Source organism: Streptococcus canis (assembly GCF_900636575.1).
GTDB lineage: Bacteria > Bacillota > Bacilli > Lactobacillales > Streptococcaceae > Streptococcus > Streptococcus canis.
In genome coordinates this window covers 1,521,199-1,982,571 of sequence record NZ_LR134293.1, presented here as the reverse complement: position 1 = coordinate 1,982,571, position 461,373 = coordinate 1,521,199, and the positions used below count along the sequence as shown (strand labels likewise).

Below are 461,373 nucleotides of genomic sequence, written 5' to 3'. Positions count from 1 at the left end.
AGTGTCTCCATAAATCAAGGTTAGAGTGGCAGCAAGTGGAATGCGAGTTTTTCCTTGAGCCAGCTGCTCGCTTAAAGTAGTCAAGTCTTTTTGCAGTCGTTCAATAGTTCTTTGATTTTCCGCTACCTTACTAGGTTTACTCATATCAGTCAATCGTGCTCGTTCTGCTAAGGCCTTGTTCAACTGTTGGGTCAAGAGTTCCTTTTGCTCAGGTAACTCTAGATTAGCCATGGTAATGTAGGAGTGACTAGCATAAGTGTTTAGTAATTTTTGGTAATAGGATTTGCCACGGAGGATAATGCCTTTTCGATCTTCAGTTTTTTTCATTAAGGTCGAAAAGTCGTCTAGCAATTCAGTACCGCCAATCGTGATATTAACCCCTTTATTGGTAGCGGTACGAATAGATTGCTTGGCTTTTTTGGGCAGGCTATCAAAGTCAAAATCTTTGGCGTAAATGTTGGCTTGTACTCTTGGTTGAATAGTGTCCTCGAGTTCTTTTGTTCTGCCAGACCATTCCACACCGAGTTTTTTTAGAAAGGTAATAATAGAGGGGGTAAACTCATTTTCTTCGCTCTTTTTTCCTCCTAAAGTTTGTTTGATCACTAAACTTGGATCAATTTTGACAAAAAGCGCTCGTTTGCTTTTTCCAAAAGTTTTGAGTGTTTTAACGACGAAATCAAGGAGTTCAAAATTGGCGTAGTCCATGATTGGCCCACGCGGGATATAAATTATGGTGAAACCAAGAGGAAGTTTTCTGATTAAACAAGCAGCAGCAGCAACTTGAATCCCATCTTCATAAAAGCCGATGCGCTCGTGTTCCCAGTTATCTTTGACCTTTCCCCAATTGGAACTTTGAAGTAAGTCAGCCTGTGGCTGTGCTAAGACAAACTGATCATGTGCTTCTGAGGAAATTCCGATTTTATATGTATACATTACTTTAATACCCACTCGCGAATAGCATGTGCCACACCACTGTCATTATTGGATTTGGTGATGTATTTGGCAATTTTTTTCAATTCAGGAACCCCATTTTCCATGACAACAGGGTTGGCAACAACTTCTAGCATGGCACGATCATTTTCAGCATCTCCAATGGCCATGGTTTGTGACATGTCTAGGCCAAGTTTTTTAGCCAAGTGTTTGATCGCATTGCCCTTGCTGACGGTTTTTGGCATGACTTCTAAATAAAAAGGCGTTGATTTAACAATGGTGTATTTATCAAAAAAGTCTTGTGGAATGTGTTTGATAGCGTCATCTAAAAGGTCAGGCTCATCAATCATCATCATTTTGATGATTTCTTTATTGGCCATTTCTTCGGGAGTGCGATAGAAAATAGGCATGTTTACCAAAGTCGATTCATGGACCGTGTATTTTCCGATATTACGATTGGCAGTGTAGATGCCTTCTTTGGTAATGGCGTGCATGTGAATTCCTATTTTTCGACTTAAAAATTCTATGTCCAGATAATCTTCATAGGTCATCAATTCTTTAACGACTTCTTCGCCGGTCTCGGCATCTTGGACCAGACCACCATTAAAAGTGATAACGTGGTTTCCTTTGTGGTTGAGTTCTAATTGTTTGAGTAATGAAATCACCCCGGCAATAGGTCGGCCAGTAGCAATCACCACGTGAACACCTTGAGCCTTAGCCTCTTGAACAGCTTGAAAAACATCATCTGTAATTCGGCGATCGTCGGTGATTAATGTGCCATCAATATCGACAGCAACCAGTTTGATAGACATGGCATTCTCCTTGTTTGTTCTTATTATTTATCATAAAAATGCTCTACCTTTTATCTTACTAAAAATAGGCGCTTTTGTCATGGAATGGGAAAGGAAACTTAAGGAAAAACGAGGGAAAACGTTTTAGTTCCAGCAAGATCTTTTTGTCGGAACCAAAAGGATTGGAGAAAGAGAACTTTCTCCAATCCCAAAAGGCCTTAATGTTTAAAATGAAAATGCCCATTGGACATATAACTGATAAATGCTTCCTTGCTGGGGGCAAAGAGGTCGTCGAGCTCTAACATTTCCTTTGGAAAATAAAAGCGCCGGTCTCCGTAGGTTGTTCCTGTTAAGGCTTTGACAATGGGGGATAGTTGGGATAATTCAGCGCGGCTCCCATCTTTTTGAACCATTTCAATTTGGGTTCGAGGATTTGCTAACTCTGGTCGATAAATATCATAAGGCAGGTCAAAGTTGACATGGATACCAGTATAATAATCTGGGTCAAAGCCAACCGATTCGACCAACTGGCGCAAGCGGGCTAAATCTTCTTGGGAATCTTGGTCAAAGGTGACTGACTTGAGAATTTTTCGGTTGATAAAACGACTGGCCAAGTCTGATAAAATATGGTCTTCACTACTCATCCATATTTGGAAGTAAGTATTCATTACCCCATCATCTAGCGCCAGATAATCTGCCAAGGAGGACTTCTTCTCAAAGAAAGGAATCAGCCCAGGAGCTGTTTTTTGGAAATAAGCCGGTTGCTCAGGGTACAATTTTTGAGCCCTCTTGAGAAGGTTTTGCAAGATAAGTTCAACAGCACGACTTGCGGGGTGAAAATAGACCTGCATGTACATTTGGAAACGGCTGACGATATAATCCTCAACAGCGTGCATGCCGCTACGGTCAAACACAATTCCCCCTTCAACAGGTCGGATCACGCGTAGAATGCGCATCAAATCAAACTGACCATAATTGGCAGCAGAAAAATAAGAATCCCTTAAAAGGTAATCCATGCGATCACAGTCAATCTGACTGGAAATCAGTTGTACGACCTGCTTGTTAGGGTAGGTGTGGTTAATCACACTGGCAACCTTGTCTGGAAAATCAGGAGCATGACGCACCAAAATGGCATTGATTTCTGTCTCGGGACTGGTAATAATCTTTTGGGTAAAGGCCTCATGATCGGTATGGAAAAGAGTCTCAAAGGTATGAGAATAGGCTCCATGACCAATGTCATGGAGGAGAGCTGCAGTCATGGTAACGAGGCTCTCCTCCTTATCCCAAATATCAGCGTATTTCTCTTCAAAAATGTCTGTTACCCGACGGGCAATTTCGTAAACACCTAGACAGTGAGAAAAGCGGCTATGTTCTGCCCCATGAAAGGTAAAGGCAGTTGTAGGCACCTGTTTAATGCGTCGCAAGCGTTGGAATTCTTTAGAGTTAACAAGGTCATAAATAAGGTGATGGTTAATATGGATATAGTTGTGAACAGGGTCACGAAATACTTTTTCATTCATGCTTTTATTATATCAAAAATTGATAAAATAAGGAGAAACTGATAGAATAGGTAAACAAGAGTAGAAAGAGGAACTATGAAATTACAGTTAACCAATCATATTCGTTTTGGAGATGAGACAGAGATCATTCAAGAAATTCATGATTGCGAGTGGCGAGAGAAAGCAGGCTATCAGTACCTCATTTATCAAAATGCTGACAAGGAGAAGGTTGTCATCAAATATAATGAGACAGAGCTGACCATGAGTCGTTTTTCTAAACCACAGTCCGTCATGAAATTTTTTGCAGGTAAGAAGGTCTTGATTGCTTTACCGACTCCAATGGGCATTCAACAATTTTTGACAGATACTAGTCATTATCAATTAAACCAGGATAGCCAGAGCTTGATGCTTCATTATGATTTGTTGCAGGCGCACACAGAGACCTCTTTTGCTAGCTATCAACTTGAGTTGAGATGGTTCTTACCTATAACAGATGAAAACTAATAAAAAATCATCAGATAAAATTGGGTTTGATATAGCTTTTAAGAGGGAGAAATCAATTCAAAAACGCTAAAACATGCGAGAAAAAGTAAAATATCGTCAAAATTCATCTGATGATTTAAGCTTTTTTCTCGATTTTTTAGTGTTTTTTTCTTGTTTTTTAGCCATATTTTTACTATAATAGTTACTATATCAAGGGAGTAGCAGACGGTTAGCCGTGATTGTATCGTCAATACGGAATTTCGATTTCCGGTACAATCTGAAACAGCGAGACTTGTTTAAGAAAAATAAACAGGTCTTTTTATTTGAGCGTAAAATAAAAGGACCGAGGGGGTACTAATTTGTCTAAAAAACAAAGACATGAAGCGTTTTATACGCAAAGCGAAGAGACTGTACTGGCTCAGTTAGAGACCAGTCGCGAGGGTCTTACGACTGCTCAGGCACAAAAACGTCTAGCAGAATATGGGCGTAATGAGCTTGATGAGGGTGAAAAACGAGGCCTGTTCATGAAATTCCTTGATCAATTTAAGGATTTAATGATTATTATTTTGATTGTGGCAGCCCTTCTGTCAGTCCTTACAGAGGGAATGGAAGGCTTGACGGATGCCATTATTATCTTGGCCGTTGTTATCTTAAATGCCGCTTTTGGGGTTTATCAAGAAGGTCAAGCTGAGGCTGCTATCGAAGCCTTGAAATCAATGTCAAGTCCACTGGCTCGCATTCGTCGTGATGGGCATGTCATCGAAGTAGATTCTAAAGAATTGGTGCCTGGAGACATTGTTTTGTTGGAAGCAGGGGATGTTGTTCCGGCAGATATGCGTCTTTTGGAAGTTAATTCCTTAAAAATCGAAGAAGCAGCGCTTACGGGAGAATCAGTACCAGTTGAAAAAGACTTGTCAACAGTTGTTTCAGAAGATGCTGGTATTGGTGATCGTGTTAATATGGGTTATCAAAACTCAAACGTGACCTACGGCCGCGGTATGGGAGTTGTTACCAACACTGGTATGTACACAGAGGTTGGACACATTGCCGGTATGCTTGCTAATGCTGATGAGACAGATACCCCATTGAAGCAAAACCTTGACAATCTTTCTAAGATTTTGACTTATGCTATCCTTGTGATTGCAGCAGTGACTTTTGCTGTTGGGGTCTTCTTGCGTGGACAACACCTGCTTGAAGGGTTGATGACTTCAGTGGCACTTGCGGTTGCCGCTATTCCAGAGGGACTGCCAGCCATCGTTACTGTGGTGCTTTCTCTTGGAACACAAGTGCTTGCGAAACGTAATGCCATTATCCGTAAATTACCAGCTGTTGAAACGTTAGGGTCAACTGAGATCATCGCTTCCGATAAAACGGGTACTTTGACAATGAACCAAATGACTGTTGAAAAACTTTATACTAACGGGACCCTTCAGAATTCATCAGAAGCTATTTCTTCTGATAATACCACGCTACGCATTATGAACTTTGCTAATGATACTAAAGTTGATCCTTCAGGGAAGTTAATTGGTGATCCAACAGAAACAGCTTTGGTACAGTTTGGACTAGACCACAAATTTGACGTGCGTGAGGTTATGGTGGCAGAACCTCGTGTGGCAGAATTACCATTTGATTCTGACCGTAAGTTGATGTCAACCATTCATAAGCAAGCTGATGGCAAATACTTCATCGCAGTTAAAGGTGCACCAGACCAATTGTTGAAACGTGTGACCCAGATTGAAGAAAATGGGCAAATTCGTCCTATTACTGATGCTGATAAACAAGCCATTCTTGATACTAATAAGAGTCTTGCTAAACAAGCTCTTCGTGTCTTGATGATGGCCTACAAATACTCTGATACCCTACCAACTCTAGAATCAGAAGTTGTTGAGGCTAACCTTGTCTTCTCTGGTTTGGTTGGTATGATTGACCCTGAACGTCCTGAAGCGGCGCAAGCTGTTAAAGTTGCTAAGGAGGCTGGTATTCGTCCAATCATGATCACTGGTGACCACCAAGACACAGCAGAAGCTATTGCTAAGCGTCTTGGTATCATTGAAGACGATGGTGTTGATCATGTCTTTACAGGTGCTGAACTCAACGAACTATCAGACGAAGAATTCCAAAAAGTCTTTAAACAATACTCTGTTTATGCCCGTGTATCTCCTGAGCATAAAGTTCGTATCGTTAAGGCTTGGCAAAATGAAGGCAAGGTTGTTGCCATGACTGGTGATGGGGTTAATGATGCGCCATCTCTTAAAACGGCTGATATTGGTATTGGTATGGGGATTACAGGTACAGAGGTTTCTAAGGGAGCTTCTGACATGGTTCTTGCCGATGATAACTTTGCCACAATCATTGTTGCTGTAGAAGAAGGACGTAAGGTTTTTTCAAACATTCAAAAAACCATTCAATACTTGCTTTCTGCTAATATGGCTGAAGTCTTTACCATCTTCCTTGCGACCTTGTTTGGCTGGGATGTGCTTCAACCTGTTCACTTGCTTTGGATTAACTTAGTAACAGATACCCTACCAGCTATTGCGCTTGGTGTTGAACCTGCTGAGCCAGGTGTCATGACACACAAACCTCGTGGCCGTAAGTCAAGTTTCTTTGATGGCGGGGTAAAAGAAGCTATCCTTTATCAAGGTGCCTTCCAAACCATGTTGGTTCTTGGGGTTTATGGTTTTGCCTTGATGTTCCCAGAACACACAAGCTACCATGATGTGCATGCAGATGCCTTGACCATGGCTTATGTAACCCTTGGTTTAATTCAGTTGGTACATGCTTACAATGTAAAATCTGTTTACCAATCTATCTTTACTGTTGGTTTGTTCAAAAATAAATTATTCAACTACTCTATTCCAGTGGCCTTTGTAGCATTGATGGCAACCGTTGTTGTTCCTGGATTTAATAAATTCTTCCACGTGACACATTTAACACTGACACAGTGGTTAGTGGTTATTATCGGAAGTCTCTTAATGGTCGTTCTTGTTGAGCTTGTAAAAGCTGTTCAACGATCACTTGGTCAAGATGAAAAAGCGATCTAATAGGTGCTAAAAAGGTTTGAGACTTATCGTCTCAAACCTTTTTTGTGGTTGACTAGTTAAGAGTGCAAATTGGGGTCATTTTTGATCAAACGGTAACGAGGGATTAGATTAGGTATTCCAATGAAACAAGCATTGAGTAGCAGAGCATATTTTTGGTAAAGAGGAGGTAATTGAGTCTTTGAAAACGTTAGAAATATCACAACGAAAAAGTAGAGTAAAGCCATTATAGTAGCAATCCTATAATAAGGATTATTGACAATAAGAATGGTGTCTCCGTCTTCAACTTTAATAGCGGGGAGACCTAGCCGATTGCAGGATAAAGAATAAGTTTCTGACCTAGGAGTCTTTTGAGGAAGTGACATAATCTTGGAATGATTATTAGGAACAGTGGTCAGAAATTTTTATTGATAAAAATCACTTTATCTTCCAGTGAGTTGAGAAAGGATAACTTAGAAATAATGGTGATTGTCATGATAAGCCTCTTCTGAATGTCATTTCTACTGGATACTTTAATGGCAGTTACTTTTTATCATGTTTAAGAAGAGCGACAACAGACGCTATCAATCGATTTGTTGCTTTTCAGTAAGTTCGCTTAATGAGTGGCAAAAAGGTATTAGAAGGTTGATTCTTGCCAATTAACTTGGCAGTCAAAAATTTGCTGTTTGGCTTCTTTACTGTGACCCTCGATATCATCAATTAAAATCTTGGTTGCTTGCTCTCCTTCTTCATAAGCTGGTTGAATGATAGTGGTTAGGCTTGGAGAAGAGAATTTTGTCCACTCAATATTGTCAAAGCCGACTAAACCAGTTTCTGGTAAATTAACCTCAAGTGCCTTCATGGCTGTGAAGACTTTTGGAAGGGCCCAACAGTTAGGAACAAAGACTAAGCTTTTTGCTGTCAGGGATTCTTGTAAGAATTGGGCAATGGCTGCTGAAGAAGTTTGGCTTTCATCAATAATCATTTGCTGATAGCTAAGATGATTGGCTTCTAAGACATCAATAAAGCCCGAAGCACGTTCGATACGTGTGCTTAGGAGATTGGGATTACCAGTAATCATAATGAAATGTTGATAACCCTTGTTGATACACTGTTGAATAGTGTCATAGACGGCATCATAATTATTGGTTTTGACCCAATTGGTGCGATGTTCATAGAGTTGGCTGTCAAAAAAGACCACTTTTTTCTTCTTGATATCAATAATGCGTGAGTATTTTCTAAAATTAGAGGTGGGCTGAATGATAAAACCATCCACTCCGAGGTTGAGCATTTTTTCAATCAGTTCATCTTCACGAGAAGGGTCGTAGTTGCTATTGCCCATAATGATTTGGTAGCCGAATTCTTGGGCTTTGCTCTCAATTCCTTTGACAATTTGATTGGAAAAACTATTGGTAATATCACCAATAACCACGCCAATTAGTTTAGTAGATTTGGCGTTTAGGCTTCTGGCAGCAATGCTTGGTTTGTAATTGGTGGCTTCAATGGTTTCTCTGATGCGGTTTTTGGTCTCCTCAGACATCTTGTCAAATTTACCGTTCAAATAAAAGGAAACCGTTGTTTTGGAAGTTTTAGCCAATTCAGCAATATCTTTGATGGTTACTTTGCGCTGCATTGCATACACTCCTTTAATTTAGTAATGATTAGTCATATTATAACATAAGGACTGGTAAATAATTTAATGTTTCAATCGAATAATCTTATTCGTGATATGATCGATAACAACCACCTTTCCTCTGATTTTGTGACCATTTAGGAGAGCTAGTTTTTCGCCCTTGACCAGATCGTCTTGTAGGACACATAGACTGTATTCAAACTGCTTTCCTTTTAAATGCCAAGCAAGAGCCGTCTCGATAGGGGTGAGATGGCCTGTTTGAAGTGGTGTTAAGGGAGTAACTTTGGTCTCCTCAGGGACTAGCAGGGTACTGGTGTAACCCTTGTCCTTAAAAGGTTTTCGTTTGATGAGTTTGTGACTAGTCAGGTATTGGTTATATTTTTTTGACAGAATTGTTTCTTCGATAGTGAAAGGGCAGTCACTAATCAGTCTGAGGTCACTAAGGCGATCTGTCCTTGCTTCTAAGTGATCATCAAGAATAAATTGACTGACAAGGCGGTGTTGGCCTTGAGCTTGAATCGTATCAATGATAAGAAAAATTCCTGGCGGTAAGATGAGAATTTGTCGGTCATGTTGGTAATTGTCTTTGTCAGGGAATTGCGTCTGGTAACTACCTTCGATGAGGTAACTGTGTTCTTTTTGCCGAAGCTGGCAATAGTTGGATTTAGGATAAGAAAGGTAACTCCAAGAGCCATCAATCTGCTCAGGTAATTGATCTTCTAAGAAAGCTGTGGAATGATGGCTAGCGCTTTTTAGGGCATGACGTAATGGGTCTTCTTTATATGTATAACGTCCAGCATCACAGAAAATAGGTTGTCCTTTATAATAGAGACAGAGACTATTTTGGTCACTATGGGTATGGGAACTACCGATGGGCCCATTTTTGAAAAAAACATAATAGTTCTCTTGATTGATGGCAATATGCCCGGAATGTTCAAAGTGGTGAGCAAAAGTTGGTAAGGTTTGGACGGGTAACTGTTCAAAAGTGTGGACACCTTTTTCTCCTAAAAGGAGAAGGCTATCTATATCAAGTGTTGGAAAAGCAGCAGCTTTTAAGTGTGGTTCTTCAAGGAGAGTGGCTGCTAGTGTTAGAATGTCTCTGGTATCGGTAAGATCACTGTCTCCCAAGGGAATCTGTTTGTGGTCAGGACCAGTCATTTTGAGGAGATAATCACTCATGGCAAGCAAGGTAGGTCTAAGCTGGGGGAGATAACCAGGGACTAGAGCAGTTAGTTCCAGAAGGGCTTTTAACACCTCCACATGATACATGGTTGATTGTTCAAATTGACTGCCATCTTCGAGAACTTGTAGCGCAATTTGTTGAGGCAATTCTTGTCTGGCAAAAGCTGTCGCTGCAGTAATATCAAGGTCGGAACCAAAGTAGGCACCCGCTAATAAGATTGCAGTGGTTTGGAAGATTCCCCAATTACTAAGACTGTATTTATCGAGGTAGTTAGCCTGAAGAAATTGAAGTTGCTTTTCGAGAGAAGCTAGGATGAGTCTTTCCTCTTGCTTGGTTAAGGCATCAAAAAGATTCAAGAAAATCAAGCATTTGACCCAAGCAAAGCAACGGATACCAGTGTCTAAGGTCCTGGTAGCTACTCCCTGTGGGCTTAGGGGAATAGCCGACTCAATCCAATCAAGAATTAGTCGCTTAGCTGTTAAGAGATAGCGCTCATCTCTCTCAACAAGGTAGACAAGGATTAACTTTTGGAGATAGGTCTGCCGATTTAACATAAAATGCCACTCAGGATCATCAGTCACGGGCTCTTGCCAAGTGATAGTCTCCAAATGATAAGGAATAGGGCAGGGTTCCATATCCCAATTATCTTCAAATAAAAAGGTATTGGTTAAGAGCAAGTCAGCTATCTTTTTTTGCTTCAGATAGCTGTCAACCTGATAGTTTAGCAGGTAATTCCTGCAAAAGTCCGGATTGACTGTTTCTTTAAAACGTGCGAAGGCAAAAGACATAGAGCATTTCCTTTCCAAAAGAAAAGAGACCTCATCATGTGCTTAGGAACTATCTCCCTACGCTCATAACAGGTCTCTATGAACCATTAAGCTAAAATACCTAACCAGCTACCGATAATACCGATAAGAACAGTGAGGAGAACCAATTTGTAGGTTGTCCATTTTTTGTTTTTGATGAGGTAATACATCAGAAGGGTAAAGAGAGCTGGAAGAAGGGCAGGTGCAATTTTGTCAAGCATCCCTTGAATGGTTACGAATTTTTGAGCGGCATTAGCAGCGTCGACTTTACCTGCTGCAAAAGTAATTGGAACTGTTATTTTAACAGAAGTAGCAGCTAGTCCAGCGATAACGGTAACACCGACAATATTTGCCATGCGCGACACAACCGCCATTTGTTCACTTAACTTGTCAATAAAACTTGTACCCACCTTATAGCCATAGAGTCCAGAACCGATTTTAATAGCGGTTAGGATAATATTCATGGCTAGGAAGAAGAGGATTGGCCCTAAAACCAAACCATCACTGGCTAAGGAAGCTGCAATGGTTGAAAAGAGGGGCGCCAAGCAAAATTGTGATAAGGAGTCGCCGATACCAGCTAAAGGCCCCATAAGTGCCATCTTGATGTTACGGGTTTCTTCCTCTGGACGATTATTTTCTAACATGACCAAGTGCAGGCTAGTGATGAAAGGAAGGAAGTGAGGGTTGGTATTGTAAAACTCACAGTTGTCTTCCAAGGCTTGGTATAAGCCTTGTTTATCACTGCCAAAATGTTTTTTCAAGGCAGGATAGATGACGTTGGCATATCCGATACCTTGGTAATTACTGTAATTAAATCCGTTTTGTAGGAAGAAAGCTCTCAGAGCTACTTTGAGATAATCTTTCTTGGTTAATTTATTAAATCCAGTCATCTTGTTGGCCTCCTTGGACAGTTGTTGCATCGACTTGTTTAGGTTTGTTGTAAAATTCATTCAAGGCGAAAATGATACCAATAATAGCGATACCAATGGTCGGAATTTGGAGGTAGGCTGCGCAAACATAACCAATCAGTACAAAAGGAATCAATTCTTTCTTGGCCATAACAGATAAGATCATGGCAAATCCGATAGCAGGTAACATTTTACCCGCAACAGTTAACCCATTGAGCAAGACAGGTGGGATATAATCTACCAAGTGAAGGAGGGTATCCATTGACAAGGCACCTAATAAACCAAGGCCTAATCCGATAAAGGCGAAGGCCCAGATAGTACCGTTGGCAGCGAATTTGAAACCTCTAATGTTGCCTTTTTGCAATTGTTTCTTAGCGGTTTCGGGAGCACCAGCAAAAGTGGTATAAGCAAATGTTTGAAGAAACTGAATAGCAACTGCGATTGGTGTTGATAAGGCTAGGGCTGCTTCTGGGGTGACTTTACCAGCACTGGTAATCGCCATCAAGGTGCCAAAAATACCAGGGCCGATAGGATTTGGTGGAACGGTACCACCAGCACCCACTCCAAATCCCATATAAGCTAATTCGGAGATAGCCCCCATGCTAAGTGCAGTTGGCAAGTCACCTAAGATAATCCCTACACCAAAAGACAGAATAATACAACGGTTGGTGTAGATGCCAAGTAACATTCCGCTGAAACAAAAGGCTGTCCAAAGACCAATTAAAAGTGCCTGTAACACATTGATATCCATATCAATCTCCTTTATTCATTAAATATAATCTAAGATGTCAACGTCAGAGGCGCTATTGCCAGCTGGAGTTGTTTTGGTATTAAAAACCACTTGGTGGTCATGGGCAAGGCATCGAATAGCAGACTTGTCTGTCTCTCCCAGCGAAATAAACTGGGTAATCGCCACCTTATCAGTAGTTTTATGAATATTTCCGATATTAATTTCTGTGATAGGGACACCCCCTTCGACTAGGCGCTTGGCATCTTGCAAATCTTTGACCACGATGAAAATACTTTGAGCGGGATTTGCTTTATGAATGATGTCAATCACTTTTTGAATGGAGAAAAAGCGAACGGCAATGCTTGATGGAATGACTGTTTTCATGAGGGATTGTTGAATCTTATCTTCAGAAACAGCATCGTTAGCGACGATAACGGTGTTGCAGTTGAGGAATTTGACCCACAATTGCCCTTGCCCGTGAATCAAGCGTTCATCAACTCGCGTCATGATAATGTTTGGTTGTGTCATAAAATCTCCTTTTTAACTGTGGTTAGCTGTGTCTATTACCAGTAAGGGTTCCAGTCTTTGTAGAAACGAAGCAGAGCTTCTAAATAGTAGTAGTCACCCCAGATATTTCCTTCGTCAACCCCTTTTCCTGAATGCCAAGAATAGACCCCATGAAGAAGCAGAGGGGCGCCAGGCTTGAAATCTTTGTTAGCATAATCCTTAATTAAGGCTCTTAGCATGCTGTGCATGGCAGCTTCGTATGTTTTTTTATCAGGATCACTGTCTGGTAAGGTTTTTAACATTTCGTGGATGCCACATACGGCGATGGCGGTTGCTGAACTATCACGAGACTGCCCGCTACCATCTCCAAAAATTAAATCCCAATAGGATACCATGTCTTTGGGAAGACGGTTTAAGAAATAATGGGTCATGCCTTTGAAGAGTTGAATGAGTTCAGCTTCTTTTAGGAAACGATAGGTCAAAGGAATGCCATAAATCCCCCAAGCTTGCCCTCTGGCCCAAGCTGAATCATCACTGTAACCTTGTCGTGTAACCCCCTTAACAGGATCGCCTGTTTCTGGATCAAAGTAGAAGGTGTGGTAAGCAGAGGCGTCATCTCGGATAACATGATTGGCAGAGGCGTAGAAATGGTTGATCGCTATGTCACGGTAGCGCTTGTCTCCAGTTTCTTGGCTAGCAAAAAAGAGTAATTGGATGTTTAGGAGACAATCAATGATCAAGCGATAATCTTCTTTTTTGCCCAGCTCTCCCCAGGCCTGAATAAAGCCGCCTTTGTCCTGGTAGCGTTGGACTAATTTGTCGGCCGCTTTCAAAGCAGCTTCTCGAGCTTCAGGTGTTTTTAAGAGTTTCCACTCAGCCATACAAGAAGGGGTGTAAAGAAAGCCCAAATCATGGTGATCTAATTCAATGTCCCTAGTTACTCGATCTAAGAAAGAAAGGTCATTTGCCTGAGCTAGTGTTTTAATGGCATCATCCCCACTGTATTCGTAAGCTAACCAAAGACAGCCTGTCCAAAAGGCATTAGTCCATTCCGTATTGTCCATAATGGCATATTGGTTAGCTTTGGTAGCTGGCGTTGGAAAGTCTTCTTTAAAATAGTCCATGTTTAGACGGACTTGTTTGAGGGCTAAGTCAAGGGCATGAGTAATGTCTTCTTGGCTTAGAAATTCCTCCTTGGTAAATCGTTCAGCCTGCTTAATAGGTTCAAGGGCAATGGTTTTGAAAGGTCGTGTCATTAAATACCTCCTAAGTCATCAGTTATCGCATCATCTTCTTGTTGAGAAAGTGACTGCCAATCGACAATACCTTCTTTTGAAGAGGTTAAGAGAGTTGTGACCAGATCATCGAAAGATGCTGCTGTTTGTCTGGCAAAACTAGCTTCAATCAGCATGCTTAGATTAAGACCAGCTAAGACGTTCCATTTGGTTTGAGGACGGGATTCCATTAGGGTGGCAGCAACTTTAAAAGGGGTTCCCCCAAGAAGGTCACAAAGAATCAAGGTCTCTTCTTCTGGAACCAAGGCTTGAGATAATTGGTCTTCTACATCAGTGGCAGTCATCTCAGCAGTAAAATCAATAGCAGTGACCTTTTCTTGTTGCCCTGTAATTAACTCGAGGGATGAGACAATCCCACTCGCAAAGTGCCCATGTCCCATAACAATAATAGCAATCATGATAAAACTCCTTTTAGTTTACCGGTTTACTTAAAAACATTGTAGCGCTTTCAAAAATCTTTGTCAATACTTTTTCGTAAAGATTTTTTCAAAAATAAAAAGTAACCAATAGTGCTAGAAAAGTAAAAATAGTCACTTTTGATAAGCCTCTAATGTAGAAAACACGTCAAAATCATCAAAAAACTCAAGATTCAACTAGTCATCATTTGGGATAGCTTGGTTTTTTGAACCGTTTTCATAAAACCATTGACAAAACCAGTTTACTTTGTTATAGTTTTGGTAAACAGGTTTACTTAATATAATAACAAAAAGGAGTTTGCTATGAAAGATATGTTTTCATTACAAGGAAAGATTGCCTTGATTACTGGGGCCTCCTACGGCATTGGTTTTGAAATTGCCAAAGCCTATGCCCAAGCAGGTGCAACCATTGTGTTTAATGACATTAACCAAGAATTAGTTGATAAAGGATTAGCAGCTTATCAAGAGTTGGGGATAAAAGCTCACGGTTACATTTGTGATGTGACTGATGAGGCTGGTATTCAACAGATGGTTAGTCAAATTGAATCAGAAGTAGGTGTTATTGATATTCTGGTCAATAATGCAGGTATTATTAGACGTACGCCTATGCTTGAAATGGCCGCAGAAGATTTTCGTCAAGTCATTGATATTGATTTAAATGCACCTTTTATTGTGTCAAAAGCAGTTTTGCCATCTATGATTGCAAAGGGACATGGTAAAATTATTAATATTTGTTCCATGATGAGCGAATTGGGACGTGAAACTGTTAGTGCCTACGCGGCGGCTAAAGGTGGCTTGAAAATGTTAACCAAAAATATAGCCTCTGAATTTGGAGAAGCTAATATTCAGTGTAATGGAATTGGTCCTGGCTACATTGCAACGCCACAAACAGCGCCATTGAGAGAGCGACAAGCAGACGGCAGCCGTCATCCTTTTGATCAATTTATCATTGCTAAAACACCCGCAGCTCGTTGGGGAAGCACTGAAGACCTAGCTGGACCAGCTGTTTTCTTAGCCAGCGATGCCAGTAACTTTGTTAACGGCCATATTCTTTATGTTGATGGTGGTATTTTAGCTTATATTGGAAAACAACCTTAATCACACACTAGAAAGAGACTTTATATGAAAATTGCATTAATTAATGAAAATAGCCAAGCGGCTAAAAATGGTATTATTTACGATGCCCTTACCTCAGTGACAGATAAACACGGCTATCAAGTCTTTAACTATGGCATGTATGGCACAGAAGGCGAAAGTCAGTTGACCTATGTTCAAAATGGACTCTTAGCTTCTATTTTATTGACCACTAAGGCGGCCGATTTTGTGGTGACTGGTTGTGGGACAGGTGTTGGAGCTATGTTGGCCTTGAACAGCTTTCCAGGGGTTACCTGTGGCTTTGCAAGTGAGCCAACAGAAGCCTACCTCTTTTCTCAAATCAATGGTGGTAATGCCTTGTCTATTCCCTTTGCCAAAGGCTTTGGTTGGGGAGCAGAGTTGAATTTGACCTTAATATTTGAACGCCTCTTTGCAGAACCGATGGGTGGTGGTTACCCTAAAGAGCGGGCTATTCCTGAACAACGTAATGCTCGTATTTTAAGTGATTTGAAAAAGATTACTTATAGGGATTTGTTGGCGATTGTCAAAGACATCGACCAAGACTTCCTCAAAGAAACAGTTTCTGGAGCTCATTTCAAAGAGTACTTCTTTGCTAATGCAGAGCCGTCAGAATTAGTGACTTATTTGAAGACAGTGCTTGAACAGTAATCTCATTTTGACGAGGAAAGGAGGTCACATGTCTAAATTATTATTGGTTGGTGAACCGCTGATTCGCGTTAGTCCCAATCAGTGTCAACCCTTGACCAATGCCTGCGACGCTCAGCTTTTTTTCGGCGGTTCAGAAGTCAATATTGCAAGAACCTTAGCCGGTTTTGGCTTAGAAGCAAGGCTATTTACCGCCCTACCTGACAATCCTATCGGCCATACTTTCAATCAATTTTTAAAACAAAGTGGGGTGGATATGGGGGTGACGGCTTGGCAGGGCAACCGAGTTGGGCTGTATTACTTGGAAAATGGCTTTGGCTGTCGGGCTAGTCAGGTTTATTATGACCGCTGTGGCTCTAGCTTTTCAGCTTTAGATAAAAACGGTCTTAATTTAGCTGCCATTTTTGAAGACATTAGTCACTTTCATTTTAGTGGAATCAGTTTGGCGCTGGGTAAAAAAACTCAGGACCTGATTGAGATACTTGCGAGAGAAGCTAAGAAAAGGGATATTTGTGTTTCCTTTGACCTTAACTTTCGGTCTAGTATGATTGCCGTAGCTGATGCTAAACGACTCTTTTCCCACTTTGCTCAATACGCGGATATTGTTTTTGGCATGGAACCTTTGCTATTAGACAGTGATGATTTTGGCATGTTTGATAGGAACAAGGCAGATGCTACGATGATTATAGAACGTCTGGCAGGACTTTATCAGCGTTATCAGTTACAAGCTATTTACCATACGGAGCGATCGACTGATGCCCAAGGCAGCAATCATTTCAAGGCTTATGCCTATGAAGGACAGTTTTATGAATCCTGTGAAGTGACGACCCCAGTCTTGCAACGGGTTGGAAGTGGTGATGCTTTTGTGGCAGGCTTGCTTTATCAGTTGTTAGAAGGCAACGAAAAGCAGACCAGCCTTGATTTTGCAGTGGCAACAGCTAGCCTAAAGTGTACGGTAGCTGAAGACCAGCTCTATCACAGCGTCCAACAAGTCGAAGCTATTTTAAGCAATCAACGAGATGTTCAGAGGTAAGAATATGGGAAAAATAGAAACCTTAACCAAACTTAAGGCTAATCGGCTTGTCCTGGTTGTACGAGGAGAGTCTAGTCAGGAAGCTTTAGCTTGCAGCCTGGCCAGTATTGAAGGTGGCATTAAGACAATTGAAGTCACCTATACTAACCCCTTTGCTAGTGAGGTTATCGGTCAATTGGCTGAACGCTTCAAAGAAGATACTGATGTTTTAATTGGTGCTGGAACAATTTTGGATGATATTACCGCTCGCCAAGCTATTTTAGCTGGTGCTCAATTTATTGTCGGTCCCAATTTCAATCAGGCAGTGGAAAGACTTTGTCATCGCTATGGTGTTCCTTATTTACCAGGCTGTATGACCGTTACAGAAGTGGTAACTGCTCTGGAATCAGGTGTTGATATGGTGAAACTTTTCCCTGGTTCCACAGTCGGCATGCCCTTTATTCAGGCAATCAAATCTCCTTTGCCCCAAGTAGAGGTCATGGTGACAGGCGGTGTCAATGAAGGGAACGTCACAGACTGGTTGGCTGCTGGAGCGCAAGTCTTGGGAATTGGCGGGGAGTTTAACCGCTTGGCCAGTCAAGGGAAATTTGAGACCATTACCCAAAGAGCAGCGATGTATGTTAAGTTAGCCAAGGATTGTTAACATTATAATCAAGAAGGTATCAAATGAAACACAGAAGATACTACCCTTATATTTGTTCTAGCATTCTATTAACCTGTTTGCTAGGGGCACAAACGGTTTTAGCCGAAGAAAAATCCTCAGCGGCCTAATACAAGAAAAACCCAAGTCATATCGACTTGGGTTTAGTTGTCTTCCCACTGAAACCTTGGAAGAAAATAGCTTGCAATCATATTGATAAAGCCAGCTAGGGTGAGGTAAAATAACCAAGGATTGTCAAAGGTCAGCAAGACATGGCTTCCTAAAATCAGAAAAACACCAGTCCAGAATAAGATAAGGTTTAAAGGATTGTCTTTGAGAAGCAATTTGTCCTCATTACTTACAGTGATCGCAGCTTGCCTACTATGCTTAACGATAAGTTGAATTTGTCCCTCTGCTAAATCAACTTCAAGACTGTCTCCATTATAAAGGGATACTTTATGGTCTTTTCCAATTAAAATCGTCACAGGGGCCCCTATCTTAACCAGACGAGTTTGTCGTTTAATGTTCACTTTATGGTATTGTCCTTTCGTCATCAATGTCAAAAATAATCATGGCATCTCGCAATTCAGTCGCTAAATGCTCTGTTTGATAAGCCTTAAAAGTTGCTAGGTCCTTGATGGCATGGTAGGCCTTGTTAGGGGTCCAGTTTCCTCGGATGGTTGTAGGGGGATTTTTCTGGATAAAGGCACGTGTTAACTGCCATTCCTTAGTGTAGCCTAGAGGTCTTGATTGATAGGTGACCCCGTCAATGGTTTGAGGAGAAAAACGCTTGTGATTGTGCCCAAAAACAACCTCTTTCACACCGTAGCGTCGAAAAATATCGTGAAAAGCAGGGCTCCCTAAGAAAGCATTGAAGGCTTTTACCTTTGGGTGTTTGAGGGTAAAGATGCTGTGGGGGACAAAATGCATGGCCACAATGAGGGTCTGATCAGAAAGCGCAGCTAATGTCTTTTCTAAGGTTTGACAAATCTCCTTTGTGAGTTCAGGATCCGTCAAGGGCCGTTTCAGCCGACGGTCAAACCAGAAACGGTTCTTGAAGGCCACATAATCCGCGCCAGCCATTTCCTCAGAAAAACCATAGTCGTACCAGCCGTGAAAGGCAAGAAGCGTGGTGCTAGGATTAAGGGCATAAGTCTTGAAGTCGAGTGTTTCAATGTCAGCTTCGGCCACATCCAGCATATCGTGGTTGCCCAGATTAAAGGTAACGGTGACCTCATTAGCCAAGGCAGCAAGAAAGGGCTCAGTGTCCTGATAAAAATGGTTGGCCATATCACCTGCCAAATGGAGATGGTCAATTTTTTCGTGCTTGAGCAGCTCAATCAGTGTATTCCGCTCAAAAGGTCCAAAGTGGTTGAGATCCAGATGAAGATCGCTCATGATTGCAAGTCGTGTCATGGTTCTATTGTAACAGAAGCCCCGCAGAAAAGCGATCAGAAGATAAGGCGTAGGAACATGCTGACCAAAAGGGTAAAAAAGGTTATAAGAGAAGATGGAAAAGAGAAAAGATTGATTAGTTTTGTAATCGCTTTTGTAAATAGAAGACGTAAGAATAATTTTACCACCAACAAAGGAGATTATGAAACTGAGGAAAATGCCGACAAAAAGGTAACTAAATACAGAATGTGGAAATTTAACAAGCAATGGCTTTTTGGTGTTAACGTCGTCGCAAGATGATTACTTATGATTACAAATCAATTCAACCTAGTCTATTGACACCATTAACGTCATTGACACCAGCTCATCCAGTTGATAAACAGCCATCAGTGTCATGGACTGATTTGGTTTCTGGCTACTCCACTTGAAGAGGAAAGGTTATCAGTAGCATTGGTGTCAACTATTCAGCGTGTTTCAGCGGTTAAATGGGTGCCAGTGTAGCCATGTTATACACAAGAACTGACCATTTAATTTATTTATCCTGATGACCGTGCCATTGACTATCAGGAGATAGGTGTAGTTAACGGTGTCATTGAAGCAAGGGTCTTTGAGGCACTGACAGGCTACTTGTTTGGCGAAGACATTTTTGTGGATCCTATGGAATATAGCTTGTCAGCTGATCAAAAGACCTTGACCATCTTTGGTGCCTTTGATGATAGTGAACTGGCTGATGGTCGGGAGAGTCACCAACAATTGTTGATTGCCAATTTGATGCCGATGGTAACTCCCCTGTTTAACCAGAAAAAGAAGTGCCAGAAACTAGCCTTCCTAAAGCAGAGGAATATAGCCAAGGCATGATGATTCCGACTGATTCTGTTAAATATAGTTGAAAAACCCGTGACTACCCCTGACAAAATTCCTCTGGCAACTGGTCTGTCAGAAACTGCTGCTTTGCCTAAAACAAGTGAGCAGTCAAACCAACTATCTGCTCAAGCAGCTACAGTGGTTAGTCTAGCTCTGGCAGCAGGTTTATCAGCTCTTGCTTACAAAAAAGAAGAGGCATAAGACAACTGAACTGAAAGTTAGAAATAGTGCTAAAGTTTTGTGAAAACTATTAGTGTGGTATCTATAAGTACTTCTATCTTTTTCTGAGGTAGGAATTAAGTCTATTAGCGGAGTGTCCCATTGTGGGACTACTGCTGTAATCGTGGTTTTCTCAGGGAATTATGTTACAATAACAAGAAAGGAGGTTGCTATGATTCAAGGGATTATTTTTGATATGGACGGCGTGTTATTTGATACAGAGCCCTTCTATTTTAAGCGGCGTCATGACTTTTTAAGTCAAAAAGAGATTAGTATTGATCACCTGAGCCCTAAGGACTTTATTGGGGGTAATCTTCAAGAGATTTGGAAGGATTTACTCAATGAGCATTGCACCGCTGAGCAGGCTTCTGCTGTGGCTGCTGATTATGAAGCTTATAAATTGATCCATAAGCCACCTTATGCGGAGGTCTTGTTTGCTGAGACCAAGCCCTGCCTTCAAACCTTGAAAGATAAGAACATTAAGCTAGCCTTAGCTTCTAATTCAAGCCGTGAGGATATTTCACTGGCTTTGGAAAGCAGTCAGATGAAGGAGTATTTTGAAGTTATTTTGGCGCGTGAGGATGTCTCTCGTGGCAAGCCTTATCCTGATATTTATGAAAAAGCTGCGCAGAAACTTGGACTTGCCAAAGAAAGCTTACTAGTCGTTGAAGATAGTCAAAAAGGGATTGCAGCTGCTAAAGCTGCTCATCTGTCTGTTGTAGCTGTTACTGATTACCGTTATAATATTGACCAGCGTCAGGCTGATGCGAAAATCGATCACCTTGGGCAACTTTGTGCAAGTATTGAGTCATTTTAGCCAATGGTCTGCGCAAATCGGTTGCTTTTTGAACAAAGGTTTAAAAGGACTTGGACACTTATTCCAAGCCTTTTTTCTTGCGCAAAAAGAATGCGCTTTCACCTTTTTGCTAGCGTTTTTAGAGGGGAACCTTTACAATGAAAGGGTAGCTAGCTCAGCCATCTTGACCTGGGCAAATAGGATAAACTGACAAGCAATAAGGAGTGGTGACCGCACATGTCAAAATACTATCGTCTCTTGAAAGAAAAGTTTCCAACCAAATCTTCTCTGATTACGGAAATGATTAATTTGGAAGCGATTTGCCATTTACCCAAAGGTACGGAATATTTTCTGAGCGATCTGCATGGAGAATACGATGTCTTTGATTACCTCTTGCGAAATGGCTCAGGCTCCATCAAAAAGAAGTTACAGGAATGTTTTCCTGAAAAAGACCTAGCTACCATTGACCTGCTATGTCAGTATATTTACTACCCTGCTGAAAAAATCAAGACCAATTCCCTGCTATCGGAACAGGAACTACAAGAAGAACTGACAGGTTTTCTCTCAGACCTCTTACAGTTGGTTAAGTACATTGGCGGTAAATACACCCGCTCTAAGGTTAGAAAATTATTACCCAAAGATTATGCCTACATCATGGAAGAATTATTGACTGAAGGTCAGCCTGATAAAAATAAGGAAAGTTATTACTCAGCCATCATCAGCAAGGTCGTTGAGCTTAATCAGTTGGAAAATCTTTTTATCGCTTTTGCGACCTTGATTCAACACCTTGCCATTGACCACCTTCATGTGGTGGGTGATATTTTTGACCGAGGCAAATCCCCTGACTTGATTTTGGATCGGCTCATGACCTTTCAGCATATTGATGTTCAGTGGGGCAACCATGACATTACTTGGATGGGGGCAGTTTCTGGATCGATGATTTGCATGGCCAATGTGATTCGGATCGCTGCTAGGTACAACAGCATTGAGCTTATTGAAGATCGCTATGGCATTAATTTGCGTCGTTTGATTGATTATAGCCAAACTTATTTTACCCCTAAGGCTGTCTTTCGTCCTATTTTAGATGGAGATGTCATTTCAGACCAAAGCGAGCGGGTCTTGAATTGTTTGCAGCAGGCAGCTGCTTTTTTACAATTTAAGTTAGAACACCAGCTAATCCACCGCCGTCCTGAATTTGACATGACAGCTTCTAGTCCTTTGGACCGTATTGAACCAGACTGTGAGGAGATGCGAGTAGGTGAGAAAAAATATCCGGTAACTGATTTTCCCTTTGACCTAGTAGATTGGGAGAATCCAGGAAAGCTGACAGAGGAAGAAAAAGAATTATTAGAGGATTTACTTGTTCGTTTTCAACAGTCAGACCGCCTGCGCCAACAGATTGATTTCCTTTTTTCCAAAGGTGCCATTTATCATATTTCTAATAATCACCTGCTTTATCATGGCTGCATTCCCATGCATTCTAATGGTGATTTCAAATCCATTTGCTTAGAAGACCGATTTTTATCTGGAAAATCTTTGATGGATTTCTATGAAGAGAAGGTTAGGCAAGCCTATCAGCAACCTCAGGTACATGATGATTTTGCGACGGATTTATTTTGGTATTTGTGGTGTGGGGAAGGGTCTTCTTTGTTTGGTAAGCAACGAATGACCACCTTTGAACGTTACTACATTGCGGATAAAGAAACCCACAAGGAGAAGAAAAATCCTTACTACCAGTTGCGAGAGAAAGAGGATATTTGCAATCGTCTGCTAGCTGAATTTTCCTTGGATAAAACAGGGCATATTGTCAATGGACATACACCTGTCCAAGAAAAGAGTGGGGAGATTCCTATTAAGGCTGGAGGGAAAATGATTATTATTGATGGAGGATTAGCCAAGGGCTACCAGAAAAAAACGGGTATTGCAGGCTACACCTTGATTTCTAATAGCTATGGACTGGAATTGGTCGCCCACAATCCGTTCTCCTCAGTAGAGGCTGTCTTGAAAGGCGAGTGCGATATTATTTTCATCAAACGTTTGGTAGAAGAAGTGGCTGAGCGGACCTTGGTCAAACAGACAGATAATGGCAAAGAGCTTCTCAAGGAAATCGAGGATCTCCAATACCTTTACCAGCATTTTGAGGATTATTAAGACTTGTTTAAGTTTGTTTTGGGAGAATAGACTAGTAAAGTCTTATAGTAAGCGTCCTCTACAAAGAAAAATAGAAGGAAAAGCCATCCCATGCCTTCCTTATTTCCCTTTTTTGAAAGTCAAAAAGGTGGGATCTTGTCCCCTTTTTTGTTATGACAGAGGATTCCCTTCAGGAGGGATTTCCTCTGATTACCCTTTCTTTGAATTGTCATCCATTCGTCTTGAAGTCTTAACTTATTTCGATTATGATAGTAGTATGAACATTAAGGCAGATATTCAGGCGTTAGCCAAGGAGATTGGCATTTCAAAAATTGGCTTTACCACCGCAGATGACTTTTCATATTTGGAAAAATCGCTGCGCCTTGGTGTCGAAGAAGGTCGAACGACTGGTTTTGAACACAAGGTGATTGAAGAGAGGATCAAGCCCAAATTATCGCTGGCTTCTGCCAAAACCATTATTTCCATTGCAGTTGCCTACCCTCATAAATTACCTGTTCCACCACCAAAAACAAGTTATAAACGGGGTAAAATGACTCCCAATTCATGGGGGTTAGACTATCACCATGTATTGCAAGATAAATTGCAGCGCTTAGCAGAAGGTATCGAAGCCTTAACCGCTGACTTTGAATACAAGGGCATGGTGGATACGGGAGCCTTGGTTGATACAGCTGTGGCGAGGCGAGCAGGGATTGGTTTTATTGGCAAAAATGGCCTAGTTATCTCCAAGGAATTTGGCTCCTATATGTACTTGGGAGAATTGATTACAAACCTTGACATTGAGCCTGACCAACCGGTGGACTACGACTGTGGCGATTGCAGGCGATGTTTAGATGCCTGTCCCACTTCATGTTTGATAGGGGATGGCACCATGAATGCTAGGCGTTGCTTGTCTTTTCAGACCCAAGATAAGGGGATGATGGCGCTTGAATTTCGTAAAAAAATCAAAACCGTTATTTATGGTTGTGATATTTGTCAAATTTGCTGCCCTTATAACAAAGGCATTAACAATCCCTTGGCTTCTCCGATTGACCCCGAGTTGGCTATGCCAGAATTGGTGCCTTTTTTAGAATTGAGCAATAAATCTTTTAAAGAAAGCTTTGGCATGATTGCTGGCTCTTGGCGAGGTAAAAATATTCTTCAGCGCAATGCCATTATCGCACTGGCTAATGCCCATGATCGGAGCGCTATTCCAAAACTTTTGGAAATTATTGATCAGAACAACAATCCAAGTCATACAGCGACAGCTATGTGGGCACTGGGTGAGCTCATCAAAAAACCTGATCAAGCCATGCTTGACTTTATGCTGGGCCTTTCCATGGCTGAAGAAGAGACAAAAGAAGAGCTTGAGCGATTACTTACAAAGTGGCAAAGGGCTTGATTTTATGATAAAATAAACGAGATTTAGAAAGCAGAGCTGAGGAACGCTTTTTAGAGTTCCTATCTGTTTTTAGAGAAATGAAACGAAAGAGGAAGTCAGTATGGAAGTGGCAGAAATGCGCCAAAAAATAGTAGAAAACAAAGAGAAGTTGACTAGCTTCAGGAGGTCTCTTTGACTTAGAAGGTCTGGAAGAAGAGATTGCTCTTTTAGAGCATCAAATGACCGAGCCTGATTTTTGGAATGATAATATGGCGGCTCAAAAAACATCTCAAGAATTGAATAACTTGAAGTCAACCTACGAGACCTTCCATAACATGCAGGAGTTATCTGATGAGACAGAACTGTACTTGGAAATGCTTGAGGAAGATGACAGTGTCAAGGACGACTTGGAGGCTAGCTTAGAGAAATTAGGTCAGATTTTGACTAGCTATGAGATGACCTTGCTTTTATCAGAGCCTTATGACCATAACAATGCCATTTTGGAGATTCATCCAGGGTCAGGTGGTACTGAGGCTCAGGATTGGGCAGACATGCTCTTTCGGATGTATACTCGTTTTGGTAATGCCAAAGGTTTTAAGGTAGAAACCTTGGATTATCAAGCAGGAGATGAAGCTGGTATCAAGTCGGTCACTCTTTCTTTTGAGGGACCAAATGCTTATGGCTTCCTCAAATCAGAAATGGGTGTCCATCGTCTAGTTCGGATTTCGCCTTTTGATTCGGCCAAACGCCGCCACACCTCTTTTGTATCTGTTGAGGTTATGCCAGAATTAGATGACACCATTGAAGTGGACATTCGTGATGATGATATTAAAATGGATACCTTCCGTTCAGGCGGTGCCGGTGGTCAGAACGTTAACAAGGTATCAACTGGGGTGCGTCTGACCCATATTCCAACAGGCATTGTTGTGGCCTCAACAGTTGACCGTACCCAATACGGAAACCGAGACCGTGCCATGAAAATGTTGCAGGCCAAACTCTATCAATTAGAACAAGAGAAAAAAGCTGCTGAGGTCAATGCCCTTAAAGGAGATAAAAAAGAAATCACTTGGGGGAGCCAGATTCGTTCCTACGTTTTCACCCCTTATACCATGGTTAAGGACCACCGCACAAACTATGAAGTAGCTCAAGTTGATAAGGTCATGGATGGTGACATCGAAGGCTTTATTGATGCCTACCTCAAGTGGCGCATGAGTGATGACTAGAGGCCATGCGCTGCCGATTATTGTAAAGAAAGAAGAAAAAGATGGCATTAATTGAAATGAAAGGTGTTTCTAAGAAATACCGCCGCTCAACGACCGCCCTCAGGGACATTAATGTCTCTGTTAACCAAGGTGAATTTGTTTACTTGGTTGGCCCATCTGGTGCTGGTAAATCAACCTTTATCAAACTCCTTTACTGTGAAGAAAAATTGACGACGGGCAAGTTGTATGTAGGTGAATTTGATTTGACCAAGCTAAAAGCGCGCGAGGTTCCCATCCTCCGCCGTCATATTGGTGTGGTTTTCCAAGATTACAAATTACTTCCAAAGAAAACAGTTTTTGAAAATGTTGCCTACGCTATGGAAGTCATTGGTGAAAAACGCCGCCACATCAAAAAACGTGTTCCAGAGGTTCTGGACTTAGTTGGTTTGAAACACAAGATGCGTTCTTTCCCAAGCCAATTATCTGGTGGAGAACAGCAGCGTGTAGCCATTGCGCGTGCCATTGTTAATAATCCTAAATTATTAATTGCTGACGAACCAACAGGAAACTTGGATCCTGAAATTTCATGGGAAATCATGCAGTTGCTGGAACGGATCAATCTCCAAGGAACCACTATTTTAATGGCGACTCACAATAGTCACATTGTCAACACTTTACGTCACCGTGTGGTTGCCATCGAAGATGGTCGCCTGGTTCGCGATGAAGAAGAAGGAGATTACGGTTACGATGATTAGATACTTTTTCCGTCATATTTGGGAATCCATTAAAAACCTCAAGCGTAACTTTTGGATGACCTTTGCCTCAGTTAGCATGGTGGCTGTTACTTTAACCTTAGTTGGAATATTTGCAGCGACCCTATTAAACATTCAGCGTGTGGCTTCTGGTGTTGAAAATAATATTCAAATTAACACCTACTTGCATGTTGACTCAACCGATGCTGCTAAAGTGGTGCAAAATACAGCTGGTGAACAAGTTAATAACGAGAATTATCACAAGGTCTATGACCAAATCGCCAAATTAAAAGGAGTCACCAAAATCACTTTTTCAAGTAAGGACGAGCAATTGAAAAAATTGCAAGAGACACTTGGTGATGTTTGGAACATGTACGATGAGGATACCAATCCACTTCAGGACATTTACATTGTTGAAACTAAGACACCTAAGCAAGTCAGGGTTGTTACAAAAGAAATCAAGGCCATTGAAGGGGTTGAAGATGCTGATTATGGTGGTATCAATTCGGACAAGCTCTTTAAGTTTTCGAAAATGATTCAAACTTGGGGATTGATTGGAACAGCCCTTCTCTTATTTGTAGCTATCTTCCTCATTTCAAACACGGTTCGTATGACCATCATGTCACGTCAAAGGGATATTGAAATCATGCGACTGGTAGGGGCCAAAAATTCTTATATCCGTGGTCCCTTCTTCTTTGAAGGTGCCTGGGTTGGTCTTTTGGGAGCGGTCTTGCCATCTCTTCTGATTTATTATGGTTATGACTTTGCTTATAAGCATTTTATGCAGGAATTGCAGCTTAATAACCTTTCTATGTACCCAATCAATCCTTACGTTTACTACTTGATTGGTGCCTTGTTTATCATCGGTATGATTATCGGTTCACTAGGCTCTGTTCTTTCCATGAGACGTTACTTAAAATTCTAAAAAAAGAACTTCTGATACTTATCAGAGGTTCTTTTTTGAACAGTGTTTTACCAACAAATCCGCACTTAATAATGGATAACTGGTTAGCCAACCCTGTCTTTCTCAATAGGTAGCCTTAACGGAAGAAAGGATTGGCATTTTTCTCATGGCTAATAGTGGAGAAAGGACCGTGACCAGGATAAACCTGATAATGGTTGGGCAGGCTAAATAATTGGGTCTTGATACTATGAATGAGTTGCTCATAATTCCCTGTGGGCAGGTCTGTTCGACCAATGTTTTCTCTAAAAAGGGCATCTCCAGTGAAAACGACGTCTTCTTTAGGAAAAATAAAGGAGACGCCTCCGGCTGAATGGCCAGGTGTTGGCACAACGGTGAACTGACAATCTGCAATATTGTAATCTGTCTGGTATTGGAAGATCTCTTCAGCGGGTTGGCAAATAATATCAGGCAAGTCCGCATGACGAATTAGTCCGGAAAGGTTCATTTCAGGGGTGTAGAGCCAACTTTCTTCTTCTTGAGCGACATAAACAGGAGGACGGTCAAAAGCCTGTCTAACCTCTTCTAAACTCATGATATGGTCATAATGGGTGTGGGTTAATAAGATAGCTGCAAGTGGCTTGTTTAGTTTTTTAATTTGGTCAATAATGCGTTTACCGTTGCTACCGGGATCCACTAGTAAACTAGCTTTTTCAGTTTCAAGCAAATAAGTGTTTTCTCCTGCTACGGGATTGGTTATGGTTATAACTTTCATACTTTTTCACATCAAAAAGGTGATGTCCTTTCTAATTATAATGACCTGAGGTCGTAGGTTGAATCAGTTGACTTAACCTCCATGTACTGAAAAGAGTTGGCTGAGAAAAGTGGAGAAATAGAGAGTTCGCCCTTTTTTCTCAGACAAGGTCTTAGCCATTAACTTGAAGGTCCCTGTTCGAGTTGATCTCCACTTTCAAATAGTTTTTGGTAATAGTGTCAATTCATATTGAGCTAGCCTTCGTTTACAGCGAATGGAAGTTAGTTTTTTGACAGGTCTCATTTTGGCAATATGGCTTTGGTTCCATTATAGCATGACTTAAGAAAGTTAGGTGCTCAGAAGGGATTGGTTAAGAGGATTTATTTAGTGGTCTAGTCCAACGCTCTCTTAAAAACATGGTATAATGGAAGTATGATGAGCAATGAAGTTATGAGAAAATATGCGGTTATTGATTTGGAAGCTACCAATGCAGGTGTCACCGCAGCTATTATTCAGGTTGGGATTGTCATTATTGAGGGGAAAGAAATTGTTGAAACCTATCAGACAGACATTAATCCTCACGAACCTTTATCAGACCATATTAAGACCTTAACAGGAATTACAGATGACCAGCTGGCCAAGGCTCCAGATTTTTCACAGGTGGCTAAGACCATCTATGAGTTGATTAGTGATTGTGTGTTTGTGGCTCATAATGTTAAATTTGATGCTAATTTATTAGCGGAAGCCCTTTTTTTGGAAGGGTATGACTTGCTGACGCCGCGTGTGGACACTGTTGAGTTAGCACAAATTTTTTTCCCTCATCTTGAAAAATATAATCTCAGTTACTTATCTAAACAGCTTGGGCTTGATTTGGAAGAAGCCCATACAGCCCTTGCAGATGCTAAAGCAACTGCGGCTCTGTTTATCAAACTCTTGCACAAAATTGAAAGTCTTCCTAGCGATTGTTTGGAGAGTCTCTTGACTTACGCAGACAGTCTCTTATTTGAAACAGCCATGGTCATTGAACAAGGCCTAGCCAAAGCCAAGCCTTATGACCCCAATAAGTATGTTAAAATCAGGCAGATTCTTTTACCAAAGACTCCAAAAGCTCCCAAGCCTTATCAATTATCAAAAAGCTTCCCTATTAACATGGCACTATTAGGCTTGGAAGAAAGGCCTAAACAGGCTCAATTTGCTCAGTTAATTGACGAAGATTACCATCAGGGAGTAGCTAGTTTTATTGAAGCTCAGACAGGTATTGGAAAAACCTACGGCTACCTGTTACCCCTTTTGGCAAAAGAAGAACAAAACCAAATCATTGTTAGCGTGCCAACCAAGCTTCTCCAAGACCAATTAATGGCTAGTGAAGTAGCTGCTATTCAAGAGCAGTTTCACATCGCCTGCCATAGTTTAAAAGGGCCCGCCAATTACCTGAAGCTAGATACCTTTGCCGATAGTTTGGACCAAAACGACCAGAATCGTTTGGTGAATCGTTATAAGATGCAATTATTGGTTTGGCTCTTGGAAACTAAGACAGGGGACCTTGGCGAAATCAAACAAAAGCAGCGCTTTGCAGCTTATTTTGATCAGATTAAGCATGACGGTGCTCTCAATGTCTCCTCTGATTTTTACGATTATGATTTTTGGAAAAGTAGTTATGAAAAGGCTAAAACAGTCCGCCTACTGATTACCAATCATGCTTATTTTTTACACCGTGTTCAAGATGATAAGGACTTTGCTAGAAACAAGGTCTTGGTCTTTGATGAGGCCCAAAAGCTGATGCTCCAATTAGATCAATTATCACGTCATCAACTTAACCTGACGGTTTTATTACAAACGATACAGGCCAAGTTAAGCAGTCCTTTACCGCTTTTAGAAAAACGCTTATTGGAAAGCCTATCGTTTGAACTGGGACAAGTGTCAAGTGATTATTATCAAAATAGAAAGCACCAGCTTGCTCCTGATTGGTCTCGTATAGCTGGTTACATCAAAGAATTAAGAGGGCCAGATTATCAGGATTTACAAGCCTTTTTTGCTGCCACAGATGGTGATTACTGGCTTAGTAGTGAGAAACAAGAGGAGAAACGGATAACCTACCTCAATAGCGCTAGTAAGGAATTTATCCATTTTCAAAGTTTTTTGCCAGAAACGGTGAAGACTTATTTTGTCTCCGCAACGATTCATATTAGTCCAGAGGTAGGCTTGGCCGACTTATTGGGGTTTGAGTCTTATTCTTACCATCTTATTGAAGCTGACAAAAAAGAAGAACAGCTTCTTATGATTGATCAAGACATGCCTTTGATTACTGGCATCAATGAACAGAGTTATACCAAAGCCATTGCCAAGCGAATTGACTTGTTGCGGCAAGAAGACAAGCCGATTTTAGTGCTTTTTACTGCCAAAAAATACTTAATGATGGTGTCAGACTATTTAGAACAATGGCAGGTTCCTCATTTGGCTCAGGAAAAAAACGGAACTGCTTACAATATAAAAAAGCGCTTTGATAGGGGAGAACAGTCTATTTTACTGGGGTTGGGCTCTTTTTGGGAAGGTGTTGACTTTGTAGAAGCCGATCGCATGATTACCTTGATTACTCGTCTGCCCTTTGATAATCCTGAAGACCTTTTTGTCAAAAAGATGAGCCGTTTTTTATTGAACAAAGGTAAAAATCCTTTTAAAGATTATTTCCTTCCTATGGCTATCTTACGCTTAAAACAGGCTATTGGGCGCACCATGCGTCGTCAGTCTCAAAAATCAGTAGTTCTAATGTTAGACCGTCGCCTTCTAACCAAGTCCTATGGCCAGACCATTTTGGAGAGTTTAGACCAAGAATTTGTGATTTCTCAACAAAATTTCCAAGATAGTCTAGTAGAAATGGCACGATTTCTGCTATAATAATAGAAAGGATCATATTGTGAAGGAATCTCTTAACGTGGACAAGTGTGACAACCTAAAGCACCACTTAGCTTGGTTTGTGCCCCTTGTCAGTCTCCTTCGCTCGAGTGTTTTGAGGCTTTTTTGGTTACCTAGTGACAGTGGTTCGCAAAGAAAGCGATGCTTGCCTGACTGGGGCAGTTCTTATTATTCGCCCATTGATAAAAGAGTGACCAACAGGTATCAGTTATTCTTAGGAGGGGAGTTAGGCTGTACTAAAAGGAAATGAAAGAGTAGGTACTTACTGTTGACTGACCTGACGTTAAGACAGGAAGATTGATGAAAAAGGAGATGAAATGACCAAACTATCAAAGCGGGTGCTAGACATGGAAGAAAGCGTGACTTTGGCTGCTGGTGCTAGAGCCAAGGCTCTGAGAGCTCAAGGTCGTGATATTTTAAGCCTAACCTTAGGTGAACCTGATTTTATCACCCCTAAAAATATTCAAGACAAGGCTATTGAATCCATTCGAAATGGCAAATCTAGCTTTTACACGGTTGCTTCAGGACTTCCAGAATTAAAGGCTGCCATTGCTACCTACATGGAAAATCGATACGGTTACGCGTTATCTTCTGAGGAGATTGTGGCAGGAACAGGTGCCAAGTTCATGCTTTATGCCTTTTTTATGGCTGTTTTAAATCCTGGTGATCAAGTTCTAATTCCAACACCTTATTGGGTATCTTATTCTGACCAAGTGAAAATGGCAGAAGGTCAGCCGATCTTCGTTCAAGGACTAGAAGGAAATCAATTCAAGGTAACTGTTGACCAGCTGGAAGCAGCAAGAACAGACCGAACTAAAGTTGTCCTTATCAATTCTCCTTCCAATCCAACAGGCATGATTTATGGTGCTGAGGAATTAAGGGCCATTGGAGAATGGGCGGTGCAGAACGATATTCTTATTTTGGCAGATGATATTTATGGTTCCCTAGTTTATAACGACAACCAGTTTGTTCCTATCTCAACGCTTTCAGAGGGGATTCACCGTCAAACGATTACGGTTAATGGCGTGGCTAAAAGTTATGCTATGACAGGCTGGCGGGTTGGTTTTGCTGTTGGAGACCCTGAAATCATTGCCGCCATGAGTAAAATTATCGGACAAACCACCTCTAATTTGGCAACTGTTTCACAGTATGCCGCCATTGAAGCTTTAGCGGGAGACCAATCTTCATCAGAAGAAATGCGATTAGCTTTTGAAGAACGTCTCAATACCATTTACCCACTCTTAAATCAAGTGCCAGGTTTTGAAGTGATGAAACCTCAAGGAGCCTTTTACTTCTTCCCAAATGTGAAAAAAGCCATGGCTATGACAGGCTTTACTGATGTCACAGCTTTTACTGACGCCATCTTAGAAGACGTTGGTTTGGCTGTTGTGAGTGGAGCAGGCTTTGGGGCACCTGAAAATATCAGGCTGAGCTATGCTACTGATTTAGAATCTTTAAAAGAGGCGGTCGGACGCTTACATGTGTTTATGGAAGGCCGAACCAAGTCAGTATAAGATAAAATGAATTTATAGAAAAGAGACATTATGACCAAGAAATACGTTTCCATTAGTGATGTAAAAGATTATGTAGGACAAGAAGTGACTATTGGCGCTTGGGTTGCCAATAAATCAGGCAAAGGAAAAATTGCCTTTCTTCAATTACGTGACGGCTCTGCCTTTTTCCAAGCTGTCGCATTCAAACCAAACTTTATTGAGCGCTTTGGCGAAGAAGAAGGAGCAGCTAAGTTTGATACCATCAAACGTCTTAGTCAAGAAACCTCTGTTTTTGTCAAAGGAATGGTGAAAGAAGACGAGCGTTCAAAATTTGGTTACGAACTGGACGTGACAGATATTGAGGTCATTGGCGAGTCAAAAGATTATCCAATCACGCCAAAAGAGCACGGAACAGACTTCTTGATGGACAATCGTCATTTGTGGTTACGTTCCCGTCGTCAGGCTGCTATTATGCAAATTCGTAATGCCATTATCTATGCGTCATACGAGTTCTTCGACCAAAATGGTTTTATCAAATTCGATAGCCCAATCCTATCCGGAAATGCTGCTGAAAATACAACAGAATTGTTTGAAACAGACTATTTTGGAACTCCCGCTTTTCTTAGCCAATCTGGTCAGTTATACCTTGAAGCGGGAATGATGGCTCTTGGCCGTGTCTTTGACTTTGGACCGGTTTTCCGTTCTGAGAAATCAAAAACACGCCGTCACTTGACTGAATTTTGGATGATGGATGCTGAGTATCCATTCTTGTCACATGAGGAATCACTTGATTTGCAAGAAGCTTACGTCAAAGCTATGATTCAAGGTGTTCTTGATCGTGCACCACAAGCTTTGGAAACATTAGAACGGGATACTGATCTCTTGAAAAAATATGTAGCTGAGCCTTTCAAACGTGTGGCCTATGATGATGCTATCAGTCTTTTGCAGGAACATGCTTCTGATGAGGGCGCTGATTATGAAGCTATCCAACATGGTGATGACTTTGGTTCCCCACACGAAACTTGGATTTCAAACTATTTTGGTGTGCCAACATTTGTGGTCAACTACCCAGCTAGCTTTAAGGCTTTCTACATGAAGCCTGTTCCTGGTAATGAGGAGCGCGTGCTTTGTGCTGACTTATTGGCTCCAGAGGGCTATGGCGAAATTATTGGTGGTTCAGAACGTGAGACAGACTACAATAAATTATTGGCAAAGATTGAAGAAGAAGGCTTGAACCCAGATGACTATGCCTTTTACCTTGACCTTCGTAAATATGGTTCCGTACCTCACTGTGGTTTTGGTCTTGGACTAGAACGTATGGTAACCTTTGTAGCTGGTACCAAACATATCCGTGAAGCTATTCCATTCCCACGTATGTTACACCGTATTAAACCATAATGATTCAGAAAGTTCATGGTCTACCATGGGCAGAACGTAGATAAAGTTTATTTTTAGAAGGTGTCAATTAAAATGATTTCATGATTATGATGTCAACCAACTCTTGAAACGCTTATGTTATCGTGTTTCAGGAGTTTTTCTTCAATCTAATCCATGACGACCTAGCCATGGGCTTTTAGCATGCAAGGAAATGCCTCACTAAAGCATTCTGAAACCTTAAAAAGCAGTTAAGAAATCTTTAAGTTAGAAAGCACATAATCTCCGAGGACAAGCTTTTGGTGCTGAGCCTTGAGCCCTTGTTCTAAAATAGAGTGAACCTAGTAGAAGTAGATTTTCCTAATCTCTAAAAGGTTGGATAGAACCCTCTAGGAGAGGAAAGAAGGAGAAAGCATATGACAAGCAACAAAAAATGGGTCAAAGATGCCATTGATGCAAAAACTTATCTTATTTCAGAAGCTATTTTCCTATTTGAATTGGATCAACCCTTACAAGAATTGATTATGGCTGATTACCCCATGCTGACTCCGTCTTCTTTTCTCAGTCAGGCCAACTTGGCTCTTTACCGTTTGCGTTACCTTAATGACATGATTGACAATGCCAAATTAAAAATGAGAGTATTCGAGACATGATGTCTGAAATGTCTAAAAAGCAAAAGGAGCGCATTTTTAATGTTCAAGAGGAGTTAGATAGCCAGATTACCTTTGGGCAAAGATTAGCTGATCAGGTAGCCCATTTTGGAGGAACTTGGACCTTTATCATTTCTTTTATGATATTTATGGCGCTTTGGATGATTTTTAATGTGATGAATCCTTTTGGCTTGGCCTTTGACAAGTATCCCTTTATCTTATTGAATCTTTCCTTATCGACCCTTGCGGCGATTCAAGCCCCGCTCATTATGATGAGTCAAAATAGGGCTTCTGAATACGACCGTTTGCAGGCCAAAAATGACTATGACGTCAATAAAATCTCGGAAGAAGGGATACGCTTGCTGCATACTAAGCTTGATCACTTGGTGTTGCAAGACCAGTCTGATTTGATGCACATTCAAAAATTATAAATGGATATATTGATTTCAATTACCAAGCAACTAGCCCAAGACGCAGGTGAGTATGTGGTAGCAGATCAAGATTAGCAGTTGGTATTTCAATAACGTTAAGGAGAGGCAATGCCTCAAAAGAAGAACCTTTCCTTGGCATTTTTAGTTTTTGGGCTCCCTAATTTATATGGTATAATGAAAGTAATCGTGTCAATAGAGAAAGGGAAAATGTAAATGTCAGACAAACGCATTCATTTGGTTATTGTGACAGGAATGAGCGGCGCTGGAAAAACAGTTGCCATTCAGTCCTTTGAGGATCTAGGCTACTTTACCATTGATAATATGCCCCCAGCCTTGGTTCCAAAATTTTTAGAATTAATTGAACAAACCAATGAAAATCGTCAAGTGGCTTTGGTTGTCGATATGAGAAGCCGTTTGTTTTTCAAGGAAATTAATTCTATCTTAGATAGTATTGAAAGCAACCCTAGCATTGATTTTCGGATTCTTTTTTTGGATGCAACGGATGGGGAATTGGTGTCACGCTATAAAGAAACCAGACGGAGCCACCCTTTGGCTGCGGACAGCCGTGTGCTTGACGGTATTCGATTGGAAAGAGAGCTCCTGTCTCCTTTGAAAAGCATGAGCCAACATGTGGTGGATACAACAGAATTAACTCCTAGACAATTGCGTAAAACCATTTCAGACCAGTTTGCTGGAGGCTCCAATCAAGCCTCTTTCCGTATTGAAGTGATGAGTTTTGGGTTCAAATATGGCTTGCCTTTGGATGCGGATTTGGTTTTTGATGTGCGTTTTTTACCCAATCCCTATTATCAGGTAGCGCTTCGTGAAAAAACAGGACTAGATGAGGACGTTTTTAATTATGTGATGTCTCACCCAGAATCAGAGGAATTTTACAAACATTTGTTAAACCTTATTGTTCCTATTTTACCGGCTTACCAAAAAGAAGGGAAGTCTGTCTTGACCGTGGCTATTGGCTGCACAGGAGGTCAACACCGCAGCGTTGCCTTTGCCCATCGCTTGGCTGAAAGTCTGGCAACAGATTGGTCGGTTAATGAAAGCCATCGTGATAAAAATCGTCGTAAGGAAACGGTAAATCGTTCATGAAAAATCCTAAAATGACTGTTATAGGTGGCGGTACTGGTATTCCCGTTATCCTAAAAAGCCTTCGTAACGAAGCTGTTGATATTACTGCCGTGGTCACTGTTGCAGATGATGGTGGTTCCTCAGGCGAACTCCGTAACGTCATGCAATTAACCCCGCCAGGGGACTTACGGAATGTCCTGCTAGCGATGAGTGACATGCCAAAATTTTATGAGCGGGTTTTCCAATACCGTTTTAACGAGAGTGACGGGGCCTTGGCTGGTCACCCTCTAGGCAATCTCATTATTGCTGGTATCTCTGAAATGCAAGGCTCAACCTACAATGCCATTCAAATTTTAACCAAATTTTTCCATATTACAGGTAAAATTTATCCTTCTAGCGAGCAGCCCCTGACCCTTCATGCTGTTTTTAAAGATGGTCATGAAGTAGCAGGAGAAAGTTCTATTGCCAAATACCAAGGCATGATTGACCATGTCTATGTGACCAATACTTACAACGATCAAAGACCTCAGGCCAGTCGTAAAGTGGTTGAGGCTATTTTAGACAGTGACATGATTGTCTTGGGGCCGGGTTCACTTTTTACCTCTATTTTACCTAATCTGGTTATTCCAGAAATTAAAGAAGCTTTGCGCCAGACTAAAGCAGAAGTGGTGTATATTTGTAATATTATGACCCAATATGGTGAAACGGAACAATTTTCAGATGCAGACCATGTGGCTGTTTTAAATCAGCACTTGGGAAGAGATTTGATTGATACGGTCTTGGTCAATGTGCAACAGGTGCCGCGAGCTTACATGAATTCCAATAAATTTGATGAATACCTCGTTCAGGTTGACCATGACTTTGCTGGTCTTTGCAAGGCCGCTAAGCGCGTGATTTCGTCTAATTTTTTGCGCTTGGAGAATGGCGGAGCCTTTCATGATGGCAACTTAGTGGTTGAAGAATTAATGAATTTAGTGAGGCTAGCCAAGCAATGAGTTTTACAACGAAGGTCAAAGAGGAATTGATTCACTTGTCCACAGGTGATAACAATGAATTGGCTGCCATTATCAAATTGTCAGGCAGCTTGGGCTTAGCTCATCAAAGGTTGCATTTGTCCATTACCACTGAAAATGCTAAAATTGCCCGCTACATTTATTCCCTTATTGAAGACGCCTATGTTATCGTGCCAGAAATCCGGTATCATCAGAAGACGAACCTGCGCAAAAACCGTGTTTACACTGTCTATGTTGAACAAGGTGTGGAAACCATTTTAGCTGATTTAAAATTAGCTGATTCCTTTTTCGGTCTGGAAACAGGCATTGAACCTCAAGTCTTATCAGACGATGATGCTGGTCGTTCCTATCTTAAAGGGGCTTTTCTAGCGGCAGGTAGCATCAGAGATCCTGAGTCAGGCAAGTATCAGTTAGAAATTTATTCAGTTTATCTTGATCACGCTCAAGATTTGGCTCAACTAATGCAAAAATTTATGCTAGATGCCAAAACCATTGAGCATAAAAGCGGTGCGGTTACTTATCTGCAAAAAGCAGAAGACATCATGGACTTTTTAATTATAGTTGGTGCCATGTCCTGCAAAGAAGACTTTGAAGCCATCAAAATACTTAGGGAAGCTCGAAATGATATCAACCGTGCCAATAACGCAGAAACGGCTAATATTGCCAAAACCATCAGTGCCAGTATGAAAACCATTAATAATATTATTAAAATCATGGACACGATTGGGTTGGAAAGTTTACCGATGGAATTACAACAGGTGGCGCAACTGCGTGTTAAACACCCAGACTATTCCATTCAACAAGTTGCTGATGCCCTTGAGTTCCCGATTACCAAGAGTGGGGTCAACCATCGCTTGCGTAAAATTAATAAAATTGCGGACGATTTATAGAACATTTTTATCGTGTGAACCTTTGGTCATACGATTTTCCTTTTTCTAAGAGAAGAAACCAATTGCCTTTTGAAGTGTCTGATGTTCTGTGGTATGATAAAGGGGATAATAACGTTTGTAAAGGAGACTGATAATGGCATGTACAACTATACTTGTTGGTAAAAAGGCATCTTATGATGGCTCAACCATGGTTGCTCGAACAGAAGATTCTCAAAATGGAGATTTCACGCCTAAAAAAATGGTTGTGGTGAAACCAGAAGATCAACCGAGACATTACCGTTCGGTCTTGTCTACTTTTGAAATTGATTTACCCGACAACCCCATGGCCTATACCTCAGTTCCAGATGCGCTTGGTAAAGATGGTATCTGGGCAGAAGCAGGTGTGAATGAAGTTAATGTGGCTATGTCAGCAACCGAAACCATTACTACTAATTCCCGTGTTTTAGGGGCTGATCCATTGGTAACATCAGGGATTGGTGAGGAAGATATGTTGACTTTAGTGCTTCCTTATATTCGTTCCGCCCGCGAAGGGGTGTTGCGTCTAGGGGCTATTCTGGAAGACTATGGCACCTATGAGTCAAATGGTGTTGCCTTCTCAGATGAGCATGACATTTGGTGGTTGGAAACTATTGGTGGTCATCACTGGATTGCTAGAAGAGTACCAGATGATGCCTATGTCACCAATCCCAATCAATTTGGAATTGACCATTTTGAATTTAACAACCCTGAAGATTATTTATGCTCTGCCGATTTAAAAGACTTCATTGAAACCTATCATTTGGATTTGACTTATAGTCATGAACATTTTAACCCACGCTATGCCTTCGGTAGTCAACGCGATAAAGATTGCCACTATAATACACCACGTGCTTGGGTCATGCAAAAATTCTTAAACCCAGAAATCGTGCAAGACCCGCGCAGCTTTGCCCTTCCTTGGTGTCAAAAACCTTACCGTAAAATCACGGTGGAAGATGTCAAATATGTGTTGAGCAGTCATTATCAGGACACGGTTTATGACCCTTACGGTTCAGAAGGAACTCCTGTCAGTAAGAAAGCCTTTCGACCTATTGGCATTAACCGTACCAGTCAAACTGCTATTTTACACATTCGTCCTGATAAACCTAAAGAAATCGCTGCTATTCAATGGATGGCTTACGGGTCAATGCCTTTTAATACCATGGTACCTTTCTTTACCCAAGTTAAGACCATTCCGGATTATGTTGCTAACACTCAGGAAAATGTTTCTACCGACAATTTCTATTGGACCAATCGTTTGATTGCAGCTTTGGCGGATTCTCACTATAATCATCATGAAACTGATTTGAACAACTACTTGGAAGAAACCATGGCTAAAGGTCATGCCATGCTACATGCTGTGGAAGCAGAGTTATTGGCTGGTGAAACAGTCGATTTGGAAGAGGAAAATCAAAAAATGAGTGACTATGTTCAAGGAGAAACGCAGACGCTTTTGAACAAGATTCTCTTTGATGCTAGTAATTTAATGACCAATCGTTTCAGTTTGAGCGATTAATAGCAAGCTGAGGGAGTGGGAAAGAACTCATAGCAATCAACAAAGAGTTCGTTTTCCCACCCCCGCACAGTTGATTAGGCTATCTTTGAAGATTAAAAAGCGAACAAAGCTGCCAATCAACCACTGCGTCTTGCAATTCTAGCTTAAATAAAATTAGGAGTTGGATTTTTTGCCCAGCTCCTTTTTGCGATAAATTTGTCTAAAAGGTTAGATTAAAAAGACAAAAACTTGGAAAAAGGATCAGAATGTGATATACTTAACTGGTCAAATTTTAACCAGTTAATCACGAAGGAGGAATCATGAAAAAGAAAATTCTTTTAATGATGAGTTTAATCAGTATCTTTTTTGCTTGGCAACTTAGTCAGGCAAAACAAGTCTTAGCAGAAGGTAAAGTTAAGGTCATGACAACTTTCTACCCTGTTTATGAATTTACCAAGGGGGTTATTGGTAATGATGGTGAGGTTTCCATGCTTATGAAAGCAGGAACAGAACCTCACGATTTTGAGCCTTCTACAAAAGACATTAAAAAAATTCAAGATGCAGATGTATTTGTTTATATGGATGACAATATGGAAACTTGGGTTTCTGATGTTAAAAAATCATTGAAATCTAAAAAAGTGACCATCGTGAAGGGAACTGGCAACATGTTGCTAGTAGCAGGAGCTGGACATGACCATCACCATGAGCATGAGGATGTTGACAAAAAGCATGACCATGACGAACATGGTGAAGAAGGACACAGCCATGCTTTTGACCCACACGTGTGGTTGTCACCCTACCGTAGCATTACTGTTGTGGAAAATATCCGCGACAGCTTGGTAAAGGCTTACCCAGAAAAAGCAGAGGATTTCAAAGCCAATGCCGCTACCTATATTGAAAAATTAAAAGAGCTTGACAAAGACTATACGGCAGCACTTTCAGATGCTAAGCAAAAGAGCTTTGTGACACAACACGCGGCATTTGGTTATATGGCACTTGACTATGGCTTAAATCAAATTTCTATTAACGGTGTCACACCAGATGCAGAACCATCAGCAAAACGTATTGCAGCTTTGTCAAAATACGTTAAAAAATATGGCATCAAATATATTTACTTTGAAGAAAATGCTTCAAGTAAAGTCGCAAAAACCTTAGCTAAAGAAGCAGGTGTAAAAGCGGCTGTACTTAGTCCGCTTGAAGGTTTGACTGAAAAAGAAATGAAAGCTGGACAAGATTACTTTACTGTTATGCGTAAGAACCTTGAGACCTTACGCTTAACCACTGATGTGGCTGGTAAAGAAATTCTTCCAGAAGAAGATACCACTAAGACAGTTTACAATGGTTACTTCAAAGACAAAGATGTCAAAGACCGTCAATTATCTGACTGGTCAGGTAGCTGGCAATCTGTTTACCCATACCTACAAGATGGTACTTTAGACCAAGTTTGGGACTACAAGGCTAAAAAATCTAAAGGTAAAATGACAGCAGCCGAATACAAAGATTACTATACTACTGGCTATAAAACTGATGTGGAAGAAATCAAAATTAATGGTAAGAAAAAGACCATGACCTTTATCCGTAATGGTAAAAAGAAAACCTTCACTTACAAATACGCTGGCAAAGAAATCTTGACTTATCCAAAAGGAAATCGCGGGGTTCGTTTCATGTTTGAAGCTAAAGAACCAGATGCTGGCGAATTCAAATACGTCCAATTCAGTGACCATGCCATTGCTCCTGAAAAAGCAGAGCATTTCCACCTATACTGGGGCGGGGACAGTCAAGAAAAATTACATAAAGAGTTAGAACATTGGCCAACTTATTATGGTTCAGACTTGTCTGGTCGTGAAATTGCCCAAGAAATCAATGCTCATTAATCTTAAATCACTAGGCAAATCTTCTTTCAAGGAGGTTTGCTTTTTCTTTTTGGGAAAGTTCTAAACTGAAGTTAGCCACCTAAGGGTATCAAAAAACATCTCAGAGAGATATAATTGTCACCACCACAACAACAATTAGAAAGGCTCTGAGATGCAAGACTATTATACACCAAAAGGAAAACAGTTGACACTAACGCGTAGAATGATTGACCGTTGGCTCAAAGAAGGACAGTCAAATCGTGAAATAGCGAAAAGATTGGCTAAAGCTCCTCAAACTATTCACAACGAAGTCAAACGCGGGCAAGTTAGACAACAAGTACGTCAGGGGAAATATGAAGCGATTTACTCAGCTGACTTCGCTCAAAAAGCCTATCAAAACAATCGTAAACGTTCTGTTAAGCAGGTCACCCTAACGAAGGAACTCAAAGAAAAGATGACTCACTACATCAAGCAGAAATACTCTCCTGAGATGCTGGTTAAGGCAAAAGGTGTCAATGTTCCCATCTCCACCATTTACTACTGAATTCATCATGGCCAACTAGGATTGACCAAGGCTGACAGGCTTTATCCTCGAAAGAATGTAGCTTCAAAAAAACATGCCAGTCCCAATTTTAAGCCGGCTGCAAAGTCTATTGAAGAACGACCTGAAAGCATTAATAACCGTGAGCATAGCGGTGATTTTGAAATTGATACGGTTATTCAAACTCGGGCAAAAAACGAGTGTCTACTGACGCTGACAGACAGAAAAAGCCGCTACCAAATCATTCGACTTATTCCTGATAAGTCGGCTTCTTCAGTGAATCAAGCCTTGAAGTCTATTCTGAAAGTCTATCAGATTAACTCTATCACAGCTAATAATGGTACTGAGTTCAGTTGTTTAGCAGAAGGTTTTGACTCGGAATATATTTATTACGCTCACCCCTATTCCTCTTGGGAGAGAGGAACTAATGAAAATCACAACAGACTCATTCGGCGTTGATTACCAAAGAGACGTAAAAATGCGACTCAACAACAAGTCGCATTTGTTGAAAATGGGATTAATAACTACCCAAAGAAACTACTTGATTACAAATCTCCTAAAGAGTTTTTACAGACTGGCTAACTTGAACTTGAAATTTGGCCTTTTTCTTTTTTGAGCAAAAAATTTAATAATTCTCAAAATTAACTTGACAGACGCTTGTTATTATAATATACTTTAGGTGGTTATAACAAGTTAGAGGTGAATAGGATGCCAAAAGAACAACCACTCTATTTACAGATTGTTGATGCCTTAGAAGTGAAAATCAGAAAGAGTATGACAGCCAACGATAAGTTATTGTCAGAACGAGAATTGAGTGACCTTTACGGTGTTAGCCGTATCACGATTAGACTAGCTCTTAAAGAATTGGAATTACGGGGTTTAATTTATAAAAAACAAGGCAAGGGGACTTATGTTTCAGGAATCAAAGAACCCGCCACTGATTTATCAAGTACTTATAGCTTTACAGAGCAAATGAAAAAAATGGGGAAAATTCCTAAAACAGAGATTCTTTCTTTTGAACAGTATCAGGTAACGCCTTATTTGTCTGGTCTCTTGGAGCTTGATGCCAATACAGAAGTTTTTGAATTAGAGCGCTTAAGGATTGCAGATGACATGCCTTTAATGTTTGAACGATCGTATATCCCTGCGCAGCCTTTTCAGGGGTTAAGCATTGCGCACTTGACGCGTAAGCCTTTGTACGATGTCTTTGCAGAGGATTATCAAGAGACAATTCGTTTCGCAGAGGAAGAATTTTATGCCAGCATTGCCTTGGATTATGAAGCAGGTCTCTTAGGCATCAAAAAAGGAGATCCTGTCTTACATATTATTCGTAAAACTTATAATGATAAAAATAGGTTAATTGAATTTACCTTCAGCATTGCTAGGGCAGATCAGTTTAGGTATCGGGTGCAACATCACCCTAATGGTTAAGGAATTGGAGGTTAGGACATGTTTACAAAACCACAGGAAGCTTTGGAGGCCCTTGGTGCAGCTATCACTACCAAGGAAATTAAGCAAGAACCTCGTTTATGGCAAGAAACGATGATGTTTTTTGAAGAAACAAGAGATTCTATGGTCTCTTTTTTAGAGAGGATTTATGAAAGCGCTGACAGAAACAGGATTCACGTCATCTTTACAGGTGCGGGTACATCTGAGTACGTTGGTAATACCATTTGCCCTTACTTGACGAAGGTAGGAAATCGTCAGCGTTATCTCTTTGATAGCATTGCTTCAACCGATCTTGTTGCTGCCCCAGAATATTATTTATCCAAGGAAGAGACAGTTCTTTTAGTCTCCTTTGCAAGAAGTGGCAATAGTCCTGAAAGTGTAGCGGCTGTTAATCTGGTCAATCAACTGGTGCCAAATAGTTATCATTTAACCATTACCTGTGCCAAGGATGGGGAACTGGCGAAAAAGGCTCAGCAGGATGAGCGTTCTTACCTTTATTTGATGCCTGAAGATGCTAATGATGCTGGTTTTGCCATGACGGGGAGTTTTACCTGCATGATGTTGGCAGCGCTTTTGATTTTTGATGATGCTAACAGTATAGCTCAGAAAGAAGCTTATGTGTCGGATATGGTCCTTGCTGGGCAAGCTGTTATTGACCAAGTAGGACGGCTACAAGAGCTAGCTGATTTAGGATTTGACCGTTTAGTTTATCTAGGTTCTGCTGGTTTAGCCAAGTTAACCCAAGAAGCACAATTAAAAATGTTAGAATTGACTGCTGGACAAGTTGCAACTCTCTACGAGTCTTCTATGGGTTTTAGACATGGTCCAAAATCTTTTATTAATGACCGTACCTTAGTTATTGGATTTGTCAATAATGATGCTTACATCAGACAGTACGATTTGGACATGTTAGAGGAAATCCAAGCAGATGGCATTGCCCTTAAAACCTTGGCTCTATTACAAGGAGGGGATACCGACTTTTCAGGGGATCAATTCCGACTGGACACCAGTCACTTATTGCCAGATGCTTACTTGGCTTTTCCCATGATTTTAGTAGCGCAGACCTTGGCCCTCTTAACGGCGGTTACATTAGGGAATTTCCCTGATACTCCATCTGCGACAGGAACGGTTAATCGTGTGGTCAAAGGGGTCACCATTCACCCTTACCCTAGCAAGTAGGAGGTTAGGATGCACCAATTATCAGAAACTAAAAAAGCTTATTTAGAAAAAGTCAGCCATCGTGGCATTATTTCGGCCTTAGCCTTTGACCAACGCGGTGCCCTAAAACGCATGATGGCAGCCCATCAGGAAACAGAACCAAGGGTTGGGCAAATGGAAGCCCTCAAGGTTTTGGTGTCAGAGGAGTTGACTCCCTATGCCTCCTCCATTTTGCTGGACCCTGAATATGGTCTACCAGCAACTAAGGTCCGTGATGAGAGTGCAGGCTTGCTTTTGGCCTATGAAAAAACAGGCTACGATGCCACAACGACCAGTCGCTTACCTGATTGTCTGGGAGAATGGTCCGTTAAGCGATTGAAAGAAGCTGGGGCAGATGCCATCAAATTTTTACTCTACTATGATGTGGATGGCAATGAACAGATTAACCTGCAAAAACAGGCCTACATTGAACGTATCGGTTCTGAGTGCACGGCAGAAGATATTCCTTTCTTTCTGGAAATATTGAGTTATGACGAAAACATTGCAGACAATAGCAGCGCAGCTTTTGCCAAGGTGAAAGCCCATAAGGTCAACGGGGCAATGAAGGTATTCTCTGAGGAACGGTTTGGCATTGACGTATTGAAGGTGGAAGTCCCTGTTAACATGGCCTATGTGGACGGTTTTGCTAAAGGAGAAGTGCTTTATAGTCAGGCTGAAGCTGCCCAAGCCTTTCGAGATCAGGAAGCGGCTAGCCACCTGCCTTATATTTATTTGAGTGCAGGCGTATCTGCCCAACTCTTCCAAGAGACCTTGCGATTTGCGGCGGCAGCAGGTGCTAAATTCAATGGGGTGCTTTGTGGACGAGCCACCTGGTCAGGGGCTGTGCCAGTTTATATTAAAGAGGGCGAAGAAGCTGCTAGGAATTGGTTACGTACCGAAGGTTTCCAAAATATTGACGAGTTGAACAAGGTACTCGAAGAAACAGCTAGTCCTTGGACTGATAAAATCATCACTCCTTGTACCTGAAAGATAAGGTTTTTGTACAAGGTCATCAAAAAAGTAATACCTAGTGCTAAACTTGTAGGTATTGCAGAAGACTGATTAATGATAATCACTTGAAGAGATTTGGTATTTAAAACATTCCCAGTGTTTATAGACTGTAGCATATTCAAGAATACGCTGGTTATCTTTAAAGCGAGTTAATTTGGTTTGAAGCACACAAGGGCTGGCATCAGCCAGTTTGAAAAAGGCTTTAACGGCTGGCGGCATTTGGTTGGTTAGGCAAGTTTCTTGGTGGAAGGTCTGATTAGCCATTCGGATATTAAAGTCGAGAAAAAAGCGTTTGTAAAGTGATTGATAAGCGTCTAAATCAGCCTCTTCTGACAGCAAGTAGTCGTGAGGAATATAAGACAGTTGGTAAAGGTAGGGTTTGCCATTGATGGTACGTTCTCTCGTCAAAATGTAATAGTATTCCGTTTTATGCAATTCAAGTAACTTTAAGTAGTAAGGGTCATTGCCCTTAGTAAGACTAAGGACACGGATGGTTTCTATCTGTTTTTCCAAGCTATCCAGGTAGGCAAATTGCACCAGTTTTTCCCTGCGTGTTCGGGCAATAAAACTACCGAGTCCTTGTTTACGATTGATGAATCCCTCTTTTTCTAACTCTTTCAGTGCTTGAATAATGGTAATGGAGCTGACCTGAAAACGCTCAAGCAATTCAGCTTCTGTAAAAAATTTATCACCGACATGGTAGTGATCAGATAAAATCTGACTTTGTAATTCTTCTTTGATTAATTGGTATTTAGGACGTTTCATTGGAAGAGCATCTCATCTTTACGTTTGGTTAATAGTTCTTATTATAGCAAAAAAGTGAAAAGATGACATGCTTTGCTTGGGAGACAAGTGACAGATTCTAAGCTTAGCTTAAAAGGAGGTAGTGTGAAACGATTTCAAGTTAAAGAGGTGTTTTACCTTGATGGGAAACCCTTTAAAATCTTATCTGGAGCTGTTCATTATTTTAGAATTGTTCCAGACAGTTGGTACCGTGTCTTGTATAATCTGAAGGCCTTAGGATTTAATACGGTTGAGACTTATGTGCCGTGGAACCTGCATGAACCACAAAAGGGTCAGTTTTATTTTGAAGGCCTTGCTGATTTAGAAACTTTTCTAGATATGGCCAAGGATTTAGGTTTATATGCGATTGTAAGACCCTCTCCTTATATTTGTGCGGAATGGGAATTTGGCGGTTTACCTGCTTGGTTGTTAGAAGAGCCATGCAGAGTTCGTTCACGAGATAAGGTCTATTTGGACCATGTGGCAGCTTACTACGATGTGCTTCTTCCCAAATTAGCCAAACGTCAACTGGACCGAGGTGGTAATATCCTCATGTTTCAAGTGGAAAATGAATATGGCTCTTATGGAGAGGACAAACAGTACCTCCGTGCCTTAAAAGACATGATGCGAGAACGAGGTATTGAGGCGCCCTTATTCACTTCTGATGGTCCATGGGAAAGTGCTTTAGAAGCAGGAAATCTTGTGGCAGATGATTGTTTAGTCACTGGGAACTTTGGTTCCAAATCTGCTGAAAACGTGGCCAGCCTTAGGGCATTTATGTCTAAACATGGCAAGGAATGGCCCATCATGTGCATGGAATTTTGGCTGGGCTGGTTTAATCGATGGGGTGAGGCTATCATTCGAAGAGATCCTCAAGAAACCGTCGATGCCATTATGGCCATGATTGAACAAGGAAGTATCAACCTTTATATGTTCTGTGGCGGGACCAATTTTGGGTTTATGAATGGCTCATCAGCCAGACTGCAAAAGGATCTCCCGCAAGTAACTTCCTACGATTACGATGCCCTACTAGATGAAGCAGGAAATCCGACACTTAAATATAGTCTCTTGCAGAAAGCCTTAAAAGATACCTACCCAGATTTAGCATTTTCAGAACCGCTGGTCAGTCCTAGCATGGCTATTGGACCAATTCCTCTTACGGAAAAAGTAAGTTTATTGACGACACTCAAAAATGTAAGCGGTATCACGGAAAGCTTTTACCCTCAGTCTATGGAAGCTTTGAGGCACCCTTTAGGTTATGTCTTATATCGCACAGTCCTCTCGAAATATGTTGACCAAGAAAGGTTGCGAATCATTGATGCTAGAGACCGTGTTCAGGTATTCTTGGATGATAGGCGAGTCCAAACCCAGTATCAAGAGGACATTGGACAGGGTATTTTGGTGACGCTTTCCAAGCAGCAGTCTCAACTAGACATTTTAGTTGAAAACATGGGCCGGGTCAGTTATGGTCACAAGTTGACTGCTCCCAGTCAACACAAAGGGCTAGGGCGTGGCGTAATGGCTGATTTACATTTTATAGGGCAGTGGGAACAGATTCCTATAGATTTTCAAACGTTGTCATGGGTAGATTTTTCACAGGATTGGATTGAGGGACTCCCGAGTTTTTATGCCTATGAGTTTGACTGCCAAGCGCCAGCTGATACTTATATTGACCTGAGTCAATTTGGCAAAGGGATTGCTCTAATCAACGGCTTTCATTTGGGTAGATTTTGGCAAAAAGGTCCTATTTTATCCCTCTATTTACCAAAAGGATTGTTACAGAAAGGAAAGAATCGCTTAGTAATTTTTGAAACCGAAGGGCAATATAGTGAGACCCTTCAGTTAACCAAGACCCCCATTTATCAAACTATAAAAGGAGAAGAAGGATGGCAATTGTAGCAACACGTATTGATGGTCGGTTAATTCATGGCCAAGTCGCAAACCTATGGACAACTAAGTTAAACATTAGTCGTATCATGGTTGTAGATGAGGATATTGTTAATAGTGATTTGGAAAAAACAGCCCTGAAGTTAGCGACTCCAGCAGGCGTAAAATTATCTGTTCTAACGATTGACAAAGCAGCCACCAATATCTTGGCAGGCCGTTATGATTCCCAACGTTTATTGATTGTGGCAAGACGACCAAAGACCTTCCTAGGCCTTATGAATAAAGGGGTAACTCTTACAGAACTGAATGTGGGCAACATGTCTCAAACGCCTGAAACCCGTTCGGTAACCCGTTCCATCAATGTGGTAGAAGAAGATATTCAAGCCTTTGATGCTATTCAAGACAAGGGAACACACCTCATTGCCCAAATGGTACCAGGAGATGCTCCTGCAGACTTTATGCCTTTATTGGATAAAGTGAGATAATTCTGTATCCCTTAATACATTAATTTTTTTGGAGGAAATCATTATGATTCAATGGTGGCAAATTTTACTGTTAACCCTGTATTCGGCTTACCAAATTTTGGATGAGTTGACCATTAACACCTCAGCAGGTTCGCCAGTTTTTGCTGGTTTCATTACTGGCCTGATTATGGGAGACCTGAAAACGGGGCTTTTAATTGGTGGGAGCTTACAATTGATGGTGCTCGGTGTTGGTACTTTTGGAGGGGCTTCTCGGATTGACGCCACATCAGGTGCAGTCTTAGCGACAGCTTTCTCAGTGGCCCAAGGCATTGATGCTGAACTGGCTGTTTCGACCATTGCAGTACCCGTTGCAGCCTTGCTGGTTTATACGGATATTCTTGGGCGCTTCTCAACAACTTTCTTTGCTCATCGGATAGATCGGCATGTGGAAAGCTTTAATTACAAAGGTATTGAGCGAAATTATTTGATGGGAGCTATTCCATGGGCTCTCTCTCGTGCCCTTCCTGTCTTTATTGCCCTTGCTTTTGGAGCTGGTGCTGTGCAAACTTTAGTAGACTGGGTTGATAGCGTCAAATGGTTGGCAGATGGCTTGAAACTAGCTGGCATGATGTTACCGGGTCTTGGGTTTGCTATTTTACTCCATTACTTACCGGTTAAACGTAATATCCATTACCTTGCTCTTGGGTTTGGTCTCACCGCCATGCTAACCGTTATCTATGCGAATTTACAAACCGTGTCAGGAACATTGACAAGTGTGATTAAAGAAGCTGGTCTCAAAACAACAGTCTTTGATGGGGCACCTTTTAAAGGTCTCCCAATGATTGGGATTGCTATTATAGGAGCAGCTCTTGCAACCCTTCATTATAAAAATAGTCAGCATGTAACCCTTGTGGAACCAAAGGCAGAAGTGTCAGAAAGTGGGGAAATTGAAGATGACGAAATCTAAATACAGCTTAACGAAAGAAGATTTTAAGCAAATCAATAAACGCAGCCTTTTCACCTTCCAATGGGGCTGGAATTACGAACGCATGCAAGGGTCAAGTTACCTCTATATTATTTTGCCTCAACTGCGCAAAATGTACGGAGATGGAACTCCTGAATTGAAAGAAATGATGAAGACCCACACCCAATTCTTCAATACCTCAAACTTTTTCCACACGATTATTACAGGGATTGATTTAGCCCTTGAAGAAAATGAAGGCCTAGCCTCAAAAGATGCCGTTAATGGGGTCAAGACAGGTCTCATGGGTCCTTTTGCCCCTATCGGAGATTCTCTCTTTGCCTCCCTTGTGCCAACCATCATGGGATCGCTAGCAGCTGGTTTGGCTAAAGAAAATAACCCCCTAGGTATCTTTCTTTGGATAGCTGTCGCTTGGGTCATTAACATTTTCCGATGGAAACAATTGGAAATTGCTTACCAACAAGGAACCAAGTTAGTTACCACGATGCGTGATCATTTAACAGCTATTGTCGATGCAGCGTCAGTGATGGGAGTGTTCATGGTTGGAGCCCTCATTGCTAGCATGATTAATTTTGAAGTGAGTCTTAATATCCCAATGGGAGCAGGACTAGATGTTCAAAATTTGCTTAACATGATTTTTCCACGTCTTGTCCCAGCGGCCTTCACTGGTTTTATTTACTGGTTGCTTGGACGTAAAGGCATGACTTCAACAAAGGCTATTTTAATCATCATCGTGATAGCCGTTGCTTGCTCTGCCTTTGGTCATTTTGTGATGGGGATGGGCTAATGGCAAAACAATTAGTATTAGTGAGTCATGGTTCTTTTTGTGAAGCTTTGAAAGCTAGCACGGAAATGATTATGGGACCTCAAGAAAGCATTACAGCTGTTCCTTTACTGGCTTCAGAAGGAGCTGAGGATTTTCGCCAAAAATTCTTAGCAAGCATTGAAGGAATGGAAGACGTTGTTGTTTTTGCAGATTTAATGGGAGGAACCCCCTGTAATGTTCTTAGTCGTCTCTTGATGGAAGGGTATCCATTTGAGTTATATGCTGGTATGAATATGCCTATGGTTGTTGGTTTTATCAATGCTAATCTCCTAGAAGAAACCATTGATTTTAAGGTTTTTGCCAAGGATAATATTCATCACGTCAACACCCTTCTTAACCAATTGGCAGAAGATGACGAAGACTAAGCTAGCTCAAAAATAAAGTAACAACCTTGTTTGGGACAAGCTTTATCAAATCAAGAAAAAACTCCTTGTAAAAACATACTTAACCTGCCACCCAAAAAATAGCAGGGATATAAGTGCTAGGCGTTTTTGATGAGAAACGATGGAGCAGTGTCTTGAGTTATTAAGGCAAAAGAAAACCCTCCTGAAACAGGACGGGTTTTTGTATTGTCTTGCTTATTTTGCTGCGTTGGCGTCTTTGAGACCGTATTTTTTGTTGAAACGATCCACACGTCCATCTGCTTGAGTGAACTTTTGACGTCCTGTGTAGAATGGGTGTGAATCTGATGAAATTTCCACACGGATAAGTGGGTAAGTTTCACCTTCAAACTCAATCGTTTCTTTAGAAGCTTTTGTTGAGCCGCTAAGGAACTGGTAACCTGTAGTTGTATCAAGGAAAACAACTGGACGATAATCTGGATGAATGTCTTTTCTCATCTTAAAAAATTCCTTTCTGCCATGACACGTTCTGCATCATAGTTATTAACCATTCTAGTTTAACAAAACTTGCATGACTTGACAAGACTTTTCTCCCCGTATTTTTTAAAAACCCTAATTCTCTTGGCAAACAGCGATGAGTTCTTGGAAAATAGCTTGATTTTCTGCCACATTAGCTGAGTTGGCTCCGCTAGCAAGGGGATGCCCGCCACCACCGTGACGCTTAGCAATACCATTAATACTCTTTTCTTTACTGCGCATACGTACACGGTAATTGCCATCAGTCAACTCAATGAAAATAGCCCAAGCTTGAACGCTATCAATTTTACCAGGAGCTGAGACAATGGCAGAGCTTTCCGCCAGGGTCACGTCAAAGTGTTTTAAGGTTTCTTGACTGAGAAGGACATAAGCAGCCCCGCTCTCATCAATCGTTAAATGATCAAAGACATAGCCTTGCAGCTTTGCTATTTTCAAAGGAAACGAATCCATTTGCCTTGAAATAGCAGCAAAGTCAAAGGTAAAGGTCCGTAATCGACTCGCAATGGAAAGGGTTTTACTAGTGGTTGAGGCATAAAGGAATCGACCTGTATCACCAACGATACCAGTGTATAAAAGGCTGGCAGCCTTGTCAGAGAGAGTAAGATCCTGACTAAAGGCAAAGTCTGCGATGATTTCACTTGCACTAGAAGCGCTTGTGTCTACATAATACAAGTCACCATACACATCATCGTTGGGGTGATGGTCAATCTTAATGAAACACTGTCCTAAAGTATAACGCTCATCATCAATTCTTGGACGATTGGCAGTATCTGTAATGATGACCAAAGCCTCCTTATAGTCTTCGTCAGTCACCTGATCCATTTGGCTAATCCAAGTTAAGCTAGGCTCATCAAAACCAGTCATCAAAACTTTTTTGTCTGGGAAATTTTGTGCAATAATTTCTTTCAAGCCTGCCTGACTACCAAGAGCATCAGGATCGGGATTTTGATGGCGATGGATAATAATGGTCTGATAGGCCTTAATGGTATTTAAAATCGTTTCAAAAGTTGTCATCATGTCTTTAATCTTTCATCATATCAAGGTGAGGAATATCATCCTCTAAATAAATCTCAGAAATTGGCTTAAAGCCAAAGGAGCCATAAAACTGTTCTAAATAAGCCTGTGCCTGAGCATAGACAGGTAAGTCTGGAAAATACTCTTTGGCAACTTCTAACGCTTTGGCAATCAAGTCACGTCCTAAACCAGATTTCCGAACTCGTTTGACAACCAAAACTCGCCCCAATTTAAGCTGGTCTTTGGTGGGAATTAACCGACAGTAGGCCGTGATACCATGCTGATCCTTAGCAAACAGATGAAGAGCCTCTTTATCAAGGTCATCAACTTCTGGGTAAGGACAGGCCTGCTCTACAACAAAAACAGCTACACGTTCCTTATAAATTGCAAAGAGTTCTTCTGTTTCTAATTGATCAAAGGGTCTAAGTATCCACATCATCGGACCTCCTTTACGTTTTCTTTTGTTGTCTCATTATACCATAAAAATGGCTGGTCTTTCTTGAGAATAGCCAGAGGCTAACAAGAAAAAGGGTTATTGAATCTTTTGGTAATTAGCAGCTAGTCCCCGAAAGATAGCAGGACATTTAGCAATGCTTTGACTCCAAGCTTGCAAGTATTGCTAAGCATTCACTTGGAGAATTTGGTCAGCCTTGTTCTAAAGCTTATCCTGAGCCAGCTGAGCCTACCAAGACCAATTGGCATAGCAGCAATCGAATATGGCTCGCCTGAAATGTAGGCTTTTTGAGACAATTCCTTATCTAGGAGGTTTAGTTGACACTTGGGTTTCATGGCAAAGCGACCAATGAGCTGTTTCAATTTTTCGCTAGCACAATGGAAGAAATGGCAAAGCCACCGCTCAATAAGGGAGTAGCCCCTGTTTGTCAAAACAACCAGTTAAGATTCTCGCATGTTCTTTTAGGGTTTGAGGAATGAGCTTACCGTATTTATCGGCAAGGTAAAGCAAGCTATTGGCTGATTTAAAGACACGAATAGATTCTTCAGCTGTTAAATCAAGCAGGGCAGGAATTTTTGAATTGGGATTAATGGCTACAAAATCACTGTCAAATTGGTCTCCTTTAGAAATAGCAATCCGAAATAAGTCCATAGTTAGCTTCTAAAATGCCTAGAGCTGTTAACTCTTCAAGTATAATCGTTGCCTTAACTCTGTTAGGTGTATCAAGTGAGTAAAGTTGGTAGGGCTTATTTCCTTCGGAAAGCCATTATTCAAATCGACTTCCAGCAGTATCAGTATTGAGTCCGAGATTTGTCCTTTGATTTGGAATATGATAGGTTGTCATGAAAAATCCTCCTGTTCGTTTTTTTTTGTTATCATACTTTAAAAGGCAAAATAAGGTACAAAAATTGTTATGAGACAGCTTTTTAGGAATAATATTCGGATTTGCATCTCGTTTTTATACAAATGAATTTATCAACTTTTCTAAATTTAGGAAAATACAGACGTTATTCTTAAAAATGTCACAGAAATCTCTTGCTTTTTCTTTAAGTTTTGATATGATATTAAAAAAATCTTTACAAGGAGACCTGCTGTGGAAACGATAGACTTCAAAACAATAGCTAAAACAGAATTACATTGCCATCTTGATGGCTCCCTCTCCTTAGAGGTAATTCGACAATTAGCAGAGTTGGCTCGCATACAATTACCCGAAGATGATGCCAGTTTAAAAACATTAGTGACAGCACCTGAAACTTGTGAGTCATTGATGGATTACCTTAAAACGTTTGATGTTATTAGACCCCTTCTTCAAACTAGCCAAGCCTTAGAATTAGCTGCCTATGATGTCATGAAGCAAGCTGCAGCTGACCAGGTCATTTACATTGAAATGCGTTTCGCGCCAGAGCTCTCTATGGATCAAGGTTTAACAGCTGTCGAGGTAGTAGAAGCAGTCTTATCAGGCATTCAAAAGGGTCAGGAAGATTTTGGGATTGTTGGTAAAGCTATTGTTTGTGGACTTCGTCAATCTTCTCAGGAAATCAGTCAAGCTATCTTTGACCATGTGATTGTATTGGCACAAAAAGGTTTAGTAGGTTTTGATTTTGCTGGTAATGAGCTTGGTTTTCCTCCGCAGGTCTTAGAAGGGATTATTCGTAAAACCCAGTCACTAGGTTTGCCTTTTACCTTACATGCGGGAGAATGTGGCTGTCCTAACTATATTTCAGATGCCATTGATTTAGGCATCAAACGTCTAGGACATGTTACAGCGATTCATCATCAAAAAGACCTGTTGTCTAAGTTTATCGATAATGAGGTAACTGCTGAACTTTGTCTCACCAGCAACCTTCAAACAAAAGCTGCTAGAACCATCGCAGAATTTCCTTATTTAGAATTAAAAGCAGCAGGGGCTAAATTGTCTATCAACACAGATAATCGAACAGTTTCTGACACCAATTTAACCAAAGAATACCAACTCTTTAACCGGTATTTCCATACCAGTTTAGCTGATTTTTTGTCACATAACCAAGATGCCATCAAAGCTAGTTTCGCAAGTGAAGGTGAAAAAGAAGCTCTTCTGAAGCGTCTTGAAAAATCTTACCTACCTTATCTTTAAAGAAATAGTGCTTTTCCTAAAGAAGTGTGCTAAAATAAGAATAGTTTAGTAAATTTGGGAGGAATTTATGGCATTAGCAAAAATCGTTTATGCCAGCATGACAGGAAATACTGAAGAAATCGCTGATATCGTTGCAAATAAATTGCAAGAGTTAGGCCATGATGTTGATATTGACGAATGCACAACAGTTGAGGCTTCAGAATTTGAGGATGCTGACATTGCAATCGTTGCTACGTATACTTATGGTGATGGTGATTTACCAGATGAAATTGTTGATTTTTACGAAGACCTACAAGATTTAGACCTAGCAGGTAAACTTTATGGGGTAGTCGGTTCTGGTGATACCTTCTATGATTATTTCTGTAAGTCCGTTGATGACTTTGAAGAGCAGTTTGCCCTTACTGGTGCGACCAAAGGAGCAGACTCTGTTAAAGTGGATTTGGCTGCAGAAGAGGAAGATATTGAGCGTCTAGAAGCCTTTGCAGAGCAATTATCACAGGCTGTTGATAACCTCTAAGTCGTTTTAACCTAAAAATGCCAGGGCTATCCTTGGCATTTTTAACTTGTCGGCTAGTGAGTGCTATTACTCTAAAAAAAGAGTTGAGAAGTTACTATGTTTAAATTAGTTTTACTTCTCATCACCTTATTTACTACCATAAAAATAATCTAAGACATTCAGAAAAGGAAAGTTATGAGATTAGAAGATATTCGACATGAAATCAATCACATTGATCAAGACTTGGTGGCGTTATTGGAAAAGCGAATGATGCTTGTCCATCAAGTGACGGCCTATAAGTTGACCAACCAGCTCCCTGTCCTAGATCAAGCAAGAGAAGACCAGATTTTGGCTAGAGTTTCGGACTTGGTTCAAGCGTCATCATTTGAGCCAGCTATCCATGAGACTTTTAAAACAATTATGGCGCTTTCTAGACAATATCAAAACCAAGAGATGGCAAAAGAGGCTACCGATGATTAAATCCCTTTCAGGACTTCCTAAACCTCAAATCAAACGGGCGCTTAGTCTAATAGGCTTGGCTCTTCCTATTGGCTTACTGGTAGGGATGGTTGATGCAATTTTTGGAAAAGGATTATTGCTACTATCTGCTTTTAGAGACCAGCATCTGCTCTGTTTTCTCCCTTTTCTTGCATTAGTGGGGCTTGGCATTAGTTGGCTTTATGAGACTTTCGGCAAAGAGGTGCGTCAGGGCATGGGCTTGGTCTTTGAAGTAGGACATGGTCAAAAAGATAAGATTCCTCCTATTCTGATTCCCTTGATTCTGGTTACGACGTGGTTAACTCATTTATTTGGAGCTAGTGCCGGTCGTGAGGGGGTAGCAGTCCAGATTGGAGCCACTATTTCTCATTATTGCCAAAGGTTTGTAAAGACTAAAGACCTTGGCCAAGACCTTTTAGTTATTGGTATGGCAGCTGGTTTTGCAGGCCTCTTTCAAACCCCGATTGCTGCAGTAGTCTTTGCCTTAGAAGTCCTATTACTAGGGACAATCTCTTATACGGCCTTACTTCCTTCCCTAGTTGCAGCCTACCTTGCTACTTGGACCTCGCATGCTTTAGGATTAGAAAAATTTACTGTTTTTATTACTGATCCACTGGTACTGACACCTTTAACTTTGGTCAAATTGATGGGATTAGGATTTGTGTTTGGCTTAGTAGGAAATGGTTTTGCTTACCTGCTTGCTTCGCTCAAGTCTTATTTTGGTCAAAAACTGCCTAATCTTCATGTTAGAATTGCCCTGATAGGTGCCTTTTTATCTATTGCTTTGTTTATGAGCCACTATGGACGATACAGTGGTTTAGGCACCAACTTGATTAACGCTTCCTTCTCTGGTCACACTATTTTGGCTTATGACTGGATGTTAAAAGCGCTACTGACTGCTCTCACCTTGTCAGCAGGTTTTCAAGGTGGAGAAGTAACTCCCCTCTTTTCTATCGGAGCTTCCTTAGGAGTTGTTTTAGCCCCTTATCTTGATCTCCCTGTATTACTGGTAGCAGCACTTGGTTATGTTACGGTCTTTGGGAGTGCGACAAATACTTTTTGGACCCCTGTTTTTATTGGTATTGAAGTATTTGGATCAGAGAATGTCCTAGCCTATTTTGTCACTTCCGCCGCAGCTTATATGGTCAGTCGTAAGCAATCCATTTACAGTTACCAAAAAGTATTTGTGGCTAAGGAGGTTCATCTCCCAGTAGAAAAAGAGTCGAAAAAATAGCTTTACAATAGAGTTTCTTTTTGTTAGAATAAATCCTGTGTGTAATGGACACACGAAAATTACGGCTAATCCGCTAAGACAAGTACTTAAGATTAGTAAGATAGGAGAATAAAAATGAATCCATTAATCCAAAGTTTGACAGAAGGTCAACTTCGCTCTGATATCCCTAGCTTCCGTCCTGGTGACACTGTTCGCGTTCACGCAAAAGTTGTCGAAGGAACTCGCGAACGTATCCAGATTTTTGAAGGTGTTGTTATTTCACGTAAAGGTCAAGGGATCTCAGAAATGTACACTGTTCGTAAAATCTCAGGTGGTATCGGGGTAGAACGTACATTCCCAATCCACACACCACGTGTTGATAAAATCGAAGTTATCCGTCACGGTAAAGTTCGTCGTGCGAAACTTTACTACTTACGTGCATTACAAGGTAAAGCTGCTCGCATCAAAGAAATCCGTCGTTAAAATGAGTCCCAGTGCCATCAGATGGTAAAAGACTAGATAATTCTGGTCTTTTTTTTGTTTTTTTGAACGGCAAAGAAAAAGTACAGAAGGCTTAAGTTATCTGAGGTTTAATCTTGCATTCCCCCTTTTTCTAGGTTACAATAGATAAGGTAATGATTTTTAGAGACCCCTTAGTTCAATGGATATAACAACTCCCTCCTAAGGAGTAGTTGCTGGTTCGATTCCGGCAGGGGTCATTTAAAGGTTCACTCATCTAGCTAGATGAGGAGAGCAATTAGATGTCAAAGGAGATGGTTTATACTAAATGTGTCTCCTGTTGTTGAAAAGCCAAGACAGTTTCCTCCAAAAACTGTTGAAGATGTGCCACTTTGCTCTTAGATTAGGGGCTCTTTTTCATTTTAGGCTAACAGGTTTGGAGTAAGGTCGGTCCTACCAATCGGGTTGTAGTAAAAGGAGGTTGCCTTTTGTCCCAAAGGAAGTCTATTGAACGCCGCATTGATTATGCTATTGTATTTCCTGTTTTTTGTTTATTAGTGTTGGGGCTTGTCTCTATTTATGTGGCGACTAGTTACGACTTTCCCCGGCATGTCTCATCAGTAATGTTGCAGCAGATTCTATGGATAGTTATTGGTACCTCTTTGGCTTTTGTTTTGATGTTTTTTAGTACAGAAGTTCTGTGGAAGTTGACCCCTTATCTTTATCTATTGGGGATTGGTCTGATGGTTCTACCCTTGATTTTCTTTAGTCACCAGCTAGTTGCTGCAACAGGGGCTAAAAACTGGATTACCATTGGTTCGTTAACCTTATTTCAACCTTCGGAATTTATGAAGATTGCTTATATTTTACTGATGGCAAGGGTGACAGTTTGGTTTAAGGGTAGAAAAAAACGTTATCATTTCAAGGACGATTGGAAATTATTAGGACTTTATTTCCTAGTCACTCTTCCGGTAATGGCCTTGCTTGCTTTGCAAAAAGATTTGGGAACTGCCATGGTTTTTCTGGCCATTTTGGCTGGCTTGATTTTGATTTCAGGAATTTCTTGGTGGCTGATTCTTCCCTTGGGACTCATTGTTCTAGCATTAATAGCAACTTTTTTCCTTGTCTTTTTATTTCCTGAAGGAAAAGACTTACTGCTGAAATTAGGAATGGATACCTACCAGCTTAATCGTATTTCTGCTTGGTTAACCCCTTTTGCTTTTTCAGAAACCATTGCCTACCAGCAGACACAAAGCATGATTTCTATTGGCAGTGGTGGCTTTTTTGGAAAAGGGTTTAATGTTTTGGAGTTGTCAGTTCCTGTCAGAGAAAGCGACATGATTTTTACTGTGATTGCTGAGAATTTTGGCTTTATTGGTGCTGCATTATTGTTAATGCTTTATCTGCTCTTGTTTTATCGGATGTTAAAGGTAATGTTTGAGTCCAATAATCTCTTTTACACCTATATTTCAACAGGTTTTATCATGATGATTTTATTTCATGTTTTTGAAAATATTGGTGCAGCTGTTGGGATTTTACCTTTGACGGGAATTCCTCTTCCCTTTATTTCTCAAGGAGGGTCGGCTTTGATTTCCAATTTGATTGGAGTGGGTTTAATATTGTCAATGAATTACCAGCATGTGTTGGCACGTGACAAAGAAAGTGAGAGAGAATTAAAGAGACGTGTCCGATATCATTAGTAAGAGGGGAAGTAATACTTGTCAAACAAGTCGCTACTTGCCCTCTTTTAATTTATGGAAATGACTATAATATTGGGTGAATGTGTGGTATAATGAAAGGTATGAATTATCACGATTATATATGGGATTTGGGTGGTACCTTACTCGATAATTACGAAATTTCAACCCAAGCCTTCGTTCAAACCCTCGCCTTTTTTAATCTTCCAGGTGAACACGATGCTGTTTACCAAAAATTAAGGGAATCAACAGCTATTGCGGTGGCAACTTTTGCGCCCAATCAGCCACAATTTTTACAAGAGTACAAGCAAAATGAAGCAGTAAAGCTAGCTCAGCCTATCTGGTGTTTAGGAGCTAAAGAAATTTTGGCAAAGATAGTTGCTTCGGGTGCGCGCAATTTTTTAGTATCCCATCGTGATCAGCAAGTCAACCAACTCTTGCGAAATGCAGGGCTTTTAGATTATTTCACGGAGGTTGTGACGGCTTCTAACGGCTTTGCTCGTAAGCCAAACCCAGAGAGTTTACTTTATTTAAAAGATAAATATGATATTAGTAGTGGCTTGGTTATTGGAGATCGTAATCTGGATAAACAAGCAGGACAAGCAGCAGGTTTTGACACCTTGCTTGTTGATGGTAGAAAAAACCTATTGGAGATAGTAGCATAGATGATTGAAGAAAACAAACAAGTTGAAGAGAAAGCACAAGAATATGATGCCAGCCAGATTCAGGTTTTAGAAGGGCTAGAAGCTGTCCGAATGCGTCCTGGGATGTATATCGGATCAACGTCTAAAGAAGGGCTACATCATTTAGTATGGGAAATTGTTGATAATTCTATTGATGAAGCATTAGCTGGTTTTGCGACTCATATCAAGGTGCTTATTGAGGCAGACAATTCAATCACAGTCGTGGACGATGGTCGTGGTATTCCAGTTGATATTCAAGCTAAAACAGGGCGTCCTGCCGTTGAAACGGTCTTTACCGTCTTGCATGCGGGAGGTAAATTTGGTGGGGGCGGCTACAAAGTGTCAGGAGGTCTCCATGGTGTAGGTTCCTCTGTTGTTAATGCCTTGTCCACCCAGTTAGATGTACGTGTTTATAAAAATGGTCAGATTCATTACCAGGAATTCAAACGTGGTGCTGTCGTAGCAGATCTTGCTGTTATTGGGACAACTGATACTACTGGAACGACTGTTCACTTTACTCCAGACCCTGAGATTTTTGCCGAGACAACGGAGTTTGATTACAAGGTTTTAGCTAAACGTATCCAAGAATTAGCCTTTTTAAACCGTGGTTTGAAAATCTCCATTACAGATAAACGATTAGGTATGAAGCAAGAAGAGCATTTCCATTATGAAGGTGGTATTGGCTCATATGTTGAATTTTTAAACGATAAAAAAGATGTCATTTTCAATACTCCCATTTATACCGATGGTGAATTAGATGGCGTTGCCGTAGAAGTCGCCATGCAATACACAACTAGTTATCATGAGACAGTCATGAGTTTCGCCAATAATATTCATACTCATGAGGGCGGAACCCATGAGCAAGGTTTTCGAACAGCCCTCACTCGAGTCATCAATGACTATGCGAAAAAAAATAAAATCCTCAAAGAAAATGATGACAATTTAACAGGGGAAGATGTTCGCGAAGGCTTAACAGCAGTCATTTCTGTCAAACATCCAAACCCTCAGTTTGAAGGCCAGACAAAAACAAAACTTGGCAATTCAGAAGTAGTTAAAATCACTAACCGCCTCTTTAGTGAGGCCTTCCAACGTTTTCTTTTGGAAAACCCACAAGTTGCTCGTAAGATTGTGGAAAAAGGGATTTTGGCTTCCAAAGCTAGAATTGCAGCTAAACGCGCTCGTGAAGTCACCCGCAAAAAATCAGGCTTAGAAATTTCAAACTTACCTGGTAAATTGGCAGACTGTTCGTCAAACGATGCTAGCCAAAACGAACTGTTCATCGTCGAAGGAGACTCCGCAGGCGGATCAGCTAAATCAGGTCGTAACCGAGAGTTTCAAGCCATCTTGCCTATCCGCGGTAAAATCTTAAATGTGGAAAAAGCAACCATGGATAAGATTCTTGCTAACGAAGAAATTAGAAGTCTCTTCACCGCTATGGGAACAGGCTTTGGTGCAGATTTTGATGTGTCAAAAGCTCGTTATCAAAAGTTAGTGATTATGACTGATGCCGATGTGGATGGCGCTCATATTCGTACCTTACTGTTAACGTTGATTTATCGCTTCATGAGACCAGTCTTAGAAGCAGGTTACGTTTACATTGCCCAACCACCTATCTACGGGGTGAAAGTTGGTAGTGAGATTAAAGAATACATTCAACCAGGCATTGATCAGGAAGAGAAACTAAAAACAGCTCTTGAAAAATATAGTGTGGGCCGTTCAAAACCAACTGTTCAGCGTTATAAAGGTCTTGGAGAAATGGACGATCACCAACTCTGGGAAACGACAATGGATCCTGATAATCGCTTAATGGCTCGTGTTACTGTTGATGATGCAGCTGAGGCAGATAAGGTATTTGATATGTTAATGGGCGATCGTGTAGAGCCAAGACGTGAATTTATCGAAGAGAATGCGGTTTATAGTACATTGGATATTTAGCCATTTTCTTACCCTAGTACTAAGCCTATCTCTAAGTTAACAAGAAGAATTAATGTCACGATGTCTGATGGCAAATGGACTGTGTGGTCATGTCTAAAAATAGTGCTAACGAATAGGTGTTGAGGCAGAGCTTTGACACCTATGCTAGTCTCTATTGTAAATGCCTTGTAAAGCACTTATTGGAGATTGTTGAATTGGTCAAATATGTTTTGAAATGCACTTGAAAGTATGTTATAATCGTAACGTTATAGTGTATTTTTGATAAAATTTTAATAAAAGGCGATTAAGGAGTTTCAGATTTTGCTGAAACAAACGTTGACAAATCGCATCTAATTAATAAGGAGATTCAGATGTCAAGCGGAATTATCTTGCTGATTGTGGCCATAGTCCTACTAGTGATTATCGCCTATCTAGTAGGTGTCATTATACGAAAACGTAATGATTCACTAATTACCAGTCTAGAGGAACGAAAACAGGCCTTGTTTGCCCTACCTGTCAATGATGAAATCGAAGAAGTAAAATCACTTCATTTGATTGGACAAAGTCAAACGTCTTTTCGTGAATGGAACCAAAAGTGGGTGGACTTGACCCTCAATTCTTTTGCTGATATTGAAAATCATATTTGTGAAGCTGAAAACTTAAATGATACTTTCAACTTTATCCGTGCCAAGCATGAAATCAATAGCGTTGAAAGTCAATTAAATCTTGTTGAAGAAGACATCGCTTCTATTCGTGAAGCGCTTGGTATTCTTAAAGAACAAGAAGAAAAAAATAGTGCACGGGTCACACATGCCCTTGATTTGTATGAAAAGCTGCAGGCCTCTATCTCTGAAAATGAAGACAACTTTGGTTCTACCATGGCTGAGATTAACAAGCAAATGACGAATATCGAAACGGAGTTTTCACAATTTGTCGCTCTTAATTCATCGGGTGATCCAGTAGAAGCTTCTGAGGTGCTTGATAGAGCTGAAGAACATACCATTGCTTTGGGACAGATTACCGAACAAATTCCAGCTATTGTTGCTAAGTTAGAAGATGATTTCCCAGATCAATTAGATGATTTAGAGTCTGGTTACCGTCGCCTACTTGAAGAAAATTACCATTTCTCAGAAAAAAATATCGAAGCCCGTTTCCAAGAGATTCGCGAGTCAATTCGTGCTAACTCTTCAGAATTAGTGACTTTGGATTTGGACCGTGCTAGAGAAGAAAATACTCATATTCAAGAGCGTATTGATTCCCTTTATGAACTCTTTGAACGTGAAATTGCAGCTTATAAGGTAGCAGCTAAAAATAGCAAGATTTTACCAAGCTATTTGGCACATGCTAAACGTAATAATGAGCAGTTAAAAAATGAAATCTCTCGCTTGTCTCGCAAATATATTTTGAGCGAAAATGAGGGACTCAACATTAAAGCTTTTGACAGGGATATTAAGGAAATCGAAGAGAGTACGCTTAAAATTGCAGAGCAGTTTAGCATGCAAGAAAAACCATTCTCAGAATTACAAGTTATTTTTGAACGTAGCATGAAGACTTTAGCTTCAGTGGAATCTGGTCAAATGGATGTCTTTGAAGCGGTTAAAGACATTGAAAAAATCGAATCGCATGCGCGTCAAAACCTAGAGATTTATGTAACTCAACTTCACATGATCAAACGTTACATGGAAAAGCGTAATTTGCCAGGCATTCCACAAGATTTCCTTAGCACTTTCTTTACAACGAGTTCTCAGTTGGAAGCCTTGATGGATGAACTCAGTAGAGGACGTATTAATATCGAAGCAGTTTCACGTTTATCAGAGGTTGCAATGGTTGCTATTGCAAACTTAGAAGAATTAACTTACCAAGTGGTTCAAAATGCGACGTTAACAGAGCAACTGCTACAGTATTCTAACCGATACCGTTCTTTTGAAGCTGGCGTTCAAAATAGTTTTGAACATGCTTTGAGACTGTTTGAGGTAGACAATGATTATCAAGCCTCCTTTGATGAAATTTCTTATGCGCTTGAAACGGTAGAGCCTGGCGTCACTGATCGTTTTGTCAATTCCTACGAAAAAACACGTGAACGGATTCGTTTCTGATAGCTTAAAGTCGTGACTCTTTGTCGCGGCTTTTTTGGTAGCAGTTCCTTAACCCCAAAGAGCTATGGGATAATGCTAAACTGAATTAATTAGTCGTATTTAGTGTAAAAGAAAGAGAGTGTATGGTAGCTGTTAAAAGATGATTAGTTTTAGATGTGGTCTTGATTCAAGAAGAAGTTATTAACTTACTTGGTCAAGAAGCAGGACATGCTCAGGAAATATCAGTTCTAACGGAAGAAGCTGATGGTTGGGCGGTTGGGGTTTAAGGAAGCCTTTACCAAACGGTGATGGGAAAATCTATCTATCCCCTGTTCTTGATGGTTATAATAGCGAAATTATTGATTTTACTTTGTCTCGCTCACCGGATTCCAAGCAAGTTCAAACCATGCTTGAGAAAGCTTTTCCAGCTGATAAGTACAAGGGAACCATTCTTCACAGCGATCAAGGGTGGCAGTATCAGCATCACTTTTATCATCATTTTTTAGAGAGTAAAGGCAGTCGTCCTTCTATGTCTCGTAAGGGTAACAGTCCTGACAATGGCATGATGGAGTCCTTCTTTGGCATTCTAAAATTCGAGATATTTTATGAGTATGAAAACTCTTATCGGTCTCTTGATGAACTGGAAGGAGCGATCACAGATGATATTTTTACTACAACAACAAACGAATCAAAGCAAAATTAAAAGGACTCAGCCCTGTACAATACAGAATTAAATCCTTTCAATAATTTCTTGTCCAACTTTTTAAGGGCGGTACAAATATTGAGTTTGTCTTTTTAAGTTACTGAAAAAATTTTTGCCAGAAGGATTTAGGTTTTTCGGAGGCTTGTTTGATGGGGCGCTCGCTTTCAGACTGTTTTAAAATAATGTCTAAACGTGTTTCGTTCAGATTTATCGCGTGATCGGTATGGAGAATAAAACCAAAAGGAGAGGTCATGTGTTTTTCTGTTACAATGGTAGCAGTCAGATGGTATTGCTTAGCCAATTTCATATAAAGTATTTGATATTGTGGTGCTAACTCTGAAGAAATTTTCAAAGCCAAAGGCTGGTAGGTCATGCTCAGGTTTGGTAACTCGGTTTCTAAATAGTTTTTAACCTTCTCATTTGTGGCCTCTGCTAAGGGCACACTTAAAATAACCCGTTCGGCATAGGTACCTAAGTAGTAGCGTTGTTGATCGGGGTCTAGCCTTTTGTCACTCAATGCTCTTTTTAATACTTTATCTTCTAATTTATCCATAAAACGCCTCACATCTTCCTATTTCTTTCATTATACCGATTTGCAGGGGAAAATGCCAATGTCATCTCCATAGGTGAATTTTCTGTAAATAAATGAAATATCTTGAATGTCAGTATGGAAATTGAATGGCGCTTTCATAAAGTTGCTTTTTAAGTTGATTAAAGGCCTAGTTTGTGGTATTATTAACATGTAAAATATTAAAACTCATAAGGAGAGTATTATAATGTCAATTATTACTGATGTTTACGCTCGCGAAGTCCTTGACTCACGCGGTAACCCAACACTTGAAGTAGAAGTTTATACAGAATCAGGTGCATTCGGACGTGGTATGGTTCCTTCAGGAGCTTCAACTGGTGAACATGAAGCTGTTGAACTTCGTGATGGTGACAAATCTCGTTACCTTGGTCTTGGTACACAAAAAGCTGTTGATAACGTTAACAACATTATCGCTGAAGCAATCATCGGTTACGATGTTCGCGATCAACAAGCTATCGACCGTGCAATGATCGCACTTGACGGTACTCCTAACAAAGGTAAACTTGGTGCTAATGCTATTCTTGGTGTTTCTATTGCTGTTGCTCGTGCAGCTGCTGACTACCTTGAAGTGCCACTTTACACTTATCTTGGCGGATTCAACACTAAAGTTCTTCCAACTCCTATGATGAATATCATCAACGGTGGTTCTCACTCAGATGCTCCAATCGCATTCCAAGAGTTCATGATCATGCCTGTTGGTGCACCTACTTTCAAAGAAGGTCTTCGTTGGGGTGCTGAAGTTTTCCACGCTCTTAAGAAAATTCTTAAAGAACGCGGACTTGTTACAGCTGTTGGTGATGAAGGTGGATTCGCGCCTAAATTTGAAGGAACTGAAGATGGTGTAGAAACCATTCTTAAAGCTATCGAAGCTGCTGGTTACGAAGCTGGCGAAAACGGCATCATGATTGGTTTTGACTGTGCATCATCAGAATTCTACGACAAAGAACGTAAAGTTTACGATTACACTAAATTTGAAGGTGAAGGCGCTGCTGTTCGTACATCTGCAGAACAAATCGACTACCTCGAAGAATTGGTTAACAAATACCCAATCATCACTATCGAAGATGGTATGGATGAAAATGACTGGGATGGTTGGAAAGCTCTTACTGAACGCCTAGGCGGACGTGTTCAATTGGTTGGTGACGATTTCTTCGTTACAAACACTGAATACCTTGCTCGTGGTATCAAAGAAAATGCAGCTAACTCAATCCTTATCAAGGTTAACCAAATCGGTACTTTGACTGAAACGTTTGAAGCTATTGAAATGGCTAAAGAAGCTGGATACACTGCCGTTGTATCACACCGTTCAGGTGAAACTGAAGATTCAACAATCGCTGACATCGCAGTTGCAACTAACGCTGGCCAAATCAAGACAGGTTCATTGTCACGTACAGACCGTATTGCTAAATACAACCAATTGCTTCGTATCGAAGATCAACTTGGTGAAGTGGCTCAATATAAAGGCATCAAATCATTCTATAACCTTAAAAAATAATCTCTTATCGAGATTAGGGGCGTAAAGCCTTGATATTAAGCACTTTGGGGCGCTTTCCCAAGGTGCTTTTTTGTTTTAAATCTTTCTTTAACACCTAGGAGTGAAACACCAAATGGAAAGTTGACTTTTCTTAGGACTATTCCCTTGTGATAGTTTAGTTCGCTGTTGGTTCACCATTCAGAGGATAGGGTCTAATGTTATCTGTTTTTTGTTTCTGAAAGTCTTTGCTTTCTTATCAGCTGGACATTTAGTAAGGGGAGGGGACTTATAATTTAGAATCATACCGATTTTTTTGTTATTTTTTGCTAATAATGGTAAGAAAGGGTTTACATTTAAGTCATTTTTTACTATAATATAGATGATAAGAATTGGATAGTTGTTTCGTTACAACAGTACAATATAGCTAGCCTTGTTTTGTAATAACTCTTTGAGTTTACCTAAAAACAACTATTTGTATTTTTATCAGTTGTTTATTTATTTGTTGGATAAGGAGGTAAGCGTTATGTTACAATTTACTTCAAATATTTTAGCTACTAGCGTAGCCGAAACAACTCAAGTTGCTCCTGGAGGTTGTTGCTGCTGCTGTACTACTTGTTGCTTCTCAATTAATGTTGGGGGCGGTAGTGCTCAAGGTGGTAGCGGTAGCTATACACCAGGTAAATAATCTATTTAATATCTCTATTTGATGGTGATATCAGTGTGATTGGTTTGCTAGCGACTAGGTTACGATGAGTAACAGCTGATGTGACTTATCTTAAATAGGGGTGTTAGGACATGAGGCAGTGGTAATCGTTTTGGTTCTAATGTCTCTAGGTAATTAGCAGGTGCTACTTGGTACCTGCTAATTACTATATGTTCGTAGAGTAAGACAGGAAAGATAGATATGCCATTTTTTGCAAAAGGAAAACCCAATTCAGACAATTATCCTCCTTTAACATTGGAGAAGGCAAGACAATTATTTGAGTTTAATACCAATCACTTATCTTTATCAGGCTATCACCATCAAACGGTGCTAAGGACATCAAAACAGTTAGTTGCTCAACATTTAATGCCGAATGAGACAGACAATCTGAGTCAACGTTTTTTAATGAATTACAAGAGTAATAATAGTTACTTGGGATTTCAAGCTAGCGTGGTTGACTTTTTTACTGATTCTGCGGTGGCAACTTTTTCAAGTAGTGCTTACTTTGAAAGTAGAGAAAACATTATTCCTCTGCCCAAACCAACAAAGATAACAACTGCCCTTTCGACCTGTATTACCCAAAGAAGGAGTCATCGTCACTTCGTAGATCAGGAAATGCCTTTTCAGGATTTGGCTAACCTCCTTTACTATGCTTGTGGGGTCAGTGCTGAAGCACCCATTAAAGACGGTATGCCAGAAAAAGTTACCCTAAGAAATTGTGCTTCTGGAGGAGGCTTATACCCCATTACTTTGATTTTTTATGCTAGAAATGTCAGTAAACTAAAAGATGGTTTCTATGAGTATCTACCTTACCAACATGCCTTAAGGAGCCATCATATTAGTTTTGAAGAAAATATTAGGGCCTTTGCAGAATACGGTGCCATTAATGCCGAAAGCTGCAATCTTGTTGTCATTTATGTATACCATTACCTCAAAAACACACGCAAATATGGCAATCAAGCAACTGCCTATGCTTTCATTGAATCAGGTGAGATAGCTCAGAATATTCAATTAACAGCGACTGCCCTCGTTTATGGCAGTATTGATATTGGAGGTTACAACAAGGAGTACCTCCAAGAAAAATTAGGGTTAGACGGACTAAACCAGCATGTGATTCACATGACACTTGTAGGAAATAAGGAGTCTCAATGAAATACCAACTAAATAGTAATGTTCGTATCGTCCAATTTCAGGATACCTTTTGTTTTAGAAAGGGTATCTGGGATTTTAATGAAGCTGTCTTAGATGTTTCGCAAGAACCTCAGGCTTTAAAAGAGGCTTATCGAGAAATTGTGACAACCTTGATTGAGGGTGGCATTCTTGATACTGACTCCTATGAGAAGAGTTTGGAAGCTGACTTATTTGCGACATTTATGGAAGTCATCACAGCTTTGTATTATAATGATGTGCTTATGTTAGAAGATGATTATGCCCTTGAAGAGAATGTCATGAAAGTCTTAATGGGGAATTTTCGATTTATGGCAACAGCAGGACATACCAAAAATACGGATCCTGTCCTTTTTATCAGTGATTCAACCTATGTTAATGAATCGGCCAAACTGTTAGCTGACCAACTGCAATTACCTTTGCAAGTGGCTAGTGACGATTTGAAAATGCTAATCCAACAAACTGATGTTAGTTCTCGTTTGGATGCCTTGACCCATCACCGTAGTATGAAGTGTTTATCTGAAGCTTTAAAGGGTTATCAGAGTATTGTTGTTTGTCAAGAACGATTGAATATTATGATGTTACGCCATCTGAATGAGATTAGTGTGGCTCTTAATATACAACTGGTGTTAGGTTTTGTGGATGGTCCCTTCTTACATGCTTGTACCCTAAATCCTCCTCATAGTGCTGATTTCGATAGTTTGGAAAGAAGGGTTTTGGCTCGATTGCAAGACCATGTTCTTTACCAGCATTTTGCTCAGCAGGCCTTGCCAACGACACAAGCGGTTAGTCAAGCTTATTTGCCCTTGCTCAATGTTTTAATGAATTTGGTGGTTAGCGAAGCTTTTATTATTGCTCAGACAGGTAGTTCAAAATTTGAAGGCCGTTTGCTAAGTATCTATTTGCCAACCCTTGAAATTCAGGTTCAAGATATTCTGAAGATGTCAAATTCTCAGGCACAGGGTGCTCTGGCAAAATTAAAATATGAGGATCAGCAAATATCAACTCGCGAGATTGTTAGAAAACTCCTTAGTGAAGAAGAATAAGGAGGACCGTTATGTTACAGTATTACCCTTCCTTTAATCATATTTTTGATAAACTCAAAGGCTTAAGTGGTAACCGGACAGGTATTTTAAATCAATCGCAAATGCCTGTTTGTAATCACCCTCATGATGTTTACTTAAAGAGTGTGACTGGTCAGATGCCTGATTATCATAAGCAATTTATTGGGGAATTGAGTCAGGTCAGCTACCATATTATCGGTTATGGCAGCCATTACGAAGAAGCCCTGATCAGATATTTAGGGGAAAGCATTGAACGTTATGCGAGTATTATTTCTGGTGATTTATTGTCGGATCGAATAGTCTATGCTTCTCATAAGGAATTAAGTCAGACAGACCGAGTGATGCCGTTAGAGTATTTACAGGTCTTTACTCAGGAACAAATTGAACGTTGTCTGGAATTGAGCATGGTTATGTGCGACAAAATGGTGACAGAAGATGATGTCTTGGGTTGGGTTAAGTGTCCTATGTTTTTTGAAGAGCAAGACATGTACGTTCCGGTTCAGATGCTCTGCATTGGTTATAAAACTAATGAGGCTGTGGGTGAAAAGCATGTTATTCCAGGTTTTTCAACAGGTACAGCTTCTCATACTACGTTAGAAGCAGCTATGTGCAATAGCCTGATTGAGTATATTCAAATTGATTCCATGATGCTGAGTTGGCACACCAAAAAGCCTTGTCCTAGAATTATTATTGATGACCCTGATATTCAGGCGATTTTAGAAGAAGCAAGATTGGGAAAAGAGAGCTTGTATGAGATTATTCCTATTGATATGACCGTAGGCGATGACAACCCGCTTTACACCTTTGGGATTATCCTTAAAAATAAATACGATGAGGGTCCCTATCTCTTATTTGGGGTCCAAGCTGGCTTGGATCCTAAACACACCTTACTAAGGGGAATCATGGAGGCGGCAGCTATTAGTTACAGTTATTACTATAATCTCTTATATAAGAAAGAAGCGCTTCAAAATATTGAGAGCAAGAACCCTCTCTTTTTAGATTTGGATAGCAATGTGTTTTATTATGCCCATCCCAAAAATCAGGCCCATAAATGGCAGGCTTTTGAGCCTTTGATTTCAGGAGAAATCCTGCTTAGTGATTTGGCAGATCATTCTGGTAAGGATAAGAAAGAAGAGTTGAAAATATTATTGGCATATACTAAAAAAGTCAGCCCAAATGCTGTCTTTCTGGACATTACCCCTCCTGAAGCAGCAGAAAAAGGTTGGTATGTAACCCGTGTCTTAACCCCTGAACTTCTTGAAATGTGTATTCCAGCATTTCCTTTTGCTAATCATCCACGAATGAGACAGTTTGGAGGTGTGACGAATGCCTTTGTTCACCCAATGCCTTAATCTTTGTTTCTTACTGGTGACCTGTTGCCCCTCAATTCCCATGCAAGCGGTATTTGGGAAAGGAAAGAATGGCTATGGGTTTAATCTCATTGCTTTTCTAAGAGCAGTTCTTGTTTACTACTTAATCGCTTTAATGGGTATTTATTTATTATCACCTGAGTTTAGCTTATCCTTTGGTGAAATTGATGCAACCCTCATTCTTATGGGACTAGGATTGAGTGTTTTGATGTTAGGGGTTGAAGTGGCCTTCTTACATGGGCTTCGCTGCTGGCAAAAACGACAGTGGCTTCCCTTGGCTTTCTCCTTTGTTGGGACGACACAAGAATGGAACAAGCTGGCTTATCCCTTGCTTTTAGCTTTTTTTGAAGAACTAACCTATCGTTTTTTATGGTTTGATATCCTAATGAACCAATGGGACCTGCCACTTATTGTGGTGCTTGTGTTGACCAGTTGTTGTTACGCCTTAAACCATTTGCTCATGGGAAAATCCATTTTCTACGCTAAATTGGTAACGGGTTTTAGTTACGGCAGCCTTTATTACCTCACTGGGAATCTGTGGTTGGTTGTCATCATTCATGTTACAAGCAATTTGTTGGTCGAGTGCCTTAGTCATCTTCAAGCAAGACATAAGAAGGTGGTGGACTAATGATGGTAGTAGTTTTAGTAGCCGTTTTAAGTTTAATAACGCTTTGGTTGACCAGTCATCGGAGACGTCGTTTGGTCAGATGGCATTTTAAATGGATAAGAATCTTGTCCTATCAGAACTGGCTAGATGTCCTACTGGGTGTGGTGCAATTTGCTCTTCTTCTCGTTGTCTTGTTTTTAGACCTTGCGGGTCTTAGGTTAGGAGACGTCTTGACCTTTTTGGGACAAGTCACTTGGCAATGGGGAATTATGAGCTATTTGCTATTATACTTACTGTCCTTGGTAGAAATGACACTTTTGACTTTGGTCCTTATCTTTGATGTTGGACTCCAAAAAGATAGTCGCTTGCTGTTTCAAAAGCTGACGTGGTTAGCTTTTAAACAAGAGAAGCCAATAACTAGTTTGCTCTTACTCAGTTTTGTTGTATTGGCTGATAGTGTCTTTTATTTAGGTTTATTACTTTTGTTAGGAAAAGGCTCATTAATGAGTTTGTCCGTGCTAGTTTTAGGTTATGCTTTGGTGAAGGCCTGTCGTTATTCAGGTTGGTTAAATTGTCTTTTAGCCTTTTGTCTCTTTACGGTGATTGGGATTTGGGCGGTAACAGCCACTCTATTATATGGTTGGTTGATTGGTTTGTTATTATTGACCCTGACTTATCTGATGATTAGTTTTAAAGAGCAACGGTAAGGTTGAAAAAAGGAGTAGTATATGAGTTTTGTGCAATTAACAGATGTTGTTAAAGTCTATAAAGGTGGTAAAAAGGCTGTTGACAACGTCTCGATGACCATTGAAGAAGGTAAGATTTACGGTTTGCTAGGACCAAATGGTGCGGGTAAGTCTACCCTCATTAATCTGATTTTAGGCTTAATTCCCTTGACTTCTGGGGAAGTCACTATTTTACAGCAATCTCAAAAGGCTATTCGCAAAATTAGCTCACAAATTGGCTATGTTCCCCAAGATATTGCTGTCTACCCTGATTTAACCGCTTATGAAAATGTGGAACTTTTTGGATCGCTGTATGGTTTAAAAGGAAAGCAACTGAAAGAGCAAGTTTTAAAAAGTTTAGCTTTTGTAGGTCTAGAATCCCAAGCCAAACAATTTCCTAGTCAATTCTCAGGAGGAATGAAGAGACGCTTGAATATTGCCTGTGCTTTGGTTCATTCTCCCAAACTAATTATTTTTGATGAACCAACTGTTGGGATTGACCCGCAGTCTCGAAATCATATTTTAGAATCTATTCGCCTTTTGAATTCAGAAGGAGCTACGGTTATTTACACCACCCATTACATGGAAGAAGTCGAAGCTCTTTGTGATTATATCTTTATCATGGACCATGGTCAGATTATTGAGGAAGGTCATAAGCTTGAACTGGAAAAACGCTATGCTGCCGACCTGACCAATCAGATTCTAGTGACTTTGACAGACCCTCAACAGGTGGAGATGTCCAACAGACTAGGCTGGAGCTTGACAACTGCTGATGATGAGTCAGTTTTAGTGATTGAAAATGGTGACATTGCTACGGTAGTTCGTCAATTAACAGAGGCTAATATTGGATTTAGTGAGATTAAACATAACCACTTGAATTTAGAAGAAATCTTCTTGCACTTAACGGGTAAGAAGCTAAGAGATTAGAGGTTATTATGGTTTTATTACATTTAATCAAAAAAGAAAGTTTGCAGATTTTTCGAAATCGAACAGCCTTATTGATGATGGTGGTTTTTCCAATTGTGATGATTGTGATTTTAAGTTTTGCCTTTAAATCCAGTTTTAACACAGCGACGACAGTTCCTAAATTAACGGTGCGTTATCAATTGGAAGGGGAGAAGACGGATTATCAGAAGAACTTTCTTGCCTTCTTAAAGGTTTTAAATAAGGAATTGAAACTAGAAGCTAAACCTAGCAAGTCGCTTGAAGCGGACAAAAAGAAGGTTAGTGAAGGAGCATTGACTGCCACTTTAGAGGTGAAGAAAAACCAAAGCATTAAGGTAACCACCAATGCGATTAACCAGCAGAATGCTGACTTGATTAACATGCTGGTGACCAATTATGTGGATAATGCTAAGACCTATGACTCAATAGCTGACCTTTATCCTCAACGATTAGCAGAGATAAAAAAACGCAAAGTGGATTTTGTTAAAGTAAGTTCTGTTCAGACCAGCAAAGGAATGACTTCGGCTGATTATTATGCCATTTCCATGTTTACCATGATTACCTTTTATAGCATCATGTCAGCGATGAATCTTGTCTTATCCGACCGGCAACAGCGCACCACTAATCGTATTCACCTCACAGGTGTTTCGCCTAGCCTTCTTGTTTTTGGAAAATTGATAGGAGCCATGTTGGCGACGACAGTCCAGTTGGGCATTCTTTATATCTTTACGAGGTTTGTTTTGCGAGTTAATTGGGGAACCAATGACTGGCAAATTATTGGAGTAACAGCTTCTTTGATTTACCTGTCTGTGGCTATTGGTATCGGAATGGCTACTAGTATTAGCAATGAATCTTTCTTGACGGTGGCTTCAAATGCAGTTATTCCTATCTTCGCCTTTTTGGGAGGAAGCTACGTTCCTTTAGCAACTCTAAATAGTCCTTTGATTAATCAATTGTCCAATATTTCTCCCATCAAGTGGGTTAATGATAGTTTGTTTTACCTTATTTTTGGAGGGCAGAACAATCCAATCCCAGTGACCTTGATGGTTAATATTAGTCTTGGAACAGTCTTTATTCTACTCGCTTTAATAGGAATGAGAAAGCAGGTGACCACATGAGTCGTTTTATAAAAGCGTTATTTGTTAAAATACGACGGAAAAAAACCAGTTATGTGACCTTCATCTTGTTGCCTATTTTAACCACTTTATTGGCTCTCTCTTTGAGTTTTTCAGGCAACAGCCAAGCTAAAATTGGTATTTTGGATAAGGACCATAGCCAGATTTCAAAGCAATTTATTGCCCAACTTAAACAAACTAAAAAGTATGACATCTTCACTAAATTAGAAGAAGAACACATTGATAATTACCTTCAGGATAAATCTTTAGAGGCTGTGCTCACTATTGATAAAGGGTTCTCAGAGAAAGTGTTGACAGGTAAGGCGCAAGAACTCAAACTTCGCTCTATTGCTAAGAGCGAGATCACAGAATGGTTTAAAGCGCAAGCCAATTACCTTTTAGAAAATTACAATATTATGGGGGATGTGGCTGCTGGGAATCAAAAAACCTTTGATCAGATTCTGAAGAAAAACAAGAGTCTATATTATCAGGTTAACCAAGTAACTTTGGCAGACCGCTCACGTAGTAAATCCGTGTCCTCCACTACAACAGGCTTTTTATTGATTTTGATGTTAGGAAGTACCAGTGTGATTTACAGCGGTATTTTAACAGACAAGTCCAGTCATATCTATAACCGCTTGGTCTTGTCAACATTATCCCGCTTTCAATACATGCTTAGTTATGTTTGCGTGGGTCTTGTTGCCTTTGCCATCCAACTTGTGATTATGCTCGGCTTATTGAAAGCATTTAATGTTAGTTTTTACATCCCAATGCAGATGCTCTTATTAGTTTTCTTCCTCTTTAGTTTATTGGCAATAGGTTTTGGCTTATTGATTGGTGCCGTAACACAAAATACTCAACAAAGTAGTCAGTTGGCTAACCTCATTGTGATGCCAACGTCAATGTTAGCAGGGTGTTTGTGGCCTTTATCTATTACCCCTTCTTACATGCAAGCTATCGGAAAATTATTACCGCAAAATTGGGTTTTATCAGCGATAACGACCTTTCAGAGTGGTGGTGGTTTATCAGAAGCTTGGCCTTACTTGTTGGCCTTGTTGGCAACTGCAGCAACCTTTATAATCCTTTCTAGTTTATTATTAAAACCTGCCCAATCATAAGGCATTTGGGGAAGGTTATCTTTCTTTACGGTGTATTAATAAAAGAAGCGATAGCATCAATTTAACGGCTCTTTCGTCACTAAAGTTGATGCTTTTTTTGCTGAAAAACGATTAAGTTTCTAAGATTCTTCTTGATTTTTAAGAACTCTTTCTTTTTTTGTCATTATTTCTGCTGCAATGTTTGTTTTTTAGTGAAGTAATTCTCTTTTTTGTTGATATGATAACGATTAAACTTTTAATAACATTAACTTTTTGAAACAAAATGTTAAAAAATGTATTTATTTTACCAATTCTTTTTGTTACAATAAGCATGTATGAAACGCATTAAACAAAAGGAGTTTTTATGTTAAACAGGAAATTTTTCACTTATGCTTCATTGCTAGCGTTGGTTGCTGTTCCTACCGTTGTTGAAGAAGTTGTTTTGCAACAACACCCCGTCTATGCAGAGGAAGTACTTGCTCCTAAGGCAGAAACACCTGCTGTAACTGGTGTTAAAGAGGCAGGTGCTGCAACAACTCCCTTAACAACTATTGAGGACACCAAACCAGCTCCGACGACATCAACTGTTCCACAAGAGGCAGCAGGAATGGGCGCAGAAGAAATGTCTGTCAGTCCTGAAGTATTGGCGAATGCTAATGGTAGCCAGCCGATTTCACAAGTTAGGACTAGCCCTGAAGGAAAACCTTACACTGTAACAGGTAAAATAATCAGTGTTGTCAATGGTTGGGGTGGCAATGGCTTCTACATTCAAGACAGTAATGGTACAGGGCTCTATATCTATCCTGGGAAAGATTTGGGATATGCTAGTGGCGATATTATCCAACTAACAGGTACCCTTACTAATTTCAAGGGTGAGTTACAGCTCAAAAGCATTACTGCCCACAAAAAATTGGAAGGGCAACTTCCTACTCCTGTTAAAGAAACAACTATTCCAGAATTAGAAAAAGCAAACCCGTCCACCCTTGTTAAGTTATCCAATGTAACAGTGGGAGAGATTGCTTCTGATAAGTACGAAACATCTTCCTTTAAGGTTACGGATAAGGACGGTCAGAGTGTGGCGGTACGCTTAGACAACCGTACTGGCATCAAAACATCTGACTTGGCAGCTAAGATTGGTTCAGGTGATGTGATCAACTTGACCGCCATCTTGTCAACAGTTGATGGTAACTTACAATTGAAACCATTTACCCTTGACCAATTTGAAGTGGTAAAACAAGCTGTGAGAAAAGAAGATACTACACCAGTTGGTAAGCTTGTTAAAATTGGAGATATTCAAGGCACTAGCCATACATCGCCACTTCTCAAAAAAGCGGTCACCGTAGAACAGGTTGTTGTCACTTATTTAGACGATTCCACTCATTTTTATGTTCAAGATTTGAAAGGAGATGGCAAGGTCGCGACTTCAGATGGCATTCGTGTTTTTGCTAAAAACGCTAAGGTTCAAGTCGGTGATGTTTTGACCATTTCAGGTGAGGTGGAAGAATTCTTTGGTCGTGGTTATGAGGAACGTAAGCAGACTGATCTTACCATCACTCAAATTGTGGCTAAAACAGTGACCAAAACAGGGACAGCTCAAGTTCCAGCACCGCTTGTTTTAGGGAAAGATCGTGTCGCACCAGCCAATATTATTGATAATGATGGCTTACACATCTTTGATCCAGAAGAAGACGCTATTGATTATTGGGAATCAATGGAAGGCATGTTAGTGGCAGTTGATGATGCTAAAATCCTTGGTCCATTGAAAAATAAAGAAATCTATGTCTTGCCTGGCTCCAGTACAAGACACTTGAATAATTCAGGTGGAGTATTACTTCCAGCCAATTCTTATAACACAGATGTGATTCCTGTTCTTTTCAAAAAAGGCAAACAAACCATTAAAGCAGGCGACTCTTACAAAGGAAGATTAGCTGGGCCAGTATCTTATAGCTATGGCAATTACAAGGTCTTTGTTGATGACAGCAAAAACATGCCAGATTTAATAGACGGTCATTTAAAACCTGAAAAAACAAACTTGCAAAAAGACCTTAGCAAGTTAAGCATTGCTTCTTACAATATTGAGAACTTCTCAGCCAATCCTTCTTCAACTAAAGATGAGAAGGTCAAACGGATTGCCGAATCCTTTATTCATGATCTAAATGCTCCAGACATTATTGGATTAATTGAAGTGCAAGATAATAACGGGCCGATTGATGATGGGACAACAGATGCGACACAAAGTGCGCAACGCCTCATTGATGCCATTAAAAAACTAGGTGGGCCAACCTATCGTTATGTTGATATTGCTCCAGAAAATAATGTTGACGGAGGTCAACCAGGTGGTAATATTCGAACTGGATTCCTTTATCAACCAGATCGCGTCAGCCTTTCTGATAAGCCAAAAGGTGGTGCTAAGGATGCTCTATCTTGGGTTAATGGAGAATTAAACCTCAGTGTTGGTCGAATTGATCCAACCAATGCCGCTTGGAAAGACGTTCGGAAATCATTGGCAGCAGAATTTAGCTTCCAAGGTCATAAAGTCATTGTCGTTGCCAACCATTTGAATTCTAAACGTGGGGATAATGCCCTTTATGGTCGTGTGCAACCAGTCACTTTTAAATCTGAGCAAAGACGTCACGTCTTGGCTAATATGCTAGCACAATTTGCAAAAGAAGGGTCAAAACACCAAGCTAATATTGTGATGTTAGGTGACTTTAACGATTACGAATTTACAAAGACCATCCAATTGATTGAAGAAGGGGGTATGGCTAACTTGGTGAGCCGACATGATCTTGCAGATCGTTATTCATACTTCTATCAAGGAAATAACCAAACCCTTGATAATATGTTAGTTTCACGCAATTTGCTTGGTCACTATGACTTTGACATGGTTCATGTGAATTCTCCATTTATGGAAGCGCATGGTCGTGCGTCTGACCATGACCCATTGTTGCTCCAATTGTCTTTTAAAAAAGCATCAAATGATGAAAAAGTTCTAGTCGTGCCAGCGCCAGCGGCTACTGGTCAGCAAAAGGTGGCAGCAAAACCATTAGCTACTGCTCCTAAGAAAGTAGAAAAAACCTTGCCAAAAGCAGGGGAAAAAGCTGGCTTTGTGATGACTATGTTAGGAATAACCAGCATGTTTGCTTCCTTTAGCCTGTTTGGTAAAGGTAAGGAAAAACAATAAACACGGAAAGTCTTTGAATCCCATAGTGGTTCGTTACAGGTCTGAGAACTATCTCGGGCCTTTTTGTTTCTTGATGGAAGAAGCAGGTGACGTTTTTTAATGGAACCGGCTTAGGAATCAACCAGATTAACTATAGAAGAGAATATAAAGGCCTTGATGCCGTGTGATAGGGAACAAGTGGGGAAGATTTTTGCATTTTGGGATAAAGGAAATGAAATGTGATGGGCTTTGTCAAGATAATCTTTTTGTGGTACAATGTAGCTGTTGCTTTGCAACCCTTGGTGCTTAGTTCCCTTTCACCAAGCATATTAGAAACGTAGGTAGATCCGTTGAGGACTATCCTGACGTCAAAGGAGAAAAAAATGCTTACATTAACCGTACGTGACTATGTTCACATTGCTTTGGTGGCTGCTCTATATGTGGTCCTAACCATTACCCCACCCTTAAATGCTATTTCTTATGGCATGTATCAATTTCGAGTATCTGAGATGTTGAATTTTCTAGCTTTTTACCATCGTAAGTACATTATTGCAGTGACTTTGGGATGTATGATTGCTAATTTTTACAGCTTTGGGCTGATTGATGTCTTTGTTGGTGGCGGATCGACCCTTGTTTTTGTCACTTTGGGAGTGATTTTATTTGGCAAGTATCAAAGAGATTATCTCTTTAATGGTCTCTTTAACAAGGCATTCTTTTACTTTTCGTTTTTTTTCGCAGCTTCTATGCTTACCGTAGCGATTGAATTGTATTTCTTTGGGGCTCCATTCTTTTTGACTTGGTTCACCACAGCTGTGGGAGAATTGGCTTCGCTTCTGATTGGCTCGCTCATTATTGATAAGCTAGCTAAGCGTATCACCTTTTATTAACGACTGATAAACTGATATTGAGAAGAGTTAGGCAAATGCCCAGCTCTTTTTTGTTAACTTTTCAAGCTTGGTATAAACTAATGATTTATACGAGTGACTGGTCTTTATTTTTAGTTTTTTTAAGCAAAGAAAAGCTATTGTGGGGTTCTCAGGTTGGTTTTTGGGGTGTGGTTTTTCAAATATCTTTTTTATTTTCTTCCGACAAGGAAATAGCTTATTTTCCTTCTTTTATGATAAAATAAGGATATGAAAAAACGCATAAGAGAACTGACAGAGTTGCTTAATCGCTACCGCCAAGAATATTATACCAATGATGCCCCCTCTGTTTCAGACAGTGACTACGATAAACTTTATCGAGAATTAGTTGCTCTTGAAAAAGACTATCCAGAGTATGTTTTGCAAGATAGTCCTACTCAGCAGGTTGGTGGAACCATCCTAACCGGTTTTGAGAAATATCAGCACCAGTATCCGCTTTTTAGTTTGCAGGATGCTTTTTCACGTGAGGAGCTAGATGCATTTGATAAGCGTGTCAAGGCTGAATTTCCGAATGCCACCTATTTAGCAGAATTAAAAATTGATGGCTTATCTATTTCCTTGAGTTATGAGAATGGCCTCTTACAGGTTGGGGCAACACGGGGCGACGGCAATATCGGTGAGAATATTACAGAGAATATCAAAAAAATTAAGGATATTCCTCACCAATTGAGTGAACCTTTAACCATCACTGTTCGAGGAGAGGCTTACATGTCTCGTCAGTCTTTTAAAGCTATTAATGAAGAGCGCCAGGAAAATGGGGAAACCGAATTTGCCAATCCTAGAAATGCTGCTGCGGGTACCTTGCGACAATTAGATACAACTGTCGTTGAAAAACGCCAATTAGCTACTTTTTTATATCAAGAAGCTAGCCCGACCAATCGAAGCCAACAAGATGAAGTGTTAGCTGAGTTAGCTGATTTAGGATTTTCAGTTAATCCGCGCCGCTACTTGTCCTCGTCCATGACTGAGATTTGGGACTTTATCCAAACTGTAGAAGCAAAACGAGATCAATTGGCTTATGATATTGACGGGATTGTCATCAAGGTGAATAGTCTAGCCATGCAAGAAGAGCTAGGGTTTACGGTTAAAGCCCCACGCTGGGCCATTGCCTACAAATTTCCAGCAGAGGAAAAAGAAGCGGAAATCCTTTCGGTTGATTGGACAGTGGGACGAACAGGTGTGGTCACGCCTACAGCTAATTTAACACCGGTCCAACTCGCGGGGACAACCGTTAGTCGTGCCACTCTGCATAATGTGGATTATATTGCAGAAAAAGACATTCGTATTGGCGATACAGTGATTGTATATAAGGCAGGGGATATTATTCCTGCTGTTTTACGTGTGGTCTCTGATAAACGTCAGGATCAAGTGCCGATGTGGCTTCCAAGCCAGTGCCCATCTTGTCAGAGTGACTTAGTTCATTTTGAAGACGAAGTGGCTCTGCGCTGTATTAATCCCCTATGCCCAAGTTTAATCCAGAGGAGCTTGGAGCATTTTGCTAGTCGTAATGCCATGAATATTGCTGGCTTAGGTCCGGCTGTTGTGGAAAAACTCTTTTTGGCAGGGTTTGTCCACGATGTGGCTGATATTTATAGGCTTACCAAAGATGACTTGCTGCAGTTAGAAGGCATTAAGGAAAAATCGGCTGAGAAATTACTAGCTGCTATCGAAGTATCCAAAGCGAATTCGGCTGAAAAATTATTGTTTGGTCTAGGGATTCGTCATATTGGTGCCAAGGCCAGTCGGCTCATTTTAGAGACTTATGGAGATTTGACTGCTCTTTTGTTTGCAACAGAAGAGCAGATTGCTGCTATCGATGGACTCGGGACAGTCATTGCCAAATCGCTTGTCCAGTATTTCCAGCAAGAAGCTGCGGCTCTATTAATAGAGGAACTAAGAACTGCAGGAGTAAACCTGATCTATTTGGGGCAAAAAGTTGATAGCAGTGCGGAACTTTTTGGGCTAACGGTTGTTTTGACAGGTAAGTTAGAAAAGCTGAACCGTAACGAAGCCAAGGCCAAATTAGAAGCTTTGGGTGCTAAGGTTACCAGCAGTGTGTCTAAGAAAACGGATTTGGTAATTGCAGGTAGTGATGCTGGTTCTAAGTTGGAAAAGGCACAGAATTTAGGGATTAGAATTGAGGGTGAAGATTGGCTATGCCAGCTTTAAGTGAGGTAATATTATGAAAAAGCAAATGAGAGCACGTCTCATTTATAACCCAACATCAGGACAAGAAATCATGAAAAAAAGTGTTCCTGAAGTGTTGGAGATCTTGGAAGGATTTGGTTATGAAACATCTGCCTTTCAAACAAAGGCAGAAAAGCATTCTGCTTTAAAAGAAGCTAGGAGAGCAGCGGAAGCTGGGTTTGATTTGCTGATTGCTGCTGGCGGTGATGGTACTATTAATGAAGTGGTTAATGGGATTGCTCCCTTGAAAAAACGTCCTAAGATGGCTATTATTCCAACAGGAACAACCAATGATTTTGCCAGAGCCTTGAAAGTACCAAGAGGTAATCCTAGCCAGGCAGCGAAATTAATTGGTAAAAACCAAACCATTCAAATGGATATTGGCAGGGCTAAGAAAGACACCTATTTTATCAATATTGCTGCAGCAGGGAGTTTGACTGAGTTAACCTACAGCGTCCCAAGTCAGTTAAAAACCATGTTTGGCTACTTGGCTTATCTTGCCAAGGGAGTTGAATTGTTGCCTCGTATCAGCAATGTTCCTGTTAAAATTACCCATGATCAAGGTGTTTTTAAAGGGGAAGTTTCCATGATTTTTGCAGCCATTACCAATTCTGTCGGTGGCTTTGAAATGATTGCCCCTGATGCCAAACTAGACGATGGGATGTTTACCTTAATTTTGGTAAAAACTGCCAATCTTTTTGAAATAGTCCGTCTCTTGCGGTTGGTTTTGGACGGCGGTAAACATATTACAGATCGGCGCGTGGAATATATTAAAACCAGTAAGATTGTTATTGAACCCCAATCTGATAAGCGCATGATGATTAATTTAGATGGAGAATATGGCGGTGATGCCCCAATTACTCTTGAGAATCTGAAAAACCATATTACCTTCTTTGCGGATACTGATTTGATTTCTGATGACGCCTTAGTATTAGACCAAGAAGAGTTAGAAATTGAGGAAATCGTGAAGAAATTTGCTCATGAAGTTGAAGACTTAGAACAAGAACTGGAGGAGTAAGGCAAGTGATGGATAATACCATTATCGTTCATTACCATAGTCGTCAAGGCAATTACTTTAATTTAAGTTTGTGGCAGTGGCAAGATGGAAAATGGGGAAAAGATGCCTATTTTTCTCGATTTGACAGTTTTGGGGCAGTGGCTCATGTGAACTATCCTGCTCCTTACTTTTTAAGCCATGCCTATGTGATTGTTAAAGATCAATTTTGGAAACATAAGACCATTGATTATCGCATTGACCGTGATTACGGTATTCCTAAAACAGAAGTCTGGTTGGTTGATGGTGATGACACTGTTTATTATTCAAGGCAGGCAGCCGTTGCTAGTCGCTCCTATGGGCGACGGGTGGCGCATTCTTTTGATATGGCGGTTAACAGTAAAGCTTTTGATAAGCGCTGGGGATTTAGTGGTTGGCTTGGATTTCGTTACCAAGACAACCAAACAACTTTCCGGCTCTGGGCGCCCACAGCTGAACGGGTGGACCTTATTTTATATGATTCAACAGCTGAACGTGCCAGTGTAGCAAGGGTTGTACCTATGGTGCGTGGTCAAAAAAGTCATCCCGATGACCATTCTCAAAATACTCATGGTGTGTGGGAGTTATGTCTAGAAGGGGATTATAACTATCAAGCCTATCGTTATCGCGTGTATTACCGTAAGCGAACTTTTAGAGATACGCGAGATCCTTATGCGATTGCAACAACTGCCAACGGTAGGCGTTCTATTGTTATTGACCCCAACCATCTAAAACCGGACGGATTTAGTGTCAAACAGGGAGAAGAAGCTACTTGGCGACTAGATAATCCTAATCAGGCGGTTATCTATGAAATGCATGTGCGCGATTTCTCAAAATCTGAGACTTCAGGTGTCAGTCCATTGCATCGTGGTAAATTCAAAGGATTGATTGAAAAAGGCACGCGCAATGAATTTGGGGACAAAACCTGTTTTGATTATGTGACGTCACTAGGAATTACCCATATCCAGCTACAACCTCTTTTTGACCACCATCAAGTCATTGACGAACAAGGAGAATATGCCTATAACTGGGGCTATGATCCTGAAAATTATAATGTGCCTGATGCTAGTTTCACCAGTAATCCTCATGAACCTGCTACACGCATTTTAGAATTAAAAGAAGTGATTCAGGCTTACCATGATGCTGGTATCAACGTTATTATGGATGTGGTGTATAACCATACCTTCTCATCAAGAGATTCCGCTTTCCAACTAGCAGTTCCTGATTATTACTACCGAATGAATCCGAATGGGACTTTCCAAAACGGGTCAGGATGTGGCAATGAAACAGCCAGTGAAAAGGAGATGTACCGTAAGTACATGATTGACTCTATTCTTTACTGGACTAAGGAATTTAACATTGATGGTTTTCGTTTTGATTTAATGGGGCTACACGATGTTGAAACCATGAACCTTATCCGCCAAGAATTGGATAAGATTGACCCAAGAATTCTTGTCTTTGGAGAAGGCTGGGACATGGGCGTAGGCCTTGCTCCTGAGGACAAGGCTAAAAAAGATAATGCCCATAAGATGCCTGGCATTGGCTTCTTTAACGATGACCAACGTAATGCTGTTAAGGGTGCAGAAGTTTATGGTACTTTTGAAGAAGGTTTTGCCTCTGGTGCGCCAACAGAAGACATTGTCGCCAAAGCCATTTTAGGTAGTGATGAATTGGTTCACTACCTATCACCTAGCCAGGTAGTCAATTATGTAGAAGCTCACGATAATTACAACCTGAATGATTTGTTCTGGGCGTTGAATCCAAACGATAATAAAAAAGACCATACTAAACGCATTCAATTAGCTTCAGCTATGAACATCTTGATGCAGGGGATATGCTTTATGCAAATTGGTCAAGAATTTTTAAGAAGCAAATTATACCCAACTGGAGAGCGTGGCGAATTGACCCACGCTGACAAAGAAAGAGCGATGAATTCTTACAATGCTCCTGATCAGGTCAATCAGATTGATTGGAAACAGGTGACGATCGAAAAAGAAACCGTCACTTTTATGAAAAAATTGATTTTTTTGAAAACAAAAACACCCCTATTTTCATATCAAACTTTTGAAGAGATTCGCCGTCATGTCTATATTGAAAAAGCTGACAGAGACACTGGTTTTATCAGCTTTACAGTGGATGATAAAAGAAAATACAAGGTAATTTTCACAATCTTAAGGAAACGCTTGCAATCATGTCCTAAGCATGTTATAATTGAAACAAACGATAAGCGCTTTCAAAATGATGAGTTACTCATGAATCAGTTGACGGCGATGATCCTTGATATCACAGAATAACCTGAGGTTTCTCAGGTTATTTTTGTTTTTCAGGAACTGATGTTGTTTAAAACCTTTGATGTATCTGAGGAATGCTGCCTACAAGGCACCTCTGAATCACAAAGAGTGAACATTAAGAGAGGGTGATGGAATGGATAATGAGTTAGCGCTGTATACATTTGGTACTGGTGACAATATCTACTTACAAGATTATTTAGGGGTTCATCGGGTTAAAACCGATCATAAAGTAGCTTATGTATTCAGGGTTTGGGCTCCAAATGCAGAAGAAGTTAGTCTTATCGGTGATTTTACGAACTGGAAAGAAAGCCCCCTTGCCATGATAAAACATGAAGCAGGGGTTTGGGAAGTCACTACGGCCCTTGCTAAAGAAGGCGATATTTACAAATATTTAGTTAAACGTCAAGGTGGCCATCTGGTTGAGAAAATAGATCCGCTTGCTTTCTTGTTTGAGGCTAGGCCAGGAACAGGTGCTATTGTGAAAACCTTGCCTGATAAAAAATGGAAAGATAGCTTATGGATGGGGCGTCGGAAACGCTTTGGTTTCAAGAAAAGACCTGTTAATATTTATGAAGTTCATGCCAATTCGTGGAAAAAAGACGAGACAGGCAAACCATACGACATGTCACGCTTGAAAGAAGAGCTCATTCCTTACCTCAAAAAGATGAACTACACCCATGTTGAATTTTTGCCCGTTATGACTCATCCTTTGGACATGAGTTGGGGGTATCAACTAATGGGCTACTTTGCCTTTGATGCGACCTTTGGAAGACCAGAAGATTTTCAGGATTTTGTAGAGGCCTGTCACCTGAACAATATTGGAGTGATTGTTGACTGGGTACCGGGGCATTTTACCCAAAATGATGATGCCTTGGCATATTTTGATGGGACACCAACATTTGAATACCAAGATCATCACCGAGCCCATAATTATGGCTGGGGTGCTTTAAATTTTGATTTAGGGAAAAATCAGGTGCAATCTTTCTTAATCTCCAGTGCCTTATTTTGGTTAGAAACCTATCATATTGATGGTATTCGAGTAGATGCCGTTAGTAATATGTTGTACTTGGACTATGACCAAGGTCCGTGGACGCCTAATATTCATGGGGGGAATCAAAATCTTGAAGGTATTGCCTTTCTTCAAAAACTCAATCGAGTAATCAAAGAACATCATCCAGATGTTATGATGATTGCAGAAGAGTCCTCCTCAGCAACACCTATTACCAGCTCGATTACAGAAGGCGGTCTAGGCTTTGACTACAAATGGAACATGGGTTGGATGAATGATATTCTACGTTTTTATGAAGAAGACCCTTATTACCGTCAATTTGATTTTAACCTCCTAACCTTTAGTTTTGTTTATTGTTTCAATGAACGCTATATCTTACCTTTTTCTCATGACGAGGTGGTTCACGGAAAGAAGAGCATGATGCACAAAATGTGGGGAGACCGTTATAATCAATTTGCAGGGCTCCGTAATCTTTATGCCTATCAAATCTGCCATCCAGGTAAGAAACTACTATTTATGGGTTCTGAATTTGGGCAGTTTTTAGAATGGAAGTATAATGACCAGCTAGAATGGCATGACTTAGAGGATCATTTTAATGCGAAACTGCAATTCTTTACAGCTGAATTGAATCAATTCTACAAGGACCATAATATGTTATGGCAAAATGACGAAACCTATGATGGGATTGACATCATTGATGCTGATAATAAAGAAGAATCAGTTCTATCTTTCTGTCGAGTCAATAACAAAGGGGAATTGTTGTTGTGTATCTTTAACATGACGCCTGTTGAACGACCAGGCTTTACGATTGGTGTGCCTCTTGCTGGTACTTACGAAGAGGTTTTCAACACCGAATTGGAATGTTATGGCGGCGTTTGGAAAGAACACAACCCAATTACCAAGACAGTCAAAGACGCTTGGAAAAATTACAACCACACCCTATCTTTTACCCTGCCAGCGCTAGGGGCCAGCATCTGGAAAGTGAAGCGTCGTCAAAAAGATTAATTAGGAGATGCTGATGAGAGAAGAAAGTTTCGGGTAGGCAATGTGGCATTCAAGATCTAGTGATAAAAATGAGAATTTTTTGAAAATTACTCTTGATAGAGTCATGTGATGACCGTCGCGAAAGGAAATCTAAATGAAGAATGAAATGTTAGCTTTAATCTTAGCGGGAGGACAAGGAACCCGTCTTGGAAAATTAACGCAGAGTATTGCTAAGCCGGCTGTTCAATTTGGTGGCCGCTATCGGATTATTGATTTTGCCTTGTCGAATTGTGCCAATTCAGGCATTCATCATGTAGGAGTAATTACCCAGTACCAACCCTTAGCCCTCAATAATCATATTGGTAATGGTTCTTCATGGGGCTTAGATGGGATTAATGCTGGAGCGACTATTCTCCAACCCTATTCTGCTACGGAAGGAAACCGCTGGTTCCAAGGAACTAGCCATGCCATTTACCAAAATATTGATTACATAGACAGTATTGATCCAGAATATGTCTTAATCCTATCTGGTGACCATATTTATAAGATGGATTATGATGATATGCTCCAAAAGCACAAGGACAATATGGCTAGTTTAACAGTTGCTGTTATTGACGTGCCTTTAAAAGAAGCAAGCAGATTTGGTATCATGAACACAGATACCAACGATCGTATCGTCGAATTCGAGGAAAAACCAGTTCATCCCAAATCAACCAAAGCTTCTATGGGGATTTACATTTTCAATTGGAAACGTCTCAGAACCATGTTGGTTGACGCTGAGAAAAATAATATCGACATGTCTGACTTTGGTCAAAATGTTATTCCTTCCTATTTGGAAACAGGTGAACGTGTTTATAGCTATAATTTTAAAGGCTATTGGAAAGACGTTGGGACCATCGAATCACTTTGGGAAGCAAACATGGAATACATTGGTGAAGAAAATGCCTTAGATAGTCGTGATCGTTCATGGAAGATTTATTCTAAAAACCATATTGCCCCACCAAACTTTATCGCTGAAGAAGCAGACGTGTCGGACTCACTTGTGGTTGATGGTAGTTTTGTTTCAGGTAAAGTTGAGCACTCCATCTTATCAACCAATGTTCAGGTGAAAAAAGGAGCTCAAGTCAAGGATTCCTTTATCATGAGCGGTGCGATTATTGGAGAGGGTGCTCAAATTACGCGTGCCATTATCGGTGAAGGAGCCGTTATTGGAGACGGTGTCGTGATTGATGGAACAGATGATGTCCAGGTAGTTGGTTACAATGAAGTAGTGGGGGTTTCAAATGAAGATTGATAAATACACAGCTATTTTAGGGAGTTCGATTGGCTTTGCGGAAATGAAAGGTTTAACAGACTCTCGCCCCTTAGCTAATTTACCATTTGATGGGAAATACCGCCTCATTGATTTTCAGCTATCTAATCTAGCTAATGCAGGAGTTAGAAGTATTTACGGGATTTTCCGTGGTCAGAATATCCGTTCTGTCTTTGACCATATTCGTTCTGGTCGGGAATGGGGTCTTAATTCCTTATTGAGTCACTATTTCTTAGGTTTTTATAACACTAAGGAAGATTCTAAAGAAGCCGACAAGGATTATTATGAGCAAATCCTAACTTATTTAAAACGGTCTGGCTCAGATCAGACCATCTATATGAGTTGTGATATTCTATGCAATATTGAATTGGATCAGGTCATTCACCTGCATAATGCTAATAAGCGTCATCTGACAGTGGTTTATAAAAAAATGCCATCTCAGTCTATTTCATCTGCTAATGATATTTTAGATATTGACGAAACAGATACGGTGATTCAAAGACGTCAGGTTTCAAGCAATCAGGACTTTGAAAAAATGTCAGCAGGTATCTATATTATTGATACACCTTGGTTGATTGAACAAATGGAGAAAGAGGCTCAAAAAGAAAAACCACAAAAATTACGTTTCTTACTTCGAGATTTAACAGTTTCTGAAGGAGCCTTGGGCTTTGAATATACTGGCTACTTGGCTAATATCCATTCAGTCAAATCCTATTTTGATGCCAATATGGATATGCTTGACCCGCAAAAATTCTATTCCCTTCTTTACGCCAACCAAAAGGTGTATACCCGTGTTAAAAATGAAGAATCCACTTATTTTGATCAAACTTCAGAGGTGAAAAATTCTCAGTTTGCCTCAGGCAGTATTATTAAAGGTTATGTGGAGCATTCCATTGTGTCACGTAATTGCCGTATCGAGATTGGAGCACAGGTCAAAAATAGTATTTTATCACCCAAAGCTATTATTGGAGAAGGAGCTAAGATTGAAAATGCGATTATTGATAAGTCAGTTGAGGTTGCCCCGGGCATTACCATTAAAGGAACATCAGAAGAACCAATGGTTGTGGCTAAAGGAACTAAAGTTGTTGAGGATATGATTAGATGAAAATAATGTTTGTGGCGGCAGAAGGAGCTCCTTTTGCCAAAACGGGCGGCCTAGGAGATGTGATTGGCGCCCTACCGAAATCGCTTGTTAAGAATGGTCATGATGTTTCAGTCATCTTGCCATACTACGATGTTGTTGACCAAAAATTCGGTAATCAGGTAGAAGATATTCTCTATTTTTACACACAAGTAGGATGGCGCCGTCAATATGTCGGTCTTAAAAAAGTAGTGAGAGACCAAGTGACCTTCTATTTTATAGATAATCGGTATTATTTCTTTAGAGGAAAGGTTTATGGTGATTGGGATGACGGCGAACGCTTTGCTTATTTCCAGCTAGCAGCCATTGAAGCCCTAGAAAAACTTGGTGTTATCCCAGATGTATTACATGTGCATGACTATCATACAGCTATGATTCCTTTCTTATTAAAAGAGAAATATCATTGGATTGAAGCATACCGAGCTATTAAGACCGTCTTTACCATTCATAATATTGAATTTCAAGGCCAATTTGACCCAGGAATGTTGGGTGATTTATTTGGTGTTGGTTCAGAACGTTATGATGATGGTACGCTGCGCTGGGATAGTTGTCTCAATTGGATGAAGGCAGGGGTGCTCTACGCTGATCGTGTGACAACTGTATCTCCTTCGTATGCTGGTGAAATCCAAACCCCAGATTTTGGAAAAGGCTTGGACCATTTAATGCGAATGGAATCGGGCAAGCTATCAGGTATTGTGAATGGGATTGACACAGAGTTGTTCAATCCTGAAACAGATCCTCACTTAGTAGCTCACTTTTCGGCAACTGATTTATCAGGAAAATCAGTCAATAAAAGAGCCTTACAAGAAAAATTGGGACTTCCTGTGCAAGAAAATGTTCCTTTAATCGGTATCGTTTCGCGATTGACCGACCAAAAAGGCTTCGACTTGGTAGTACAGGAGTTGGACAACCTGCTTCAGCAAGATATTCAGCTGGTTGTCTTAGGGACAGGCTACAAAGATTATGAAGATGCTTTTAGCTGGTTTGGACACGTTTACCCTGAAAAACTATCGGCTAATATTACCTTTGACCTAGGCTTAGCTCAGCAGATCTATGCTGCCTGTGACCTTTTCTTAATGCCAAGTGCCTTTGAACCCTGTGGTTTGTCACAAATGATGGCCATGCGTTACGGAACTATTCCAGTTGTTCATGAAATTGGGGGATTAAAAGATACGGTTATTCCTTATAATCCATTTGACAAAACAGGAACAGGATTTGGCTTTAATCATTTTTCAGGCTTTTGGATGATCAATACCCTCTTGTTCGCCTTGGATTGTTATCGTCATTATCCCGAGGACTGGAAGGCGCTTCAGCAAAATGCCATGACAAGTGATTTTTCATGGGATACTGCTAGTCTGGCTTACTTAGACCTGTATCAAAGTTTGGGTTCAGTTAGGTAAGTTCTATTGCACTGCTGAAAAACAATAATCTGTTATCAAAATATAATAAGACCAGAGAAAGGGCGTAAGCCGTTTCAGATTGAGGAAAACGTCCATTTAGGACAATTTTTCTTCAATCTTTTTTACTCTTCTAAAAAAGAAAAACTCCTGAAGCATGATAACATAAGCGTTTCAAGAGTTGGTTGACACCATGATTATTAAATCATTTTTAATGACACCGTATAAAAAGAGAGTTTATCTACGTTCTGAAAGGGCGTAAGCCGTTTTTCTGCTGATTTGGAGCTTTTGGAATCTGTCTGTCTTTTTGTTATAATGAAAGTGTGACTCTATTTTTTAAAAGAAAATCTCAACCTTTTTAGCAGATTTTGCAAAAGGTTAGTATTAGTCTAAGAAAGCGTACCCAGACTGAAGAAATCTGTTGACATTCTTAATTTTAAGGAATAGAATAGCAAAGTAAAAAAATTTTTAAGGAGTATTCTACTATGAATCCTATTTTCGCATTGGCTTTGGCCTGTTTTGGTGTTTCTCTTGCTGAAGGTTTCTTGATGGCAAACCTTTTCAAAGCAGCTTCTCGCCAACCAGAAATCATTGGTCAATTACGTTCGTTAATGATCTTGGGTGTTGCCTTTATCGAAGGTACTTTCTTCGTTACCCTTGTTATGGCCTTCATTCTTAAATAACAGCCTATTTTATAATAGAAAAGGAGGGTGTTAGATGGAAGAAGCTAAAATACCTATGCTAAAGCTTGGTCCAGTAACCTTTAATTTGACCCTACTTGCTGTTTGTATTGTCACAATTGCGATTGTCTTTGCCTTTGTTTTTTGGGCAAGTCGCCAAATGAAATTGAAACCAGAAGGGAAACAAACTGCCTTAGAGTATTTAATCAGTTTCGTAGATGGTATCGGAGAAGAGCACTTAGATCATAACTTACAAAAATCTTATTCGCTATTACTCTTTACTATTTTTCTCTTTGTGGCTGTCGCTAATAATTTAGGGCTATTCACTAAGTTAGAGACAGTTAATGGCTATAACCTATGGACCTCGCCAACAGCCAATTTGGCTTTTGACCTCGCCTTATCTCTCTTTATTACCCTAATGGTGCATATTGAAGGGATTAGACGTCGTGGCTTGTTTGCCCATTTGAAACGTTTGGCTACACCGTGGCCAATGACTCCGATGAATTTATTAGAAGAGTTCACAAATTTCTTATCACTTGCCATTAGGTTATTCGGTAATATCTTTGCCGGGGAAGTTGTTACAGGTTTGATTGTTCAACTGGCAAATTATCGTATCTATTGGTGGCCGATTGCTTTCCTAGTCAATATGGCATGGACAGCCTTTTCAATCTTTATTTCCTGCATACAGGCTTTCGTTTTTACAAAACTGACAGCGACCTATCTAGGAAAGAAAGTTAATGAATCAGAAGAATAAGGAAGGAGAACAAACGAATGTCAATCACATTTGGTGAACTCGTTGGGAATTTTATTCTAGTAACAGGTTCTGTAATCGTCTTGTTACTCTTGATCAAAAAATTCGCTTGGGGTGCAATTGAATCGATTTTACAGACACGCTCACAGCAAATATCACGCGATATTGATCAGGCTGAGCAAGCTCGGTTAAGCGCTCAAGAGTTAGAGGCAAAAAGTCAAGCCAACTTAGACGCTAGCCGTTCAGAAGCAAGTAAAATCATCAGTGATGCCAAAGAAATTGGTCAATTACAAGGTGACAAATTAGTGGCAGAGGCTACTGATGAAGCAAAACGCTTGAAAGCAAAAGCGTTGACAGATATTGAACAAAGTAAATCAGATGCTATTTCAGCAGTTAAAACAGAAATGTCTGATTTAACCGTTCTTTTAGCGGAAAAAATTATGGGAGCTAATCTTGATAAGGCGGCACAAAGTCAGCTTATTGATAGTTATCTTGATGACTTAGGAGAAGCTTAATGACCAAAAAAGAACAGGCTCTTATCGAGCAATATGCAAAAAGCCTTGTTGAGGTGGCAAGCGAACATGATTGTCTTGACACCTTACAAGCTGATGTGCTTGCCATTTTAGAGACTTTTGAGACAACTAATCTTGATCAAAGTCTATCAAGTCTAGCTGTAACGCATGCTGAAAAAATGCAATTGGTAACCTTATTAAAAGGAAATAATTCTGTTTATATGAATAATTTCTTAGACCTCATTTTACAAAATGAACGTGAAGCTTATTTGTATCAAATGCTTCAGGCTGTTTTAAATGACATCGCAACAGTTTCAAATCAATATGATGTTACCGTTACCTCATCACTACCTTTGACTGAGGATCAAAAAAGTCGCGTCCGTGCAGTTGTAGCAAAGAAATTTGCTGTAACAGCAGGTCGTTTAATTGAAAAAGTAGATCCTTCGCTCATTGGAGGATTTATTATCAGCGTCAATAATAAAGTAATTGATACCAGTATTCGTCGTCAATTGCAAGCATTTAAAATGAATTTAAAATAGAAAGTGGTGTGACTTTTGGCAATTAATGCACAAGAAATTAGCGCTTTAATTAAAAAGCAAATTGAAAACTTCCAGCCAAATTTCGATGTCACAGAAACTGGAATCGTTACCTATATTGGTGACGGTATTGCACGTGCCCGTGGATTAGATAATGCCATGAGTGGTGAACTTCTTGAATTTGAAAATGGTGCCTATGGTATGGCTCAAAACCTTGAGTCAAATGACGTAGGTATTATTATTCTTGGTGATTTTTCAACAATCCGTGAAGGAGATGTGGTTAAGCGCACCGGTAAAATCATGGAAGTACCAGTTGGTGAAGCTCTCATTGGACGTGTGGTAAACCCACTTGGACAACCAGTTGATGGCTTGGGTGATATTGAAACAACTGGCTTTAGACCAGTTGAAACGCCAGCCCCTGGTGTTATGCAACGTAAATCTGTTTCTGAACCGTTACAAACGGGATTAAAAGCTATTGATGCTTTGGTTCCTATTGGTCGTGGACAACGTGAGTTGATTATTGGAGACCGTCAAACAGGGAAAACATCGGTAGCTATTGATACGATTTTGAATCAAAAAGGCCAAGATATGATTTGTATCTATGTGGCTATTGGCCAAAAAGAATCAACCGTTCGTACACAAGTTGAAACCCTTCGTCGTTACGGTGCCTTGGATTATACTATTGTTGTGACAGCGTCAGCTTCACAACCCTCCCCATTGCTCTTTATCGCTCCTTATGCGGGTGTTGCCATGGCCGAAGAATTTATGTACCAAGGTAAGCATGTTTTGATTGTCTATGATGATTTATCAAAGCAAGCGGTAGCCTATCGTGAATTATCTCTCTTACTTCGTCGTCCACCAGGACGTGAAGCTTATCCAGGGGATGTTTTCTACTTGCATAGCCGTCTTTTGGAACGTTCAGCAAAAGTTTCCGATGACTTAGGTGGTGGGTCGATTACAGCTCTACCATTTATCGAAACACAAGCAGGAGATATTTCTGCTTATATCGCAACAAACGTTATCTCAATTACAGATGGGCAAATTTTCTTGCAAGAGAACCTTTTTAATTCAGGGATTCGCCCAGCCATCGATGCTGGTTCATCTGTCTCGCGTGTTGGTGGTTCCGCTCAAATCAAAGCCATGAAAAAGGTGGCAGGTACTCTACGTTTGGATTTGGCTTCCTATCGTGAATTAGAAGCCTTTACCCAATTTGGTTCAGACCTTGATGCTGCAACACAAGCAAAACTTAACCGTGGTCGCCGTACAGTTGAAATTTTGAAACAACCATTGCACAAGCCATTACCTGTTGAAAAACAAGTGGTTATTCTTTATGCTCTTACTCATGGTTTCTTGGATGATGTTCCAGTAGATGATATTTTGGCCTTTGAAGAAGCTCTTTATGACTACTTTGATGTTCATTACAATGATTTATTTGAAACTATCCGTACCACAAAAGACCTTCCTGAAGAAGCTGACCTTGATGCGGCTATTAAAGCTTTCAAAGATCAATCAAACTTTAAGTAATAGAGGGAGGATACTAGTATGGCAGGCTCTCTAAGTGAAATTAAAGCCAAAATTATTTCAACTGAGAAAACAAGTAAAATCACTAGTGCCATGCGTATGGTTTCTTCTGCAAAACTTGTTAAATCAGAGCAAGCAGCTCGTGATTTTCAAATTTACGCATCAAAAATTCGTCAGATTACCACAGACCTTTTGAAATCAGAGCTAACAACAGGTTCTGATAATCCGATGTTGGTGTCTCGTCCTGTTAAAAAAACAGGCTACATTGTCATCACCTCTGATAAAGGTCTTGTTGGTGGTTACAATTCCAAAATCTTAAAATCAATTATGGATATGATTATGGAATATCACGCTGATGGTGATTACGAAATTATTTCTATTGGTAGTGTTGGTTCAGACTTTTTCAAGGCAAGAGGCATGAATGTTGTATTTGAACTTCGTGGACTTGCTGACCAACCTAATTTTGAGCAAGTACGACAAATCATTTCACAATCAGTTGATATGTTTGTCAATGAGATTTTTGATGAATTGTATGTTTGTTACAATCACCATGTCAACAGTTTAACCAGTCAGGTGCGTGTTCAACGAATGCTGCCAATTTCTGACTTGGTTGCTGAAGAAGCAGCAGAAGAAGGCGTTACTGGGTTTGAATTGGAACCAAATCGTCGTGACATTTTAAATCAGTTGTTGCCTCAATTCACTGAAAGTTTAATTTACGGTGCTATTATTGATGCAAAAACAGCTGAACATGCAGCAGGGATGACTGCCATGCAGACAGCGACAGACAATGCTAAACATGTTATTAACGATTTAACCATCCAATACAACCGAGCTCGTCAAGCAGCGATTACACAAGAAATTACAGAAATTGTTGCAGGAGCAAACGCACTAGAATAACAATAACGCTGACTTAGCGCTTAGTTAGTGTCAGCTTTCAGTTTTATCAATCTAGATAAAATGACTTATAGGACTTTTCTACTGAAAGGCTACTATTTTCAGCAGAAAAGAGGTTAGCAAGTCTGACCAATCCCTAACTATCGAATATAAGGAGAAATGAATGAGCTCAGGCAAAATTGCTCAGGTTGTTGGTCCTGTAGTAGACGTTGTGTTTGCTAGTGGTGATAAACTTCCAGAGATTAATAATGCATTGATTGTTTATAAAGATAGTGATAAAAAGCAAAAAATCGTCCTTGAAGTTGCCCTTGAACTTGGTGACGGTATGGTGCGAACAATCGCTATGGAATCAACTGATGGGCTTACACGTGGATTAGAAGTTCTTGATACTGGTCGTGCGATTAGTGTGCCAGTAGGTAAAGAAACCTTAGGTCGCGTCTTTAACGTTCTTGGTGAAACCATTGACTTGGAAGAACCATTTGCAGATGATGTGGACCGTCAACCTATCCATAAAAAAGCACCAGCATTTGATGAATTATCAACATCATCAGAAATTCTTGAAACAGGTATCAAGGTAATTGACCTTCTCGCCCCTTACCTCAAAGGTGGTAAAGTTGGACTTTTCGGTGGTGCCGGAGTTGGTAAGACCGTTCTTATCCAAGAATTAATCCACAATATCGCTCAAGAACACGGGGGAATTTCAGTATTTACCGGTGTCGGTGAAAGAACACGTGAAGGCAATGACCTTTACTGGGAAATGAAAGAATCAGGCGTTATTGAAAAAACCGCCATGGTTTTTGGTCAGATGAACGAGCCACCAGGAGCACGTATGCGTGTTGCCCTTACTGGTTTGACCATTGCTGAATATTTCCGTGATGTGGAAGGTCAAGACGTTTTGCTCTTTATTGACAACATTTTCCGCTTCACTCAAGCTGGTTCAGAAGTATCAGCTCTTTTAGGGCGCATGCCTTCTGCCGTTGGTTACCAACCAACACTTGCTACTGAAATGGGACAATTGCAAGAACGTATTACCTCAACTCAAAAAGGGTCTGTTACCTCAATTCAGGCTATTTATGTGCCAGCCGATGACTATACTGACCCAGCACCAGCAACTGCATTTGCTCACTTGGATTCAACGACTAACCTTGAGCGTAAATTAACCCAAATGGGGATTTACCCAGCGGTTGATCCATTGGCTTCAAGCTCGCGTGCCCTTTCACCAGAAATTGTCGGCGAAGAGCATTATGCTGTGGCAACAGAAGTTCAACGTGTGCTTCAACGCTACCGTGAATTGCAAGATATTATCGCTATCTTGGGGATGGATGAATTGTCAGATGAGGAAAAAACATTGGTTGGACGTGCGCGTCGTATCCAGTTCTTCCTCTCACAAAACTTTAACGTTGCCGAACAGTTTACAGGTCTTCCAGGTTCTTATGTGCCAGTTGCTGAAACAGTTCGCGGCTTTAAAGAAATTCTTGAAGGAAAATATGATCACCTTCCAGAAGATGCTTTCCGTGCAGTTGGTCCAATCGAGGATGTGATTAAAAAAGCCAAAAAAATGGGCTTTTAGTGAGGTGATGCCATGACACAAATGACGGTTCAAGTGGTAACGCCAGATGGAATCAAATATGATCACCATGCTAAATTTATTTCTGTAACAACACCAGATGGGGAGATGGGGATTTTACCTAATCACATCAATTTGATTGCGCCTTTGCAAGTCCATGAAATGAAAATTCGCCGAGGTGGTGAAGATGAAAAGGTGGACTGGATTGCTATCAATGGTGGTATTATTGAAATCAAAGATAATGTGGTTACCGTTGTCGCTGATTCTGCAGAACGTGACCGTGATATCGATGTCAGCCGAGCAGAGCGAGCAAAACTAAGAGCAGAACGTGAAATTGCACAGGCTGAAACAACCCACAATGTTGATGAGGTTCGTCGTGCTAAGGTTGCCTTGCGCCGCGCCTTGAATCGTATCAACGTTAGTAGAAAATAAGAACTGTTAATAAAGGTAAGGAAAAATAAGAAGGGTTTCCAAATCATTTTTAACTGTTCCTAGTCTTTCTAACACCAGTTTTTGAGAGTTTGACCTTATTGCTTTTTTGGACAAATCATCATTGTCAGGAAAAGTCATATGGGGAACTCTTTTTTGTTGTATTCATGTTGTTAGGGAGAAGCTAGTGGCTCTGAGAAAGGTGACCTTCAAAGAAGTTAGTGAAGGAGAACTGTTAATGGTTTAGAGACCTCCTTCCCTGCTGAGTTGGACGGATCAAGATGGTATGTTATAATAGGTCTATGGAATTATTAATAAAAATCATTGCCTTTTTATGCCATCTATTTTTTATTGGCCTTAGTTATCAACTACTGATTAGCGTGATTGACTGGACAAAGGTGAGTCATCACTGTCCAGACAACCTTGGTCGGCTACGACTTTTTGTCTTTTTATTGGCCATTGCCTTAGGGTATTTGGTGAGTCATTTTATGCTGGAATTGATTCAAATTAGCCAGACCCTCTTTTTTGAGTTTCGCTAATACGGAAATAAAGGAAGTATGGTATAATTTTACTACGATTATGAGTTAAATAAGGGAGAAGATTGTGGATAAAATAATCATTGAAGGTGGTCAGACACGGTTAGAAGGAGAAGTTGTTATTGAGGGAGCTAAAAATGCTGTTCTTCCCCTACTAGCAGCGACCATCTTGCCCTCAGAAGGAAAAACAATTCTCAGAAATGTTCCCATTCTTTCCGATGTTTTCACCATGAATAATGTGGTACGTGGTTTAGGTATTAGCGTTGAATTTAATGAAGCAGCCAATGAAATTACCGTTGATGCTTCAGGCAGCATTTTAGATGAAGCTCCTTATGAGTATGTGAGTCAGATGCGTGCTTCTATTGTTGTTTTGGGACCTATTTTAGCGCGAAATGGCCATGCCAAGGTATCTATGCCAGGTGGTTGCACTATCGGTAGTAGACCTATTGATTTGCACTTAAAAGGATTAGAAGCCATGGGGGCAAGGATTACTCAAAAGGGTGGTGATATTACAGCTCAGGCTGATCGCCTAAAAGGGGCAATGATCTACATGGACTTTCCATCAGTTGGTGCCACTCAAAACTTGATGATGGCTGCAACCTTGGCTGATGGAGTGACGGTCATTGAAAATGCTGCGCGGGAGCCAGAGATTGTGGATTTGGCCCAATTATTAAATAAAATGGGAGCAAAGGTTCGGGGAGCTGGTACAGAAACGTTGACCATCACTGGAGTTACAAGCTTACATGGGGTTGAACACGATGTGGTTCAAGACCGTATTGAGGCTGGTACTTTTATGGTTGCAGCGGCGATGACTTCAGGAAATGTCTTGATTAGAGATGCTGTTTGGGAACACAACCGTCCTTTGATTTCCAAGTTAATGGAGATGGGGGTTTCTGTCACAGAAGAAAAAAATGGTATTCGTGTCCAAGCGGACACACCAAATCTCAAACCTGTAACGGTGAAAACCTTGCCTCATCCTGGTTTTCCTACTGATATGCAAGCACAATTTACGGCTCTTATGGCAGTTGTCAAAGGGGAATTCACCATGGTTGAGACTGTCTTTGAAAATCGTTTTCAACATCTGGAAGAAATGCGACGCATGGGCTTACAATCTGAAATTCTGCGTGATACAGCAATGATTCATGGTGGTAAAGAATTGCAAGGAGCGCCAGTCATGTCAACAGATTTACGTGCCAGTGCCGCCCTTATCTTGACAGGAATGGTTGCCCAAGGAACAACAACGGTTAATAACTTGACCCACTTGGACCGTGGCTATTATCAATTTCATAATAAGTTGGCTAAATTAGGGGCTACCATTCGTCGTGTAAGTGATGAGGATTAGCCTATGACAAATGGTTGGAGATATGTGTTAAGACAATTATTACTCATCATAGGGATTGCCCTATTGGCTTGCTTGTTTTTAGCCATTGGCTTGATGATTGGTTATAGTTTTATGGGAGATGGTCACAATCCCTGGTCCATTTTATCTATGGATAAATGGGCAGAATTAGTGAATAAATTTACTGGAAAGTAGGCCTAGCCTACTTTTTATAGCATCTGAGAGGATATATGTTAACAAAGAAAAAACGAACAAGAGCCCTTAATTCCTTGCTATTGATTTTATTAGTTTTGGGATCGAGTTACCTTGCTAAAAGCGATTTAATTGCCAGTAATCACCCTATCAAGCAATTTTATCAAACCCTTGTTGGGGAGAAGAAGGAGTCATCACTCACAAATAATAACTTGCAGGCTGATGTTCCCACAGAAGCTCTGGCAGCATCTGTATTAACTCATTCAATCAAAGAGCAGCTAGGTGCTGATATTCAGTGGAATGGGGCTGGAGCCTTTATTATTAACCAGAATAAAACAGATTTGAATGCAGCGGTGGCCAGTCTGCCTTATGCCAACAATGAAACCAAATGGGTGCAAGGGCAAAAGGTTCCCACCAGAGCCAATGCCTTACTTGATAAGTCAACACGGCAATATCGAGACCGCTCGCAACTTGATAAAGGTTACCGTTCATTTAAGCCAGCAGGTTGGCACCAATTGTATCCTTTAAAAGGAAGTTATGACCATGCGGTGGATAGAGGGCATTTGCTAGGTTATGCTTTAATTGGCGGGCTGAAAGGTTTTGATGCATCCACTAGCAATCCCAACAATATTGCTACTCAACTAAGCTGGGCCAATCAGGCGGATAAATCTTATGCAACAGGGCAAAATTACTATGAAGGCTTAGTACGTCGTGCTTTAGATAAGGGACATCGCGTCCGCTACCGTGTCACCCTGCTTTATGATGGTGATAATTTACTAGCAAGCGGTAGCCATTTGGAGGCCAAATCAGCTGATGGCAGCTTGACTTTTAACGTGTTTGTTCCAAATGTCCAACCAGGATTGACCGTTGATTATCGGACGGGACAGATAGCCATTAATCCCTGAGTGAAAAGTCACTGATTTAGGATTGTCACTAAGCACTTTTTTTGATAAAATAAAACTAATTGAATAAGTGTCTATGAGACTAGTACTATTAGGGAAATTAACAGGGAGTGGAGGCCGTGACTGGAAGCCTTCTTAAGGGAACTATTAGGAATTCACTCAGCTAAAGACAATTAATTAAGGTCTGATGACATCAGATAAAAACGGATGGTACCGCGTGTCAACGCTCCGCTTATGAAGTGGAGTAGTGGCACGCTTTTTTCATCGCCAAAAGAAGGGAATATAATGGACTTACAAGCACAATTAGAAGAATTAAAGACAAAAACGTTGGAGACCTTGCAGTCTTTGACTGGTAATCACAGCAAGGAACTGCAAGATTTGCGGGTGGCTGTTCTTGGGAAAAAGGGCTCTTTGACTGAATTACTCAAAGGCTTGAAAAATTTATCCAATGATTTGCGTCCTGTGGTCGGTAAACAGGTAAACGAGGTTCGTGACCTATTGACAAAAGCCTTTGAAGAACAAGCTAAGATTGTCGAATCTGCTAAGATTCAAGCACAGCTTGATGCTGAAAGCATTGATGTCACCTTGCCAGGGCGTCAAATGACTCTAGGTCATCGTCATGTGTTAACGCAAACCAGTGAAGAAATTGAAGATATTTTCTTGGGGATGGGCTTTCAAATCGTTGATGGCTTTGAAGTGGAGAAAGATTATTACAATTTTGAGCGCATGAATTTGCCAAAAGATCACCCTGCCCGTGACATGCAAGACACATTCTATATCACAGAGGAAATCTTGTTACGGACTCACACCAGTCCTGTACAGGCTCGCACACTTGATCAACATGATTTTTCAAAAGGGCCTTTAAAAATGGTTTCTCCAGGTCGTGTTTTCCGTCGTGACACCGATGACGCTACCCACTCTCACCAGTTCCATCAAATTGAAGGCTTGGTTGTGGGTAAAAATATTTCTATGGGTGACCTCAAAGGAACTCTCGAAATGATTATCAAGAAGATGTTCGGTGAAGAACGTAGCATTCGTTTGCGCCCTTCATACTTCCCATTTACAGAGCCATCGGTTGAGGTGGACGTTTCTTGCTTTAAGTGTGGCGGTAAGGGCTGTAATGTCTGCAAGAAAACAGGCTGGATTGAAATTCTTGGTGCTGGTATGGTTCACCCAAGTGTTTTGGAAATGTCAGGTGTTGATGCTAAAGAATACTCAGGATTTGCCTTTGGTTTAGGTCAAGAGCGGATTGCCATGTTGCGTTATGGCATTAATGACATTCGTGGCTTCTACCAAGGAGACCAGCGTTTCTCTGAGCAGTTTAAATAATAGAAATATCAATCACTATCCCTTTGTCAGTAGATTTTGTCTATACTGGCTGACAAAGCGCAGCCAATTCATTAAGGTGTTTATGTGATTCAAGAAATTACGATTGATCTCATAAAAAAGAAGAGGTTAAGGTGCTTAGAAGCTTAGTTATTCAACCCTTTACGGAGACCTTCAGTGGACACAATACTTTAGAACAACTGGAGGAATCTTTCAAGGAAGATGACAATTTAGAAAAAGTTAGTCAAAAGATTGAGGATTCAGAGAGTCTAGTGTGTTTTTACGTTTGAATGGAAAAGTTGTTGGCTACCTCAAACTATATTTGAGAACTGCTCAAACTGAACAGGAATTAGAAGTTGCTTTTGAAATTTTATGAATTTATAGTTGTAACTATCTGGTTCAGTTTGCCTTGGAAAAGCTTGCGATTCTGAGAAAACTTGGGTCTGGTTGGGTGTTTGGGAACATAACTAGAAAATACAAAAGTTCTATGCTAAGTTTGGGGTTGAAAAACTCTCTGAGCATAGCTTTACAGTAGGAGATTTGGTGGCTACTGATCGGTTGATGAAAAAATCATTATGATCTAAAGAAAATGTTAATTAAGGGAGCAAGGTCTCTCTCATTTCAAAACAGACACTTGTTTTGAACTTAAAATACGAAAGGAAATACTCAAATCAAGGCTTGGGAGCATTCTCTAGTCGAGTGATTTGGGCACTAAAATTATGTTAGTATCTTATAAATGGTTAAAAGACTTAGTAGATATCGATGTGACACCAGCAGCACTTGCTGAGAAAATGTCAACAACGGGTATCGAGGTAGAAGGGATAGAAGTCCCTGCAGAAGGTTTGTCGAAATTGGTTGTGGGGCATGTGCTTTCTTGTGACGATGTGCCAGAGACACATTTGCATCTGTGTCAGGTAGATACAGGTGATGAAACTCCTCGTCAGATTGTGTGTGGCGCACCAAATGTGAGAGCAGGGATTAAGGTCATCGTAGCTGTGCCGGGGGCTCGTATTGCTGATAACTATAAAATCAAAAAAGGTAAAATCCGTGGCATGGAATCCCTTGGAATGATTTGTTCACTGCAAGAACTTGGTTTGTCAGATAGTATTATTCCAAAAGAATTTTCAGATGGTATTCAGATTTTACCAGAAGATGCGGTGCCAGGTGATGCCATTTTTAAATACCTAGACTTGGACGATAGTATCATTGAATTATCCATTACACCTAACCGTGCTGATGCCCTGTCTATGCGTGGTATGGCACATGAAGCAGCTGCTATTTATGGCAAGTCTGTATCATTCCCAGAAAAAAATCTACAAGAATCTGATAAGGCAACTTCAGCAGCCATTGAAGTGGCGATTGCCTCTGATAAAGTTCTGACTTACGCTAGCCGTGTTGTTGAAAATGTAAAAGTCAAACCAAGCCCACAATGGTTGCAGAACCTTTTGATGAATGCTGGTATTCGCCCTATTAATAATGTGGTTGACGTGACCAATTATGTGCTCTTGTACTTTGGGCAACCCATGCATGCTTTTGATTATGACAAATTTGAAGACCATAAGATTGTGGCGCGTGCGGCTCGTCAAGGAGAAAGTTTAGTCACACTTGATGGTGAAAAACGTGAATTGACCACTGAAGATCTTGTTATTACCGTGGCTGATAAACCAGTTGCTTTAGCTGGTGTCATGGGTGGTCAAGCCACTGAAATTGATGCCAACTCTCAGACGGTTGTTCTTGAAGCCGCTGTTTTTGATGGCAAATCGATTCGTAAAACAAGTGGTCGTTTAAACCTTCGTTCGGAATCCTCTTCACGTTTTGAAAAAGGTGTTAACTATGCAACTGTTTTAGAAGCGCTTGACTTTGCAGCTGCCATGTTACAAGAACTGGCAGAAGGCCAAGTTTTATCAGGTCGTGTTCAAGCTGGTCAATTGCCAACAGAACCTGTTGAGGTGTCAACTAGCCTTGATTATGTGAACGTTCGTTTGGGAACAGAATTGACCTTTGCTGATATTCAAAGGATTTTTGATCAACTTGATTTTGGACTGACAGGAGATGAAACAAGCTTCACGGTAGCTGTTCCACGACGTCGTTGGGACATTAGCATCCCAGCTGACTTGGTAGAAGAGATTGCGCGTATTTACGGTTATGATAAGTTACCAACAACCTTGCCAGAGGCAGGAGGAACAGCGGCAGAATTAACGCCAACACAGGCTCTTCGTCGTAAAGTCCGTGGCTTAGCTGAAGGATTGGGCTTGACTGAAATCATTTCTTATGCCTTGACAACACCGGAGAAAGCTGTTGAGTTTGCAGTGGCACCAAGTCATCTGACAGAACTCATGTGGCCAATGTCTGTGGAACGTTCGGCACTTCGTCAAAATATGGTTTCAGGCATGCTAGACACGGTTGCTTATAATGTAGCGCGTAAGCAAGGTAACCTGGCCCTTTATGAAATCGGAAAAGTTTTTGAACAAAAAGCCAATCCAAAAGAAGAATTACCTAACGAAATCACTCATTTTGCTTTTGCTATTTGTGGCTTGGTAGCACAAAAAGATTTCCAAACCCAAGCTCAGGCAGTTGATTTTTACCATGCCAAAGGTCTTTTGGATACTCTTTTTGATAACCTCAACCTTAATGTTCAGTATGTGCCAAGCAAAGACCTAGCAAGCATGCACCCAGGACGTACAGCGCTTATCCTGTTAGATGAGCAGGTTATTGGCTTTGTTGGTCAGGTTCATCCCGGAACGGCTAAAGCTTACAGTATTCCAGAAACCTATGTGGCAGAATTGAATATGGCTGCGCTGGAAGCTGCCTTACCTACTGATCAAACCTTTGTGGAAATCACCAAATTCCCTGCCATGACACGTGACATTGCCTTGTTACTTGACCGTGATGTGAGTCATCAAGCAATCGTATCTGCTATTGAATCGGCTGGCGTGAAACGCTTGACTAGTATTAAACTCTTTGACGTTTACGATGGGGCAACCATTCAGGCTGGTAAAAAATCCATGGCTTATAGCCTTACTTTCCAAAATCCCAACGATAATTTAACGGATGAAGAAGTGGCCAAATACATGGAAAAAATTACCAAAGCATTGACAGAGCAAGTCGGCGCTGAAGTACGCTAAAAAAACACCCCAAAAGTTAGACAAAATAGTTAAGCTAATGAGTTATTCTTCCAAATTCTACAGGTGAGAGATACCCTAAAGCCGAATGCAACCGTTTAGGGTTATAGTAAGTCAAAAATCTCAAGCTGAGCTTGTTCAATGGTTGCGAAATGAGCATCATTGACAAGCTCTCTTTTTAATGTTTTGCCAAAGGATTCCATGAGTGCCTTATCGTATGGATCTCATACGGGACTGACATTTTTTCCGTCTAAGCAGGTGCTGAAATCGTGCCCCAGTATATTGAGAACCTCGGTCTGTATGGACGATGAGCTCTTCTTTAGGTCTTTGAAATCTAAAATGTTTATGGATTTAAGAAGGTGTTTGCTTCCCTGGAAGTTTTGGAAACGGCTATTTCAGAGGATATTAACTATTACCACCACAATCGCATCAAACTAACGTTAAAAGGACTGCGTCCTGTGCACAGGACGCAATCCTTAGCTTAAATATAATTTCTAACTTTTTGGAGGGCACTACATAGAAGTACAATTCTTTTCTGTTATAATAGGGGAGAAAGAACTCCAAGTCAACTTATTGGAGAAAAAGATCAAAAGGTGGAGGAAAATCAGAATGTATCAGGCAAAAATAACAGGTGACAGCCTTTACCACACGGTTTCAGAAGGTTATGGTGAAGCTATTACCTTATTTGGAAAAACTGATCAAGGTGAAACTCCTATGAGTTTACTGGTCATTGCCTTGTCTTCTTGTGTGACCATGTGTGTGCAAGGTTTTTACTATCGTCAATTTAAGCAAGACAAACTTGCGATTTCTGTTGCGGCTAGTTATGAGGAAGAAACTTTTGAACTGCTTGTTAGGATTGATGACGCTTTAGATGACAAAAAGAAAGCAGATTTATTAGCCTACATTGGAACTTATTGCCGTGTGAAACAACTCCTTAAACCCGAAGTTACAGTGGCCATTACTTTGGAAGGGCAACCTCATGCCTGATGTTAGTTTGATAACTTACCAAAAACAATGGGCTTGTCCAAAAGTATTGGGTCATGGCACATTCGCAGCAGCATTACAATGCTTTGAGAGAATTATTTAAAGGAAATCAGTGGTCAGAAGAAACGATTTTGGCTTTTTGTTGCTTGATTGAAGAAGCACAAGGCATTCCTTCGACTACGTAAATCTTACGGACGACTTGTCAACATGTTTGGGGCTATATTAAAAAGTAGCCAGTCAAGTAGAAAAAGAGCACTTTAACTTGTTAGATACCCACCTATTTAGACATGCCATCTGAGCAAATGCTTTGTTTTGTACAAGCATGACAGCGTGTTACAAGCCTTCTTATCTAGCGAATTCCCGTTTGATGGCACATGCCTCTAAGGTTGAAAGTAGGTTAATAGCTTATATAGGTTGAGCTGGGAAGAGAGGAAAGGCTTCTTTAAGTCTTGATAACGGCCTATTAATGGCGACTAGCAAAAGGTTATTGAAATATGAAAAGAGCAGAGCTTGTGGTTATTTTTTGAGTTTAAGTCTTGATGAATAGCAGTCAAAAAAAGCATACTTACATGGCATGGTTCAGATTGAGGAAAAAGTTCACTTAGGACAATTTTTCTTCAATCTTTTTTTGCTCTTCTAAAAAGAATAACTCCTGAAACGCGATAAAATAGGCATTTCAAGAGTTAGTTGACATCGTGATCATTAAATCATTTTCATTGACACCTTCTAAAAAAGAGTTTGTCTAGGTTTTGAAACATACCTAATGGCATGCTTTTTTCTTTATTGTGTTACAATTTACCATAGGAGACGCTAAAGGTATCACCGTGATCAAAATCACCATACCGGTAACCGCGGTCAAACCAGCGTTGTCGTTGTTGAGATGTTTCATGTGTGAAACTGTCAGAAACTGCCTTATCATAGGTCTCTTTTTGCAAGATATCATCTCCAACGGCATGGGCAGCAGCCATGGCTTCTTCGATGTCCCCTTTTTCTAAGAGCCCCTGACCTTGGACATCATTAGCTCAGGCACCAGCGTAGTAATCAGCTTGTAATTCCAATTTGACGTTGAGCTGATTGGCTTCAATCTTTGATTTTCCTTGTCTGGCGCTAGCGTAATCATCCATGGTGCCGATTTCATTTTGAATATGGTGGCCAACTTCGTGGGCAATGACATAGGCCATGGCGAAATCATCCTTAGCGCTGTACTTGTTAGATCATTCATCATAAAAAGAAATGTCTAAATAGACTTTCTGGTCACTTGGACAGTAGAAAGGTCCCGCAGAGGCTTGACCTCTCCCACATGCTGTTTGGGTTGCCCCAGTGTACAAAACCAAAGTTGGTTTGTGATAGGTTAGGCCTTTGTCACGAAATTGTTTGGTCCAATAATCTTCTGTTGATGCAAAGACTTTGCTGACAAATGTTACTTGTTCTTGGCTAGCTTTGTCCCCACTTGTACGAGTAACGTGGCTAGACTGGTAGGCATTGTTATTATTAGACGAGCCACCTGTTAATAGACTCCCACCACCCATGACCAGAATAAGTAATAAGATAACTAGCTTGGTTTTCCAGCCTCCTCTTGAAAAAACAGTTGGAGAAGATGGCCTCCACCATTACCTCCTCCACCAAAAGAAGCAGATGATTGCCCACGTCTATCTTCAACTTGTTGGCTTTCTCTCAAATTATCCGTTTTCATAAGTATCCCTTCATTTTCGTCCTGCTATTATTATAAAATAAATTAATGAGAACTGCTTGTTTTAGTACCTGAAACCGCTATCTTTCTATGCTCTTATGGAGACTAGAAATAGGAAAAGCAGTAGGGATTTGCTATAATATAACAAAGATAAATTCAGTCCAAATAAAGGAGTTCCATGAAACTAATTTACACAGAGATGGCCTACTCAATGACAGAGATTTTGGTAGCTGAGGCAAGGCAGGCTGCTCGTCAGGGTTATCGCGTATTTTATCTTGCGCCCAATTCCCTCTCCTTTGAAAAAGAAAGAGAGGTGCTGACTCTCTTACCTGAACGAGGCTCTTTTTCAATCACAGTCACACGATTTGCTCAGATGGCTCGGTACTTTACTTTTACGAGTTCTCGTCCAAAACAGCATTTGGATGATATGTCTCTGGCCATGATTTTTTATCGTGCCTTGATGACGTTAGGTCCTGAAGAACTGTCTGTTTATGGTCGGTTAAAAGATGACCATGCTTTTGTTAAGCAGTTGGTTGACTTGTATAAGGAATTACAAACTGCTCATATAAGTGTTTATGAGTTAACTGATTTAGACACGCCAGAAAAGCAAGGAGACTTGATCAAGATAATCAGTCTTGCTGAGCATATCATGGCTCAACAAGATTACAACCAAGACACCTCTTTGATGACCTTTGCGAGGGCAATTGAAGCTGGTCTATTGAATGACCAATTGGCAAACACCGTTATTATCATTGATGGTTTTTCACGTTTTTCTGCTGAAGAAGAGTATCTCTTGTCTTTGTTAAATGATACCTGCCAGGCAGTTGTGATTGGCAGTTACATTAGCCAAAAAGCCTACCAGAAATCCTTTATCAAAGGAAATATTTATGAAGCAAGTCGTCACTTTTTACAAGACCTTGCTCAGAAGTACCAGACTAAGCCCGTATTTGCTGTTTCTGAACAAACCTTTGCTCCAGCCTTTTCAAGGTTAACTCAATTAGTGGAAGCCAATCATGATTTTTCCCAACTGGATTGGCAGTTGCAGGAGGAAGATAAGGCATCTATTCATCTTTGGCAAAGCCCTCACCAAAAAGAAGAAATAGAACACGTGGCCAAGGCCATTCGTGAAAAACTCTACCAAGGGTATCGCTATAAGGATATTTTAGTTCTGTTAGGAGATGTCGAAGCCTATCAGTTGCAAATTGGTCCTATCTTTGACAAGTTTGAGATTCCTTATTATTTAGGAAAAGCAGAGCCTATGACTGCCCATCCTTTGGTTCAGTTTATAGAATCTCTTGAGCGAAGTTTGCGCTATAATTGGCGCCGTGAGGACATTTTAAATTTACTAAAATCAGGTCTTTTTGGAACCTTTACAGACCAAGACATTGATCGGTTTGAAGAATACCTTCAGTTTGCAGATATTAAAGGGTTCACCAAATTTTCAAGACCTTTTACCATAAATTCCTCTCGTCATTACCCACTGGAGCTGTTAAACGTGATAAGAGAGGCGGTCTTTTCTCCGTTACAAACGTTATTTAAAAGTCAAAAGCAACTTGGAGCTTCTTTGATAGACAAGCTCATGGCTTTTTTTAAGGTTATTCAACTGTCTGAAAATATGAAAAATTTGGGACAAAGTCAGCTAGAAATAGAAAAAAATGAAGAAGTTTGGAAAACATTTTCAGACAGTTTAACCTCTTGTTATCAGATTTTCGGGCAGGAAAAATTAAAGTTGGCAGACTGTTTAGCACTTATCAAAATGGGAATGCAATCCGCCCATTATCGGGTTGTACCAGCGACCTTGGATGTCGTATCGGTAAAATCTTATGATCTGGTTCAGCCTCATTCAAAACCCTTTGTCTATGCCATCGGTCTTACCCAATCTCACTTTCCAAAACAAGTGACAACAACGGGGCTTCTGTCAGATCAAGAACGTGTCAGGGTAAATGAAAGCTTGAACAGTTACCAACATTTTGATATTGCCAGTGCGGAAAATAGCCAGAAAAATCACCAAACTGCTCTATCTCTGTTTAATGCTGCTACTAAAGAATTGGTTCTTAGCGTGCCAACAGTGGTCAATGAACTGTCAGACGACCTCTCTCCTTACCTCAAGGAATTGATGGCGCTTGGATTTCCTCTTTTGGATAAAGGAAAAAATTGCTTATCCTATGCTGCCAGTGATATTGGCAATTACAAGGCCCTTTTATCACGTGTTATTGATATTAATCGTCAGGCCATACTAGCTGATATGACGGATCAAGACAAGACTTTTTGGACGGTTGCCTTGCGTTACTTGAAACGACGATTAAGGGAAAAGCAGTTAACCCTTCCAACTCAAGATAATCACTTGGCAACAAAACCCTTGACTCCCCAAGTCATTGAAGCTCGATTTCCAAGTGATCGTCCTTTAAATCTATCTTCGACTGCCTTGACGGTCTTTTATAATAACCAGTACAAGTATTTTCTACAATATGTTTTGGGCTTGCAAGAAGCTGAATCCATCCATCCTGATGCCAGAATTCATGGTCAATATTTACACCGCGTGTTTGAATTAGTCATGAAAGATCAGACAGCAGAATCCTTTGACAATAAATTGACCCAAGCCATTCATCACACCAATCAGGAGCATCTTTTTCAGCAGGTTTATCAAAATAACGCTGAAGCGAGGTACAGTTTAGACCTACTAGAAGATATTGCCAAGTCAACTGCCTCTATTTTACGACTTAGCCAAAATGTCAAGGTTATTAGCCAAGAAAAATCCTTTGAACTAAATGTGACAGATCAGGTGCTGGTTCATGGTGTTATTGACCGGATTGACCAATTAGATGATGGTAGTTTAGGAGTTGTTGACTATAAATCTAGCGCTAGCCAATTTGATATTGGAACATTTTACAATGGCTTGAGCTCGCAACTAATTACATACCTCGCTGTTTTACAGCAGCAGTTTGAACCAGCTGATCAAGAGCATTTATTTGGAGCTATGTATCTGCATCTACAGGATCCTAAAATGGATTTATCAGCTTTCAAAACCCTAGATGACAAACTGGTTGAAAGCCTTTATAAGGCATTAACTTATAAAGGTATTTTCTTGGAAAATGAAAAAGAGCATTTGGCGACGGGTGCCTACCAAATTAGAAATGCCCTTTATTCGGTGGATGAGCTTCAAACCCTCTTGGCCTATAACAATCACCTTTACCTTAAAGCAGCAGAACACATCAAAAAAGGGCACTTCCTGATTAACCCTTATACCAGTGATGGCAAGTCTGTGCAAGGAGACCAACTAAAAGCCATTACCCGATTTGAAGCAGACCTTGACTTAGGTCAAGCAAGGCGATTGTTGACCCTGCCTGCTAGAAATAAACGAGATAACTTTTTAAGTCTAATGAGAGAGGAGGACAACTTGTGATAACATTTGAACCCTTTTTAAGCCCAGAAGCTATTGCTCAATTACAAGAAACAGAAAGCCGTAGTCAAGCAGCTCAAAAAAGAACCCCCCAGCAGATTGAAGCCATATACAGTAGCGGTCAAAATATCCTTGTGTCAGCCTCTGCTGGGTCAGGAAAAACCTTTGTGATGGTAGAACGCATTCTTGATAAAATCCTGAGAGGAGTTGCTATTGATCGGTTATTTATTTCCACCTTTACCGTTAAGGCAGCTACGGAATTGCGTGACCGTATTGAGAAAAAATTGTATGCTCAAATCGCTCAAACGACAGATTATCAGCTAAAAGCCTACCTAACAGAGCAGCTGCAGACCCTGTCTCAGGCAGATATTGGCACCATGGATGCCTTTGCCCAAAAGTTGGTCAATCACTATGGTTATAGCATTGGTTTGTCGCCTCGATTTCGTATTATGCAAGATAAGGCCGAGCAAGATGTTTTAAAACAGGACGTTTTTAGCAAGCTATTTGAAACCTTTATGGCACAAAGTGATTCTTCTTTGTTCAAAGCACTGGTTAAAAATTTTTCTGGTAACCGAAAAGATGCATCCGCTTTTAGAGATCTGATTTATAGCTGTTATTCTTTTAGCCAATCTACCGAAAACCCAAGAGAATGGTTGCAAGAAACGTTCTTAAAAGCAGCAAAAACCTATCAGCGCCTTGAAGATATACCTCTGCAAGACATTGAATTATTGTTGGCAAGCATGCATGATACCGCAGATCAGTTAAGAGATTTGACTGACATGGAAGAATATGGTCAACTGACCAAGGCTGGTAAACCAACGGTCAAATATATTAACCACCTAAAGGTTATTGAAAATCTTCATCATTGGGCGCGGGATTTTGACCATCTCTATGGTAGGCAAGGAATTGGCCAATTGGCTAAAGACTTGACCACAATGCTCCCTTCTGGCAATGACGTGACTGTTGCTGGTACCAAGTATCCTATTTTTAAAGCCTTACACCAAAAATTAACACGCTTTAGACACTTAGAGACGATTTTGGCATACCAAGGGGAAAGTCTTCCTTTGTTGGAAGTGTTGCAACGTTTTGTCGTAGCCTTTTCAGATGCCTATCTGGCCGCTAAGATGCAAGAAGCAGCCTTTGAATTTACAGATATTGCCCATTTTGCCATTCAGATTTTAGAAGAAAACCCTGACATCAGACAGGCCTACCAGCAGCAGTATCACGAAGTCATGGTTGATGAATACCAAGATAACAACCACATGCAGGAGCGCTTATTAACTTTATTATCAAATGGTCATAATCGTTTTATGGTTGGTGATATGAAGCAATCCATTTACCGATTTCGACAAGCAGATCCTCAAATTTTCAATCAGAAATTCAAAGACTATCAGGCTCATCCTGAGCAAGGGAAGCTTATTTTACTGAAAGAAAATTTCCGAAGCCAATCAGAAGTTTTGGATGCCAGTAATGCTGTTTTTAGCCATTTGATGGATGAATCTCTGGGAGACATTTTATACGATGAGCAACATCAGTTGGTTGCTGGTAGCGATGCCCAAAAAGTGTCCTATCCTGAACATCGTGCTAAATTATTGCTTTATAACACTGACCGAAATGACGAAGTAGAAGAGGAAGATTCTGATGGCTTATCACCTAATGAGGTGAATATTGTTGCCAAAGAAATCATCCGATTGCATAATGACCAAGGAGTACCTTTTGAAGACATCACCCTTCTTGTCTCAACAAGGACAAGAAATGATGCTATTTTTCATGCCTTTAATCAGTATGGTATCCCACTAGTAGCTGACGGTGGTCAGCAAAATTACCTCAAATCGGTTGAAGTCATGGTCATGTTGGATACCTTGAGAACCATTAATAACCCAAGGAATGATTATGCCCTTGTTGCCCTGTTGCGCTCACCAATGTTTGCCTTTGATGAGGACGAATTAGCAAGGCTGGCGCTTCAAAAAGGCAGTGACCAAGATACTACTTGTCTTTATGACAAATTGGAAAAGGCCTTACTTGGAACGGGTGCTCACTCAGACTTAGTGCATGATGAGTTAATGGCAAAATTAAGTGGTTTTATGGAAACCTTAAAGAATTGGCGTCGTTATGCTAAAATCAAATCTTTGCATGACCTCATTTGGAAAATTTTCAATGACCGATTTTACTTCGATCTGGTTGCTAGTCAAGCCAAGGCTGAGCAGGCCCAAGCCAATCTTTATGCGCTAGCCCTGCGTGCCAATCAATTTGAGCAATCAGGATACAAAGGGTTATCTCGCTTTATTGGCATGATTGACAAGGTGTTAGAAACGAAAAATGATTTAGCAGACGTTGAAGTAACTAGTCCTAAGCAAGCGGTCAATCTCATGACGATTCACAAATCCAAGGGATTGGAATTCCAGTACGTGTTTATCCTTAACTGTGACAAACGCTTTGCCATGACAGATATTCATGCTCCGTTTATTTTAAATCGTCAGCAGGGTATTGGAATCAAGTACTTGGCTGATGTTAAGGAGCTTTTGGGTGAAGAAACCTTAGCGTCAGTCAAAGTGAGTATGGAAACCTTGCCTTATCAGTTGAATCAGCAAGAGTTACGCTTGGCAACCTTATCTGAACAAATGCGGCTGTTGTACGTTGCCATGACACGAGCTGAGAAACAACTTTTCCTTGTTGGAAAAGCCAGCAAGCAAAAAAGCCAAGAGTTGACAGATGGTAAGTATACTGGTAAGTTGTTGCCTTTAGCGCTTCGAGAACAGTTGATGACTTTCCAAGACTGGCTCTTGGCTATCACAGATACCTTCACCACTGAAGACCTTTGTTTTGATGTGTGCTTTATTGAGGATAGCGACTTAAGTCCAGAGGTTATTGGTCAACTTCAAAATCCACAAGTATTACATCCAGACAACCTCAAGGATAACCGTCAATCTGCGGACATTGTGCGTGCCTTAGATATGCTAGACAAAGTGTCTCAATTAAATGCTGGCTATGAAGCCGCCATCAATCTCCCAACGGTTCGCACACCTAGCCAACTAAAGGCTTCCTATGAGCCCTTGTTAGACTCAGAGGGGGTAGAGGTCATGGAAAAAACTTACCACACCTCTACAGCCTTTACTTTACCTGATTTTTCAAAACAGGTCAGAGTTGACGCTAGCCAAGTTGGGTCAGCCCTCCACCAATTGATGCAGGCTATTCCCTTGGCTTATCCAGTAACAGCCAAAACAATCGCACATGCTCTAGAGCAACTAGAGTTGGACCAAGCGGTTAAGGCAGCTCTTGATATGGTGAAAGTTGAGCAATTCTTTGATAAGACAGTCTTGGGGCAGCAGTTTCAGATCTATCACAGGAATTTGTACAGAGAAGCGCCTTTTGCCATGTTAAAAACAGATCCTATTAGTCAAGAAGACTATGTTGTTCGGGGAATCATTGATGCTTTTCTCTTATTTGAGGATCATATTGAACTAGTGGATTATAAAACGGATAAATACCAAAATTCTTTGGAGTTAAAAAACCGTTACCAACAACAGTTGACTTTATATGCAGAAGCCCTTACTCAGACCTATGGTCTTCCTGTAACCAAGAAATATTTGGTTCTAATGGGAGACAAAAAATTGGAAATTGTCAATATCTGATTATCTCATCATGTCCTTAGCATCCCCTTTTATCCAAGGCTAAAAGGAATCGAAAAGTCCCATTAGACCTTCCATGGAATAAACTATTTTTTATCTATATTTGAATGCTACAATTATAATAACAAAGGAGAACCTATCATGAAATTACCAGCTTTTGGTGTTGAGGAATGGCTTAATCAGCATGAAAAAGAAGCCATCTATGACATTGCAGGATCCACCATTGCTTCCTTAACGTTAGAAGAATTGTTTGAGGTGACAGGAGAGGATTCTCAAGCTTTTTACCAAAACTTGCATCAAAAACCGTTGAACTATGGTTGGATTGAAGGGTCTCCTGACTTTAAAAAAGGGGTTGCCAACCTTTATCAAAACTTAGAGCCTGAGAATATTTTACAAACCAATGGCGCAACAGGAGCTAATTTTGCAGTTTTATATGCTTTGATTGAAGCAGGTGATCATGTCATTGCCCACTATCCCAGCTACCAGCAACTTTACGATATCCCCGAGTCACTAGGGGCAACAGTTGACTATTGGCAGGTCAAAGAAGACCTGAACTGGCTTCCTGATTTAGACGTATTAGAACAACTCATTCGTCCCAATACCAAACTAATCACTATCAATAACGCCAATAACCCAACCGGAGCTTATATGAACAGGGATTATTTAGACACATTAATCGCCATTGCTAAAGCTCATGACCTTTATATAGTAAGCGATGAAGTGTATCATTCCTTTGCCTCCGATCACTTACTAGGCATTGCTGACTTGTATGACAAAGGAATTTCAGTCAATAGCATGTCTAAGACCTTTTCCCTACCAGGCATTCGGGTAGGTTGGCTTGCAGCCTCTGAGGAAATCGTAGAACTTCTCAGAACCTATCGAGATTACACCATGATTTGTGCAGGCGTCTTTGATGACATGGTGGCTGCGCTAGCCTTAAAACATGCCCCAAAACTCTTGCAAAGGAATCGACAAATTCTCACGAGAAACTTAAACCTTCTAGATAATTGGGTGCAACAAGAAGAAAAAGTATCTTATGTCAAACCCAAACAAGTCTCTACAGCTTTTGTGAAATTGGCAATTGAAGAAGCGATTGAACCCTTTGCCTTACGTTTATTACGAGACTACGGTACTCTAGTTGTGCCTGGTAATCGCTTTGACCGCGATAAGCATGTTCGGATAGGCTATTGCTGCCAGCCTGAAATTCTTCAAGCAGGTCTATCAGCTCTGTCAGAAATGTTGAAAAATATTCAGTAAATAGTTGACCTTTGAATAATAATGCAATATAATAGACTTCATCATTAAGAAAAGGAATAAATATACTATGAAGATTAAAAAAATGATGGTCGGTCTCATTATCTGTCTGCTTGTTATTCCTTTAGTGGCATGTGGCAAAGCAGAAAAAGTGAATCACCAAGACAGTATTAAAAAAGCAGGGAAATTGGTTGTGGCGGTTAGCCCGGACTACGCACCTTTTGAATTCAAAGCTTTGGTCAATGGGAAAGATACCATTGTCGGGGCAGACATTCAATTAGCTCAGGCTATTGCAGATGAATTAGGGGTTAAATTAGAGCTTTCCTCAATGAGCTTTGACAATGTCTTGTCGAGCCTTCAGACAGGTAAAGCAGACATGGCTATCTCTGGTCTATCTTACACCAAAGAAAGAGCCAAAGTCTATGATTTTTCAACCCCTTATTATGAAACTGAAAATGCTGTACTAATGAGAGCTACAGATGCTAAGACAGTTAAGGACATAACCAGTTTAGCTGGCAAAAAAGTGGCAGCTCAAAAAGGCAGCATTGAAGAGGGATTGGTCAAAACACAGTTACCAGAAACTAATCTGATTTCTTTAACCGCCATGGGAGAAGCCATCAATGAATTAAAATCTGGACACGTTTATGCCGTTGATTTAGAAGGGCCTGTTGCAGCTGGCTTTTTAGCGCAACATAAGGATTTGGCTTTAGCACCATTTAGCTTAAAAACCAGTGATGGCGATGCCAAAGCAGTGGCTCTTCCTAAAAATAGTGGTGACCTAACTAAAACCGTCAACAAAGTTATTGCTAAATTGGCTAAAGATAATCAGTATAAAGCCTTCATCCGAGAAGCAGCAGCCCTGACTGGAAACATCGTGGAATAAATCTCCTTTAAAGATGAAAAAGAGGATTGACTTTTTCCGAAAAATAATATAATATAGATTGGAACGTGAAAATGTTACAATATCTTGAGGAGGTGAAACACATGTCAAAAACAGTAGTACGTAAAAATGAATCTCTTGACGATGCTCTTCGTCGCTTCAAACGTTCTGTTACTAAAGCTGGTACTCTTCAAGAATCACGTAAACGTGAATTCTACGAAAAACCTTCTGTAAAACGTAAACGTAAATCAGAAGCAGCTCGCAAACGTAAAAAATTCTAATATGAGATAGTAAAAGCAGTCCTAATTTTTAGGACTGTTTTTGTTAGTTAGATTTAGTATAACTAAGCCACCTGCTTGCTAAGTGATGGTTAGGTATAAGAAGTAGGGTCAGAACGCAGACAAAGTTTATTTTTAGAAGGTGTTAATGAAAATGATTTAATGATGATGTCAACTAATTTTTGACACGCTTATATTATCGCATTTCAGGAGTCTTTCTTTTTTAGAGGAACAAAAAAAGATTGAAGAAAAATGATCCTAAATGGACTTTTCTTCAATCTGGAACAGTTGGAGAGCCAACTGTTTTAGTCATATCAACTCTTATTTCTTTGCTAACAAGTCACGGATTTCAGTAAGCAATTCTTCTTGAGTAGGGGTTGTTACTTCAACAACTTCTTCCTCTTGTTTTTTAGGCATAGCTTTTTCAGCGGCTTTAACAACAAAGAAAAGGCTAGTACCGATGATAAGGAAGTTGATTACCGCTCCCAAGAAGTTACCATATTTAATCCCATTCCAAGTTAATTGTGTAATGTTTTCAACATTAGCAGCTTTCAAGGCTGGGTTTAAGATAAGTGGTGTGATGATGTCGTTAACAAAAGATGTAACGATAGCACCAAAGGCACCCCCGATAATAACTGCAACAGCAAGATCAATAATGTTTCCTCTAAATAAAAATGCTTTTAATTCTTTAATCATGAGAATTCCCCTTTTTTTAATCTGACCTAATCATAACACAATTGATAGGCAAAAGCTAATGGAATCCCTTGTGTTTTTAAATTTACAAAAGAAGCTTTCAATGATATAATAAAACATAAAACTATAATGGGATTTTTATGGGGAGGTGACGATTTGGCGATTGACAAAGAAATGATTTCCCAGGTAAAAAATAGTGTTAATATTGTCGATGTCATTGGAGAAGTGGTCCAACTTTCTCGTACAGGTCGACATTATCTTGGCCTTTGTCCCTTCCATAAAGAAAAAACGCCCTCTTTTAATGTCGTTGAAGACAGACAGTTTTTTCACTGCTTTGGTTGTGGAAAATCAGGGGATGTTTTTAAATTTATTGAGGAATACCGCCAAGTCCCCTTCTTAGAAAGTGTTCAGATTATTGCGGATAAGGCTGGCATGTCGCTTGATATAGCGCCAAGTCAGGCAGCGGTTGCTAACCAACACCAGCACCCTAATCACGCTTTAATGACACTTCATGAAGATGCTGCTAAATTTTACCATGCGGTTCTGATGACTACCACCATTGGTCAAGAAGCTAGGAAATATCTTTACCAGAGAGGCTTGGATGACCACTTAATTGAACATTTCAATATTGGCTTAGCCCCAGATGAGTCGGATTATCTTTATCAAGCTCTTTCTAAAAAATACGAGGAAGGTCAACTGACTGCTTCAGGATTGTTTAACTTGTCCGACCAATCCAATACCATTTACGACGCCTTTCGAAATCGTATCATGTTCCCCTTATCAGATGACCAAGGGCATACTATTGCCTTTTCAGGACGTATCTGGACGGCGGCTGATATGAAAAAAAAACAGGCCAAGTATAAAAATTCAAGAGGAACCGTTCTTTTTAACAAATCTTATGAATTGTATCACTTGGACAAGGCCAAGCCTGTTATTGCCAAAACTCATGAAGTGTTTCTAATGGAAGGGTTTATGGACGTGATTGCTGCTTATCGTTCGGGTTATGAAAATGCTGTTGCCTCAATGGGAACGGCTTTGACGCCAGAACATGTTCATCACCTTAAACAGATTACCAAAAAAGTAGTCTTGACCTATGATGGTGATGACGCTGGTCAAAATGCCATTGCTAAATCACTAGAATTGCTTAAAGATTTTGTGGTAGAAATTGTCAGAATCCCCAATAAAATGGACCCTGATGAATTTGTACAGCGGCATTCCCCAGAAGTATTTGCAGATTTGCTTAAGCAGTCACGCATCAGTAGTGTCGAATTTTTTATTGATTATCTCAAACCTGACAATATGGATAATTTGCAATCGCAAATTGCTTATGTGGAAAAAATAGCGCCATTGATTGCTCAGTCACCGTCTATCACAGCCCAAAATTCTTACATTAACAGAGTAGCAGATTTGTTACCGGATTTTGATTATTTCCAAGTAGAACAATCGGTCAATGCCTTAAGGGTTCAGGATAGACAAAGGCGCCAAGAGAAGCAGGTTCAACCTGTCAGCAGGCTGGTTACTTTGCCAGTGGCAAAAAGTTTGACAGCTATCACCAAGGCAGAAAGTCATCTTATGCATCGACTGTTACATCATAGCTATTTGCTGACTGAATTTCGCCATCGAGCTGATTTTTATTTTGATACCCCTGCCCTTGAAGTGCTTTATCAACAGTTGAAGCAACAAGGACAAATCACTTCCTATGACTTGTCAGAAATGTCAGAGGAAGTCAATCGGGCTTACTACAGTGTTTTAGAAGAAAACCTTCCCAGAGAAGTGGCTCCTGATGAGATTGATGATATTCTAGCCAAACGTGCCAAGCTTTTAGCAGAGCGCGACCTCTACAAACAAGGTAAGCAAGTTAGAGAATCTAGCAATAAAGGTGACCACCAACTAGCTCTTGAAGTGTTGGAAAATTTAATTGCTCAAAAACGAAAAATGGAATAGAGGAAAATATGACAAAAGAAAAAGAAATTACAACTTTTAATGTTCAAGTTGCGGAGTTTATTCGTCATCATAAAAAAGAAGGAACAGCGATTGATGATGACGTGACTGAAACACTCGTCATTCCATTTGCCTTGGACGCTGATCAAATCGACGACCTACTTGAGCGGCTAACAGATGGTGGCATTTCCATTACAGATAAGGAGGGCAACCCCTCATCAAAATACGTGGTTGAAGAACCTAAACCCGAAGAGCTCACTGATGAGGAATTAATTGGAAGCAATTCTGCTAAGGTAAATGACCCTGTCCGTATGTACCTCAAAGAAATCGGTGTCGTACCACTTCTGACAAGTGAAGAAGAAAAGGTATTGGCGGTTGCTGTAGCAGAAGGTGATCTAGAAGCTAAACAACGTTTAGCAGAAGCCAACTTGCGTCTGGTAGTCTCTATTGCTAAACGTTATGTCGGTCGCGGCATGCAATTCTTGGATTTGATTCAAGAAGGCAATATGGGGTTGATGAAAGCTGTTGATAAATTTGACTATTCCAAAGGGTTTAAGTTTTCAACCTACGCTACATGGTGGATTCGCCAGGCTATTACTCGTGCTATTGCTGACCAAGCACGTACCATTCGTATCCCAGTTCACATGGTAGAAACCATTAACAAATTGGTTCGTGAGCAACGTAATTTATTGCAGGAATTAGGACAAGATCCAACACCAGAACAAATTGCAGAACGCATGGAAATGACACCTGATAAGGTTCGTGAAATTTTGAAAATTGCTCAAGAGCCAGTCTCTCTAGAAACCCCAATTGGTGAAGAAGATGATAGCCACTTGGGTGATTTTATCGAAGATGAAGTCATTGAAAATCCAGTTGACTACACAACACGCGTGGTTCTTCGTGAACAGTTGGATGAGGTCTTGGACACATTAACAGACCGTGAGGAAAATGTTCTCCGCCTACGTTTTGGACTTGACGATGGTAAAATGCGTACCCTTGAAGATGTGGGCAAAGTCTTTAACGTCACCCGTGAACGTATCCGTCAAATTGAAGCTAAGGCACTTCGCAAACTTCGCCACCCAAGCCGCAGTAAGCAATTAAGAGATTTTATGGAGGACTAAAATCGTCCACTGGACGATTTTAGGTCGTTCCCTTCCCTTGAAATAAGAAAGGAACGAAAATCCAAAGTGGCGCTTATAGCAGTACACCTAAAAATTAGAAAGTAGACCGAATGTTAAGGTCGAGCTTAAAACAAAAGCTGAGCCTGAAAACCGGTGGGCGTTTTTAAGGTCGGAATTGATAACGGAAACGAGCCCAGATGGCAATTCTTCTAATTTGGCAAAACCTTAGTGGCCTTTTTGCCTATCTATGAAATATTCAAAAAATGAAAGGGAAGTCATGACTGATACACCAAAATACACCGAAGAACAAGTTGCAGCCATTAAGGATAGAATTCTTGAAGCTTTGGAAACGGTTATTGACCCGGAGTTAGGCATTGATATTGTTAACTTAGGCTTGATTTATGAAATCCGCTTTGACGATAACGGTCACACAGAAATCGACATGACACTCACGACAATGGGCTGTCCTTTGGCAGACTTGTTGACAGATCATATCCATGATGCCATGCAAGATGTGCCAGAAGTCACTAAGACTGAGGTCAAATTAGTCTGGTACCCTGCTTGGACGGTTGATAAAATGAGCCGCTATGCTAGGATTGCATTGGGCATTCGCTAATAAATGATAGTCAAGGGATGAAATATTCCCTTTTTTGATGTAAAATAAAAGGAAATACAGGCGAAAGCCTTTGGTTAATATTAGAGAACACTAAGGCACTGAGACAAGTACTCTGCCTACGGCAAAAAGGAGAACCGATGATTTTAATTACAGGAAGTAACGGTCAATTAGGGACAGAACTTCGTTATCTATTAGACGAACGAGATGTTGATTATGTGGCTGTTGATGTCGCAGAAATGGACATCACAAACGCAGATAAAGTCGAAGCTGTTTTTGCACAGGTCAAGCCAACATTGGTTTATCATTGTGCTGCTTATACGGCAGTTGATGCGGCAGAAGACGAAGGAAAAGCTTTAAATGAGGCTATTAATGTAACAGGCTCAGAAAATATTGCCAAAGCTTGTGGAAAATATGGGGCTACCCTTGTTTATATTTCGACAGATTACGTGTTTGATGGCAATAAACCAGTCGGTCAAGAATGGTTAGAAACAGATCGTCCAGATCCTAAGACAGAATATGGCCGCACAAAACGTTTAGGAGAACTAGCCGTTGAACAATACGCAGAGCAATTTTATATTATCCGTACTGCCTGGGTATTTGGAAATTATGGTAAAAACTTTGTCTTTACCATGCAACAATTAGCAGAAAAACATTCCCGTTTGACTGTTGTCAATGACCAACATGGTCGACCAACGTGGACAAGAACCTTGGCAGAATTTATGTGTTATTTGGCAGAAAATCAAAAAGCCTTTGGTTATTATCACTTGTCAAATGATGCTAAGGAAGACACTACTTGGTATGATTTTGCCAAAGAAATCTTAAAAGGTAAGGCTGTTGAAGTGGTGCCGGTTGATTCATCAGCTTTCCCAGCAAAAGCCAAACGACCTTTAAATTCAACCATGAATCTTGACAAGGCAAAGGCAACAGGGTTTGTGATTCCAACATGGCAAGAAGCCTTGAAGGAATTCTACCAACAGGAACTGAAAAAGTAAGCATTCTAAAGAGAGTTGGCCATAGAAAGCCAACTCTTTTTCATGGGTTTAAGGTCGCATTAGCCTTCTAATTGTGGTATAATGTCACTGATTATATTTTAAAGTGGGGTAGTATGCAATGCAGGATGTTTTTATCATTGGTAGCAGAGGGTTACCAGCGAAATACGGTGGCTTTGAGACCTTTGTGGAAGAGCTGATCAGTCATCAGAAAGATAAAAACATTCGGTACCATGTAGCTTGTTTGAGTGATACCAAGCATAAAGTCCATTTTGACTACAAAGGGGCTGACTGCTTTTACCTTAACCCACCTAAGCTTGGACCTGCTAGAGTCATCGCTTACGATATGATGGCAATTACCTATGCACTATCTTACAGTGACCAACATCAGATTCAGAACCCTATTTTTTATGTGTTGGGCAATACCATAGGTGCTTTTATGGCACCATTTGTGAAGCAGATTCACAATCGAGGCGGACGCTTTTTTATCAATCCAGATGGGTTAGAGTGGAAGCGGTCTAAATGGTCAAAACCAGTACAGGCCTACCTGAAGTTTTCCGAAAAGCAAATGTCTAAACAGGCTGATTTGGTTATTTCGGACAATATTGGCATTGACCGTTACTTTAAAGCAGCATATCCTTGGTCTAAAACGTGTTTTATTGCCTATGGAACGGAAACACAACCTTCACGTCTGGCATCAACAGATAGCAAGGTCAGAGCTTATTTTCACCCCTTTGATATTAGTGAAAAGCATTACTATCTCATTTTAGGACGCTTTGTTCCTGAAAATAATTACGAAACCGCCATTAAAGAATTTATGGCTTCCTCAACTAAGCGTGATTTAGTGATTATTTGTAATCATGAAGGCAATGCTTACTTTAAGCAATTACTTGCTGAGACGGGTTGTGATAAGGACCCACGCATTAAATTTGTTGGTACCCTTTATGACAAAGAACTGTTAGCCTACATTCGAGAACAGGCTTATGCCTATATTCATGGTCATGAGGTAGGAGGGACTAATCCAGGCCTCCTAGAAGCACTAGCCCATACTAATCTTAATTTGGTCTTAGATGTTGACTTCAACAAATCAGTAGCACGAGATGCTGCGCTGTATTGGACCAAGCAAAAAGGGCAATTAGCAGAGCTGATTAACCAAGTTGATGCAGGTTTTGATAGCGCTCGTCTGGGCAAAGAAGCCAAAGCTATTATTCAAGAACATTACACTTGGGAAAAAATTGTAGGGGAGTACGAGGCCTTATTTTTAAGATGAACATTAATATTTTACTATCTACCTACAATGGGGAACGCTTCTTAGCAGAACAAATTCAAAGCATCCAAAGGCAGACAGTTAAAGACTGGACCTTACTAATCAGAGATGATGGATCAACTGATGGCACCCAGAATATTATTCGCACATTTGTCAAGGAAGACAAACGAATTCAGTGGATCAATGAGGGTCAGACAGAAAACCTGGGAGTTATTAAGAATTTTTATACCCTCTTAAAGCACCAAAAAGCAGATGTCTATTTTTTCAGTGACCAAGATGATATTTGGTTAGACAATAAATTAGAAGTGACCTTGTTAGAGGCTCAAAAATATGACATGGCGGCTCCTTTGTTGGTTTATACAGACCTCAAAGTGGTCACTCAACAATTAGATATTTGCCATGACAGCATGATCAGAACCCAATCTGACCACGCCAATACAAGCTTACTTCAAGAACTAACAGAAAATACGGTAACAGGGGGCACAATGATGATTACTCATGCCCTTGCTGAAGAGTGGGTAACCTGTGAAGGGATACTCATGCATGACTGGTATTTGGCCTTACTAGCAGCTGCTAGAGGGAAGTTAGTCTATCTTGATCTTCCTACAGAATTATACCGTCAGCACGATGCTAACGTGTTGGGGGCTAGAACCTGGTCTAAACGCATGAAAAATTGGTTCAGCCCACACCGTTTAGTCAGCAAATACTGGTGGTTGATCACATCCAGCCAAAAACAGGCTCAATTACTATTAGACTTACCATTACAACCAAATGATCGTGAACTGGTAGAAGCTTATGTTTCCTTGTTGGATAGGTCATTTGCCAAACGCTGGGCTACTTTGAAAAGATATGGTTTTCGTAAAAATCGTGCCTTTCACACCTTTATTTTTCGTAGCTTAGTCATCACCTTATTTGGTTACAGGAGAAAAGAAGAATGAATTTTTTAACAAAGAAAAACCGTATTTTACTGAGAGAAATGGTAAAAACGGATTTTAAATTACGCTATCAGGGGAGTTTTATTGGACATCTGTGGTCTATTTTAAAACCAATGTTGCTCTTTACCATCATGTACTTAGTTTTTGTACGTTTTTTGAAGTTTGATGATGGAACACCTCATTATGCAGTTAGTTTACTTCTAGGCATGGTGACTTGGAATTTCTTTACGGAAGCAACCAATATGGGCATGCTTTCCATTGTTTCAAGGGGTGATTTACTTCGTAAGATTAATTTTCCAAAAGAAATTATTGTCATTTCATCAGTTGTAGGAGCAAGCATTAACTATTTTATTAATATTTTAGTGGTATTTGCTTTTGCTTTAATTAATGGTGTGCAACCCAGTTTTGGTGTTTTTATTTTGATTCCATTGTTCGTTGAGCTTTTCTTGTTTGCAACAGGAGTTGCCTTTATTTTGGCGACTTTATTTGTCAAATACCGTGACATGGGACCTATCTGGGAAGTTATGCTTCAGGCAGGCATGTACGGAACACCTATTATCTATTCTATTACCTATATTATCCAAAGAGGTCATCTAGGGATTGCCAAGGTAATGATGATGAACCCTCTAGCTCAGATTATCCAAGAACTACGCCATTTTATTGTGTACCGTGGAGCAACCATTAATTGGGAGATTTTTGAACATAAAGTTTTCACTCTTATTCCGATTTTGCTCTCGTTAAGTGCCTTTGTCATTGGTTATGTTATTTTCAAACGAAATGCTAAGAAATTTGCGGAGATTCTTTAATGTCAGAAAAAAAAGTTGTGTTATCAGTTGATTCGGTAAGCAAATCCTTTAAATTACCGACTGAGGCTAGTAATAGTTTACGAACCAGTTTAGTGAATTATTTTAAAGGAATTAAGGGTTATACAGAACAACACGTGTTGGACAATGTATCGTTTCAGGTCGAAGAAGGAGACTTCTTTGGCATTGTTGGCCGAAATGGTTCTGGAAAATCAACCCTTCTAAAAATTATTTCTAAAATTTATGAACCAGAAAAAGGTCGTGTGACGGTTGATGGGAAATTGGTTCCTTTTATTGAATTAGGAGTTGGTTTCAATCCAGAATTAACTGGTCGTGAAAATGTCTTTATGAACGGTGCCTTGCTAGGTTTTTCTCGTGATGAAGTGACAGCTATGTATGATGACATTGTGTCTTTTGCAGAACTGCATGACTTTATGGACCAAAAACTGAAAAACTATTCTTCTGGAATGCAAGTACGTTTAGCGTTTTCAATTGCCATTAAAGCTAAAGGTGATATTTTGATTTTGGACGAAGTCTTGGCTGTTGGGGATGAAGCTTTTCAACGGAAATGTTTTGATTATTTTGCCCAGCTCAAGCGTGAACACAAAACCGTTATTTTAGTGACTCACTCGATGGAGCAGGTTCAACGTTTCTGTAATAAGGCCATGCTGATTGATAAAGGTCATAAAATGGAAGTAGGGACACCTCTTGAGATTTCTCAAATCTATAAACAATTAAATGGCTTGAATGTTGCCAAGGAATCTAGCAAAGAAACTGAGAATAACGGCATTTCCTTATCGTCCCAATTTGTTAACCACCAAGATAAGACCTTGGCTTTCAACTTTGATGTTCACTTTGAGCAAAAGATTGAGGACCCTGTTTTGACCTTTACCATTCATAAAGATACCGGAGAACTACTTTACCGTTGGGTATCGGATGAAGAAGTAGATGGTTCTATCACAATTAAGGATACTAAGGTTTCTATTGACTTTGCCATTCAAAATATTTTTCCTAATGGGAAGTTTACAACAGAATTTGGGGTCAAATCACGAGATCGTTCAAAAGAGTATGCCATGTTTAGTGGCATCTGTAATTTTGAATTAATTAATAGAGGCAAATCAGGAAATAATATTTATTGGAAGCCTGAAACAACAGTTAAGCTCACTTAGAGCAATGGAGTTATGGGGATGTATCAAGGAAAACGATTTTTATTAACTCATATCTGGCTCAGGGGCTTTAGTGGTGCTGAAATTAATATTTTAGAATTGGCAACTTTTTTAAAAGAAGCAGGTGCTGAAGTAGAGGTTTTTACTTTTCTAGCAAAATCACCTATGCTAGAAGAATTTCAAAAAAAAGCTATTCCCGTTATAGATGATAGTGACTACCCTTTTGATATTAGTCAGTATGATGTTGTTTGTTCAGCGCAAAATATTATTCCCAAAACCATGATAGAAGCACTGGGAAAACCGCAAAAGAAGCTGCCTAAGTTTATTTTCTTGCATATGGCTGCTTTAAAAGAGCATGTACTGGAACAGCCTTATATTCATCAGTTAGAAGAAAAGTTATCGTCAGCGACATTAGCTATATCAGAAGAAGTTGTTCAGAAGAATCTCAACCGCTTCTTCAAAGTCATTCCTAACTTGCACTATTATCCAAATCCGGCGCCGGAGAGTTATGCAGCATTAGAACATCTTGCGAGACCGTTTCCAAAAAACATTTTAGTGATTTCGAATCATCCACCTCAGGAAGTGCTCGATATGAAGCCTATTTTAGCTGAAAAAGGAATTCGGGTTGATTACTTTGGAGTTTGGTCAGACCATTATGAATTGGTGAGTCCGGAATTAATCGCGACTTATGATTGTGTTGTTGGTATCGGCAAAAATGCCCAGTATTGTTTAGTCATGGGAAAACCTATTTATGTCTATGATCATTTTAAAGGGCCAGGCTATTTAACCGATACTAATGTCACGCAAGCTGCCCTCAATAACTTTTCAGGAAGAGGGTTTGAGGATAAGGCAAAAACAGCGGAAGAATTGGTCAGTGACTTATTGGAGCATTATCAAGAGGCTCAAGCCTTCCATCAGCAACATTTGGAAGACTATCGAAATAAGTATACTATTTCAACAATAGTTGGAGAGATTTACCAAAGCATTGAAACCAAACAGCGTGATATTACCTGTTTGGATCAAGAAGAGATTGCATATATCAAAGCTATCAGCTTGTTTATAGAAACAAGGCTTGTCCGTTTGGAAAATGATGTCACCAATTTATGGGAATCTATTCACCACTATGAGCGGTTAAATCAGGAAATGTGTGTAACAAAAGAAGCGTTGGAGCAAGACCTAGCTGCCAAACAAGCAGAATTAGAGATAATCAAAACCTCTAGAATGTTCAAACTATTCCAGTTCTTGAGGAAAGTAAAAGGTTTCTTTTTTCGACAACGAACGCATTAATCATTTCAAGAAACCTAGGAGGAAAAAATGATAGGTAGAATTATTAGAAGTTATAAAGATGAGGGCAGACGTGCCACCTTACGTAAGATTTGGGAGCATTTACAAGGAGGAAGAAATCCTCAGCCGGCAGGTAAAATTGATTTAAATCGTATTCCTATCATGCCACAATTAGAAGATATTGCTAAGGCGGATTACCTCAATCATCCTTATCAAAGACCTGCTAAGTTAGATAAAAACCACTTAAATATTGCTTGGGTATCACCGCCAGTAGGAAAAGGAGGCGGAGGTCATACCACTATTTCGCGTTTTGTGAAACACCTTCAGTCTAAAGGGCATCAGATTACTTTTTATATTTACCATAATAATACGATTGAGCAATCTGCTAAGGAAGCCCAAGAAATTTTTTCTAAAGCCTACGGTATTGAAGTGGCTGTTGAAAATTTAGAAGATTTTGCTAATCAAGATTTGGTTTTTGCCACAAGCTGGGAAACTGCTTATGCTGTCTTTAATTTAAAGGGTGACCATCTCCACAAATTTTATTTTGTGCAAGATTTTGAACCTATCTTTTATGGGGTTGGCTCTCGTTACAAGTTAGCTGAGGCCACTTACAAGTTTGGTTTTTATGGGGTTACTGCGGGGAAATGGTTAACGCATAAACTTAAAGATTATCACATGGATGCTGATTATTTCAACTTTGGAGCAGACACTGATATTTACAAACCTAAAGCACCTCTTCACAAGAAAAAGAAAATTGCTTTTTATGCGCGTGCCCATACAGAACGTCGTGGATTTGAGTTAGGTGTTATGGCTCTTAAAATTTTTAAAGACAAGCATCCAGAATATGATATCGAGTTTTTCGGACAAGATATGTCTCATTATGATATTCCATTTGATTTTATTGACCGAGGCATTCTAAACAAAGAAGAATTGGCAACTATTTATCATGATAGTGTGGCCTGTTTAGTTCTTTCTTTGACCAATGTGTCCTTACTACCTTTAGAACTACTGGTAGCAGGTTGTATTCCCGTAATGAACTCTGGGAACAATAATACGATGGTTTTGGGCGAAAATGATGATATTGCCTATGCAGAAGCCTACCCTATTGCTTTGGCTGAAGAATTGTGCAAAGCTGTTGAACGCTCTGATATTGATGCCTATGCTAATGAGATGAGTCAAAAATATGATGGTGTCTCATGGGAGGACAGCTATCGCAAGGTGGAAGAAATCATTCGTCGTGAGGTACTCAATGACTGATAAGGTAAAAGCAACTGTTTTTATACCAGTTTATAATGGTGAAAATGACCATTTGGAAGAAACGTTGACAGCTTTATATGCTCAACAAACAGACTTCTCATGGAATGTGATAATAACCGATTCAGAATCTAAGGATGCTTCAGTTGCTATTATCCAGAAATTTGCTGAACAATACGGCAACTTGCAGCTTATCAAGCTCAAAAAAAGTGATTATTCACATGGAGCTACGAGACAAATGGCAGCTGAGCTGTCAACAGCAGACTATATGGTTTATCTTAGTCAGGATGCTGTACCTGCTAATGAGAATTGGTTGGCAGAAATGGTAAAACCATTTTCTCTGAATCCGAATATCGTTGCGGTTCTAGGGAAACAAAAGCCTCGTGTGGGTTGTTTTCCAGCGATGAAGTATGATATTAACTCTGTTTTTAACGAGCAAGGAGTAGCAGGAGCAACGACTATTTGGACACGTCAAGAAGACTTAAAAGGGAAATATACGAAAGAGTCTTTTTATAGTGATGTTTGCTCAGCAGCTCCTAGAGAGTTTTTGGTCAATAAAATCGGCTATCGTTCAGTTGCCTATTCAGAAGATTATGAATATGGAAAAGATATCTTAGATGCTGGCTATATGAAAGCCTACAATAGTGATGCTGTCGTAGAACATTCCAACGATGTCTTGTTGTCAGAATACAAACAACGTATTTTTGATGAGACCTATAATATCCGTCGTAACAGTGGTGTTACAACTCCAATTTCGTTGCCGACAGTTCTTGCTCAGTCTTTGAAGGCATCCTTAAAAGATGCTATGAAGATTGTTGCTGATCAAGATTATTCTTGGAAACGCAAGCTCTATTGGTTAGTTATTAACCCGCTTTTTCATCTTGAAAAATGGCGAGGAATGCGTTTAGCAAATCAGGTTAATATCACAGATGACAATAGCAAATATTCACTTGAAAGTAGTAAAAGTAAAGGTTAGTAAGGAATAATAATGAAAACCACTTTATCAAAATTAAAACTTTGTTTAATGGGCATCTTTATTGTCTTGTTCAGCCAATTAACGGTTCCTCAATTATTTGAACTTAGACTGGGCGGCCGTTTTTTCTGTGTGCTTATAGCTGTTTGCTTGTGTCTTAGTGTGATAAATGTTAAAGAAAAAAAAGCTTTAGCAAGAAATGCTTTTTTAATGATTACCATTCTGGGAACAGCCATTAGTTTGATAAAACCAGTTCAATATAGCTTAGATGAAGATTCTCATCTGCTTCATACCATTGGGTTATCAGATAGTTTAGTATTTAAATACTCCAAGGAAGAATTGACGGATTATAAACTGGTTTATCGTCATGACGGTATTCGTAATCAAAGTCATTATCAAGGCAACGATTATTGGTTGACAGTGACTCATAAACCAACAAAGGTAAAAGGCAACACCATTGGATTTGACAATCCTGCCTTTTTACCAGGAGCTATTGGATGGAATTTAGGACGACTTATCTCTAACAAAGTTTTTGTTTCCTATTATCTGGGACGAATAGTCAATGTCCTTGCTTACGCTCTCCTTGTTTTTTTTGCCATCAAATTGAGTATCGTTTTCAAGTCAGTGCTTTATTTTATGGGAACTTTACCATCTGCGGTCTATATTATTTCAGGTTTTCATTATGATTACCTTTACTATGGAGCTAGCCTGATACTAATAGCGCTACTGACTAATATTTTAGCGGAGAAAAAGACCGTTACGAAACTTAATGCCCTAGCCTTTCAAGCCCTCTGTTTGTTATTTGCCTTTGCTAAATTCCCATTTATCTTAGTTGGCAGTTTAATACTTGTTTTACCAAAACGCTATTATGACACGTCTAAAACAAGGTGGGTAGCATTGGCGATGTTTGGCATGATGATGCTTTTATCGCTCATTTATACTGGTATTATTAAAGTGATGCCCATGGTGGGAAGTGTGACAGGGAAATCGCCAGGACTTCTTTATTTCATTCAGCATCCCCTACCTATTATCAGAACATTAATTCAGATTCCTCATGTGATTATGGATAATTTTATTGGTCATCCTCTTCAATATGTTTCTCACCAATCATCCTTGTTGATTGCCTTGAATATGCTTATATTTGTTATTGTCTTATTTGTTTGTTCGACGCAATGGCATTACAAGCTTCCACTTTGGTTCCAATTATATACAGGCGCTTTGTTTTTGGGAATTGCTGCCCTAATGATTTTTGCCATTACTGGTGACCCTAGGGTTTATCATGAAGGTGATATTGTAGTAGGTGGTGTTCAAGGAAGATATTATTATTTTATGATTACCATGGTTCCTGTCTTTTTAGGGTATTGGATAACGAGCAAATTTAATATCAACCCTTTTACAGAAAAAGAAGAGGCGCGCTTTCAAACAGTGTTACAATACACTGTGGTATTTTTGAATATCTTTACAGTTGCAGTTGGTTTGTGCACTCAGATTTAATAAGGTATACAGTGATTGTGAGAAAGAAAACAATGGAAAATAAGAGAACATCCCTCCATACATTTGTGATATGCGCTTACGGCGAAAGCCCATACTTAGAAGACTGTCTCATTTCGTTAAAGAATCAAGTCTACGCATCGCAAGTGTTAATATATACATCAACTCCAAATCAGTTGATTGATCATTTGGCAGATAAATATCAGGTACCAGTTGTCACCAAAGAAGGTGGAGGTATTGGGCGAGATTGGAATAATGCCCTTAGTTTTGTCAAGACCCCCTATGCAACGATTGCTCACCAAGATGACATTTACCTTTCGACCTATTCTAAGGAAGTTATGGAACGTTTTGTGAGTCATCCTGAGGCGACGATTGTATTTTCAAATTATGCAGAATACCGAAATGGTGCCGTAGTAGAAACTAACCTTAATCTTAAAATAAAAAATACCTTATTAAAAGCTATGAATTTTTTTCCGAAGTCAAAATTTTGGCGGCAGCGTATTCTATCCCTTGGCAACCCTATTTCTTGTCCAGCAGTTAGTTACCACTTGACTAAGTTACCAGGATTTCAGTTTTCTGAGGACTGGCGAACCAATTTAGATTGGTATGCTTGGTATGTTATCAGTAGCCAATACCAAGGATCCTTTAACTACATTGAGAAACCCCTAATGTATCATCGGATTCACGAGGACTCTGAGACGTCAAATACCATTAGAGAAAATGTTCGTACAAAAGAAGACTTAGCCATGTTTAGCCTCTTTTGGCCTCATTGGTTTGTTCCGATTTTAGGGTATTTCTATGTGAAAAGTCAACATTCAAATACTGTCGAAAAGGAGAAGAAATGACAAGTGATTTATTAATCATGATTCCTGCCTATAATGAAGAGGAGTCTATTGAAAGGGTTGTGCAAAACCTCGTTAGCCATTATCCTCAATACGATTATGTGGTGATTAACGATGGTTCTAAAGACAGAACATCTTTAATTTGTCATGACAATCAATTTCAAGTGATTGATTTACCAGAAAACCTAGGTCTATCAGGTGCTATCCAAACAGGCTTTAGGTATGCTTTTAAAAAAGGGTATCAGATGGTTATTCAGTTTGATGCTGATGGCCAACATTTGCCAGAATATATTCATGCTTTGGAAACTAAAATTAGGCAAGGAAATGATTGTGTCATTGGGTCACGGTTTGTGAACATGCCAAAAGAAAAATCATTGCGTATGCTAGGGAATAGCTTAATCAGTTTTGTGATTAAGCTGACTACCGGAAAGCGTATTACTGACCCAACATCAGGAATGCGAGTTTTTAATGAAGATTTGATCAAATTATTTGCTCAAAACATTAACTACACCCCTGAGCCAGATACCATCTCCCATTTGATTAGACAAGGTTATCATGTTGAAGAAGTACAAGTTGACATGATGGATCGTCAAGCAGGGCAGTCCTATTTGACCTTGTCTCGATCAATAAAATACATGTTCCACATGATTGTTTCCATTTTGCTCATTCAAAACTTTAGAAAGAAGACAAGCTAAATGACACTCGGTTTACAAATTTTATTAGCAACAGTTGCCATTTTGACAGCTGTAATGATTATTTTAAACATCAGAAAATCACGCCTTCAAATTGAAGATAGTTTCTTTTGGTTAGTTTTTGCCATTGTATTGCTATTTATGTCTATTTTCCCTTACTTGTTTATCTACATTTCTAATCTCTTGGGCTTTACGTCACCGTCTAACTTTGTCATTTTATTTATTATCTTTTTACTGATTATTAATCAGTATCATTTGACCAAAAAACTATCTCTGGTTGAAATTAAATTAAAGAAAATGATTCAATACATTGCTCTTGTTGAAAAAGAACAAGAGGATAAGAAAAACCAAAAATCATAATGAACGATAAACAAGGTGATAGCAGGTCTAAATGGTTTAGTAAGGAGTGTTTTATCAGACCGATGATGACATTAAAAGTACCGACATGGGAGGAGACTAAGAAGTGGTTAGTTGAGAACTATTATTCCTTAATAGAGTTTCTTGTGATAGCCACTCTATTTTTCCATGCCACGATTACTTATCTGATTTTAGAAAATTTTCCGCAAGTTACGAGCACTTTTGGTCATGTCTTGTATGATGTGTTTTTATTTGTTAGTTTGGGACTTGTACTTGCAAATATCATGACAAAGAGGTTTTGGTTATATGGCGGCTTGTCTTGGCTCTATGCCATGGTTTCGACTTATCTGATCAGGGCTAATCAACTGAAGAATGTTGAAACGTTCGATTTATTTGACGTTTTCAAAAACCTTGAGTTCAATACTGGTTTTTATCAAAACTTAGTGCTCCTTTTAGTGCTCTCTTGGGTGTTTAGAAGGATTCTTCGCTCGAGCCAACGATTTAGTGTCCTTCGAATTTTTTCAGAGAAAAAGGATAGTTTCCTAGGAAGTCAATTTGTTGTCTTTAGCCTTTTGACGAGTTCAGCTTTTAAACGACTGTTGTTGACTAATCCCTTTTTCCCAGTTAAAGACGCATCTGGCCAACTTCAGTTAGGCAACTTCTGGCTTTATTGTTTACTGGCCTATGTGTTGATTTCCAGCATTAGTTTTATAGTGGCGAGAGGATTTTGGGATTTGAGACACTATAAGCCTAGTCTCAGTCTAGCTATTGGAACTAGTCTGTTATTTGCTATGATATTTAACGTGGCGATTCAAGCAGGGATTCCTGTGCGTGGTCCTTTAAGAGATATTTACTTGGTGCCTGGAGCAACCCTTTTTCAGGTCTTGGTTCTTTTTTGTCTTTTTACCCTAATCTATCTGTTAGTGAATCGCTATCTTACCGCTACAGTACTTAATCTTTTCATTGGAATTGCAGTAGCAGTGATTAATATTGAAAAATTTAAGGTAAGAAGTGAGCCTTTCTTGTTATCAGACCTAGCTTGGTTTAGAGAAATTACATTTTTCCTTGATTATATTCCAGTCTCTAAATTAATGTTTTCGGTTGTCTTTTTATGCTTAGTGATTTTTTCATTATGGTATTTTAGAAAACGTCTTTTTGTTGGGAAAATTGTTCCTTCTTTAGCAATCCGTTTGTTGTTGATTGTCCTGATTTTTCTGCCTTATCAGAAGATATACCGTACTTTTAGTGCTAATGAAAATGGTCGTATTGCTGAGGGCACCCCACTTTTGACCAAGCTTTATAATGTTTATGATTTGGATTGGCGGGGACTTACGGAGAATGCGCGCTTACAATCCTTAAGTTTTGTCTGGTTTAAGCAGTTAACTAGCAAAACTATCAATAAACCTAAGGAGTATAGTAAAGCTTCTATTGATAAGATTTACCATAAATACAGCCAACTAGCAACCACTCTTAATAAGAACAGAAAAGAGCATATTTCAGATCGTACAGTGATTTATGTCCTTAGTGAGAGTCTGGCTGACCCTAGCCGTATTTCTGGTGTAAAGATGTCAAGAGATGTCATTCCTACGATAAATCAGTTAAAACAACACTACACAAGTGGGTTGATGAAATCGGATGGTTATGGTGGTGGTACGGCTAACATGGAATTTCAGACCTTGATTGGCTTACCAATGTACAATCTCAATACAACAGTTTCAGTCTTGTACTCGGATGTTTTTCCAAAGCTCAATTACATTCCTTCTATCAGCAATTACTACAAAAAGAAGAATCGTTATGCTGTTCATCTAGCCAGTGCGAACAATTATTCTCGTAAGACGGTCTATTCTAAGTTGGACTTTAATAAGTTTATTGCTTTAGATGGGACACCAGACAAAGCTAAATTTTTGAAGCCAGCCAGTTCGAGTTATAGTGACCAATCCACCTATGACAATGTGTTAGAGTATTTAGATCCTAAAGAAAGTCAATTTTTCTCAGTCATGACCATGCAAAATCATAGTCCTTGGTATGCTGATCCTGGTGATTTAGATGTCTCTAAAGAAGGCTTTTCCGTTAATGAGAACTATAATCTGGTTAACTATTCCAAGCTGCTAGAATTAACAGATCAGGACACCAAAGCATTTTTAGAACGCCTTTCAAAAATAGACAAGCCGATTTCAGTTGTTTTTTATGGTGATCACTTGCCAGGACTTTACCCAGAAATGGCCTTTAAAGATAACCCTGAATTGAAGTATCTCACAGATTATTTTATCTGGAGTAATGATGCCAAGGTCAAATTGGATTATCCGTTATTAAATTCAAGTGACTTCACCCCGGCCTTACTTGCGCATACTAATTCAAAAGTATCTCCTTACTATGCTTTGTTAACAGCAGTGATGAATAAAGCAAGTGTTGGTCACAGAAATCTGACGAAAGATCAAAAAATCATTGCTAACGATTTGAAGTTATTAGAATATGACTTAATTGAAGGAAAAGGCTACATCGCAAATCACAAGGATTTCTTTTTGACCCCATGATAAGGTGAAATAAGGTATAATAGATAGAGCAGTGTCTAACCTGTGTTGGAAGTAATTTTCTAATAGTGACAGGCGATGATGCGTATAAAGTAAATAGGTGATGGTTTAGAAACGAAGCATTTGCTTGGTTATAAAGGATTATCTAGGAGGTATATGATGAGTACAATTTTAGTAACAGGCGGTGCAGGTTATATCGGGTCACATACCTGTGTTGAATTATTAGAAAAAGGGCACGATCTTGTGGTTGTTGATAATTTAGAGAATGCTAACCCTAAAAGTTTAAAAGTGGTTGAGGAACTAACTGGAAAACCAATTACCTTTTACCAGACTGATATTTTAGATGAAGCTGGTCTAGAGGCTATTTTTAGCAAGCATGAGATTTCAGCTGTTATTCATTTTGCTGGTCTCAAAGCAGTAGGAGAGTCAACACAGATGCCTCTCAAATATTTCACCACCAATATTTCTGGAACCTTGACTTTGTTACGTGTTATGGCTAAGCATCAGTGTAAAAATATTATTTTTAGCTCGTCGGCTACTGTTTATGGTGACCCTCATAAAGTTCCAATTACAGAAGATTTTCCTCTATCTGTGACCAATCCTTATGGGCGTACTAAATTAATGGTTGAAGAGATCCTAAAAGATGTTTATGAATCTGATAAGAGTTGGAATATTGTTATTTTGCGTTATTTCAATCCTATTGGAGCGCACCAATCAGGAGAACTTGGGGAAGACCCAACAGGTATTCCAAATAACCTTGTTCCTTATGTGACCCAAGTAGCTGTTGGTCGTTTAGAACGCATTGGTGTCTTTGGAGATGACTATGACACGCCAGATGGAACAGGTGTAAGGGACTATATTCACGTTGTTGACCTTGCTAAAGGACATGTAGCAGCCTTGCAAAAACTGGTTCCAAATTCAGGACTATCCATTTATAACTTGGGAACAGGGAATGGCTATTCTGTGTTAGATATTGTCAAAACCATGTCAGAAGTTGTTGGAAAAGCTATTCCTTATCAGATTCAACCAAGACGTGCTGGTGATATTGCGGTTTGTTATGCAGATAGTAACAAAGCCAAAGAAGACCTTGGCTGGCAGGCCAAATATGATATTAGGCGCATGTGTCAAGATCATTGGCGTTGGCAAAGCAAGCATCCGAACGGTTTTCAGGATTAGACCGCATCTTGTGAACATCAATTAGAATTAGCAGTTACCTTATTTTCGTTGTGAAATAAGCTTAACTGCTAATTTATTTCCTTTCCAACCTAGTAATTGTAGAAGTAGATGGTAATGTATTAATGACAGCAAAAAAAAGTTTTATTTGGAATATGCTAGGCAGTTTATCTGCAGCAGCTATTTCTGTTGTGTTACTGATGGTTGTAACGAGGTTTTTAACTCCGATTGATTCAGATAGCTATGCCTTTGCCTATTCTTTTGCTAATATGATGGTTGTTATTGCGCTTTTTCAAGTTCGTAATTACCAAGCGACAGATATTGGAGAAAAGTATTCTTTTTCTCAATATTTTCTGGCAAGGCTAATCACCTGTTTTTTAATGTTAGCTATTTCGGGAATTTATCTTCTTGTTACATCGCATGATGCTTATAAAAGTCAGGTGATTTTGTTGGTCTGTCTTTACCGTTTGACAGATGCTTTTTCTGATTTGTATCAAGGAATGTTCCAACAACATGAACGTCTGGACATTGCAGGCAAGTCGCTAACGTTTAGAAATAGTTTAATCTTTATTATCTATACCCTCATCATTATTTGTTTTAGAAATTTAGTATTTGCCCTACAAGTGACCTGTCTCCTATCCTTTCTGTTTATTCTTTTTTATGATGTCAGAAAAGGACGTTCTTTTGAAACGGTAGCATTTTGCAGCTTTAAGAATCGCGATAATCAGCTAAAGAGTCTTCAACTGCTAAAAGAGAGTTTTCCTCTGTTTTTAAACGGTTTTCTAATTATTTATATTTACACACAACCTAAGTATGCGATTGAAACCCTGACCCACTTGAATAAAATTCCTCTTGGCTCTCAAACCATTTTCAATATTTTATTTATGCCAGCCTTTGTAATGAATCTGATGATGCTGTTTTTCAGGCCGCATATCACGCAAATGGCTATTGCTTTAGTGAAGAGACAAGTGGAGCGTTTCAAGACCATACAAGTGACTTTGTTTTCTTATTTAGCTAGTTTGATGGTAGTTGTCCTGATAGGTAGTGGCTTGCTAGGAATTCCTTTTTTATCTCTCTTATACGCCACTCCTCTAAAGGCATTTTGGTTAGCCTTTATGACCATTATGCTAGGGGGGGCTGTCGGTAGTTTTGCGACAGCTATTGACAATATCTTGACAGCTATGCGTAAACAGCAATATTTATTGATTCCCTACATGGGTAGTTTCCTTGTTTCTTTGTTCATCACCAGTGATTTAGTTGAAACCTATCATATTTTTGGAGCAGCCTTGAGTTTCCTATTAACCATGACTGTTTGGTTATTCTTGTCGGTCTTTCTCTATGTCATCATTATGAAGCGGTTTAAAAAAGAACTTATTCAAGGAAAATAGATTTTTAGTCACAAATGGCTAGATTACTCTTATGTATAATACAGATGACGTCAGCTACTCTTTTAGAGGAGCTGATTCTTAATAGGAATAGGGGATTAGAAATTGAAAACATTAGGTAAAAAGAAACAATAGCTTTTGTGGGCAAGTGTCATCTTGGCTAACTTTTTAGCAAGCCAGTAAGTGAAGGCAGATGAATTAGTAAGAACTCAGCCAGAAGTGGTAAATCAAACAGCAGGAGATGTTAGTAGTAATCAGTTGCCAAATGAAGTGGCTCATTTGACACATCGGGCTTGGGACATGCCAGCAGTTGAGATGGGAGATAGGGCAGCTACCATCAGAAATCAAGCTGCAGTGAACAAGGCTGTTATTACCTTGGTGGAGTAGATGAAACAGTTAGCCAGTCAGCTGAGCCCAAATTAACTTACAGTAGCCATGTTGAAAATGTTGGTTGGTAAGATTGGGTTTATGATAGCCGTATAGCGGGAACTGCTGGTCAATCTAAAGCTATTGAAATTCTTTTGGTTGATAAAATCAAGAATCCAATAGGAACCTCCGTATCGCAGGGAATTATAAAGTGCTGAATCACATGATTTAGTTGGATGTAGATCATGGTGGACAGATCCTAGAGTTGTTTAGTATCATCAAACAGAAGAAGGCTTTGCATTTAGTGATGCAAGAATGCGCTAAAACTAAGTTAGAAATGACTGGTTATCAGGTGGTTAGCACACATAAATGAGATAATGTTGTTAGCCCATTAGACAGGTCAATCAAAGCTAATAAGGGTCTATCCGATATTTTGTTAGTATTCATTTTATTAAGACATCTATTAACAGCAATATTAATGGGGTTGAAACTTATTATTATGAATATGATAGGGGTTACCCAGCACATGTCAATGCAGCTTATCACAATAATTCAGACTGTTTGTCAAGGGGAGTTTATTTAGCGCAGACGATTCAAGTTGCAACAACCCAAATCCAAGAACAATGGTGTGCTTAGGAATATCTGTCCTTAGAGAAGCGACGGCTCCAGCAGTTTTGCTGGAACTTGGCTACATGTCTAATTCGAAAAAATCTGTTGTGGTTCATTCCAGTGTCTATCAAGAAAAGCTAGTACGAGGAATTGTTTCAGGTATTTTTTTCTTATTATTATCAATTTTTAGTTTAATCAACTAAGGCTTTAAAAAACTTAGCTTGAATAAGTTTTTTAAAGCCTTTTATGCTATAATTAAATTGAGAAATTATTGAGGTGACCTATGAAGTATGAGAATTTGTTAGATCGATTTATTAAATATGTCAAAGTTAATACAAGAAGCAATCCAGACAGTGAGACTATTCCTAGTACTGAAAGTCAAACAGCATTTGCATTAACTCTTTTAAAGCCCGAAATGGAAGCCGTTGGTTTACAAGATGTTCATTATAATCCAGCTAACGGTTACCTTATTGGAACTCTGCCTGCCAACAATCCAGCCTTGACGCGTAAAATCGGGTTTATCGCCCACATAGATACAGCTGATTTTAATGCTGAAAATGTTAGCCCACAAGTCATTGACAATTATCAAGGTGGGAACATTCCTTTAGGAAATTCTGGTTATGCTTTAATTCCCGAAGAGTTTCCAAATCTTAACAATTACATCGGTCAAACAGTGATTACAACAGATGGCACAACGCTTTTAGGAGCAGATGACAAGTCTGGTATCGCTGAAATCATGACGGCGATCGAATTCTTAACCTCACATCCGCAGATAGACCATTGTGACATCAAGGTTGCTTTTGGTCCTGACGAAGAAATTGGAGTAGGGGCTGACAAGTTTGACGTTACGGACTTTGATGTGGATTTTGCCTATACGATCGATGGTGGGCCTCTTGGTGAACTGCAATACGAAACCTTTAGTGCTGCAAGTTTGGAAGTGACTTTCTTAGGAAGAAATGTTCATCCTGGAACAGCTAAAGATCAGATGATTAATGCTCTTCAATTAGCCATAGATTTTCATAGTCAGTTACCAGAGGAAGACCGACCTGAAAAAACAGATGGTTATCAAGGTTTCTATCACTTGATGGGATTGACTGGAACGGTTGAAGAGGCTCACGCGTCTTATATTATTCGTGATTTTGAGGAAGCATCATTTGAAGCCAGAAAAGAAAAGGTCAGAGAGTTAGCTCAAACCATGAATAGCCAATTGGGCACAGAGCGTGTTCTGATTACTCTTACTGATCAGTATTACAACATGAAAAAAGTCATTGAAAAAGACATGACACCTGTTAATTTAGCAAAAGAAGTAATGGAAGAGCTTTACATTAAACCTGTTATCGAACCTATTCGTGGTGGGACAGACGGCTCTAAAATTTCATTTATGGGTATTCCAACCCCCAACATTTTTGCTGGTGGTGAAAATATGCATGGTCGTTTTGAGTTTGTCAGCCTTCAGACAATGGAGCAGGCTGTTGATGTGATTCTTGGTATTGTGCGCAAGCCTTAATCACTATAAAGAGCTAGAATTTAGTAGAGGTGACTGACAAAAAATGATTAAAATTTTTGGTAAAATAAGGTATCACTGGCAGCCAGAATTGTCTTGGTCCATTATCTACTGGTCCATTGCATTTGCACCTATTTTCATAGGATTGTCCTTATTATATGAACGCACAGAAATACCAAGTCGTGTCTTTATCTTATTTGCTATTTTTGCTGTCTTGGTCGGTATTGGTCTGCATCGCTATTTTATTATCGAAAATAATGGTGTTTTGAGGATTGTCTCCTTCAAATTATTTGGGCCTCACAAGTTAATGATTGAAAACATTAGTAAGGTAGAAGTTACCAAATCAACTCTTTCTCTATATGTTGGGGAAAAAAGTTACCTCTTTTACATGCGCAAATGGCCTAAGAAATATTTTCTTGATGCCTTAGCTGTCAATCCTTATTTTAAGGGAGAGGTTGTTTTGATGGATAACTTGATTAAGCTAGACTATTTTGAAGCTTACCAATATGATAAAAAAGCCCTTACTCGAGGGTAAGGGCTTTGGTTGGGCAAGTTTTGACAGCTAAAATGGTATCCTTGTCAGAAGGATCAATGGTTTGACTTGTTTCAAGTGAGTTTGAAAATGTGACGATACCGTCGTCATGATAATCAAAGAGAGATGAATAGGTCTGGCACAGGCCGCAAGCAATACATTTTTCTGGAATAATAGATACTTTCATAAGTATTATTCTAATATGATTTTGTTAATTTAACAAGGGGGAAGATCATGGCCAAAGAACCATGGGAAGAAAAAATTGTCGATGACAACAAAGAAACAAGAACACGTCAATCAAGAAGCGCTCTCATTAGCACACCTTGGTTAACAGCTTTGTTAAGTATTTTCTTTGTCGTCATTGTTGCGATACTCTTTATTTTCTTCTATACATCAAACAGTGGTAGCGATAAACAGGCTGAAATAACTGGTTTTTATGGAGCTTCAACACATAAAAAGGTTAAAAAAGCATCTAGTACTAAGAAGACACCAAGTAGTTCAACAACTAAGGAAACAACAGCTTCTAGCGAAGAGCCACCTGCCTCAACAGAGGTGGCTAGTGAAACCATTACTGTATTGGCAGGAGAGGGAGCAGCCTCTATTGCAGCACGTGCGGGTATTTCTGTGGAACAGTTACAAGCACTTAATCCGGATCACATGACGCAAGGGTATTGGTATGCCAATCCAGGAGATCAAGTGATTATTAAATAATGGAAGAGGAAAAAATGAAAGCAATTAAAATTGCGATTGATGGACCAGCTTCAAGTGGAAAAAGTACAGTAGCCAAGATTATTGCAAAAAATCTTGGCTACACTTATTTAGACACTGGTGCCATGTATCGCTCAGCAACTTATATCGCATTAACACATGGTTACTCGGATAAACAAGTCCCGCTTATTTTAGAAGAATTGGCTAAGCATCCTATTTCTTTTCACAAGGCAGCAGATGGCTCACAGTTGGTCTACCTTGGTAATGAGGATGTGAGCTTAGCCATTAGACAAAATGATGTCACCAACAATGTCTCATGGGTGTCAGCCTTACCAGAAATTCGAGAGGAATTGGTTCAACAACAAAGACGAATTGCCCAAGAAGGAGGCATTATCATGGATGGGCGTGACATCGGAACAGTTGTTCTCCCAGATGCGGAACTAAAAATCTTTTTAGTGGCTTCTGTGGAAGAGCGGGCAGAGCGCCGTTATAAGGAAAATCTAGAAAAAGGGATTGAAACGGATTTTGAGACGCTAAAAGAAGAGATAGCAGCTCGTGATTACAAGGATAGTCATCGCAAAGTTTCACCTTTAAAAGCAGCTGAAGATGCTCTTGTTTTTGACACAACTGGTGTCTCTATTGAGGGCGTTGTTCAATTTATCCAAGAAAAAGCAGAAAAAATGGTTGACTTGGCCTAGAGCCTATGTTAGAATAGTAACAATGAGAAAAGCAGAAGTGAGAGCTTCTCGCCTTGCGACTTAGGTTGTCTGGCCCTAACATGTCAAATTCCTTTGGAATATTATGTGTGCGGGCTTGATTTATCAAGTCCGCTTTCGTTTTTCTCTAAAAAAATAAAGAGGTGAAGATCATAGCTAAAAAGGATCTATTCATTAATGATGAAATTCGCGTTCGCGAAGTTCGTCTAGTTGGTCTTGAAGGTGAACAATTAGGTATTAAACCACTATCTGAAGCGCAATCATTGGCTGATGCTTCAAATGTTGACTTGGTTTTAATCCAGCCACAAGCTGTTCCTCCTGTTGCCAAACTTATGGACTATGGAAAGTTCAAATTTGAGTATCAAAAGAAACAGAAAGAACAACGCAAAAAACAAAGCGTTGTGACTATAAAAGAAGTTCGTCTCAGTCCAGTTATCGATAAAGGTGACTTTGAAACAAAACTTCGTAATGGTCGTAAGTTCCTTGAAAAAGGGAATAAAGTCAAGGTTTCTATTCGTTTCAAAGGACGTATGATTACTCATAAAGAGATTGGTGCCAAGGTACTAGCTGACTTTGCTGAAGCGACTCAAGATATTGCTATCATTGAGCAACGAGCAAAAATGGATGGACGCCAAATGTTTATGCAACTTGCACCCATTTCAGACAAGAAGTAATTGTCATAGTTTCATTATATCTTAAGAGGAGAATACTAAAATGCCAAAACAAAAAACACACCGCGCATCAGCTAAACGTTTTAAACGTACAGGTTCAGGCGGTTTGAAACGCTTCCGTGCCTTCACATCACACCGTTTCCATGGAAAAACTAAAAAACAACGTCGTCATCTTCGTAAAGCTGGTTTGGTAAGCTCAGGAGATTTCAAACGTATCAAAGCAATGGTTACTGGCCTTTAAGATTAGGTTTTGTAGACATTTACTAGCATTATAAGAATTATTTGAAGGAGAACTATTAATGGCACGTGTTAAAGGTGGCGTTGTTTCACGCAAACGTCGTAAACGTATTTTAAAATTAGCTAAAGGTTACTATGGAGCAAAACACATCTTGTTCCGTACTGCAAAAGAGCAAGTGATGAACTCTTACTACTATGCATACCGTGACCGTCGTCAGAAAAAACGTGATTTCCGTAAATTATGGATCACTCGTATCAACGCGGCTGCGCGTATGAACGGTTTATCATACTCACAATTGATGCATGGTTTGAAACTTGCTGAAATCGAAGTAAACCGTAAAATGCTTGCTGATTTAGCAGTTAATGATGCAGCAGCTTTCACAGCTCTTGCTGATGCAGCTAAAGCAAAACTTGGCAAATAATCAAAACACAGCTAAAGGAGATGAACGTATAGGTTCTCTCCTTTTTTGTACTTTTAACGTTGATAAGAAAGAGACAGATAACGATTGATGCTGACTGAATGAGTTTCTCAAAAGTTTGTTCTCTAGTAGGAGCATAAGGAGGTAGCTCAATGAAGTTACTGGAAGGAGATAGTGATTCGTGGTACTGGACGGACATCACATTGGGTGAAGGACTAAATTGTAGTGACTTTGGACGGCATGTGTAGTTAAAATAAGGTCTTAGGCAAACAAAAAGAGGCCGGAAACATAATCCTGCCTCTGACTAGATGGTTGAGATTTTTAGTGTTTGTTTTTACCTTCCTCTTCTTTTGGCTCAGAAGGGGTCGCGGTCTCTGTCTTTTCAGCTTCCTTAGGGTTAAGTTCCAAATAAGAAGGTGCTTTAAAGAGTTTTTGTGTTGATTTATTACCGTTTTTACTATATAAACTGGTTGAATGAGAGTCAAGTTTAGCTGAAATATCTTTCATCTGTTTTAGTTGTTTGGTGTAAATAAATTGATTAGGATCAATCACTTTTAAACCGTTATCCGTATCGAAGCGCAAGAGATCACCTGTTTGGACAGCGTCACTGGCTGCTAACTGTCGAGCAACAGCAGCACGGATTTCTTTTGTTTTAGCCATAGTCATCTCATCAGGATTCGTAATTTCTAACCCTGTTTGAGTGTTGTAAAGGCGACCACTATAATTGGTGTACTCTGGTGTCATATAGGTGCCCGATGTACGTTGAGCCACAATCTGGCTGTTTTGTGGTGATAACAAGTCTTGACCAAGTTGCACAAGGTTGCTAGTATCAATACCGAGGATGTGCAGCAAGGTAGGTAGGGCATCAATTTCGCCTCCGAAGGTTTCCTTAATACCACCATTCGTATAACCTGGGATATGAACCATGTAAGGAACGCGCTGCAGCATAGCATTGTCGTATTCTGACCAGGTCTCAGAATCTTTATCAAGAAGAGGTGCAAGGCTAGCATTACGAGAATTGGAAATACCATAATGGTCGCCATATAAAACAAAGATAGAGTTGTCATATAGGCCAGTTGCCTTCAAATAATCAAAAAAGGATTTTAAGGCGGAATCTAAGTAATTAGCCGTAGCAAAATAGCCATTGATGGTTTCGTCATCTGTTTTAGCTAATGGGAAACCTTCTTCATTGCTTTCGCCTTTTAGACTGGTATAAGGGTAGTGATTACTTACGGTAATAAATTTGGTATAGAAAGGCTGTTGCATTTGCTCAAGGTACTTAATGGAATCCTTAAACATATACTTATCATTTAACCCATATTGGAAAGAGTTTTTATCAGTTTGTTTTGAGAAGTAGCTAGAATCAAAGAAGTAATTGTATCCCCACTGTTTGTAAGCATTGTTACGGTTCCAGAAGGTTCCGACGTTCCCGTGGAATACAGCACTGGTGTATCCTCCATTTTGAGCAAGAATACCAGGAGTAGCAAATTGTGTGTTTTCTCCTCCATAGTTAACCATGAACGAGCCGCTATTTAAGCCAAATAGAGAATTTTCCATCATGGTTTCGGCGTCGGATGTTTTTCCTGCCTTGACTTGGTGGAAGAAGTTTGAAAAGGCTAATGTAGACTTAGAGTGGTAGAGAGAGTTGATGAAGGGTGTAACTTCGTATTCTTTATCGCCATCTTTTAATTTGTAGTCGATAAGGAATTGTTGGAAACTTTCCAAGTGGATAACAATAACATTTTTACCTTTTCCAATTCCAAAATATTGAGGATCAGGAGCGGCATAATGTTCTTTAACGTATGATTTAACATCAACCAATTCTTCTGCAGTAGCTCCATTTCGTTCTTTTTGAGCTTGATAGGTTTGATTACCACTGTATAATGTAAAGGCAGGTAAGCCCAAGGCTCTCACGATATAAGTGTTTGAAAAGCCACGTGTTAGTAGTTCGGGTCGATCAATTTCTGCTAAAAAGAGGTTAACCGAAAGGAGCAAGCTAGAAAGGGCTGTGACAGCAAAAGCTGCACGCTTATTAAAAGGACGATAGTCTTTTTTGATCTTTTTAGTGATAGTCATGCTAATCAAAATAATAAAATCAAGAATGTAGACAATGTCCCAAATACGTAGAAGGTTTAAGGCAGAGTCTCCTAAACCAGCTGAAACCTTACTACTAGCTAGCATGGCACTAACCGTGATAAAATCTGAAAATTCTCGGTAATAAATAGCATTTGAGATTAAGAGCAGGTTGAGGATAATATAAACAACCCAAGAGCTGATGTAGAAGACTCGTGTATTCTTAATATAAAGGGCAAATCCCAATAGTAGTAATGCTAATGGGATTGGGTTGATAATAGTTAGAAAGATCTGGTATAAGTTTCCCAAATCTAGCGAAAAGTCTGTATGATATGCCCATAGGGTCTTTAGCCAATAGCAGACGAGTAGTGTAATAATAAATCCTAATCTTGTATTGATAAAGCCTATGATAAATGGTTTAAATGTCTTCACAGTAGGAACTTCCTTATCATTTTTTCCTAAAGATATAATCTCCAAATAAAATCTCAAACTAAATTATATCAAAAATATGAGCCTAATGCTTGTCATAAGTTTAAATTTAGTAGGATTTTTTATCAGATTTTGTTATAATAAAAACTATGGATAAACTCTATATTGATTCTTTTGTCGCAAAGAAGTTAACAGCAGGGGTACAATTATTAGATGAAAGAGATTTTCCTGGTATAAAGGAAAAGAATCAATTGGTTCAACTGATAACCAAATCCAATCGTTTCATTGGAACCGCTTATATTTCTAAGCAAAATAAAGGGATTGGTTGGTATCTAGGACCTGACGTGGTCACTTTATCTGTGCCTTATTTTGTCAACTTATTCACAGTTGCCAAGGCTAAAAGACATGATTTTGCTCAGTCAGATATGACCAATGCTTATCGCCTTTTTAATCAAGAAGGGGATGATTTTGGAGGGGTAACGGTTGACCTTTATAAAGATTTTGCACTCTTTTCATGGTACAATGCTTTTGTCTATGACAAAAAAGAAATGATTATGGAGGCCTTTCAACAGGTTTTTCCTGAGGTCAAAGGAGCCTATGAAAAGTGTCGATTTAAAGGCCCAGCTGTTGAATCCGCTCATTTGTATGGTGAGCAGGCACAAGAAACTTTTTCGATTTTGGAAAATGGTGTGGCCTATCAAGTTTTCTTGAATGATGGTTTAATGACAGGTATTTTCCTAGACCAACATGATGTTAGAAGAGCGCTAGTAGATGGTTTAGCTTTGGGCAAGTCCCTTCTAAACATGTTTTCCTATACAGCTGCCTTTTCTGTGGCTGCTGCTATAGGTGGTGCCATCGAAACCACTTCTGTGGACTTGGCTAAACGCTCAAGGGAATTGTCGCTAGCTCATTTCGAGCAGAACCGGCTAGACTTAGCCTCACATCATTTTGTGGTGATGGATGTTTTTGAATACTTCAAATACGCTAAGCGGAAAAAGTTAACCTTTGATGTGATTGTGATTGACCCACCCAGCTTTGCTAGAAATAAAAAACAAACCTTCTCTGTGAGCAAGGATTACCACAAATTAATCACAGAGGCCTTGGACATATTGAATCCTAAGGGAACTATTATCGCTTCAACAAATGCTGCTAATATGACTGTTAGCCAGTTCAAAAAGCAAATTATCAAGGGATTTGGAAGTCGTCGTCCTGAGTCTATGACTCTCCAGCAGCTTCCGAGTGACTTTACTATTAATAAAGCAGATGAAAGAAGTAATTATTTAAAGGTATTTACTATAAAGGTACGAGAATGAGAATTGTAGCACCAGTCATGCCAAGAAATTTTGACGAGGCTCAAGCCATTGATGTTTCCAAGTATGAAGACGTCAATTTAATTGAATGGCGAGCGGACTTTCTTCCTAAGGAAGACATTGTCTCAGTAGCGCCAGCTATTTTTGAAAAATTTGCTGGCAGAGAAATTATCTTTACCCTTCGCACAGACCAAGAAGGGGGACATATTACCCTTTCGGATCAGGAATATGTTGATTTAATCAAAGAAATCAATGCCATTTATAATCCTGACTATATTGATTTTGAATATTTCAGTCATAAGACCGTCTTCCATGAAATGCTTGATTTTCCAAATCTTGTCTTGTCTTATCATAATTTTGAGGAGACTCCTGAAAATTTAATGGAAGCCTTCTCCGAAATGACCAAGTTGGCACCGCGAGTGGTTAAAATCGCTGTGATGCCCCAGAGCAAACAAGATGTTCTAGATTTGATGAACTATACCAGAGGTTTTAAGACGCTCAATCCTGAACAAGAATTTGCGACCATGTCTATGGGAAAGCTTGGTAGGTTATCACGTTTAGCAGGGGATGTGGTTGGGTCTTCTTGGACTTTTGTTTCACTTGATCAAGCTAGTGCACCCGGTCAGATTACCCTTAGTGATATGAAACGTGTGATTGAAGTATTAGAAGCAGATACTTCCCATTAATGAAAGAGAAGACCAAAACATTATTCCCTTAAACAACGAGGAGTAATGTTTTTCCTTTACATGGAGAAAAAGACGAAGTTAAAGGAGATTAGGATGCGCTATTTGACAGCAGGGGAATCTCATGGCCCCTCCTTAACAGCTATTATTGAAGGCATACCAGCAGGATTAAGTCTCTGTCCGGCGGATATTGATCACGAGTTACAGCGACGTCAGGGAGGCTATGGCCGAGGTGCCAGAATGTCTATTGAGACTGATCGGGTTCAAATATCCTCAGGAGTTCGTCATGGCAAAACAACAGGGGCACCTATTACCTTAACGGTAATTAATAAGGATCATCAAAAATGGATGGATGTTATGGCTGTTGAGGCTGTTGAGGCTGGTTTAAAAGGCAAGCGGCGCGTTAAACACCCTAGACCAGGGCATGCAGATTTGGTTGGGGGCATCAAGTACCATTTTGACGATTTAAGAAATGCTTTGGAGCGTTCCTCTGCCAGAGAAACAACCATGCGAGTGGCTGTAGGAGCTATCGCGAAGCGCTTATTGGCTGAGTTAGGTGTTGAGATGTTCAACCATATTTTGGTATTTGGAGGGATTGCTATTTCTAGTCCTGAGGGGATGTCTCTGGCGGAAATGCGGGAAACAGCACGCCATTCGGACTTGTCTATCATCAACCCTTATCAAGAAGAAGAAATCAAAGCCCATATTGATGCCATCAAAAAAGAAGGAGATACTATCGGTGGTATTATTGAAACAATAGTGCAAGGGGTGCCAGCGGGACTTGGTTCCTATGTCCAATGGGACAGAAAATTAGATGCTAAGTTAGCGCAAGCAGTTCTATCCATTAATGCCTTTAAAGGAGTTGAATTTGGGGTTGGCTTTGATATGGGATTCCAAAAGGGATCTCAGGTTATGGATGAAATCATCTGGGACTCTGTTCAGGGTTATGGCCGTCAGACAAACCACTTAGGTGGTTTTGAGGGAGGAATGACAAATGGGCAGCCCCTTATGATTAAAGGGGTCATGAAGCCTATTCCAACCCTGTACAAACCTCTAATGTCAGTCGATATTGATAGTCATGAACCTTATAAGGCTACAGTAGAGCGGTCTGATCCGACAGCTCTACCAGCTGCTGGTGTCATTATGGAAAATGTGGTAGCGACGGTGCTGGCCCAAGAGATTTTAGATACCTTCTCTTCTGATACCATGCTTGATTTACAACAAGCTTTTACAGACTATTGTGCCTATGTCAAGCAATTTTAGATAGCGAGATACTGGCTTTTATGGTATGATACAGGTATTAATGAACAAAAGGAGACTGTCATGTCACAAGAAATTTACGACTATGCTAATCAACTTGAAAGAGCAGTTCGTGCTCTGCCAGAATACCAAAAAGTTTTAGAAGTGAAAGAGACAATTAAAGCAGATGCTGTCGCTAGCCAGCTATTTGACGAGTTTGTTGCGATGCAAGAAAAGATTCAAGGAATGATGCAAAGTGGTCAAATGCCAACAGCTGAAGAACAATCCAGTATTCAAGAACTTAGCCAAAAGATTGAAGACAATGCCCAGTTAAAAGCTTATTTTGAAGCACAACAGGCCTTGTCTGTTTATATGAGTGATATTGAACGTATCGTATTTGCACCTTTGAAAGATTTGGTCAAATAAGCCAATTAAGATAGAAAAAACAGATTGCTGGCAGCTTGTCAGAATCTGTTTTTTAGTGTTTATTTTCTTTGTATCAGAAAGTTGAGTCCCTTTCTGATTTGTGATATAGTCAAATAAAGTGACCAGAATAAGTAGGCCGGTAGTGGTTTTAATGAAGGAGAAGTTGCCTTCTAACTGGTTATGTTAAAATATCAGTATTAGAAAGTAAAAGGTGATAAAAATGGTTATTCCTTATGATTATATTGTCATTGGCGGAGGGAGTGCAGGAATTGCTTCTGCTAACAGGGCAGCTATGTACGGCGCTAAAGTATTATTAGCTGAAGGAAAAGAGATTGGTGGCACTTGTGTTAATTTAGGCTGTGTTCCTAAAAAAGTCATGTGGTACGGCGCTCAAGTGGCTGACATTTTAGGGACTTACGCTGAGGACTATGGCTTTGACCTTAAGGAGAAAACATTTGATTTTAAACGATTAAAGGCAAATCGCCAAGCTTATATTGAGCGAATTCATGCTTCTTATGAGCGAGGATTTGAGCAGAATGGTGTTGACCGTATTTACGATTATGCTGTTTTCAGAGATGCTCATACGGTCGAAATTGCAGGGCAGCTTTATACTGCACCGCATATTTTGATTGCCACAGGAGGTCATCCTGTTTTTCCAGATATTGAAGGGGCAGAATATGGCATCAGCTCGGATGGCTTTTTTGCCTTGGATGAGGTACCAAAACGCACAGCTGTGGTTGGGGCAGGTTACATTGCTGTCGAACTGGCAGGTGTGTTACAAGCCTTGGGCTCAAAGACAGATTTATTTATCCGTTACGATCGACCTTTAAGAAGTTTTGACAAGGCCATTGTGGATCTTTTACTTGAGGAAATGGCAGTTAGTGGTCCTCGCTTACACCCTTATTCAGAAGTCAAAAAAGTGGTTCAAAACGAGGATAGCTCTTTAACCCTATATCTCCAAGATGGCAAAGAAGTTGAGGTTGACCAGCTCATTTGGGCGATTGGTCGTAAGCCTAATTTAGAAGGCTTTGGTCTTGATAAAACTGGTGTGATGTTAAATGATAAAGGCTATATTGAGACAGACGCCTATGAAAACACGTCTGTCAAAGGCATTTATGCCGTGGGAGATGTTAATGGGAAACTGGCTTTAACCCCAGTTGCTGTGGCAGCTGGACGCCGCCTATCAGAGCGTCTTTTCAATGGCAAAACAGATGAGAAATTGGACTACCAAAATGTTGCTACTGTAATTTTTAGTCATCCTGTTATTGGCTCTGTTGGCTTATCTGAAGAAGCAGCAGTCAAAAAGTATGGCCAAGAAGCGGTTAAAACCTATCAATCACGTTTTACGTCTATGTTTACTGCTGTCACTAATCATCGCCAACCTTGTCTGATGAAGTTGGTAACGGTCGGGGATACCGAAAAAATTGTTGGTCTTCACGGGATTGGATATGGAGTTGACGAAATGATTCAGGGCTTTGCAGTAGCCATCAAAATGGGAGCAACCAAGGCAGATTTTGATAACACCGTTGCTATTCACCCAACTGGCTCAGAAGAATTTGTAACCATGCGCTAAAAAATAGAAAAGCAAAAAAAAACGATACTAGCAGTTTTGAGGAAAACCTTCCAAGCTATGAGTATCGTTTTTTCTTAGTTAGTGATAGGAGATGTTTTGAAGAGACTCTCTTTACTTAGGCAAAATTGTCTTACTTCTGAAATAAAGTAAAGGGAGCCTGTGACCACAAAGAGATCTTCAGATGTCAAAGAGACTTGTAACCACTTGGCAAAATCGTTAACACGGTGATACTTGTTAGGATAGTTGTTAAGAGGGTTTGCTTCTGGAAAATCAAAAGTAGTTACAGAAATATCAAAAGGTTCTAGTTGTGCCAGCAAGTCGGCCAAGGGCTTACGCTTGAGACCGGCAAAGAGAATATGGATATGGCGGTTGGGAAATTCTTCCTGCAATAGACACTTTAATTTGGCAATGGAATCTGGATTATGGGCGCCATCTAATAGAAGATTAGGTCGGATAAATTCGGACCGCCCAGGCCAAGTTGTTGCCTCAATCCCTCTTTGAATGCTTTTGGGAGAAATATTTGGAAAGGTTTTGGTTAATAATTGGGCAGTCATAATAGCAAGGCAGGCATTTGCTGTTTGATGCCGACCTAATAGTTTGAGTCGGAGTTTGGTTAAGGTCAGATTATCGTGTTGAAAAGAAAATGTCTTTCCTGAAGGATTTAGCAAAAAATCTTTTCCTAATTGGTAGAGGTGTGAACCGGATTTTTGGGTGACTTGCTGAAAGACTTGACTAGCCTCCTGCTCAAGTTGACCGATAATAACGGGTTCTTTAGCCTTGATAACACCAGCTTTTTGTTGAGCAATATCAGCTAACGTATAACCTAAACGTTCTTGGTGGTCAAAACTAATGGAAGGGCATACGACGGCCAGAGCATGAAAAACATTGGTTGCGTCGGTCTTCCCTCCAATCCCTGCCTCAATAATGGCAATATCAACAGGTCTAAGATTGGCAAAGTAGTAAAACATCATGAGCGTTACCAACTCAAACTCAGTAGGTCGATCCCAATTTGTTTCAAGGGACATTTTAGTGAGAACAGGTCTAATCACGCTCACACATTGCGCCAAGTCTTGATCTGAAATGGGTTGACCATTAAGGCAAATCCGATCGTGAAAAGAAACGATAAAAGGAGATGTAAAGGTTCCGACCTGATAACCAGAAGTTGACAGGATATGCTGTAAGTAGGCTGTCACAGAGCCCTTGCCGTTAGTTCCAACAACGTGAATAGCAGGGAATTTGTCTTGTGGCCGACCTAATGCTTCAAGTAACCAAGCCATTCTGGCCAAATCGGTCTTGCGACCATTAGCCTTAAAGGTATGAATCCAGGAAATGCTATCATAGGTAGTCATCACTATTTCTTGTCCTTCTAACAGTGCTTTTAAGGGTTGGTAGGAAGACCAGTATTAGCATCTCCAGTTCCATTAGGAAGTTGCGTTCCTTCAGTGGCTGATGGTGTCTCAGGCGTAGTAGGATTTGCCTCGTTGTGAGAGGGTGTGCTAGTAGAAGATGATGGAAGAGTTGTCTTATTATCATCTATGGTTTCTGAGGTGCCTGTATGGCTTTGATTACCTTGAGAAGACTCTTTTTCAATAATCTTAACAATGGTATTACTTGATTCTTTAGGTGTATCATTAGAGGTCTTATCTGGTACTGGCTGCAGTGCTCTTGTAATGGTAATGCTTGCCACGATGATACTCAAAATACTACCAATAAGCGCAATGGATTTTTGAAAAGCTGTAAAACCTGTTTTAATATGTTGGGTGGAGACACCTCCTGATTTACGAGGTTTTTGTTGACGGGAATAACGTGATGACATATTTCTCTCCTCTAAATCATCGTAATGCTAGGGTTAAGAAAGAGGAAACAGAAGTCTATCTCTTTCTTAACGCTTCATCTATCAGTATAATCTAGAAAAAAAGTGAAGTCAACGGTTTACCTTATGTCTAGGACAAGGACGTCCTATAGGCTTCCTGTAATACGAATATTCTTGATTTCATTTTAATCATTTTGTGATACAATAAAGTATTGAGTAAAAATGAAGGTGACACATGATTTATTTTGATAATGCAGCCACAACCATACCTTATGGAGAGGTTCTTAAAACTTACCAAGAAGTAGCAACAAAAATATATGGCAACCCCTCAAGTTTGCACCAGTTGGGGACAAATGCGTTTCGTATTTTAGAAGCGTCTCGCAAGCAAATTGCTGACTTACTGAGTGTCAAGCCAGAGGAAATCTTTTTCACCTCTGGTGGAACAGAAAGTGATAATTGGGCTATTAAGGGGATTGCTTTTGAAAAAGCTACTTTTGGAAAGCATATTATTATTTCGGCTATTGAACATCCTGCCGTGAGTGAAAGTGCCAAATGGCTTCGCACACAAGGATTTGAAGTTTCTTGTGCACCAGTGACAGCACAGGGAGTTGTTGATGTGGATGCTTTAGCTACGCTGATTAGACCAGACACCATTTTAATCTCAATCATGGCTGTCAATAATGAAATGGGAGCTATTCAACCTATTAAAGCCATTTCACACTTATTGGCCAACCAACCAACCATTACCTTCCACGTTGATGCTGTTCAAGCCATTGGTAAAATATCAGTCAGTGACTATATGACCAATCGTGTGGATCTGGCTTCTTTTTCAGGACACAAATTTCATGGTGTTCGTGGTGTTGGTTTCCTTTATAAAAAAGCAGGCAAGCGGCTCAATCCTCTCTTGACAGGTGGCGGTCAAGAACAAGAGTTGCGTTCAACTACTGAAAATGTTGCAGGGATTGCTAGTATGGCCAAAGCATTAAGAATAGTCACTGAAAAACAAGTAAAAGTCTTGCCTAAACTAATAGCGATGCGAGATGTGATTTACAAAGCTTTGTCAGCTTATCCAGATGTGACAATATTTTCAGGTCAAGAAGGCTTTGCTCCAAATATTTTGACCTTTGGGATTAGAGGAGTGCGAGGAGAAGTAATTGTCCATGCCTTTGAAAAGCACGAGATTTATATTTCAACCACAAGTGCATGTTCGTCCAAGGCAGGCAATCCAGCAGGAAGCCTAGTGGCTATGGGAGTTCCTGTGAAAGCTGCCCAGACAGCCGTCCGTATTAGTCTAGATGATGATAACGACATGGGCCAAGTAGAGCAATTTTTAACAATATTCAAACAGATTTATGATAAAACACAGAAAGTTAGGTAAGATGAACTATTCAGAAATTATGGTTCGCCATGGTGAACTATCAACTAAAGGGAAGAATCGCATGCGATTCATTAATAAGCTTAAAAATAATATTCAGGACGTATTAGCTCCTTTCCCAGCTATTACTGTCCGTTCAGATCGTGATAGGACCCATGTGTATCTAAATGGCACAGATTATCAGCCTGTTGTAGAAGCTTTAAAACTAGTATTTGGTATTCAAGCCCTGTCTCCAGTTTATAAAATTGAAAAAAGTGTCCCTCTCTTGGTAACGGCTGTTCAAGAGATTATGACCTCTCTGTATCATGAAGGCTTGACCTTTAAAATTGCCAGCAAGCGCAGTGATCATCAGTTTGAATTGGATAGTCGTGAGCTTAACAGTCTTCTCGGCGGAGCTGTTTTTGAGGTTCTCCCAAATATCCAAGCTCAAATGAAGCGTCCTGATGTGACCCTCAAAGTTGAAATTCGTGATGAAGCGGCCTACATTTCTTATGAAGAGATTAAGGGAGCTGGTGGACTGCCAGTAGGTACTTCAGGCAAGGGAATGTTAATGTTATCAGGTGGGATTGATTCACCAGTGGCTGGATACTTGGCTCTTAAACGTGGTCTTGATATTGAAGCAGTGCATTTTGCTAGTCCTCCTTACACCAGTCCAGGTGCCTTGGCAAAGGCCCAAGACCTCACTCGCCGCTTAACCCGTTTTGGTGGAAATATCCAATTTATTGAGGTTCCCTTTACGGAAATTCAAGAAGAGATTAAGAATAAAGCTCCAGAGGCTTACCTCATGACCTTGACCCGCCGTTTTATGATGCGGATTACAGATGCTATTCGTGAGCAACGTAAGGGTCTTGTTATTGTTAACGGTGAAAGCCTTGGACAGGTCGCCAGCCAAACCCTTGAAAGCATGCAGGCGATTAATGCAGTAACGTCAACCCCAATTATTAGACCAGTCGTGACAATGGATAAACTTGAAATTATCGAGATGGCTCAGGCGATTGATACGTTTGATATTTCTATTCAGCCTTTTGAAGATTGCTGTACTATTTTTGCACCAGATCGTCCTAAAACTAACCCTAAACTAAGCAACGTTGAAAAATATGAAGAACGCTTTGACATTGATGGTCTTGTCCAGCGTGCTGTGTCAGGAATTATCGTAACAGAAATCACACCTGAAGTGGTTAATGATGAAGTTGAAAACCTCATAGATGCCTTACTCTAAAAGAAAAGGTCAAGTGTGAACCTTTTAGCAGTTAGTAGTGATACTATTGAAAAGCCTTTATAAGGGCTTTTTTGCTGCAATGAAGGAGGAAAATTGTGAGGCAAGATGTTATAATAGAGAAAAAGGAGGGCGTGTCTTGATTAAAAATATTCAGTACAAAAAAACAATGGCAACAGTTGTTGCACTTATCGCTGCACTTTTGCTATTTGGTTTAATTTATGACCTACTTGGATTTCAAAAAAATGAACTAGCAACTCAAAAATCTGCTCAGCAAAAAGTCAAAACAGCACGTGTGGTTGCTAATGGTGACATTTTGATTCATGATATTCTTTACATGAGTGCTAGAAAAGCTGATGATACCTATGATTTTAATCCTTATTTTGAATATGTCAAGGACTGGATTAGTAAGGCTGATTTAGCGATTGGAGATTATGAAGGGACCATTAGCCCAGACTATCCCTTAGCAGGCTACCCCTTGTTTAATGCTCCAGAAGAGATTGCAAGTGCCCTCAAAAAGACTGGTTATGATGTGGTTGATTTAGCCCATAATCATATTTTAGATTCGCAATTGGAAGGTGCCCTCAATACCAAAAAGGTTTTTCATCAACTAGGCATAGACAGTATTGGCATTTATGATAAAGATCGTTCAAAAGAACCCTTCTTAATTAAAAATGTCAATGGTATCAAAATTGCGATACTGGGTTATTCTTATGGTTACAATGGCATGGAGGCCACTCTTAGCAAGGACGAGTATGACAAACATATGTCTGATTTAGATGAAGCTAAAATGAAAAAAGAACTTCAGCTAGCTGAAAAGAAGGCTGATGTGACCATTGTCATGCCACAAATGGGAACAGAATATGCCTTAGAACCGACAGCAGAGCAAAAAGAACTTTATCACAAAATGATTGATTGGGGAGCTGATGTTGTTCTAGGAGGCCATCCGCATGTTATTGAACCATCCGAGACGATTGTCAAAGGTAAGGAGAAAAAACTTATTATTTATTCCATGGGGAATTTCATTTCAAATCAACGTCTTGAAACGTTAGATGATATTTGGACCGAGCGTGGTTTACTAATGGATCTTACCTTTGAGAAAAGGGGCAAAAAAACAACGATTAAAACAGTTAAAGCACATCCAACCATGGTTTTAGCCAAGGCAAAAGGGATTTATGGCAAGGAAGGTTTTGAACTTTATAACTATCGCACCATGGTTTTAGAAGATTTTATCAAAGGTGGAAAATACTATAATAAAATTGACGATGCTACCAAAGAAAAAGCAACCCTTGCTTATCAAGAGATTAAAGACTTGGTTCATCTCAACTGGAGGTCTTAGATCAGACAGTAGAAGAGCTAGCTTTCAAAAAATTCATCAATAAGACTAATTTTCCTTGATAAAAAATAATAATGGTGCTAAAATAGTAGCGTTGACTAAATGCACATCCTGTGCAACCGCACGAAAATCGTTTTCAAGTAGACCAAGTCTCACGATTACAGGCGAGTCTTCACAGAGGGAGACCTCAAGTAAAAATTATATAGGAGGTGCATCATGAGCACATACGCAATCATCAAAACTGGTGGAAAACAAGTTAAAGTTGAAGTAGGTCAAGCAATCTACGTTGAGAAAATTGACGCTGAAGCTGGCGCAGAGGTTACTTTTAACGAAGTTGTTCTTGTCGGTGGTGACAAAACTGTAGTTGGTACTCCAGTTGTTGAAGGGGCTACTGTTGTTGGAACTGTTGAAAAGCAAGGAAAACAAAAGAAAGTTGTAACATTCAAGTACAAACCTAAAAAAGGTAGCCACCGTAAACAAGGTCATCGTCAACCTTACACTAAAGTTGTCATCAACGCAATCAACGCTTAATTTACTAGCTTATGATTAAAGCAATTTTTACTCGCCAAAAAGATGGTCAATTGAGCAGTGTTACACTGACAGGTCATGCTGGTAGTGGTAAACATGGCTTTGATATTGTCTGTGCTTCTGTTAGTACTCTAGCTATTAACTTTGTTAATTCTCTTGAAGTGTTAGCAGATTGCCAAGCAGCAGTAAATCTTAATGAGGTTGAAGGTGGGTATATGGCTATTACGATACCACCGCATGACAACCAGGAGAAAGTTCAACTATTATTTGAATCTTTTCTTCTAGGAATGACCAGTTTGGCAAAAGATTCTTCGAAATTTGTCAACACGCAGGTCATCTAAATTTATTTTAAGAGAGGAAACAACATTATGTTAAAAATGAATCTTGCTAACTTGCAACTTTTCGCCCACAAAAAAGGTGGAGGTTCTACATCAAACGGACGTGATTCACAAGCTAAACGTCTTGGTGCTAAAGCGGCTGACGGTCAAACTGTTTCAGGTGGGTCAATCCTTTACCGTCAACGTGGAACTCATATCTACCCAGGTGTAAACGTAGGCCGTGGTGGAGATGACACCCTTTTCGCTAAAGTTGAAGGTGTTGTACGTTTCGAACGTAAAGGGCGCGATAAAAAACAAGTATCAGTTTACCCAGTAGCTAAATAATTGTTTAACATCGCATTAAATAAGGCTTTCCGACTCTTCGGGGAGCCTCTTTTTTTGTTTTGGTACACCTGTATTTTAAAAACCAATGTAGGAAGTAAACTTGTTTTATTCTCTAAATCTTTTGTGACGTGAGTATAGACATTCATTGTTGTTTGGATAGTTTCACAATCAGGTTTTATTGGATTTTCATTGTTTGTTTCAATCCTACTGAAGGTTGTAGTTGCCTATTTAGGGCAGTAGTTCTGATTGCAAGAAGCTAACATAATAAAACAATATCAGAAGATGTTGTTATGACTGGCTTTATGGTATAATTAAGGATAATAGTTTTAGGAAGGAAAGCAATGAATATTCAACAGTTACGCTATGTGGTTGCCATCGCTAATAATGGAACCTTTCGGGGAGCTGCCTCCAAATTGTTTGTTAGTCAGCCGAGCCTATCAGTTTCTGTTAAAGATTTAGAAGCGGAACTCGGGTTTCAAATTTTTAATCGAACCACTTCAGGGACAGTATTGACCAGTCAAGGGCTAGTTTTCTATGAGAAAGCTTTAGAAGTAGTCAAATGCTTTGATTCTTTTGAAAAAAACTTTTCACAAGCTGATTTGGATCACAATGAATTTTCAATTGCTAGCCAACATTATGACTTCTTGCCACCTCTGATTACGGCCTTTTCACAACAATACGATGGTCATCGTGTCTTTCGTATCTTTGAATCAACAACCATTCAAATTTTAGACGAAGTAGCGCAGGGAAATAGTGAAATTGGTATTATTTACTTGAATGCAGATAATCAAAAGGGTCTCTTTCAACGCATGGATAAGCTAGGCTTGGAATACATTTCTTTAATTCCCTTTACTACCCATATTTACCTGTCTAAAACGCATCCATTGGCTAATCGTGAAGCTCTCTATCTGAAAGATATTCAAGGATTACCTGCGGTAAGATTTACTCAGGAAAAAGATGAGTACTTGTATTATTCTGAAAATTTTGTGGATACTAGTGAATGTCCTCGTATTTATAATGTGTCAGATAGGGCAACCTTGAACGGTATTTTAGAGAGAACCAATGCTTTTGCGACAGGATCAGGTTTTCTTGATCAACGGAGTGTCAATGGGATTAAAGTGATTCCTTTAGCCGATCATATTGATAATCGAATGATTTATGTTAAACGCAAAGACAAAAACCTTTCGGTTGCTGGAGCCACCTTTGTGACGATTTTAAAAGATTATTTTGAGGAAAGAAGGAAAGGCTTATTGTGAAAAAAATACTTTTTCTGTTGAGTGGCATTTTTCTAGTTGCTTTAGACCAATTGAGCAAGATTTGGATTGTTTCTCATATCTCATTAGGGGAGGTCAAGCCCTTTATTCCAGGTTTGGTTAGTTTGACTTACTTGCAAAACAATGGGGCAGCTTTTTCCATGTTACAAGACCAACAATGGTTTTTTATTGTGATAACCGTCTTAGTGGTTGGTTATGCTATTTATTATCTTATTAAACATCCTCAAATGACATTTTGGAAACAATTGGCTCTTTTACTTATTGTTTCTGGTGGAATCGGTAATTTTATTGATCGTTTGCGCTTAGCTTACGTGATTGATATGGTTCATTTAGACTTTGTGGATTTTGCCATTTTTAATGTGGCAGATTCATACCTTACCGTTGGTGTCATATTATTAGTAGTGTGTTTATGGAAAGAAGAGGATTATGGAAATTAATGTGATAACATCGGGGCAACGCTTGGACAAGGCTCTAGCTGATTTAAGCCCCCTGTCACGTGGTCAAGCCAATGACCAAATTAAGCAAGGCCTTGTTTGGGTTAATGGTCAGCAAAAAAAGGCAAAATATACAGTTCAGGCAGGTGATGTCATTTGTTTTGAACTCCCTAAAGAAGAAGTATTAGAGTACCAAGCTCAGGATATTCCTTTGGACGTTATCTATGAAGATGAAGCCCTCGCCATTATTAATAAACCTCAAGGAATGGTGGTTCATCCTTCCGCTGGTCATCCTTCTGGAACGCTGGTAAATGCCTTGATGTACCATATTAAAGATTTGTCTTCTATCAATGGTGTAGTCCGTCCGGGGATTGTGCATCGGATTGACAAGGATACTTCTGGTCTCTTAATGGTGGCTAAAACAGATGTTGCTCATCAGGCCTTGGCAGAAGAATTAAAGGCTAAAAAATCTTTGAGGAAATACCTTGCTATCGTTCATGGAAATTTACCAAATGATCGGGGGCTTATTGAAGCACCTATTGGACGCAGTGAGAAAGATCGCAAAAAACAGGCCGTTACTGCAAAAGGTAAGGAAGCAGTGACGCGTTTTACCGTTTTGGAACGTTTTGGGGACTATAGTTTAGTGGAATTACAGCTTGAAACAGGTCGTACCCATCAAATTCGAGTTCACATGGCCTATATTGGTCATCCTGTTGCAGGTGATCCTTTGTATGGACCTCGTAAAACCTTGTCGGGACATGGTCAATTTCTTCATGCAGAGACCTTGGGTCTAGCCCATCCTTTAACAGGAGAAGAAATGTTATTTACCGTTGAGCCTCCTGCTATTTTCCAAAAAACCTTACAACAATTAAGACAACAACAATAAATGAGGAGGAACAGCAGGTTCCGTCCTCATTTTTTTATCTAAAAACCCTGTCTTAATCAGTGATTAAAGCAGGGCGAAAAGGAAGAGCCAGAGTAAGGAATCAGTCAGACAAGTTATGGTCACGTCTGGTTAAGGTTGTAAGACTTGACCAACGATCTGGATACCTTGGTAAGTGAGCACAGTGTAGATGTAGAGGGTAATCGGTTTAGCAAGTAAGAAAATCATTGTAAATTTGCGGAGTGACATGTTGCCAAGTCCAGCGACCATGCAGAGAAAATCATCTGGGAAACCAGGTAGAATAAAAGCGGCAGCTAGGAAACGTTCGAAGTATTTTCCCTTATCTAGATAAGGGATGTACTTGCTGTAGGTTTCTCCAGAAACAAAAGCCTTAGCAAATTGTTCACCGTATTTTCGAGCCAGTAAGAAACTAATGAGAGAGCCGATAAAAATACCAACGGTATTATAAATGAAGCCTAGGAAAGGCCCAAAGACGACATGGCCTAAGACGCAGGTCAAGCCCCCAGGGATAACTGGATAAACAACTTGAATAATCTGAATAAGGATAAATAAACAAGGAGCTAAGATACCAAGTTTGACGAGGTAGGCTTGAAAAGTGCCTCCCACAGCAAAGAAGTTAGGGTGTTGCTGGAAATAAACTAAAAAGAGTAAGGATAAGCCAATTCCAAAAGCAGTGAGAAGTTGAATGGTTTGTTTGTGGGTTAACGTCCAAGTTTTAGATTGCATAGGAATCTCTCGCTTTCATTTCTTTAACATTATTGTACTATTGTCACAGTACAAAATCAATAGGTCTTAAGACTTATTTTTTTGGAAAAAAGCTTGTTATTATTTTTCTTTTTTGCTATACTGGTGGAAATAAAATATTCCTTTAAAACAGTCCCGTGAGGCTGTCAAGGAGACAGAACTGAAAAAGTGCACGATTGTACCTAATTGTGCTATATTTTGCTGAATCTCCTTGTTGTCAAGGAGATTTTTTTATTGAATTTTTAGAGGAGGTTTCAACATGAAATCTAAGGAAATTGTTGATGATGTGACAATGAAGCGCGCCATTACCCGTATTACTTATGAGATTATTGAGCGTAACAAGCAGCTGGACAATGTGGTTTTGGCAGGTATCAAAACGCGAGGTGTTTTTCTAGCTCGTCGCATTCAAGAAAGACTACATCAATTAGAAGGATTGGATTTACCGATTGGTGAGTTAGACATTAAGCCTTTTCGAGACGATATGAAAGTTGCAAAAGACACAACCCTGATGCCGGTAGATATTACAGGCAAGGATGTGATTTTGGTGGACGATGTTCTTTATACTGGTCGCACCATTCGTGCCGCTATTGATAATCTGGTGAGCTTAGGGCGACCTGCTCGTGTTAGTTTAGCTGTTCTGGTGGATCGTGGACACCGAGAATTACCGATTCGTGCGGATTATGTTGGGAAAAACATTCCAACAAGTAGTGCAGAAGAAATTGTTGTTGAGGTTGTCGAAGTTGATGGCCGTGATTGTGTTAGCATTGTTGACCCAACATAAGAAGGAGATTTTATTGTGAAAGATGTCATTTATGATGTAGAAGAAATTCCAAAAGCAGGGATTTTAATTGGTTTGTCCTTTCAGCATTTGTTTGCCATGTTTGGAGCGACGGTCCTTGTTCCTATCTTAGTTGGAATTGACCCGTCTGTGGCTCTCTTATCGAGTGGTTTAGGAACACTTGCCCACTTGTCGGTGACTAAATTTAAAATTCCAGCCTATATGGGATCAAGTTTTGCTTATATTGCAGCCATGCAGTTACTGATGAAGACAGATGGCATTGGTGCTGTGGCTCAAGGAGCCATGACGGGAGGTCTGGTTTACCTGATTGTGGCTCTGGTCGTTAAAGCCATTGGTAATGACTGGATTGATAGAATTCTTCCACCAGTTGTTGTTGGACCAATCGTTATGGTTATCGGTCTTAGTCTAGCTTCCACAGCTGTTAGTGATGTAATGCTTAAAGACGGTCACTATAACTTGACCTATTTCATTATTGGACTAGTGACCTTGCTGGCAGTGATTTTCTTCAACATTTATGGTAAGGGCATTGTCGCTATTGTTCCTATCTTATTAGGATTATTAGTTGGTTACTTGGTGGCGCTTTTGGTTGGTCTGGTAACTGGTCAAGAGATTGTTCATTTGACAAATGTGGCACAAGCTAAATGGTTGAGTATTCCAGCGGTAGAAATTCCTTTCCTAACCTATGGGGTCAGATTCTATCCAAGTGCTATTTTAACCATGGCCCCCATTGCTTTTGTAACAATGACTGAACACTTTGGACATATTATGGTCTTAAATAGCTTGACAAAGAGAGATTATTTCAAAGATCCAGGACTTGAAAAGACTTTAACCGGCGATGGATTTGCTCAAATCATTGCGGGTTTCTTAGGAGCACCTCCGGTTACTTCTTACGGTGAAAATATTGGTGTAATGGCTTTGAATAAAATATTCTCAGTCTATGTTATTGCAGGTGCAGCAGTGATTGCTGGCCTCCTCAGTTTTATTGGCAAGGTATCAGCTCTAATTCAATCCATTCCAACACCAGTTATTGGAGGTATATCAGTTGCCTTGTTTGGTGTGATAGCTTCTAGTGGTCTGAAAATCTTGATTGAATCCAAAGTTGATATGGATAATAAGAAAAACTTATTGATTGCCAGTGTCATTTTAGTTTCTGGAATTGGAGGTTTGATGCTTCAAGTTAATGGCCTTCAAATTTCAGGTGTTGCCTTCTCGACACTCCTTGGCATTATCTTATATCAGGTTCTTCCTGAAAAATAAGAAGAATGTCGTTATGCTACATATTTAGTCGTTAGTGATAAAGGGGATAATCATGTCAGTTGTAAATAATCGTGTTGCACTTACCAATTTAGTTTCAATGGAAGCATTGACTAATGAAGAAGTTTTAGGGCTCATCAACCGTGGTTCAGAATATAAGGCTGGTAAGGTTGCCCTTCCAGATTATCAAAAATATCTTGTTGCCAATTTATTTTTTGAAAACTCAACTCGAACTCATAAATCTTTTGAAGTGGCTGAGAAAAAACTCGGCTTGACAGTTCTTGACTTTAACGCTGATACAAGTGCGGTTAATAAGGGAGAAAGTTTATATGATACCGTACTAACCATGAGTGCACTTGGAACAGACATCTGTGTGATTCGCCACTCAGAAGATGATTATTACAAGGAATTGGTGGAAAGTCCAACTATTACAGCTTCCATTGTTAATGGAGGAGATGGTTCTGGGCAACACCCGAGTCAATGTTTGCTTGACTTATTGACCATTTACGAAGAATTTGGACGCTTTGAAGGCTTAAAAATTGCGATTGCTGGGGACTTAACTCATTCTCGGGTGGCAAAATCCAACATGCAAATCCTCAAAAGATTAGGAGCAGAGCTTTATTTCTATGGTCCTGAAGAATGGTATTCAGAAGCCTTTGACGCTTATGGAACTTATATTGCTATTGACCAGATTATTAAGGAGTTGGATGTTCTCATGTTGTTGCGTGTACAGCACGAACGTCATGACGGCCATCAAAGCTTTTCAAAAGAAGGTTACCATCAAGCGTTTGGATTGACGCAGGAACGTTACCAACAATTAAAAGAAACTGCTATTATTATGCACCCAGCGCCAGTTAATCGGGATGTGGAAATTGCAGATAGTTTGGTGGAAGCTCCTAAAGCGAGAATTGTCTCCCAAATGGCTAACGGTGTCTTTGTCCGCATGGCTATTATTGAAGCCATTTTGAATGGTAGAAATAAGAACTCGTAATGACAGACTAAAGCATGTTTGGAAGGTAGGAAAATGACAAAACGATTACTTATTTTAGAAGACGGCACTATTTTTGAAGGAGAGCCCTTTGGTGCTGATATTGATGTGACTGGTGAAATTGTTTTTAATACAGGAATGACAGGCTACCAAGAATCCATCACTGACCAATCCTACAATGGGCAAATTTTAACCTTTACCTACCCTCTTATTGGGAATTATGGGATTAATCGAGATGACTATGAATCCATTTCACCCACCTGTAAAGGTGTGGTTGTCTCTGAAGTGAGTCGACTGGCAAGCAATTGGCGCCAGCAAATGACTTTGGATGCTTTCTTGAAAATAAAAGGGATTCCAGGAATTTCGGGAATTGATACGAGAGCTTTGACCAAAATTATTCGGCAACATGGTACCATGAAAGCAACAATGGCAGACGATGGAGATACTATTGAGCATTTAAAAGATCAACTTCGTGCAACAGTGTTACCGACTAACAATATTGAACAGGTATCAACAAAAGCGGCTTATCCAGCACCAGGGATTGGAAAAAATATTGTCTTGGTTGATTTTGGTTTAAAACACTCTATTTTAAGAGAATTTTCCAAAAGACAATGTAATATCACCGTTGTCCCTTTTAACATCACTGCAGAAGAAGTGCTCCAACTAAATCCTGACGGTTTGATGCTATCCAATGGACCAGGGAATCCAGAAGATCTGCCAGAGGCTTTAGAAATGATTCGGGGAGTTCAGGGTAAAATTCCAATTTTTGGCATTTGTATGGGACATCAACTCTTTAGCCTAGCCAATGGTGCCAAGACTTTTAAAATGACTTTTGGTCATCGTGGCTTTAATCATGCAGTTAGAGAAATCGCAACGGGCAGAATTGATTTTACCAGCCAGAACCACGGCTATGCGGTTGATCGAGATAGTTTACCAGAAATCTTAATGGTAACTCATGAAGATATTAACGACAAAACAGTTGAAGGGGTTAGACATCGTGATTTTCCAGCTTTCTCAGTCCAATTTCATCCGGATGCGGCTCCAGGACCTCACGATGCCAGCTACTTATTTGACGAATTTTTGGACATGATCGATGCTTTTCAGTTAGAAAAGACGAACAATTAAATACTCAAATTAATCAGAGAGATAAACTAACAAAAGCACTGCCCAAGACTTTTACTTGTTAAAGCAAGTTATCAGTTGGCACTAAGCTCTATTGAGCCTTTGCTAACTCATACACTAAATAGTTATAGCAAAAAGTATCGTTTCGCTATAACTATCGTCGGAGGTTTATTTAATGTCATGCTGAGAGATGGCAAATAGAAAGGAGTAGATACAAGTTTCAAGTAGCATTCCGTTAGGTTGTTTATTTGAACACAGGCTAAAATCCTTGTAAAAAAGATAGATTTCCTTGTGTCATCGGCACAGCGTCAATCTCCTCTTTTTATACGGATTTTTAAGCGCCTTTTGTATCATAATATCATGCCGAAAAGAAAAGATATTCATAAAATTATGGTGATTGGGTCTGGCCCCATTGTTATTGGTCAGGCCGCTGAATTTGATTATGCAGGAACGCAAGCCTGTCTGGCTCTGAAAGAAGAAGGCTATCAGGTTGTTTTGGTGAATTCAAATCCAGCTACCATTATGACAGACAAAGAAATTGCAGATAAGGTTTATATTGAGCCCTTGACGCTTGAATTTGTGAGTCGCATTCTTCGAAAAGAAAGACCAGATGCCTTGCTACCAACATTGGGTGGACAGACTGGGCTTAACATGGCTATGAAATTGTCTAAGGCTGGTATTCTTGCTGAGTTGGGTGTTGAATTATTAGGAACCAAATTATCAGCTATTGATCAGGTAGAAGATCGTGATCTTTTCAAACAATTGATGGAAGAATTGGGACAGCCGATTCCGGAATCAGCTATTGTGGCGACTGTGGAAGAGGCCCTTGCGTTTGCAAATACTATTGGCTATCCTGTCATTGTCCGTCCGGCCTTTACGCTGGGAGGGACTGGTGGTGGTCTGTGTGTTAATGAAGAAGAACTACGTGACATTGCTACTAATGGATTGAAATTATCACCTGTAACCCAATGTTTGATTGAACGGTCAATTGCTGGTTTTAAGGAAATTGAATATGAAGTGATGCGAGACGCGGCTGATAATGCTTTGGTTGTGTGTAACATGGAAAATTTTGATCCCGTTGGCATTCATACTGGAGATTCTATTGTTTTTGCACCCACCCAGACCCTCTCAGATAGTGAAAATCAAATCTTGCGTGATGCCAGTCTGAACATTATCCGAGCCCTTAAAATCGAAGGAGGTTGTAATGTTCAACTGGCATTAGACCCAAATAGTTTTAATTACTATGTTATTGAGGTTAACCCACGCGTATCGCGTAGCTCTGCCCTTGCTTCAAAAGCAACAGGTTATCCTATTGCTAAACTGGCTGCTAAGATTGCAGTTGGTCTGACTCTTGATGAAATGATTAACCCTGTTACAGGGACTACGTATGCCATGTTTGAACCTGCCTTAGACTATGTAGTGGCTAAGATTCCACGTTTTCCCTTTGATAAATTTGAACAAGGGGAACGTCGCCTAGGAACGCAAATGAAAGCAACAGGTGAAGTAATGGCCATCGGCCGAAACATTGAAGAGTCATTGTTAAAGGCCTGCCGTTCTTTGGAAATTGGGGTTCATCATAATGATATGGAAGCCCTCAGTAAAGTTAGTGATGATCAGCTCATGGCTAAAATTGTGAAAGCACAAGATGACCGTCTATTTTACTTATCAGAAGCCTTACGTCGTGGTTATGCCATTGAAGACTTAGCTGCTTTAACTAAAATTGACCTCTTTTTCTTGGATAAATTACGCCATATTGTCGAAATAGAGCAGGAACTGATAGCGACTAAAAATAATCTTGATAGCCTTAAAAAAGCAAAACGTTATGGTTTTTCAGACTCTAGAATTGCAGAGCTTTGGCAAGAGGATCAGATAGCCATTAGGAAGTTGAGACAGGCTAATGGCATACTCCCTGTTTACAAGATGGTAGATACCTGTGCAGCAGAATTTGAAAGCACAACCCCATATTTCTATTCAACTTATGAATGGGAAAATGAATCCATCAAATCTGACAAGGAATCTGTCATTGTTCTTGGTTCTGGACCCATTCGAATCGGACAAGGTGTTGAGTTCGACTATGCAACGGTGCATTCTGTTAAAGCTATCCAAGAAGCTGGCTATGAAGCCATTATCATGAATTCTAATCCAGAAACAGTTTCCACAGATTTTTCTGTATCCGATAAATTGTATTTTGAACCGCTGACTTTTGAAGATGTTATGAACGTCATTGAATTAGAGCAGCCTAAAGGGGTCGTGGTTCAATTTGGTGGACAAACAGCCATCAATTTAGCTCAAGCTCTTTCTGAAGCAGGTGTTACCATTTTGGGGACTCAGTTGGAAGATTTGGATAGAGCGGAAGACCGAGAACTATTTGAAAAGACGTTAAAAACCTTAGGGATTCCACAGCCATCTGGTCAGACTGCAACCAATGAAGCAGAAGCTTTGAGAGCGGCTAGAAAAATTGGCTTTCCTGTATTGGTGAGGCCTTCTTACGTCCTTGGAGGACGGGCTATGGAAATCGTTGAAAATGAGAACGACCTTAAATCCTATATGCGAACAGCAGTCAAAGCAAGTTCGGAACACCCCGTTTTAGTTGATTCCTATATCTTTGGCAAAGAATGCGAAGTGGATGCTATTTCTGATGGAGAGTCAGTCTTAATTCCTGGTATTATGGAACATATTGAGAGAGCCGGTGTCCACTCAGGAGATTCGATGGCAGTTTACCCGCCCCAGAAATTATCAAAAGCTATTCAGGAAACCATTGTGGATTATACCAAACGTCTAGCTCTTGGTTTAAATTGTGTGGGTATGATGAACGTTCAATTTGTTATCAAAGATGGTCAGGTTTATGTCATTGAGGTGAACCCACGCGCTAGTCGTACCGTGCCTTTCTTATCAAAAGTAACAGGTATCCCGATGGCACAAGTTGCGACAAAAGTGATGCTAGGACAGTCATTAAGCAATTTGGGCTATGAAGATGGGCTTTATCCAGAGAGCCAGCTAGTGCATATCAAGGCACCTGTGTTCTCATTCACAAAACTGGCACAGGTAGATAGCCTCTTGGGACCTGAAATGAAATCAACAGGAGAAGTAATGGGATCAGATACTAGTCTTGAGAAAGCTCTGTATAAAGCTTTTGAAGCGAGTTACTCTCATTTGCCAGAATTTGGTCAGATTGTCTTTACCATAGCAGATGATAGTAAAGCAGAGGCCTTATTATTAGCTAGACGATTTAGTGCCATTGGTTATCAGATAATGGCTACCCAAGGGACAGCAGCTTATTTTGCTGAGCAAGGTTTAAAGACACAGTTGGTCGGTAAAATTGGCGATACCGCTAACGATATTCCTTCACTCGTACGAAGTGGATGCGTTCAAGCTATTGTCAATACGGTTGGTACCAACCGTATTGACAAAGACGGGCAGCTGATTAGAAGCTCTGCTATTGAACAGGGAGTACCCTTGTTCACAACTTTAGACACAGCAGAAGCCATGCTAACTGTTTTAGAAAGCCGCTGTTTTACCATTGATCCAATTTAGAATGAATTCCCTTTTTAAAACCATTTAAAAAGGGAATTTTGTATTCTAGGATCATTACAAAAGTGTAAGCAAAGCGTTGTCAACAAGCATTTATAATAGAATCAAGACTTATCCAACTAGAGACTGATTTCGGGAATAACAAGAAAGAACATCTTGACAATACCTTAAAAAGGTCATATACTTGTCTTATAAAAATAGTACAAAAAGGGGAGGACAGAAATGTCTAGAAAAGGAAAGACCTACATGTCAAAGAAAACAAAAGGTATTATTGCAGGTGCAGCCGCATTAACATTAGTACTTATTGGGGGAATGTTATGGAAACAGCAGCAGGACTCCCTGTCGACCAGTGCTACCAAAGAGCCCTATTTAGCAGTTAATGTGACTGAAGGAAGCATTGCTTCTTCAACATTGCTTTCAGGTACTGTCAAAGCACTTTCAGAAGAGTATATTTATTTTGATGCTAGTAAAGGCGCTGATGCGACGGTGACTGTTAAAGTGGGGGATCAAGTGACACAGGGTCAGCAATTGGTTCAATATAGTACTACAACTCCACAGGCAGCTTATGATGCCGCTGTCAGAAACCTTAATAAAATTGGACGTCAAATCAATCATCTGAAAACGTATGGCGTTCCTGCAGCTACTACTGAAACTAGCAAAGATGAAGAAACAGGCCAAGAAACCACAACAACGATCCAACCGTCAGCCCAGCAAAATGCAAGCTATACACAGCAATTACAAGATTTGAATGACGCTTATGCAGATGCTCAAGCAGAAGTTAATAAAGCCCAAGTGGCATTAAATGATACAGTGATTGTCAGTGGCGTTTCTGGAACAGTTGTTGAAGTGAATCATGATATTGATCCTTCCTCAAAGAATAGCCAGACATTGGTTCATGTAGCGACTGAAGGGCAACTTCAAGTTAAGGGAACCTTAACGGAGTATGACTTAGCCAATATCAAAGTTGGTCAACCTGTTAAAATTAAATCGAAAGTGTACTCTGATCAAGAATGGACCGGAAAAATTTCTTATGTTTCCAATTACCCAACCGAAGCTAGTGCAGGTACAGGAGCATTAGCTGGAGGTAATGGTTCATCAGGAGGAGCGGGGGCTACTTATGACTACAAAATTGACATCACTAGTCCACTTAACCAGCTTAAACAAGGTTTCACAGTTTCTGTTGAAGTAGTTAATGAAGCAAAATATGCTCTAGTTCCTGTTGCAGCAGTTATTAATAAAGATAAGAAACATTATGTTTGGGTTTATGATGATGCCACTGCTAAGGCTAAAAAAGTCGAAGTAACACTTGGCAATGCTGATGCTGAACAACAAGAAGTGAGCAAGGGACTAAAAATTGGTGACATTGTTATTGCTAACCCAGATAAAAACATCAAAGAGGGTGAAAAGCTAGAGGACGTTAAGTCAACAGATGCTAAATCATCAAAAGGTTCTAAAGAAAAAAGCAAAGAATCCGGGGTGAATAAGTAGTGCCAGATGAAAAAAAAGAATTGATGCAATTGAAAAATATTGTTAAAAGTTACAAAAATGGTGACCAAGACCTTAAAGTTTTGAAGGGCATTGATTTAACAGTTTATGAAGGTGAATTTTTAGCCATAATGGGGCCGTCTGGTTCAGGTAAATCAACCTTGATGAATATTATAGGATTGCTCGATCGGCCAACCTCTGGAGACTACACCTTAAATGGTACAGAAGTAGAAGTGCTTAATGATCGAAAACTTGCAAAGGTTCGTAATGAAGAAATAGGCTTTGTTTTCCAACAGTTTTTCCTTTTAGCTAAGTTAACTGCCTTACAAAATGTGGAATTACCACTCATTTATGCAGGTGTTAGTGTGTCAAAACGTTGTGAACGCGCTAAGAAATTTCTTGAAAAAGTAGAGCTTGGCATGCGTATGAAACATTTGCCATCGGAGCTATCAGGAGGACAAAAACAGAGAGTGGCTATTGCTCGTGCTTTAGTGAATAACCCGTCTATCATTTTAGCAGATGAACCGACAGGAGCTCTGGATACCAAAACAGGTCAGCAAATTATGGAACTTCTAACAGAATTAAATAAGGAAGGAAAAACCATTATCATGGTTACCCATGAGCCGGAAATTGCTGATTTTGCAACCCGTAAAATTGTTATCCGTGATGGTGAGATTACAGTTGATACGACAGAAAGTGTCATTATTAACTAGGAGGAGGATTAATGGAAAATTGGAAATTCGCTCTTAGTTCAATCTGGGGGCACAAGATGCGCTCAATTCTAACCATGTTAGGAATTATTATTGGGGTATCAGCCGTCGTTATTATTATGGGGCTTGGAACTGCTATGAAAAATAGTGTAGCCGACTCATTTTCAAATAAACAAAAAGAAATTCAACTTTACTTTAAAGAAAAAGGAGAAGAGGAAGATCCTTATGCTGGTTTATTTAGCCATGAAAATAAGCAAGACGTGAAATCGGAGTGGCTAGAGCAAATCGTTCGAGATGTTGATGGTATTGATTCTTATTACTTTACCAATTCGGCAAGTTCTACTATTTCTTATGAAAAGAAAAAGATGGAGAATGCTTCTATAACAGGAGTTAGTAAGGATTATTTCAAGGTCAAAGATTATGATATCGTTGCTGGCCGTACCCTAAATGATAAGGATTATTCAAACTTTTCCCGTATTATTCTTTTAGATACTGTCTTAGCTGACGAGCTTTTTGGTAAAGGAAAGTATGAAGAAGCCTTAAATAAAATTGTTAGTTTATCAGACAAGGATTATTTGGTCATTGGTGTCTATAAAACTGATCAAACTGCCGTATCATTTGGTGGTTTAGTTGGTGGGGCTGTCATGGCCAATACACAGGTAGCATCAGAATTTAATGTTAATGAAATTGGATCTATTTATATCCACGTTAAAGATATTCAACAGAGTGTTGCATTAGGAAATCAGGCTGCTAAGATGTTGACCAGACTTTCTCATACTAAAGATGGTGAATATGCGACTCCAGACAATAGCAAAATTATTGCTGATATCAATAATCAATTTGGCATTATGACAACCGTTATCGGTTCTATTGCAGCTATTTCTCTCTTGGTTGGTGGTATTGGTGTCATGAATATCATGCTCGTTTCTGTTACTGAACGGACAAGAGAAATTGGTCTTAGAAAAGCTCTTGGAGCGACACGTCTGAAAATTCTTGCTCAGTTCCTTATTGAATCAGTTGTCTTAACAATCTTGGGTGGCTCAATTGGTCTTTTGTTGGCACAACTGTGTGTAGGTGCTTTAGGAAGTGCCATGAAGTTAGAAGGAGCGTCTGTTTCTCTTGATGTAGCTTTGATTGCAGTCTTATTCTCAGCATCTATTGGTATCATTTTTGGAATGTTACCTGCCAACAAAGCAAGTAAGTTAGACCCAATTGAGGCTTTACGTTATGAATAGACTTGGTATCTCGCATGCCTTTTTGAAGAAATTGTTAAAGGGGTTAGGTACCTTATCAATTCTGTTCTCTATTGTCTTAGTTGTCTTTCTTGTCAGACAGCTTGATATTATAAATAACCCTAAAGCATTAGCTTATCTGATTAAAAATCATTTAGTAATTGGATCGATTAGTTTTTTTGCTTTGCAAATCATTCAAGTGGTTATTCCCATTATTCCAGGTGGTGTGACCACTGTGGTTGGATTTCTAGCTTTTGGACCTGTTTTGGGATTTTTCCTCAATGTTACAGGGATTTGTATCGGCTCATCACTATTATTTAAGCTCGTTAGGAAGTATGGCAAGCCCTTTATCTTACTCTTTCTAACAGAGGAGCAATTAGACTTCTACGAGAAAAAGTTATCAACGAAAACGTTTGAAGTCTTTTTTATTCTAAACATGCTTTCCCCTCTTGCACCAGCAGATGCATTGATCATGATTACAGGATTAAGCCGGATACGTTATCGGAAATTCTTGATGATTATTCTCATTTGTAGACCCATTTCTATTATAACGTTCAGTTATTTTTGGATTTATGGTGGTGAAGTGATTAGGCATTTTTTGATGACTTCTTAATTCCTAGCTGAACCAGGTTCAACTAGGAGTTTTTGGGTGATGACAATGACCACTTAAATAAAAGGAGATTATTTTAATGAAACTCTTGTCCGATTTGCTATCGACAATGACAAAAATCAGATTATCTTGGTTAATAAAGGCAAGCATTTTTCAATTATTATTTGTTACTGTTGCTAACTTTGTATTATCCGAATTTTTCTATTTTATTCTAAGTGTTACTGGCCAATATCATCTTGATAAGGATAACTTTCTGACTTTTTTGAAAAATCCTGTGGCCCTTGCTTTATTATTTGCTTATTTGCTCTTATTAGCTGCCTTTATCCATCTTGAATTTTTTGCCCTGTACCGAATTATCGCTGACCGAGAAGTTAGTGTTAATGGTTTTAAGAAGCGGCTATCTTACTATTTAAGACGTATTTGGAAAACTTTTTCAGGCTACCAGATATTACTGTTTGTGGTTTATGTTTTGTTGACAATTCCAGTCTTGAACCTAGGATTATCATCTGTTATTACCGAAAAACTTTATGTTCCAGAATTTATTGTTGGGGAACTCTCAAAAACAGCAATGATGAAGTACCTCCTTTATGTTGTCTTTGCCTGTCTTTTTTACCTTAACTTACGTTTAATTTATTTTTTGCCCTTGTTGGCTATCAAGCATCGAACAGTAAAAGAGGCTTTTAAAGAAAGTTGGCAGAAAACGAAGAAGCATCAGCTAACTTTAGTGATCAAATTACTTGCTATTAGTGGTATTACCTTTTTATTTTTATTGACCGCTAGTTTCATTATTCTTGCTTTAGCCTGTTTCTTTAATCCTAGTGGCAATCAAGTGATTGTGCAGACCCTATCTTTAACAATGATTTGGGAACTTATCTTTTTTGCTACTATTTTCGTGAAACTTTGCTCTGCTATTATGTTAAAGGAAGGTATCGTACCACAAAGAACTATTGACGCTAGAAAGACGTCAGTGAAGTATCAGAAATATTACGCCGTGCTTTTGGTTCTATTAACTTTAGGATTTGCTTGCCAGTCTTTAGACCGCCTAGCTTTTTTTCAAAAGCCTACACCAAAAACTATTATTGCTCACAGAGGTCTTGTTTCAGCTGGGGTGGAAAATTCATTGGAAGCTTTGGAAGGAGCTAAGAAGGCTAAGAGTGATTACGTAGAATTGGATTTAATACTAACCAAAGATAATCAATTTGTTGTGTCACACGATAATAATTTAAAACGCTTGGCTGGTGTTGATGAAAACATTCGTGAGTTGACTTTAGTAGAAGTTGAACATTTAAGCAGTCATCAAGGATCGTTTTCAAGTCATTTTGTTTCGTTTGAAACCTTTTACAAAAGGGCTAAGGCTTTAAACATGCCACTTTTAATTGAACTTAAACTAACAGGGTCTGAGCCTGATAACTATGTTGACTTGTTTTTAGAAACCTACCACAAACTTGGTATTGGTAAGGAAAACAAGGTCATGTCTTTGAACCTCAAAGTGATGGAAGCTATTGAAAAAAAAGATCCCTCCATTACCACTGGTTATGTGATCCCTATTCAATTTGGCCTTTTTGGAGATGAAAAAGTTGATTTTTATGTCATTGAAGATTTTTCTTACAGATCTTACTTATCGACCCAAGCTGTTCGAAAGAAAAAGGAAGTCTATGTTTGGACTATTAATGATTCCAGTCGAATGGAGCACTATTTATTAAAACCAATTCAAGGAATTATCACAGATAAACCTGCTCTAACGAGACAGTTATCGAAAGAATTAACAAAAGACACTTCCTATTTTGAACGTTTAATGAACATTATTAGTAGCCTTTACTAGATTTCAAAAGACTGTCAAGAAAAAAACTTGACAGTCTTTTAGAACTAAGTTATACTAGTTCATGTAAGAAATTAGCAGGGCTATATTTCTTGAAATTATTAAAAAAGAAAAGAGACATTATAACAATGGCAGTTAAAATCCGTTTGACTCGTATGGGTTCTAAGAAAAAACCTTTCTACCGTATTAACGTTGCAGATTCACGTGCACCACGTGATGGTCGTTTCATCGAAACAGTCGGAACATACAACCCACTTGTAGCTGAAAACCAAATCACTGTTAAAGAAGACCGTGTTCTTGATTGGTTAGCTAAAGGGGCACAACCTTCTGATACAGTTCGTAACATCTTGTCAAAAGCTGGTGTTATGGCTAAATTCCACGACCAAAGATTCTCTAAATAATAAAAGCCTATGGATACCATTGAAAATCTTATTATCGCTATTGTGAAACCTTTGATTTCACAACCAGATAATCTTACCATTAAAATTGAAGATACTCCGGACTTTTTAGAGTATCATCTTGACTTGGATGCTCAAGACATCGGTCGTGTTATCGGCAAAAAAGGTCGTACTATTACAGCGATAAGATCGATTGTCTATTCGGTTCCAACTACGGGGAAAAAAGTTCGCTTAGTCATTGATGAAAAGTAGTCACAGATACTAAGCTTATTTTCGAAAGCTTGTTAACCTTAGGTTAGCAGGCTTTTTTCTCTTATTTAGGATTAAGGTAATACTCAAAGAAGAAGTCTCACTTAATGAATCCCTCTTTTCAATGATGAGAGTGAGAGACAATGTTAATTTGCTTGACTGATTAAGTAAATGGCAGGATAATGCTTTTAGTTCCTTTAGGAATCCGATTTTTAATTGATAAATTAGTTAAGTAATTTATATTTAAAAGGGTCTATACTAACGAAAGCTACCCGCTAATTTAAATATAAAGAAATATCATAAAAATAGCAGATGATTTATCAGTTTTTGAACTGTTACTGTTGCCAAACAACAATCAAATCATAAACGTTTAACCACTCTTAAAAAACATATTTCTAATCAAGAAACCTTTTGGACATATGAAAACTCCCCATATAGTTTCTAGTGAATGTTTGTTTTTTGACTGTCTACTTGACAGGGAGCTGTTCAAAAGTTTTATTTGGAAGGTTTTTTTATTACCCATTCTTGTGTCCAAAAGATGAGGCTGGACAAATGTCGTCTGAAAAACAGTAAGTTAATTTAGAAAAATAGGATGTCGTATCATTGGATTGGAGGCTTGTTCTAACGAGATGACTTTAGGAGAAGGAGAAAGTTGGGAGTAGGAAGTGCAAAATAGGGTATAACGTGTTAAAATAGTAGGTGATTTGATTCTGGGAGGAGAACGTGTGGTGTTAAATCTTCCACTAGAATTAAGCTAAGCCACAAAGGTGGCAAGTAGATAACGAGTTAAGGATTTAGGAGTTACCATGGAATATTTTAACGTTGGGAAGATTGTCAATACCCAAGGCTTACAAGGAGAGATGCGTGTGTTGTCTGTCAGTGATTTTGCTGAGGAACGCTTTAAAAAAGGGTCACAATTAGCGTTATTTGATGATAACGATCAGTTTGTTCAGGAAGTGATAATTGTTAGTCACCGTAAACAAAAGAATTTTGATATTATTAAATTTAAAGACATGTACCACATTAATGCGATTGAAAAATATAAGGGTTATACGTTAAAAGTATCAAAAGCTAATCAGGGAGATTTGCAAGAGGGCGAATTTTACTACCATCAGATTATCGGTATGGCTGTTTATGAAAAGGACCAGTTGATTGGCCATGTTAAGGAAATCTTGCAACCAGGTGCCAATGATGTTTGGGTAGTGAAACGTCAAGGAAGACGTGACTTACTCTTACCCTACATTCCACCAGTGGTGCTTAATGTCGATGTTCCTAATAAGCGTGTGGATGTTGAGTTGATGGAAGGTTTAGATGATGAAAATTGATATTTTAACCCTTTTTCCTGAAATGTTTGCCCCTTTGGAACACTCGATAGTTGGCAAGGCAAAAGAAAAAGGTCTGTTAGACATTCGATACCATAATTTTCGAGACTATGCTGAGAAAGCCCGCCATGTGGATGACGAACCTTATGGTGGTGGTCAAGGTATGCTCTTGAGAGCGCAGCCGATTTTTGATACAGTCGAACAGATTGAAGCTCAAAAACCAAGGATTATTCTTTTAGATCCAGCAGGTAAACCCTTTACTCAGGCTTATGCTGAAGAATTAGCTCTCGAGGAAGAGTTAATTTTTATTTGTGGTCATTATGAAGGTTATGATGAGCGGATTAAGACCTTGGTGACAGATGAGGTTTCGCTAGGTGATTTTGTTTTAACAGGTGGGGAGTTGGCCGCCATGACTATGGTGGATGCGACTGTTAGGTTAATTCCACAGGTACTTGGAAAAGAAAGCAGTCATCAGGACGATTCTTTTTCATCAGGACTTTTAGAATACCCTCAATACACAAGACCTTATGATTATCGTGGCTTGACGGTGCCAGACGTTTTGATGAGTGGTCACCACGAACGTATTCGCTTGTGGCGTCTGGAAGAGAGTCTTAGAAAAACTTATTTAAGACGGCCAGACTTGCTTGAACATTACGATTTTTCTAAAGAAGAGCGCAAGCTATTGGATAAGATTAAAGAAGAAGCAGGTCGAGGAGAAGATTGATGGAAGAAAGAGAATATGATATTACGATTATTGGTGGTGGGCCAGTAGGCCTTTTCACAGCCTTTTATGCAGGTCTTAGGGGCATGACGGTAAAGATTATTGAGAGTTTGTCAGAACTTGGGGGGCAGCCAGCTATTCTTTATCCTGAAAAAATGATTTATGATATTCCAGCCTACCCAGCCTTAACAGGTGCTGACTTAACAGAAAATTTAATTAAACAATTAAGTCGTTTTGAAGATCGTACAACCCTTTGCTTAAAAGAAGAAGTCTTGTCTTTTGAAAAGGTTGACAGTGGTTTTTCGATTAGGACCAATAAAGCAGAGCATTTTTCAAAAGCCATTATCATTGCGTGTGGAAATGGCGCCTTTGCACCAAGAACTTTAGGGGTAGAAGGTGAGGAAAATTTTGCTGATCATAACCTTTTTTATAATGTTCACCAGTTGGACCAATTTGCGGGGCAAAAAGTGGTGATTTGTGGTGGCGGTGATTCAGCGGTAGATTGGGCCTTGGCTTTAGAAGATATTGCTGAGAGTGTGACGATTGTGCACCGTCGTGATGCTTTCAGAGCACATGAACACAGTGTGGAGCTCTTGGAACAATCAAAGGTTAAGGTATTAACACCTTATGTGCCAAAAGCATTAAAGGGAAGTGGTAACTTAGCTGAAAAATTAGTCATACAAAAAGTAAAAGAAGATGAAGTGCTAGAACTTGATTTGGACAGTCTTATTGTTAGTTTTGGCTTTTCAACTTCTAATAAGAATTTGAAAAATTGGAATCTTGACTACAAGCGTTCAAGCATTACTGTTTCACCACTTTTTCAAACGAGTCAAGAAGGTATTTTTGCCATTGGTGATGCAGCTGCTTATGATGGAAAAGTGGATTTGATTGCTACTGGCTTTGGTGAAGCACCAACAGCAGTTAATCAGGCAATTAACTATATTTATCCAGACAGGGATAATCGCCTAGTACATTCAACCTCTCTGATTGACTAAGGGAGTCAGAAGTTTCAAGAGCAGTAGCGAATGCTAATATTCAGTTTGGTGTTGTCTGATGACGGAAGGCTTTTACCTAAGTCTTCGTGACAAGTTCAACTCTTTGTGATAGAATAGACATTGTAAAAAGTGTGATAATTTTCACAAAACAACACATTACAATGAAAAGGGGTCTATCATGACAAAAACAGATAAAGAGACATTTAGTTCTTTTATGAATAAGGTCTTGGCTGGTACAGCAATTGCTATCGTTGTGGCACTCATTCCAAATGCTATTTTAGCAACTTTCTTAAAACCGCTTTTACCAAACGTGGCAGCTGCTGAGTTTTTACACATTGTTCAAGTCTTCCAATTTTTCACGCCAATTATGGCTGGTTTCTTGATTGGGCAACAATTTAAATTTAATCCTATGCAACAGTTGGCTGTTGGTGGAGCTGCTTATATTGGTTCTGGGGCTTGGGCCTATACAGAAGTCATTCAAAAAGGTGTGGCGACAGGAACATTCCAACTTAGAGGTATTGGTGACTTAATCAATATGATGATTACAGCTAGCCTTGCCGTTTTAGCTGTGAAATATTTTGGAGACAAATTTGGCTCTCTGACCATTATTTTATTACCGATTATCATTGGGACAGGGGTAGGTTACATTGGCTGGAAACTATTACCTTACGTATCTTATGTCACAACCTTGATCGGACAAGGGATTAACTCATTTACAACCCTTCAACCAATTTTGATGTCCATCTTGATTGCTGCTGCTTTCTCAGTAATTATTGTTAGTCCGATTTCAACAGTGGCTATTGGTTTGGCAATCGGTTTAAATGGAATGGCTGCGGGGGCAGCTTCAATGGGAATTGCTTCAACAGCTGCAGTCTTAGTGTGGGCAACCTTGAAAGTTAATAAATCTGGTGTGCCAATTGCTATCGCACTTGGGGCTATGAAAATGATGATGCCAAACTTCTTGAAACACCCTATCATGGCTATTCCGATGGTGGTAACAGCGGCGATTAGCTCTTTAACAGTGCCATTATTTAACCTTGTTGGGACACCAGCTTCATCTGGTTTTGGTTTGGTTGGTGCAGTAGGACCAATTGCTTCTTTAGCAGGCGGTAGTTCAGTGCTTATTATCATTCTTGCCTGGATAATTGTTCCGTTTACAGTTGCCTTTGCAGCGCATAAGGTTTCTAAAGATGTTCTAAAACTTTATAAAGAAGACATTTTTGTCTTTGAAGGCTAACAGGAGGAAAATATGTTAGTTTATATTGCTGGCTCAGGTGCCATGGGTTGCCGTTTTGGTTACCAAATTTCAAAAACAAATAACGACGTGATTTTGTTAGACAACTGGGAAGATCATATCAATGCTATCAAAGAAAATGGTTTAATTGTGACAGGTGATGTGGAAGAAACGGTTAAACTTCCTATCATGAAACCGACTGAAGCTACTCAAGAAGCAGATTTGATTATCTTGTTTACAAAAGCTATGCAATTGCCACAAATGCTTCAAGACATTAAAGGCATTATTGGCAAAGAAACTAAAGTGCTTTGCCTTTTAAATGGTCTTGGTCACGAAGACCTTATTCGTCAATACATTCCAGAACACAGTATTTTAATGGGTGTCACTGTCTGGACTGCTGGGCTGTCAGGCCCTGGTCGTGTTCATCTCCAAGGTGTTGGAGCCCTTAACTTGCAAAGTATGGATGCTAATCATCAGGAAGCAGGGCATCAAGTGGCTGACTTGTTAAATAAAGCTGATTTAAATGCCACTTACGATGAAAATGTTGTGCCAAACATTTGGCGCAAAGCATGTGTGAATGGCACGATGAATTCAACTTGTGCTCTTTTAGATTGTACGATTGGTGAACTATTTGCTAGTGAAGATGGTCTAAAAATGATTACAGAAATCATTCATGAGTTTGTTATTGTTGGTCAAGCAGAAGGTGTTGACTTAAATGAAGAGGAAATCACAAAATATGTGATGGATACCTCTGTTAAGGCAGCTCACCATTACCCTTCAATGCACCAAGACCTTGTGCAAAATCACCGATTGACTGAAATTGATTTTATCAATGGTGCGGTTAATACTAAAGGTGAAAAACTAGGCATCAATACTCCATATTGCCGTATGATTACGGAATTGGTTCATGCTAAAGAAGCCGTTTTAAAGATTAAATAAGCAGTCAAAAGTCTATTATATTAAGGTTAAGTTCTTATATAATAGGCTTTTTGCTTTCTAAACAAAAAAGGCTAATCTTGCTGGTCCTTTTAAAAGTTCACCTTTAGCTTGTCAAGCTATTAGAAAACAGCAAGTTTTGAATGTTTTTGGAAGATTTTGCTTGACTTTGGAAGAAAAAAGAGTATAATAATATTTGCAAACGATTTCAGGAAGAGGTGATTCTATCTTAAAATCCAAACGAAAACAGTTAATCATGGCAAAAATCATTGAAGACAATTACGTTGCTTTAGAAGATTTGATGCAGCTACTGGATTCGTCTGAGTCAACGGTTCGTAGGGACTTGGGAGAATTGGAACAAGAAGGACGTTTGCACCGTGTTCATGGCGGAGCTGAACTTTTCCATTCCTTGCAAGAGGAATTGTCCAATCAAGAAAAATCTGTCAAAAACAGTCAAGTCAAAGAAGCCATTGCCCAAAAAGCTGCGCAATTGATTTATGATAACGACGTGATTTTTATTGATGCTGGGACAACGACTGAATGTTTATTGCCTTTTTTACAGGCTAAAAATCTGACAGTTGTTACCAATTCTATCCATCATGCCACTCGCTTAGTTGAGCTATCAATCAAGACAATCATCATCGGTGGTTATGTTAAACAAACAACCGACGCAAGTATTGGAAATGTGGCTTTGGAGCAAATCAGACAGATGAACTTTGACAAAGCATTTCTTGGAATGAATGGTGTTGATGACACTTATTTGACCACACCAGATATGGAAGAGGCTGTTATCAAAAAAGCAGTGATAGCAAATGCTAAACTGTCTTACGTTCTAGTTGATAGCACTAAAATCGGTCAGGTATCCTTTGTTAAGGTGGCTCCTATTGATGATGTGACTATTATTACCGAAGGATCTCAGACAAGTATTCTCAAAAAAATAAAGGAAAAGGCAAAGGTGATTGAATTATGATTTATACCGTGACCTTAAACCCTTCGATTGACTTTATCGTCAGAATTGATCAGATAAATCTTGGGTCAGTGAATCGTATGGCGAGTGATGATAAGTTTGCCGGGGGTAAAGGTATTAATGTGAGTCGCGTCTTGCAACGTTTAGGCATTGCTAGCACGGCGACAGGGTTCTTGGGAGGTTTTACAGGACATTTTATCGAAGAAAGTTTGCGTGCAGAAGGCATTAAAACTGATTTTGTAGAAGTTGATCAAGATACTCGGATCAATGTTAAAATCAAGTCACAAGAAGAGACGGAATTAAATGGCCAAGGTCCTGTCATTAGTCAGGAACAACTGGAGGATTTGAAAACTAAGCTTTCCCAGCTAACAGCAGAAGATACAGTTGTCTTTGCGGGATCAGCGCCAGCTAATCTTGGCAATGCTGTTTATAAGGAATTAATGCCATGGGTTAGACAAAGTGGTGCTCAGGCAGTTTGTGATTTTGAAGGGCAAACCCTCTTAGATGCCCTAGCTTTCAAGCCACTACTGGTTAAACCTAATAATCATGAACTAGAAGCTATTTTTGGAACGACCCTAACTAGTCTTGATGATGTTGAAACCTATGCCCGCTGTCTTTTAGAGATGGGGGCTCAACATGTCATCATTTCAATGGCTGGCGACGGTGCCTTATTGGTCACTAAAGAAGCGGCTTATTTTGCCAAACCGATTAAGGGAGAGGTCAAAAATTCGGTCGGTGCTGGTGATTCTATGGTTGCTGGCTTTACAGGCGAATTTGTGAAGAGTAAGGATCCAATAGAGGCCTTGAAGTGGGGGGTGGCTTGTGGTACAGCGACAGCCTTCTCAGATGACTTGGCGACAATTGCATTTATTAAAGAAACATATCATAAAGTTGAGGTAGAAAAACGATGAAAATTCAGGATTTATTGAGAAAAGACCTTATGATTCTCGATTTACAGGCTATTTCCAAAGAAGTTGCCATTGACGAGATGATTACACGATTAGTAGAAAAAGGCATTGTGCATGATTTCGATGTCTTTAAAAAGAGTATCATGACACGTGAAGAGCAGACATCAACTGGACTTGGTGACGGTATTGCCATGCCTCATTCTAAAAATATTGTGGTGGATAAGCCAGCAGTCTTGTTTGCGAAATCAAATAAAGGGGTGGACTACAAGTCATTAGATGGTCAACCAACGGATCTTTTCTTTATGATTGCTGCACCTCAAGGGGCAAACGATACGCACTTGGCTGCGCTAGCAGAATTATCACAATACCTTTTGAAAGATGGTTTTGCCAATAAACTTCGTGCGGCACACACACCAGAAGAAGTCATTGCTGTTTTTGATAAAGCATCAATAGCTAAAGAAGAAGTGGTTGCTCCAACAAGTGGTCAAGACTTTATCGTTGCTGTCACAGCTTGTCCAACGGGAATTGCTCACACTTATATGGCTGAAGAAGCTTTGAAAAAACAGGCTGCAGAAATGGGAGTTGCTATTAAAGTTGAAACCAATGGAGCATCAGGTGTTGCTAACCGTTTAACAGCTGAAGATATTCAGAGAGCTAAGGGAGTTATTGTTGCAGCTGATAAAGCTGTTGAAATGGACCGTTTTGATGGTAAACAATTAATTGCTCGCCCTGTTGCAGATGGTATTAAGAAGAGTCAAGAATTGATTGCTTTGATTTTAAATAATGAAGGAAGCACTTATCATGCTAAAAATGGTAAGGCTGAAAAAGCAGTATCAACTGAAAAAGCAAGTCTAGGTGGTGCATTCTACAAACACTTGATGGGTGGCGTCTCTCAAATGTTGCCATTCGTTATTGGTGGTGGGATTATGATTGCCCTAGCTTTCTTGTTGGATAACATGCTTGGTGTGCCAAAAGATCAATTAGGGAATCTTGGATCATATCATGAAGTAGCAGCTATTTTCATGAAAATTGGGGGAGCAGCCTTCTCCTTTATGTTACCAGTATTAGCGGGTTACATTGCTTACTCTATTGCTGAAAAACCAGGTTTGGTTGCTGGTTTTGTGGCAGGTGCCATTGCTTCAAGTGGTCTTGCTTTTGGTAAAGTGCCATTTGCAGCAGGAGGAGAAGCGAGTTTGGCCTTAGCAGGTGTACCATCAGGTTTCCTCGGAGCTCTTGTGGGTGGTTTCCTTGCAGGTAGTGTTATTCTTGCTCTTCGTAAATTGTTGGCAGGGCTACCACGTTCTCTTGAAGGGGTTAAATCCATTCTCCTTTACCCATTACTTGGTGTCCTTGTCACTGGCTTCTTGATGCTCTTTGTCAATATCCCAATGGCAGCTATTAATACAGCCCTTAATGATTTCTTACAAGGTCTTTCTGGAAGCTCTGCTATTCTCATGGGACTTCTTGTTGGTGGAATGATGGCTGTTGACATGGGTGGGCCAGTTAATAAGGCAGCTTATGTTTTTGGTACAGGAACCTTGGCAGCTACTGTGGCAAATGGTGGTTCAGTCGTAATGGCAGCTGTTATGGCAGGTGGTATGGTACCTCCTCTAGCTGTTTTTGTAGCAACCCTTTTATTCAAAGATAAATTTACTAAAGAAGAACGTGAATCAGGTTTGACCAATATTGTTATGGGGCTTTCATTCATCACCGAAGGGGCAATTCCATTTGGTGCAGCTGATCCAGCGCGTGCTATTCCTAGCTTTATCGCAGGTTCTGCCTTGACAGGTGCTCTTGTTGGTTTAGCTGGTATTAAATTAATGGCGCCACATGGTGGTATCTTCGTTATTGCCTTAACAAGTAATCCTATTTTATACCTTGTCTTTGTTGCTATTGGTGCCCTTGTATCAGGTATTCTATTTGGCGCTCTTCGTAAAAAGCTTAATAGTTAGCTGTGAAGCGTGACGTTAATTTTTACAGCGTCTGTTTTAAACATTGCTTCTAAAACTAGAATCTGTCAAGGTTCTAGTTTTTTTGTTATACTAGAAGTAAAGGTTAAGAAATGAGGACTGTTATTGAAAAGGAAAAAAAGGAGAAGAAGGGCTAAAACATCGGTAAATCGTCTCGTTCTTGGTTTAGTATCACTTAATCTGATTGTTAGTATTTGGACACTAAGGTCGGCTAACCAACGATTAGCTCTTTATGCAGGGCACGAGACCCTGATTTTTGTAGGTCAGATTAGTCATGCTGCACAAGCAGTCGCTCAAAAGAACAAGTTATACAGTTCGGTGATGATGGCCCAGGCCATTTTAGAATCCAATAATGGCAAGTCGCAACTGAGTCAAAAACCTTATTATAATTTTTTCGGAATTAAGGGGAACTATAAAGGACGGTCAGTCATTTTTCCAACTTTAGAAGACGATGGACAGGGGAATTTTTATCAAATTGATGATGCTTTTCGTTCCTATGGGAGCCTGACAGCTTGTTTTGAGGATTATGCTAGGGTTTTGAGTAATCCCCTTTATGATAAAACCCACAAAAAGTTTTGGTCTCATTACCAAGATGCTACTGCTACCTTAACAGGAACTTACGCCACTGATACAACTTATCATACCAAATTAAATGAACTGATTGACTTGTATCAATTAACCTATTTTGATAGTCCAATGAAGTAGTTATCAACAGGTTTCCCTTAAAATTGGAAGAAATATTTCGTTTTCAAGACAAAACTTATCAATCTGATTAAATCCTCTGTGGATAAGTCCCTTCTAACCGTCCTGTGTTATAATAGGGAGTAGAAAATGAATAGAAAAGGGAATCATAAGAATGACAAAAAAGAAAGGTAAGCTTTTAGTGCTTAGTCTTTTTGTTCTAGCGGCTTGTCTAGGAGCTTATAGCGCAACGAGACAACCTCATCATACATCAAAAGTATCAGCAGAAACAGTTACTGGTACGTCAACACAGGCCTTTATTAATGATATTGGTCCGACAGCAAGTGCTATTGCGCAGGAACGGGATCTTTATGCCTCTGTTATGATTGCTCAAGCCATTTTAGAATCAAGTAATGGCCAATCTGCTCTAAGCCAAGCTCCATACTATAATTTCTTTGGAATTAAGGGAGCTTACAATGGCTCTTCTGTAACGATGTCAACTTGGGAAGATGATGGTGCAGGAAATACCTACACTATCGATCAAGCCTTTAGAGCTTACCCAAGTGTTGCTGATTCACTTAATGACTATGCTAACTTGTTAAGTTCAGATATATATGCTGGTGCTAGAAAATCGAACACGTTATCTTACCAAGATGCCACAGCAGCTTTGACAGGTTTATATGCCACAGATACTAGTTACAACTTGAAGTTAAATAATATTATTGCAACTTATGGTTTGACTGCTTATGATGTGGTTAATGCTTCTGGTCAGGACATTGGCCTAACCACTTCAGGCTATGTTTGGAATGAATACCGTAGAAATTATACTGATGCACAAACCTTAGCTGTTGATGAAGCATGGGCTCAACGCTTTAACCATTAAGAATAAGTATAAAAATCATCCTAACGGGTGATTTTTTTGGTATAATGAAATAATGAAAACAATTAAAGAAGTTTACCAAAACCATGCCGAGATGCCTTTTATTGCGCCCGCCTATCAAGAAGAATTGCTTCAAAAACCTATTCCTAAGCGAAACATGGAACGAACCCGTGAAGGCTTATTACCTGGTCACATCATTATGCTATGGCGTATTCATTTTGGAACCTACACGACAGCTAGTAGCCACCACAAATATTTTTACACAAGTTATGGTATTGATGCCCAAAAGGAATTAGACTGGCTCATCACACAAGGTTATGTTCAAAAAGACTCTGCTAGAGAATCGCTGTGCCATTTACCAGCTAGTCACTTAAAAGAATTTTTGGGTCAAAAAGGCATCAAAGGATTATCAAAAATGAAACGAGCTGATTTAGATCAAGCAGTTTTAAGCCATTTTAGCGAAGAAGAATTAAGTCAGTTGTTTGCTGTTAGGGGTTATCGTTTAGGAGCTAAGGGAGAAGAGGCTTTAGAGGCTAATACTGAGATTGTGAATCGTCACCCCCAGAAAAAATACTAGTTTAAGCCTACTTTAATAATCTTCAAATCTATGCTATAATGAGTCATATCGACAGCAAGGAGAATGAATACATGCAATTAGTACGTGAAAAAGAATTTGTCAATCAATACCACTATGATGCTAGAAATCTCGAATGGGAAAAAGAAAATGGAACCCCTGAAACCAATTTTGAAGTAACCTTCCAATTGATCAATAAAGATGAAGCGCAAAAAGAAACAGCTATTGTTTCAGTCTTGCAGTTTGTCATTGTCAAGGAAGAATTTGTTATTAGTGGTGTCATTTCACAGATGGTTCGTATTTTAGATCGTTTGGTGGATAAACCAAGTGAATTTACCCAGGAAGAAGTTGAATCTTTAGCAGCGCCGTTATTAGATATGGTTAAGCGTTTGACTTATGAAGTCACAGAAATTGCCTTGGATCGTCCTGGCATTAATTTGGAGTTTAAGAATTAATGAAATTAGCAGTAATTACTGACAGTACAGCAGTACTACCCATTGAATTGAAAGAAGAAGAGGCGATTTTTAGCCTTAACATTCCGGTTATGATTGATGGTGAAACTTATTTTGAAGGCCGTAATCTAACCATTGATGACTTCTATCAAAAAATGGCAGCTTCACAAGATCTGCCTAAGACAAGTCAACCTAGCCTATCAGAGTTAGATGACCTTTTGGAACTTTTATCCTCTAAAGGCTATACCCATGTGATTGGACTGTTCTTGGCAGGCGGTATCTCAGGTTTTTGGCAAAATATTCAGTTTTTGGTGGAAGAACATTCTGATTTAGAGATTGCTTTTCCTGATAGTAAAATCACGTCGGCACCTTTAGGTAGTATGGTCAAAAATGTGTTGACTTGGTCACGTCAAGACATGACTTTCCAAAACATTTTAGACAAGCTGCAAGAACAGATTAATGGGACGACAGCCTTTATTATGGTTGATGACCTTAATCATCTGGTTAAAGGCGGACGCCTTTCAAATAGTTCAGCTCTTCTTGGTAATCTTTTGAGCATTAAACCTATTTTACACTTTGATGATGAAGGTAAAATTGTGGTTTATGAAAAAGTGAGAACGGAAAAGAAAGCCATGAAACGTTTGGTTGAGATTCTAAACGACTTGACAGCAGATGGCCAATATGAGGTTTCCATTATTCACTCCAAGGCTCAGGACAAGGCCGATCATCTGAGACAGCTTTTACAAGAGAGTGGTTACCAATCTGCTATTGAAGACGTTCACTTTGGTGCAGTTATTGCTACCCATTTGGGAGAAGGGGCTGTTGCCTTTGGTGTTACACCACGTATCTAATTCTCTTTTTGACAACAGTGCCAAAGTGTCATTTGAATGAAGTAGCAAGGACATTTGCTTACTAAACCCGTTGGATAATAGGTTAGAAAATAACGTATGAAATTAATGACAATGCCTTCTGAATTTCAGAAGGCTTTACCAATATTGACTAAAATTAAAGAAGCTGGTTATGAGGCCTACTTTGTAGGAGGTAGCGTCAGAGATGTTTTACTGGGGCGTCCTATTCACGATGTCGACATTGCAACCAGCTCTTATCCTGAAGAGACCAAAACCATTTTTACCAGAACGGTTGACGTGGGAATTGAGCATGGCACTGTTTTGGTTTTGGAAAATGGTAGTGAATATGAAATTACAACCTTTAGGACAGAAGATGTCTATGTTGATTATCGCCGTCCTAGTCAGGTTTCTTTTGTGCGCTCTTTAGAAGAAGATTTAAAACGAAGAGACTTTACCGTGAACGCTTTAGCTTTGGATGAAAGAGGTCAAGTCATTGATAATTTCACAGGCTTACAAGACTTAGAGCAAAAACGATTACGAGCGGTGGGCAAAGCAGGGGAACGTTTTGAAGAAGATGCGCTGCGCATTATGAGAGGTTTCCGATTTGCAGCGAGTCTGGATTTTGACATTGAAACTGCAACTTTTGAAGCTATGAAGAGCCATTCACCTCTATTGGAAAAGATTTCAGTAGAGCGTTCCTTTATTGAATTTGATAAATTATTGATGGCACCGCACTGGCGAAAAGGGCTTTCTGCCATGATTGCTTGTCAGGCTTATGACTATTTACCAGGCTTGAAGCAGCAGGAAGCAGCCTTGAATCACCTGATCGTTTCTTTGAAGGATAACTTTACCTTTAGCGATCACCACCAAGCTTGGGCTTATGTCATGATTAGTTTAGCCATTGAGAATCCTAAAAGCTTCCTAAAAGCATGGAAGACTTCAAATGATTTTCAGCGTTATGTTACAAAGTTGATTGCTCTTTATAGGATTCGTCAGGAAAGACCTTTTGAAAAATTGGATATTTACCGATACGGCAAGGAAATGGCCAGTCTAGTGGAAGACCTCAGAAAAGCTCAAGGCTTATTTGTTGACATGGATCACATTGAAACTTTAGATCAAGCCTTAGCTATTCACGATAAACACGATATTGTCCTCAATGGTTCCCACCTGATTAAGGATTTTGGGATGAAACCAGGTCCCCAGTTAGGGCTTATGCTTGAGAAAATTGAATTAGCGATTGTAGAGGGGTGTTTAGGTAATGATTTCACTACAATTGGAACATTTGTTAGGGAGGAATTAGCTAAATGAGCCATTTTTTGGTGGAAAAACTTACGAAAACGGTGGGAGATAAAACAGTCTTCCAAGACATTTCTTTTATTATTCATGATTTTGATCGTATTGGAATTATTGGGGTTAACGGTACGGGGAAAACGACCCTCCTAGATGTCTTGTCGGGAAGGTTTGGTTTTGATGGGGATAGCTCGCCATTTTCTAAAGCCAATGATTATAAAATAGCTTACTTAACACAAGACCCTGAATTTAACGATGCTGCCTCTGTTTTAGATACAGTATTATCAGCTGATGTTAAAGCTATTCAACTGATTCGCCAGTATGAATTATTGATGGCGAATTACACCGAGGATAAGCAAGAAAGCTTAGAGTCACTCATGTCTGAAATGGATCGCTTAGATGCTTGGTCCATTGAAAGTGATGTCAAAACAGTCCTATCAAAATTAGGAATCACTGATTTGGAACAAAATGTAGGTGATCTATCAGGCGGGATGCGAAGACGTGTCCAGCTAGCTCAAGTTTTGCTTGGCTCTGCCGACTTACTTTTATTGGATGAGCCGACCAACCACCTTGATATTGATACCATTGCTTGGCTAACGGCTTACTTGAAAAATACCAAGAAGACTGTTCTTTTTATTACTCATGATCGTTATTTTCTTGATCATGTAGCCACTCGTATTTTTGAGTTGGATAAGGCGGGACTGACGGAATATCAAGGGAATTATCAGGACTATGTTCGATTAAAAGCAGAACAAGACGAGCGTGATGCTGCAAAGCTACATAAGAAAAAGCAGCTCTATAAACAAGAATTAGCTTGGATGAGAACCCAGCCACAGGCGCGTGCCACCAAGCAGCAAGCAAGAATCAATCGCTTTACTGACTTGAAAAAAGAGGTTCACCAAGAAAAGTCATCAGATAAGTTGGAGATGGGGTTTGAGACGAGCCGAATTGGTAAAAAGGTGATTCATTTTGAAAATCTTTCCTTTTCTTATGGTAAGCGTCAACTGATTAAAGAGTTTAATCTGATTATCCAAAATAAAGATCGGATTGGTATTGTGGGAGATAATGGTGTTGGAAAATCCACCCTGTTGAATATCATTAGCGGCGATCTCAAACCGACTTCTGGTAAATTGGATATTGGAGAGACTATTCGTGTCGGTTATTTCTCACAGCAACTCAAGGATATGGATGAAAGTAAGCGGGTTATTAACTACCTTCAGGAAGTAGCTGATGAAGTTAAAACCAGTGTAGGATCTACCAGTGTCAGTGAACTTTTAGAGCAATTTCTTTTTCCACGATCAACTCACGGCACCCTGATTTCTAAGTTATCAGGTGGGGAGAAAAAGCGGCTCTACTTATTAAAATTGCTCATTGAAAAGCCAAATGTTCTTCTTCTTGATGAGCCGACTAATGATTTGGATATTGCAACCTTGACCGTTCTGGAACACTTTTTAGCAGGTTTCGCAGGTCCAGTTATTACAGTGAGCCACGATCGTTATTTCCTAGACAAGGTGGCCACTAAGATTTTAGCTTTTGAAGAAGGCGATATACATACATTTTATGGTAATTACAGTGATTACCTTGATGAAAAAGCTTTTGATAAAGAAAGAGAGGAGTTCGCTCAACCAATAGCTATTTCAAAAACTCCACCTCCTCAGAAAGTGGAGAAAAAACGCATGTCCTACCTTGAAAAGCAAGAATGGGCTCAGATAGAAGATAAAATAGCTACTATTGAGGGTAAAATTGAAGAAGTTGAAAATCAAATGTTAACTGTCGCTAGTGACTATGGCAAGTTAGCTCAATTGCAAAAAGAACTCGATCAGCACAATAGTGATTTGCTGGAAATTTATGATCGGTTTGACTACCTGAGTAGTTTAGAAGAATAAGAAGGGGAAGTCAATGCCATCTTGTATGGTAAATGACCTATAACAAGAAAAGAAGTGCTTTATTGCGTTTCTTTTCATATCCTCATTGGGCGGAGACAAAGGACGGACTTGGTTATGCTTAACTGTAAAGCCAAAGTGATTGACTTTAGACATTTTAAGTCTCTTATTTGTTCGGGGCAGTCTAGGTTTGCCTTTTGAGGTGGGAGATAAGTTTTTCAAGAGAAAAAGCATGCAATATTCGTCATGTTCAATGGTTAGTCTTGCTGAAGTAAGCTTACTCAAGTGAAAAACTTGACATCAAAATTCAGAAAATTTATAATATTGACTATACTTGAATAATAGATAAGGAAGGGCATTATTATGGTAACAGCAAAAGAGTACGTTGCAGCTGTTTTTGATAAAGTTAAGCAAGAAAATCAGTACGAAACAGAATTTTTACAAGCAGTTGAAGAAGTATTTGCATCTCTAGTTCCGGTTTTTGAGGCCTATCCTCAGTACATGGAGGAGAACCTTTTGGAGCGTATGGTAGAACCTGAACGGGTCGTGAGTTTTCGTGTCCCTTGGGTTGATGACAAGGGAAAAGTTCAAGTCAATCGGGGTTACCGCGTTCAATTCTCTTCAGCCCTTGGCCCTTACAAAGGGGGCTTACGATTCCACCCTTCAGTGAATCAATCCATTATTAAATTTTTAGGATTTGAACAGATTTTTAAAAATTCCCTAACAGGGCAGCCCATTGGTGGAGGTAAGGGAGGGTCCAATTTTAACCCTAAAGGAAAATCTAATGCAGAAGTCATGCGATTTACCCAAAGCTTTATGACCGAATTGCAAAAACATATTGGGCCAGACCTTGATGTCCCTGCTGGTGATATTGGTGTAGGTGGTCGTGAAATTGGTTATTTATTTGGTCAGTACAAACGCTTGCGTGGTTTCGAAAATGGTGTGTTAACAGGCAAAGGATTAACCTATGGAGGTTCACTAGCCCGTAAAGAAGCCACTGGTTACGGCGTTGTCTATTTTGCTCAACAGATGTTAGCTGCTAAAGGAGATAGCTTAGCTGGAAAGACAGCTATTGTCTCAGGTTCTGGCAATGTGGCCATTTATGCCCTTGAAAAGTTGCAAGCATTAGGCGTTAACGTACTAGCTGTCTCAGATTCGTCTGGTTATATTTATGATGACAAAGGCATTGACCTTGCCCTTTTAAAGCGTATTAAAGAAGTGGACCGCGGCCGTGTCAGTGCCTATCTTGAAAAGCATTCGGACGCTGTCTTTACACCATCTGATAAGGGAAGTATTTGGTCAGTCAAGGCTGATTTGGTCTTCCCATGTGCCACTCAAAATGAATTAGATGAGGAGGCAGCCAAGATTTTAATTACCAATGGTGTTTTGGCAGTTACCGAAGGTGCCAATATGCCATCAACCTTGTCAGCTATTACCGCTTTTCAAAAAGCAGGTATCTTATTTGGCCCTGCTAAGGCAGCCAATGCAGGTGGTGTCGCTGTCTCAGCCTTGGAAATGGCTCAAAATAGTAGCCGTTTGGCGTGGACTTTTGATGAGGTCGATAGCAAACTCTATGCTATTATGGCAAGTATTTATGAAAAATCGGCTGACGCAGCTAAGACTTTTGGCCAAGAAGGCAATCTTGTTTTTGGGGCTAACATTGCTGGTTTTCTAAAAGTTGCCCAAGCCATGTCAGAACAAGGGATTGTTTAGTCAGAGGCTTCCTTTAGCAAATGTTAGGTTGACACCAAGAGCTTCTCTTTTGCTAATCTGCTATAATAGCACTATTTTAGTAGAAATCTTTATTTGCTTTTTTAATAGGCAATGAGATGAGGGAGAAGATAATGATTAGGGAAATTGTGACAGATACCTTTTTCTTGCAGCAAAAGTCACAAGCTGCTAGGAAAGAAGATTTATGGATTGGTCAAGATTTGCAAGATACCCTCTCTTGTCACAGAGATAAGTGTCTTGGGCTGGCTGCTAATATGATTGGTGAGCGAAAGCGTGTTATTATTATTAGCATGGGATTTGTTGATTTGGTTATGTTCAATCCCGTGATGGTTTCCAAAAAAGATGCCTATCAAACAGAAGAATCATGCTTATCTTTGACAGGCAGTCGTAAGTCACAACGGTATCAGAGTATAATAGTTGAGTATTTAGACCTTAATTGGAGACCGAAGCGGCTATCCCTAACTAGCTTAGCTGCTCAAATTTGTCAGCATGAATTAGACCATTTAGATGGGATTTTAATTTAACTAAAAAAGATCGATGGGAGACTTAGCTCCTATCGGTCTTTTTGTACATTCAGAGCAGTAGAGAACAAAATAACCCCATCCTTGAAACAAGGGATGGGGTTGAGTGATTAGCTAGAGACTAAGCCTTAGTTTCTGTCTTTTTTCTTGAGGAGACCAGCACCACCTAAGGTAAGGAAACCAAGAATCATCATAACAGTAGAGGAGGTTTGATTGCTACCAGCTACTGGGAGGCTAGCGTGAGCAGTTTTGCTTTTAACAGCAAGTTCTGCAGCTTGTTTAGGACTAGTGATTGGCTTAGCATCAGCTTTTGCAGCTGGTGTGAAGAGATCTGAAACAACTTCAGTAGAGATAATCTTACCATCACGGTCTTTAAAAATCTTGCTGATAATATCGTGTTTACCAGTCTTATCTGTTTTAGTTGTTCCTTCAAGGCTTGATGTCACATAAGTTTTCACACCTTTGATGGCAGCAGTCACAGGTTTACCATCAGCTTCTAAATCTGTGAGATATTCAATAAAGACTTCGGTATCAGGATTGATTGCTCCAATTAGTTTAGCTTTTTTGAAGACTGAGAAACCATCACCACCACCGTAAAGGAAGTCATTAACCACAAGGGTGTAGTTGGCTGTCAAATTGAGTTCTTCGCCATTATCCTTATAAACTTTCACCACTTTGAATGGTACTTCAGGATCTTTAGTGTCGTTGTCAGTGTAAGTATATTTAAGGCCAGACATTTGAAGAAAGTATTTTTGACCTTCATCGTATTGTTGATTCAAGACATCATAGATCTGTTGTCCAGTCATTTGAATCACTTGAAGAATATTACCAAATGGTTGAACAGCTTGAGCAGCTCCCCATGTGATGGTTTGATTGTCTTTGACAAGAAGGTCGGCACGGATACCACCGTTATTGGTCATGGCAAAATCAATATTAGGGAAGGTTTTCTTAGCAATGGCAAGTTGTGCAGTTGTGACCAAATTTCCAACAGGAGATTCCTTGTCGGCATTTTCCATTTTAGAGATCGTTGATGATGTTGAGGCAGTACCGATTTTACGTTCAGTGACTGTTTTGACAATCTCATTAGCTTGGTCAACAATTGCTTTGATGTCAGCACTTCCGGTTTTCACACCTGGAGCAACCGCAATCACTTTTGCTTCTGGTGTTGTTACAAAATCATTGGTGTCAGTATCTAATGTTCCACGAACATCTGCATAAGCTTTCCCTTGTGAGACAGCTTGAACGACACGTGTTTTACCAATAGTTCCATTAGTGTATTGGTGATTGTGTCCAGCAAAGACAATGTCAACACTGTGTTCAGGATAGAGTTGGTTTACTTTTTCCATGACAGTTGCCATTTCATCGTCAACAACGCCATCCTTACTTGTAGCAGGAATATGAGCCAAAACAACAATAGCATTAACTTGTTGTCCTTGCAATTCTTTGGCATATTTAACGATGGTTTCAGCAGCGTCTAAGAATTTGTATTGTTCATAGTTTTGTTTTAAGACAAGATTTGGAATTTCTGTTGTCACAATACCGATAAAGCCAACTTTTACAGATTTGTCATTAACAGGAACATCTTTGACAGCGTAAGGTTTCCAATCATAAGGAATAGTATTGGTTTTTTTATCAATCACATTAGCAATGACAATGGTTTGGTTGGACGCTTCGTGCTCATAATGCTTAGTGATGTCATTAATTTTTGAGTCAGCAGCAGGTGCTTTACCGGTCATGATACGGTTAAATTCAGCTAAACCTTCATCAAATTCGTGGTTTCCTAGCGTACCATATTCAAAGCCCATTTTGTTGAAAATTTTGACTGTTGGCTCGTCTTGCAAGAGACCAGAATTAGCAGGACTAGCTCCAACCATATCTCCTGCCTGCACACGAATACTTGTGCCTTCTGGACTTGCTTGTTTGAATTCTGTTTCGGCATCGTCCATGTAGGCATCCAATTGCGCAGCAGTACCAGCATTTGCCACTTTTCCCTCTGGCATGTAGGCTGAACCGGTTGTATCAAGGGCACCATGGAAGTCATTGACACCAAGAAATTGCACATCAACTTGATCAGCTTGAACACCCATCACCAGCATTGAAAAGCCAGCAAAGATACTCAATACACTACTTTTTAAAACAAGATGCTTTTTCATAAAATCTCCTAATACCTTAAAGTAATTGTTACATGTCAAGTTTACTATTATTTAGACTAGAATTCAATAAAATGTTGCCAAAAAGATAAAAAATTTAAAAAATAAGATATTTTATCTCAGTGAAAACGTTTAAAAAACAAACATTATATTTGGTTGAATTGACAGAAAAGTGAAAAATTTTAAAAATAGCTTTACAAAATTTATTAACTATGCTAAGATGATAGACAGATTAAAAGAAAGGAGACAAATATCATGAACAACTCACTGACATACATGAACTGTTTTGAGAATAGCCTCCTTTCTAACCCAAAAAGTTAGTTTCTTTTAGTGATACTAATGGAAAAACAGAGCCCGCGGTAGGAAGGATGTCTTATTGCGGGCTTTTTGTGTGCCAAAATTCCTATTTGACCATAATGATTGGTCAGATTGGTGAACTGAAAAGAAAAAGGAGGATAGGATGTTATCTTTAATGAGTCGTTACATTAAACAGAAAAAATGGGTCTATATTATGATAGCCTTGACGCTGTTTATCTATGATGCCTCCCTAATTATCCCAACTAAAGTTATCCAAAGCTTGATTGATGCTATGTCTAAGCAACATTTGACACAGTCGTCCTTGGTTGCTCATGTTTTTATTTTATTAGGGGCTACGCTGCTATCTTATGCTACGGGTTATTTGTGGCATCTCAAACTTTTCCAAGAGGCTGTGCATTTTAAGTTTGATCTTCAACAAGGTGCTTTTCGCAAACTGGTTTTTATGCGGACACCTTTTTATGACAAATTTAGATCAGGTGATATGATGACCCGTTTTTCAACGGATGTTGAGGCCTTGATGGATTTTATTGGCTATGGCCTGATGATTATTCTTTATGCCGGTGGTATGATTACTTTTATCATTCCAACCATGTTTTTGATTTCTTGGCAAATGACCCTGATTGGGATGGTTCCGATTGTTATCATGATGGTTATGACCTATTTTATTACCAAAAAACAAGAAGTTTTGGTTGAAGAGGCGCGTGAAGCTATTTCCAATTTGAGTGACGAGGTGCTAGAGACTGTCGAAGGTATCCGCGTCATGCGTGCTTATAGTAAAAAAGACTACATGGACACTCAATTTGGGCAAAAAACACAGGCATTGGCTGATCGTTGGAATCGTATTGCCAGTTATAGAGGCTTGTATTTTCCTGTTTACAGTGTGATGATTGTGGTTAGTACGCTTATGATTTTGGTGGTTGGTCTGCAGTTTATAAGCAAAGGAGAGGTTAGCTTAGGACAAGTAATTGCCTTGCAACTGTATCTAGTATCTTTGGTAGAACCCTTTGCCATGCTGTCTGACTTTATCTTGGTTTATCAGACGGGTCACACCTCTTTTAATAAAATCAACGAATTGATTGAGACCAGTGATGACATGGAAGAAGACGGCCAATTGGCATTGCCCTCTTACCATCAGATTGCTTTAAAGGATTATTCTTTTAGCTATGCCAATAGTAATAAGCCGAGTTTATCAGCTATTAATCTAGTTCTAAACAAGGGAGAAACACTGGGGATTGTTGGAAAGACAGGGTCTGGTAAGACAACCTTGGTGCGTCAATTTTTGCGTCAATACCCAGTCGGTCAAGGACAGTTTCTGATTAATGGTCAGCATGTTTTAGATTACCAGCGTCGTTCTTTAGAAGAACATATTGGTTATGTGCCCCAGGAGCATGTCCTCTTTTCAAAAACGGTTTTTGAGAACATTGCTATGGGAAAAAAGGATGCGAGCTTAGAAGAAATTCTTTCAGCAATAGCAACGGCTTCTTTTACCGAGGATTTAAAAGGGTTGTCAAAGGGGCTAGAGACCAAAATTGGCGAGCGTGGCCTGTCTATTTCAGGTGGTCAAAAGCAACGAATTTCGATTGCTAGAGCCTTTTTGTCAGAACCAGACTTGTTAATTTTAGATGATTCCTTATCAGCTGTCGATGCTAAAACGGAAACTGAGATTATCAACCATATTCAAGAAGAAAGACAAGGTAAAACAACGATTATCGTCAGCCATCGTCTGTCTGCTATCCAACATGCTGATTGGGTTATTGTGATGGACCAAGGCAGTATTATTGAAGAAGGAAAACCAGATGATCTTCTTGCCCAAAAAGGTTGGTACTATGAACAATACCAACGGCAACAAGCACAGGAGGACTAAAATGCCCTTAATGAAACGTTTACTTAATGAAATCAAAGTGGCTAAAGGGACCTTTGCCACGGGAATCGGGCTATTGTTACTAGCTACGGCAATGGGCCAAATAGCCCCTTTGTTTCTGAAACAAATGATTGACCATTACTTAACCCCGCTTGCAAAGGGAAAATCCATTGTGGTGACTGGCTTTCAACAACTGGCCTGGTTTTACTTAGCTATGGTCATTGGATCAGCAATCTTACGCTATGTGTCTTATCGGAGTTTGGTTTATTCCTCTAATAAAGTGGTGACTCACTTAAGGAACCGAGCTTTTGATATCATGCAGCGCTTGCCGATTTCCTATTTTGACCATCAGCCTGCTGGGAAAATTGCCACAAGGATTGTGAATGATACTGAAACCTTACGCAATCAGTTCTACGACAATCTCTTGTCGCAAATTATTATTAGCTTCGCACAAATTATCTTTATTTATGGGGTTATGATTTATTTAGATCTGAGATCAGGTCTCTTGTTATTGCTGGTTATCCCCATTTTTTATGGCATACAAGTTTTGTATAAACGCTTGACGGATCAGCCTATGAAAGCTTTTTATAAGGCTAGGAGTGCTGTTAATACTCAAGTAAATGAAACCATGAATGGGGTCTCCATTATTCAGCTTTTTCATCAAGAAGATAGGACACTGTCAGAATTTAATCAGCAGATTGATCGGATGAAAAGAGCAGATGATAAGATTATTTTTGCAGATTCGGTGGCCTCTTGGACTCTTACAGAATTGGTCAAATATACCATAATTTCTGCCATCTTAGCTTTTATTGGCTATCAATTTTTACAAGGAAAACCAGGGATTACAGTAGGAAAACTTTTTATTTATTTAAACTATTTAACCCGCTTATTTGATTTGTTGGGGATGATGGTAAGGCAATTACCTAATATTCAACGCTCTCAGGCAACGGGTAGCCGTTTAATGGCTCTCTTAGATCAAGACCTTGAGGAGGACAACCCCAAGGAAATCCATGTAAGCAAAGGAGATGTCCACTTTGACCAAGTCTCCTTTGCTTACGAAGAAGGCAAAAATGTTCTGACGGACATCACGATAAAAGCTAACCAAGGAGAAACCATTGCCTTAGTTGGTCATACGGGTTCGGGAAAATCATCTATTATGAACCTTCTCTATCGTTTTTACACGCCTCAGTCGGGAACCATTACTGTTGACGGGCAGAACATACAAGATTATTCTAGGGAGAGTTTGCGGTCACAAATGGGGATTGTCTTGCAAGACCCTTATCTTTTTACAGGAACCATTACTTCAAATGTTACCATGGGAAATCAAGCTTATAGTGACCAAGATGTCATAGAGGCCTTAGAGAAAGTGGGAGCAGGTCCGATGATTGCTCGCTTAGAAAAGGGGATTCATGAACCAGTCTATGAAAAGGGAGCTTCTTATTCGAGTGGAGAACGCCAACTCATAGCCTTTGCGAGAACTTTGATTACCAATCCTAAAATCCTTATCCTTGATGAAGCCACCTCCCATATTGATACAGAAACAGAAGAGGTTATTCAGCGGGCTATGGACATTTTGAAAAAAGGGCGAACCACCTTTATCATTGCCCATCGTTTGTCAACCATTCAGTCTGCTAATAGCATCTTGGTTTTAGACAAGGGACGTATTGTGGAGCGTGGTAGCCATCAAGAATTATTGGCACAAGGTGGTATCTATGCGCAGCTTTCTAAATTACAAGAAACCGTTTAAGTATCCAGAAAACCATGTGTTAAAAATTCTGTTCAAACCGATTTCCTAAAGGAATAAGTCACAGGTTATGGTAAGTTGTCGTCTGCCTCGTGTCAGACGGCTTTTTAAGTGGCTTAATCAATGATGTTATCGATTTAGCTAAAAGGGAAACCATCTCTTAACGCATGCTTTTTTGAGTTCTGCCTGCTTTAAGGTGACGTTTTTCTACGGAAATTTTGCTATAATCAGTTTCTGAAAAAAGGTTAGAATCTTACCCGACTCCCTCAATTTATGGAGGGATTTGTCCCCTATTTACCCTTAGTGTTATAGACAGTTACTGATACCATTATTACTGAAAATCTGAAGTGTAAAAGAGACACTGGTTTTACCTTATGCGAATATTAATAACTGATAGATGCCAGCGCAAAGGACTTCCTCTGATCAGTGAATCGGCTTTAAAGGTCACCAAAGACAATATTGGCATTCGTATCATTCTCAGTGGTAATGGCTGAAAATCTCTGCCCATTCCTGTCCATAAGTGCCTAAGGAAAAGGATTAAAAATGGTATATCATCGCATTTTCTAAGGATTTAGTGTAAAATAGTAAGGTAAAAGTTTAGAAGAATTAGTAATGAAAAGATAAAAAATGAACGAAAACATTGGATATGGCAAGGCGCATAGCAAAATTATTTTAATGGGGGAACATGCTGTTGTGTATGGTTACCCAGCTATTGCTTTGCCTTTAACAGATATTGAAGTGGTTTGTCAGATTTTGCCAGCTGACAAGCCTCTGGTTTTTGATTTTTATGATACCTTATCAACAGCCATTTATGCTGCCTTGGATTATTTGCAGCGACTGCAAGAACCCATCGCTTATGAGATTGGTTCACAAGTGCCACAAAAGCGTGGCATGGGGTCTTCGGCAGCTGTTTCTATTGCAGCTATCAGAGCCGTTTTTTCTTATTGCCAAGAGCCTCTCTCGGATGATTTGTTGGAAATTTTAGTCAACAAGGCAGAGATCATTGCTCATACCAATCCTAGCGGTTTAGATGCCAAGACTTGCCTTAGTGACCATGCCATTAAATTTATCCGAAACATTGGCTTTGAAACTATCGAAATCGCCTTAAATGCTTACCTCGTCATTGCAGATACAGGGATTCACGGCCATACACGTGAGGCTGTTAATAAGGTAGCACAGTTTGAGGAAACGAATTTACCCTACCTGGCTAAACTAGGAGCTTTGACAGAAGCCGTTGAAAGAGCGATTAACCAAAAAAATAAGGTGGCCATCGGTCAGCTCATGACACAAGCACATTCTGCTTTAAAGGCTATTGGCGTTAGCATCGGCAAGGCTGACCAACTTGTGGAGGCTGCCCTAAGAGCAGGTGCTTTAGGTGCTAAAATGACAGGCGGTGGCTTGGGTGGCTGCATGATTGCTCTAGCAGATACCAAAGACATGGCCGAAAAAATCAGCCACAGATTAAAAGAAGAAGGAGCTGTAAACACGTGGATCCAAATGTTATAACCGTAACATCCTATGCTAATATTGCTATTATCAAATATTGGGGAAAAGAGAATCAAGCTAAAATGATTCCCTCGACCTCAAGTATTTCGTTGACTTTGGAAAACATGTTCACTACAACCAGCGTTTCTTTCTTACCAGATACGGCAACCAGTGACCAGTTTTACATTAATGGTGTCTTGCAAGATGAGGAAGAACACACCAAAATTTCTGCTATCATTGACCAGTTCCGTCAAACAGGCCAGCCTTTTGTAAAGGTCGAAACGCAAAATAATATGCCAACAGCCGCTGGTTTGTCATCAAGTTCCAGTGGCTTATCAGCCTTGGTTAAGGCCTGTGACCAATTATTTGACACCCAGCTAGATCAGAAAGCTTTAGCCCAAAAGGCTAAATTCGCCTCAGGGTCATCTTCCCGTTCTTTTTTTGGTCCAGTTGCTGCTTGGGACAAAGATAGTGGTGCTATTTACAAAGTTGAGACTGACTTGAAAATGGCCATGATCATGTTGGTCTTAAATGCTGCTAAAAAGCCAATTTCTAGTCGAGATGGCATGAAGTTATGCCGTGATACCTCAACCACATTTGACCAATGGGTGGAAGCGTCAGTCCTTGATTACCAGAACATGTTAACCTATCTCAAAGCCAATGATTTTGAAAAAGTTGGTCAGTTAGCAGAGGCTAATGCTCTGGCCATGCATGCAACGACAAGAACAGCTAATCCCGCTTTTTCTTATCTGACAGAAGAATCTTATCAAGCGATGGAAGCTGTTAAAAAGCTTCGTCAAGAAGGTTTTGCTTGCTATTTTACCATGGATGCAGGCCCAAATGTGAAAGTCCTATGTTTAGAAAAAAACCTCGCTCAGCTGGCAGAAAGACTTGGCAAGGATTACCGTATTATCGTTTCAAAAACAAAGGATTTACCAGATGTCTAATTATCGTGTGCAAACAGGTGGGAAGTTATATCTTACAGGCGAATATGCTATCTTAACACCAGGGCAAAAGGCCTTAATCCACTTTATTCCACTGATGATGATAGCAGAAATTAGCCCAGCAGCCTCTATTCAGCTAGCCTCAGATATGTTTGTCCATAAAGCGGACATGACACCTGATGTCTCTTATGCACTGATTCAAGCGACGGTTAAGACCTTTGCTGATTATCTAGATCAGTCGATTGACCAACTGGAGCCATTTTCCTTGGTCATAACAGGAAAACTCGAACAGGATGGCAAAAAATTTGGTATTGGTTCAAGTGGTAGTGTCACTCTCTTAACCTTAAAGGCTTTAGCGGCTTATTACCAGATTACTTTAAGTCCAGATTTACTCTTTAAGCTAGCTGCTTATACCTTGCTTAAACAAGGAGATAATGGGTCTATGGGGGATATTGCCTGTATCGCTTACCAGACTTTAGTAGCCTATACCTCCTTTGACCGAGAGCAGGTCAGTCACTGGCTGCAGACCATGCCCTTAAAAAAACTTCTAGCCAAAGATTGGGGATACCATATCCAAGTCATTCAACCAGCCCTGCCTTGTGATTTCTTGGTTGGTTGGACTAAAATACCTGCTATTTCAAGGCAGATGATTCAACAAGTGACAGCGAGCATCACCCCAGCCTTCTTAAGAACAAGTTACCAGTTAACGCAATCAGCTATGGTAGCCTTGCAAGGAGGTCATAAAGAAGAACTCAAGAAAAGTTTAGCAGAGGCAAGTCATCTCCTAAAAGAGCTTCATCCAGCTATCTACCACCCTAAGCTAATAACCTTGGTGGCTGCCTGTCAGGATCAAGATGCTGTTGCTAAATCTTCAGGTTCTGGTGGTGGAGACTGTGGCATCGCTCTTGCCTTTGAACAGAAAGACAGAGATACCCTTATTTCCAAATGGCAAGAAGCTGATATTGTATTACTTTATCAAGAAAGGTGGGGAGAGAATGACCAATCGTAAAGATGATCACATCAAACATGCCCTCAAGTACCAATCGCCTTATAATGCTTTTGATGATATGGAACTCATACACCATTCCTTACCTAGCTATGATTTGACAGATATTGATCTCAGTACCCATTTTGCCGGACAAGACTTTGACTTTCCCTTTTACATCAATGCCATGACAGGAGGAAGTCAAAAAGGCAAAGCTGTTAATGAAAAATTGGCCAAAGTAGCAGCAGCAACAGGTATTGTCATGGTGACAGGATCTTATAGCGCTGCTTTAAAAAATCCTAACGACGATTCTTACCGTTTACATGAGGTGGCAGATAATTTGAAACTAGCCACAAATATTGGTCTAGATAAGCCTGTGGCATTAGGACAACAAACAGTTCAAGAAATGAAGCCCCTCTTTTTACAGGTTCATGTGAACCTGATGCAAGAATTGTTAATGCCAGAGGGTGAGCGAATATTTCATACCTGGAAAAAACACCTCGCTGAATATGCTAGTCAAATACCAGTTCCCGTTATTCTTAAAGAAGTTGGTTTTGGTATGGATGTCAATAGTATCAAGCTAGCACATGAACTAGGTATTCAAACCTTTGATATTTCAGGAAGAGGAGGAACTTCCTTTGCCTATATTGAAAATCAAAGAGGAGGAGACCGCTCTTACTTAAACGACTGGGGACAAACCACGGTTCAGTGCTTATTGAATGCACAAGAACTGATGGACCAAGTGGAAATCTTAGCTTCGGGTGGTGTTAGACAGCCCTTGGACATGATTAAATGTTTTGTCTTAGGAGCGCGTGCAGTTGGACTCTCTCGCACCATTTTAGAGTTGGTTGAAAAGTACCCAATCGAGCGCGTAATCGACATCGTTAACGGTTGGAAAGAAGATCTTAAACTCATCATGTGTGCCCTAGACTGCCCAACGATTAAAGACTTACGCCAAGTCGATTACCTCCTTTACGGTCGCTTATACCAAGCTAATCATTAAAAAACCACCTCTTAATCTTGTGATGATTAAGAGGTGGTTTGCTGTAAAAGCCTTAATAACAACCAAAAACAAGTATTTAAAAATAAGGAGAAAGAGATAATTTCCAAAGTTCAAAGCTTTCTTAATGTAGACATAAAGTTAAGTGGGCACGAAGAAAATAATTATGCCAGGAAAAAGCTTTGATAAGACATTTAAATTATCTGTTGTGAAACTCATTATTGAAGAAGGGTGATCTGTAAAACTGGTTAGCTCAACTTTAAGCATTCATCTAAATAGTCTTTATCGTTGGGTTCAAGAATATGAAAAATAGGGAGAAAGTGTGTTCCCAGAACATGGGAGCGCGCTTCGTCATGCTCAATTCGAGATAAAAAACTTGAAAAAGAGAACAAGATGCTACAGGAGGAATTAGTTCTTCTAAAAAAGTTTCAGGTCTTCTTGAAGCCAAATCGGAAATAAAGTTTCGGTGTCTGAAGAAAAATAGCGCTAGCCTAACCATTCATCAGGCTTATCAAACTTTTCAAGCGTCCCGCTCAGGCCTCTATGTTCATAGAAAATGACTTTAATCATTTCCTTCAAGGTCTCGTTCTCAATCTGTCTTGAAAATCGGCGACGCTTTAAATAAGCATAGAGAGCGTTACGGAAGTGTACGAATTACTCAGGAACTTTGTAGACGTGGCATTCATGTCAATCATAAGAGCGTATCGGTAGACTCCTTCATGAGCTTTGTCTCTATGCTAAAGGAAGTCGAATACTATAAATACTATAACCGTCGGCCTTCTTCATTGACACGACCAAACTTGATTAATCAGTGTTTTCAAATAAAGGGTAAACATGAAATCTGGTATTGTTAGATTTTTGTCTAACGATAGGAAGCAGGTCACTGCTTGTTTGGGAGGGCTGAGACTTTTGCTTTGAAAAAGTAACTTATTTTTGACCAGATAGGTTTTATCATTGCCTTAGTTTTTTTAAGTACATGTCAGCTTTTTCAAGATTCATAGGTTTGTCTGTCAACAAGGATTTGATCAAAGGCATCATTTCTTCTTCCTTGGCCCCTGCTAAAAGAGCCAGCGATTTGGCGTGAAGTTTCATGTGGCCAGCTTGTATTCCTGAGGAGGTTAGGGCTTTCAACGCCGCAAAATTTTGAGCCAAACCAACGCAAGCAATGACCTGTGCCAAGGTTTTAGCATCTGGTTGATTGAGAAGGTCATGGGCAAGCGCCACAGTAGGATTAAGACCGATGGATCCTCCTTTACTGGCAATGGGCATAGGGAGAGTCATGTGACCAAGAAGAACTTGCTTATCTTGATCAAATTGCCACTGAGTAAGTCCTTGATAAGAACCATTCCTTGCGGCATAAGCATGGGCCCCTGCTTCAATAGCCCGCCAGTCATTTCCTGTTGCCATCACCACCGCATCAATACCGTTAAAAATCCCTTTATTATGGGTGGTAGCGCGGTAGGGGTCCACTTGAGCCAGTTGACTTGCTAAGGCCATTTTTTTGGCTAATTGCTGGGCTTCTGCCTTGTCACGGCTCAAAAAGCGAATATCAACTTGACAACTAGCTGTCACTAGGGACTCCGTTGCGTAATTAGACAGGATAGCCATCAAACTGTGACCTTTGGACAGTGCCTCTAGGTCGGGGACTAGGGCTTCCATCATGGTATTGACCATATTGGCTCCCATAGCTTCTTGAGTATCTACTGTTAGATAGAAAATAAGAAAAGTTCCCTTTTCTTCCAGACGAATTTCTCTAGCTCCACCCCCTCTTTTAACAATAGACGGGTAAGCCTCATTCGCCATGGCAATTAGGTCTTCTGACTTGGCGAGAATAGCTGTCTTAGCCATATCCATATCATGGATACCATACAAGGCAACTTGCCCAATCATTTGTCGATTGAGGACTTCTGCCTTAAAGCCACCTGAACGTTTAATGAGTTTAGCAGCAAAGGAAGCAGCAGCCACCACCGAGGGTTCTTCTGTTACAAATGGTACTTGATAAGTCACCTCATTGATTAGAAAATCTGGTGCAATGCTAAAGGGTAAAGCAAATCGCCCTAACACATTTTCTGTTAAGTGATTGGCCGTTTCAATGGGTAAGAGCTTGTCTGCTTTCAATTGCTTGAGGTGCTTAGGGCTGAGGAGTTTAAAGTGATCGATAAGTTGCAGTCGTTCTTCAAAAGTTTTCTTTGAAAAACCTGCCCAGTTAAGATTAGTTTTTGTCATTGATTTGATAGAGTCGTTGATTATCTTTGATTTCCGTTAAGGCAAATTTGCCAGTTAAGTAAGTTTTAAAATGAGTATTGCCATCTTTATCTAGTTGGGGTTCTTCGTAGAAAAGTTCTTCGTATTTGGCAACTGAAATGCGTTGGCGTTGGTCTAAAATTGCCTGACGATTAGTCATTAACATCTTGTCGTAGCCCGCTACTAATTGCCCTGAAAAAATTTCACTAACTGCTCCAGAGCCATAACTAAAGAGACCAATTTTATCACCTGCTTGTAAAGCGTTGCTATTTTCAAGAAGTGATAAGAGACCTAAATAAAGAGAGCCTGTGTAGATATTGCCAATTTGCTTGCTGTACACAATAGACGCTTGGAAGGCTTCCAATAAACGCTCTCTGTGGTCAACAGGCAAGGAATCGTCCATCATTTTATTGAGTCCTTTTAAGGCCAATTTCGGGAAAGGAAGATGGAAACAAAAGGCAGCAAAGTCAGTTAATTGAGCAGCTTCTTTTTCTTGGTAAGCTTGCCAAGTGGTTTTCAAAGAATCTAAATATTGCTTGGTAGAATAAATTCCATTAACAAAAGGTGTTGAACTATAATTGGGCCGCCAAAAGTCCATAATATCACGGGTTTGAGCCATGTTGTCATTATTTAATTTAAGAATACGGGGATTGGCGGTGACTAGGAGGGCTATGCTTCCAGCACCTTGTGTGGCTTCGCCAGCAGAATCAATCCCGTATTTGGCAATATCACTAGCAATAATAAGGACACGCGATTCTGGTTTGGCAGCGACATGCAATTTAGCATAATCTAGGGCAGCTGTTGCGCTATAACAAGCCTCTTTTACCTCAAAAGAACGTGCAAAAGGCTGAATGCCCATCAAATGGTGAACATAAATAGCAGCAGCTTTGGATTGATCAACACTTGTTTCTGTTGCTAAAATAACCATATCAATGTTAGCCTTGTCTTCATCAGTTAAGATTTGGTCAGCTGCAGAAGCAGCTAAGGTGATAATATCTTCTGTGATTGGCGTTACACTGAAAGCTTCAATCAGTAATCCCTGACTAAATTTTGCGGGATCTGTTTGACGAGCAAGAGCCAAGTCTTCCAATTTTAAGACATATTGACTGGTCGCAAAACCAATCTTATCAATTCCGATTTTCATAGTTGTCCTTCTTTATATCCATTTTTGTGATCTTATCCATTTTATCACATTTTATACCAAAACTAGTCTGATAAAGTTATTAGTTTTATCTTTCAAATCAAAAACCACTCATCTTGCCTATAGTAGGTGCTTTGATTTTTTCTTCTGGTGTTTTTTAAGAAAATTAGTTAGAATAGTGTGAAGTGTGGTTACAGAAAGGGATTTGAGATGACAAAAGCAGACCAGATTTTTAAAGCTAATATTCAAAAAATTATGGACGAAGGTGTCTTTAGTGAGCAAGCACGTCCCAAGTACAAAGATGGCCGCACGGCTAATTCTAAATACATCACAGGGGTCTTTGCAGAGTATGATTTAGCTAAGGGAGAATTTCCCATTACAACTTTACGTCCAATCCCCATCAAGTCAGCGATTAAAGAATTATTGTGGATTTATCAAGATCAGTCCAACAGTCTGGACGTTTTGGAAAATAAATACAATGTTCATTATTGGAACGAATGGGAGGTTGGCCAAACACGTACAATCGGACAGCGTTACGGTGCTGTGGTTAAAAAGCATGATATTATTTCAAAAATATTAGACCAGTTGGCAGAAAACCCTTGGAACCGTCGTAATGTTATTTCCCTTTGGGATTATGAAGCTTTTAAAGAGACTGAAGGGCTATTGCCATGTGCTTTTCAAACCATGTTTGATGTCAGACGTGTCGATGGTGACCTTTATTTAGATGCTACCTTGACCCAACGCTCTAATGATATGTTGGTTGCCCATCATATCAATGCCATGCAGTACGTTGCCTTACAGATGATGATTGCTAAACATTTTGGTTGGAAAGTTGGCAAATTCTTTTACTTTGTCAATAATTTGCATATTTATGACAACCAGTTTTCTCAAGCCCAGGAATTGTTAGAGCGCCAACCGACAGACTGTCAGCCTAAGCTTGTTCTAAATGTTCCAGATGGTACTAATTTCTTTGAAATAAGGCCAGAAGACTTTGAGTTGCAAAATTATGAACCTGTCAAGCCACAGTTGCGTTTTGACTTGGCCATCTAAGGATAATTTGGATTTTTTGTGAGCATTTTATCACGAAATTTGATAAAATAAGTAAAGTTCAAGGTAAAGGTAAAAACAAATGACAAAGGAAATAATTGCGATTTGGGCAGAAGATGAAGCAGGTCTTATTGGAGTTGATGGTAAGTTACCATGGCATTTACCAAGAGAATTACAGCATTTTAAAGAAACCACCCTGCATCAGGCTATTTTAATGGGGCGCGTGACCTTTGACGGCATGAACCGCAGGCTGCTTCCTAATCGTCAAACCCTTGTCATGACAAGAGACGTGACCTATCAAGTGGACGGGGTTGTGACAATGACCAGTGTCGAAAAAGTATTGGATTGGTACCATTCCCAAGAAAAGACACTATATATTATTGGCGGAAGCAAGGTTTTAGAAGCTTTTGATGGCTACTATAATTGTGTGATTAAAACAGTTGTTCACCATCAGTTTGAAGGGGATACCTATCGACCCAACCTAGATTTAAGACACTTTGTTGAAGAAAGTCAAACTTTTTATCCTAAGGATGAAAAAAATCCTTATGATTTTACCGTCACTGTCTTGAAACATCAATAGTATAGGGAGAAGATAGGCAATGCAGCGTAGTATTTTTGGAGTATTTACGGCCTTTTTGTGCGCGATTTGTGTTCTATGTGCTATTCCAGCCTTTAGGAAAAATCGTTATGGCTTAGGAATCCTTTTCTTGTTAAATGCTTTCACTAATCTGGTTAATAGTATCCATGCTTTTTATGGCACTTTGTTTTAAAGAAAAGAAATAAGAGTAGTGATTGATTGAATTGGGGAACTTGTCGTGACTGATGAGGCTGTCATGGAGAAATCGGCCTTTTTGAAAGCGATGTGAGCACATTAGCTCGTAAGAAAACGCGGAAATGATAAGAGAAAGTAAGAGAGAGTTATAGGAAATGGCAGGAAATCGTACTAACGATATTAAGGTATATTGTTCATTTTGTGGCAAAAGCCAAGATGAAGTCAAAAAAATCATTGCAGGGAACAACGTTTTTATTTGTAATGAATGTGTAGCCCTATCACAAGAAATTATCAAAGAAGAATTGGCAGAAGAAGTACTGGCTGATTTAACAGAGGTTCCAAAACCAAAAGAACTTCTTAATATTTTAAACCAATACGTGGTTGGTCAAGACCGTGCCAAACGGGCCTTAGCAGTTGCAGTCTATAATCATTACAAGCGTGTTTCATTTGCTGAAAGCCGTGATGACGAAGATGTTGATTTGCAAAAATCAAATATTTTAATGATTGGCCCAACAGGCTCTGGAAAGACGTTTTTGGCACAGACATTGGCTAAGAGTTTAAATGTGCCTTTTGCTATTGCAGATGCTACCTCCTTAACAGAAGCTGGATATGTGGGAGAGGACGTTGAAAATATCCTTCTCAAACTGATTCAAGCAGCGGATTATAATGTGGAGCGAGCAGAGCGTGGCATCATTTATGTTGATGAAATTGATAAGATTGCTAAAAAAGGTGAGAATGTGTCCATCACACGAGATGTGTCAGGCGAGGGAGTACAACAGGCTCTGTTAAAAATTATTGAAGGTACTGTTGCGAGTGTTCCTCCTCAAGGTGGGCGAAAGCACCCTAATCAGGAAATGATTCAAATTGATACAAAAAATATCTTATTCATTGTTGGTGGGGCATTTGATGGCATTGAGGAGATTGTTAAACAGCGTCTAGGGGAAAAAATCATTGGTTTTGGTCAAAACAGCCGTAAAATTGATGATAATGCTTCTTACATGCAAGAAATTATATCAGAAGATATCCAAAAATTTGGTCTTATTCCTGAATTTATTGGCCGTTTACCAGTTGTGGCAGCCCTTGAACAGCTTAACACCTCAGACTTGATCCAAATATTAACAGAGCCAAGAAATGCTCTTGTTAAACAATACCAAGCCTTGTTATCTTATGATGGTGTTGAATTAGAATTTGAGAAGGGTGCCCTTGAAGCCATTGCAAGTAAAGCGATTGAACGCAAAACAGGAGCACGTGGTCTCCGTTCTATCATTGAAGAAACCATGTTGGACATTATGTTTGAAGTGCCAAGTCAAGAAGATGTGACTAAAGTTCGTATCACCAAGGCTGCAGTTGAAGGTAAGGCAAAACCCGTTTTAGAAACAGCATAAGGAGACACCATGGCTGAAGAACAAGTTCTAAACACACATAATGCCTCGATTTTACTGAGTGCTACCAATAAATCCCACTACCCCCAAGATGACCTACCAGAAATTGCTTTAGCTGGACGTTCTAATGTTGGCAAGTCTAGTTTTATTAATACCATACTGGGTCGCAAAAATTTGGCGAGAACCTCAAGTAAACCAGGAAAAACACAATTATTAAATTTCTTCAATATTGATGATAAGCTTCGCTTTGTCGATGTTCCTGGCTATGGTTATGCCAAGGTCTCCAAAAGTGAACGAGCCAAATGGGGAAAGATGATTGAAGAATACTTAACCTGCAGAGATAATCTGCGTGCAGTTGTGAGTTTGGTTGATTTGCGTCATGCCCCTTCAAAAGAAGATATTCAGATGTATGACTTTTTGAAGTACTATGACATTCCTGCTATTATTGTTGCAACCAAAGCAGATAAGATTCCTCGTGGCAAATGGAACAAGCATGAGTCGATGGTTAAAAAGGCTTTGAATTTTGATAAAGAAGATACCTTTATCATTTTTTCAGCGGTTGACCGGATTGGTATTGATGACTCATGGGATGCTATTTTAGCACACCTATAAAGGAGTAGATGACTTGTTATCTATGAAAGCATTCTCAGCGGAGAGTGTTTTTCTTCTCAGCAATAGTGAGAACTTGCTGAGAAATTTTCCAAAGTTACTTGATGCCCTCTTGAGGACATGCTAGTATTTTTACATTAAGGAGATAAGTCATGACACAAGTAGCCGTAGGGCAGCCTAAAAGGAAGTCATTGTTATGGGACCAATGCAATGCCCTTTTTGTATTTATCCTTTTTCTCATCTTACTTGTTGTATTATTTGCAATCAGGTACCGCAATAGCTCTATTGAGGGCACCTGGAAGACAACCAGTATTGATCAAAAATTAGGAGATGATTTTGCAAAACGACTTACAGGCCTGCATCAAAGTCCCTTGATTGATGATAGTTTGTTAACATCATCTGAGATGATTTTAAAGGTTAAAGATAATAAGATTCACTTAAGTTTTCGCGTTCAGGTCGAAAAAGATGCCTTTGCAAAGCGATTGGCCTCCTACCATCAGCATGAATTACTAAGAACATTAAAAGAAAACCATTTAGTGATTGGTGATTTGAGTCCAGAAGAACGCCAGATTGTTGAAAGTAGCATGCCTGCCGACCATGAATTAGAATTGATTTTAGATCAGGCTTTTGAAAAATTGGCCTCTAATATTGGAGGTGATTACAATCATGAAACAGGGAGTTTATCGGCTGTCGTGATTAAAGGAAGGGTTAACAGAATCTTACATACGATTGATATTGAAGAACTCTCTACAGGACATACCTATCTTTCTAAGGGGATAACAAAGCCTAATGGGCATTTTGACTACACCCGCTTTGGCAAGAAACTTGAGTTATTAGGTGATGAAAAAATTATTTTTAAAAAGGTAACCAAAAAGAGCGCATCTAGCACTTAACTTAGTAGCTAGATAGGCTCTTTTTTAGTGGACAGTTAAGAAAAAAGAGAGATTTTCAGAGCTATTAAAAAAGGCGCAAGTTGTCAAGTCAAGTGCAACCAGTTCATAGATAACTAGAGTTCCAGAGGTTAAGCTGTTCGGGATAGCTCAAACAGGAATTTTGAGGATTGGTATTGAAGAAGTCGTTTTGGGCGCTCATTGATGGCAGTAATATAATTGTCAAGTTCTTCAGAGGTTAGTGGATTAAGTGAGACTCCTTTAGGGACCTATTCTCTGAGGAGGCCATTGAAGTTCTCGTTTGTCCCTCTCTCATGCGAAGAATAGGGATGTGCAAAGTAAACGTCGACAGCCTCTACGTTTGAGAGTAAACTAAACCCAGAACCATTATCTGCTGTGATGGAGGCAATAGGGTACTGACTGATGAGATGCCTGACAGCACGGTTAATGGTTTGGGACCGCTTGTCTTTTAGCTTAACTCCTAGTGCATAGCGTGTCTGGCGCTCTACCAAAGTCAATATAACAGCTTCACCTTTGGTTTTCTTGCCAAGAACCAAATCAATCTCCCAATGCCCAAATTCAGAACGATCATTGTTATATTCTGGACATTCTTCGATAACTTTACCTAAAGTCTTCTTATTTGTCTTTGTGACTTTCTTAGAACGTTTTCTGATACGAACCATCTTAGGCAAATCGATTGGTTTACTAGCTAACAGCCCCTCTTTGATATAGCGATAAATCGTTTTGGTAGAGGGACGACTTCTGTTAGCCGTCAAGGCAGATTCTAATTGTTCAACGAACCTAGCGGAGCAGTCATTCAACTTGAGATAAGAACTCTTTTGACGATTGGTTTCATAGACAGGCTACCCACTATCAGTGAAATAGGCCTTGAAGAAGGTTTGCTTTCCATGCTAATCTTTTACCTGATCTACTGAACCAGGTTTTATTTCTCGGCAGATTGTAGAATGGTGACGACCCAGGAGTCGAGCAATCTCAACAGGTTTCTTTCCCATGTTAAGATAAGCAGCAATTTCACCCCGTTCTGTGGCTGAAAGATGAGAATAGGAGGATTTTCTTGTAGAATTAATGTTGGACATGTTTATCTGCTTTCCATACTGAATTGGGGAATTCTAGTATATCAGACGAACATGTCTTTTTTGTTGCACTTTATTTTACAACGTGGGCTATTAAAAATTAAATTATATGAAAATTTCCTAATAATTGATTTTTAACCCGTGGTGCTAGATAATTTCAAAATATCTCAAATGATAGGCTAGTACAATTTGCTCAAGTCGTAACTGCAGTCCTGCTAAACCTCTAGTCAGTGTGTGTTCCACATTAAAAAGAGCATAAAGCTCTGAGAAGCGTGTCTCAATGGTTCGTCTCATAGCCATCAGTTGCCAATGATTATGTTGGTTAGCTCCTGCCATGTTTTGACGTAAAGGAATCCATAGATGATAGCCTTTTTGACCCAAATAGTCTTTAAGGTCTCTACTAAGATAGCCTAAATCAGCTAAAATATAAAGTTGTCGGCAATTTTCGAGTAAGTCATCAACTGCTCTAATATCGTGAACAGAGGCTGGTGTCACAACATAATTCAGAATATAGCCTGATAAAGTGACCAGCATATGTACTTTGAAGCCGTAGAACCAAAGATGTTTAGAAGCATTGTAACCAATGTCTGCCAAGCCATTAAAAATACGTGTTCTATAGTTACGGACAGATTGACAAAGTGGTAAGGGGAAACTGTCTATGATAACAATGGCATCAGGAGAAATATGAGCAGTCATAGCTTGTCTGATGACTTGAACTAGCCAAATCAACTGTCTTGCTCGTCGGTTAAAACGGCTTCGTTCAAGTAATCTTCCACAAGGAAACAGTTGGCAGATACGATAGAAATGCCGTTGGGACCTTATCCTTAGTTCAGCTTGCAAGAGAAGCAAGACTAAGAGTGATTCATCTGAAACTTTAAATATGTTAACATTACGACGAAGCTTGAAGGCATCAGGACAATAGTCTTGATAAAATTTAGAGCAAATTTGAAAATTCTTTCCCACAGTCAAATGTGATGGACTTGAAGAGGTGCTTTGGAAATCAAGTCAGCTACTGATGAATGGAGTGCTCATTGTCACTGGCTTTACGTCCATTGGTTTGAAGCGTGATAATGGTTTTGGACAAGCGTTCCACCAAAGTGATGACAGCCGTTTTCTGCCCCTTTCCGACAATAGTCTCCCCCTTTTAAATGACCGAATTCAGTCTTAAACTCAGGATAAGACTCAGCTTGCTCATGTAAATCCCGTCGAAAAGTTTGTTTTCTTCGTTTCTCTGAGTAACCATTTAGTTTCCGATGGCCTTTCCAAGGCATTTCTTCTGGTTTGAATACACCACGTTCCACCAAACGATATAAGGTTTTCATAGAGTAAGAGATGCAATCGGGAGAGGTGCCTTTGATGACAACCAAGTTCCAATCTTGCGTCAAGTAGTCTTGGATGAAGGTCTTTTCATCGTCAGAAAGCACAGCCTGACGACGTCCACAGCGAGCCTTGTTCGCCTTATAGTAATGATAGCACTCAGTTGGCTGAATGCCCTTGTTTGAGGAAAGTCACTACCTTATGAATGGTTTGACGGCTTCGCTTAAGTGATTGCGCAATTTCGAGGACAGAAGTATCTTTCTCAACAGATGCCTCTATCATTACGAGCTCATTTGTGGTAAGATGGGCATGGGTCATTTATGTTACTTCCTTTCAGACAAATGTGGTGTTTATCTGAGCCTAACATAGATGGCTTTTTCTGTCTAATTTAATTTTACAAATTGGGCACATAAAAAATTGTAAGGCGACAGAACAAAGGAGAAAAGAAGGTTTCATGCGTTTGTCGTGCTGGGATAAGAAGGGAAGTTGATTCTATAGGTTTTTTGGCGTATAATGGAGCTATGAAAAGGACTGTTTAAGACTAAAGTCTAGCTAAGACAAATAGTGCGATTACGAAAAATTGTGGACGAAAATAGTCTACGAGGTTTTAGAGCTATGTTGTTTTGAATGGTCCCAAAACGGTCTGTGAATTTAAAAACGCAAGGACAGCGTTTTAGAGCTATGTTGTTTTGAATGGTCCCAAAACGATAGCAGTACCGCTGACAACATTGTTGGCGTTTTAGAGCTATGTTGTTTTGAATGGTCCCAAAACTCAAAAATTTTGATGTAATCATCGACAAGCGTTTTAGAGCTATGTTGTTTTGAATGGTCCCAAAACGTATCCATCTTTTTTAATGGATATATATAAGTTTTAGAGCTATGTTGTTTTGAATGGTCCCAAAACTAGAAGAAAGAAAGATGTCAATGAGTGAATGTTTTAGAGCTATGTTGTTTTGAATGGTCCCAAAACGACTACAGGTTTTGTAGCGCTAGGGCTAGAGTTTTAGAGCTATGTTGTTTTGAATGGTCCCAAAACTTGACAATCAATGAATAGGTTACACTAAACTAGACAGTCTTATAAAGTGTTCTACACTAAAGAAAATAGGAGAATATTATGTCTAGAAAAATACGTCGCCACTTCGCCGACGACTTTAAGCAACAAATCGTTGACCTTCACAATGCAGGGATGAAACGAAGTGAGCTTATCAAAGAATATGAGTTAACCCCATCAACCTTCGATAAGTGGGTACGTCAGGCAAAAACAACTGGTTCCTTTAAAACTATTGATAATCTTACAGATGAGCAGCGTGAGCTGATGGAACTCCGAAAGCGTAATAAAGAACTCGAAATGCAGCTAGATATCCTAAAGCAAGCGGCGGTGATTATGGCACGAAAAGAGAAGTAATCACTGCTAACAAAGACAAATATAGTATTTCAGCCATGTGTCGGTGGTTGGGTATTCCTCGTTCTAGCTATTACTACAAAGCTGTGGAATCCGTATCTGATACCGAGCTTGAAGAAAAAATCAAAGCTATTTTTCTCGAAAGTAAGGCCAGATACGGGGCTAGGAAAATCAAGAAATGTTTGAAAAATGAAGGCATCCAGCTGTCTCGTCGTCGGATTCGTCGCATCATGCACAGACTCAACTTAGTATCCGTTTACCAGAAAGCAGCCTTCAAGCCATATTCAAAAGGGAAGAATGAGGCAGCTATTCCTAATCACTTAGCCAGACAATTTCATCAAGAAAAGCCTCTAAAAGCTTTAGTGTCAGACTTAACCTACGTTCGTGTCGGTAATGGTTGGGCTTATGTTTGCTTGATTATTGACCTCTTCAATCGTGAAATCATCGGTCTGTCAGTTGGTTGGCACAAGACCCCCGAATTGGTCAAACAAGCGATTCAGAGCATCCCTTACGCTCTGACCAAAGTCAAGATATTCCAGTCAGATCGTGGGAAGGAGTTTGATAATACTTTGATTGATGACATGTTGGAGGCCTTCGGAATCACCCGCTCTCTTAGTCAAGCAGGTTGTCCTTACGACAATGCCGTTGCTGAAAGTACCTATCGTGCTTTCAAAATGGAATTTGTCCACCAGGAAACTTTCCAGACGCTAGAAGAATTGGCCCTCAAAACTAAGGACTATGTCCACTGGTGGAATCACCACCGCATTCACAGCTGCCTCAACTACCAAACACCGATGACCAAACGTTTAGTCGTTTAGAAAAAGCACTTTATAAAATCTGTACAGAAAAGTGTTGCCTTTTCACAATTTACCTTTGTACTTCCGAAGTTTTAGAGCTATGTTGTTTTGAATGGTCCCAAAACTCAATATTTTTTTCAATGGTAAGATCATTCGTTTTAGAGCTATGTTGTTTTGAATGGTCCCAAAACCGAGCGGGGCCACCGACCTGAAGGCTATCCGTTTTAGAGCTATGTTGTTTTGAATGGTCCCAAAACTCACACTCAAAGTTTACGCTCATCAGATAGAGTTTTAGAGCTATGTTGTTTTGAATGGTCCCAAAACAGATAATACCGCTTGTTGTTGATCTTCGCTTCTTTCTATTAAAATGTTTTCATGTTATAATAGTCAAAAGGAGAAAGAGAGTGGAGCGATGGAACAAACATTTTTTATGATTAAGCCTGATGGGGTGAAACGAGGGTTAGTTGGGGAGATTTTGCGACGTATTGAGCGGCGAGGGTTTACATTTGAACGCTTGGAGTTGCGGCAAGCTAGCTCGGAACTCTTGGTTAAGCATTATGAGGCCTTGGTTGCGAAGCCATTTTATCCTGAGTTGGAAGCTTACATGACCAGTGGCCCTGTTTTAATTGGGGTACTTTCTGGGAATCGGGTGGTTTCGTCTTGGCGAACCATGATGGGGGTAACTAATCCCAAAGATGCTCTTCCTGGCACTATTCGAGGTGATTTTGCTCAGGCTCCTGGTGATGATGGTGGCATTTTTAACGTGGTTCATGGGTCTGATTCTCTAGATTCTGCTAAGCGTGAGATTGCCCTTTGGTTTAACCAAGATAAATTTGAGAGCTCTGCTAGTCTTTCACAAGATAATCAGTAAGAAAAGATAGGCAAAGGCTTGTCTTTTTTGCTATAATAGAGGGAAAGACTAAATGTATAGGAAAATAGAATGAACAGTCAAGATTTAAAGAAACGTCAGGAGAAGATTCGTAATTTCTCCATTATTGCACATATTGACCATGGCAAATCTACTCTCGCTGATCGCATTTTGGAAAAGACAGAAACTGTTTCCTCTCGTGAAATGCAGGCCCAGTTATTGGACTCTATGGATTTGGAGCGCGAGCGTGGGATTACCATCAAGTTAAACGCCATTGAGCTTAACTATACAGCTAAGGATGGGCAAACTTACATTTTCCATCTTATTGACACCCCTGGACATGTGGACTTTACTTATGAGGTATCTCGTTCGTTGGCAGCTTGCGAGGGAGCGATTCTGGTGGTTGATGCGGCGCAGGGAATTGAAGCGCAGACATTGGCCAATGTTTACCTAGCCCTCGACAATGATTTGGAAATTTTACCTGTTATCAATAAAATTGACTTGCCTGCTGCTGATCCTGAACGGGTTCGCCATGAAGTGGAAGATGTGATTGGGCTTGATGCTTCTGAGGCTGTTCTGGCATCGGCCAAGGCTGGTATTGGGATCGAAGAGATTCTTGAGCAAATTGTTGAAAAGGTTCCTGCCCCTACTGGTGATGTGGATGCGCCTTTGCAAGCCTTGATTTTTGACTCTGTTTACGATGCTTACCGAGGAGTTATCCTACAAGTGCGGATTGTGAATGGTATTGTTAAGCCTGGTGATAAAATCCAAATGATGTCTAATGGAAAAACCTTTGATGTCACAGAGGTTGGCATTTTCACCCCTAAGGCAGTTGGACGAGATTTCCTTGCAACGGGAGATGTTGGTTATGTTGCGGCCTCCATTAAAACGGTAGCGGATACTCGTGTGGGTGATACGGTGACTTTAGCTAATAACCCCGCTAAGGAAGCCTTGCATGGCTACAAACAAATGAATCCAATGGTCTTTGCAGGGATTTATCCGATCGAATCAAATAAATACAATGACTTGCGTGAAGCGCTTGAAAAATTACAGCTTAATGATGCCAGTTTACAGTTTGAACCAGAAACGTCACAGGCACTTGGCTTTGGTTTCCGGTGTGGTTTCTTGGGCTTGCTTCATATGGACGTGATTCAAGAACGTTTGGAGCGTGAGTTTAACATTGATTTAATCATGACGGCACCGTCCGTGGTGTATCACGTTCACACAACTGATGGGGACATGATTGAAGTGTCTAATCCCTCAGAATTTCCTAATCCAACGCGGGTAGCTTCTATTGAAGAACCTTATGTTAAAGCGCAAATCATGGTGCCACAAGAGTTCGTTGGGGCTGTTATGGAATTATCGCAGCGCAAGCGTGGTGATTTTGTGACGATGGATTACATTGATGATAACCGTGTCAATGTGATTTACCAAATTCCGCTGGCTGAAATTGTGTTTGATTTCTTTGATAAATTGAAATCATCTACACGGGGCTATGCTAGCTTTGATTATGAAATTTCAGAATACCGCAAGTCACAACTGGTCAAAATGGATATTCTTCTGAATGGGGATAAAGTTGATGCGCTCAGCTTTATTGTCCATAAAGAATTCGCTTATGAACGCGGGAAAATTATTGTTGAGAAATTGAAAAAAATTATTCCACGTCAGCAATTTGAAGTGCCTATTCAAGCAGCTATCGGTCAAAAAATTGTTGCTCGTTCAGATATTAAGGCCCTGCGTAAAAACGTTTTGGCTAAGTGCTACGGTGGTGACGTGTCTCGTAAGCGTAAATTGCTCGAAAAACAAAAAGCTGGTAAAAAACGCATGAAATCGATTGGTTCGGTAGAAGTCCCTCAAGAAGCTTTCTTGAGTGTTCTCTCAATGGATGACGATGCCAAAAAATAATGATTTTTGGAAAAAGTCAGATGGTTTATCTGGCTTTTTTGGTCAATTGTGGCTGTGCCAGGCAAGATAGGTTGTCAGTCAGAGCATTGTATGACACATTCTAAACAAATGGTTCAAAAGATTGTCGTTTTTTTGGTAGAATGAAAGCATTAACACACCTGAAAGGAGTTTGTCATGGAGACAAAAGATGATTTGAAAAAACGGATTGGTGACCTTTCTTATGAGGTGACCCAACATGCGGCGACAGAACGTCCTTTTACAGGAAAATATGATGACTTTTTTGAGAAAGGCATTTATGTCGATATTGTCAGTGGCGAGGTCTTGTTTTCATCACTGGATAAATTTAATTCGGGCTGTGGTTGGCCTGCCTTTTCAAAACCTATTGACAACCGTATGGTGACAAACCACGATGACTCTTCTTATGGGATGAGACGGGTTGAAGTCAAAAGTCGAGAAGCGGGATCGCATTTGGGGCATGTCTTTAGTGACGGCCCTCAAGAAGCTGGAGGCCTACGTTACTGTATCAATTCAGCAGCCCTTAAATTCATTCCTTATGACCAGATGGACAAAGAAGGCTATGCCCAATGGCTCACATTGTTTGATGAGAATTAACAGGTTTTTAAAATGACTGAAGATAGTCGGGAAGTCATTGCTAATAAGGGAGAACTGGAGGAACCATCTTTAAAATCCAGTTTTACAAGCGTCTTTAAAAGGTCTATAATAAATAATGGAAAAGGAGGTTAATATGTCAACCAATTTAAAAAAACTTCCAGGCCTTTTACTTTGCTTACTTTTAGCCCTTTTGGCCTGGTACCTAGGACACTTATTTCCCATTATTGGAGCTCCTGTTTTTGCTATTCTTTTAGGAATGTTGCTGGCCTTGTTTTATCGAAACCGAGACAAGACTAAAGAGGGGATTACTTTCACCTCCAAGTACATTTTGCAGATGGCAGTGGTCTTGCTTGGTTTTGGCTTAAACCTAACTCAGGTCGTGGCAGTGGGCATGCAGTCCTTACCCATTATTATGTCAACTATTGCGACAGCTCTTTTGGTGGCTTACGGTTTACAGAAATGGCTGCGCTTAGATGTCAATACAGCTACCTTGGTTGGCGTTGGTTCTTCCATTTGTGGGGGGTCTGCTATTGCAGCGACAGCACCTGTTATCAAGGCCAAAGATGATGAGATTGCAAAAGCCATCTCTGTTATTTTTCTCTTTAATATTTTAGCAGCCTTGCTATTTCCAAGTTTAGGGCAATTACTAGGCTTATCCAATGAAGGTTTTGCTATTTTTGCTGGTACAGCGGTCAATGATACTTCTTCGGTAACCGCGACAGCAACAGCCTGGGATGCCATTCATCATTCCAATACACTAGACGGGGCAACCATTGTCAAGTTGACACGGACTTTGGCTATTATTCCAATTACTTTGGGGTTATCTCTTTACCGAGCTAAACAAGAACACGAAGCCGTCACGGAAGAAGGCTTTAGCCTTAGAAAGTCTTTCCCTAGTTTTATCCTTTTCTTTTTATTAGCTTCTCTCATCACAACGCTGCTGACCAGTTTTGGGGTTTCGGCTGACATTTTCCATTACCTCAAAGAATTATCCAAATTCTTTATTGTCATGGCCATGGCAGCGATTGGTTTAAATACGGATGTGGTTAAATTAATCAAAACGGGTGGTCAGGCTATCCTTTTAGGAGCTATTTGCTGGGTGGCTATCACCATTATTAGTCTTAGCATGCAGCTGTGTTTAGGCATGTGGTAAATGATCAAAAGAAATCAGTTTGACTGGTTTCTTTTTTGTCATTTTTACCATTTTGTGTAGAATTATCTACATTTTAAAGAGAATAGTGCATTTTAAAAACGTTTTCATTTGGTAGAATAAAGCTATCGTTAGACCAATTCGATAAAACTAATTGGTTGAGATCAGCAATCTTCACCTAAACCGTGATTTTTGTTAAAGGAGGAGGATAGGAATGAAACGGAAATTTCTCATTGGTAGCCATGGCAAGCTAGCCAGTGGTCTGCAGAGTTCCATTGACATTTTAGCAGGTATGGGACAGGCACTTGAAATCATTGATGCTTATGTTGATGATAGTGACTATACTAGCCAGATTGACGACTTTGTCGCTGGGGTGGCAGCAGATGAACAGGGACTGATTTTTACCGACTTATTAGGTGGCAGTGTGAATCAGAAAATGGTAACAGCTGTAATGGCTAGTGGTAAAGATAATATCTTTTTAATCACAAATAGTAATCTCGCAACCTTGTTATCACTTGTGTTTTTAAACCCTGATGAGGCACTTACTAAAGACCAAATTGTAACCGTTATCAACGAGTCGCAAGTACAGTTGGTTGACCTCAGTCCAGCCACAGATTCAGAAGATGACTTTTTTGATTAATATCTAGGAGGAAGAAAAATGATTACCCAAATTCGTGTTGATGATCGCTTGATTCATGGTCAAGTAGCCGTTGTCTGGACCAAAGAGTTGAATGCCCCTCTTTTGGTGGTGGCTAATGATGAGGCTGCTAAAAATGAAATCACACAAATGACTTTAAAAATGGCAGTACCAAGCGGCATGAAGTTATTGATTCGCTCAGTTGAAGAATCTATTAAGCTCTTTAATGATCCACGCGCCAAAGACAAACGGATTTTTGTTATTGTCAATTCTGTCAAGGATGCCTGTGCGATCGCTAAAGAAGTGCCAGATTTAGAAGCTGTTAACGTCGCTAATGTGGGGCGCTTTGATAAATCAGACCCGGCAAGCAAGGTTAAGGTGGCACCAAGTCTTTTGCTAAATCCAGAAGAATTGGCTGCCGCAAAAGAATTAGCCAGTTTACCTGAACTTGATGTGTTTAATCAGGTGTTACCATCTAATACCAAGGTTCATTTGAGCCAATTAGTCAAATAAAGAGAGGTAAAAAATATGTTAGTACCAGCAACAATGGCAGCACTAGCTGTATTGATTTGTTTTGGGGGCAATTATTTAACCGGTCAAAGCATGATGGAAAGACCTTTGGTGGTTGGATTGGTTACTGGTCTTCTATTGGGAGACATAAAGGTAGGGATTTTGATGGGAGCATCTCTAGAAGCTCTCTTCCTAGGAAATGTTAATATCGGTGGTGTCATTGCAGCAGAGCCTGTAACAGCAACCGCTATGGCGACAACTTTTACCATTATTTCCCATATTGACCAAAAGGCAGCCATGACCCTAGCTGTTCCAATCGGAATGTTAGCGGCCTTTGTGGTCATGTTCTTGAAGAATGTCTTTATGAATATTTTTGCTCCGATGGTTGATAAAGCTGCTGCGGCTAATCATCAAGGGAAGCTAGTGATGCTTCACTACGGTACTTGGATCATTTATTACTTGATTATTGCCTCCATTTCCTTTATTGGTATTTTGGTTGGAAGCGGTCCGGTGAATGCCTTTGTGGATCACATTCCACAAAACCTCATGAATGGACTGAGCGCTGCAGGTGGCCTCTTGCCAGCCGTTGGTTTTGCTATGCTGATGAAATTATTGTGGACCAACAAATTAGCTGTCTTTTACCTACTGGGCTTTGTGTTGACAGCTTATCTGAAATTGCCAGCTGTAGCGGTAGCTGCACTTGGAGCTGTTATTTGTGTGATTAGTTCCCAACGTGATTTGGAATTAGATACCATTACTAAAGGAGCATTTAGCAATCAAACAAGCTTTGACTCAAAAGAATCAGAAGAGGAGGATTTCTTCGCATGACATCACAAGAAAATTTGACCAGAGAAGAACGCAAAATGTTGCGCTCAGTCTTCTGGCGCTCATGGACGATGAATGCCAGCCGTACAGGTGCTACCCAGTATCATGCTGTTGGTGTGATTTACACCTTATTACCTGTTATCAATCATTTTTACAAGACAGATAAAGACAAGGCAGAAGCACTTGTTAGACATACCACATGGTTCAATGCTACCATGCACATCAATAACTTTATCATGGGTCTTGTGGCATCAATGGAAAAGAAAAACAGTGAAGATCCGACCTTTGATGCTAGTGCCATCACGGCGGTAAAGGCTTCCTTAATGGGACCAATTTCTGGTGTAGGAGATTCCTTCTTCTGGGGAATTCTTCGTGTTATTGCTGCAGGAATTGGGATTTCTTTGGCAAGTACAGGTTCAGCTATGGGGGCGGTCGTTTTCTTACTCTTGTACAATATTCCTGCCTTTATGATTCACTATTATAGCCTTTACGGCGGTTATTCTGTGGGTGCTGGTTTTATCAAAAAACTTTACGAATCTGGTGGCATTAAAATCGTCACTAAAACCTCAAGCATGCTTGGGTTGATGATGGTTGGGTCAATGACAGCCTCAAATGTGAAGTTCAAAACCATTCTTACCGTTGCTGCTAAAGGCGCTAAGGAAGCAGCCTCCATTCAAGATTACCTTGATCAATTATTTATTGGTATTGTGCCATTGATGGTCACTTTAGCGGCTTTCTGGCTTTTACGTAAGAAAGTGAATATCAACTGGATTATGTTTGGTATCATGTTCCTTGGAATTATTCTTGGGCTTTTAGGTATTTGCTAATAATCTCCTAGCAACAAAGGTAAGTAAGACAAGTCTTCTTGTTTTGCTTATCTTTTTTCATTTGAGGGTTACAGGTAAACTTTTGAAAAACAAAAGAGATGCTTATAGGAATTTGTTATAATGAAAGGAGACAAAATTGAGAGGTAATCAAGTGGAAGAAAACTTCAAAAAACGATTACAAAATGACATTTCTCGTCATTTTTCTTACCAATCACTCATCTTATCGGTGATTTTGATTGGTCTTTTTATCATCTTTTCATTAGCTCCTCAACAAATAGGTCTCTATCGTGATGTGACTGTTAGTGCTAATCGTTACCATCAATTGATAACCAAACAAGCTGATTTACTGGAGGAGTTGGAGAAGAATAGTCTTGTGCCTTTTCTAAATGCCAGCCTTAGCACTGCTGATTTGAGCAAACACTATTTCCACCTTCGGCACAATAGCCAAACCTCATCAGACCTCTTGATATTTTCTCCCAAACAAGACCTCTTATTTGCCAGTAATCCCCATTTAGGCCATTTTTTTAGTAAGTCTGTTTATATTCAAGAAGTTTTAGCGACAGCTAAGGGAAAAAAAGCTTTTTTTAAAATTGCGATGGATAATGAAGATGGTCACTACCTGATGTTGATTAAACCACTAAGAGGTCAAGCTAAGTTAAAGGGATATGCTTTTTTGGTCATGGATGGGAAAGATTTTCTTCATCCAACGAAAACCCTGACTTCAGATTTGGTGATTGCTGATCAGTTAGACAATACGTTTACCTTTACCAATCGTGATTTTATAAGGTCCAGCTTGGACAAGGTCACTAGTCAGTTATTACAAGATTATTTTGTCTTTCAGGACAACCGTGCCTTTATTGTGAGAAAAGTCTCTTTGCAGGGTGGCCTTTGGCTTTACATGTATAGACCCTTGATTCCCATCGCCTCGGTTATTTTATTTTCCCTGATGTCATCGGTCATTATTTTTGTGATTTTACAACACAAATCCAATGCCTTGGCCAACCGCATTGCGGCTAACAATTCGATAGCCATTAGCCAAATGGTCAAAGACATGACTGCCATCTCCCGTCAAGAAAAAAGCCGAATTGACCTCGACAGTCAAGATGAATTCCAATACTTGTCCGATCAAATCAACCAAATGGTAGAGCGGTTGCAGGAACTGCACGACAAAACTTTAGACTTGGAAACTCAAAAGTTAGTATTTGAAAAGCGCATGCTGGAGGCTCAGTTTAATCCCCATTTTCTCTATAATACGCTAGAAACGATTTTAATCACGAGTCATTATGACCCTACTTTAACAGAAAAAATCGTGATTCAACTGACTAGATTATTACGGTATAGCCTAACCGATTCCGCTAAACCTGTCCTGCTCAAAGATGATTTAGATGTCATTGAGTCCTATTTGGTGATTAATCAGGTGCGGTTTGAAGAATTGCAGTACAGTATTCAGATTGAACCAGATCTTGAAACCTTATCAGTACCTAAATTATTTTTACTGCCCTTGATTGAAAATGCTATCAAATACGGCTTGAAAGAACGTCACGATGTCACGATTCATATTTCTTGTCACCGACAGGCTGACCAAATTGTCTTTTCGGTGAGTGATAATGGGTCTGGAATTACTCCTCAAAACCAAGGAGCTATTCGAGAGAAACTAGAAGAGGAAGAATCGCATCACGGTTTGATTAATTCTTATCGCCGGCTCAAACATCATTTTTCAGCGGTGTTATTGGAGTTTACCCAAGGGGATAATCAGTTTACTGTTAGTTATCAGGTAAAGGAGTAGTCCATGTATAAATTAGTGATTATTGAAGATGAACATATTATTCGAAAATGGCTGCGCTACGCCATTGATTACAAGGCTCTGGATATTTTAGTGGTTGGTGAGGCAAAAGATGGCCAAGCCGGAGCAGCTTTAATTAAAGAGTGTCACCCTGATATTGTCTTAACGGATATTAACATGCCGATTATGACGGCTTTTGATATGTTTGAAGCGACCAAGGAGCAGTTTTATGCCAAAATTATTCTATCTGGCTATGCCGATTTTCCAAATGCAAGGTCAGCCATTCATTATGGGGTTCTGGAATTTCTGGCAAAGCCTGTCGAAAAAGCCGCTCTGTGGAAAAGCCTCCAAAGTGTTATGGCCAAAATAGAAAAGCAAAAGGAGGCGCGTTTGCAAGGCGATACCACTACCCATTATCTTCCTCTTCCCAAAGTCAATGACCAGATTCCTGACGTTGTGAAGGACATGTTGGACTGGGTACATGCTCATTTTCAAGAGAAGATTACGACCAGCCAACTGGCTCACGATTTGGGCTATAGCGAGAGTTACCTCTACCAAAACATCAAGAAACACCTCCAGATGACCTTGAGCGACTACATTAACCAGTACCGCATTAATCAAGCGATTCAACTGATGCAAAAAGAACCAGATTTAATGGTTTATCAGATTGCAGAAGCCGTTGGTATTTATGACTACCGCTATTTTGATAGGGTCTTTAAAAAATATCTGGGTCAGACGGTGAAAGCTTTTAAAGAGGAACATTTGACTAAAGATACAGATGGGAGTATGTCATGACAAAGCTTAAAGGGAAGTATCTTATCAGTCTATTGTGTCTTGTTATACTGGCTCTGAGTGGTGGAGCGTTGGCGCTAAAGACGTTGTCTTCAAAGCAACAGATGCCTAAGGAACTAGTGATTTTGAGCCCGAACAGCCAGACAATTTTAACAAGCACCATTCCAGCTTTTGAAGAAAAATATGGCATTAAGGTTAGGTTGATTCAAGGAGGGACAGGTCAATTAATTGACCAATTGCGTCAAAAAAATAAGCAGTTAAAGGCAGATATTTTCTTTGGTGGAAACTACACACAGTTTGAAAGTCATAAAGACTTGTTTGAATCCTATGTTTCCCCTCAAGTGGCCACCGTTATTTCGGACTACCAATTACCCAGCCACCGTGCCACACCTTACACCATTAATGGCAGTGTACTGATTGTTAATAATGAATTAGCACAGGGCCTTACCATTACTAGTTATGAGGACTTGCTTCAGCTGGCCTTAAAAGGGAAGATTGCTTTTGCTGATCCCAACAGTTCATCAAGCGCTTTCTCACAACTGACCAATATATTATTAGCTAAGGGAGGGTATACAAATGCTGACGCTTGGGCTTATATGAAGCGCTTGTTGGTCAATATGAATTCTATTAGAGCCACGAGTTCTTCAGAAGTCTATCAATCTGTCGCTGAAGGCAAGATGATTGTTGGACTCACCTACGAAGATCCTTGTATCAATCTGCAAAAAAGTGGTGCCAATGTTTCCATTGTTTATCCGAAAGAAGGAACGGTGTTTGTGCCTTCATCTGTTGCTATTATCAAAGATGCGCCAAATCTGACAGAGGCCAAGCTTTTTATTAATTTTATGTTATCACGTGATGTGCAAAATGCCTTTGGCCAATCAACCAGTAACCGACCCATTCGTCAAGATGCCCAAACCAGTCACGACATGAAAGCCTTAGAAACGATAGCCACTTTGAAAGAAGATTATGCTTATGTTACTAAGCACAAGAAAAAAATAGTGGCCACGTACAACCAGTTGCGTCAACGGTTGGAAAAAGCTAAGTAGGGCTAAAAGCATGAGGTTGTCAATTTGAAAAAGGTCCTAAGACCTTTTTTCTATGTTATAATAAGAATCATCTTCAGTTAAGAAAGTAAAGATTATGCCACCAAAAACCATTGATATTGAAAAGTATCACCAGCTTGCTTTGCAAAGGCAGGCTGAACACCGAAAGTTTTTAGCAGCTTTAAAGAAAAAACCACCTAAACATCTAGACAAAATTGTCCAAGCCATTCATCAGGAGGTTTTTCAAGGGATTGATTGTACTGCCTGTGCTAACTGTTGCAAAGACCTTGGACCTGATTTGACAGAGACCGATATTGTCAAAATTGCTAAACTATTTCAAATGACATTAGCGACTTTTGAAAAGACTTACTTACGCGTGGATGAGGATGGTGATAAGGTTTTCCAGTCCCTCCCTTGTCCTTTTTTAGGGGGCGATAACCTTTGTAGCATTTATGATGTCAGACCAAAAGCCTGCCGAGAATTTCCTCACACAGACCGCAAAAAAATCTACCAGATTAATTACCTCACCCTCAAGAACACCTTGATTTGTCCAGCCGCCTACGAGTTTGTCGAGCGGTTAAGCAAACGTTTAGCCCGTTCTTAGATTAGAAAAAGATGTTCTTGTAGTAGAAAGTGTATTTATTATCACTTTTGACAAAAAATCTCTTTCTCTAAATTGCCTAAAGAGGTGACAATTCTTAATCTTTGTTAAAAACTTTTAAACGATAAGTGGATTAAGGCATGTCAACTCAAACACAACACCCTCAAAAGGAGCCCTTATGACTACAGAATTTGACAAAATGACTAGAGGCGAATGGTATGATGCTAATTTTGATTCGGAACTGATTCAAAAACGCATGGTAGCACAAGATCTCTGTTTCGATTTAAACCAATTAAAACCTAGTCGAGAAGAAGAACGCTCAGCCCTTTTAAGCCAACTTTTTGGACAGTCTTTTGATGGCTTGGTCCTGCTCAGCCCTTTCATCTGTGACTATGGTAAGAACATTACTTTTGGGAAGAATTGCTTTGTTAACAGTAATTGCTATTTCATGGATGGGGCGAAGATTACCTTGGGAGATAATGTCTTTGTAGGTCCTTCGACAGGTTTTTACACGGCAAACCACCCTCTAGATTATAAACGTCGTAATGAAGGTCTTGAAAAAGCTTTACCAATTACCATAGGAGATAATGTCTGGTTTGGTGCTAATGTCAATGTCATGCCTAGCGTTACCATTGGCAGTGGCTGTGTAATTGCTTCAGGATCAGTTGTCACTCATGATATTCCAGCCAATTCTTTAGCAGCAGGTGTCCCTTGTCAAGTTGTAAGGGAAATCGAGCAGGAGTAGAAAGCGAGGCAAGAAGTGCATTACAAATTTCTTTTTTTCGACCTTGACCATACCTTACTTGATTTTGATGCGGCAGAAGAGCTTGCTTTGACCAAGTTGTTAGAAGAGTGCCAAGTTACTGATATTAAGGCTTATAAGGACTACTATAAGCCGATGAATCAGAACTTATGGAAACAGTTGGAACGTGGGGATATTAGTAAAGCTGATTTGGTTTATTCTCGCTTTGCTCTGCTATTTGCCCATTTTGGAGTGACGGTTGATGGTAGGCAGTTAGCAGAAGCTTATCAACAGCATTTAAAAGATCAAGGGCAAGTTTATGATGGCGCTAAAGAACTGTTAGCGGAGTTAACTGTCCAAGGCTATAACCTTTATGCGGCAACTAATGGCATTGCAAGGATTCAACAAGGTCGATTGGAAGCGTCTGGTTTAGGGCCTTACTTCAAAGCAGTTTTTATTTCGGAGCAATCAGGTAGTCAAAAACCTAACAAGACTTTCTATGATTGGATGATTCAACAGATTCCTCATTATCAACCCGACCGAGCTTTGATGATTGGAGACAGTTTATCGGCCGATGTTCAAGGGGGAATTAATGCTGGCATGGATACCCTATGGTACAACCCAAAGCACCTCCTAAATAACAGCCCTAGTCACCCTACCTATGAAGCGTCAGATTATCAAGCCCTGCTGAACTGTATTAGGGGAGCAACAGACAATAGCCTTTAAAAATAGCGTAGTCATTTTTTGAAATCGATTTCAATTTCTGATAGACTAAAAGTATTAAGAAAAGGAGGCTATATGTGATGGCTTATCAAACAATTTATCCTTATACAAACGAAGTCCTTCATGCATTCGATAACATGACCGACCAAGGTGTGGCAGATGTTCTTGAAAGAGCTCACCTTCTCTATAAAAAATGGCGTCAGGAAGATCATTTAGAAGACCGTAAGGCCCAGCTTCATCAAGTGGCTGCTATTCTTCGTCGTGACCGAGATAAATACGCTGAAATCATGACTAAAGATATGGGAAAACTGTTCACAGAAGCCCAAGGTGAAGTAGATCTTTGTGCCGATATTGCTGATTACTACGCTGATAAGGCAGATGAGTTTTTGATGTCTACACCACTAGAAACAGATTCTGGTCAGGCTTACTATTTGAAACAATCAACAGGTGTTATCCTAGCCGTTGAACCTTGGAATTTCCCTTACTATCAAATCATGAGGGTCTTTGCCCCAAACTTTATTGTTGGGAACCCAATGGTCTTGAAACATGCTTCCATTTGCCCACGCTCTGCCCAATCTTTTGAAGAATTAGTTCTCGAAGCTGGTGCCGAAGCAGGTAGTTTTACCAATTTGTTTATTTCTTATGACCAAGTGTCACAAGTTATTGCTGATAAACGTGTTGTCGGTGTCTGCTTGACAGGTTCTGAACGTGGAGGCGCTAGCATCGCAGAAGAAGCTGGTAAAAACTTGAAAAAGACAACCCTTGAATTGGGGGGTGATGATGCTTTTATTATTCTTGATGATGCGGATTGGGATCAATTAGAGAAGGTGCTTTACTTCTCTCGTCTTTACAATGCAGGACAAGTATGTACCTCATCTAAACGTTTTATCGTGCTTGACAAAGACTATGACCGTTTTAAAGACTTGTTAACGAAAGTCTTCAAGACAGCCAAATGGGGAGATCCAATGGACCCAGAAACAACGTTGGCACCATTATCATCAGCTCAAGCTAAAGAAGATGTTCTTGACCAAATTAAGTTGGCTTTGGATCATGGTGCGGAACTGGTTTACGGTGGTGAAGCGATTGACCATCCAGGTAACTTCGTCATGCCAACCATTATTGCTGGCCTCACAAAAGATAACCCTGTTTACTACCAAGAAATCTTTGGCCCAGTCGGTGAAATTTATAAAGTATCTTCTGAAGAAGAAGCGATTGAAGTGGCGAATGATTCTAACTATGGTCTTGGAGGTACTATCTTTAGTAGCAATCAAGAACATGCCGAAGCAGTGGCTGCTAAGATTGAGACTGGCATGTCCTTTATCAATTCAGGCTGGACTAGTCTTCCAGAGCTTCCATTTGGTGGGATTAAAAATTCAGGCTATGGCCGTGAATTGAGTGAACTTGGCTTTACTTCCTTTGTGAATGAACACCTTATCTACACCCCAAATCAATCGTAATCTTTAACCCTAAGAGCATGGCGTGGTACTTGCTTTTAGGGATTATTTTGGAGATATTATGGCCATTCACGTTGTTGCAACCGATATGGATAGCACTTTTTTGACAGATGTTAATGATTATGATTGTCAGCGATTTGGTCATATTTTTGAATCCTTACAGGCACAAGAGAAATGCTTTGTTGCCATCAGTGGCAATCAATACGACCCAATCAAGGGATTTTTCAAAGACTAGGCTGACTAAATAACGATTGTCAGCGAAAATAGTGCCTACATCGTTGAAAATGGAAACGTGCTGGTACTTTGACCATGTCAAATAATGATTCAGGTGTTTTTAGCATAATGGAAAACGGATTACTTTAAAGAAGGAGCCTTAGGGCTCTTTTTTGAGGTCAAAACCCCAAATTTTTGATAAACTAGTAGCATGAACGAACTGATTAAACACAAGCTAGAACTCTTGCCAGATAGCCCTGGTTGCTACTTGCACAAGGATAAAGCGGGAACCATTATCTATGTAGGCAAGGCTAAGAATTTGAAGAACCGAGTACGGTCTTATTTTCGTGGTAGCCATGATACCAAGACAGCATTATTGGTGTCTGAGATTGCTGATTTTGAATTTATTGTCACCGAATCAAATACTGAGGCACTCTTACTTGAAATCAACTTGATTCAAGAAAACATGCCCAAGTATAATATCAAGCTCAAAGACGACAAGTCTTATCCCTTTATCAAAATCACCAATGAGACCTTTCCTCGCCTGCTCATTACGAGACAAATTAAGAAAAATGACGGCCTGTATTTTGGGCCCTATCCAGATTCTTACACCGCTAACGAAGTGAAAAAATTGCTGGATCGCATTTTTCCCTTTAAGAAATGTAAAAACCCTGTCAATAAGGTCTGTTTTTATTACCATTTAGGGCAGTGCTGTGCTCATACCATTTGCCATACGGATAAAGCTTATTGGGACGGTCTGGTAGAGGAAGTCAAACACTTTTTGAATGGCAAGGATGATAAAATTATTGACGGGCTGCGTGCAAAAATGTTAGCAGCTTCTGAGGAAATGGCATTTGAACGTGCAGCTGAGTATCGAGATTTGATTTCAGGTATTGCCACCATGCGCACCAAGCAGCGAGTGATGAGCAAGGACTTGCAAGACAGGGATATTTTTGGTTACTTTGTTGACAAAGGTTGGATGTGCGTGCAGGTTTTCTTTGTCCGTCAAGGAAAATTGATTCAGCGTGATGTCAACCTTTTTCCCTACTATAACGAGGCAGAAGAAGATTTTTTAACCTATATGGGGCAGTTTTACCAAGATAAACAGCATTTCATTCCTAAAGAAGTCTTCATTCCAGAAGCTATTGATGAAGAATTAGTAGCCGCTATTGTGCCAACCCAAATCATCAAACCCAAACGAGGTGAGAAAAAACAGCTGGTGGCTTTGGCTACTAAGAATGCCCGCGTCAGCCTTCAGCAGAAATTTGATTTGTTGGAAAAAGATATTAAGAAAACTAGCGGTGCTATTGAAAATATAGGCCACTTGTTAGGGATTGACAAGCCTTTGCGTATTGAAGCCTTTGATAATTCCAATATTCAAGGGACAAGCCCCGTAGCGGCTATGGTTGTTTTTGTTGACGGGAAACCTAGTAAGAAAGATTACCGTAAATTTAAGATTAAAACAGTGGTGGGCCCAGATGATTATGCTAGCATGAGAGAAGTGCTTTTTCGAAGGTATAGTCGCGTCAAAAATGAAGGGTTGATCGCCCCTAATTTGATTATTATTGACGGCGGTCAGGGACAAGTCAATGTGGCAAGGGAAGTGATTGCAAACCAATTAGGTCTCAGTATTCCTATCGCAGGTTTACAAAAAAATGATAAGCACCAAACCCATGAATTGCTCTTTGGCAATCCTCTTGAGGTGGTTGCCTTGCCTCGCAATTCAGAAGAATTTTTCCTCTTGCAACGGATTCAAGATGAGGTGCACCGTTTTGCCATTACCTTTCATCGTCAGGTACGTAGCAAGAATTCTTTCTCATCGAAATTGGATAAGATTCCAGGACTCGGTCCAAAGCGCAAGCAGGCACTGCTTAAGCATTTTAAAACCATGACTGCCATTGCGGCAGCTAGTCCAGATGAAATTCAAACTTTAGGGATTCCTAGAGTGGTAGCACAAGCCATTCATCAGCACGTAACGGACAGTCAGCAAAGTTGATCATAGCAAAAAACGGCTGAAACATTTCTGTTTCAGACGTTTTTCTTTTTATCTTATTGACTTTGAACCTCTTTCAATAGTTGATTAAAGGATAGTAGCCCTTGGGTGTCGTAAGTTTCTGTGAACTGATGCACGAGGTCAGCGTCGTATGTTTCTGGATCCAAACGTAACTGTTCCACGGGAAGAGGGCGATCATTAGCGATTTTAACATCAATCACCACAGGACCAGTAGCACCTTGAGCTTCTTGGAAAGCCGTTTTGAGTTCTGCTAAGCTATGAACAGTAAAGCCTTTAGCGCCCATAGCACTAGCAGCTTTACCAAAATCAATATCCATGAGGTCAATGCCAGAATGGGGTTGTGGCATATCATCTTGTTCGGCTTCAATAAAGCCCAGACTTTGATTGGTTAAAATCACATTGATAATTGGCAATTGATATTTGACAGCTGTTGCAATATCTTGCATGTTCATGGTCCAGCCACCATCACCTGAAATGGACCAAACTTGTCGGTCTGGGTAGGCTGCCTGAGCGCCGATGGCTGCTGGAAGAGCATAACCCATAGTAGCGTACCAGCCACTAGTTGTCAAAGCTTGTTGGTCATTCATTTTGAGGAAACGAATAGCATCAATAGTGACATTGCCCACATCAATTTGAAAGATAGCATCTTTAGTGGCCATATCGTTAATAGCTTTAAAGACAGGTTCTACACGTAATGGTTCACGGTTGTCATCTTCAAAAGAAGCTATCCACTCTTGCCAATTTTTCTTGTTGGCCAGAGCCACACGATACCAGTCTGTTTCAGGTAATTCTCTGCCTTTTTCAAGCAAGGCTTTGATGGTCTGTTTGGCATCAGCAAGAATAGCTAAGTTAACGTGGTGTCTGCGACCAAATTTGGTACCGTCAATATCCACTTGGATATATGTCGTGTCATCTTGAATAAAGTGTCCTTGGAAAGGCATGTCTGTCCCAAAAGTAATAATGGTGTCGGCTTGTTGTAGCATCTCAACACCTGGCTTACTGGCTACCCGACCAGCAGAGCCCATATAGAGTTCAAAATTATCAGGAACAATACCTTTAGCAGGCGCCGAACTTAAAATTGGCGCTTTTAGTTGTTTTGCCAAGGCCATAATATTTTCTCTAGCCCCACGAGTACCAAGCCCAATATAAATGAGAGGACGTTTGGCAGCTTGTAAAAGGGTTAGTGCTTGATCAATATGCTCAGGATTTGGCATAGGCAACAAAGGTTTTTGGTAATGCACCGCGGTTGAAACATAAGTGTCTTCAATATCTTGCCATCCTAAATCTTTTGGAATGGTCACCACAGCAACCCCTTTGTGGGCATAGGCTTGGCGAATCGCCTCATCTACGACATAAGGCAATTGTTCGGCAGTCATAACAGTGCGGTTATAAATGGCAACGTCTTCAAACATGGGATTTTCATTTAATTCTTGGAAATAAGATTTGTTCATGTTGAAGGTCGGCACTTGACCAATGAGGGCAAGTAGGGGAACACCATCATGTTTGGCATCATACAAACCGTTAAGCAAATGAACGGCTCCAGGCCCAGCAGAACCAAAAGTGACACCGATACGACCAGTGACTTTTGCCTCCCCAACCGCTGCTAAAGCGCCAGCTTCTTCGTGGCGGACTTGAATGTATTGCATACTGTTCTGACGGTTATGTAAGGCATTCATGGTGGAATCAAAGGATCCTCCAGGAAGTCCATAAATGGTTTTAACCCCCCAAGCTTCAATAACCTTTATCATGGCATCAGATGCTTTTATCTTACTCATATCTATTTTCCTCCTTCAACGAATGACAAAACACGACCGTAAATGAAAGTCGTGTTGCAATTCAGATAGTTGGATAAGTGGTAGGACTATCCCCTAACTGAGGTGAATTGTAGCAGACTTCCTTTGTCAGTCAGTCTTGATAATGTTTTGATATTGCTATCATAACGCTCTAAATGAAATAAAGCAAGAATTTTGTACTAATTAGTATTAAAAGAGGAAATATCGTGAAATTGTGATTTTTAAGAGGTATTAAAAGCTTTTTATGGTAAAATGAAGAGGTATTAAAAATCAGAATTAGATAGGAAGTTTTGAGATGAAATTTCTAGAATTGAACAAAAAACGCCATGCCATTAAGACTTTTAATGACAAGCCAGTTGACTACAAGGATTTGCGAACGGCTATTGAGATTGCAACTTTAGCACCCAGTGCCAATAACATTCAACCATGGAAATTTGTTGTGGTTCAAGACAGGAAAGCTGAATTAGCAAAGGGACTGCCCTTGGCAAATAAAGTTCAGGTAGAACAAGCCCAATATGTGGTGGCGCTATTTTCAGATACTGACTTGGCTTTACGTTCTCGTAAAATTGCTCGTATTGGTGTTAAATCATTACCAGACGACTTGATTGGTTATTACATGGAGACCTTACCACCGCGTTTTGCGGCTTTTAATGACGTTCAAACTGGTGAGTACTTAGCTATTAATGCAGGTCTTGTTGCTATGAACTTGGTCTTGGCCTTGACGGATCAAAAGATTGCTTCCAATATTATCCTTGGTTTTGATAAGTCAACGACCAATGAGATTTTGGACATTGATCCGCGTTTTCGTCCAGAATTGCTGATTACAGTTGGTTATAGTGATGAGAAACCAGAACCTAGCTACCGATTACCAGTTGACGAAGTGATTGAACGAAGATAATTCCCATTTCCAAGTGTTCGGAAATCGTTAAACACAGTAGTTGAGTGTGTCTCGCCTTGACTTTTTGTGGCTTGTCAGTCTTAGAAAGATATAGAAGGGCAAGGAGCGAAGGACTAAACCTGATGTTTCCAATTAGGAAACATCAGGTAATTGTTGGAAGAGGATACCTTTTCCAATAGCGAAAAAACTAAAAAAGGAGTAGAAGATGATAACCATTGATTTTAAAGCAGAAGTTGACAAACGTAAAGAAGCCATGTTAGCAGATTTAGTTGATTTGTTACGCATCAATTCAGAACGCGATGACAGATTGGCCGATAATCAGCATCCCTTTGGACCAGGTCCAGTTAAAGCTTTGGAGCATTTCCTCGCAATGGCTGAGCGTGATGGCTATCAAACACGTAACATTGATAACTATGCGGGTGACTTTGAGTTTGGTCAAGGTGATGAGGTATTAGGCATTTTTGGTCATCTTGATGTGGTGCCAGCAGGTAGCGGTTGGGACACGGATCCTTATGAACCGGTGATTAAAGATAACCGCATCTATGCGCGTGGGTCTTCTGATGACAAAGGACCGACTATGGCTTGTTATTACGCCCTCAAAATTATTAAAGAGTTGGGTCTTCCTGTGTCTAAAAAAGTGCGATTTATCGTTGGTACCGATGAGGAATCTGGCTGGGGTGATATGGATTATTACTTTGCCCATAACGGTTTGAAAAATCCAGATTTTGGTTTCTCACCAGATGCCGAATTCCCAATTATCAACGGTGAAAAAGGAAACATCACGGAATACCTCCAGTTCTCTGGTGATAACAAAGGCGCTTTTGTGCTTCATCGATTCCAAGGTGGTTTACGTGAAAATATGGTACCAGAATCTGCAACAGCTGTGATTACGGCGCCGCATGACCTTAATGCGCTAGAAGCAGCCTTAGAGCAATTTTTGGCAGAACATGGCGTCAGAGGGTCTGTGAAGGCTACTGATGGTAAAGTTGAAGTGACCATTATCGGTAAGTCTGCTCACGGTTCTACTCCAGAAGCGGGTATCAATGGTGCAACCTTATTGGCTAAATTCCTGAACCAATTTACCTTTGAAGGGGCTGCTAAGGATTATTTACATGTGGCAGGTGAAGTGCTTCACGAAGACTTTGCGGCAGAGAAACTAGGCCTTGCTTATACCGATGACCGTATGGGAGCCTTGAGCATGAACGCAGGTGTCTTTAACTTTGATGAGCAATCAGCTGACAACACTATTGCCTTGAATTTCCGTTATCCAAAAGGAACTGATGCGGCAACCTTAAAAGCAGGATTGGAAGAATTACCAGGGGTGACTAAAGTAAGCCTTTCCGAACATGAGCATACGCCTCACTATGTGCCAATGGATGATGAATTAGTAGCTACCTTGCTTGCTGTTTACGAAAAACAAACTGGTCTTAAAGGCTACGAACAAGTTATCGGTGGTGGTACTTTTGGTCGCTTGCTAGAACGTGGTGTAGCCTTTGGTGCCATGTTCCCAGGAGATGAAAATACCATGCATCAAGCCAATGAATACATGCCTTTAGAAAATATTTACCGCTCAGCAGCTATCTATGCTGAAGCTATCTATGAATTAATCAAATAAAATACTATCAGTTGTTGATGACATTAAAAAGAGAGGCTGGGACAAAAGTCCTTGCCTCTTTCCTTGTTAAATACTTAGTACTTTGACGCAGTGGTTGATTGGAGGTTCTCGTCCCTTGCCTCGCAAGTGACAACGCTCCTCCTAATCAACTGTGCGGGGGTGGGACTACAAAATCAATTGCTACACAATACCGATTTTTGTCCCACTCCCTCTCAGATTATGGCTTCGAGGCAGTTTTTCTCGAAGAGGAAAACAAGAAAACCACCAGCTAAGCTGATGGTTAACAAGGCTTGTAGCTTCCATTTATTTTTCTTAGTATAATCTAATCGTTCAGGTTAGACAAAGGAGGAGAAATAAATGGTCAAAACCAGTTACAGTTTATCACATACAAAATGGATGTGCTCTATCACATTGTCTTCACACCAAAGTATCGTCGTAAATCCATTTACTACAAAATAAGACAGGATTTAATTGAGATTTTCCATCATTTATGTCAATACAAAGGTGTGGAAATTATAGAAGGACACCTGATGTCTGATCATATAGATTTGCTTGTCCTTATTCCACCCAAACTTGCGATCTCTGATTTTATGAGATACTTAAAAAGTAAAAGTGCTCTGATGGTATTTGATAAGCATGCCAATTTAAAGTATCAATACGAAAATTGATCTTTTAGGCAAGAGGATACTACGTCAGTGCAGTCGGATTAAATGAACAAACTGTAGCGAAATATATACGAGATCAAGAGAAAGATGGCATTGCGCTTGATAAGTTGAGTGCAAAAAAATATGAAGATGCGTTTTCGCGGGTGGTTATGACTGTTTTCTAATCATAAAAGTTATTTCATATTATTCCATTTTATGATATACTATAAAGGTATTAATAAAGTTATGACCACCTTTAGTGTAATGGATATCACGTAAGATTCCGGTTCTTGAGATGGGGGTTCGATTCCCTCAAGGTGGATTGAAATCCTATAAAAATCCCTATTTTAATAGGATTTTTTGTCAGATGTCCAAAATTATTTAGAAAAGATGGTATATGTGTTAAATGTCTTTAACATATCTTTGTGAGTAATCAACTTTGAAATGATTAGGACATCAGTACTGTTATGTTTAAGATAGTTGACATAGGTATGTTTGAGAGTGTGTGGTGTTACTAGCTGATTACTGACTCTTTTCTTGATAAAAAGCTAGTTATTTAGAAGGTATGATTTCCTAAATTCAAATGGAGTCATATCTTTTTGTTTTTCTTGTGGTCTATCTGTGTTGTACTAACGACTATATTTATCAATTTGAGTTATAAGATTTGCCTTGTTTTCAGGTATGTGAAGCTTTAATGATTCACTTTTGAGATGGGAAAAGAAGTTTTCACAACAGGCATTGTTATAACAACTTCCTTTACCAGACTGCGAAATAGGGACTCCAAGTTGATCTAACTTCTTCAAGCACACTTTGTTAGTATATTGAAATCCTTGATCTGACTGTAGGATGCATTGTTTGGTTGTATCCCAATCTTCATTAAATACTAGGTCAATACTTCTAAATACTAGCTGGTTATCGTTGAAATTTGAGATGGTATAGGCTAGAGTAGAGTTGTCATATCAATCTTTTACGACACTTACCTACATTTGTCCTTGTTTGTGATTGACAAAGAACCTATAAACAGTATACATTGCTTTTGTTTTTTTATTCTCCAAGGCCTACTTGAGACATTTCTATTAACTGATTATTTTCAAAAACGAGTGAAATATTAGCACCATTAGTTTCTGTTTTTAAGCCACTAATCCAAGTAGCTTGAAGGATCTGTTTATCACTAGAGGAAGCTTGGCTATAATTGTCTGGTTCGGTCAGAATTTGTTTAACTTGATCATAAGACATCCCTTTTTGTAATTTTTGATAGTCTTTTTGGGATAAATTGAGATCCCTTATGAAGGCAAAATTTGAAATGGTTTTAACAATACTGCTGTTTTGATAGAGATTCACATTGAGGGTAACTCGATCAAAGTTCCAAGTGTAGGCATCAAGGGTGACACTACCTGCTAGTTTTTCCTCGTGGTGACTGGGCTGTCCAAAGAGTGCTGTTAGGTCTTCAAGGTTACTTCCTCCCTTGAATTCGGAAGCAGCAGTGGCTAGCTTAATTTTTTCAAAATGAGCACGCACCTCTTGGTGATCTGCTTTTCTGGTTTCAATCAAGGTTGTTGTGTCTTTGCTCTGCTGGACTTTTTTCTCCTTCTTTGGTGAACAAGCTGATAAGGACAAGGCAAGAAGAGGTAGCACAAGCAGGCTAAATGCAGTTTGTTTTGTCATCGGTATTTCCTAACTTTTTTCTTTTGCACATTATAACATATTTCAGAGGAAATTTGAGGGACTTTAAGAAAAATGGAAAACTCGTTCAAATAGAGACTTTCTTCTTGGCCTAGGTAAATTTATCTTGATTTCTTTTCCTTCAGTCATCTTCTTAACTCTCAACTTAGTTGTCAATAGAATTGTAACCACCCGTGAAAATGGGTGACTTGTACACCGGCGGCTATAAGCCGTTTCTCTCCAGCGGCGTCTAAAGACGCTCGCTGACCTTCGTTCAGGTTATGCTTTCGTTACTTGAGTGATGCCCGTAACAACGGACTTTATTTTGACCTGAATCCACCATCTGAAAACGGCTCTTCATATTCTTTAACGCTCAACTTATCTAGTACTATGTTATCTTTTTCTTACTCGCGAATATAGTTAGCAACTGTCTTTTCGTTATGGCTTCAAGCCATAATCAAAACTCACGGTAACCCGTGAACAAGTCTAAAACAAAAAACCTTGATATGACAAGGTTTTGGTAAGTTATGGTTACTTACGGTAAGTATTGATGGAGCTGGTGGGAGTCGAACCCACGTCCAAACATCTGCCAACACATTTATCTACGCCCATAGGTTATGTCTTGATTTAACAACCTAAAGACACATAACTCAAGCCGTTAGGATGCGAGTCTGGTAATCTCTTTTTAAGGAACTAGACCATTCCTTAAATGTAGCTTGCTGTTTTGAGACTTCTAACAGGACGCAAGCAATCTTGTAGAAGTCACGCTAGCTGGTTTTTAGGCAGCTAAAGCGTAAGAGTTTGTATTTTTTGCAGTTATATTTAACTGGCATTTTACATCTGCCGATGGGACGCAAAACATGCCTCATAATGCCTGTCGAATCCGTAACAACCCCATAAGATAAGGGTACTTAATAACTTACATTCATTATTATAGCAAAACTCTTTAGAAATAGCAAAAAATTTTGGCTTATGGTATGATTAAGCTATGACAAATCGAAATCTAAAAGCCTATGCTACTTGGCAGAAAATCATCAAACTGTTAGGACTCATTGCCTTAGTTGGTTCATTTGTACTAGCCTTTTGGCTCTATAAATTAGGTATTTTAAACGATAGTAATGCTCTCAAGGACTTGGTTCAACGTTACAAAGTTTGGGGGCCGCTTATTTTCATCGTTGTTCAGATTATTCAGATTGTGTTTCCAGTCATTCCTGGAGGCATTACAACCGTTGCCGGCTTTCTCATTTTTGGTCCCTTTGCCGGTTTTATTTATAACTATGTGGGAATTATTATTGGGAGTGTGATTCTCTTTTTATTGGTGAAAGTTTACGGTCGTAAATTTATTTTACTTTTTATTGATGAAAAGACCTTTTACAAGTACGAGAGACGTTTAGAAACCTCTGGTTATGAGAAGTTATTTATTATCTGTATGGCTTCGCCCATTTCACCAGCTGATATCATGGTCATGGTAACTGGCTTAACTGATATGTCTTTGAAGCGTTTTACAACCATTATTTTGCTGACCAAGCCGATTTCAATCATAGGTTACAGTTACTTGTTTATTTTTGGAAAAGATTTGGTGTCATGGTTATTGCAGCATTAATGATAGTCTTGATACCTTGCCACTCCTATATCATAAGGGGTGGCCTTTTAATAAGGTTAAAGATAGCTTGACTCACAAAAAAACGTCCTTTAGTATTGCTTTTACAATTTCAAAGGACGCTTTTGTATTATTGAATATTAAGTTTATTTTTGATGATGAAATGAGTTGCGAAGTAACAAATCACCATTTTAACAAGCTCTTCTAAGATAAATATGTAAAGCGTTGCTTGTTCGCTATATGGAAAACTAGTTGTTGATGATTCGAAACCAAATAGTTTTAAGTTAAGGAAGGTCATTGTTACACTAATGACAATGACTAACATAAAGTAAGCGATAAATGCCATGAGTCCACGACGATTGGAAAAGAGTTGACCAATTGAAATGGCTAGGTAAATAAGTAGAATACTTGTGAAAGACGATAAGAGAAAATAAGTCAGTAAGAGAGTATTCCCAAAGAGATATTCTGACTTCATTACCTGTGATAGTCCCTCTACGACATCTTTAAAATTAACCATTGGAACCACAAGAATAGCTATTCCACAAATTAAAACAATCAAGTTGAAGAGGCTACAAATGAAAGAAGCTACTAATTTTGAAAGAATAATTTGATGAGAAGTCACAGGAAGGGTTAAGGTTAAATAGCCTTCGCGACCAAAAATATTTTTATTAAAACGGTTGATGATAATCAGCAAAGTTGATAAGAGTGAACCGGCAATCAAAGCTCCGAATGTCAAAGATAAGGTTAAAGGGAGCATCTTGTTGATGACGGTACCAAACATACCAGCATTGTCAGCATGTTGTGTAAACAATTTAATTGTAAATGATAAAATAGCAGCGATAGCGATGACAGCTGCGTTTAGAGCAAAATACCATTTACCAATAGATCTAAATTCATATTTTAATAATTTTCCAAACATACTAACCTCCTAGACCTTGTAAGTTTCCCTAAAGAGGGAGTCGATGGATTGCTGGTGTTTTTCTCTTAAGTCATCAGCGTTACCAGATAAGCAAAGTTTTCCTTTTTTCAGGAAAATAACTTCGTCAAGGATAGGTTCAATATCGGAAATCAAATGGGTCGAAATGATGACAGAAGCGTCTTCAGAGTAGTTATTGATAATGGTTTTGAGAATGTAATCTCGAGCAGCAGGGTCAACCCCTCCAATAGGTTCATCAAGAATGTAAAGTTTTGCCTTACGACTCATGACAAGAATTAATTGGGCTTTTTCTTTGTTTCCTTTTGAAAGGTTTTTAAAGCGATTTTCTGGGTTTAATTCTAAATCCCTTAAGAGACTAGTTGCCTTAGTCTTATCAAAATCATTGTAAAAATCACTAAAGAAATCTAACATATCCTTGATTTTCATGTTTTCGTTAAGGTAAGTGGTATCTGGCAAATAGGAGATAATTTTCTTAGTATCAACAGATGGACGGTAGCCATCAATGACAATGTCTCCTTTATTTGGCTGTAAAAGACCATTTACCAACTTAATAAGTGTTGTCTTGCCGCTTCCATTTGGTCCCAATAATCCAATGATTTTCCCACTAGGAATAGTGACAGTTAAGTCGTCAATGGCTTTTTTTCCTCGATAGGATTTTGAGACATGGTGCAGTTGCAATAGTTGTGCCATTATTCTGAAGCCTCCTCTAAAAAGGTTGTTAAAACAGGAATAATTTCAGTACGATCAAATCCTATTTTGGTCATATTGTTAACAAATGATTCTAATTCACTAATTGCTAGTTCTCGTCTTTTACGAGCGATTAATTCTTGGTCGTCAGTGACAAAACGACCAGCAGTACGTTGCGAATAAACCATTCCTTCACGTTCAAGCTCTGTAAACGCTCTTTGCATGGTGTTAGGATTAACACCAGCTATTTCAGCATATTCACGAACAGTTGGGAGTTGGTCTCCACTCTTGATTTCTTGACTGATAATTTGCATCATAACATGCTGTGCTATCTGCGCATAAATAGGAGATTTTTCATCAAATTTCCAAGACATGTGGTCTCCTTTCAAAATAATATAGGTAGTTGTACTAAATAAATGGTACAAAAAAACATTTGAAATGTCAAGCTTTATGATGTTTTCTTCTTATTCATAATGTCATAGTCAATAGGTACAGAGGAAAATAGAGGCAGTAAAAGCTTTTTCATAGTATAATAGTTAATAAGACACGTGAAGGAGGAACTCATGTTTGCTCAATTAGACACAAAAACCGTTTATTCATTCATGGATAGTTTGATTGATTTAAGTCACTATTTTGAACAAGCAAAGCAACTTGGCTATCAAACCATAGGCATCATGGATCAGGATAACCTTTATGCTACTTATCATTTTATTAGAGGCTGTCAAAAACATGGGCTTCAACCCGTTGTAGGATTGGAAATGGATTTGGTTTATCAGGAAGAACTATTACAGCTAAAATTGATTGCTAAAAATACAGCTGGTTACCATAGTCTACTCAAGTTATCAACAGAAAAAATGTCTGGAGCCTTAGATATTGACTATCTCTGTCAACATCTGGAGGGGGTAGCAGTTATTATCCCTCATCGTTATTTAAGCCCTAACCTCACTTTACCTTTTGACTATTTAGTTGGTGTTGATGAGACGACTGATTTTACTCAAATCACTTATCAGCATCAACCTATTCCGCTAAGAACCGTTCGTTATTTTTCGCATGACGATTTGGAAACCCTACACATGCTGCATGCCATAAGGGATAATCTTACCTTAGCGGAGACTCATCTGGTAGAAAGCAATCAAGATTTGGTTGATTGCCAGACGATGACAGCTTTTTATCAAGAAAATTGTCCGCAAGCCTTGCATGAGTTAGAAAACTTGGTGGCAGGGATTCATTATGATTTTGACACAGACTTAAAATTACCACGGTTTAATCGCAATAAGCCTGCGAAGCAAGAATTGAAAGAATTAACCGAAGCTGGCTTGAAGGAAAAGGGGGTGTGGAAGGAACCCTATCAATCACGCTTGCAGCATGAATTGGCTATTATTTCTGATATGGGCTTTGATGATTATTTTTTGATTGTGTGGGATTTGCTTCGCTTTGGACGCAGTAAAGGCTACTATATGGGGATGGGACGTGGCTCGGCAGCAGGTAGCCTAGTGGCTTATGCTCTGAACATTACAGGGATTGATCCAGTTCAACATGATTTGCTATTTGAACGCTTTTTAAACAAAGAACGTTATAGCATGCCGGATATTGATATTGATCTTCCGGATATTTACCGTTCAGAATTTCTCCGATATGTCCGAAATCGTTATGGAAGCGAACATTCGGCGCAAATTGTGACCTTTTCAACTTTTGGACCTAAACAGGCTATTCGTGATGTTTTCAAGCGGTTTGGGGTTCCAGAATACGAACTGACCAAGCTCACTAAAAAAATTGGTTTTAGGGATAGCTTGGCTACTGTCTATGAAAAATCAGTTTCTTTTAGGCAGGTTATTAATAGCAGAGCTGAATTTCAAAAGGCCTTTGCCATTGCCAAGCGTATCGAAGGAAATCCAAGACAAACGTCCATTCACGCAGCTGGTATTGTGATGAGTGATGACACCTTGACCAATCATATTCCATTAAAATCGGGTGATGACATGATGATTACCCAGTATGATGCTCATGCGGTCGAAGCTAATGGCCTGTTAAAAATGGATTTTTTGGGTCTAAGAAATTTGACCCTTGTTCAAAAAATGCAAGAGAAGGTTGCTAAAGACTACGGGCATCAGATTGATATTGCAGCCATTGATTTAGAAGATCCGCAAACTTTGGCACTTTTTGCTAGAGGGGATACCAAGGGAATTTTCCAATTTGAACAAAACGGTGCCATTAATCTTTTAAAACGGATTAAGCCACAACATTTTGAAGAAATTGTCGCCACTACCAGCCTAAATAGGCCAGGGGCAAGTGACTATACTGCTAATTTCATTAAACGACGAGAAGGGCAAGAAAAAATTGATTTGATTGATCCTGTGATTGCTCCAATTTTAGAACCTACTTATGGTATTATGCTTTATCAAGAACAGGTTATGCAGATTGCGCAGGTTTATGCTGGTTTTACATTAGGCAAGGCCGACCTGTTAAGACGTGCCATGTCTAAAAAAAATCTGCAAGAAATGCAAAAAATGGAAGAGGAGTTTATTGCCGGAGCTAAGCATTTAGGAAGAGCTGAAGAAACAGCTAGAGGGCTTTTTAGACGGATGGAAAAATTTGCAGGTTATGGTTTTAACCGCAGCCATGCCTTTGCCTATTCAGCTTTAGCTTTTCAGTTGGCTTATTTCAAGACCCATTACCCAGCTGTTTTTTACGATATTATGATGAATTATTCTAGCAGTGACTATATTACAGATGCCCTAGAATCAGATTTTCAAGTCGCACAAGTCACCATTAACACCATTCCTTATACTGATAAAATTGAAGCTAGCAAGATTTACATGGGGTTGAAAAATATTAAAGGGGTGCCAAGGGATTTTGCTTATTGGATTATCGACCAAAGACCATTTAATAGCGTAGAGGATTTTCTCACTAGAACTCCGGGAAAATATCAAAAAGTAGCCTTTCTAGATCCCTTAATTAAAATTGGATTGTTTGATTGCTTTGAGCCTAACCGTAAAAAAATTCTGGAAAATTTGGACAGTTTATTGATATTTGTTAACGAACTAGGATCACTCTTTGCTGATTCTTCTTTTAGCTGGATCGAAACAGATGATTATACGGCTACTGATAAATATTATATGGAACAAGAACTTATTGGAGTAGGAATGAGCAAGCACCCCCTCATTGAGATAGCTGAAAAAAGTAGTCAATCCTTTACCCCGATTTCATACTTAACCAAAGATACTGAAGCAACAGTGCTGGTACAGATAGATAGCATTCGAATCATTAGAACCAAAACGAGCGGACAGCAGATGGCTTTTTTAAGCGTCAATGATACCAAGAAAAAACTTGATGTGACATTCTTTCCAGAACAGTATGCTAGCTACAAAGATTTCTTGAGAGAAGGCCAGTTGTACTACCTTAAAGGTCGCATCAAGGAGAGGGATCATCGTTTACAAATGGTTGGACAACAAGTCCAAGTTGCCACTAGTCAAAAATATTGGTTACTGGTTGCTACCCATCAGTTTGATGCTCAAATTTCAGAAATTCTAACTGCTTTTCCAGGGCCAATTCCGGTAGTGATTCACTATCAAGAAAGTAAGGAAACCATTGAATTAACTCATCTCCAAGTCCAACTAGTGCCTGCTTTAGAAGAAAAGCTCCATCCCTACGTTTTGAAAACGGTTTTTCGATAAAAATAGACAATTAGTGAAGTAATTTGCAAATGAATATGCTATAATAAGAACGTTAAATTAATTAAAGGAGTACCAAAAAATGAAACGTATTGCTGTTTTAACCAGTGGCGGTGACGCTCCTGGTATGAATGCTGCGATTCGCGCAGTCGTTCGTAAAGCAATCTCAGAAGGAATGGAAGTTTATGGTATCAACCGTGGCTATGCAGGTATGGTTGATGGTGACATTTTCCCACTGGGTTCAAAAGAAGTTGGTGATAAAATCTCACGTGGTGGAACTTTCTTATATTCAGCTCGTTATCCAGAATTTGCTCAACTTGAAGGCCAACTGGCTGGTATTGAGCAACTTAAAAAACATGGAATTGAAGGTGTTGTTGTTATTGGTGGAGATGGATCTTATCATGGAGCTATGCGCTTGACAGAACATGGTTTCCCAGCTGTAGGTATCCCAGGAACAATTGACAATGACATTGCTGGCACTGATTATACTATTGGTTTTGATACAGCGGTTAATACCGCAGTTGAAGCTATTGACAAACTACGTGATACCTCATCAAGTCACGGACGTACCTTTGTCGTTGAAGTGATGGGACGTAACGCAGGTGATATTGCGCTTTGGGCAGGGATTGCTAGTGGTGCTGATCAAATTATTGTTCCAGAAGAAGCATTTGATATTGAAAAAGTTGTTTCAACCATTCAATACGATTTTGAACACAAAGGTAAAAACCATCACATTATCGTCTTAGCTGAGGGTGTGATGAGTGGTGAAGCTTTTGCTCAAAAACTCAAAGAAGCTGGTGACAAGAGTGACCTTCGTGTGACAAACCTTGGCCATATCCTTCGTGGTGGTTCACCAACTGCGCGTGACCGTGTTATTGCTTCGTGGATGGGAGCTCATGCAGTTGAGTTGCTTAAAGAAGGCAAAGGTGGCTTAGCTGTCGGTATCCACAATGAAGAACTTGTTGAAAGTCCAATCCTTGGTACTGCAGAAGAAGGTGCTTTATTCAGCTTGACTGAAGAAGGTAAGATTATCGTTAATAATCCACACAAAGCTCGTTTAGACTTTGCAGCTTTGAACCGTTCATTGTCACAATAAGTTTAGTTAAAAATGTTAAATCGTCAATTATTGACAAAAAAATAAGGGAGTTTCAGAGTAAAATGAATAAACGCGTAAAAATCGTTGCAACACTTGGTCCTGCGGTCGAAATCCGTGGTGGTAAAAAATACGGAGAAGATGGTTATTGGGCTGGTCAACTAGATGTTGAAGAATCAGCCAAAAAAATTGCTGAATTAATTGAAGCTGGTGCTAATGTTTTCCGTTTCAATTTCTCACATGGTGACCACAAAGAGCAAGGAGACCGTATGGCAACTGTTCGCCGTGCCGAAGAAATTGCTCGCCAAAAAGTTGGTTTCCTTTTGGACACAAAAGGTCCTGAAATGCGTACGGAATTGTTTGCAGATGATGCTAAAGAATTCAGCTATGTCACAGGTGAAAAAATTCGTGTAGCAACTACACAAGGTATCCAATCAACTCGCGATGTTATTGCTTTGAATGTTGCTGGTAGCCTTGACATCTACGATGAAGTAGAAGCGGGTCATACTATCCTTATCGACGACGGTAAACTTGGTTTGAAAGTTATCGAAAAAGACATTGCAACACGTCAATTCGTTGTTGAAGTTGAAAATGACGGTATCATTGCAAAACAAAAAGGTGTTAATATTCCTAACACTAAAATTCCTTTCCCAGCACTTGCTGATCGTGACAATGCAGATATCCGTTTTGGTCTTGAACAAGGTCTTAACTTTATCGCTATCTCATTTGTTCGTACAGCTAAAGACGTTGAAGAAGTTCGTGAAATCTGTCGTGAAACAGGTAACGACCATGTGCAATTGTTCGCTAAAATTGAAAACCAACAAGGTATTGACAACCTTGATGAAATCATTGAAGCAGCAGATGGTATCATGATTGCTCGTGGTGACATGGGTATTGAAGTACCGTTTGAAATGGTTCCTGTTTTCCAAAAGATGATTATCACCAAAGTAAACGCAGCTGGTAAAGCAGTTATCACAGCGACAAATATGCTTGAAACAATGACTGAAAAACCACGTGCGACACGTTCTGAAGTATCTGACGTCTTCAATGCTGTTATTGATGGTACTGATGCAACAATGCTTTCAGGAGAGTCAGCTAATGGTAAATACCCAGTTGAATCTGTTCGCACAATGGCAACGATTGATAGAAATGCCCAAACACTTCTTAATGAATACGGGCGTTTAGATTCATCTGCCTTCCCACGCACCAATAAAACAGATGTTATCGCTTCAGCTGTTAAAGATGCTACTCATTCAATGGACATCAAACTTGTTGTGACTATTACCGAAACTGGTAACACTGCACGTGCAATTTCTAAATTCCGTCCAGATGCGGACATCTTAGCCGTAACATTTGATGAAAAAGTACAGCGTGCTTTGATGATTAACTGGGGGGTTATTCCTGTTCTTGCTGAAAAACCTGCATCTACTGATGACATGTTTGAAGTGGCAGAACGTGTAGCACTTGAAGCTGGCTTGGTTCAATCTGGTGACAATATTGTTATCGTTGCTGGCGTTCCGGTTGGAACTGGTGGAACAAATACTATGCGTGTTCGTACAGTTAAATAAGCTTATTAAAGAGTATCAATTGAGGTTTAGAAGAAGTTCTTCCAACCTCTTTTTCTTTACTTTAGCCATTGTTTTCCAGTAAACTGTTAGTCTTTCTCAGGCCCTAAACTTGGGATTAAAATAAGTTTTTGATTGCTCTGACTTGCTGTGCTCGGAAATTGTCTGCTTTTTTTCTGACTTATAACATGGTATAATAGGAGAATAGACTAGGAGTTAATATGGTAAAGCGAGATTTTATAAGAAATATATTATTGTTACTCATTGTGATTATCGGGGCGATTTTATTGAGGATATTTGTCTTCTCAACCTTCAGAGTGACCCCAGCAACTGCAAATGATTATTTGAAAAATGGCGATTTGATTACCATTAAGAAAAATATTCAGCCCAAGTACAAAGATTTTGTGGTTTATAGGGTTGATAAAAAAGATTATGTAAGTCGTGTGGTAGCTATTGAGGGGGATAGTGTTACCTATATGGATGATATTTTTTACCTCAATAACATGGTGGAGTCTCAAGCTTACCTTGAAACAATGAAAACACGTTACTTAAATAATGCCCCTCTGGGGACCTTATATACAGATGATTTCACCATTTCGACGATTACAGGTGATAAGTATCAGAAAGTTCCTAAAGGAAAGTATCTTCTGCTGAACGACAATCGTAAAAATATGAATGATAGCCGACGATTCGGCTTGATTGATGCCTCGCAGATTAAAGGTTTAGTAACTTTCAGGGTACTTCCTTTAAGTGATTTTGGATTTGTAGAAGTAGAGTAGTTGTCAGACTACTCTACTTTTTTGAAAATTAGACTATACCAATTTCATAATTGACAAGATATTGTGGATATTATATACTGTAAACATAATATTTTTATAGGTACAATATAACTATACCAATTATTGAAATTATGAGAGAAAGTAGCAAGTTAACAAACTTGTTAAGGTAATGAAGATGTGTGGAATTGTTGGAGTTGTTGGAAATCGCAATGCAACGGATATTTTAATGCAAGGCCTTGAAAAGCTTGAATACCGAGGTTATGATTCAGCAGGAATTTTTGTGGCTAATGACAATCAGTCAAACTTGATTAAATCAGTGGGGCGGATTGCTGATTTGCGTGCCAAGATTGGCATTGATGTTGCTGGTTCAACAGGGATTGGTCACACCCGTTGGGCAACGCATGGCCAATCAACAGAGGGTAATGCTCACCCTCATACTTCACAAACTGGACGTTTTGTACTAGTTCATAATGGTGTGATTGAAAATTACCTTCACATTAAAACAGAGTTCCTAGCTGGGCATGATTTTAAGGGGCAGACAGATACTGAGATTGCGGTGCACCTGATTGGAAAATTTGTGGAAGAAGACAAGCTGTCAGTACTGGAAGCTTTTAAAAAAGCTTTAAACATTATTGAAGGTTCCTATGCCTTTGCTTTAATGGATAGTCAAGCAACAGATACTATTTATGTGGCTAAAAATAAGTCCCCATTGTTGATTGGACTTGGTGAAGGTTACAACATGATTTGTTCAGATGCCATGGCTATGATTCGTGAAACCAGTGAATTCATGGAAATTCATGATAAAGAGGTGGTTGTTTTAACTAAGGATAGTATAACGATTACAGACTATGATGGTCAAGTTGTAAAACGTAATGCTTACACTGCTGAATTGGATTTGTCTGATATTGGTAAAGGGACTTATCCTTTTTATATGTTGAAAGAAATTGATGAGCAACCAACCGTAATGCGTCGATTAATTTCAACTTACGCTGATGAATCTGGGAAAATGCTGCTTGATTCAGCTATTATTTCTTCTATTCAAGAGGCTGATCGTCTTTATATATTGGCGGCAGGGACTTCCTACCACGCTGGTTTTGCAACAAAAAATATGCTTGAGCAATTGACAGATACACCGGTTGAATTGGGAGTGGCTTCTGAGTGGGGTTACCACATGCCGCTGCTTAGCAAGAAACCAATGTTTATCTTGTTGAGCCAATCAGGGGAAACCGCAGACAGTCGACAGGTTTTAGTAAAGGCAAATGCGATGGGTATTCCAAGCTTGACAGTGACCAATGTTCCAGGATCAACCTTGTCACGTGAAGCAACTTATACAATGCTGATTCATGCTGGTCCTGAAATCGCAGTTGCTTCCACAAAAGCCTATACTGCACAAATTGCAGCCCTAGCCTTTTTAGCTAAAGCTGTCGGGGAAGCAAATGGTAAGCAAGAAGCTATTGACTTTAATTTGGCACATGAGTTGTCTTTAGTTGCCCAATCTATTGAGGCGACTTTGACTGAAAAAAATCTTGTGGCAGAAAAAGTTCAAGCTCTGTTATCCACTACACGTAGTGCCTTTTATATTGGGCGTGGCAATGATTATTACGTTGCCATGGAGGCTGCCCTGAAATTAAAAGAGATTTCTTACATTCAATGCGAAGGCTTTGCAGCTGGTGAATTAAAACATGGAACCATTTCCTTGATTGAAGAAGGAACGCCAGTCATTGGTTTGATTTCGTCTAGTCAGTTGGTTGCTTCTCATACGCGTGGTAATATTCAAGAAGTTGCTGCTCGTGGTGCGCATGTCTTAACTGTTGTAGAAGAGGGGCTGGAGCGAGAAGGAGACGATATTATTGTCAATAAAGTTCATCCTTTCTTAGCCCCGATTGCTATGGTCATTCCAACCCAACTTATTGCTTATTATGCCTCTTTACAACGGGGTCTTGATGTTGATAAACCGCGCAACTTGGCTAAAGCTGTAACAGTAGAATAGTTAAGATAAGCCATAGAAGGTAGTCGCTAATAAGCGGTTACCTTATTCTTTTGATGCCGCCATCGCAGAGCAAACAAAATAGAAATAAATCCTGAAGAATAGCAATCATGAGAACGTATTCATCTTGTCAAATACTCGTTTCTAAAGTAAAATGGTAACATTAAGAGATGTTTAGGAGTGTGAGATGTCATTACCAAATTGTTTGCAATGTCAGTCTGAATATGTTTACGAAGATGGTCTTTTATTAATCTGCCCAATGTGTGCCTTCGAATGGACACCAGGTGAAGAAGTAGCTGAAGAACAAGGACTTATTGTTTTGGATAGCAATGGTGCTCGTTTGTCTGATGGTGATACTATCACTGTGATTAAGGATTTGAAAGTAAAAGGTGCTTCAAAAGACCTTAAGCAAGGCACTCGAGTTAAAAATATTCGCCTTGTAGAAGGTGACCACAACATTGATTGTAAGATTGATGGTTTTGGAGCTATGAAGTTGAAATCAGAATTTGTCAAGAAAATGTAATAATAATACACAACCGGCTAGTCTGGTTGTATTTTTATAGGGAAATATCTCCCCAAAAAGCATAAAATTTGATATAATAGTAAAATATTTAATTCTAGGAGGTAGCATGACCTATATTCAGCAAGTATTGCCCAGCTTATTAGATGGAGCTCTGGTCACCTTACAAGTATTCTTTATTGTTATCATTCTTTCCATACCTTTAGGAGTCATTCTAGCTTTTTTAATGAGGGTATCTTTTAAACCTTTACAGTGGTTTTTAACCTTATATGTATGGATGATGAGAGGAACCCCTTTATTACTCCAATTGATTTTTTTCTACTATGTGTTGCCAAGTGTCGGGATTAGTTTTGACCGAATGCCAGCTGCTATTTTAGCCTTTACCTTGAATTATGCTGCCTACTTTGCTGAAATTTTTCGTGGTGGGATTGAAGCCATTCCAAATGGTCAATATGAAGCAGCTAAAGTGTTAAAATTAAAACCACTTCAAACCATAGGTTACATTATTTTGCCACAGGTGTTCAAAATTGTTTTACCGAGCGTCTTCAATGAAGTCATTAATTTGGTTAAAGACTCCTCGCTTGTCTATGTTCTTGGGGTAGGGGACCTTCTTTTAGCCAGTAAGACGGCTGCTAACAGGGATGCAACTCTGGCACCAATGTTCATTGCTGGTTTGATTTATTTACTCTTAATTGGACTGGTAACCATTATCTCAAAACAAGTTGAAAAACGCTTTAATTATTATCAGTAATAAGGAGACTTCATGTTAGAACTCAAAAATATTTCCAAACAGTTTGGGCAGAAAACCATTTTTGATGGCTTTGATTTGACAGTCCAAGATGGCGAAGTTCTCTCACTGGTTGGTCCATCAGGTGGTGGTAAGACAACCCTTTTACGAATGTTAGCTGGGCTTGAGTCTATTGATTCTGGTCAGGTTTTTTACAATGGAGAAAACGTTGGGATTGACCATTTAGAAAATCGTAACCTCCTTGGCTTTGTCTTTCAAGATTTTCAACTCTTTCCCCATTTAACTGTCTTGGATAATTTAATGCTGTCACCGACCATTACAATGGGAAAGGCAAAAGGTGAAGTAAACGAAAAGGCTTTAGATTTATTAGCACGTCTAGGCTTAAAAGAGCATGCCTTAGTTTATCCCTGTTCTTTGTCAGGAGGACAAAAACAGCGGGTTGCTTTGGCAAGAGCCATGATGATTGATCCTCAAATTATTGGTTATGATGAGCCAACAAGTGCCTTGGATCCTGAGTTACGTCAGACAGTTGAAGCCTTGATTTTGCAAAATCGTGATATGGGGATAACACAAATTGTGGTCACACATGATTTGGTTTTTGCAAAAGCCATTTCGGATCGCATTATTAAGGTTAATCCTAAGTAGGAAAGGAGTTATCTTATGCGTATGAAAAAAAGTTTAGCAGCTGCAGTTTTAATAGTTGTTAGTTTTGTTTTGGTAGCCTGCGGAGTTCATCAACGTACCAAGACAGGAGATGCCTGGCAAACTTATCAAAAAGAAAAAAGTATTACTCTTGGTTTTGATAATACCTTTGTGCCTATGGGCTATAAAGATGAGAGTGGCCAAAACAAGGGCTTCGATATTGATTTAGCTAAAGCTGTCTTTAGCCAATATGGGATTAAGGTTAAGTTTCAAGCCATCAATTGGGATTTAAAAGAAGCTGAACTGAAGAATGGTAAAATTGACATGATTTGGAATGGCTATTCAATGACCAAAGAACGACAGGCTAAAGTTGCTTTCACTGTTCCCTACATGAAAAATGAGCAAGTGATTGTGGTTAAGAAGTCTTCAGGTATTAATGCTGTTGATGACATGAAACATAAGGTGCTAGGAGCTCAATCGGGTTCCTCTGGCTACGATGCTTTAACAAGGAAACCTAAGCTTCTAAAAAATCTCGTCAAGGACAAAGATGCCACGCAATATGAAACCTTTACGCAAGCCTTTATTGATTTAAAAAACAATCGGATTGATGGGTTATTGATTGATAAAGTGTATGCCAACTATTACTTGACACAAGAAGGACAGCTAGAAGTTTATCACATGGTTCCAACTAACTTTGAGAACGAACAATTTGCAGTTGGCCTTAGAAAAGAAGACAAAACCTTGCAGAAAAAAATGAATCAAGCTTTGACTACTCTTTATCATGATGGCAAGTTTCAAAGAATTTCTCAAAAGTGGTTTGGAGATGATGTAGCTACAGATAATATAAAAAACTAAAGAGGCGATTGTCTCTTTTCAGATTGAAGAAAAAGTCCATTTAGGACAATTTTTCTTCAATCTTTTTTGCTCTTCTAAAAAAGATAGACTCCTGAAACACGATAACATAAGTGTTTCAAGAGTTAGTTAAAGTTATGATCATTAAATCATTTTCATCGAGACCTTCTTAAAAATAGAGTTTGTCTACGTTCTGTCTTTTTTCATGTGTTTAGATAATAATAGAGATAGAATGAGAGGAATTTATCCAAAATCTCCCTCTTTTTTGAAAAAAGATCGCTATTTAAGAATTTTTTATCAAAACGTATTCTTTCTGAAAATTGCATTTTTCATCATTTGTGATTAATGCCCAAATCTTCTCTAAATAATTAAAAATAACAAAAACTTAATAAAATGACCGTTTTAAGAGACTTCAATTCCATCAAAAAGATCTTGAAACTTGTTTAATATGATTAAAAAAGCGGGAATTTGGAAATAAAATAATTTTTTTGAAAATTAGAGGAATGTTGACCTTAAAAGAAACACGTAGTATGATAAACTTATAAGCGCTTATAAATTATTTTAACTTTACTTAACTATTTAAATAGGTTTTTCTACTCAGGAGGAATGACAATGAAACACAAACAACTTCTTTATCTCTCAACAGTTGTTGCTGGTTTAGCTTTGTTTCCAACCGTAGGTCAGTCAGTTTTTGCTGATAATGTCTCAAATCCTGATGCTGTCTTAGCTGATAACAATCAAGTGACTGCTCAAAAAGATGCTTTGATCCAAAAACTTGATGATAGCAGCAAACAATTAGATGCCATCAAAGACGAGGTTAAAGGCACTGATGCTGAAGCTACTGTGGACAAAGCTAAAGATGCTGTTGAACACATGAAAACATCTGTTCGTTTCAGCCCTGATACCATCTATGATTTAAATTCAATTGGTGCAAGAGTTGAAGCATTGTCAGAAGCTATTCAAGCTATTGTATTTTCTACTACACAATTAACTAATAAGGTAGAACAGGCTCATATTGATATGGGATTTGCTATTACTAAATTAGTGATTCGCATTTTAGATCCATTCACATCAGTTGATGCCATTAAAGCTCAAGTGGAAGAACTTAAGGCTCTTGAACAAAAAGTCTTAAATTATCCAGATTTGCAACCAACTGATCGTGCAACTATTTACACTAAAGCTAAACTTGATAAAGCTATTTGGAACACCCGTTTTGAGAGAGACAAAAAAGTTTTAGGTGTCAAATCTTTTGAAGTTTACAATACACTTAATAAAGCAATCACACATGCTGTTGGTGTTCAGTTGAACTCAACAACTACTGTGGAGCAAGTTGACCAAGAAATTGTTGCTTTGCAAAACGCTTTAGCAACTGCTCTTCAATAAGCAAGTCTTTTAAGTGATATTTCTTACATGAGTAGGCTTATTTGACTTTAGAAAAGAGACTTGGTGACCGGTCACAAGTCTTGCTTTCTTAACTTTGAAAGTCTTAGGAAAGCGACAGCTTCTCGCTAAAGACAGTCTGCTCATAGTGACCTTCTTCCTCTTACAATTAGCAGATGATGTCTTGTTTTTGCTATTTTTGTCAGTGACAAGGCATGACTAACGCTGTTTAGTGTGATAACCTATGGTAACTTTTAACCCTTTCTTTTCTTTCTTATTTGACCTCCTAACCTATAAGATACAGCCGAAAAATGGTTAAAAGCTACAAAAAAATTCGCTAATCGAATGGTTAGCGAATTTTTTAGCTCTTTATAATACGATAATGATGTTTACGACTTTGATTTTGGTAAATAGGAGTAATTTGATGAAAAATCAAACACCATGTTTCGTGACGTCGCCAAATACTGGTGTGGTGGTTGCCATTTAAGTGGTAAGTTACTAGTTTGGTCTTTTGGCTGATAGATTGGATATTGAAACTATCAAAGTTACTTGGGTAGTAGGTTGCTTGATTCAGAAACTCTTCGTAGTTAGAGATATGACCATCTTTATCAATTAGTTGGAAGCTTTTGGCAATATAGTGATCGTAATCAGGAACTTTGCTTAAAATCAACTTTTCATTACGGTAGAGTTTCTTAGCAACATTCTCAAAAATTTCATCTTCAGGAATCACGGCTGGTTCGACATGGATATCAATATCATAGACGGAAAATTGTTCACTAAGTAATTGTTCGACTTGTTCGGTGATGGCATGGCTTTCGTACACAGAAAGATCAGGATTCATTTCCAGTACAATATCAAGGTACACATTGCTTCCATAAGTTCGACCACGCTGAGATTTGACGGCGACAATTTTAGGAATTTTTAAGATTGCTTTTTCGTATTTTTTTAAATGCCGACTATCAAAGCCATCAGATAAGCTAAAAGAACTTTTCATAAAAATATCAAAGGCAGTTTTTAAGATAAAAAAAGTGATAATAATAGCAGCAATACGGTCAATGATTGGCAATTGTAAGGAAGCAGCGACGATAGCAACTGACGTTCCTAGCGAGGTAACAGCATCAGACAGATTATCTTTGGAAGCTGCTACCAAGGCACTTGACTTCACACGTTTGGAGAGACGTTTATTGAAAGTATAGACTAAAAGCATAATAAAAGCCGAGATAATCCCAACAATAGCACCAAATGGGTCAATTTGAGTCTGCTGTCCGCTAAAAATACTTTGCAGGGTTTGAATCAATACCTGAAAACCAACAAGAAACATGATAAAAGAGGTGATGAGGCTTGATAGGTCTTCAATCTTCCAATGCCCAAATTTGTGGTTAGCATCAGCTGGCTGACTGGCTAGATGAAGTCCGATGAGCAGGGCGACATTACCAACAATATCCGATAAATTATTAAAACCATCGGCAATAAGAGAGCTGGCATTTAAAAGATATCCTGCTAGCAATTTGGCAACGCTGAGTAGCAAATAGGCAACAATGCTGACAATTGGGCCTCTTTTGGCCAGTTTCAAATTTTCAATTGGGTCTTGTGTCATAATAGCTCCTTTAATGTTAGTATTATATTATACCACAAAAAGACACGTAACAAAAAAGCCTAACTTCTCTGAGTTGGCAGAAGAAAGCTAGACATCACTGCTTAGTGTTAATTTAATTTTTTTTTAATAAAGTAGTATTTGGTTTCTAAAACGACAACTGGAGAGAGAGCTAGGAGTGCAATTAGGTTAGGAAGTGCCATTAAACCATTGACAATATCAGCCAAAACCCAAATCAGTTCTAACTTAAGGAATCCTCCTAGGCCTACCATTAAAACAAAGACAATACGGAAGTAGGTGAGATGCGTAATGCCAAAGAGGAATTCAAAGCAGCGTTCTCCATAATAACTCCACCCTAAAATCGTTGTAAAGGCAAAGAGAACTAGGGAAAAGGTTAGGCCAAAAGACCCTAAATTTCCAAACACAGAGGCAAAGGCAGATTGGGTCAGAGGAGCCCCTTCGAGCTGCCCAGTCCATTGGCCGGTTACCAAAATAGATAGGCCGGTTAGAGTACAGATAATAATAGTATCAATAAAAGTTCCTGTCATGGAGATAAGCCCCTGCTCCACGGGCTCATTGGTTTTTGCTGCAGCCGCAGCAATGGGGGCAGAACCTAAACCAGATTCATTGGAAAAGACCCCACGTGCGATTCCTTTTTGAATGGCTTCCTTCACTAGACTTCCAGCAAAGCCTCCAATAGCAGCTGTCGGAGTGAAAGCTGATTGAAAGACTAAACGAATAACAGGTAGAATATGCTGGTAATGAACCAAAATAACCGCTAGACTAGCAAGAATGTAAAAAATAGCCATGAAGGGGACCACTTTCTCAGCTACTTTAGAGATGGAATGAATACCACCAAAAATAATGGTCGCAACAAAAACAGCTAGAACAATACTCACGACTTGCGGGGATAATCCAAAACTATGGCCTAGAGATGAGGTGATGGAATTAACTTGAGCGAAGGTCCCTATTCCAAATAGGGCTACTAGGATACCTGAGCCAGCAAACAGAACAGCTAAAGGTTTCCATTGTTGTCCCATACCATTAACGATATAATACATAGGTCCACCAGAAATATGACCATTGGCATCCTTTGTACGGTATTTAATGGCTAAGACCCCTTCAGCGTATTTAGTGGCCATTCCAAAAAAAGCGGCAACCCACATCCAAAAGAGCGCTCCAGGGCCCCCTGATTTAATAGCAGTAGCGACTCCAACAATATTTCCAGTACCAACGGTTGCAGCCAGAGCAGTTGCAAGAGCGGCAAATGACGAAATATCCCCATGCCCATCATCATCAGAAAAAATCAGTTTAAAAGCTTTGGGAAGTTTTAAGATTTGAATGAGGCCTAGACGACTGGTAAGATAAATCCCAGTACCAACTAGCAAGATTAACAAGGGTGGTCCCCAAACAAAATCATCAATTATTTTAGCAATTGCTATCATCTATCTCTCCTAAAAGTTACCGAAGTTGCCAAAAGAAAAAAAGCCATCTCTAGGAGATAACTTCTGAAGCAATGATAAAACAGCAAACACAAAAAGATTAAGACTGTTCTTAATAGTGTTTGTATTTTACCTTCTGTCCTTTTGCCTGAGAGATTGAGCAGTATGCCTTGCCCCTTCGGCGCCTAATAAGGTCTCTCCAGAAGTCCGTCCATCAAACAGTCCCGTTCAAAAACTGAACACCTGAGAGTATAACTCCTTCGGCGAAATAAATTTCTTCTCCTGCATGACATCATTCGGTTTATTAAATTATATTTATCATACCGAAAAAAACGAATGATGTCAATCAAAATGGCAAAAAAATAAAGAATGCCTTGAGAAAAAGCCATCATTTTTTAAAATTCTGAACCTAAAATAGAAAAAGAATCTCTTTACTTTTGGAGTCTCTTTTGTCATTTTTATTGGAAACATGATATAATTTTAAGGTTGATAAAAGAGATGTCACTGAACGAGATTAAGGAGAAAGTATGAATCCTTTATTAAATGGAATGAATGATCGGCAGGCACAAGCTATTCAAACAACTGAAGGCCCCTTGTTAATTATGGCGGGGGCTGGGTCTGGTAAAACAAGGGTATTGACCCATCGTATTGCCTATTTAATTGATGAAAAATTTGTCAATCCTTGGAATATTTTAGCCATTACCTTTACGAATAAGGCTGCACGTGAGATGAAAGAAAGGGCCTTAGCTTTAAATCCAGCTACTAAAGATACCTTAATTGCCACCTTTCACTCCATGTGTGTACGGATTCTGCGTCGTGAGGCTGATCATATTGGTTACAATCGAAATTTCACAATCGTGGATCCGGGTGAGCAACGAACATTGATGAAACGCATTTTGAAGCAACTCAATTTGGATCCTAAAAAGTGGAATGAACGTTCTATTTTAGGAACCATTTCAAACGCTAAAAATGATTTGCTTGATGAGAAGGCGTATGAAGCACAGGCAGCTGATATGTATAGTCAAATCGTAGCTCGATGTTACAAAGCTTATCAGGAAGAATTACGACGTAGTGAAGCACTTGACTTTGATGATTTAATCATGATGACGCTGCGCCTGTTTGACAATAATCCTGACCTGCTGGCTTATTACCAGCAGCGTTACCAATACATTCATGTGGATGAGTACCAAGATACTAACCATGCTCAATATCAGTTAGTTAAGTTACTCGCTTCTCGTTTTAAAAACATTTGCGTTGTTGGGGATGCTGACCAGTCTATTTATGGTTGGCGGGGAGCTGACATGCAAAACATTCTTGATTTTGAAAAAGATTATCCCGATGCTAAAGTCATTCTTTTAGAAGAAAATTACCGTTCTACCAAGAAAATTTTACAGGCTGCCAATGATGTGATTAATAATAACCGTAATCGTCGCCCTAAGAAACTTTGGACACAAAATGCTGATGGGGAACAACTGGTTTATTACAGGGCAAATGATGAGCGAGATGAGGCTATCTTTGTGGCCTCAACTATTAGCAATATGAGCCATGAGCTTGGGAAAAATTTCAAAGATTTCGCTGTTTTATACCGTACCAATGCCCAATCCCGTACGATTGAAGAAGCTCTCTTAAAATCCAACATTCCTTACACCATGGTTGGAGGCACTAAGTTTTACAGCCGTAAAGAAATTCGAGATTTGATTGCCTATTTAACTATTGTTGCTAATCCAGCTGATAACATTTCCTTTGAGCGCATTGTGAATGAGCCTAAACGAGGTGTCGGCCCAGGAACGCTTGATAAACTGCGTCAGTTTGCTTATGAAAGCAATCAATCTTTATTGGAAGCTGCTTCAAACCTCTTCATGTCACCACTAAAAGGAAAAGCTGCGCAGGCTATGATGGATTTGGCAGGCATCTTAAATCAATTACGACAAGATTTAGAGACCATGAGTATTACTGATTTAGCAGAAGCTTTGCTCGAAAAAACAGGTTATTTAGATAATTTGCGCCTGCAAAATACGTTGGAAAGTCAAGCCCGTATCGAAAATATCGAAGAATTCTTATCTGTTACTAAGAATTTCGATGATGTAAACGCTTCGCCAGAAGGGGAAGAAACGGGCACTGATCGCTTGGGACGGTTTTTAAATGATTTGGCTTTAATTGCAGACACCGATGATTCCAACCCAGAGACTGCAGAAGTAACCTTAATGACCCTGCACGCAGCCAAGGGACTGGAATTCCCTGTGGTTTTCTTAATTGGTATGGAAGAAGGTGTTTTTCCCTTATCACGTGCCTCAGAAGATCCAGATGAATTAGAGGAAGAAAGACGTTTAGCTTATGTTGGGATTACCAGAGCAGAAGAAGTTCTCTTTCTGACCAATGCGAATACTCGTACTCTATTTGGTAAGAGTGATTACAACCGTCCAACCCGTTTTTTAAGAGAAATTTCAGAAGAATTGCTTTCTTATCAGGGGTTGGCAAGACCAGCCCATTCTTCCTTTGGCGTGCGCTTTTCGACAGAAAAACAAACACAGTTTGGGCAAGGAATGAGTTTGTCAGAGGCTTTACAAGCTAGAAAAGCTGAGGCACAAGACCGTCGTTCAGCCCAGCCGATGTCTGCTCACACAAAGCAATCTTTAGGAACAACAAAATTCCCCTTTGAACCTAATAGCAGTTCAGAAGTGGTCACTTGGCAAATTGGTGATATTGCCCATCACAAAAAATGGGGTGATGGAACTGTTTTGGAGGTTTCTGGCTCAGGAAAAACCATGGAATTAAAAATTAAATTCCCTGAAGTCGGCTTGAAAAAATTATTAGCAAGTGTTGCACCTATTGAGAAAAAATAAGAAAAAACAAGTTTTCTACTCACTTATTATAGTAGAAAACTTGTTTTTTTATTTACTCTTCCAAATTTTAAAGTAAAAAAATATCATTTTAGGAAGCATATTAGTTGCAATTAAAAACCAAAGGTGTATAATAACAATATAAATTAAATAACGAGTGGTCACTTAATAAAACACTGATATGTTAATGTTTTATATAATTTATAACGAGCAGTATTTGAATGAATATATTAACTAACACTTTGTTATTTAATTTGTATAGTCACTTTCAGAGAACAGCGGCTATGAGAAACTATTACTTGAAGAATAACAACCGTTATTCTTCCTTGGACAAAAGATACAGGGGTATCTAAAAGGAGAATTATCATGGGACTTATTTGGACTTTAATCGTTGGTGCACTTATCGGTGTGATTGCTGGAGCGCTTACTAAAAAAGGTGGTTCAATGGGCTGGATTGCAAACATTGCAGCCGGTTTAGTTGGATCTTATGTTGGTCAAGCCTTGCTTGGTTCGTGGGGACCTTCTTTAGCAGGCATGGCCTTGATTCCATCAATTATTGGTGCAATCATTGTTGTTATCATTACTTCTTTTGTACTAAGCAAAACTAGTCACTAATTTCTAGTTTTTACTCTACTCAGTAAGTGATTACGAATAGAGAACGTCAAGTAGGAAAGAGGTCCGTATGTCAAAAATTTTAAAGATTACATATAGTCTCATCGGACTCGTCTTATTATCCATACTCGGATGGGTGATAGGAACGACCGGAGATTATGTGAGGTTACCTTATAGTTATCGTTGGCTAAGTTGGGATGTGGATAGACTTCCCAATTTCCTAGACCCGGTTTTATATTATTACTACTTCTGGGCAGCCATTGTATTATTTGTTATCACACTTATAGTGATATTAGTTATTATTTTTTATCCTAGGACATATACTGAGATTAAGTTACGTCAGAACAAGGGAATACTTTTATTGAAAAAATCAGCTATCGAAGGCTATGTTGCGACAGCTATCAAAGCGGCAGGTTTGATGCCAAAACCGACCGTCACTGCGACATTATACAAACATAAATTTAAAATTGATGTAGCTGGACAATTAGCTTCTCGTGTAGCAGTTGTCGATCAGATCAACGGCATTAAAGAAGGCATCGAGACTGGTTTAAGTGAATTCTTTGGTTTAGATTGCCCTGTTAATTTTAAAGTTTATGTCAAAGACATTGCTGACTCTGATCGTAAGCGTGTTGCTAGAAAACGTGTAGAATAGGAGACGTCTCATGGAATTTTATGAAAAATTCAAGTACCCCATTATTGGTGGCTTGGTAGGGTTAATCATCGCCATATTGCTCATGTCTTTTGGCCTATTTAAAACACTACTAGCAATCATTTTCATTCTTTTAGGAATTTATGGTGGCCTGTATGCCAAAAAAACAGGTATTATTGATCAATTTATCAATCGAAAATAAAGGAGACTTATTATGACTGAAACTTACATTAAAAACACATCTAAAGACTTAACACCTTCTATTCGTGGTGAATTGACCTATGATGACAAGGTGATTGAAAAAATTGTTGGATTAGCCCTTGAAAATGTTGATGGGTTATTAGGCGTGAATGGTGGCTTCCTTGCTAACTTAAAAGACAAATTGGTCAACACAGAATCTGTTCGTGATGGTGTCAATGTTGAAGTAGGGAAAAAACAGGTTGCTGTTGACTTAGATATTGTTGCAGAATATCAAAAACATGTACCAACCATTTACGATGCTATTAAAGCCATCGTCGAAAAAGAAGTTAAGAAAATGACAGACTTAGACGTCATTGAAGTTAACGTTAAAGTTGTTGACATTAAAACTAAGGAACAATTTGATGCTGAAAAAGTAAGCTTGCAAGATAAGGTGACTGACATGGCGCGTTCAACATCTGAATTTACGAGTCATCAAGTTGAAACTGTCAAAACTTCAGTTGGCGCAGGAGTTGAAAAACTTCAAGAACAACAAGCCGAACCACGCGTACAGTAATGTGTGAGTCGCCAGATCAGTAAGAGGAGGATATGCTATGTCAGATAAAAAATGGAATGCTAAATTAGACCAAGCCGGTGGTAAAGTAAAAGAGGGACTTGGTAAGGTTGCTGGAGATAAATCTTTAGAAACTGAAGGTAAAGTTGATCAAGTCGCTGGAAAGGTAAAAGAAGTTGCAGCAGATGCCAAGGATACCCTAAAAGGACTTGTCAAAGGTTTAGATGAGAAGAAATAAACAGCATAAAGGAGTCATAATGGAAACAACTCAAATTAAAAGTACCCTTACTTATGACGACAAGGTCATCGAAAAAATTGTTGGTCATGCTTTGGAAAACGTTGGCGGGTTGCTAGCTGTTACAGGTGGATTTTTCTCAAATATCAAAAATAATTTGGTGAATTCTGCTTCTGTAACAGATGGTGTTTCAGTTGAAGTTGGTAGCAAGGAGGTAGCAGTTGATTTAGCAATCATTGTGGAATATGGTAAAGATATTCCTGCTATTGTAGAATCCATTAAAGCTATCGTTTCTCAAAACGTTGATAGCATGACCCATTTGAGAGTAGTTGAAGTGAATGTTAACGTTGTTGATATTCGTACCAAAGAAGAGCACGAAGCAGCAAGCGTTACCGTGCAAGATCGTGTGACGAGTGCCGCTTCAAACACCTCACAATTTGTGTCAGAGCAAACAGAGAAGTTAAAAGAAACTGTTTCTAATACCGTAGATAGTGATGAGACAGCTAAATAAGCAATCTGCTGGGAGACATTCTGAGGGATACACGTACGGGCTGGTCTTTACCAGCTCTTTTTATCACGGCTGAAAAGGTGGGGTCTATTGTCATCTCTTGGAAAATGTGCTTTAATTAGATAAGAATGTCCTAGATTGTAAGTAAGGAGTAATACATATGACAAGTCATAAAAAGGAGATAACGAGCTCAAAGTATCAAAAAATTGCCCTTTCAGTTGCTGAACGTATTGCAAGTGGTGAGTATGAAGTGGGGGAGAAGTTAAAATCACGAACTACCATTGCTTCAACCTTTAATGTCTCGCCGGAAACAGCTCGTAAGGGATTAAATATTTTAGCGGACCTTAAAATTTTGACCCTAAAACATGGTAGCGGTGCTATTGTCTTATCGAAAGAAAAAGCCATTGATTTTATTAACCAGTATGAGTCAACACATTCCATTGCTGTTCTAAAAGAAAAAATTCGAGAAACGATTCACGATCAAGAAAAAGCTATGGAACAGATGGCTGTCTTGGTCAATGATTTCTTGATGCAAAGCCAATCCATTAGTAAGCAATATCCATTAGCACCCTACGAAATTATTTGCAGTCATGATTCAGAACATTTTGGAAAATCTATTGGTGCTCTTAATATTTGGCATCAAACGGGTGCTACCATTGTTGCCATTGAGCATGCAGGTAAATTTACCATTTCCCCAGGCCCTTATGCTGTCATTGAAAAAGGGGATCATATTTACTTTGTTGGAGATGAATCAGTCATTTCGCGAATGAAGACCTTCTTCAATTTACGAAGAGGCTTATGAGTTTTTGGGGGGTCCTCAAACTTTTTTTATTGAGCATTATAAAAAGAACGTGATTTCAGCCGCTTTTTTGGTCGGTCACAATATTTTGGAAACCAGTAATGGTAGTCAAAAATTGGTAACAGAAATCCTTGATGAGTTGCAGAAATTTGAGGTAAGAACATCGTAGCCAGCGCGGTTATAAAGTCTCTGTGCTAAGGTAGGACAAGGTTTGAGTGAGGACTTGTCGGGTGTCTGTGTAGATTTCAGCCTGGTTTAACAAACGATATAAATCATCTAGAGTGTCATTTTTGAAGCGATTCATCATGTTAAATGTATCAGTGTAGTGGAGGTAAAAGGGTTCCTCGATTGATACCAGCCTTTTTGGCAAGGTCAGAGACAGTAAGGGTTTCAAAGGATTGTTTAGTTAGTAAGGCGGTAAAGGCAGTTTTTAAATAAGCTTTGGTCTTCCGTATGTCTTTTGGTCATTCATAGGTAGTCTTTAAATCAACAGTTGTGTCAGGTTTGTTCTTGTTAAATATTTAGGGGCATTATATAATAAGGCTATCATTAAATCAATACTATCTTCAAATAAAGGAGGGGCAGATGGCTTTTATTGAATTAAAACAGGTTTCAAAATCTTATCAGGTAGGAGAGACGACTGTCCTTGCCAACCGCGACGTGTCTTTTGAGATTAATAAAGGAGAACTGGTGGTTATTTTAGGAGCATCCGGAGCTGGTAAATCAACAGTCCTCAATATTTTTGGGGGGATGGACACAGTGGATGCAGGTCAAGTGATTATTGATGGCAAAGACATTGCTCATTACACGTCTAAGGCTTTAACTCAGTATCGTCGGAATACTATTGGTTTCGTTTTTCAATTTTATAATTTGGTTCCGAATTTGACAGCTAAAGAAAATGTTGAATTAGCAGTTGAAATTGTAGCAGATGCTTTAGATCCTGTGACCATTTTAAACGAAGTAGGACTCAATCATCGCTTAGATCATTTTCCTGCTCAGCTCTCAGGCGGTGAACAGCAACGGGTTTCGATAGCTCGTGCCTTAGCTAAAAATCCTAAATTGCTTCTTTGCGATGAACCCACAGGTGCACTTGACTACCAAACAGGAAAACAAATTTTAACCCTCTTACAAGATATGGCACGAACTAAGGGGGCAACGGTAGTTATTGTAACCCACAATGCTGCCATTGCTCCAATAGCTGATCGTGTCATTTTTATGCATGATGCACAGGTTACCAAGACAGTCATTAATAAGGAGCCTGCAAGCATTGCGACAATTGATTATTAAGAGGAAGGAAGTCCTATGATAAAGAAAACCTTATGGAAGGATATTCTGAGAGCTATCAAAAATAGTAAAGGGCGATTCATTTCCTTATTTTTCCTAATGGCCTTAGGCTCTTTTGCCTTGGTTGGTCTTAAAGTAACTGGTCCAGATATGGAACGAACAGCTAGCCGTTACCTCGACAAACATCAGGTGATGGACCTAACGGTACTAGCTTCTCATCAATTTTCCCAAGCCGATAAACAAGAGTTAAATACGTTAAAAGGGGCTTATTTAGAATATGGTCATCTGCTTGATGTCAGTCTAACCAGCAACCAAAAATCCCTTAGGCTCTATAGTGTGCCAAAGAAAGTGTCTAAGCCAGTCTTGGTTAATGGGAGTTGGCCAAAGAGGGAGATGGATTTGGTATTATCCTCCTCACTTGCTAAACATTACCAAATCGGCGATGAATTAGCAATTACCTCACCTATGGAAGGTTTGCTGACGACAACCCGTTTTCAAGTGGTCGGCTTTGCGAATTCTTCAGAAGTTTGGTCCAAGTCCAATTTAGGAAGTTCCTCAACCGGAGATGGAAGTCTCTATGCTTATGCTTTCGTTAATCCTAACGTTTTTAAAAGTACTTCTAATCTTCTGCGCATTCGTTTTACTAATCTTCGTCTAGCTAACGCTTTTTCCAAAGACTACCAGAAAAGGGTAGCTCAAAACCAAACTCATTTGGATCATCTGCTTAAAGATAATGGCCAGAAGCGCTATACTGAACTCCAAAATCAGTATGACCTTACCTTAAAAAATGGCAGAGCAGCACTGGCAAAGGAAAAAGTAAAACTAGCGGCGAGTGAGGAGAACTTAACATTTTTAGAAGGCTTTGCCTTACAAGAAGCTAAGGATCAGATTGAACAAGGCAAACAAGCATTAGCCAAGGAGGAAAAGCAGTTAGATCAGGTGCAAGCTGCAAAAGATAAGCTAGAAAAACCTAGTTACCTGACTTATAATCGTTCGACCCTACCAGGAGGAGAAGGATATCATACTTATGCAACTTCAACGACCTCCATTTCAAATGTTGGAAATATTTTTCCTGTTGTTCTTTACCTCGTAGCTGCTCTAGTGGCCTTTACCACCATGACACGTTACGTTGATGAAGAAAGAACAAGCTCTGGTCTATTAAAAGCCATTGGTTATTCTAACAAGGATATCAGTTTAAAGTTTCTTATCTATGGCCTTTTAGCTAGTTTTTTAGGAACAACTTTAGGTATTATTGGGGGAACTTACCTCTTATCTACCTTGATTTCAGAGATTTTAACAGGAGCTTTGACTATTGGCAAGACGCACCTTTATAGTTATTGGTCTTATAATAGCATAGCTTACTTGCTGGCTATGTTATCTGCCGTTTTGCCAGCCTATTTAATTGTCAAAAAAGAATTATTCCTCAATGCAGCTCAGCTACTGCTTCCTAAACCTCCTAGTAAGGGGGGAAAGATTTGGTTGGAACACCTTACTTTTGTCTGGAAAGCTCTTTCCTTTACTAACAAGGTGACCATTCGTAATATTTTCCGCTATAAACAAAGAATGCTGATGACTGTAGTAGGCGTTGCAGGCTCAGTAGCTCTTTTATTTGCAGGCTTAGGGATTCAGTCGTCATTAGCCAAAGTAGTTGAGCGTCAATTTGGTGATTTAACGACTTATGATATTTTGGCTGTTGGTTCATCCAAAGCGAAAGCAACAGAGCAAGCTGACTTAGCAAGCTATCTTAAACAAGAACCTGTTACAGGGTATCAAAAGGTATCTTATGCCAGTTTAACCCTTCCTGTAAAGGGGCTGCCTGATAAACAAAACATTTCCATGTTATCAAGTTCAGCTGCTTCTCTTAGCCCCTATTTTAATCTGCTGGATAGTCAGAAGCAGAAGAAACTTACCATTCCAACCTCTGGTGTTTTGATTTCTGAGAAATTAGCCTCCTATTACAAGGTAAAATCGGGTGATCAGTTGGTATTGATTAATCAGGAAGGACAGTCTTATAAGGTGACGATTAAACAGGTTATTGACATGACAGTTGGCCATTATCTGATAATGTCTGATACCTATTTTAAGAATCATTTCAAAGGATTGGAAACAGCTCCTGCCTATCTGATTAAGGTAAAAGGCAAAGACAGCAAGCACATAAAGGAGACAGCCAGTGATTTGTTAACCTTAAAAGCGATTAGAGCAGTTTCACAAAATGCCAATCACATTAAATCTGTTCAACTAGTAGTCGCCTCTCTTAATCAGGTCATGACTCTCCTTGTCTTCTTGTCTATTTTATTAGCAATCGTTATCCTTTATAATTTAACGACCATTAATATTGCTGAGCGCATTCGAGAATTATCCACTATTAAAGTTCTGGGATTTTACGATCAAGAGGTCACTTTATATATTTATCGAGAAACTATTTCGCTATCCTTAGTAGGCATTCTTTTAGGTATCTATTTAGGGAAAGGTCTGCACGCCTATATCATGACAATGATTTCGACTGGGGATATTCAATTTGATGTAAAGGTTGATGCCTATGTTTACCTAGTGCCAATCCTAGTAATCCTTAGCTTGTTAGTGGTATTAGGTATCTGGGTTAACCATCATTTAAAAAAGGTTGATATGTTAAAAGCTTTGAAATCCATTGATTGATTGGAGGGAAAATAGGGATAAGCAACATTTGCAAAATAGGTCACATTATGATAGTATCTAAATACTATAATTTAATAGAAAGATACTCTGTATGAAAAATAGCATTGAGGCCTATCTAGCAGATAGCAGAGAAAAGATAACATTAGGTACAGTTGTTGATTGCTTTAAAGGAAAAGCAGTATCAAGTAAGGTTGATCCCGGTGAGGTAGGGCTGATTAATTTGTCTGACATGGGCACCTTAGGGATTCACTATGAGCAATTAAGGACCTTTACAATGGATCGTAGGCAGCTCTTGCGTTATCTTTTGGAAGAAGGAGACGTGTTAATCGCATCTAAGGGAACCTTAAAAAAAGTCTGTGTCTTTCACAAGCAAGACCGTGATGTCGTGGCATCGTCCAATATTACTGTGTTGCGTCCCAAACAAACCTTGAGGGGTTACTATATCAAATTCTTCTTAGATTCTCCTATTGGTCAAGCCCTTTTAGATGCAGCAGATCACGGTAAAGATGTCATCAATCTTTCAACCAAAGAATTACTAAATATTCCAATTCCGCTGATTCCCCTAGTGAAACAAGATTATCTAATTAATCAATATTTGCGAGGCTTAAATGACTATCATCGAAAATTGAAACGGGCTGAGCAGGAATGGCAGTTTATTCAACACGAAATTCAAAAGGGATTAGGTTAGGAGTTAGTAATGAGTTCAGTTGAACGTACTTTGAAAATGACTTTGGCCACTATTGTTGCTATTCTAATAGCCTACCAACTTCATTTAGATTTCGGTATTTCAGCAGGTATTATTGCTCTATTGAGTGTCTTGGATACTCGTAAGTCCAGTTTATTGGTTGCTAGGAATCGTTTTCTATCCTTTTTCTTGGCTTTTGGAATAGCGATGCTTTGTTTTAGTTTTCTGGGCTATACGACGGTAGCATTTGCAGCTTATTTAGTGCTTACCATTCCCTTGCTTTATCGTTTTGGAATAGAAGCAGGACTAGTCCCTATCACTGTCCTTGTGACTCATTTGATTGCTGAAAAAAGCAGTCAGTTACCAGTATTATGGAATGAGTTTTTACTCTTTTTTATAGGAACTGGAATAGCTTTGCTTTTTAATGCGTATATGGGCTCGCAAGATCAAGAGATACGCCGCTATCATCAAATCGTCGAAGATGATCTCAAGGCTATTTTATACCGGTTTGAAAGCTTTTTGTTAGAAGGTCAGGGGCAAAATGAAGGGTTAATGATTAAAAGACTTGACAAAATCTTGGAAGAAGCTTTGCAGTTGGTTTATCGGGAAAGACATAATCGTTTATTTCATCAGACTAACTATCAGGTTCATTATTTTGAAATGCGGCGTCAGCAAAACAGGTTATTGGGTCAGATGGCAGTCAATGTCAACAAAATAAGCAGTCAAAGCAGGGAAAGTATTCTTTTGTCACACTTATTTCACGAAACAGGACGCCAGTTGAGCGAAGAAAACTCTGCCTTAACCTTAATTGATGACATCGAACAATTGCTCGAAACCTTTCGTCAGCGGGCTCTTCCACAAACCCGTGAAGAGTTTGAAAGACGGTCTATTTTATTTCAACTGTTACAAGATTTAGAACGTTTTATTTTATTGAAAGTTGACTTCTATCAAGATTATCAAAAGGATTAGTTTCTTCGGGAGAATCCTCTCACTTCTTAAATGCTTGGGACTTAACTTCCTAAGCATTTTTGCTATAATAAAAGGAAGAATCTCAGAATGGAGACAAGATGAACGAAATAAAATGCCCTCATTGTCATACACTATTTACTATCAATGAGTCAGAATACAGTCAATTATTGGATCAGGTCAGAGGACAAGCCTTTGATGAGGAATTACAAAAACGGTTATCAAATGAAATAGCCCTAGTCGAAGAGAAATCGAAGCATCGGTTACAAGAGATTGTGGCACAAAAAGAAACGGCTATTGCTGGCTTGACCACTCAATTGGAGCAAATAGAAAAAGAACAAATCTATCTCAGGCAAGAAGAACTAGCTAAAAAAGACCAGTTTATTGCCTCTTTAGAAGCGAAGCTGGATAAATTAGCCTCACAGAATGCTTTGGAATTAGCTAATCAATTAGCTGAGAAGGACAAGGAAGTGGTGAACTTGACTAATCAGTTGGAAAAAATGGCATTGGAAAAAGATGCCAAACTACAATCGGCAATTAGTCAAATGGAAAAAGAGCGAGATGTAGCTAAAAACCAATTGGCGCTTCAAATCAAAGAAAGTGAACTCTCGTTGGCTTCGGTACGCAGCGACTACGAAGCACAGTTAAAAGCGGCTAATGAGCAAGTTGAATTTTATAAAAACTTTAAAGCGCAGCAATCAACCAAGGCTATCGGTGAAAGCTTAGAGTTGTATGCTGAAACGGAATTTAACAAGGTAAGAAGTTATGCTTTTCCTAATGCCAGCTTTGCCAAAGACAATCAGTTATCAAGTCGTGGGTCAAAGGGAGATTATATTTATCGAGAAGTTGATGCTAACGGTGTGGAAATTTTGTCCATTATGTTTGAGATGAAAAATGAGGCAGATACCACAAAAACTAAACATAAAAATAGCGATTTTTTTAAGGAATTGGATAAGGACCGTCGTGAAAAAAATTGTGAATATGCGGTTTTGGTAAGCATGTTGGAAGCAGATAATGATTATTACAATACTGGCATTGTAGATGTGAGTCATGAATACGAGAAAATGTATGTGGTCCGCCCTCAACTCTTTATCCAATTGATTGGCATTTTACGAAATGCTGCCTTGAATAGTTTGCAATACAAGCAAGAGTTAGCCTTAGTGAAAGAGCAAAATATTGACATCACCCATTTTGAAGAGGATTTGGAACAGTTTAAGAGTGCTTTTGCGAAGAATTACCAATCTGCCAGCACCAATTTTAAAAAGGCGATTGACGAAATTGATAAATCGATTAAACGGATGGAAGAGGTCAAACGCTTTTTGACAACAAGTGAAAATCAGTTGCGCTTGGCAAACAATAAGTTAGACGACGTTTCTGTCAAAAAATTGACCCGTCAAAACCCGACCATGCGTGATAAGTTTGAAACCTTAAAAACTAAGGATTCCTAGTCATTAGTTGCTACTTGAGAGTGAGTTAAGAGCTTATTTTGGCAAATATGGTTAGAAAAGAGAAGAATGGAATCAGTAAAGAATTACTAACTAGAGAGAATAAAAAGAAGACATGATAAATGGAATCATCAACTTAAAAAAAGAAACAGGCATGACCTCACATGATGCGGTTTTTAAATTACGTAAGTTATTACAAGAAAAAAAGATTGGCCATGGCGGTACCCTTGACCCCGATGTAGTTGGGGTTTTACCTATTGCTGTTGGTAAAGCGACTCGTGTTATTGAATACATGACCGAAGCTGGAAAAATCTATGAAGGACAAATCACCCTAGGTTATTCGACCACAACCGAAGATGCTAGCGGAGAGATTGTTGCAAGGAGCCATTTACCAGACACATTGTCAGAAGAGATGGTGGATCAAGCCATGACTAACTTTGTTGGGCAGATTAGTCAAATCCCTCCTATGTACTCAGCTGTTAAGGTTAATGGGCGTAAGCTATATGACTATGCGCGGGCAGGTGAAAGTGTAGAACGTCCCAAAAGAGAAGTGACTATTTCTCAGTTTGAACGCACCAGTCCTTTAACCTTTACTGAAGACGGACTTTGCAGGTTTTCCTTTAAAGTTGCTTGTAGCAAAGGGACTTATGTACGAACCTTGGCTGTTGATTTAGGGCGTGCTCTGGGTATTGAAAGTCACATGTCCTTTTTACAGCGAACAGCTTCTGCGGGTCTAACGTTAGAGACAGCCTATACCTTGGGAGAAATTGCGGAGCTCCTGTCTCAGAATGACATGGGATTCTTATTGCCGATTGAATATGGCGTTAACGACTTGCCTAAATTGGTCATTAACGATAGCGAGATGACAGAAATTTCATTTGGACGTCGCCTGACATTACCTAGTCAAGCCCCCTTGTTGGCTGTTTTTTATGGGGAAAAATTAATTGCTATTTTAGAAAAGCGTGGTAACGAATACAAACCAAGGAAAGTTCTTATTTGAGTTGCATTTAGTAAGTAGAATGGAAAATTATGGACATTGAATATATCAAAGGTTATCAAGACATTAAACAAGAAGAAGACACTGTATTAGTATTGGGTTATTTTGATGGTCTGCACCGTGGACACAAGGCATTATTTGATAAGGCGAGAGAGATTGCTAAAGCAGAACAGTTAGCGATTGTGACCCTAACTTTTAATGAATCGCCCAAGTTAAACTTTTCGCGTTTTTCTCCAGAGCTTTTGCTTCATATTGTTCCTCCGGAAAAACGACAGGAAAAATTTGCTGATTATGGTGTTGATCGCCTATATTTGATTAATTTCACGTCTGCTTTTTCGATGGTCTCTTCCGATGATTTTATTGCTCATTATATCAAGCGATTAAAAGCTAAACATATTGTGGTGGGGTTTGATTATAAATTTGGTCATAATCGTACGGATAGTGATTATTTAGCTCGAAACTTTGATGGCAAGGTTCACACGATTCCAGAAGTAACAGAGGATCATGAAAAAATTTCTTCAACCCGCATTCGAAAACTGATTTTAGAAGGGAAGGTGGCCAAGGCTAACCAATTATTAGGTTACGACTTATCCACTCGTGGCATGGTGGTTCATGGAGATGCGCGCGGTCGAACCATTGGTTTTCCAACAGCAAATCTGGCTCCTCTTGATAGAACTTATTTGCCAGCAGATGGCGTTTATGTGACAGATGTGCTTGTTAATGGGAAAAAATACCGTTCCATGACAAGTATAGGCAAAAATGTTACCTTTGGTGGAAAAGAATTACGGCTAGAGGTCAATATTTTTGATTTTAAAGGGGATATTTATGGCGAATCTGTCGAAATTATTTGGTTAGACAAGATTCGAGATATGGCCAAATTTGACGGTATTGAAGGTCTTGTAGAGCAATTAGAGCTTGATAAAGAAAGGGCATTAAATTGGAAAAAAGATAGCCAACCGCTTTAATTTTTTGTATAATAAGGTAAGTAAAATTGATAGAGGAAAAATATGGTTACCTTATTTTTATCACCTAGCTGCACCAGTTGCCGTAAGGCAAGGGCATGGCTAATAAAACATGAAGTTGACTTTCAAGAACATAATATTATTACAAGCCCACTGAGTCGCGATGAATTGATGTCAATCCTTTCTTTTACAGAGAATGGGACAGAGGATATTATTTCAACGCGTTCAAAAGTTTTTCAAAAACTTGATATTGATGTGGAAGAACTGTCGATTTCGGATTTGATTGACTTAATTGCAAAAAATCCAAGTCTTCTTCGTCGTCCTATCATTATGGATAAAAAACGCATGCAAATCGGATTTAATGAAGATGAAATTAGAGCCTTTTTGCCAAGAGATTATCGTAAACAGGAATTACGTCAAGCAACTATAAAAGCAGAGATTGAGGGATAGTATGGCAGGTAATTATCATTATCCACTTGACTTAAGTTGGAGCACTGAAGAAATTTCCTCAGTGCTCCATTTTTTGACCAGAGTGGAATTAGCTTATGAAGATAAGGTCAAAGCAGAAGAGCTTTTAGACAGCTACAAGGCTTATAAAACCATTGTTAAAAGCAAGGCACAAGAAAAACAAATTGACCGAGATTTTCAAAAAGTAAGTGGTTACTCTACTTATCAAGCAGTAAAAAAAGCAAAGGCAATTGAGAAAGGATTCTTTTCCCTTGGAAACTAAATACGCATTTGCAAAGCAAATCATTAAAGAAGCAGGGCTTTTTATCAAATCCAAAATGTCAGAGCAGTTAGATATTCAGGTAAAAACACAATTTGACGATCTGGTTACCAATGTTGATCAAGAAACTCAGCAGTTACTGATGGATCGTATTCATCAGACCTATCCTTATGATGCCATTTTAGCTGAAGAAAATGACGTTCGTCATCCCATTAATCAAGGAAATGTTTGGGTCATCGATCCCATCGATGGGACAGTTAACTTTATTGTGCAGAGGTCACAATTTGCAGTGATGATTGCCTATTATGAACAAGGAATTGGCCAATTTGGACTGATTTATGATGTGATGGCAGATCAATTACTAGCTGGTGGAGGTGATTTTGACGTCACTTTAAATGGCGATAGGCTTCCAGCTTACCAAGAAAAACCTTTAGAGCGTAGCTTAATTGGCTGTAATGCAGGCATGTTTGCTAGAAATGATAGTAACCTTGCTCATCTAATTGCCCAGACTTTGGGGGTAAGGGTTTACGGAGGTGCAGGTATCTGCATGGTTAAGGTCATGAAGCAGGAATTACTGGCCTATTTTTCGACCATTCACCCATGGGATTACGCAGCAGCAAAGGTTTTAGGAGACAAGCTGGGCTATGTTCTCTTGACCCTTGATGGACAAGAGCCTGATTTTCAGTCACGACAGAAAATCATGTTTGTCCCTAAATGCCAACTCGCTAGGATAGTGTCTTTTCTAACAAAGGACGCTACCGTCACACTTGAAAATCAATAGAAATGATGTCATTACCAAAAGAATTTATTAACACTTATCAAGCGATACTAGGTCAAGAATTAGAAGATTTCTTGGCAAGTTTTAACCAAGAACCCGTCAGTGCTTTTCGGATTAATCCCTTAAAGAACCAGTTGAAAACCTTTGATCATCCCATTCCAAATACCTTATGGGGATATTATGGTAAACTATCTGGCAAGTCTCCAGAGCATGTCTCGGGTTTGGTTTATTCCCAAGAACCAGCGGCTCAAATGGTGGCACAAGTAGCGGCTCCTCAAAAGGGGAGTCGTGTTTTAGACTTAGCAGCGGCACCAGGAGGAAAATCGACTCATTTATTAGCTTATTTAGACAACACGGGTCTTTTAGTCAGCAACGACATTTCTAAGAAGCGCAGCAAGGTTTTGGTTGAAAACATTGAACGTTTTGGGGCTCGAAATGTTGTGGTGACTAATGAATCCGCAGATCGTTTAGCCAAGGTATTTTCTCATTATTTTGATACTATCGTCTTTGATGGGCCATGTTCTGGTGAAGGAATGTTTCGTAAGGACCCTGATGCTATTCAATATTGGCATCAAGGCTACCCCGCAGAATGTGCCAAACTACAAAAATTTATTTTAGAAGATGCCCTAACCATGTTAAAACCAGGAGGAGAATTGATATACTCAACCTGTACTTGGTCTCCTGAAGAAAATGAAGGTGTTGTGCAGTGGCTCTTAGAGACTTATGACTTTTTAGAACTGGTTGATGTTCCAAAACTAAATGGAATGGTTAGTGGTATTGGATTTCCAGAGACTGCTAGAATGTATCCCCATCGTTATCAGGGAGAAGGGCAATTTGTGGCTAAGCTAAAAGATAATCGTCAAGAAGGACAAAGCACTAAACTAAAAGCGCCTAAATCCAATTTGAGTAAAGATCAGTTACATCTTTGGAAAACGTTTGAAAAAGACCATCTAAACCTTACCCTATCAGGAACGCTGCAAACCTTTGGTGAATACTTATACCTTTTACCAGATGGTCTTCCTGCTTTAGATAGCCTTAAAATTGCGCGGAACGGTTTAGAATTAGGTGTCTTCAAGAAGAAACGCTTTGAACCCTCTTACGCCTTAGGATTGGCTTTAAAGCCTGATGAGGTTCGGGCATCTATTGACCTTAGAGAGGAAGACTTTAGGCCCTATGTGTCGGGTAATGTCATTACTTTGCCCCAATCTTATCCAACAGGCTGGTACCAATTACTCATTAATGGCAATGGTCTAGGATTTGCCAAGGTTGTTGACAAGACCATTAAAAATAATTTTCCTAAAGGGTTAAGATTTTAGCGTGAAAAATAAGATTAAAATGTTAAAAATTTAAAGAAAAAATTCTTTTAAAGCGTAGGTAGATATGTTACTATAAAGAATATGTAGCATTTAGTTTCTACATATGTACCCTTTATTTTTATGAATAGGAAATACAATAATGAAAAAGACAAAGAAATTCTTTTTGTTAAGCCTTTTGGCCTTATCAACTCTCTTTTTATCCGCATGTTCAAGTTGGATTGATAAAGGTGAGTCGATAACTGCCGTAGGGTCAACAGCGCTACAGCCATTGGTGGAAGCAGCTGCTGATGAATTTGGGAGTAATAACTTAGGGAAATCTGTTAATGTCCAAGGTGGTGGTTCTGGTACAGGATTGTCTCAAGTACAATCTGGTGCTGTTCAAATTGGCAATAGCGATGTCTTTGCGGAAGAAAAAGATGGGATTGATGCTTCTAAATTAGTTGACCATCAGGTAGCTGTTGCGGGACTTGCAGTTATTGCCAATCCTAAAGTCAAGGTTTCCAATCTCAGCAGTCAACAGCTGCAAAAGATTTTTTCAGGAGAATATACCAATTGGAAACAAGTTGGAGGACAAAATCTCGCCATTTCAGTCATTAATCGCGCCGCTAGTTCTGGCTCACGAGCAACCTTTGACAGTGTTATCATGAAAGGAGTCAATGCTAAACAAAGTCAGGAACAGGATTCTAATGGGATGGTTAAGTCGATTGTTTCTCAAACACCAGGTGCCATTTCTTACCTTTCCTTTGCCTACGTTGATTCATCCGTTAAATCCTTGCAATTAAATGGATTTAAGGCAAACGCTAAGAATGTGGCTACAAATGATTGGCCAATCTGGTCCTACGAACACATGTACACCAAAGGAAAACCAACAGGATTGACCAAGGAATTTCTTGACTACATGTTATCAGAAGATGTTCAGAATCATATCGTTACCCACATGGGTTATATTTCGACAACTGACATGAAGGTCACAAAAACCCATGATGGCAAAGTCATGGATAAATAATGGGGGAATTATGAAAAATCAGGAATTGGCTAAAAAATTAGTCTCACCATCAAAAAATTCAAGGCTTGAAACCTTTGGCCGTACCATTACATTTTTGTGTCTGGCTTTGATTGTTTTTATCGTTGCGATGATTCTGCTCTTCGTTGCTCAAAAAGGATTGTCAACCTTCTTTGTTGACAAGATTAATCTTTTGGATTTCTTGTTTGGTAAGGAATGGCAACCAAGTGTGAAAAATGCGGACGGTGTTCCTTATCTTGGTGCTCTACCTATGATTACAGGATCCTTTTTGGTTACCATTTTGTCTGCTATTATTGCCACCCCATTTGCTATTGGTGCAGCTGTTTTTATGACTGAAATTTCACCTAAATATGGTGCTAAATTATTGCAGCCTGCGGTTGAGCTTTTGGTTGGGATTCCTTCTGTTGTTTATGGGTTTATCGGTTTGCAGGTCATTGTTCCTTTCATGCGTTCTATCTTTGGTGGGACAGGTTTTGGGATTTTGTCAGGGGTTTGTGTCTTGTTTGTTATGATTTTACCAACAGTGACCTTTATGACAACAGACAGTCTGCGGGCGGTGCCTCGTCATTACCGCGAAGCGTCTATGGCTATGGGGGCAACCCGTTGGCAAACCATTTGGCGTGTTGTCCTTAATGCAGCTCGTCCAGGTATTTTTACCGCCGTTATTTTTGGAATGGCAAGAGCTTTTGGGGAAGCTTTGGCTATCCAAATGGTAGTCGGTAACTCTGCGGTTATGCCAGAGTCTCTAACAACCCCAGCGGCTACCCTAACCTCCGTCTTGACAATGGGGATCGGTAATACCGTTATGGGAACGGTCCAAAATAATGTGCTTTGGTCCCTTGCCCTAGTCTTATTATTAATGAGTCTGGCCTTCAATTCCCTTGTCAAATTAATCACGAAAGAGAGAAAGAGAAATTATGAACGCTAAAAAAATCGATAAAGTAGCAACTGGTACTCTTTATACCATTGCTGGAATTATTGTAGCTATTTTAGCTTCATTAATTCTGTATATCCTTGTCCGTGGTTTACCGCATATTAGTTGGTCCTTTTTAACAGGCAAATCATCTTCTTATGAAGCTGGTGGAGGTATTGGGATTCAGTTATATAACTCTTTTTTCCTATTGATTGTTACTTTGATTATTTCAATTCCTCTTTCAACAGGGGCGGGGATCTATTTAGCAGAATATGCTAAAAAGGGTCCTATCACAAATTTCATTAGAACCTGTATTGAGATTCTATCTTCTTTACCATCCGTAGTCGTTGGTCTCTTTGGTTATTTGATTTTCGTTGTTCAATTTGAGTATGGCTTTTCTATTATTTCAGGGGCCCTTGCTCTGACTGTCTTTAACCTTCCTCAAATGACACGGAATGTCGAGGATAGTCTACTGCACGTTCATCATACCCAGAGAGAAGCAGGATTAGCGTTGGGCTTGTCACGTTGGGAAACAGTTTTCCATGTGGTTATCCCAGAAGCTCTCCCAGGAATTGTAACGGGTATTGTCTTAGCTTCAGGCCGTATTTTTGGTGAAGCGGCAGCGCTTATCTATACTGCTGGTCAGTCAGCGCCAGCTCTTGATTGGTCAAATTGGAACCCACTTAGTGTAACCAGTCCAATCTCTATCTTCCGTCAATCTGAGACCCTTGCCGTTCATATTTGGAAAGTTAATAGTGAAGGAACCATTCCAGATGCTACTCTTGTATCCGCAGGAAGTGCAGCAGTGCTATTAATTTTTATCCTTATTTTCAACTTTTCAGCTCGCTTTATTGGGAAGAAACTTCATTCTAAGATGACAGCGGCCAAATAAGATAGTGGAGAAATCATGACAGAATACAATTGGAATGAACGTCATATCATTACATTTCCAGAAGAAACGATTGCTCTAGCAACCAAGGACTTGCATGTCTATTATGGTGCTAAGGAAGCCATCAAAGGGATTGATATGCAGTTTGAAAAAAATAAAATTACCGCCTTGATTGGTCCATCTGGTTGTGGCAAATCAACCTATCTTCGCAGCCTTAACCGCATGAACGATACTATTGATATTGCTAAGGTTACTGGCGAAATCCTCTATCAAGGCATTGATGTTAACCGTCAAGACATGAATGTTTACGAGATTCGAAAACAGTTGGGAATGGTTTTTCAAAGACCCAATCCTTTTGCAAAATCCATTTATAAAAATATTACTTTTGCCCATGAAAGAGCTGGTGTGAAAGACAAACAAGTGTTAGATGAGATCGTTGAAACCTCACTGAAACAAGCAGCCTTGTGGGATCAAGTTAAGGATGACCTTCATAAATCAGCCTTTACCTTGTCAGGTGGGCAGCAACAACGCTTATGTATTGCTAGAGCCATCTCTGTCAAACCTGATATTCTATTAATGGATGAACCTGCCTCTGCTCTTGACCCGATTGCGACCATGCAGTTGGAGGAAACCATGTTTGAATTGAAGAAGGACTACACCATTATTATTGTGACCCATAACATGCAACAAGCAGCTCGTGCTAGTGATTACACTGCCTTCTTCTATTTAGGCGACCTTATTGAATATGATAAGACACGTAATATTTTTCAAAATGCGCAATGTCAGTCAACGAACGACTACGTTTCAGGGCACTTTGGTTAGAAAGGGGATATGATGACAGAACCTATTTTACAAATCAGAGACCTTTCTGTTTACTACAATCAAAAGAAAACCCTCAAAGACGTTTCCTTGGATTTTTATCCTAATGAAATAACGGCTTTAATTGGTCCATCTGGATCTGGAAAATCAACCCTCTTGCGCTCTATCAACCGAATGAATGATTTGAACCCTGAAGTAACTTTTACAGGATCTATCGTCTATAATGGACACAATATTTATAGTCCAAGGACAGATACGGTTGATTTACGCAAAGAAATCGGCATGGTATTCCAACAACCCAACCCATTTCCTATGTCTATTTATGAGAATGTGGTTTATGGGCTTCGCTTAAAAGGTATTAAAGATAAGGCAATCTTGGACCACGCGGTTGAAACTTCTCTGAAAGGTGCCTCTATTTGGGAGGAAGTCAAAGATCGCTTGCATGATTCTGCTGTTGGCTTGTCAGGTGGGCAGCAACAACGTGTTTGTGTCGCCAGAGTTCTTGCGACAAGTCCTAAAATCATTCTTTTAGATGAGCCAACTTCAGCCCTTGATCCGATTTCAGCTGGTAAAATCGAAGAAACCCTTTTTTCGTTAAAGAAAGATTATACCATGGTTATTGTGACACGCTCTATGCAACAGGCGTCTCGCCTGTCAGACCGAACAGGTTTCTTCCTAGAAGGTGATTTGCTTGAATTTGGTCCAACAAAAGCCATGTTCATGAATCCTAAACGTAAGGAAACCGAAGATTATATTTCTGGTAAATTTGGCTAATCATCTCTGGCAGATGGTCGTGGCAAACACCTTTATAGCCTTATAATAATGATGACAAAATCATAGAAAGTTAAAACGATGTTAAGAACGAAATTTGAAGAAGAATTAGACAAGTTACATAATCAGTTTTATTCGATGGGAACGGAAGTATTGGCCCAAATCAACAAAACAGTCCGTGCCTTTGTTAGCCATGATCGTGAATTGGCCAAAGAAGTCATCGAAGAAGATGATACCATCAATGAATTTGAAACAAAGCTAGAAAAAAAATCGCTTGAAATCATCGCCCTACAACAGCCAGTTTCAAATGACTTGCGTACAGTTATCACGGTATTAAAAGCTTCTAGCGATATTGAACGTATGGGTGACCATGCGTCATCAATTGCGAAGGCAACTATTCGTATGAAGGGCGAGGAGCGTATCCCAGTGGTTGAAGAACAAATCAACCTTATGGGAAAAGCAGTTAAACAGATGGTCGAAGATGCCTTGAACGCCTATATTAATGCTGACGATGTGAAGGCTTACGAAATTGCGGCTTCTGATGAAGTGATTGATAATTATTTTCGTGAAATTCAATCCTTAGCTGTGGCAGAAATTCGCAAAACGCCAGATGCCGTCTTTGCAGGAAAGGAATATTTCCAAGTTCTCATGTATTTGGAACGTATTGGGGATTATGCCCGCAATATTTGCGAATGGATTGTTTACCTTAAAACTGGAAAAATTATTGAATTGTAAGAAAATATGCTATAATGGGACTGGGAAAATGCTTGCCAGTCCCTGATTTTATACGAAATTGTGCAAGTTAGAAAATGAACTAACAAGAAAAAGTTTGCTTTGCTGAATTTTATTTTGTTAGGTTAACAAATACATGTAGACAGAGGTGATACTTAGGTATCATCTGTTGGTCTATTATGACTTGTTATTAGAATTAAGGAGTTATATGAAGACAGTAGAACATCTCATCGAAACATTTGTACCTGAAAATTATAATATCTTTTTAGATATTAATCGTCAGACCAAAACATTTACAGGAAATGTTGCGATTAACGGTGAAGCTTTAGATAATCATGTGGCTTTCCACCAAAAAGATTTGGACATTAAGTCTATTTTGCTTGATAATGAAGCTGTTATGTATCAAGTGGATAACGACAATGAAGTCGTGCGTGTTGAACTTCCTGAGACAGGGATGATGACACTTGTGATTGAATTTTCAGGACACATTACAGATAATATGACAGGGATTTACCCTTCTTACTACACTAAAGATGGTGAGAAAAAAGAAGTGATTTCAACCCAGTTTGAAAGTCATTTTGCGCGTGAAGCTTTTCCATGTATTGATGAGCCACAAGCTAAAGCGACCTTTGATTTAAGTTTAACTTTTGACCAAGAAGCTGGTGACATAGCCTTATCTAACATGCCAGAAATCAATGTCGAACGTCGTCAGGAAACTGGTCTTTGGACTTTTGACACTACGCCAAGAATGTCTTCTTATTTGCTAGCCTTTGCTTTAGGAAACCTTCATGGGAAGACTGTAAAAAGTAAGAGAGGAACAACTGTGGGTGCCTATGCTACAACTGCTCACCCGCTTAGCTCTCTTGATTTTTCATTAGACATTGCTGTACGTGTCATTGATTTTTATGAAGATTACTTTGGGGTGCATTATCCAATCCCGCAATCTCTTAACCTTGCCCTTCCGGACTTTTCATCTGGAGCTATGGAAAATTGGGGCTTAATCACTTATCGTGAAATTTACTTGCTTGTTGATGAGAATTCAACAGCTCAAAGCAGACAGCAAGTAGCACTTGTTGTAGCTCACGAAATAGCTCACCAATGGTTTGGCAATCTGGTAACGATGAAGTGGTGGGATGACCTCTGGTTGAACGAAAGTTTTGCCAACATGATGGAATATGTCTCTATTGACGCTATTGAGCCTTCTTGGAAAATTTTTGAAGATTTCCAAACAGGAGGTGTTCCACTTGCTCTGAAACGAGATGCCACTGATGGTGTTCAATCTGTCCATGTTGACGTTAGCCATCCAGATGAAATAAACACTTTGTTTGATCCAGCTATTGTTTACGCTAAGGGAAGTCGCCTCATGCACATGTTACGTCGCTGGATTGGTGACCGTGATTTTGCGGCTGGTTTACGTCTTTACTTTGAAAAACACCAATATCGAAATACCATCGGTCGTGATTTGTGGAATGCCTTGTCAGATGCTTCAGGAAAAGATGTGGCTGCCTTTATGGATGCGTGGTTGGAGCAACCAGGTTATCCTGTCTTGACCGCTCGTCTTGAAAACGACCAATTAATCCTTAGTCAAAAACAATTCTTTATTGGAGAAGCTAAGGACCACGGTCGCCTTTGGCCAATCCCGCTAAACAGTAATTGGAAGGGACTTCCCGAAACCTTGACAGAGGCAGAAATGGTCATTCCAAACTTTAGTCAATTGGCAGCAGAAAATGAAGGAGCCCTACGTTTCAATACTGAGAATACAGCTCATTACATTACAGATTACCAAGGACCATTACTAGCTGCTTTAGTCACTGAACTCGCTCATCTTGATAATACCTCTGCTTTACAAGCTATTCAAGAACGTCGTTTATTGGCAGATAGCGGCTTGATTTCCTATGCTGAATTGGTTGACTTAATTGCTCAGTTAGACGACTCTAAGTCTTATATGGTAGCAGAAGCGGTTCAGCAAGTGGTTTCTGGTTTGAAACGTTTTGTTGATGAAGGAAGCTTAGCAGAAAAATCTTTTAACCGCTTGGTAACCACCATTTATCAAGAAGACTTTAATCAGCATGGTTTTGAGAAAAAGGCTGACGAATCAGATGAAGATGAGATGGTACGTCAGGTTGCCTTAGGACGTTTATGGTTAGCAGAAAATCCGGCGATTATTGACGGATTGAGAGCTATTTTCGAAACATACACAGACAATATTGCAAGTATTCCAGCAGCCGTTCGTCGCTTGGTTTTAGCCAACCAAATGAAACATTTCGAAACAGATAGTTTGGTTGATACTTACTTTGACACTTATGTAGCGACAACTGATAATAACTTGCGTAATGATTTAACAGTGGCTTTAGGTCAAACAAGTCAATCAGCTACCTTAAAACGTATCTTGGTGAGTTTGAAAGACAAAGATATCATCAAACCTCAGGATTTATCTTTTTGGTATAATGTGCTTTTGGGACAGTCTTTCACGCAAGAAACCATTTGGAAATGGGCTAGAGAAAATTGGGAATGGATTAAGGCAGCACTTGGAGGGGATATGAGTTTCGATAAGTTCGTCATCTATCCAGCGGCTAACTTTAAAACCCAAGAACGCTTAAACGAATACAAAGCCTTTTTCGAGCCAAAATTAGATGATATGGCTATTAGCCGTAATATCGCTATGGGAATAAATGAAATTGAGGCACGTGTTGCCTTGATTACCAAAGAAAAAGCAGCTGTTCTTGAAGCACTCAGTCATTATTAAGACATTATACAGAGTTGGAAAGACACTTCCAACTCTTTTGATGTCATTTAAGCATCATTTTTTATGGAATTGAAAAAAGCATCAAAGTTTAGTAAAACTTAAGGTTTCTATGGTATACTTCACAATAGAATAGTCTTGTGAGAACAAAGGTGAAATGATAGGCCGAATCCCTATTTTGGCTCAGAATAATAGAGGTAGAAACATGATAAAAATATTATTAGTAGAAGATGACTTGAGTTTATCGAATTCCATTTTTGATTTTTTAGATGATTTTGCAGACGTGATGCAAGTTTTTGATGGCGATGAAGGCTTATATGAAGCAGAAAGTGGTATTTATGATTTGATTTTGTTAGATCTCATGTTACCAGAAAAAAATGGCTTTCAAGTCTTAAAAGAATTGCGGGAAAAAGATATTAAAATTCCAGTTTTGATTATGACAGCCAAAGAAAGCATAGATGATAAGGGACATGGGTTTGAACTAGGAGCAGATGATTATCTAACCAAGCCGTTTTACCTTGAAGAATTAAAGATGCGCATCCAGGCCCTGTTAAAACGTACGGGCAAATTCACTGATAAAAATCTAAGTTTTGGTAATGTGGTGGTGGATTTAAGACGAAAAGAAGTTCAAGTCGATGGGGAACCCATTGAGCTATTAGGAAAAGAGTTCGACTTATTGGTTTACATATTGCAAAACCAAAATGTGATCTTACCCAAGACCCAAATTTTTGATCGCTTATGGGGGTTTGACAGCGACACGACAATCTCAGTTGTAGAGGTTTATGTCTCTAAAATTAGAAAAAAATTAAAAGGTACTGGTTTTGTTGATAAACTCCAAACCCTGAGAAGTGTAGGTTATATTCTAAAAAACAATGAGTAAATTAAAAAAAGAGATTCTGTCAGATCAGTACACTCACTTTTTCCATTTTTTTGCGGTCTTTACAGGTATTTTTGTCATTATGACCATTATTATTTTACAGATTATGAGGTTTGGGGTTTATTCGTCTGTTGATAGTAGCCTGATTTCTGTTAGTAATAATGCTAGTAGTTATGCCAATCGAACCATGGCTAGAATATCCTCCTTCTACTTTGATTCTGAAAATAATATTATTAAGGCGCTACCTGACTCTGATAGTTCAAAATTACTAGGCTCCCCTGCAGCTAATACAGATATTATTTTGTTCAGTGCTAATGGGACGATTTTAAATTCCTTCAATGCCTTCTCCAATTACCAAAATTTTCATCTGGACGAACGACGGTTAGGAACCATTGTGACAACTAGTCTCGTGAATTTTTATGGTCAAGAAGAAAAGTACCATACGATAACTGTTAGGGTCCATATCAAAAATTATCCTGCTGTCGCTTATATGATGGCTGTTGTCAATGTGGATCAATTGGATAGCGCTAATGAACGCTATGAGCAAATCATCATCATTGTGATGGTTATCTTTTGGCTGATTTCCATTTTAGCTAGTATTTATTTATCTAAGTGGAGTCGAAAACCGATTTTGGAAAGTTATGAAAAGCAAAAGATGTTTGTGGAAAATGCCAGCCATGAATTAAGAACCCCTCTAGCTGTTTTACAAAACCGCTTGGAATCCCTCTTTCGAAAACCTAACGAAACTATTTTGGAAAATAGTGAGCACCTTGCCTCTAGTTTGGACGAAGTCCGAAATATGCGTATTCTAACGACCAATCTATTGAATTTGGCCAGGCGAGATGACGGTATCAATCCGCAATGGACAGATTTGGATGCTCAATTCTTTGATACCATTTTTAAGAACTATCAATTAGTTGTTGAAGAATCTGGCAAAGTCTTTCGCTCCGATAATCAAGTCAATCGCATCTTGAAAATGGACAAGGCATTATTAAAACAACTCATGACGATTTTAGTCGATAATGCCATCAAATACACCGATAAAAATGGAGTAGTTGAGATAAAGGTCAAAACAACCGATAAAACCTTGCTCATTTCGGTTATTGATAATGGGCCAGGGATAAAAGACGAAGAGAAGAAAAAGATTTTTGATCGATTCTATCGGGTTGATAAAGCTAGAACACGCCAGACAGGTGGCTTTGGCTTAGGATTAGCATTAGCCCAACAGATTGTGACGTCATTAAAAGGAAGTATCACAGTAAAAGATAACTTCCCTAAAGGTAGTATTTTTGAAGTCAAATTATAAACGAGGCTAGGACAAAAAGATTTCTATTTTTGAAATTCTTTATTGTTAGACCTAATCAATTAATCATTAAACAAAAAAGTAAACAAAACTAGATTCCTGACAATCAGAATTATGTTTTGTTCACTTTTTTTATTTGAAGTTGAACTTTTATCCTAGTCTTGAAGAAAAAGTCCATTTAGGACAATTTTTCTTCAATCTTTTTTTTGCTCCTCTAAAAATGAAAAACGCCTGAAACACAAAAAATAAGCGTTTTAAGAGTTAGTTGAAACCATAATCATTAAATTATCCTAGTTTACACTTTCTAAAAATAGAGTTTGTCTACGTTCTGTAAGGATGACTGTTGAGGTTATCCTTTTTAAAGTTCTCTCTAGATCGCTGATAGGATTCCAAATTTTTACCACACATAAAGAAAAAAACTCCAACTGGAGTTTTCATTGGATATTTATTAGCCAAGCTTTGCAGCAAGACGTGCTTTATCGCGGCTAGCTTTGTTTTTGTGAATCAAACCTTTTGATTCAGCTTTATCGATGCTTGAAGAAGCAGCACGGAAAAGCTCTTCAGATGGGTTAGCTTCAAATGCTTTGATAGCAGTACGCATAGCTGATTTTTGTGCTGAGTTTTTTTCGTTTGCTTTAACGTTAAGTTCAGCGCGTTTAATAGCTGATTTAATATTTGCCAATGTTTTCACCTCCAAATTAATCTAACTACATCATTATATAGAAAATATAGGTATTTGGCAACCCTTTATCACTTTTTGAGGTAAATTTCATCAATTTTATGATCAGCTGCCTTGTGCAAAATCAATTCTGCCCGATTTCGTGTTGGTTCAATAAATTTTTCTAGATTTTCCAAATTAACTGTTTTCCAGACATTATGAGCAAAAGCTATAGCCTCATCTTGGGGTAATCTTGTGTATTGGGCATAGTAGCTTTGTGAATCCTGCTTTGCCATTTCCAAAATACTTAAAAAGCGTTCAATATACCAGTGCTCAATATGGTCGCTGTCAGCATCAATGTAAATGGAAAAGTCAAAATAATCACTCATATATAAACGATTGTTTTGCTGGTTTTGAAAAACATTAATTCCTTCGACAATCAGAAAATCTGGACTATCAAATCGTTGTTCCTGATGAGGAACAATATCATAAATCTCATGGGAGTAAACAGGTACGGAAGCAGATTGACCATTTTTAATGGTATCTAAAAAATTCAATAGCCGTTCCATATTATAAGATTCAGGAAAACCTTTTCGATTGAGAATTCCTCGTTCAATCAGGATCTTATTAGAATATAAGAAACCATCAGTAGTGACCAACTCAACTTGACTATTTGGGTGAGTACGAGATAGTAGCAACTGTAAAAGTCGGCTAGTAGTTGATTTACCAACAGCAACAGATCCAGAAATCCCAATAATGAAAGGCCTTAACTGAATTTCTTTTTTGAGAAAGAGACTTTTTGAAAAAGATAGGTTTTCTTGAGCAATTTTATAAATCTGGATTAAATTAATCAAGGGAAGGTAAATATCGATCACATCCGTAATACTGATATTGTCATTTAAACTGGTGATACTCTCCAATTCCTCTTGTGTCAATAGAGGCTTTGTTTTTTGGTGCAACATTTTCCAAGCTTCTCTGGAAATCTTTTCAAAGTTGATGAATTCGTTTGTCATACTAGCTCCTAACAATTTGACAGTGCTTACATTATAACATTTCAGTAAAAAAAAAGAAAAATTTTTAGTTTGAATTTATGTGAGAATTAGTACAATTGCTAGAAAAAATCGAACATTCCAAGAAGATTTTTCTGTAAATTAAAAAGCGTGCAGTTAATGTTCGGTTTTACCGATTAATACCCTAGTAATCCTTTTAGAACAAGCGTCTTGTAAACCATTTCAAAGTGTGATAGAATGAAAAAGCATCTTAAAAAGATAGGAAAAACGATGGCAAAAATGTATTATGACGAGAACCCAGATAGTCTTCATGATATTCATGAATTGAATGTAACATTACTCGGTTTTCCGTTTACTTTCTTAACAGACTCTGGTGTCTTTTCAAAGAAAATGATTGATTTTGGTAGCCAAGTGTTGTTAAATACGTTGAATTTCACCAAAAATGAACGCATTTTGGACTTGGGTTGTGGCTATGGTCCCCTAGGGATAAGCCTGGCAAAAGTTCAAGGGGTAGAAGCAACCTTGGTTGATATTAACAACCGAGCGATTGATTTAGCCAAGAAAAATGCAAGCTTTAATGATGTTGACGTTTCCATTTTTCAATCAAACATTTATGAAAATGTTAGCGGGCAATTTGACCATATTATTAGCAATCCCCCCATTAGAGCGGGGAAAAAAGTTGTTCATGACATTATTGAAAAAAGCATTGACTTTTTAGTTAATCAAGGTGATTTAACTATCGTAATTCAAAAGAAACAAGGAGCACCTAGCGCTAAAGAGAAAATGGCGCATGTGTTTGGCAATGTTGAGATTATCAAAAAAGACAAAGGCTACTATATTCTAAGGAGTACAAAGCATGAGAACAGTTGATTTAATTCAAAAAAAACGTGACGGCAAAGAACTGACAACCGAAGAAATTAATTGGTTGATTAGTGGCTATGCTAATGGAACAGTTCCTGATTACCAAATGGCTGCTTTTGCCATGGCCATCTATTTCAAGGGAATGACAACCCGTGAAACACGGGATTTGACTATGAGCATGGTTGAGACTGGAGAGCAAATTGATCTTTCAGCTATTGCAGGTGTCAAAACAGACAAACATTCAACAGGTGGTGTGGGGGATAAGGTAACTCTAATCTTAGCGCCTCTTGTAGCAAGTTTTGATGTTCCCGTTGCTAAAATGAGTGGTCGTGGGCTAGGTCACACAGGTGGTACGCTAGATAAGCTTGAAGCAATCAAAGGTTTTCAAATTGACCGTAGCCAAGATGACTTTATTAAACAAGTGCAAGACATTGGCATCTCTGTTATCGGTCAATCCGATAAACTGGTTAAGGCGGATAAACTGTTATACGCTCTAAGAGATGTTACGGCAACCGTTGATATTATTCCTCTAATAGCAAGCTCAGTCATGAGTAAAAAAATTGCCGCCGGTGCGGATAGCATTCTCTTAGATGTTACTGTAGGTGATGGCGCCTTTATGAAAACTATAGAAGATGCCGAAAAACTATCTCGTTTAATGGTAGATTTAGGAAAAGAAGTTGGTCGTAAGACGGTTGCTGTCATTACCAATATGAGTCAACCTCTGGGACGAGCTATTGGCAATCGTCTGGAAGTGTTAGAAGCTTTGGATATTATGCAAGGCAAGGGGCGCGAAGATATTACCCATTTCATTTGCGAGTTGGCTCAGATTATGTTGCGTTTAGCTGGCGTTGATAAGTCACTAGAAGACATCAGAAAAAATCTGGTTGATGGAACAGCTTTAGCGAAATTTGAAGAAATGGTTACCTATCAAGGTGGTGACCTTAAGGATCTTTACCGCGAGTCATCGGCTGCTGTGCAGACAGAAGTATTTGCTGTTGAAGATGGCTACATTACCGAATTACCAGCCCTAGAATTTGGGTTATTTGCCATGAGATTAGGAGCGGGTCGAGCGGTAAAAACAGATCCACTTGATTATGAATCTGGAATTGTTTTTGATAAGAAAATTGGTGATTCTGTAAGTAAGGGAGACCGTATTGCTGTCATCTTCTCACAGGAAGATTTACCTAAAAAAGTGCTTACAGAATTCGAAAAAAATGTTAAAATAGGTGTAGCACAAATTGAACCTAAAGAGATCATTGAAATTATTTCCTAAGGAGGAATTCTCATAATGAACATTAATAAATATATTGATCATACCCTGCTAAAAGCAGATAGTGTGCAATCACAACTTGATCAATTAATTGATGAGGCAAAAATGTATGATTTTGCAAGTGTTTGCGTTAATCCAAGTTGGGTCGCTTATGCTGCAGAAGCTTTAAAAGATTCTGATGTTAAAGTTTGTACGGTTGTAGGTTTTCCTTTAGGGGCAACTACATCAGCAACCAAAGCTTTTGAAACCAAAGATGCTATTGCAAATGGTGCTGATGAAATTGATATGGTAATCAACATTGGTCTCTTGAAACAAGGTGACGATCAAGCTGTTGAAAACGATATGCGTGCTGTTGTTGAAGCAAGTGGTGACAAACTTGTTAAAGTGATTATCGAAGCTTGTCTCTTGACTGACGAAGAAAAAGTTAGAGCATGTCAATTAGCTGTTAAAGCAGGTGTTGATTTTGTAAAAACCTCAACAGGTTTTTCAACAGGTGGAGCAACCATCTCAGACGTCAAATTAATGCGCCAAACTGTGGGACCTGACATCGGGGTCAAAGCTGCTGGTGGTGCCCGTTCTTTTGAGGATGTAATGGCCTTTATCGAAGCAGGTGCTACTCGTATTGGAACATCCGCAGGAGTAACTATTATGAAGGGTGATATTGCAAATGGTGGCTACTGATTTAGTTTCATTAGCCATTGACGCCAGTAAGCATGCTTACGTTCCTTATTCACATTTTCCGATTGGAGCAGCTCTCAAAACTAAAGATGGGACAATCTATACTGGTTGCAATATTGAAAATGCTAGTTTTGGGCTGACCAATTGTGGTGAGCGAACAGCTATATTTAAAGCCGTTTCCGATGGACATAAGGAATTAGCAGAAATTGCCATTTATGGAGAGACGCAAGAACCTGTTTCTCCTTGTGGAGCTTGTCGTCAAGTAATGGCAGAGTTCTTTGAACCGTCTTCTCTAGTTACCTTAATTGCCAAAAATGGTCAAACCCTTGAAATGACTGTCGGTGATTTACTGCCTTATTCATTTACAGATTTATCATAATCTGACTTAATTCTTGTTATCTAGCCGTCTTGGCTTTATATTTACTTTCAGCAACTTGTTTGCTAGAAATATTTTTTAGGAGGGTTCATATTCATGAACAAGAAATTTATTGGTCTTGGTTTAGCTTCAGTAGCTTTACTAGGTTTGGCTGCTTGTGGTAACCGCGGTGCTTCTAAAGGTGGAGAAGCAGGAAAAACTGATTTAAAAGTTGCAATGGTTACCGATACTGGTGGTGTTGATGATAAATCATTCAACCAATCAGCTTGGGAAGGCTTGCAAGCTTGGGGAAAAGAAATGGGTCTTAAAAAGGGCGCAGGTTTCGATTACTTCCAATCTACAAGTGAATCTGAGTATGCAACTAACCTAGATACAGCAGTTTCAGGCGGCTACCAAGTGGTTTATGGTATCGGTTTTGCCTTGAAAGATGCTATTGCTAAGGCTGCTGGAGATAATGATGGTGTTAAATTTGTTATCATCGATGACGTTATCGAAGGAAAAGACAACGTTGCAAGTGTGACATTTGCCGATCATGAAGCCGCTTATCTTGCAGGTATTGCAGCAGCGAAAACTACTAAAACCAAAACAGTTGGTTTCGTAGGTGGTATGGAAGGTACTGTTATTACTCGTTTTGAAAAAGGATTTGAAGCAGGTGTGAAATCTGTTGACGATTCCATTCAAATCAAAGTTGACTATGCCGGCTCATTTGGTGATGCCGCTAAAGGTAAAACAATCGCAGCAGCCCAATACGCAGCTGGTGCAGACGTTATTTATCAAGCAGCAGGTGGAACTGGAGCAGGTGTCTTTAACGAAGCTAAAGCTGTTAACGAAAAACGTAACGAAGCCGATAAAGTTTGGGTAATCGGTGTTGACCGTGACCAAAAAGATGAAGGTAAATACACTTCTAAAGATGGAAAAGAAGCAAACTTTGTTCTTGCTTCATCAATCAAAGAAGTTGGTAAAGCTGTTCAGTTAATCAACAAACAAGTAGCAGACAAAAAATTCCCTGGAGGAAAAACAACTGTTTACGGTTTGAAAGATGGTGGTGTTGAAATCGCAACAACAAACGTTTCAAAAGAAACAATTAAAGCTATTGAAGAAGCAAAAGAAAAAATTAAATCTGGTGACATTAAAGTTCCTGAAAAATAATGGTAAAAAACAAGAAGCGCGACCTTTGTCGGTCGCCCTTTTTGGACTGAGATAACTTTTATCTCAGTAAAGCTTGTGACAAATGACAAGCTTTACTGAAATAAAAGATTGAATTGAAAGGAAATTATCCTATGACACAGCATGTCATTGAAATGAGAGAAATCACGAAGAAATTTGGTGATTTTGTAGCAAATGACCACATTAATTTGAATGTCAGAAAAGGTGAAATTCATGCCTTGCTAGGTGAAAATGGAGCTGGAAAATCGACCCTAATGAATATGCTAGCTGGTCTTTTAGAACCAACTAGTGGAGAAATTGTCATTAATGACAAGCCAGTTCTAATTGATTCGCCATCCAAGTCTGCTAAGCTTGGTATTGGGATGGTTCACCAACATTTCATGTTAGTAGAAGCCTTTACAGTTGCTGAAAACATTATTTTGGGAAATGAAGTGGTGAAAAATGGTTGTTTGGACCTTAAACAAGCCTCAAAAGAAATCAAAGAATTATCTGAAAAATATGGCCTTGCAATCAATCCTTCAGCAAAAGTTGCTGATATTTCAGTTGGAGCTCAACAACGTGTTGAGATTTTAAAAACTTTGTATCGTGGTGCGGATATTCTGATTTTTGATGAACCAACTGCTGTTTTAACACCTGCTGAGATTCAAGAATTGATGAGCATTATGCGCAACTTGGTTAAAGAAGGCAAGTCTATCATTTTAATCACCCACAAATTGGATGAAATCAGAGCCGTTGCTGACCGCGTTACAGTTATTCGTCGTGGTAAGAGTATTCAAACTGTTAATGTAGCAGGAGCTACATCACAAGATTTGGCAGAAATGATGGTCGGGCGCTCAGTTTCCTTTACGACTGCTAAAAAGGCATCTGAACCTAAAGACGTTGTCTTGTCTATTAAGAATTTAGAAGTTGATGAAAATCGTGGTGTTCCAGCGGTTAAAGGCTTGTCACTTGACGTGAGAGCTGGTGAGATTGTTGGGATTGCTGGGATTGACGGCAATGGTCAATCAGAATTGATCCAAGCTATTACAGGTCTTCGTAAGGCTAAATCTGGAAGCATCATGGTTAAAAATCAAGAAGTAACCCATTTAACCTCACGTAAAATCACAGAATTATCAGTAGGACATGTCCCAGAGGACCGTCACAGAGATGGTTTGGTTTTAGATCTATCCTTAGCTGAAAATACAGCCTTGCAAACCTATTATAAAGAACCATTAAGTAAAAATGGTATCTTAAACTATACTAAAATCAATGAATACGCCCGTAACTTAATGAGTGAGTTTGATGTTCGTGGTGCCAATGAATTGGTTCCTGCTCGCGGCTTCTCAGGTGGTAATCAGCAAAAAGCTATTATTGCCCGTGAGGTTGATCGTGATCCAGATTTGTTGATTGTTAGTCAACCAACACGCGGTTTAGATGTTGGAGCGATTGAGTATATTCATAAGCGTCTCATTGAAGAACGTGATAAAGGCAAAGCTGTCCTCGTTGTTAGTTTTGAACTTGATGAAATCTTGAATTTATCAGACCGTATTGCGGTTATCCACGATGGTAAAATTCAAGGTATTGTATTGCCAGAAGAGACCAACAAACAAGAACTTGGTATCTTAATGGCGGGTGGTTCAATTCATAAGGAGGAAAGTCATGCCTAAAAATGCACAAAAAATTGCTGTGCCAATGATTTCCGTCTTGTTAGGATTTTTACTTGGCGCTATTATCATGTTTATCTTTGGTTACGACCCAATTTGGGGTTATGAAGGTCTATTCCAAATTGCCTTTGGTAGCGTTAAAAATATCGGTGAAATCTTCCGGGCAATGGGGCCACTGATTCTCATCGCACTTGGATTTACCGTTGCTAGTCGTGCCGGTTTCTTCAACGTCGGGTTATCAGGTCAAGCCCTAGCAGGTTGGATTGCTGCCGGCTGGTTTGCTTTAGTTAATCCAGATATGCCGCGCCCTCTTATGATTATCATGACTGTTTTGATTGGTATGATTGCAGGAGGAATTGCTGGCGCTATCCCAGGTATTTTGAGGGCTTATCTGGGTACCAGTGAAGTTATTGTTACTATCATGATGAACTATATCATTCTTTATGTTGGTAATGCAATCATTCAAAAGGGATACCCTCAAAGTGTTAAACAAAGTATTGACTCAACAATCCAAGTTAGTGATAATGCTAGTTATCAAACCCATTGGTTATCAGCTTTGACAAATAATTCTCGGATTAATATTGGGATTTTCTTTGCTATTATTGCCATTGCCTTAATCTGGTTTTTGTTAAACAAGACCACACTTGGGTTTGAAATTCGTTCTGTTGGACTTAATCCACATGCTTCTGAGTATGCAGGGATGTCATCAAAACGTACCATTATCTTATCAATGATTATTTCGGGTGCTCTTGCAGGACTTGGGGGAGTGGTTGAAGGACTTGGTACTTTTGAAAATGTCTTTGTGCAGGGGTCTTCTTTGGCAGTTGGTTTTGACGGTATGGCAGTTAGCTTGCTTGCAGCAAATTCACCAATTGGCATTTTCTTCTCATCATTCTTATTTGGTGTCTTAAATATTGGTGCTCCAGGAATGAACATAGCAGGTATTCCACCAGAACTGGTTAAAGTCGTGACTGCCTCAATCATTTTCTTTGTAGGGGCTCACTACCTTATTGAACGTTACATTATTCGACCTAAAAAACTAGTGAAGGGTGGTAAATAAGATGAGTTTAGTAACGATTTTTGCCTTATTGATGTCATCTATGCTTATTTATGCAACACCACTCATTTTCACAAGTATCGGAGGAACTTTTTCAGAACGTTCTGGTGTTGTTAATGTCGGCTTAGAAGGTATCATGGTTATGGGAGCCTTCTCAGGAATTGTCTTTAACCTTGAGTTTGCTGACACCTTCGGAAAAGCAACACCTTGGATTGCCGTCTTAGTTGGTGGTATTGTTGGTTTGGTTTTCTCTTTGATCCATGCCTTAGCAACCATTAACTTTAGGGCTGACCATATTGTCAGTGGTACAGTATTAAACTTGCTAGCACCTTCTTTTGCAGTCTTTTTGGTAAAGGTAATGTATGGTAAAGGACAGACTGATAATATCCAACAATCTTTTGGGAAATTTGATTTTCCAGGATTGTCACAAATTCCTGTGATTGGTGATATTTTCTTCAAAAATACTAGCTTAGTTGGTTACCTTGCTGTTGCCTTTTCATTCCTTGCTTGGTTTGTGCTTTACAAAACAAGATTTGGTTTACGTTTACGTTCAGTCGGTGAGCATCCACAGGCGGCAGATACACTCGGTATTAATGTTTATTTGATGAAATACTACGGTGTGATGATTTCAGGTTTCCTAGGAGGAATTGGCGGGGCTGTTTATGCTCAATCAATTTCAGTTAACTTTGCTGTAACAACTATCTTAGGCCCTGGATTTATTGCCCTTGCAGCCATGATTTTTGGTAAATGGAATCCCGTTGGAGCTATGTTATCCAGTCTTTTCTTTGGTTTATCACAAAGTTTGGCAGTTATTGGAGCGCAGTTGCCAGTATTGGAAAAAATTCCAACCGTTTATCTCCAGATTGCCCCTTATGTGGTAACCATTATTATCTTGGCAGCCTTCTTCGGACAATCAGTTGCGCCAAAAGCTGATGGTGTAAATTACATTAAATCTAAATAAAGTTATATTAGTAAGTCTCTTAATGAGTTTTAATAGCACTTCTAAAGCAAGATAGTCATGTCTAGCTTTAGGGGTGCTTTTTTGAGGGTGGCAACGCGAATATTGGATTGTCAGTCACCATCAGAGTAGAAGCAGGAACAGACTAGAACTAAGTCAGTGGCTTAGTTCTTTTGGCTTGCCTTTCATTTTTAAAGTAAAAGTTACCAGTGAAAATTGACATCTGTTGAGTGCACGACGGGCATGTCGTACACCTGAGGTGAAAGTCCTCTGTGGGCACCAGCTCGGTAAATCCAATAGTGACTCCCAAGGCCAGACTACCGTGAAGTAGCGTGGAGAGGAAGGGCTAGCGAAATCGTGGCTCTAGGAATACAGGACAGCGACATAGAATCTCTTATTGGTAAAGTATCTTCATTGAGGTGTGGTCGTCACTGGACATCTTATAAAACACTAATCGGAACGCTACAAGGAGAAAACTGGTCACTACTCCTGTCCAATATCATGCTTAATGAGCTTGGAAAGTCGAAGTCTTCGTTTCGTCCGCTACGTAGATGATGGTGTTATCACAGTTGGCAGTGAAGTAGCTGCTAACTATGGCTAATTCATTGAAAAACGATTAGGTTAGAAGGTCAACATGACTGAGACTAAGGTTGTGAGAGCGAGCAAACTGAAATATCTAGGATTTTGGTTCTGGAAATCATCAGAGAGTTGGAAAAGTCGTCCACATCAAGATAGTGTGCAGATTGTAAGTGGAGCATTGACCTAGACAGGTGAATTGAGAAACTCAATTAGGTTATCCGAGGTTGGACAAACTACTTTTCCTTGACAGCTATGAAAACTGCTATGGCAAAAATTGATGAAGGGTTGAGGACATGCGTAGAGTTATTATCTAGAAGCCATGGAAAAGAAACCTAGGCGACTATAGGGACTTATTAAACTAGGAGTACCGAAGTGGATAGCGGATAAAGTATCTGGATAGAGTGACTATTATCAATTAGTGGCTCAGAAGTCAGTACTAAAACGAGCCATATTAAAACCAGTCCTCGCTCAACGTGGACTGGTTTCTTACCTAGAGTATTATTTAGAATGACATGCGTTAAAAATTAGTTGAACTGCCATGTGTCAAACGGCATGCACGGTAGTGTGAGAGGAGAAGGACTAGAGATTAGTCTCTACTTGATTGTTTTAGCCAACGAAAGCATTGATTTCTGTTTCAATGTTAGCTATTTTTTCTTGAGCGATGTCAAGAGTATCACCTACTGTAGCAATGTAGAATTTTATTTTAGGTTCAGTTCCTGATGGTCGTACAGCAAACCAGCTATCGTCTGCTAATGTATATTTCAAGACGTTGCTAGGAGGAGTTGTTAAAGCAGTTTGGGCATCTTTAGTGCTTGCAGTTTGAGCCAGGAAGTCCTCAGTCAAGACAATATCAGTTTGGTTAAATTGACTTGGAGCATGGTCACGGAACTTATCCATGATTTTCTTGATTGCAGCAGCGCCATCTACACCGGAAAGAGTCACAGAGATGGTTTTTTCAGCAAAATAGCCATATTCTTTAAAAATTTCGTCGATACCATCGGCTAAAGTTAGACCACGAGAGCGGTAGTAGGCTGCGATTTCAGCAACGAGTAAAACAGCTTGAATAGCATCTTTATCACGAACAAATGGTTTGATCAGGTACCCAAAACTCTCTTCAAAACCAAACATGTAGGTATGATTGTGTTTCTCTTCAAATTCTTGAATTTTTTCAGCGATGAACTTGAAACCTGTTAGCACGTTAAACATGGTCGCGCCATAACTTTCGGCAATTTTGGTTACCAGTTCAGTGGAGACGATGGATTTTGCTAGGGCAGCATTTTCTGGGAGAGTGCCTGCTTGTTTGTGAGCTTCCAAAATATACTTGGCCATTAAGGCACCGATTTGATTACCAGATAAATTCCAATAGCTACCATCAGTTTGACGAATTTCAACTCCTAAGCGGTCCGCATCTGGGTCGGTAGCAACCAACACATCGGCATCAACTTGACGTCCTAGTTCTTCAGCTAAGGCAAAGGCAGCTTGACTTTCAGGATTTGGTGAGGCAACTGTTGAGAAATCCGGGTCTGGTTTTGCTTGGGCTTCAACGACTTGTATGGATTCAAAGCCAGCTTGTGCTAAAGCACGACGTGCCAGCATTTCACCTGTTCCATGGAGTGGTGTATAAACAATTTTCATATCACGACCATATTGATGAATCAATTCTTGGTTAATATTGACACTTTTTACTTCTTCTAGGTAGGCAGCATCGAGAGCTTCACCAATCACTTCAATCAGGCCAGAGGCTTTAGCTTCGTCTAAATCAGCGAGGGCGATTGTGAAAGGATTATCAATGGCGCGAATATAATCAGTTAAGGCATCGGCGTCAGCAGGTGGCATTTGACCACCATCAGCACCATAGACTTTATAACCGTTGAAAGGAGCAGGGTTGTGGCTGGCAGTTACCATAATACCAGCAAATGCCCCTAAATAACGAACAGCAAAAGATAATTCTGGAGTTGGACGTAAGCTTTCAAAGACATAAGATTTAATATCGTGTGCTGCTAAAACTTGTGCTGATTCAAAGGCAAATTCTGGTGAAAAATGGCGTGAATCATAAGCAATGGCTACACCAGCTTTTTTAACATCATCGCCTTTTGATTCAATTAATTTAGCAAGTCCTTCTGTTGCTTGACGAACAACATAGATATTAATGCGATTGGTTCCAGCACTGATGTAACCACGCATACCAGCCGTTCCAAACTCAAGGTTTGTATAAAAGGCATCTTCTTTTGTTTTGTCATCCATACTGAGCAGTTCATCTTTTAAATAGGCTGGAAGATCAGGGACATCTAGCCATTTTTGATAATTTTCTGTATAAGTCATAGTCGTCTCCTTATATATTTTTAACCGCTTTCATTATATCATGTTAAAAAGAAAAAATCACTAATTTTTTGCAATAGTTTCCAAGCAGTTTTTCAATTTTTCAGATAATTAATAAGGTTTTAAAAAAGAGACTGTTTGTCCCAGTCTCTTGATATAGGTTGTTATTTATTTTTTTAGCTTAGACAATGTTGGAATCAGGGTAAAGGTAATTAAAGCTGAAATAATCATTTCAACGATAGCATTTGTTGAGACAATCGTTGCCAGTAATGCTTTGATGTTGCCCCCAAAAACGGTTGAGAAAAAAATAAAAATACCAGATAAGACAAAGACCGTATTGGTCAATGATCCAACAAGTCCAGAAATGATTAAACCAAATTTATTATGGATGAACTTATAAGTATAATAAGGTGTGATTCCAATTAAAATACGTGGCACCATGGCAATCATTAAGGAGGCTAAATTTCCTTGATCAACAAATGGTGAAAAAAGATAGTTAGTTGGCAGCAGGACAAGGGTATTTGTGATGACACTAATGAGTCCCATTAAGCCACCTAAAATAGCGCCGATACGCGGGCCATACATAATAGAAGCGACAATAACAGGAACATGCACAAGTGTTGGCTTAATTGGGACAGGCCAAAGATTGAAAACCAAGCTGCTAACAAAATGAATGACTAACATGATGGCAAAAAAGATAGCCACGCGAGAAATTTCAGTTGATTTATGGCGGTTCATTTCACTCTCCAATATATTTTTTATAAATTTATAATATAATACCAAATTTTTAAGTGGGTGACAAGGGGAAAAGCTGTTAGGAGGCTAATATAGTGTCAATAGCTTCTAAAATTACAGGAAGATCAGCCAAGGCACCTGGTCCTGTATCTCCACAAGCTAATAAGCTGGTTTTTGGAGGAATTTCGATAAAACCTGCCGTAGATAAGTGTTTAATATTTTTTTGAGTAATGGGGTTTTGATACATTTTGGTATTCATAGCTGGAGCTATTAATTTTGGTGTCGTAAGGGGTAAAGCTAGTGCCACACTAGTGACGATATTATCTGCGAAGCCATAAGAGAGATGGGCTATGGTGTTGGCGCTTGCTGGTGCAAGGATAAACAAATCTGTCTGTTTAGCCAATTTAATATGATTAACACTCTTAACGTCATCTTCTTTTATAACATCAAGATGAACGGGGTTCTTAGACAAGACTTGCAAGGTCAGAGGTGTGATAAAGGCAGTGGCTGCTTCAGTCATTAAAACGGTCACTTCGTAGCCTTTTTTAACCAATTGGCTAGTTAAATCGGCTGCTTTGTAGGCAGATATGCTACCAGAAACAGCTAGGGTAATGTGTTTAGTCATGTTTGGTCAGCCTTTCATATAATAAATTGGCAATAGCTTCTTTGGTATCGACGGGTTGGACCTCTTTGTCTGAAACAAGAAATGCCTTATGTTGATTTGGTCCAATATTGGCTAAATCATTGGCCAGGATGTAGTCAGCCTTATTTTGATAGAGACTTGCACGAGCTACTTTAATTAATTCTTCCTTGGATACGTTTACGAGAAGCTTAAAGCCGATCAGTTTTATCCGAGGATTCCATTCTTTAATGTAAGAAATAACCTTAGGTGTTTTCTTTAAAAAAAGAATCTGATAGTCAGACTGAGACGAAATCTTTTGTTCTCCATTGTGGCTGGTTAAAAACTTGTCGAGTTTTTCTGCCTGAGCGACCTCCTCCAAATCTGTCATATAAACAGGCGTGTAGTCGGAGACAGCCATACTATGGATAAGTAGCTCATGATGAGGAACTTGCTCTTGTAAGACAGCCATCAAGTCCTTAACTGTTGTGATTTCAATAATGGTCAGCCGGTCTGTTGCTACTGGTTTAATAGCTGATTTGGTTGTTACTAAGGTTACCTCATGCTGGTGTTTCAAAAATTCTTCGGCTACTAATTTGCCAAGTTGACCTGTTGAATGATTAGTGATGCCTCTAACAGCATCAATTGGTTCGGTTGTGCCACCTGATGTGATTAATAGTTTCATAGCCATATTTTAACAGAAAAGCAAGAAATAGTAAACGCAAGTTCATTTTACAGAAAAAGGGCACTTGACTAGTATTGTTACGGCAGTCTGTCAGGTGACTTGCCTTTTACTCTCGAAAATTCATGAAAATAAGAGAAAAATAAGAAAAGAGAAGCAGCATAGTGGCGAAAAGATGCCTTTTGCGTTAAAATAGGGGAAGCGGTTTCAGCTAAGAAAGGAACTATTGTGTTAGAGATTCGGAATTTACAGGACTTGCCTATCTCAGTGTATGACGAGGGCTTGATAGAGGCAGATGACGCCTTGCGTCCTTTCGCATGGACAGAAGTATTTTTAACAGCCATCAATCAGGAGCCCAATCAAATTATTTGGCATATATGGCCGATGACGAATACAGTCATTTTAGGCATGTTGGATCAGCAACTACCTTACCTTAATTTGGCGAAGCAGGTACTCAAAGAAAGGAATTATTATCCTGTTGTTCGTAATATTGGTGGCTTGGCCGTCGTTGCAGATGAGGGGATTTTGAATTTTTCATTGATTATTCCAGATCAGCTTTCAGAACGTATCAGTATTGTCAATGCCTACTTAATGATGGTTGACCTGATTAGAGCAACCTTTTCTGATTACTATCATCCTATTGAATACGTGGAAATTAAAAGGTCCTATTGCCCTGGTAATTTTGATCTCAGTATTGCAGGTCGCAAGTTTGCAGGTATCGCCCAGCGTCGCATCAAAAAAGGGATTGTGGTCTCTATCTACTTGAGTGTTTGTGGTGATCAAGCAGCGCGTGGTCAACTTATCAAAGCTTTTTATGAAGCCGGAACACAAGGAAAAATTACCAAGGTTAGTTATCCTCAAATTGATCCGAAATGTATGGCAACTCTTTCAGAACTTCTTGAGACGCCTTTTACAGTGGCAAAAGTCCTTGAACGTCTCCGATTGACCTTGCGACAGTTGGGCTTTTCGCTCACGGAAAAACGGCCAGATCAAGCCTTACTGACTGATTTTGATGCTGTCTATGAGCGGATGCAACTAGAAGTCGCCAGAAAGGAAGGCAAATGAAAGAAAGATTTAGACCTTTATTCAAGCCCTTAATTTTGCCCAATGGGAGTCGTTTAGATAGCCGTTTTGTCTTGTCTCCTATGGTGACCAACTCATCCACAAAAAACGGTTATGTCACCCAAGATGATGTATCCTATGCTTTGAGACGAGCAGAATCAGCCCCTCTACAAATTACAGGAGCGGCCTATGTGGATCCTTATGGTCAATTGTTTAAATATGGTTTTAGTGTCGCAAAAGATGCCGACATTCCCGGCTTGAAAAAGTTAGCTCAAGCGATGAAGGCAAAGGGAGCTAAAGCTGTCTTACAATTGACACATGCTGGCCGATTTGCTAGTCAGACCTTGGCTAACTATGGCTTTGTTTATGGCCCTAGTTACATGCAGTTGAGGTCGCCGCAACCTCACGAAGTTAAGCCTTTAACAGGACAGCAAATAGAAGAATTGATTGCAGCTTACGCTCAGGCCGCCTGGCGGGCAATTCAGGCAGGCTTTGATGGTGTCGAAGTGTCTTCGGCGCAGCGCTTATTGATTCAAAGCTTTTTCTCTACCTTCTCTAACCAACGAACAGATAGTTATGGTGGTCAATCGCTTGCTAGTCGTGCTAAATTAACTCTTGAAGTCCTGCAAGCTGTTCACCAGGTGATTAAGCAGGAAGCTCCTGATGGTTTTATTTTTGGTTTTCGTGCCACCCCTGAAGAAACAAGGGGTCATAACATTGGCTACGCGATAGAAGATTTCTTACAGCTGATGGATTGGGCACTAGAAGTTGCTGAACTGGATTATTTAGCGATAGCAAGTTGGGGCCATCATGTGTTTCGAAATACTGTTCGTTCACCTGGTTCTTATTATGGACAATTGGTCAATCAGGTTGTTTGGGAGCATTTGAACAATCGGTTACCAGTTATGGCGACAGGGGGTATTAACACTCCCGAAAAAGCAATCGAAGCCTTAACCCATTCTGACTTTGTTGGAGTTTCAACTTCCTTAGTGGTTGATCCAGAATTTGCTCATAAAATCAAAGAAGGCCGTGAAGAGGCTATTTGCTTAAGAATTCGACCTGAGGATCTAGCAAGTTTAGCCATTCCTCAAGCATCGTTCAAAGATATTGTTCCTTTGATGGATTATGGGGAATCTTTACCCGAAGAATCCCGCGAGCTTTTTCGCAGTCTTGCTCAATATTACAAGGAGGAAGAATGAAAGTCAGTGTTCTTGATTATGGGGTGATTGATAACGAAAAAACACCTCAAGAAGCTTTATTAGAAACGCGCTGTTTAGCACAAGTAGCCGATAAACTTCGCTTTCACCGTTTTTGGGTGGCTGAGCATCATAATATTTATGCCTTTGCGACCAGCAGCCCAGAGTTATTGATGATGCATTTAGCAGATCATACCAAACAGATTCGGATAGGCTCAGGAGGTATTATGCCTCTGCATTATAGTAGCTTTAAGATTGCGGAATGGATGATGACTTTAGAGGCTTTGCATCCTAATCGCATTGATTTAGGCATCGGAAATTCTTTAGGAACACCATTGGTTCAGAGGGCCTTGTCTAGTATTCACATTAAGGAAGACTACGGTCGAGTAATAGAAGAATTATCTACTTATCTGTCACCTGATGATCCAAACCCTCTTCCTATTGCCGTCAATCCGAAGGGGAAGGTCTACCCGCAACTTTGGCTATTGAGTAATAGTTCAGAAACAGCCCAATTAGCTGGTCAATTAGGTTTGGGTTACACTTTTGGTATTTTTCCCTATATGCCAAAAGACCCAATAAGAGAAGCGCAGGAAGTATCGGCTTGTTATCGCCAGACTTTTAAACCTTCTAGTCATTTCAAGAATCCCCAATTAATGTTAGCTGCTTTTATTGTGCTTGCTGATACCGACGAGGAAGCAGAAGCATTGGCTAAACCGTTGGATATTTGGATGCTTGGCCAACAAGACTTCAACGCTTTTAAAACTTACCCTACTGCTAAAGAAGCAAGCCACTATTCCCTGACAGAAAATCAAAGAAAGACCGTTGCAGCAAATCGTAGTCGCATGGTTATTGGTTCACCTCAGACGGTCAAAAAACAATTGGATAGGCTGATGCAAGCTTGCCAAGCCGACGAATTATTAGCCATCCCCTTGATCCCTGAATTTGCCAATAGACAACGAGCCTTAGAACTGCTAGCAGACTTGTACATGACCATTTAATCTTATTCAAAAACAATTCTTTAAACTGAAAGGAAAAAAACAATGAAAAAAATTGCAAATTACTTATTAATTGAGAAAACAGATGCCCGCTACACCATTAGTATGACACCAGAATTACAAGATGATATTGGTACCATTGGTTATGCTGAATTTACGAATAACAATCATCTTGCCGTTGATGATATTATCTTAAATCTAGAGGCTTCTAAGACCGTCATGTCTGTCTTATCACCATTAGCTGGGACAGTTGTTGAGCGTAATGAGGCTGCCACCCTCACACCAACCCTTTTGAATTCAGAAAAAGCTGAGGACAACTGGATTATTGTGCTAACAGACGTTGATCAAGCAGCTTTTGATACCTTAGAAGATGCCTAGTTCATTTGATTTATTAGGGGAAATGATTGGTCTGTTGCAAGCAGAGCAGCTTAACAATTCTTTGGCCTGCCCCTTGCCTAATTCTTTAATAGAACGACAAGACTTGTGGAGAGCCCTTGTTAATCAGCGCCCTGCTTTGCCTTTGTCACAAGATTATTTGCAACTAGAAGATGCTTACCTAGATGATTGGCGCACTTCCTTTGTCCCTGTATCAGTCAAGGATTGCCAAAAAACTAACTATACTAGTCTTTTTCTTTATTGCGGTGATATGAGGTATCTGGGAGTAGATGCCATTGTTAATGCAGCTAATAGTGAGTTATTGGGATGTTTTATTCCTAATCATGGCTGTATTGATAATGCTATCCATACTTTTGCTGGAAGCCGTTTACGCTTAGCCTGTCAGGCAATCATAACTGAACAAGGCCGTAAAGAAGCTATCGGTCAAGCAAAGCTTACCAGTGCTTATCATCTACCGGCCTCTTATATTATTCATACCGTAGGTCCAAGGATTGCCAAAGGACAACACATTTCTCCGATTAGAGCTGATTTGTTAGCCCGTTGTTACCGTTCTAGCCTTGATTTGGCGGTTAAAGCAGGACTGACCAGCTTAGCTTTTTGTTCTATTTCAACAGGAGAATTTGGTTTTCCTAAAAAAGAAGCCGCACAAATTGCTATTAAGGCGGTTTTTAAATGGCAAGCAGAACATCCAGACTCTAAGACTTTGGCTATTATTTTTAATACCTTTACATCAGAAGACAAAACCCTATATGACACTTATTTACAAAAGGAGAAAGACTGTGAGTAATTGGCAAACCTCTCACAAGGAAGACCTCAGTCAGGCAGAACAACTGGCCCAATTGATTAAAGAAGCAGATGCCCTTGTTGTTGGTATTGGAGCTGGCATGTCTGCAGCTGATGGCTTTACTTATATCGGACCGCGTTTTGAGACTGCCTTCCCAGATTTTATTGCTAAGTATCAGTTTTTGGATATGTTGCAAGCTAGTCTTTTTGATTTTGAAGACTGGCAAGAATACTGGGCCTTTCAAAGTCGCTTTGTCGCTTTGAATTACCTTGATCAGCCCGTAGGTCAGTCTTATCTTGATTTAAAAGAGATTTTGGAAACCAAAGACTATCATATTATTACGACGAATGCTGATAATGCTTTTTGGGCAGCAAACTATGACCCTAATAAAATTTTTCATATTCAAGGAGAATACGGTTTGTGGCAATGCAGTCAGCACTGTCATCAGCAGACTTATCAAGATGATCATGTGATACGACAAATGATTGCTGAGCAGACAAACATGAAAGTTCCAAGTCAGCTAATCCCTCATTGTCCTAAATGTGGTGCACCTTTTGAAATTAACAAGCGCAACGAAGAAAAAGGAATGGTTGAAGATGCTGATTTTCATGCGCAAAAAGCACGTTATGAGACTTTTTTATCAGAACACAAAGAGGACAAGGTGCTTTATTTAGAAATTGGTGTGGGGCATACGACACCACAATTTATTAAGCATCCATTTTGGAAGCGCGTGTCGGAAAATCCTAATGCCTTATTCGTTACCTTGAATCACAAACATTACCGCATTCCTCTGCCAATCAGGCAGCAAAGTCTGGAACTGACAGAACACATTGCACAGTTGATTAGTGCCGCAAAAGCCATTTATCAACAGTCGTGATCAATGCCAATAAGTAAATAACAAAGAAATAGAAAGAGAGAGTCACATGTACCTTATTGAACCAATCCGTAACGGAAAACGCATTACTGATGGAGCTGTTGCTCTAGCCATGCAAGTTTACGTCCAAGAAAATCTATTTTTAGATGACGATATTTTATTTCCATACTATTGTGATCCCAAAGTTGAGATTGGAAAATTTCAAAATGCAGTCGTGGAAACCAATCAAGACTATTTGAAAGAGCATCAGATACCAGTTGTTCGCCGAGATACTGGCGGTGGAGCAATTTATGTGGATTCTGGCGCTGTTAACATTTGTTACTTGATTAATGACAATGGCATTTTTGGTGATTTTAAAAGAACCTATGAGCCTGCTATTGAAGCTCTTCATCATTTAGGGGTAACAGGTGTGGAAATGTCTGGACGAAATGACTTGGTGATTGATGGTAAAAAAGTTTCTGGTGCTGCAATGACCATTGCTAATGGTCGCGTTTATGGCGGTTATTCTCTTCTTTTAGATGTGGATTTTGAAGCCATGGAAAAAGTGCTCAATCCTAACCGTAAGAAGATTGAGTCAAAAGGAATCAAGTCAGTTCGTAGCCGCGTTGGTAACATTAGAGAACATTTAGCACGCCAATATCAAGGCATCACGATCGAGGAGTTCAAAGATTTAATAGTTTGTCAATTACTAAAAATTGAGACGATTAGCCAAGCCAAGCGATATGACTTAACAGAAGAAGATTGGCAACAAATCGACGCTTTAACAGAGCGTAAATATAAAAATTGGGAATGGAATTATGGCAATGCCCCACAATACCGTTACCACAGGGATGGCCGTTTTACCGATGGGACTGTTGATATTCATTTAGACATTAAAAAAGGCTACATTGCAGCTTGTCGCATTTACGGAGACTTTTTTGGAAAGGCAGACATTGCAGAACTTGAGGACCACTTAATAGGAACAAGAATGGAAAAAGAAGATGTCCTAGTTGCCCTCAAAGCAATTGATTTATCTCCTTATTTAGGTGCTATTACAGCGGAAGAATTAACCAATTTGATGTTTTCTTGATGAAAAAGTTATCTCAGACTGTTTGAAGACAATAAAACACGAATGATAAATGTTGTAATTCAAATAAATGTACGCTTTAAATAAAATGTGATATAATGACGTCATTACGTAAAAGTGAGGAGTTATCATGAAATCAGATATTGAAATCGCCCAAAGTGTCGCCCTAAAACCAATCACTGACATTATTAAAAAGGTTGGTATAGATGGCGATGACATTGAGCTTTATGGCAAATATAAGGCTAAGCTATCTTTTGAGAAAATGAAAGCTGTCGAAGCTAATGAGCCCGGAAAATTAATCTTGGTAACTGCTATTAACCCTACCCCAGCAGGAGAAGGAAAATCAACCATGTCAATTGGATTGGCAGATGCCTTAAATCAAATGGGTAAAAAAACCATGCTTGCCTTACGCGAGCCTTCTCTGGGGCCTGTTATGGGAATTAAAGGAGGAGCTGCTGGTGGAGGTTATGCCCAAGTTCTGCCAATGGAAGATATTAATCTTCATTTCACAGGTGATATGCATGCCATTACAACGGCTAATAATGCTTTATCAGCTTTGATTGATAATCATCTACAACAGGGAAATGATTTGGGAATTGACCCTCGTCGTATTATCTGGAAACGTGTGGTGGACCTCAATGATCGTGCTCTTCGTCAGGTGATTGTCGGCCTAGGTAGTCCCGTTAATGGGGTTCCACGCGAGGATGGTTTTGATATTACCGTAGCATCTGAAATCATGGCAATCTTATGTTTAGCAACTGATTTAAAAGACCTTAAAGAACGACTTGCTAGTATTATTGTAGCCTATACTTATGACCGTCAGCCAGTATATGTTCGTGATCTCAAGGTTGAAGGTGCCTTGACACTGATTCTTAAAGATGCTATTAAGCCCAACTTAGTCCAAACCATCTATGGGACGCCAGCTTTTGTCCATGGAGGTCCATTTGCCAATATTGCCCATGGTTGCAACTCTGTGCTTGCAACTTCAACAGCTCTGCGGTTAGCAGATTACACCGTTACAGAAGCTGGATTTGGTGCCGACCTAGGGGCTGAAAAATTCCTAAATATCAAAGTACCTAATCTTCCTAAAACACCAGATGCTATTGTCATTGTTGCAACCTTGCGTGCCCTCAAAATGCATGGAGGCGTAGCTAAATCAGACCTAGCCACTGAAAATTGTGAAGCAATTCGTTTAGGATTTGCCAATTTAAAACGTCATGTGGAAAATATGCGTCAATTTAAAGTTCCAGTTGTGGTAGCCATCAATGAATTTGTTGCCGATACAGAAGCTGAAATTGCCACGTTAAAAGCTCTCTGTGAAGAGATTGAAGTTCCAGTAGAATTAGCAAGCATTTGGGCAAACGGAGCTGAGGGAGGCTTAGCATTAGCCAAGACAGTGGTTCGTGTGATTGAGCAAGAAACGGCCGACTACAAACGTCTCTATTCAGACGACGAATCACTAGAAGAGAAAGTGACGAAAATTGTCACCCAAATATATGGTGGTAAGGCTGTTCAGTTTGGAACAAAGGCCAAAACTCAGTTGAAGCAATTCGCTGAATTTGGATGGGATCATCTCCCCGTTTGTATGGCTAAGACCCAGTACAGTTTTTCAGATAACCAAACCTTGTTAGGAGCACCAACCGATTTTGACATTACCATTCGTGAATTTGTTCCCAAAACAGGAGCAGGCTTCATTGTTGCTCTAACAGGTGACGTGATGACCATGCCTGGTTTGCCTAAAGTTCCAGCTGCTATGGCAATGGATGTTGCAGAAGACGGCACAGCCCTAGGTCTCTTCTAAGAAAGATCACTTAAAAACTTAATCAATTGAAAGAACTTAGTTCAGCATGAGCTAGGTTCTTTTTGCAACGGTTTCAGTATCAAAGAGCTTTTAAAGACAAAATACAGCTGCTTTATTTTGCCAAATGTTATTTGCTAACTATTAATATTGCAAAAGTGCATCAATGTTAAATGAATCTATTATCAATTTTTTAATAACATTGTATTCACACACTACTCGAAGAAAAAGATACTGGGTCAATTAACACTTGTAACGGCAAGCATTTTATTATTCAATAATCAGTCTGTATTGACAGAGGGAGCAAAACCTCAAACTCAAGATTTCACAGTAGAAGTCAAAACTACCCTTCTAAAATTACCAAGGAAGCAACTGATGACACTTAAACAGGTAAATTTAGCATTGATGTCAGCCAATTACAGGAGGGACTTCGTTTCCAAATTGGTTAATCATGCAGAAATACCTGCTAAAGTTGCAAAAGACAAAGTCAATGTCTTTTGATAAAATATAGCAAGAGGTGAATCAGTAAAGTATCGACAGATAACAAATGGGCTTACTGTATGCCTACTCAGCAAATATGATTAGGCAGAGAATTTGATTTGCAACCATTCATTCATCACTTTAGCACGGATTTAGTTACTAAAAAGAGATATTGATCTATCTGGTCAAAAGAGTAATAAATTAGCAAGGGACGCTCTCTTCTTGCTTTACTGTGATATAATAAGGAAAATGAGATTTTGGAGGATTGATTATCAAAAAGAAAGCAAAAGTAAAATATTTGCTCCATAAAGGGAAACGAGGATTTTTGAGAGGGATTTTTAGTAGAACCACTGTTATCGCACTGTTAATCGTTCTTCAACTAGCCTTTTTGTTTCAATCCTACGCTTTGATGGAGCAGTATCGTGTTTGGATGACCATTCTTGAAAGTGTTTTTGCCATTGTTATTGTCTTATACTTGGTGAATAGTGAAATGGATGCTATCTCAAGAATGACCTGGTTAATTTTGATCATGATTGCTCCCTTGTTAGGGTCTCTCTTTCTGATTTACACAAAATTAGATTGGGGCTATCGAGGGCTCAAACAGAAAATCAATCACCTTATCGATCTTTCGGCTCCCTATCTTAGAGACGATGAAGCTATTTTAGAGGTTTTAAAAGATAATACCTCAACGACTTATCATTTGGTGCAATATTTGGAAAGAAGCCGTGGCAATTTCCCAATATACAACAATACGCGGACCACCTATTTTCCAACAGGAGAGACTTTTTTCGAGAGTTTGAAAGAACAATTACTGTTGGCGAAAAAGTATATCTTTCTTGAATTTTTCATTATTGCCGAAGGGCAAATGTGGGGAGAAATTCTTAGTATCCTAGAGAAAAAAGTGAGTGAAGGTGTCGAGGTCAGGGTCTTATTTGATGGGATGAATGAACTGTCAACTTTGTCGTCAGATTATGCAGCTAGACTTGAGCGGTTAGGCATTAAAGCCAAATCTTTTTTACCTATTTCACCCTTTATCTCTACTTATTATAACTATCGAGATCACCGCAAAATTGTAGTGATTGACGGAGAGGTTTCTTTCACAGGCGGTATTAATTTAGCAGATGAATACATTAATGAAATTGATCGGTTTGGGCATTGGAAAGACGCTGGTCTAATGGTAGAAGGTGAAGCCACAGACAGTTTTTTAATTCTCTTTTTACAGATGTGGTCTATTACTGAAAAAAAATTAAATATTGAGCCCTATCTTTCTGAGCATTCCCGGTCTCTTCCATCAGATGGTTATGTGATTCCCTATGGTGATTCGCCGCTAGATACTGACAAAGTCGGTGAAAATGTTTATATTGATATCTTAAACCATGCCAAAAACTACGTCTACATCATGACGCCTTATTTGATTTTGGATAGCGAAATGGAACATGCTCTGCGATTTGCTGCCGAACGTGGAGTAGATATTCGCATTATTATGCCAGGGGTTCCTGATAAAGGCATTCCTTATGCACTAGCAAAAACTTACTACAAGGCTCTCATGACTTCAGGGGTTAAGATTTATGAATACCAACCTGGTTTTGTGCATTCAAAAGTCTTTGTTTCTGATAATACCAAGGCTGTTGTGGGAACAATTAATTTGGACTATCGCAGCCTGTACCATCATTTTGAATGTGCGGCTTACTTGTATCGCGTCTCTGCTATTGCTGATATTGTTGCTGATTTCAAAGCGACACAAGAAAAGTCGTTGCTGATAACACTTGAACAAGTTCAGCGTCGTCCGTGGTATCAAAAATTAATTGGACTTCTAGTAAGAACCATTGCTCCCCTCTTGTAATCTTGACAAGATTCTGTTAGAATAAATCTATGCGGTGAGTCGATTGTGGTTGCAAAACCACTTTTGCGCAGGGGAAGTCATTAAGGCAGGAAGCCGACTTTGATAATCTGTGTGAACCTTTTTATCACACTCTTATTTGTTAAGAATGCCCCTTGGATTGAGATACTCTCAATCCTTTTTTGTGCTTTTCTTTTCTAATGAAGCAGGCTATAATGGGGCTAATGCAAATTTTAGAACATTTTTTAAGTTGTCAGAAAGAGGTATTTTATAGGTTATACTGTAGCCATTGTCGGAGCAAGAGGTGCTACTTGGAATACGGTTCAAATTGCTGAAAACCTACATGAAAGAGGATTGATTTTCCCAAGTAAGTCTGATACTTTTCTACTTGTTTAACCTAGTTATCAGTTGATGAACAAAATAAAAAGGCTCCTTATCCTTGATATATCGCTAGTTTGAGTACTATGACTTGACAAATCCTGAAAACATTTGCATAATGTAAGTAAAGATGAAAACTAATGAAAAGAGGCGCTCTTATGCAAATTATTAAGCGTGATGGTCAAGTTGCTGAATTTGACCCAGATAAAATTTATCAAGCGATTATCAAGGCAGCAAGAACGGTCTATGTTATTGATGAGACATGGCGACAAAACCTTGCCCAAGTCACTAAAAAAGTGGTGATTGATTTAGAAGAAGCACATGCTGAACGCCCGACCATCAATATGATTCAATCTCTGGTCGAGAATCGTTTGATGGATGCCGGCTATATTACTATTGCCGAACATTATATTTCTTATCGCCTCCAACGAGACCTTGAACGCAATGGGTACGGTGACCGCATTATCGTTCACTTGCGTTTTGAACAAACTAAATAATAAAAAACGCTCCCTTTTCTAGTAAGCTAGAAAAAGGAGCGTTTTTGTGTTAGCTAATGTGCAAACAGAAGAGCTAATGTCTTTTGTATGTCTTGTGTAATGGCTATCGTGAGGTAACGGGTTTTGTCCGTTACAACAAGGTTAATCATTGGATTTGGCCAAGAAGAAGGGAGCAAGATAGATTTATCACAGTTAATAATCAAGTGGGTTGGAGTGAGGCGATAATTAAGATTAGGATGGTACTTGTTTAAAAAAGTGACTAGACTGTCTTCTCGTTGCTTTAACAACTGCTTGATATGCTTTAGGTTTTTCTGAAACATGCCATTTTCTAAATACAGTGACAAGGCCTTTTGCATGAGTAGGTTGGTATCCAAATCAATCATTGATTTTTGTGTAAGGAAACTCGCTTTTAAAGCGGAAGGTAAGACAAGGGTTCCGATACGGAGTGCAGGGAAAACACTCATTGAAAAGGATTTCAGATAAATCACACGCTCATGGGTATCATAGTAATGGAGAGGAGTTTCTTTGGATTTGACAAAGTCCCCGAGGTAATCATCTTCTAAGATATAAACCTGATACTGTTGAGCCAACCGAACAATGGCTTCCTTTTCTTTGGTGCTATAGGATAGACCTAAAGGATTTGAAAAGCGAGAAATCGTGTAAAAGAACTTAATGTCTCCAGATTTAAAGAGAGATTCCAATTCTTCTAAATTGAGCCCGTTAAAATCTCGATGAATGGTGCGGTAAGTTACTCCTAAGTTATTAAGAAGCGTTTCCATACGATGGTAGGTGGGCTGTTCAATGAGAATAGTCTGACCAGAACCAGGAAAAGACATCTGTGATAAAATATAAAGCGCCTGTTGTGTTCCTGAGGTAATGAGTAGTTGCTCTTTGTTACCATAAATACTATTATCTGCCAAATAAGGCAAGAGGGCATCTCGCAATTCTTCTAGCCCCTCAGCCTTATGATAATAATGAAAAAGATAGGATTCTCTAGCCACCAAGGTCTCATTCAAGCAAAGGCGAAAATCCTCATAAGCCATGTTATTATAATCTTCAAGACTCAAGTCTAAAGAAGTCTCCTCCTCAGTCACCTTCCCCAGAACATAATAACCACTTTTTGGGACTGCGTAGATTAAATGACGGTATTTTAATTCCAAAAGGGCTCGCTGTACCGTATCTTTACTGCAATGATAAATGTCACTTAATTGCCTAATGGAAGGCAGTCGCTCTCCTTTTTTCAGGCTACGGTCCTGAATAGCCTGATCTAAATCAGAAATAATGGATTGGTATTTACTTGTCATAAATTGTCCCCGTACAGTTTAAATTTATTTCTATTGTACTCAATAAATGTTTTCCTTACAATAGTTAGTAAAGAAAAGATGAAAAGGCAACACTTTTCTGTACAGATTTTATAAAGTGCTTTTTCTAAACGACTAAACGTTTGGTCATCGGTGTTTGGTAGTTGAGGCAGCTGTGAATGCGGTGGTGATTCCACCAGTGGACATAGTCCTTAGTTTTGAGGGCCAATTCTTCTAGCGTCTGGAAAGTTTCCTGGTAGACAAATTCCATTTTGAAAGCACGATAGGTACTTTCAGCAACGGCATTGTCGTAAGGACAACCTGCTTGACTAAGAGAGCGGGTGATTCCGAAGGCCTCCAACATGTCATCAATCAAAGTATTATCAAACTCCTTCCCACGATCTGACTGGAATATCTTGACTTTGGTCAGAGCGTAAGGGATGCTCTGAATCGCTTGTTTGACCAATTCGGGGGTCTTGTGCCAACCAACTGACAGACCGATGATTTCACGATTGAAGAGGTCAATAATCAAGCAAACATAAGCCCAACCATTACCGACACGAACGTAGGTTAAGTCTGACACTAAAGCTTTTAGAGGCTTTTCTTGATGAAATTGTCTGGCTAAGTGATTAGGAATAGCTGCCTCATTCTTCCCTTTTGAATATGGCTTGAAGGCTGCTTTCTGGTAAACGGATACTAAGTTGAGTCTGTGCATGATGCGACGAATCCGACGACGAGACAGCTGGATGCCTTCATTTTTCAAACATTTCTTGATTTTCCTAGCCCCGTATCTGGCCTTACTTTCGAGAAAAATAGCTTTGATTTTTTCTTCAAGCTCGGTATCAGATACGGATTCCACAGCTTTGTAGTAATAGCTAGAACGAGGAATACCCAACCACCGACACATGGCTGAAATGCTATATTTGTCTTTGTTAGCAGTGATTACTTCTCTTTTCGTGCCATAATCACCGCCGCTTGCTTTAGGATATCTAGCTGCATTTCGAGTTCTTTATTACGCTTTCGGAGTTCCATCAGCTCACGCTGCTCATCTGTAAGATTATCAATAGTTTTAAAGGAACCAGTTGTTTTTGCCTGACGTACCCACTTATCGAAGGTTGATGGGGTTAACTCATATTCTTTGATAAGCTCACTTCGTTTCATCCCTGCATTGTGAAGGTCAACGATTTGTTGCTTAAAGTCGTCGGCGAAGTGGCGACGTATTTTTCTAGACATAATATTCTCCTATTTTCTTTAGTGTAGAACACTTTATAAGACTGTCTAGTTTAGTGTAACCTATTCAAGAGGTCATTCATCATGAAACGTATTATTGTGGCTAACGATTTGGTAGGCCTTGGCAAGGTAGCCTTATCGGCCAGTATTCCACTCATGGCAGCCTGTTGTATGGAGCAGGTTTTATTACCAACCTGTCTCTTCTCAAGTCATACTGGAGGCGGACAAACCCCTCTCAAACACTCAACCTCAACATTCTTAGACGGTTTTTTATTAGCTTGGGAGCAAAGTGATCTGAAATTTGACAGTCTTTTTGTAGGTTATCTTAATCAGGTAGAGGATGCTAACAAGATATTAGCTTTTGTTTCGCGGCAGAATATGCCTCTTGTCTTAGATCCTATTATGGCAGATCAAGGCAGGCTTTATTCCGGGTTAAGCGAGCAGCACCTCAAAGCAATGAGAAGCCTAGCCCAAAAAGCTGATTTGATATTGCCTAATATTACTGAGGCATGTCTTCTGACACAAACCCCTTATTTGAAAGAGGGCTATCGTAGGTCGGATATAAAGGAGTTAGCTATCAAATTGACTAACTTAGGGCCGAAAGAAGCTATTATTAGTGGTGTATCTTTTGAAGAAGGACAAATTGGCTTTGCTTATTATCAAGCTGCTCACAATCAGCTAACTTATCATTTCGGAAAGCAATTTCCTGAGCATTTTTACGGTACAGGAGATATTGCTTCAGCAATTATTGCTTCCGGATTCTCCTATCAATTACCTTTAGGAGATATTTTAGAACTTACCGTCTCTTTTCTGGAAAAATCTTTGGAGACTACCCTTGATTTAAAGAGAAATATAGCATTTGGCATTGCTTATGAGTTTCATTTAGCCTATCTCATCACATCATTTCAACAATTATTGGAGGAAAACCATGACATCTCAAAAATTAGCTCATCACATTGAACTTAGTCTTTATGCAGCCCTTATTTTCGTGTCGGTGCAACTGCTACGAATTCCCGTAGGTGTTCAATTTATTCATCTTGGAAATGCTTTGGTCGTTGTTGCGGTTTTACTATATGGCAGTAAAAGTGCAGCGCTAGTAGCTAGCCTTGGTTTAGGAATCTTTGACCTTTTAAATGGTTATGCCTCAGTGGTTTGGATAACTATTTTGGAATCTTTACTCATTTGTTTTCTTTTACACCTTATCTACGAAAAAGGAATGCAATCAAGCCAAAAATCACAAGCTATCATCGCCGTAGGAGTAGTAGCAGCACTAGCAAAATTATTGATTAACATTATCAAATACATTCTCTTTGGCTATTTTGGGGCTCAACTTCCCTTTCAAGCAGCTCTACTGGCAGCACTTGGAAAAGTTGGAGGTAGTTTTGGAACGACTCTACTAACAATGATAGCGGTCCCATTCATCTACCCTGCTTTAAAGAGATTGAGAGAACGATTGAACTGATAAACGAGTAATAATTAATACTTGTGGTGCTGATTAATTAATATTTTTTAGATAAGAATAATTTAAAATGTCTCACATAAAGTTAAAATATATAAACTAGGGGAGTTGGTATAAGGCTGTTTGTCCCAGTCTCATATCTAAAAATAGTGTCTGTTTGATAAAATTAGTCGTACAAGTGGTAAGACTTTTCAAGAAAAGTAATCACTTATCCCATCAATTGACAAAAGGTTACAATTTTGCCATAATTAAATACATGTAAAAGCCGTTTTTACGGCTTTTTTGATGACAATTAAGGAAGAAATCATGAGTATTTTAGAAGTTAAACAGCTGAGTCACGGTTTTGGAGATCGTGCTATTTTTGAAAACGTGTCCTTTCGCCTCTTAAAAGGTGAGCATATCGGTCTAGTTGGAGCAAATGGTGAAGGGAAATCAACCTTCATGAGCATTGTGACTGGCCATCTCCAGCCTGATGAAGGGAAAATTGAATGGTCTAAATACGTAACAGTAGGTTACTTGGATCAACATACCGTCCTTGAAGCTGGGCAAACGGTTCGAGATGTGTTGCGGACAGCCTTTGATGAGCTCTTTAAGACTGAGGAACGCATCAATGAGATTTACATGTCAATGGCGGACGAAGGAGCAGATATTGATGCCTTGATGGAAGAAGTTGGTGAACTACAAGATCGTTTAGAAAGTCGTGATTTTTACACGCTTGATGCTAAGATTGACGAAGTGGCACGAGCTTTAGGTGTGATGGACTTTGGCATGGAATCTGATGTCACTGCTTTGTCAGGTGGGCAACGAACCAAAATTTTATTGGCTAAACTGCTGCTGGAAAAACCTGACATTCTCTTGCTAGATGAACCAACTAACTATTTAGATGCTGAGCACATTGAGTGGCTCAAACGTTATTTGCAGAATTATGAGAATGCTTTTGTTTTAATTTCACATGACATTCCCTTCTTAAATGATGTGATTAACATTGTTTACCATGTCGAAAATCAAGATTTGGTACGTTATACGGGTGATTATTATCAATTCCAAGCTGTTTATGACATGAAAAAATCACAGTTGGAAGCAGCCTACGAGCGTCAACAAAAAGAAATCGCTGACTTGCAAGACTTTGTCAATCGTAATAAGGCTAGAGTGGCCACTCGTAATATGGCCATGTCCCGTCAGAAAAAGCTGGACAAGATGGATTTGATTGAGCTTCAAGCCGAAAAACCAAAACCAAGTTTTGACTTTAAAGAAGCCAGAACGCCTAGTCGTTTTATTTTCCAAGCTAAAAATCTTGTGATTGGTTACGATCGTCCGCTAACGAGAGAGCCTTTGGCCCTTAATTTTGAACGCAATCAAAAAATCGCTATCATTGGAGCTAATGGTATTGGGAAATCAACCTTGCTTAAAAGTCTTTTAGGCATTATTCAACCTCTGGAAGGCAACGTTGAAACAGGGGACTTTCTGGAAGTTGGTTACTTTGAGCAAGAAGTAGCAGGTGGTAACCGCCAAACCCCTTTGGAAGCTGTTTGGGACGCTTTCCCTGCTTTGAACCAAGCTGAAGTACGAGCAGCTTTAGCCCGTTGTGGTTTAACGTCAAAACATATTGAGAGTCAAATTCAGGTGCTTTCGGGTGGTGAACAAGCCAAAGTTCGTTTTTGTCTCCTGATGAATCGTGAAAACAATGTGCTTATTTTAGATGAGCCGACGAATCACCTTGATGTCGATGCTAAAGAAGAACTGAAGCGCGCCTTGAAAGTTTATAAAGGCTCCATTTTAATGGTTTGCCACGAGCCTGATTTTTATGAGGACTGGGTAACTGATATCTGGGATTTCAATCAATTGACATAAGCTAAAAAGCAAAATCTTTGACGGAAACTAATTGCCATGGTATAATGACAATATAAATTAATAAATGTGTTGTCACTTAAAAAATTCATTATATAACAAGGTTTCATTAACATTTTATAACAAATGTTATTGTAGTTATTTTTTATTGAAAATACGAAAATAATTGACGTAGTCACTTTGACAACCTTTTATTAATTCCTTTAAGATAAGACAACTTTGTGGCTCTTCAATTGAAAGGACGTGTTACTAATGTCAGAAGAAAAATTCAAAGCTAAACGAGATCAGGTTTCAGGAAAAATAAAGGAAACTGTAGGGCATCTTACTGATGACAAATCCTTGGAAGCAGAAGGTAAGGCAGAACATACTAAAGGTAAAATTGCTGAAGTTATTGATGAGGCTAAAGATAGTATCCAAGGATTTGTTGATCATTTATCAGGAAAAGATAAAAAGGAGTAATTTACTTCATGAAAAAAAGAAATATTAAATTCACAGAAGTCTTACAACTTGTTTTATTGGTCATTCCAGCTGTCAAACTGGTAAAAAAAATCATTAACGACAGTAAAACTCCGACTAACAGAAAGTAGGTCAGCCAATGGCTAAGAAAAATCATGGTGTCTTTTTGGGATTACTTTTAGGTTCAGCCGCAGCAACGATTGCTTACTTGAGTCTTTCATCTTCTAAAAAGGATCAGCTCTTGAAAGAGAGTGCTAAGAAGATTGAAGATCTTAACACTTACTTGCATGATAAAAGTAAGAAAGTTTTAGATACAGTTTCCGAAAAAGTCCAAGAATCCAAAGATGCTGTTGAAGTTTATGGTGGGATTGCTGCTGAAACCGTCGAAGAAAAGTGGAAAGATACTAAAGATGCCGTTGAAGTTTACGGCGGTATTGCTGCTGAAACGGTTGAAGAATCTTTGGGACAGGCTAAAGAAAAGGTAGAAGGGTTTGGTGAAACCACTAGCCAAATTATCCAATCTAAAAAAGAAAAACCCGCCAGCGATAAGACAGATGCCGATGATGAAAATTAAGTTTACAAATACCTTTAAGATAAGACAAAAAGTGCCAAATGGCACTTTTTTAGTCTTTTATTGGAACAATAATCGAAATGGCTTTTGGAATGATATCTAATTGAATGGGCAGGTAGTCACTTTTATCTCCATCAATCCTAGTACGTGGAGATATTCCTTGTTTCTTAGCTTGTGGCAATAAACTAAGGCTATTGGTTTGAAAATGACTGATTTCCTCTGCCTTGGAAAAATCCCCTTGTCTAAACTCATTAATATGCCATAAGAATTTAAAGAAAGAAACTTTTTTCATGGTATAAACTTGGAAATAGCCATCATCAGCTTGAGCATTAGGAGAAAAAGAAGGAAAACCAGCGATGGTATTTGTCATCGTGATTAAGAGAAACTTCGTTTTCAGGTGAATACGATGGTTATGGCTAATTAAAGAGATGGCATAGCTGCGATTTCGTCTCAGTATTCGAATACTATCTTTTAAAAATGCTAGGGGACCAAAGCGTCGTTTTTCCTCAGCTGTTACGTCAGCAGCAATATCAGCTAGTAATCCTAAGGTTAAACTGGAAATCATGTATTGCTGGTTAGCTTTGCAAATATCGACTTGCTTAATTTGTCCCGCCAAAATGGTATCCAATGCCTCGGTAACTTGTAAGGGAACATGCATAGCCTTTGCAAAATTATTGACTGTCCCTGACGGCACTAATCCAATTAAACAATGAGCTCCTCCCTCATAGACACCACCGATGATTTTATTCAGTGTGCCATCGCCACCAAGAGGGATAACCAAGTCAATCTTGTCCTTGGCAGCTTGTTTTGCTAATTGAAAGGCTTGGTCAGCACCTTTAGGAGTAATCACCTCTACAGAATCTTCGGAAAAACCATGTTGGCAAAGATAGTCTTTGACTTGCCCAGCAAGTTGGTCTTCTTTCTTTCCAGAATTAGGATTGTAAAAAATCCGAACAGTTTTCATCAGGTCTCTCCTTTGACAGCTTATTAATCGTTAACCATTATACCACTTCTGACAAATGATGTCTTACATCAACTCATCACATAAAGCCTCTCAATCAGTCTGAGCATCTATTCTTCTAAAGCATAAAGAAAGTAATAGCGATAAATTGTAAAGCCGAAGCCAATAAAATAAAGAGATGCCATATCATATGGAAGTAGGGTCTCTTTTTGGCATAAAAGGCCGCACCAATCGTGTAAGATAAGCCGCCAAATAACATGAGAAGGCCAAAAGTAAGACTAGTTTTTTGAATGATGACAGGTAAGATGAAAATAACAAGCCACCCCATGACGATATAAAGCATCAAACTGAATTTTTCATTGATACGTTTGGCAAAAATTTTGTATAAAATTCCAAAAAGAGTAATGCCCCATTGCAAAACAATAATGACATAGCCTAGCCAACCAGAAACAAGAGATAAAGCAACAGGTGTGTAACTCCCTGCAATAGCAATGTAAATCATACTGTGATCAATAATGCGTAAGATGTATTTGTGAACCGAACCATAAGCCATGGAGTGGTAAATCGTAGAGGATAAAAACATCAAAAAGAGACTGATGATAAAGATAGAGTTACCAATAGCAGCTTTAAGGTCATAAGTTTGATAGGCATAGCTGGCTGAAATAGGAAGTAAAATGAGCATAGCAAATGCTCCGATAGCATGTGTCACGCTGTTTGCTACTTCCTCACTAAAAGATAATGGTAAACTTTGTTTAAAGGTTTGATTCATTTGGTTGCCTCCTGGGATAAAAAAATCGTGTGGTGGTAATCTTTTACCGTTTGACAAGCAACAAGAATAATAGGTGGAATATGATCCTCTGTTCTTGTGTGCTCATTCCAACAGGTTACAAAGGTATCATATAATTGTTTTGAATCATCATCGTTCTGTAAACGCTGCAATACTCGGCTAATATCTTGAATGGGAAATACTCTTTTAAAGAGACTGATAGCAATTAAGCGGGCTAGTTGTTGCTTTTGGTATTTTTTCTTAATGGGTTTGGACACGTACCCATGTTTGACGTAATTATTAATCATAGACGCCGTTAGCGATTTATTATCTGACACCTCTGAAAAATCAGTGCACTGATTGACATAAAGTAACACCTGATCCAAATATAAGTCTAAATCAGGTAGATCCTTCCAATAAGGTAATGTAGGGAAAATCATAGGTCTTTCTCTCTATCTAGTTTTAATAACTAGATTATATGATTAGTAAAAACTTTTTGCAAGTAAAAACTGTAAAAACATAAAAAAGGAAAGTAGAAATGGCGAAGTGAAGCTAATCATGCTATAATGTTAAAGAATTGATTGAGATAGATGACTTCTGTCGCAATCAGACTATTTTATCACGAAGAAGATGATGCTACGAAAGGAACTATACACTCATGGCAACTATTCAATGGTTGAATGGGAGTCATGAAACTTAGCGTAGAAAATCAAACATATTTTTTGAGTAAAATTGGCCGAAAACCCTTTATTTACAAGGGTTTTTCAATTTTTTAATAATTACTATTTTTTGAAGGGAAAGTAGGAGTTGAGCAATAATAAGCAATAATAACCAAATTTTTGGTGACTAATTTGGTGACTAAAATTTCGAAAATTTAAAACGAAACAAGTGTAATATTATAGTATAGCATTGAAATTTCAGTGAGAACATGTTAATAAGTGTTCTCGCTTTTTTTATTTTCAGGAGGCATTCATGCAAAAGAATGAACAATCATCACGTCAAATCGTGATGTGTTATCTAACAACAATTATGGGAGTTGAAAATGAGAAGGCCATACAACTAGTTGATGAAATGGAACAAGTAGGTTTAATTCAATTTGATGAATTGGGAAATGTTGGACTTTTGGTCTTGGAGGGACAGTCATGAAACGTATTACCGCAAATCAGTATCAAACATCAGAACGCTACTATAAGCTACCTAAATTATTATTTGAGAGTGAACGCTATAAGGATATGAAACTGGAGGTTAAGGTAGCCTACGCGGTTTTAAAAGATCGGTTGGAGTTGTCTTTAAGCAAAGGCTGGATTGATGAGGATGGTGCTATTTATTTGATATATTCCAATTCAAATCTGATGGCGCTTTTGGGCTGTTCAAAGTCAAAATTACTCTCTATCAAGAAAACCTTACGTGACTATGGTTTAATGGATGAAATCCAACAGTCCTCCAGTGAAAAAGGTCGAATGGCCAACAAGATTTATTTAGGAGAATTAGAGCATGAACCTACCCCAGTTTTAAAAACAGACGGGGGTAGTGCTAAAAAAACACTAGGGGGGTCTCAAAATCAGCCGGGGCCGGTCTTAAATTCAGCCCCTAGTGAGACTGAAGGAAATGAGACTAATTATAGTGAGACTGAAGGGAGTGATTTCCTTATTGAGGACGAGGAGGAGAGGCAGCTAGTAGATAAAAAACAAGAAGAAAACTTTTCTCTAAAAGTCGATGGTGTGACAAAGTACGATCGAGACTATATTTGGGGTCTAGTTCATGACCAGTTAAGACAAACAGGTCTATCTCAGTCGGCTAGTGACTATGCCATGATTTATTTTAGTGATCGTTATCAGTATGCTTTGGAACATATGCGATTTGCTCGGTCAGCGGAAGTAATTGCTGAATATGTCTTTAATGGTGTCCTGTCAGAATGGACCAAGCAAGTCAGACGACAAGAAGAAAAGGGAGGTGATTAAAATGATTTGGTGGATACTAGGTGGAATCTATTTGGTTTCACTTATCGTTTTAATTGTTGAAATCATTCGTACACCAGAAATGGATGATCATATATAGCCAAGAGTTTTACAAGTGTAAGGCTCTTTTTTATTTGGAAAGAGAGGAAAAATGAAATTTTTAGATTTATTTGCTGGGATAGGCGGTTTTAGGATGGGACTGGAAGCACAAGGGCATGAGTGCTTGGGCTTTTGTGAAATTGATAAATTCGCTAGAACATCCTACAAAGCTATGTTTAACACAGAAGGAGAAATAGAATACCATGACATTAAAGAGGTCACAGACCATGATTTTAGACAATTTAGAGGGCAAGTGGACATCATCTGCGGGGGATTCCCTTGCCAAGCATTTTCACTCGCAGGAAGACGATTGGGATTTGAAGATACTCGAGGGACTCTCTTTTTTGAAATTGTTAGATGCGCCAAACAAATCCAACCACGTTTTCTATTTTTGGAAAACGTCAAAGGCCTACTCAATCACGACAAGGGACGGACGTTCGCCACAATCCTCTCTACGCTGGATGAATTGGGGTATGATGTCGAATGGCAGGTGCTTAACAGTAAGGACTTCCAAGTCCCGCAAAACAGAGAACGGGTCTTTATTATCGGACATTCTAGAAGATACCGTTCCAGATTCCTATTTCCTCTCAGAGGAGAAAACAGCCCAGCTCATCTTGAAAGGCTAAGGAATGTTAATCCCTCTAAGCGTGGTTTGAATGGTGAAGTCTATCTGACAAGTGGACTTGCTCCTGCACTATTGAGAGGTAAAGGAGAGGGGGCAAAAATTGCCGTTCCAGTTTTGACGCCTGATAGACTAGAAAAACGTCAAAACGGACGTCGCTTTAAGGACAATCAAGACCCAATGTTTACTTTGACCAATCAAGATAGACACGGGGTTGTTGTCGCTGGAAACTTTCCGACTAGCTTTGACCAGACTGGAAGAGTATTTGACATTTCTGGCTTGTCACCAACATTGACAACCATGCAGGGTGGAGATAAGGTGCCAAAGATATTATTGAGAGAAGAATTGCCGTATCTGAAAATCAAGGAAGCCACAAAAGCGGGATTCGCAAAGGCGACGCTAGGAGATTCCGTTAATCTTGCTTATCCAGACTCAACCAAACGAAGAGGACGGGTTGGTAAGGGAATATCAAATACACTAACGACTTCAGACAATATGGGAGTAGTAGTTGCTGCTATGGAATACCGAAAGAATAAGTGGTATGAGGTTACAGGTATTGTCTTTGATGGGAAACTTTATCGCTTGAGAATCAGACGACTAACTCCCAGAGAATGTTTTAGACTGCAAGGTTTTCCTGATTGGGCTTATGAAAAAGCAGAATCAGTCTCCAGTAAAAGTCAATTATACAAATAGGCCGGCAATAGTGTGACTGTCACAGTTATTGAAGCCATTGCGAGAGAATTTAGAAGAATGGAAGAAGAAGAAAGACATGAACCTACTACATAAGAAAAGTATCCTAGATTGCTCGGAACTAGAAGAACGTATTCATCAAGCAGAGACTAATCAGCTATTGGAAATGATAACGTCACTCCCCAATTTTGATTGTGACTTTGAGGTGACCTTTGAAGATGATTACCATAAAAAGATGAACTACCCACTATTCTACGAATCCAATCTTCATCAGATTTCAGATTTTATTGAAACGAGGGACATTAAAAATGGTGTGGATACCCTATTGACTGAAGACAATCATCTGTCTTTTCGTGCCTTTGGTCAACACTATACTGCAGAAGGCAAAGATGGCATACTGACAACATTGATAACTGTTAAGTGCTTCGGTGAAGGACGGATGCCTATTGACATGAGTCGCTATTTCTCAACTCCTGAACCAACAATTGAAAATAGCCTAACCTTATAAGGAGGAGCCAATGCTTGAGGTATATCTAGGAAATAATGCCAATACAAATCAAGACTTACTAACCATTTTGACGACCTATGGTGTGACTTATCGTTGTACAAAAGCATGTGATGTAAACCGTGAAATCATACTGTCACTATTTGCCAAAACAACGGATTGTTTTGAGTTACTGTCGCCACGATTTCTTCGCTTTAAGCGTCAATATTCGATAAGTTTGAATGAGATGATTCAGCTTATTCTCCAAAAGCCAGACCAAAACCTTCGTCTGCCTCTCATTGTCTGTCAGAATTATGTCTATCCAGCTATTGGGCTAGACGAAGTGCGCACCTTTCTTCCCAGACAGGTAAAAGAAGAACTGTTTCAGGCCAGTCTGATGAAACAAGTGACAGGGTAGGTGTGAAGTTGAATGAACGATTTTGGGACAATTTAGAAATCATTCTGGTAGAAAAAGACCTCACTTGGGCAGAGTTGGCTCGAAACATGTTTAGAGGTCAATATGTCTATCCTAGTGAGTTTAATCGTCTCTATCAAAAACTGCGTCACTACAAATCCAATCGCCTAATGCCACAGACTAGGTGGGTTGAGCGAATCGTTCTAGTATTAGATATTGATTATGAAGATTTATTCAAGAGGTGACAATGATAAGGATAGTGGTGTTTTATCTAGCCATACAGCTTAACGGTCTTCTGGTGAGTATATACCTGCAAGACTATATAACGATTAAAGTCTTAGTCTTGCTACAATTGATTCTTTTTGGTGTGACTTGTCTAGAAATTACGCATCTCAAAACTGTTCAAGCCCAAAATATGACTTTAAGAAGTCGCTTAATATTTGGAGCTTTGGGATTTGTATGTATGGTTTCTGTTGCGCTCCTAATCAGTTTTCTATTCCCATTTCAGACTAAGAATCAAGCGGTATTGGTAGAAGTTGGAAAGCAGGTTCCTCCTATTATCTTTTTATTATTTCTAGTGAATGCAAGTGTCCTTGAAGAGATTGTTTATAGGCATTTGCTGTGGGAAAAATTGAAATATCCTCTTGTACAAATAGGAGCGACTAGTTTTCTCTTTACTCTAGCCCATGGTCCCAATCAGTTAGGGAGTTGGCTCATGTATAGTTACCTTGGGCTGAGTTTGGGTGTTGTGAGATACAAAACAGATTGTAAGACAACAATTGGCTTACATCTTGCTTGGAATATTCTTGTTTATGTAGTGTCTATTCTGTGATACCAAAATCAAGAGTGCTTCCGTATTATGGAAGCACCTTATGTTTGATAGGGAATCGAAAGAAGAGGAGGTCACCATGTCATCTGAACAACAAGAACGTCAGGCGATGCAATACGTGGAAAGAAGTAGTTTATTTACTGTTAGAACCCTCTTAAAGCTCTTAGAATGGTCGGCTAGACAAGCCTTAGCCCAAGATTCAGCTTATAAGATTGGGGTTCAAAAACTGGAAGAACTCCTTCAAAGTCCTTACGCAATTGAAGCGATTGATGTTAGTAAAGACATCCTAGATAAGCCAATTGATGTTGAGAAATTTAAGGAGTTGATGGAGTCGGAAAAACTGCCGATTGCTATTAGTTGGCAAAAAGACTATCTCTACTTCTATGCCAAAGATAAGAACTTGCTGGACCATCACTTAGATGAATTATTAAAGAAACTGATGTCTAATCCAGAAAAGTTACAAGGGCTAACTTTTGACAAAACCTTGGACCAAGAGATAGGGCTGGCCAAAGAGAAAATTAGAGTGTCAGAACCTTCTGCAGTCAAAACCAAGGAGGTGACCTTGTAATGTATTCCAAACATAAAGCTTTGGTCTTTGGAATCTTGGGTCTCGCCTTTGGCTATTTCTGCCACCGTCTAACCCTACTCTATGATAGTTTAACTAATGCCCCACCTATGGACCGTTTAGCTTACCTTTTAGGAGAGGGGCTAAATCAAGTCTTCAATCCTTTATGGCTGTTTTCCTTTACTCAAAAATCTCTTCTTGCCTTTATTCTTGGGGTTTTAACGATGACACTAGTCTATCTTTATGTTTCGACAGGACAGAAGGTCAATCGAGAAGGGGAAGAATACGGTTCTGCACGATTTGGGACCAGTAAGGAAAAGCGGAACTTTTACAGTAAGAATCCTTTCAATGACACGATTTTGGCTCGTGATGTCCGTCTGACCTTGTTGGAAAAAAAGAAGCCACAGTTTGACAGAAATAAGAATCTAATCGTTATTGGTGGTTCTGGTGCAGGTAAGACCTTTCGCTTTGTCAAACCCAATCTGATACAGCTTAACTGTTCTAACATTGTCGTTGACCCAAAGGACCACTTAGCAGAAAAAACAGGAAAACTCTTTTTAGAAAATGGCTATCAGGTCAAGATTTTAGACCTGGTTAATATGACCAATTCAGATGGTTTTAATCCCTTTCGCTATGTAGAAACTGAGAATGATTTGAACCGCATGTTAACGGTCTATTTTAATAATACCAAGGGAAATGGTTCTCGCAGTGATCCTTTTTGGGACGAGGCTTCCATGACTTTGGTGCGAGCCATCGCTTCTTACTTGGTAGATTTTTACAATCCTCCAGGTAGTTCAAAACAAGAACAGGAGGCAAGAAGAAAGCGTGGCCGCTATCCAGCTTTTTCTGATATTGGAAAACTCATCAAGCTCTTATCTAAGGGTGACAATCAGGACAAAAGTGTGCTAGAAGTGATGTTTGAGACCTATGCCAAGACATATGGGACAGAAAACTTCACCATGCGTAACTGGGCAGACTTCCAAAACTACAAGGATAAGACCTTGGATTCGGTGATTGCCGTAACAACGGCTAAGTTTGCCCTCTTTAATATCCAATCTGTCATTGATTTAACCAAACGTGACACCTTGGACTTAAAGACATGGGGAACGCAGAAGACTATGGTCTATCTTGTCATTCCAGATAATGATACTACCTTTCGCTTTCTCTCTGCCCTCTTTTTCTCCACGGTTTTCTCCACCTTGACCAGACAGGCTGATGTGGATTTTAAAGGGCAACTGCCTATTCATGTTAGAAGCTATCTGGATGAGTTTGCCAATGTGGGAGTAATACCAGACTTTGCCGAACAAACCTCAACAGTTCGCTCTAGGAACATGAGTTTAGTACCCATCTTGCAAAATATTGCCCAACTCCAAGGACTTTATAAGGAAAAAGAGGCTTGGAAAACCATACTGGGAAACTGCGACAGTCTCCTCTATTTAGGTGGAAATGATGAAGAAACCTTCAAGTTCATGAGTGGACTTCTAGGCAAACAAACTATCGATGTCAGAAGTACCAGTCGGTCGTATGGCCAAACAGGGTCTGGGTCAACCTCTCATCAAAAAATTGCAAGGGATCTCATAACCCCTGATGAAGTGGGAAACATGAAACGTGATGAGTGCTTGGTGAGAATAGCAGGAGTTCCTGTTTTTAAGGAGAAAAAGTTCTTCCCATTGAAACACAAAAACTGGAAATACCTGGCGAATAAGGAGTCAGATGAACGTTGGTGGCATTACCACATTGACCCCCTCAAAACAGAGGAAGTTCCGTTTGAACCCTCAGACCACAAGGTTAGGGATTTAAGCACAGAAAGCACACTACACTAATAGAAAAGAGGAATCGTATGAACCAAAAATTTACAGGATTTGTTTATGGCATGGACGCCAGTTCCATGTTTGCCCAAGCCATGGCGCTCTTACAAAAAGGAATGGTTGCGACAGGCGCCTTTCTTGTCGTCATGGGCATTATTAACCTATCAACCAATATCAAAGATGGTGGACCTGGTGTCCGCAATGCCATCTTAGAAATTGTGGGTGGTGTTATGGTAGGTGCCGCAGGTGCCTTCATCACCCAAATTACTATTTAGGAGGACTAGGTATGACATGAACAACACATTACCTTCAGCTTTTATCTTTCTAGCCTCGGAGAAAATTTCAAGCGATAGCCTTTTTGAAGGTTTTAACGTGGACTTGGAATCGACGGCCAACTTGGTCAAATCCCTTGCGGATTATAACCCAACCGTGTGGTCTTATATGTCAGCTATCACAAAAGGAGTGATGCAGCCCTTGGGAGTGGCTATTTTAGCAGTCGTTTTAGTCCTTGAGTTTTCGAAGATGGCTAAGAAAATCGCCAACTCAGGTGGTGCGATGACCTTTGAAGCTATTGCCCCAATGATTGTCTCTTATATCATGGTGGCTGTGGTGATTACCAACACCACCGTTATTGTAGAAGCCATCTTAGCCGTTGCTTCTCACATCATTGAAGGCGTAGCTGGTGTCGTTTCTCATGGGGGAACGACTTATGAGACCATTTCAGGGTTGAAAGGTTCAGGCATTATTGGAAAACTCATTGTTGGCTTTTTTGCCATTTTGATATGGTTAGTGCGATTGGTCAGTGTGATGGTGGTGAATCTCCTCATTACCATTCGCTTTATCCAACTCTATCTCATGATTCCTTTTGCACCTTTAACGATTCCGACTTTCCTCAGTGATGACTGGAGAAGTGTTGGGATTGGCTACCTTAAGAACATCATGGTCTATGCCGTTCAAGGTATTTTGATTTTTCTAATTGTATCGCTTGTTCCCTTGTTTGAGTCGGCTGGAAAGATTGCCGTATCAAATGGAGCTGGAGTTATGGAATCACTCGCCGTTATGTTTGGTGGCTTGGTACAGGCCATCTTGTTAATCATTGCCTTAGTTGGCAGTCAACGAACCGCCCGAAGTATTTTGGGCATGTAGGAGGAAGGGAGTCATTATCTCTCCTCCTCTTTTTATAGCTTACTTAGATTGGAGAACATTTATGAACACACGTGTCTTTAAGGATATTTCAAAGGTTCAACACAGGGCATGGTTAGGATTTACAACCAGACAGGTTATTTTTGTCTTACCAGCCGTTGTTATTACCATCCTGATTTTAGGGTTAAACCTTTTTTATTGGCAATTTGGGGATTGGTTTGTCTATGGTCTTATCTTTACTTTTACTATTCCTCTTATGCTTTTTGGGGTCTATCGCCCTAATGACTTACCTTTTGAAACGTATCTTAATTATAGATGGCATTATGAAATGACCATACCAGACCGTACACTAACTGGACAGAAAGGAATACAACGTGAAAAAAACAAATCGCTTAATGAAACCAAAGACTACTTCTAATGACAAAAAGCAAAAGACGAAAGCACAGAAGCAGGAGGTCAGACCTTCTACCGTGAATACGTTAGCTTATCAAGGGCTTTTTCAGAATGGACTCATGCAAGTCACCCCAGATTATTTTTCCCAGTCCTATCTTTTAGGGGATGTCAATTACCAAACAGTGGGACTTGAAGATAAGGGAGCGATTGTGGAGAAATATTCTGATTTAATCAATTCACTGGATGATAAGACTAATTTCCAACTGACGATTTTCAATCAAAAAGTTAATTTGGAAAAATTCAGGAAGAGTATTCTCTATCCCTTACAGGAAGATGGGTTTGATGCTTATCGTGATGAATTGAATCGCATGATGGATTCCAACTTAGAGGCGGGCGAGAACAACTTTTCAGCTGTCAAGTTTCTTTCATTTGGCAAGAGCGACCAAACACCAAAACTAGCTTTTCGTTCTCTGTCGCAAATTGGGGAATATTTCAAGAGTGGCTTTTCAGAGATTGATGTATCTCTTGGTCTGCTTGGTGGAGAAGAGCGAGTGAATGTCCTTGCGGATATGTTGCGAGGTGAAAATCATTTACCGTTCTCTTACAAGGATTTGACCCTCTCAGGTCAATCCACCAAACACTTTATTGCCCCAACCTACCTTTCCTTTAAACACAAGAATCATATTGAATTGGACGATAGATTATTACAGATTGTCTATGTTCGTGATTACGGTATGGAGCTAGGGGATAAATTTATTCGTGACCTCATGCAGTCAGATTTGGAAGTGATGATTAGCCTACATGCTAAAGGCTCTACCAAGTCTGAAACCATGACCAAGCTGCGAACCAAGAAGACCTTGATGGAATCACAAAAAATTGGGGAACAACAAAAAATGGCTCGGACAGGTATCTATTTGGAGAAGGTCGGCCATGTTCTTGAAAACAACATCGATGAAGCAGAAGCTCTTCTTCAAACCATGACCCAAACAGGAGATAAACTGTTTGACACTGTATTTCTGATTGGTGTGCTGGCAGATACTGAAGACCAACTCAAACAATCTCTTGATATTATCAAGCAAGTGGCAGGGTCTAATGATATGATTATCGATAATTTGACCTACATGCAAGAAGCTGCTTTTAATAGTCTCTTGCCATTTGGGAAGAACTATCTTGAAGGTGTTTCTCGGTCTCTATTGACTTCAAACATTGCCGTGAATGCACCTTGGACTTCCGTTGATATTCAGGACAAGGGTGGGAAATTTTATGGCATCAATCAAATCTCAAGTAATATCATCAGTATTGACCGTGGCAAGTTAAATACTCCGTCAGGTTTGATTTTAGGGACTTCTGGAGCTGGTAAAGGGATGGCGACAAAACATGAAATCATTTCTACTAAGCTCAAGGAAGCAGGTGGTGATACTGAAATTATCATTGTTGACCCAGAAAATGAGGTGCGACAAGAAGTCGTATGATAAATTGCTAGAGATAGCTACTCTATCCATTTGGAGTAATCCTACCACAGCCTGCTTGACTGGTAACGGTCATGTTGGGAAGCCTGTGGGACAATATGGAAAGTCTGATAGCCTAAATCAGATGGACTGTTAGGATAAGAATACTATGGTGAACAGATAGTGAATCATTGCAAGAGTCGTTACAGGGACTAAGTGAAATAAGGCTGAAACACTTACACCAAAAGGTACGGAGGGGGTCATTGGGGCTTTCATAACCTGATGACAAATGGACACAGTCTTCCCGGCTCAAAGATGGCACCTAAGGTATTCACAATTATTTATCATACGGAACTTGGTAAGCCCTATGTATTCCTTCTAATTTGTTTAGAAGGTATTGAACTCGTAAGAGGAATAGATGATGCAGAGGGTAGAGGAAAGGATAAAAAGCGAAGGCTCCAGCTGTAATGGCAGGAGATAGGGGTTCAAACTTTGCCCTGACCTGAAAGGGTGCAGACTTATCCTATGGTATTTCATGACAAGAAATGGAGGTAAACCTATGAATGATAAGCATTCAACGACAGCACAAGCTGAGAAGCTATCACACAAGCAACTGCTCGCTAATCAATGGAAAAGTATTGATTGGAAGCGGGCAGAACAAGAAGTGAATAGGCTACAAATCAGGATTGTCAAGGCTACTCAAGCCAAAAATACAAACACAGTGAAAAGACTTCAGTATTTACTAACACATTCTTTTTACGCCAAGGCACTTGCCGTTCGTCGAGTGACGACTAACAAAGGTAAGAAAACGGCGGGTGTAGATGGTGAACTTTGGACGACACCTGCTCAAAAGATGGAAGCTCTCTTATCTCTAACGGACAAAGGCTATAAAGCCAGTCCACTGAGACGGGTTTACATCGACAAAAAGGGTAAGAAGAAAAAGCGTCCATTAGGGATTCCTACCATGTACGATAGAGCCATGCAGGCACTTTATGCCTTAGCGCTCGAACCTATCGCAGAAACAACTGCAGATACTAAATCGTTCGGTTTCCGAAAAGGGAGAAGCTGCCAAGATGCTTGTGAGTATATCTTTACAGCGCTATCACGAAAAGCTTCTCCTGAATGGATTTTAGAAGGCGATATCAAAGGTTGTTTTGATAACATTAGCCATGATTGGCTCTTGGAGAATATTCCGATGGACAAATCCATCTTGAAGCAATTTCTTAAATCAGGTTTTGTATTCAAGGGCGAGTTATTCCCAACGGAAGATGGCACACCACAAGGTGGTATCATCTCACCTATTCTTGCCAATATGGCACTCGATGGGTTACAACAAGTCTTATCGGATAGATTCCATACCAATCGTTTAGGAAAAATCGACCTTCGATTCAAGAACAGCCATAAGGTCAATCTTGTCCGTTATGCGGATGATTTTATCGTCACAGCTGCGACACAAGAAATTGCTTTGGAAGCTAAAGAAGTGATTAAGGAATTTCTGCTTGGGCGAGGCTTAGAGCTATCAGAAGAAAAGACACTGGTGACTCATATCAACGATGGTTTCGACCTGCTTGGTTGGAACTTTCGGAAGTACAAAGGTAAATTAATTGTCAAACCTTCTAAGAATTCTATTCAAACCGTCATTGGTAAATTCTCAGAAACCATCCTCAAGCGAGGAAAAGCATGGGAACAAGAAGTCTTAATCATGAAACTAAATCAACAGATACGAGGATGGACCAACTACCACCAATCCGTTTGTGCTAGTGAAGCCTTCTCCTATCTGGATTACCATTTATATGAATTATTGTGGCGGTGGGCAAAACGTCGCCATCCGAAGAAAGGTCAATGGTGGATTTCGACCAAGTATTGGCATAGAAGAGGCAGTCGCAGTTGGGTATTTGCTTCAGGCGATAAAGAACTCATTCGAGTTGACCACACTGCTATTGTCAGACATACAAAGGTTAGAGAACACGCCAATCCTTACTTGGATACAGAATACTTTGCTCAACGAGCCTTTAATCATGGTATGAAACGATTGACAGGTCGGTTTAAACTTGTTTGGAAGCAACAAGACGGACGCTGTCATCACTGTGGACTCCCGATGGAGATTGGAGAAGATAGAGAAATATTCTTCAAAATTCCAAAATCCAAGGGAGGTGTGGAAGACGTTGACAATATGGCTTATGTGCATCGTTATTGTCAGCGACTATTTATTGAGAGCCGCTCGAAAGAGTGATGAAATGCTTGAGCCGTATGAGGGGAAACTCTCACGTACGGTTTTTAGAGAGGAAGGTGGTAGTAATACCACTGACCTACTCGACTACAGTATCATTGGTCAAGCCTTTGGTGGGGAAAGCATTGATATTGCGCCTGACTCTACCACTTTCTTAAACGTTTTAGACTTATCCGATGACAATATGGATGAAGACCCTATTAAGGTCAAATCTGAATTTCTATTGTCTTGGATTGGGAAACTCTTAGACCGGAAAATGGACGGTCGAGAAAAGTCCCTGATTGACCGTGTGACACGGTTAACCTATAAGCATTTTGAGACACCATCTCTCGTAGAATGGGTCTTTGTTCTCTCTAAACAGCCTGAACAAGAAGCCAAGGACTTGGCACTCGATATGGAACTCTATGTTGAAGGCTCACTAGACATTTTTTCACACCACACCAACATCAAAACCGATAGTCATTTCCTCATTTACAATGTTAAAAAGTTAGGGGATGAGTTGAAGCAGATTGCCCTCATGGTCATCTTTGACCAGATTTGGAATCGTGTGGTTAAAAACCAAAAACTTGGCAAGAAGACCTGGATTTACTTTGATGAAATGCAGCTTCTGTTGTTGGATAAGTACGCTTCTGATTTCTTCTTCAAGCTCTGGAGTCGTGTTCGTAAGTATGGGGCCATTCCAACAGGCATTACTCAAAATGTAGAGACTCTTCTTTTAGATGCCAATGGCAGACGTATTATTGCCAATAGCGAGTTTATGATTCTATTAAAACAGGCTAAGAGCGATCGCGAAGAATTGGTGCATATGCTTGGACTTTCCAAGGAACTGGAGAAATACTTGGTTAATCCTGAAAAAGGAGCAGGTTTAATCAAGGCTGGCTCAACCGTTGTTCCTTTCAAGAATAAGATTCCTCACCACACCAAGCTCTTTGACATCATGAGTACGGACCCTGAAAAAATGAGGACATGAGATGAGAGAGGATAAAAAGGTAGTCAAACAGGCCAGACAAAACTTTCGAAGCGACTTAAAATCAGCCCGTATACATTATCGGAAAGAAGTTAGAGCCTTAAAACAGACTGTTCCTAAAATAGGACGATTTCGAAAACCAGCTCAAAATTCTCTGTTTCAGGAAAAGAAAACAGAGTTCAAAGAAAATCTACTCAGTAGTCAAAAGGAAACAGAAGAGAAGTTCCTAAAGGAAATTACCTATGTGTCTCCTAGACTGTTAAGGGGAAAGGAAATCAAGAACTACCGACTTCCGCAAGCTCAAGAACGTTTGCGGACAGCAAGAAAACATTTGTCAGAAGTGAAACTAAGTGAAAAGTCAAAATCGGTTAATCCCAAGTTTACTTTCAAAAAAGAAAATCCTTCCCTGAAGTCTCGCTTTCAATTTCACCAAGAAAAATCATTTGATCGACTCAGTGCAGAAAAAGAAGTAAGTTCTGCCAAACGTGAGGTCAAACAACTCAAGAATGTCCAAAAGTCTAAGAAAAGTTTTACCAAAGTCAAAGCTAGACTAGGCTTAGCTGCCTCAGAATCGCTTGATTTGGTGGCACAAGATGATGATTTAGACGGTCTAAGAACCCTGAAGGATACTAGCTTGAAAGCTAGACGGTATGGCAGATTAACCTATCAAGCTGGTAAAGCGGCGGTGAAAAGTGGACAGACTGGTGTGCGTTTTACAAAGACGAAAGCGGCTCATGGAAAGGAGCGATTTCATAATTTCAAAAATGGTAAAGGTTTTAGGCGCCAGAAACCTCTTAAACCACGAAGACGCTATCAAACCTTTTTAAAGCACGCCAGAAAGCATAGTCTAGCAGGAGTTAAGGGGATTGTTCAAGCCATTAAGGGAAGTCTGACTTTCTTTTCTGCAATTGCGGGAAATCCTTTAACTTGGATTGTCTCAGGCATACTCTTGATACTCCTTTTGATGATGAGTTTTTTCATGAGTGTCTCAGGAAGTAGTGTCATTCAACAAGATGAAATGGAATTGACCAAGGCCTATACCCACATGACGTGGGAAGATGCGGAACATACGAGAACCAACGAAAAAGGGATTACCTATTACACCAAGATTGATGAGATCATGGTTTACATGAATCATCAATACCAAGACTACAAGCTTGACGATGTCATGGAAACAGGTGGTGCGACTTATAAAGCATTTCTCAGTCAACTGTGGACGGACTTAAACGGTGGTGATTCGATTAAATCTATGTCTGACCTGTATAAGGAACCTAGCTACAAGCTGGCTGAGGAGGACCAAGAAGAACTAAGGGAATTGACTGAAGAAGGAAACTATCTCGTTCTTCAAGAACTGGACAATCCTTTTCAGGGACAGACGGATGAAGATAGTTTACGAATGACCGTTCGGTATGGCTATGAGATTCTTGATGAGAAACCGACTCTCCATCACCATATCCTCTTAGAAGCCAAGGAAGGTCAAGTCATTGTAGCACCTATGGAGGGAAAGGTATCTCTTGAAGGAGAGAATATTATTCTGACATCAGGTAAGGGAGTGAATAAGACTAAACTAACCTTGTTTGGCATTCATTTAGGTCGAGTGAGCGAGGGGCAACAAGTCTTGGCAGGAGACATTATTGGTCAGACCAAGGACGGAACAGGTCTAAAAGTCACCTATCAAAAGGTAGATAATGACACGGACAAGTTGGTCTATGTCAATCCCGCTTTCTACTTTCCAAAAGTGATTCAAGTTCAGACCACCATTCTTCCAACTATTGGCCAGTTTGGTGGAGAAGAGTTTGAGAGAGCTAAGGCCATTTATGACTATCTCAAAAGTAAAGGTGCGACCAATCAAGCTATTGCGGCCATTTTAGGAAATTGGTCGGTAGAATCCGCCATCAATCCCAAACGAGCTGAAGGTGAGTTTCTAACTCCTCCTGTTGGTGCGACAGACACTTCATGGGATGATGAGAGCTGGCTCTCACTTAATGGTCCAACTATATACAATGGACGTTACCCCAATATTCTTAAACGTGGTTTAGGATTAGGCCAGTGGACAGACACTGCAGATGGGTCACGCAGACATACCTTATTGCTAGAATATGCCAAAGGAAAACATCAGAAGTGGTATGATTTGGGGTTACAACTGGACTTCATGTTGCATGGGGATAGTCCTTACTACACAAGTTGGTTGAAAGAGTTCTTTAACAATTCAGGAAGTCCAGCCAGTCTTGCCCAACTCTTTCTGATTTACTGGGAAGGTAACTCAGGAGATAAGCTATTAGAGCGACAAACAAGAGCGACTGAGTGGTTCTATCAAATTGAAAAGGGCTTCAGTCACCCAAATGGTGGAACGGCACAAAGTGATCCAAAAGCACTTGAAGCTGTCCGAGGAGACCTCTTTGAGAACTCTATTCCAGGAGGTGGTGACGGTATGGGTTATGCTTACGGTCAATGTACGTGGGGAGTCGCAGCCCGTATCAACCAACTGGGGCTGAAACTCAAAGGCCGAAATGGTGAGAAGATTTCAATTATCAGCACCATGGGTAATGGCCAAGACTGGGTGCGTACAGCAGCAAGCCTCGGTGGTGAAACTGGAACAAGTCCACAAGCAGGAGCTATACTCTCTTTTGCAGGTGGAGGCCATGGTACACCAGCAGAATACGGACATGTGGCTTTCGTCGGTGCGAGACGTTTCTAACTGAAAAGGTTAGACACGTTCTTGAAAAATCAACCTGATAATCAGGTTAAATTTGAATAGAATGGAGAACTATTATCTTGAAAATTGGAATGAAGGGGTAACGCCCTGAAACGATTTCTCTAATACTCTGACATGCGTTTATCTGGTGCAAAGGTAAAGGTATGAAGCTCGGTGAAGTCGGCTGAAAGATACCGTCATTCTTAAGGACTTAAGAATCGAAAGTGTTCCAGAGGTGGAATATGTATCTGATAGGTCGGGAGTCATTAAAAACTAAATAGGGTGAGAATGTGCATGAGCACTGACGAACCAGCGAATGTACGCTCCAAAGGCGAGTACGTAGAAATGCGTATAACAACGTAAGTTGTTTCAACTTGAGGAAGAGTAAGAATCAACGATATGAAATTCCTTGATATGTTACAGGCATATCAAAGTTGAAGGGGTATAGCTAGGCACCTAAGTTTAGTATTGATAAAGATAAGGGAACGTCGAAAGCTAGAGATGTGGAGGTTGCACAACCAGAGAAACATTGGAAAGGAAATCATAACTTTCCTTAATCTCTAGTGAGAGTGGTGGCACGACCTTTGAAAGTGTTGTAATGATACTGGAGGAACAGCCACTAGTCAATAGTGTATTGTTATGAACTTTATCATTTCATGGATTCTTGTAAGACATAAAAGGTCACGAATCCAAAGAGAGGAGTGATAGACCATGATGAAACCAAAAAATAATGACAAACTATTAAAACATCAAAAACTAAGGTATGCGGAATACTATGGCATGACCGAGATATTTGATGATTTATATTCAAAAAGTCAAAATGGATTCAACTTTAAGAACTTAATGAACATTATCACATCTCCCGAGAATATACTGCTCGCTTATCGTACCATAAAGCGGAATGGTGGCAGTCAAACCGAAGGAGTAGATGGTGTTACCATTAAAGATTTAGAAAATCTGACCCAAGAAGACTTTATCTCTAAAGTTCAAAGAAGATTTCAATATTATAGACCCAGAAAAGTCAGAAGAGTAGAGATTCCTAAGCCAAATGGGAAGAAACGACCACTTGGCATTCCCTCGATGTGGGACAGAGTAGCCCAACAGTGTATTTTACAAGTGTTGGAGCCAATCTGTGAAGCCAAGTTTTACAAACATAGTTATGGATTTAGACCCCTAAGGTCAGCCGATAACGCTATTATGGATTGTATGTATCGTATGAATAAAAGTCATATGACCTATGTCGTTGACGTTGATATCAAAGGTTTCTTTGATGAAGTGAATCATACTAAGTTAATGCGTCAAATCTGGACATTAGGCATCAGGGACAAACAGCTTCTAGTGATTATTCGAAAAATGTTAAAAGCACCTATTGTTCTTCCGAATGGAAAAGTGACCTATCCAACTAAGGGCACACCACAAGGAGGTATCTTATCTCCACTACTTGCCAACATTAACCTTAATGAATTTGATTGGTGGATAGGACGACAATGGGAAGAAAGAGATTGTAAGGAATTAGTTCCTCAATATAATTCCAAGGGAACAAGACACAAGTCACATGTGTACAGAAAGTTGCGAACTTCAACGACACTAAAAGAAGTTTACATTGTTCGATATGCGGATGATTTTAAAATCTTTTGTCGGAATAAAAATGAAGCAGAACGAACCTTTATGGCTGTAAAATTGTGGCTAAAAGAGCGACTTAGCCTTCCTATTTCAGAGGAAAAATCTCAAATTACCAATCTGAAAAAGAAAAGCAGTGAATTCCTTGGGATTACTTTAAAGCTAGTTTCTAAGAATAATCGTTTTGTCTGTTTTTCTCATATTGCACCTAAAACCAAGAAACGTATTAAGCATCAACTGAAATAACAGATGAAATTGATACAAATTAAAGGTGTTAAAGAAACAATTATTCGTGAAATACAGAAGTATAATAGTATGGTTATCGGTATTCATAACTACTATAGTATGGCAACACATGTGAGTAAGGATTTAGAAGAAATTCATTATCAGCTTTATCTCTCTTTTAAAAATCGATTGCAGGCGAAAGGTCTGACAAAAAAAGGAGAATACAAGGGAAAAGATAAAGGACTTCTCCCCTACCTCCAATCTCAAAATATTCGGTACTTAACGGGTTATCCAATTCTTCCAATTAGCTATGTCAAGACGAGGACGTTAAAAGGAAGAAATAAGAATCTGAATAGGTATACTCCTGAGGGGAGAAAATTGATTCATAAACAACAGGAATCTGTTGAAATATGGAAATTAAAATGGCTGAGAGAACACCCAATTATAAATAAGCGTGCAACAGTTGAATACAATGATAATCGAATTTCTTTATTTGTAGCTCAAAAAGGGAAATGCGGTGTGACAGGCAAGGAATTAGATATGGATGATATTCATTGTCACCATAAGAGACCTTGGTCAGAAACAAAGGATGACTCTTATAGGAACCTTATCATTGTTGGACGAGATAGTCATCGCCTGATTCACGCAACAAATGAGAAGGTTATCAAAAATCTCTTTAAGCTTTTGAATTTGAGTAGTACAGGACTGACCAAATTAAATCAGTTGCGTGAACTTGTAGGAAATCCACCATTATTGAAAGAAAATTTGTACTTAGAATAATCATATTAATATAGCACGATAAAGCAAAATCGTGATAATACACTATTGATGGAACGCCGTGTGCGGTGAAAGTCGCATGCACGGTGTGAAGCGGGGGAAAAGATGGAGATAGTATCAAAGTTTTACCTATCGCTATAAAAAGTCTACCCAGATGGCTCCTTCCTTATCTCAGAAACCAACTACAATGGCAATCCCAACTACACCTTCCGTAAATTATCTGGAGTGGATAGTAGCTTGAGTTTTGCTTATACGACGAAATAAAAAAGGATATGCTAACAATAATTGGATTTGTTAGCATATTATTTTCGTTTATCGTTGATTATTTAAAAACAATGTGCTAACATTGTTATAAAGTGTTAGCATATTGTTTTGGAGGTGGTGATATGGATTTGTTAGAGAAACCCGTTTATAATTATATAAAAAATAATCATGGAGTAATAACTTTTCGTGATATGGAAGAGCTTAACTTTCCTTATCAACAGCTGAATCAATTAGTCTCAAAAGGGAAAGTGGAATCAATTGAAAGAGGTATCTATCATCTGCCAGATACCTATATCGATGACTATTTTAGTTTACAGTACCGTTTTCCAAAAGGAATTTATTCCTTAGAAACAGCACTTTGGTTACATGGTCTGTCCCTTACCATTCCATTTGAGCCTGTGATGACTTTTCCTTTTGGGACAAATACGAGGCCAATGAAAGAAGCTGGTGTCAAGCCGATTGTTGCTAGAAAGTATCATGAAATCGGTATGATTAAACTGGAGCGACAGGCTGGACAGTTTATCTCAGTATATGATATGGAACGAACATTAGTGGAGTGTTTGAGAACAGCTTACCATGTTGATATTCAAGTTATTGCTCCAGCTTTTCAAGCTTACTTCAAAAGAGGAGCTGTAGATTACACTAAGTTGTATCACTATGCACAACTATTTAAAGTATCTGAAAAACTACAATCATATGTGGAGGTCTTGTCGTGAAATTTTCAAATGCTAATAGTTTCAAAGCCAAAGTCAAGAATATTGCAAGAGAAAAAGGGATACCTGCTCAACAAGTTCAGCAAAATTTTCTGATTGAACAAGTCTTAAAACTCATCTCAGAGAGCAAGTATAAAGATTCATTCATTGTAAAAGGTGGATTTCTTATCGGACAGATGATTGGCTTAGATAAACGGACGACAATGGATTTAGATGTTACCCTGAAAGGTCAACCTCTTAACGAAGAAAATATTCAATCAATCTTCAAAGAAATAATCAATCGACCTTCTGAAGGTTTCCAATTTGAAATTGATAAGTTAGAGCCAATTCGACAGGATGACGAATATGGTGGTTTTTCCCTTAAACTAAATGCGACATTTGACACCTTACGTGAAGTTGTCTTTATTGATATAACGACAGGTGACCATATTACGCCACGAGAAATTACATACCAATTACAATCCGTTTTCTCAGAGGATAAGCTAGAAGTTTGGACATATAATTTAGAAACAGTTCTTGCTGAAAAATTAGAAACCATTATAAGTCGAGGAGCTGCTTCAACTAGACCTCGTGACCGCTATGATCTCTATACATTGTACCACCTTCGAAAAGATGAGATTGATGTGCCCATATTGAATGCAGCTTTGCAGAATACTGCTAAAAAAAGAGAAAGTTTAGATATTTTGATAAATTGGGAAGAGCAACTAGAGACAATACGTAGCTCTGACTATCAGAAACAGCTTTGGTCTCGTTATCAAAAATCATTCAGATATGCCAGTGAAACGAGTTTTGAGGAATCTGTGGACATAGTGGCAATTATTTTAAATCATTTGGAGGTTTAGTTTTGTATGTTGACAGGAACTTTACAGATGATGGGGTATGAATTTTTCTTTACGTTCGATGAAGAAAGATTATCCTTGATTCCTAAAGAAGAGGAGAAGGATATGATTAGACATAGAAGTTGTCAATTCAATAAATGAGTAAGTTTATTTACGAAAAATGAAATAAGTGGTATCATAGTAATATCGAATTGGGGCGTGCTAGTCACGTCTGGGAGGGTCTGATGCGTCAGTCCTCCTTTTTTGTTTATTTTTAAGTATTCTTCAGAGGTTATCGGTTGTGCTTCCGATAGCTTTTTTCTTTTCCCTGAATTTATTGTGATAACAAAATCAAGCCTTCTTTTTTATGATGAGGAAAGAGTGACAAATTTTTGCTAGAGAATAAAAGAAAAGAAGGACACTTTATGACCAAAATATGTAATCATCACTTTCTTGTCAATCAGGAAAAAGGCGAGAAACACGTCTTTCGTAAGAGTAAAAAATACCGAACCCTTTGCTCGGTTGCCCTTGGAACCATGGTGACTGCTGTTGTTGCTTGGGGTGGAACAGTTGCACATGCTGATGAAGTTACATCATCCGTTGATACAACCATTCAACGGACGGAAAATCCAGCTACAAATTTACCAGAAGCACAGCCAAACCCTGTATCTGAACAAACCGAAAGTTTAGCGTTAACTGGACAATCTAACGGTGCGATTGCTGTCACCGTACCACACGATACGGTAACACAAGCAGTTGAGCAGGCAAATGCTGAAGGTGTTTCTACGGTTGAAGATAGCCCAATGGATTTAGGAAATACAACTTCTGCGTCAGAGACCAACCAACAAATTTCTAAAGCAGAAGCAGATGCCCAAAAACAAGTTGAGGTTATCAATGAAGTTACTGAAACCTACAAAGCTGATAAAGCAACATATGAATCGAATAAAGCCCGCATTGAACAAGAAAACAAGGAGTTGTCACAGGCCCACGAAGGGGCCAACCAAACTGGGAAAGAGTCAAACTCTTGGGTTGATACCAAAGTCACTGACTTAAAAAACAAGTATTCAGATGCTGAAGTGACCGTCAATGAACAAGTAGTTTCATCAGGAAACGGGACATCTGTACTTGACTATACAAACTATGGCAAGGCTGTTGAAACCATTCAATCAACTAACGAACAAGCTGTAGCGGATTATCTAACAAAGAAAACGAAGGCTGATGAAATTGTTGCGAAAAATCAGGCCATTCAAAAAGAAAATGAAGCTGGACTTGCAAAGGCAAAAGCGGATAATGAAGCCATTGAAGGGCGGAATCAGGCTGGTCAAGCAGCAGTAAATGCTGAAAACCAAGCCGGTCAAGCTGCAGTAGATAAAGCTAATCAAGAGAAACAAAAATTAGCTTCAGACCGAGCAGCTGAGATTGAAGCTATAACCAAACGCAATCAAGAAAAAGAAGAAGCCGCAAGAAAAGAAAATGAAGCGATTGATGCCTATAATGCGAAAGAATTGGAACGCTATCAACGTGACTTGTCCGAGATTTCAAAAGGTGAAGAAGGTTATATTTCTGAAGCCCTTGCTCAAGCTCTAAATCTCAATAACGGTGAACCACAAGCACAACATGGGGCCATTACCCGAAATCCTGATCAGATTATTTCAACTGGCGATGCTATGCTTGGGGGCTACTCAAGAATTTTGGATTCTACAGGATTCTTTGTTTATGATAGCTTCAAAACAGGTGAGACCCTCAGTTTTAACTATCAAAATCTTCAAAATGCACGATTTGATGGCAAAAAGATTAGTCGTGTGAATTACGATATTACCAACCTTGTGTCACCAGCTGGAACCAATTCCGTAAAATTGGTTGTACCTAACGATCCAACAGAGGGCTTTATTGCCTATCGAAATGATGGAAATGGGGATTGGCGAACAGACAAGATGGAGTTTCGTGTGGTTGCTAAGTATTTCTTGGAAGACGGTTCGCAAGTCACCTTCTCCAATGAAAAGCCAGGTGTTTTCACGCATTCTTCCCTCAATCATAATGATATTGGGCTAGAGTATGTAAAAGATTCCTCTGGAAAATTTGTGCCAATCAATGGCTCAACCGTTCAAGTGACCAATGAAGGTCTGGCCCGTTCTTTGGGTTCAAACCGTGCAAGTGATTTGAATTTACCTGAAGAATGGGATACGACATCTAGCCCTTATGCTTACAAAGGAGCTATTGTCTCAACGGTCACATCAGGCAATACCTACACAGTCACCTTTGGCCAAGGTGATATGCCACAAAATGTTGGATTGTCATACTGGTTTGCCTTAAATACCCTACCAGTTGCACGGACAGTAACACCTTATAGTCCCAAACCTCATGTAACGGTAGAACTTGAACCCGTTCCAGAACCTATTACGGTAACACCTGATGTCTTTACTCCAAAAAACTTTACACCAGAAAAACCAGTAACTTTCACGCCCAAGCCTTTGGAGGAAGTGGTGCAACCTAGTCTGACTTTGACCAAGGTAACGCTACCTGTCAAACCTATTCCAAAAGAACTACCAACACCACCTCAAGTACCGACTGTCCATTACCATGCGTACCGTTTGACGACAACTCCAGAAATTATGAAAGAAGTGGTGAATACGGACCAAGCTAATCTACATGAGAAAACAGTCGCAAAAAATTCAACGGTAATTTATCCTTTAACGGTCGATGCTCTATCTCCTAATCGTGCCAAAACGACTAGTCTCATGTTTGAGGACTACTTGCCTGCTGGCTATCTTTTTGATTTGGAAAAAACATTGGCTGAAAACGGGGACTACGAAGTGACTTTTGATGCGTCTAAAAACTTTGTGACCTTGACCGCAAAGGAAAACTTGTTGCAAGAAGTGAACAAAGATTTAACCACGGTATATCAATTGACTGCTCCAAAACTCTATGGTTCCGTTCAAAATGATGGGGCAACCTATTCTAATAGCTACAAGTTGCTTTTGAACAAGGGCACAGCCAATGCTTATACGGTCACTTCAAATGTGGTGACGGTTCGTACACCAGGTGATGGAGACACAACTACACTTATTACACCTGACAAGAACAATGAAAACGCGGATGGTGTTCTCATCAATGATACAATCGTAGCTCTTGGTACAACTAACCACTACCGATTGACTTGGGATTTGGACCAGTATCAAGGAGACCGTTCTGCTAAAGAGACCATTGCACGAGGTTTCTTCTTTGTGGATGATTTCCCAGAGGAAGTGCTTGATGTAGTGGAAAATGGGACAGCTATCACAACGCTTGATGGTCAGAAGGTATCAGGCATAACGGTTAAAACTTATACTTCACTAAATGATGCTCCTAAAGACCTTCAAGATAGATTAACTCGTGCCAAGATTACACCAACAGGTGCCTTCCAAGTCTTTATGCCGGATGACGACCAAGCCTTTTATGACCAGTATGTACAAACAGGAACCTCTTTAGCTCTTTTGACCAAAATGACCGTCAAAGGTAGTCTATACGGTCAGATAAAGACGTATACAAATAAGGCATACCAAGTTGATTTTGGAAATGGTGCGACACGTTTCTCTATAAGTGCTTAGCACGAAAAGAGAGGATTCACGGTAAACGTGAATAACAACTAATAATTCGACAGTTGGAATGAAAGCCGTCATGTTGGCTGAAACAACTGGTTTGATACTCCTGCATGCGTTTGAGTGTAACAGCACTCAAGGGTATGAAGCCAGGTAAAGTCGGCAGAACTGCTCCTAAGTGAAGTAGCTAATTCATACGGAAAAGGATATGCCGGAACGCCATAAACTATCTATGGTGAGAATGTCTCAAAGAAGAGACTGACGAACTTGCGAATGTACGGGTCTAAACGAAGACGTATCAGAAATGATATAAGGTTGCGACCGCAACGAATGTTACCGATAAGTAAGAGTCGTTACTATGAACATCGGGATAGCGAACAAGGACGATATAAACATTCAGGCTCACAGTAAGCACCTAAGGATAGAAATGTAAGGCTAGAATTATTGGAACGTGGAAAGCGAGAAACACTCATATCAAACGACTGTTATCGGAGTGTTGGATATAAGATAAGATATCGAAATTCCTTAATTCTCGTGAGAGTAGGGGCACAGTACCGATGAAGCGTCTAATACACGTGGAGGGATAGCCCCAAGACTTGTTCTTTGACAATTAAATACTAGAATAAATGAAACTCACAAGGTCGAGTAAGATGATGGGACTAACAACAGTTAGGAGATGAACCATCAGTGAGTACACTATTACGATATTACGAATACTATCAGATGCAAGAAATGTTTGATTGGCTTTATCAATGTAGTTTGGCCAATCAGACGTTCGGTATCAATCTTTACGATATTATCATTTCTGAGAATAATATCTTACTAGCTTATCGTATTATAAAATCAAATACAGGCTCGAAGACAGCTGGTACAGATAGACAAACTATCAGAGATTTTACCATCAAGAATCAGGATGAATTTATCAAAGAAATCAGACTAGCAATGAAGGACTACAAGCCTCAGACGGTTAGACGAGTAGATATTCCCAAACCAAATGGCAAAACGAGACCTCTGGGGATACCTACCATGAGAGACAGACTAATTCAACAGATGATAAAGCAGGTTTTGGAACCCATTTGTGAAGCAAAATTTTACAAACATTCTTATGGTTTCCGTCCAAATCGCTCCACTCATCATGCAATAGCTAGATGTCAGTTTCTGATGAATCAGTCAACCTTTCACCACGTGGTTGATATTGATATTCAAGGGTTCTTTGATAATGTGAACCATACCAAGTTGCTTAAGCAGATGTATACAATTGGTATAAGAGACAAAAGGGTATTAGCTATTATCAGTAAAATGCTAAAAGCACCAATAGTTCGCCAAGGTATTCCACAAAAAGGAACACCACAAGGAGCGATATTATCCCCCTTATTGTCTAACATTGTACTGAATGATTTAGACCAATGGATAGCTAGTCAATGGGAGAATTTCCCGACACGGCGTCATTATACCAAACTAAACAAATATCCTGCTTTACAACAAACAAAGCTTAAGGAAATGTATATAGTACGATACGCAGATGATTTTAAAATCTTCACTAAGAACCATAAGATAGCTTGGAAAGTATTTCATGCGGTAGAGGGTTATGTAAAAGCTCACCTCAAACTGAACATTTCCAAAGAAAAGTCTAAGGTTACAAATTTGAGAAGAAGGAGTTCGGAGTTTCTTGGTTTTGAATTGAAGGCTATCAAGAAACATAAGAAATATATAGCCAGAACAAGCGTATCGGGTAAGAATAAAAAGATTATCAGAGAGAAGATAGTCAGGTACTTGAAAACAATTCAAAGTAGTCCTACATGACAGAATATTAGCCTTTATAACAGTTATATTCTAGGAATACACGGCTACTATGGTATTGCGACACATGTTAATGTTGATTTCTCTGAATTAGCCTATTCTCTTCTTTATACACAATACAATCATTTGAAGAATATAGGAAAGTATGAGATTCCAAGAAGTCCTCCTGAAGTTTATAGGAAATTTTATAAAAATAAAATGAGGACGTTCAAAATTGGCTCTACTTACCTCTATCCATTAGCAGACGTCAAATGGCGAATGGCTAGAAATTTTACTCAGAAACTATGTCCTTACACCATTGAGGGACGAAATTTGATATATCAAAAGCTAAAGTCAAATATTGTTACAGAGCTGCAAGAACTCCAAAAGTTAACGCACGAGACAATGACTTTAGAGTTTGGGGATAATCGCCTATCGAAATATTCCATGCAACATGGGAAGTGCCGAATTACAGGACAATTCTTGAAAGCAGAGGATATTCACTGTCATCACATTGTTCCCAAATATTTGGGAGGGACAGATAGGTTTGATAATCTAGTCATTATCCATAAATGGCTACATAAACTAATTCATGCGGTTGAACCTCAAATGATTGAAAAGTATAAACGACCATTCAATTTGACTGGAAAACAAATTGAAAGAGTAAACTATTATCGTGAAAAATGTAATTTAACTAGTATTTAATTTAAAGAGTAAGTTGGAACGCCATATGCGGTGAAAGTCGCACGTACGGTGTGGAGCAGGGGAAAAGCTAGAGAATGAACGGATTATTGTTTGCAAGAATAATCGACTTTCAAAAGCTTACCTATTGCTATGCTATGAGACCAAAGAAGTGACCAACACCCTTGTTTCTCCAGAACCAACGAAACAAAACCTTAATAAAGACAAAGTGGATATCAATGGGAAGCCCATGCTTGTGGGAACTCAAAATTACTATACTCTTTCATGGGACCTGGACCAATACCGAGGTATTAAAGCAGACAACTCTCAGATTACTCAAGGCTTTTACTTTGTGGATGATTATCCAGAAGAAGCTCTACTGCCGAATGAAACAGCTATTCAGTTTATCACATCTGACGGCAAGCCAGTTTCAGGAGTCACTGTGAAGTCCTATTCTCATCTGTCAGAAGCTCCTAAAACGCTACAAGAAGTCTTTTCTAAACGGAACATTCAGCCCAAAGGTGCTTTCCAAGTCTTTATGCCAGAAGATCCACAAGCCTTCTATGAAAACTATGTGACCAAGGGTGAGAACATTACCATTGTTACTCCGATGACTGTTTTGGACTCCATGCTTAATTCAGGAAAATCTTATGAAAATGTAGCCTATCAAGTAGATTTTGGGCAGGCTTATGAAACCAATACGGTAACCAATTTTGTCCCTAAAGTAAACCCACACAAGTCTAATACCAATCAAGAAGGCATTTCTATTGATGGAAAGACTGTCCTTCCGAACACGGTCAATTATTACAAAATTGCTCTAGATTACAATCAATACAAGGACATGTTAGTGACGGATGATGTTCTTGCCAAGGGATTTTACATGGTGGACGATTACCCAGAAGAAGCCCTTACTCTAAATCCTGATGGCATTCAGATTTTGGATAAGGCTGGCAATCGTGTTTCTGGTATCTCTGTCAGCACATACGCTAGTTTGTCAGAAGCTCCGAAAGTCGTTCAAGATGCCATGGCTCAACGACAGTTTACACCTAAAGGAGCTATTCAAGTCTTAAGCGCTGATGATCCAAAAGCTTTTTATGAGATCTATGTCAAGACTGGTCAAACCTTGGTTGTCACCCTTCCGATGACAGTTAAGAATGAGCTGACCAAAACAGGTGGTCAGTATGAAAATACAGCCTATCAGATTGATTTTGGAATGGCCTATGTGACGGAAACAGTGGTTAATAATGTTCCCAAACTAGACCCACAAAAAGATGTGGTGATTGACTTGTCTCATAAAGATAACAGCCTTGATGGGAAAGAAGTGGCCTTGAATCAAATCTTTAACTATCGCTTAGTTGGAGCGATGATTCCAAACAATCGTGCGACTGCCCTATTTGATTATGGGTTTAAAGATGATTATGATGAAAAGCGTGATGAATATAACGGTGTTTACCGTAGCTATCTGATGACGGATGTCACCCTCAAAGATGGTTCGCTGCTAAAAGCGGGGACAGAAGTCACGAAATATACCTTACAACAGGTAGACACAGAAAATGGCCTCGTGTCAATTTCATTTGATAAATCCTTCTTAGAAACCATCTCAGATAACTCATCCTTCCAAGCAGATGTCTATCTTCAGATGAAACGGATTGCGGCTGGTCAGGTGGAGAATACCTATCTTCATACCGTAAATGGTTATGTCATCAGTTCAAATACAGTTGTAACAAGTACTCCTGAACCAGAAGTGCCGGCTCCAAATCAACCAACACCACCTCAACCACCGATTGACATTACTGAACCTCCCGTTCCTGCAAGTGTTTTGCCGAATACAGGGGAACATGAATCCCTTTTGGGCTTAATTGGAGCTGGAATCCTTCTTGGTACAGCTTATGGACTGAAGAAAAAGGAGGAGAAGTAAATGAATCCAAAAACCATTTATGAAAAGGATTCAGACTATGATGGTCTGACAGATGCACAGGAATTAGCTCTGGGAACAAATCCGCATTCTCTTGATTCAGATGGTGATGGTCATTCAGATTTAGAGGAAGTACAAGCTGGTTATTCGCCACTAGTCCCTCAAAAGGAGTTGTGCGATGACTTGGAACTTTGACACTATGAAACAAGCTTTATCTGAAATGGAAAAGGTCGATTACCAAGTGTTTATCAAGGCCTTTCTCTCCTTGGAACTAAGTATCTCTGATAGAACAATCCTCAATCAAGTTTATCAAGATTATATGGATGAAGATGACTTATCCTTGATTAGCGATGAACTAAGAGTCAAAGTCGATGGCTATCAGGATGAGGTGCAAGCAGATATTACGGATATTCTGGAAAAATTGTATGGCACAGGCGAGGGCACTAGTTTTATCATGGATGTCATGTCTTCGAATAGTCTTTCTGACACGATGGATCAATATGAAATTTTGGATAGTGAAGACTATTCCTTAATCGGTCTTGAAACCTTACAGGCTATGATTCAACAGGACTTAGCCATTTCCAGTCAGGATTATTTTGGCGACTTGGTTCACCTAGCTTTGCAGAAAGAGTTACTAGACCAGAGAAGTCATTTCTTACAACACTATGTGGCGACTTTGATGGAAGGTATGCCACAAGAAAAAGACCAACGAGCCTTGGTCCTAGACTAAAACGAAGGGCTGAGAATAGACTCTCAGCTCTTTTTTGATGGGAGGAACGAATGAATCAAGAAGTTTTACTACAGATGTTGCGGGCTACCATTCCTCGTGACAGAGCCATGCTTGAAGCATTTTTGTATTACCAAGCAAACTACTTTGATGAGGATTGGGACAGCCTTATCCAAGAATTTATTGCGAATAGAAAGGAAGTCCAAAGTCCTGTTCAGGTACTTCATTTTGAGACGGACGTTTCAGCTTTTGTACAGGCTAGTCCTTATGATACTGCTCATGACCTGTTGACTTATACTCAAGTATTCGGTCAACAGGGTCTCCAGAAACTTGACAAATTATCACAATCAGAAAAAGACTTGGTGGTTGAAGTAGCCATGTTCAATCTAGCCACACGTTTTCAACTATTGGATTCCAATGGTCACTACCAAACCATATCGTCAGCTTCTCTGCTAGAAAAAGGTAAGGGAGCTAATCTGGTCAATGTGTACCGTGTGGCCAATAATTTAGCAGATCGCATCAGTCGGGATATTGAACAGTTTCTCTTGACCTACCAACCTGAGTTAGAAACAAGAGTTGATGAAACTTTTCAAGAAAATGAAGAAACTGTTGATGAGCACGAAACAAGTGTTCATCAAGCAATATCTTTTCGAGAAGAGGGCTTTCTGGTTATTGCCAGTTTGGATGTAGATCTGTCTCAACTGGATATCCGAACTGGAAAAACAAGTCATCTGCCAGCTTATGAAGAGTTATCTTTACTACGTAAATTTGAGATACTAACATATTTTGACCAAATTCGAAATGAACGTTCCAAAGCCCCAAGTTTTAGACGAGGTGATTTTGACACTGAAATGGAAATGACACCAGTCTTTGATGGCGAGGAGTTACTCGCCTATCTAGAGGCTGATGGTAGATTCTATGAGTTGAAACGAACCTTGACTCAAGTTGAGGAAAAGGAATTAGAAAAAATTGGACAAGCCATTAGGACAGAAAATCAAGAGAAATTGACTCGGGTAGGGATTGATTTATCTCAGTTTGAACCAGACCAAATCGGTATTTTATTGGATGCCGCAGGTCGTTTTCGTTTGAAAAATGCGGATCTTGCTTTATTAGGTGGCTATCCCAAAGCCTCGGTAACTCAACTAGCTCTTGCAACGGAATTGCTTCAGATGGGGTTGAGTCATGAAAAAGTTGAATTTTTCTTTGGCAGTCAGCTTCCATTAAAAGAACTGCGACAGGTTGCTTATGCCTTTTTACATGAAGAATTAAGCCGAGAAGATGCGGAGCGATTTGAAAAAGCTAAGAGTAGTCAATCGGACTTGAACCTACGGGATTGGAAGAGCAAGCTAGAGAAACCTAAGATGAAAGAAGTGGTTGATGAAGCGTTTGAGGGAAATCCACTTGTTCAGATGGTTTTGGACAACTATCCGCTTGGGTCGTTGGTTTCCTATAAAGGACAGGACTTTGAAGTGACGTCTGTCAGTGATGCTCGATTAAACGGCTTGATTCGAATTGAGTTGGTTAATGATTTCTCCGATATGATTGAACAAAATCCAGTTCTTTATTTGAGAACATGGGAGGAAATTAGTCAGGCGCTTCATATCCCAAAGCCAGAACCAAAAGTAGAGTTGGACGAACCAGAACAAGAGTTGAATCTTTTTTCATTTCTGGAAGAGGAAACAAGTCAATCCGTTAATGAAGCTGTTCAGAACATTGGAGTTTTGGATCCAGAACAATCGGAAGAAGTTAGTCATGACAGTGAAAAGCCAACCATTTATGTACCAGAAGAAGTGCTTGTAGAATCAATTCCAGATATTCCAACAACGGATTTCCATTTCCCAGAAGATTTGACGAATTTTTACCCTAAAACTGCTAGGGATAAGGTTGAAACCAATCTAGCTGCTATTCGTTTGGTGAAAACACTTGAAGCAGAAGAACGACAAGCTACTCTACATGAACAAGAACTGCTGGCCAAGTATGTAGGCTGGGGAGGGCTTGCCAATGATTTCTTTGATGACTATAATCCGAAGTTCTCAAAGGAACGTGAAGAACTCAAAAACTTAGTCTCAGGTAAAGAATACTCAGATATGAAACAGTCCTCTCTGACGGCTTATTACACAGAACCTGCCCTTATCCGTCAGATGTGGGATAAGTTGGAAAGAGATGGGTTTACAGGCGGTAAAATTCTAGACCCTTCCATGGGAACAGGGAATTTCTTTGCGGCTATGCCAACACATTTGAGAGATAAAAGTAAGTTGTATGGTGTGGAGTTAGATACCATTACAGGAGCCATTGCCAAGCACCTTCACCCGAATAGCCATATTGAGGTCAAAGGATTTGAGACGGTTGCTTTTAATGATGATAGTTTTGATTTGGTGATTTCAAATGTGCCATTTGCCAATATTCGGATCGCGGATAACAGGTACGATAAGCCTTACATGATTCATGACTATTTTGTCAAAAGGTCACTTGATTTGGTGCATGATGGTGGGCAAGTAGCCATTATTTCATCTACAGGAACCATGGATAAGCGAACCGAAAACATTTTACAAGATATTCGTGAGACAACTGACTTTCTTGGAGGGGTTCGCTTGCCTGATACTGCCTTTAAGTCCATTGCAGGAACGAATGTTACAACGGATATGTTGTTCTTCCAAAAACACTTGAACAAGGGATATGTGGCAGATGACTTAGCCTTTTCAGGGTCTATTCGTTATGATAAGGACAACCGTATTTGGCTCAATCCTTACTTTGATGGAGAATACAATAGCCAAGTGCTAGGAACCTATGAGGTTAGAAACTTTAACGGTGGAACACTTTCTGTTAAGGGGACTAGTGACAACTTGGTTGCTAGTGTCCAGACTGCTCTGAATCAAGTAAAAGCCCCAAGGGAGATTGATCGAAATGAGGTCATCATTAACCCAGATGTATTGACCAAACAAGTGATTGATACCTCGATTCCACCTGATATTAGAGAAAATCTAGGTCAGTACAGTTTTGGCTATCAGGGTTCTATAATTTACTATCGAGATAACAAAGGTATTCGAGTGGGGACCAAGACGGAAGAAATCAGTTACTATGTCGATGAAGAGGGTAACTTCAAAGCTTGGGATTCTAAATACTCTCAAAAACAGATTGATCGCTTTAATAGCTTAGAAGTCACAAATAGCACTGCTCTGGATGTTTATGTGACTGATGATGCAGCAAAACGAGGTCAGTTTAAAGGGTTATATAAAAAGACAGTTTTCTATGAAGCTCCCTTATCTGAGAAAGAAGTAGCACGAATCAAAGGAATGGTGGACATTCGTAATGCCTATCAAGAAGTCATAGCTATTCAACGCTATTATGACTATGATAAAGGCGAGTTCAACTACTTGTTAGGCAAACTCAATCGTACCTATGACACATTCGTCAAACGCTATGGGTATTTGAATAGTGCTGTCAATCGTAATCTCTTTGATAGTGATGATAAGTATTCGCTTCTTGCTAGTTTAGAAGATGAAAGTCTGGATCCAAGTGGAAAGTCTGTTATCTATACTAAATCCCTTGCCTTTGAGAAGGCTCTAGTGCGTCCTGAAAAAGAGGTTAAAAAGGTACACACTGCCCTTGATGCCTTAAATTCCAGTTTAGCAGACGGTCGTGGTGTTGATTTTGCTTATATGATGTCCATTTATCAGGTTGATTCTAAGGCAGTTTTGATCGAGGAATTAGGGGACTATATTATGCCAGATCCTGAGAAGTATTTAAATGGAGAATTGACCTATGTTTCTCGCCAAGATTTTCTGTCAGGTGATGTCGTTAGCAAGTTAGAAGTGGTGGACCTATTCGTCAAACAAGACAATCAGGACTTTAACTGGTCGCATTATGCAGGGTTACTAGAAGCGGTCAAACCAGCACGCATCACCTTGGCAGACATTGATTATCGAATCGGTTCACGCTGGATTCCTTTGTCTGTTTACGGAAAATTTGCCCAAGAAACCTTTATGGGGAAAGTCTATGGACTGTCTGACCAAGAAGTAGCGACAGTCCTTGAAGTCAGTCCCATTGACGGGGTCATCACATACCAATCTAAGTTTGCCTACACCTATTCCAACGCAACGGATAGGAGTCTAGGTGTCCCTGCTTCACGCTATGATAGTGGTCGAAAGATCTTTGAAAATCTCCTGAATTCCAATCAACCAACCATCACAAAACAAATTGTCGAAGGGGATAAGAAAAAGAATGTAACGGATGTGGAGAAAACAACGGTACTGTGTGCCAAGGAAACGCACCTACAAGAGCTATTTCAAGACTATGTGTCAAGGTATCCAGAAGTCCAACAGATGATTGAAGACACCTATAATAGTCTCTATAATCGTACAGTATCTCAGGTTTATGATGGTAGCCATTTAACCATTGATGGACTCGCCCAGAATATTTCTTTACGACCTCACCAAAAGAATGCCATTCAACGGATTGTGGAGGAGAAACGTGCCCTACTAGCCCATGAGGTAGGGTCTGGAAAAACCTTGACCATGCTTGGAGCTGGCTTTAAATTGAAGGAATTAGGGATGGTGCATAAGCCTCTTTATGTTGTCCCTTCTAGTCTGACTGCACAGTTTGGTCAAGAAATTATGAAGTTCTTCCCAACCAAGAAAGTCTATGTGACCACCAAGAAAGACTTTGCCAAAGCCAAACGTAAACAGTTCGTCTCACGGATTATCACAGGGGACTATGATGCCATTGTCATTGGGGATTCCCAGTTTGAGAAGATTCCGATGAGTCGAGAGAAGCAGGTCACCTATATTAATGACAAACTCGAGCAGCTTCGTGAAATCAAGTTAGGAAGTGATAGTGATTATACGGTGAAAGAAGCGGAACGTTCGATTAAGGGACTGGAACACCAGTTGGAAGAACTCCAAAAACTGGAACGAGATACCTTTATTGAATTTGAAAACCTTGGCATTGATTTTCTATTTGTGGATGAGGCTCATCACTTCAAGAATATCCGTCCAATCACAGGACTTGGCAATGTAGCAGGAATCACCAATACCACTTCTAAAAAGAACGTGGATATGGAGATGAAGGTCAGACAGGTTCAGGCGGAGCATGGCGATAGAAATGTCGTTTTTGCGACAGGAACACCAGTCTCAAACTCCATTAGTGAACTCTATACCATGATGAATTACATTCAACCAGACGTCTTAGAACGATACCAGGTTTCTAATTTTGACTCGTGGGTCGGGGCTTTTGGGAACATTGAGAACTCTATGGAGCTAGCCCCAACAGGGGATAAATACCAACCTAAGAAACGCTTTAAGAAGTTTGTCAACCTTCCTGAACTTATGCGGATTTATAAGGAGACTGCAGATATTCAGACCTCAGACATGCTTGATTTACCCGTTCCTGAAGCTAAGATTATTGCGGTAGAAAGTGAATTAACAGAGGCTCAAAAATATTATTTAGAAGAACTGGTAGAGCGTTCAGACGCTATCAAATCAGGCAGTGTTGACCCGTCTGTCGATAATATGCTTAAAATCACAGGCGAAGCCAGAAAACTGGCCATTGATATGCGATTGATTGACCCTGCTTATACCTTATCAGACAATCAGAAAATCCTACAAGTAGTTGATAATGTCGAACGAATCTATAGTGAAGGAGCTGGAGACAAGGCTACTCAGATGATTTTCTCTGATATTGGAACACCTAAAAGTAGGGAAGAAGGTTTTGATGTTTATAATGAACTTAAAGACCTACTTGTCGATCGAGGGATTCCCAAAGAACAGATTGCCTTTGTGCATGATGCCAATACCGATGAGAAGAAAAATTCCCTATCAAGAAAAGTCAATAGTGGGGAAGTTCGGATTCTAATGGCATCTACGGAAAAAGGTGGAACGGGTCTAAACGTGCAATCACGCATGAAAGCTGTCCACCACTTAGATGTTCCCTGGAGGCCTTCTGATATTGTACAGCGAAATGGTAGGCTCATCCGACAAGGGAATATGCACCAAGAGGTGGATATTTATCACTACATTACCAAAGGAAGCTTTGACAATTACCTCTGGGTGCGACATGAAGTCGCTTAATTGAACTGTCTGGCATGATGACCAGACCAACTATTCCGTTAGTTGAGCCAAGTATCAACTGCATGTTCGCCATGTGGTAAGCTGATACGTAAGGTAGCCCTACTTTAAGGTCGAACCGTGAGGGGAGACCGATACTGCTAGCAACAAAGCGGTTAGGGAGCTAGGCTTGATAGTATGGCTAACAAATGTGAACCACTGTTAAATGTCGTTAAGTTGAACAGGCTAAAGTTGCTGATAAGCCTGAACCAAAAGGTGTGCAGTCGGTTAACCCTTTCCATAGTGGGGTTACACGGACAAATGACTGCCGGCAGAGAGGTGGAGCCTAACCTATCATTTTGTTTATTAAGCGGAACATGGTAAGCCTGTATTGTTGCTTCTAGCAAGGCAAATCGTAAGAAATGCTGATAACAGTGCAGGTATAGGAAAATGGAAAAAGCGAATGCCATCTTGTAATGAGATGGATAGAGGTTCAAGATTTGCCTCAACTCGAAAGAGTGCAGACTTCCATTCGGTTTCTAATCACAAGAGAACTTGTAGAATTTTTGAAAGGAGAAAGCAAATGAACAGTAAAATGTGTGCTACTACTAACATAGCCAACAGTTGGGAAACTATTGATTTCGTGAAAGCTGAAATCTATGTTAAAAAACTACAAATGCGTATTGTGAAAGCGTGGAAGTTGGGTAAATTCAACCGAGTGAAATCACTCCAACATTTACTAACGACTTCATTCTATGCAAAAGCCTTGGCAGTGAAACGTGTCACTGAAAATCAAGGTAAAAAGACAAGTGGCGTTGATAAAGAGTTATGGTTAACACCTAACGCTAAATATCAAGCAATCAAGAAATTAAAGGTCAAAGGCTATCGTCCAAAACCACTAAGACGGATTTATATTCCTAAGAAAAATGGTAAGAAAAGACCTCTTAGTATTCCAACGATGACAGATAGAGCAATGCAGACATTATTTAAGTTCGCTTTAGAACCTATTGCAGAAACAACAGCAGACCCAAATTCTTATGGCTTTAGACCCAAAAGAAGTACTCAGGATGCTATTGAACAATGTTTCTCAGCTTTGAGTAAGCAAAAATCTGCTAAGTGGGTTTTAGAAGGTGACATTAAAGGATGTTTTGATAATATCAGTCACGAGTGGATAATGAAACACATTCCAATGAACAAGACAATACTTGGAAAATGGTTGAAAAGTGGTTATATCGAAAATGGCAAGTTATCTCCAACAGAGTTTGGAAGCCCTCAAGGGTCACCAATTTCACCAATCATTTCAAATATGGTACTAGATGGTCTAGAGAGAAAACTTTCAACGACATTTAGAAAGAAAAAGGTTAATGGTCAAGTCTATGCACCAAAAATTAATTTTGTTAGGTATGCGGATGACTTTATTGTTACTGGTGTCAGTAAGGAACTATTGGAAAATGAGGTTAAACCAGTCATTATTGAGTTCTTGAAAGAACGTGGCTTGGAGTTATCTGAAGAAAAAACGTTGATAAGTCATATCACGGATGGCTTTGATTTTCTGGGCGTAAACATTAGAATGTACGACGGAAAATTACTAACCAAACCTTCCAAAAAGAATTACGAAAGTATTGTTTCGAAAATCAGGGATATTATCAAAAACAACCCGTCGATGAAACAGGAGCTGTTAATCCGTAAGTTAAATCCTATTATCATAGGTTGGGTTAACTACCAAAAGCACAACGTTTCATCAGAATCATTTCAAAGACTTGATTTTGATATCTATCAATGTCTATGGCAGTGGTGTGTCTGAAGACATCCTAAAAAGGGGAGAAGGTGGGTTGCTAATAAATATTTCCATACTTTTGGTAGCCGTAGTTGGATTTTTAGTGTTCCAACTGCTGATACAATGGAAAATGGCGAACCATTCTATCTTCGCTTGAAATATGCTTCTGATACTGATATTCGCCGACATATTAAAATTAAGGCGGAAGCAAACCCATTTGATGAACAATGGCAACCGTATTTTGAGGAACGTCAAGAAAAGCAAATGCGACAAGAACTAAAAGGAAGACGTGTGATTAACGGACTATATTATAAACAAAAAGGGATTTGTCCAGTTTGCGAATTGAAAATCACCAAGGAAACAGATTTCCGAGTTCATCAAACCGTGAAAGACCATAAACCAATAAAAGCATTGGTACACCCTACTTGTCATAAAAATATAAAAGAAAACACGCTGGTTCTCTAACGAGGACTTATAGAAGCTTGAGCCGTGTGAGGGGAAACTCTCATGCACGGTTCTTAGAGGGGAAAGAGGTCGTGAGACCTCTGACCTACTCGACCAGACACAGGAGAATAAGCTCAAATATATCACCCAGATTATGACCTCAAAAGATCCTGTGAGATCAGCTGAAGACATTGATGAACAAACCATGACTGCCTCAGACTTTAAGGCTTTAGCCACAGGTAATCCCTATCTCAAACTCAAAATGGAGTTGGAAAATGAACTGACAGTGTTAGAAAATCAAAAACGAGCCTTTAACCGTTCCAAAGATGAATACCGTCACACTGTTTCCTATTGCGAGAAGCACTTCCCTATCTTGGAAAAACGGTTGAGTCAATATGATAAAGATATTGCCCAATCCCTAGCAACTAAACATCTAGATTTTGTCATGCGGTTTGACAATCAGACGATGGATAATCGTGCTGAAGCTGGGGACTATCTGCGAAAACTCATTACCTATAACCGATCAGAGACCAAGGAAGTCAAAACACTTGCCAGCTTTAGAGGATTTTATTTAAAAATGAATACACGAGGTCCTAGTGAGCCTTTACCAGAGACTGTTTCTTTGATGATTGTAGGCGATAACCAATATACAGTCGCCCTTGATTTGAAATCAGACGTGGGAACCATTCAACGGATCAGTAATGCCATCGACCATATTATGGCTGATCAAGAAAAGACAGAAGAAATGGTTAAGGACTTGAAAGATAAGCTAAAAGTTGCCAAAGTAGAAGTTGAGAAAGTCTTTCCAAAGGAAGAGGATTACCAACTTGTAAAGACTAAGTATGAGGTTTTGGCTCCCTTGGTCGAAAAAGAAGCAGAAATTGAGGAAATAGATGCGGCTTTGGCCATGTTTAGTGAAGTCACATCACCACAAAGGGAGCAACAAATAGCACTCGAGATATAAGAAAAAAGGCTGACAAATATTTTTGAACGCGGTAAAATGAAGTCAAGAAATCACAAAAGGAGAATAGATCATGGCTCAAACACTAGAAGAAATGCGTTATCAACTTGAAGAATGGTTGGCACAAGGCTTTGCAAACCCAGAGGATAGAGCTAACTACCAAACCTTAAAGGAACAGTATGAAGATGAAACTCTTGATTATAGCTTTTCAAAGCGAGAAATCATTGGTCAACTGGAAGTCATCATCACAACTCGTGAGAATGACTTTCCAAACTTAGATGAGGTGACGAAAACAGAATACCTTGATTTGGTCGCTCAACTAGATGAACTCGACAAGGAACAAGCAAACTATTATCGTAAGCAATTGGGATAGGAGGTATCTTATGCAAGAACTAATAGAACAGATATTGCAGGGATTTATGCTAGTTGCCGCTTTAGGATTGATTTTTATTATTTTGTATCAGATTTTTAGACTAGCGACAGGCTTATTTCTCATCGGATTTATCAGTGGTTTAATCTTTATAGAAGTTTATGGGATTTACCTATTCTTTACGGAAAGGTATCTCTATACAGAAGATTTGGCAGCGAATGGGATTTTGAGTTTTACAGGTTTTTATATTGCTTTGAATCTATTTCTCGTTTTTAGCTTTATGATGAAGTGGTGGAGTGCAAGAACAGCATAACAAAAGGACTATCCAGAGGTAGTCCTTTTTCTTGTGATAAAATTTCCAAGCTAATCTTGATATGATGAGGCTATCACTAATAAAGGAGTAAGCCATGTTAAATAAAGTGAAGGCTAGATTTCTGATTGGAGTCGGAGGTTTAATCGCAGTCAGTTTTATGGTCATGATTGGCTACACGATTGGCTCACAATCCGTTTCAAAACAAACAGAGAACCAAATACGAGCAGAAGCCAATAAACTTGTGACAAAGGAAAAGCAGAAGGAAAGAGCAACAGTCCTATCAGATGAGCTTGTCAATGAATTTCTCACTCAATATTTCACCAAGGTTCAGCTGGGTGAAAATAACGCTCGTATCAAGCCTTACATGACGGACTCGGCATTTTCAGAAGAGGAAGCAAATCAGAATAAAGCGATCAATCAAGTTTATAAAGATTATATGCTTGACTACCGATTTGAATCAGCCAGTATCTATGTCAATACAGAAAGCAATGTTGCACTTGCGGAAGTAACTTATCAAGTGACCTATGTTTCAGATTTGAGTGAGCAACAACAGCGAACCACTCAGACAGAAACTAAGACGGTTATGTTATCCTACTCCAAAGTTTCCAACAAGCTCCTAGTTAATCAGTTGACCATTTGGAATGGGAAACTGGAGGACATGAAAGAAGCTACAGAAGGTGCTCATTCCAGCATACCAATGATCCAAGGAACTACAACAAGTGAGAACAACTAGCAGGAGACAGTCTTCTGCTTTTTTTGATAGGGAGACAAGATGACACGAATTAAAGCAGTAAAACAAAAGGCTATTTTAGATGTGGCTGAAAGTCTGGGTTATTCTTTTAGACAATTATCAGGACACATTTATGAACACCCAGACCATGATTCCTTTCGGATTTTTGCGGATACCAATACTTTCAAATGGTTTTCAAGAGATATACAAGGGGATGTGATTGACTTTGTTCAATTAGTTACAGGTGTCACTTTCAATGAGGCTGTATCCTATCTTGAAACTGGAGATTTTAAACAGACCAAAATAATAGAAGAAACTTATCAACCGTTTCAATATTATTTGCATGAAGAACCCTTTCAGCAAGCAAGTACTTACTTGCAAGTCGTCCGTGGCCTAAGTGATCAGACTATTAATACCTTTGGCAGACAAGGATTGCTTGCTCAAGCTACTTATCAATTGGAGCCAGTATTAGTGTTTAAAAGCTTTGACCATAATGGGACCTTACAGGCAGCAAGCCTTCAAGGTCTCGTCAAAAATGAAGAAAGACACAAACGTGGCTATTTGAAGAAAATCATGAAAGGCTCTCATGGCCATGTCGGTGTTAGTTTCGATATTGGGAATCCCAAGCGACTCATTTTTTGTGAATCGGTTATTGATATGATGAGTTATTATCAGCTTCATCAAAAGCAATTATCTGATGTTCGCTTGGTTTCAATGGAGGGCTTAAAACTTTCTGTGATTGCTTATCAGACTTTTCGTTTAGCAGCGGAGGAACAGGGGAAACTGACATTTCTAGATACAGTAAAACCAAGCAGATTTAGCTATTATCTTCAGGCAATACAAGAGACGACAACCTTTTTTCAAACTCATTCAAACGTCATAACAATGGCTGTTGATAACGATGAAGCAGGAAGAGAATTTTGTCAGAAACTGTCAGATAAAGGATTTCCGAATTCTCAAGATTTACCACTATTGCAGGGACTTGAAACAAAGTCAGATTGGAATGATATTGTGAAACAGCAGAGTGAACTATCCTTAAGTGATTTTATCCAAACAGCCCAAGCACAAGTCAATAAGAATCATCCTCCACCTAAACAAGAGCACGCTTTGGAATTGTGATAACAAAATCAAGTCCGCTATCATAATCTAGAAAGTGACAAGGAGGACCCTATGAGTGTGATTGAACGTCTGGCTGAAAAAGTAGCTAGGCAAGAAGAAAAGGTCTCACGTGAGACGGAGAAATTGGAACACTATCGTGACCAACTACAAACAGCTATGTACAGTACCTTTATCAAACGGCAACAATCTAGTCAGTTGTCATTTCATGAAGCACTAGAGCAAGCCTTTGGTAAAGAAAATACACTACAACCAATTTACAGAAATGAGGATACAGAATGAGTAAAACATGGAATTTTGATCAGCCACTAGATGATGTGAAACCGACATCGTCCCATGAAGAACGAGCTAAAATCGCAGCACTTTTCCATAAGCAGGATGAAAAGTCAATTGAAGAAGTAGATTATGTGGCTGCTTTTGAACAGCAACAAAAGGAGTCAGAATCAAAAGATGTACAGACGCCTGAATCAAAAGTTAAACAAAGTCAGCTGAAGAATGTAAATATTACAAGTGACTATAAACAACACTTAGCAAATACCATTGCACAAAACAATAAGGATATTTCCGCCTGTCAGAAGCAAATTGAAGAACTTCATCAATTGATTGATGAAAAGAAAATCCAAAATAAAAAGTTACAGGCTATTTCAGTAGCCATTGATGATTTATAAGTCAGGTAGTCCTATGCGGGCTATCTTTTACAATTTAAGGAGAAGATAATGAAATTTTTTCAAAAGAAAACACAGAATCAAGATCAATTTAAACGACTGATTCATCGACTATCAGAGATGTCAGATACTGAACTAACCAAAGTAGAGAAACTTCTAGATGTGGTTTTTGATACAAACTTCAAGTCTAGTGAGAGAGTAGAAATATCTCGGAACATTATAACCACTGAGGAACAAAACCTTGATAAGTCGATTCAGGAAGCGAAAAATAAACTGAATACTGAGCAGTTGGAGAAGCGAATAGAAGAGTTTAAACAATCGAAGAAACCTAAAAACGGATAACGCACCATATTTGGTGCGTTATCCGTTTTTTATGGTATAATGAAAGCAAATATGAGGAGGTCTTTATCTATGATTGGAGACAATATTAAATCACTACGCCGAACACACGATTTAACACAACCAGAATTTGCGAAAATGGTCGGGATTTCACGCAATAGCTTAAGTCGTTATGAAAATGGGACTAGTACAGTTTCAACAGAACTCATCGACCGTATTTGTCAGAAATTTAACGTTTCTTATGTCGATATTGTAGGGGAGGACAAGATGCTAACACCTGTTGAAGATCACCAACTGACTTTAAAAGTAGAAGTGATAAAAGAACGTGGAGCAGCCATTTTATCAAAGCTTTATAGATACCAGGATGGTCAAGATATTGCTTTTGATGATGAATCGAATCCTTGGATTTTGATGAGTGATGATTTGGCTGAATTGCTCCATACGAAAATTTACCTTGTCGATACTTTCGATGAAATAGAGCGTTACAATGGCTACTTAGATGGTATTGAGCGGATGTTAGATATGGTGCATCATCGGGTGGTGGCTTAATGAGGTTGGAAGAATTTAGTGAGGCTGCATTTCAGAAGGCCTTACAACGAACCATTCGGGCTTTAACCCGAGAAAAGACGATTCCAGATCAACCGAAAGCTATCTTACTTGGTGGACAAAGCGGAGCAGGTAAGACAACGATACATCGTATCAAGCAAAAGGAATTTCAAGGTAATATCATTATCATCGATGGTGACAGCTATCGTTCTCAGCATCCCAATTACTTAGCCCTGCAAGAAAAGTATGGCAAGGACAGCGTGGACTATACCAAGGGATTTGCTGGAAAAATGGTAGAGCATCTTGTTGACGAACTCAGCACGCAGGGTTATCATTTATTGATTGAAGGGACTTTGCGTACCACTCAAGTTCCAAGAAAAACTGCTCAATTATTAGCATCAAAAGGTTACCAAGTTTCCTTAGCTGTGATTGGTACCAAACCAGAATTGTCCTATCTCAGTACCTTGATTCGTTACGAAGAGCTTTATGCTATAGATCCGACTCAGGCCAGAGCAACCCCAAAAGAACACCATGATGGGATTGTAGAGAACTTGGTTGATAACCTAAAGGAGCTTGAAAGCGATAAACTCTTTGACCAAATTCAGATTTATCAAAGAGATCGAACTTGTATCTACGATTCTGAAACTGATGAAGGCTCCGCGGCAGAAGTGCTACAAGAATGCCTCTTTGGAAAATGGATCAAGGTAGAGGAAGAGATGTTGAAGGTGGGGCAGGAACAGTTGTGTGAATTAGTTTCAGGTAATGGAGATAAGAAATGAAGTTAACAAAAGTAATTATTAATAATTTTAGATCATTCGGTGAAAGTCAAATTATTGAATTAAATAATCAAACGGTACTGATTGGGAATAATAGTTCGGGAAAAACAACTGTATTACAAGCATTGAGTAAGCTGTTTTCGGATAAACAAAATGATAGAATAATTAAAAAAAGTGATTTTCACCTTCTAAAAGGTTCAAGGCCCGGAGAAAATACTAAAAACCTCTTTATAGAAACTATTTTTGAGTTTGATGAACTTGATGGAACCCTCTGTGGTCCAGCAATTCCATCGTTTTTCGAACACTTTACAGTTTCTCAAGATGGTGCCAAACCATTTCTACGAATCAGGTTAGAATCTTCTTGGGAAGATGATGGAACAGTTGAAGGAAGTGTTGATACTCAAATCTATTATATTTCATCTGATGAAGATACTATTAGAGATGAAGACAAACATCGTGCTCCTAGAAAGGATTTGGATAAAATTAGGGTACTTTATGTACCCGCTTCAAGAACGCCTGAGAAGGAGTTGGGTAATGCTTCAGGTAGTATGTTAAGTAGGTTGGTAAATAGTATAAATTGGACCGAAGATGAGATAAATGAAATTACAGATAAAATTGATGAGTTGAATAACACTTTTTTATCTGAAAATGGAGCATTAACTCAGATCAACAAAGAGGTTCAAAAATCATGGAAATTATATCATGAAGATAACCGTTTTTCTCAAGCAGAATTGATTATTAATTCTTCTGAGATGGCGGCAGCACTTAGACAGATTGCCTTAAAATTTTCACCAACAACCACTGAAGAAGCATTTACAGTTTCAGATCTAGGAGATGGACTGAGATCTATTTTTTATTTTTCACTTGTTGATTCGATACTTGATATTGAGTTAGAAATTACCAAAGATCGTGAAGAAAATCCTGATAATCCAAGATTTAAATTGATTCCACCAGTACTAACTATCTTAGCAATAGAAGAACCAGAAAATCATATTGCTCCACACCACATTGGAAAACTGATAAAAAGGTTTAAGCAATTAGGCAATAATGACAACTCTCAAGTAATTTTAACGTCACATTCTCCAGCTATTGTAAAAAGAATTGACCCAGAAGATTTGAGGTATTTAAGAATAGAAAATAATGACAGAGTTCTTCAAACCATTGTTTCTGATATACAGCTACCTCAAGCTATAGATGAATCTTATAAATATATTAAAGGAGCAATTCAAGCTTATCCTGAACTATATTTTGCGAAGTTAGTAGTTCTAGGTGAAGGCGACAGTGAGGAACTGCTATTACCAAAGTTTTTTGATTTACTTGGGAAAGAGGTAGATAGCTCTCAGATTTCAATTGTCCCTTTAGGAGGCAGACATGTCAACTATTTTTGGAAATTATTGAATGCTCTCAGAATTCCTCATATTACCTTGTTGGATTTTGATAATGAGAGATACGGAGGCGGTTGGGGAAGAATAAAATATATTTCTGAATATTTGTATGAGTTGAACACAGAGTTCCGAGAATGGTTCGATACTCAGGGACTTGATTTCAGTGAGATTGGAGAACGAGAGTTTGAATCAATAGATGCACCACGCCTGAATAATTGGTTTAATAGACTTGAAGAATTTAGTGTCTACTTCTCTTCACCGATTGATATTGACTTCTTGATGTTACAACATTATAAGGAACATTATCTGGATATGTTATCTTCGAAAGAAGGGCCAGTCGTTTCATATGCTGATTCAGGTGGGAATAGTAAAAAAGTAAAATTAACTGATTTGGATTGTATTGATAAATTGCAGTTAGAAGGTCTCGAAAAACGTATAGAGGAAGCGAAAAGAGCTACTTTAAAAGATAAGAGTGGATCGGGGGTTAGTTTTACTAAAGAAGAAAAAGAATTAATGATTTGGTATCAATATTTCTTTTTAGGTAGAGGAAAGCCGACAACTCATATGCAATTTTTATCATCAATTAGTGATGATAAATTAAAGAGAAACCTACCTCCTGTGTTTGAAAAAATAGTTAGACGTGCGGAAGAATTACTTGGAGATATTGACTATGGTGAAGAGTGACGATTGGTTTCCTAAAGGAGTCATTAAATTAGAGGATGCTGCTTTAGAAGTAGTTAAAGATGTTACTAACAGTCTAGTCATTGCTGGACCAGGTGCTGGAAAAACTGAATTACTGGCTCAAAAGTTAGACTATCTTTTTTCTACAAATAAATGTATTTCTCCAAAAAAGATTTTAGCTTTAAGTTTTAAAACAGATGCTGCTGCAAATTTGAAAGATAGAGTTAAAAAACGTTATGGTGATGAATATGCTTCTCGTTTTACCTCATTAACCTATTCGGCTTTTGAAAAGAGAATTTTAGACCAATTTAGAGATGTTCTACCTGAGGATATACGACCATCAAGAGATTATTTGATTGAAGATTGGGATACTATAAAAGAACTACTCTCTATGAATGGAATTAATGTTAATGGATTGAGGATGTCATATATAAGAAATATTGTCGAAAATATTATACTTAATGACGGGAATACTCACAAATTAAAAAAGGATTTACTAAAAGGAACACAAGATAATAAGCCGGTCCTCTTGTATAGGCAAATAACAAAGTTGAGTACTCAAATAATAGCTACTAACGAATACATCCGTAAAGCACTTCAAATGACATACGATTTTGTATTTCTAGATGAATTTCAGGATACTACATATGCCCAGTATAATTTATTAAAAACTTGTTTTTTAGGTTCGTCTTGTAAATTAACAGCAGTTGGAGATAATAAGCAAGCCATTATGAGATGGGCAGGTGCAAAGCCTGATATTTTTCCAGACTATATTCGAGACTTTAATTCAAATGAATATCAATTGTTGATGAATCACCGCTCTGTACCTAAACTTGTAGAATTTCAAAAAGAGGTTCATCAGATATTAAATAGTAATCACAGTTCTATTCAGACAAATAATTATCCAGAATTTCAAGAGGGTGAAATAACATTATTTGAATTTGAAAATGAAAGTTTAGAAGCTGAGTTAATTGCAAATGATATAGAATCAAAAATTCAAGGAGGTATACGACCATCAGAAATTTGTATCCTAGCAAAACAGAAGATTGATGATTATAGTTCAAAATTGATAACTACATTAAGCAGTAAAGGGATTAAAGCAAGAATTGAAAATGAATATCAAGAGCTTTTAAAAGACTCTACTTGTAACCTATTATTAGATTTAATATCATGCAGTCAAGGAAAACGAGATCCTTTAATTTGGGAAAATATTAGTAATTTTTATGGAAATATCAATGGAATAGATGAGTTTACTGATGAATTAATTTTAGCAAAATCCTATAAGGAGATTGACAATATAGTTAGTGATATTACTTACCTAATTTCAAATTTTATTCCCAATGAAGAAAGTATGCTAAATTTAATTGATTGTATTATTGAAAAAATAGATGAAAAAAGAATTATTTCCAACTTTTCAACATACAATGGGAAAAGTGACCTAGATATCATTGTCAAGAACTTTTCAAAGTTATTATACAAAGAATATTCTCAAACACAAGGTGAATGGCTAGATATAGTATCTAGTTTCAAGGGTGAAAACTCAATTCCAATTATGACTATCCATAAGAGTAAAGGATTAGAATATGAGGCAGTCTATTTTCTAGGCTTGGAGGATTCTGCATTCTGGAATTTTAATAATCAACCTGAAGAAGATAAAAGTGCGTTCTTCGTTGCACTTTCACGAGCAAAAAGTCACCTAATCTTCACATACTGTAAATTGAGAAATAATAGGGCACAAAACAATAGAAATATTAACGAGATATATTCATTGCTAACCCAGTCTAACCTAGTAAAGGTTGGTAATTAATAATGATTAAGGCATAGGAATTTGTTTTTTAAATAAACTAATTCCTATGCCTTATATTGCATGTTTGAGTAGTTGAAAATGTGATAGTAGATTATCAAGATATACTTTTTTGAAAACTTTTTAACAACTTAATTAAGTTTAGTTCAGTTAAGTTTTTTTCATTTTCTTGACTATTATAGTTAGGATTTTTTTGTTTCGCCTTTTTAAAGTACAAATTCAAATCTTTTTTTGAAACTGCTAGTTGCTTCATTATCTCTTCTGTTGAAAATTTACTTTTTATTAAGTTGTGAGTCTTTTCCAATTCCATTTTATCATCATAAATTACTATATTATTTTTAAATCTATCTAAAGGATATTTTTCGAGACCAGATATTGAAGAAAAAACTTTCAGCAATTGGTATTTTAAAGTATTTTTGTATAAACAGTGGTAATAAATAGTGTCAGAATAACCACATTCAAAACTTTCTAAATCAGGGGAGGGCACTAGACAATTTCCCTGATCTAAATATAAAGCCATAAAGTCGATAATTGTAAGGTGTCGATAACGGAGTTGTACTAGTTGCCAATCAACATTGGTTTGGTATTGATTTAAACTATAAGGCATAGTTTCGAAACGATTTGCATCATCGTCGGTAAGCTTAATATAAAAATCGGGATTAGGATTATAAATAAAAAATCTTCCGTCTTCATTTTCAATGAAGAACCAATTTTTATAGTCTTTTAAAACATGAAAATACTGCTCTTTGATATTTAAGTCGGTATGATTAAACTTTTGAAACAACTTATTTATTAACTCAAAAGGAGCCGAGGAGTCTTTAGGAGTATTTATAGAGCCATTTCTAGCATATATTAATCCTTTTGGCAATGCAGTATCTTTCTTAGGCTTATAATCTTTTGTTAAAAATACAGGAACTCTATCTGTATCATAAATAATTAAGATGTCAATTTTTTTGTTGTCTATAGTTTCAGTTTGTATGCTAATTTTAATTTGATTATTTGTTGATATAAAGAGTTTATGTAGTAAATCTGTTAGATCTTCTTCATTTCTTCTATTATCATCATTGTTTACACCGATTATATCTAAAGTGATATTATCAATTCCAAAAATGATATAACAATCTTCGTGATGTGATGTATTAACAAAATTCAATATGTCACGAACTAATTCAGACTTTGAATGATGCCATTTTTGTTTGAAATCATGAAACTCATCTTCAGGAGTATTAAGTAGTAAATCTATTTGTTCTATATTCAGCATGCCTATTTCTCTAAATATTCAGTTTACAGGAATTGTATCATAGAATTTAAGAAAGTCAATTATAACTGTATTAGTTGTGATACCTTTTCCAAATCATCCTTATTATTCTTATATCATCCTTAAGAAAATCAATCCATGATTTTTCACTTGGGGTTTGGGGGCGAAGCCACCAAGTTATCTTATCGTTAGCTGTCAAAACTGGAGAGTTTTGGTCAGCTGGCGATATGATTTTTGGGATATTGTGGACACAATATCTGAGCTCGCAAAGACCTAAAAGGAAGATAGTGTGCAGTACCGTATCAAATACGAGGGCGGGGCTGAGCCGATAATAACAGATAGGGAGGATGTCAGATGGGAGAACAAGTTAGAGAGATACGCAAAGAAGTAAACTTTTCTGTAGCAGAGTATAGACAGATACAGGAGTTGATGGAAGGGGAGGGCCATGAGCAATTCTCACCTTTTGTTAGAGGTAAATTATTGAACCAGAAATACCACTCAAATCAACAACTCGAAGAATGGATAAAGTATTGGCAACATCAAAAAGTGGAGCAGATTGGTCGCGATATACACGAGATCACTGTTCTAGCAAACTCAACTCAATCAGTTACAAGTGAACATCTTGGGATTATCCTGAACTGCGTTAAAGAGTTGATGAATGAAATTGGGAACACCATTCCACTAAGTGGAGCTTTTAAGGACAAATATATGTGGTAATAAGTTATGGAGAATCGTTATCGAACCAATCTGAAAAAAGTGTATTTGAGTGATCAAGAATTGGCTATTCTCAACAAAAAGATTGCCCAAAGTCAATGTCCAAACTTTTCCCATTATGCCAGAAAGACCTTACTTGATCCTGGTATGAATTTTATCACGTTTGATACATCAGGTTTTCAAGACCTGATTTTTGAAATTCGGAGAATAGGGAATAATATCAATCAAATTGCGCGTGCAGTCAATCAAAGTCATCTCTTAAACACTCATCAAATCAAGGAATTACAGCTAGGTATGGCAGAATTGGAAAGGCAGTTACAAAAAGATTTTGATATTAAGTGTCAACGATTGAGAGAATTTTATGGTCATCACTAAGCACTATGCAGTTCATGGGAAAAAATACCGCAGGCAATTGATAAAATATATTCTTAATCCAATGAAAACCAGGAACTTATCATTGATTTCAGATTTCGGAATCAGCAATTATCTGGATTTCCCTGACTATATGGAAATGGTAAAGATGTATCAAAATAATTTTCTTTTGAATGATAACCTCTACGATTCTCGATTTGATAGGCTGGAGAAGAACCAACAAAAAATACATGCTCATCATATTATTCAGTCTTTTTCTCCAGAAGATAAAATAAGTCCAGAGGAAATCAACTGCATAGGCTATGAAACAGTAAAAGAGTTGACAGGTGGTCAATATAAATTCATTGTAGCCACTCATGTTGATCAGGACCATTGTCATAATCACATTATTATCAACTCAGTCGCCTGCCAATCTCAAAAAAAGTTGAAGTGGGACTACGCTATTGAAAGAAATTTGCAAATGATTTCGGATAGAATTTCTAAAGTAGCTGGTGCCAAAATTATTCCACCTAAACGATATTCTCATAGAGATTATGAGGTCTATCGCCGTTCTAATCACAAATACGAATTGAAGCAGCGGTTATTTTTTCTCATGGAACATTCAATTGATTTCAATAATTTTATGCAAAAAGCTGAGCAACTAAATATCAAAATAGATTTCTCAAGGAAACATAGTCGATTTTTCATGACAGATAGAGATATGAAGCAAGTCATCCGAGGAGACAAGCTGAATAAGAGAGAACCCTATTCAAAAGAATATTTTCAACATTATTTTGCCAAGAAAAAGATTGAACAGATTTTAGAATTTTTGTTGCCAAGATCCAATTCATTTGATGATTTAGTTGAGAAAGCTGGGTTACTGGGATTAGAATTGAAGAGCAAAATAAAAACGATAGATTTTGTTCTTTCTGATGGACAAAGCTACATTTCCATACCAAATAAGTCATTAAGTAAGAAAAATCTTTATGACACTATGTATTTTGAGAGCTACTTCAAAGAACATGATGTAGTTGAAGTGCTTCATAATAGTGAAGTAAAAACGGAATTTGAAAAATTTGAGACACAACAGCATTCAGACATATTGACCGTAGAAGAAATAACCGAAGCGTATGAAACGTACAAGACTAAGAGAGATGCCGTACATGAGTTTGAAGTTGAGATTGCTGAAGAGCAAGTTGAAAAGATGGTTTCAGATGGACTTTTCATTAAAGTTTGGATGGGGATTGGACAAGAAGGACTAATCTTCATTCCAAATCATCAACTAAATATCGTAGAACAAGAAAATAAGAAACAGTATATGTTGTTTATTCGAGAAACATCTTCTTATTTCATTTTTCACAAGGAAAATTCAGAAAAGAATCGTTTTATGAAAGGAAGAGACTTGATTCGCCAACTGACATATGATAATAGCTCTCTACCATATAAGAAACGAATAAGTCTGGTCGATCTTCAACAAAAAATTGAAGAAATCAATTTGTTAATGACACTAAACACTCAAAACAAATCATTTCTTGAATTAAAAGATAAATTGGTTGAAGAAATCGCACAGCTAGATATAGATTTGACAAATCTACAAGAAAAAACTGCCACCTTAAACAAGATGGCAGAAGTCCTTGTTAACTTACAAAGCGAGAATCAAGATTCCAAACGATTAGCTAAGTATGAGTGTTCCAAGATGAATTTATCGCAAGATGTAACAATAGAGCAAATTGAATCTGAGATTGAAATGATACAGAATCAGCTATACAATAAAATCGAAGAATACGAAAATACAGTAAGGAAGTTGGAGGAATACGTAAGAATTTTAAATATGGATAAATACAAGACAGATGATTTTTCCATTAATATTGATTAAATGTTCAAAATTCCAACATATTCCAGTTTATTTTTGATATAATGTAAAAAAACAACAAAGGATTAAACATGAATAAACGAGAACGACTAGAAGAAATTACACGGTTGGTAAACAAAAAAGGTACAGTTAGAATCTCTGAGATTGTGGAATTGCTAAATGTTACTGATATGACTGTTCGACGTGATTTTATAGAGTTGGAAGAGCAAGGGGTCTTAACTAAAATACACGGCGGGGCTAGAAGTAATAAGGCTTTTCAATATCGTGAATATTCTCATTCTGAGAAACACATTCAAAATAAGGAAGCCAAGCAAGAGATAGCAGAAAAGGCAGCACGACTGATAGAAGATGGAGACACGGTATTTTTAGGTCCAGGAACAACAGTGGCCTTTCTAGCTGAAGCCATTAAAAATCCTCGCCTCACTGTCGTCACAAATTGTATGCCTGTTTTTACCATCTTATCACAAAAGAAGACAGAGGATTTTCAAGTCTTTCTCCTGGGGGGAGAATATCGCCAAGTGACAGAATCTTTTGTAGGAGAAATTACCAATACAAGTTTAGAAAAAATGCGATTTAGCAAGATTTTCTTTTCAGGTAACGGACTTAAGGGAACTGATGTCATGACCTCTACCCTAGCCGAAGCCTATACGCAAAATATTGCCATTAAACATTCTTTAGAAAAATATCTACTGCTAGATGCCTCGAAAATTGGAATAGATGATTTTACTTCCTTTTGTGATTTAAATGATGTAACTGCTCTAGTGACAGATATGAATGCAAAGGATGAAAATTACCAATTATTAAGTAACCATATTGAAATTATTTCAACAAAATCATAAAGTATCAAAACCAACAGCAAAATGTTGGTTTTTTGTTTTCATACGAAAAAAATAAACAAAAATAAAACAAAGTATGTTGAATTTATGTTTATTTGGTTGTATAATTTAAACATAAAAAGCGAAAGCGCTTTTTCTAAGTTTTGCAAAACAAAGATTTTCTGCCACATATGGCTACAACTTACTATTTTTGTTAGGAGATAGGTTATGACAATCATTATCGGTGCTGATCCAGCGGGCTCAAAACTAAAAGACGTTATTAAAGATTATTTGCTAGAGAAATCATATGACTTTAAAGATGTCAGTGATGGAAGTGATTTTGTTGATACAACTTTGGCGGTAGTTGCAGCAGTCAATCAAGAGGAAGGAAATCTTGGTATTGTGATTGATGCTTATGGTGTTGGTCCATTTATGACCGCAACTAAAGTCAAAGGCATGATCGCTGCAGAGGTTTCAGACGAACGTTCTGCCTATATGACAAGAGGACACAACAATTCGCGTATTATTACATTCGGTAGTGAGATTGTAGGAGAAGGAATTGCTAAAAATATCGTTAAAGGATTTGTTGAAGGTGAGTATGATGGCGGCCGTCACCAAATTCGTGTTGATATGCTAAATAAAATGTGTTAATTGTTGTAAACAAAGGAGAATAAGAGATGAAAATTGCAATCGGTTGTGACCACATTGTAACCTATGAAAAAATCGCTGTGGTAGATTATTTGAAAAATCAAGGATATGAAGTATTGGACTTTGGGACTTATGATAATGTTCGTACTCATTACCCAATCTTTGGTAAAAAAGTTGGTGAAGCTGTTGCAAGCGGACAAGCAGATTTGGGAATTTGTATTTGTGGAACAGGTGTTGGAATCAACAATGCTGTAAACAAGGTTCCTGGTGTTCGATCAGCCTTGGTTCGTGATATGACCTCAGCACTTTACGCTAAGGAAGAGTTAAATGCCAACGTCATTGGTTTTGGCGGCAAAATTACGGGTGAGTTGCTCATGTGCGACATCATTGAAGCCTTCATTAAAGCAGAATACAAACCAACTGAAGAAAACAAACGTTTGATCGAAAAGATTGCTGCAGTTGAAACGTTCAATCAAGAGCAGGCTAATCCAGAGTTCTTTACGGAATTTCTTGAAAAGTGGGATCGTGGAGAATACCACGACTAGGAGGCTCACATGATTTTGACGATTACTTTAAATCCGTCGGTTGATATTGCCTATCAATTTGATACCTTTCAATTGGATACGGTCAATCGAGTAGAAAAAGTTCAAAAAACAGCTGGTGGCAAGGGGCTCAATGTGACACGGGTTTTGAAACAAATCGGTGAAGATGTTGTGGCTACTGGTTTCATTGGTGGTGAACTTGGAAGTTATGTAAAGAAACAACTCACTCGAAATGATATTAAAAATTCCTTTGTGGAAATTGGGAACGAAACACGTAATTGCATTGCGGTTCTTCATGATGGCAAACAGACGGAGATTTTAGAACAAGGACCAACTATTCAAGAACATGAAGCCTTGAATTTTACCGAACATCTAGAAATTATCCTGAACAATATAGATGTTGTTGTTATTTCAGGAAGTTTGCCTAAGGGACTTGCTAGTAACTATTATGTTAAGGTCATTGAACTTTGTAAAAAATGTGGTGTTGCTGTTGTTCTGGATTGTTCTGGTGAGGCGCTGAAAAATGTTTTAGAAAGCCAGCAGAAGCCAACTGTTATCAAGCCGAATACAGAAGAGTTATCACAGTTAATTGGAAAAGATGTCACGGATGATATTCAAGAATTGAAAGAAGTTCTGTCTGATCAATTATTCCAAGGAATTGATTGGATAGTCGTATCATTGGGGGCAAAGGGGGCTTTTGCCAAGCACAATGACAAGTTCTATCGTGTTAAAATTCCAAAAATAAATGTCGTCAATCCAGTAGGTTCGGGTGATTCAACCGTTGCAGGTATTGCAGCAGGTTTGGTACATGCTTTACCTGAAGCAGAATTATTAAAAAATGCTAATGTTTTGGGCATGCTAAATGCCCAGGAGGAACAGACAGGTTATGTTAATTTAGTACATTCAGAAGTATTGTATTCTCAAATCGAAGTCGAGGAGGTTTAAGATGGTATTAACAGCAGAAAAAAGAAAGTATATGGAAAAAGTAAGCAATGAAGCAGGAGTTATTTCAGCTCTTGCCTTCGACCAACGTGGAGCCTTGAAAAAAATGATGGCAAAACATCAGGCAGAAGAACCTACTGTGGAGCAGATGGAAGAGCTAAAAACTCTAGTTTCTGAAGAACTAACACAGTTTTCTTCTTCTATTCTTTTAGATCCAGAGTTTGGTTTGCCAGCTTCACGCGCCCGCGATGAACAATGTGGCTTACTTTTGGCTTATGAAAAAACTGGCTATGACACCAGCTCTACCAGTCGTTTGCCAGATTGCCTAGTAGAGTGGTCTGTAAAACGATTAAAAGAAGAGGGGGCTGATGCCATTAAGTTTCTACTTTACTATGACGTTGATGGTGATCCATACGTTAATCTTCAAAAACATGCTTATATCGAACGCTTAGGTTCAGAATGTCAGGCAGAAGATTTGCCATTCTTCTTGGAAATTTTGAGCTACGATGAGACGATTGATGACAATGCTAGCGTTGAGTTTGCTAAAGTTAAACCTAGAAAAGTAAATGAAGCCATGAAAGTATTTTCTAACGAACGCTTTGGAGTAGATGTTCTCAAGGTAGAAGTACCTGTGAACATGAATTTTGTAGAAGGCTTTGGAACAGGGGAAGTCGTTTATACAAAAGACGAAGCAGCCGAATATTTCCGTCAACAAGAAGCATCAACTCATTTACCATACATTTATCTAAGTGCAGGTGTTTCTGCAAAACTCTTCCAAGATACACTAGTGTTTGCACATGAATCAGGTGCAAAATTCAACGGTGTTCTCTGTGGTCGTGCAACATGGGCAGGTGTTGTGCCAGTCTATATTGAACAAGGAGAAGAAGCAGCACGTGAATGGTTACGAACTGTTGGTCGTGAAAATATTGAAGGACTTGATGCGATCTTGTCTCAAACTGCTACTTCTTGGCTAGAAAAATAATATAAAAAATAACCATTTTCTTAAAAGAAAGGGTTTACATTTTCTGAGAATATGCTATAATAATCTCATCAGCAAGAATAGAGTGGATTGTAACTAATTCGATTAGGCAAGACTACAAATGGATTTGAGAGTAGAGTATTCTCGGTTTGTTTGTAGTCTTTTTTTGCTTAAAAGTATAGGAGGGATTTATGTTTAGGATTATACAGTCGCTAAATAATAACGCTGCTCTGGTGAAAAATGAACATGGGGAACAGGCAGTCGTGATGGGATTAGGTATAACCTTTCAAAAGAAAAAGGGAGATCTAATTGTTCAGGATAAGATAGAAAATATCTTTTCGCTAAAAAATGATGAGGCCAAGGAAAACTTTCTAACCTTATTAAAAGATATTCCCTTAGATTTTATTTCAGCAACCTACACGGTTATCAATCATCTCGTAGCAACGTATCATTACCCTGTACAAGAATATCTCTATGTGACACTGACAGATCATATCTATTGTGCATATCAGGCGGTTTTAAAGAATACTTATCAAGAAAGTAAGTTACCCAATATTTTAGCCGAATATCCATTGGAATATAAAATGGCGCGTGAAGCCTTAGCTATGTTTCGTGAAAAGTTGCTAAAAGAGCTTCCGAATGATGAGATTGGTAGAATTGCACTTCACTTAATTAATGCAAAGGGTGAAACCATTCATCCCACAAGTGAAGAACAGGACATCAGCAAAAAAATTATAACGGATGTTGAACAAATTCTAACGGAGAATGGGATTAAACGCTCAAAAGAAAATAGCAATTTTTATGATCGCTTTATGATCCATCTGTCCTATTTTCTGAATTACTTAGATCGATCCCATCAGTCAAATGAATCAATTGCTAGTTTGGAACAGTATATCAAGCTCCAGAATCCAAGAGCTTACCAGATTGGAAGTCAGATTTTTGAGATGATCACAACATTGGTTGATGAACCTGTAAATGACAGTGAAAGGTTCTATATTGTACTACATATTCAACGGTTATTGTAAATCAATTCAATTTTAAAAGGAGGTTCATATTATGAACAGAGAAGAAATTACGTTATTAGGTTTTGAGATTGTTGCATTCGCTGGTGATGCTCGTTCTCGTTTGATGGAGGCACTGGCTGCTGCTCAAAAAGGCGACTATGCAAAAGCAGAAGAACTAGTTGAAGCTGCCAATGCTTGTATTGTTGAAGCCCATCATGCTCAGACTAGCTTGTTGCAAAAAGAAGCGGCTGGTGAGGATTTAGCCTTTAGTGTGACGCTCATGCATGGTCAAGACCATCTCATGACCACATTGTTATTGAAAGATATGATGAGTCATATGATTGAATTGTATAAACGAGGTGATAAGTAATGAATAAATTAATTGAATTCATTGAGAAAGGGAAGCCTTTCTTTGAAAAGATTTCGAGAAACCCTTATTTAAGGGCTATCCGTGATGGTTTTATCGCAGCCATGCCAGTCATCCTGTTCTCAAGTATCTTCTTATTGGTAGCTTTCGTGCCAAATATCTTTGGATTTACTTGGTCTGACGAAGCAGTTGCGGCTATCATGAAACCTTACGGCTACACAATGGGGATTGTAGCAGTCCTAGTTGCAGGAACGACTGCAAAATCTTTGACAGATGCTTTTAACCGTCAATTGCCAAAAACCAATCAAATCAACTTCATTTCAACAATGATTGCCTCAATCTCAGGGTTCTTATTACTGGCTTCTGATGGTATTGAAGGTGGGTTTGCCAATGGTTACATGGGAACTAAGGGGCTTTTGACAGCCTTTCTAGCAGCTTTCATTACGGTTAATATCTATAAGGTCTGTGTGAAAAACAATGTCACCATTCGTATGCCAGACGAAGTTCCACCGAACGTATCCCAGGCATTTAAGGATGTGATTCCATATGCATTGTCTATCTTTGTTTTGTATGGAATTGATTTTGCGACACGTCAACTAGTTGGAACAAACGTTGCTGAGGCGATTCTGAAACTTTTTGAGCCACTATTTACAGCAGCAGACGGTTATGTGGGAATTACAATTATCTTTGGTGCCTATGCTTTGTTCTGGTTTGTAGGGATCCATGGTCCATCAATTGTCGAGCCAGCAATTGCAGCCATTACTTATGCTAATATTGAAACCAACTTCCAGCTTTTACAGGCGGGTCAACACGCGGATAAAATCTTGACTTCAGGTACTCAAATGTTTATCGTGACAATGGGTGGTACAGGTGCTACCTTGGTTGTGCCATTCATGTTTATGTGGTTGACTAAGTCCAAACGAAATAAAGCAATTGGACGTGCTTCAGTTGTTCCAACATTCTTTGGTGTAAACGAACCAATCTTGTTTGGTGCACCACTCGTGCTCAACCCAGTATTCTTTGTTCCATTTATTTTAGCTCCAATTGCTAACGTATGGATTTTCAAATTCTTTGTTGATACGCTAAAAATGAACAGTTTCAGTGTCAACTTACCATGGACAACTCCAGGTCCATTGGGGATTGTCATGGGAACAAACTTTGCTCCACTTGCCTTTGCACTAGCTATCTTGTTGGTATTTGTCGATGTACTTATCTACTATCCATTTTTGAAAGTTTATGATGAGCAAATTCTTGCTGAGGAACAATCAGGGAAAGTTGAAAATAGCTTGAAAGAGAAAGTAGCATCTAACTTTAATACTGCCAAAGCGGATGCTATTCTTGAAAAAGCTGCAGTTGATACCAAAATTTCTGAACAAACCAACGTTCTGGTACTTTGTGCAGGAGGTGGTACAAGTGGATTGCTTGCCAATGCCTTAACAAAAGCCGCAAAAGAATACGGTGTGCCAGTCACAGCGACAGCAGGAAGCTATGGTGCTCACCGTGAGATTTTGCCAGAGTATCAATTGGTCATCCTTGCACCTCAAGTAGCATCGAACTACGATGATATTAAACAAGAAACTGATGCATTGGGCATTAAACTTGCCAAAACTGAAGGGGCTCAATACATTAAACTCACACGTGATGGTCAAGGCGCACTTGACTTTGTTAAACAACAGTTTTAATCAAAAGGGGAGGGAGTTATAATCTCCAACTCCTACCCCTTTATTTATTTTTGATAGAAGAAGGTAGGCATATGGTTAAAACATTACCAAAAGATTTTATATTTGGTGGTGCAACTGCTGCATATCAAGCAGAGGGTGCCACAAAGACAGATGGAAAAGGTCGTGTTGCATGGGATAAGTATCTGGAAGATAATTACTGGTACACTGCGGAACCAGCTTCTGATTTTTATAATCGTTATCCGGTTGATTTAGAACTAAGTGAACAATTTGGGGTGAATGGCATTCGTATTTCAATTGCTTGGTCTCGTATTTTCCCAACAGGCTTTGGAGAAGTGAATTCAAAGGGAGTAGAGTTTTACCATAAATTATTTGCGGAATGCCATAAACGTCACGTAGAACCATTTGTAACGCTTCATCATTTTGATACTCCAGAAACGCTACATTCTAATGGTGACTTTCTAAATCGAGAAAATATTGAACACTTTGTCAATTACGCAGCATTTTGCTTCAAAGAATTTCCTGAAGTCAATTATTGGACAACCTTCAATGAAATTGGTCCAATTGGTGACGGTCAGTATCTTGTTGGGAAGTTTCCACCAGGTATTCAGTATGATCTTTCTAAAGTTTTCCAATCTCATCATAATATGATGGTTTCACATGCTAAGGCGGTTAAGCTCTACAAGGATGCTGGTTATAGCGGAGAAATTGGAGTCGTACATGCATTGCCAACGAAATATCCTTATGATCCAACCAATCCTGACGATGTCCGTGCAGCGGAACTTGAAGATATTATTCACAATAAATTTATCCTAGATGCAACATACTTGGGTTACTATTCTGAAAAAACTCTTGAAGGTGTTCGCCATATTTTGAAAGTAAATGGTGGGGAATTAGACCTTCGTGATGAAGACTTCGCTGCCTTAGATGCTGCAAAAGATTTGAACGACTTCTTAGGAATCAATTACTATATGAGTGATTGGATGAGAGCTCATTATGGAGAAACTGAAATTATCCATAATGGTAAAGGTGAAAAGGGAAGTTCTAAGTATCAAATTAAAGGAGTTGGTCGTAGAGAGTCTCCAGTAGATATTCCAAAAACGGATTGGGATTGGATTATCTATCCTCAAGGTCTTTATGACCAAATCATGCGTGTGAAAAATGACTATCCAAACTATAAGAAAATCTACATCACTGAAAATGGTCTAGGCTATAAAGATGAATTTGTAGATGGTACAGTCTATGATGATGGTCGAATTGATTATGTGAAAAAGCATTTAGAAGTCATTTCAGACGCAATCTCAGATGGTGCCAATGTTAAAGGTTATTTCATCTGGTCTTTGATGGATGTATTTTCTTGGTCAAATGGTTACGAGAAACGATATGGATTGTTCTATGTTGACTTTGAGACCCAAGAACGCTATCCAAAGAAAAGTGCTTATTGGTATAAAAAAGTAGCGGAAACACAAGTTATTGAATAAAAAAATACAAGGATGCCTAGCTCAAGTTAGCATCCTTGTTTTCATATAAGGGAAGGGAGGCAGTTTTTATGCTCGAATTAAAAAATGAGAATTTAACAGTACAATTTTCTGAAATAGGTGGACAGATTATTTCAATAAAAGACAATGATGGTGTCGAGTATCTTTGGCAAGGAGATCCGACCTATTGGAGCGGGCAAGCACCAGTTCTATTTCCGATTTGTGGAAGTTTACGAAATGATTGGGCTATCTACGAACCTGCAGAAAGACCGACATTTACAGGCACAATTCCAAGGCATGGACTTGTGCGAAAAATGATGTTCAAAAATGTAAGGACAACTGAAAATTCTTTGGAATTTTCTATTTCATCAAATGAAGAAACGGTAAAAAATTACCCATTTGAATTTGAACTTACCATTAACTACTCACTATTTGGCAATACAATTCGAACTGAATATCAGGTGAAAAATCTTGAAGGACATAGAAAGCTACCTTACTTTATTGGGGGTCACCCAGGTTTTAATTGTCCCTTGTTAGATGGTGAGAGTTATGAAGACTACTATTTAGAATTTGAAAAAGTAGAATCTTGTACAGTACCTAGAAGTTTTCCAGAAACTGGCTTACTTGATCTGCGAGATCGTCGGCCATTCTTGGAAAATCAAAAAATCTTGGACTTGTCCTATCAACTGTTTGAGCATGATGCTATAACTTTGGATCAATTAGCATCACGAAAGGTAACCTTGAAATCCAAAAATCATCAGAAAAAACTTTCGATTGCATTTGATGATTTTCCATATTTAGTGATTTGGTCAACTACAAATCAGAGTCCCTTTATTGCTTTAGAACCTTGGAGTGGCCTCTCTACATCACTAGAAGAATCTGACATATTCAATGCCAAACGAAATATTAGTTACGTTGCGCCAAAAGAAGTTGATAAAAAACATTTTGATATTATTATCGATATAGATTAAACTTAAAATTCATATAGTTAAGTTACTCTCAATCCGTCTAATTTGTAAAGAAATAAACGGTTTGGGAGTTTTATTTCTATTGTCCAATTAGGACAATATATCAAATTTCTCCTAGTTATCCTCTATACTTTTCCTTAGGAGAAAGATTGATGTATCGACGTTTAAGGGATTTGAGGGAAGATAATGACTTCACTCAAAAATACGTAGCTGAAAAACTTTCGTTTACTCACTCCGCTTACGCAAAGATTGAGAGAGGAGACCGAATTTTGTCGGCAGAAGTTATTATTAAACTCTCAAATCTTTACAACGTCAGTACAGATTATTTGTTGGGGCTCACCGACTTTCCCCACCGAATAAAGAATAATATAAAATAGTCCCTCCTGATTTGTTCATTGACAATTGAATAATTCTAGGTGGGACTTTATTTATTTGTTGAGCAATAGAATGAATGCGCCAAGAAATGAGCGAGTAAACATTGATTCAAAAATAGGATGGTAACCTATCTGCCAAGACACAAATAATGATAATGATACTTCTGACCGTTCAGGCTGCCAACGAAAAGGACAGCGGGTGAAATTCCCATGAATGATCTAACCAGTCATACCCACAATGGATAAAATATTTAAGTGAGAAGTAAATATGAAAATAAAATTTGTATCTGTTGAAAATAGTATTGCTGAATGGGCAGATAAAAAAGCACTACTAAGAAGATGGGAAGGGTTGAATCAATATACTTTAAATAGATGGTTAAGTGAAATGAGAGAAAATAAACGATTTAAAGATTATGTAATCAATCCAACCCATAAATTAGTATTTATAAATTTAGAAGGATTTGAAGAGTTTTTAAGATGGAAACAAAGGGCGGTAAAATAAAGAAAATCGTGGTATAATAGACATTGTCAATTTTTCTATTAAATATAGTTTCGATTTTCTTTTAGATATACTAAAGAGGGCGATATTATGTATTATAGAACACGAAAAAATGCTAAAGGAGAAACTCGTTTTGAAGTAGTTGAAAAATACAAGGATCCGCTTACAGGAAAATGGAGAAATGCTACAGTAACTTATTCAAACGACACTTCAAGGTCTCGTAAAGATGCTGAAAGAAGATTGATTGATAAAATTGATAAGCTAGTCAATAGGCTAGAATATCAATTTAATCCTCAAAAAATCAAGACATTTGGTCAGTTGAAGCAAAATTGGTTAGAAACTTGGTCTGTTTCAGTGAAACCGCAAACTGTCAAAAGAGAAGCTTTTGTATTAAAGAGATTAGGAGATATTATTGGTGATGACTTCTTGCTTGAAAGCATTACACCATTACTTATGAAAAGGTGTTTATCTACTTATGCCGAAAGGTATGATTCTTCTCAATCTACATTAGTGCATATAAAAAGCACTTGTAATAAGATATTTAATCATGGCATAATGTATAATATTATTCCATACTCTCCAATGTCAGTTGTTAAGGTAGATGTTTCTTTAGATAAGAAACGTATGGCCAAGAAAAAACACGAGGCCAAATTTTTGGAAGTTCATGAGTTAAGTGTATTTTTTGATGCACTTAGTCGCAGACGAAATCCGAATTACTATGATTTGGCTATTGTTTTGCTTTGTTCAGGTTTAAGAATTGGAGAAGCTGCTTTTACAAGAGAAGATTTCAATCCAGATACTGGAGTATTAACGATAGATAAATCACTTCAGTATCATGATTTGAAGGTTGCGGACTTTTATTTTGACACAACTAAGACTATAAATGCAGACAGAGAAGTTGCATTACCTAAAGTAGCTTGTGAAGCAATTTTACGAGCAATTAAAAGAAGTGATGAATTTGATAAGTATGCTTTAGAAAACCCTGCTAAATCCTTTTCACATACAGAAAGTATTTTTCGGACAGAATATGGTTCCCCCATTACTTCACACTCTTTTCGTGAGGTGCTAGCTAGAGTTGAACAGGAGCTAGTTGAAACTTGCGAAGAGAAATATGGATTTAAATGGACAAAGCATGTAACACCACACTCATTTAGACATATGCATATTACTTATCTGCAAAGTGAAGGTACTGATTTGGCTATGCGAGATATTATGGATCGTGTGGGTCATGCTAATTATGAAACAACAATCGGCTATACTCATAGACAAACTAGCTCTCAAGAAAAAGCAGTGAATGCATTAAATAATTTTATTGATAAAAATCAAATTTCGTTCACTGCTTTAAAGTCTTGGTCCTGTAAATATTCTCAACCGTTAAACGATTGGATTGAAAATCACTATGAAAGCAGAAAATCAAATTTAAATTTAGATGAATTTCGAGATATTATTGGAATTAAAGAAAGCTATCTTCCAAGGCATATTAATGTAAATATCCTACCAAAATTATTAAAAGATATTAAGAAATATCATTCAAATTTTGATATTAAATGTATTCGAGAAGGAAAGCAAAAAATTATTGGGTATGAAATGGTTTGGTGAAATCAGCTAAATTTGGTGACTTCTTGGTGACCTGATAGAATTTAGACAAGTTTACCACCGTTAAACCCTTGATACGAAAGGAATTATACACTCATGGCAATTATTCAATGGTTTCCTGGGCACATGTCCAAGGCCAGAAGACAGGTTCAGGAAAATTTAAAGCATGTGGACTTTGTAACCATTTTAGTGGACGCACGCTTGCCACTTTCTAGTCAAAATCCCATGCTTACCAAAATTGTTGGCGACAAGCCAAAACTAATGATTTTAAATAAAGCTGACTTGGCAGATGCTGCTCGTACTAAAGAATGGAAAGCCTACTATGAAAGTCAAGGCATTAAAACATTGGCTATCAATTCTAAAGAACAACCAACGGTTAAAAAAGTAACAGAGGCAGCCAAAGAACTCATGGCTGATAAAATTCAGCGTCTACGTGATCGTGGTATTCAAAAAGAAACCTTACGAACCATGATTATTGGCATTCCAAATGCTGGTAAATCTACCTTGATGAATCGCTTGGCTGGTAAGAAAATTGCTGTGGTTGGCAATAAACCTGGTGTGACCAAAGGGCAACAATGGTTGAAGTCCAATAAGGAACTGGAAATTTTAGATACCCCTGGTATTTTATGGCCAAAATTTGAGGATGAATTGGTTGGTTTAAAACTAGCCTTGACAGGTGCTATCAAAGATCAGGTATTACCTATGGATGAGGTTACTATTTTTGGTTTGAATTACTTTAAGGAATACTACCCTAATCGTTTAACCAAACGTTTTAAGAATATTCCGCTCGAGGAAGAAGCTCCTGAAATTATTATGTCCTTAACACGTCAGCTTGGCTTTAAAGATGATTATGACCGTTTCTACACTTTATTTGTCAAGGAAGTACGTGATGGCAAATTAGGTCAATACACTCTGGATCAGGTAGGGGATATAAATGTCGACTAGTATCAAAGCCATCAAGGAGAGCCTAGAAACCGTGACTAGCCTCTCAGATCCCCTCTTTCAAGAATTGGCAACTGACGCTAGGCTAGGCGTCCAAAAAGCTCTTAAAAGTCGACAAAAGGCCATTCAGGCCGATTTAGCAGAAGAAGAACGATTAGAAGCCATGCTTTCTTATGAAAAAGTTCTTTATAAAAAAGGTTACCAAGCCATTGCAGGTATTGATGAGGTAGGGCGTGGCCCTCTAGCAGGTCCCGTTGTGGCAGCTTGTGTTATCTTACCTCAACATTGCAAAATTAAAGGCCTTAATGATTCTAAAAAAATCCCTAAAGCTAAACATGAGACCATTTATCAGGCAGTGAAAGAAAAGGCATTGGCCATCGGCATCGGTATTATTGACAATCAGCTGATTGATGAGGTCAATATTTATGAAGCAACCAAACTGGCCATGCTAGAAGCCATTAATCAGTTGGAGGGACAACTCACACGGCCAGACTACCTCTTAATTGATGCCATGACACTAGATATTGCTATTTCGCAGCAGTCTATTATCAAAGGCGATGCCAATTCCTTGTCAATTGCAGCAGCATCAATTGTGGCTAAGGTAACCAGAGATCAGCTGATGGCTCGCTACGATCAAGCCTTTCCTGGTTATGGCTTTGCTAAAAATGCTGGCTACGGCACCAAAGAACATTTAGAGGGATTAAAAACTTACGGTATAACGCCTATCCATCGTAAAAGTTTTGAGCCTGTTAAATCCATGTCATCGTTTTCAAATAATCCTTAAAAAGTTCTGTTTTTGGCAGAATTTTTTCCTTTTTTTACGAATAAAAGAAGTAGGAGGTAGCTTAGTGAATCATTTTGAACTTTATAAATTGAAAAAAGCCGGCTTGACAAATAACAATATTCTCCGTATTCTTGATTATCAAAGCAAATACCAAAAATCGTTATCCCTTCGAGACATGGCTGTTGTTTCCTGTTGTCAACATCCTGCCTTATTCATAGAAACTTACAAGCAGTTAGATGTTAAAAAACTAAAGCAAGAATTTAACCAGTTTCCCAGCGTCTCTATTTTAGACAAGCATTACCCCATGGCACTAAAAGAAATTTATAATCCGCCAGTCCTCTTATTTTTTCAGGGAAATTTAGAACTTTTAGAAAAACCTAAATTAGCTATTGTTGGCTCGCGTCGCGCAAGTGATATTGGAACAAAATCTGTCTTGAAAATCATAAAAGAATTAAAAAACCATTTTGTGATTGTTAGTGGTTTAGCCAGAGGGATTGATACTAGTGCTCATTTAGCTTGCCTCAAAAATGGAGGACAAACAATCGCTATTATTGGAACAGGGTTGGATCGTTTTTATCCTAAAGAAAATAGAGAGCTGCAAACTTTTTTAGGGAAAAATCATCTTGTGTTAACAGAATATGGCCCAGGAGAAGAAGCTTTATCATATCACTTTCCAGAACGGAATCGTATTATTGCAGGTCTTAGTCGAGGTATTCTTGTTGTTGAAGCCAAGCGACGTTCAGGTTCACTAATTACCTGTCAAATTGGTATAGAAGAAGGACGAGACATTTTTGCTATTCCAGGAAATATTTTGGACGGGCAAGCCGAAGGTTGTCTTCAACTCATTAAAGAGGGGGCAACATGTGTCACATCGGGTATAGATATCCTTTCAGAATACCAAAAAGGCTAAAGTTTCTTCCTATATAGCATTTTTTTATTGACAGTTGCTCAAAAATGGGATATTATTCTATAAGCTTTAAGCAAACTGTTATAGGAAGTGTATCGAATTGGGAACAAAAACTACAACTAAGCCAAAAACGGGGACTAAAAAGCCCACCACTAAAAAGAAATCAACAGCTAAAAAAAATCTCGTTATTGTCGAGTCACCTGCCAAGGCCAAAACAATTGAAAAATACCTTGGTCGCAATTACAAAGTTGTTGCTTCAGTGGGTCATATTCGTGACTTGAAAAAATCCTCTATGTCTATTGACTTTGAGAATAACTATGAACCTCAATACATCAATATTCGTGGAAAGGGCCCCCTTATCAATTCTTTGAAAAAAGAAGCTAAAGCTGCAAAAAAAGTTTATTTGGCAAGTGACCCGGACCGTGAGGGAGAGGCTATTTCTTGGCATTTATCACATATCCTTGGACTTGATCCTGAAGATAATAACAGAGTAGTTTTCAATGAAATTACTAAAGACGCTGTGAAGAGTGCTTTTGTAGAGCCTCGTCAGATTGATATGAATTTGGTGGATTCTCAACAAGCTCGTCGTGTCTTAGACCGTATTGTGGGTTACTCCATTTCCCCCATTCTTTGGAAAAAGGTTAAAAAAGGACTTTCAGCAGGCCGTGTCCAATCTGTTGCTTTAAAACTAATCATTGACCGCGAAAATGAAATCAAAGCCTTTATTCCAGAAGAATATTGGTCAATTGATGGTCTCTTTAAAAAAGGTACCAAGAAATTTCAAGCAAGTTTTTATGGCATCGATGGCAAGAAGATGAAACTTTCTAATAACGATGACGTTAAAGAAGTTCTTTCTAAGTTAGGAGGGGATGATTTTCTTGTCAGTAAGGTCGAAAAGAAAGAGCGTAGACGTAACGCTCCCCTTCCATATACCACATCTTCTCTACAACAAGATGCTGCTAATAAGATTAATTTCAGAACACGAAAAACCATGATGGTGGCTCAACAACTTTATGAAGGGATTCATTTGGGTTCCAATGGCACACAAGGTTTGATTACCTATATGCGTACAGATTCTACCCGTATCAGCCCTGTTGCGCAAAATGATGCCGCTCAGTTTATTACCAATCATTTTGGAGCTAATTATTCAAAACATGGTAATCGTGTTAAAAATACAAGTGGAGCCCAAGATGCTCACGAGGCGATCCGCCCATCCAGCGTTAACCATACACCAGACTCTATTGCCAAATACCTTAATAAGGATCAGTTAAAACTTTATACGCTTATCTGGAATCGCTTTGTGGCTAGTCAAATGACAGCAGCTGTTTTTGATACAGTTAAGGTGAATTTGGAACAAAATAAGGTGCTTTTTGTTGCAAATGGTAGCCAAATGAAGTTTGATGGTTATATGGCTGTTTATAATGATTCAGATAAAAACAAAATGTTACCTGAAATGGAAGAAGGAGAAGCGGTAAAAAAAGTATCAACTTCTCCAGAACAGCACTTCACGCAGCCACCAGCTCGTTATTCTGAGGCAACTCTGATTAAAACTTTAGAAGAAAATGGAGTCGGCCGCCCATCAACTTACGCTCCAACCTTAGAAGTGATTCAACGCAGATACTATGTTAGATTGTCTGCTAAGCGCTTTGAGCCAACAGAACTTGGGGAAATTGTTAACAAACTCATTGTAGAATTTTTCCCAGATATTGTTGATGTTGCCTTTACTGCCGAGATGGAAGGTAAGCTAGACCAAGTTGAAATTGGCAAAGAAGAATGGCAACATGTCATCGATCAATTCTATAAGCCTTTTGTCAAAGAATTAGGTAAGGCCGAATCAGAAATTGAAAAGATTCAAATTAAGGATGAACCTGCTGGCTTTGACTGCGATGTTTGTGGTCATCCAATGGTGATTAAACTAGGACGTTTTGGTAAATTTTATGCATGTAGTCATTTCCCAGAGTGTCGTAATACAAAAGCCATCACTAAGGAAATCGGAGTCACCTGTCCAATTTGTCATAAGGGACAAGTGATTGAACGTAAAACCAAGCGCAATCGAATTTTCTATGGTTGTGATCGTTACCCAGAATGCGACTTTACTTCTTGGGATCTACCAGTTGGACGTGATTGTCCTAAGTCTGGTGACTACCTCGTTGAAAAGAAGGTACGGGGTGGCGGTAAACAAGTCGTTTGTAGCAATGAAGCTTGCGATTACAAGGAAGAAAAAGTCAAGTAAACAAAAAAGTATTGAAACCAATTTCTTGTGTTCCAATGTTTTAAAAAGTGCTATTAATGCTACGGTAGAAATTATCGAAACTGGTACAACAACTCGTGTTAACTAATCACCGTATGAAAGTCCATTATAAAGGAAGAAAACAACAACCTCCTTTATAATGGACTTTTTTATATTAGTCCGTTATAATAGACCTAAAGAAAGGAGATAACCTCCATGTATTTAGCACTTATTGGGGACATTATTCAGTCTAAACAACTGGTAGATCGCTCCAAGGCACAAGAAACTTTAAAAAATTGTCTAGAGGAGCTTAACAAAACCTTTGCTCCTTATATCGTTTCGAAGTTATCGGTAACCTTGGGAGATGAATTTCAAGGTCTTTTCCAAATGGATACCCCCATTTTTCACTTGATTGATTTGATTAATCGTAACATGAAAAATAGCCCTCTTCGTTTTGGGTTGGGAACAGGAACTATTTTAACAGAAATTAATCCTGAGATTAGTATTGGTGCTGATGGACCGGCTTACTGGCATGCCCGAGAGGCTATTACCTACATTCATCAAAAAAATGATTATGGTAATACTACCTTGGCTATTCGGACAGGCAACCAAGAGTGGGATGACTTGTTAAATAGTTTAATTTCGGCTGGAGAAGCCATAAAAGCCAACTGGCGAACAAGTCAATGGGAAATTTTTGACACGCTTTTAGATTTGGGCATTTATGAAGACTATTTTGATCAGCAAGTCCTAGGAAGATGCTTATCACTTAATTCAAGCGCTCTTTCTAAACGGTTAAAGAGTAGTCATGTTAAAATTTATTTACGAACACGTCAAAGTGCTCTGCGCTGTCTCCACCAGCTAAAGGAGGTAACTGATGATTAACGGTGCATCACAATACCTGACCCAAAACCCAGTTCTAACTCTTTTTCTGATTTGTCATGTGTTATCAGACTATCAGTTACAAAGCCAACGAATGGCCGATCAGAAAGAAGCAGATCTGGCTTATTTTGGGGATCATATCATCGGAGTCAGCATTCCTCTTATTTGTCTAACGCTTATTATCCCACAAGTATGGCTAATGAGTCTTTTGGTTATGACTAGTCACGCGCTTATTGATTGGCTAAAACCGAAGGTAGCGAGCTATTTAAACTGGAAAAGAGAATGGATTTTTCTGCTAGATCAGTGTCTACATATCGGTATTAGTTTATTTGCTGGACTAAGGTTAGCAGGAGTGACCTTGCCTAGTTGGCTTCCTGCGCCTTTGTTGCTGACCGTTTTGTTTATCCTACTCATTACCAAACCGACTAATATTATCTTTAAACTCTTTTTCTGCAAATACCAGCCTGACCAGGGAGAAAAGATGGATACTATTATGGGGGCAGGTGCGATGATTGGTAACCTTGAGCGAATTGTTATTGGCATTTGTATGATTATGGGGCAGTTTGCCTCAATAGGTCTAGTCTTTACCGCTAAATCTATTGCTCGCTACAATAAAATTTCTGAAAATCCTGCTTTTGCTGAATATTATTTAATCGGTTCCTTGTTTAGCATTCTGAGTGTATTTGTAGCGGCATGGCTCTGCTTTTTCTAGTTTGGCTAAGGATTGGCGAAAGAGATTAAGAAACAGTCTCTTTCTTTTGCTTTCCTCCCATTTCTGTTATAATAGGTCAGGTAACTATATTAGAAAGATTTGAGCTAGGTTTTCCTAGCAAAGAGGTATTAGTTCTTGTCTCAATCGAATGCAACTTATATCAATGTCATTGGAGCAGGCCTTGCTGGCTCTGAGGCTGCCTACCAGATTGCCAAGCGTGGCATCCCCGTCAAACTCTATGAAATGCGTGGCGTTAAGCCAACTCCCCAGCATAAAACAGCGAATTTTGCTGAGCTGGTTTGCTCTAATTCTTTCCGTGGCGACAGCTTGACCAACGCAGTTGGTCTTCTCAAAGAAGAGATGCGTCGCTTGGATTCTATCATTTTGCGCAATGGCGAAGCTCACCGAGTTCCTGCTGGTGGTGCCATGGCGGTGGACCGTGAAGGCTATGCGGAAGGTGTCACAGCAGAGCTAGAAAATCATCCCCTCATCGAAGTCATTCGTGGTGAAATCACTGAAATCCCTGACGATGCCATCACAATTATTGCGACGGGTCCGTTGACATCAGATGCCCTTGCTGAAAAAATTCACGCGCTCAACGGCGGTGACGGATTCTATTTTTACGATGCGGCAGCACCTATCATTGACAAATCCACTATTGACATGAGCAAGGTTTATCTCAAATCTCGTTATGATAAAGGCGAAGCTGCTTACCTCAATTGTCCTATGACCAAGGAAGAATTCATGGCTTTTCATGAAGCACTGACAACTGCAGAAGAAGCACCGCTGAATTCTTTTGAAAAAGAAAAATACTTTGAAGGCTGCATGCCAATCGAAGTCATGGCCAAACGTGGCATTAAAACCATGCTCTACGGTCCAATGAAACCAGTCGGTTTGGAATACCCAGACGACTACGAAGGACCTCGTGACGGCGACTTTAAGACGCCATACGCCGTTGTTCAGCTCCGTCAGGACAATGCTGCTGGCAGTCTTTATAATATCGTCGGCTTCCAAACTCATCTTAAATGGGGAGAACAGAAACGCGTTTTCCAAATGATTCCAGGTCTTGAACATGCTGAATTTGTCCGCTACGGTGTCATGCACCGCAATTCCTACATGGATTCACCAAATCTTCTGACGGAAACCTTCCAATCTCGTAGCAATCCAAACCTTTTCTTTGCTGGTCAGATGACCGGAGTTGAAGGTTATGTCGAATCAGCTGCTTCAGGCTTAGTAGCTGGTATCAATGCTGCTCGTCTTTTCAAGGGTGAGGAGGAAGTAGTCTTCCCACGGACGACAGCTATCGGAAGCCTTCCTTACTATGTAACCCATACAGAAAGCAAGCATTTCCAACCGATGAATGTCAATTTTGGGATCATCAAAGAACTCGAAGGTCCACGGATTCGTGATAAGAAAGAACGTTACGAAGTCATTGCTAATCGTGCCTTAGCTGATTTAGAAAATTGCTTAGCTGCTCTTTAAAACTTACAACAGAGTTCCTCTTTAGTCAGTTGACTAAAGAGTTTTTTTGCGTATTTTTTTGAGTGTCCAATGATGCAAAAGAATGCACAAAAATACATGAATTGGCTATGGTCGCTAGAAGCAATAGTATATCATGAATAGTACTCATTAGTTGATTCAGTTTTGGAGGGTGTAGCATGCAGCAATAAGTCGCAGTAACAGAAACAGTTTTACAGAGGGACTTTTCCTTAATGAAACGCATTCGCTGTAAGAGCGATACCAAAAAACCTACCTGCTTATCAAAATTTTATGCTCCCCATCATATATAGTAGAAAAAGACCAGCTTCCTGTAATTGTTGAGCCATGATTTCATTATAAATAGTGGTCACTCGACTTGTTGGCTCTTCTCCAACGTATCTTTTATGAATATGAAGGGTTTGGGCTATTTTTAGGAAAATAGCGGTGTCCAATAAGGCTTGATTCTTCTTAATCACATCATTGTCTTCTTTTTGGAAATAAGCTAGAAAGGTTGCCTGACTAATCAAATAGGAACCCTAATTCAATTATTAAGGTGCTTTAGCCCTTCCTGAATGAGGGGTTGTCGCACTGCAAGAGGAAAAGACTTTTGAAATGGTATAGCGAGACATTTTTTCTCCTTATCTATAAACTACTAAACTTATTATATCAAGATTTTAGTCTCTAAAGAAAAACAAATATAAAATAAATCTCTCTTTCATGTTTTGGTTCCATACGTTTTTCGATTATAGGACGGCTGTTATCAATGGTTTTGCCAATAATTTCAGTTGTATCAGGAATAATTGAAATCAGCTTTCCTATCGCCCCAAAGGCTTTGATTATTTTCTTTGGCATTTCTTCTCTCCTCGAGTCATTTCTTTTACTATAACAAAATATCTGAAAATAGCATGCAATACCTTACAAAACTGTAAGTTGCTTGTTTAGCATTGTAAGGTTACTCTTAGCCTAGTAATGCTAAACTAGACTTATCAAAACGAAGTTAAGAAAGGAGAGGAGGTTCATGAAACGATATATGAAAGTGTTATCCTTATTAGGAATTCCTCTGATGATAATCCTCAGCATAGTCATCTATGGTATTCAACGTTATGGACCTAACTTTAATCTGTATCTATTCCCACCCAGTGCTCAAAAATATGGAGACATTGCCTTAGAACGGTTAGATATGCTTGGCTTGTATGCTCAAGGTGAAAAGTGGGACAAGACATGCCAAGAAACGCACAAGGCTCTTAAAAAAGCAAAATCTTACAAAGAAGCTCAGCAAATTCTCCAAAAGGCAGTGAGCGTAGCAGGAGGAAAACATTCCTCTTTGGTCAGTAAAAACAGTTTCCAAAAAAGCTTAGTCGATCAGCAGAAGCCCGTAGCACAGGTTGAGGGCGGTATTCTTTACCTAAAAGTGCCTGCTATTGAAGGATTAGCTCCCAAAACTTTGACAGCTTACGCCAATAAGTTAAACACTCCTCTTACAAAGAACTATAAGGGAGCAATTGTTGACTTGCGTGGTAATACTGGTGGTAATATGACCCCTATGCTTATCGGATTGTCGGGACTTCTACCGGACGGAGATTTATTCAGTTTTGAAGATAAGTACCGAAACAAACAGGTCGTGGAGCTACAAGGCAAAGAACTAGTCAATCAAGATAGTATTGCGTTAGATAAGCCAGTTGTCAAACAAGACATCCCTGTTGCCGTTTTAATAGATCACCAAACAGCCTCTTCAGGAGAAATGACCGCATTTGCTTTTCAAGGCCTAGAAAATACCCTTTTCTTTGGAGAGCCAACAGCAGGTTATACGACAGGAAATAATGTCATTCCCTTATATGACGGTGCCCTTTTAGTTATTACTAGCAGTCGCATTATCAACCGTCAAGGACAAGTTTATGAAAATAATCCTATTTTCCCTGACAGAAATAGCCAAGACCCTCTTGCTGACGCCAAGCAATGGTTATCAGAAGTAACGAAATAAGATATAATAGACACAAGGTTGTCAAAAGGAGTTTACCATGTTATTAGAAATCAATCACCTCGAAAAAGTGTTCCGCACGCGCTTTTCAAAAGAAGAAACTAGAGCGCTACAAGATGTCGACTTTAAAGTGGATAAGGGCGAATTTATTGCGATTATGGGAGAATCTGGCTCTGGTAAAACAACCCTCTTAAATATTCTTGCTACCTTAGAAAAACCGACCAATGGATCCGTCTGCTTAAATGGCATTGATATTACTAAAATCAAAGAAAACCGTCTGGCGGCATTTCGTCTGCAAAACCTCGGCTTCGTCTTCCAAGATTTTAATTTACTTGATACCTTATCTGTTCGGGATAATATTTTCTTGCCGCTAGTCTTAAACCGCAGACCAATCAAGGAAATGGAGGCTCGCATCAACCAGATTGCCCCGCAATTACGTATTGATACCCTTTTAGATAAACGACCGTTTGAAATTTCAGGCGGGCAAAAACAACGGGTAGCTATCGCCAGAAGCCTGATTACGAAACCACAATTATTACTTGCTGACGAACCGACAGCAGCGCTGGATTATCGTAATTCAGAAGAGTTACTCACTCTCTTTGAAGAGATCAACAGAAGTGGTCAAACTATTCTAATGGTTACCCATTCAGCCAACGCTGCCAGCCATGCTAACCGCGTCTTATTTATCAAAGATGGCCGCATTTTCCATCAGATTTACCGAGGAAATAAAAATAATTTAGACTTTAATAAAGATATTTCTATTGCCATGACAGGCCTTTTAGGAGGTGAATAGGATGTTTTACCTCAAATTAGCTTGGAATAACCTTAGAAATTCTCTAAGCGTTTCAGCTCCGTTTTTACTGGCGAGTACTGTTTTATACATGCTTAATTGCATTGTTCATATTATTCTTATGAGTCCTATTTCAGAAAACATGAAACACGGGAAAATACTCCTCGGTTTAGGCGCCTTTATTCTGATCCTCTTTGCTCTGATTATGGAAGTTTATAGTTATCGCTTTTTACTCAATCAAAGAAGCCGAGAATTTGGTCTCTATAATATGCTAGGCATGAATAAAAAGCAAGTCAGCTGGGTTTCCACCCTTGAACTCATTTTGATGTATTTTGTGACAGTAGGAGTGGGTAGCCTCTTATCAGCTATTTTTTCTCACCTCTTTTACTTGATTTTTGTCAATCTGGTTCATTCTACCAACCTAACCTTGCAATTTCAGATAGGTGCTTTTACCTTAACAGCCTTTATCTTTGCTTTTATTTTCGGTTTCCTAGCCTTAGTTGGCCTGCTTAAAATTGGCAAAACCTCTCCTTTAATGCTCTTCAGAGATAGTGAAAAAGGAGAAAAAGAACCTCGCGGCAATTTCTTATTAGCAGGTCTTTCCGTTATATCTCTTAGTGTTGGTTATTATATTTCCTTGACGTCTTCGACGTTAACAGCTTTTGAAACCATTATTCGTTTCTTTATAGCCGTTATCATTGTCATTGTTGGTACCTATCTTTTTTACATCTCCTTTATGACTTGGTATTTAAAACGCCGTCGTCAAAATAAGACTTATTTTTATCAGCCAGAGCATTTTGTTAGCACGTCACAAATGATTTTTAGGATGAAACAAAATGCTGTGGGACTTGCTAATATCACCATTTTAGCAGTGATGGCATTTATTTCCATTGCAACAACGACTGCCTTATATACCAATACAGAGGTAATGACTGAACAACTCTTTCCAAGAAATAGTAAAATTACCTTTGATAATAATACCTTAACGAATCAAGATGAGATTTTCCAAAAGGTGGTCCTAGACAAGATTGATAAAAAAGCATCTGACTTTCTGATTTATAAGGATACCATGATAACTTTTGAAATTTCTCGAGCCTCTAAAATCGTGGTCACCAAAAAGGATGTCATGCATCCTAATATCGCTAAAATTGGTTTTGTTTATCTAGTTACTCAAGATGATTTTCGTTCTTTGGGAAATAAACTTCCTCAGTTAAAGACAGGTCAGACTGCTTTCTATAAACAAAAAGGGGATAGTCAGTTAACAGAAATTGAGTTGTTGGGACATCACTTTAAGAATGTCCTTAATCTTAAAACAGTTCAATTCCCTGCAGTAGCTAATACCTACAATCCTGGAGTTTTAGTCGTTAGTGATAAAACCACTTTAGACAACGTCCAAGAAACCTTTAAAAAGATAACTAATTACGGCTTTGAACCATCGATAACTGCCTATGCTGATCTCACTAAAGAAGAAATTGCTAAGATTCTAGATGACAAAGGAACCATCAGTGATAACGGCCAATTTATTGGTAACATAGAAACAAAAGAAGACTATCGTCTTGGCGTATATGCCCTCTCAGGAGGTTTCCTCTTTACAGGTTTCTTACTAGGCTTTAGCTTTATTCTTGGCGCAGCCTTAATCATTTACTATAAACAATACTCAGAAGGACATGAAGATCAAAAATCGTACAAGATCTTACAAGAAGTAGGTATGAGTAAAGACCAAGTCAAAAAGACTATCAATTCACAAATTCTTTTAGTTTTCTTTATGCCAATTGCCTTGGCTGTTCTCCATTTCTGTGCAGCACTTGTGATGCTCAAGCAAATGCTATTGCTCTTTGGTGTACTAGACTCAACCCTCATTTATCTGGTCAGTGCAATCACTATTGGTCTCATTATTTGCCTTTATTTTATCATTTATAAGATGACCAGCAGAACTTATTATCGGATTATTGAAAGATAAGAGAAGTGGCGATTTTTCGCCACTTTTTTGGTAGAATAACAGTATGACAAAACACGACAAAATTTATATTATCGAAGATGATACAACAATCTTATCTCTTCTTGACAATCACCTTAGCCAAGCCTACCACGTTAGGACTGTTACTAATTTTAGGGATATTAAACAAGAAGTGCTGACTTACCAACCAGATCTTATTTTAATGGATATTACTCTTCCATTTTTCAATGGTTTTTATTGGACGACTGAAATCCGAAAGCAGTCTACCGTTCCTATTATTTTTATTTCCAGCAGCAATGATGAAATGGACACGGTTATGGCCCTCAATATGGGAGGAGATGATTTTGTATCTAAACCTTTTTCATTAACCATTTTAGATGCCAAAATAGCAGCTTTTTTACGGCGTTCCCAACAGTTTACCAGTGATGATATTAGCCTTGATCAGTTCAAGCTTCATTTTGATGGTACCTTATCCAATGGGGAAGATACGGTCACTCTTTCACCGACAGAGCACAAAATGCTGACCATTTTGATGACCAGAAATCAAGAAATTGTTTCCAAAGAGGAAATCTTGGAAAAACTATGGGAAAACGATAACTTTATTGATCATAACACGCTCAATGTTAACATGACACGATTACGTAAAAAAATTGGGAGCATTGGTTTCGATCGTATTCATACTGTTAGGGGAGTGGGGTACCTCATCAAATGATTTTAGCTTTTTTAAAAGAATACCGATCCTTTTACCTTCAATATGGTTTGACAATACTCATTTACTGGGTAGTTTTCTATTTGTACCATCTTCCCATGGCATACTTCACAACAGCCAACTGGATCGCTTTGACGATTCTAGTCTTGAATAGCCTTTGGCAGTACTATCAGTTCAAGGAAAAAATAAAAATTTTACAAGAATTTATTTATGTAAAAGAATTAGATACCTTAACCTTGCCTAGTGAAAAAGCCTACCGAGCACTCATTGTCAAATTAAAAGAAGCAGAAGCTGATCATTTATTGCAACACATCAATAAGCAAAAAAATATGGAAGCTCTCATCAAGATGTGGTCACATCAAATGAAACTCCCCTTATCAGCACTGTCTTTAATGATTCAAACCCAAAATACAGATTTAAAAGAATACCAGCAGCAAGGCTATCGACTAGAACAGTACCTCAACAGTCTCTTGAGCTATTTAAAATTCAAACAACATCAAGATGATTTTCGTTTCCAAGCAGTCTCTGTCAGAGCAGTGGTTTCTTCTGTCATCAAGAAATCCAGCCAACTTTGCATTGCAAAAAACATTAGTATGGAAATCCAGGGAGATTGGCAAGTCAAAACTGATAAGAAGTGGCTTAGTTTTGCCCTAACTCAAGTCATTGATAATGCCATCAAGTATTCCAACAAGGGCGGGTATATCAGTATTTCCATAAAAGAAGGTAGTATGTCAATATCAGATAATGGTATTGGTATACTAAAGGAAGATTTGCCACGACTTTTTGACGAGGGCTTTACTGGATTTAATGGGCACGAACACCAAAAAGCCACAGGATTAGGGCTGTATATGACCAAACAAATTTTGGATCAATTAAACCTTGATATTCAAATTGAAAGTGTGGTGGGAGAAGGCACCAAAGTTATAGTATTTCCACTAAAGAAATAGACAATAAAACCACTAGTTGATACTAATGGTTTTATTTACATAAATATAGTTACGCAAACAGAAATCGTCAGAAAGTCCAATCATCCAATAAATCCTGATGAAACCGTTTTAGAGGGGTTACTTTTAAGAGTAAATAATTGCCCGTTAGACCAACAAAAAAACCTGATATAATACCACTAAAGGATAAAATAGGAAGGTAATTAAGCACCAACCAAGACCGAGCAATGAAAGCAAAAACAAGCAGTTGGCCAACATTATGCATAATACCACCAAGGGTTGAAATGCCGATGACGCTCACGCGTTTTGGACCCAATGTTTTTAAGGCTAACATCACTAGAAAACTCAATAGTGTTCCCGAAAAACCATATAAAAAAGTCGAAAAGGTCCCACTTAGAAAGGTAGAGAGTAACAGTTTTAAAAAGATAACCTTGGCACTATCCATTGGTTTTAAGGTAAATATGGCCAGTATAGTGATAAGATTAGCTATCCCAAGCTTAGCTCCAGGTGCAAAGGCAAAAGGAGTAGGAATGAAGCGTTCATAGAAGGAAATGACCACTGCCTGAGCTGCCAGCATTGTAATAAATAATAATTTTTGCGATTGTTTATTCATAATCTTTCTTTCTATTCTTTGTACACCCCATTTTAACACAAGATAAGATAAAAAAGACAAAATAAAAGATTATAATGTGACTATTCAGTAAATATCATCTTGAATATCACTAGCTAGTATGATATAATAGCATGTGAAATCGTTAACGGAGGACAACCATGACACATAATATCGTCATTGTCGGTGCTGGCTATGCAGGAATTGCTTCCGCTAGATACCTAGCAAAAACATTCAAAAAACAGCAAGATGTGACCATCACGCTGATTGATAAAAATTCATTTCAGACTTATATGACTGAGCTACATGAAGTAGCAGCAGGCCGTGTTGAACCAGAAGCTATTAAATATGACTTGCAACGTATTTTCAAAAAATATCCCAAAGTTCAATTAGTCACTGATAAAGTGCTTGCCATTGACTATGATCAACAACAAGTCAAAGCAGAACACCATACCCTTGATTTCGATTACTTGATTTTAGCCATGGGAGGAGAAGCCAACGATTTTGGTACTCCAGGTGTTAAAGAACATGGCTTTAGCTTATGGTCTATTGAAGCAGCAGAAACTTTACATTACCATATTTTAGATGCTTGTTACCGTGCCATGAAAGAGCACGATGTTGCTAAACGCAGAGCCCTATTAACCTTTACTGTCATCGGTGCTGGTTTCACTGGTATCGAAATGATTGGGGAATTAATTGACTGGGTACCAATCCTCGCGAAACAATTCAAGCTAGATATTAATGACTTCTCCTTAAAAGTAGTAGAAGCAATGCCATCTATCTTGAATATGGTAACAGAAAAAGAGCAAACCAAGGCTCAAAAATACCTTATTAAAAAAGGAGTTGAACTGATTTTAGCTGATGGAGTAGCAAGTGTTGACAAAGATGCTCTATACCTCAGCTCAGGACGCAAAATTGATACCTACACATCCATTTGGACAGCAGGGGTAAAAGCAAACAGTGATACCAGTGATTTTGACATTGAAAAAGCACGTGGAGGTCGACTCGTTGCTAACCAATACATGGAGACTTTGGAACATCCAAATGTCTATGTTGCAGGGGACTTGGTTTATTACGAAGATGGTAGCCAAGGGGGAAAACCAACACCGCAAATTGTTCAGGCTGCTGAACAAACTGGTAAAACAGCTGCTCAAAACATTGCCGCAAGTATCAAGAAAACTGAAAAAGTTAGCTACAAGGGCAAGTATGACGGTTTTATGGTCTCCATAGGATCCAAATATGGGGTTGCCTATTTGATGGATAAATTCCACTTATCTGGTTTCCTAGCTATGGCTGTCAAACACTTTACAAACTTACTTTATTTCTTTACTATTAGTAGTTTCTTTAATATTGGTGCCTACCTCAGACACGAGTTCTTTGATATTAAAAATGGTCGTAATATTTTTGGAAGCAATTTGTCAAGCAAGGGAAACCGTTTGTGGTTAGTCCCATTACGTGTCTTTTATGGATCATTATGGCTATATGAAGGTGTTAAAAAAGCCTTTGGTTTATTTGGAACAGAATCATGGTTTGGAAATAAGGTTGTCTTTCCATTCCCGTGGCTTCAAAAAGCAGCAGAAGTAACATCTGGTGCCTCAGAGTCTGGTGGTGATGCTGTTGCCAAGGGAGCTAGTGAAATGGCCAAACAAGTTTTTGGTTTGAGTTATACTTATGGCGAAGAACCAATGCAGGTACTCAAATCAATGCCTCACTGGTTTGAATCTCTCATGAAATTCATGATGCCAAACCAAGAAGTCGCTCTGTTCATGCAAAAAATGATGACTTGCTTAGAAATCGCTATCGGCCTTGCCTTAATTGTAGGTGCTTTTGTTTGGTTGGTTAGCGCAGCAACAGCAGCGTTAGTCGTCATGTTTAGCTTATCTGGTATGTTCTATTGGGTAAACATCTGGTTTATTCCTGTAGCCATTGCTTTAATGGCAGGTGCTGGCAGAAGCTTCGGTCTTGATTATTGGATTATGCCTTGGTTAGGAAATCGACTAGATCGATGGATTTACGGTAAGCCTAAACACCTTTATCTAAAGAAAAATCATTAAGTTGGCCTGTCTCGAGAATAAATTCACACCAGATTGATCTTGGACCAAGGCAAACAACAAGTAAAGGAGAAGCTATTTGTGATACATGCCATTTGGAAAGATCATGGTGACATAGAAGGGGCATTAGTCAGTGTTAAACACATCATGATTTCTGAAATGTCAGCATTGTCTCCAGATATTAAAGCTAACATTTTAAAGTATATCAATGCTTCTGGCAAATACCTTAGAGCAGGGCTTTGTCTTTATCTAGCTAAGGAAATTGAGGGAAAAATCTCTCAAGGTAAATTGTACCTTGCAGCAGCCATTGAAACCTTTCATTTGGCTACTCTTATCCATGACGATGTGATTGATGAAGCAGATTTGAGACGAAATCTCAAACCGTTGCATCGGGTTTATTCTAACAAACTTGCCATTTATTCTGGTGATTACCTCTTGTCCTACGCCGGACGATTGGCAGCCAAAGGAGCCCAATTATTAAAGATTAAGGAAACTTTGGAAGATGAACCACCTCTTTCTTATCAGCTAGTTGAACGTATTTTAGCTGGCGAATTGGCACAACTCATGAATCAATACAATAGCCAGATGACCATGAAAGCCTACCTAAAACAGATAAAGGGTAAAACAGCTTTCCTCTTTGGAATAGCTTGTCAATTGGGTACCTGGCACCCTAGATTATCACAAAAAGAGCTAAGTGCAGCTTATCACTTTGGTATTTTTCTAGGAATGGCCTTTCAAATATCAGACGACTTAATTGATTATCAGCTTAAAGCTAATCAGTCTGGCAAGCCTAGACTACAAGATGTTCAAAATGGCATTTACACGGCCCCACTTATTTTGGGAATGGCAGAGTCAAAGCCTATTAGGCAAGCTGTCAAAAACCACAAATCTTTGGAATGGGAGCAAGAAGAATTAGCTATGCTTTATAAACAGCTAGAAGAAACACAAGCTTTTGAAGCCACTGAAACCCTGATCAATAACTATTTGATAAAACTCAATCGAGCCTGTGAGATATTACCCTTAGAACACAAGGAGGAATTCTTGATTTTTATCAGACGAATCCTCGCTAGAGACTTTTAACGAAGCGTATGAAAGGCTTACATAAATTGTTCGACCTTTCACACAATTTATGGTAAACTAATTAAAGGAAATTAAATTGGAGGTCTTTTTAATGAAAAAGAAACTGTTAACAGGTTCCCTGTTAGTTGCATCACTTGTCATGCTTGCTGCATGTGGTAGCAAGTCTGATGATAAAGCAGCAATGTCGTCAGAAGCAAAAACTGAAAAAGTTGCAAAATCTACTGATGATAAAGCTATGCTTAAAGATGGCACTTATAAAGCTGAGTCAGCATTTGATGAACGCGGTTGGAAAGTGGTTCACACCATTACAGTTGCAGACGGTAAAATCACAGCATCAAACTTTGGATACGAAAATAAAGACGGTAAACGAAAAGCTGATGACGAGGAATACAACAAAAACATGAAGGCAAAATCAGGTGTTTCTTCAAAAGAAGCCACTGAAAAATTAAACAGCCAACTTGTTGAAAAACAAAATATTGAAGATGTTGAAGTGGTTTCAGGAGCAACTCACACCTCAGAAAACTTCAAAAAATCAACAGAAGCTCTTCTCAAAGCAGCTAAAGAAGGTAAAACAGATACCATTGATTTAGGAAAATAAGTTACTATCAAAACCGAGGGGTTGAGGTTAGCCTTAGCTCTTTGGTTTTTTTATGATAAAAGGAGGCCTTATGAAATTTCTCAAGTGGCTCGGAGCAGTATTAGTCTGCCTTTGTTTAGGAGCTTGTCAGCAGGAGGATGCCAAACAGTTAGCCATCATTGATACCCCTCTTGTTCGAACAGAGCCATTATTGCATACGGTTGTCCAGCTTAGCATTTACCATGACCATCAAGAAAAAACCATGGCAGAAGCCATTCGTTATATTAAAGATATGGAAAAACTCCTATCAACTAATCTAGAAGGGTCAGACGTCTATCGCATTAACCATCAGGCTGGTCAACAAGCGGTCAAGGTTGATCCTAGAACCTACACCATTATCAAAGCAGCCCAAAAAATGGCAGAGACTAGTCATGGGAAATTTGATATTTCTATCGGAGCCGTTACAAATTTATGGCGTATTGGAGATGATGTTGCCAGATTACCAGGCAAAGAGGAAATAGAAGCAGCACTTCCTTATATTAACTACCGCCATATTCATATCAATGACAAAGACAGGACTGTCTTTATTGAGAAGGGCATGACCTTAGAATTAGGAGCTATTTCTAAAGGATATATTGCTGATGGTGTCAAAACCATTTTAAAAAAACATCGTGTCAATACTGCCATTATTAATCTTGGAGGAAATGTCCTAGTCCTTGGTACCTCACCAAAAAATCCTAAAGAAGGTTGGAATGTGGGTGTGCAAAATCCTGATCAAGTTCGAGGAGATACCGTTGGTACCGTTCATCTCAAAGATCAATCGATTGTTACTTCAGGTATTTACGAGCGCTTTTTAGAAGTTAATGGCAAAAAATACCATCATATTATAGATCCCAAAACAGGCTATCCTGTTGAGAATAACATTTCTGGTGTCACTGTTTATACGAAAACCTCTTTACAAGGAGATGAGCTGTCAACCACACTCTTTTTATTAGGAATTAAAGATGGCCTTAAATTCATCAACAAAATGAATCAGGTAGAAGCTGTTTTTATTGATAAAACAAAGGGGGTGCATTTAAGCAAGGGGCTAAAAGATAAGTTTACACTAACCAATAAGGAGTATCATATTATTAATGAAAACTAAATCACTTACCTTACCCATTTTTTTAGAATTTGTCGAATTAAAAACAAAGGTAGCCAGTGTTTTTCCAATGATTATTGGATTTGCTTGGAGTCAGTGGCAGTATCATCAGATTAATGTGACTAATAGTTTGTTATTTGCCTTAGCTGTTATTGCTTTTGACATGTGCACAACGGCTATTAACAATACTATGGACTATCATAAAGCTTATGACACAGCCTATCAACGCAACGAAAATGTCATCGGAAAACACCAACTCAATGTCAAACACATGACCCTTATCATTTATGGTCTGCTGGCTTCTTCTTGCCTGATTTCAATCATTTTAGTCATTAAAACAGACCTTTTATTGTTGCCAATGGGTGCCCTCTGTTTTTTAATTGGCATTTTTTACACCTTTGGGCCCTTTCCACTTTCACGTCTGCCTCTTGGCGAACTATTTTCAGGGGTCACTATGGGCTTTGGTATCTTTTTCTTAGCGATCTATGTTCAGGATCCTCATCAGCTCTTTTACAGCCAGTGGACTAGCGAAAGTATCTCACTCACTTTAAAATGGATGCAAGTCTTAAAAATTGCCTTGATGTCCCTTCCTTTAGTGGTTCTTATTTCCAATATTATGCTTGCTAATAACATTTGTGATTATCAGCAAGACCTTAACAACAGACGCTATACCTTGATACACTATTTGGGAGAAAAAAATAGCCGTCACCTCTACGTAGGCCTTCACAGCTTAGCTTGGTTAATGTTCGCTTTCTTTATCATTTGGCAGTGGCTGCCATTCTTTGCTCTCTTAATCTTCCTAGCTTATCCTCTTAGCCTTAAAACGCTCTTGATCTTTTTGAAAAAGCAAATCAAACAAGAAACCTTTATTGAAGCAATTAAAAATTTTGTTTTAGTGAGCAGCATCTATGTCATCTTGCTCCTCATTCTTTGCCTCATTTAAAAACTACGCTCAGTTATTTGGCTATCCTTACTGGTTCCAATAACTGAGCGTAGTTTTTATAACATAAAGCGAGACTCACAAGGATTAAAGCGGAAGAATAAGTTCATCTTCGTTATCTTGATAAGAATGACTACTTGAACCCTGAATTTCAATAATCAGTTGATGGGGCAAACAAACAGACACCTGACCCGGCTGACTAATCCAGCCTGTTCTAACTGCAATCTGATCAGGGCTATTATCTTCCTTAACCCGAATCCGTTCTCCGTCAATTTCAATAATATTGTAATGCCCTTTTTGAGGATAATAAGTTTTTTCCTGATGTTCTCCTCCCTTTTTTAGAGGAAATTCATCAGCTACTTTGCCATTAATCTTGACAACAGCAACTAAGGCCTCTGAAGAAGTAGCAGCAGACTGATAATAGCTAGTCACCACAAGAGGGATAAAGGAAATCACAATTGCTACTAAAATCAGTAGATAATCGTAAGGCTTAAAATAAGTCATAATAGGTTTAAGTTTTCTATTCACAGTATTATTTTATTTAAAATTTTCCAATTTGTAAACTATTTTAATCATTAATTTACATAATTATTATTATGTGAATTAAAGTTTATTTAAAGCATTTTTCTGCTCATCATTGACAATATGGGTATAAAGATCCGTGACTTGAGTAGAGGCATGGCCTAATTGATGACTAACCAAAACCTGAGATTTAGTAGCATCATAGAGCCTTGTCGCTAACGTGTGTCGTAATTTATGGGGAGTCACACGAATTTTAAATCCCTCAGAGTACTTAGCAACCATTTTTTCAATACTAGAAGCGTCCATTCGATTAGGAATGCCACGGTATTCCGTTAAAAAGAAAGCGACATCTTGTTTTTCGGCCTTGTAACGGTTCTTGCGAATGGCCAGATAAGCTTCTAAATAGACTTTAGCAAAACTTGCTACATTTACTGAATCACGTTTCCCACCTTTACGAGTGACTTCAATAACCATCATATTCAGATTGATGTCTTTGAGATCAAGATTCACCGCTTCAGACAAACGGACACCAGAAGCAAGCAGTAGGGCGATAATAGCCAAATCCCTCTCCTTATTTTTACGGAAAGAAGATTTGGCACGATTAGACAATTTTTGCTCATATTCCTTATCTACATAGTCTAAGAAAGCCAGAGTTTCATCTCCTAAAAATAGTTTTTGTTTAATATTTTCTGCTCTGGATGCTAGGGTTTCTTTTTTCTTTTTTGTTGATACTTTTTTCATAACATTCCGATAAAAATAAGGCTCCCCTTGGTCATTTTCGACCTCTTCAGTCAAGTATTTGTAAAGACTTGATAGGGCGGACAAGGTCCGATTAATTGTAGTTTGAGAAAGCCCCTCTTTGGTTGAATAGGTGTTGAGAGAAGGTCGCTCTCGCAAATAAAGCACAAAAGCCTCTAAATCCTTCTTAGTAAGGTGCTCCAGAGTGCTCAAGTCAATATCAGCAATCTTTGGCGCCTGAGTCAAATCAGCATCTATCAGCCAATCAAAAAAGCGTTTGTATTCTTTTAAATACTCATATAAGGTGGTAAAGCTGTACGGGACAGCTAATTTGGATTGGTAGTAATCTAAAACATACCAAGGCATGATGGCCTTGTAGGCTTCAATTTTTTCCAGTAATAACTCACGTCTCATGTCATCGTCCTTATCAAATGTATCAATATTTTTTAAACCCTGTATCTATCTTATAGATAATCTCAAGGTATCATTATCTAATTATCTATAAGAGAAGTCTATCATACCTTTATCCATTTTTCAAGAAAATTACAGTTTTTCGGAAAGATGTTGTAAAGAAATAAATGGTTCTTTACGGAATAGACGAAAATTTTTGAAATGATGTTTTCTGATTATACACTTTATTAAGACTATCATCAAAAATTTTAATAATTATTTCAAGGGAAATACTTGCTTTATTGTGTTTACTCTGCTATACTTTAGTAAAGTTATAACTTTACTAAAGGAGTTGCTATCATGTTTTCTGGAGATCAATTAAAAGCGACACGCTTAGCAAAAGGCATGAGCCAAGAAGCATTAGGACAAATACTAAATGTTAATAAAATGACTATTTCTAATTGGGAGAAAGGTAAAAATACACCCAATCAAAAACATTACGATAGCTTATTAAGTCTTTTTAAGGTGAAAGCTGACTATTTCAGACCCGAACATCGTTTGTTAGTTCCATTTAATCAACTTCTTCCTACCAATAAAGAGAAGGTTATTAGCTATTCAGAACAGTTACTAAGCCAACAATCAACTCTTACTATGCTTCCTAATAAGAAACGCCAAGTTTATCCCTATCGTGTTTATGAAAGTCTGTCAGCTGGTACAGGTTATTCTTATTTTGGTGATGGCAATTTCGACGTGGTCTTTTATGACGAACAGTTAGACTATGATTTTGCCTCTTGGGTTTTCGGTGATTCTATGGAACCAACCTACCTAAATGGTGAAGTTGTTCTCATTAAGCAAGATAGCTTTGACTATGACGGTGCCATCTATGCTGTTGAATGGGATGGACAGACCTATATCAAGAAAGTTTACCGTGAAGAAGACGGCTTACGGCTTGTTTCCTTGAACAAAAAATATTCTGATAAGTTTGCCCCCTATGACGAAGAGCCACGTATTATTGGTAAAATTATTGCCAACTTTATGCCACTAGAAGTTTAATCCATATAATAGAAAAAGCTAGGTGTCCTATCTTAGTGTTTCTCCCACTCATTTAGGGTTTTAGTCCTCTTAACTTCAAAAAATACTCATATCGTTAAATTCCCATTAATAAAAAGAAATAGCTTGGAACCACTCCTACCTACTTCACGCGATAGAGACTACTGAGCTATTTCTTTTCTGATTGATTGTTTATTTCCGTTTTTTCTTAGCCTTTTTGATTTTATTGGCTTGGCGTTTCATAGCTTGTTTCATAGCAAATTGACCAATCTTCCCCTTGAAACCGCCACCAAATAGTTGACTCATATCCATATCGCCATCGCCGCCAAGGGAAGATAAATCTGGCATACCACCTTGTCCCATCACTCCTTCTAGAGATGACATATCTGGCATGCCGCCCGACATGTTTTTAGGGAAACTATTTGGATTAATACCCATATCTTTCATCATCTTAGACATATCGCCTGACATAATCCCTTGCATCATAGTTTTTGCTTGGTTAAAATCTTTGATAAATTTATTAACTTCCACAAAGCTGTTACCTGATCCGGCTGCAATACGACGGCGGCGGCTAGGATTTAGTAAGTCTGGATTTTCACGTTCAGCAGGAGTCATCGAAGAGACGATAGCACGTTTACGAGCAATTTGTTTGTCATCGACTTTGATATGAGATAAAGCAGGATTACCAGCCATTCCTGGAATCATTTTCAAAAGGTCTTCCATAGGCCCCATGTTTTGCACTTGATTCAACTGATCAATAAAGTCATTGAAATCAAAGGTGTTTTCACGCATCTTTTCAGCTAATTCTAAAGATTTTTTCTCATCATATTCTTGGCTAGCTTTTTCGATAAGGGTAAGTAAGTCCCCCATTCCCAAAATACGGCTGGACATACGGTCTGGGTGGAAAGTTTCAATATCTGTAATTTTTTCACCCGTACCTGTAAATTTAATCGGTTTACCAGTGATTTCACGAACAGAAAGTGCCGCACCACCACGGGTATCACCATCAATTTTAGTTAAAACAAGCCCGGTAATACTTAATTGACGATTAAACTCTTCAGCAACATTAGCTGCTTCTTGACCAATCATGCTGTCAACAACCAAAAGAATGTCATTGGGATTGACCAAACCCTTGACATCGCGAAGCTCTTCCATTAGCTTTTCATCAATTTGCAAACGACCAGCAGTATCGATCAAGACATAATCATTTCGGTTTTCACGAGCCTGTTCCAAACCTCTTCTAACAATCTCAACAGCAGAGTGGTCTGTCCCCATCTCAAAAACAGGAACACTAATTTGTTGACCCAATGTTTTTAATTGATCAATGGCCGCTGGGCGATAAATATCAGCAGCAATCATCAGAGGACGAGCATTTTCTTCTTTGATTAATTTGTTGGCCAATTTTCCTGCAAAAGTTGTTTTACCAGCCCCTTGCAAGCCGACCATCATAATAATCGTTGGAATTTTTGGTGACTTTTCAAGTTCCGCAGTTTCTGCTCCCAAGATACCCGTTAATTCTTCATTAACAATTTTGAGAATTTGTTGCGTTGGGTCAAGCGTGTCAATAATGTCATGACCAATAGCACGTTCACGAACACGTTTGATAAAAGTCTTTACCACAGGTAAAGCAACATCGGCTTCTAAAAGAGCCAGACGAATTTCTTTCGTCACTTCCTGAACATCTGATTCCGATAATTTTTTCTTACCACGAATATGTTTAAAGACATCTTGTAAACGTTGGGTTAAGCTTTCAAAAGCCATAGTCGAAACTCCTCTTATTCTCTATTATCAATGCTGGTTAAAATGGAAATTTTTTCTTGTAGATACTGGTCCTCAGGGTAATGAGCCATCATCTCATCAAAGATTTCACTACGGACGATATAATCTGAATACATGTGAAGCTTCATCTCATAGGTCTCTAAAATCTTTTCTGTACGTTTAATATTATCATAAACAGCCTGACGACTAACACCAAATTCATCAGCGATTTCAGCTAAACTATAATCATCAGCATAATATAATTCAATATAATTCATTTGTTTATCTGTCAATAAGGCTGCATAAAACTCAAAAAGGGCATTCATTCGGTTTGTTTTTTCAATTTCCATAGTCTTCATTTTATCATATTGTTACCGTTTTTAACAGTAGCAAATCAGCAATCTGCTTCTGACTTCTGAGGAAAATGAAAAGAGGACGGTTGTCACCCCCTCCTGAAAAATCATTACTTGTTTTCTAAATAAAATTCAAAGCGGTCGCCAACATACTGACTACGGACGTACTCAAAAGGTTTGCCGTCTGTAAAGTAAGACACCTGAGTTAGAGCCAAAATGGCATGTCCTTTAGCAACTTCCAAGTAGGAAGCCACACGATCGCTAGCTGTTTTAGCATAAATCGTCTGTTGACTCTTCCCAATTTCATAGCCGTTAGCTATTAGCGTTTGGAAAAAGTGCTCTGTAATGTCATTACGCTTGACACGTTTAATAAATTTTTCTGGGATTGAAGCAACCTCATAAACCAAAGGGATATTATCAGCATAACGGATACGTTCCATTCGAATCACATGATCTGTTTTGTCTAGAGCAAGTTCTTTCACCTCTGTATCACTAAAACTTGTGGTTCCTCTCATCTTTTCCTGTACACGATGACTAGCCACATAAGTGCCGCTTCCTATCCTTCTTTCAAGAATCCCCTCTTCTACAAGTAAGGTAACCGCTTGACGTAACGTCATACGACTAACTGCAAAGCGTTCTGCCAAATCCCTCTCACTTGGCAACCGACTACCAATAAGCCAAATGCCTTGATCAATATCTTTTTTGATGGCGTCATGAATTTTAATATAAGCTGGTAGCATGCCTTACTCCTTACGTCGATTCTTCTTTTATTCTATCATATTTTTCTTAAAAACTGCAAAGCAAATAGACAGATCTTCCTAAATCAAAGATTGGATTTACCTTTTCGATGGTTGCTAATTGCCCTCAATACGAATTCACTCAACTGTCCTTCTAACGCCTCAACCACCTCCCAATAGGCCACGTAATCATTCAACCATAACCCACCTGATGGAATCGCAATCCAATCCGATTCTTCATTCAAAGAAGATAATTGAACAATTTTTCATGAGACAAACTTAGTCTCATCAGCCTTCTTTAATTCCGATTCTGTCATCCTAATATTCCTTGTCTTTTTAGGAAAAAGTACCTCATAATGATAACTAGGACGGTAAGTATTATCTATTTCTTACTTACCCTTCCAATCCAGTCATAATATTTTCCTAAACGTTGTACCTGAACCTTATTTCTTATCTAATAATGAGGCTTTTGATTTAGAAGTTCTTTAGTGTATATTTTTCCCTAGTCTTTTATTGTAACACAGCTCCCGATCATTTTTAAAATCCCTCAGAGAAATTCTAATGCCTTTTCAGTAAAAATATGCTACAATAAGTTGAAAACTATCAACCAGATGGTTGGTATAGAATGAAAGGATTACAATGACTGAAATTTCAATTTTGAATGATGTTCAAAAAATTATCGTTCTTGATTATGGTAGCCAGTACAACCAGCTTATTGCTAGACGTATTCGAGAATTCGGTGTTTTCTCCGAACTGAAAAGCCATAAAATCACTGCTCAAGAACTTCGTGAGATTAATCCAATTGGTATCGTTTTATCCGGAGGTCCAAACTCTGTTTATGCTGATAATGCCTTTGGAATTGACCCTGAAATCTTTGAACTAAGTATTCCGATTCTTGGCATTTGTTATGGTATGCAATTAATCACTCACATTTTGGGTGGTAAAGTTGTTCCTGCAGGACAAGCTGGAAATCGTGAGTACGGTCAATCAACCCTTCATCTTCGTGCTAATTCAAAATTATTTACAGGTACTCCTGAAGAACAACTTGTTTTGATGAGCCATGGCGATGCTGTTACGGAAATTCCAGAAGGCTTCCATCTTGTTGGGGACTCAAATGACTGCCCTTATGCTGCTATGGAAAATACTCAGAAAAAGCTATATGGTATCCAATTCCATCCAGAAGTTAGACACTCTGTATATGGCAATGATATCCTCAAAAACTTTGCAGTAGCAATCTGTGGTGCACGTGGTGACTGGTCAATGGATAATTTCATTGAAATGGAAATTGCAAAAATCCGCAAAACAGTAGGTGATCGTAAAGTTCTCCTAGGTCTCTCTGGTGGAGTGGATTCTTCAGTTGTTGGTGTCCTTCTTCAAAAAGCTATTGGCGATCAGTTAACCTGTATCTTTGTAGACCATGGCCTTCTTCGTAAAGATGAAGGAAATCAGGTGATGGGAATGCTTGGAGGCAAATTTGGGCTAAATATTATCCGAGTAGATGCTTCAAAACGTTTCCTTGATCTCCTTGCAGATGTGGAAGATCCTGAGAAAAAACGTAAAATTATCGGTAATGAATTTGTATATGTTTTTGACGATGAAGCTAGCAAATTAAAAGGTGTTGACTTCCTTGCTCAAGGAACACTCTATACTGATATTATTGAATCAGGAACAGAGACTGCTCAAACCATCAAATCTCACCACAATGTTGGAGGTCTTCCCGAAGACATGCAGTTTGAGCTGATTGAACCTCTAAATACCCTTTTCAAAGATGAAGTGCGTGCTCTCGGTATTGCTCTTGGAATGCCTGAAGAAATCATTTGGCGCCAACCTTTCCCTGGACCTGGACTTGCTATCCGTGTCATGGGGGCTATCACTGAAGAAAAACTTGAAACTGTTCGCGAATCAGATGCTATTCTACGCGAAGAAATTGCCAAAGCTGGACTTGATCGCGATGTATGGCAGTACTTTACTGTTAATACAGGTGTTCGCTCCGTTGGTGTCATGGGAGATGGTCGTACCTACGACTATACTATTGCTATCCGTGCCATTACCTCAATTGATGGCATGACAGCTGACTTTGCTCAACTCCCTTGGGATGTCTTGAAAAAAATCTCAACACGTATTGTAAACGAAGTTGACCACGTTAACCGTATCGTTTACGATATTACAAGTAAACCACCTGCAACAGTTGAGTGGGAATAGAGTTAATAAGTATAAAAAGCCTATGAAATCAATATTTCTAAGGCTTTTTATTTTGTATTGACAACAGTTTAGCAACAAAAACAGATTATTTTTTTTATCAACTGCGTTGAGAACTCCTTTTTTCGTTCAACAGACTACGCTAGTCAAACTTCAAAAAGGAGTGTCAATAGTTAAAGGTTGTGGTATAATAATGCTTGTCGCAACTCCACTAACGAACTTAGTTTGGAGGTGAGTTTTTGCTAATCTTCGTTACAGTTATTCTAGCACCTTTACTTATCACAATTATAGGTAATGTCATTTCTGAGTGGATAGTCAGAAAGTGGCTAGAAAAAGGCGACAAAGACAAATAACCTGAGTTTGATAACTTGCATATCAGACAAAAGAAAATACCAGAGGTGGAGCTCTGGTATTTTTGTTTTTGCCAAGACTTCGTTACAGTTCTTGCATGATTATTATCACATAATTTGAGATAATTGTCAAATTTTACTATCCAAATTGATAGTATGTTGGTTGCCGTTAAACTTACTTTTTCTAACGTTATTTTCCGTCACTACTACTTGTCCTGTCATTCTATTAGCAACTTCTTTCATAGCATTAGGGCGTAGATGAGAGTAAGTTCCAAGCGTTGTCTTAATATCTGCGTGCCCTAAGCGATTTTGCATTTCTAAATCATTCATACCAAGCGACAACATAAAACTAGCGTGAGAGTGTCTTAAATCGTGAATACGAATAGATTTTATGCCTACAAACTCACCATGTACTTCTAAAACACGTTTTAGCGTAGATTTTACCAATGGACTATCTGCTAGAGAAAAGACAAATCTGCATTCTCCTATTTGAGCCTGTGCTTGTTTCCAGTATTTCAAATGTTCTAAAGTATCGTCATCAAGATACAATAACCTAGTACCTGAGATAGACTTTGTATCTGTAATATACCATTCGTTTTGATTTTTATAATACATTGAGCAGTCTATCAAGACAGTACCACTATCAAAATCAATCTTTGACCACTCAATAGCTTGTAATTCGCTTGTACGAACCCCAGTCATAAAGAAGAACCAAAACGTGGTAAAATACAGTAAATCATAAATATTAGAACTTGTCAAATGTACTAATGAACTTCTGAAACTCTTCAACCGTCCCAAAATCAACTTTTGGTTTATCTTTCTTAACATTTCCAACTTGTTTAGCGACGTTGTTAGGTAACATACCAAGTCGAACAGCTAAATCAAAAACTTGTTGTAGTATCTGATGTACAGAACGAATATAATTATTTGATAGTCCTTCAATAAACATAGCATTCTGCCATTGCTTAACATGGGGAGGAAGAATGTCTGATAATTTCATATTATTAAAATAGGCTAGTCTTTTAAACTTTGAACATGACATATCAAAAGTACGTTGTCTAACTTGACTTTGATAATCTGGTATAAAATAATCATCTAGGAATTTTTTAAACGTCATTGAGCTATTGCTTGATAATGAACCTTTCCCAAAATCAGCAAGTATTCTCATACGCCATTCTAAAGCTTCCTTTTGAGTTTTAAAGCTATGTATCCTTTTACCTGTTATAGGGTCAAATCCAAGCGATACAGACGCTCTAAACGTACCATTTGGCATTGGATAGACACTAGGAATTTTAGGCATGTTCTGCTACTTCCTTATCTAGCAAATCAGCTTCATCAATTTTTACACCCAAAATTTCCTCTCATGTTAAAATATAATTGGTTATTTTTATATTTGATGCGGTTTGCCGACTGCATCATTTTTTAATTTTTTGATAGTTTGCTTTATTTTTAAAAAACACATAAATATCTGGAAAATGCTTATATAAACTCTTTTCATTTCTGAAATCAATTAAATAAACATTATCCACTTTAACTTTTTCAAATATGATTATTTTCCTAGCCATTTGTCACGTCCTTCACATTCTTTGGCAAAATTCTAGGATAAATATATTCCTCTAATAATTTTGTGATAAACTCGTCTTTGTTTTGTGATGAATACAAATCTTCATAGTTGAAATTTAAAACAACACTAGAGCCATCAGAGCGTTGGTTGTGATCATTAGCTTTATTTTTCTTAACTTCTGACACGCTATAAAAGGTATCTTCCATACCGTGCTTTTTAGCTATCTCCGTTGAAAAATTAACACGTCTTAAATACTGGTTTAAATCTTCTGTTTTGATATTGCCAAAAAACTGTTTGGGTGACATATAAGCAGTCATCACAATCAATCTAGGGACAACCAATTTATTTTGATAACGTGCCGACATTCTTGCAGAGTTAAGAGGGTCAAAGAGTTTTAACCAATCACTCGCAGATAAGCTATCTTCTCGCAAGTCATCTAAAAATAAAATTTCCTCACCGTAATAATTATCAAATGGATTTTTTGAACTAGCAGGATAATACTCACCTTTTAAACCATTTTCTCTTAACCGTTTTGACACTTCTAAAATAAGCTCATTGGCAAGATGGGTTTTTCCAATACCAGGTTCGCCTTGAATATAAAGAACTGTTAGCTGATAGTTACCTTTTTTCAAATCTTTTAGACGTAATACTGTCTCACGTTCTCCAAAGAAATTAAAGCTTTCTCTGAATTTTTGTTGGTTATTGGCAAATAAGAAAGCTAGTTCATCATCTTCCATAACTTCCAAATAATTTAATTCTCCCTTTTGGACTTTTGATAAGACTAAGTCAAGACTTTCATCAGATTTTTCACGTTTACGAGTTGCAGCATATTTTTCAAAATCTTCTATATTTTGATTGATGAATGTTTCATAATCAAGCGTATCGAAGGTTTCTACGTCATTGACTGGATACTGGTACTTATCCTTATCTTTGGCATGGATAAGGTATGCCAGAGCATTGATACGTGTATAAGCTCGTCCTCCTTTTGATTTTGGAGTTTCAATTCGTTCACGTTCTAGACCTAAGGCACTGGCTACTTTTGATAAATCAATTTGTTTTGGAAAGTCAATATAGCCGTGTACGTGAGGTTCAACTAATTTTGTACCATAGGACACATCTTTATCATGTACCACTATCGCAAATTCCACAAACTCATCTTCTTCAACTAATGTTCTCACACGGTCAAAGATAAGTCTAAAAATTTTATCTTTATTCTTTTCCCAATCATATAATAATTGTTTTTCTTGGATAGACCAATCCCAAAAGCTGGTTTTTAGTTGTTGTTCAAATAAAAATCGTCTGTTTCTAATTCTTTTTGTCATCTTTTCCCTTTCTAGTTAATATAGGGGTTTTCAAATCATTTTCAATCATTTTTCAATAAAGTTTTGGCATTATACTCCGTTTTTCGTTAGAATAATGCCAAGTAAAATGCCATGTTTTCTAGCAGTTTTAGGGGACGCGTACGCTGGCACCTTCGGTATTGCCCAACCCTTCAAAATGCTGTCAAATCAAGGTTTTTCCTTGTTTTGCACCATTCTATCGTCAAGTCCAGAATGGCGCCCGCGCATAGAAATGTGTCTATGTTGCTATACTAGCCCTAAAAAACTCTTGAGCTAAAAATAGAACTGATTTTTGGTAGCTTGGTAGCCTATCACTCCCGCTGGCTAAGCTCCCAAAAGCCCTATTTTCAGCTCCTTACAGCAGTTTTAAGCCACTAGCCACCAATTTCAGCCCCTTATAACCTGCATTACGACCATCAACCCATTGTGCCATAACCCGAGTATCGAGCAACTCCACAAAAGCTAGTTGAGCACCTGCCATAGCTCCCTCGATCTCATCAGAGCTACCTAGAACTTCAATTGTGATTGTCTTGACATCTTCCAAATCAATCAGACCTTGTTCTACAGCATTAGCTGTACGTTCATCAATTCCATTCAACATATAGCCTTCTACAATATCAGTCGGCTTACCGTCTTTATACTTGTTTTTAGGACGAGCTTGTGTAAAGTCAACTTTTACTTTTTTAGGGATATAGAATTGTTAGCTATCTAAAGCCATTTCTTTAAGATTTAAGTCACTTGTCAATTTCATTTTGTTAGTTGCCATTAGTCTTTACCTCTTTATTTCTTTCTAATTTTTGAGAAGAAACCTTGTTTTTGGTTTTCTTCTAAGACTGCTATCCTTTCTTCTAGTTTCTGTACCTTTTTTTCAAGCACAGATATCGTTATGTTTTTGGTGTTATGAGCTTTTACTAGCTTGTTTAGAGTAACTTTCATATCAGCAACATCTTGCTTTAATCGTCGCTCCTCACGAGCCTTTAAATCGCCCCAAATTTCTATTACAGACTGAGCCATGTTATTTGTTTCATCAATTCTTGGTGAAAGCCTGATAAACTTATCAAACTCATCTTCAGTAAATTGATAAACATCTTGTACTCTTCTGCGACTAACACGCATTCTAGTTTTTTTGAATTCATAACCAGAAAGCTCTTCAATTTTTAATCGCCACTTTTTAACCGAAGTAATCGATTTTCCAGTAGCTTGCATAATATCTTTGTACTCCTTATAAGCCATTTCTTCTATTCTCTTTTCTTTAAAATATGATATAATCAGAATAATTGATTTTGGTAAATCTTTGAGGAAGTAGATTTCTTCAAAGATTTTTTTCATGCAATCATAGACAGATACCTCATCTCTACTTGCCAAACGTTAGGATTGTTTGGTATAATTTGTATATCGAAATATTCGATAAAATTATTATATCGGAATTTCAGATATTTGTAAAGTGTAATATCGATTTTTTCGATAAAAAAGAGGTAATATATTGAGTTTCACTAATAGATTAAAAGAAAATAGAAAAAATAAAAAGCTAACTCAAAAAGAATTAGCCGAACAACTTGGAATAAAACAAAATACTTACAGTGATTGGGAAAGAGGTAAAACCCAGCCAAATTTAGATAATATAATAAAGTTAGCGAATATCCTAGATACAACTACTGATGAACTATTGGGAAGACAAGTCAACTTTGGGGATAAAATCATATTTAATATAACTAACTATGACTTAAGCAATATAAAGAACTTTAGTGAGCAAGAACTTTACGATTTGAAATCAACAATAGTACTCGAACTATTAGATGATTCCATTGATACTCAAACAGTCAAAAATAAGTTAACAACTAAAAACAAACTTGACAAAGACCAAGAAGTCATTTTAGATACTATACTAACTGAAGCAAAAATATTTGCTGATGAGGTTCTAGCATTTGAAAAGTTCAGAAAATCAAAAAGAAAATTCAAATAGCCATGGCAAAAGGATTAACAACAATTCAACAACAACACATTCAAATAATGATGAATAACACTTATTGATTGTATTATCAAACGCTATAAGACCAATAATTCTAGTCATTCAAAATACGACAATTAGCGAGTGGGAATAACAAAAACAATTACAAGGGCTCTGAAATACTAATTTCTAAGCCCTTGTAATTGCTCATTATTATAGCCTTTAAAGTTAAAAGACTCGCCAAAATTAGCGAGCTTTTTAATGTTTATTTCTTAACTGTTTTCGAATTTTATACATGACATTAGCAATATGATAAAGTGGGCTGACAGGGAGATTAAATTCTCCTATAAATTCTTCTATTGTCGGAGAAAAGTTGGCCTTAAATTTAGTAAGCCCATCATCAAGTGAGCCTTCCACTCCTCCCATGTTAGCCCAAACAATACCATCTTGATAGGCATCTTGAAAAACTTTAGGATACAACAGGTACTGAGGATAAAATTTCTTAAAATCATCATTCATCCCAGCATAAAGCATTTCCATGACATTTCCATAAGAAATAGATAAAATACCTGCCACAACAACTTCCTCAGGATATTGGGCCGTAAAACCTTCAAATTCAGTTATATAACGTTCTAAAGAAGTTTTTTGATCTTCTAATTTTTTTAAACGCTTTTTTTGATGAGCTTGAGTGCTAATAATATCTTGATTAATAAGGTTTAATTGCTGACGGTATTGATCTAGTTTTTGAGGAATATTCACTTTTGCCAAATGTAAGTAAGCCTTATCCCCATAAGTAGTCATCAACTTTTGAAAGTAAGCCTCATTACGCAAAGAAATATTTTTACGTTTTTCTGTTAAGGAGACAATCTTGGCAAATTTTTGAAGCTCTGATTGACTGGCACGATACGTTTCTACACCACGCTGCCTAGCATCTTTCATTAGACGTCTGGTATGCTTAGGAAATTGCATCTCAAGTTTTTCTTGAGTATAAATATTGGCTTGGAAACGAGGTTGGATGCTATCTGCAATCTCCATTGTTAGCCCAGTCCAATGGGCACCAACTTCTTGGAGATTCTTAATAGCTGCTAAAGCTAAAGGATTTTCTTCTCCTTCTTGTCCCAGTGCGTATTGTTTTAAAAGGACAGCTGGATCATATTTGATAAAGAGGGCCTTTTTAGTTTTTCCATAATCCTTTAGTGTTTTCATGGTGAATGCCACTAAATCACGGTCAAGATAATCCATGACTGGCCCCCTTGGAATATAAATAATGCTTCTTCCAAAAGGCAAGGGCTTAATTAAAAGTGATAAAGAGGCGACCTGTTTTTCCCCTTTAAAAATACCAATGCGTTCATTCTGCCACTGATTCTTAATCTTAGCCCAAGCACTGCTTTGTAGCACATTAATTTGTTCATGTTGTTTAACAAATAAATCGTGCTCTTCTTCAGAGATACCAATTTTTGAATAAAAAATTAAGTTCGTCATTTATTTCTATCATCCCCTAAATCTAACTAGCATTCTCTCACCTATAAGCTTTTGAAAACTTATGTTACAAATATATTACTATATTACCAAAATGTGTTAAAAATGTAAACTTTATTTCTTGACATCCTGTTAAATACCCTTCATTTAGTTATTCGATAAAAATAGATAAAAATAACTATTTTTTTATAAAAAAGTTATCAGAAAATCTTACTATAAACATCATTATTACTGGCAGTGTAACATATCTTATGTAAGCACAAAAAAAGGAATAAATTCTGTATAGTAGAGTTGCAAAATGTCACTAGAAAGAGATTTATTCCATGTCCTAGTTTACTACAGAGTTACTTAACTTCCTAGCCTAAATTAGTGCTATTATTGAACATAAGTATGAACAGGATTATAGTTCGGCTACTGTTTCAAATATCACAAAAATGATGCAAGAGCTTTTCATGAGCAGTCGCTTCAAATGAACTACTCTGTTGAAGAACAAGGCTCAGTGATTCTCACCTTATTTGCGGATGATCAGATACGTCTTTATTTCCACTTCTTAGGACACCAAATTCATTTCCTATTACCCTAACCCTTCAAAAAAACTTCCAGCCTTTCAGTGGCTAGAAGTTTTTTATGTTATCGATTTTAAGAATTAACTTCCGTCATGTTACGAATATCATAGTGAACGATTTTACCATTCGCTGTGAAGGTAATAGTGTCTTGATAACTGAAACCTTCCATACTAATACCATAGGTCAAGGCAATTTTAGCTAAGCGATACTGTAAATTTTTCACATCAAGGTCATATTTCTTAGCAAGTTCTACCATTTGACGATCATAATCATCTTCTTCTGCTTCTGCTTCTGCTTCTGATACTTCTTCGTCCTCCTCTAACAAATCTTCATCTTCCTCTGATTTGTAATGATTATTGTCCATGTCTGCCTTGCCTTGTTTACCATAGTCACTATCACTTCCCCAACCTTCTTTTTTAGGCAATTCGCTTGGGTTTTCAATATAGTATTTAATGGTTGCAAAGAGGTCACTCAAGCTATAACCTTCTGGTGCAGTGTATAACCCTTCGTCAAACCAAGAAAAACGTAAATTATGGTAATGGTCCAAATGAGGAATAACCAAGTGGTCACCTTGAACGCTTACAGTATAGGCAGTATTGTAAGGCATTTTATCTAAAGGAACGATTTGGGCTGCTTTAACAGATTCATATAGTCCTTCGGCTTTAATAGGTTTAGCAACATCATTTGTTTCCTTTTTCTTATCAGACGGCTTAGTCTGGTCTCCCTTATTTTTTTCCTTATGAATATCCGCATCTGTTCCCCAGCCATCTTTTTGTGGGCGTTCACTTGGGTGTTCCATATAATATTTAGCTGTTGCTAAATATTCTTCTAAGCCATAAGTTTTTTCACAATCCTTAAAGATGTCTGGATCTTCATCAAACCACTTTAATTCTACATAATGGTAATGATCTTTATGTGGAATAACAAAGGTACCATTTTTGTATTCCGTTGCTAAAGCGATACCGTAAATCAGGTCATCTGGATTAATGAGAGCCTTAGGTTCAATGCTTTCATAAATTTCTTGTGCTGTTTTATGTTGACCAGGTTTTGGACTAACAGGTTTTTTATCAGAAGATGATTTCTTTTCCCAGAAAGCTTTAGCGGCTGCCAATTCTTTTTCTGATAAATCTTTTTTAGGAATCCAGTGCTCATGGTCCATATGAGGGGTCACATAGCCCTCACCAGTATCTTCAATAATATCAGTAGGATCAAATATATACCCATCAGAAGTTGCGTAGTGACCTGCTGCGCGTGCCGCCTCAATTTCTTTATCGCTATAAACGATTTTAGCATTTGGTTTGCCTTGACGCTCATTTAATGGTGTTACAGGATAGTGTTCTTCTTCATCTGTCAGGCTGTGATCCCCTTTAGGAGTAGGTTTTTCTTTTTCAGAAGAAGACTCTTTTCCTGGTTTAGGGGTCACAGGTCCTAATGTATTATCATCAAGCGAAATCCCATTAGCTTTAGCGACTAACTTAGTCACTTCAAACTCTAGTGGCGACATGCTGCTGTAATAAATGAAGTGGTAATGGTTTCCGTGAGGGACAGACACCCCATCTTTCGTAAAGCTATGAATTTGAGCTGGATCATAGACAAGTCCGTCTGATTCCACATGACGTTCTGATTTTGGAGTGGCATATAAACGCGCTAAAAGTGACTCATAACTAGCATTATTCGGCGTTTCCTTATGAGGAACTGGCTGAACTAATGGTTTGGTCCCATCACCATAAGATGGTAAAGCACCTCTGCCATTTCCAGGACGGTAAGCAGGTCTTATCACATGACTAGAGGTATTTGGACGTGTTTGTCCAGCACCTGATTTTCTGTCCCAATAAGCCTGTGCTGCAGCTAATTCACTTGGAGACAAATCTTTTTTAGGAATGTAGTGGAAATGGTCTCCGTGCGGCACTAAAAAGGCATCTCCTAAGTCATTAATGACATCTGTTGGGCTAAAGATATAACCATCATCAGTAGTGTAACGGCCTTCTTTTCTAGCTTCATTTACTGCTGCAGCTTCTGCCTTGCTGAGGTGGGCAACTTGGGCTAACCCTTTTTCCTTAGCTTCCTTGGTGCCTTTTGCAACCTGTTCTGCTATTTCTTTTTTGGTCCGAATATTCTTGCGTTTGCTTCCTGGTTTGAGGTAAATATAATACTTACCATCCACTTTAATCACATAACCATCTAAAATCTCATTCACAACATCAGATTGTTTGAAATGGTAATTCGGATCCGTCATCAACAATTCTTCGCTGATAATGGCATTGTAAGGAACTTTGCCATTGTAGTAATGATAATGATCACCATGTGACGTCACGTACCCTTGGTCAGTGATTTTAACCACAATTTGCTCTGCCGAAATACCTTCTTCCTGACTAATTTGGTCAGGGGTTTTATCTGCTACTAATGAAGTTCTATCAGATTTGTCTCGACCACTGTCTTTGACATAAGAAACGGCATTATTTTGTGCCTGCTCAGCTTGATATTTTCCTAGAGCATAACCGCAAGAGCTACATAAAACAACCAAAGCTGCCGCTGTACCAATTAATTTTTTTTGTTTCATTGTATCCTCCTTTAACGTAATTCGTTATACAAAATGGTCAAATTTTCTTTGACATTTTCCAAATAGGATTTATTATTTTCTGGGTCCGCTTCTAGAGGACTCAATAGTTTAAGTTTGACACCAGTTGTGCGAGCAACTGTTTTTGCTAATTTTTGGGAGACATTTTTCTCCACAAAAATGGTTTTTACCTGATAGGTTTTGATAAAATCCCTAATTTCCGTCAACTGTCTTGCCGTTGGTTCTTGCTCTGGTGAGATTCCTGCAATTCCTAACTGTTTCAGGTGATAACGTTTGGCTAGGTAAGAAAATGCTGTATGTTGGGTCACAAAAGTTCTAGCTTTAACCGTTTTAAATTTAGCTTGAAACACATGGTTAATAGCACTAGCCTCTTTTCTAAAAGCCTTAGCATTCTTTTCGTAAATCGATTGATGTTTTGGATCGATAGTTGCCAATTGTTTTGCAATAATGTCTGCTTCATCTGCTGCTAGTAAGGGATCAGACCAAGTATGAGGATCATACAATCTAGCCGGGTCAATACCATCTGTTACTGGCATATCTTCCAAGCCTTCAACCTTATTTAACGTCAGGCCTTTTGAGGCTTCAACAACCTTCACTTTTGAATGATGATTGCTCGCATCCAATTTACCTGCCCAAGCTTCCAGTGTATGGGAATGGTAAACAAATAAATCTGCGTCATATATGGCTGCCACATCATTAGGAGAAGGTTCAAAAGAGTGAATACCCGCTCTGGATTGAATCATTTTGACATCATTTAGATCACCAGAAATATATTTGGTCATCGCATAGATAGGATAAAAGCTTGTCACAATGTGTAATCCATCTTTTGTTTGCTTAGGTTGCTTTTGGCAGGCTGTCAATATAGGAAATAACAAGCAGCATAAAAGACTAAGTCCTAAAGCAATATACTTTCTTTTCACGATTGGCTCCTTTCTAATTAAAAAAGTAGTTGTCTGTTAAGTTTTGGTTTGTTTGTTTTTTTCTTAACCAGTTAAGTATATTCCTCTTTTTAAGCTTTGTCAATCCCTTTTTGACAAAATCTCCTTTAAATATGTCTATCGCAAGTTGTCAAAGCAAGCTTTTTTAATTAACTATATTTAAAAAAGTGTTTAGCTGAATAAAAAAGCTGAACATTAACATTCAGCTTCTTAAAGAGAAATTATCGTAATGGATAAAAGGAAAAATCCCTCTTCTCTCCTTTATGAAAACAGTGTCCCTTATCCACCTACCAGCTGCTTGAAAAAATCAATGATTTGTTGCCAAATCCCTTTTCCTGTATCAATAGCCTGAGTAGGATTAAAGTTAAGGTTAATATGGTCAAATGTTCCATTGGCTTTCGTTACGATACTCTTTGTTTAAATCATTTAAAGTTTCTATAAATTGGCTATTGGTGATAACCCCACTATTAGAAAGATGGATAGCAAAATGAACAATCAGATTGATTTGGTCTGCTGTTACAGACTGACTTAACCCATAATGATTAAGAGTATCCTCAACAATCTTACGAACATCATCTTCTGTTAACTTCTTCCCGCCTTCGGCAATAGCGGCCTTAATATCTGTTAAGGCAACATTGAGCTTGTCCGCATCGTATCCCTCTTTCCCTGTGTTTTCAACATTAATTCCTGAGAGAGTAGATAATTCTTCCTGGGCTAATTGTTTGTTTTCCTCTGGTACCCTAGCTCCGTTTTCTTCCAAAGAATAATAAATACCAGCTAGAGCTGACTCTCCCGTTACAGGAATAGGTGAAGCTACTTGAATTCTAGCATGTTCAATGCCTAGAGTAACTGCCGCATTACGATACATGTCTTGCGTTACTTTTTGTATATTCTCAGGAGTTACAATGGTGACTGTTAAGGTTTCTTTTGCCCCTAGTTTTTGAATTTTAACAGAAGAATAAAGTTGAAGGCTTGGGTCATCAGCCACATTCATAATAGCAGCATAGGCTGTTGTATTCAAGGTTTTAATCTGTTTGTCTTTGGTTTGATTGTAATTTAGCAAAGATAGTGTTTGGTTTTGTTGTTCAGGAGACAGAGAGTAGCCTAACACATAATCTGGCTGCACATAATGTTCATCTATGACAGTTTGAACATGATTAATTGCTGCAGAAGCTGTTTGCATCGTAAAAAACGAAGCTAATATAAGAGCTCCTGCCAATAATTGTTTTCGATATGTCATTTTCTTTACCTTGGTTAGAGAAATTTCCTATTGGATTGAGATGGGGTCAAAAATTAGAATCAGACCAACATAAGGTTACCGGGCTTTTCAGACTAGTCTGCTAACTTTTCTTATTTTTTGACCAAAATCCTGTCTTTGCCATTAAAACAGCACCTCGTTCCTTTTCTTTTTCAAAATCTAATGGAACTATTGTAGTATTTTTAACCTAGGAAGACGATTAAAAACTGTATCTCAACTCGTTAAGAACAACTAAAAATCCCTTGGAAATAGCACCAAAGGAATTTTTAATCATCACAGTATTGCAGTCTTATTTCGTTTTTGCTGATAAGATTACTTTTCTGTCACCATTCTAATATTTTCTTGATGGTTTGAATCATTGAGATAGACATAATAAGCCCCATCAACCTTCACAATATAACCATTGTTAATCTCATTGACCACTTGTTTGGCATCAAATTGATAGTCTTTAGGCGCTAATAAGTCTGATGATAATAAGCTATCAAATGGTACTTCCCCATTGTAAAAATGGTAGTGATCCCCGTGTGAAGTCACGAAACCATCATCTGAAATAGAAACAACAATTTGTTCCGCAGCAATGCCTTCTTCTTGATTAATCTGATTAGGCGTTTTGTCCTTCTCATCTTTTACAGTATTTTCTTTAGAAGAACTATGTTGACTGGTCTTGTCACTTTTACTAGTCGAAGAATCCATGACTTGCTTATGACAAGCGGTCAAGCTACATAAGGCAAAAATCAAGAGGATACGAAGGAAGATACGTTTACTCATTTTCTTTCTCCAAAACACGATAGAGTATCGCTAAATTCATTTCAAGATTATCAAGATAAGGCTTTTGATTGTTTGGTGCTATTTCAAGTGGACTCAATTGCTGTACGCTAACACCGCTACTTTTAGCCAACGTTTTAGCGACTTTGTCTGATACATTTTCTTCCATGAGAATTGTTTTTACCCCATACCTTTTAATAAAACGATTCATATCAGCCAACTGTTGCGGGCTTGGCTCTTGCTCTGGTGACACACCTGCAATACCAAGTTGTTTCAACCCAAAGCGTTTAGCCAAATAAGAAAAAGCTGTATGCTGGGTGACAAAGGTATGGTGAGATAATCCCGCAAACTTAGCCTGATAACGCTCAACTAATTTTTCGGCCTTTAATTTAAAACGCTTGGCATTCTTGAAATAATAAGCCTTATGAGCAGGGTCTTTTTTAGCTAATAAGGTCGCAATGGCGTCAGCTTCCTGGCTGGCCAAAAGAGGATCCGTCCACGTATGAGGATCATTCAAAGCATCTGCTGACATGCCTTTTTTTAGTGGGACACGTTCCATACCTTGGACCCGATCCAAAGGTAACTGAGCAGCACCTTCCAATACAGTCACTCCTTTTTGTTTTAACTGCGGAGCTAAATCGGCTGCCCAAGCTTCTAAAATTTTAGAATGGTAGATGAAAATATCCCCATCATAAAGTTTTGCAACCAAATGAGGACTAGGCTCATAAGAATGAATGCTGACCTGTTTAACCATCAGCTCAACCTGATTAACATCACCAGAAATTTCTTTGGTTAAAGCATAAATGGGATAAAAACTGGTTTTAATGTGAAGACCCTCGGTCTTTGTTTTAGAATCTGGCTGGCAACCTGATAAAACAAATAAAATCAGGCTTGTCGCTAGAAACGTTATTGTCGCAATAAAGTTTTTTCTCATCGTCACTCTCTTAACTAGTTAATCATATTCAGTTTATCATCCTTTAATGATTTTGTCAATCTCTTATCATTTGATAAGATGTAAAAAAACTATACTATAACTCCTTGCTTGATTTTCTTAGGGCTAATAAGGGGGCTGAAGTTTTCATTCGTGTAATTCTAAGGGAAGGCCATCTGGATCAAAAAAGAAGGTCATCTTCTCCCCAGTATAATCATCATACCTGATTGGCTCAACCGAAATACCCAGACGCTTTAGCTCTTCCACATAATCTTCAATATGCTTGACGCGAAAAGCCAAATGCCTTAAGCCACACGCTTCTCTCTCAAATTCTGGCCTGCCAACCCGTTTAGGAGGAGCCTGATAAGCTGAATCGCTAGTCACATTTCCAAAAATTTCCAATTCAATCTGACCGCAAGCTAAATCCAGCTTGTAATCGTGCCTCTCTGGCCTATGATTTTCCCGAATGATACTAAATCCTAGCTTGTTCACATAAAAGTCTTTTGAGGCTTCGTAATCTGATACGATAATAGCCACATGATGGATAGCATCCAATTTCACGGTTAATCTCCTTTCAAAAGAAAAAGCAGAGTGTGATGTCAATACCACACTCCTACTTTTAAAACAGTCTTTCCTTTAGGTTGATACTTGATTGTACGAATGGCTAAATGCTTTCAATATCTCTGCAGGTGCCTGATCAAAGTTATATTCTGTTTTTAACTGACCTTTGACAATAATACGCTCTGTTGCTTCTAAATCCGTACAGGTGACTAAGGTAACCTCCTTGACACCCGGAGTATCGTAAATCACATCAACTCGTTCAGGGGCAACTGTCGAAACGTCATTGATAATGTATTCGTAAATTTTTTCTTTATCGGTTAAATAGATTGCCATCCCATTTTTAGCTCTTTCAAGTGGTGAAAATAGCATTTGTGATGAGCCAGTAATCCCAAAGATATGGTGACTAGCCAGAGAATAATTATTCTCTCCTCCCATAACTTGGTCTTCTTTCATGGTTCCTGCTCCATAAATTAACTCAACATTTCCTAGTCCTTTAAAAATCGGCAAGTTAATACCAACATCTGGTATTGCAATACCACCTATTACTGGAAGCTGTTGAGCAGCCATTTGGGCTTGTAAAACTGCTTCTGTACTAACTGGCTCTACAGCTTGAAAATCAAACGTGGATTTAGCCTCTTTATTCTTTTTAATGTCTTTTTTCGAGACTTTAGTCACTTGGTATTTGTTAGAATTCCAAGCAATTAACGTATTACGAATAGGTTTATTAAAAAGTAAAGCTAAACCGATGATTAGAAGCACAGCAATCAGTAACTTTCTTCCCCAAGACATGGATTTTCGTTTTTGACGACCTTGTTTTTTAGCCATTCTCTATTTCCTCACTATTACTTACTGTTGCCTCTCCCGACACTACTTCTTGATTGTCAGCAAGAACAACTTCCTCGTCTTCTGTTTCTACTAAAGCAAATGTAACAATTTTAGCGTCCGCATCTAACTTCATGACCTTGACACCCAGAGTAGCACGACCTGTTTGGGAGATATTGGCAACACTTGTACGAATAATAACACCTTTGTTAGTGATAACCATAATATCTTCTGTACCATCTACGGTAACCAACCCAGCTAATTGACCATTTTTAGGGGTAATATTAGCTGTTTTTATCCCTTTACCACCTCTACCTTTTGTTGGGTATTCTGTGGCACTGGTTCGTTTACCATAGCCATTTTCGGTAATTACTAGAACTTCTTGCTTATCTTGAATACGTGACGCACCGACAACGCGATCCTCTTCCCGTAGTTTGACTCCGCGAACACCTGTAGCTGATCGGCCCATGTTGCGGATACTTGCTTCATTAAAGCGAACAGAATAGCCGGACTGAGTTCCAATAATAATATCGTCTTGACCGTCTGTCAACAACACATTAATTAGTTGGTCTCCCTCTTTCAAGTTGAGCGCACGAAGTCCGTTTTGACGGATATTATTAAATTCTGAAACTTCTGTACGTTTGACAACGCCTTGTTTAGTTGTAAAGAAGAAAGATTTACCCGCAGTCTCTTCTTTGCGAGCATTGATAATGGTTTGAATAGTCTCACCATCTTCTAATTTCAGTAAATTAACTATCGGGAGCCCTTTAGCTGTACGACCGTATTCAGGAATCTCATAAGCTTTCAAACGATAGACACGCCCAAAATTCGTAAAGAAGAGCAAGGTATCATGGGTGCTAGTTGATACCAACTCACGTACAAAATCGTCATCGTTGACCCCAGTTCCTTGGACGCCACGTCCACCACGTTTCTGGGCACGAAATTCATCTTGAGCAAGACGCTTGATGTAACCTTTATTTGACAAGGTAATTAAAACATCTTCTTCTTCGATTAAGTCTTCATCTTCTAGAGAGAGGACTTCACCAATCATTAATTCTGTACGGCGTGGATTAGCGTATTTACGCTTAATCTCATCCATTTCTTCTTTGATGATGGTGACAATGCGTTCTGGTTTGGCTAAAATATCAGCTAGGTCAGCAATCAAGGTCAACAGATCATCATATTCTGATTGAATCTTATCACGTTCCAAACCAGTCAAACGACGTAAACGCATATCTAAAATAGCCTGGCTTTGGCGTTCAGACAAGTTGAAACGTGACATTAATTCTGCCTGAGCAATAACATCTGTCTCACTATTACGAATAATAGCAATCACTTCATCTAAATGATCAAGGGCAATCAGTAAGCCTTCTAAGATATGAGCTCTAGCTTCTGCCTTGTCCTTATCAAACTGAGTACGGCGAGTAATCACCTCTTTTTGGTGGCTAATGTAGTTATCAATAATTTGTCTTAATGATAAAATTTTAGGCACACCATTTTCAATAGCCAACATATTAAAACTGAAATTCGTCTGAAGGCTAGTTAATTTGAAAAGGTTATTCAAAATCACGCTAGCAGAGGCATCACGACGAATTTCGATGACAAAACGCACACCCTCACGGCTAGATTCGTCACGAACAGCTGTAATCCCTTCGATGCGTTTTTCTTGGGCAAGACGAACAATGTGCTCATGCACTTTCGTTTTATTGACCCCATAGGGGAATTCTGTGACAACAATGCGTTCACGACCTGTCTTGGTTGTCTCAATCTCTGTCCGTGAGCGTAAAACAATAGAACCTTTACCAGTATCATAAGCCCTATGAATACCGGAGCGCCCCATGACAAGGGCACCGGTTGGAAAGTCAGGTCCAGGAATCACTTCCATCAATTCTCTTGTTGTACAGTCTGGATGTTCCATTACCATCTTGACAGCATCAATAGACTCTGCCAAGTTGTGAGGCGGAATGTTAGTTGCCATTCCCACGGCAATACCGGTCGCCCCATTGACCAATAGATTAGGAAAGCGAGCTGGCAATACCAAAGGTTCCCTCTCGCTGCCATCATAGTTGTCTTGAAAATCAACCGTGTTTTTATTAATATCTCTTAATAATTCAAGTGCAATTTTACTCATGCGTGCTTCGGTGTAACGTTGTGCCGCAGCACCATCGCCATCCATAGAACCAAAGTTCCCATGGCCATCAACAAGCATGTGACGGTAACTCCACCATTGCGCCATACGAACCATGGCTTCGTAAATAGAAGAATCCCCATGTGGGTGATATTTACCCATAACATCACCAGTAATACGAGCAGATTTTTTATGTGGTTTATCAGGCATCACACCAAGTTCATTCATGCCGTAAAGAATACGACGATGAACGGGTTTTAGGCCGTCACGCACATCTGGCAATGCCCTTGCCACGATAACACTCATGGCATAGTCAATGAAACTTGTCTTCATTTCACTTGTCAGATTGACGTCAATTAAATTTCTATCTTGCATTTAAGGAATGCTCCTTTTCTAGTCAATACTACAGTTAATTATACCATAAAATCCTTATTTTTTTCTTATAGGAAGCGTTATCAGAAAACAATTTTCATTATTTTCCTGAATTCCATGACAAACATATCCCAATATGTTAAAATAAAATCGTATGAGCTATTGCTCTAATAAAATTAAGGAGATATTTAGAAATGACTGCAACTAAACAACACAAAAAAGTAATTTTGGTCGGTGATGGTGCCGTTGGTTCATCATACGCTTTTGCATTGGTAACACAAAATATTGCTCAAGAACTTGGTATTATTGATATTTTTAAAGAAAAAACTCAAGGAGATGCTGAAGATTTAAGCCACGCTCTTGCCTTCACATCACCTAAGAAAATCTATGCTGCTGAATACTCAGACTGTCATGATGCAGATCTTGTTGTCTTAACAGCTGGTGCTCCTCAAAAACCAGGCGAAACTCGCCTTGACCTTGTTGAGAAAAACCTTCGTATTAATAAAGAAGTGGTCACTCAAATCGTTGCTTCTGGTTTCAAAGGAATCTTCCTTGTTGCTGCTAACCCAGTTGACGTTTTGACTTACTCAACATGGAAATTCTCAGGTTTCCCTAAAGAGCGCGTCATCGGTTCAGGTACTTCATTGGATTCAGCACGTTTCCGTCAAGCTCTTGCTGCTAAAATCGGTGTTGATGCTCGTTCAGTCCATGCTTACATCATGGGCGAACACGGAGATTCTGAATTTGCCGTTTGGTCACATGCTAACGTTGCAGGTGTTGGTCTTTATGACTGGCTCCAAGCTAACCGTGATATTGATGAGCAAGGTCTAGTTGATCTTTTCATTTCTGTACGTGATGCTGCTTACTCAATTATCAATAAAAAAGGTGCTACTTTCTACGGTATTGCAGTTGCCCTAGCACGTATTACAAAAGCTATCCTTGACGATGAAAATGCAGTTCTTCCACTTTCTGTTTTCCAAGAAGGCCAATACGAAGGTGTTGAAGATTGCTACATTGGTCAACCAGCAATCGTTGGTGCCTATGGAATTGTTCGCCCAGTCAATATTCCACTTAACGATGCTGAATTGCAAAAAATGCAAGCTTCTGCAAATCAATTAAAAACTATCATTGATGAAGCCTTTACTAAAGAAGAATTTGCTTCTGCTGCTAAAAACTAATTACAAAAAGAGACCGAGGTCTCTTTTTGTTTTGTCTGATATTCCTTTTCCAACGTGCTATAAGAGAATAATAAAAGTTTAGGATTTTTCAGGGGCAAACAACTAGCATAAAAGTGTCCTTTTGCGACAACTATTTTAAAAAAAGCCAGTACAGCTAAACTGCTCTGGCCTCTTCCTATCAGGTATTAGTCTTTGGCACCAAGTGCTGCCATTGTGATGTAATTGTAAGGTTTGTTGAAGTGTGGCAAGAAGAAAATATCGGTTAATGCCAACTTTTCAATGGTCACTCCTTCTTGGATAGCAAGTGAGAACATGTGAATTCCCATTGACATATCTTCGCGGGCTGCCATTTGAGCACCCAAGATACGACGTGAGTCTTTATCGTAAACAATCTTAATGGTCACTGGGAAGTTACCATGCTCAATAAACTCAGGTTTTTGATTATCAGTGTATTCAGTCACTGCAGCATCAAAACCAAGTCGTGTAGCTTTTTCAAGGGTCAGACCAGTTGATACCATGTGCAAGCCATAAATTGAAATACCGTTTGATCCTTGGACACCAATTCCTTCAAGGTCTGTGCCACAAGCGTTATGTGCTGCTACAATTCCTGTACGAACAGCATTTGAAGCTAAAGCAATGTAGTTTGTGTCGCGAGTTGCGTTATCATAGATAGTTGCGCAATCACCAATGGCATAAACATCTGGAATAGAAGTTTCTTGACGTTTGTTAACAAGGAAAGCACCATTACGGAAAAGCTCAATCTTGCCATTACCGAGGGCTGTGTTTGGACGGAAACCAACAGCAAGGATAACCATATCCACATCATATTCATTTTTATCAGTGATGATTTTTTCAACTTTACCATTACCAGCTACTTCTTTAACCGTTTCGCCAAAAGCTAGTTGAATACCATGCTCTTCCATATTCTTAGACATTAAGTCAGTCAAATCACGGTCATAATAACCTGTCAAACAAGTGTCCATGACATCAATGAGAACCACTTCTTTGCCTTTACGTTGGAAAGCTTCAGCCAGTTCAACTCCGATGTAACCTGCACCAACAACAGCTACACGTTTAATGTCTTTGTTTTCAAGCTTTGCAATTACATCAGCTGAGTTTTGGTATAACTTAACAAATTGAAGGTTTTCAAGAGTTGCTTCAAATTCAAGTGATCCTTCTTTGATTTCGGCACCTTTAATTGGTGGTAAGATTGGTTGTGAGCCAGTTGCAAAAATCAATTTGTCATAAGCTTCCACGTGCTCTTTGCCATTCACAAGTGCTGTCACTGTTTTAGCATCATAGTCGATTGATTGAACAGGTGATTCCATGTAAACTTTAGCTCCTAAAGACTCTAGTTCTCCTTTGTCAGAATAGAACAAGCCTTCTGGTCCAGCAATTTGTTCACCAATCCAAAGCGCCATACCACAGCCTAAAAATGAAATATTTGAGTTTTGGTCAAATACAACAATCTCATTAGCATCACCGTAGTTTGTTAACATAGTTTTGATACAGGCCGTACCAGCATGGTTTGCACCAACAACAACGATTTTACTCATATATTTTGTTCCTCATTTCACAATATTATATATGAATATTATATCACAGTAAAAAAGCGCTTTCAAACATCTTGCTCACTTTTCTTATCTATTTCTTTTTTGCTGGCTGTGATTTCCCATTTATTAGAAAATGTTGTTCATTTTTCCACGATCATTTTTTTATACAATAAATTAAAGTTTGTTAATTAACTAATTTTAATAATCAAAAAAAGCCATCTTTATAAAAAAGACGAACTTTACTCTGTTTTTTGTAATTTAGCACAAAATCCTTTTTTAGCCACCAATGCCGAATGAGTTCCCCACTCAATCAACCAATCTTGTTCCATAACTAAAATCAAATCAGCTTCTGTTCTAATATCAATAGAGGAAGTTACTTCATCTAGGGTTAAGAGATAAAGGGGGCTTAATAAGTGTGACATAACAACAACAAGCGCCAGTAAAACAACCACCATTATCACAAACCATAGGGTCAGACTTAGACTAATCCAATAAGCCATTACCATAGCACCAAATACGATAATGGGGGCTCTTAAAAAAAGACGAAAAAATTGATTAATACCGATCTGATTTGAAAACAATCACTGGTCAACCGTGATAAAAGACTAACATAACCAAGATAGTCTTAGCCTTCCTTGCTCAAAAACATGATGTTTTTTAACAAATCATCTGTCATTTGTCTGGTAAATCCAACAGCTGCTAACACAACTCCCAAAATCCCTTAACTATTGTGTTGACTAATCTGCACATCAATCATATTAGCAATCACTAAAGGAATCAATAGTTCAAATAAAGCTTCTGATAAGTTGAAAAGGGGACCCAAGATGGTTTCTTTTAGGTACCCTTTCAGATATGAACGCAATCGTTTTTTTATGGTAACTTTCTAGAAAAGGCTCATCAGTTCAATTAAATAAAGATTGAAATGAACTTCTCGTGAGTAATAGATATTGCCACCATTCTTATAAAGCTTGCCTCCAGAAATCAAGGCGAGGGGATGATAATAAAAATAAGTTTGACCACTAGTGTTTCCAAGGCTTGGAGCTACAACCGTTTTAGAATAGGTAGTTGCTAATTCAATAGTATTTTGGCCATCATGTTTGGCAACATAATCAATATAAGCAGTTCCAAAATTATAGGCCTGAACAGCTGTCCAAGAATCTACCCCCGCTTCCTCAGCTAGAGCAAGATTATGAGAAAGTAAACTCACACCATACTCAATACTGGCCTGACTATCTGTAATTGAGTTTTTTTGTCCCGAACTGCTTTCGCTGGATTGCATGACATCTGCTTCTCCCCCTTTTGTCTCGGTGTATATCATAGCCAATACAAGATCCACATTTGCTTTGGTATCATTTTCTGCTAATGTTTTCTCAACAATCGGCTTGTATGCCAAAACACGTTGAACATTGTGATGAATAACAAAGGCTTGGTAAGCAACAAGAAGGAGAATAAGAAAGCCACAGACACGCTTTAAAAATCTAAACATCTACTTTGTTTTAATATCCTCTATATTTTTAATCAAGATAGAATACGTCCCATCATTATTTAACAAAAATTCAACCGATTCAGCATCTTGATAAATGGCATTTGGTACGATTAATTCTATCCCATTTGATAACGACAGCTTTTGACTTTCTAATTTTTTTATTTGTCTAGAATGGTCAATATCACTGATTTGGATAGGTTCTGGAATGACTTCTTTGACTTGATCCACAAAGGTTAAACGGGCCGTTAAATTATCATCAAAGAGTTGGTCTGCTAATTTTTCTGGTGATAAAGCTTGGTCTGCTTCTAATTGTTTAAAAAGAGTGGATTTCATCTTTGACTGAAAAGCAAAATCATCTTGATTAAAATTCTCAGCAATTTTTTGAGCAGTTTGTTCAATCAGTTTGATGGACTTTTTAACAGATTGCTCAGGTGTAACCTTCAAGAGGTTTTCTGAAAAATAATTAGCAAAGCTACCATTATGCTTCACACGCTTTTCAATTAGGTAGTATTGACCAGACTTAAGATTAATTACCAGTGCTTCATCTGGCGTCTGGGTAGGACCAGGCAGATTATTCTGTGTCACCGTAAATGGGTGTTCATAATTATCAGAGAGGTGAGCAAACTGTTCTCTCAAGACAATTCGCAAGAAAGCAAGGAAGGGTTCCCCATCCTTATCGAACTGGATAAAGACTAAATCATTGGTTTTTTGATCCTCTGAAATAACAAAGGCTTCCTTCCATAATTGTGCAATAGTAACAGACGTTTCCAACAGATCATCGTTGATACTTGCAAAAAAAGCATTGTCAGCATCAAATTGACCTCTTTTAGCTTCATCTGAGAACACCTTAGCTAACTTTTTCCGAAAATACTCATCAATTCGTGGTGTAATGCTCACCAAGCGATCTGATAACAATAACTCAGTGTCATTGGGAGAAAATTGGTGAATAACAATACGTTTTATATAACTATCTAACATGATTCCTTACTTTTTATAGAGTGGAAAAGCATCTGTTAATTGACGCACTTCCTGACGGACTTCTTCAAGAACAGCAGCCTGATTATGATTAACCAAGGCTTTGATGATGAGATGAGCAATGGTCTGACTTTCTTTAACGCCCATGCCACGACTGGTTATGGCAGCACAGCCAATACGAATACCTGAGGTTTTAAATGGCGACAAGGTTTCAAAAGGAATGGTATTTTTATTAAGGGTAATATTAACCTCATCCAGAAGATTTTGCGCTAATTTACCGTTGGCAATGACTTTGGTAACATCAACTAAAAAGACATGGTTATCTGTACCGCCTGAAATCAGACGGAAACGGTCATCTTGAGCAAATACATCTGCCATAGCCGCAGTATTATCAATAATAGCTTGTGCATAGTCTTTAAAGGCCGGATCCAAGGCTTCTTTGAAAGCAACTGCTTTAGCAGCAATCACATGTTCCAGAGGTCCTCCTTGTAAGCCGGGGAAAATGGCTGAATTAATCTTTTTAGCAAGAGCTTCGTCATTGGTTAATATCAATCCTCCACGAGGACCACGTAAGGTTTTATGGGTTGTTGACGTCACAATATGCGCATAAGGGACAGGATTCGGGTGCAAACCTGCAGCCACAAGTCCAGCAATATGAGCCATATCCACCATTAAATAAGCACCAACTTGATCAGCAATATCACGAAACTTTGCAAAATCAATGCTTCTAGAATAAGCCGAAGCCCCTGCAACAATCAATTTAGGTTGGACAGCTTTAGCCTGCTCCAAAATGGCATCATAATCTAACATTTCCGTATCGGCATCTACTGAGTAACCCACAAAATGATAGGTCTTTCCTGAAAAATTTACTGGAGAACCATGCGTGAGATGACCACCAGCAGCCAAATCCATTCCTAATACGGTGTCACCAGCCTCAATCAAGGCCATATAAGCTGCTGCATTGGCTTGACTTCCGGAATGGGCTTGAACATTGGCAAATGAGGCACCGAAAAGTTTCTTAGCACGTTCAATAGCAAGCGTTTCAACAATATCCACACATTCTGTTCCCCCATAATAGCGATTACCTGGATAGCCTTCTGCATACTTATTGGTTAAAACAGAACCTTGAGCAGCCATGACAGCTTTTGAAACCATATTTTCAGAGGCAATCAATTCAATATTGTGCTCTTGTCTTTCTTCTTCAGCATGAATGGCATCCCAAAGTTCTTTATCAAAATCTTCAAAAGTCTCTTTGTCAAAAATCATTGTCATCTCCTTGTAAGTTCTTGATGAATCGTAATTGTGTTTTATCATCTGCGTAGTTGAGGTTTCGGTAAAAAGCATGCGCTTCTTTACGATGACTGGCAGAGTTGAGACGAATAAAGGCAAGCCCTTCCTGTTTAGCTTGTGATTCCAAAGCCCTTAGTAGGGTACTTCCAATTCCCCTTCCCTGATAGGCTGGTAAAACAGCCAAGCCCAATAGATTAAGACCATCAGCCGCATAAAGGGTCTCATACCGTTCAGCATGAACATAGCCCAATAATTGATTAGTGTCCTTGTCGGCATAGGCTAAAAAATAATGATGACAATCCTCAATCAAGCGCTCGTATTGCCTTTCTAACAAGTCAAGAGAAACTAAATAGCCAAGAGCTTTGGCATTAATTTCTTGTAGCATAGGACAATCCGTTTTGCTTAATGGTCTCAACATTCCAAACAGCTCCTCTCTTAAAAACGAAGTTCAGGTACTTTGGCTAATAATTCTTCTTTGGTGATGGTACCTTGACGCAAAATCACAGCACGCTCACTTGATAAGTCTAAAATGGTTGAATCCCTTCCTGTCAAAAAGGGATCATCTGCATAACCAATCACTTTAAAGTCAAAATCCCGCATAATCCGATCAAAAACCCGACCACTGGCTTTGCCAGATATGTTTGCAGAAGGACCAATTAAAGGACCTGTTTTTTGAATTAAAGCTGCGGTAATTGGGTGACTGGGTAGGCGAAAACCAACTGTTGGCAGTCCCGAATTAATCCAATAAGGAACTCGATCATTAGCTTTTAGAATAATCGTCAAGGGACCTGGTAAAAAGGCTTGGTATAATTTTTTGAGGTATCCCGGCTGTTCCTTTGAAAAGGCTAAGATACTATTAAAATCAGCCACATTAAGGTTCATCGCCTTGTCGCGAGGTCTTTGTTTTAAGTCATAAACAGCATTTACTGCTTTTTCATCCAAAGCCTTGGCAAAAAGACCATACACCGTTTCTGTCGGCAAAACAAGAGCATCACCTGCTTCAATAATACTAACTAAGCGTTCCATTATCAACAACCAGCATCCTTTCTCTACCAAATAAATCCGTTAACAGGCGTACGCGTTTATCAGGAAAATAGGTTTTCAACAAATGGTTAAGACCTTCTCCCTGCTTATAACCAATTTCAAAATATAACTTTCCCGTTTCCGTTAAATAATCAGCTGCTTCCTCAATAATCTTGCGGTAAATGGCATAGCCATCTTCTTCTGCAAAAAGTGCCAAATGAGGTTCCGAGTGGAGAACATTTAAGCCTACCTCCTCCTTATCCTCATAAGCGATATAAGGAGGATTGGAAATAATCATATCAAACTTTCCTGAAAGATGGCTAAAAACATCTGATTCAATAAAGGTCACGTCAAGCTGATAAGTATCGGCATTGGTTTGGGCCAAAGCAAGGGCATCTCTGGAAATATCAGATGCCGTTAGTTGCCAGTCTGGTCTCTCTTTTTTGAGAGAAAGTGCTATGGCACCGCTTCCCGTTCCAATGTCTAAAACCTTGCAGTGAGGAGCAGTATTTTCCTTAAGAATCAAGTCAACTAATTCTTCTGTTTCTGGCCTTGGGATTAAAACCCGTGAGTCCACTGCAAGTTGCAAATCACGAAAATAAGCACGTCCAGTAATGTATTGAGGAGATAAGTGTTGACTTAGGGCACCAAAAATCTCCTCTAATAGAAGATAATCGTCGGCAGTTACTTCTTGATTTTGATGTAGTAAAAACTCAAGACTAGACCATTCTTTTAGCTCCCTAAAAACATAGGCGAGGTTTTCGCGATCCTCACCTATCTTGTCCAGTTTATCCTCATAAGTCCTCATTAATCTAGCATAATTCATTAGTTATTTAGAGATTCTAATTTTTGTGTTTGGTCATACATGACAAGGGCATCAACAATGTCATCCAGTTTCCCAGATAAAATCGTGTCCAACTTTTGCAAAGTCAAGCCAATACGGTGGTCAGTCACACGATTCTGTGGGAAATTGTAAGTCCGAATGCGTTCAGAACGATCTCCTGTCCCAATGGTCGATTTACGTTCAGCATCTTGTTCATCTTGTGCCATTTGAGCAAAATGGTCAGCTACGCGGGCTCGGATAATTTTCATTGCCTTATCACGGTTTTTTTGCTGAGTCCGCTCTTCTTGCATTTCCACCTTAATATTGGTTGGCAAGTGAACGATACGAACCGCAGTTGCCACCTTATTGACGTTCTGGCCACCAGCACCTGATGCGTGGTAAATATCAATCCGTAAATCTTTGGGATCAATGTCGTACTCCACTTCTTCCACTTCTGGCATAATCAAAACCGTTGCTGTTGAGGTATGAACACGTCCTTGACTTTCGGTTACTGGAACACGCTGTACGCGGTGAGCACCTGATTCATATTTTAATTTGGAATAAACAGATTGCCCTGAAACCATGACCACCACTTCTTTAATACCGCCGACACCATTGTAAGAGGCTTCCATGACCTCGAAACGCCAACCTTGACTTTCGGCAAACTTCTGATACATGCTCAATAAATCGCCTGCAAAAAGTGCAGCCTCATCCCCACCAGCAGCTCCACGGATTTCCAAGATAATATTTTTATCATCATTTGGATCTTTTGGAAGTAAGAGAATTTTCAATTTTTCTTCGTAATCTTCCTTGGCAGCCTTAGATTCTTTCAATTCTTCTTTAGCCATTTCTTCTAACTCAGGGTCACCACTGGCATCCTTGATCATTTCTTCAGCGTCAGCAATGGCTTGAATGACTTGTTTATACTCACGATAGGCAGTAACCGTATCACGCGTGCTAGCTTCTTCTTTTGATAAAGCCATAAAACGTTTGGTGTCTGAAACCACATCTGGGTCACTCAACAATTCACCTAACTCTTCGTAACGGTCTTCAACCGCCTGTAATTGATCATAAATATTCATTCGTGTTTGTCGTCTCCTCTTCTTACTTTTTCTCAGTCACTGCTAGCTACTCTGCATCCATTGGTGGGTGGAAATAGTGTTTGCGACAGACTGGAATATAGGTTTCGTTGCCCCCAATCTGAATCTGAGCCCCTTCATAAACAGGTTTCCCATTTTCGGTTCGCAAGACCATAGTGGCCTTTTTGCTGCAATACTGGCAAATTGTTTTGATCTCATCAATCTTATCGGCTAGCAGCAAGAGGTATTTTGAGCCTTCAAATAATTCATTCTGGAAATCATTTTTCAAACCAAATGCCATCACTGGTACAGCTAATTCGTCAACCACACGCGCCAAATCATAAACATTTTGCTTGCTTAAAAATTGGCATTCATCAATCAAGACACAGTAAGGTTTTTCCTCCAATTGGGCAATAAATGTGAAAATATCCATGTCACTGGAAATGGGAATAGCTTCTCGTCTCATGCCAATACGACTTGACACAACACCAAAACCATCACGTGTATCAAGGGCACTTGTCATGATAACAACAGGTTTTCCCTGCTCTTCATAATTGTGAGCCACTTTTAAAATTTCAATGGTCTTGCCTGAATTCATTGTCCCATATTTATAGTATAATTGAGCCAAAATGGAGTTTCCTACCTTCTACTTTTATCCTTTCTATTCTATCATAATTGTCCCCATTTGGCGATTGGCTTCTTTGAAAATCCAACAGGATCATATTGGAAGAAATTCCTCTAGTAAGCCTTTTCAAGGAGGCCTTAAGCATAGGCAATTCCTTAACAACATGATAAAATAGACATAACTAGAAAAAGGAGGACACCTATGCCATTTATAACCATTGATCTTTTTGAAGGTCGTAGTCAAGAGCAAAAAAATCAATTAGCTCGTGAAGTAACTGAAGTTGTATCACGAATTGCCCAAGCACCTAAAGAATCGATTCATGTCTTTATTAATGACATGCCAGAAGGGACATATTTCCCACAAGGTGAGCTAAAACGAAAATTATTATAACCCTTCCCCTACTACTAAGTGGGGGTCTTTTGCTAAAAGAGAAAGACCATGCTTGCTAAGAAAAAACTGACATTGATGGGTACTATTATTGACGTGCAAATCGAATCTGACAAGGCCACTCAACAACTACAAACAGTCATCGACTTATTACATACTTACAAAAATCGTTTTTCAGCCAATGACGCAGACTCTGAATTGATGGCTGTTAATCAGGCGGCTGGTGTTAAACCAGTCAACGTCCACTCTGATTTATTAAACCTAATCCAAATTGGTAAAACTCATAGCTTGTCAACGCCAAGCAATTTGAATATTGCTATCGGACCACTTGTCCAAACTTGGCGAATTGGATTTGAAGATGCTAGGGTTCCTAACCATAGCCTTATCTCACGACAGTTAGCCCTAACAGACCCTAAGCAAGTTATTATAGATGACAAAGAACAAACTGTCTTTCTACAACAAGCAGGAATGGCTTTAGACTTAGGAGCCTTGGCCAAAGGCTACATAGCTGATAAGATTATGGCCTACCTTATCAGAGATGGTATCGACTCCGCCCTTATTAATTTAGGAGGAAATGTGCTCGTTCATGGACCTAATCCTAAGCGAGCTGACGCCGCTTTTCATGTCGGCATTCAGAAACCCGGTGCCAAACGTGGGCAACATCTGGGTGTCATCAAGATTAACAATCAATCTGTTGTGACTTCTGGAATCTATGAACGGCAACTAAACGTCGTCGGAAAACACTACCATCACCTCTTCGATCGCAAGACTGGCTATCCGATAGAAACAGAGATGGTTAGCTTAACTATCGTAGCCCCGTCATCTCTCACGTGCGAACTGTGGACCACCCGTTTATTTGGCCTTGATAGCTCAATGGTTATCACTCTTTTAAATACCCTTGATAATGTTGAAGGTCTTCTAGTAACAAGAAAGCATCATGTCCTTATGTCAAATGGTTTGAAACACTATTTTCAACCATACTATCACTAAAAGAGTTTAACGGTTTGCTCAAAACTAATCACAAACGGCTTATTAGCTGTTCAGATTGAAGAAAAAGTCCATTTAGGACAATTTTTCTTCAATCTTTTTTACTCTTTTAAAAAAGAAAAACTCTTGAAACACAACAACATAAGTGTTTCAAGAGTTAGTTAACATCACGATCATTAAATCATTTTCATCGACACCTTCTTAAAAATAAAGTTTGTCTACGTTCTGAACGGCTTAATAAGCCGTTTTTTAATGATTCCTCTTACTTGTCTTTGCCATTTAAAACTAAATTTAAAACAACAGACGTCAATGTTGCAATCACAATACCATTGGTTAAAAACATTTGTGCTGTCTCTGGTAAGCTGGCAAAAAGATTAGTGCCATTAAAGCCTAAACCTGCTGAGATGGAAACAGCAGCGATAATAAAATTATAGTCATTATTTTGGAAATCAACACGATTTAGCATTTGCATCCCTTGAAGAGCAACCATACCAAAGAGAACAAGCATAGCTCCTCCCAGAACTGGACTTGGAATCATTTGTGCCATTGCTCCGAATTTTGGTAACATGCCAATTGCCACAAGAATACCAGCAGCATAATAAATGGGACGACGTGTTTTAATACCTGAAATCTGAACCAAACCAACATTTTGCGAAAAGCCTGTGTAAGGGAAAGTGTTAAACAAACCTCCAAGAAAGACTGCAATCCCTTCTGAGCGATAACCGTTTCGCAAGCGTTTCTCATCCAAGTGATTATTGGTTAAATCAGAAAGAGCCAAGTAAACACCTGTTGATTCAACCATAGAAACCGTCGCAATGATACACATCATCACTATAGAAGTGATTTCAAAAGTTGGCATGCCAAAATAAAATGGAGTTGGTACATGAATCCAAGAAGCTTCTACAACAGGAGTTGTATCCACCAATCCCATCATAGCTGCAAACAAGGTTCCCGCTACAAGTCCAATCAAAATGGAAATGGATTTCACAAAACCTTTGGTAAATTTTTGAACCAAAAGAATAATGAAAATCGTCAACAGTGACAAAATCAGGCTTTGTAATGTAGGTTCTTTGATATTATCCCCCATGTTCCCCATAGCAACACCAATCAGGCTCAAACCAATAACGGTAATCACAGAACCTGTTACAATAGGCGGAAAGAAACGCGCAATTTTAGAAAAGATACCTGCGACCATAATAACATAAATCCCTGAAGCAATCAGGGCTCCAAACATAGCACCCGACCCTTGCTGCGCTCCAATAATGGATAAAGGTGCTACTGATTGAAAGGCGCAACCTAAAACAACGGGTAAACCAACACCTGTATATTTGGTCAATTTTAATTGTAAAAAGGTTGCTATACCACACATGAAAATATCTGTGGAAATCAAATAGGTGAGCTCTCTAGCAGAATAACCCAAAGCTCCCGCAATCATGATTGGAACTAAAATGGAACCAGCATACATAGACAGAACATGCTGTAATCCTAACACAGCCGATTGGGAATGTGAATGTTCCTGCTTTGTTGAATGTGTCATTATACGTCAGCCTCCAAAAAGTTTAGTTCCCCATTTTCAAAGTTTTTAATGCGAGTCAGGGATGTCACTTCAATTCCCATATCTTCAATTAATTGACGACCATTTTGGAAAGATTTTTCAATAACGATCCCAACTCCAACCACCTGCGCACCTGCTTGACCAATAATTTCAATCAAGCCCTTTGCTGCTTGACCATTGGCTAAAAAGTCATCGATAATCAAAACCTTATCTTCTTCAGAAAGAAACTTGCCCGCAATTGAAACAGTACTTGTCACCTGTTTAGTGAAAGAATAAACTTCTGCTGTCAAAATACCTTCTGTCATGGTAATATTTTTATGCTTTTTAGCAAAAATCATCGGAACTTCTAAAGCTTCTGCTGCATAAACTGCTGGCGCAATACCTGATGCCTCAATAGTAACCACTTTTGTAATTCCAGCATCAGTATATTTCTGAGCAAAAACCTTGCCGATTTCTTTCATTAAACGGTAATCGACTTGGTGTGTTAAAAAATTATCCACTTTCAAAATATTCTCTCCTAGAATATTACCATCTCTTAAGATGCGCTCTTCAAGTAACTGCATAAATCTCCTTTTGATTCAAATAGAAAAAAGCTTGCCGCAAAATAAGCAACTACAAAAGTTCCTTACTTTGCAAGGTTAAAAAACCAAGCAAGCTTAAAAGCTTACTTATTGTTAGACATTAAGGTGTCTTGTAGAAACACTGCGCCAATTCACAGTATAAATAAGTACGTTATTATTTTATTCATTATGATAATTTATTATTCTACCACTTTTCTTATTTTTTTCAATAAAAATGTTTAACCCCTTTTGCGCCCAGTTTAGGGTCAGACTGGTAATAGAAGATTGTTTTTCCACAATCAGAAAGGGGTGTTCCTCGTAAGGGGAACTGGGCCTGTCACCTAAATGGTATCCCCATTCCAAATGGAATTTTTCACGATGACATAGTCAACACGCCGTAAGCTTTCTAGGTCTTTGCCACCTGCATAAGAAATGGAAGATTGCAAATCTTGTTGCATTTCAATCAGGGTATCTGCCAAGTGCCCCTTTGTTGGAAGCAAGATTTTCTTACCTTCAACATTTTTATGTTCACCTTTTTGATACTCCGATGCAGATCCGTAATATTCTTTGAAAGATTGACCATCGACCTCAATTGTTTTTCCAGGACTCTCAATATGACCAGCAAAAAGCGAACCAATCATGACCATGCTAGCCCCAAAGCGAATGGATTTGGCAATATCACCATGAGTACGAATCCCACCATCAGCAATAATCGGCTTACGAGCTGCCTTAGCGCACCACCGTAGTGCTGCTAGCTGCCATCCCCCTGTTCCAAAACCGGTTTTAACTTTAGTGATACATACTTTTCCAGGGCCGATTCCTACTTTAGTAGCATCAGCACCTGCATTTTCAAGTTCACGTACTGCTTCTGGCGTTCCGACATTCCCAGCGATCACAAAAGTATCTGGTAACTCTGTTTTAATATGCTTAATCATATCAATGACACTATTAGCATGGCCGTGAGCAATATCAATGGTGATAAATTCAGGGGCATCCTCTGTTAAGGAGCTAACAAAGTCATATTCATAAGCTTTGACCCCAACAGAGATAGAGGCAATCAAGCCTTGCTCGTGCATGCGTTTGATGAAAGGTTGACGACTTGCCTCATCAAAACGGTGCATGATGTAAAAATAACCTTCCTTTGCCAGCTGTTCTGCAATTGTCTCATCAATAATGGTTTGCATATTGGCAGGGATAACTGGTAATTTGAACTGGTACTTTCCAAGTGTCACGCTTGTGTCCGCTTGTGATCGACTATTAATAATGCACTTGTTAGGAATCAGCTGGATATCTTCATAATCAAATACAGGCATGTCATTAAACATAGGTTTTCTCCTTTTAACAGAGTTGAAAAGCGCCTATTCACAGAACAATCTCTTCTCCTCGTTTTACACAAAAATGACCTTCCTATGACTTCTAAAAACCAGAGTCATCGCTAGGTAAATAGTTACCTTTCCTTTTACAGTTTATCTTTTTGTTTATTTTTTGTCAAATTTCACTATGTTTTTTTTATTAAACGTTCGGTTTTTATAAAAACCAACTCTTTTCTTCAGTTGCTTCTCATACCTCTCCATCCATAAAAAAATGTTAGCCCTTAGGACTAACATGACTGATTACCGGTCAATTAATTTCGCTTTCAGTAGATAGGCGTGAGCCACCTTGCTAGCATCTTCTCCTTTTACTGAAACCTTGTAATTCATTTCTTGCATCTCTTTTTCAGTGATTTTTCCAGCCAGCTGATTAAGAATCCCCTTTAATTCAGGGTATTTCACTAACAACGAAGCCTTCATTAAAGGTGCTCCTTGATAAGGTGGGAAAAGCTGCTTATCATCTTTTAAAATTTTCAAATGGTACTTAGTAATTTCGGCATCTGTTGAGTAGGCATCTGTCACCTGAATATCTCCTGATTGAATCGCTTGATAGCGAAGAGCTGGCTCCATGGTAGCTACAGATAAATGTATCCCGTATTGTGATTGCATTCCCTTATAACCATCTTCTCTATCTTTAAATTCTAAGGTAAAACCTGCTTTTAAATCTGAAGCATGCTCTTTTAAATCAGAAATGGTCTCAATATGACGTTCCTTAGCCAAACGCTTAGGCATGGCAACAGCATAAGTATTTTGGTAAGCAAATGGTTTTAGCAAAACCAGCTTGTCTTGCTTAGCAATCCCCCTTTTGGCATCCTGATAAACTTGCTTAGGATTATTTGACAAAGGTGGCTTCTCCTGTAAAAGACTCGACGTAATGGTTCCTGTAAACTCAGGGTAAATGTCAATGTCTCCAGATTTAAGAGCTTCGTACAAAAAACTGGTTTTCCCAAAGTTAGATTTTAAATCAACCTTTAGCTCCGATTGATCTTCAATCAATTCTTTGTAAAGATTGATGAGGATATCTGGTTCAGCGCCTAACTTACCCGCAATAATGATAGTGTCTCTCCCTTTTGAAAACTGGCCAATGACCATTGGAGCATAGGAAGTCAACAAAGCTAGCAGAATCACCCCAAAACTGACAATAATACGTCTCAAGGAAGCCTTTTCCAGATATTGTAGAAGACTATTGAAAATAATAGCCAGTAGTGCTGACGAAATAGCTCCTATCAAAATCAGGTTGGCATTATTACGGTCAATACCGAGTAAAATGAAAGAACCGAGGCCACCAGCTCCAATCAAGGAAGCCAAAGTAGCTGTTCCAATAATCATAACCGCCGATGTTCGAACTCCCGACATAATAACAGGCATGGCAATGGGAATTTCAAAGGTTTTCAGACGCTCCCATTTGGTCATTCCAAAGGCAGTCCCTGCTTCTACAAGACTTGGATCAATCCCATTTAGGCCTGTGATGGTATTTTGTAAAATCGGGAAAATAGCATAAATAACTAAAGCCGTCACTGCAGGGAAAGTTCCAATTCCCATCAAAGGGATAAAGAGTCCCAACAAAGCCAGCGAAGGAATCGTTTGAAAGATGCCTGTAACCTGCAACATAATATCCGACCAGCGTTTACTTCGACTCAATAAGGCTGCTAAAGGAATTCCAATTAACAAGGCAATCATTAAAGATAAGAGGGAAATCTGTAAATGCTCTGCTAGGGCTGCTGTCCATTCGCTAAAGCGGTTTTGGAAGGTCACAAATAAACTAGGCATGGTCATCACCTCCAAATAAATTCGCAACAAAGGCATTCGCAGGATGGGCTTTAATGATTTCTGGACGGTCTAACTGCACAATCTGTCCTTCGTTTAAAATAGCCACGCGATCCCCCAATTTGACAGCCTCATCAATATCATGCGTCACAAATACGATGGTCATATCAAATTCTTTGTGAAGACTTAACATTAACTCTTGTAATTGTTTCCGCGAAATAGGGTCTAATGCTGAAAAAGGTTCATCCATCAATAAAATTTTAGGATGAGAAATAATAGCACGAACAATACCGATACGCTGTTGCTCCCCTCCAGATAAATCACTAGGGTAACGATTCACGTAATCCTTAGCTGGCAAGCCAACCTTCTCCAATAATTCTTCTGTTTTTTGTTTAATATCCTCAGGTGACCACTGTTTCATCCTGGGAACAATAGCAATATTTTCAGCCACTGTGAGATTGGGAAAGAGAGCAATCTGCTGTAAGACATAACCGATAGATAGTCTCATATCACGCAAATTCAAATCTTTTTGAAGCGTCTTATTTAAGAGAATGTCCCCAGAACTTGGCTCGATTAAACAATTAATCATTTTTAAAAGGGTTGTTTTTCCCGACCCACTAGGACCAACCAAAACAAAAAATTCACGATTGTTAATCTGAAAGGTCTGTTCTTGCAAGACCTTCGTTTGACCAAAGGTTTTAGAAACATTATTAAAACGTATCATTATCTCTCCCATTCATCGGTTAAAGTGTCAGTCGGCTGACTGACTAATTGAGTTAACCTATCTCTCTTATACTTGTCCAAGCGGCTAATGTTAGGGGCTGACTTTAAAAATTGAACAATTGACTTGGCTTTTTACTAGTCAGCTTCCACCAGAAAAATGAGCTTAATGGACTATCTACTCAAGAAAAAAGACAAGCTAAGCACTTCTTTGACTCTTTAAGTTCTAGTCTTTTTAAATCCGATCAGTTATTACTTAAAACGCCCTGCGTTAGTTCTTGATAAGGTTAACAACTGGTGCTTTTTTCTACTATTAGTTCCTAATCATTTTCTTATCATCTATTTTGACCATTATAAAAAGTTTAGGGCTATAAGTCAACTAATTGGACTATTTTCCCTATAAAAAGGAGACATTTTCATCACATTCTCAAGCCCTTCAGAACGTGATGAAAATATCGTTTTGTAAGTTATGTTTTATGCTTCTGATTGCTTATTCTTACTGCTACTTCAGCACTTAATTTTTATTTAACAGGAAAAATAACGACTATCCTATATTAATCAAACAAATTAATTGTTTTTTAGCTTAAATATGACTATGATACAGTTATGATAAATGCTATTCCTACTTTAGTACTTTTAAATCCAAACAATTCCCTAGAAGATAAGTTCATAAAAGGTCTGGCTGAGTATTTTTCTCATCTTTTTGACCTGACCATGATTGGTGACAAAGACGCTATCACGTCCAGTCAGTTATCAGACTTCCAAGCAATTTTCAGTTTCTATGAACATGATTTTGACTTGCCCACTCTTTATTTTAAAACGTCTAATCTTGGGCTGGGATTTCTGATTGACGAAAACCTATTTGATCGAGCCACTGATATCTTGGCAGTGACGCAATACCTAACTAAATTTTACCAGAAATTTGATGGTCAATTTTTACACTACTTGCCCTTGCAAGCGAGAGTGGCCGACAAAAATGGCGACATTTTAGTAAATAACCATGCCTTTAATGGTAGTTTTTTCCAAAATACTGACAAACAAATTGAGCCTTGGATTATGGCTGATCTTACTTCATCAGGGGATACTAGCATATCCTTTCTATTGCCATCCGGCTCCTTAGATCATATCTACATGCAACATTATCAAGCACTCAAAAATGCACAAGGGCAAATTCTTGGTATTTTTGACACGATTCAAGATATTAAGCCGCTCCTTAGTCAATACCTAGAAGAAACCGGGCAGGCTATTGTTGGCTGGTCTGATGTCACCTCTGGCCCTTCTATTTCAGACAACTAAATCTTAATCACAACTGTCTCAAATTGTTTTGACCAAAGGCATTTCTAAAGAATACCTCATCTTTTTCTAAGAGACGACTTGTCATCAAATCCATCACTAAAAAAGGGAGCAGGCCCCAAAACGAGTTGCTACCTTTTTCGTAGTACGTTAATCACGGCTGACAGGTTGTGGCCCGTAAGTCTGCGAAACAGGCATCATTTCAATACGGTTAATATTCACATGCGTAGGCTGATGGATAACCCAAGTCACAGTGTTGGCAATATCCCTAGGCTGGATGGCATGGGCACCTTTATAAATAGCTTTAACCCGTTCTTCATCACCATCAAAGCGAACGGATGAAAATTCTGTTCCTTCGCACAAACCTGGTTCGATATTTGTTACCCGAATATGACTACCAGCTAAATCTGCTCGCAAATTGAGGGAGAATTGTTTGACAAAAGCTTTGCTAGCCCCATAAATATTAGCGCCTGGATAAGGAATGGTTCCTGCTGTCGACCCTAAATTAATAATAATCCCATCATCTTTGGAGACCATATTTGGTAATAATTGACGGGTGAGATAAATCAAACCAACTATATTGGTATTAATCATGGTCATCCAATTCGCAAAATCTGCCTCATGAGCCTTGTCAAGTCCCAAAGCTAGACCTGCATTATTCACTAAAATAGAAATGTCTTGCCACTGACTTGGTAAACTTGCCAAAGCCTTATCAATAGCTTTGGTATCTGAAACATCCATCTGCAAGGAATAAAAGTTTTCTGTACCCAAACAAGTTTCCATGGCCTTGAGTTTGTCAAGACGACGTGCTGCCCCTATAACCTTGATACCATCAGCAATCAGCTGTTCAGCAATAGCCTTGCCGAACCCTGCGGAGGCACCTGTAACCAATGCAATTTTTGCCATATCTCTTCCTCACCTTCAAAAAAACGAGATGGGCTGGCCAACTCGTTTTTGTATTGTCAATTAGACTTAGAATAAATTCCCAACACATCACTTAATCATTAAAAACACATTACATTAAGCGGCGTATTTTTTAACCTTCAACAGCTTGCGCTGCTGTAATGATAGCCAATTTATAAATATCTTCAGCGCTTGATCCGCGAGATAAATCATTAACAGGCTTGTTCAAACCTTGTAAGATTGGACCAGTGGCACCAAACATGCCTAATCGTTGGGCGATTTTGTAGCCGATGTTTCCAGATTGTAAGTCTGGGAAGATAAAAGTATTGGCTTGGCCCGCAACAGCTGAATCTGGTGCTTTGATAGCTGCCGTTTCAGGAACAAAAGCTGCGTCAAACTGCAATTCACCATCAAGTGCCAAATCAGGATTCAAACCTTTAGCAATTTCTGCTGCTTCTCTTACTTTATCAACTTGCGGCGCTTTACCAGAGCCTTTTGTTGAGAAGCTTAACATGGCAATTTTAGGATCAATATCAAAAATTTTAGCCGTTTCAGCCGTATTAATGGCAATCTCAGCCAATTCCTGTGCAGTTGGATCAATGTTGATAGCACAGTCGGCAAAGATATAACGTTCGCTCGTATTTTCACGATTCATCAAGAAAACACCAGAGGTTCTAGAAATACCTGGTTTGGTTTTAATGATTTGAAGTGCTGGACGAACAGTGTCGGCTGTTGAATGAATAGCACCTGATACCATCCCGTCTGCCAAGCCCATTTTCACTAACATAACACCAAAGTAGTTAACATCGCGAAGCATTTTATCAGCATCTTCAAGCGTTGCTTTCCCTTTACGAATGTCAACAAAAGCTTCTTTCATTTTGTCAAAATCCGCATATTCATTTGGATTAATGATGGTGTAGTCTTGATCAGCAAAGCCTAATTTTGTCAAAAGGTTACGAACCTCTTCTGACTGTCCAAGAATAACCGGTTCTAAGAGCCCTTCAAATTTCAAACGAGCAGCTGCACGGACGACGCGCTCGTCATTACCTTCTGGAAAAACAATCTTCATGTTTTTTCCAAGAATCTTTTCTCTTAAACCACCGAATAAATTACGAATACTCATTATTTATTATCCTCTATCTTTTTTTGTAAACCTATGATAACGCTATCAAAGTCATCTGTCAAGTCTATTGCATGACTACAAACATTCTCTGTAAATGGATCTTTAAAATTCAAGTAATGACAATGTAAGGCCTGCCTCGTGATTCCCAAATCTAAACGACCGCCGTATAAGTCATCTCCTAAAAGTGGAAAACCGAGATGGGCAAAATGGACCCTGATTTGATGGGTACGTCCTGTATGCAATTTTATGTCCACTAAATGCACATTTTCTGGATACCGTGCCACAACCTTGTAGCTAGTCTTGGCATATTTTCCCATAGGGTCAACTGCTCTAGTAATAATACTATCCTTGGAACGACCAATTGGAGCAATAATATCTCCTTCATCTGGCAAAGTCCCATTACCAGAAACCAGAGCAAAGTAACGTTTCTCGATTGACCGAGTTTGTAACTGCTTATCTAACCTCGCATGAGCATAGCCATGCTTAGCGAAAAGCATCAATCCACTCGTATCCCTATCTAAACGGGTCACAATATGCACTTGCTGGTCTGGGTAATGATTTTCTACATAATATGCCTTGATAAAGTTAGCAATGGTATTAGAATGGATGGCACTCGGAATGCTGGCAAATCCAACAGGTTTATTAATCACCAGAAAATGATCATCCTCGTGAACAATATCCAAATCAAAAGGAATGGCTTCAAGTTTCTCAAAGGGCTCTTCGTTGGGAATATCAATGGTAACAACATCTCCTACTTGCAATAAATAAATGGTATTTTGTTCAATACCATTCACTAAAATATTGCCCCCTTTATATTTGATTTTAGCCAATAGTCCCTTAGAAACATCATGACTTTTTAAAAGGGTTTTTACCTTTGTTTGTTCATCTGCTACAAATTCAAATCTCATGAGTCAATCTCTCCAATAAAGGCATCTTTGACTCTTTCCCAAAAACTCGTGTGACTCGGTGAGGACACAAAATGAATCTTCTCGTTATCAATAAAATATTCCACCTTCGTAACATTTTGGAGGTGATAGGTTTTATTGTCGATAGAAATAGTATAAATGCCCAATCGTTTTGGCACTAACTCAATCTTATCTTTTTTAGGGATAATCACTGAGGAACCGAGCGTCCTAAACACACGATTATTGAGACTGGAAATTTCTGTTAATTGTAGGGCTTCAATCGTAGGATGCAAGACAGCCCCACCTAAAGATTTGTTGTAGGCTGTGCTTCCTGTCGGGGTTGATACCGAAATACCATCTCCTCGGAAACTTTCAAACTTAACATGATTAATAATGACATCTGCTACCATCGTTTTTTCAATGCGCTTAACCGTCGCCTCATTCAAAGCACGCGCTTTAATCACACGACCATCGTCTAAACTAATGGCAACCTTTAAAATGGGATAAGAAATTTGCTCTCCCTTATCTTTTCTTAAATTGTCAATCAATTTATCGACTTCAAAATCTCGGTAATCGGTATAAAAACCAAGATGACCTGTGTGGATTCCTACAAAACGTACCCTATCTAATTCTTTTTCATACATGTGAAAGGCAGATAAAAGCATCCCATCTCCGCCGATGGAAATCACAATATCTGGATTTTTCTTTGATAAGTAAAAATCGGGATCGTCCTTAAATACGGAGAAAAGTTTAGAAGCGACACGTTTGCTTTGATACTTACCATTAGCAATAAGAGCAACCCGCTTCACCTTATCTGTATAATTCATCTGTGTCATCACTATTTCCTACACCATCACTTAAATTTCGTGTTACGGGGTCAAATAATAATTGGGCCTCCCGAATATCTTCTCGAATCTTACGCATTTCTTCATCTAATTCTAAGGCAATTTTAGCGGTCACTTCAAGACGCTTTTTAATTTCTTCTGGAAATTCACCACCATATTTATAATTCAAAGAATGCTCAATGGTTGCCCAAAAATTCATCGCCAACGTACGAATTTGAATTTCAGCCAAGACCTTTTTTTGACCTTCAATGGTGTCAACAGGGTACTCAACCACCACATGATAAGACCTGTAACCACTAGACTTCATATTGCGAATATAATCCCGTTCATAGACAATTGTCATGTCTTGTCGTTGACGCAATAAAGCTAAAACCTCTTCGACATCATCTACAAATTGCACCATGATACGAAGCCCTGCAATATCTTGAATATCTTGTTCAATATTTTCTTCAAGAACCCCACGTAGAGCCATTTTTTCTTTAATGCTTTCAACAGACTTGACACGTCCCGTTACAAATTCAATAGGCGAATAACGATTTTGCTTACGAAATTGCTTGCGAATGCCGCGCAATTTAATTTTTAATTCACCAACTGTTTGAATGTAGGGGTCTAAGAATTCTTCCCAATCTAAAACCATCTGTTTTCTCCTTTCTTGTCAAAGCTAGGATATTAATATAAAATTGAAATAACAATTTATTATAGCACAAATTAAGTTTAAAAGGAATTTCCCATGACCAACCTAGAAATCGAATACAAAACCTTGTTAACCAAAGATGAGTACAATCGTCTTCTTTCACAAATGAGTCATGTGACTCCGATCACCCAGACCAATTATTATATCGATACTGAACAATTTGATTTAAAAGCCCATAAAATGTCGCTACGCATTCGTACCTTCTCAAATAGTGCTGAATTAACCTTAAAAGTTCCCGAAAAGGTTGGAAACCGTGAATACAATGTCCCCCTTGCCCTTGATCAAGCCAAAGACATGATTAAATATGGCAATTTTCCTCAGTCATCTGCCTTGGATGTGATCGCTTCTACCGGAATTGATTTAACAGCACTCAAAACCTTTGGGAACCTAACAACTATTCGCCGAGAAACTGAGACCCCTATCGGTAAGATGGCTTTGGACTACAATCAATATGCTAATACTAAAGACTATGAATTAGAACTAGAAGTCACTGACCCTATAAAAGGAAAAATTGATTTTGATCTTTTTTTAACCCAGCATCAAATTGCCTTCAAATATGCAAAAAGTAAGGTTGCACGTTTCAGCAAAACCTTGAAAAAGACCAAGAAATAATAGATAAAATCAACAGAAAGACTGAAATTTTTCTGTTTTTTTGTTAGAATAGTAACGTCAATTAATCACTTTGAATAAGACTTGGAATTATTTTCCTCGTTTATTCTACCTATTGAAATTAAGGAGCTAAATCTATCATGACTGAACGATATGCTGACAAGCAAATCAAACTGTTCTCACTCACATCAAATCTTCCAATTGCTGAGAAAATTTCGGAAGCATCTGGTATTCCACTCGGAAAAATATCATCACGCCAATTTTCTGATGGGGAAATTATGATTAACATTGAAGAAACAGTTCGTGGTGATGATATTTACATCATTCAATCTACTAGTTTTCCTGTCAATGATAACCTTTGGGAGTTACTTATCATGATTGATGCCTGTAAGCGTGCTAGTGCCAACACCGTTAATGTTGTTTTGCCTTATTTTGGTTACTCACGCCAAGACCGCGTGGCTAAATCACGTGAACCTATTACAGCCAAATTAGTAGCCAATATGTTAACGAAAGCTGGAATTGACCGCGTGGTAACACTTGATTTACATGCGGTTCAAGTACAAGGATTCTTTGATATTCCAGTGGATAATCTTTTCACAGTTCCTCTATTTGCAGAACATTACAGTCAACTGGGATTATTGGGGGCTGATACTGTTGTGGTTAGTCCTAAAAATTCTGGAATTAAACGTGCTAGAAGCTTAGCAGAATATTTGGATTCCCCAATCGCTATTATTGACTATGCGCAAGATGATTCAGAACGTGAAGAAGGCTATGTCATTGGTGATGTTGCTGGTAAAAAAGCGATTGTAATTGATGATATTTTAAATACTGGAAAAACCTTTGCAGAAGCTGCTAAAATTCTTGAACGCGCAGGAGCTACTGCTATCTATGCCGTTGCTAGTCATGGCTTATTTGCTGGTGGAGCTGCTGATGTTTTAGAAACCGCTCCAATCAAAGAAATCATTGTTACAGATTCTGTTAAAACCAAAAATCGTGTGCCAGAAAATGTGACCTATCTTAGCGCCAGCGACTTAATTGCTCAAGCTGTTATTCGTATCCATGAAAGAAGACCCTTGAGTCCACTTTTCTCTTATCAATCTAAAGGCAAAAATAACGCATGACCTACTTTGATAACGCCGCCACCACCCCGCTTAGTCCTAATGTGATTAGGGCTATGACAGTAGCTATGCAAGATAACTTTGGTAACCCTTCTAGTATTCATTCTTATGGTCGTCAAGCTAGTAAAACACTTAGAGAATGCCGACAAGCTATCGCTAATCATTTTGGGGCTAGTGAACGCCAAATAATTTTTACCTCCGGTGGAACAGAAAGCAACAATACTGCTATTAAAGGTTATGCTTTAGCCAATCAGAAAAAGGGAAAACACCTCATTACAACTGCTATTGAGCATCATTCTGTTCTTCATGCCATGGCCTATCTCCAAGAACGATTTGGTTTTGAAGTCACTTATTTGCCTTGTCAAAATGGACAAATTAATTTAGCTGACTTAAAAAAAGCCTTGAGAGATGATACCATTTTGGTGAGTATAATGTATGCCAATAACGAAACAGGGGATCTGCTGCCTATTAAGGACATTGGAAATCTGCTCAAAGAGCATCAAGCTGCTTTTCATGTCGATGCCGTTCAGGCTGTTGGCAAACTCAAGGTTGTTCCTAGCGAACTTGGGATTGACTTTTTATCTGCTTCTGCTCACAAGTTTCATGGCCCTAAGGGCGTTGGTTTCTTGTATAGTAAGGGGCTACAAATGGATGCTTTGCTCCACGGTGGAGACCAAGAAGAAAAACGTCGAGCTAGCACAGAAAACATGATAAGCATTGTCGGCATGACACAGGCCCTAAATGATGCTATGACTGAGCAAACTCAACTAACCCACCATATCACCACTTTACGGGAACACTTAATAAGTCAATTAGATGGACTGACTTATTACATCAATCAAAGTCCCAACCATTTACCACATGTGCTTAATATTGGCTTTCCAGGCTATCAAAACGGGGTTTTGTTGACCCAACTTGACTTAGCTGGGTTCGCAGTCTCAACAGGTTCTGCCTGTACAGCTGGAACCGTTGAACCAAGTCATGTCCTCGCAGCTTATTTTGGTAAGGATTCCCATCGCTTAGCAGAATCCATCCGCATTAGCTTGTCAGATCAAAACACCCTTGAAGAGATTACGCAGTTAGCTCAAACTTTAAGAAAAATTCTAGGAGATACAGATGGCATTTGAAAAAGAAATTAGCTTAAAAGACTGTAAATACCGTTACCAAATCAGTCCAAACGTTAAAAAATATACTTTAAGAGATACCACCTTTACCCAAACGACAGTTGGTCATTATCAATTAACACGCTTGTTAGAAAAGGTTCCTAATTCAGGAGAAGGTTTTCCTTTAAAAATTACCATAAACAAAGAGCTTAATGGTTTTAAATTAGCCATTACTGACCAGTCTGGACTAAGATTGGTTAATATTTTCAAAACAGAGGATAATAAAATTCTTCAAGATAAGTTTTATTTCCTCATGGATAGCCTAGTGGAACGAGACATTTTCACGAAGACAGAAAACTAAGCCAATCAATTGTATTTCTTGATTCCCTGTACTATAATGATGGTATCAAGAAAGGGAGGTAAAGAAACAATGATTGATATTACCTACTTAACCAATAGCAAACAAGAAAAACAAGTTTCCTATGCCAGTTATGACGACTACAAACAAGCCCAGTTTGCTTGTCAAATTGCTATTGCAGATTATTTTCCTGTAACCAAGGTTGTTGTAAATGGTAACCAACTTGATTACACCGGTTCTTTTGGAGATCTCTACTTTTTCCTTGAAAATCATGGACTTCATTAAACCAGCAGAGCTAAGAATCGTCTTCTTGGCTTTTTTCGTTAGCAAATACGCAGATTGCCCTTTTCACTACTACTAAGATACTCTGTCTTCAAATTATTAATCAAAAAGTTGCATTTTTCACAATCCTTCTGTTACAATAGAAAGAGATAAATGTAAAGATAATTCTATAAGGAGTTAAAACAGTGGTTATTGATAAATCTATTCCAAAAGCGACCGCAAAACGCTTATCACTCTATTACCGTATTTTTAAACGTTTCTACGCTGACCAAGTTGAAAAAGCTAGCTCTAAACAAATTGCAGATGCGATGGGAATTGATTCTGCAACTGTACGTCGCGACTTCTCTTATTTTGGAGAATTGGGACGACGCGGCTTTGGTTATGATGTTACCAAGTTAATGAATTTTTTTGCTGACTTGCTTAATGATCATTCCACTACCAATGTTATTTTAGTCGGTTGTGGTAATATTGGTCGTGCCTTATTGCATTACCGCTTCCATGATCGTAATAAAATGCAAATCACTATGGGATTCGACACTAACGACAATGCTCTTGTTGGCACTAAAACAACCGATGGTATTCCTATCTACGGTATTTCAACTATCAAAGAACGTCTTGCCAATACTGATATTGAAACAGCCATCTTAACCGTTCCAAGTATCTATGCTCAAGAAGTTTCTGAGCAACTGATTGAAGCTGGCATTAAGGGAATTTTGAGTTTCGCTCCTGTCCATCTGCAAGTTCCAAAAGGTGTGATTGTTCAATCTGTCGATTTGACCAGCGAATTGCAAACCTTGCTCTATTTTATGAATCAAAATCACCCTAACTAAGGAGATATGATGCCCAAACCAATTATAGGGATAACTGCTAATCAACGATTAAACATTGCCTTGGATAACCTGCCTTGGTCGTATGCTCCTACTGGTTTTGTTCAAGCCGTCACTGATTCGGGTGGACTACCTCTTATTTTACCAATTGGTGATGAATCCTCCGCTAAAACTTATGTTTCCATGGTTGATAAGATTATCTTGATTGGGGGACAAAATGTAGATCCTAAATATTATCAAGAAGAAAAAGCGGCCTTTGATGACGACTTTTCTCCCGAACGTGATCTTTTTGAACTAGCCATCATTAAAGAAGCTATAGCACAGAAAAAACCAATTTTAGGAATCTGCCGTGGGACCCAATTAATGAACGTTGCCTTAGGTGGTTCCTTAAATCAGAACATTGACTCACATTGGCAGGATGCACCTTCTGATTTTCTGTCCCACGAAATGGTGGTGGAAAAAGATTCCATCTTATATCCTATTTATGGAGGAAAAACCTTAATCAATTCCTTTCATCACCAAAGCTTGAAAAAAGTAGCAGATGATTTAAACGTTATTGCTAGAGACCCGCGCGATGGGACTATCGAAGCTGTCGTGTCAACTAATCCTGCTATTCCTTTTCTTGGTGTCCAATGGCACCCTGAATTACTTCAGGGGTTTCGGCAAGAAGATTTACGACTTTTTGATTTATTTGTCAATGATTTCTAGATTACATTAAAAGAGATCTGACCTTTCTCGAAAACTATAATACGCTTGATAACTAACGATGATGTGATCTAGGCAAACAATGCCCAAGTCTTCACATGATCGTTTTATTTTTTTGGTAAACCCATAATCGTTCGGGCTAGGTTCGATACTTCCGGACGGA

At 39.1% G+C, this 461,373-nt stretch carries 408 protein-coding genes, 2 tRNA genes, 1 other RNA gene, 26 pseudogenes, 1 CRISPR repeat array, 3 riboswitches and 2 other annotated features (2 of these 443 cut by a window edge); of the genes and pseudogenes, 340 read left to right on the top strand and 97 right to left on the bottom strand.

Annotated elements, in window-relative coordinates; translation table 11 throughout:
- The 3 genes from EL097_RS09980 to EL097_RS09970 form a co-directional block, all read right to left on the bottom strand.
- Positions 1-933 carry the 5' portion of an aminoacyltransferase gene (locus EL097_RS09980; protein WP_003047633.1) on the bottom strand. 294 nt of this gene lie to the left of the window's left edge, so 933 of the gene's 1,227 nt are visible here — the first part of the coding sequence; the start codon lies at positions 931-933; its stop codon lies off the left edge, out of view.
- The gene (yidA, locus tag EL097_RS09975; RefSeq protein WP_003047634.1) at positions 933-1,742 is read right to left on the bottom strand and encodes a sugar-phosphatase; all 810 of its coding nucleotides are present in this window, start codon (positions 1,740-1,742) and stop codon (positions 933-935) included. The genes EL097_RS09980 and yidA overlap by 1 nt, the downstream gene beginning before the upstream one ends.
- A 197-nt stretch (positions 1,743-1,939) precedes the next feature.
- On the bottom strand, positions 1,940-3,241 hold the full coding sequence (locus EL097_RS09970; protein WP_003047640.1) for an HD domain-containing protein: 1,302 nt from the start codon (positions 3,239-3,241) through the stop codon (positions 1,940-1,942).
- A 75-nt stretch (positions 3,242-3,316) separates the two neighbouring features.
- On the opposite strand from EL097_RS09970, the gene EL097_RS09965 reads away from it, so the two are divergent.
- Positions 3,317-3,724 carry a DUF1934 domain-containing protein gene (locus EL097_RS09965; protein ID WP_003047642.1) on the top strand — a complete coding sequence of 136 codons (408 nt, stop codon included), beginning with the start codon at positions 3,317-3,319 and terminating at the stop codon, positions 3,722-3,724.
- Between the two features lie 338 nt (positions 3,725-4,062).
- The gene (locus EL097_RS09960; RefSeq protein WP_003047645.1) at positions 4,063-6,744 is read left to right on the top strand and encodes a cation-translocating P-type ATPase; all 2,682 of its coding nucleotides are present in this window, start codon (positions 4,063-4,065) and stop codon (positions 6,742-6,744) included.
- A gap of 613 nt (positions 6,745-7,357) precedes the next feature.
- On the opposite strand, the gene EL097_RS09950 is transcribed toward EL097_RS09960, so the two are convergent.
- From EL097_RS09950 to EL097_RS09920, 7 genes are all read right to left on the bottom strand, one after another.
- The gene (locus tag EL097_RS09950; RefSeq protein ID WP_093999005.1) at positions 7,358-8,353 is read right to left on the bottom strand and encodes a LacI family DNA-binding transcriptional regulator; all 996 of its coding nucleotides are present in this window, start codon (positions 8,351-8,353) and stop codon (positions 7,358-7,360) included.
- A gap of 63 nt (positions 8,354-8,416) precedes the next feature.
- On the bottom strand, positions 8,417-10,324 hold the full coding sequence (locus tag EL097_RS09945; RefSeq protein WP_003047646.1) for a heparinase II/III family protein: 1,908 nt from the start codon (positions 10,322-10,324) through the stop codon (positions 8,417-8,419).
- 86 nt (positions 10,325-10,410) lie between these two features.
- Complete coding sequence (locus EL097_RS09940) at positions 10,411-11,232, bottom strand: PTS system mannose/fructose/sorbose family transporter subunit IID (RefSeq protein ID WP_003047648.1); 822 nt, start codon at positions 11,230-11,232, stop codon at positions 10,411-10,413.
- A complete protein-coding gene (locus EL097_RS09935; protein ID WP_003047650.1) occupies positions 11,219-12,001 on the bottom strand; it encodes a PTS mannose/fructose/sorbose/N-acetylgalactosamine transporter subunit IIC in 783 nt (260 codons plus the stop codon). The genes EL097_RS09940 and EL097_RS09935 overlap by 14 nt, the downstream gene beginning before the upstream one ends.
- 18 nt (positions 12,002-12,019) lie before the next feature.
- Complete coding sequence (locus EL097_RS09930; protein WP_003047652.1) at positions 12,020-12,508, bottom strand: PTS sugar transporter subunit IIB; 489 nt, start codon at positions 12,506-12,508, stop codon at positions 12,020-12,022.
- A 35-nt stretch (positions 12,509-12,543) separates the two neighbouring features.
- Positions 12,544-13,743, bottom strand: coding sequence for a glycoside hydrolase family 88 protein (locus EL097_RS09925; RefSeq protein ID WP_003047655.1), 1,200 nt, complete (start codon positions 13,741-13,743; stop codon positions 12,544-12,546).
- The gene (locus tag EL097_RS09920; protein WP_003047658.1) at positions 13,743-14,180 is read right to left on the bottom strand and encodes a PTS sugar transporter subunit IIA; all 438 of its coding nucleotides are present in this window, start codon (positions 14,178-14,180) and stop codon (positions 13,743-13,745) included. The genes EL097_RS09925 and EL097_RS09920 overlap by 1 nt, the downstream gene beginning before the upstream one ends.
- Positions 14,181-14,501: 321 nt before the next feature.
- Between EL097_RS09920 and EL097_RS09915 the strand changes: the two genes are divergently transcribed.
- The 4 genes from EL097_RS09915 to EL097_RS09900 are packed head-to-tail and all read left to right on the top strand — an operon-like array spanning position 14,502 to position 17,635.
- Complete coding sequence (locus EL097_RS09915) at positions 14,502-15,296, top strand: gluconate 5-dehydrogenase (RefSeq protein ID WP_003047661.1); 795 nt, start codon at positions 14,502-14,504, stop codon at positions 15,294-15,296.
- A gap of 24 nt (positions 15,297-15,320) precedes the next feature.
- Entirely contained in the window at positions 15,321-15,962 is a 642-nt protein-coding gene (locus EL097_RS09910; RefSeq protein ID WP_003047664.1) for an RpiB/LacA/LacB family sugar-phosphate isomerase, read from the top strand.
- 28 nt (positions 15,963-15,990) lie between these two features.
- Positions 15,991-16,992: a sugar kinase gene (locus tag EL097_RS09905; RefSeq protein ID WP_003047668.1), complete on the top strand. Its 1,002-nt coding sequence runs from the start codon at positions 15,991-15,993 to the stop codon at positions 16,990-16,992.
- Between the two features lie 4 nt (positions 16,993-16,996).
- On the top strand, positions 16,997-17,635 hold the full coding sequence (locus tag EL097_RS09900; RefSeq protein ID WP_003047670.1) for a bifunctional 4-hydroxy-2-oxoglutarate aldolase/2-dehydro-3-deoxy-phosphogluconate aldolase: 639 nt from the start codon (positions 16,997-16,999) through the stop codon (positions 17,633-17,635).
- Between the two features lie 161 nt (positions 17,636-17,796).
- Here EL097_RS09900 and EL097_RS09895 read toward each other — a convergent pair whose 3' ends face one another.
- Together EL097_RS09895 and EL097_RS09890 are read right to left on the bottom strand one after the other, a co-directional pair.
- On the bottom strand, positions 17,797-18,162 hold the full coding sequence (locus EL097_RS09895; RefSeq protein WP_003047674.1) for a hypothetical protein: 366 nt from the start codon (positions 18,160-18,162) through the stop codon (positions 17,797-17,799).
- Between the two features lies 1 nt (position 18,163).
- Positions 18,164-19,048, bottom strand: a complete 885-nt coding sequence (locus EL097_RS09890) for a metallophosphoesterase (protein WP_039994800.1) — start codon at positions 19,046-19,048, stop codon at positions 18,164-18,166.
- Between the two features lie 275 nt (positions 19,049-19,323).
- Here EL097_RS09890 and EL097_RS11075 point away from each other — a divergent pair, with 275 nt between their 5' ends.
- From EL097_RS11075 to ftsX, 9 genes are all read left to right on the top strand, one after another.
- Entirely contained in the window at positions 19,324-19,455 is a 132-nt protein-coding gene (locus tag EL097_RS11075) for a hypothetical protein (RefSeq protein WP_269471204.1), read from the top strand.
- 220 nt (positions 19,456-19,675) lie between these two features.
- On the top strand, positions 19,676-19,885 hold the full coding sequence (locus EL097_RS09880; protein WP_141290429.1) for a hypothetical protein: 210 nt from the start codon (positions 19,676-19,678) through the stop codon (positions 19,883-19,885).
- A gap of 39 nt (positions 19,886-19,924) precedes the next feature.
- Complete coding sequence (locus EL097_RS09875) at positions 19,925-20,092, top strand: LPXTG cell wall anchor domain-containing protein (RefSeq protein WP_003047686.1); 168 nt, start codon at positions 19,925-19,927, stop codon at positions 20,090-20,092.
- A 190-nt stretch (positions 20,093-20,282) separates the two neighbouring features.
- Positions 20,283-20,927: an HAD family hydrolase gene (locus tag EL097_RS09870; protein WP_003047688.1), complete on the top strand. Its 645-nt coding sequence runs from the start codon at positions 20,283-20,285 to the stop codon at positions 20,925-20,927.
- Positions 20,928-21,143: 216 nt separating this feature from the next.
- The gene (locus tag EL097_RS09865; protein WP_129545028.1) at positions 21,144-23,057 is read left to right on the top strand and encodes a fructose-1,6-bisphosphatase; all 1,914 of its coding nucleotides are present in this window, start codon (positions 21,144-21,146) and stop codon (positions 23,055-23,057) included.
- A gap of 256 nt (positions 23,058-23,313) precedes the next feature.
- Positions 23,314-24,435: a tRNA epoxyqueuosine(34) reductase QueG gene (gene queG, locus EL097_RS09860; protein WP_039994961.1), complete on the top strand. Its 1,122-nt coding sequence runs from the start codon at positions 23,314-23,316 to the stop codon at positions 24,433-24,435.
- A gap of 100 nt (positions 24,436-24,535) precedes the next feature.
- Positions 24,536-25,637, top strand: a protein-coding gene (gene prfB, locus EL097_RS09855; protein WP_099983181.1) for a peptide chain release factor 2 whose coding sequence is annotated in 2 segments (ribosomal slippage) — positions 24,536-24,607 and positions 24,609-25,637 — 1,101 coding nt in all. Because the reading frame shifts where the segments join, the coding sequence is not laid out codon by codon here.
- 41 nt (positions 25,638-25,678) lie between these two features.
- Complete coding sequence (gene ftsE / locus EL097_RS09850; protein WP_003047699.1) at positions 25,679-26,371, top strand: cell division ATP-binding protein FtsE; 693 nt, start codon at positions 25,679-25,681, stop codon at positions 26,369-26,371.
- Entirely contained in the window at positions 26,364-27,293 is a 930-nt protein-coding gene (ftsX, locus tag EL097_RS09845; protein WP_003047702.1) for a permease-like cell division protein FtsX, read from the top strand. The genes ftsE and ftsX overlap by 8 nt, the downstream gene beginning before the upstream one ends.
- A 115-nt stretch (positions 27,294-27,408) precedes the next feature.
- On the opposite strand, the gene EL097_RS09840 is transcribed toward ftsX, so the two are convergent.
- A complete protein-coding gene (locus tag EL097_RS09840) occupies positions 27,409-28,044 on the bottom strand; it encodes an MBL fold metallo-hydrolase (protein ID WP_039994803.1) in 636 nt (211 codons plus the stop codon).
- Positions 28,045-28,458: 414 nt separating this feature from the next.
- Here EL097_RS09840 and EL097_RS09835 point away from each other — a divergent pair, with 414 nt between their 5' ends.
- From EL097_RS09835 to lacD (EL097_RS09775), 13 genes and pseudogenes are all read left to right on the top strand, one after another.
- A complete protein-coding gene (locus EL097_RS09835; protein WP_003047708.1) occupies positions 28,459-30,918 on the top strand; it encodes a bifunctional DnaQ family exonuclease/ATP-dependent helicase in 2,460 nt (819 codons plus the stop codon).
- Between the two features lie 335 nt (positions 30,919-31,253).
- Positions 31,254-32,450, top strand: coding sequence for a pyridoxal phosphate-dependent aminotransferase (locus EL097_RS09830; protein ID WP_003047710.1), 1,197 nt, complete (start codon positions 31,254-31,256; stop codon positions 32,448-32,450).
- A 30-nt stretch (positions 32,451-32,480) separates the two neighbouring features.
- The gene (gene asnS / locus EL097_RS09825; RefSeq protein ID WP_003047713.1) at positions 32,481-33,827 is read left to right on the top strand and encodes an asparagine--tRNA ligase; all 1,347 of its coding nucleotides are present in this window, start codon (positions 32,481-32,483) and stop codon (positions 33,825-33,827) included.
- Between the two features lie 392 nt (positions 33,828-34,219).
- Positions 34,220-34,959, top strand: a pseudogene (locus tag EL097_RS09820) (DUF1003 domain-containing protein).
- A gap of 138 nt (positions 34,960-35,097) precedes the next feature.
- Complete coding sequence (rapZ, locus tag EL097_RS09815; protein ID WP_003047727.1) at positions 35,098-35,988, top strand: RNase adapter RapZ; 891 nt, start codon at positions 35,098-35,100, stop codon at positions 35,986-35,988.
- Complete coding sequence (locus EL097_RS09810; RefSeq protein ID WP_003047731.1) at positions 35,985-36,962, top strand: YvcK family protein; 978 nt, start codon at positions 35,985-35,987, stop codon at positions 36,960-36,962. Before rapZ ends, EL097_RS09810 begins: the two co-directional genes overlap by 4 nt.
- Positions 36,959-37,870 (top strand): DNA-binding protein WhiA, encoded by a 912-nt coding sequence (whiA, locus tag EL097_RS09805; RefSeq protein WP_003047735.1) that lies wholly within the window; start codon positions 36,959-36,961, stop codon positions 37,868-37,870. Before EL097_RS09810 ends, whiA begins: the two co-directional genes overlap by 4 nt.
- Before the next feature lie 133 nt (positions 37,871-38,003).
- The gene (locus EL097_RS09800) at positions 38,004-39,401 is read left to right on the top strand and encodes a C69 family dipeptidase (RefSeq protein ID WP_003047739.1); all 1,398 of its coding nucleotides are present in this window, start codon (positions 38,004-38,006) and stop codon (positions 39,399-39,401) included.
- A 299-nt stretch (positions 39,402-39,700) separates the two neighbouring features.
- The gene (locus tag EL097_RS09795) at positions 39,701-41,254 is read left to right on the top strand and encodes a zinc ABC transporter substrate-binding protein AdcA (protein ID WP_129545027.1); all 1,554 of its coding nucleotides are present in this window, start codon (positions 39,701-39,703) and stop codon (positions 41,252-41,254) included.
- A gap of 151 nt (positions 41,255-41,405) precedes the next feature.
- Positions 41,406-42,356 (top strand): annotated as a pseudogene (locus tag EL097_RS09790) (IS30 family transposase).
- A gap of 126 nt (positions 42,357-42,482) precedes the next feature.
- A complete protein-coding gene (locus EL097_RS09785) occupies positions 42,483-43,205 on the top strand; it encodes a GntR family transcriptional regulator (protein WP_003047746.1) in 723 nt (240 codons plus the stop codon).
- An 18-nt stretch (positions 43,206-43,223) separates the two neighbouring features.
- Entirely contained in the window at positions 43,224-44,402 is a 1,179-nt protein-coding gene (locus EL097_RS09780) for an SIS domain-containing protein (protein ID WP_003047749.1), read from the top strand.
- Positions 44,403-44,411: 9 nt separating this feature from the next.
- Positions 44,412-45,407 carry a tagatose-bisphosphate aldolase gene (lacD, locus tag EL097_RS09775; RefSeq protein ID WP_003047753.1) on the top strand — a complete coding sequence of 332 codons (996 nt, stop codon included), beginning with the start codon at positions 44,412-44,414 and terminating at the stop codon, positions 45,405-45,407.
- Between the two features lie 75 nt (positions 45,408-45,482).
- Here lacD (EL097_RS09775) and EL097_RS09770 read toward each other — a convergent pair whose 3' ends face one another.
- Complete coding sequence (locus EL097_RS09770) at positions 45,483-46,196, bottom strand: GntR family transcriptional regulator (RefSeq protein WP_003047756.1); 714 nt, start codon at positions 46,194-46,196, stop codon at positions 45,483-45,485.
- A 123-nt stretch (positions 46,197-46,319) separates the two neighbouring features.
- Here EL097_RS09770 and EL097_RS09765 point away from each other — a divergent pair, with 123 nt between their 5' ends.
- From EL097_RS09765 to EL097_RS09745, 5 genes are read left to right on the top strand one after another with little or no spacing between them, the layout of a single operon-like run.
- A complete protein-coding gene (locus EL097_RS09765; protein WP_129545026.1) occupies positions 46,320-48,113 on the top strand; it encodes a glycoside hydrolase family 35 protein in 1,794 nt (597 codons plus the stop codon).
- Positions 48,101-48,586, top strand: coding sequence for a PTS system mannose/fructose/N-acetylgalactosamine-transporter subunit IIB (locus tag EL097_RS09760; RefSeq protein ID WP_003047762.1), 486 nt, complete (start codon positions 48,101-48,103; stop codon positions 48,584-48,586). The genes EL097_RS09765 and EL097_RS09760 overlap by 13 nt, the downstream gene beginning before the upstream one ends.
- A gap of 43 nt (positions 48,587-48,629) precedes the next feature.
- Positions 48,630-49,532 (top strand): PTS mannose/fructose/sorbose/N-acetylgalactosamine transporter subunit IIC, encoded by a 903-nt coding sequence (locus tag EL097_RS09755; RefSeq protein WP_003047765.1) that lies wholly within the window; start codon positions 48,630-48,632, stop codon positions 49,530-49,532.
- Entirely contained in the window at positions 49,519-50,334 is an 816-nt protein-coding gene (locus EL097_RS09750) for a PTS system mannose/fructose/sorbose family transporter subunit IID (RefSeq protein WP_003047768.1), read from the top strand. Before EL097_RS09755 ends, EL097_RS09750 begins: the two co-directional genes overlap by 14 nt.
- Complete coding sequence (locus EL097_RS09745; protein WP_003047770.1) at positions 50,334-50,738, top strand: PTS sugar transporter subunit IIA; 405 nt, start codon at positions 50,334-50,336, stop codon at positions 50,736-50,738. Before EL097_RS09750 ends, EL097_RS09745 begins: the two co-directional genes overlap by 1 nt.
- A 213-nt stretch (positions 50,739-50,951) precedes the next feature.
- On the opposite strand, the gene EL097_RS09740 is transcribed toward EL097_RS09745, so the two are convergent.
- The 4 genes and pseudogenes from EL097_RS09740 to EL097_RS09725 all read right to left on the bottom strand — a co-directional run bounded on the left by EL097_RS09740 (position 50,952) and on the right by EL097_RS09725 (position 53,563).
- Complete coding sequence (locus EL097_RS09740; protein ID WP_003047773.1) at positions 50,952-51,212, bottom strand: type B 50S ribosomal protein L31; 261 nt, start codon at positions 51,210-51,212, stop codon at positions 50,952-50,954.
- Between the two features lie 114 nt (positions 51,213-51,326).
- Positions 51,327-52,268, bottom strand: coding sequence for a DHH family phosphoesterase (locus EL097_RS09735; protein ID WP_003047776.1), 942 nt, complete (start codon positions 52,266-52,268; stop codon positions 51,327-51,329).
- Positions 52,269-52,272: 4 nt separating this feature from the next.
- Positions 52,273-52,704 (bottom strand): GNAT family N-acetyltransferase, encoded by a 432-nt coding sequence (locus tag EL097_RS09730; RefSeq protein ID WP_081587261.1) that lies wholly within the window; start codon positions 52,702-52,704, stop codon positions 52,273-52,275.
- A gap of 93 nt (positions 52,705-52,797) precedes the next feature.
- Positions 52,798-53,563, bottom strand: a pseudogene (locus EL097_RS09725) (glutathione-dependent disulfide-bond oxidoreductase).
- Positions 53,564-53,812: 249 nt separating this feature from the next.
- Between EL097_RS09725 and add the strand changes: the two are divergent.
- The 11 genes and pseudogenes from add to EL097_RS09665 form a co-directional block, all read left to right on the top strand.
- Positions 53,813-54,832, top strand: a complete 1,020-nt coding sequence (gene add, locus EL097_RS09720) for an adenosine deaminase (RefSeq protein WP_003047783.1) — start codon at positions 53,813-53,815, stop codon at positions 54,830-54,832.
- 67 nt (positions 54,833-54,899) lie between these two features.
- Positions 54,900-55,349: a flavodoxin gene (locus EL097_RS09715; RefSeq protein ID WP_003047785.1), complete on the top strand. Its 450-nt coding sequence runs from the start codon at positions 54,900-54,902 to the stop codon at positions 55,347-55,349.
- 174 nt (positions 55,350-55,523) lie between these two features.
- On the top strand, positions 55,524-55,808 hold the full coding sequence (locus EL097_RS09710; protein WP_003047788.1) for a chorismate mutase: 285 nt from the start codon (positions 55,524-55,526) through the stop codon (positions 55,806-55,808).
- On the top strand, positions 55,801-57,060 hold the full coding sequence (locus EL097_RS09705; RefSeq protein ID WP_003047790.1) for a chloride channel protein: 1,260 nt from the start codon (positions 55,801-55,803) through the stop codon (positions 57,058-57,060). Before EL097_RS09710 ends, EL097_RS09705 begins: the two co-directional genes overlap by 8 nt.
- 114 nt (positions 57,061-57,174) lie before the next feature.
- Positions 57,175-57,522, top strand: a complete 348-nt coding sequence (gene rplS, locus EL097_RS09700; protein ID WP_003047792.1) for a 50S ribosomal protein L19 — start codon at positions 57,175-57,177, stop codon at positions 57,520-57,522.
- 164 nt (positions 57,523-57,686) lie between these two features.
- Positions 57,687-57,758, top strand: a tRNA-Arg gene (locus EL097_RS09695).
- A 228-nt stretch (positions 57,759-57,986) separates the two neighbouring features.
- The gene (locus EL097_RS09690; RefSeq protein WP_129545025.1) at positions 57,987-59,198 is read left to right on the top strand and encodes an FtsW/RodA/SpoVE family cell cycle protein; all 1,212 of its coding nucleotides are present in this window, start codon (positions 57,987-57,989) and stop codon (positions 59,196-59,198) included.
- 101 nt (positions 59,199-59,299) lie between these two features.
- Positions 59,300-59,860, top strand: coding sequence for an HAD-IA family hydrolase (locus tag EL097_RS09685; protein WP_086014979.1), 561 nt, complete (start codon positions 59,300-59,302; stop codon positions 59,858-59,860).
- Entirely contained in the window at positions 59,861-61,813 is a 1,953-nt protein-coding gene (gene gyrB / locus EL097_RS09680) for a DNA topoisomerase (ATP-hydrolyzing) subunit B (RefSeq protein WP_003047800.1), read from the top strand.
- Between the two features lie 350 nt (positions 61,814-62,163).
- Positions 62,164-63,888, top strand: coding sequence for a septation ring formation regulator EzrA (gene ezrA, locus EL097_RS09675; protein ID WP_003047802.1), 1,725 nt, complete (start codon positions 62,164-62,166; stop codon positions 63,886-63,888).
- A gap of 274 nt (positions 63,889-64,162) precedes the next feature.
- Positions 64,163-64,614 (top strand): annotated as a pseudogene (locus EL097_RS09665) (IS3 family transposase); the annotation flags it as partial.
- Between the two features lie 53 nt (positions 64,615-64,667).
- Here the strand turns inward: EL097_RS09665 and EL097_RS09660 are convergent.
- Positions 64,668-65,123, bottom strand: a complete 456-nt coding sequence (locus EL097_RS09660) for a DUF1694 domain-containing protein (protein WP_003047813.1) — start codon at positions 65,121-65,123, stop codon at positions 64,668-64,670.
- A gap of 223 nt (positions 65,124-65,346) precedes the next feature.
- Here EL097_RS09660 and eno point away from each other — a divergent pair, with 223 nt between their 5' ends.
- The 33 genes from eno (at position 65,347) to pheT (ending at position 105,176) form a co-directional block, all read left to right on the top strand.
- On the top strand, positions 65,347-66,654 hold the full coding sequence (gene eno, locus EL097_RS09655) for a surface-displayed alpha-enolase (RefSeq protein WP_003047814.1): 1,308 nt from the start codon (positions 65,347-65,349) through the stop codon (positions 66,652-66,654).
- Between the two features lie 502 nt (positions 66,655-67,156).
- Positions 67,157-67,318 carry a TOMM family cytolysin streptolysin S gene (gene sagA / locus EL097_RS09650; protein WP_012766767.1) on the top strand — a complete coding sequence of 54 codons (162 nt, stop codon included), beginning with the start codon at positions 67,157-67,159 and terminating at the stop codon, positions 67,316-67,318.
- 219 nt (positions 67,319-67,537) lie between these two features.
- Positions 67,538-68,488, top strand: a complete 951-nt coding sequence (locus EL097_RS09645; RefSeq protein WP_003047816.1) for a SagB/ThcOx family dehydrogenase — start codon at positions 67,538-67,540, stop codon at positions 68,486-68,488.
- The gene (locus EL097_RS09640; protein ID WP_003047818.1) at positions 68,485-69,549 is read left to right on the top strand and encodes a streptolysin associated protein SagC; all 1,065 of its coding nucleotides are present in this window, start codon (positions 68,485-68,487) and stop codon (positions 69,547-69,549) included. Before EL097_RS09645 ends, EL097_RS09640 begins: the two co-directional genes overlap by 4 nt.
- Positions 69,550-69,560: 11 nt before the next feature.
- The gene (locus EL097_RS09635) at positions 69,561-70,919 is read left to right on the top strand and encodes a YcaO-like family protein (protein ID WP_003047821.1); all 1,359 of its coding nucleotides are present in this window, start codon (positions 69,561-69,563) and stop codon (positions 70,917-70,919) included.
- Positions 70,894-71,565, top strand: a complete 672-nt coding sequence (locus EL097_RS09630) for a CPBP family intramembrane glutamic endopeptidase (protein ID WP_003047824.1) — start codon at positions 70,894-70,896, stop codon at positions 71,563-71,565. The genes EL097_RS09635 and EL097_RS09630 overlap by 26 nt, the downstream gene beginning before the upstream one ends.
- On the top strand, positions 71,565-72,251 hold the full coding sequence (locus EL097_RS09625) for a SagF family protein (protein WP_003047827.1): 687 nt from the start codon (positions 71,565-71,567) through the stop codon (positions 72,249-72,251). The genes EL097_RS09630 and EL097_RS09625 overlap by 1 nt, the downstream gene beginning before the upstream one ends.
- A 21-nt stretch (positions 72,252-72,272) precedes the next feature.
- Positions 72,273-73,196 (top strand): ABC transporter ATP-binding protein, encoded by a 924-nt coding sequence (locus EL097_RS09620; RefSeq protein ID WP_003047830.1) that lies wholly within the window; start codon positions 72,273-72,275, stop codon positions 73,194-73,196.
- A gap of 8 nt (positions 73,197-73,204) precedes the next feature.
- Entirely contained in the window at positions 73,205-74,332 is a 1,128-nt protein-coding gene (locus EL097_RS09615) for a SagG family ABC transporter permease subunit (protein WP_003047833.1), read from the top strand.
- Positions 74,329-75,447 (top strand): ABC transporter permease, encoded by a 1,119-nt coding sequence (locus EL097_RS09610; protein WP_003047836.1) that lies wholly within the window; start codon positions 74,329-74,331, stop codon positions 75,445-75,447. Before EL097_RS09615 ends, EL097_RS09610 begins: the two co-directional genes overlap by 4 nt.
- A gap of 343 nt (positions 75,448-75,790) precedes the next feature.
- Complete coding sequence (locus tag EL097_RS09605; protein ID WP_003047840.1) at positions 75,791-78,610, top strand: endonuclease/exonuclease/phosphatase family protein; 2,820 nt, start codon at positions 75,791-75,793, stop codon at positions 78,608-78,610.
- Positions 78,611-78,856: 246 nt separating this feature from the next.
- Positions 78,857-78,975: riboswitch (PreQ1 riboswitch) on the top strand.
- Positions 78,973-79,476, top strand: coding sequence for a QueT transporter family protein (locus EL097_RS09600; RefSeq protein ID WP_003047843.1), 504 nt, complete (start codon positions 78,973-78,975; stop codon positions 79,474-79,476). It overlaps the preceding riboswitch by 3 nt.
- 246 nt (positions 79,477-79,722) lie before the next feature.
- Entirely contained in the window at positions 79,723-81,681 is a 1,959-nt protein-coding gene (gene ligA, locus EL097_RS09595) for an NAD-dependent DNA ligase LigA (protein ID WP_003047849.1), read from the top strand.
- Between the two features lie 13 nt (positions 81,682-81,694).
- Entirely contained in the window at positions 81,695-82,717 is a 1,023-nt protein-coding gene (locus tag EL097_RS09590) for a diacylglycerol kinase family lipid kinase (RefSeq protein ID WP_003047852.1), read from the top strand.
- Between the two features lie 8 nt (positions 82,718-82,725).
- On the top strand, positions 82,726-85,026 hold the full coding sequence (gene pulA / locus EL097_RS09585) for a type I pullulanase (RefSeq protein WP_003047855.1): 2,301 nt from the start codon (positions 82,726-82,728) through the stop codon (positions 85,024-85,026).
- A gap of 130 nt (positions 85,027-85,156) precedes the next feature.
- Complete coding sequence (glgB, locus tag EL097_RS09580) at positions 85,157-87,037, top strand: 1,4-alpha-glucan branching protein GlgB (protein ID WP_003047858.1); 1,881 nt, start codon at positions 85,157-85,159, stop codon at positions 87,035-87,037.
- Positions 87,038-87,170: 133 nt separating this feature from the next.
- Positions 87,171-88,310, top strand: coding sequence for a glucose-1-phosphate adenylyltransferase (locus tag EL097_RS09575; RefSeq protein WP_003047860.1), 1,140 nt, complete (start codon positions 87,171-87,173; stop codon positions 88,308-88,310).
- A complete protein-coding gene (gene glgD, locus EL097_RS09570) occupies positions 88,300-89,433 on the top strand; it encodes a glucose-1-phosphate adenylyltransferase subunit GlgD (protein ID WP_003047864.1) in 1,134 nt (377 codons plus the stop codon). The genes EL097_RS09575 and glgD overlap by 11 nt, the downstream gene beginning before the upstream one ends.
- Positions 89,430-90,869: a glycogen synthase GlgA gene (glgA, locus tag EL097_RS09565; RefSeq protein WP_003047868.1), complete on the top strand. Its 1,440-nt coding sequence runs from the start codon at positions 89,430-89,432 to the stop codon at positions 90,867-90,869. The genes glgD and glgA overlap by 4 nt, the downstream gene beginning before the upstream one ends.
- A gap of 482 nt (positions 90,870-91,351) precedes the next feature.
- A complete protein-coding gene (locus EL097_RS09560) occupies positions 91,352-91,549 on the top strand; it encodes a F0F1 ATP synthase subunit C (protein ID WP_002985249.1) in 198 nt (65 codons plus the stop codon).
- Between the two features lie 34 nt (positions 91,550-91,583).
- A complete protein-coding gene (gene atpB / locus EL097_RS09555) occupies positions 91,584-92,300 on the top strand; it encodes a F0F1 ATP synthase subunit A (RefSeq protein WP_003047872.1) in 717 nt (238 codons plus the stop codon).
- 17 nt (positions 92,301-92,317) lie between these two features.
- Complete coding sequence (gene atpF / locus EL097_RS09550; RefSeq protein ID WP_003047875.1) at positions 92,318-92,812, top strand: F0F1 ATP synthase subunit B; 495 nt, start codon at positions 92,318-92,320, stop codon at positions 92,810-92,812.
- On the top strand, positions 92,812-93,348 hold the full coding sequence (locus tag EL097_RS09545; RefSeq protein ID WP_003047878.1) for a F0F1 ATP synthase subunit delta: 537 nt from the start codon (positions 92,812-92,814) through the stop codon (positions 93,346-93,348). The genes atpF and EL097_RS09545 overlap by 1 nt, the downstream gene beginning before the upstream one ends.
- 15 nt (positions 93,349-93,363) lie before the next feature.
- Positions 93,364-94,869: a F0F1 ATP synthase subunit alpha gene (gene atpA / locus EL097_RS09540; RefSeq protein WP_003047881.1), complete on the top strand. Its 1,506-nt coding sequence runs from the start codon at positions 93,364-93,366 to the stop codon at positions 94,867-94,869.
- An 18-nt stretch (positions 94,870-94,887) separates the two neighbouring features.
- Positions 94,888-95,763 carry a F0F1 ATP synthase subunit gamma gene (locus tag EL097_RS09535; protein WP_003047882.1) on the top strand — a complete coding sequence of 292 codons (876 nt, stop codon included), beginning with the start codon at positions 94,888-94,890 and terminating at the stop codon, positions 95,761-95,763.
- Between the two features lie 160 nt (positions 95,764-95,923).
- Positions 95,924-97,330 carry a F0F1 ATP synthase subunit beta gene (atpD, locus tag EL097_RS09530; RefSeq protein ID WP_003047885.1) on the top strand — a complete coding sequence of 469 codons (1,407 nt, stop codon included), beginning with the start codon at positions 95,924-95,926 and terminating at the stop codon, positions 97,328-97,330.
- A gap of 12 nt (positions 97,331-97,342) precedes the next feature.
- The gene (locus EL097_RS09525; protein WP_003047887.1) at positions 97,343-97,759 is read left to right on the top strand and encodes a F0F1 ATP synthase subunit epsilon; all 417 of its coding nucleotides are present in this window, start codon (positions 97,343-97,345) and stop codon (positions 97,757-97,759) included.
- Between the two features lie 299 nt (positions 97,760-98,058).
- Positions 98,059-98,295: a DUF1146 family protein gene (locus EL097_RS09520; RefSeq protein WP_003047892.1), complete on the top strand. Its 237-nt coding sequence runs from the start codon at positions 98,059-98,061 to the stop codon at positions 98,293-98,295.
- Positions 98,296-98,359: 64 nt separating this feature from the next.
- On the top strand, positions 98,360-99,634 hold the full coding sequence (gene murA / locus EL097_RS09515; RefSeq protein WP_099983021.1) for a UDP-N-acetylglucosamine 1-carboxyvinyltransferase: 1,275 nt from the start codon (positions 98,360-98,362) through the stop codon (positions 99,632-99,634).
- Positions 99,635-99,637: 3 nt separating this feature from the next.
- Complete coding sequence (locus EL097_RS09510; protein ID WP_003047898.1) at positions 99,638-99,826, top strand: DNA-directed RNA polymerase subunit beta; 189 nt, start codon at positions 99,638-99,640, stop codon at positions 99,824-99,826.
- A 35-nt stretch (positions 99,827-99,861) separates the two neighbouring features.
- A complete protein-coding gene (locus EL097_RS09505; protein WP_003047901.1) occupies positions 99,862-100,728 on the top strand; it encodes a DNA/RNA non-specific endonuclease in 867 nt (288 codons plus the stop codon).
- A 282-nt stretch (positions 100,729-101,010) separates the two neighbouring features.
- The gene (gene pheS, locus EL097_RS09500; RefSeq protein ID WP_003047904.1) at positions 101,011-102,054 is read left to right on the top strand and encodes a phenylalanine--tRNA ligase subunit alpha; all 1,044 of its coding nucleotides are present in this window, start codon (positions 101,011-101,013) and stop codon (positions 102,052-102,054) included.
- Between the two features lie 716 nt (positions 102,055-102,770).
- A complete protein-coding gene (pheT, locus tag EL097_RS09490) occupies positions 102,771-105,176 on the top strand; it encodes a phenylalanine--tRNA ligase subunit beta (RefSeq protein ID WP_039994813.1) in 2,406 nt (801 codons plus the stop codon).
- 34 nt (positions 105,177-105,210) lie between these two features.
- On the opposite strand, the pseudogene EL097_RS10985 reads toward pheT, so the two are convergent.
- A pseudogene (locus EL097_RS10985) lies at positions 105,211-105,503 on the bottom strand (integrase core domain-containing protein); the annotation flags it as partial.
- Here EL097_RS10985 and EL097_RS09480 point away from each other — a divergent pair.
- From EL097_RS09480 to EL097_RS09470, 3 genes and pseudogenes are all read left to right on the top strand, one after another.
- A pseudogene (locus EL097_RS09480) lies at positions 105,447-105,658 on the top strand (IS3 family transposase); the annotation flags it as partial. The pseudogenes EL097_RS10985 and EL097_RS09480 sit on opposite strands and share 57 nt — an antisense overlap.
- Positions 105,659-105,782: 124 nt before the next feature.
- Positions 105,783-106,160, top strand: a complete 378-nt coding sequence (locus EL097_RS09475; protein WP_003047922.1) for an OsmC family protein — start codon at positions 105,783-105,785, stop codon at positions 106,158-106,160.
- Positions 106,153-106,575: pseudogene (locus EL097_RS09470) on the top strand (DUF1722 domain-containing protein). The gene EL097_RS09475 and the pseudogene EL097_RS09470 overlap by 8 nt, the downstream one beginning before the upstream one ends.
- A 370-nt stretch (positions 106,576-106,945) precedes the next feature.
- On the opposite strand, the pseudogene ypfJ reads toward EL097_RS09470, so the two are convergent.
- Positions 106,946-107,850 (bottom strand): annotated as a pseudogene (gene ypfJ / locus EL097_RS09465) (KPN_02809 family neutral zinc metallopeptidase).
- 175 nt (positions 107,851-108,025) lie between these two features.
- On the opposite strand from ypfJ, the gene rexB reads away from it, so the two are divergent.
- The 5 genes from rexB to rpsU all read left to right on the top strand — a co-directional run bounded on the left by rexB (position 108,026) and on the right by rpsU (position 117,291).
- Entirely contained in the window at positions 108,026-111,250 is a 3,225-nt protein-coding gene (rexB, locus tag EL097_RS09455; protein ID WP_003047933.1) for an ATP-dependent nuclease subunit B, read from the top strand.
- A complete protein-coding gene (addA, locus tag EL097_RS09450; protein ID WP_003047936.1) occupies positions 111,247-114,879 on the top strand; it encodes a helicase-exonuclease AddAB subunit AddA in 3,633 nt (1,210 codons plus the stop codon). Before rexB ends, addA begins: the two co-directional genes overlap by 4 nt.
- 138 nt (positions 114,880-115,017) lie before the next feature.
- Positions 115,018-116,133: an aminotransferase gene (locus tag EL097_RS09445; RefSeq protein ID WP_003047939.1), complete on the top strand. Its 1,116-nt coding sequence runs from the start codon at positions 115,018-115,020 to the stop codon at positions 116,131-116,133.
- A gap of 67 nt (positions 116,134-116,200) precedes the next feature.
- On the top strand, positions 116,201-117,013 hold the full coding sequence (locus tag EL097_RS09440) for a transporter substrate-binding domain-containing protein (protein ID WP_003047942.1): 813 nt from the start codon (positions 116,201-116,203) through the stop codon (positions 117,011-117,013).
- Between the two features lie 101 nt (positions 117,014-117,114).
- Positions 117,115-117,291 (top strand): 30S ribosomal protein S21, encoded by a 177-nt coding sequence (rpsU, locus tag EL097_RS09435; RefSeq protein ID WP_000048058.1) that lies wholly within the window; start codon positions 117,115-117,117, stop codon positions 117,289-117,291.
- A gap of 318 nt (positions 117,292-117,609) precedes the next feature.
- Here rpsU and mscL read toward each other — a convergent pair whose 3' ends face one another.
- Positions 117,610-117,984, bottom strand: a complete 375-nt coding sequence (gene mscL / locus EL097_RS09430; RefSeq protein WP_003047993.1) for a large conductance mechanosensitive channel protein MscL — start codon at positions 117,982-117,984, stop codon at positions 117,610-117,612.
- A gap of 126 nt (positions 117,985-118,110) precedes the next feature.
- Here mscL and dnaG point away from each other — a divergent pair, with 126 nt between their 5' ends.
- The 22 genes from dnaG (at position 118,111) to EL097_RS09320 (ending at position 141,815) form a co-directional block, all read left to right on the top strand.
- A complete protein-coding gene (gene dnaG, locus EL097_RS09425; RefSeq protein WP_099983056.1) occupies positions 118,111-119,925 on the top strand; it encodes a DNA primase in 1,815 nt (604 codons plus the stop codon).
- 8 nt (positions 119,926-119,933) lie between these two features.
- A complete protein-coding gene (gene rpoD / locus EL097_RS09420; RefSeq protein WP_003047995.1) occupies positions 119,934-121,043 on the top strand; it encodes an RNA polymerase sigma factor RpoD in 1,110 nt (369 codons plus the stop codon).
- 277 nt (positions 121,044-121,320) lie between these two features.
- Entirely contained in the window at positions 121,321-121,659 is a 339-nt protein-coding gene (locus EL097_RS09415; protein WP_003047996.1) for a metal-sulfur cluster assembly factor, read from the top strand.
- Positions 121,660-121,796: 137 nt separating this feature from the next.
- Positions 121,797-122,651 carry a dTDP-4-dehydrorhamnose reductase gene (gene rfbD, locus EL097_RS09410; protein ID WP_003047997.1) on the top strand — a complete coding sequence of 285 codons (855 nt, stop codon included), beginning with the start codon at positions 121,797-121,799 and terminating at the stop codon, positions 122,649-122,651.
- A gap of 118 nt (positions 122,652-122,769) precedes the next feature.
- Positions 122,770-123,918, top strand: a complete 1,149-nt coding sequence (cps2T, locus tag EL097_RS09405) for a beta 1-4 rhamnosyltransferase Cps2T (RefSeq protein WP_003047998.1) — start codon at positions 122,770-122,772, stop codon at positions 123,916-123,918.
- Entirely contained in the window at positions 123,915-124,853 is a 939-nt protein-coding gene (locus EL097_RS09400; protein WP_003047999.1) for a glycosyltransferase family 2 protein, read from the top strand. Before cps2T ends, EL097_RS09400 begins: the two co-directional genes overlap by 4 nt.
- Positions 124,850-125,656, top strand: a complete 807-nt coding sequence (locus EL097_RS09395; protein ID WP_003048000.1) for an ABC transporter permease — start codon at positions 124,850-124,852, stop codon at positions 125,654-125,656. The genes EL097_RS09400 and EL097_RS09395 overlap by 4 nt, the downstream gene beginning before the upstream one ends.
- Positions 125,656-126,822, top strand: coding sequence for an ABC transporter ATP-binding protein (locus EL097_RS09390; RefSeq protein ID WP_003048001.1), 1,167 nt, complete (start codon positions 125,656-125,658; stop codon positions 126,820-126,822). Before EL097_RS09395 ends, EL097_RS09390 begins: the two co-directional genes overlap by 1 nt.
- 18 nt (positions 126,823-126,840) lie before the next feature.
- Complete coding sequence (locus tag EL097_RS09385) at positions 126,841-128,106, top strand: glycosyltransferase family protein (protein ID WP_003048002.1); 1,266 nt, start codon at positions 126,841-126,843, stop codon at positions 128,104-128,106.
- A gap of 27 nt (positions 128,107-128,133) precedes the next feature.
- Entirely contained in the window at positions 128,134-129,360 is a 1,227-nt protein-coding gene (locus EL097_RS09380; RefSeq protein WP_003048003.1) for a rhamnosyltransferase WsaF family glycosyltransferase, read from the top strand.
- Complete coding sequence (locus tag EL097_RS09375) at positions 129,353-130,333, top strand: glycosyltransferase family 2 protein (RefSeq protein WP_003048004.1); 981 nt, start codon at positions 129,353-129,355, stop codon at positions 130,331-130,333. The genes EL097_RS09380 and EL097_RS09375 overlap by 8 nt, the downstream gene beginning before the upstream one ends.
- Positions 130,334-130,345: 12 nt before the next feature.
- Positions 130,346-131,824 carry a DUF2142 domain-containing protein gene (locus EL097_RS09370; protein WP_003048005.1) on the top strand — a complete coding sequence of 493 codons (1,479 nt, stop codon included), beginning with the start codon at positions 130,346-130,348 and terminating at the stop codon, positions 131,822-131,824.
- A 32-nt stretch (positions 131,825-131,856) separates the two neighbouring features.
- Complete coding sequence (locus EL097_RS09365) at positions 131,857-132,666, top strand: glycosyltransferase family 2 protein (RefSeq protein ID WP_039994824.1); 810 nt, start codon at positions 131,857-131,859, stop codon at positions 132,664-132,666.
- Positions 132,663-133,358: a glycosyltransferase family 2 protein gene (locus EL097_RS09360; protein ID WP_003048008.1), complete on the top strand. Its 696-nt coding sequence runs from the start codon at positions 132,663-132,665 to the stop codon at positions 133,356-133,358. The genes EL097_RS09365 and EL097_RS09360 overlap by 4 nt, the downstream gene beginning before the upstream one ends.
- On the top strand, positions 133,359-133,715 hold the full coding sequence (locus EL097_RS09355; protein WP_003048010.1) for a DUF2304 domain-containing protein: 357 nt from the start codon (positions 133,359-133,361) through the stop codon (positions 133,713-133,715).
- Between the two features lie 62 nt (positions 133,716-133,777).
- Positions 133,778-136,246, top strand: a complete 2,469-nt coding sequence (locus EL097_RS09350) for an LTA synthase family protein (RefSeq protein WP_099983059.1) — start codon at positions 133,778-133,780, stop codon at positions 136,244-136,246.
- Positions 136,247-136,402: 156 nt separating this feature from the next.
- Positions 136,403-137,419: a UDP-glucose 4-epimerase GalE gene (gene galE, locus EL097_RS09345; RefSeq protein WP_003048014.1), complete on the top strand. Its 1,017-nt coding sequence runs from the start codon at positions 136,403-136,405 to the stop codon at positions 137,417-137,419.
- 122 nt (positions 137,420-137,541) lie between these two features.
- Positions 137,542-138,804 (top strand): lipopolysaccharide biosynthesis protein, encoded by a 1,263-nt coding sequence (locus EL097_RS09340; protein WP_003048016.1) that lies wholly within the window; start codon positions 137,542-137,544, stop codon positions 138,802-138,804.
- Positions 138,805-138,984: 180 nt separating this feature from the next.
- Complete coding sequence (locus EL097_RS09335; protein WP_003048018.1) at positions 138,985-139,188, top strand: hypothetical protein; 204 nt, start codon at positions 138,985-138,987, stop codon at positions 139,186-139,188.
- Between the two features lie 602 nt (positions 139,189-139,790).
- Positions 139,791-139,979, top strand: a complete 189-nt coding sequence (locus tag EL097_RS11260; protein ID WP_081587264.1) for an N-acetylmuramoyl-L-alanine amidase — start codon at positions 139,791-139,793, stop codon at positions 139,977-139,979.
- Positions 139,980-140,059: 80 nt separating this feature from the next.
- The gene (gene pepT, locus EL097_RS09325) at positions 140,060-141,283 is read left to right on the top strand and encodes a peptidase T (protein WP_003048022.1); all 1,224 of its coding nucleotides are present in this window, start codon (positions 140,060-140,062) and stop codon (positions 141,281-141,283) included.
- Positions 141,284-141,326: 43 nt separating this feature from the next.
- The gene (locus tag EL097_RS09320; protein WP_003048023.1) at positions 141,327-141,815 is read left to right on the top strand and encodes an EbsA family protein; all 489 of its coding nucleotides are present in this window, start codon (positions 141,327-141,329) and stop codon (positions 141,813-141,815) included.
- Here EL097_RS09320 and EL097_RS09315 read toward each other — a convergent pair.
- Entirely contained in the window at positions 141,802-141,999 is a 198-nt protein-coding gene (locus tag EL097_RS09315) for a ferredoxin (protein ID WP_003048025.1), read from the bottom strand. The genes EL097_RS09320 and EL097_RS09315 overlap by 14 nt on opposite strands.
- A gap of 47 nt (positions 142,000-142,046) precedes the next feature.
- On the opposite strand from EL097_RS09315, the gene EL097_RS09310 reads away from it, so the two are divergent.
- The 5 genes from EL097_RS09310 to rplT all read left to right on the top strand — a co-directional run bounded on the left by EL097_RS09310 (position 142,047) and on the right by rplT (position 144,566).
- The gene (locus tag EL097_RS09310; protein WP_003048028.1) at positions 142,047-142,523 is read left to right on the top strand and encodes an SAG1386/EF1546 family surface-associated protein; all 477 of its coding nucleotides are present in this window, start codon (positions 142,047-142,049) and stop codon (positions 142,521-142,523) included.
- A gap of 14 nt (positions 142,524-142,537) precedes the next feature.
- Positions 142,538-143,218: a (d)CMP kinase gene (gene cmk, locus EL097_RS09305; protein ID WP_003048031.1), complete on the top strand. Its 681-nt coding sequence runs from the start codon at positions 142,538-142,540 to the stop codon at positions 143,216-143,218.
- Positions 143,219-143,241: 23 nt separating this feature from the next.
- Positions 143,242-143,365, top strand: a sequence feature (ribosomal protein L20 leader region).
- Positions 143,366-143,379: 14 nt separating this feature from the next.
- Positions 143,380-143,910: a translation initiation factor IF-3 gene (gene infC, locus EL097_RS09300; protein WP_003048033.1), complete on the top strand. Its 531-nt coding sequence runs from the start codon at positions 143,380-143,382 to the stop codon at positions 143,908-143,910.
- A 40-nt stretch (positions 143,911-143,950) separates the two neighbouring features.
- Positions 143,951-144,148, top strand: coding sequence for a 50S ribosomal protein L35 (gene rpmI / locus EL097_RS09295; RefSeq protein ID WP_002985151.1), 198 nt, complete (start codon positions 143,951-143,953; stop codon positions 144,146-144,148).
- Positions 144,149-144,206: 58 nt separating this feature from the next.
- Positions 144,207-144,566: a 50S ribosomal protein L20 gene (gene rplT, locus EL097_RS09290; protein ID WP_000124834.1), complete on the top strand. Its 360-nt coding sequence runs from the start codon at positions 144,207-144,209 to the stop codon at positions 144,564-144,566.
- 318 nt (positions 144,567-144,884) lie between these two features.
- Here rplT and EL097_RS09285 read toward each other — a convergent pair whose 3' ends face one another.
- A complete protein-coding gene (locus tag EL097_RS09285) occupies positions 144,885-147,068 on the bottom strand; it encodes an LTA synthase family protein (protein WP_003048037.1) in 2,184 nt (727 codons plus the stop codon).
- A 146-nt stretch (positions 147,069-147,214) separates the two neighbouring features.
- On the opposite strand from EL097_RS09285, the gene EL097_RS09275 reads away from it, so the two are divergent.
- The 5 genes from EL097_RS09275 (at position 147,215) to gorA (ending at position 152,296) form a co-directional block, all read left to right on the top strand.
- The gene (locus EL097_RS09275) at positions 147,215-148,378 is read left to right on the top strand and encodes a class I SAM-dependent rRNA methyltransferase (protein ID WP_003048038.1); all 1,164 of its coding nucleotides are present in this window, start codon (positions 147,215-147,217) and stop codon (positions 148,376-148,378) included.
- On the top strand, positions 148,375-149,061 hold the full coding sequence (gene aroD, locus EL097_RS09270) for a type I 3-dehydroquinate dehydratase (protein ID WP_003048041.1): 687 nt from the start codon (positions 148,375-148,377) through the stop codon (positions 149,059-149,061). The genes EL097_RS09275 and aroD overlap by 4 nt, the downstream gene beginning before the upstream one ends.
- 93 nt (positions 149,062-149,154) lie before the next feature.
- Complete coding sequence (gene aroC / locus EL097_RS09265; RefSeq protein ID WP_003048042.1) at positions 149,155-150,321, top strand: chorismate synthase; 1,167 nt, start codon at positions 149,155-149,157, stop codon at positions 150,319-150,321.
- Between the two features lie 60 nt (positions 150,322-150,381).
- The gene (locus EL097_RS09260; protein WP_003048044.1) at positions 150,382-150,723 is read left to right on the top strand and encodes a YlbF/YmcA family competence regulator; all 342 of its coding nucleotides are present in this window, start codon (positions 150,382-150,384) and stop codon (positions 150,721-150,723) included.
- Positions 150,724-150,943: 220 nt separating this feature from the next.
- Entirely contained in the window at positions 150,944-152,296 is a 1,353-nt protein-coding gene (gene gorA, locus EL097_RS09255; protein WP_003048046.1) for a glutathione-disulfide reductase, read from the top strand.
- Between the two features lie 74 nt (positions 152,297-152,370).
- Here gorA and EL097_RS09250 read toward each other — a convergent pair whose 3' ends face one another.
- Positions 152,371-153,645 (bottom strand): folylpolyglutamate synthase/dihydrofolate synthase family protein, encoded by a 1,275-nt coding sequence (locus EL097_RS09250; protein ID WP_003048048.1) that lies wholly within the window; start codon positions 153,643-153,645, stop codon positions 152,371-152,373.
- Positions 153,646-153,674: 29 nt separating this feature from the next.
- Positions 153,675-154,112, bottom strand: coding sequence for a DUF6556 family protein (locus EL097_RS09245; RefSeq protein WP_003048050.1), 438 nt, complete (start codon positions 154,110-154,112; stop codon positions 153,675-153,677).
- A gap of 232 nt (positions 154,113-154,344) precedes the next feature.
- Between EL097_RS09245 and EL097_RS09240 the strand changes: the two genes are divergently transcribed.
- The 9 genes from EL097_RS09240 to EL097_RS09200 all read left to right on the top strand — a co-directional run bounded on the left by EL097_RS09240 (position 154,345) and on the right by EL097_RS09200 (position 161,820).
- Positions 154,345-155,487 (top strand): cysteine desulfurase family protein, encoded by a 1,143-nt coding sequence (locus tag EL097_RS09240; RefSeq protein ID WP_003048052.1) that lies wholly within the window; start codon positions 154,345-154,347, stop codon positions 155,485-155,487.
- Position 155,488: 1 nt separating this feature from the next.
- Complete coding sequence (gene thiI, locus EL097_RS09235) at positions 155,489-156,703, top strand: tRNA uracil 4-sulfurtransferase ThiI (protein WP_003048054.1); 1,215 nt, start codon at positions 155,489-155,491, stop codon at positions 156,701-156,703.
- Between the two features lie 136 nt (positions 156,704-156,839).
- Positions 156,840-158,039, top strand: a complete 1,200-nt coding sequence (locus EL097_RS09230; protein WP_003048056.1) for a CapA family protein — start codon at positions 156,840-156,842, stop codon at positions 158,037-158,039.
- 104 nt (positions 158,040-158,143) lie between these two features.
- Positions 158,144-158,218 (top strand) — a sequence feature (ribosomal protein L21 leader region).
- Positions 158,219-158,252: 34 nt separating this feature from the next.
- Positions 158,253-158,567 carry a 50S ribosomal protein L21 gene (gene rplU, locus EL097_RS09225; RefSeq protein WP_002985116.1) on the top strand — a complete coding sequence of 105 codons (315 nt, stop codon included), beginning with the start codon at positions 158,253-158,255 and terminating at the stop codon, positions 158,565-158,567.
- 11 nt (positions 158,568-158,578) lie between these two features.
- Entirely contained in the window at positions 158,579-158,905 is a 327-nt protein-coding gene (locus EL097_RS09220) for a ribosomal-processing cysteine protease Prp (RefSeq protein ID WP_003048058.1), read from the top strand.
- Positions 158,906-158,932: 27 nt separating this feature from the next.
- A complete protein-coding gene (rpmA, locus tag EL097_RS09215) occupies positions 158,933-159,226 on the top strand; it encodes a 50S ribosomal protein L27 (RefSeq protein ID WP_002985110.1) in 294 nt (97 codons plus the stop codon).
- A 341-nt stretch (positions 159,227-159,567) separates the two neighbouring features.
- A complete protein-coding gene (locus tag EL097_RS09210) occupies positions 159,568-160,482 on the top strand; it encodes a LysR family transcriptional regulator (protein WP_129545024.1) in 915 nt (304 codons plus the stop codon).
- Entirely contained in the window at positions 160,479-160,937 is a 459-nt protein-coding gene (gene lspA / locus EL097_RS09205; RefSeq protein ID WP_003048062.1) for a signal peptidase II, read from the top strand. The genes EL097_RS09210 and lspA overlap by 4 nt, the downstream gene beginning before the upstream one ends.
- Complete coding sequence (locus EL097_RS09200) at positions 160,927-161,820, top strand: RluA family pseudouridine synthase (RefSeq protein WP_093998538.1); 894 nt, start codon at positions 160,927-160,929, stop codon at positions 161,818-161,820. The genes lspA and EL097_RS09200 overlap by 11 nt, the downstream gene beginning before the upstream one ends.
- Before the next feature lie 129 nt (positions 161,821-161,949).
- Here the strand turns inward: EL097_RS09200 and EL097_RS09195 are convergent, their stop codons facing one another.
- Positions 161,950-162,564 carry a TVP38/TMEM64 family protein gene (locus EL097_RS09195; RefSeq protein ID WP_003048065.1) on the bottom strand — a complete coding sequence of 205 codons (615 nt, stop codon included), beginning with the start codon at positions 162,562-162,564 and terminating at the stop codon, positions 161,950-161,952.
- A gap of 277 nt (positions 162,565-162,841) precedes the next feature.
- Here EL097_RS09195 and pyrR point away from each other — a divergent pair, with 277 nt between their 5' ends.
- From pyrR to EL097_RS09050, 29 genes are all read left to right on the top strand, one after another.
- Positions 162,842-163,363 (top strand): bifunctional pyr operon transcriptional regulator/uracil phosphoribosyltransferase PyrR, encoded by a 522-nt coding sequence (gene pyrR / locus EL097_RS09190; protein ID WP_003048067.1) that lies wholly within the window; start codon positions 162,842-162,844, stop codon positions 163,361-163,363.
- Positions 163,364-163,378: 15 nt separating this feature from the next.
- Complete coding sequence (locus tag EL097_RS09185) at positions 163,379-164,638, top strand: uracil-xanthine permease family protein (protein WP_003048069.1); 1,260 nt, start codon at positions 163,379-163,381, stop codon at positions 164,636-164,638.
- A 52-nt stretch (positions 164,639-164,690) separates the two neighbouring features.
- Complete coding sequence (locus EL097_RS09180) at positions 164,691-165,626, top strand: aspartate carbamoyltransferase catalytic subunit (protein ID WP_003048071.1); 936 nt, start codon at positions 164,691-164,693, stop codon at positions 165,624-165,626.
- A gap of 33 nt (positions 165,627-165,659) precedes the next feature.
- The gene (locus EL097_RS09175; RefSeq protein ID WP_003048073.1) at positions 165,660-166,748 is read left to right on the top strand and encodes a carbamoyl phosphate synthase small subunit; all 1,089 of its coding nucleotides are present in this window, start codon (positions 165,660-165,662) and stop codon (positions 166,746-166,748) included.
- Between the two features lie 357 nt (positions 166,749-167,105).
- Positions 167,106-170,279, top strand: coding sequence for a carbamoyl-phosphate synthase large subunit (gene carB, locus EL097_RS09170; RefSeq protein WP_099983061.1), 3,174 nt, complete (start codon positions 167,106-167,108; stop codon positions 170,277-170,279).
- Between the two features lie 219 nt (positions 170,280-170,498).
- Positions 170,499-171,764, top strand: a complete 1,266-nt coding sequence (locus tag EL097_RS09165) for an efflux RND transporter periplasmic adaptor subunit (protein ID WP_003048098.1) — start codon at positions 170,499-170,501, stop codon at positions 171,762-171,764.
- Positions 171,764-172,474, top strand: coding sequence for an ABC transporter ATP-binding protein (locus EL097_RS09160; RefSeq protein ID WP_003048099.1), 711 nt, complete (start codon positions 171,764-171,766; stop codon positions 172,472-172,474). The genes EL097_RS09165 and EL097_RS09160 overlap by 1 nt, the downstream gene beginning before the upstream one ends.
- A gap of 11 nt (positions 172,475-172,485) precedes the next feature.
- A complete protein-coding gene (locus EL097_RS09155) occupies positions 172,486-173,706 on the top strand; it encodes an ABC transporter permease (RefSeq protein WP_003048100.1) in 1,221 nt (406 codons plus the stop codon).
- The gene (locus EL097_RS09150) at positions 173,699-174,316 is read left to right on the top strand and encodes a TVP38/TMEM64 family protein (protein WP_003048101.1); all 618 of its coding nucleotides are present in this window, start codon (positions 173,699-173,701) and stop codon (positions 174,314-174,316) included. Before EL097_RS09155 ends, EL097_RS09150 begins: the two co-directional genes overlap by 8 nt.
- Positions 174,317-174,392: 76 nt before the next feature.
- Entirely contained in the window at positions 174,393-176,135 is a 1,743-nt protein-coding gene (locus EL097_RS09145) for a glycerophosphoryl diester phosphodiesterase membrane domain-containing protein (RefSeq protein WP_099983062.1), read from the top strand.
- 125 nt (positions 176,136-176,260) lie between these two features.
- Positions 176,261-176,533, top strand: coding sequence for a 30S ribosomal protein S16 (gene rpsP, locus EL097_RS09140; protein ID WP_003048104.1), 273 nt, complete (start codon positions 176,261-176,263; stop codon positions 176,531-176,533).
- Positions 176,534-176,542: 9 nt separating this feature from the next.
- Positions 176,543-176,782 carry a KH domain-containing protein gene (locus tag EL097_RS09135; RefSeq protein WP_003048106.1) on the top strand — a complete coding sequence of 80 codons (240 nt, stop codon included), beginning with the start codon at positions 176,543-176,545 and terminating at the stop codon, positions 176,780-176,782.
- Positions 176,783-177,585: 803 nt separating this feature from the next.
- Complete coding sequence (gene rimM / locus EL097_RS09130) at positions 177,586-178,104, top strand: ribosome maturation factor RimM (protein WP_003048108.1); 519 nt, start codon at positions 177,586-177,588, stop codon at positions 178,102-178,104.
- Positions 178,094-178,825 (top strand): tRNA (guanosine(37)-N1)-methyltransferase TrmD, encoded by a 732-nt coding sequence (gene trmD / locus EL097_RS09125; RefSeq protein WP_003048109.1) that lies wholly within the window; start codon positions 178,094-178,096, stop codon positions 178,823-178,825. Before rimM ends, trmD begins: the two co-directional genes overlap by 11 nt.
- The gene (locus tag EL097_RS09120) at positions 178,825-179,817 is read left to right on the top strand and encodes an NAD(P)/FAD-dependent oxidoreductase (protein ID WP_003048112.1); all 993 of its coding nucleotides are present in this window, start codon (positions 178,825-178,827) and stop codon (positions 179,815-179,817) included. The genes trmD and EL097_RS09120 overlap by 1 nt, the downstream gene beginning before the upstream one ends.
- A gap of 178 nt (positions 179,818-179,995) precedes the next feature.
- Positions 179,996-181,054, top strand: coding sequence for a PTS transporter subunit IIC (locus EL097_RS09115; RefSeq protein WP_003048114.1), 1,059 nt, complete (start codon positions 179,996-179,998; stop codon positions 181,052-181,054).
- Between the two features lie 12 nt (positions 181,055-181,066).
- Positions 181,067-181,990 carry a 2-dehydropantoate 2-reductase gene (locus EL097_RS09110; protein ID WP_099983063.1) on the top strand — a complete coding sequence of 308 codons (924 nt, stop codon included), beginning with the start codon at positions 181,067-181,069 and terminating at the stop codon, positions 181,988-181,990.
- Between the two features lie 253 nt (positions 181,991-182,243).
- Positions 182,244-182,957: a DeoR/GlpR family DNA-binding transcription regulator gene (locus tag EL097_RS09105; RefSeq protein ID WP_003048118.1), complete on the top strand. Its 714-nt coding sequence runs from the start codon at positions 182,244-182,246 to the stop codon at positions 182,955-182,957.
- On the top strand, positions 182,954-183,865 hold the full coding sequence (pfkB, locus tag EL097_RS09100; protein WP_003048120.1) for a 1-phosphofructokinase: 912 nt from the start codon (positions 182,954-182,956) through the stop codon (positions 183,863-183,865). The genes EL097_RS09105 and pfkB overlap by 4 nt, the downstream gene beginning before the upstream one ends.
- Positions 183,862-185,814: a PTS fructose transporter subunit IIABC gene (locus tag EL097_RS09095; RefSeq protein WP_003048122.1), complete on the top strand. Its 1,953-nt coding sequence runs from the start codon at positions 183,862-183,864 to the stop codon at positions 185,812-185,814. Before pfkB ends, EL097_RS09095 begins: the two co-directional genes overlap by 4 nt.
- 123 nt (positions 185,815-185,937) lie before the next feature.
- A complete protein-coding gene (locus tag EL097_RS09090; protein ID WP_003048124.1) occupies positions 185,938-186,537 on the top strand; it encodes a glycoside hydrolase family 73 protein in 600 nt (199 codons plus the stop codon).
- Positions 186,538-186,688: 151 nt separating this feature from the next.
- On the top strand, positions 186,689-187,396 hold the full coding sequence (locus EL097_RS09085) for a glycoside hydrolase family 73 protein (protein ID WP_003048126.1): 708 nt from the start codon (positions 186,689-186,691) through the stop codon (positions 187,394-187,396).
- 52 nt (positions 187,397-187,448) lie between these two features.
- On the top strand, positions 187,449-187,970 hold the full coding sequence (locus EL097_RS09080; protein ID WP_003048128.1) for a hypothetical protein: 522 nt from the start codon (positions 187,449-187,451) through the stop codon (positions 187,968-187,970).
- A 71-nt stretch (positions 187,971-188,041) separates the two neighbouring features.
- Positions 188,042-188,422, top strand: coding sequence for a DUF1149 family protein (locus tag EL097_RS09075; protein ID WP_003048130.1), 381 nt, complete (start codon positions 188,042-188,044; stop codon positions 188,420-188,422).
- Entirely contained in the window at positions 188,422-189,270 is an 849-nt protein-coding gene (locus EL097_RS09070; RefSeq protein WP_129545023.1) for a DegV family protein, read from the top strand. The genes EL097_RS09075 and EL097_RS09070 overlap by 1 nt, the downstream gene beginning before the upstream one ends.
- 96 nt (positions 189,271-189,366) lie before the next feature.
- Positions 189,367-190,575: a CCA tRNA nucleotidyltransferase gene (locus EL097_RS09065; protein WP_003048133.1), complete on the top strand. Its 1,209-nt coding sequence runs from the start codon at positions 189,367-189,369 to the stop codon at positions 190,573-190,575.
- The gene (locus EL097_RS09060) at positions 190,572-192,443 is read left to right on the top strand and encodes an ABC-F family ATP-binding cassette domain-containing protein (RefSeq protein WP_003048135.1); all 1,872 of its coding nucleotides are present in this window, start codon (positions 190,572-190,574) and stop codon (positions 192,441-192,443) included. Before EL097_RS09065 ends, EL097_RS09060 begins: the two co-directional genes overlap by 4 nt.
- 360 nt (positions 192,444-192,803) lie before the next feature.
- Positions 192,804-194,153, top strand: coding sequence for an NADP-specific glutamate dehydrogenase (gene gdhA, locus EL097_RS09055; protein WP_003048137.1), 1,350 nt, complete (start codon positions 192,804-192,806; stop codon positions 194,151-194,153).
- A gap of 131 nt (positions 194,154-194,284) precedes the next feature.
- Complete coding sequence (locus EL097_RS09050) at positions 194,285-194,695, top strand: peptide deformylase (protein WP_003048139.1); 411 nt, start codon at positions 194,285-194,287, stop codon at positions 194,693-194,695.
- Positions 194,696-194,820: 125 nt separating this feature from the next.
- Here EL097_RS09050 and EL097_RS09045 read toward each other — a convergent pair whose 3' ends face one another.
- Positions 194,821-196,845 carry a surface-anchored 5'-nucleotidase gene (locus EL097_RS09045; protein ID WP_003048141.1) on the bottom strand — a complete coding sequence of 675 codons (2,025 nt, stop codon included), beginning with the start codon at positions 196,843-196,845 and terminating at the stop codon, positions 194,821-194,823.
- Between the two features lie 457 nt (positions 196,846-197,302).
- Here EL097_RS09045 and EL097_RS09040 point away from each other — a divergent pair, with 457 nt between their 5' ends.
- The 7 genes from EL097_RS09040 to EL097_RS11255 all read left to right on the top strand — a co-directional run bounded on the left by EL097_RS09040 (position 197,303) and on the right by EL097_RS11255 (position 206,033).
- Positions 197,303-199,024 (top strand): ABC transporter ATP-binding protein, encoded by a 1,722-nt coding sequence (locus EL097_RS09040; protein ID WP_003048143.1) that lies wholly within the window; start codon positions 197,303-197,305, stop codon positions 199,022-199,024.
- Position 199,025: 1 nt separating this feature from the next.
- Positions 199,026-200,768 (top strand): ABC transporter ATP-binding protein, encoded by a 1,743-nt coding sequence (locus EL097_RS09035; protein WP_003048145.1) that lies wholly within the window; start codon positions 199,026-199,028, stop codon positions 200,766-200,768.
- A gap of 624 nt (positions 200,769-201,392) precedes the next feature.
- Positions 201,393-202,271: a mevalonate kinase gene (gene mvk, locus EL097_RS09030; protein WP_003048147.1), complete on the top strand. Its 879-nt coding sequence runs from the start codon at positions 201,393-201,395 to the stop codon at positions 202,269-202,271.
- Entirely contained in the window at positions 202,253-203,197 is a 945-nt protein-coding gene (gene mvaD, locus EL097_RS09025; RefSeq protein ID WP_003048149.1) for a diphosphomevalonate decarboxylase, read from the top strand. The genes mvk and mvaD overlap by 19 nt, the downstream gene beginning before the upstream one ends.
- The gene (locus tag EL097_RS09020) at positions 203,190-204,203 is read left to right on the top strand and encodes a phosphomevalonate kinase (protein WP_003048150.1); all 1,014 of its coding nucleotides are present in this window, start codon (positions 203,190-203,192) and stop codon (positions 204,201-204,203) included. Before mvaD ends, EL097_RS09020 begins: the two co-directional genes overlap by 8 nt.
- The gene (gene fni / locus EL097_RS09015) at positions 204,190-205,182 is read left to right on the top strand and encodes a type 2 isopentenyl-diphosphate Delta-isomerase (RefSeq protein WP_003048152.1); all 993 of its coding nucleotides are present in this window, start codon (positions 204,190-204,192) and stop codon (positions 205,180-205,182) included. Before EL097_RS09020 ends, fni begins: the two co-directional genes overlap by 14 nt.
- Positions 205,183-205,778: 596 nt before the next feature.
- Positions 205,779-206,033, top strand: coding sequence for an IS3 family transposase (locus EL097_RS11255; protein ID WP_099983065.1), 255 nt, complete (start codon positions 205,779-205,781; stop codon positions 206,031-206,033).
- Between the two features lie 97 nt (positions 206,034-206,130).
- Here EL097_RS11255 and EL097_RS09005 read toward each other — a convergent pair whose 3' ends face one another.
- Positions 206,131-207,405, bottom strand: coding sequence for a hydroxymethylglutaryl-CoA reductase, degradative (locus tag EL097_RS09005; RefSeq protein WP_003048155.1), 1,275 nt, complete (start codon positions 207,403-207,405; stop codon positions 206,131-206,133).
- A complete protein-coding gene (locus tag EL097_RS09000) occupies positions 207,392-208,567 on the bottom strand; it encodes a hydroxymethylglutaryl-CoA synthase (protein WP_003048157.1) in 1,176 nt (391 codons plus the stop codon). The genes EL097_RS09005 and EL097_RS09000 overlap by 14 nt, the downstream gene beginning before the upstream one ends.
- Positions 208,568-208,774: 207 nt before the next feature.
- On the opposite strand from EL097_RS09000, the gene EL097_RS08995 reads away from it, so the two are divergent.
- The 5 genes from EL097_RS08995 (at position 208,775) to EL097_RS08970 (ending at position 213,267) form a co-directional block, all read left to right on the top strand.
- Complete coding sequence (locus tag EL097_RS08995) at positions 208,775-209,614, top strand: thymidylate synthase (protein WP_003048159.1); 840 nt, start codon at positions 208,775-208,777, stop codon at positions 209,612-209,614.
- A 79-nt stretch (positions 209,615-209,693) separates the two neighbouring features.
- Positions 209,694-210,191 carry a dihydrofolate reductase gene (locus tag EL097_RS08990; RefSeq protein ID WP_003048161.1) on the top strand — a complete coding sequence of 166 codons (498 nt, stop codon included), beginning with the start codon at positions 209,694-209,696 and terminating at the stop codon, positions 210,189-210,191.
- Between the two features lie 347 nt (positions 210,192-210,538).
- Positions 210,539-211,768, top strand: coding sequence for an ATP-dependent Clp protease ATP-binding subunit ClpX (gene clpX / locus EL097_RS08980; RefSeq protein WP_003048166.1), 1,230 nt, complete (start codon positions 210,539-210,541; stop codon positions 211,766-211,768).
- 9 nt (positions 211,769-211,777) lie between these two features.
- Positions 211,778-212,377: a ribosome biogenesis GTP-binding protein YihA/YsxC gene (yihA, locus tag EL097_RS08975; protein WP_003048167.1), complete on the top strand. Its 600-nt coding sequence runs from the start codon at positions 211,778-211,780 to the stop codon at positions 212,375-212,377.
- Between the two features lie 149 nt (positions 212,378-212,526).
- Positions 212,527-213,267: a hypothetical protein gene (locus EL097_RS08970; protein WP_003048168.1), complete on the top strand. Its 741-nt coding sequence runs from the start codon at positions 212,527-212,529 to the stop codon at positions 213,265-213,267.
- A gap of 128 nt (positions 213,268-213,395) precedes the next feature.
- On the opposite strand, the pseudogene EL097_RS08965 reads toward EL097_RS08970, so the two are convergent.
- From EL097_RS08965 to EL097_RS11290, 3 genes and pseudogenes are all read right to left on the bottom strand, one after another.
- A pseudogene (locus EL097_RS08965) lies at positions 213,396-214,361 on the bottom strand (IS30 family transposase).
- Positions 214,362-214,505: 144 nt separating this feature from the next.
- On the bottom strand, positions 214,506-215,321 hold the full coding sequence (locus EL097_RS08960) for an IS982 family transposase (protein WP_099983066.1): 816 nt from the start codon (positions 215,319-215,321) through the stop codon (positions 214,506-214,508).
- 40 nt (positions 215,322-215,361) lie between these two features.
- A pseudogene (locus EL097_RS11290) lies at positions 215,362-215,993 on the bottom strand (IS30 family transposase); the annotation flags it as partial.
- 286 nt (positions 215,994-216,279) lie between these two features.
- A CRISPR array of direct repeats spans positions 216,280-216,711; the repeat unit is 36 nt; unit sequence GTTTTAGAGCTATGTTGTTTTGAATGGTCCCAAAAC.
- 78 nt (positions 216,712-216,789) lie between these two features.
- Here EL097_RS11290 and EL097_RS08945 point away from each other — a divergent pair.
- The 18 genes from EL097_RS08945 to uvrC all read left to right on the top strand — a co-directional run bounded on the left by EL097_RS08945 (position 216,790) and on the right by uvrC (position 234,555).
- Positions 216,790-217,895, top strand: a protein-coding gene (locus tag EL097_RS08945) for an IS3 family transposase (RefSeq protein WP_086014927.1) whose coding sequence is annotated in 2 segments (ribosomal slippage) — positions 216,790-217,066 and positions 217,066-217,895 — 1,107 coding nt in all. Because the reading frame shifts where the segments join, the coding sequence is not laid out codon by codon here.
- A 391-nt stretch (positions 217,896-218,286) separates the two neighbouring features.
- Positions 218,287-218,745 (top strand): nucleoside-diphosphate kinase, encoded by a 459-nt coding sequence (gene ndk / locus EL097_RS08940; RefSeq protein WP_003048175.1) that lies wholly within the window; start codon positions 218,287-218,289, stop codon positions 218,743-218,745.
- Between the two features lie 69 nt (positions 218,746-218,814).
- Positions 218,815-220,647, top strand: coding sequence for a translation elongation factor 4 (gene lepA, locus EL097_RS08935; RefSeq protein ID WP_003048177.1), 1,833 nt, complete (start codon positions 218,815-218,817; stop codon positions 220,645-220,647).
- 174 nt (positions 220,648-220,821) lie between these two features.
- A complete protein-coding gene (msrB, locus tag EL097_RS08930; RefSeq protein WP_003048179.1) occupies positions 220,822-221,259 on the top strand; it encodes a peptide-methionine (R)-S-oxide reductase MsrB in 438 nt (145 codons plus the stop codon).
- Between the two features lie 133 nt (positions 221,260-221,392).
- A complete protein-coding gene (locus EL097_RS08925; RefSeq protein ID WP_003048182.1) occupies positions 221,393-222,412 on the top strand; it encodes a YeiH family protein in 1,020 nt (339 codons plus the stop codon).
- Between the two features lie 211 nt (positions 222,413-222,623).
- Entirely contained in the window at positions 222,624-223,049 is a 426-nt protein-coding gene (locus tag EL097_RS08920) for a PTS sugar transporter subunit IIA (protein WP_003048184.1), read from the top strand.
- 18 nt (positions 223,050-223,067) lie between these two features.
- Positions 223,068-223,559: a PTS system mannose/fructose/N-acetylgalactosamine-transporter subunit IIB gene (locus EL097_RS08915; protein ID WP_003048186.1), complete on the top strand. Its 492-nt coding sequence runs from the start codon at positions 223,068-223,070 to the stop codon at positions 223,557-223,559.
- A 15-nt stretch (positions 223,560-223,574) separates the two neighbouring features.
- The gene (locus tag EL097_RS08910; protein ID WP_003048187.1) at positions 223,575-224,384 is read left to right on the top strand and encodes a PTS mannose/fructose/sorbose/N-acetylgalactosamine transporter subunit IIC; all 810 of its coding nucleotides are present in this window, start codon (positions 223,575-223,577) and stop codon (positions 224,382-224,384) included.
- The gene (locus EL097_RS08905; RefSeq protein WP_003048189.1) at positions 224,381-225,208 is read left to right on the top strand and encodes a PTS system mannose/fructose/sorbose family transporter subunit IID; all 828 of its coding nucleotides are present in this window, start codon (positions 224,381-224,383) and stop codon (positions 225,206-225,208) included. Before EL097_RS08910 ends, EL097_RS08905 begins: the two co-directional genes overlap by 4 nt.
- A gap of 136 nt (positions 225,209-225,344) precedes the next feature.
- Entirely contained in the window at positions 225,345-226,994 is a 1,650-nt protein-coding gene (locus tag EL097_RS08900) for a sensor histidine kinase (protein WP_003048191.1), read from the top strand.
- A 3-nt stretch (positions 226,995-226,997) separates the two neighbouring features.
- The gene (locus tag EL097_RS08895) at positions 226,998-227,786 is read left to right on the top strand and encodes a response regulator transcription factor (protein WP_003048192.1); all 789 of its coding nucleotides are present in this window, start codon (positions 226,998-227,000) and stop codon (positions 227,784-227,786) included.
- A complete protein-coding gene (locus tag EL097_RS08890) occupies positions 227,783-228,829 on the top strand; it encodes an extracellular solute-binding protein (protein ID WP_003048194.1) in 1,047 nt (348 codons plus the stop codon). Before EL097_RS08895 ends, EL097_RS08890 begins: the two co-directional genes overlap by 4 nt.
- A gap of 94 nt (positions 228,830-228,923) precedes the next feature.
- A complete protein-coding gene (locus tag EL097_RS08885) occupies positions 228,924-229,430 on the top strand; it encodes a YkgJ family cysteine cluster protein (protein ID WP_003048196.1) in 507 nt (168 codons plus the stop codon).
- Positions 229,431-229,605: 175 nt separating this feature from the next.
- Positions 229,606-230,172: a sugar O-acetyltransferase gene (locus EL097_RS08880; RefSeq protein WP_003048205.1), complete on the top strand. Its 567-nt coding sequence runs from the start codon at positions 229,606-229,608 to the stop codon at positions 230,170-230,172.
- Positions 230,173-230,187: 15 nt separating this feature from the next.
- A complete protein-coding gene (locus EL097_RS08875; RefSeq protein ID WP_003048207.1) occupies positions 230,188-230,895 on the top strand; it encodes a YjjG family noncanonical pyrimidine nucleotidase in 708 nt (235 codons plus the stop codon).
- Positions 230,896-230,972: 77 nt separating this feature from the next.
- Positions 230,973-232,349, top strand: a complete 1,377-nt coding sequence (locus EL097_RS08870) for an NAD-dependent succinate-semialdehyde dehydrogenase (protein WP_003048209.1) — start codon at positions 230,973-230,975, stop codon at positions 232,347-232,349.
- A gap of 22 nt (positions 232,350-232,371) precedes the next feature.
- Positions 232,372-232,581, top strand: a complete 210-nt coding sequence (locus tag EL097_RS08865) for an HAD family hydrolase (protein ID WP_081587266.1) — start codon at positions 232,372-232,374, stop codon at positions 232,579-232,581.
- A 189-nt stretch (positions 232,582-232,770) separates the two neighbouring features.
- Positions 232,771-234,555 (top strand): excinuclease ABC subunit UvrC, encoded by a 1,785-nt coding sequence (uvrC, locus tag EL097_RS08860; RefSeq protein ID WP_003048212.1) that lies wholly within the window; start codon positions 232,771-232,773, stop codon positions 234,553-234,555.
- 53 nt (positions 234,556-234,608) lie between these two features.
- On the opposite strand, the gene spxB is transcribed toward uvrC, so the two are convergent.
- Positions 234,609-236,348 (bottom strand): pyruvate oxidase, encoded by a 1,740-nt coding sequence (spxB, locus tag EL097_RS08855; protein WP_003048213.1) that lies wholly within the window; start codon positions 236,346-236,348, stop codon positions 234,609-234,611.
- Positions 236,349-236,661: 313 nt separating this feature from the next.
- On the opposite strand from spxB, the gene EL097_RS08850 reads away from it, so the two are divergent.
- The 4 genes and pseudogenes from EL097_RS08850 (at position 236,662) to EL097_RS08835 (ending at position 239,845) form a co-directional block, all read left to right on the top strand.
- Positions 236,662-237,264, top strand: coding sequence for a nitroreductase family protein (locus EL097_RS08850; protein ID WP_003048214.1), 603 nt, complete (start codon positions 236,662-236,664; stop codon positions 237,262-237,264).
- A 205-nt stretch (positions 237,265-237,469) separates the two neighbouring features.
- Entirely contained in the window at positions 237,470-238,879 is a 1,410-nt protein-coding gene (pepV, locus tag EL097_RS08845; RefSeq protein WP_003048215.1) for a dipeptidase PepV, read from the top strand.
- A gap of 357 nt (positions 238,880-239,236) precedes the next feature.
- Positions 239,237-239,708: pseudogene (tnpA, locus tag EL097_RS08840) on the top strand (IS200/IS605 family transposase).
- A 65-nt stretch (positions 239,709-239,773) separates the two neighbouring features.
- A tRNA-Arg gene (locus EL097_RS08835) sits at positions 239,774-239,845 on the top strand.
- A gap of 722 nt (positions 239,846-240,567) precedes the next feature.
- Here EL097_RS08835 and EL097_RS08825 read toward each other — a convergent pair.
- From EL097_RS08825 to ssrA, 3 genes and pseudogenes are all read right to left on the bottom strand, one after another.
- A complete protein-coding gene (locus EL097_RS08825; RefSeq protein WP_003048217.1) occupies positions 240,568-241,188 on the bottom strand; it encodes a DUF3862 domain-containing protein in 621 nt (206 codons plus the stop codon).
- A gap of 317 nt (positions 241,189-241,505) precedes the next feature.
- Positions 241,506-241,625 (bottom strand): annotated as a pseudogene (locus EL097_RS10980) (IS200/IS605 family transposase); the annotation flags it as partial.
- A 108-nt stretch (positions 241,626-241,733) separates the two neighbouring features.
- Positions 241,734-242,081: a transfer-messenger RNA gene (gene ssrA / locus EL097_RS08815) on the bottom strand.
- 92 nt (positions 242,082-242,173) lie between these two features.
- Between ssrA and EL097_RS08810 the strand changes: the two genes are divergently transcribed.
- On the top strand, positions 242,174-242,788 hold the full coding sequence (locus tag EL097_RS08810; RefSeq protein WP_003048218.1) for a TVP38/TMEM64 family protein: 615 nt from the start codon (positions 242,174-242,176) through the stop codon (positions 242,786-242,788).
- Positions 242,789-242,915: 127 nt separating this feature from the next.
- Here EL097_RS08810 and EL097_RS08805 read toward each other — a convergent pair whose 3' ends face one another.
- From EL097_RS08805 to EL097_RS08795, 3 genes are read right to left on the bottom strand one after another with little or no spacing between them, the layout of a single operon-like run.
- Complete coding sequence (locus tag EL097_RS08805) at positions 242,916-243,704, bottom strand: hypothetical protein (protein ID WP_003048219.1); 789 nt, start codon at positions 243,702-243,704, stop codon at positions 242,916-242,918.
- Positions 243,705-243,713: 9 nt separating this feature from the next.
- The gene (locus EL097_RS08800; RefSeq protein WP_003048221.1) at positions 243,714-244,412 is read right to left on the bottom strand and encodes an ABC transporter ATP-binding protein; all 699 of its coding nucleotides are present in this window, start codon (positions 244,410-244,412) and stop codon (positions 243,714-243,716) included.
- On the bottom strand, positions 244,412-244,783 hold the full coding sequence (locus EL097_RS08795) for a GntR family transcriptional regulator (protein WP_003048223.1): 372 nt from the start codon (positions 244,781-244,783) through the stop codon (positions 244,412-244,414). Before EL097_RS08795 ends, EL097_RS08800 begins: the two co-directional genes overlap by 1 nt.
- Positions 244,784-244,972: 189 nt before the next feature.
- Between EL097_RS08795 and EL097_RS08790 the strand changes: the two genes are divergently transcribed.
- The 10 genes from EL097_RS08790 to cfg all read left to right on the top strand — a co-directional run bounded on the left by EL097_RS08790 (position 244,973) and on the right by cfg (position 257,649).
- On the top strand, positions 244,973-248,083 hold the full coding sequence (locus EL097_RS08790; protein WP_003048225.1) for a DNA polymerase III subunit alpha: 3,111 nt from the start codon (positions 244,973-244,975) through the stop codon (positions 248,081-248,083).
- 79 nt (positions 248,084-248,162) lie between these two features.
- Positions 248,163-249,176, top strand: a complete 1,014-nt coding sequence (pfkA, locus tag EL097_RS08785; protein ID WP_003048227.1) for a 6-phosphofructokinase — start codon at positions 248,163-248,165, stop codon at positions 249,174-249,176.
- A 62-nt stretch (positions 249,177-249,238) separates the two neighbouring features.
- On the top strand, positions 249,239-250,741 hold the full coding sequence (gene pyk, locus EL097_RS08780; protein WP_003048229.1) for a pyruvate kinase: 1,503 nt from the start codon (positions 249,239-249,241) through the stop codon (positions 250,739-250,741).
- A gap of 218 nt (positions 250,742-250,959) precedes the next feature.
- The gene (gene lepB, locus EL097_RS08775; protein WP_003048231.1) at positions 250,960-251,517 is read left to right on the top strand and encodes a signal peptidase I; all 558 of its coding nucleotides are present in this window, start codon (positions 250,960-250,962) and stop codon (positions 251,515-251,517) included.
- A gap of 175 nt (positions 251,518-251,692) precedes the next feature.
- Positions 251,693-253,507 (top strand): glutamine--fructose-6-phosphate transaminase (isomerizing), encoded by a 1,815-nt coding sequence (glmS, locus tag EL097_RS08770; protein ID WP_003048232.1) that lies wholly within the window; start codon positions 251,693-251,695, stop codon positions 253,505-253,507.
- 184 nt (positions 253,508-253,691) lie between these two features.
- The gene (locus EL097_RS08765; RefSeq protein WP_003048234.1) at positions 253,692-254,027 is read left to right on the top strand and encodes a zinc ribbon domain-containing protein YjdM; all 336 of its coding nucleotides are present in this window, start codon (positions 253,692-253,694) and stop codon (positions 254,025-254,027) included.
- Between the two features lie 106 nt (positions 254,028-254,133).
- Positions 254,134-254,775 carry an amino acid ABC transporter permease gene (locus EL097_RS08760; protein WP_003048236.1) on the top strand — a complete coding sequence of 214 codons (642 nt, stop codon included), beginning with the start codon at positions 254,134-254,136 and terminating at the stop codon, positions 254,773-254,775.
- A gap of 12 nt (positions 254,776-254,787) precedes the next feature.
- On the top strand, positions 254,788-255,417 hold the full coding sequence (locus EL097_RS08755; protein WP_003048239.1) for an amino acid ABC transporter ATP-binding protein: 630 nt from the start codon (positions 254,788-254,790) through the stop codon (positions 255,415-255,417).
- Between the two features lie 15 nt (positions 255,418-255,432).
- Positions 255,433-256,269 (top strand): amino acid ABC transporter substrate-binding protein, encoded by an 837-nt coding sequence (locus EL097_RS08750; protein ID WP_003048241.1) that lies wholly within the window; start codon positions 255,433-255,435, stop codon positions 256,267-256,269.
- A gap of 609 nt (positions 256,270-256,878) precedes the next feature.
- A complete protein-coding gene (cfg, locus tag EL097_RS08745) occupies positions 256,879-257,649 on the top strand; it encodes a CAMP factor pore-forming toxin Cfg (protein ID WP_003048243.1) in 771 nt (256 codons plus the stop codon).
- Positions 257,650-258,007: 358 nt separating this feature from the next.
- On the opposite strand, the gene EL097_RS08740 is transcribed toward cfg, so the two are convergent.
- Together EL097_RS08740 and EL097_RS08735 are read right to left on the bottom strand one after the other, a co-directional pair.
- Complete coding sequence (locus tag EL097_RS08740) at positions 258,008-259,243, bottom strand: cation diffusion facilitator family transporter (protein ID WP_003048246.1); 1,236 nt, start codon at positions 259,241-259,243, stop codon at positions 258,008-258,010.
- Positions 259,244-259,350: 107 nt separating this feature from the next.
- Entirely contained in the window at positions 259,351-260,685 is a 1,335-nt protein-coding gene (locus tag EL097_RS08735; RefSeq protein WP_003048248.1) for an alanine/glycine:cation symporter family protein, read from the bottom strand.
- 123 nt (positions 260,686-260,808) lie between these two features.
- Positions 260,809-260,895, bottom strand: a riboswitch (glycine riboswitch).
- Between the two features lie 314 nt (positions 260,896-261,209).
- Between EL097_RS08735 and pcrA the strand changes: the two genes are divergently transcribed.
- From pcrA to EL097_RS08695, 8 genes are all read left to right on the top strand, one after another.
- Positions 261,210-263,525 carry a DNA helicase PcrA gene (pcrA, locus tag EL097_RS08730; RefSeq protein WP_129545022.1) on the top strand — a complete coding sequence of 772 codons (2,316 nt, stop codon included), beginning with the start codon at positions 261,210-261,212 and terminating at the stop codon, positions 263,523-263,525.
- Positions 263,526-263,888: 363 nt separating this feature from the next.
- The gene (locus tag EL097_RS08725) at positions 263,889-264,137 is read left to right on the top strand and encodes a GlsB/YeaQ/YmgE family stress response membrane protein (RefSeq protein WP_003048252.1); all 249 of its coding nucleotides are present in this window, start codon (positions 263,889-263,891) and stop codon (positions 264,135-264,137) included.
- Between the two features lie 67 nt (positions 264,138-264,204).
- Positions 264,205-264,786 (top strand): alkaline shock response membrane anchor protein AmaP, encoded by a 582-nt coding sequence (amaP, locus tag EL097_RS08720; RefSeq protein WP_003048254.1) that lies wholly within the window; start codon positions 264,205-264,207, stop codon positions 264,784-264,786.
- Positions 264,787-264,796: 10 nt separating this feature from the next.
- Complete coding sequence (locus EL097_RS08715; protein ID WP_003048256.1) at positions 264,797-264,985, top strand: DUF2273 domain-containing protein; 189 nt, start codon at positions 264,797-264,799, stop codon at positions 264,983-264,985.
- 12 nt (positions 264,986-264,997) lie between these two features.
- Positions 264,998-265,537 carry an Asp23/Gls24 family envelope stress response protein gene (locus EL097_RS08710; RefSeq protein WP_003048257.1) on the top strand — a complete coding sequence of 180 codons (540 nt, stop codon included), beginning with the start codon at positions 264,998-265,000 and terminating at the stop codon, positions 265,535-265,537.
- A gap of 37 nt (positions 265,538-265,574) precedes the next feature.
- Positions 265,575-265,772, top strand: a complete 198-nt coding sequence (locus EL097_RS08705; RefSeq protein WP_003048260.1) for a CsbD family protein — start codon at positions 265,575-265,577, stop codon at positions 265,770-265,772.
- Positions 265,773-265,791: 19 nt separating this feature from the next.
- The gene (locus EL097_RS08700; RefSeq protein ID WP_003048262.1) at positions 265,792-266,280 is read left to right on the top strand and encodes an Asp23/Gls24 family envelope stress response protein; all 489 of its coding nucleotides are present in this window, start codon (positions 265,792-265,794) and stop codon (positions 266,278-266,280) included.
- Positions 266,281-266,437: 157 nt separating this feature from the next.
- Positions 266,438-267,079: a TrkA C-terminal domain-containing protein gene (locus EL097_RS08695; RefSeq protein WP_003048264.1), complete on the top strand. Its 642-nt coding sequence runs from the start codon at positions 266,438-266,440 to the stop codon at positions 267,077-267,079.
- Between the two features lie 67 nt (positions 267,080-267,146).
- Here the strand turns inward: EL097_RS08695 and EL097_RS08690 are convergent.
- A pseudogene (locus EL097_RS08690) lies at positions 267,147-267,544 on the bottom strand (TetR/AcrR family transcriptional regulator); the annotation flags it as partial.
- A gap of 117 nt (positions 267,545-267,661) precedes the next feature.
- On the opposite strand from EL097_RS08690, the gene EL097_RS08685 reads away from it, so the two are divergent.
- The 20 genes from EL097_RS08685 to EL097_RS08585 all read left to right on the top strand — a co-directional run bounded on the left by EL097_RS08685 (position 267,662) and on the right by EL097_RS08585 (position 288,965).
- On the top strand, positions 267,662-268,363 hold the full coding sequence (locus EL097_RS08685; RefSeq protein ID WP_003048269.1) for an ABC transporter ATP-binding protein: 702 nt from the start codon (positions 267,662-267,664) through the stop codon (positions 268,361-268,363).
- Between the two features lie 15 nt (positions 268,364-268,378).
- The gene (locus tag EL097_RS08680) at positions 268,379-271,015 is read left to right on the top strand and encodes an FtsX-like permease family protein (protein WP_003048271.1); all 2,637 of its coding nucleotides are present in this window, start codon (positions 268,379-268,381) and stop codon (positions 271,013-271,015) included.
- A gap of 91 nt (positions 271,016-271,106) precedes the next feature.
- On the top strand, positions 271,107-271,703 hold the full coding sequence (locus EL097_RS08675) for a restriction endonuclease subunit S domain-containing protein (protein ID WP_003048273.1): 597 nt from the start codon (positions 271,107-271,109) through the stop codon (positions 271,701-271,703).
- A 9-nt stretch (positions 271,704-271,712) separates the two neighbouring features.
- Positions 271,713-272,669 (top strand): aromatic acid exporter family protein, encoded by a 957-nt coding sequence (locus EL097_RS08670; RefSeq protein ID WP_003048275.1) that lies wholly within the window; start codon positions 271,713-271,715, stop codon positions 272,667-272,669.
- 98 nt (positions 272,670-272,767) lie between these two features.
- Positions 272,768-274,114: a DUF2130 domain-containing protein gene (locus EL097_RS08665; protein ID WP_003048277.1), complete on the top strand. Its 1,347-nt coding sequence runs from the start codon at positions 272,768-272,770 to the stop codon at positions 274,112-274,114.
- Between the two features lie 112 nt (positions 274,115-274,226).
- Positions 274,227-275,111 (top strand): tRNA pseudouridine(55) synthase TruB, encoded by an 885-nt coding sequence (truB, locus tag EL097_RS08660; RefSeq protein WP_003048279.1) that lies wholly within the window; start codon positions 274,227-274,229, stop codon positions 275,109-275,111.
- Between the two features lie 29 nt (positions 275,112-275,140).
- Positions 275,141-276,073, top strand: a complete 933-nt coding sequence (locus EL097_RS08655) for a bifunctional riboflavin kinase/FAD synthetase (protein ID WP_003048280.1) — start codon at positions 275,141-275,143, stop codon at positions 276,071-276,073.
- 42 nt (positions 276,074-276,115) lie between these two features.
- The gene (locus EL097_RS08650; RefSeq protein ID WP_003048282.1) at positions 276,116-276,520 is read left to right on the top strand and encodes a Spx/MgsR family RNA polymerase-binding regulatory protein; all 405 of its coding nucleotides are present in this window, start codon (positions 276,116-276,118) and stop codon (positions 276,518-276,520) included.
- Position 276,521: 1 nt separating this feature from the next.
- Complete coding sequence (locus tag EL097_RS08645) at positions 276,522-276,800, top strand: UPF0223 family protein (protein WP_003048284.1); 279 nt, start codon at positions 276,522-276,524, stop codon at positions 276,798-276,800.
- On the top strand, positions 276,790-277,578 hold the full coding sequence (locus EL097_RS08640) for an inositol monophosphatase family protein (RefSeq protein WP_003048286.1): 789 nt from the start codon (positions 276,790-276,792) through the stop codon (positions 277,576-277,578). The genes EL097_RS08645 and EL097_RS08640 overlap by 11 nt, the downstream gene beginning before the upstream one ends.
- A 5-nt stretch (positions 277,579-277,583) precedes the next feature.
- Positions 277,584-278,891 carry an RsmF rRNA methyltransferase first C-terminal domain-containing protein gene (locus EL097_RS08635; RefSeq protein ID WP_301951227.1) on the top strand — a complete coding sequence of 436 codons (1,308 nt, stop codon included), beginning with the start codon at positions 277,584-277,586 and terminating at the stop codon, positions 278,889-278,891.
- A gap of 139 nt (positions 278,892-279,030) precedes the next feature.
- The gene (locus tag EL097_RS08630; RefSeq protein WP_003048290.1) at positions 279,031-279,897 is read left to right on the top strand and encodes a phosphate ABC transporter substrate-binding protein PstS family protein; all 867 of its coding nucleotides are present in this window, start codon (positions 279,031-279,033) and stop codon (positions 279,895-279,897) included.
- A gap of 10 nt (positions 279,898-279,907) precedes the next feature.
- Complete coding sequence (gene pstC, locus EL097_RS08625) at positions 279,908-280,843, top strand: phosphate ABC transporter permease subunit PstC (RefSeq protein WP_003048292.1); 936 nt, start codon at positions 279,908-279,910, stop codon at positions 280,841-280,843.
- Positions 280,833-281,720 (top strand): phosphate ABC transporter permease PstA, encoded by an 888-nt coding sequence (pstA, locus tag EL097_RS08620; protein ID WP_003048294.1) that lies wholly within the window; start codon positions 280,833-280,835, stop codon positions 281,718-281,720. The genes pstC and pstA overlap by 11 nt, the downstream gene beginning before the upstream one ends.
- A gap of 15 nt (positions 281,721-281,735) precedes the next feature.
- Positions 281,736-282,539: a phosphate ABC transporter ATP-binding protein PstB gene (gene pstB, locus EL097_RS08615; protein ID WP_003048296.1), complete on the top strand. Its 804-nt coding sequence runs from the start codon at positions 281,736-281,738 to the stop codon at positions 282,537-282,539.
- Positions 282,540-282,551: 12 nt separating this feature from the next.
- Positions 282,552-283,310 carry a phosphate ABC transporter ATP-binding protein PstB gene (gene pstB, locus EL097_RS08610; RefSeq protein ID WP_003048297.1) on the top strand — a complete coding sequence of 253 codons (759 nt, stop codon included), beginning with the start codon at positions 282,552-282,554 and terminating at the stop codon, positions 283,308-283,310.
- A gap of 78 nt (positions 283,311-283,388) precedes the next feature.
- Complete coding sequence (phoU, locus tag EL097_RS08605; protein WP_003048299.1) at positions 283,389-284,042, top strand: phosphate signaling complex protein PhoU; 654 nt, start codon at positions 283,389-283,391, stop codon at positions 284,040-284,042.
- Between the two features lie 205 nt (positions 284,043-284,247).
- Positions 284,248-286,785 carry a M1 family metallopeptidase gene (locus EL097_RS08595; RefSeq protein WP_003048301.1) on the top strand — a complete coding sequence of 846 codons (2,538 nt, stop codon included), beginning with the start codon at positions 284,248-284,250 and terminating at the stop codon, positions 286,783-286,785.
- Positions 286,786-286,987: 202 nt separating this feature from the next.
- A complete protein-coding gene (locus EL097_RS08590) occupies positions 286,988-287,662 on the top strand; it encodes a response regulator transcription factor (RefSeq protein WP_003048303.1) in 675 nt (224 codons plus the stop codon).
- The gene (locus tag EL097_RS08585; protein WP_003048304.1) at positions 287,655-288,965 is read left to right on the top strand and encodes a sensor histidine kinase; all 1,311 of its coding nucleotides are present in this window, start codon (positions 287,655-287,657) and stop codon (positions 288,963-288,965) included. Before EL097_RS08590 ends, EL097_RS08585 begins: the two co-directional genes overlap by 8 nt.
- Positions 288,966-289,410: 445 nt before the next feature.
- Here EL097_RS08585 and rpsT read toward each other — a convergent pair whose 3' ends face one another.
- Entirely contained in the window at positions 289,411-289,659 is a 249-nt protein-coding gene (gene rpsT / locus EL097_RS08580; RefSeq protein ID WP_009881183.1) for a 30S ribosomal protein S20, read from the bottom strand.
- A 53-nt stretch (positions 289,660-289,712) separates the two neighbouring features.
- A complete protein-coding gene (coaA, locus tag EL097_RS08575; RefSeq protein WP_003048306.1) occupies positions 289,713-290,633 on the bottom strand; it encodes a type I pantothenate kinase in 921 nt (306 codons plus the stop codon).
- 267 nt (positions 290,634-290,900) lie between these two features.
- On the opposite strand from coaA, the gene EL097_RS08570 reads away from it, so the two are divergent.
- The 9 genes and pseudogenes from EL097_RS08570 to EL097_RS10625 all read left to right on the top strand — a co-directional run.
- The gene (locus EL097_RS08570) at positions 290,901-291,500 is read left to right on the top strand and encodes a class I SAM-dependent methyltransferase (protein ID WP_003048308.1); all 600 of its coding nucleotides are present in this window, start codon (positions 290,901-290,903) and stop codon (positions 291,498-291,500) included.
- Positions 291,487-292,764 carry a pyrimidine-nucleoside phosphorylase gene (locus EL097_RS08565; protein ID WP_003048310.1) on the top strand — a complete coding sequence of 426 codons (1,278 nt, stop codon included), beginning with the start codon at positions 291,487-291,489 and terminating at the stop codon, positions 292,762-292,764. The genes EL097_RS08570 and EL097_RS08565 overlap by 14 nt, the downstream gene beginning before the upstream one ends.
- A gap of 15 nt (positions 292,765-292,779) precedes the next feature.
- Complete coding sequence (gene deoC / locus EL097_RS08560; protein WP_003048312.1) at positions 292,780-293,442, top strand: deoxyribose-phosphate aldolase; 663 nt, start codon at positions 292,780-292,782, stop codon at positions 293,440-293,442.
- Positions 293,429-293,818: a cytidine deaminase gene (locus EL097_RS08555; protein WP_003048314.1), complete on the top strand. Its 390-nt coding sequence runs from the start codon at positions 293,429-293,431 to the stop codon at positions 293,816-293,818. Before deoC ends, EL097_RS08555 begins: the two co-directional genes overlap by 14 nt.
- A gap of 93 nt (positions 293,819-293,911) precedes the next feature.
- A complete protein-coding gene (locus EL097_RS08550) occupies positions 293,912-294,964 on the top strand; it encodes a BMP family lipoprotein (protein WP_093998607.1) in 1,053 nt (350 codons plus the stop codon).
- 131 nt (positions 294,965-295,095) lie between these two features.
- Positions 295,096-296,628 (top strand): ABC transporter ATP-binding protein, encoded by a 1,533-nt coding sequence (locus EL097_RS08545; protein ID WP_003048318.1) that lies wholly within the window; start codon positions 295,096-295,098, stop codon positions 296,626-296,628.
- Positions 296,621-297,685: an ABC transporter permease gene (locus tag EL097_RS08540; RefSeq protein ID WP_003048320.1), complete on the top strand. Its 1,065-nt coding sequence runs from the start codon at positions 296,621-296,623 to the stop codon at positions 297,683-297,685. The genes EL097_RS08545 and EL097_RS08540 overlap by 8 nt, the downstream gene beginning before the upstream one ends.
- A 1-nt stretch (position 297,686) precedes the next feature.
- Positions 297,687-298,643 carry an ABC transporter permease gene (locus tag EL097_RS08535; protein ID WP_003048323.1) on the top strand — a complete coding sequence of 319 codons (957 nt, stop codon included), beginning with the start codon at positions 297,687-297,689 and terminating at the stop codon, positions 298,641-298,643.
- A gap of 366 nt (positions 298,644-299,009) precedes the next feature.
- Positions 299,010-299,730: pseudogene (locus EL097_RS10625) on the top strand (group II intron maturase-specific domain-containing protein); the annotation flags it as partial.
- Between the two features lie 95 nt (positions 299,731-299,825).
- Here the strand turns inward: EL097_RS10625 and EL097_RS08520 are convergent.
- The 4 genes from EL097_RS08520 to EL097_RS08505 form a co-directional block, all read right to left on the bottom strand.
- Entirely contained in the window at positions 299,826-301,541 is a 1,716-nt protein-coding gene (locus EL097_RS08520; RefSeq protein WP_129545021.1) for a phospho-sugar mutase, read from the bottom strand.
- A 165-nt stretch (positions 301,542-301,706) separates the two neighbouring features.
- On the bottom strand, positions 301,707-302,276 hold the full coding sequence (locus EL097_RS08515) for an ECF transporter S component (protein ID WP_003048329.1): 570 nt from the start codon (positions 302,274-302,276) through the stop codon (positions 301,707-301,709).
- A 76-nt stretch (positions 302,277-302,352) separates the two neighbouring features.
- Positions 302,353-302,898, bottom strand: coding sequence for a phosphopantothenoylcysteine decarboxylase (gene coaC, locus EL097_RS08510; RefSeq protein ID WP_003048330.1), 546 nt, complete (start codon positions 302,896-302,898; stop codon positions 302,353-302,355).
- Positions 302,891-303,577: a phosphopantothenate--cysteine ligase gene (locus EL097_RS08505; protein ID WP_003048332.1), complete on the bottom strand. Its 687-nt coding sequence runs from the start codon at positions 303,575-303,577 to the stop codon at positions 302,891-302,893. The genes coaC and EL097_RS08505 overlap by 8 nt, the downstream gene beginning before the upstream one ends.
- Before the next feature lie 225 nt (positions 303,578-303,802).
- On the opposite strand from EL097_RS08505, the gene EL097_RS08500 reads away from it, so the two are divergent.
- The 11 genes from EL097_RS08500 (at position 303,803) to EL097_RS08455 (ending at position 314,940) form a co-directional block, all read left to right on the top strand.
- Entirely contained in the window at positions 303,803-304,639 is an 837-nt protein-coding gene (locus tag EL097_RS08500) for a lipoate--protein ligase family protein (protein ID WP_003048334.1), read from the top strand.
- Entirely contained in the window at positions 304,636-305,835 is a 1,200-nt protein-coding gene (locus EL097_RS08495) for an NADH-dependent flavin oxidoreductase (RefSeq protein WP_003048336.1), read from the top strand. The genes EL097_RS08500 and EL097_RS08495 overlap by 4 nt, the downstream gene beginning before the upstream one ends.
- Positions 305,832-306,830: an LLM class flavin-dependent oxidoreductase gene (locus tag EL097_RS08490; RefSeq protein ID WP_003048338.1), complete on the top strand. Its 999-nt coding sequence runs from the start codon at positions 305,832-305,834 to the stop codon at positions 306,828-306,830. The genes EL097_RS08495 and EL097_RS08490 overlap by 4 nt, the downstream gene beginning before the upstream one ends.
- A 42-nt stretch (positions 306,831-306,872) precedes the next feature.
- Complete coding sequence (locus tag EL097_RS08485; protein ID WP_003048340.1) at positions 306,873-307,205, top strand: glycine cleavage system protein H; 333 nt, start codon at positions 306,873-306,875, stop codon at positions 307,203-307,205.
- Positions 307,198-308,010 carry a protein-ADP-ribose hydrolase gene (locus EL097_RS08480; protein WP_003048342.1) on the top strand — a complete coding sequence of 271 codons (813 nt, stop codon included), beginning with the start codon at positions 307,198-307,200 and terminating at the stop codon, positions 308,008-308,010. Before EL097_RS08485 ends, EL097_RS08480 begins: the two co-directional genes overlap by 8 nt.
- On the top strand, positions 308,003-308,884 hold the full coding sequence (locus tag EL097_RS08475; RefSeq protein WP_003048344.1) for an SIR2 family NAD-dependent protein deacylase: 882 nt from the start codon (positions 308,003-308,005) through the stop codon (positions 308,882-308,884). Before EL097_RS08480 ends, EL097_RS08475 begins: the two co-directional genes overlap by 8 nt.
- A 46-nt stretch (positions 308,885-308,930) precedes the next feature.
- On the top strand, positions 308,931-309,950 hold the full coding sequence (locus tag EL097_RS08470; RefSeq protein WP_003048346.1) for a lipoate--protein ligase: 1,020 nt from the start codon (positions 308,931-308,933) through the stop codon (positions 309,948-309,950).
- Positions 309,951-310,077: 127 nt separating this feature from the next.
- Positions 310,078-311,748 (top strand): formate--tetrahydrofolate ligase, encoded by a 1,671-nt coding sequence (locus EL097_RS08465; RefSeq protein ID WP_003048348.1) that lies wholly within the window; start codon positions 310,078-310,080, stop codon positions 311,746-311,748.
- Positions 311,749-312,120: 372 nt separating this feature from the next.
- A complete protein-coding gene (locus EL097_RS11070; protein WP_003048350.1) occupies positions 312,121-312,246 on the top strand; it encodes a hypothetical protein in 126 nt (41 codons plus the stop codon).
- 244 nt (positions 312,247-312,490) lie between these two features.
- The gene (gene cls, locus EL097_RS08460) at positions 312,491-314,068 is read left to right on the top strand and encodes a cardiolipin synthase (RefSeq protein ID WP_003048352.1); all 1,578 of its coding nucleotides are present in this window, start codon (positions 312,491-312,493) and stop codon (positions 314,066-314,068) included.
- Between the two features lie 533 nt (positions 314,069-314,601).
- On the top strand, positions 314,602-314,940 hold the full coding sequence (locus EL097_RS08455) for an ATP cone domain-containing protein (RefSeq protein ID WP_003048353.1): 339 nt from the start codon (positions 314,602-314,604) through the stop codon (positions 314,938-314,940).
- Between the two features lie 53 nt (positions 314,941-314,993).
- On the opposite strand, the gene EL097_RS08450 is transcribed toward EL097_RS08455, so the two are convergent.
- The gene (locus EL097_RS08450; protein WP_003048355.1) at positions 314,994-316,244 is read right to left on the bottom strand and encodes an aminotransferase-like domain-containing protein; all 1,251 of its coding nucleotides are present in this window, start codon (positions 316,242-316,244) and stop codon (positions 314,994-314,996) included.
- A gap of 124 nt (positions 316,245-316,368) precedes the next feature.
- Positions 316,369-317,474 (bottom strand): IS3 family transposase gene (locus tag EL097_RS08445; protein ID WP_086014952.1). Its coding sequence is split into 2 segments (ribosomal slippage): positions 316,369-317,198 and positions 317,198-317,474, totalling 1,107 coding nucleotides; the frame shifts between segments, so codons are not numbered across the junction.
- An 81-nt stretch (positions 317,475-317,555) separates the two neighbouring features.
- On the opposite strand from EL097_RS08445, the gene EL097_RS08440 reads away from it, so the two are divergent.
- From EL097_RS08440 to EL097_RS08415, 5 genes are all read left to right on the top strand, one after another.
- Positions 317,556-318,431 (top strand): pyridoxamine kinase, encoded by an 876-nt coding sequence (locus EL097_RS08440; protein ID WP_003048359.1) that lies wholly within the window; start codon positions 317,556-317,558, stop codon positions 318,429-318,431.
- The gene (locus EL097_RS08435; protein WP_003048362.1) at positions 318,400-318,933 is read left to right on the top strand and encodes an ECF transporter S component; all 534 of its coding nucleotides are present in this window, start codon (positions 318,400-318,402) and stop codon (positions 318,931-318,933) included. The genes EL097_RS08440 and EL097_RS08435 overlap by 32 nt, the downstream gene beginning before the upstream one ends.
- A 303-nt stretch (positions 318,934-319,236) precedes the next feature.
- A complete protein-coding gene (locus EL097_RS08430; RefSeq protein ID WP_003048363.1) occupies positions 319,237-320,781 on the top strand; it encodes an ABC-F family ATP-binding cassette domain-containing protein in 1,545 nt (514 codons plus the stop codon).
- 249 nt (positions 320,782-321,030) lie between these two features.
- Positions 321,031-321,237 (top strand): CsbD family protein, encoded by a 207-nt coding sequence (locus tag EL097_RS08425; RefSeq protein WP_003048366.1) that lies wholly within the window; start codon positions 321,031-321,033, stop codon positions 321,235-321,237.
- 136 nt (positions 321,238-321,373) lie between these two features.
- A complete protein-coding gene (locus EL097_RS08415) occupies positions 321,374-321,808 on the top strand; it encodes a hypothetical protein (RefSeq protein ID WP_003048369.1) in 435 nt (144 codons plus the stop codon).
- Between the two features lie 49 nt (positions 321,809-321,857).
- Here EL097_RS08415 and EL097_RS08410 read toward each other — a convergent pair whose 3' ends face one another.
- The 3 genes from EL097_RS08410 to EL097_RS08400 form a co-directional block, all read right to left on the bottom strand.
- Positions 321,858-322,769 carry a diacylglycerol/lipid kinase family protein gene (locus EL097_RS08410; protein WP_099982957.1) on the bottom strand — a complete coding sequence of 304 codons (912 nt, stop codon included), beginning with the start codon at positions 322,767-322,769 and terminating at the stop codon, positions 321,858-321,860.
- A gap of 115 nt (positions 322,770-322,884) precedes the next feature.
- Positions 322,885-323,535: a PAQR family membrane homeostasis protein TrhA gene (gene trhA / locus EL097_RS08405; protein ID WP_003048376.1), complete on the bottom strand. Its 651-nt coding sequence runs from the start codon at positions 323,533-323,535 to the stop codon at positions 322,885-322,887.
- Positions 323,532-323,972 (bottom strand): DUF1836 domain-containing protein, encoded by a 441-nt coding sequence (locus EL097_RS08400; RefSeq protein WP_003048378.1) that lies wholly within the window; start codon positions 323,970-323,972, stop codon positions 323,532-323,534. Before EL097_RS08400 ends, trhA begins: the two co-directional genes overlap by 4 nt.
- A 532-nt stretch (positions 323,973-324,504) precedes the next feature.
- Between EL097_RS08400 and EL097_RS08395 the strand changes: the two genes are divergently transcribed.
- The 40 genes and pseudogenes from EL097_RS08395 to EL097_RS08180 all read left to right on the top strand — a co-directional run bounded on the left by EL097_RS08395 (position 324,505) and on the right by EL097_RS08180 (position 370,926).
- On the top strand, positions 324,505-324,678 hold the full coding sequence (locus EL097_RS08395; protein WP_003048381.1) for a hypothetical protein: 174 nt from the start codon (positions 324,505-324,507) through the stop codon (positions 324,676-324,678).
- Complete coding sequence (locus EL097_RS08390) at positions 324,675-325,493, top strand: replication initiator protein A (RefSeq protein ID WP_003048383.1); 819 nt, start codon at positions 324,675-324,677, stop codon at positions 325,491-325,493. The genes EL097_RS08395 and EL097_RS08390 overlap by 4 nt, the downstream gene beginning before the upstream one ends.
- A 148-nt stretch (positions 325,494-325,641) precedes the next feature.
- Positions 325,642-326,997, top strand: a pseudogene (gene dcm, locus EL097_RS08380) (DNA (cytosine-5-)-methyltransferase).
- Entirely contained in the window at positions 326,981-327,409 is a 429-nt protein-coding gene (locus EL097_RS08375) for a hypothetical protein (protein ID WP_003048389.1), read from the top strand. Before dcm ends, EL097_RS08375 begins: the two are co-directional and overlap by 17 nt.
- 10 nt (positions 327,410-327,419) lie before the next feature.
- Entirely contained in the window at positions 327,420-327,803 is a 384-nt protein-coding gene (locus EL097_RS08370) for a thioredoxin domain-containing protein (protein ID WP_003048390.1), read from the top strand.
- Positions 327,804-327,811: 8 nt separating this feature from the next.
- Complete coding sequence (locus EL097_RS08365; RefSeq protein ID WP_003048392.1) at positions 327,812-328,045, top strand: hypothetical protein; 234 nt, start codon at positions 327,812-327,814, stop codon at positions 328,043-328,045.
- Positions 328,046-328,047: 2 nt separating this feature from the next.
- Positions 328,048-328,632, top strand: coding sequence for a CPBP family intramembrane glutamic endopeptidase (locus tag EL097_RS08360; RefSeq protein WP_003048394.1), 585 nt, complete (start codon positions 328,048-328,050; stop codon positions 328,630-328,632).
- A gap of 76 nt (positions 328,633-328,708) precedes the next feature.
- On the top strand, positions 328,709-329,197 hold the full coding sequence (locus EL097_RS08355) for a hypothetical protein (RefSeq protein WP_039994964.1): 489 nt from the start codon (positions 328,709-328,711) through the stop codon (positions 329,195-329,197).
- Positions 329,197-331,017, top strand: coding sequence for a VirD4-like conjugal transfer protein, CD1115 family (locus EL097_RS08350; protein WP_129545020.1), 1,821 nt, complete (start codon positions 329,197-329,199; stop codon positions 331,015-331,017). The genes EL097_RS08355 and EL097_RS08350 overlap by 1 nt, the downstream gene beginning before the upstream one ends.
- A gap of 17 nt (positions 331,018-331,034) precedes the next feature.
- Positions 331,035-331,277: a hypothetical protein gene (locus EL097_RS08345; RefSeq protein WP_003048398.1), complete on the top strand. Its 243-nt coding sequence runs from the start codon at positions 331,035-331,037 to the stop codon at positions 331,275-331,277.
- A 16-nt stretch (positions 331,278-331,293) separates the two neighbouring features.
- Entirely contained in the window at positions 331,294-332,148 is an 855-nt protein-coding gene (locus EL097_RS08340) for a type IV secretion system protein (protein ID WP_003048400.1), read from the top strand.
- Positions 332,149-332,209: 61 nt separating this feature from the next.
- On the top strand, positions 332,210-332,563 hold the full coding sequence (locus EL097_RS08335) for a PrgI family protein (protein ID WP_003048402.1): 354 nt from the start codon (positions 332,210-332,212) through the stop codon (positions 332,561-332,563).
- Entirely contained in the window at positions 332,541-334,010 is a 1,470-nt protein-coding gene (locus tag EL097_RS08330) for a VirB4-like conjugal transfer ATPase, CD1110 family (RefSeq protein ID WP_086014984.1), read from the top strand. Before EL097_RS08335 ends, EL097_RS08330 begins: the two co-directional genes overlap by 23 nt.
- A 535-nt stretch (positions 334,011-334,545) precedes the next feature.
- Positions 334,546-336,219 carry a group II intron reverse transcriptase/maturase gene (gene ltrA / locus EL097_RS08320; protein WP_003044036.1) on the top strand — a complete coding sequence of 558 codons (1,674 nt, stop codon included), beginning with the start codon at positions 334,546-334,548 and terminating at the stop codon, positions 336,217-336,219.
- 82 nt (positions 336,220-336,301) lie between these two features.
- Positions 336,302-337,186 (top strand): annotated as a pseudogene (locus EL097_RS08315) (VirB4-like conjugal transfer ATPase, CD1110 family); the annotation flags it as partial.
- Position 337,187: 1 nt separating this feature from the next.
- Positions 337,188-339,881, top strand: coding sequence for a phage tail tip lysozyme (locus EL097_RS08310; protein WP_003048408.1), 2,694 nt, complete (start codon positions 337,188-337,190; stop codon positions 339,879-339,881).
- Positions 339,882-340,589: 708 nt separating this feature from the next.
- Positions 340,590-342,503 (top strand): annotated as a pseudogene (gene ltrA, locus EL097_RS08305) (group II intron reverse transcriptase/maturase).
- 138 nt (positions 342,504-342,641) lie between these two features.
- Positions 342,642-342,764, top strand: a pseudogene (locus EL097_RS11250) (CHAP domain-containing protein); the annotation flags it as partial.
- 122 nt (positions 342,765-342,886) lie between these two features.
- The gene (locus EL097_RS08290) at positions 342,887-343,480 is read left to right on the top strand and encodes a type IV toxin-antitoxin system AbiEi family antitoxin domain-containing protein (protein WP_003048410.1); all 594 of its coding nucleotides are present in this window, start codon (positions 342,887-342,889) and stop codon (positions 343,478-343,480) included.
- Positions 343,477-344,319, top strand: a complete 843-nt coding sequence (locus EL097_RS08285) for a nucleotidyl transferase AbiEii/AbiGii toxin family protein (protein ID WP_003048412.1) — start codon at positions 343,477-343,479, stop codon at positions 344,317-344,319. The genes EL097_RS08290 and EL097_RS08285 overlap by 4 nt, the downstream gene beginning before the upstream one ends.
- 401 nt (positions 344,320-344,720) lie before the next feature.
- Positions 344,721-347,855, top strand: a pseudogene (locus EL097_RS08275) (SspB-related isopeptide-forming adhesin); the annotation flags it as partial.
- Positions 347,856-348,596: 741 nt separating this feature from the next.
- Positions 348,597-349,676: a group II intron reverse transcriptase/maturase gene (gene ltrA / locus EL097_RS10975; protein WP_232013338.1), complete on the top strand. Its 1,080-nt coding sequence runs from the start codon at positions 348,597-348,599 to the stop codon at positions 349,674-349,676.
- A gap of 195 nt (positions 349,677-349,871) precedes the next feature.
- Positions 349,872-350,357, top strand: a complete 486-nt coding sequence (locus tag EL097_RS10970; protein WP_232013337.1) for an HNH endonuclease — start codon at positions 349,872-349,874, stop codon at positions 350,355-350,357.
- A gap of 133 nt (positions 350,358-350,490) precedes the next feature.
- Positions 350,491-352,251, top strand: a pseudogene (locus EL097_RS08265) (SspB-related isopeptide-forming adhesin); the annotation flags it as partial.
- Positions 352,252-352,443: a thrombospondin type 3 repeat-containing protein gene (locus EL097_RS08260; protein WP_003048420.1), complete on the top strand. Its 192-nt coding sequence runs from the start codon at positions 352,252-352,254 to the stop codon at positions 352,441-352,443.
- Positions 352,427-352,978 (top strand): hypothetical protein, encoded by a 552-nt coding sequence (locus tag EL097_RS08255; protein WP_003048422.1) that lies wholly within the window; start codon positions 352,427-352,429, stop codon positions 352,976-352,978. Before EL097_RS08260 ends, EL097_RS08255 begins: the two co-directional genes overlap by 17 nt.
- A gap of 50 nt (positions 352,979-353,028) precedes the next feature.
- On the top strand, positions 353,029-359,040 hold the full coding sequence (locus tag EL097_RS08250; RefSeq protein ID WP_129545019.1) for an SNF2-related protein: 6,012 nt from the start codon (positions 353,029-353,031) through the stop codon (positions 359,038-359,040).
- Between the two features lie 559 nt (positions 359,041-359,599).
- Positions 359,600-361,258: pseudogene (ltrA, locus tag EL097_RS08240) on the top strand (group II intron reverse transcriptase/maturase).
- 133 nt (positions 361,259-361,391) lie between these two features.
- Positions 361,392-362,201, top strand: coding sequence for a hypothetical protein (locus EL097_RS08235; protein ID WP_003048426.1), 810 nt, complete (start codon positions 361,392-361,394; stop codon positions 362,199-362,201).
- Between the two features lie 70 nt (positions 362,202-362,271).
- A complete protein-coding gene (locus tag EL097_RS08230) occupies positions 362,272-362,571 on the top strand; it encodes a DUF5962 family protein (RefSeq protein WP_003048427.1) in 300 nt (99 codons plus the stop codon).
- Between the two features lie 10 nt (positions 362,572-362,581).
- Positions 362,582-362,881, top strand: a complete 300-nt coding sequence (locus EL097_RS08225) for a DUF5966 family protein (RefSeq protein WP_003048429.1) — start codon at positions 362,582-362,584, stop codon at positions 362,879-362,881.
- Between the two features lie 94 nt (positions 362,882-362,975).
- Entirely contained in the window at positions 362,976-363,614 is a 639-nt protein-coding gene (locus EL097_RS08220; protein WP_003048431.1) for a hypothetical protein, read from the top strand.
- A gap of 39 nt (positions 363,615-363,653) precedes the next feature.
- A complete protein-coding gene (locus EL097_RS08215; RefSeq protein WP_003048433.1) occupies positions 363,654-364,730 on the top strand; it encodes a toprim domain-containing protein in 1,077 nt (358 codons plus the stop codon).
- Positions 364,731-364,781: 51 nt separating this feature from the next.
- Positions 364,782-365,009 (top strand): DUF5965 family protein, encoded by a 228-nt coding sequence (locus EL097_RS08210; protein WP_003048434.1) that lies wholly within the window; start codon positions 364,782-364,784, stop codon positions 365,007-365,009.
- A complete protein-coding gene (locus EL097_RS08205) occupies positions 365,006-365,395 on the top strand; it encodes a DUF5945 family protein (RefSeq protein ID WP_003048435.1) in 390 nt (129 codons plus the stop codon). The genes EL097_RS08210 and EL097_RS08205 overlap by 4 nt, the downstream gene beginning before the upstream one ends.
- A 48-nt stretch (positions 365,396-365,443) precedes the next feature.
- On the top strand, positions 365,444-365,734 hold the full coding sequence (locus tag EL097_RS08200) for a hypothetical protein (RefSeq protein WP_003048436.1): 291 nt from the start codon (positions 365,444-365,446) through the stop codon (positions 365,732-365,734).
- A 69-nt stretch (positions 365,735-365,803) separates the two neighbouring features.
- A complete protein-coding gene (gene pezA, locus EL097_RS08195) occupies positions 365,804-366,280 on the top strand; it encodes a type II toxin-antitoxin system antitoxin PezA (protein WP_129545018.1) in 477 nt (158 codons plus the stop codon).
- Positions 366,280-367,056, top strand: a complete 777-nt coding sequence (pezT, locus tag EL097_RS08190; RefSeq protein WP_003048438.1) for a type II toxin-antitoxin system toxin PezT — start codon at positions 366,280-366,282, stop codon at positions 367,054-367,056. The genes pezA and pezT overlap by 1 nt, the downstream gene beginning before the upstream one ends.
- Positions 367,053-369,122: an ATP-dependent nuclease gene (locus EL097_RS08185; RefSeq protein ID WP_003048439.1), complete on the top strand. Its 2,070-nt coding sequence runs from the start codon at positions 367,053-367,055 to the stop codon at positions 369,120-369,122. The genes pezT and EL097_RS08185 overlap by 4 nt, the downstream gene beginning before the upstream one ends.
- Positions 369,109-370,926 carry a UvrD-helicase domain-containing protein gene (locus EL097_RS08180; protein ID WP_003048440.1) on the top strand — a complete coding sequence of 606 codons (1,818 nt, stop codon included), beginning with the start codon at positions 369,109-369,111 and terminating at the stop codon, positions 370,924-370,926. The genes EL097_RS08185 and EL097_RS08180 overlap by 14 nt, the downstream gene beginning before the upstream one ends.
- A gap of 94 nt (positions 370,927-371,020) precedes the next feature.
- Here the strand turns inward: EL097_RS08180 and EL097_RS08175 are convergent, their stop codons facing one another.
- The gene (locus tag EL097_RS08175; protein ID WP_003048441.1) at positions 371,021-372,184 is read right to left on the bottom strand and encodes an ATP-binding protein; all 1,164 of its coding nucleotides are present in this window, start codon (positions 372,182-372,184) and stop codon (positions 371,021-371,023) included.
- Between the two features lie 351 nt (positions 372,185-372,535).
- Between EL097_RS08175 and EL097_RS08170 the strand changes: the two genes are divergently transcribed.
- From EL097_RS08170 to trmFO, 23 genes are all read left to right on the top strand, one after another.
- Positions 372,536-372,898: an SAG1252 family conjugative relaxosome accessory protein gene (locus tag EL097_RS08170; RefSeq protein ID WP_003048442.1), complete on the top strand. Its 363-nt coding sequence runs from the start codon at positions 372,536-372,538 to the stop codon at positions 372,896-372,898.
- 6 nt (positions 372,899-372,904) lie between these two features.
- Complete coding sequence (locus EL097_RS08165; protein WP_003048443.1) at positions 372,905-373,270, top strand: MobC family plasmid mobilization relaxosome protein; 366 nt, start codon at positions 372,905-372,907, stop codon at positions 373,268-373,270.
- Complete coding sequence (locus tag EL097_RS08160; RefSeq protein ID WP_003048444.1) at positions 373,257-375,122, top strand: SAG1250 family conjugative relaxase; 1,866 nt, start codon at positions 373,257-373,259, stop codon at positions 375,120-375,122. The genes EL097_RS08165 and EL097_RS08160 overlap by 14 nt, the downstream gene beginning before the upstream one ends.
- A gap of 68 nt (positions 375,123-375,190) precedes the next feature.
- Positions 375,191-375,958, top strand: coding sequence for a DeoR/GlpR family DNA-binding transcription regulator (locus tag EL097_RS08155; protein ID WP_003048445.1), 768 nt, complete (start codon positions 375,191-375,193; stop codon positions 375,956-375,958).
- Between the two features lie 204 nt (positions 375,959-376,162).
- Entirely contained in the window at positions 376,163-376,585 is a 423-nt protein-coding gene (gene lacA / locus EL097_RS08145; RefSeq protein WP_003048446.1) for a galactose-6-phosphate isomerase subunit LacA, read from the top strand.
- A 26-nt stretch (positions 376,586-376,611) separates the two neighbouring features.
- Positions 376,612-377,127: a galactose-6-phosphate isomerase subunit LacB gene (gene lacB / locus EL097_RS08140; RefSeq protein WP_003048447.1), complete on the top strand. Its 516-nt coding sequence runs from the start codon at positions 376,612-376,614 to the stop codon at positions 377,125-377,127.
- A gap of 9 nt (positions 377,128-377,136) precedes the next feature.
- On the top strand, positions 377,137-378,069 hold the full coding sequence (locus EL097_RS08135) for a tagatose-6-phosphate kinase (RefSeq protein ID WP_003048448.1): 933 nt from the start codon (positions 377,137-377,139) through the stop codon (positions 378,067-378,069).
- A 1-nt stretch (position 378,070) separates the two neighbouring features.
- Entirely contained in the window at positions 378,071-379,048 is a 978-nt protein-coding gene (gene lacD, locus EL097_RS08130; protein WP_003048449.1) for a tagatose-bisphosphate aldolase, read from the top strand.
- 188 nt (positions 379,049-379,236) lie between these two features.
- The gene (locus tag EL097_RS08125) at positions 379,237-380,070 is read left to right on the top strand and encodes a PRD domain-containing protein (RefSeq protein WP_003048450.1); all 834 of its coding nucleotides are present in this window, start codon (positions 379,237-379,239) and stop codon (positions 380,068-380,070) included.
- A gap of 31 nt (positions 380,071-380,101) precedes the next feature.
- On the top strand, positions 380,102-380,419 hold the full coding sequence (locus tag EL097_RS08120; RefSeq protein WP_003048451.1) for a PTS lactose/cellobiose transporter subunit IIA: 318 nt from the start codon (positions 380,102-380,104) through the stop codon (positions 380,417-380,419).
- Entirely contained in the window at positions 380,419-382,098 is a 1,680-nt protein-coding gene (locus EL097_RS08115) for a lactose-specific PTS transporter subunit EIIC (protein WP_003048452.1), read from the top strand. The genes EL097_RS08120 and EL097_RS08115 overlap by 1 nt, the downstream gene beginning before the upstream one ends.
- Before the next feature lie 71 nt (positions 382,099-382,169).
- Entirely contained in the window at positions 382,170-383,576 is a 1,407-nt protein-coding gene (gene lacG, locus EL097_RS08110; protein ID WP_003048453.1) for a 6-phospho-beta-galactosidase, read from the top strand.
- Positions 383,577-383,644: 68 nt separating this feature from the next.
- Positions 383,645-384,544, top strand: coding sequence for an aldose 1-epimerase family protein (locus EL097_RS08105; RefSeq protein ID WP_003048454.1), 900 nt, complete (start codon positions 383,645-383,647; stop codon positions 384,542-384,544).
- 149 nt (positions 384,545-384,693) lie between these two features.
- Entirely contained in the window at positions 384,694-384,918 is a 225-nt protein-coding gene (locus EL097_RS08100) for a helix-turn-helix domain-containing protein (RefSeq protein ID WP_003048455.1), read from the top strand.
- Positions 384,919-385,183: 265 nt separating this feature from the next.
- A complete protein-coding gene (locus EL097_RS08095; RefSeq protein ID WP_003048456.1) occupies positions 385,184-385,417 on the top strand; it encodes a hypothetical protein in 234 nt (77 codons plus the stop codon).
- 87 nt (positions 385,418-385,504) lie between these two features.
- The gene (locus EL097_RS08090) at positions 385,505-387,013 is read left to right on the top strand and encodes a tyrosine-type recombinase/integrase (protein ID WP_129545017.1); all 1,509 of its coding nucleotides are present in this window, start codon (positions 385,505-385,507) and stop codon (positions 387,011-387,013) included.
- A 93-nt stretch (positions 387,014-387,106) separates the two neighbouring features.
- Entirely contained in the window at positions 387,107-387,955 is an 849-nt protein-coding gene (gene ylqF / locus EL097_RS08085; protein ID WP_003048462.1) for a ribosome biogenesis GTPase YlqF, read from the top strand.
- Positions 387,945-388,736 carry a ribonuclease HII gene (locus tag EL097_RS08080; RefSeq protein WP_003048464.1) on the top strand — a complete coding sequence of 264 codons (792 nt, stop codon included), beginning with the start codon at positions 387,945-387,947 and terminating at the stop codon, positions 388,734-388,736. The genes ylqF and EL097_RS08080 overlap by 11 nt, the downstream gene beginning before the upstream one ends.
- A gap of 64 nt (positions 388,737-388,800) precedes the next feature.
- On the top strand, positions 388,801-389,646 hold the full coding sequence (dprA, locus tag EL097_RS08075) for a DNA-processing protein DprA (RefSeq protein ID WP_003048466.1): 846 nt from the start codon (positions 388,801-388,803) through the stop codon (positions 389,644-389,646).
- A gap of 97 nt (positions 389,647-389,743) precedes the next feature.
- Complete coding sequence (gene topA, locus EL097_RS08070; protein WP_003048468.1) at positions 389,744-391,876, top strand: type I DNA topoisomerase; 2,133 nt, start codon at positions 389,744-389,746, stop codon at positions 391,874-391,876.
- 213 nt (positions 391,877-392,089) lie between these two features.
- A complete protein-coding gene (locus tag EL097_RS08065) occupies positions 392,090-392,755 on the top strand; it encodes a SatD family protein (RefSeq protein ID WP_003048470.1) in 666 nt (221 codons plus the stop codon).
- A complete protein-coding gene (locus EL097_RS08060) occupies positions 392,748-393,464 on the top strand; it encodes a DUF3307 domain-containing protein (protein ID WP_003048472.1) in 717 nt (238 codons plus the stop codon). The genes EL097_RS08065 and EL097_RS08060 overlap by 8 nt, the downstream gene beginning before the upstream one ends.
- Positions 393,465-393,599: 135 nt before the next feature.
- Positions 393,600-394,946 carry a methylenetetrahydrofolate--tRNA-(uracil(54)-C(5))-methyltransferase (FADH(2)-oxidizing) TrmFO gene (gene trmFO / locus EL097_RS08055; protein WP_003048474.1) on the top strand — a complete coding sequence of 449 codons (1,347 nt, stop codon included), beginning with the start codon at positions 393,600-393,602 and terminating at the stop codon, positions 394,944-394,946.
- A 308-nt stretch (positions 394,947-395,254) separates the two neighbouring features.
- Here the strand turns inward: trmFO and EL097_RS08050 are convergent.
- Positions 395,255-395,541 (bottom strand): annotated as a pseudogene (locus tag EL097_RS08050) ([citrate (pro-3S)-lyase] ligase); the annotation flags it as partial.
- Positions 395,542-395,651: 110 nt separating this feature from the next.
- Positions 395,652-395,795: pseudogene (locus EL097_RS10620) on the bottom strand (PASTA domain-containing protein); the annotation flags it as partial.
- Positions 395,796-395,961: 166 nt separating this feature from the next.
- Here EL097_RS10620 and EL097_RS08045 point away from each other — a divergent pair.
- Genes EL097_RS08045 through EL097_RS08025 form a run of 5 tightly spaced genes read left to right on the top strand, consistent with a single transcriptional unit; the run spans position 395,962 to position 401,324 of the window.
- Complete coding sequence (locus EL097_RS08045; RefSeq protein ID WP_003048479.1) at positions 395,962-396,924, top strand: S41 family peptidase; 963 nt, start codon at positions 395,962-395,964, stop codon at positions 396,922-396,924.
- 37 nt (positions 396,925-396,961) lie between these two features.
- Positions 396,962-397,714, top strand: a complete 753-nt coding sequence (locus EL097_RS08040) for an ABC transporter ATP-binding protein (protein WP_003048482.1) — start codon at positions 396,962-396,964, stop codon at positions 397,712-397,714.
- Between the two features lies 1 nt (position 397,715).
- Entirely contained in the window at positions 397,716-399,671 is a 1,956-nt protein-coding gene (locus EL097_RS08035) for an ABC transporter permease (RefSeq protein ID WP_003048484.1), read from the top strand.
- A gap of 43 nt (positions 399,672-399,714) precedes the next feature.
- A complete protein-coding gene (locus EL097_RS08030; protein ID WP_099982946.1) occupies positions 399,715-400,380 on the top strand; it encodes a DNA-binding response regulator in 666 nt (221 codons plus the stop codon).
- Positions 400,377-401,324, top strand: coding sequence for a sensor histidine kinase (locus EL097_RS08025; RefSeq protein ID WP_129545016.1), 948 nt, complete (start codon positions 400,377-400,379; stop codon positions 401,322-401,324). The genes EL097_RS08030 and EL097_RS08025 overlap by 4 nt, the downstream gene beginning before the upstream one ends.
- A 67-nt stretch (positions 401,325-401,391) precedes the next feature.
- Here the strand turns inward: EL097_RS08025 and EL097_RS08020 are convergent, their stop codons facing one another.
- Entirely contained in the window at positions 401,392-401,934 is a 543-nt protein-coding gene (locus EL097_RS08020; RefSeq protein WP_003048489.1) for a Gx transporter family protein, read from the bottom strand.
- Between the two features lie 158 nt (positions 401,935-402,092).
- On the opposite strand from EL097_RS08020, the gene EL097_RS08015 reads away from it, so the two are divergent.
- From EL097_RS08015 to EL097_RS07995, 5 genes are all read left to right on the top strand, one after another.
- Positions 402,093-403,985, top strand: a complete 1,893-nt coding sequence (locus EL097_RS08015; protein ID WP_003048491.1) for an NAD(P)/FAD-dependent oxidoreductase — start codon at positions 402,093-402,095, stop codon at positions 403,983-403,985.
- A gap of 78 nt (positions 403,986-404,063) precedes the next feature.
- Positions 404,064-405,062 (top strand): polyprenyl synthetase family protein, encoded by a 999-nt coding sequence (locus EL097_RS08010; RefSeq protein ID WP_003048493.1) that lies wholly within the window; start codon positions 404,064-404,066, stop codon positions 405,060-405,062.
- Between the two features lie 91 nt (positions 405,063-405,153).
- On the top strand, positions 405,154-405,660 hold the full coding sequence (locus tag EL097_RS08005) for an FMN-binding protein (RefSeq protein ID WP_003048496.1): 507 nt from the start codon (positions 405,154-405,156) through the stop codon (positions 405,658-405,660).
- A 70-nt stretch (positions 405,661-405,730) separates the two neighbouring features.
- A complete protein-coding gene (locus EL097_RS08000) occupies positions 405,731-406,783 on the top strand; it encodes an FAD:protein FMN transferase (protein WP_003048498.1) in 1,053 nt (350 codons plus the stop codon).
- Positions 406,773-407,723, top strand: a complete 951-nt coding sequence (locus EL097_RS07995) for a 1,4-dihydroxy-2-naphthoate polyprenyltransferase (RefSeq protein WP_003048500.1) — start codon at positions 406,773-406,775, stop codon at positions 407,721-407,723. The genes EL097_RS08000 and EL097_RS07995 overlap by 11 nt, the downstream gene beginning before the upstream one ends.
- A gap of 84 nt (positions 407,724-407,807) precedes the next feature.
- Here EL097_RS07995 and EL097_RS07990 read toward each other — a convergent pair whose 3' ends face one another.
- Both EL097_RS07990 and xerS read right to left on the bottom strand, forming a co-directional pair.
- Positions 407,808-408,248, bottom strand: coding sequence for a NusG domain II-containing protein (locus EL097_RS07990; protein WP_039994847.1), 441 nt, complete (start codon positions 408,246-408,248; stop codon positions 407,808-407,810).
- Between the two features lie 75 nt (positions 408,249-408,323).
- Entirely contained in the window at positions 408,324-409,394 is a 1,071-nt protein-coding gene (gene xerS, locus EL097_RS07985; protein WP_003048504.1) for a tyrosine recombinase XerS, read from the bottom strand.
- Positions 409,395-409,730: 336 nt separating this feature from the next.
- On the opposite strand from xerS, the gene EL097_RS07980 reads away from it, so the two are divergent.
- Positions 409,731-410,423 (top strand): LexA family transcriptional regulator, encoded by a 693-nt coding sequence (locus EL097_RS07980; protein ID WP_129545015.1) that lies wholly within the window; start codon positions 409,731-409,733, stop codon positions 410,421-410,423.
- A gap of 189 nt (positions 410,424-410,612) precedes the next feature.
- Here EL097_RS07980 and ffh read toward each other — a convergent pair whose 3' ends face one another.
- The 3 genes from ffh to EL097_RS07965 form a co-directional block, all read right to left on the bottom strand.
- A complete protein-coding gene (gene ffh / locus EL097_RS07975; RefSeq protein WP_003048509.1) occupies positions 410,613-412,181 on the bottom strand; it encodes a signal recognition particle protein in 1,569 nt (522 codons plus the stop codon).
- 14 nt (positions 412,182-412,195) lie between these two features.
- On the bottom strand, positions 412,196-412,528 hold the full coding sequence (locus tag EL097_RS07970; RefSeq protein WP_003048510.1) for a putative DNA-binding protein: 333 nt from the start codon (positions 412,526-412,528) through the stop codon (positions 412,196-412,198).
- A gap of 113 nt (positions 412,529-412,641) precedes the next feature.
- Positions 412,642-413,271 carry a GntR family transcriptional regulator gene (locus tag EL097_RS07965; protein WP_129545014.1) on the bottom strand — a complete coding sequence of 210 codons (630 nt, stop codon included), beginning with the start codon at positions 413,269-413,271 and terminating at the stop codon, positions 412,642-412,644.
- Between the two features lie 636 nt (positions 413,272-413,907).
- On the opposite strand from EL097_RS07965, the gene guaA reads away from it, so the two are divergent.
- Positions 413,908-415,470, top strand: a complete 1,563-nt coding sequence (gene guaA / locus EL097_RS07960) for a glutamine-hydrolyzing GMP synthase (RefSeq protein ID WP_129545013.1) — start codon at positions 413,908-413,910, stop codon at positions 415,468-415,470.
- Positions 415,471-415,946: 476 nt separating this feature from the next.
- On the opposite strand, the pseudogene EL097_RS07955 reads toward guaA, so the two are convergent.
- The 4 genes and pseudogenes from EL097_RS07955 to EL097_RS07935 all read right to left on the bottom strand — a co-directional run bounded on the left by EL097_RS07955 (position 415,947) and on the right by EL097_RS07935 (position 420,086).
- A pseudogene (locus EL097_RS07955) lies at positions 415,947-417,117 on the bottom strand (tyrosine-type recombinase/integrase).
- A 257-nt stretch (positions 417,118-417,374) separates the two neighbouring features.
- Entirely contained in the window at positions 417,375-418,703 is a 1,329-nt protein-coding gene (locus EL097_RS07945; RefSeq protein WP_129545012.1) for a Rep family protein, read from the bottom strand.
- A 373-nt stretch (positions 418,704-419,076) separates the two neighbouring features.
- Complete coding sequence (locus EL097_RS10965) at positions 419,077-419,322, bottom strand: hypothetical protein (RefSeq protein WP_003048525.1); 246 nt, start codon at positions 419,320-419,322, stop codon at positions 419,077-419,079.
- A 179-nt stretch (positions 419,323-419,501) separates the two neighbouring features.
- On the bottom strand, positions 419,502-420,086 hold the full coding sequence (locus EL097_RS07935; protein WP_232013336.1) for a hypothetical protein: 585 nt from the start codon (positions 420,084-420,086) through the stop codon (positions 419,502-419,504).
- Positions 420,087-420,204: 118 nt separating this feature from the next.
- Between EL097_RS07935 and EL097_RS07930 the strand changes: the two genes are divergently transcribed.
- Positions 420,205-420,684, top strand: coding sequence for a helix-turn-helix domain-containing protein (locus tag EL097_RS07930; RefSeq protein WP_003048528.1), 480 nt, complete (start codon positions 420,205-420,207; stop codon positions 420,682-420,684).
- 243 nt (positions 420,685-420,927) lie between these two features.
- On the opposite strand, the gene EL097_RS07925 is transcribed toward EL097_RS07930, so the two are convergent.
- The 9 genes and pseudogenes from EL097_RS07925 to gyrA form a co-directional block, all read right to left on the bottom strand.
- Positions 420,928-422,151 (bottom strand): aminoacyltransferase, encoded by a 1,224-nt coding sequence (locus EL097_RS07925; RefSeq protein ID WP_003048531.1) that lies wholly within the window; start codon positions 422,149-422,151, stop codon positions 420,928-420,930.
- Between the two features lie 636 nt (positions 422,152-422,787).
- The gene (locus EL097_RS07920; RefSeq protein ID WP_003048534.1) at positions 422,788-425,274 is read right to left on the bottom strand and encodes a pneumococcal-type histidine triad protein; all 2,487 of its coding nucleotides are present in this window, start codon (positions 425,272-425,274) and stop codon (positions 422,788-422,790) included.
- 11 nt (positions 425,275-425,285) lie between these two features.
- The gene (locus tag EL097_RS07915; protein WP_003048536.1) at positions 425,286-426,212 is read right to left on the bottom strand and encodes a metal ABC transporter solute-binding protein, Zn/Mn family; all 927 of its coding nucleotides are present in this window, start codon (positions 426,210-426,212) and stop codon (positions 425,286-425,288) included.
- A 297-nt stretch (positions 426,213-426,509) separates the two neighbouring features.
- Positions 426,510-427,470 (bottom strand): annotated as a pseudogene (locus EL097_RS07910) (DUF1002 domain-containing protein).
- Between the two features lie 330 nt (positions 427,471-427,800).
- Positions 427,801-428,256 carry a pneumococcal-type histidine triad protein gene (locus EL097_RS07905; RefSeq protein WP_003048541.1) on the bottom strand — a complete coding sequence of 152 codons (456 nt, stop codon included), beginning with the start codon at positions 428,254-428,256 and terminating at the stop codon, positions 427,801-427,803.
- Positions 428,249-429,187: a metal ABC transporter solute-binding protein, Zn/Mn family gene (locus EL097_RS07900; RefSeq protein WP_003048543.1), complete on the bottom strand. Its 939-nt coding sequence runs from the start codon at positions 429,185-429,187 to the stop codon at positions 428,249-428,251. Before EL097_RS07900 ends, EL097_RS07905 begins: the two co-directional genes overlap by 8 nt.
- Before the next feature lie 144 nt (positions 429,188-429,331).
- Complete coding sequence (gloA2, locus tag EL097_RS07895; protein WP_003048545.1) at positions 429,332-429,745, bottom strand: SMU1112c/YaeR family gloxylase I-like metalloprotein; 414 nt, start codon at positions 429,743-429,745, stop codon at positions 429,332-429,334.
- Positions 429,746-429,820: 75 nt separating this feature from the next.
- Entirely contained in the window at positions 429,821-430,570 is a 750-nt protein-coding gene (locus EL097_RS07890; protein ID WP_003048547.1) for a class A sortase, read from the bottom strand.
- A complete protein-coding gene (gene gyrA, locus EL097_RS07885; RefSeq protein ID WP_003048550.1) occupies positions 430,563-433,070 on the bottom strand; it encodes a DNA gyrase subunit A in 2,508 nt (835 codons plus the stop codon). The genes EL097_RS07890 and gyrA overlap by 8 nt, the downstream gene beginning before the upstream one ends.
- Positions 433,071-433,261: 191 nt before the next feature.
- On the opposite strand from gyrA, the gene EL097_RS07880 reads away from it, so the two are divergent.
- A complete protein-coding gene (locus EL097_RS07880) occupies positions 433,262-434,245 on the top strand; it encodes an L-lactate dehydrogenase (RefSeq protein ID WP_003048552.1) in 984 nt (327 codons plus the stop codon).
- Between the two features lie 185 nt (positions 434,246-434,430).
- Here the strand turns inward: EL097_RS07880 and nox are convergent, their stop codons facing one another.
- From nox to EL097_RS07830, 10 genes and pseudogenes are all read right to left on the bottom strand, one after another.
- A complete protein-coding gene (gene nox, locus EL097_RS07875) occupies positions 434,431-435,801 on the bottom strand; it encodes a H2O-forming NADH oxidase (protein WP_003048554.1) in 1,371 nt (456 codons plus the stop codon).
- Positions 435,802-436,145: 344 nt separating this feature from the next.
- A pseudogene (locus tag EL097_RS07870) lies at positions 436,146-436,672 on the bottom strand (ABC transporter transmembrane domain-containing protein); the annotation flags it as partial.
- A gap of 9 nt (positions 436,673-436,681) precedes the next feature.
- Positions 436,682-437,284, bottom strand: coding sequence for a lysozyme family protein (locus EL097_RS07865; protein ID WP_003048560.1), 603 nt, complete (start codon positions 437,282-437,284; stop codon positions 436,682-436,684).
- Positions 437,285-438,262, bottom strand: a complete 978-nt coding sequence (locus tag EL097_RS07860; protein WP_003048562.1) for a nucleoid-associated protein — start codon at positions 438,260-438,262, stop codon at positions 437,285-437,287.
- A gap of 6 nt (positions 438,263-438,268) precedes the next feature.
- Complete coding sequence (gene glyA, locus EL097_RS07855) at positions 438,269-439,525, bottom strand: serine hydroxymethyltransferase (protein ID WP_003048564.1); 1,257 nt, start codon at positions 439,523-439,525, stop codon at positions 438,269-438,271.
- On the bottom strand, positions 439,515-439,967 hold the full coding sequence (locus tag EL097_RS07850; protein ID WP_003048567.1) for a GNAT family N-acetyltransferase: 453 nt from the start codon (positions 439,965-439,967) through the stop codon (positions 439,515-439,517). The genes glyA and EL097_RS07850 overlap by 11 nt, the downstream gene beginning before the upstream one ends.
- 17 nt (positions 439,968-439,984) lie before the next feature.
- Positions 439,985-440,575: an L-threonylcarbamoyladenylate synthase gene (locus EL097_RS07845; RefSeq protein WP_003048568.1), complete on the bottom strand. Its 591-nt coding sequence runs from the start codon at positions 440,573-440,575 to the stop codon at positions 439,985-439,987.
- Positions 440,559-441,398: a peptide chain release factor N(5)-glutamine methyltransferase gene (gene prmC / locus EL097_RS07840; protein ID WP_003048571.1), complete on the bottom strand. Its 840-nt coding sequence runs from the start codon at positions 441,396-441,398 to the stop codon at positions 440,559-440,561. The genes EL097_RS07845 and prmC overlap by 17 nt, the downstream gene beginning before the upstream one ends.
- Positions 441,398-442,477: a peptide chain release factor 1 gene (gene prfA, locus EL097_RS07835; RefSeq protein WP_003048573.1), complete on the bottom strand. Its 1,080-nt coding sequence runs from the start codon at positions 442,475-442,477 to the stop codon at positions 441,398-441,400. Before prfA ends, prmC begins: the two co-directional genes overlap by 1 nt.
- 46 nt (positions 442,478-442,523) lie before the next feature.
- Positions 442,524-443,102 carry a thymidine kinase gene (locus EL097_RS07830; protein ID WP_003048575.1) on the bottom strand — a complete coding sequence of 193 codons (579 nt, stop codon included), beginning with the start codon at positions 443,100-443,102 and terminating at the stop codon, positions 442,524-442,526.
- 198 nt (positions 443,103-443,300) lie between these two features.
- Here EL097_RS07830 and EL097_RS07825 point away from each other — a divergent pair, with 198 nt between their 5' ends.
- Together EL097_RS07825 and EL097_RS07820 are read left to right on the top strand one after the other, a co-directional pair.
- Entirely contained in the window at positions 443,301-443,489 is a 189-nt protein-coding gene (locus tag EL097_RS07825) for a 4-oxalocrotonate tautomerase (RefSeq protein ID WP_003048577.1), read from the top strand.
- A 48-nt stretch (positions 443,490-443,537) separates the two neighbouring features.
- Positions 443,538-444,476, top strand: a complete 939-nt coding sequence (locus EL097_RS07820) for an FAD:protein FMN transferase (protein WP_003048579.1) — start codon at positions 443,538-443,540, stop codon at positions 444,474-444,476.
- A gap of 259 nt (positions 444,477-444,735) precedes the next feature.
- Here EL097_RS07820 and EL097_RS07815 read toward each other — a convergent pair whose 3' ends face one another.
- The 5 genes from EL097_RS07815 to EL097_RS07795 form a co-directional block, all read right to left on the bottom strand.
- Positions 444,736-446,010 (bottom strand): nucleobase:cation symporter-2 family protein, encoded by a 1,275-nt coding sequence (locus tag EL097_RS07815; protein ID WP_003048582.1) that lies wholly within the window; start codon positions 446,008-446,010, stop codon positions 444,736-444,738.
- The gene (locus tag EL097_RS07810) at positions 446,010-446,591 is read right to left on the bottom strand and encodes a xanthine phosphoribosyltransferase (RefSeq protein WP_129545011.1); all 582 of its coding nucleotides are present in this window, start codon (positions 446,589-446,591) and stop codon (positions 446,010-446,012) included. The genes EL097_RS07815 and EL097_RS07810 overlap by 1 nt, the downstream gene beginning before the upstream one ends.
- Before the next feature lie 88 nt (positions 446,592-446,679).
- Positions 446,680-446,775, bottom strand: a riboswitch (purine riboswitch).
- 154 nt (positions 446,776-446,929) lie between these two features.
- Complete coding sequence (gene guaC / locus EL097_RS07805) at positions 446,930-447,913, bottom strand: GMP reductase (RefSeq protein ID WP_099982942.1); 984 nt, start codon at positions 447,911-447,913, stop codon at positions 446,930-446,932.
- Between the two features lie 288 nt (positions 447,914-448,201).
- Positions 448,202-449,728 carry an ABC transporter permease/substrate-binding protein gene (locus EL097_RS07800; RefSeq protein ID WP_003048587.1) on the bottom strand — a complete coding sequence of 509 codons (1,527 nt, stop codon included), beginning with the start codon at positions 449,726-449,728 and terminating at the stop codon, positions 448,202-448,204.
- Positions 449,721-450,449, bottom strand: coding sequence for an ABC transporter ATP-binding protein (locus tag EL097_RS07795; protein WP_093999048.1), 729 nt, complete (start codon positions 450,447-450,449; stop codon positions 449,721-449,723). Before EL097_RS07795 ends, EL097_RS07800 begins: the two co-directional genes overlap by 8 nt.
- A 602-nt stretch (positions 450,450-451,051) precedes the next feature.
- Between EL097_RS07795 and EL097_RS07790 the strand changes: the two genes are divergently transcribed.
- Positions 451,052-451,741 carry a hypothetical protein gene (locus tag EL097_RS07790; protein WP_003048589.1) on the top strand — a complete coding sequence of 230 codons (690 nt, stop codon included), beginning with the start codon at positions 451,052-451,054 and terminating at the stop codon, positions 451,739-451,741.
- A 147-nt stretch (positions 451,742-451,888) separates the two neighbouring features.
- On the opposite strand, the gene EL097_RS07785 is transcribed toward EL097_RS07790, so the two are convergent.
- The 5 genes from EL097_RS07785 to EL097_RS07765 form a co-directional block, all read right to left on the bottom strand.
- Positions 451,889-452,644: an SDR family NAD(P)-dependent oxidoreductase gene (locus EL097_RS07785; RefSeq protein WP_003048590.1), complete on the bottom strand. Its 756-nt coding sequence runs from the start codon at positions 452,642-452,644 to the stop codon at positions 451,889-451,891.
- Between the two features lie 130 nt (positions 452,645-452,774).
- On the bottom strand, positions 452,775-453,764 hold the full coding sequence (gene pta / locus EL097_RS07780; protein ID WP_003048592.1) for a phosphate acetyltransferase: 990 nt from the start codon (positions 453,762-453,764) through the stop codon (positions 452,775-452,777).
- Positions 453,764-454,672: an RluA family pseudouridine synthase gene (locus tag EL097_RS07775; protein ID WP_003048594.1), complete on the bottom strand. Its 909-nt coding sequence runs from the start codon at positions 454,670-454,672 to the stop codon at positions 453,764-453,766. The genes pta and EL097_RS07775 overlap by 1 nt, the downstream gene beginning before the upstream one ends.
- Positions 454,669-455,505 carry an NAD kinase gene (locus tag EL097_RS07770; RefSeq protein WP_039994855.1) on the bottom strand — a complete coding sequence of 279 codons (837 nt, stop codon included), beginning with the start codon at positions 455,503-455,505 and terminating at the stop codon, positions 454,669-454,671. Before EL097_RS07770 ends, EL097_RS07775 begins: the two co-directional genes overlap by 4 nt.
- On the bottom strand, positions 455,480-456,151 hold the full coding sequence (locus EL097_RS07765) for a GTP pyrophosphokinase (protein ID WP_003048598.1): 672 nt from the start codon (positions 456,149-456,151) through the stop codon (positions 455,480-455,482). The genes EL097_RS07770 and EL097_RS07765 overlap by 26 nt, the downstream gene beginning before the upstream one ends.
- A gap of 93 nt (positions 456,152-456,244) precedes the next feature.
- Between EL097_RS07765 and EL097_RS07760 the strand changes: the two genes are divergently transcribed.
- From EL097_RS07760 to EL097_RS07730, 7 genes are all read left to right on the top strand, one after another.
- The gene (locus tag EL097_RS07760) at positions 456,245-456,820 is read left to right on the top strand and encodes a CYTH domain-containing protein (protein WP_003048600.1); all 576 of its coding nucleotides are present in this window, start codon (positions 456,245-456,247) and stop codon (positions 456,818-456,820) included.
- 137 nt (positions 456,821-456,957) lie between these two features.
- Positions 456,958-457,938, top strand: coding sequence for a ribose-phosphate diphosphokinase (locus tag EL097_RS07755; RefSeq protein ID WP_003048602.1), 981 nt, complete (start codon positions 456,958-456,960; stop codon positions 457,936-457,938).
- The gene (locus EL097_RS07750; protein WP_003048604.1) at positions 457,935-459,062 is read left to right on the top strand and encodes a cysteine desulfurase family protein; all 1,128 of its coding nucleotides are present in this window, start codon (positions 457,935-457,937) and stop codon (positions 459,060-459,062) included. Before EL097_RS07755 ends, EL097_RS07750 begins: the two co-directional genes overlap by 4 nt.
- Positions 459,052-459,399, top strand: coding sequence for a DUF1831 domain-containing protein (locus EL097_RS07745; RefSeq protein ID WP_003048605.1), 348 nt, complete (start codon positions 459,052-459,054; stop codon positions 459,397-459,399). Before EL097_RS07750 ends, EL097_RS07745 begins: the two co-directional genes overlap by 11 nt.
- A 69-nt stretch (positions 459,400-459,468) precedes the next feature.
- A complete protein-coding gene (locus tag EL097_RS07740; protein ID WP_003048607.1) occupies positions 459,469-459,681 on the top strand; it encodes a DUF4649 family protein in 213 nt (70 codons plus the stop codon).
- Positions 459,682-459,863: 182 nt separating this feature from the next.
- Positions 459,864-460,508 (top strand): redox-sensing transcriptional repressor Rex, encoded by a 645-nt coding sequence (locus EL097_RS07735; RefSeq protein ID WP_003048609.1) that lies wholly within the window; start codon positions 459,864-459,866, stop codon positions 460,506-460,508.
- A gap of 9 nt (positions 460,509-460,517) precedes the next feature.
- Entirely contained in the window at positions 460,518-461,213 is a 696-nt protein-coding gene (locus EL097_RS07730; protein WP_003048611.1) for a gamma-glutamyl-gamma-aminobutyrate hydrolase family protein, read from the top strand.
- A gap of 6 nt (positions 461,214-461,219) precedes the next feature.
- On the opposite strand, the gene radC is transcribed toward EL097_RS07730, so the two are convergent.
- Positions 461,220-461,373, bottom strand: partial view of a RadC family protein gene (radC, locus tag EL097_RS07725; RefSeq protein WP_003048613.1) — the final stretch only. The gene runs 527 nt beyond the window's last position; 154 of the gene's 681 nt are visible here — the last part of the coding sequence; its start codon lies beyond the right edge, outside the window; the stop codon is at positions 461,220-461,222.

Coding starts and splice junctions, on each gene's coding strand:
- EL097_RS08630 (WP_003048290.1), top strand. CDS start 279,031: ATGAAAAAGACAAAGAAATTCTTTTTGTTAAGCCTTTTGGCCTTATCA.
- EL097_RS08205 (WP_003048435.1), top strand. CDS start 365,006: ATGAGTAAAACATGGAATTTTGATCAGCCACTAGATGATGTGAAACCG.
- pepT (WP_003048022.1), top strand. CDS start 140,060: ATGAAGTATGAGAATTTGTTAGATCGATTTATTAAATATGTCAAAGTT.
- EL097_RS08165 (WP_003048443.1), top strand. CDS start 372,905: ATGGAGAATCGTTATCGAACCAATCTGAAAAAAGTGTATTTGAGTGAT.
- EL097_RS09935 (WP_003047650.1), bottom strand. CDS start 12,001: ATGGATATCAATGTGTTACAGGCACTTTTAATTGGTCTTTGGACAGCC.
- EL097_RS08235 (WP_003048426.1), top strand. CDS start 361,392: ATGACCTCAAAAGATCCTGTGAGATCAGCTGAAGACATTGATGAACAA.
- EL097_RS08480 (WP_003048342.1), top strand. CDS start 307,198: ATGCCTAGTTCATTTGATTTATTAGGGGAAATGATTGGTCTGTTGCAA.
- EL097_RS07965 (WP_129545014.1), bottom strand. CDS start 413,271: ATGCTACCAGCTTATATTAAAATTCATGACGCCATCAAAAAAGATATT.
- EL097_RS09240 (WP_003048052.1), top strand. CDS start 154,345: ATGATTTATTTTGATAATGCAGCCACAACCATACCTTATGGAGAGGTT.
- EL097_RS08810 (WP_003048218.1), top strand. CDS start 242,174: ATGACAAATCGAAATCTAAAAGCCTATGCTACTTGGCAGAAAATCATC.
- lepB (WP_003048231.1), top strand. CDS start 250,960: ATGGTAAAGCGAGATTTTATAAGAAATATATTATTGTTACTCATTGTG.
- EL097_RS09210 (WP_129545024.1), top strand. CDS start 159,568: ATGAATATTCAACAGTTACGCTATGTGGTTGCCATCGCTAATAATGGA.
- EL097_RS07730 (WP_003048611.1), top strand. CDS start 460,518: ATGCCCAAACCAATTATAGGGATAACTGCTAATCAACGATTAAACATT.
- EL097_RS09070 (WP_129545023.1), top strand. CDS start 188,422: ATGAAATTAGCAGTAATTACTGACAGTACAGCAGTACTACCCATTGAA.
- yidA (WP_003047634.1), bottom strand. CDS start 1,742: ATGTCTATCAAACTGGTTGCTGTCGATATTGATGGCACATTAATCACC.
- guaA (WP_129545013.1), top strand. CDS start 413,908: ATGACTGAAATTTCAATTTTGAATGATGTTCAAAAAATTATCGTTCTT.
- EL097_RS09115 (WP_003048114.1), top strand. CDS start 179,996: ATGACAAAAACAGATAAAGAGACATTTAGTTCTTTTATGAATAAGGTC.
- EL097_RS09970 (WP_003047640.1), bottom strand. CDS start 3,241: ATGAATGAAAAAGTATTTCGTGACCCTGTTCACAACTATATCCATATT.
- EL097_RS09155 (WP_003048100.1), top strand. CDS start 172,486: ATGGAAAATTGGAAATTCGCTCTTAGTTCAATCTGGGGGCACAAGATG.
- clpX (WP_003048166.1), top strand. CDS start 210,539: ATGGCAGGAAATCGTACTAACGATATTAAGGTATATTGTTCATTTTGT.
- EL097_RS08455 (WP_003048353.1), top strand. CDS start 314,602: ATGCAAATTATTAAGCGTGATGGTCAAGTTGCTGAATTTGACCCAGAT.
- EL097_RS08310 (WP_003048408.1), top strand. CDS start 337,188: ATGAGAGAGGATAAAAAGGTAGTCAAACAGGCCAGACAAAACTTTCGA.
- EL097_RS08065 (WP_003048470.1), top strand. CDS start 392,090: ATGTATTTAGCACTTATTGGGGACATTATTCAGTCTAAACAACTGGTA.
- EL097_RS09110 (WP_099983063.1), top strand. CDS start 181,067: ATGTTAGTTTATATTGCTGGCTCAGGTGCCATGGGTTGCCGTTTTGGT.
- galE (WP_003048014.1), top strand. CDS start 136,403: ATGAGTACAATTTTAGTAACAGGCGGTGCAGGTTATATCGGGTCACAT.
- EL097_RS07970 (WP_003048510.1), bottom strand. CDS start 412,528: ATGGAAATTGAAAAAACAAACCGAATGAATGCCCTTTTTGAGTTTTAT.
- EL097_RS08290 (WP_003048410.1), top strand. CDS start 342,887: ATGGATTTGTTAGAGAAACCCGTTTATAATTATATAAAAAATAATCAT.
- whiA (WP_003047735.1), top strand. CDS start 36,959: ATGAGTTTTACAACGAAGGTCAAAGAGGAATTGATTCACTTGTCCACA.
- EL097_RS09600 (WP_003047843.1), top strand. CDS start 78,973: ATGCTTACATTAACCGTACGTGACTATGTTCACATTGCTTTGGTGGCT.
- EL097_RS08485 (WP_003048340.1), top strand. CDS start 306,873: ATGAAAAAAATTGCAAATTACTTATTAATTGAGAAAACAGATGCCCGC.
- EL097_RS08215 (WP_003048433.1), top strand. CDS start 363,654: ATGACACGAATTAAAGCAGTAAAACAAAAGGCTATTTTAGATGTGGCT.
- EL097_RS07815 (WP_003048582.1), bottom strand. CDS start 446,010: ATGACACATTCAACAAAGCAGGAACATTCACATTCCCAATCGGCTGTG.
- EL097_RS08670 (WP_003048275.1), top strand. CDS start 271,713: ATGAGTTCAGTTGAACGTACTTTGAAAATGACTTTGGCCACTATTGTT.
- EL097_RS07795 (WP_093999048.1), bottom strand. CDS start 450,449: ATGATACGTTTTAATAATGTTTCTAAAACCTTTGGTCAAACGAAGGTC.
- EL097_RS09905 (WP_003047668.1), top strand. CDS start 15,991: ATGTCTAAATTATTATTGGTTGGTGAACCGCTGATTCGCGTTAGTCCC.
- EL097_RS09870 (WP_003047688.1), top strand. CDS start 20,283: ATGATTCAAGGGATTATTTTTGATATGGACGGCGTGTTATTTGATACA.
- EL097_RS09925 (WP_003047655.1), bottom strand. CDS start 13,743: ATGACACGACCTTTCAAAACCATTGCCCTTGAACCTATTAAGCAGGCT.
- EL097_RS08550 (WP_093998607.1), top strand. CDS start 293,912: ATGAACAAGAAATTTATTGGTCTTGGTTTAGCTTCAGTAGCTTTACTA.
- EL097_RS09200 (WP_093998538.1), top strand. CDS start 160,927: ATGGAAATTAATGTGATAACATCGGGGCAACGCTTGGACAAGGCTCTA.
- EL097_RS08040 (WP_003048482.1), top strand. CDS start 396,962: ATGTTATTAGAAATCAATCACCTCGAAAAAGTGTTCCGCACGCGCTTT.
- EL097_RS09060 (WP_003048135.1), top strand. CDS start 190,572: ATGAGCCATTTTTTGGTGGAAAAACTTACGAAAACGGTGGGAGATAAA.
- EL097_RS08410 (WP_099982957.1), bottom strand. CDS start 322,769: ATGAAAACTGTTCGGATTTTTTACAATCCTAATTCTGGAAAGAAAGAA.
- EL097_RS08200 (WP_003048436.1), top strand. CDS start 365,444: ATGAAATTTTTTCAAAAGAAAACACAGAATCAAGATCAATTTAAACGA.
- EL097_RS08160 (WP_003048444.1), top strand. CDS start 373,257: ATGGTCATCACTAAGCACTATGCAGTTCATGGGAAAAAATACCGCAGG.
- lepA (WP_003048177.1), top strand. CDS start 218,815: ATGAACAGTCAAGATTTAAAGAAACGTCAGGAGAAGATTCGTAATTTC.
- glmS (WP_003048232.1), top strand. CDS start 251,693: ATGTGTGGAATTGTTGGAGTTGTTGGAAATCGCAATGCAACGGATATT.
- EL097_RS08345 (WP_003048398.1), top strand. CDS start 331,035: ATGAACCAAAAATTTACAGGATTTGTTTATGGCATGGACGCCAGTTCC.
- EL097_RS08000 (WP_003048498.1), top strand. CDS start 405,731: ATGAAATTTCTCAAGTGGCTCGGAGCAGTATTAGTCTGCCTTTGTTTA.
- pstB (WP_003048297.1), top strand. CDS start 282,552: ATGACAGAACCTATTTTACAAATCAGAGACCTTTCTGTTTACTACAAT.
- EL097_RS09065 (WP_003048133.1), top strand. CDS start 189,367: ATGAAATTAATGACAATGCCTTCTGAATTTCAGAAGGCTTTACCAATA.
- EL097_RS09605 (WP_003047840.1), top strand. CDS start 75,791: ATGTTAAACAGGAAATTTTTCACTTATGCTTCATTGCTAGCGTTGGTT.
- cmk (WP_003048031.1), top strand. CDS start 142,538: ATGAAAGCAATTAAAATTGCGATTGATGGACCAGCTTCAAGTGGAAAA.
- EL097_RS09920 (WP_003047658.1), bottom strand. CDS start 14,180: ATGATTGCTATTATTGTTATGGGACATGGGCACTTTGCGAGTGGGATT.
- EL097_RS08020 (WP_003048489.1), bottom strand. CDS start 401,934: ATGAATAAACAATCGCAAAAATTATTATTTATTACAATGCTGGCAGCT.
- EL097_RS09810 (WP_003047731.1), top strand. CDS start 35,985: ATGAAAAATCCTAAAATGACTGTTATAGGTGGCGGTACTGGTATTCCC.
- atpF (WP_003047875.1), top strand. CDS start 92,318: ATGTCAATCACATTTGGTGAACTCGTTGGGAATTTTATTCTAGTAACA.
- EL097_RS08760 (WP_003048236.1), top strand. CDS start 254,134: ATGACCTATATTCAGCAAGTATTGCCCAGCTTATTAGATGGAGCTCTG.
- EL097_RS08705 (WP_003048260.1), top strand. CDS start 265,575: ATGTCAGATAAAAAATGGAATGCTAAATTAGACCAAGCCGGTGGTAAA.
- EL097_RS08725 (WP_003048252.1), top strand. CDS start 263,889: ATGGGACTTATTTGGACTTTAATCGTTGGTGCACTTATCGGTGTGATT.
- pezT (WP_003048438.1), top strand. CDS start 366,280: ATGAGGTTGGAAGAATTTAGTGAGGCTGCATTTCAGAAGGCCTTACAA.
- EL097_RS08925 (WP_003048182.1), top strand. CDS start 221,393: ATGTCAACCAATTTAAAAAAACTTCCAGGCCTTTTACTTTGCTTACTT.
- EL097_RS09705 (WP_003047790.1), top strand. CDS start 55,801: ATGATTAAATCCCTTTCAGGACTTCCTAAACCTCAAATCAAACGGGCG.
- EL097_RS09610 (WP_003047836.1), top strand. CDS start 74,329: ATGAGTCGTTTTATAAAAGCGTTATTTGTTAAAATACGACGGAAAAAA.
- EL097_RS08895 (WP_003048192.1), top strand. CDS start 226,998: ATGTATAAATTAGTGATTATTGAAGATGAACATATTATTCGAAAATGG.
- EL097_RS08715 (WP_003048256.1), top strand. CDS start 264,797: ATGGAATTTTATGAAAAATTCAAGTACCCCATTATTGGTGGCTTGGTA.
- EL097_RS08470 (WP_003048346.1), top strand. CDS start 308,931: ATGTACCTTATTGAACCAATCCGTAACGGAAAACGCATTACTGATGGA.
- EL097_RS09520 (WP_003047892.1), top strand. CDS start 98,059: ATGGAATTATTAATAAAAATCATTGCCTTTTTATGCCATCTATTTTTT.
- EL097_RS07785 (WP_003048590.1), bottom strand. CDS start 452,644: ATGGCAAAAATTGCATTGGTTACAGGTGCCTCCGCAGGGTTCGGCAAG.
- EL097_RS08350 (WP_129545020.1), top strand. CDS start 329,197: ATGTATTCCAAACATAAAGCTTTGGTCTTTGGAATCTTGGGTCTCGCC.
- EL097_RS09095 (WP_003048122.1), top strand. CDS start 183,862: ATGAAAATTCAGGATTTATTGAGAAAAGACCTTATGATTCTCGATTTA.
- EL097_RS07770 (WP_039994855.1), bottom strand. CDS start 455,505: ATGACACAGATGAATTATACAGATAAGGTGAAGCGGGTTGCTCTTATT.
- EL097_RS09365 (WP_039994824.1), top strand. CDS start 131,857: ATGGAAAATAAGAGAACATCCCTCCATACATTTGTGATATGCGCTTAC.
- fni (WP_003048152.1), top strand. CDS start 204,190: ATGACCAATCGTAAAGATGATCACATCAAACATGCCCTCAAGTACCAA.
- EL097_RS08210 (WP_003048434.1), top strand. CDS start 364,782: ATGAGTGTGATTGAACGTCTGGCTGAAAAAGTAGCTAGGCAAGAAGAA.
- EL097_RS08135 (WP_003048448.1), top strand. CDS start 377,137: ATGATTTTGACGATTACTTTAAATCCGTCGGTTGATATTGCCTATCAA.
- lacD (WP_003048449.1), top strand. CDS start 378,071: ATGGTATTAACAGCAGAAAAAAGAAAGTATATGGAAAAAGTAAGCAAT.
- EL097_RS08330 (WP_086014984.1), top strand. CDS start 332,541: ATGAAACCAAAGACTACTTCTAATGACAAAAAGCAAAAGACGAAAGCA.
- EL097_RS08115 (WP_003048452.1), top strand. CDS start 380,419: ATGAATAAATTAATTGAATTCATTGAGAAAGGGAAGCCTTTCTTTGAA.
- EL097_RS08340 (WP_003048400.1), top strand. CDS start 331,294: ATGAACAACACATTACCTTCAGCTTTTATCTTTCTAGCCTCGGAGAAA.
- EL097_RS09385 (WP_003048002.1), top strand. CDS start 126,841: ATGTATCAAGGAAAACGATTTTTATTAACTCATATCTGGCTCAGGGGC.
- dnaG (WP_099983056.1), top strand. CDS start 118,111: ATGGGATTTTTATGGGGAGGTGACGATTTGGCGATTGACAAAGAAATG.
- uvrC (WP_003048212.1), top strand. CDS start 232,771: ATGAACGAACTGATTAAACACAAGCTAGAACTCTTGCCAGATAGCCCT.
- cps2T (WP_003047998.1), top strand. CDS start 122,770: ATGCAGGATGTTTTTATCATTGGTAGCAGAGGGTTACCAGCGAAATAC.
- EL097_RS08590 (WP_003048303.1), top strand. CDS start 286,988: ATGATAAAAATATTATTAGTAGAAGATGACTTGAGTTTATCGAATTCC.
- pyk (WP_003048229.1), top strand. CDS start 249,239: ATGAATAAACGCGTAAAAATCGTTGCAACACTTGGTCCTGCGGTCGAA.
- EL097_RS08825 (WP_003048217.1), bottom strand. CDS start 241,188: ATGACAAAACAAACTGCATTTAGCCTGCTTGTGCTACCTCTTCTTGCC.
- EL097_RS09445 (WP_003047939.1), top strand. CDS start 115,018: ATGAAATTACCAGCTTTTGGTGTTGAGGAATGGCTTAATCAGCATGAA.
- EL097_RS08490 (WP_003048338.1), top strand. CDS start 305,832: ATGAAAGTCAGTGTTCTTGATTATGGGGTGATTGATAACGAAAAAACA.
- msrB (WP_003048179.1), top strand. CDS start 220,822: ATGGAGACAAAAGATGATTTGAAAAAACGGATTGGTGACCTTTCTTAT.
- EL097_RS09945 (WP_003047646.1), bottom strand. CDS start 10,324: ATGTCTTTTGCCTTCGCACGTTTTAAAGAAACAGTCAATCCGGACTTT.
- rexB (WP_003047933.1), top strand. CDS start 108,026: ATGAAACTAATTTACACAGAGATGGCCTACTCAATGACAGAGATTTTG.
- EL097_RS10970 (WP_232013337.1), top strand. CDS start 349,872: ATGAGGACGTTCAAAATTGGCTCTACTTACCTCTATCCATTAGCAGAC.
- lacD (WP_003047753.1), top strand. CDS start 44,412: ATGCACCAATTATCAGAAACTAAAAAAGCTTATTTAGAAAAAGTCAGC.
- EL097_RS07800 (WP_003048587.1), bottom strand. CDS start 449,728: ATGCCTAGTTTATTTGTGACCTTCCAAAACCGCTTTAGCGAATGGACA.
- EL097_RS09930 (WP_003047652.1), bottom strand. CDS start 12,508: ATGACACAACCAAACATTATCATGACGCGAGTTGATGAACGCTTGATT.
- EL097_RS08635 (WP_301951227.1), top strand. CDS start 277,584: ATGTCATTACCAAAAGAATTTATTAACACTTATCAAGCGATACTAGGT.
- EL097_RS09630 (WP_003047824.1), top strand. CDS start 70,894: ATGCCTTTGTTCACCCAATGCCTTAATCTTTGTTTCTTACTGGTGACC.
- EL097_RS09165 (WP_003048098.1), top strand. CDS start 170,499: ATGTCTAGAAAAGGAAAGACCTACATGTCAAAGAAAACAAAAGGTATT.
- pheS (WP_003047904.1), top strand. CDS start 101,011: ATGGACTTACAAGCACAATTAGAAGAATTAAAGACAAAAACGTTGGAG.
- EL097_RS09755 (WP_003047765.1), top strand. CDS start 48,630: ATGATTCAATGGTGGCAAATTTTACTGTTAACCCTGTATTCGGCTTAC.
- EL097_RS08225 (WP_003048429.1), top strand. CDS start 362,582: ATGCAAGAACTAATAGAACAGATATTGCAGGGATTTATGCTAGTTGCC.
- EL097_RS08030 (WP_099982946.1), top strand. CDS start 399,715: ATGACAAAACACGACAAAATTTATATTATCGAAGATGATACAACAATC.
- prmC (WP_003048571.1), bottom strand. CDS start 441,398: ATGAATTATGCTAGATTAATGAGGACTTATGAGGATAAACTGGACAAG.
- EL097_RS11260 (WP_081587264.1), top strand. CDS start 139,791: ATGGTGTGCTTAGGAATATCTGTCCTTAGAGAAGCGACGGCTCCAGCA.
- EL097_RS09645 (WP_003047816.1), top strand. CDS start 67,538: ATGCCATTTTTTGCAAAAGGAAAACCCAATTCAGACAATTATCCTCCT.
- EL097_RS08120 (WP_003048451.1), top strand. CDS start 380,102: ATGAACAGAGAAGAAATTACGTTATTAGGTTTTGAGATTGTTGCATTC.
- rpsU (WP_000048058.1), top strand. CDS start 117,115: ATGTCAAAAACAGTAGTACGTAAAAATGAATCTCTTGACGATGCTCTT.
- EL097_RS08850 (WP_003048214.1), top strand. CDS start 236,662: ATGAAATTTCTAGAATTGAACAAAAAACGCCATGCCATTAAGACTTTT.
- EL097_RS09310 (WP_003048028.1), top strand. CDS start 142,047: ATGGCCAAAGAACCATGGGAAGAAAAAATTGTCGATGACAACAAAGAA.
- EL097_RS09535 (WP_003047882.1), top strand. CDS start 94,888: ATGGCAGGCTCTCTAAGTGAAATTAAAGCCAAAATTATTTCAACTGAG.
- EL097_RS09380 (WP_003048003.1), top strand. CDS start 128,134: ATGATAGGTAGAATTATTAGAAGTTATAAAGATGAGGGCAGACGTGCC.
- EL097_RS09080 (WP_003048128.1), top strand. CDS start 187,449: ATGAAAACAATTAAAGAAGTTTACCAAAACCATGCCGAGATGCCTTTT.
- EL097_RS08505 (WP_003048332.1), bottom strand. CDS start 303,577: ATGAAACTATTAATCACATCAGGTGGCACAACCGAACCAATTGATGCT.
- EL097_RS08260 (WP_003048420.1), top strand. CDS start 352,252: ATGAATCCAAAAACCATTTATGAAAAGGATTCAGACTATGATGGTCTG.
- lacB (WP_003048447.1), top strand. CDS start 376,612: ATGAAAATTGCAATCGGTTGTGACCACATTGTAACCTATGAAAAAATC.
- EL097_RS09505 (WP_003047901.1), top strand. CDS start 99,862: ATGTTAACAAAGAAAAAACGAACAAGAGCCCTTAATTCCTTGCTATTG.
- EL097_RS07920 (WP_003048534.1), bottom strand. CDS start 425,274: ATGAAACAAAAAAAATTAATTGGTACAGCGGCAGCTTTGGTTGTTTTA.
- EL097_RS08910 (WP_003048187.1), top strand. CDS start 223,575: ATGTTAGTACCAGCAACAATGGCAGCACTAGCTGTATTGATTTGTTTT.
- EL097_RS08700 (WP_003048262.1), top strand. CDS start 265,792: ATGGAAACAACTCAAATTAAAAGTACCCTTACTTATGACGACAAGGTC.
- EL097_RS09315 (WP_003048025.1), bottom strand. CDS start 141,999: ATGAAAGTATCTATTATTCCAGAAAAATGTATTGCTTGCGGCCTGTGC.
- EL097_RS08800 (WP_003048221.1), bottom strand. CDS start 244,412: ATGGCACAACTATTGCAACTGCACCATGTCTCAAAATCCTATCGAGGA.
- coaC (WP_003048330.1), bottom strand. CDS start 302,898: ATGACTAAACACATTACCCTAGCTGTTTCTGGTAGCATATCTGCCTAC.
- EL097_RS09180 (WP_003048071.1), top strand. CDS start 164,691: ATGTCAGTTGTAAATAATCGTGTTGCACTTACCAATTTAGTTTCAATG.
- EL097_RS09260 (WP_003048044.1), top strand. CDS start 150,382: ATGTCACAAGAAATTTACGACTATGCTAATCAACTTGAAAGAGCAGTT.
- EL097_RS07745 (WP_003048605.1), top strand. CDS start 459,052: ATGGCATTTGAAAAAGAAATTAGCTTAAAAGACTGTAAATACCGTTAC.
- EL097_RS09150 (WP_003048101.1), top strand. CDS start 173,699: ATGAATAGACTTGGTATCTCGCATGCCTTTTTGAAGAAATTGTTAAAG.
- ezrA (WP_003047802.1), top strand. CDS start 62,164: ATGTCAAGCGGAATTATCTTGCTGATTGTGGCCATAGTCCTACTAGTG.
- EL097_RS09075 (WP_003048130.1), top strand. CDS start 188,042: ATGCAATTAGTACGTGAAAAAGAATTTGTCAATCAATACCACTATGAT.
- EL097_RS08535 (WP_003048323.1), top strand. CDS start 297,687: ATGAGTTTAGTAACGATTTTTGCCTTATTGATGTCATCTATGCTTATT.
- EL097_RS09340 (WP_003048016.1), top strand. CDS start 137,542: ATGACAGCAAAAAAAAGTTTTATTTGGAATATGCTAGGCAGTTTATCT.
- EL097_RS09965 (WP_003047642.1), top strand. CDS start 3,317: ATGAAATTACAGTTAACCAATCATATTCGTTTTGGAGATGAGACAGAG.
- EL097_RS08175 (WP_003048441.1), bottom strand. CDS start 372,184: ATGCTGAATATAGAACAAATAGATTTACTACTTAATACTCCTGAAGAT.
- EL097_RS08885 (WP_003048196.1), top strand. CDS start 228,924: ATGCCACCAAAAACCATTGATATTGAAAAGTATCACCAGCTTGCTTTG.
- ftsX (WP_003047702.1), top strand. CDS start 26,364: ATGATTAGATACTTTTTCCGTCATATTTGGGAATCCATTAAAAACCTC.
- EL097_RS09910 (WP_003047664.1), top strand. CDS start 15,321: ATGAAAATTGCATTAATTAATGAAAATAGCCAAGCGGCTAAAAATGGT.
- EL097_RS09795 (WP_129545027.1), top strand. CDS start 39,701: ATGAAAAAGAAAATTCTTTTAATGATGAGTTTAATCAGTATCTTTTTT.
- EL097_RS07845 (WP_003048568.1), bottom strand. CDS start 440,575: ATGGAACGCTTAGTTAGTATTATTGAAGCAGGTGATGCTCTTGTTTTG.
- EL097_RS09045 (WP_003048141.1), bottom strand. CDS start 196,845: ATGAAAAAGCATCTTGTTTTAAAAAGTAGTGTATTGAGTATCTTTGCT.
- nox (WP_003048554.1), bottom strand. CDS start 435,801: ATGAGTAAAATCGTTGTTGTTGGTGCAAACCATGCTGGTACGGCCTGT.
- mvk (WP_003048147.1), top strand. CDS start 201,393: ATGAACGAAAACATTGGATATGGCAAGGCGCATAGCAAAATTATTTTA.
- EL097_RS08675 (WP_003048273.1), top strand. CDS start 271,107: ATGAAAAATAGCATTGAGGCCTATCTAGCAGATAGCAGAGAAAAGATA.
- EL097_RS07810 (WP_129545011.1), bottom strand. CDS start 446,591: ATGCAGTTACTTGAAGAGCGCATCTTAAGAGATGGTAATATTCTAGGA.
- EL097_RS09615 (WP_003047833.1), top strand. CDS start 73,205: ATGGTTTTATTACATTTAATCAAAAAAGAAAGTTTGCAGATTTTTCGA.
- EL097_RS08125 (WP_003048450.1), top strand. CDS start 379,237: ATGTTTAGGATTATACAGTCGCTAAATAATAACGCTGCTCTGGTGAAA.
- EL097_RS08655 (WP_003048280.1), top strand. CDS start 275,141: ATGGACATTGAATATATCAAAGGTTATCAAGACATTAAACAAGAAGAA.
- EL097_RS08170 (WP_003048442.1), top strand. CDS start 372,536: ATGGGAGAACAAGTTAGAGAGATACGCAAAGAAGTAAACTTTTCTGTA.
- EL097_RS09375 (WP_003048004.1), top strand. CDS start 129,353: ATGACTGATAAGGTAAAAGCAACTGTTTTTATACCAGTTTATAATGGT.
- EL097_RS07750 (WP_003048604.1), top strand. CDS start 457,935: ATGACCTACTTTGATAACGCCGCCACCACCCCGCTTAGTCCTAATGTG.
- EL097_RS08335 (WP_003048402.1), top strand. CDS start 332,210: ATGAACACACGTGTCTTTAAGGATATTTCAAAGGTTCAACACAGGGCA.
- EL097_RS09040 (WP_003048143.1), top strand. CDS start 197,303: ATGTTATCTTTAATGAGTCGTTACATTAAACAGAAAAAATGGGTCTAT.
- rplS (WP_003047792.1), top strand. CDS start 57,175: ATGAATCCATTAATCCAAAGTTTGACAGAAGGTCAACTTCGCTCTGAT.
- EL097_RS09195 (WP_003048065.1), bottom strand. CDS start 162,564: ATGCAATCTAAAACTTGGACGTTAACCCACAAACAAACCATTCAACTT.
- EL097_RS08015 (WP_003048491.1), top strand. CDS start 402,093: ATGACACATAATATCGTCATTGTCGGTGCTGGCTATGCAGGAATTGCT.
- EL097_RS08995 (WP_003048159.1), top strand. CDS start 208,775: ATGACAAAAGCAGACCAGATTTTTAAAGCTAATATTCAAAAAATTATG.
- EL097_RS09005 (WP_003048155.1), bottom strand. CDS start 207,405: ATGACAAAAACTAATCTTAACTGGGCAGGTTTTTCAAAGAAAACTTTT.
- prfA (WP_003048573.1), bottom strand. CDS start 442,477: ATGAATATTTATGATCAATTACAGGCGGTTGAAGACCGTTACGAAGAG.
- EL097_RS09020 (WP_003048150.1), top strand. CDS start 203,190: ATGTCTAATTATCGTGTGCAAACAGGTGGGAAGTTATATCTTACAGGC.
- EL097_RS07760 (WP_003048600.1), top strand. CDS start 456,245: ATGACCAACCTAGAAATCGAATACAAAACCTTGTTAACCAAAGATGAG.
- gyrA (WP_003048550.1), bottom strand. CDS start 433,070: ATGCAAGATAGAAATTTAATTGACGTCAATCTGACAAGTGAAATGAAG.
- EL097_RS08005 (WP_003048496.1), top strand. CDS start 405,154: ATGAAAAAGAAACTGTTAACAGGTTCCCTGTTAGTTGCATCACTTGTC.
- EL097_RS11070 (WP_003048350.1), top strand. CDS start 312,121: ATGACACTTAAACAGGTAAATTTAGCATTGATGTCAGCCAATTACAGG.
- EL097_RS08415 (WP_003048369.1), top strand. CDS start 321,374: ATGGCTAAGAAAAATCATGGTGTCTTTTTGGGATTACTTTTAGGTTCA.
- sagA (WP_012766767.1), top strand. CDS start 67,157: ATGTTACAATTTACTTCAAATATTTTAGCTACTAGCGTAGCCGAAACA.
- EL097_RS09135 (WP_003048106.1), top strand. CDS start 176,543: ATGGATACCATTGAAAATCTTATTATCGCTATTGTGAAACCTTTGATT.
- EL097_RS09940 (WP_003047648.1), bottom strand. CDS start 11,232: ATGACTGGATTTAATAAATTAACCAAGAAAGATTATCTCAAAGTAGCT.
- ltrA (WP_232013338.1), top strand. CDS start 348,597: ATGCAAGAAATGTTTGATTGGCTTTATCAATGTAGTTTGGCCAATCAG.
- EL097_RS09590 (WP_003047852.1), top strand. CDS start 81,695: ATGAAAAAGCAAATGAGAGCACGTCTCATTTATAACCCAACATCAGGA.
- ffh (WP_003048509.1), bottom strand. CDS start 412,181: ATGGCTTTTGAAAGCTTAACCCAACGTTTACAAGATGTCTTTAAACAT.
- EL097_RS08870 (WP_003048209.1), top strand. CDS start 230,973: ATGGCTTATCAAACAATTTATCCTTATACAAACGAAGTCCTTCATGCA.
- truB (WP_003048279.1), top strand. CDS start 274,227: ATGATAAATGGAATCATCAACTTAAAAAAAGAAACAGGCATGACCTCA.
- mscL (WP_003047993.1), bottom strand. CDS start 117,984: ATGATTAAAGAATTAAAAGCATTTTTATTTAGAGGAAACATTATTGAT.
- EL097_RS08905 (WP_003048189.1), top strand. CDS start 224,381: ATGACATCACAAGAAAATTTGACCAGAGAAGAACGCAAAATGTTGCGC.
- EL097_RS08765 (WP_003048234.1), top strand. CDS start 253,692: ATGTCATTACCAAATTGTTTGCAATGTCAGTCTGAATATGTTTACGAA.
- EL097_RS09835 (WP_003047708.1), top strand. CDS start 28,459: ATGAGCAATGAAGTTATGAGAAAATATGCGGTTATTGATTTGGAAGCT.
- EL097_RS09415 (WP_003047996.1), top strand. CDS start 121,321: ATGACTGATACACCAAAATACACCGAAGAACAAGTTGCAGCCATTAAG.
- EL097_RS08565 (WP_003048310.1), top strand. CDS start 291,487: ATGAGAACAGTTGATTTAATTCAAAAAAAACGTGACGGCAAAGAACTG.
- EL097_RS09250 (WP_003048048.1), bottom strand. CDS start 153,645: ATGACTACCTATGATAGCATTTCCTGGATTCATACCTTTAAGGCTAAT.
- EL097_RS08890 (WP_003048194.1), top strand. CDS start 227,783: ATGACAAAGCTTAAAGGGAAGTATCTTATCAGTCTATTGTGTCTTGTT.
- EL097_RS08750 (WP_003048241.1), top strand. CDS start 255,433: ATGCGTATGAAAAAAAGTTTAGCAGCTGCAGTTTTAATAGTTGTTAGT.
- ligA (WP_003047849.1), top strand. CDS start 79,723: ATGAAAAAACGCATAAGAGAACTGACAGAGTTGCTTAATCGCTACCGC.
- ylqF (WP_003048462.1), top strand. CDS start 387,107: ATGGCAATTATTCAATGGTTTCCTGGGCACATGTCCAAGGCCAGAAGA.
- EL097_RS09745 (WP_003047770.1), top strand. CDS start 50,334: ATGGCAAAACAATTAGTATTAGTGAGTCATGGTTCTTTTTGTGAAGCT.
- EL097_RS07880 (WP_003048552.1), top strand. CDS start 433,262: ATGACTGCAACTAAACAACACAAAAAAGTAATTTTGGTCGGTGATGGT.
- EL097_RS07790 (WP_003048589.1), top strand. CDS start 451,052: ATGATAAATGCTATTCCTACTTTAGTACTTTTAAATCCAAACAATTCC.
- EL097_RS09245 (WP_003048050.1), bottom strand. CDS start 154,112: ATGTCATCACGTTATTCCCGTCAACAAAAACCTCGTAAATCAGGAGGT.
- atpB (WP_003047872.1), top strand. CDS start 91,584: ATGGAAGAAGCTAAAATACCTATGCTAAAGCTTGGTCCAGTAACCTTT.
- EL097_RS09730 (WP_081587261.1), bottom strand. CDS start 52,704: ATGATGTGGATACTTAGACCCTTTGATCAATTAGAAACAGAAGAACTC.
- EL097_RS08400 (WP_003048378.1), bottom strand. CDS start 323,972: ATGATTTTCCCTACATTACCTTATTGGAAGGATCTACCTGATTTAGAC.
- EL097_RS09145 (WP_099983062.1), top strand. CDS start 174,393: ATGAAACTCTTGTCCGATTTGCTATCGACAATGACAAAAATCAGATTA.
- EL097_RS09510 (WP_003047898.1), top strand. CDS start 99,638: ATGACAAATGGTTGGAGATATGTGTTAAGACAATTATTACTCATCATA.
- EL097_RS08370 (WP_003048390.1), top strand. CDS start 327,420: ATGCTTGAGGTATATCTAGGAAATAATGCCAATACAAATCAAGACTTA.
- lacA (WP_003048446.1), top strand. CDS start 376,163: ATGACAATCATTATCGGTGCTGATCCAGCGGGCTCAAAACTAAAAGAC.
- EL097_RS07925 (WP_003048531.1), bottom strand. CDS start 422,151: ATGACGAACTTAATTTTTTATTCAAAAATTGGTATCTCTGAAGAAGAG.
- EL097_RS09865 (WP_129545028.1), top strand. CDS start 21,144: ATGTCAAAATACTATCGTCTCTTGAAAGAAAAGTTTCCAACCAAATCT.
- coaA (WP_003048306.1), bottom strand. CDS start 290,633: ATGACAAACGAATTCATCAACTTTGAAAAGATTTCCAGAGAAGCTTGG.
- EL097_RS08540 (WP_003048320.1), top strand. CDS start 296,621: ATGCCTAAAAATGCACAAAAAATTGCTGTGCCAATGATTTCCGTCTTG.
- EL097_RS09545 (WP_003047878.1), top strand. CDS start 92,812: ATGACCAAAAAAGAACAGGCTCTTATCGAGCAATATGCAAAAAGCCTT.
- pyrR (WP_003048067.1), top strand. CDS start 162,842: ATGAAATCTAAGGAAATTGTTGATGATGTGACAATGAAGCGCGCCATT.
- EL097_RS09760 (WP_003047762.1), top strand. CDS start 48,101: ATGGCAATTGTAGCAACACGTATTGATGGTCGGTTAATTCATGGCCAA.
- gorA (WP_003048046.1), top strand. CDS start 150,944: ATGGTTATTCCTTATGATTATATTGTCATTGGCGGAGGGAGTGCAGGA.
- EL097_RS09050 (WP_003048139.1), top strand. CDS start 194,285: ATGATTAGGGAAATTGTGACAGATACCTTTTTCTTGCAGCAAAAGTCA.
- EL097_RS08790 (WP_003048225.1), top strand. CDS start 244,973: ATGTTTGCTCAATTAGACACAAAAACCGTTTATTCATTCATGGATAGT.
- EL097_RS08665 (WP_003048277.1), top strand. CDS start 272,768: ATGAACGAAATAAAATGCCCTCATTGTCATACACTATTTACTATCAAT.
- EL097_RS09830 (WP_003047710.1), top strand. CDS start 31,254: ATGACCAAACTATCAAAGCGGGTGCTAGACATGGAAGAAAGCGTGACT.
- aroD (WP_003048041.1), top strand. CDS start 148,375: ATGAGAATTGTAGCACCAGTCATGCCAAGAAATTTTGACGAGGCTCAA.
- EL097_RS08105 (WP_003048454.1), top strand. CDS start 383,645: ATGCTCGAATTAAAAAATGAGAATTTAACAGTACAATTTTCTGAAATA.
- EL097_RS08695 (WP_003048264.1), top strand. CDS start 266,438: ATGACAAGTCATAAAAAGGAGATAACGAGCTCAAAGTATCAAAAAATT.
- EL097_RS09085 (WP_003048126.1), top strand. CDS start 186,689: ATGACAAAAAAGAAAGGTAAGCTTTTAGTGCTTAGTCTTTTTGTTCTA.
- EL097_RS10965 (WP_003048525.1), bottom strand. CDS start 419,322: ATGTTGAATGGAATTGATGAACGTACAGCTAATGCTGTAGAACAAGGT.
- EL097_RS08360 (WP_003048394.1), top strand. CDS start 328,048: ATGATAAGGATAGTGGTGTTTTATCTAGCCATACAGCTTAACGGTCTT.
- EL097_RS08970 (WP_003048168.1), top strand. CDS start 212,527: ATGACACAAGTAGCCGTAGGGCAGCCTAAAAGGAAGTCATTGTTATGG.
- pulA (WP_003047855.1), top strand. CDS start 82,726: ATGGATAATACCATTATCGTTCATTACCATAGTCGTCAAGGCAATTAC.
- EL097_RS09105 (WP_003048118.1), top strand. CDS start 182,244: ATGGCAAAAATCATTGAAGACAATTACGTTGCTTTAGAAGATTTGATG.
- deoC (WP_003048312.1), top strand. CDS start 292,780: ATGAACATTAATAAATATATTGATCATACCCTGCTAAAAGCAGATAGT.
- rpmI (WP_002985151.1), top strand. CDS start 143,951: ATGCCAAAACAAAAAACACACCGCGCATCAGCTAAACGTTTTAAACGT.
- yihA (WP_003048167.1), top strand. CDS start 211,778: ATGGCTGAAGAACAAGTTCTAAACACACATAATGCCTCGATTTTACTG.
- EL097_RS09840 (WP_039994803.1), bottom strand. CDS start 28,044: ATGAAAGTTATAACCATAACCAATCCCGTAGCAGGAGAAAACACTTAT.
- EL097_RS08450 (WP_003048355.1), bottom strand. CDS start 316,244: ATGACAAGTAAATACCAATCCATTATTTCTGATTTAGATCAGGCTATT.
- glgA (WP_003047868.1), top strand. CDS start 89,430: ATGAAAATAATGTTTGTGGCGGCAGAAGGAGCTCCTTTTGCCAAAACG.
- rapZ (WP_003047727.1), top strand. CDS start 35,098: ATGTCAGACAAACGCATTCATTTGGTTATTGTGACAGGAATGAGCGGC.
- EL097_RS08495 (WP_003048336.1), top strand. CDS start 304,636: ATGAAAGAAAGATTTAGACCTTTATTCAAGCCCTTAATTTTGCCCAAT.
- EL097_RS07820 (WP_003048579.1), top strand. CDS start 443,538: ATGCTTGCTAAGAAAAAACTGACATTGATGGGTACTATTATTGACGTG.
- pezA (WP_129545018.1), top strand. CDS start 365,804: ATGATTGGAGACAATATTAAATCACTACGCCGAACACACGATTTAACA.
- EL097_RS09620 (WP_003047830.1), top strand. CDS start 72,273: ATGAGTTTTGTGCAATTAACAGATGTTGTTAAAGTCTATAAAGGTGGT.
- EL097_RS09710 (WP_003047788.1), top strand. CDS start 55,524: ATGAGATTAGAAGATATTCGACATGAAATCAATCACATTGATCAAGAC.
- guaC (WP_099982942.1), bottom strand. CDS start 447,913: ATGTTTAATGACATGCCTGTATTTGATTATGAAGATATCCAGCTGATT.
- EL097_RS09785 (WP_003047746.1), top strand. CDS start 42,483: ATGCCAAAAGAACAACCACTCTATTTACAGATTGTTGATGCCTTAGAA.
- EL097_RS09350 (WP_099983059.1), top strand. CDS start 133,778: ATGATGACATTAAAAGTACCGACATGGGAGGAGACTAAGAAGTGGTTA.
- EL097_RS07945 (WP_129545012.1), bottom strand. CDS start 418,703: ATGACAAAAAGAATTAGAAACAGACGATTTTTATTTGAACAACAACTA.
- EL097_RS08080 (WP_003048464.1), top strand. CDS start 387,945: ATGTCGACTAGTATCAAAGCCATCAAGGAGAGCCTAGAAACCGTGACT.
- EL097_RS08555 (WP_003048314.1), top strand. CDS start 293,429: ATGGTGGCTACTGATTTAGTTTCATTAGCCATTGACGCCAGTAAGCAT.
- EL097_RS08100 (WP_003048455.1), top strand. CDS start 384,694: ATGTATCGACGTTTAAGGGATTTGAGGGAAGATAATGACTTCACTCAA.
- EL097_RS08375 (WP_003048389.1), top strand. CDS start 326,981: ATGAACCTACTACATAAGAAAAGTATCCTAGATTGCTCGGAACTAGAA.
- EL097_RS08880 (WP_003048205.1), top strand. CDS start 229,606: ATGACTACAGAATTTGACAAAATGACTAGAGGCGAATGGTATGATGCT.
- EL097_RS09660 (WP_003047813.1), bottom strand. CDS start 65,123: ATGGATAAATTAGAAGATAAAGTATTAAAAAGAGCATTGAGTGACAAA.
- EL097_RS08520 (WP_129545021.1), bottom strand. CDS start 301,541: ATGACTTATACAGAAAATTATCAAAAATGGCTAGATGTCCCTGATCTT.
- EL097_RS08390 (WP_003048383.1), top strand. CDS start 324,675: ATGAAACGTATTACCGCAAATCAGTATCAAACATCAGAACGCTACTAT.
- EL097_RS09735 (WP_003047776.1), bottom strand. CDS start 52,268: ATGATGACAACTTTTGAAACGATTTTAAATACCATTAAGGCCTATCAG.
- EL097_RS08685 (WP_003048269.1), top strand. CDS start 267,662: ATGGCTTTTATTGAATTAAAACAGGTTTCAAAATCTTATCAGGTAGGA.
- eno (WP_003047814.1), top strand. CDS start 65,347: ATGTCAATTATTACTGATGTTTACGCTCGCGAAGTCCTTGACTCACGC.
- xerS (WP_003048504.1), bottom strand. CDS start 409,394: ATGAGACGTGAGTTATTACTGGAAAAAATTGAAGCCTACAAGGCCATC.
- EL097_RS09685 (WP_086014979.1), top strand. CDS start 59,300: ATGAATTATCACGATTATATATGGGATTTGGGTGGTACCTTACTCGAT.
- atpD (WP_003047885.1), top strand. CDS start 95,924: ATGAGCTCAGGCAAAATTGCTCAGGTTGTTGGTCCTGTAGTAGACGTT.
- EL097_RS09000 (WP_003048157.1), bottom strand. CDS start 208,567: ATGAAAATCGGAATTGATAAGATTGGTTTTGCGACCAGTCAATATGTC.
- EL097_RS09120 (WP_003048112.1), top strand. CDS start 178,825: ATGGAAGAAAGAGAATATGATATTACGATTATTGGTGGTGGGCCAGTA.
- EL097_RS09525 (WP_003047887.1), top strand. CDS start 97,343: ATGACACAAATGACGGTTCAAGTGGTAACGCCAGATGGAATCAAATAT.
- EL097_RS08735 (WP_003048248.1), bottom strand. CDS start 260,685: ATGATAGCAATTGCTAAAATAATTGATGATTTTGTTTGGGGACCACCC.
- EL097_RS08395 (WP_003048381.1), top strand. CDS start 324,505: ATGCAAAAGAATGAACAATCATCACGTCAAATCGTGATGTGTTATCTA.
- ndk (WP_003048175.1), top strand. CDS start 218,287: ATGGAACAAACATTTTTTATGATTAAGCCTGATGGGGTGAAACGAGGG.
- EL097_RS08425 (WP_003048366.1), top strand. CDS start 321,031: ATGTCAGAAGAAAAATTCAAAGCTAAACGAGATCAGGTTTCAGGAAAA.
- ltrA (WP_003044036.1), top strand. CDS start 334,546: ATGAATGATAAGCATTCAACGACAGCACAAGCTGAGAAGCTATCACAC.
- EL097_RS09890 (WP_039994800.1), bottom strand. CDS start 19,048: ATGACACGACTTGCAATCATGAGCGATCTTCATCTGGATCTCAACCAC.
- gyrB (WP_003047800.1), top strand. CDS start 59,861: ATGATTGAAGAAAACAAACAAGTTGAAGAGAAAGCACAAGAATATGAT.
- EL097_RS09035 (WP_003048145.1), top strand. CDS start 199,026: ATGCCCTTAATGAAACGTTTACTTAATGAAATCAAAGTGGCTAAAGGG.
- EL097_RS08095 (WP_003048456.1), top strand. CDS start 385,184: ATGAAAATAAAATTTGTATCTGTTGAAAATAGTATTGCTGAATGGGCA.
- EL097_RS09475 (WP_003047922.1), top strand. CDS start 105,783: ATGTATCAGGCAAAAATAACAGGTGACAGCCTTTACCACACGGTTTCA.
- spxB (WP_003048213.1), bottom strand. CDS start 236,348: ATGAGTAAGATAAAAGCATCTGATGCCATGATAAAGGTTATTGAAGCT.
- ftsE (WP_003047699.1), top strand. CDS start 25,679: ATGGCATTAATTGAAATGAAAGGTGTTTCTAAGAAATACCGCCGCTCA.
- EL097_RS08180 (WP_003048440.1), top strand. CDS start 369,109: ATGGTGAAGAGTGACGATTGGTTTCCTAAAGGAGTCATTAAATTAGAG.
- EL097_RS09390 (WP_003048001.1), top strand. CDS start 125,656: ATGTCAGAAAAAAAAGTTGTGTTATCAGTTGATTCGGTAAGCAAATCC.
- EL097_RS07905 (WP_003048541.1), bottom strand. CDS start 428,256: ATGAGTAAACGTATCTTCCTTCGTATCCTCTTGATTTTTGCCTTATGT.
- EL097_RS08680 (WP_003048271.1), top strand. CDS start 268,379: ATGATAAAGAAAACCTTATGGAAGGATATTCTGAGAGCTATCAAAAAT.
- cfg (WP_003048243.1), top strand. CDS start 256,879: ATGAAACACAAACAACTTCTTTATCTCTCAACAGTTGTTGCTGGTTTA.
- glgD (WP_003047864.1), top strand. CDS start 88,300: ATGAAGATTGATAAATACACAGCTATTTTAGGGAGTTCGATTGGCTTT.
- EL097_RS11075 (WP_269471204.1), top strand. CDS start 19,324: ATGATTACTTATGATTACAAATCAATTCAACCTAGTCTATTGACACCA.
- EL097_RS07740 (WP_003048607.1), top strand. CDS start 459,469: ATGATTGATATTACCTACTTAACCAATAGCAAACAAGAAAAACAAGTT.
- EL097_RS09575 (WP_003047860.1), top strand. CDS start 87,171: ATGAAGAATGAAATGTTAGCTTTAATCTTAGCGGGAGGACAAGGAACC.
- EL097_RS09740 (WP_003047773.1), bottom strand. CDS start 51,212: ATGAGAAAAGACATTCATCCAGATTATCGTCCAGTTGTTTTCCTTGAT.
- glyA (WP_003048564.1), bottom strand. CDS start 439,525: ATGATTTTTGACAAAGAGACTTTTGAAGATTTTGATAAAGAACTTTGG.
- EL097_RS08430 (WP_003048363.1), top strand. CDS start 319,237: ATGAGTATTTTAGAAGTTAAACAGCTGAGTCACGGTTTTGGAGATCGT.
- amaP (WP_003048254.1), top strand. CDS start 264,205: ATGTCAAAAATTTTAAAGATTACATATAGTCTCATCGGACTCGTCTTA.
- EL097_RS08920 (WP_003048184.1), top strand. CDS start 222,624: ATGAAACGGAAATTTCTCATTGGTAGCCATGGCAAGCTAGCCAGTGGT.
- thiI (WP_003048054.1), top strand. CDS start 155,489: ATGAACTATTCAGAAATTATGGTTCGCCATGGTGAACTATCAACTAAA.
- EL097_RS08155 (WP_003048445.1), top strand. CDS start 375,191: ATGAATAAACGAGAACGACTAGAAGAAATTACACGGTTGGTAAACAAA.
- EL097_RS08255 (WP_003048422.1), top strand. CDS start 352,427: ATGACTTGGAACTTTGACACTATGAAACAAGCTTTATCTGAAATGGAA.
- EL097_RS08185 (WP_003048439.1), top strand. CDS start 367,053: ATGAAGTTAACAAAAGTAATTATTAATAATTTTAGATCATTCGGTGAA.
- EL097_RS07865 (WP_003048560.1), bottom strand. CDS start 437,284: ATGTTTAGATTTTTAAAGCGTGTCTGTGGCTTTCTTATTCTCCTTCTT.
- pstB (WP_003048296.1), top strand. CDS start 281,736: ATGACAGAATACAATTGGAATGAACGTCATATCATTACATTTCCAGAA.
- EL097_RS08805 (WP_003048219.1), bottom strand. CDS start 243,704: ATGTTTGGAAAATTATTAAAATATGAATTTAGATCTATTGGTAAATGG.
- EL097_RS09275 (WP_003048038.1), top strand. CDS start 147,215: ATGGATAAACTCTATATTGATTCTTTTGTCGCAAAGAAGTTAACAGCA.
- EL097_RS07755 (WP_003048602.1), top strand. CDS start 456,958: ATGACTGAACGATATGCTGACAAGCAAATCAAACTGTTCTCACTCACA.
- EL097_RS07980 (WP_129545015.1), top strand. CDS start 409,731: ATGTTTTCTGGAGATCAATTAAAAGCGACACGCTTAGCAAAAGGCATG.
- EL097_RS09440 (WP_003047942.1), top strand. CDS start 116,201: ATGAAGATTAAAAAAATGATGGTCGGTCTCATTATCTGTCTGCTTGTT.
- EL097_RS09220 (WP_003048058.1), top strand. CDS start 158,579: ATGATTAAAGCAATTTTTACTCGCCAAAAAGATGGTCAATTGAGCAGT.
- EL097_RS08435 (WP_003048362.1), top strand. CDS start 318,400: ATGACATCTCAAAAATTAGCTCATCACATTGAACTTAGTCTTTATGCA.
- gdhA (WP_003048137.1), top strand. CDS start 192,804: ATGGTAACAGCAAAAGAGTACGTTGCAGCTGTTTTTGATAAAGTTAAG.
- EL097_RS08090 (WP_129545017.1), top strand. CDS start 385,505: ATGTATTATAGAACACGAAAAAATGCTAAAGGAGAAACTCGTTTTGAA.
- carB (WP_099983061.1), top strand. CDS start 167,106: ATGCCGAAAAGAAAAGATATTCATAAAATTATGGTGATTGGGTCTGGC.
- EL097_RS09370 (WP_003048005.1), top strand. CDS start 130,346: ATGAAAACCACTTTATCAAAATTAAAACTTTGTTTAATGGGCATCTTT.
- EL097_RS09950 (WP_093999005.1), bottom strand. CDS start 8,353: ATGCAGCGCAAAGTAACCATCAAAGATATTGCTGAATTGGCTAAAACT.
- lacG (WP_003048453.1), top strand. CDS start 382,170: ATGGTTAAAACATTACCAAAAGATTTTATATTTGGTGGTGCAACTGCT.
- EL097_RS09360 (WP_003048008.1), top strand. CDS start 132,663: ATGACAAGTGATTTATTAATCATGATTCCTGCCTATAATGAAGAGGAG.
- rimM (WP_003048108.1), top strand. CDS start 177,586: ATGGAATATTTTAACGTTGGGAAGATTGTCAATACCCAAGGCTTACAA.
- pcrA (WP_129545022.1), top strand. CDS start 261,210: ATGAATCCTTTATTAAATGGAATGAATGATCGGCAGGCACAAGCTATT.
- pfkB (WP_003048120.1), top strand. CDS start 182,954: ATGATTTATACCGTGACCTTAAACCCTTCGATTGACTTTATCGTCAGA.
- EL097_RS08645 (WP_003048284.1), top strand. CDS start 276,522: ATGGCAGGTAATTATCATTATCCACTTGACTTAAGTTGGAGCACTGAA.
- EL097_RS07860 (WP_003048562.1), bottom strand. CDS start 438,262: ATGTTAGATAGTTATATAAAACGTATTGTTATTCACCAATTTTCTCCC.
- EL097_RS08060 (WP_003048472.1), top strand. CDS start 392,748: ATGATTAACGGTGCATCACAATACCTGACCCAAAACCCAGTTCTAACT.
- EL097_RS08595 (WP_003048301.1), top strand. CDS start 284,248: ATGAAGACAGTAGAACATCTCATCGAAACATTTGTACCTGAAAATTAT.
- EL097_RS08795 (WP_003048223.1), bottom strand. CDS start 244,783: ATGTCTTGGAAATTTGATGAAAAATCTCCTATTTATGCGCAGATAGCA.
- EL097_RS09320 (WP_003048023.1), top strand. CDS start 141,327: ATGATTAAAATTTTTGGTAAAATAAGGTATCACTGGCAGCCAGAATTG.
- EL097_RS09395 (WP_003048000.1), top strand. CDS start 124,850: ATGAATTTTTTAACAAAGAAAAACCGTATTTTACTGAGAGAAATGGTA.
- EL097_RS09635 (WP_003047821.1), top strand. CDS start 69,561: ATGTTACAGTATTACCCTTCCTTTAATCATATTTTTGATAAACTCAAA.
- EL097_RS08710 (WP_003048257.1), top strand. CDS start 264,998: ATGACTGAAACTTACATTAAAAACACATCTAAAGACTTAACACCTTCT.
- EL097_RS07995 (WP_003048500.1), top strand. CDS start 406,773: ATGAAAACTAAATCACTTACCTTACCCATTTTTTTAGAATTTGTCGAA.
- EL097_RS08650 (WP_003048282.1), top strand. CDS start 276,116: ATGGTTACCTTATTTTTATCACCTAGCTGCACCAGTTGCCGTAAGGCA.
- EL097_RS09355 (WP_003048010.1), top strand. CDS start 133,359: ATGACACTCGGTTTACAAATTTTATTAGCAACAGTTGCCATTTTGACA.
- asnS (WP_003047713.1), top strand. CDS start 32,481: ATGACCAAGAAATACGTTTCCATTAGTGATGTAAAAGATTATGTAGGA.
- EL097_RS08515 (WP_003048329.1), bottom strand. CDS start 302,276: ATGAACCGCCATAAATCAACTGAAATTTCTCGCGTGGCTATCTTTTTT.
- EL097_RS07900 (WP_003048543.1), bottom strand. CDS start 429,187: ATGAGAAAAAACTTTATTGCGACAATAACGTTTCTAGCGACAAGCCTG.
- EL097_RS09560 (WP_002985249.1), top strand. CDS start 91,352: ATGAATCCTATTTTCGCATTGGCTTTGGCCTGTTTTGGTGTTTCTCTT.
- EL097_RS08545 (WP_003048318.1), top strand. CDS start 295,096: ATGACACAGCATGTCATTGAAATGAGAGAAATCACGAAGAAATTTGGT.
- EL097_RS07775 (WP_003048594.1), bottom strand. CDS start 454,672: ATGAGATTTGAATTTGTAGCAGATGAACAAACAAAGGTAAAAACCCTT.
- EL097_RS09750 (WP_003047768.1), top strand. CDS start 49,519: ATGACGAAATCTAAATACAGCTTAACGAAAGAAGATTTTAAGCAAATC.
- rfbD (WP_003047997.1), top strand. CDS start 121,797: ATGATTTTAATTACAGGAAGTAACGGTCAATTAGGGACAGAACTTCGT.
- trmD (WP_003048109.1), top strand. CDS start 178,094: ATGAAAATTGATATTTTAACCCTTTTTCCTGAAATGTTTGCCCCTTTG.
- EL097_RS09175 (WP_003048073.1), top strand. CDS start 165,660: ATGACAAAACGATTACTTATTTTAGAAGACGGCACTATTTTTGAAGGA.
- EL097_RS07850 (WP_003048567.1), bottom strand. CDS start 439,967: ATGTTGAGACCATTAAGCAAAACGGATTGTCCTATGCTACAAGAAATT.
- EL097_RS08250 (WP_129545019.1), top strand. CDS start 353,029: ATGAATCAAGAAGTTTTACTACAGATGTTGCGGGCTACCATTCCTCGT.
- EL097_RS08570 (WP_003048308.1), top strand. CDS start 290,901: ATGGCAAAAATGTATTATGACGAGAACCCAGATAGTCTTCATGATATT.
- EL097_RS08585 (WP_003048304.1), top strand. CDS start 287,655: ATGAGTAAATTAAAAAAAGAGATTCTGTCAGATCAGTACACTCACTTT.
- pheT (WP_039994813.1), top strand. CDS start 102,771: ATGTTAGTATCTTATAAATGGTTAAAAGACTTAGTAGATATCGATGTG.
- EL097_RS07765 (WP_003048598.1), bottom strand. CDS start 456,151: ATGGTTTTAGATTGGGAAGAATTCTTAGACCCCTACATTCAAACAGTT.
- pstC (WP_003048292.1), top strand. CDS start 279,908: ATGAAAAATCAGGAATTGGCTAAAAAATTAGTCTCACCATCAAAAAAT.
- EL097_RS07825 (WP_003048577.1), top strand. CDS start 443,301: ATGCCATTTATAACCATTGATCTTTTTGAAGGTCGTAGTCAAGAGCAA.
- pta (WP_003048592.1), bottom strand. CDS start 453,764: ATGAGTATTCGTAATTTATTCGGTGGTTTAAGAGAAAAGATTCTTGGA.
- trhA (WP_003048376.1), bottom strand. CDS start 323,535: ATGAATCAAACCTTTAAACAAAGTTTACCATTATCTTTTAGTGAGGAA.
- EL097_RS09780 (WP_003047749.1), top strand. CDS start 43,224: ATGTTTACAAAACCACAGGAAGCTTTGGAGGCCCTTGGTGCAGCTATC.
- queG (WP_039994961.1), top strand. CDS start 23,314: ATGAACATTAAGGCAGATATTCAGGCGTTAGCCAAGGAGATTGGCATT.
- EL097_RS09800 (WP_003047739.1), top strand. CDS start 38,004: ATGGCATGTACAACTATACTTGTTGGTAAAAAGGCATCTTATGATGGC.
- pfkA (WP_003048227.1), top strand. CDS start 248,163: ATGAAACGTATTGCTGTTTTAACCAGTGGCGGTGACGCTCCTGGTATG.
- EL097_RS09715 (WP_003047785.1), top strand. CDS start 54,900: ATGGCATTAGCAAAAATCGTTTATGCCAGCATGACAGGAAATACTGAA.
- EL097_RS08035 (WP_003048484.1), top strand. CDS start 397,716: ATGTTTTACCTCAAATTAGCTTGGAATAACCTTAGAAATTCTCTAAGC.
- EL097_RS09400 (WP_003047999.1), top strand. CDS start 123,915: ATGAACATTAATATTTTACTATCTACCTACAATGGGGAACGCTTCTTA.
- EL097_RS09770 (WP_003047756.1), bottom strand. CDS start 46,196: ATGAAACGTCCTAAATACCAATTAATCAAAGAAGAATTACAAAGTCAG.
- EL097_RS08025 (WP_129545016.1), top strand. CDS start 400,377: ATGATTTTAGCTTTTTTAAAAGAATACCGATCCTTTTACCTTCAATAT.
- pepV (WP_003048215.1), top strand. CDS start 237,470: ATGATAACCATTGATTTTAAAGCAGAAGTTGACAAACGTAAAGAAGCC.
- EL097_RS08440 (WP_003048359.1), top strand. CDS start 317,556: ATGAAACGTATTATTGTGGCTAACGATTTGGTAGGCCTTGGCAAGGTA.
- EL097_RS08740 (WP_003048246.1), bottom strand. CDS start 259,243: ATGACACAAGACCCAATTGAAAATTTGAAACTGGCCAAAAGAGGCCCA.
- pstA (WP_003048294.1), top strand. CDS start 280,833: ATGAACGCTAAAAAAATCGATAAAGTAGCAACTGGTACTCTTTATACC.
- glgB (WP_003047858.1), top strand. CDS start 85,157: ATGGATAATGAGTTAGCGCTGTATACATTTGGTACTGGTGACAATATC.
- EL097_RS09915 (WP_003047661.1), top strand. CDS start 14,502: ATGAAAGATATGTTTTCATTACAAGGAAAGATTGCCTTGATTACTGGG.
- EL097_RS08230 (WP_003048427.1), top strand. CDS start 362,272: ATGGCTCAAACACTAGAAGAAATGCGTTATCAACTTGAAGAATGGTTG.
- rplT (WP_000124834.1), top strand. CDS start 144,207: ATGGCACGTGTTAAAGGTGGCGTTGTTTCACGCAAACGTCGTAAACGT.
- EL097_RS08045 (WP_003048479.1), top strand. CDS start 395,962: ATGAAACGATATATGAAAGTGTTATCCTTATTAGGAATTCCTCTGATG.
- rplU (WP_002985116.1), top strand. CDS start 158,253: ATGAGCACATACGCAATCATCAAAACTGGTGGAAAACAAGTTAAAGTT.
- EL097_RS08355 (WP_039994964.1), top strand. CDS start 328,709: ATGTCATCTGAACAACAAGAACGTCAGGCGATGCAATACGTGGAAAGA.
- aroC (WP_003048042.1), top strand. CDS start 149,155: ATGCGCTATTTGACAGCAGGGGAATCTCATGGCCCCTCCTTAACAGCT.
- rpmA (WP_002985110.1), top strand. CDS start 158,933: ATGTTAAAAATGAATCTTGCTAACTTGCAACTTTTCGCCCACAAAAAA.
- EL097_RS09640 (WP_003047818.1), top strand. CDS start 68,485: ATGAAATACCAACTAAATAGTAATGTTCGTATCGTCCAATTTCAGGAT.
- rpsP (WP_003048104.1), top strand. CDS start 176,261: ATGGCAGTTAAAATCCGTTTGACTCGTATGGGTTCTAAGAAAAAACCT.
- EL097_RS08755 (WP_003048239.1), top strand. CDS start 254,788: ATGTTAGAACTCAAAAATATTTCCAAACAGTTTGGGCAGAAAACCATT.
- EL097_RS09900 (WP_003047670.1), top strand. CDS start 16,997: ATGGGAAAAATAGAAACCTTAACCAAACTTAAGGCTAATCGGCTTGTC.
- EL097_RS08220 (WP_003048431.1), top strand. CDS start 362,976: ATGTTAAATAAAGTGAAGGCTAGATTTCTGATTGGAGTCGGAGGTTTA.
- EL097_RS07890 (WP_003048547.1), bottom strand. CDS start 430,570: ATGGCTAAAAAACAAGGTCGTCAAAAACGAAAATCCATGTCTTGGGGA.
- phoU (WP_003048299.1), top strand. CDS start 283,389: ATGTTAAGAACGAAATTTGAAGAAGAATTAGACAAGTTACATAATCAG.
- EL097_RS08465 (WP_003048348.1), top strand. CDS start 310,078: ATGAAATCAGATATTGAAATCGCCCAAAGTGTCGCCCTAAAACCAATC.
- EL097_RS08990 (WP_003048161.1), top strand. CDS start 209,694: ATGACAAAGGAAATAATTGCGATTTGGGCAGAAGATGAAGCAGGTCTT.
- rpoD (WP_003047995.1), top strand. CDS start 119,934: ATGACAAAAGAAAAAGAAATTACAACTTTTAATGTTCAAGTTGCGGAG.
- EL097_RS08915 (WP_003048186.1), top strand. CDS start 223,068: ATGATTACCCAAATTCGTGTTGATGATCGCTTGATTCATGGTCAAGTA.
- EL097_RS09625 (WP_003047827.1), top strand. CDS start 71,565: ATGATGGTAGTAGTTTTAGTAGCCGTTTTAAGTTTAATAACGCTTTGG.